Origin of the sequence: Dactylosporangium roseum, from assembly GCF_025264685.1 — a bacterium.
GTDB lineage: Bacteria > Actinomycetota > Actinomycetes > Mycobacteriales > Micromonosporaceae > Dactylosporangium > Dactylosporangium roseum.
Genome location: NZ_CP073721.1, coordinates 2,965,303 through 3,426,675 on the forward strand (window position 1 = coordinate 2,965,303; position 461,373 = coordinate 3,426,675).

The following is a 461,373-nucleotide window of genomic DNA, read 5'->3' on the forward strand; positions in this document are numbered from 1 at the left end:
CGGGTGATGGGGTTGTTTGGTGGGGCGTTTGGTCCGGTGGTGGTGGCGGATGCGCGGTCGGTGGTTGTGGTGCCGGAGGGTTGGGGTTTTCGGGAGGCTGCGGGTGTTGTGGTGGCGTTTTTGACGGCGTGGTATGGGTTGGTGGAGTTGGCGGGTGTGCGGGCGGGGGAGTCGGTGTTGGTGCATGCGGCGACGGGTGGTGTGGGTCGGGCGGCGGTGCAGGTGGCGCGGTTGTTGGGGGCGACGGTGTTTGCTACGGCGAGTCCTGGTAAGCAGGGGTTGTTGGTGGAGATGGGGTTTGATGAGGCGCATCGTGCGTCGTCGCGGGATGTGGGGTTTGCGGCGAAGTTCGGTTCGGTGGATGTGGTGTTGAATTGTTTGGCGGGGGAGTTGACGGATGCGTCGTTGGGGTTGTTGGGGGATGGTGGGCGGTTTGTGGAGTTGGGGAAGACGGATATTCGTGTTGATCCGGGGGTGTGGTATCGGGCGTTTGATTTGATGGGTGATGTGGCGCCGGAGCGGGTTGCGTCGATGTTGGGGTTGTTGCGGGAGTTGTTTGTTGCTGGGCGGTTGCGGGCGTTGCCTGTGCAGGCGTGGCCGTTGGGGCGGGTGCGTGAGGTGTTGCGGTTGATGAGTCAGGCTCGGCATGTGGGGAAGGTGGTGTTGGATGTTCCGGCGGTGTTTGATCCTGAGGGTACGGTGTTGATTACGGGTGGTACTGGTGTGTTGGGTGGGTTGGTGGCTGGGCATGTGGTTGAGGTGTGGGGGGCGCGGCATGTGGTGTTGGTGAGTCGTCGTGGTTTGGGGGCGCCGGGTGCTGTGGAGTTGGTGGGTCGGTTGGGGGGTCGGGTGCGGGTGGTGGCGGCGGATGTGGGTGATGTGGGTGCGGTGCGTGCTGTGGTGGCGGGGGTTGATCCGGGGCATCCGTTGACGGGTGTGGTTCATGCGGCTGGTGTTGTTGATGATGGTTTGGTTGCGGGGTTGACGGCGGAGCGGTTGGCTGCGGTGTGGCGGCCGAAGGTGGATGGTGTGGTGGCGTTGCATGCGGCGACGGTGGGACAGCGGTTGAGCTTCTTCACGGTGTTCTCCTCCGCGGCCGCCACCTCGGGCAGCCCCGGGCAGGCCAACTACGCCGCCGCCAACGCCTACTGCGACGCCCTGATGGTCCGGCGCCGCGCGGCCGGTTTGCCGGGTCAGTCCATCGGGTGGGGGTTGTGGCAGTCGGTCAGCGGCATCACCGGCGGGCTGAGTGACACCGACCGCCACCGGATGCGCACGAGCGGGATGACCCCGCTGAGCGACGAGCAGGGGTTGGCCCTGTTCGACGCCGCAATCAGCCACGGCGCGGCGCACCTGGTCGCGGCCGATCTGAACGTCGCCGGCCGGGCCGCCGACACCCTGCCGCCCCTGCTGCGCGCCCTCGGCTCGGCCGGCGGCGCCGCCGGCCGAGCCGAGGGCGCGCAGCAGGGGCGCGTCGACTGGGCCGGGCAGTTGGCCGGGCTGTCCCCCGATGACCAGCGCTCGCTGCTGCTCGGCCTCGTCCGGACAAACGCGGCAGCCGTGCTCGGGCACGCCGATCCGGACACGCTACGGGCCGACACCCAGCTCAAGGACCTGGGGTTCGACTCGCTGACCGCCGTCGAACTGCGCAACCGCCTGTCGGCGGCCACCGCGCTGCGCCTGCCCACCGCCCTCGTGTTCACCTACCCGTCGCCGGCGGCCATCGCCGAGCACCTGCGCGAGCTGCTGGTACCGGCCGAGGCGGACCCGTCGGCTCCCGTCTTCGGCGAGGTGGACAAGCTGGAGGCGGTGATCGAGAAGTTCGCGCCGGAGGGCGACACCCGCGTCCGGCTGGCGAAGCGCATCGAGACCCTGCTGTGGCGGCTCAGCGAATCCGGTGACGCCGTCACCACGGCCGACGGCGGCGGCCTGGAGTCGGCGTCCGACGACGAAATGTTCGCGTTCATAGACCGGGAACTCGGCACTCCCGACGGCGATGGGTCGTGATGTCCACAGAAGACAAGCTCCGCGAATACCTCCGGCGCGTCACCACGGACCTCGGCCGGACGCGCCAGCGGCTGCATGAGGTAGAGGAGCGGTCGCGCGAGCCGCTGGCGGTGGTGGGCATGGCCTGCCGCCTCCCGGGCGGGGTCAGCTCTCCGGAAGGCTTGTGGGAGCTGGTGTCCGCGGGGCGGGACGCGATCAGCCCGTTCCCGACCGACCGCGGCTGGGACCTGGACCGGCTGTTCCACGCGGACTCCGCCCATTCCGGGACCAGCTACGTGCGGCACGGCGGGTTCCTCGACGACGCCGCCGGGTTCGACGCCGGGTTCTTCGGGATCAGCCCCCGCGAGGCCCTGGCCATGGAGCCGCAGCAGCGCGTGCTGCTGGAAACCGCGTGGGACCTGCTCGAAGCGGCCAGGATCGACCCCACCTCCCTGCGCGGCACGGCGACGGGGGTCTTTGCCGGCATCTCGAGCCAGGACTACCACGCGGGCGCCGGCACCTCCGACGAGGTGGAGGGCTACGTCGCCACGGGCAGCCTGGCCAGCGTCATCTCCGGCCGGGTCGCCTACACCCTCGGCCTGCAGGGCCCGGCGGTGACCGTGGACACGGCGTGCTCCTCGTCGCTGGTTGCCATCCACCTGGCCCGCAGCGCCCTGCTACGCAACGAATGCGAGCTGGCGCTGGCCGGCGGCGTCACCGTGCTGGCGACCCCGGGCGCGTTCGTGGAGTTCTCGCGGCAGCGCGGGCTGGCGCCGGACGGCCGCTGCAAGGCGTTCGCGGCCGCGGCCGACGGTACGGGCTTCTCCGAAGGCGTCGGCCTCGTGCTGTTGGAGCGGCTGTCGGACGCGCGGCGCAACGGTCACCGGGTGCTGGCGCTGATCAGGGGCAGCGCGGTCAACCAGGACGGCGCGAGCAACGGGCTGACCGCTCCCAGCGACACGGCGCAGCGGCGGGTGATCCACCAGGCCCTCGAGGACGCCCGCGTCAGGGCCTCGGAGGTGGATGTGGTGGAGGCGCACGGCACGGGGACGACGCTGGGTGACCCGATCGAGGCGCAGGCGCTGCTGAGTACCTACGGCAAGGACCGTCCGCCCGAGCGTCCACTGTGGATCGGCTCGGTGAAGTCGAACATCGGGCATACGCAGGCGGCCGCGGGCGTCGCCGGGGTGATCAAGATGGTGATGGCGATGCGGCACGGTGTGGTGCCGGTCTCGCTGCACATCGACGAGCCGTCACCGCATGTGGATTGGGCCTCGGGGCAGGTACGGCCGCTGGTGCGGTCCGTTCCGTGGCCCGCGACGGATCGGCCGCGCCGAGCCGGGGTGTCGTCGTTCGGTATTTCCGGTACGAACGTGCACCTGATCGTGGAGGAGGCCCCCAAGCCGGAGCCCGCACCGGCGGTCGAGGCGGGGCCGGTGCCTTGGGTGGTGTCGGCGCGCAGCGAAGCAGCGTTGCGGGCGCGGGTACGGCAGCTCGCCGAGCACGTGGCGGCACACCCCGAGTCGACGGCGGCCGAGGTGGGCTGGTCGCTCATCACCACCCGCCCGATGTTCGAGCACCGGGCGGTGGTCGTGGGTGACGCGGCCCTGTCGGCGCTGGCCCGGGGTGAAGCACACCCGGACGTGGTGACGGGACAGGCGAACCTCGGCGGTCCCGGCCCCGTCCTGGTGTTTCCCGGCCAGGGGTCGCAATGGCCCGGGATGGGCGCCCGGCTCCTGACCGACTCCCCGGTCTTCGCCGCCCGCGTCGCCGAATGCGAACAAGCCCTTGCCCCGTATGTGGATTGGTCCCTCACCGGCGTCCTGCGCGGCGACGGCGCCGAGCTGAGCCGGGTCGACGTGGTGCAGCCGGCGCTGTGGGCGGTGATGGTCTCCCTGGCCGCCGTCTGGGAGCACCACGGGGTCCGGCCCGCCGCGGTGATCGGGCACTCCCAGGGTGAGATCGCCGCCGCGTGCGTGGCGGGTGCGCTGTCCCTTCAGGACGCCGCGAAGGTCGTGGCGCTGCGCAGCCGGGCGCTGCGGGCCCTGTCCGGCCACGGCGCCATGGCCTCCGTGCTGTCGGACGAGGGGCAGGCCGCCCGATTGCTGGCCGGCACCGAGGGCGTGACCATCGCGGCGGTCAACAGCCCGTCGGCGGTGGTCGTCTCGGGTCCGCCTGCCGAGGTCTCCGCGTTCGCGGCCGCCGCCGAGCGGCAAGGACTGCGGGCCCGCGTGATCGACGTGGACTACGCCTCCCACGGCCCCCAGATCGACCGGCTCACCGGCGAGATCACCGACGCCCTGGCCGGGATCACACCTCGGGCGGCGCGACCGGTGTTCTACTCCACCGTCACCGCCGCGCCGCAGGACACCACCACCCTCGACGCCGGTTACTGGGTGCGCAACCTGCGCCAGCCGGTCCGCTTCGCCGACACGGTCAGCGCCCTGCTCGCCGCCGGTCACCGCACGTTCATCGAGGTCGGCCCCCATCCCGTGCTCACCCCGGCCGTCGAGGAGTGCGCCGATCACGCCGGCACCGCAGCCGCCGTCATTCCCACCCTGCGCCGCGACCACGACGACTGGGCCCAGCTCACCGGCGCCCTCGCCCGGGCCTACACCGCCGGGGTCCGCGTCAACTGGATCCCCTGCTTCCCGGACGATCCCCCGCCCCGCACCGTCGACCTGCCCACCTACCCGTTCGAGCACCAGCGGTACTGGTTGGCGGACGTCTCGAAGGCGCCCGTGGCGGCCGGATCGCCGGACGAGACGGAAGCGCACTTCTGGGCGGCCGTCGAGCACGGGGATGTGGACGAGGTCGCCGGGACGCTCGGCATCACCGAAGCCGGCGACGACAAGGCTTCGCTCGACGCGCTCGTCCCCGTTCTGTCCCGGTGGCGGCGCGAGCGCCGGCAACGATCCACGATCGACTCCTTCCGCTACCGCATCGAGTGGCAGCCGATCGCGGCCGGGTCCCCGTCCGGCACCGGCACGCCCGACGGATCCTGGCTCGTCGTCCGCCCGCGTGGCGTCGCCGAAGACTGGGCGCAGGCGTGCGCGGCCGCGCTGGAGGCGAACGGCTCCCGGGTACACCACCTCGACATGGACCCGCTCACCGAGCGGGCCGACCTCACCGTGGCCCTGCGGGACTGGGCCGCCACGGCCGGCCCGCCGGCGGCGCGGGTGCTCTCGCTGCTCGCCCTCGACGAAGGCGAACCGGGTAGCGGTGACTATCCCGGGCTCGCGGGCAGCCTGACGCTCCTGCAGGCCGTGGCCGACGCCGGGACCGGGACGCCGCTGTGGGTGCTGACCCGCGGCGCGGTCTCGGCGGGCGGCGACGACGGCCCCGAGCGTCCCGCCCAGGCACAGGTGTGGGGGCTCGGCCGGGCGGCGACCTTCGAGCATCCCGCGCTCTGGGGCGGCCTGGTGGACCTGCCGGCCACGCCGCAGGACCTCGACCCGGTGCGGCTGCGCGACGCGCTCGACCGCGAGGACGGCGAGGACGAGCTGGCGTTGCGCCCGGCCGGTGTCTTCGGGCGCCGGCTGGTCCCAGACCTGCTCGGTGCCGACCAGCCGCGCCGCGACTGGCGCCCGCGCGGTTCCGTGCTCGTCACCGGCGGATCGGGCGGCCCGGTCCGGTGGGTCGCCCAATGGCTGGCGGAGCAGGGCGCGGAGCGCGTACTGGTCCTCGCCTCCGCCGGAGTGCCCGCGGCCGAGCTTCCGCCGGGCGTCACTGTCGTTGAGTCGGTCGACCCCGACGAACGCATCGGGACACTCGTGTACGCCGGACCGTCCGCCGGCTTGGCGCCGCTCGCCGAGTCGACCCCGGCGACGCTGGCCGAGACGATTCGTGCGAGCCTCGACGGCGTCCGCGATCTGGAACCCGGCGGTACCGTCGTCTATTTGACGTCGGTCGCCGGCGTCTGGGGCGGCCGGGATCACGGTGCGTTCGCGGCCGCGAGCGCCTATCTCGACGCGCTGGCCGAGCGGCAGCGGGCCGCCGGCGTGCACGCCGTCTCGGTGGCCATGAGCCTGTGGGACGTGCCGGACGACCGGGCCCGTCCGGACCTCGAGAACGGACGGCGGCAGGGGCTGGTACCTCTCGAACCCGGGCTGGCGTTCGCCGCGCTGCACCAGGTGCTGCAACGGGACGACCCGTCCGTCGTCATCGCCGACGTCGATTGGCAGCGGTTCGTGCCGCTGGTCACCCTGGCCCGGCGGACCCGGCTGTTCGACCGGATACCCGCGGCCGCGGCGACGACGCAAACCGAGTCGGCGGGCGACGACGCCGCCACCACGACCGAGGCGCTACGGCGGGAGCTCGCGGCACGACCTCCGGCCGAGCGCTACGACGTACTGCTGACGCTCGTGCGCTCGCACGTGGCAACCGTGCTGCGGTACGCGGGCGCGGACGAGGTGGACCCTCGGCGCCCGTTCACGGACCTGGGCTTCGACTCGCTGACCGCCGTCGAGCTGCGCAACCGCCTGCGCGCCGCGACCGGGCTGCCGCTGCCGTCGACGCTGGTGTTCGACCGTCCCCGGCCGGAGGCCCTGGCCGCGTGGCTGCTCGACGAGGTGCTGCCGGCGGACGCCGGGGCGGCCGCACCGGCCCTGGGCCGCCTGGACGAGCTCGAGGCGGCGCTGGCTTTCCTGCCGCCGGAGGAGGCACGACGCTGCGGTCTGGTCGACCGGCTGCAAACGCTGCTGTGGAAATACGCGGACGCCTCCGCCGGCCCCGACCAGGCTGAGGACGGGACGGACCTGGCGGGGGCGACCGCTGACGAGATGTTCACGCTGCTCGACCGCGAACTGGGCGCCTGATCACACGGCGACGGCCCGCATTGGCCCGGCCGGCGACTCGCCCACGGTCAGATCGGTCATTCCCCAGAACGCCCGGACGTGGAAGCCCAGGCCCTCCTCGTTGAACTCCACGACGCCGATGATGTGCAGCTTCATCACCGTCGGGCTGCGCAGGACCACCTTGCTGGACGTGACGACGAACCGGTCACACATGGACGTGACCGACACCTGCGGGGTCTCGTGGACCTGGTGCTCGACGGACATGACCAGGTGCCTGCGAAGCGCCTCCTTGCCGATGGTCGGTGTACCTCCGACCGGATCCTCGAAGACCACGTCGTCGGTGAACAGGGCGAGGACGCCTTCCACGTCCCCTTCGTTCAACCGCTGGGCATACTGCACGGATGTCGCCTTGCGAAAGGCCTCGTCGAGCATGAGCACCTCCGGAACGAAACGTCAGCCGGTCACGTCGATGTCGGACCTTCCCCAGAACGTCTGCGCCTCACGGATGAGACCGGCCCCGTCCACCCGCAGCAGCCGCATGTAGGTGAGCCGGAGCCCCTTGCCCGCGGGGTCGGCCGGCGGCACCAGCCAGCCCCGTCCGGCGAAGACCGGGCCGAGGGGGAAGTAGTCCATGACTGCGCTGATCGGAATGAGGGTGTGCGCGCCGTCCTGCCCGGCGACCGGCTCGCCGGGAATCTCCCGCAGGTTCCCGGCGACGGATCGCTCGAAGTGGGCGCGCAGGGCCTCCCGGCCGGTCTGCGGTTCCCAGCCGACCGGATCGGCGAAGGCGACGTCGTCGCCGTACAACTCGAGGATCGCGGCCACGTCCCCGGCGTTCACGCGACGGCAGTGCTCCAGCGCCAGCCGTTTGCGGTCGCGCTCACTGGTCAGTCTTCGGTACGGCAAATCTCTCCTCCGTTCGTGCTCCGTCCGAGGTCACGGTCGATGAACTCGAAGATCTCATCGGCGCTGGCCGTCGCCAGACGGTCGGCCGAGACCGCCTCCGCCACCGCGACGTTCCCGTGCGCCTCCAGCCGCAGCAACGTGTCCCGCAGCCGCTTGGTCAGCGTCTGCTGGGCCGTGCCGTTCCCGGCGGCGACGGCCAGCAGCGAGCGTTCCAGCCGGTCGACTTCGCCCAGCACGGGAGCGAGCGGGTCGGGCTGGGTCAACTTGAGCTCGCCGAGCAGGTGGCGCGCGAGGTACACCGGGTCACGATGGTCGAAGACGAGCGTTGCCGGCAGCCGCAGCCCGGTGGCGGCCTGCAGGCGGTTGCGCAGCTCGATGGCGGTCAGCGAGTCGAAGCCCAGGTCCTGGAACCGCTGCTCGGCGGTGAACGTGTCGGCGCGGTCGTGGCCGAGGACCACGGCCGCCTGGCCGCGGACCAGGTCCAGCAGGGTCTGTTCGCGGTCGGCCTCGGACATGACGGTCAGCCGGCCGATCAGGTCGGCTGGGGTCGGGCCCCCCGACCGCAGGGCCACATCGCGGATGAGGTGGCGCAGGACGGCCGGCACCTCATGGGTCTCCGCGTTGCGGCGAATCTGGGCCAGGTCCAGGCGAACCGGCGCGAGGAGCGGGCGGCCGCCGGCCATGGCGGTGTCGAACAGGGACAGGCCCTGCTCGATGCTCATCCCCACGAGGCCGTCGCGGGCGTGGCGGGCGCGGTTCGACTCGCCGACCCGTCCCCACATGCCCGCGCTCTGCTGCCACATTCCCCAGGCGAGGGACGTGGCGGGCCGGCCCAGGGCGTGCCGGTGCTGGGCGAAGGCGTCCAGGAAGGCGTTGGCCGCGGCATAACAGCCCTGACCGCCGCCGCCGATCAGGCCCACCACCGAGGAGAACAGCACGAAGGCCGACAGGTTGCGCTCGCCGATCAGCTCGTGCAGGTGGATCGCCCCGTCCGCCTTGGTCCGCAGCACGGCGTCGAACTGATCCGGCGTCATCGACTGGAGGGTGGCGTCCCGGACGATGCCGGCGGCGTGGATGACGGCGGTCAACGGATGCTCTTCAGGGACGGCCGCCAGCACCTCGGCCAACCTCGCGCGGTCGCCGACGTCACAGGCGGCGACGGTGACGTCGGCGCCGTAGGAGGTCAGCTCGGCGGTCACGTCGGCGGCGCCCGGCGCGTCGAGACCGCGGCGGCTGATCAGCAGCAGCCTGCGGACGCCGTGCCTGGTGATCAGGTGGCGCGCGCAGAGGGTGCCGAGTCCGCCGGTGCCGCCGGTGATCAGGACGGTGCCTCGCGGATCCAGCGGTGCCGGCGGGACAGGCCGCTCGTTCCGGTCGGGGCGGACCAGTCGCGGGACGAACGCGCTGCCGCCGCGCAGCGCAAGCTGCGGCTCGCCCGAGGCCAGGGTCGCGGCCACGGCGAGGTGTGAGGCCTCCTGCCCGTCGAGGTCGAGCAGGACCAGCCGCCGGGGAAACTCGATCTGCGCGCAGCGGACCATTCCCCACAGCGCCGCCGCGGCCAGGTCACCGACGTCGTCGCCGGGGTGGACGGCGACCGCTCCGTGCGTGACGACGACGAGCCGGGTGTCGTCGAACCGGGAGTCGCCCACCCAGTCCTGCAGGAGCGACAGCAACTCGCCGCTGGCGCACCGGAGCCGGTCCGGCAGAGCGTCGCCGTCCGGCGCGGTGTGGGCGAGCGCGACGACCGTGCCGGGCCGGTCGGCACCCGCTGCGACGGCCGCGCGGAGCCCGGCCAGGTCGCGGTAGGCGGACGCGTCGGGCCAGGCTCGGGCCAGCGCGTCGCCGTCGGGGACGAGCAGAGCGTAGCGCTCGCCCGATCCTCTGGCCGGCCCGGTGAAAGGCAGCCAATCGAGCCGGAGGAGCGCGTCGTCGCCGCGGGCCTGGGCGATCTGCTCGGCGGCGACCGGCCGTACGATCAGCGACTCCAGGGTCATCACCGGCGCACCGGCCGGATCGACCGCGGTGAGGGCGAGCCGGTCCGGGGCCTCCCGCGTCATCCGTACCCGCAGTGACGTGGCGGCGGTGGCGTGTAGCCGCAGACCGGTCCACGCGAACGGCAGGAGGATCTCGCTGGTGGTGCCGGCGGCCAGCAGCACCGCGTGCAGGGTGGCGTCGACGAGAACTGGGTGGAGGCCGTAGCCGGCCCGCTTCCGCTCGCTCTCCGGCAACGTCACCTCGGCGTAGATGTCGTCGCCGGCCCGCCACGCGGCGACGAGCGCCCGCGACGCCGGGCCATATTCGTGGCCCTGCGCGGCGAGCTCCTCGTACGGGTCCCCGGCGGTGATGGGTTCGGCCCCTTGCGGTGGCCACGCGCCGTCGAATCCGGCGGCCGGCTCGGCGGGCGCCTCGGGCGCGAGCGAACCGGTCGCGTGCCGCGTCCAGGCGGGCTTGTCGTCGTACCGGGCGGAGGGCCGGGAGTGGATGCCGACCGGCCGCTGCCCGGTCTCGTCCGGCGGCCCGACGCTGACTTGCAGGTCGACGGCGGCGTCGGAGGGCAGGGCCAGCGGGCTCTCCAGCGTGAGCTCGGCGACGTGGTCGCAGCCCGCCCGCCTCGCGGCATACAGGGCCAGCTCGGCGAAGACGGAACCGGGCAGCAGGACGCTGCCCAGCACGCGGTGCTCGGCCAGCCAGGCGGGCGATTGCTGGGAGACCCGGCCGGTGAGCAGCAGGGTCTGCTCGCCCGCGGGCTCCACTGTCGCGCCCAGCAAGGGGTGCCCGCCGGTGGTGAGGCCGAGGCCGGCCGGGTCGCTCCTGAGCACGATCGGCGCGTCGAGCCAGAAGCGCCGCCGCTGGAAGGCGTAGCCGGGCAGGTCGACGATGCGGGGCGGCGGGTCGGCGGGGAACTGGTTGGTCCAGTCGACGCCGCTTCCCGCGGCGAATGCCTGCGCGAGGGCGCGGATGAGCTGCTGGGACTCGTCGTGCTCGCGGCGCAGCGTGCCGATGGTGGTTGCGGTGGCGCCGGCGTGGTCGGCGCATTCCTCGACGGCGGGTGTGAGGACGGGATGCGGGCTGACCTCGATGAAGGTGTGGTGGCCGTCGTTGAGCAGCGCGGTGACGGTCTCGGCGAAGCGAACCGGCTGGCGCAGGTTGCGTATCCAGTAGTCGGGGCCGAGGTCCGCGCCGTCGGTGGGTTCGGTGGTGACGGTGGAGTAGAAGGCGATGTCGGTGGGGCTCGCGGTGATACCGGCGAGGGCGTCGGCGATCTCGTCGGTGAGCCGGTCGATCTGGGGGCCGTGGGAGGCGTAGTCGACGTCGATGGCGCGGGCGCGGAGGCCTTCGTTGTGTGCGGTGGTGACGGCCGTGGCGATGTGCTCCGGGGGCCCCGAGATGACGGTCGTGGTCGGGCTGTTGGTGGCCGCGATACCGATGCCCTCGATGTCGGCCAACAACGCGGTGGTCTGCTCGGCGGTGGTCGCTATGGAGGCCATGGCACCCTGTCCGGACAGCCGGCGCAGGGCCTTGCTGCGCAGGGCTACGACTTTGGCGGCGTCGTCGAGGGTGAGGGCGCCGGCGACGCAGGCGGCGGCGATCTCGCCTTGGGAGTGGCCGATGACGGCGGCGGGGGTGACGCCGTGATGCCGCCAGACGGCGGCCAAGGAGACCATGATGGCCCAGAGGACCGGTTGCACCACGTCGACGCGCCTGAGTTCGGTACCGTCGCCGCGGAGGATCTCGGTCAGCGACCAGTCCACGTGCGGGGCGAGGGCGAGCTCGCATTCGGTGATGCGGGTGGCGAAGACGGGGGAGTCTGTCAGCAGTTGAGCGCCCATGCCGACCCACTGCGATCCCTGGCCGGGGAAGACGAGCACGGCTCCTGACCCGCTGGTGTCGGCCACGCCCGTCACCACGCCGGCGTCCGGCTCGCCCTCGGCGAGCGCCCGCAGCGAGCCGAGCAGCTTCTCCTGGCTGGTACCGGTCACCACCGCGCGGTGGCCCAGGGGTGAGCGGGTGTTGATCAGGGACCAGCCGATGTCGGTGGCGGACAGGTCGGGGTGGGCGGTGACGTGCTCGGCGAGCTGACGGGCCTGGGCGTGCAGGGCTTCCTCGTTGTGGCCGCAGATGACCCAGGGCACGGGACGGTCCGTGGTGGGCGACGGCGGTTGTTCGGGTTCCTCCGGGGCCTGTTCGACGATGAGGTGGGCGTTGGTGCCGGAGATGCCGAAGGCCGAGACGCCCGCGCGGCGCGGGTGATCGGTGTCGGGCCAGTCGCGTGCCTCGGCGAGCAGGTTGACGGCGCCGGTGTTCCAGTTGACGCGGGTGCTGGGGCGGTCGATGTGCAGGGAGGCGGGCAGCAGGCCGTTGCGGATGGCCATGACCATCTTGATGACGCCGGCGGCGCCGGCGGCGGCCTGGGTGTGACCGATGTTGGACTTGACGGAGCCGAGCCACAACGGCGCGTCGTCGGGACGGTCCTGCCCGTAGGTGGCCAGCAGAGCCTGGGCCTCGATGGGGTCGCCCAGGGGGGTGCCGGTGCCGTGTGCTTCCACGGCGTCCACGTCGGCGGCGGACAGGCGCGCGTTGGCCAGCGCCTGGCGGATGACGCGTTCCTGCGAGGGCCCGTTGGGGGCGGTCAGCCCGTTGCTGGTGCCGTCCTGGTTGACGGCGCTGCCGCGGATGACGGCCAGGACGTTGTGGCCGTTGCGGCGGGCGTCCGACAGCCGTTCCAGCATGATCAGGGCGGCGCCCTCGGCCCAGCTAGTGCCGTCGGCCGCGTCGGCGAACGGCTTGCACCGGGCGTCCGGGGCGATACCGCGCTGCCGCGAGAACTCCACGAACGAGGCCGGCGTGGCCATCACCGTCGCGCCTCCGGCCAGCGCGAGCGTGCATTCCCCCTGCCGTAGCGCCTGGCTCGCGAGGTGCATCGCCACCAGCGACGACGAGCACCCCGTGTCCACGGTCACGGCCGGGCCTTGCAGGCCGAGGATGTAGGAGATGCGGCCGGAGGCCACGCAACCCAGATTTCCGGTGCCGATGTACCCCTCGACCTCGTCGGTCCGCATGCCGATGAGGGTCAGGTAGTCGAAGATGGTCAGGCCGGCGAACACGCCGGTTTCGCTTCCCTTGAGCGCGTCGCGGTTGATGCCGGCGTCTTCGATGGTGGCCCACGCGGTCTCGAGCAGCAGCCGCTGCTGCGGGTCCATGGCGATGGCCTCGCGCGGGCTGATGCCGAAGAAGGCGGCGTCGAAGTCGGCGGCGTCGTAGACGAACCCGCCTTCGCGGACATAGCTCTTCCCCGTTTTGTCGGGGTCGGGATCGAACAGGGAGTCCAGGTCCCAGCCGCGGTCGGTGGGGAATCCGCCGATCGCGTCCCGGCCCTCGACGACCAGCTTCCACAGGTCGTCCGCGGATCGCACGCCACCCGGGTAGCGGCAGGCCATGCCGACGATCGCGATGGGCTCGTCGTCGGCCCGGCCCGGCCCGGCGGGGTGCACGACGGCGGCTCGCGTCGCCGCCGGCCGCTCGCCGAGCAGCTCACCCTCGATGTAGCGGGCCAGCGCCTGCGGCGTTGGCTGGTCGAAGATGATCGTGGCCGGCAGCTCGAGCCCGGTCGCCCGGTTGAGCTGGTTGCGTAGCTGGACCGCGGTGAGCGAGTCGAAGCCGAGCTCGCGCAGGGGCTTGTTCGCCGGGATCGCGTCCGCCCCCGAGTGCCCGAGGGTCGCGGCCGCCTCCGTGCGCACGTGGTTGAGCAGGATCTGGTAGCGCCGGGACGGCGTCGCGCGCCGGAGCTCCTGCCCGAGCGGCGTCGTGGCGGTGGCGCCCGGCTTGGCGCCGTCGGCGGCGGGCCGGCTGTTCTCCGGGAGGTCGGCCAGCAGGGGCGCGGGTCGTCCGGCGGTGAAGGCCGGGGTGAACTGCGCCCAGTCGATGTCCGCGATGGTGAGCGTCGGGGTGCCGGCGGTGACGGCCTGGCGCAGGGCCTTGGTGGCCAGGTCGGGGTTCATGGCGTGCAGCCCGAAGCGGGAGAAGTAGGCGACGGTGCTCTGGGCCGCCGCTATGCCCGCCTCGCCCCACAGCCCCCAGGCGAGGGAGGTGGCGGGTTGGTGATCGTGGTGGCGGTGGTGGGCGAGGGCGTCGAGGTAGTGGTTGGCCGCGGCGTAGGCGCTTTGCTGGCCGCTGCCCCAGGTGGCGGCGCCGGAGGAGAACAGCAGGAAGGTGGTGACCGGGTGATCCTTGGTGAGGTCGTGCAGGTGCGCGGCCGCCTGGGTCTTGGGGCGCAGCACATTGTCGAGCTCGGTGGTGGTGAGGTTGGTGACGGGGATGTAGTTGGGAACCCCGGCGGCGTGGATGACGGTGGTGAGGGGCTGGTCGGCGGGGATGCGGCTGAGGGCCTGTTCGAGTTGGCCTCGGTCGGCCGCGTCGCAGGCGGTGATGGTGACGTCGGTACCGAGGTGTTCGAGCTCTTGGGTGAGGGCGTCGGCGCCGGGGGCGGCTGGTCCGCGGCGGCTGAGCAGCAGCAGGTGGGGTGCGCCGTTGCTGGCCAGCCAGCGGGCGAGGTGTGCGCCGATGCCGCCGGTGCCGCCGGTGATGAGGGTGGTGCCCGTCGGTTGCCACGTGGCTGGGACGGTGGGTGCCGGCGGTGCGTGGCGCATGCGGCGGGCGAACGTGCCGGTGGGGCGGATGGCGGTCTGGTCTTCGGGCTGCCCCGGCGCGAGCAGGGCGGCGATGCGGGGCGCGGTGTGCTGGTCGATGTGGAGGGGTAGGTCGATGAGTCCGCCCCAGAGTTTGGGGTGTTCGAGGGCGGCGACGCGGCCGAGGCCCCAGATCTGGGCCTGGGTGGGGTGGGGTAGGGGTTCGGCGTTGGTGGTGGCGACGGCGCCCTGGGTGAGGCACCACAGGGGTGTGGTGGTGTTGGTGTCGGTCATGGCCTGGACGAGGGCCAAGGTGGCGGACAGCCCGGCGGGTACGGCCGGGAACTCCGGGTGGGGCGTTTCGTCGAGGCCGAGCAGGCTGAGCACTCCCACCGGTTCGGTCCCGGCCAGGAGAGCGGTGAGGGTTTCCCGAGTGGCCCGGGGCGCGTCCACGACCGCACGGACCACCGTGGCGCCGTGCGCCTCGAGTGCCCGCAGTGCCACGCGCACGGCCGGGTGGTCCGCCTGTGCGGCCGCGACGAGCAGCAGCCACGTTCCGGTGAGCCCCGGGTCGGCCACGTCGGAGACCGGCTTCCAACCGACCTCGTAGCGCCAGGAGTCGATCGTCCGCCGCTCGCGGTGCTCCCGCCGCCACTGCGCCAGCGCGGGCAGCGCCGGACGGAGCGCCGCGGTGTCCTCGTCGTCCAGGCGCATCGTGCCGGTCAACGCGTCGATGTCGTTGTCCTCGATCGCCTGCCACAGCTTCGCCTCGACCGGGTCGTCCCCGCCGCCGGTGGTGGGCGGCCCGGCCGCGGGCAGCTCCAGCCAGAAGCGCTCGCGCTGGAAGGGGTAGGTGGGCAGGCCGACGGTGCGGGGCGGCGGATCGGCGGGGAACCAGCGGGCCCAGTCGACGGCAACTCCTGCGGTGAACGCCTGCGCGAGCGCCCGCGTGAGCTGCGCCTGGTCGTCGCTGTCGCGGTGCAGGGTGGCGATGGTGGTGACGGTGGCGCCGGCGTGGTCGGCGCATTCCTGGATGGCTGGGGTGAGGACGGGGTGGGGGCTGACCTCGATGAAGGTGTGGTGGCCGTGGTTGAGCAGGATGGTGATGGTGTCGGCGAAGCGGACGGGTTGGCGCAGGTTGCGTGTCCAGTAGGTGGTGTGCAGGTGGGTGCCGTCGGTGGGTTGGGCGGTGACGGTGGAGTAGAAGGTGGTGTCGGTGGGGTGGGCGGTGATGCCGGCGAGGGCGTCGGTGATCTCGTCGGTGATGTGGTCGATCTGGGGGCCGTGGGAGGCGTAGTCGACGTCGATGGTGCGGGCGCGGAGGCCTTCGTTGTGTGCGGTGGTGACGGCGGTGGCGATCTGCTCGGTGGGCCCGGAGATGACGGTGGTCGTCGGGCTGTTCGTGGCGGCGATGCTCACGCCGTCGATGCCGGCCAGTAGCGTGGTGGTGGGTTCCGCGCCGGCGGCGATCGAGGCCATGGCGCCGTGTCCGGCCAGTTGTCGTAGGGCTTTGCTGCGCAGGGCTACGACTTTGGCGGCGTCGTCGAGGGTGAGGGCGCCGGCGACGCAGGCGGCGGCGATTTCGCCTTGGGAGTGGCCGATGACGGCGGCGGGGGTGACGCCGTGGTGCTGCCAGACGGCGGCGAGGGAGACCATGATGGCCCAGAGGACCGGTTGCACGACGTCGACCCGGGTCAGTTCGGTGCCGTCGCCGCGCAGCATGTCGGTCAGCGACCAGTCGACGTAGGGGCTCAGGGCTTGTTCGCAGTCGTTGATCCGGGCCGCGAAGACGGGGGAGTCCTCCAGCAGTCGGGCGCCCATGCCGGCCCACTGTGATCCTTGGCCGGGGAACACCAGGACGGGGCCGGGGCCGGCCGGCGGTGCCTGGCCGGTCACCACGTCCGGGTGTGCCTCACCCCGGGCCAGCGCCGAGAGCGCCGCCCGCGGGTCCCGGCCGAGGATGGCCGCCCGGTGTTCGAGGGGCGTGCGGGTGGTGATCATGGACCACGTGAGGTCGGTGGCCGTGTGCTCGGGATGCGCGGTGATGTGCTCGGCCAGCCGGCGGGCTTGCGCCTGCAGGGCGTGGAGACTGTGGCCGCTGACGATCCAGGGCACGGGCCGGTCGGTGGCGGGCGCCGCGGGTTGTTCGGGTTGTTCGGGGACCTGTTCGACGATGATGTGGGCGTTGGTGCCCGAGATGCCGAACGAGGACACGCCGGCCCGTCGCGGGTGATCGGTGGACGGCCACGGCTTCGCCTCGGTCAGCAGCTTCACCGCGCCGGCGGACCAGTCGACGTGCTCGCTGGGGCGGTCGATGTGCAGGGAGGCGGGCAGCAGGCCGTTGCGGATGGCCATCACCATCTTGATGACACCGGCGATGCCCGAGGCGGCTTGGGCGTGGCCCAGGTTGGACTTGACGGAGCCGAGCCACAGGGGCGCGTCGGCGGGGCGGTCCTGCCCGTAGGTGGCCAGCAGAGCCTGGGCCTCGATCGGGTCGCCCAGCGTCGTCCCCGTCCCGTGTGCTTCCACGGCGTCCACCTCGGCGGCGGACAGGCGCGCGTTGGCCAGCGCCTGGCGGATCACCCGCTCCTGCGAGGGGCCGTTCGGCGCGGTCAGCCCGTTGCTGGCGCCGTCCTGGTTGACGGCGCTGCCGCGGATGACGGCCAGGACGTTGTGGCCGTTGCGGCGGGCGTCCGACAGCCGTTCCAGCATGATCAGGGCGGCGCCCTCGGCCCAGCTAGTGCCGTCGGCCGCGTTGGCGAACGGCTTGCACCGGCCGTCGGGGGCGACCCCGCGCTGCCGCGAGAACTCGGTGAACGCTCCGGGTGTGGCCATCACGGTCGCGCCTCCGGCCAGCGCGAGCGAGCATTCCCCCTGCCGCAGCGACTGGCTCGCCAGGTCGATCGCCACCAGCGACGACGAGCAGGCGGTGTCCACGGTCAGGGCGGGGCCTTCCAGGCCCAGGATGTAGGAGATGCGGCCGGAAGCCACGCTGCCGAGGTTTCCCGTGCCGATGTACCCCTCGACCTTGCTGGAGGTTTGGGGGACGAGCATCAGGTAGTCGTGCGCGCTGATGCCGGTGAACACCCCGGTGTCGCTGCCCGCCAGGGCCTCGCGGGTGAGCCCCGCCTGCTCCGCTGCCTCCCACGCGGTCTCGAGCAGCAGCCGCTGCTGCGGGTCCATGGCGACGGCCTCGCGGGGGCTGATGCCGAAGAAGGCGGCGTCGAAGTCGGCCGCGTCGTAGACGAACCCCCCGTCGCGCACATAGCTGGTGGCGGGGTTCTCCGGGTCGGGATCGAACAGGGTGTCCAGGTCCCAGCCGCGGTCGGTGGGGAATCCGCCGATCGCGTCCCGGCCCTCGACGACCAGCTTCCACAGATCGTCCGCGGATCGCACCCCACCCGGATAGCGGCACGCCATGCCGATGATGGCGATCGGCTCGGGCGCGGCCGACTCCAGCTCGTACAGACGCTCGCGCGCAGTGCGCAGCTCCGCGGTGACCCACTTGAGGTTGTCGAGAAGCTTTTCCTCGGTCGACATGCGGCCGGGCTCCCTCCAGGTGCGCGCGGTCAGGACTTACCGAACTCTTCGGATATGAGGGCGAACATGTCGTCCGCCGTGGCGGTCTCCAGGTCGCGGCCGTTCGCGGCCGGGCCGTCGCTCCAACTGGTCGCCAGGGACCGCATCCGCACGGCGATCCGCCGGCGCGCGGCGGCATCCACCTGACCCGAGGCGCTCGCCGCCGCCCACTTGGCGAGCTCGGCGAGGATGGTGCCTTCGGTTGGCGTGCCGTGGCCCTCGAGCCGGGTGTGCAGGTAGTCGGCGAGTTCCTGGGGGGTCGGCCGATCGAAGACGACGGTGGTCGGCAGGTGGAGTCCCGTGCTGGCGTTGAGCTGGTTGCGCAGTTGGACGGCGGTGAGGGAGTCGAAGCCCAACTCCTGGAACGGCTTGTGCGCGGGAACCGTGGCGGGAGACGGCAGGCCGAGGGTGGCGGCCGCCTGGGTCTGCACGTGCCGCAGAAGGATCTGGTTGCGCTGGGCGGCCGTGGCTCCGGCGAGCTCCGCGACGAGGGGGGCGACCGCGGCCTTGTCGGCGGCGGCGGACCGGCTGTTCTCCGGGAGGTCGGCGAGCAGGGGGGAGGTTCGAGCGGCGGTGAACGTGGGGATGAACCGCGCCCAGTCGATGCTGGCGATGGTGAGCGCGGTGGTGCCGGCGGCGATCGCCTGATGCAGCCCCCTGATGGCCAGGTCGGGCTGGATCGGATGGACGCCGAAACGGGCGAGGAACGCCGTGGCGGCCTCGTCCGCGACCATGCCTGCATCGCCCCAGAGTCCCCAGGCGAGGGAGGTGGCGGGTTGGTGGTCGTGGTGGCGGTGGTGGGCGAGGGCGTCGAGGTAGTGGTTGGCCGCGGCGTAGGCGCTTTGCTGGCCGCTGCCCCAGGTGGCGGCGCCGGAGGAGAACAGCAGGAAGGTCGTCACCGGGTGGTGCCGGGCCAGCTCGTGCAGGTGGGCGGCGGCGTGCGACTTGGGGCGCAGGACGTTGTCGAGTTCGGCGGAGGTGAGCTTGGTGATGGGGAGGTAGTTCAGCACGCCGGCCGCGTGGAAGATCGTGGACAGCGGTTTGTCCGCGGGGATCTGGCCGAGGGCTTGTTCGAGCCGGGGGCGGTCGGCGACGTCGCAGGCGATGACGGTGACCTGGGAGCCGAGGGCCTTGAGCTCCTGCGTCAGCTTGTCCACGCCGGGAGCTTCGGGCCCGCGGCGGCTGAGCAGCAGCAGGTGGGGTGCGCCGTTGCTGGCCAGCCAGCGGGCGAGGCGTGCGCCGATGCCGCCGGTACCGCCGGTGATGAGGGTGGTCCCGGTGGGGTGCCATTCGCCGGTGGTGGCCGGTGGCGCGTGGCGCATGCGGCGGGCGAAGACACCGGTGGAACGAACGGCGGTCTGGTCCTCCGCCAGGCCGGGGCTGAGGACGGCGGCGACGCGGGCGGCCGTCTGGTGGTCGATGTGGAGGGGTAGGTCGATGAGTCCGCCCCAGAGTTTGGGGTGTTCGAGGGCGGCGACGCGGCCGAGGCCCCAGATCTGGGCCTGGGTGGGGTGGGGTAGGGGTTCGGCGTTGGTGGTGGCGACGGCGCCCTGGGTGAGGCACCACAGGGGTGTGGTGGTGTTGGTGTCGGTCATGGCCTGGACGAGGGCCAAGGTGGCGGACAGCCCGGCGGGTACGGCCGGGAACTCCGGGTGGGGCGTTTCGTCGAGGCCGAGCAGGCTGAGCACTCCCACCGGTTCGGTCCCGGCCAGGAGAGCGGTGAGGGTTTCCCGAGTGGCCCGGGGCGCGTCCACGACCGCACGGACCACCGTGGCTCCGTGCGCCGCAAGCGCGTCGACGGCCGCGTCGACCGTCGGACCGTCGCAGAGCGCCTGCGGCATCAGCAGCAGCCACGGGCCGGAGGGCACCGCGGGTGCGGGGACCTGGACGCTCTTCCAGGCGACCTCGTACCGGTAGGAGGCAAGCGCCGACTGCTCGCGGTGGTTGTGCCGCCACGCCGACAGCGCCGGCAGCGCCGGGCCGACCGCCGCCACGGCGTCCTGGCCGTCGAGGCCGAGCAGGTCGGTCAGCGTGCCGATGTCGCCGTCCTCGATCGCCCGCCACAGCCGCGCCTCGGCCTCGTCAGGTGCCCGGCCCGCGCCGGCGGCGGGGGTCGCCCGATCCACCCAGTAGCGCTGACGCTGGAAGGGGTACGTGGGCAGGTCGACGGTGCGGGGCGGCGGGTCGGCGGGGAACCAGCGGGTCCAGTCAATGTGGAGGCCGGTGCCGTAGGCGTGCGCGAGCGCCCGCGTGAGCTGGGCCTGGTCGTCGTGGTCGCGGCGCAGGGTGCCGATCGTGGTGGCCGCGGCGCCGGTGCGCTCGGCGCACTCCGCGACGGCGGGGGTGAGCACGGGGTGCGGGCTGACCTCGATGAAGACCTGGTGGCCGGCGTTGAGCAGGGCGTCGACGGTGTCGGCGAAGCGGACCGGCTGGCGCAGGTTGCGGATCCAATAGGCGGTGTCGAGGGTGGTGGTGTCGGTCCGCCCGCCCGTCACGGTGGAGTAGAACGGCACCGTCGCGGCCGTGGGGACGATGCCCGCCAGTACCGTCGTGAGTTCCGCGGTGATCTGGTCGATCTGGGGGCCGTGGGAGGCGTAGTCCACGTCGATGAGTCGGGCCCGGACCCCCTTGTCCTGTGCGGCGGCCACGACGGCGGCCACCTGCTCGGGTGGTCCGCAGATCACCGTCGCGGCCGGGCTGTTGACCGCGCCGACCGCCACGTCGCCGGCCGGCCGGGTGAGCTGGCGCGCCTCCGCCTCGCCGACCAGGAGCGACGCCATGGCGCCGTGTCCGGCCAGTTGCCGTAGGGCTTTGCTGCGCAGGGCTACGACTTTGGCGGCGTCGTCGAGGGTGAGGGCGCCGGCGACGCAGGCGGCGGCGATTTCGCCTTGGGAGTGGCCGATGACGGCGGCGGGGGTGACGCCGTGGTGCTGCCAGACGGCGGCGAGGGAGACCATGATGGCCCAGAGGGCGGGTTGTACGACGTCGACCCGGGTCAGTTCGGTGCCGTCGCCGCGCAGCATGTCGGTCAGTGACCAGTCGACGTAGGGGCTCAGGGCTTGTTCGCAGTCGTTGATCCGGGCCGCGAAGACGGGGGAGTCCTCCAGCAGTCGGGCGCCCATCCCGGCCCATTGCGATCCCTGGCCGGGGAACACCAGGACGGGGCCGGGACCGGCCGGGTGCGCCTGCCCCGTCACCACGTCCGGATGTGCCTCACCCCGGGCCAGCGCTGGCAGAGCCGCGTAGGGGTCCTGACCTAGGATCACCGCCCGGTGTTCGAACGCCGGGCGGGTGGTGATCAGCGACCAGCCCACCTCCGCCGCGGACGGTCCGCGGTCCGCCAGCTCCCGTAGCCTGCCGGCCTGGGCCCGCAACGCTGCGGCGCTGCGCGCCGACAGCACCCACGGCACCGGGCCGGCCTGACCCGCCGGCGCGGGCGCGGGTTCGGCCGCGGGGGCCTCCTCCACGATCAGGTGCGCGTTCGTACCGGAGAAGCCGAACGACGACACGCCCGCCCGGCGTGGCCGGTCACCGCGCGGCCACGCCCGTGCCTGGGCCAGCAGCGACACCGCACCGGCGGACCAGTCCACGTGCGTGCTGGGTTCGTCGAGGTGCAGCGAGGCCGGCAGGGTCTCGTGCCGCAACGCCAGCACCATCTTGATCACCCCGGCGACGCCGGCGGTCATCTGGGTGTGGCCGATGTTGGACTTGACCGAGCCCAGCCACAGCGGCGCGTCGCCGGGGCGGTCCTGCCCGTAGGTGGCCAGCAGGGCCTGGGCCTCGATCGGGTCGCCCAGCGTGGTGCCGGTGCCGTGTGCCTCCACGGCGTCCACATCGGACGCCGACAGGCGCGCGTTGGCCAGCGCCTGCCGGATCACCCGCTGCTGCGCGGGACCGCTGGGTGCGGTGAGCCCGTTGCTGGCGCCGTCCTGGTTGACCGCGGAGCCGCGGATCACCGCCAGCACCCGACGGCCGTGGCGCCGGGCGTCGGACAGGCGCTCAAGCAGCAGTATCCCCGCACCTTCCGCCAGCGTCATGCCATCGGCCTTCGCCGAGAACGCTTTTGAGCGGCCGTCGGGCGCCAGCGCCCGCATCTCGCTGAAGCCGATGAGGGCGGCCGGCGACGACATGACGTGCACGGCACCGGCGAGCGCCAGCGTCGACTCGCCCCGCCGCAGCGACTCGCAGGCGGCGTGGATGGCGACCAAGGAGGACGAGCATGCGGTGGCGATCGTGAGCGCGGGGCCCTCCAGGCCGAGCGTGTAGGAGACGCGGCCGGAGGTGACGCTGGCGGCGTTGCCGATGGTGAAGTAGCCCGCCGTGCCCTCGGGGACCTCCGCGTCGCTCAGGCAGTAGTCGAAGCCGTCGCAGCCGAGGAACACGCCGACCGGGGCGGATCGCAGGGATTGGGGATCGATGCCCGCGCGCTCGATGGCCTCCCAGGAGGTCTCCAAGGCGAGCCGCTGCTGCGGGGCCATGCCGAGGGCTTCGGCCGGACCGATGCCGAAGAAGGCGGCGTCGAACTCCCCGGCGTCCTGGACGAAGCCGCCCGCGCGGACGTACGCGGTGCCCGGATGCTCCGGGTCCGGATGGTAGATCGCGTCCAGGTCCCAGCCGCGGTCCTCGGGCAGCGCGGTGATCGCGTCCCGGCCCTGCGCCACCAGATCCCACAGGTCCTCGGGGGAGTTCACGCCGCCGGGCAGGCGGCAGGCCATGCCGACGATCGCGATCGGCTCCCGCGCGGTCGACTCGGCGTCTCTGACGCGGCGCTGGGCCCGGCGCAAGTCGGCGGTGACACGCTTCAGGTAATCGAGGAGTTTCGCTTCGTTGTCGGCCATCTGCGAGGCAGTCGCTCCTCTCCGTGTCCTGTCCGAGGCATCCGAGGCGCTGGCCCCGGGTCGGCTCGGCCGCCGGGGCGAGCGCCTGGTGGAAGCCTCACCAGGGCCGCTAAAGCACCCCTAACCCAAATGCGGCCGGCGGGGAAAGCGCGGTTTTAGCGCCCGGAAAGCGGGCGGCCCGACCATAGCGACATGGACGCCCCGATCGCGTTTCCCCGCCAGGCCCGTCCCGGGCCGTTTGATCCGCCGGAGGTGCTCGGTGCTCTGCGGGAGCAGTCTCCGCTGATCCCGATGCGGTTCGCCGACGGTCACGTGGGCTGGTTCGTGACGAGTTACTCGGCCGTCCGATCCATCCTGAGCGACCCCCGGTTCAGCGCCCGGCCCGAGCGCCACCATCTTGTGGTGGAGCTCCCCATGGCCAAGGCCTTCGCCGGCCGGCTGAGCATGAGCGTGTCGGGCATGTTCCACCTGCAGGACCCTCCCGAGCACACGCGGTACCGGCGGGCCCTGGCCGCGGAGTTCACGGGTCAGCGGATGAAGCTGCTCGAGCCGAGGATCGTCGAGATCACGCGGACGTGTCTGGACGCGATGGAAGCGGCGGGGTCGCCGGCCGACCTGGTCGAGCAGTTCGCGTTTCCCGTTCCCTCGCTCGTGATCTGCGAGCTGCTGGGCATCGCGCACGACGACCGGGAGAGCTTCCGCTGGGCGGTGGCCACGATGTCCCACTGGGGTAGCAGCGTCGAGGAGACGCGGCGTGCCCTGGACACCGTGCTCGGGTTCTTCCCGCCGCTGATCCGGCGCAGGCGTCGGAACCCCGGCGACGACCTGCTCAGCCGGCTGATCCGAAACAGCACCCTGACCGACGAGGAACTGGCCACCATCGGCTACATCCTCTTCGCGGGCGGGTTCGAGACCACGGCGAACATGCTGGCGCTCGGCACGTTCGCGCTCCTGGAACACCCCGCACAGAAGCGGATGTTGTGCGGTGATCCCTCGCTGGTCGGCAACGCGGTCGAGGAGTTGCTGCGCTACCTGACGATCGGCCACATCGGTCCGCAGCGCGCCGCGACCGAAGACGTGGCGATCGAGGGCGTGCTGATCAGGAAGGGTCAGGCCGTCATGATGTCGCTCCCCGCCGCCAACCGCGATCCCGCGCACTTCGAAGACCCGGAAACGCTCGACATCACCAAGCCGGCCGGTGGCCATGTCGCGTTCGGCCACGGCGTGCACGGATGCCTCGGCCAGCAGCTCGCGCGGGTGGAGATGCGCGTCGCGTACCCAGCGCTGTTCGAGCGCTTCCCGCGGCTGCGCTTGGCCGTGCCGGCCGAAGAGGTACCGACCAAACAGGACACCATGGCGTACGGCGTTCAGCGCCTTCCGGTCGCCTGGTGATCCCATGACCACCCCGACGGAATGAGCGCGAAGGAGTCAACGGTGCAGAACCATGCGCGCGCGGCGACGGAGACGCCGATCACGTTTCCTCGGCAGGCCCGTCCCGGGCCGTTTGACCCGCCGGAGGTGCTCGGTGCTCTGCGGGAGCAGTCTCCGCTGATCCCGATGCGGTTCGCCGACGGTCACGTGGGCTGGTTCGTGACCGGCTACTCGGCTGTGCGGTCGATCCTGAGCGACCCCCGGTTCAGTGTCCGCCCGGAGCGCCAGCATCCGGCGGTGGACCTGCCGATGACCAGGGCTCTCATCGGCAAGATGAACGGGTCCGGGATGTTCCTGATCATGGACCCTCCCGAGCACACGCGTTACCGGCGGGCCCTGGCCGCGGAGTTCACGGGTCAGCGGATGAAGCTGTTCGAGCCGAAGATCGTCGAGATCACGCGGACGTGTCTGGACGCGATGGAAGCGGCGGGGTCGCCGGCCGACCTGGTCGAGCGGTTCGCGTTTCCCGTTCCCTCACTCGTGATCTGCGAGCTGCTGGGCATTCCGCCCGCTGATCGCGTCGAGTTCCAGCACGCCTCCGCCACGCTGTTCGACCGGGGCAGCGGCATCGAGGAGACGCGGCGCGCCTTCGACACCGTGCTGGGGTTCTTCCCGCCGCTGATCCGGCAGAAGCGTCAGGACCCCGGCGACGATCTGCTCAGCCGGCTGATCCAGCACAGCGCCCTGACCGACGACGAGCTGGCCACCATCGGCTACATGCTGTTCGCGGGCGGGTTCGAGACTACGGCGAGCATGCTGGCGCTCGGCACGTTCGCGCTGCTCGAGCACCCCGAGCAGAAGGAGCTGTTGCGCGGCGATCCCTCCTTGGCCGGCAACGCGGTCGAGGAATTGCTGCGCTATCTGACGATCGGCCACATCGGTCCGCAGCGGGCCGCGACCGCGGACGTGGAGATCGAGGGCGTGCTGATCAGGAAGGGCCAGTCCGTCATGATGTCGCTGTCCGCGGCCAATCGGGATCCCGCGCATTTCACGGACCCGGAAACGCTCGATATCACCAAGCCTGCCGGGGGTCACGTTGCCTTCGGCCACGGCGTGCACGGGTGTCTGGGCGGCCAGCTCGCGCGGGTGGAGATGCGCGTCGCCTATCCGGCGCTGTTCGAGCGCTTTCCCGGCCTGCGCCTGGCGGTGCCGCCCGACGAGGTGTCCATCAAGTTGGACGCGTTCGTCTACGGCGTCCACAGTCTGCCGGTCGCGTGGTGACAACGCGCCCCGTTCCCAGAGAGGCGAACGATGGTCACTGAGCTGCCCTCCTCGCTGGAAAGCAGGATCGCCGACTATTACACCGGGTTTCGCGGCGTCGGTCCGACGCGCCGGACGAGATACCTGAACTTCGGATACTGGGCGCCGGGCTGCGACGACCTCGACGACGCCTGCGAGAAGCTCACCGACATGCTCGCCGACGCGGCGGGGATGCGGGAAGGCGATCGGGTGGTCGACGCCGGGTTCGGTTATGCCGATCAGGACCTGCACTGGCTCGAGACGAGAAGGCCGGAGCTGATCGTCGGGCTGAACATCACGCCGTCGCAGGTCGAGATCGCCCGCGAGCGGGTCCGGGAACGGAACCTGGCGGACCGCCTCGATCTGCGGGTCGGCTCGGCGACCGACATGCCGTTGGCGGCGGGCACGTTCGACCGGGTCGTCGCGCTCGAGTCGGCTTTCCACTTCGACACCCGTCAGGACTTCTTCCGGGAAGCGTTCCGCGTGCTGCGTCCGGGCGGCGGGCTGGCCGTCGCCGACGTCATCCCGCTCGGCGGCCGGCGCGAGGAACGGATCCGCGATCTGAACGCCGTATGGGGCGGTTTCGTGCCGCCCGACAACCTGTACGACCGCGACACGTATGCCGAACGGCTACGGGAGGTGGGCTTCGCCGACATCTCCGTCCAGGACATCTCCGGGAACGTCTACCGGCCCCTGCTCGACCACCTGCGGCGGCATCTGGGGGAGCGGGGCGACCTGCAGATGTCCGAGGACGTTCTCGCCTGGGGCATGGCGCAGTACATGACGCACACCGAATACGCGATCGCTTCCGCCCGGAAGCCGGTTGGTCCGGAGTGACTGAGATGGTCGAACTATGCGCCGAGATGGGGCGCCGAGTGGGAGGAACACAGCGATGAGCGAGCGCCAGGCGTCCCCGGTGGAGGACCGGGTCCGCACGTACTACAACACCCCGGTCCCGTCGTCCCATCCGACCGTACGCACCAGATACATCAACTACGGGTACTGGGCCGACGGATGCGACAACCTCGACGACGCCTGCGACGCGATGGCGGACCAGCTCGCCGGCGCGGTAGAGATGGGTGAAGGCGATCGTGTGGTCGACGCCGGGTTCGGTTATGCCGATCAGGACCTGCACTGGCTCGAGACGAGGCAGCCGGCGCTGATCGCCGGTCTCAACATCACGCCGTCGCAGGTCGAGATCGCCTACGAGCGGGCCCGGGAACGAGGCATGGCAGACCGCCTCGACCTGCGCGTCGCCTCGGCGACCGACATGCCGTTCGAGTCGGGGACCTTCGATCGGGTCGTGTCGCTGGAGGCGGCGTTCCTGTTCGACACCAGGGAGGACTTCTTCCGCGAGGCGTTCCGCGTGCTGCGGCCGGGCGGCATGATCGCCACCGCCGACGTCATCCTGCGTGAAGGCCGCCGCGAGGAGCGGATCCGCGACCTGACCCCTTGGAACATGTACATCCCGGTCGCGAACTGGTACGACCGGGAGGGCTACGCCGAGCGGCTGCGCAAGGCGGGATTCGTCGACGTCGAGATCCGCGACATCACCGACCGCGTGTACGAGCCGCTGCACGAGTTTCACCGGAAACGTCGGCGGGAGTCGGGCGATCCGTCCTCGTCGGAGGCGTCGCTCGCCGAGGGCACCAAATACACCGCGCACCAGGTGTACGTGATCGTCTGCGCCAGGAAACCGGTCGACCCGAAGGCCGAGGAGGTGTTGCGGGACCCGTTCACCGTGTACTCCAGAATCCGCGAGCGGGACCCCGTCATCCGCGCCGCCATGCCGGGCGTGGAACCGTTCTGGATGGTCACTCGCTACGCCGACGTGAAAATGCTGCTGGCCGATTCTCGGTTCGTCCTCCACGGGGCCAACGTGCCGGGGATGGCGGACACCGCGAACCGGATAGACCAGGTGCAGTTGGCCGTCGGGATCTCTCCGGAATACGTGGAGTATTCGCAGGCCAGCATGCTCAGCCTGGACGGCGCGGACCACCGCCGGCTGCGTTCGCTCGTGTCCCAGGCGTTCACCCCGGCCCGCGTCGCCAAACTGCGGCCCCGGGTCGAGGAGATCACCGCGCGGCTGCTGGACCGCCTGCCCGGGTTGGCCAGGGACGGTGTCGTCGATCTGAGCCGCCACCTCGCCACCCCGGTCCCGATCGCGGTGATCGCCGAGCTGGTCGGCGTTCCGGAGCAGGAGCGCGACCGCTTCCGGGTCGCCGCGTGGGAGTGGCTGGCCGGCGCCGCACCGAGTGGCGGGACACGCCAACCGGGACGCCGGGAGACGGCGTTCGACTACATCCGTGACCTGATCGAGCGGCGCCGCGCCCAACCCGAGGACGATCTGGCCTCCGCGCTCATCCGGGTCCACGACGAGGACGGCGACCGGCTCAACGACACCGAGCTGGTCTGGACGATTCTCACGCTGGTCGTCGCGGGCTACGAGACGACCGTGCACCTCATCGCGAACGGGATCGTCGCCCTGCTCACCCACCGCGACCAGCTCGACCTGCTCCGGGCGGACTACGCCTTGATGCCCGGTGCGGTCGAGGAGGTGATGCGCTGGTGCGGCCCCGTGCTGTGCACGCACTTCCGCTACGCGACCGAGGACCTCGAAATCGCCGGCCAGCTCGTCCGCAAGGGTGAGGCGGTGATGCCCGTCGCGGCCGGGGCGAACTTCGACCCGCGTGTGTTCGACGATCCGGAGCGGCTCGACGTCACCCGCGAGGTCCCACACAACAACGGCCAGGTCGGATTCGGCTACGGACTGCACTTCTGCCTGGGGGCGCACCTCGCGCGTCTGGAGGCCGCCGTGGTCTTCGAGGCACTCCTGCGCCGGTACCCCGATCTCGCCCTCGCCGTCGAACCGCGGAAGCTCCAGCACGGGCTCGACCACATGTGGAAGTACCTCGCGGTTCCGGTACGCCTGGGCAGCGCGGCGTCATAGGCCGGCACGGGGCCGGCGCCGCGCGTCGGCCCGTGGGCTAGGTTGCTCTGCGCGCCAGGTCGAGCAGGTCCCGGGCGAGCCGCTCGGGCTGCTCGTGCTGCACGTCGTGGTCCGCGTCCAGGTACCACCTGACGGTCGCGTCGGACAGCGCCGCCGCGGCACCGTCCACCCATCCCCGCCACCGCCGCTCGCCCACGGGGGAGTAGCGGTGGGCGACCGGCAGCAGCATGACCGGGACGGTGACCGCGGGGAACCACCGATGCGGCTGCTCATCCCACATGCTGGTGACGATCGAGGCGAACTGGGGTCCGGTCAGGCGGGGAACCAGCGCGCCGTCCGCGTCGACGCGCAGATTGGCCAGGTGCGCCTCGATGGCGTACCCGGACCACTTCGGATGAGCGCCACGCAGCCGGGCCCGCAGCTCGGCCGGCGCCATGCTCTCGCGCTTGACGAAGCGCAGGGCCAGCGCGTCCAGCCAGCGGCGCAGGCGCTCATCCCGGCCCTCCTCGCCGGTCCAGCCGGCGGCCTGTGTCGCGTCGGCCCAGCCGCCGTCGATCAGCGCGAGAGCGGCGGCCACCGTCGGGTGCTCGGCCGCGATCCGCAGCGAGATGCTCGCACCCCAGGAGTGGCCCGCCACCACGGCATCGGTGAGGCCGAAGGCGGCGGCGACCGCCGCGACGTCGCGGACCGCGGTGGCGGTGTCGTAGGTGTCGAAGCCGTCGGACTCGCCGTGGCCGCGCAGGTCGACGGCGTAGGTGGGATGGTTCTCCGCGTTCAGCCGGCCGGCGATCTCGTCCCACACCCGGGCGTTCGAGGCCACGCCGTGCACGAGCAGGAAAGCCGGACGCCCCGTGGCCGGTCCGTGCCGGACGTGCAGTCGCGCGCCGTCGGCCGTCGACACGCCGAGGGCCCGAAATTCGGGGGCCGCGAATCCGGCTTCATTCATCGGCATCCATCAGAGCCGCTGCGCGGTGATCAGGACGTAGCCGAGCTCCGGCATGCGGGCGATCTTCTCCTGGTTGCCGATGAGCAGCTCGTAGCCCTCGGTGCCGAGGATCTCGATGAACTGCTCGGCGCGGGACCGCAGACCCGCGGCGAAGGCCTCGTTCGTGGGAAACGTCTCCTTGGTGACGTCCCTGATGTTCAGGCAGACCAGGCCGGCCCGCTCGATCACGCCTTCGTACTCCTCCAGCGGGGTCAGCGACGCGTAGATGGTGCTGAACCGGGAGCTCACGTCCACGGTGCGGTCCTCGGGCGTCTTGTACACCATGTCGGCGATAATCATGTGGCCGCCGGGCTTGACCACGCGGGCCACCTCCGACAGCACCTGGACCTTGTCGGGCATGTGGAGCATGGACTCCAACGCCCACGCGCCGTCGAACGATGCCGCCGGGTACGGCAGGTTCATGGCGTCGATCTGCTCGAACGAGAGGCGATCGGCGAGGCCCGCGGCGCGGGCGCGCTCGTTGGCGCGGGCGACCTGACGCTCGCTGACCGAGATGCCCACGACCTCCACCGGGCACGCGCGGGCGAGCTGCTGCGCGGGTGCCCCGTTTCCGCAGCCCACGTCGAGGATGCGGGCGCCGGGCGCCGGGGCCAGCCGCCGGATCATCTCGTTGGTCATCTCTTCGGCGGCCTCGGCGAAACTGCTCGTGTCGTTTTCGTCGCGCCACAGGCCGTAATGGAGGTTTCCGTTCCAGAGTTCCGTCATCACATCGAAGATGCCGTGATCGTAATACTGCCCGATCGCCCGTGTGTCGACCGGTCGCTTATTTTCCGCGATTACGACGGAACGTATTTTTCCATCGGCATCCCTCGTCATGGTTGCACCCTCTCCTGGCCCCTGCCGCGGGCGCCACCGCCAACGACCCCTATCCGACCTCTATCGCACCCCTACCGACATCTTGCCGCTCTTTACGATCAAGAATTAGGCGGACTTTAGTGGTGCTGGTGACATTGTCCGCAAAGGATTCCGGCAATGTGGGAGGACGGGCATGCCGCAGAAAGAACCATGGGCATGAGCCAATTCGCACACGTGGTCGTCATGGGCGGTGGACTGGCGGGAATGCTGGCGGCCGAGGTGCTGTCCCGGCACGTCGGCCGGGTCACCGTGGTCGAGCGCGACGTCCTTCCCGACGGCCCCGGGCACCGCCGGGGCGTCCCGCAGGCGCACCACGCCCACCTGCTGTGGTCGAACGGGGCCGGCCTCATCGACGAGCTGCTGCCCGGCACGACCGGCCGGCTGATCGGCGCGGGCGCCCGCCGGATCGGCTTCCAGGGCGACCAGGTGACGCTGACAGTGCGGGGATGGCAGCACCGGTTCCCGCCGACCCAGTTCGCGATCCTGTGTACCCGCCCGCTGCTCGACTGGATCGTCCGCGACCAGGTCCTGTCGTCCGGCCGCGTCGACGTGCGGCAGGGTGCCGAAGTGGCCGGCCTGTGCGGCGACCGCCGCCGCGTCACCGGCGTATCGGTGCGTGGCACCGACCGGCAGACCACCGCGATCGACGCGGATCTGGTGGTGGACGCCACCGGGCGGGCCTCCGGCCTGCGGCACTGGCTGACCGGGCTGGACGTGGCGCCGCCGGACAAAGACGTCGTCGACGCGGGCATCGGGTATGCCACCAGGCTGTACGCGGCGCCGCCGGGCGCCGCCGCCACGTTCCCCGCCGTCAACGTCTGCACCAAGCACACCGCCAGCGAACCGGCCCAGTTCGGCGTGGTCTATCCGGTCGAGGACGGTCGTTGGATCGTGACGCTGTCGTGCACCAGGGGCGGAGCGCTACCGGACCACGAGGACGACTTCGAGTCGTTCGCCAGGAGCCGGCTGCGCCACCCGCTCGTCGCCGACCTCATCGGCGCGGGGGAGCCGCTGACCCCCATGTTCCAATCCCGCTCCGGGGCCAACCGGCGCCTCTACCCGGAACGCCACGACGGCTGGCCCGAGGGCCTGGTCATCGTCGGCGACTCGCTCACCGCGTTCAACCCGGTCTACGGCCACGGGATGAGTGCGGCGGCCCGGTGCGCGACCGCGCTGGACGGGGCGCTGGCATCCGGCGGCACCACCCGCCAGGTGCAGGCGGCGATCGGTGCGGCGGTGGACGACCCGTGGATCCTCGCCGCCTCGAAGGACGCCGGCTACCCGAACTGCCGTGTCGACGCCACCGATCCGCGCCTGGTGGGCGAGCAGACGGAGCAGCAGATGCGCTTCGCCGACACCATCATCGAGCGGTCGCTCGTCGCCCCGGGCGTCTGCGCGGTGGTCACCGACGTGATCAGCCTGTCGGCCGCCCAGGCCGAGCTGGGTTCCAGCCGCTTCCTCGCCCTGATGAGCAGGGACACACCCCGTCCGCACCTTCCCGGGCCGCCGCTGCGGCCCGAGGAGCTCGAGATAGCGGGACTGCCCCGCTACGAGCGCGTCCCGACCGCCTAGCCGGAGAGAGCCAGCATGGCGACCGACGAACGGCTCATGGAGTACCTGAAGTGGACCACCGCCGAGCTGCAAAAGGCCCGGCGGCGCCTGAGCGAGTACGAGTCGAAGGAGCGCGAGCCCATCGCGATCGTGGCGATGGCCTGCCGGTTCCCGGGGGGCGCACGGTCACCGGAGGATCTGTGGCGGCTCGTCGCCGAGGGCCGGGAAGCGGTCGGCGGCTTTCCCACCGACCGGGGCTGGGACGTCGACGCGCTCCGTCCGCCGGGGTCCGCCGGCCACGACCGGTCCGGCGCGTTCCTGCACGACGCGCTCGACTTCGACGCGTCGTTCTTCGATGTGGGCCGCGACGAGGCGCTGGCGACCGAGCCGCAGCAGCGGATCCTCCTCGAGCTCGCCTGGGAGACGGTCGAGAGCGCCGGCATCGACCCGTACGCGCTGCGCGGCAGCCGCACCGGCGTCTACGTCGGGATCACCAGCCACGACTACCTCACGTGGCTGCCGGATCCGGACCGGATGCCCGCCGGCGTCCTCGGGCATCTGGCCGCCGGCATCTCCGGCAGCCAAGCCTCCGGCCGCGTGTCGCGCCTGCTCGGGCTCGAGGGCCCGGCCGTGACCGTGGACACCGCCTGCTCGTCGTCGCTACTGGCCCTGCACCTGGCCGCCCAGGCGCTGCGCCGCAACGAGTGCACCCTGGCGCTGGCCGGCGGCGCCACCGTGCTGGCCACCCCCGGCCTGTTCCTGGAGTATGCGGCGCAGCCCGGCATGCTCGACGCCGACGGCCGATGCGCACCCTTCGCGGCCGCGGCCGGCGGCATGGTCTACGGCGAGGGCGGCGGGCTGATCCTGCTCGAGCGGTTGTCGGACGCGCGCGCGAACGGCCACCCAGTGCTGGCGGTGATCCGTGGCTCGGCGGTCAACCAGGACGGCGGCAGCGGCGGTTTCACCGCACCACACGGCCCGACACAGCAGCGGCTGATCCGCGACGCCCTGGACGACGCCCGGCTGTCACCGGCCGACGTGGACGTGGTCGAGGGGCACGGCACCGGGACCACCGTGGGGGACCTGATCGAGACGCAGGCGCTGCTCGCCACGTACGGGCGGGACCGGGAACCGGACCGGCCGCTGCTGCTCGGCTCGATCAAGTCCAACATCGGGCACACGCAGGCCGCGGCCGGGATCGCCGCCGTGCTCAAAATGGTGCTCGCGATGCGGCACGGGACGCTGCCGGCCACGCTGAACGTCGACCGGCCCAACCCGTATGTGGACTGGTCGGCGGGTGCGGTCAGGCTGCTCACCGAGCCGGTGGAGTGGCCGGAGGGCGAGCGCCCGCGCCGGGCCGGGGTGTCGTCGTTCGGCGTCTCCGGCACCAACGCCCACCTGATCCTCGAAGCCGTTCCCGCGTCCCCGCCGCCCGAACGGGGCGGCGGGGCCGCCCGCGTCGTGCCGTGGCCGATCTCGGCCAGGAGCGAGCAGGGGCTGCGGGCGCAGGCGGCGGCGCTGGCGGCGCACGTGGAGGAGCGTCCGGGGCTGCCTCCGGCCGATGTGGCCTGGTCGTTGGCGACCACGCGGCCCGTGTTCGAGCACCGGGCGGTCGTCGTCGGTGCGGACCGCGAGGAGCTGGCGGCGGGGCTGCGCGCGGTCGCCGCCGGTGGGGCCGCCCCGGCCGGACGCGGCAAGACGGCCTGGGCGTTCGGCGGTGAGAGCCCCGGACCGGGTGCCGGCATCGAGCTCTACGAGCGGTTCCCGGCGTTCGCCGGCGCGGTGGACGAGGTGGGCAAGCTGGTGGAGCGCCCGCCGCGGGAGATACTCGGCGACGGCCCGGTGGGGCTGTTCGCGGCGCAGGTCGGGCTCGTGCGGTTGTTGGAGCTGGCCGGGCTGCGCCCCGGCACGGTGATCGGGCACGCGGCCGGCGGGATCGCCGCCGCCTACGCGGCCGGCGTGTTCGACCTGGCCGACGCCTGCCGGCTGATCTCCGGACCGGCCGAGGGTGAACCGAGCCGCGCGGACCCCCGCGTTCCGCTGATCGACGATGGCCAGCCCGTTTCCGGCGGTGCGGACATCCTGCTGGAGCTCGGTGCCTGCCCGGTGCTCCCGGCGGACGAACGCCCCGCAGTGGTGCTGTCCGTGCTCGGCGGCGAAGGGTCCGAGAGCCGGGCACTGTTCACGGCCTTGGCCCGACTGCATGGCGCGGGCGAGAACGTCCGCTGGGCCGGGCTCCTCGATGACGAGCCGCCCCCTCACACGGTTGCGCTGCCGACGTACGCGTTCCAACGCGAACGGTACTGGCCGTACGACGCCGTGCCGGCGGCCGCGGACGGGAAGGAGGGAGGAGGGCGGGAAGGACAGGCGGCACCTCAGTAATGGCCCAGAAGACGGTTGTCGAAACAGGGAAGCAGCGGTGATGTTGACGTGAACGATGGAGAACTCCGGAGCGCGCTCGCGGCCGGCGACCTGGCGGAGCGCAAGCGGCTGCTCCGGGAAGCGACGCAGACCTACGCGGCGACGCTGCTGTCGCTGGACTCGATCGATGGCGACACCAACATGCTCGAGCGCGGGCTGAACTCGCTGTCCGCGATCGAACTGACCAAGTACCTGATGCTCATCACCGACATGGAGATCCCGCTGGTGACCATCGTCGATCAGCCGACGCCGGTCCTGCTCGGGGATCACCTCGCCGAGGAGTACACCCGCGTGCGAGAGCGCGTCCCGCAGTAGTCCTCGGACAGGGGCTGGCGCCATCGGCGCCGGCCCCTTCGTGAGGTCGGTGTCCCGCTCAGCCGCCGGCGGCCGCGAGGACCGCCCGCCGATCGGTCTTTCCGTTGGGTGTGCGCGGAAGCTCGTCCACCAGCGTCAGCCGGTCGATGCTCATGTAGGTGGGGAGGTGCTCGGCGCAATGCCGCTTCATCGCCAGGAAGGTCGGCGGCTCACCGGGGCCCGGCACCACGAACGCGTGCAGCCGGGCGGTGAGCCCGGAGCCCGCCACGACCACCACCGCGTCAGCGACCCCGGGATGGGTCAGCAGCACCGCCTCGACCTCACCCGGCTCGATGCGGTGCCCGCGTAGCTTGACCATGGTGTCGCAGCGGCCGTGGTACTCGAGGTGGCCGAGGTCGTCGTAACGCCCCAGGTCTCCCGTGCGGTAGGGACCGCGGTGCCGCGGTCGCCCCCAGTAGCCGAGCATCACGGTGGGCCCGTCGACGAGGATCTCACCCGTCTCGTCGAGCAGGATCGTGTCACCGGAGCACGCGGTGCCGATCGGCAACGGTCGGGTCCGGTCCAGGTCGGCCTCGGTCACCTCGTAGGAGGTGCAGACGTTGGTCTCCGTCGGGCCGTACCAGTTGAACATGCGCACCAGGGGCCACGAGCGACGAAGCCGGAGGACCTCCCCGAGCGGGAACGACTCCCCGGCGAAGACACAGAGCCGCAGCCGGGGCGGGGGCGGACCGTCGAGCAGGCCGCCCTGACGCGTCATAAGCTGCAGCGCCGAGGGCACGGAGTACCAGCAGGTGATGCCCCGGTCGCGCAGGAACTCGACCAGGCCCTCCGGCGAGTAGGACAGGTCCGAGGGCACAAGGTCGACCGACGCCCCCACCGCGAAGGCGCCGTAGAGGTCGAACACCGAAAGGTCGAAGTTCAAGGGCGCGTGGTTGGACAGGCGGTCGTCCGATCGGAGTCCGGTCGCGGCCACGGCCCACGCCACGAAGGCGAGCGCGTTGCGATGGCTGACGCACACTCCCTTCGGTTCGCCGGACGTGCCCGAGGTGTACAGGACGTAGGCGGGGTCGTCCGGGTCGCTCTCCCACGCCGGTGCCTCCCGTGGGGCAAGCGCCAGCAGTTCGTCCAGCGTGACTCCCGGCGCCCGGCCGGAGCTGCCGCGGACGATCAGCCGTGGGCGGCAGCTATCCGCGATCCGGGCGACGCGTTGCGCCGGGTTCGCCGGCGAAACGGGCACATAGATCGCGCCTATGCGCAGCGCCGCCTGCATCAGCCCGATCAGGTGGGCGCTTTTCTCGTCCCAGAGCAGCACCCGGTCGCCGGGGCCGACACCGGCCGCGGCGAGCGCGGCCGCGTAGCGGCGAGCCAGCTCGTCGAGCGTGCCGTAGTCCATGGCGCTTTCGCCGTGATGCACGGCGATCGCGTGCGGAGCCCGGGCCGCCTGCGCTCGTACCAGGTCATGCAGGAGGGGCATGGTCACCGGGCATCACACGCGGTCTCGGAGAGCTGCTTGATCATTTCGTCCGGCACCGTGACGTCGTCGAACCACCGGCCGCCGAAGGGCCGTTCGACCGGCATGATCTGGTCGCTGGAGTACGCGAGGATCCGGCGGTTGTAGGCGCGGATCTCGTCGCGCAGGTCGGCCGGGAACCGGCCATCGAGGGTCATGGCGTGTTCCATCTCGGCGAGCAGCCGGCGCGTTTCGGCGATGGTGGTGAGGACGGCTTCGCAGAACTGCGGCGGCAGCACCCCGTACTCGCCCTTGATGGTCACCAGCCTGGCGATGGCATCGTATGAGACGTCCTGGAGCTGTCTCCTGCTCAGCCAGCGCGTCTCATAGTTGAGCCGGCGGTACCACAACGGCTCCACCATCGCCTGCCGGTGTTCCTCAAGGGTCCTGTGGAAGATGCGGTAGCCGTGCTCCTGAGGGTGCTCGAAGAATCGCGATCCCGGATCGAGGAAGGGAACCATGGGGCAGATCAGGGGCAGCGCCGCCCAGCCCTTGAACTTGCGGATCAGGTGTTCGCAGTAGTCGATGGTGTCCCGCACGGACCGCTGGTCCTGGTACGGCATTCCGATGAAGAACCAGACCATGATCCCCGAGATGCCGGCATCGAGCGCGCGGGCGATCCACTCCTCCATCTCGGCCATGGTGTAGGTGCCCCGGCCGGCGGCCTTGCTGATCCGCATGTCGTGGGACTCCGGGGACAGCATGATGTACGAACGGGTGGACCTACCCATCTTCTCCAGCGTGTCCGCGGGTGTGAGGTTGAACTGCTCGAAGAACACGCTGTTGTAGCCGAGATCCTTCACGGCGTCGAGGTACTCGTGCATGCGCTTCTTGCCCTCGGAGTAGCACTGGAGGGCATAGATCGAGGTGTGCCTGGCCGCCTCGCCCATGCTGCGCAGCTCGTCGATGATGCGGCCGTGGCTCTTCTGCACGAGAGTCTTCTTGACGCCCATCGTGGTCTGGTAGGCATATCGCGAGCCGCCGCACCAGCCGCAGTCGTGCGCGCAGCCCGTGTTCGGCAGCGTCATGATGAGCTTGGAGACCGATGGGTCGGACGGCCGCGTCTGCCGGTAGTAGGACCAGTCGTTGGTGGCGTCGTTGTAGTCCTGTGACGGCTTGTGGCTGAACCCGGTCCGGAGGACCTCGCCGGCGTGCTTGTAGAGGAGGTTCGGAATGGCCCCGAAATCCCGTGAGCCGCCCTTGGCCTGCCGGACGAGCTCCGTGATCGGCTCCAGGGTGTCGTATCCCTGCACGACGACGTCCACGGAGGCGTACCGGATCAGTTCCTCGGCGAAGTAGGTGGCCGAGATTCCCCCGAAGACGGTGATGACCTCGGGGTTGAGGCGCTTCATCGCCGCCGCGAGCTCGACCGCGCCGTGGCACTGCGTCATCCAGTGCAGGTCGAACCCGACGACGGGCGCGTCCAGGCGCGCGAGCAGGCCTTCCACGTCCAGCCGCGGGTGCATCAGCATCAGCGACGCGACATTGACGATCTTCACTTCCATGCCGTGCTCGGCCAGCCGCTGTTTGATGGAGAACCAGCCGATGGGGTACATCTCGTAGATCGACGTGACGTTCACGCTGTCGCTGTCGCTCAAGTAGGCGAACAGCATGTCGTCGCGTTCGCGGAAGTCATAGACGCTCGGCGAGTGGACGAGGAAGAGATCAGCTTCGAGGGTCGCCGGATTCGGGGCACCCACCATGCTCACCGTCCTCAGAACAGGGCCGCGGCGGACCGGGCCTTGAGGTTTCCGAGGTGGCCGTGCCACAGGTGGGTGGGGTCCGCCTCGACCGCGGCGACGTACTCCTTCATCGCCTTGAGCGCGCCCGGCTCCTCGGCGTCATAGACGTCTCCCTGGAGCATGCGAATGACGTCGATACGGTAGGCGGGGTCGTGGATGAACGCGGTGAAGAGCACGTTCAGCCGGTAGTACATGGAGATGAAGTCGTACCAGATCCGGGTGCCCCGGCGAAGGGTGTTGGCATAGTTCTCGAAACGCTCCTTCCGGAAGTCGCCGTCCGCATGCGCGGCGATGATGTCCTGAGCCGCCAGCCGCGCACTGTTCATGGCGACGCTGACACCGCTGGAGAAGATGGGATCGACGAACCGCGCCGCGTCGCCGATCAGCACCGTGCCGTCCCCGGTGATCTGGCGCATGGCATAGCTGTAGTCGCCTTCGGCCTTGAGCGGCCGTAGCTGCTCCGCGTCCCGCAGCGCCTTCGCGAGCTCCGGCCGGCTCGCCACGGAGTCCCAGAAGAACCTGCCCAGGTCGTCCTTCGCGGCCCTGATGCGCTGCTTCTGCGACACCACGCCGATCGAGGTGATGGTTTCGGTGATGGGAATCTGCCACACCCAGGTGTCATCGAGCGGGAGATAGTGCACGAAGATGAAGTCGGCGTCGTGCGGATTGGTCGCGAGCGCCTTGCGGTCCAGCCCGTCGAACCACGTGTGCACGGCGTACTGGTTGAACACGGGGTCGGGGACCTTGACCTTGAGCTGGTTGCCCAGCATGGTCTGCCGGCCGCTGGCGTCGGCGACCATGCGGACCCGGACCGTGTCGCGCCGGTCGCCCGCCTTCGTCCGCAGCACGGGGCGCGCCGGGTCAGTGAAGTCGACCCTGTTCACCCGGGTCGCCGTGAAGACCTCGGCACCGAGCTCACGGGCGTGATCCAGCAGGATCTGGTCGAAGCGACCGCGGTCGACGTGCCACGCATAGACCCTGTCGACCCCCGGCTGCGCACGCTCCTCGTACGTGATCTCCGCGTGCCCGAGCGTATGGGAGTCGGCATTGAAGTCGATGTTGGCCATCGGTCGCTTGTCGGCGGACGTCCACCCCGCCCCGTACTTGCGCGGGAAGCCCGCGTGCTCGATCTTGTCGATGACCCCGATGTCGCGCATGACGGGAATGACCGCGGGCACCAATGACTCGCCCACGTGCTCGCGCGGGAAGTTCTCGCTCTCGAAAAGTGCCGTCGAGACTCCGGCCTTGGCGAGGTAGGCCGCCAGTGTGGAGCCCGCGGGGCCGCCGCCGATGATGCCGACGTCGTAGTCGAAGTCGGCGCTCATGTCTCGCCCCGGGCCGGCTCGGTCCGCGCCCCGGCCTCGCTCAGCGCAACCACCAGGTCGGCGATGCACTCGATGTTCTTGAAGTGCTTCTCCACGATGTGTCCGGGCGGTACGCGCACGCCGAACCGCTCGCGGATGAAACCGACCAGCCGCGCCGTATCGATGGAGTTGAGGATGCCCCACCCCAGCAGCGGTGTCCCGGTGGTCAGCCCGGCCGATCGGTCGCCATTGAGCAACTCGTCCTGGATGTACCGCGTGACTTCCTTCACCACGGTGTCACGGCTCTCAACAGGCATTACTCTCCCTTCTTGACGAGTCAAAGCCCCGCCTCTCTCGCGAGGATCTCTAGCTGGATCTCGGTGGTACCGGAGAAGATGGTGGCCGGAACGCAGTCGCGTAGCTGCTGTTCGATTCCCGGACCGACCAGGTATCCCGACGCGCCGAAGAGCTGCACGGCGTCGAGGCTGTTGGCCAGCGCAGCCTCGGACACGGCGGTCTTCGCCATGGCGATCGCGCCGGCGTCGTCGCGGTCGGCATCCAGCAGCCAGCAGGCGCGGTACAGCAACAGGCGCGCGCTCTCCAGCCGCTGGCGCATGCGGGCGATGCGATGCGACACCGCCTGGAACCCGGCGAGCTTGCGGCCGAACTGTCGCCTGGCGGTCGCGTGCTCGACGCACGCCTGCAACTGCCGCTCCGCCAGGCCGAGGTAGATGGCGAACAGGCAACTGCGCTCCCAGGCCATCGAGCGCTGGAAGACCATCCCGCCACTGCCCTCGGCGCCGAGCCGGAAGCGTTCGGGCACCACACAGTCGTCGAACCGCACCCGGGCCGCGAGGCAGCCGTGCAGCCCCATCTTGGAAAGCGGCGGACCGACGACGATGCCGCCGGTGTCGCGGGGCACGGCGAAGGCCGAAACGCCGAGGAACCCGGCGTCCGGGTCGGTGATCGCATAGGTCACGTACACGTCCGCGATGGGAGCGTTGCTGACGAAGGACTTCTCTCCCCGCAGGACGTAGTCCCCGCCCGATCGCACGGCGGTGGTCCGGATCTGGCCGATGTCGGAGCCCGCCTCGTCCTCGGTCATGGCGTTGCCGGCGATCAGGCCGCCTTTCGCCATGCCGGCGAGCAACTCGCCCGCGGTCCCGCTCGCGCCGAACTCCGCGACGGGTACGCCGCACGAGAGCAGGTGCGCCGCGATCCCGAAGGCGAGCCCGGTATCGGGGCAGGCCCGGCCGAACGCCTCGAGGCTCAGCGCCGTATCCAGCGCCCCGAGTCCCGCGCCGCCGTGCTCGACGGGCAGGCACAGGCCGGTCAGGCCGATGCTCGCGGCCGCCTGCCAGGCCAGGCGCACCAGGTCGGGGTCGGTGGTCACCGCGCGCGTGGCGAGGTGCTCGGCCACGGCCGTCCGCACCCGGTCACAGCGGTCGCGTTGAGCTGACGACAGGTCAAAGTCCATAAGTCAATGTCCCAACCCGGGTTCCGGCGCTCCTGGCCATCATCGGAAGGGCGGCTAAAGCGACGCTCTACCCGTGGGTGGCCGCCGGCCAGTCGGGGATGTCCACGATCTCGACCACGGCACAGGAGACGATGACGCCCGGCCCGACGCCGAGCATCAGCACATGGTCACCGGGGCGGAGCCGCCCGGTGGCGACCAGGTGGTCCAGGGCGGCGATCTGGTCGCTGGCGCCCAGGTGCCCGACGGTGCGTCCCCAGTCGAAGGTGGAGTCGGCCAGGGTCCGCCCGAGCGACGCCATCAGGTGATCGGTCACCGGCCGGGCACAGTTCATCGAGGCGATCCTGCTGATGTCGCCGATGGTCAGGCCGCACTCGGCCAGCGTCCGGTGGCTCAGATCGAGCAGCTCGCCGCCGATTCTGGCCAGCGTCGCGAGATCACCGCTCTCGGTTAGCTGCTTTTGGAAGACCTCACCGCGGGCGACGAAGTCGACGGTACGGCCCACGGTCGCACCGGGCGGGAAGAGCGCCTCTCCGGCTCGCTGCAGCTCCTCCGCGTCGGAGATGGTGACCGTGTTGACCGCGTGCAGCCGGGCGAAACCGGGCGTGGTGGTGAGCACCACCGCGCTCCCAGCGTCGCCCACGACATAGCTGGCCCCGCCGCCCTGCCACCGGTTGAACAGGGGCGTGCCGAAGTTGTCGGCGGCGACGAGCAGGGCCGCGTGGCGGTCGGGCTGGGCCGCGAGGTAGCTGGCGGCGAGCTCGAACCCGATGAAGATGCCGTTGCAGCCGTGCAGGTCAAGGGAGAGGGGGCCGTCGCCGGTGAGGTGGTGCTGCAGGTAGTACTGCGGGAGCCAGCCGTCCGGGCCCTGATGCCAGGAGCTGGCATAGATGAGCAGGTCGAGTTCGGTGGGGGGATGCGCGGCGCGGGCCAGCGCCAGGGTGGCGGCCCGCAGGGCCATCTCGGGCGCGGGCGTGTCGCCGGCCACGGCCGCGCCGGCCAGGCCGTGCAGTTGGACCAGCCCGGCCGGGTAGCGGCCCTCGGCAACGGCTTGTTCGATGCTGACGGTGTCGGGCAGATAGACACCGACTCCGCTGAGGAACGTCTCCGGCGTGCGCACCACCACTCCTTCCGCTCATCCGCTCCACGGTCTTCCGCGGGGCTTAAGCGGGGTTAAGGCCGGGTGGCGCGACGTCAGCTCACGTGCGACCGGATCCAGGCGAGCATGACGGCGTCGGCCACCGATGCCGTGGTGGACAGGGCGACGTTGTGGCCGGTGTGCGGGATCATGTGCACCTCGAGGTGGGCCTGGGGCAGGTAGAACTGGGACTCATATGCCAGGACACTGGCCTGGTCGGTGCAGTCGTACTCCGTGGCCGCCGGGCACTGGGCGCGATCCGTCGCCCCGTCGACCAGCAGGACCGGCACCGTGATGTCGTATGGTGTCGCCGGGGCGGCACTGGGCGCGACCGCGACTACGTCCTTGTTGGCCTCGTCGACGGTGAGCACGGCCGGAGCCGTCGTGGCCGGGTCGTAGAAGTAGCCGCGTTGGCCCGGCTGCGTCGTGATGTAGCCGGCGTCGAGTCCCGAGCCGGCGAACTTCGGGTCCGACGTGGCCGGATAGAAGATGGCGATGCCCTCGGGGTTGGGCGTCCCGTGCAGGGCGCTGGTCAGGATCGCGGCGTCCACGTCGTGGTAGCGCGGGATCTCGTACCAGGCGAGGGCCGCCCCCATGGAGTGCCCGACCCAGACGACGCCGGAGAAGGCGTGGCCGTCCAGGCTGCCCGAGCGCAGCGCGGTGACGGCGTCGTGCATCGCGACGGCGTACGCCTGCATGGTGAGGCGGTCGCTCGACGGATGGGAGCTGTTGCCGGCGCCGATGCGGTCGACGTTGAAGGTGGCGTACCCCGCGGCGGTCGCGGCGTTCACGTAGGAGTAGTAGCCGTTCCCGGCCGGGAAGTCCCAGTAGAGATGGTTGTACGTGGCCCCGTGCACCAGTAGCTGCACGATCCGGGGCCGGACGGTGCCCGGGTAGCACAACTGCCCCCACAGGGTCTGGTCGGCCGGCCCCGGATCGGCGATGCGAACGGGGAGCGAATAGCTCGAGCAGGTCCGTGTGGCTCTGGCGTTCGCCGGCTGCGCCATGCCGAACAGCAGCGTTACGCAGGTGAGCGCGATCGTGAGAGCGGCACGACCGGTACGGAGTATGGCTGTCATGAGGCATTGTGAATGGTGGCCGCCCGCCGGCGATACCCCTATCCGCAATCCGCCACCCCGGCCGCGGTGACCGGGGTGGCGATGACGAGCGGCTTGTCGAGGGTCAGTGCGCCGTCGCCTTCTGGTAGAGGGCGAGGGAGATCGCGAAGAAGACCGCCGTGATCCCGACGGACCAGCCCAGCGACGGCCAGACGTAGTTGGCCGCGTCGTGGCCCTCGAAGAGCGCCCGGACGGCCGAGGTGGTCACGCCCAGCGGCTGGTTCCTGGCGAACCCCTGGAGCCAGCCGGGCAACGTCTCGGCGGGCACGATGGCGTTGCTCGCGAACAGCAGGAGGAAGACCGGACCGGTGGCCGCGTTCTGCGCGCTCTCCGGGTCTTTGGACGAGAGCCCGATCGCCGCCATCACCCAACTGAAGGCATACCCGAACGCGAGGACCAGCAGCAAGCCGAGCAGCACCGGACCGACGCCGGCGTGGAAGCGGAACCCGACGGCGACGCCGAGACCCACCAGGACCGCCAGGGTGATGATGCTCTTGATGAGGTCGGTGAGCGACCGGCCCGCGAGGAAGGCCGAGCGGGACATGGGCATGCTGCGGAAACGGTCGATCATTCCGCTCTTGAGGTCGTCGGCGATCCCGATGGCCGAGGTCATGGCGCCGATGAGGCCGGCGAGCAGGAAGATCGCGGGCACTACGAAGTTGACGTAGGTGGTGCCCGAGACCTTGATCGCACCGCCGAACATGTATCGGAACAGGATGAGCATCATGACCGGCTGTACCAGATAGAGGATCATCTGTGGCGTGCGCACGGACCGCAACAGGTTGCGCTTGGCGACGCCGTTGAAGTCCCGCAGAGCGAGCAGGGGCGTCACTCTTGGCGCCACCATTCGCGGCTGGGGGATGCGGAGATCGGTCATCGAGTGCCCTCCGGCTCCGATGCGGCGTGGCTCAGTGGTCCCGGGTCGCCCGGGGAGCCTGGGTCGTCTGGTGAGTCAGGGTGGTTCGGTGTCTCGCCGCCGGTGAGGGCGAGGAAGACCTCGTCGAGCGTCGGCCGGCGGGTGCCGAGGTCGTCGACGGCGATCCTGGCCTCCTTCAGGCGGCGCCCGGTTTCGAGCAGCAGGTCGACACCCCTCGCGGCGGGGATGCTGACCAGCCCCTGCTCCGGGTCGGTGCGCGGTGCTGCCACGCCGGCCTCGGCGAGCAGGGCCGCGGCGCGTCCGACGTCGCGCCGGTCGGCCACGCGGATCTCGAGCGTGGAGCCGCCCGTCTGCCTCTTCAACTGGTCGGCTGTTCCGTCGGCGATCAGCTTTCCCTTGTTGATGACGACGATCCGGTTGGCGAGGTGCTCCGCCTCCTCCATGTACTGCGTGGTGAGCAGGACCGTCGTGCCGGCCTCCACCCGCTCCCGGATGAACTGCCAGAGCTCGTTGCGGCTGCGCGGGTCGAGACCGGTGGTCGGCTCGTCGAGGAACATGATGGGCGGGTCCGCGATCAGGCTGGCTCCGACGTCGAGACGCCGGCGCATGCCGCCCGAGTAGGTCTTGACCTGGCGGTCGGCCGCGTCGGTGAGCGAGAGCCGCTCCAGCATCTCCTGTGCGCGAAGCCGGTACTCCTTCTTCGGCAGGTGGTACCAGAGCCCGAACAGCTCCAGGTTCTCCCGGCCGGTGAGGACCTCGTCCACCGCCGCATACTGACCCGCCAGGCCGATGAGCGAACGGACCCGCTGACTTTCGGTGGCCACGTCGAACCCTCCGACGCTTGCGTGGCCGCTGTCGGGCTTGATCAGTGTGGTGAGTACCCGGATCGCCGTGGTCTTGCCGGCGCCGTTGGGTCCGAGCAGGCCGAGGACCGTTCCCTTCTCGACGTTGAGCGAGACGCCGTCGAGTGCCGTGTTCTTGCCGAATCGTTTGACGAGATCACGCGCCGTGATGATGGGATCCGTCATTCCGCCGTGCTCCCTTCGGTCGGAGGAGTGGCTATCCACGCGGATAGTATCCTAGTACTTAGCGACAGCTTCTTGCGGCACGATAGCAGTATAACGAAAGTGGTAAATGCGATGAGGATCACCAACTCCCGTGGCGTGGCCAACGAGGATCTGACCGCTCGGGCTCGGATCAGGGACGCGGCGCTGCGGTACTTCACGGAGTACGGGTTCGCCCGAGCCACGATCCGGGAGATCGCCCTCGCCGCCGGCGTGTCGCAGGGGCTGGTGCGCCACCACTTCGGTTCCAAGGAGGAGTTGGGCCGGGCGTGTGACGCCTACGTGCTGCAGGCGATGCGCGAATACCTAGAGCTGGCGATGACCGAGGAGGGGCTGAGCGACCCCCGGACCCTCAAGGAGGCCCGGACCCCACTGCTTCCCTTCGGGCGCTACCTCGCCCGCGCGTTGATCGACGACTTCGACGGCGCCGGGGAGATCTTCGACCAGATGGTGGCGATGACCGAGCAGGTGCTGGGCGAGGCCGACAAGCGGCGCCCCAGCCCGCCGACCGCCGACCTGAGGACCCGCGCGGCGCTCATGGTCGCGATGGAGTTGGGCATCCCCGCGTTCCAGGCCCACATCTCGCGGAGCATCGGCGCCGACATCTTCTCGCCCGAGGGTGACCGGCGCGTCGTGCTGGCCATGCTCGACATCACGACGCATCCGGTCATCAGCGCGGATGGAGCCGGCGCGCTGCGACGCGGAATGGAGGAGCCGGACGCCTGACCAAGGGGCCATCCGGGGGTTGGCGCGCCTTTAGCGCGGGAATCGACGCTTGCGGCTACCGAAGCGAAGGCGAATTCCACGCAGGAGTGCCGGATGGCTACCCAGGATCATCCGCTGCTCAGCCGTCGACGTCGTGCGGCGGCTGGGGCGGCAACGCGGGACGCGTCGGTGGCCGCCACACCGGTCGCGGTCATCGGCCTTGCCTGCCGGCTGCCGCAGGCCCCTGACCCGGCCGCCTTCTGGCGGTTGCTGCGTGGCGGTGCGAGCGCGATCGCGACGATACCCGCCGACCGGCAGGCGTCGCGGCCCTGGCCCGGCGGGTTCCTCGACGACGTGGCGTCGTTCGACGCGGAGTTTTTCGGTATCTCACCGCGCGAGGCGGTGGCCATGGATCCGCAGCAGCGGCTGATGCTGGAGCTGACCTGGGAGGCACTCGAGGACGCGGGAATCCGGCCGCCGTCGGTCGCGGGCAGCCCCACCGGGGTCTTCGTGGGTGCCATTTGGGACGACTACGCCGCCGTGCTGCGCCGGTCCGGTGTGACCGCGAGCAACCGCCACGTCATGACCGGTGTGCATCGCGGCATCATCGCCAACCGTGTGTCTTACAGCTACGACCTGAACGGGCCGAGCCTGAGCATCGACACCGGCCAGTCATCCTCGCTGGTCGCGGTGCACGCCGCCTGCGAAAGCCTGCGCCGCGGCGAATGCTCGCTCGCGCTGGCCGCGGGAGTCAACCTCATCCTCGCCGAGGACAGCATGGAGCTGACCGCCCAGCTCGGCGCACTGTCGCCCGACGGCCGGTGCTACACCTTCGACGCCCGGGCCAACGGCTTCGTGCGTGGCGAGGGCGGGGGAGCGGTCCTGCTCAAGCCGCTGACCGCGGCGCTGCGCGACGGCGACCCCGTCCATTGCGTGATCCTCGGCAGCGCCGTGAACAACGACGGAAGCACGGACGGGCTCACCGCGCCCAGCGCCGCGGGGCAGGAGAACGTGCTGCGCCAGGCGTATCGGGCCGCCGGTGTGGCGCCGGCGGACGTCCAGTACGTGGAGCTGCACGGCACCGGCACGCCGGTGGGCGATCCGGTGGAAGCGGCCGCGCTCGGCGCGGTCACCGGGACGGGCCGCGCCGGTGGCCGGCCGCTCCCGGTGGGCTCGGTCAAGACGAACATCGGGCACCTCGAAGCGGCCGGCGGCATCGCCGGGCTGATCAAGACCGTGCTGAGCATGAGGCACGGCGAACTGCCGCCGAGCCTGAACTTCAGCGAACCGAATCCGCGCATCCCGCTGCAAAGCCTCGGGCTCAGGGTCCACGACCGGCTAGCCCCGTGGCCCCGGCCGGACCGGCCGCTGCTCGCGGGCGTCAGCTCGTTCGGCATGGGCGGAACCAACTGCCACGTCGTGCTCGGTCAGGCGCCCGCGCCGCCGCCCGGCGACCGACCGGACGGCGTCGGTACCGCGCGACAGTCCACCGCCGACATCCCCTGGCCCCTCTCCGGGCCGAGCCCCGAGGCGCTGGCCGCGCAGGCCGGACGGCTGCGCCGCCACCTCGGGGCACATCCGGACGCCGACCACGCCGACATCGGGTACTCGCTCGGCGTCACGCGCTGCGCGTTCGCCCACCGGGCCGTGGTCTTCGGCCGGAACACCGAGGAGCGCCTCGCCCGGCTGGCAGCCCTGGAGCGCGGCGCCGACGTGGCCGGGTCGGTCGGTGGCCGGGTGGCTGAAGGCGGCCTGGCCTTGCTGTTCGGCGGCCACGCAGCGCAGCGCGAGACCACTGGCCGCGGCCTGTACGCGGCCCACCCGCGGTTCGCCGGAGCGTTCGACGAGGTCTGGTCGCTGCTCGGCCCGGCGCCGTTTGCCCAGGCAGCGGCCTTCGCCATCGACGTGGCGCTGTACCGGCTCGCCGAGTCCTGGGGAGTCGCCGCGGACTTCGTGCTCGGCCACGCGACCGGCGAGGTGGCTGCCCTCCATGCCGCCCGGGTCCTGTCGCTTCCGGACGCGTGCGCGCTCGTCCTGGCGCGGAGCCGCCTGATCGCGGCGCCGCGGGCCGATGCGGCGATCGAGGAGCTTCGCGCCGTCGTGTCCCGGCTGTCGTTCGCGGAGCCGGCCATCCCGGTGGTCTCCGGCCTGACCGGCCGGCTTGCCGCCGCCGAGCAGTTCGTCGACCCGGCTTACTGGATCGAGCAGGGCCGCCGGCCCGGGCGGCTCCAGTCCGGACTGCGCCTGCTGTGCGACTGCGACGTCGCCACGTTTCTGGAGCTCGGTCCGGACGCGCGGCTCACCACCCTGGCGAACGAGTGGCTGGCCGGGCGTGAGGCGCCCGGTCGTCCCGACCCGGTCGCACTGGCGGCGTTGCCCGACGGCCGGTCCGAGACGGCCGCGTTCGCCGAGGCCATGGCCCGGGTCTACGCGCACGGTACCGAGCTGGACTGGGAACAGGTGTTCGCGGGACGCGGTGCTCGGCGGGTCGGCCTGCCGACCTACGCCTTCCAGCGCCGCCGGCATTGGCCCGATACCGCGCCCAGCCCGGCGCCGGCGCTCGTGGAGTCGTCGTTCGTGGAGTCGTCGTTCGTGGAGTCGTCGTTCGTCCAGCGCCTGGCCGGACTGGGCGCGGCCGACCGGGACCAGGCGTTGACGGAGACGGTGCGCGCGCAGGCCGCCCTGGTCCTCGGGCACGCCGACCCCGCCGCCATCGACCCCGGCCTGACCTTCAAGCAGCTCGGCTTCGACTCCGTCGGCGGCACCGAGCTGTCGCAGCGGCTCGGCCGGGCGACCGGGCTGCCGCTGCGTAGCTCGCTCGTCTTCGACTACCCCACGCCGAACGACGTCGTCGCGCATCTGCGCGAGCTGATGCTCGGTCGGCGAACGGCCGCGCCTGACCGGCGGATCGCCGGTGGCGACGAGCCGGTGGCGATCGTGGGGATGGCGTGCCGGTACCCGGGCGGGGTTGACTCGCCGGAGGGCCTGTGGGACCTGGTGGCCGGTGGCGTCGACGCGGTGGGGGAGTTCCCGAGCAACCGCGGCCGGGAATGGGATGAGTGCGGTCATGTGCGTGCGGGCGGGTTTCTGCACGACGCGGATCAGTTCGACGCCGGGTTCTTCGGTGTCAGCCCGCGTGAGGCGTTGGCGATGGACCCGCAGCAGCGGTTGCTGTTGGAGACGGCGTGGCAGGCGTTGGAGCGGTCGGGTATCGCCCCGGCGACGCTGCGCGGCACCCCGACCGCTGTCTACGTCGGAGCGACCGCGCAGGACTACGGCCCGCGCATGCACGAGGCAGCGGATGATCTCGACGGCCACCGGCTGACCGGCACGACTCCCAGCGTGATGGCGGGCCGGCTGGCATACACGTTCGGCTTCGAGGGTCCGGCGTTGACGGTGGACACGGCGTGCTCGTCGTCGCTGGTGGCGATGCATCTGGCGGGTCAGGCGCTGCGGCAGGGGGAGTGCACGCTCGCGCTGGCCGGCGGGGTGACCGTGATGGCCACACCGGGGATGTTCGTGGAGTTCTCGCGGCAGCGGGGGTTGGCCGGTGACGGGCGGTGCAAGGCGTTCGCGGCGTCGGCCGATGGTACGGGCTGGGCCGAGGGGGTCGGTGTGGTGGTGTTGGAGCGGTTGTCCGATGCGCGGCGTCTTGGTCATCGGGTTCTGGCGGTGGTGCGTGGGTCGGCGGTCAACCAGGACGGGGCCAGCAATGGCTTGACCGCTCCGAACGGTCCTGCCCAGGAACGTGTCATCCGTCAGGCGTTGGCGAATGCGCGGTTGTCGCCGGCGGAGGTTGATGTGGTCGAGGCGCATGGGACCGGTACGACGTTGGGTGATCCGATCGAGGCGAACGCTCTGCTGAGTACGTATGGGCAGGACCGGTCGGGTGGCGCGCCGTTGTGGCTTGGTTCGATCAAGTCGAATATCGGGCATACGCAGGCTGCGGCCGGTGTCGCTGGGGTGATCAAGATGGTGATGGCGATGCGGTGGGGGAGGTTGCCGGCCACGCTGCATGTGGATGCGCCGAGTCCGCATGTGGACTGGTCCGCGGGTGCGGTGCGGTTGCTGACCGAGGCGCGGCGGTGGCCGCGGGTGGATCGCCCGCGGCGGGCCGGGATCTCCTCGTTCGGCATCTCCGGCACCAACGCCCACCTCATCCTCGAACAGGCACCGGAGCACAGCGGCGTGGCGTCGTCGGCCGGCGTGTGGGTACTGTCGGCGAAGTCACCGGAGGCGCTGCGCGCGCAGGCTCGCGTGCTCGCCGAGCACCTGGCGGCCAACCCGGAGCTGACGCCGGCGGCGGTCGAGTCGTCGCTGATCAGGACCCGATCGGTGCTCGAGCACCGCGCCGCCGTGGTCGGGCGTGACCGGGACCGCCTGCTCGACGGCGTGACGGCGCTGGCGGACGGCGTGCCCGACCCCGACGTGCTGATCGGCGCGGCGGCCAACCCCACGGCACCGGTGCTGGTGTTTCCCGGCCAGGGGTCGCAGTGGGCCGGGATGGGGGCGCGGCTGCTGCGGTCCTCATCCCCGTTCGCGGCCCGGATCGCCGAGTGCGAGCAGGCCCTGACCCCATACGTGGACTGGTCGTTGACCGAGGTGCTGCGCGGGGACGGGGCCCGGTTGTCCCGGGTCGACGTGGTGCAACCGGCCCTATGGGCGGTGATGGTCGCGCTGGCCGCCGAGTGGATCGGTCACGGCGTGGTGCCCGCGGCGGTGGTCGGGCACTCCCAGGGCGAGATCGCCGCCGCCTGCGTCGCCGGCGCCCTCACCCTCGACGACGCGGCCAAGGTGGTGGCGTTGCGCAGCAAGGCATTGCGCCGGCTGTCGGGGCACGGTGCCATGGCATCGCTGCTGGTCGGCGAGGCGGCGGCGGTGCGGCTCACCGGGCAGGCCCCCGACGTGGCGATCGCGGCGGTCAACAGCCCCGCCGCAACCGTCATCTCCGGACCGCCCGAGCAGGTCGCCGCCGTCGTGAACGCCGCCCAGGACAACGGCATCCGAGCCCGGCTCATCGACGTCGACTACGCCTCCCACGGCCCCCAGGTCGACCAGGTCACCGCGGAGCTGACCGCGGCGCTGGCGGGCATCGCGCCCACGGCCGCGACGGTGCCGTTCTACTCCAGCGTGACCGGACGGAGGATCGACACCACCGGGCTCGACACCGGCTACTGGGTGACCAACCTGCGCCGGCCCGTGCGCTTCGCGGGCGCCGTCACCGCCCTGCTGTCCGACGGACACCGGGCGTTCGTCGAGTCCAGCCCCAACCCCGTGCTGCTCGCCGCGATCGAAGAGTGTGCCGAAGAGGCCGGTGTTCCGGCCGCCGCCCTGCCGACCCTCCGCCGCGACGAAGGCGGCCCGGAAGAGCTGACCAGGGCGCTGGCCCGGGCGTTCACCGCCGGCATCGACGTCGACTGGACCGGCCTTCCGCCGGCCGGGCCGCCACCGCAGGTCATCGGCCTTCCCGCCGCGACATTCCAGCGCCGGCGCTACTGGCTGACCGGCCGGCCCGAGGCCGCCGACCCGGCCGCCCTGGGCCTGCGCTCGACCGGACACCCCGTGCTGGGGGCCGGCATCGAGCCGGCCGAGGGCGACGGCATCACGCTCACCGGCCGGGTGACGCCGCGGCGGCCGCCGTGGCTCACCGATCACCTGATCGCGGGGACCCTGCTGGTCCCGGGCGCGGCGCAGCTCGAGTGGGCCCTCCGGGCCGCCGACGAGGTCGGCTGCGGCGCCGTCGAGGAGCTGATCCTGCACACGCCCTTGGTGGTGCCCGAGCCGGGCGGCGTGCGGATTCAGGTCGTGGTGGGCGCGGCCGCGGACGACGACCGGCGCCCGGTCGGCGTGTACTCCCGAGCCGGGGCCGGGTGGTCTCGCCACGCCACCGGGATGCTCGGACCGTCCTCGGAGCCGGACCGGCCGCCGCCGGATACCTGGCCGCCCACCGGTGCGGAGCCGGTCGACCTGTCCGGCTTCTATGCCGACGCGGTGGCCGCGGGGTATGGCTACGGACCCGCCTTCCAGGGCCTACGGACGATGTGGCGGATGGGCTCGGACATCTTCGCCGAGATCGAGCTGCCCGAGAGCGCCGGCGACCACGACCGGTACGGGGTACACCCCGCGCTGCTCGACGCCGCGCTCCACCCCCTGCTGGCCGGCCGGTTCACCGACGCGGCGGTCTGGCTACCATTCGCCTGGAACAACGTGGCGCTGCGGGCCACGGGCGCGACCTCGGTCCGGGTCCGCCTGTTGGCGACCGGCCCCGAAATCGACCGGCCGGTGCGGCTGACCGTCACCGACCCGGCCGGCGGTCCGGTCGTGGACGCGGAGGTCACCCTGCGCCGGGCGGACAAGCAGCGACTGCGGTCCGCGACCGGTCAGGCCGGTGACACGACTGCCGTCGCCCTCCCGCGTCGGCCCGCCGCGTCGGCCGGCCGGGAACAGCACGAGGACTGGGCCCACCGGCTCGCGGGTGAGACCGCCGGCGAACGGCAGCGCATCGTGCTCGACCTGGTGCGGGGCCACTCCGCCGCCGTGCTCGGCCACGTCGGTGCCGCGCAGGTGCCACCCGACTCCACGTACACCGACCTTGGCCTCGGCTCGGTCATGGCCGTCGACCTGCGCGACCGGCTCGTCTCGGCCACCGGACTGCCCCTTCCCGTCGCGCTGATCTTCGGGCACCCCACCCCGCGGGGTGTGGCGGACGAACTGCTGAGGCGCCTCGGTGCCGACGGCGCGGATCGCGCGCCGCGTGGTGAGCCGGACGGCGGGGCGGAAGTCGAGGTGCTGGACCGGCTGCGGTCCGCCTCCGCCGAACAGGTCCTGGACTTCATCGACAACGAACTCGGAGCGCTCTGATGGTGAACCGCCATGGCGGATGAGGAACGGCTCGTCGACTACCTCAAGCGGGTCGCGACCGATCTCCACCACACCAGGCAGCGGCTGCGTGACGTGGAGGAGCGCGCCGCAGAGCCGATCGCCATCGTGGGCATGGCCTGCCGGTTGCCCGGCGGCGTCGACTCTCCCGAGGCGCTGTGGCGGCTGCTGGCCGAGGGCGGCGAGGCGCTGTCGGCGTTCCCGGCCGACCGCGGCTGGGACCTGGACGCGCTGTTCGACGCCGATCCCGACCACCACGGGACGAGCTACCAGCGGCGCGGCGGCTTCATCCGGGACGCCGACCGGTTCGACGCCGCGTTCTTCGGGATCAGCCCGCGTGAGGCGCTGGTGATGGATCCGCAGCAGCGCGTGATGCTGGAGACGTCGTGGGAGCTGCTGGAGCGATCGCGGATCGACCCGTTCTCCTTGCGCGGGACCCGTACGGGCGTGTATGTGGGCATGTCGGGCGAGGACTACCTGTCGGGACTGCCCGGCATCCCCGAGGGGTTCGAGGGCCATGCCACGACGGGCCGCAGCACCAGCGTCATCTCCGGCCGCGTGGCCTACACGTTCGGGTTCGAGGGCCCGGCGCTGACCGTCGACACCGCGTGCTCGGCCTCCCTGGTCGCCACCCATCTCGCGTGCCAGGCCCTGCGGCAGGACGACTGCACGCTGGCGATCGCGGGCGGCGTGCTCGTCATGTCCACCCCGGCCCTGTTCACCGAGTTCTCCCGGCAGCGCGGCCTGGCGCCCGACGGCCGGTGCAAGCCGTTCGCCGCGGCGGCCGACGGGACGGTGTTCGCCGAGGGCGCCGGCCTGCTGCTGCTCGAACGCCTGTCCACGGCACGTCGCAACGGACGGCGGGTGCTCGCGGTCATCCGCGGCTCGGCGATCAACCAGGACGGCGCGAGCAACGGGCTGACCGCACCGAACGAACTCGCCCAGGAAGCGGTGATCCGTCAGGCCCTGGCCAATGCGGGCCTGACGGCCGCCGACGTGGACGCCGTGGAGGCGCACGGCACCGGCACCCGGCTGGGCGACCCGATCGAAGCCCAGGCACTGCTGGCCACCTATGGACGGGACCGGCCGCCGGACCGTCCGCTCTGGCTGCGATCCAGCAAGGCCAACGTCGGCCACACCGTCGCCGCGGCGGGTTCGGCGGCCATGATCGGCCTGGTCATGGCGATGCGGGCCGAGACGCTGGCGCCCGCCACGAACGTCGACGAGCCGACGCCGTACGTCGACTGGGACTCGGGCGCCGTGCGCCTGCTCACCGAGGCCATGCCCTGGCCACGCGGCGACCGTCCGCGCCGGGCCGCGGTCTCGTCATTCGCCATCTCCGGTACGAACGCGCACCTGATCCTGGAGGAGGCCCCGGGCGAGCCCGAGCCCGCGCACCCGTTTCCCGAGCTGCCGGTCGTGCCGTGGGTGGTGTCGGCTCGTGGCCCGGCGGCGCTGTGCGCGCGGGCGCAGCGGCTGGCGGAGCTCCTGGCGGCTGGACCGGACCTGACGGCCACCGAGGTGGGCTGGTCGCTGGCGACCAGCCGGTCGGCCTTCGAGCACCGTGCCGTGATCGTCGATGCCGACCGGGGGGCCGGGCTGGCGGCGCTCGCGGCGGGCGAGGCGCATCCCGCGGTCGTATCGGGCCGCGTCGTGGGGTCCGACGCGGTGCTGGTGTTCCCGGGTCAGGGACCGCAATGGGCCGGCATGGGCGCGGAGCTGCTGCGGGCCTCGCCGGTCTTCGCCGCCCGCGTCGCCGAGTGTGACGAGGCCCTGGCCCAGCACGTGGACTGGTCGCTGACCGAGCTGCTTTCCCCCGGCGCGAAGGACTTCGACCGCGTCGACGTGGTGCAGCCGGCGCTGTGGGCGATCATGGTGGGCCTGGCCGCCGTCTGGGCGCACTACGGCGTCAAACCCGCCGCGGTGATCGGGCACAGCCAAGGTGAGATCGCCGCCGCGTGCGTCGCCGGGGCCCTTTCGCTCGCCGACGGCGCGACGATCGTGACGGCCCGGAGCCGGGCGCTGCTGCGGCTGTCCGGAACCGGGGCGATGGCATCCGTCGGCGTGGGCGCCGATGACGTGGAGCGCTTGCTGCCGGACACCGGCGACGTGACGATCGCCGCGGTCAACGGACCGCGCTCCACCGTGGTCTCCGGCCCACCGGGACCGGTGGCCGCCGTCGTCGCCTCGGCGGAACGCCAGGGGCTGCGGGCGCGGCTGATCGACGTGGACTACGCCTCGCACGGCCCGCACGTCGACCTGATCGCCGACCGCCTGGCCGAGAAGCTGTCGGGCATCACGCCGGCGAGGTCCGACGTCGCGTTCTACTCGACCCTCACCGGCGACCGAATCGACACCCGCACGCTCGACGCCGCCTATTGGATCGCCAACCTGCGTCGGCCGGTCCGCTTCGCCGACACCGTCAGGTCGCTGCTGGACGGCGGATACCGGCTGTTCATCGAGGCCAGTTCCCATCCGGTGCTCACCGTGGGCATGGCGGAGACGTTCGAGGCGGCCGGTGTCACCGCCGTCGCTGTGCCGACGCTGCGCCGGGGTCAGGGCGACCTCACCCGGGTGGCGCTCTCCCTCGGCGAGGCATACGCCGCCGGGGCTGGCGTGGACTGGGCCGCCTGGTTCCCCCGCGATCCGGCCCCTCGGCTCGCCGACCTGCCGACGTACCCCTTCCAGCGCGAGCGGTACTGGCTGCCGGACCAGGCCGGCGGCCGGTCGGTCAACCCGTCGGCGCCGGGGTCGACGGCCCTGGCCGACGGCGGGCGAATGGTGTCCATCAAGGTTTCCGCCGCCCGCGACGGCTGGGCGTCCCAGCACGTGATCGCGGGCGCCGCGATCCTGCCGGGCGCGGCGCTGGCGGAGTGGCTGCTGCGGGCGGCCGGCGAGGTCGGCTGCGCGACGCTCGACGAGCTGACCCTGCTCCAGCCCGTACTCCTGCCCGGTTCCCGCACGCTCGGCGTCCAGCTTCTGGTCGATGCTCCCGGCCCCGACGGCCGCCGCGCGGCGCGGGCCTACTCGGGCTCCGGCGCCTCCGAGTGGGTGCTGCACGCCACGGCGGTCCTCGCCCCCGAGCGGTCGGGGTATGCGGGCGAAGCGGGACCCTGGCCGCCCGCCGGCGCCGAACCGCTGCCTGTCGCGGACTTCTACGAGAGGGCGGCTGCGGCGGGCTACGGCTACGGCCCGATGTTCCGCGGCCTCCGGGCGGTGTGGCGGCAGGGTCGTGACCTGCTGGCCGAGGTGCGGCTGCCGGAGGCGGCGGGCGACCCCGGCGGGTACGGCGTCCATCCCGCCCTGCTCGACGCCGCCCTTCAGCCGATCCTGTTGCTGGAGCCGCTCGAGGACGGGCGGCTCCGGCTGCCGTTTAGCTGGTCCGGTGTCGCTCTGCACGCGTCCGGCGCGGCGGCGGTACGCGTCCGCGTCTCGCCCCGCGGCGAGCGGTCCGCGGACGGCGTGCGCGTCGTCGTCACCGACCCGGCGGGGGCCCCGGTGCTGACCGCCGAGTCGATCACGCTGCGCCCGGCGAGCGTCGACCGGCTGCGGCACGTCCCCGACGGGCTGTTCACGGTCGAGTGGACACCGCAGGCGCCGGCCGCGGGCGTGGCCGGCCAGGTGGATCGGGAAGAGGCCGGCTGGAAGCGGATCGAGGCGGTGGACGCCGACGGACCGGTGCCGCCCGTCGCCGTGGCACACCTGGACACCCGCGGCGGACCCGCCGCCGTGCAGCGCGCGCTCGATCTGCTCCAGGACTGGCTGGCCGAGCCCCGCTGGAGGAAAAGCCGGCTGATGCTGGTGACCCGGGGCGCGGTCGCCACGGACGACCCAGACCTCGGCGGCGGCGCGGTGTGGGGGCTGACGCGCAGCGCCCAGTCGGAGCATCCAGGCCGGTTCATCCTGGCCGACATCGAGCACGAGGACGACGTCACCGTGGCGGTCCGGTACGCCCTCGCCGCCGACGAGCCGCAAGTCGCGGTCCGCGACGGCCGGGTCCTGGTACCACGCTTGACCCCCGTCCGCGAACCGGCGAGGCTGACCGGGCCGGTCGGCGAACGGGCCTGGCGGCTGGCCGCGGGTGCGGACGCTACCCTCGACGACGTGACCGCGGTGGCCTGCCGCGAGGTGCTCGAGCCCTTGAAACCCGGCCAGGTCCGCATCGCGGTGCATGCCGCCGGCCTGAACTTCCGCGACGTGCTGATCGGCTTGGGCATGTATCCGGACGCCGAGGCCCAGCCGGGAAGCGAAGGCGCCGGGGTGGTGCTCGACGTCGGGCCCGGCGTGACCGGGCTCGGTCGCGGCGAGCGGGTGATGGGACTGTTCGGCGGCGCGTTCGGACCGATCGCCGTGGCCGACGCCCGGACCGTGGCGCCGATACCGGACGGGTGGGATTTCCGGCGGGCGGCGGCGACCCCGGTCGCCTTCCTCACCGCCTGGTACGCGCTCGTCGACCTGGCCGGGCTGCGCGCGGGGGAACGCGTCCTGGTGCACGCGGCCACCGGGGGCGTCGGGATGGCGGCCGTGCAGATCGCGCGCCACCTCGGCGCGGAAGTCTACGCGACCGCGAGTCCCGGCAAGCACGCCGTGCTGGACGGCATGGGGATCGACGCGGCGCACCGGGCGTCGTCACGCGACGCGGGCTTCGCGGAGACCTTCGGCGCGGCCACCGCCGGTCACGGCGTCGACGTGGTGCTCAACAGCCTGACCGGCGACCTCACCGACGCGTCGCTGCGCCTGCTCGGGCCCGGCGGACGGTTCATCGACGTGGGAAAGACCGACATCCGCGACCCGGCAGCCTGTCCCGGGATCTCCTACGTCGCCTTCGACCTGCTCGCCCACGCCGGGCCGGATCGCGTCTGTGCGATGCTCGCCACGCTCGCCGGCCTGTTCGCCGACGGCCGGCTGGAGCCGCTGCCGATCCGCGCCTGGCCGCTGGGCCGGATCCGGGAGGCGCTGCGGTTCATGAGCCAGGCCCGCCACACGGGCAAGCTGGTCCTCGACGTGCCCGCCGGCGTGGACCCGGACGGCACCGTGCTCATCACCGGCGGCACCGGCACGATCGGATCGGCGGTGGCCGGACACCTGGCCCGGACCCGGCAGGCCGGACGGCTGCTGCTGGTCAGCCGGCGCGGCCCGGACGCGCCCGGTGCGGCGGAGCTGGTGCGCCGGCTGGCCGAGCTGGGCGTCGAAGCCCGCGTGGTCGCGGCCGACATCACCGACCCCGCCGCCGTGCGCCGGCTCGTCGCCTCCGACCCGGACCATCCGCTGACCGGCGTCGTCCACGCCGCCGGGGCGCTCGACGACGCGATGCTCCGGTCGCTGACGCCCGGCCACCTCGCCAGGGTGTGGGCCGCCAAGGCCGAGGCGGCGCACCGCCTGCACGAGGCCACGGCCGGGCTGCGGCTGGGCATGTTCGTCGTGTTCTCCTCGTTCGCCGCCACGCTGGGCACGCCCGCGCAGGCCAATTACGCCGCGGCCAACGCCTACCTCGACGCGCTGGCCGCGCACCGGCAGGCCGGCGGGCAACCGGGCCTGTCGATCGCCTGGGGGCTGTGGGCGGAGATCAGCGGGCTGACCGGGAAGCTGACCGAGGCCGATCTGGCGCGGTTCGGTCGGATGGGCGTCAAGGCCCTGCCGACCGACGAGGCCCTCGCCCTCTTCGAGGCCGCACGGCGCGACGGGCGCCCCTCGGTCGTCGCCCTCGGCTTCGACGCGAGTGCGCTGGCGGGTCGCCCGGGTGAGCTGCCCGCTCCGCTGCGTTCCTTCGCCGCCACCCCCGCGAAGCCGCGGCAACGTCAGGGCGACTGGTCGGCGCGGCTGCGGGACATGGCCGCGCCCGAGCGGAGGAAGGCGCTGCTCTCGCTCGTCCGCAGCAACGCGGCGACGGTACTGGGCCACGCCGGCACCGGCGCCGTGGCCGCCGAAGCGTCGTTCAAGTCCCTCGGATTCGATTCCCTCACGGCGGTCGAACTGCGCAACCGGCTCGCCGCCGCGACCGGGTTGCGCCTGCACACCGCGCTCGTCTTCGACTATCCGGAGGTTGCCGTGCTTGTCGACCACCTGCTCGAGCGGCTCGCCCCGGCCACCGTGGCCGCTCCCGACGAGCCGCCCGACGAGCTCGCGCACCTGGAGGACGCCCTGACCGCGGCGCATGAGCGTGACGCCGGGGCGGTCACCGCGCGGCTGGAGGCGTTGCTCGCCCGGTGGAAGAAGGAGCGGCCGACCGACGACGACGCGGCCGACCGGCTGCGTGACGCCGACGCCGGCGAACTGCTCGAGTTCATCGACAACGAACTGGGCTTGTGATCTCACGATGGTCAGTCAGCAGAAGCTCGTGGACTACCTGCGACGCGTCACCACCGAGCTGCACGACGCGTTGCGGCGGCTGGACGCCGCGGAGCAGCGGGACGCCGAACCGATAGCGGTGGTCGCGATGGCCTGCCGGTTCCCCGGCCAGGTGCGGTCGCCGGAAGACCTGTGGGATCTGGTCGGCTCCGGCGGCGACGCCATCGGAGCGTTCCCCGCCGATCGCGGCTGGGACACGGACCGGCTGTTCCATCCGGACCCCGGCCACCCCGGCACGAGCGTCGCGACCGAAGGCGGCTTCCTCGACGACGCCACCCTGTTCGACCCCGAGTTCTTCGGCCTGAGCCCACGCGAGGCGGTGACGCTCGACCCCCAGCAGCGTCAGCTCCTTGAGGTGTCGTGGGAGCTGCTGGAACGGGCCGGCATCGTACCGGCCGCGCTCAAGGGCAGCCGGACCGGTGTCTACGTCGGAACGGCGCTGCCCGGCTTCGGCGCACCGCACGTCGACCACGCCGCCGAGGGCCACCTGATCACCGGCAACGCGCCGAGCGTGCTATCGGGTCGCGTGGCCTACACACTCGGCCTCGAGGGCCCCGCGCTGACGATAGACACTGCCTGCTCCTCGTCGCTGGTGGCGGTCCACCTCGCCTGCACCGCCCTGCGACGCGGCGAGTGCACCATGGCGCTGGCGGGCGGGGTCACCGTCATGGCCCTGCCGTCCGTGTTCACCGAGTTCTCCCGGCAGCGCGGGCTGGCGCCCGACGGCCGGTGCAAGCCGTTCGCGGCCGCCGCGGACGGCACCGGCTTCTCCGAGGGTGTCGGGCTCGTGCTGCTGGAACGCCTTTCGCAGGCGCGGCGGGCCGGTCACGACGTGCTCGCGCTGATCCGCGGTTCGGCGGTCAACTCCGACGGGGCGAGCAACGGCCTGACCGCACCGAACGGCCCGGCCCAGCAGCGGGTGATCCGGCAGGCGCTCGAGTCCGCGCGGTTGTCCGCCACGGACGTGGACGCCGTGGAGGCGCACGGGACCGGTACCCGGCTGGGCGACCCGATCGAGGCACGCGCCCTGCTGGCCGAGTACGGCCGGGGGCGCGGGGACGACCAGCCGCTACGGCTGGGGGCTGTCAAGTCCAACCTCGGCCACACGCAGGGCGCGGCGGGCATCGCCGGCTTGATCAAGATGGTGCTGGCGCTGCGCAACGAGCACCTTCCCGCCACGCTCCACGTCGACCGGCCCACACCGGACGTGGACTGGGACAGCGGCGCGGTCCGGCTGCTCACCGAACCCGTCCCGTGGCCGCGCGGGGCACGCCCCCGCCGGGCTGCGGTCTCGTCGTTCGGTATCTCGGGCACCAACGCGCACCTGATCATCGAGGAGCCGCCGGACCCGGAGCCCGCGCCACCGCCCTCGGCCCCCGCACTGGTGGCCTGGCCGCTGTCGGGACGTACGCCGCAGGCGCTGACGGCACAGGCGGAGGCCCTCGTCCGCCACCTGGCGGCGCATCCGGAGGCGGACCCCGCCGCCGTGAGTTTCGCGCTGTCGCGGACCCGCACACCGTTCGAACACCGGGCGGTGCTCCTCGGCGACAGGCGCGACGAACTGCACGCCGGACTGGCCGCCCTGGCCGGCGAGGGTCGTCACCGCGGCCTGACCCGATCGGGCCGTGCCGTGCGCGACGGCGACACCGCGGTCCTGTTCACCGGGCAGGGCAGCCAGCGGCCGGGCATGGGCCAGGAGCTGTGGCGCGCGTACCCGCCGTTCGCCGACGCGTTCGACGCCGCCTGCGCGCATCTCGACCCGCTGCTCGGCCGCTCCGTCCGCGACCTGGTGTGCGCGCCGGACGAAGGCGAGCTGGACCGGACGAGGTTCGCCCAGGCCGCGTTGTTCGCGCTGGAAGTGGCGCTGTTCCGGCTGGCCGAGTCGGCCGGGATCACCCCCGGATACCTCAGCGGGCACTCGGTCGGGGAACTCGTGGCGGCGCACGTGGCGGGCGTGCTGTCGCTGGAAGACGCCTGCACGCTGGTCGCGGCGCGCGGGAGCCTGATGCAGTCCCTGCCCGCCGGCGGCGCGATGGCAGCCGTCCAGGCGACCGAGTCGGAGGTGCGGCCGCTGCTGGCCGAGCGGGAGGATCGCGTCTCGCTGGCCGCCGTCAACGGCCCGGCGTCCGTGGTGGTGTCGGGCGCGCAACGCGACGTCGAGGAGATCGCGGCCCGGTTGCGGGGCATGGGACGCAAGACCAGGCGGCTGCGGGTCAGCCACGCGTTCCACTCCCCACTGCTCGATCCCATGCTCGACGAGTTCCGGGAGGTCGCGCGCGCGCTCTCCTACGCACCGCCGCGTATCCCGGTGGTCAGCAACCTCACGGGCGAGCTGGCCGAGTTCGAGCAGCTCGGCGACCCCGAATACTGGGTGCGGCACGTCCGGCAGCCGGTCAGGTTCGGCGACGGCGTGCGAACGCTCAACGCCGAGGGGGTGACCCGCTACCTCGAACTGGGTCCGGCTCCCGTGCTCACCGTCATGGCCCAGGAGTGCCTCTCGGCCGAGCAGCCCGCACCGGCTACCTTCGTCGCCGCGCTTCGCGAGGGACACCCGGAGTGCCGTACCTTCCTCACCGCTCTGGCCGGCCTGCACGTCGATGGGGCCACGGCCGACTTCGCCGCGCTGCTTCCTTCTGGCGCACGCGCGGTGGCGCTGCCCACGTACCGGTTCCAGCGGCGGCATTTCCGGCGGCCGAACCCGGACGGGGCCGCGCCGACCGCCGCCGGCGTGCACGCGGCCGACCACCCGCTGCTGGCCACCGCGGTCGAGTCGGCCACCGGAGACCTGCTGCTCACCGGCCACCTGTCTGTGCGCGTCCACGCCTGGCTGGCCGATCACGACATCGCCGGCGCCGTGCCGCTGCCCGCGACCGCCTTCCTCGAGCTGGCCCTCGCCGCGGCGGCCAAGGCCCGCTGCGACCGGATCGAGGACCTGGCTCTGCGGACCCCGCTCCTGCTCCCCGCGGCCGGAGGCGTCGACGTCCAGGTCGCCGTCGGCGTCCCCGAGGAGGACGGCGGACGCGCGATGGTGATCTACTCGCGCCTTGAAGACGAGGACGCATGGGTACGGCACGCCACCGGGACGCTCGCCCGCGCAGCGGATGCCCCACCCGCTGACACCGTCACGCCCTGGCCGCCGAACGACGCCGGCGAGATCGACGTCCCGCTGCTCTACTCCCGCCTGGCCGAGCAGGGCTACAGCTACGGCCCGGCCTTCCGCGGTGTCCACGCCGCGTGGCGTCGCGGCGACGAGCTCTTCGCCGACGTGCGTCTGGACTCCGCGCAGCACGGCGACACCCGTTCCTACGTCGCTCACCCGGCGCTGCTCGATGCCGCCCTCCACACGATCGACGAGCTCTACCTCGCGGACGGCCCGGCGGTACGACTGCCCTTCTCCTTCGGCGACGTGCGCGTGCACGCCACCCGCGGCCCCTCCCGGCTGCGCGTCCAGATCACCCAAACCGGCCCGGACGAGTTCACCCTGCGGCTGACCGACTACGGCGGCGCACCGGTGCTCACCATCGGCCGTCTGCGCATGCGGGCCATGCCGATCGGCCAGTGGGCGGGCCTTCGCCGCCCCGCGCCCACCAACCTCTACAGCCTCGCCTGGCGGCCGATGCGGGCGATGCCTGAGGTCGCCTCCCCGGCGGGGGACTGGGCGGTCATCGGGCACCACGACCTAGGTCTCGCGGACGTGCCGACGCACCCCGGCCTGGCGGCGTTGCGGGCGTCGATCGCGGCCGGGCACCCGGCGCCGAGCGTGGTCATCGTGGACTGCCCGGCCGCAGCCGCCGGCGACGACGTGCCCGCGCAGGTCCGCTCCGTCACCGCCCACGTGCTCACCGTGCTCCAGGAATGGCTGGCGGACGAGCGGCTCGGGACGGCCCGCCTGGTGATAGCGACCAGGGGAGCGGCCGCCGAGCCTCCGGACCCGGTGACCGCACCCGTCTGGGGCCTCGTCCGCGCGGCACAGGCCGAACACCCCGACCGGATAGCCCTGCTCGACCTGGACGAGCGGGCCGCTCCCGGCGTCCTGCGGGCCGCCGTCGCGGCGGGAGAGCCGCAGGCCGCGGTCCAGGCCGGCACCATCGTCGTGCCCCGCCTGGTCGAGACGCGCATCGACTCCGGCGTCGCGCCGCCTCCGCTCGACCCGGACGGCACCGTCCTGGTCACCGGCGGCACCGGAGCGCTCGGCCGCGCGGTGGCCCGGCACCTCGTGACCGCGCACGGCGTGCGCCACCTGCTGCTCGCCAGCCGCCGCGGCGGCTCCGTGGCGGTGGAGGAGGAACTGGGCGGGCTGGACGCGGACATCCGCACCGCCGCGTGCGACGTCACCGACGAAGCGGCGCTGTCCGCCTTGCTCGACTCGATACCCGCGGAGCACCCGCTGACCGCCGTCATCCACGCCGCCGGGGTCGTCGACGACGGTGTGCTCACGTCGCTGACTCCGGCGCGCCTCGACACCGTCTTCGCCCCCAAGGTCGATGGGGCCTGGCATCTGCACCGCCTCACCCGGCGGCACGACCTCACCGCATTCGTGCTGTTCTCCTCGGCGGCCGGCGTCATCGGCAGCGCCGGCCAGGGCAACTACGCCGCCGCCAACACGTTCCTCGACGCGCTGGCCGCGCACCGTCGGGCCGAAGGGCGGCCGGCGACGTCGCTCGCCTGGGGACGCTGGGCGGCCGACGGCGGCATGGCGGACGACATTGCCGCAACCGACTCGGCCCGCATCGCCCGCTCGGGGATCGCCACCATGACCCTCGAGCAGGGACTCGCTTTGCTTGACGCGGCGCTGGGCACCGACGAGCCGGCCCTGCTGACGGCCCGGCTCGATCAGGTCGCACTGCGGGCCGAGGACGCCGCCGAGTCGCTGTCGCCTGTCCTGCGCGACCTGGCGCACCCGTCGGCACCGGTCCGGGCGCGGCCCGCGGTCACCTCGTGGTCCGACCGTCTCGCGGCGCTGCCGGAGGCCGAACGGGACCCCGCCATCCGCGACATCGTCCGGGAGCAGCTCGCGACGGTCCTGGCCCACTCGAGCCCGGAGAGCATCGACCTGGCCCGGGCGTTCCAAGACCTCGGCTTCGACTCCCTGACCGGGCTGGAGTTCCGCAACGGGCTCGCCGCGGCGGTGGGCATCCCCCTGCCCGCCACCGCGATCTTCGACCATCCCACGCCCGCGGCGCTGGTCCGCTACCTGCGTGCCCGCCTGCCCGGCGCGGCCACCGCAAGATCCGTCCCCGCGCCCGCGCCGATCCCACCCGACGAGCCGGTGGCGATCGTGGGGATGGCGTGCCGGTACCCGGGCGGGGTTGACTCGCCGGAGGGCCTGTGGGACCTGGTGGCCGGTGGCGTCGACGCGGTGGGGGAGTTCCCGAGCAACCGCGGCTGGGAGCTGGGGGAGCTGTTCGATCCGGACCCGGATCGTGCGGGTTGCAGCTATGTGCGTGCGGGCGGGTTTCTGCACGACGCGGATCAGTTCGACGCCGGGTTCTTCGGTGTCAGCCCGCGTGAGGCGTTGGCGATGGACCCGCAGCAGCGGTTGCTGTTGGAGACGGCGTGGCAGGCGTTGGAGCGGTCGGGTATCGCCCCGGCGACGCTGCGCGGCACCCCGACCGGCGTCTACGTCGGTGTCATGTACGACGACTACGGCAGCCGCTTCCTGGGCCGGATACCGGCCGAGGTCGAGGGCCGCCTGATGCCCGGCAGCCTGCCGAGCGTCGTGTCCGGTCGCCTGGCATACACGTTCGGCTTCGAGGGTCCGGCGTTGACGGTGGACACGGCGTGCTCGTCGTCGCTGGTGGCGATGCATCTGGCGGGTCAGGCGCTGCGGCAGGGGGAGTGCACGCTCGCGCTGGCCGGCGGGGTGACCGTGATGGCCACACCGAACACCTTCGTGGAGTTCTCGCGGCAGCGGGGGTTGGCCGGTGACGGGCGGTGCAAGGCGTTCGCGGCGTCGGCCGATGGTACGGGCTGGGCCGAGGGGGTCGGTGTGGTGGTGTTGGAGCGGTTGTCCGATGCGCGGCGTCTTGGTCATCGGGTTCTGGCGGTGGTGCGTGGGTCGGCGGTCAACCAGGACGGGGCCAGCAATGGCTTGACCGCTCCGAACGGTCCTGCCCAGGAACGTGTCATCCGTCAGGCGTTGGCGAATGCGCGGTTGTCGCCGGCGGAGGTTGATGTGGTCGAGGCGCATGGGACCGGTACGACGTTGGGTGATCCGATCGAGGCGAACGCTCTGCTGAGTACGTATGGGCAGGACCGGTCGGGTGGCGCGCCGTTGTGGCTTGGTTCGATCAAGTCGAATATCGGGCATACGCAGGCTGCGGCCGGTGTCGCTGGGGTGATCAAGATGGTGATGGCGATGCGGTGGGGGAGGTTGCCGGCCACGCTGCATGTGGATGCGCCGAGTCCGCATGTGGACTGGTCCGCGGGTGCGGTGCGGTTGCTGACCGAGGCGCGGCGGTGGCCGCGGGTGGATCGCCCGCGGCGGGCCGGGATCTCCTCGTTCGGCATCTCCGGCACCAACGCCCACCTCATCCTCGAACAGGGTCCCGAGCAACCCGAGCGGTCACCGTCACCGGCCACCGACCCACCGTTGCCCTGGACCATCAGCGGCCGCGACCAGCAAGCCCTGCGAGCACAGGCCCACCAGCTCGCCGGACACCTCACCACCCACGCCGAGCAGAGCGCCAGCGACATCGCCTGGTCGCTGATCACCACCCGCGCGGTGTTCGAGCACCGGGCAGCCATCCTGAGCCGGGACCCGCGGGCGGCGCTCTCGGCGCTGGCCCGGGGTGAGGCACATCCGGACGTGGTGACCGGCCAGGCACCGCCGGCCGGCCCCGGCCCCGTCCTGGTGTTCCCCGGCCAAGGATCACAGTGGGCCGGCATGGGCGCCCGACTGCTGGAGGACTCCCCCGTCTTCGCGGCCCGGATCAACGACTGCGAACAAGCCCTGAGCCCCTACGTCGACTGGTCGCTGACCGACATGCTGCGCGGCGACGGCACCGAACTGACCCGGGTCGACGTCGTGCAACCGGTCCTCTGGGCCATCATGGTCTCCCTCGCCGCCGTCTGGCAGCACCACGGCGTCACCCCCGCCGCCGTCATCGGCCACTCCCAAGGCGAAATCGCCGCCGCCTGCGTCGCCGGCGCCCTCACCCTCGACGACGCCGCCAAAGTCGTAGCCCTGCGCAGCAAAGCCCTACGACAACTGGCCGGACACGGCGCCATGGCCTCGATCGCCGCCGGCGCGGAACCCACCACCACGCTACTGGCCGGCATCGACGGCGTGAGCATCGCCGCCACGAACAGCCCGACGACCACCGTCATCTCCGGGCCCACCGAGCAGATCGCCACCGCCGTCACCACCGCACACAACGAAGGCCTCCGCGCCCGCACCATCGACGTCGACTACGCCTCCCACGGCCCCCAGATCGACCACATCACCGACGAGATCACCGACGCCCTCGCCGGCATCACCGCCCACCCCACCGACACCACCTTCTACTCCACCGTCACCGCCACACCCCAGGACACCACCACCCTCGACACCGCCTATTGGATCCGCAACCTGCGCCAACCCGTCCGCTTCGCCGACACCATCACCATCCTGCTCAACCACGGCCACCACACCTTCATCGAGGTCAGCCCCCACCCCGTCCTCACCCCAGCCATCCAGGAATGCGCCGACCACGCCGGCGCCACCGTCACCACCATCGCCACCCTGCACCGCGACCACGGCGACCACACCCAGCTCACCCGGGCCCTCGCCCTCGCCCACTGCGGCGGCATCCCCATCGACTGGACCCCCTGGTACCCCACCGCCCTGCCATCGCGCACCATCGACCTCCCCACCTACCCCTTCCAACGCGAGCGGTACTGGCTGTCGGCGGAGAAGACCCCCATGCGGGTCACGGACCTCGGGCTGGGCGCAACCGGTCATCCGGTGCTGGAAGCCGCCGTGGAGCCGGCGGACGGCACCGGCTGCGTGCTGACCGGCCGCGTGTCGCGGCACCGGCTGCCCTGGCTGGCCGATCACATGATCGCGGACACGATGCTGGTCCCGGGGGCGGCCCAGCTCGAATGGGTGCTGCGGGCGGCGGACGCGGTCGGCTGCGGCGGCGTGGCGGAGCTCGTCATCCACGCACCGCTGACGGTACCGGCATCGGCCGCCGTGGATGTCCAGGTCATCGTCGGCGCCGCGGGTGGCGACGGCCGCCGGGAGGTGGGTGTGCACTCCCGCGTGGACCACGACGCCGCCTGGGTCCGCCACGCCACCGGCGCGCTCGTGCCGAAGCCGACCGCAGTCTCTGGCCCTGCCTCCGGCCCCTGGCCGCCGTCCGGGGCGGAGCCGGTGGACACGGCCGGCTTCTACGACGCCACCGCCGACGTCGGCTACGGTTACGGACCCGCCTTCCACGGCGTCCGTGCGGTGTGGCGGCTGGGGACGGATGTGCTCGCCGAGCTCGAGCTGCCCGACGCGGTCGCGGACCGGGACGGGTTCGGCATCCATCCCGCCCTGCTGGACGCCGCGCTGCATCCGCTGCTCCTGATGGGCCGCTTCAGTGACGGGACGGTCTGGCTGCCGTTCTCCTGGAGCGGCGTCACGCTGCACGCCGACGGCGCCACGTCGGCTCGCGTTCGCCTGTCGCCACTGGGCGACGGTCTCGGCGACGGCGTCCGGCTCAGCGTCACCGATCCGACCGGCGTCCCGGTGCTCGACGTGGCCTCGGTCGTGCTGCGCGAGGCGGACCGGCGACAGCTCGCGGCTACCCGCGCGCGCGGCGCCGGCGACGTGTTCGCCGTGGAGTGGGTGCCGGTTGCCGATCCGGTTGCCGTTGCCGTCGACGAGGCCGTGGTGGCCGAGGTGGCGACGGCGGAGGAGGCGCGGGTGCGGGTGCGGGACTGGTTGGCGGGACCGGATGGTGACGCTCGGCCGCTCGTGGTGGTGACCCGCGGCGCGGTGGGCGATGACCCGGATCCCGATGCGGCGGCGGTCTGGGGTCTGGTGCGTTGTGCGCAGGCGGAGCATCCCGGCCGGTTCGTGTTGGTCGATCGTGATGATGCCGGGGATGCCGGGGATGCCGGTCTCGGTCCGGCGTTGGGATCCGGTGCGTCCCAGGTGGTGGTGCGCGAGCGGCGGGTCCTGGTGCCACGGTTGACGCGCTCGGGTGCGTCGAGGCTGTTGGTGCCCAGGGTCGGTGAGCGTGCCTGGCGGCTTGGTATGTCCGGTGTGTCGGCCCTGGACAGTGTCGCGGTGGTTGGGTGTCCGGAGGTACTGGCGCCCTTGGCCCCGGGGACGGTGCGGGTTGCGGTTCATGCGGCGGGGCTGAACTTCCGGGATGTCCTGATTGCCTTGGGGATGTACCCGGAGGCCGACGGAGTGTTCGGCGGCACCGAAGGTGCGGGTGTGGTGACGGAGGTGGGGCCCGGGGTCACCGGTGTCCAGGTCGACGACCGGGTGATGGGGATCTTCCCGGGCGCCTTCGGCCCGGTGGCGGTCGCGGACGCACGGATGGTGGTGCCGGTTCCGGATGGATGGGACTTCGTTCGGGCGGCCGGGGTGCCGGTGGCGTTCTTGACGGCCTGGTACGGCCTGGTGGAGCTGGCGGGGCTGCGGGCCGGAGAGTCGGTGTTGGTTCACGCGGCGACCGGTGGGGTCGGGATGGCGGCGGTGCAGATCGCGCGTCACGTGGGGGCGCGGGTGTTCGCCACGGCGAGTCCGGGCAAGCAGGCGCTGCTCGCGGAGATGGGGATCGACGAGGCGCATCGTGGCTCCACCCGCGATCTGGAGTTCGAGGAGCGTTTCCGTGGCGCCACCGGCGGCCGCGGAGTGGATGTGGTGCTCAACGCCCTGGCGGGGGAGTTCACGGATGCGTCGTTGCGGTTGCTGGCGTCCGGCGGCCGGTTCGTGGAGATGGGCAAGACCGACATCCGTGTGGATCCCGGAGTTTGGTACCGGGCCTTCGATCTGGTGGCTGGGGCCGGCTCCGAGTCGATCGCGGTGATGTTGGGCCGGTTGCGGGACCTGCTGGCGCAGGGAGTCCTGGCGCCGTTGCCGGTGCGGTCCTGGCCGTTGGCGCGGGCCCGTGATGCGTTGCGGATGATGAGTCAGGCGCGTCATACCGGCAAGGTCGTGTTGGAGGTACCGGCCGCGTTCGATCCGGACGGCACGGTGCTGATCACCGGAGGCACCGGGGTTCTGGGTCGGCTGGTCGCCGCTCATCTCGTCGAGCGGTGGGGCGTCCGGCACCTGGTGTTGCTCAGCCGCCGGGGGATGGACGCGGCTTCGGTCGCCGACCTGACTGCCCGGTTGGGCATCGACGTCGCGGTTGTGGCCGCTGATGTGGCTGATCCGGTGGCGGTCGCCGAGGCGGTGGCGGGGATCGACCCGGCGCATCCGCTGACCGGTGTGATCCACGCGGCCGGCGTCGTCGACGACGGGTTGGTCACCGGGCTCACCGCGGAACGCCTGGCCGCGGTGTGGCGGCCGAAGGCGGACGGAGTTGCGGCGTTGCATGCCGCAACGGTGGGGCAGCGGCTGAGTTTCTTCGTGGTGTTCTCGTCGGTGGCGGGCACGGTAGGCAGTGCGGGGCAGGCGGGTTATGCCGCTGCCAACGCATATTGTGATGCGTTCATCGCTCGCCGTCGGGCGGCGGGGCTTGCCGGTCAGTCGATTGCCTGGGGTTTGTGGTCTCGGGCCAGCGCCATGACGGGCCACCTCACCGACACCGACCACGCCCGCCTACAGCGGGGCGGGTTCGTCCCGTTGCGCGACGAGCAGGGCACCGCGCTCCTCGACATGGCCCACGAGGACGGCGGCGCCCACCTCGTAGCGGTGAACCTCGACCGGTGGGCACTGGCCGGGCTGCGGCCGGAGGAGGTCCCCCCGATGCTGCGCGCGTTGGTCGGCCCGGCCGCGGGAGGTAAGCGGCCACTCGCCCGATCCGGTGAGACGTCCGCCGACCTGACGAGGCGGCTGGCCGGGATGCCCGGCGCCGAGCGGCACCGGGTGCTGCTGAACCTCGTGCGCTCGAACGCCGCCGCGGTGCTCGGCCATCGCCATCCGGACGAGGTTCGCGCGGACGTGCCGTTCAAGGAGCTGGGTTTCGACTCGCTCACCGCGGTCGAACTGCGCAACCGGCTCTCGGCGGCCACCGGCCTGCGCCTACCCCCGGCACTGGTGTTCGACTACCCACAACCGGCCATACTCGCCGGCCAGTTGCTCACCCGGCTGCAGCTCGACGGCGCGGCCGACGGACCGGCCGACACGGTCGAATCTATCCTCTCCGACCTCGGCCGAGTCGAAAGTGCCCTCGGCGCACTGACCTTGGACCAAGGCGGCCGCGAGCAGGTCGGCCGCCGGCTGCGCGGACTCCTCGCCCGCTTCGACGTCGACCGGGCCGCGCCGACGGCAGTCGACGTCGAGACCGCCTCGGACGAAGAGATGTTCGAGCTCATCGACAAGCAACTTCGATCGTCCTGATGGGGGAACGGGGACCGATGTCGAGCACCGAAGACAGACTGCGCCAGTACCTGAAGCGGGTGACGATCGACCTCGGGGAGGCCCAGGAGCGCCTGCGCATGATGGAAAGCCGGCAGGCCGAACCGGTGGCCGTGATCGGTATGGCGTGCCGGTTCCCCGGGGCGGTGGCGTCGCCGGAAGACCTGTGGGATGTCGTGGCCTCCGGGCGCGACGTCATCGGGGAGTTCCCGGCGGACCGGGGCTGGGACCTGGAAGCGCTGTACCATCCCGATCCCGAGCACCCGGGAACGTGTTACACCCGTGCGGGCGGTTTCCTCGACGGCGCCGACGAGTTCGACGCGGCGTTCTTCGGCATCAGCCCGCGCGAGGCGGCGGCGATGGAGCCGCAGCAGCGTCACCTGCTGGAGACTGCGTGGGAGGCATTGGAGCGCGCGGGCATCGACCCGTCGTCGCTGAACGGCACGCCGACCGGGGTCTTCGTCGGTGCGGGCCTGCCCGGCTTCGGCACCCCCCACACCGACGAGGAGGCCGAGGGCTACCTGCTCACCGGCAACGCTCTCAGCGTCCTGTCCGGCCGGATCGCCTACGCCCTCGGCCTCGAGGGCGCGGCGGTGACGGTGGACACGGCGTGCTCGTCCTCCCTGGTGGCGATCCACCTGGCGAGCCAGTCGCTGCGGCAGGGGGAGTCCTCCCTCGCGCTCGCGGGCGGCGTCACCGTGATGGCCACCCCGGGTGGCTTCACCGAGTTCTCGCGGCAGCGCGGGCTGGCGCCGGACGGCCGGTGCAAGTCCTTCGCGGCCGCCGCGGACGGTACGGCGTTCTCCGAGGGCGCGGGCCTGCTGGTGCTCGAACGGCTGTCGGACGCCCGGCGCAACGGGCACCAGGTATGGGCCGTGGTCCGCGGTTCGGCCGTCAACCAGGACGGGGCGAGCAACGGACTCACCGCCCCCAACGGCCCGTCCCAGCAGCGGGTGATCCGCGCGGCGCTGGCCGGCGCCGGCTTGTCGGCGTCCGAGGTGGACGCGGTCGAGGCGCACGGGACCGGCACGACGCTGGGCGACCCGATCGAGGCGGACGTGCTGCTGGCCACCTACGGACAGGGACGCCCCGAGGACCGGCCGCTGTGGCTCGGTTCGGTCAAGTCCAACATCGGGCATACCCAAGGCGCGGCGGGTGTCGCGGGTGTGATCAAGATGGTGATGGCGCTGCGGAACGGGCTGCTGCCCGCCACGCTGCACGTCGATGCGCCGAGCCCCCACGTGGACTGGTCCGCGGGCGACGTGCGGCTGCTGACCGAGCCGAGGAACTGGCCGGAGACGGGCCGTCCGCGCCGTGCCGGGGTCTCGGCGTTCGGCATGTCCGGCACGAACGCCCACCTGATCCTCGAGCAGGCGCCGGCGCCTGCGCCGGGCCCCGCGCCCGTGGCGATGCCGGTGGTTTCATGGACCTTGTCGGCCAGGTCGCCGGCGGCGTTGCGGGCGCAGGCGCGGCGGCTGGCCGACCGGGTTGCCGTCCAGCCCGGTCCGAATCCGGCGGACACGGGTTGGTCACTGCTCAAGACCCGGGCGGTCCTCGACCACCGCGCGGTCGCCGTCGGCGAGGACCTCCAGCCGATGGTCGAGGCCCTGCGGGCGCTCGCCGACGGCCAGCCGCACCCTGGCCTGGTCGCCCCCGGTGTCTCCGCGATCACCGGGCATCCCGGTCCGGTGCTCATCTTCCCCGGGCAGGGGGCGCAATGGATCGGGATGGGGGCGGAGCTGCTCGGCGCCTCCCCGGTGTTCGCCGCGCGAGCGGCCGAATGCGAGCGGGCGCTGGCGCCCTATGTGGACTGGTCGCTGACCGAGGTGCTGCGGGGCGGCGGGGACGCGCTGGCACGGGTGGATGTCGTACAGCCGGTGCTGTGGGCGGTGATGGTGTCGCTCGCCGCAGTGTGGGCCGAGTACGGTGTGCGGCCCGCCGCGGTGGTCGGGCACTCGCAGGGGGAGATCGCTGCCGCCTGCGTGGCGGGGGCCCTGACCCTCGACGACGCCGCCAAGACTGTGGCACTGCGCAGCCGGGCCCTGCGCCGGTTGTCGGGGCACGGCGCGATGGCGTCCATCGGCGCGGACGAGCACCGCACCGCGCAGCTCGTCGGCGAGTCGTCCGACGTGGCCGTCGCGGCGCTCAACGGCCCTTCGGCGACGGTGGTCACCGGTCTGCCCGGCCCGGTGGCGGCAACGGTGGCGGCCGCCCAGGAGCAGGGGTTGCGGGCCAGGATGATCGAGGTGGACTACGCCTCGCACGGCCCCCAGGTCGACCAGATCAGCGACGAGGTGGCCCAGGCGCTGGCCGGCATCGCCGCGGTCGGCGCCGAGGTGGTGTTCTACTCCGCGGTTACCGGCCGGCGGGAGGACGGCGCCGGGCTGGACGCCGGCTACTGGATGGCCAATCTGCGCCAACCGGTCCGCTTCTCCGCCGCCGTGCACGCCCTGCTCGCGGACGGATACCGGGTCTTCATCGAGGCCAGCCCCCACCCCATGCTGATCCAGGGGGTGGAGGAGTGCGCGGACCAGGCGGGCGTGCGGGTTGCCGCGCTGCCCACCCTGCGCCGCGATCACGGCGACCTCGCCCAGGTCGCCCGCGCCGTCGCTCAGGCGTTCACGGCTGGCGTGGACGTCGACTGGAGCCGTTGGTATCCCCTCGAGCCGGGGCCCCGGGTTGTCGACCTGCCGACCTACGCTTTTCAGCGGCAACGGTTCCCGCTGTCGGGCGGGCGCCGCGCCGCGGACCCGGTGGCCCTCGGTCTCACCGCTTCCGACCACCCGGTGCTCGTGGCCGCCGTCCAACCGGCCGGGACCGACCGCCGGCTGCTCACCGGGCGGATCTCGCGGCAGGTCTTCCCGTGGCTCGCGGACCACGAGGTCGCGGGGCACCCGCTGGTCCCAGGGGCGGCGCTGGTGGAGTGGGCGCTCCGCGCCGCCGACGAATCCGGCTGCGCGGCCGTCGAGGAGCTCGTCCTGCACGCCCCCACGATGCTGCCCCTGTCGGGTGGCCTCAGCGTCCAGGTGACGGTCGGCGAGCCCGACGACGACGGGCGGCGGGACGTCGACGTGTACTGCCGCGACGGCGACGGCGATTGGCTGCGCCAGGCGAGCGGGACCCTGGGCCAGGCCGTCGTCGGCCAGGCCGAGGTGGAGCCGGAGTCGCAGTGGCCGCCGCCGGGCGCGGAGCCGATCAGCCGCGAAGCGCTCTATGAGCGGGCCGCCGAGGCGGGATACCGATACGGGCCGGCGTTCCAGGGCGTCCACGCGCTCTGGCGCCGCGGCCACGACCTGTTCGCCGAGGTGCGGTTGCCGGAGGCCGCGGGCAGGACCCGCGGGTTCGGCGTGCACCCCGCCCTGCTCGACGCCGCGCTGCACCCCCTCTTGTTGCTGGCTGGGCCCGCCGACCGCGGACCCGCGCTGCCGTTCAGTTGGAACGACGTGTCGCTGCGGGCGGGCGCGGCGACCTCCGTCCGCGTGACGCTGTCCTCGCTCAAGAACAACCGGGCGTTCCGGCTGTCGGGAACCGACCCGGCCGGCGCCCCGGTCTTCGACGTGGGCCGGGTGACGGTGCGCCCGGCCGACACGCGGGACATGGCGGCCGTCAGCGGCTCCGCGCGCGGGCTGTTCGCCCTGGAATGGACGGCTGGCCAACCGGCGCGGCCGGGGCCGGGCCGCGACTGGCTGGACCTGGATGCCGCGACCGCCTCGCTCAATGCCGGCACGGCCGCCCCCTCGATCGTCGTCGCCCGGGTCGCCACGGCCGGTACCGGACGCGTCGACCCCGCTCGCGGACTCGAGGCGGCGGGGCAGGCCCTCGCCCTGCTACAGCGGTGGCTGGCCGACGACCGGCTCGCGGACGCCCGGCTGGTGGTCCTCACCGAAGGGGCAGTGGCGGTCGCCGACCCGGATCCGGCCGGCGCGGCGGTGTGGGGCCTGGTGCGCAGCGCGCAGGTCGAGCACCCTGGTCGTTTCCTGCTGATCGACAGCGAACCAGGCACCAGTGTCGAGGCGGCCGTCGGGCTGTGCGATCCCGCCGAGCCGCAGTTGGCGATCCGGCAAGGCGCGCCGCTGGTGCCCCGGCTCAGGCGGATCAAGCCGACCGCGGAGACCGGCTCATCCGTGGACCTCGACCCGGCGGGCACCGTTCTGATCGTGGGGGGAACTGGCGTCCTCGGCGGCGCCGTCGCCGAGCACCTCGTGCGCTCCCGCCGGGCCGGCCGTCTGCTGCTGGCGAGCCGGCAGGGCACCGACGCGCCCGCCGCGGCCGAGCTGGTGCCGCGGCTGACCGCCCTGGGCGCCGACGTCGAGGTCGCGGCGCTCGACGTCACCGACCCGGCCGCGGTCAGTGACCTGATCGGCGGCATCAGCCCCGCCCACCCGCTTACCGCGGTCATCCACGCCGCCGGCCAGCTCGATGACGGCGTGATCACGTCCTTGACACCGGCGAAGCTGGCCCGGACCTGGGCGGCGAAAGCGGCCGGGGCGGCCAACCTGCACGCGGCGACGGCGCACCTGCCGGTGCGCATGTTCGTGGTGTTCTCCTCCGCGGCCGCCCTGCTCGGCAGCCCCGGCCAGTCCGGCTACGCGGCGGCGAACGCCTTCTGCGACGCCTTGGCGGCCTGCCGCCGCGCCGCCGGCCCGCCCGCCTTGTCGCTGGCCTGGGGTCTCTGGGCCGACTCGAGCGGCATGACAGCGGCGCTCGACGGAACTGACCTGTCCCGCATGCGCCGCGGCGGTATCACCCCATTGAGCAGGGATCGGGCGCTCACCCTCTTCGAGGCCGCCGTCCGGTCGGACCGACCCTATGCGCTGGCGGCTGCCCTCGACCCCCGCCCCATCTCCGGCGACGTACCGGCGGTCCTGCGGGGTCTGGCCGGGCCGGGGCGGCCGGTGGCGGCGGCCGACGCGGCACCGGCCGACCATCTCGTGCGGCTGGCCCCGGATCGGCGTCGCGACGTGCTGACCGAGCTGGTCCGGACCAGGGTGGCAGCGGTACTCGGGCACGCCTCGCCGGACGGGATCGGCGCGGAGGCGACCTTCAAGGAGCTCGGCCTGGACTCGCTCACGGCGGTGGAACTGCGCAACCACCTGGCCGGCGCGACCGGCCTGCGCCTGCCCGCGACACTGGTCTTCGACCACCCGACGCCGCAGGCCCTCGGCGCGCACCTGGCCTCCCGGTTCGAGCGGCGCGGTGGGGCGGCGACCCCGGCGCGGACGACCGCCCGACCGGACGAGCCGGTGGCGATCATCTCCATGGCGTGCCGCTATCCCGGCGGCGTAGCGTCGCCGGAGGACCTGTGGCGGCTCGTCTCGGCGGCCGAAGACGCGATCGGAGCGTTCCCCGCCGACCGCGGCTGGGATCTCGGCGGCCTCTATCACCCCGACCCCGACCACCCGCGCACCACCTATGTCCGTCATGGCGGGTTCCTCGAGGAGCCCATGGACTTCGACGCCGGGTTCTTCGGCGTCAGCCCACGGGAAGCGCTGGCCACCGATCCACAGCAGCGGCTGCTGCTCGAGGTCGCCTGGGAGTTGTTGGAGCGGGCACGCATCGTCCCGGCCACGCTCAAGGGCACGCCGACGGGCGTGTACACGGGCGTGATGTATCACGACTACGGCGGCGGCGCGGCCAACCGCGATGCCCGCCTGGAAGGTTACGGGTGGTTGGCCGGCTCGGGAAGCATGCTCTCCGGCCGCACCGCGTTCACCTTCGGCTTCGAGGGTCCGGCGGTGACGGTGGACACCGCGTGCTCGTCCTCGCTGGTGGCGATCCACCTGGCGGGCCAGGCCCTCCGGCAGGGCGAGTGTGACCTCGCACTGGCGGGTGGCGTGACGGTGATGGCGACGCCCGACGCGTTCGTCGACTTCGCCCGGCAGCGCGGCCTGGCCGGCGACGGGCGGTGCAAGGCGTTCGCGGCGACCGCCGACGGCACCAGCCTGTCCGAGGGAGCCGGCCTGGTGCTCCTGGAACGGCTGTCCGACGCGCGGCGCCACGGCCACGAGGTGCTGGCGGTGATCCGGGGGTCGGCGGTCAACCAGGACGGCGCGAGCAACGGGCTGACCGCGCCCAACGGCGTGGCCCAGGAGCGCGTGATCCGGGCCGCGCTGGCGACGGCTGGGATACGCGCCGCCGACGTGGACGTCGTCGAGGCGCACGGCACCGGGACCACCCTCGGTGATCCCATCGAGGCGGGGGCACTGCTGGCGGCGTACGGCGAAGACCGGCCCACCGACCGCCCGCTGTGGCTGGGATCGATCAAGTCCAACCTCGGCCACACGCAAGCGGCCGCCGGCGTCGCCGGAGTGATCAAGATGGTGACGGCCATGCGGAACGGGATCCTCCCGCCCACGCTGCACGCGGACGAACCGTCACCACACGTCGACTGGTCGTCCGGAGCACTGCGCCTGCTGACCCGACCGGAGCCGTGGACCGGCGCGGGTCGTCCTCGGCGCGCCGGCATCTCCTCCTTCGGTGCGTCCGGGACGAACGCGCACCTCATCGTGGAAGCGGCTGCGGCGGAACCGATCGTGCCGGTCGGCGAGCCGGTCGGTGAGCCCGTCGGCGCGGTCCCGTGGGTGGTGTCGGCGCGGACCGAACCCGCGCTGCGCGCACAGCTACGGCGGCTGCGCGAGTTCGCCGCCGCCGATGCCACGCTTTCGCCCCTCGACGTGGGCTGGTCGCTGTGCACGACGCGGCAGTCGTTCGAACGTCGCGTCGCGGTCATGGGCCGGTCACGGGAGGAACTGCTGACCGAGCTGGAAGCTGCTGTACCGGCGGCGCCGGTCGCGGACGGACAGGTGTGGCTGTTCAGCGGTCAGGGCAGCCAGCGCATGGGGATGGGCACGGGGCTCTACGAGCGGTTCCCCGTGTTCGCCGCGGCGTTCGACGAGGTGTGCGGCCTGCTCGACCCGTACCTGGAACAGGGTCTGGCCGCTGTCGTCCGCGCCGGGCCCATCGACCACACCACCTTTGCGCAGAGCGGGCTTTTCGCGTTCCAGGTCGCACTGGCACGGCTGCTCGCCGCCATGGGCCTGGCCCCGCGCGCGGTCGTCGGCCACTCCGTCGGCGAGATCGCGGCCGCGCACGTCGCCGGTGTGCTCGACCTCCCCGATGCCTGCCGGCTGGTGGCCGCTCGCGCCACCTTGATGGGAAGGCTGCCGGCGGGCGGTGCGATGGTCGCGATCCAGGCGGACCCGGCCGAACTGGCCGACACCCTGCCGGAGACGGTGAGCATCGCGGCGCTCAACACCCCCGGTAGCACGGTCGTATCGGGCCCCGAGGACTTGGTGGCCCGGGTAGCGGAGCACTGGGCAGCCCATGGACGCAAGACGAGGCGGCTGGTGGTCAGCCACGCCTTCCACTCGGTGCTGATGGAGCCGATGCTGGCTGATTTCGCCGCCGCCATCGACGGCCTCACCTTCCGTGCGCCCGCCATACCGTTCGTCAGCACGCTGACCGGACAGACGGCTGACGCGCTGATCACGACGCCCGGCTACTGGGTGCGGCAGGTTCGCGAGCCCGTCCGCTTCCACGCCGCCGTCAGACACGCCGCGGCCGGCCGCACCTCCGGCCGGGCCGATGTCTTCCTCGAGATCGGTCCCGCTCCCATGCTGGCAACCGCCGCGCGGCACATCCTCGACGATGTGCCGACCGTGGCCGCGCTCGACCCCGGCCAGCCGGACGACCTCGCGTTCGGCAAGGCCCTCGCACTGCTGCACGGTGCCGGCATCTCCGTCGACTGGACCGCGTGGTTCCCGGCCGATCCCGCGCCCCGCTCCGTCGACCTGCCCACCTATGCCTTCCAGCACCGACGGTTCTGGCTGGACGGCAACGCCTCGCACGGCGTGGACACCGTGGTGGAACGGGCGGACGGCGGCCATCTCCTCAGCGGCGCGATCACCGCGGCGAGCGGCGGCTGGCCGGCCGAGCATGTCATCGGTGGCGTGACCCTGCTGCCGGGCACGGCGCTGCTCGGGTGGGCGCTGCGCGCGGCGGACGAGACTGGCAGCACCCGGGTGGAAGAGCTGAACCTGGAGGCGCCCCTGCTCCTTCCGCCGTCGGGTGCGCTGCCGGTGCAAGTGGTGGTCTCGCCGCCGGATGACGCCCTCCGACGGGAACTGCACATCTATTCGCGGCAGGACGACGAGTGGCTGCGCCACGCTTCCGGCACGCTGACCGCCGAGCCGGTTCCCAGCAGTGCGCCCGCCGGTGGCCAGTGGCCGCCGGCCGACGCGGTACCGCTGGACGTGTCCGGCCTGTACGCGGATGCCGCCGCGGCCGGATACGCGTACGGGCCGTCGTTTCAGGGGCTTCGCGCCGCCTGGAGGCACGGCGATGACCTGCTGGCCGAGGTGGTGCTGCCCGAGACCGCGGGCGAAGCGCCCGGCCACCAGTTGCACCCGGCGTTGCTGGACGCGGCGCTGCACCCGCTGCTCGTCGACCAACGGCAAAGCGGCGAGCTGTGGCTGCCGTTCTCGTGGAACGGCGTGACGCTGCACGCGGTCGACGCGACCGCGGTCCGCGTCCGGCTGTCGGGCAACGGCGCGCGGGTGCGGCTCACGATCGCTGACACCGGCGGCGCGCCGGTACTGACGGCCGACTCGGTTCACCTGCGCCGGGCCGACCCCGAACGCTTCCGGGGTGCCGTGCCCGGCCTGTTCGTCGTGGAGTGGGTGCCGGTTTCGGATCCGGTTGGGGTTGGTGTTGATGATGTGGTGGTGGTTGAGGTGGGGGTGGTGGGTGAGGCGTTGGGGGTGGTGCGGGGTTGGTTGGGGGGTTCGGATGGTCGGGGGTTGGTGTTGGTGACTCGTGGGGCGGTGGGTGGGGTTCCGGATCCGGATGGGGCGGCGGTGTGGGGTTTGGTGCGGTGTGCGCAGTTGGAGCATCCGGGTCGGTTTTGGTTGGTGGATTTGGAGGTGGGGGTTGATGTTGGTGTGGTGGCGGGGTGTGTGGTGGAGCCGCAGGTGGTGGTGCGTGGTGGTCGGGTGTTGGTGCCGCGTCTGGTGCGTGGTGGTGGGTGTGGGGAGTTGGTGGGTGGGGTGGGGGAGCGGGCGTGGCGGTTGGGGGTGGGGGGTGGTGGGTCGTTGGAGGATGTGTTGGTGGTGGGTTGTCCGGAGGTGTTGGGGCCGTTGGGGAGTGGGGAGGTGCGGATTGATGTGCGGGCGGCTGGTGTGAATTTTCGGGATGTGTTGGTTGGTTTGGGTGTGGTGTCGGGGGTTGGTGGGATTGGTGGTGAGGGTGCTGGGGTGGTGGTTGAGGTTGGGTCGGGGGTTTCGGGGTTGGTGGTTGGTGATCGGGTGATGGGGTTGTTTGGTGGGGCGTTTGGTCCGGTGGTGGTGGCGGATGCGCGGTCGGTGGTTGTGGTGCCGGAGGGTTGGGGTTTTCGGGAGGCTGCGGGTGTTGTGGTGGCGTTTTTGACGGCGTGGTATGGGTTGGTGGAGTTGGCGGGTGTGCGGGCGGGGGAGTCGGTGTTGGTGCATGCGGCGACGGGTGGTGTGGGTCGGGCGGCGGTGCAGGTGGCGCGGTTGTTGGGGGCGACGGTGTTTGCTACGGCGAGTCCTGGTAAGCAGGGGTTGTTGGTGGAGATGGGGTTTGATGAGGCGCATCGTGCGTCGTCGCGGGATGTGGGGTTTGCGGCGAAGTTCGGTTCGGTGGATGTGGTGTTGAATTGTTTGGCGGGGGAGTTGACGGATGCGTCGTTGGGGTTGTTGGGGGATGGTGGGCGGTTTGTGGAGTTGGGGAAGACGGATATTCGTGTTGATCCGGGGGTGTGGTATCGGGCGTTTGATTTGATGGGTGATGTGGCGCCGGAGCGGGTTGCGTCGATGTTGGGGTTGTTGCGGGAGTTGTTTGTTGCTGGGCGGTTGCGGGCGTTGCCTGTGCAGGCGTGGCCGTTGGGGCGGGTGCGTGAGGTGTTGCGGTTGATGAGTCAGGCTCGGCATGTGGGGAAGGTGGTGTTGGATGTTCCGGCGGTGTTTGATCCTGAGGGTACGGTGTTGATTACGGGTGGTACTGGTGTGTTGGGTGGGTTGGTGGCTGGGCATGTGGTTGAGGTGTGGGGGGCGCGGCATGTGGTGTTGGTGAGTCGTCGTGGTTTGGGGGCGCCGGGTGCTGTGGAGTTGGTGGGTCGGTTGGGGGGTCGGGTGCGGGTGGTGGCGGCGGATGTGGGTGATGTGGGTGCGGTGCGTGCTGTGGTGGCGGGGGTTGATCCGGGGCATCCGTTGACGGGTGTGGTTCATGCGGCTGGTGTTGTTGATGATGGTTTGGTTGCGGGGTTGACGGCGGAGCGGTTGGCTGCGGTGTGGCGGCCGAAGGTGGATGGTGTGGTGGCGTTGCATGCGGCGACGGTGGGACAGCGGTTGAGCTTCTTCACGGTGTTCTCCTCCGCGGCCGCCACCTCGGGCAGCCCCGGGCAGGCCAACTACGCCGCCGCCAACGCCTACTGCGACGCCCTGATGGTCCGGCGCCGCGCGGCCGGTTTGCCGGGTCAGTCCATCGGGTGGGGGTTGTGGCAGTCGGTCAGCGGCATCACCGGCGGGCTGAGTGACACCGACCGCCACCGGATGCGCACGAGCGGGATGACCCCGCTGAGCGACGAGCAGGGGTTGGCCCTGTTCGACGCCGCAATCAGCCACGGCGCGGCGCACCTGGTCGCGGCCGACCTCGACCTGGCCGCGTTGGCGGTCACGCCCGCCGAGGCCGTGCCCGAGTTGCTGCGGGAGCTCGCTACCGGCAATGTCCGCCGACCGGCCACCGCAACCGCGCAAACGCGGCCGGGAGACCTTGCGGCGCAACTCGCCGGCATGGACGCGGCGGAGCGGCAGAGCGCCCTGCTCGACGTCGTCCGCACCCAGGCCGCCACCGTCTTGGGGCACGCCGACCTCGACGCGGTACGCCCCGAGACCAACTTCAAGGACATGGGTTTCGACTCGCTCACCGCGGTCGAGCTCCGCAACCGGCTCTCGGCGGTAACCGGCCTGCGCCTTCCCGCGGCCATGGTGTTCGACTACCCGGACCCCGTGGCCCTGGCCGGTCACCTCGACAGCCGGCTGTCCCCTGAGATCCCGGCGACGCCGGCGGCCGTCGCCTTCGACTCGGTCCTCGAGGAACTGGCCAAACTCGAAGGCATGTTGACCGCGCTCCCCGGTCATGGCCTGGACCCGAGAGCGGTCGAAGCCCGGCTCGAGGCTCTGCTGGGAAGCTGGAAGGCGGCCCACCGTCACCAGGACGGTGGCAACGTCGCCGAGCGGCTGGAAACGGCAAACGCCGATCAGGTGCTCGAGTTCATCGACAGCGAACTGGGGGTCGCAAGGCCGGAGTGACCTCGGCCCCGCGCCCTACTCCAGGTTGGCGATCGCCAGCTCATCCGGGCGCAACGGAGCCTGGAGGAGCTCCGGCAGCTCCTTGGCCTGCTGCATCAGCAGCAGGAAGCGGCTCGCACCGAGTTCGACCTGGGAGACGCTCATGCTGGCCACATCCGTCGCCACATCGGACACCGCCTGTGAACGTATCGACTTGCGGGCGATGAGCTCCGCGAACTGGTGTGTGTAGGACACTTCCTGGTTGAGCCTCGGGTCGGTGGATTCGTTGCGGCAGCCGACGTACTCCAGGTCCTTGGAGGTCGCCATGATCCAGGGGTCGTCGACGACCGCACTGATGGCCTGCTGCGTCCGGTGCGCCGCGCCGGGACCGAGATCGCCCTCGGTGAGCCACTTGTCCAACACCACCGCGCCACGGGCGGCGGCGCTCATCCCGTGCCCGTGGATCGGGTTGAATGCCGCAAGCGAGTCGCCGACGATGATCAGGCCGTCGGGCCACCGGTTGAGCCGCTCGGGATACAGCCGCCGGTTGGCCCCGATGTGTGAGACGAAAACGTCGGTCAGGGGTTCGACCGAGCCGATGAGCCGGGCGAGGAGCGGATCGGGGAGCGACTGCGCACAGGGCAGGAAGCTTTCGCTGCGGGTCGGCAGTTTCCCGCCGCGGGTGCACGAGAGGGTCGCCATCCAGCGGCCGCCTTCCTGCGGGAAGAGCACGCCGAAGCGGCCTGGCTGGCCCGTCCGGTGATCGGCGGCGACGTTGACCGCGGGAAACCCGCCGGTCGCGCCGGGGGGCGCCACGAACTCCCTTGTGGAGTAGGCGATCCCCGCGTCGACGATGTCCACCTCGACGGGCGGCAGGCCGAGCGCCGACAACCATCGTCGCAGGCCCGATCGCCGCCCGGTGGCGTCGACCACCAGGTCCGCCTCGAGGGTCTCCCGCGTGCCGTTCTCGAGGCTGTACACCTCGACGCCGGAAACCCTGACGCTGTCGCCGACCAGAGCGACGGCCTCCGTCCGCTGCCGCAGCCGGATCCGATCGCTGGTCAGGACCCGGTCGCGGACCACCCGGTCGAGCAGCGGGCGGCCGCACATGATGGCGAACTGCCGTGCCGGAAAGCGGTGTTGCCACCCATGAGCGGTCAGCGTCACCACGTCTTTCTGGAAGCCGACCCGGCGTCCGCCCGCGCCCAGTACCCGGTCGATCACGCCCGGCAGCAGACCTTCGACAAGGCGGGCGCCGCCCGACCAGAGCACATGGACGTGGCGCCCCTGCGGCAGACCCTTGCGATGCGCGGGATGGTCGGGCAGCGTGTCGCGCTCCACCACCGTGACGGAGTCGAGATGACGGGCGAGTACGTGCGCAACTAGCATGCCGGTCCAGCTCGCGCCGAGCACAATGCCGTGTCGGGGTGCTCCGGTCACGTTTGGCGTCCCTCCGCGTCGTGCAGTGACAGGTCCTTGGCAATGAGGTGGACGACTTCGTGGCCGCGGTCGATCAGGTAGAAATGACCGCCCGGGAGCACCCGCAGGTCGAAGGACGCGGTGCTGTGCCGGTGCCAGGCCTTTGCCTCGTCAACGGTCACCCTGGAGTCCTCCCCGCCGATGACGGCGGTGATCGGGGCCCGCAGCGGCCGCGTGTCACTGGGCCGATAGGTTTCGATCGCCCGATAGTCGTTCTTGATCGCGGGCAAGATCATCTCCAGCGCTTCGGGATCCGCGAGCAGACCCGAGTTCGTCCCGCTGAGCTGCCTCAGCTCTGCGATCAGGGCCTGATCGGTCTGCTGGTGCAGCGTTTCCTCCCGGTGGCACGACGGCGCCCGCCGACCCGAGACGTACAGCCGGGCCAGCGGGGCGGCGCCGGCGTCTTCCAGGCGCACCGCCACCTCATAGGCGAGTATCGCTCCCATGCTGTGCCCGAAGAAGGCCAGCGACCGGTCGGCCAGTGGGCGTACCACATGGAAAATGGCGTCCGCCAGCTCCTGAATGCTGGCGGCGCCGGGCTCGGTACGGCGATCCTGGCGTCCCGGATATTGGATGGCCGCGACGTTGATGGCCGGCGTCAATGCCGCCGACACCGGGAAGTAAAAGCTGGCGGAGCCGCCGGCGTGCGGAAAGCAGATGAGCTGCATCCTGCTTCCCGGTGCCGGATGGTAACGGCGGATCCACAGGTCCGGGTCCGAGGCCATACGGATATTGATGCGACCGTACGGTAAGGCGAGGCTAAAGTGGCAGCTCAGGCCGTGCGTATCGCCCGGCTGCGGCAGCCGGTTGATGATCGTTTGGATTTGTGTGGATCAAACGACCGGTGGCCGGGCCACCGCGGGCCGCACGCTGCGGTGCAACGCCGAAACCAATTCAATAAGTTTGGGAAGTTCTCCAGGATGCTGAACACGGTGTCGTCCCGGCGTCAAGATTCTTATAGACGCTGATTGATCCTGTGGAATGCACGACGTAGGCTGCCTGTACTGAAGTCCTCTCCAAGTGACTACACACGACAGTTGCGACTTGGTTCGTCATTGATCGATCATCTCGGGACACGGCAGATAAGGGCCGCTTCGCGGCTGTACTGGGGGCGAGACTGCCATGGTTTTGGTCGAACGTGATCAAGAACACGCCCGCCTTCTGCGGATGTTCGCCGACTGCCAGCAGGGCCGGCCCGGCATCGTCTGGCTGGAGGGACCGGTCGGCACCGGCCGGTCGGCACTGCTCGCGTCCTTCCTCGACTGTGCCGTGGAGGCTGGCGCCGCCGTGCTTCGCGGCGACGGGATGCCGCCAGAGCAACAGACTCCGCTGGGCGTGCTGCGTCAACTGTTTCGCGACGCCCCGCTGCCGCCGGAAACCGCCTCCATGGTCGCGTGCACGCTCGAGGATGCGGCGCTCGCGGCCTACGTGTCCGGCATCGAGTCCGACTCCGGGCGCTTGATAAGCCGGCGGGTGCTACAGCGCCTCGACGACGTCATCCTCGGCCTGGCCACGCAGCTACCGGTGGTCGTCTGTGTCGACGACGTGCAGGACGCCGACGCCGCGTCCCTGCGGTTCCTGCTGCACCTGGCCCGCCGGGCCAGGGCCGCACGGCTGCTCGTGATCGTCGCCGAGCGGCAGGGGCCGCAGCCGGCCCACATGGCGTTCCGGGTCGAGCTACAGCGGGAGCCGTACTGTCGCCGCCTGCGCGCCGCCGCACTGAGCCGCGCCGGCGTCGAGCAGGTGCTGCGCGATCGCCTGCCCGAGGCGGCCCACGACCTCGACGCTTGCGTCGAAGCCACGGGCGGCAACCCGCTGTTGCTGCACGGCTGGATGGAGGACAGGCGCCACGCCGACGGTCCCGGGGAGCACTACGGCTCGGCGATGCTGAGCTGCCTCTACCGCTCCCAGTTCATCGTCCAGCAGGTGCTGCGGGTCATGGCGATACTCGGAGAGTTCGGCGAGGCCGGCGTGGTTGCCCGGTTTCTGGAGGCCGAGCCCGACTACGTGGCGCGGATCATCCGTGGGCTCGAGGCCGCCGGCCTGCTCGACGGCGGGAGGTTCCGCCATCCCGCCGCGGAGGCGGCCGTCTACCGGGCCATCTCCCGGGAAAGCCTGCTCGACCTGCACACCCGCGCCGCCCAACTGTTGTACGAAGACGGCGCCGACGCGGTCATCGTGGCCGATCACCTCTACGCCTCCGGCATTCGCGTGGACGCCCCATGGGTGGTCGCCGTGCTTCGGCAGGCGGCCGAGGTGGCCTCGCACGACGGCGAGGTGCAACGCGCCGTCGAATACCTCAAGCTGGCCTACCGGACAACCGACGACGAGACCGAACGGATGACGATCCGGGCCACCATCGCCTACGTGGGATGGCGGGTCAATCCGTCCATCGCCGCACGCCACCTCCCCGAGCTGGTGGCCGCGGTCCGCCACGGCACGCTCCGCGGCCCGGCCGTGTTCGTTCCGATCTGGTGTTCGATGTGGTTCGGCCGCGGCGACGACGCCACCAGCCTGCTCGTGAAGCTGATCGCCGAGGGCCCGGTCGAGCCGGAGACCGACGCCGAGATCTGGCGGGCCAGTCGCTGGCTGGCCACCTGGTATCCGGCCATGGCGCGCCGGCTGCCTCCGGCACCGTCCGCCGTTCCCGCCAAGGTCGCCGCGCCGATGGTGACCCACCACCCGGCCGAGGCGATGCTGGTGCTGGACAACGTGACCGAACGGCAGAAGGACGACCTGATCAACGCCGCGGTCCGCGTGCTGCGCACGCCGGGCGTCGACGATCGTACGGTCAGCTCGCTCGTGTCGTCGTTGACCGCCCTGCTCAGCACCGGTCGCCTGGAACTGGCCGCCGCGGGCTGCGACGACCTGTTCGGCCGGCTCGCCGGCTGCAATGCGCCGACCTGGCAGGCCGTGCTGACGGCGATCCGGGCCGAAATCTCCTACCGGACGGGCGACCTGAGCGCCGCCGCGCGACACGCGGCGATGGCGCTGCGCATCATGCCACCCGAGAGTTGGGGCATCGTGGTCGGCGCGCCCCGCGCCGCCGCAATCAACGTGGCCGTGGCGATCGGCGACTACGAGGTCGCGGCCGACCAGCTCAACCAGCCGGTGCCGCCCGCCATGTTCCACACCCCCTACGGCGTCAACTACCTGATCGCCCGCGGTCGCTACCGGGTGGCCACTGGCGCCTGCCGGGCCGCCATCGAGGACTTCAGCATCTGCGGCGACATGCTGGACTCCTGGGGCCTCGACGTGGCCGCCGTCGCGCAATGGCGCACCGATGCCGGCTGGGCCCACCTGCGGCTCGGTGAGGTGCAGCGGGCCCGGAAGCTCGCCTCCGAGCAACTGGCCCGAGCGAGCGATCACCCGTACGTGCGCGGTTATGCCTTGCGCCTGCTGGCCGCGACGAGCGAGCTCGCGCGGCGTCCGCCGCTGCTGTACGAGGCCATCGAGCAGTTGCAGGACGCCGGCGACCGGCTCGGCCTCGCGCACGCCATCTCGGAGCTCAGCCGCGCCCAGCAGGATCTCGGCCGGTCGAGCCAGGCCCGGGTGCTGCTCCGCCGGGCCTCGACGGTGGCCCGGGAGTGCAACGCCGAGCAGTTATACCGCAGCCTTCACCCCGGCGCCGACGAACTGGAACCGCCCGGGCCGCAGGCCGACAACCAGCGCCTGGCCGCGCTCAGCGGCGCGGAACGCAAGGTGGCGGCGCTGGCGGCGCGTGGGCACACCAACCGGCAGATCGCGCGCAAGCTCTGCATCACCCTCAGCACGGTCGAGCAGCACTTGACGCGCATCTACCGCAAGGTCGAGGTTTCCCGCCGGTCCGACCTTATACCGCTGCTGCAACAGGAGATTTTGCGATCGGCCTGATCGAGGGTGCTGGCCCGACCGTGTCGAGCGCGGGGAACTCAGATCAGATCTTCGTGTTCGCGGTTATCCGGTCCAAGACCAGGCGGCCCATGCGGTGCATGACCGGATTCGAGTCGACGTAATACCAGATCGCGCCGAGGCATTGTTCGAAGGACCACGCCTTGCTGCGTTCCCATTCCAGGTCGTCGCAGTTCAGCTCCTCACGGAAAACCGCCCGGGAATCGTCGTCCAGCAGATACCAGCCGGCCATGGCGTCCAGCGCGGGATCGGCCGGCGCGAAACTGCCGGTGTCCAGCACGCCCGTCAACCGGCCGTCGGCGACGAGAACGTTGAGCGGCTGCAGGTCGCCGTGCGACATGACGTCCACTGACGTGCGGGGCAGGTCGCGGAAGTGATCCCACAGGCGGCGCAGGTACGGGACGTCGAGCAGATCCACACTCTTCTCGAAGCATTCCTCGACCCACTCGTCGTGATCGCGGATATCGCCACCGCGGTTGTCGCCCTGGAAGATCCGGCCCTGGGTGTCGGTGGCCCGCAGCGCGCTGATCAGCCCGGCGAGGTCGTGGGCGAAGGCCGCGGACCCCTCGAACTCGATCGGGGCGATCGTCCCCGGCAGCCAGGTCTGCACCGCCCACGGCAGCGGATATCCCTCCCCGGGCTCGCCGATCGCGATCGGCCTGGGCGCCGGAACCGGGCTGTGCTCGGCGAATCGCCGGGAGGCATCGGCCTCGCGCTCCAGGACCGTGCGGGCCGCGTCGACCGTCCGCCCCCGCAGCAGGAACCGGGCCGCCGCCTCGTCCCCGATCCGGAAGATCGCGTTCACGGTCCCGTCCGACGCGATCCGCCGGACCGGCGCGCCCGCCCAGTCGGGGAACTGGTCGGCGATCAACGCCCGGACGACATCCTCGCGAACGTCGATCTCATCATCGTGCATGGCCATGGGTGGTGAATTCCGATCGTGGTAGCCCTGACGGCACTGGTCGGTTGGTTCCATGAGGAACGCGCGTCAGTCAATCACACCGTCCGCCCCCCGCGCGGACGGTGCCGCGACGATGAATTCCCGCTGCATCGCCCCGGGGAAGCGCAGCATCGGACCCATGTGCTGCACTTCGCCCATGGCCCCGACCAGACTGAGCTGGGAGGAATAGCTGAAGATGGCTTGCCGCTTGCGCTGCCACGTCCGGTCGTCGATCCGCCGTCCGGGCCGGGGCTCGACGCCGAGTCGCGAGCGTAGCTCCCGGTACGCATGATCGTTCCGGTCGAGCGCCACGCTCAGCTCCTCCTCCGTCGCGTCGCGCCAGTCCGGAACGAGCGCCGCGGCGTACGGCAGGTCGGCGTAGAACCAGGGCGGACGCCGGTCCAGCCGGTCCAGCGCGTCGAGCGCCGCGTCACGAACGGCGGCGTGGTCCGGTTGGTTGACGCCGATCGGCAGGAGCACCCGGGTGTTCGGATCAAGCCCGGCGAAAAGTTCGTCCAGCCCGGCGAGGGGTCCGTCCGGTCGGTACGGGTTGTCGGGATTCGGCAGCAGCACCTGATCGGCACCGAGCAGTTCGCAGGCGCGGCGGTCCTCCTCGCGCCGGGTGGCGAATGCCTCGGCCGCGGTGGTGAAGCCGCACTCGGCGTCCCACTCCGACACCTTGTCGCCGGGAGCGGGGGCTTGGCCGTGCACCGTAGCGATCGCCTTGGGGGCGCCGACGCCGAGCAGGAAACCGCCGAGGGAGAGCACGACATCATCGAAATGCGTCGATACAGCGACGACACTCCACAATGGGTAGTGCGGCGGCGTCCCGGCACCGGTCATCTGTGGCGGCTCCCCTTGTGCCAGGACCATACGCTGGTGCCAAGACCTTATCCGGGCGATCGCATCCAGTAAAGTCTATCGTTACGATAGCCGGGTGATCGCGTCCGCGGGCTGGGCAAGGTCGCGGCCGACATCACCGGAAGGCCAGGTGGAGATGAAGCTCGCAGTGGTCGGCGGGGGATCGACGTATACGCCGGAGCTGATCGACGGCATCGACGAGCTCGACGTCACCGAGGTGACGCTGATCGACCCCGATCCGGACCGCCGGCGTATCGTCGGCGGTTTCGCGCAGCGCCTGACCACCGCGCACGTCGTCACCACCGACGATCTCGCCGCGGGTGTGGAAGACGCGGACATGGTGGTCGTCCAGCTACGGGTGGGCGGCTGGCGTGCGCGCCATGACGACGAGACGTTCCCCTTGGAGTGCGGCTGCGTCGGACAGGAGACGACCGGGGCCGGCGGCCTGGCCAAGGCACTGCGCACCGTGCCGGTCGTTCTGAACATCGCCCGGGTCGTCCGGGAACGTGCGCCGCGCGCCTGGATCGTCAACTTCACCAACCCGGTCGGCATCGTCACCCGGGCGTTGCTCGACGAGGGGCATCGGGCCGTCGGACTCTGCAACGTCGCCATCTCGAAGATCCGATGGTTCGCCGAGGAACTGGACGTGGACCCCGACCGGCTGCGGCTCGACTACGTCGGGCTCAACCATCTCTCCTGGGTGCGGCAGGTGTTCCTGGACGGCGAGGACGTCCTGCCCGATGTGCTCGCGCGGCATTCCCGCACGCTCGCCGACGACATGGGCATCCCGGAGTGGGTGCTGCGCGACCTCGGCAGTGTTCCCTCGTCGTACCTGAAATACTTCTACAGCCACGACGCCGAGGTCGCCGCGCAGCGCGGCGACACCGAGACGCGGGCCCAGATCGTCGCCCGCACCGAGGCGAAATTGCTGGACCTCTACGCGGACCCGGCGCTCACCAGCAAGCCCGCGTTGCTCAGCGAGCGCGGAGGTGCCTACTACTCGCACGCCGCCGTCGACGTGATGGCGGGCCTGCTGGGCCGCTCGACGAAGGAACAGGTCGTCGACGTCCGCAACGACGGCCTCTTCCCGTTCCTCCCACCCGAGTCGATCATCGAGGTGCCGGTGACCGTCAGCCCCGACGGAGCCGTGGCCTGCCCTCTCCCGCGGCCGGTCGAGCCGGTGTACGCCGGTCTCATCGCGCACATGGCGGCGTACGAGGAACTGGCCGTGCGGGCCGCGATGCTGGGCGGCGTCGAACGGGTGCGTACGGCGATGCTGGCGCACCCGACGATCGGCCAGGCGGAGGCGGCCCACCGGCTGGCCGACCTGCTGGTGTCAAGAAACCGTGACCGCCTCGACTGGCTCTGAGCGGCAACGCTCAGGACAGCAGCCGGCACAGCTCGGAATGCAGGTGTGGTCCCCCTGCCAGCACTCCTCGGCCGTAGTCGGTGACGCGGCCGCCGGCCTCCTCGACGATGAGCCGCCCGGCCGCCCAATCCCAGCGCGACAGCTCGTCCTCGAAACACGCGTCCAGGCGGCCGGCCGCCGTCCAGCACAGGTCGATGACGGTGCTGCCGGTGGACCGGATGTCCGCGACCAGGGGTGCTACACGGGCCACAGTGGCCGCTTGCCTCCGCCGATCCGAGGCCGCATATCCGAATCCCGTTCCTACCAGCGCCTCTGCGGCGTGGACCGGATTCGTGACGGCGATCGGTATGTCGTCGAGACGGCTGCCCATGCCACGGCCGGCGCTGTACCGCTCCTCGCGGGTCACGTCGTGGACGACGCCGGCCACCGCCTGCCAGCGGCCCTCGACATGTGTCTCACACGCGACGCTGACGGCGAAGTTCGGTAGTCCGTGCCGGAAGTTCACCGTGCCGTCCAACGGGTCGACCACCCAGCGCACCCCGTTACGTGCCTCGATCCCGTCGCCGTCCTCGCTCACCAGGCCGTCGAGCGGCCGTCGCCGAGTCAGCCGGCGCCGGATGGCGTCGTCGCTCGCCACGTCGGCCGCGGTCACGTAGTCGGTCGGCGAGGACTTGACCCGGAGGCTCCGCCGGTTCCGTATCGCGCATATCGCCTCGCACGCTCCGGCCGCCAACTCGATGCCGAACGCGACCAGTGTCTCGACGTCGCTTCGCTGCATCCGCGGCTCACTCATGCGCCGACCTCACGCACCGACCTCGACGACCGACGGGGCCAGGCGGCGGGCGGTCGCCATCACCTTCTCCCGGTACCGGCCGGACAGGTCCCGGACCGTGGGCAGGACCCGGCACTCCGTGACCGACGCGTCGTCGAACGGTACGGCCATACCGACCAAAGGCAGAACCTCGACGTCGGTGGCCGACACGGCGGCTCGCCGCACGTCGGGGTCGACGATGCGATGAGCGCTGTCGAGCGGCACGCCCAGGAAGGCCACGGCGGCGCCCTCGACGGTGACCCGGACCGTTCCCAGCAGGTCGGCGCCGCCCGGCAACGCTGATCGCAACTCGGCGAGGAAATCGAGGTACAGGTCGTTGGCCTCGAAATCGCTGAAGGCCGCCGCCAACTCGACGTCCGGGCCCGGCCACTTCCGCAGGAACTGCCGGTAGGACGCGGCCTCGGTGACGAAGTTGGCCGCGGTGTCCCGGACATGCGGAAGGTGGAGGGCGTAGACGTCCTTGCGGAGGACGATCGGCGCACGGGTGGCGGCGATCCGGTAGCCCCACTCGATGTCGTCGACCCCCCATCCCACGAACGACTCGTCGAAGTACAGGTCGTGTTCGCGTACCAGAACTGTGGGCAGCGCGATGAGGCCGGTCCAGGCGAAGCTCCACGGAATGACGTGGTCGGTCGTGAACCTCGGGTCGAGAGGCTGGTCCGTGGTGGACCGCATCTCCTCAAGCCGCTTCTGCCAGATCTCGAACGGCTCGGATTCGACGTGCCGGACGTCGCCGTCGTAGTTGTTGCCGTATCCCAGCACCTGGCCGACGATGCAGGCGTTCTGCCCGAAGGCGAAGTGCCGTTCGTACAGGCGCTCCAAAGCGTCCGGCGGCAGCAGCGTGTCGGCGTCCATGTTGACGGTCACGGCACCGCTCGCCTGGCGCATGGCCATGTTGCGGGCGCGCGGGATTTCGAACCGCTCGTGCGTCATGACGGTCACGAGATTGAGATGGCGAGCCGCTTTGTCGCAGGCCACGACGAAATCCTCGTCGTACTTCGTGGTGCCGATGACGACCTCGAACTCCGCCGGGTCCATGGTCTGGTTGAGCAGACCTTGCAGGGCGAGTTTCAGATTGTCCAGACGTCGCTCGTACGGGATGATCAGGCTGAGCTTGGGTTTCCGCATCCGGGTCTCCTCCGAACCGCTGTCATCGGGCCTGGCGAAGTGTCCTGCGTAGCCAGGACGCGCGGGCACTCTCGGCGGCCTGCGACACGGCCGCGCCGGGTACCCATTGGTCGAAGCTGTGGAACGCTCCGGCCCATACGTGCAGTTCGGTGGGCACCCCGGCCCGGGACAGCTCCATCGCATAGATCATGGCCTCGTCCCGCAGCGACTCCACCCCGCCGACGTCGATGAACGCGGGCGGCAGCCCGGCCAGGTCGGTGGCCCGTGCGGGGGCCGTGTAGCCGGACACCTCGGCACCACCTCGGCGATCACCCAGGAGCGCAGTCCACCCGGTCCGGTTGGAGGCGGTGTTCCAGAGCCCGACGTTCTCCATCTGCGTGGCCGACACGGTGTCACACCGGTCGTCGAGCATCGGGCACTGCAGCATCTGACCGATGAGCCGGACCCGCCCGCGGTCGCGGGCGAGCAGCGCGATCCCGGCGGCCAGGCCACCGCCGGCGCTGTTGCCGCTGACCACGATCCGCCCGGAGTCCAGGCCGAGCGTGTCGCCGTGCTCGGCGATGTACTCCAGGGCGGCATAGCAGTCCTCGAGCGGGATCGGATCGGGGTGCTCCGGCGCCAGCCGATACTCGACGGCGACCACAGCCATCCCCAGCTCCTGTGCCCGGCGCAGTTCGCCGTCGAGATCGGCGCACCGGGCATCGCCGGCCACCATGCCGCCGCCGTGGATGTTGTAGATCACCGGCGATGGGCCCGGAGCTGCGGCCGGACGGCAGATCAGGAGCCGCACCTCGGGGCTCCCGCCGAAGCCGGCGACGGTGCGCCATTCGACGGTGAACGCTCCGCCGCGTCTGATGTCGTCGTCCGACAACCCGCTTCGCTCGGTGCCGGCCCGCCGGTCGGCGATCGTCTCGAAGCTCAGCGGCGGCAGCTCGGCGAGGATGTCGCGGAGCGGCCCGTCAAGTTCCGGATCGAACGGCGGCGGACTTCCCAGGATCATGCCGGCCCGGACTTCGACGACGGATGGCGCAGGTGCAGGCTCCGGAACATGGAGCGGCGCTGGTCCGGACCGTCCCGGTAGGCGTCGCGTGCGTGGGAGATCCGGGTGTTGTCCATGACGATGGCTTCCCCCGGCGCGAGGTCGAACCGCCGGATGTACGGGCTGCCCTCCTGGCGGGCCTTGTCGAGAAAGTCGAGCCCGCGCCCGATGGGTTCCGGGTCGCTGCCGTCCGGCACGGCCCAGCTATCCGTCGCGTCCACGCAGTACCGGCACACCAGACGTCCGTCGAGCACGGTGAAGACAGGACTCTCGTTGATCTCGGTCGAGCCGTTGAACGTCGCCCGGCGTACCAGTACGCCGCGCCGGGTCAGGGCCAGGGCGGCCTCCGGGTCGGCCGCCAGCAACTCGGCGAACGCGGCGTACGAGTTGAAGACGGTGCTGGTCCCGCCGTCCACGCCGTGCGACTGGCAGAGCAGGATCGCCGACTTCACCACACCGATGTCCTGGAGGGTTCCGTCGCAGTGCAAGTCCTGCCCGACCGTCGTCTGGAAGTGCGGATGGCTGGGCTCGGACGTGTCCGTGCGGGCCGGGGCGCTGATGTGCGACACCGCCGGTGAGGTGTATCCGCCCCGCTTGTACAGCGGCGGGATGAAGGGCTCACCGAGGTCCAGTGCCGAGGCGAGGCTTTCGACCGCCTGTTCGGTCCATGGCCCGTCGACGAAACGCAGGCGGGCAAACCCGTTGCTCCGGTAGCGGGCGACGAGGTCCGCGACCGCGGCGTCCGGGATGTGACCGGCGTCAGGGATCGCCACCGGGTCGGGCGGGATCGAGTCGAAGGAGACGGCGTCCGCGTCCACGGCGTGCCGGAGATCGTCGGGTGCGGGCATCGCGGCCATGCGGCAGTCCTCTCCGGTCAGAAGATCTCGTGGACGGCCGGCGGTACGTCCGGCGTCTCGTCCCCGATGACGAATGCTTTGTGTACCAGCGACCGGGCGCCTTCGATGTCACCGGCGTTGTAGTGCAGCTCGGCCAGCACGTCGCCGGTGCTGACCCGGTCGCCGACGCGCCGGTGCAGCAGGACGCCGGAGCCGTAGTCGAGCGGCGCGTCGTGGGTCAGTCGCCCGACGCCCATGAGCAGGGTGGCGCTGCCCACGGCCCGCGGATCGATCTGGGTGACCAGGCCCGACTCGTCGGCGGTGACGAGGAGCCGGCCGGTAGCCGAGGGGAGCCGGTCGGGGCGCTCCAGGACGGTGACGTCCGCGCCCTGGGCGGCCGCCCAGCGCAGGAACATCTCGTATGCGGAGCCGTCGTCGAGAGCCTTGTTGATCTTGAGTTCTGCTTCCTCGTCGGACAGTCCCGGATCGGCGCTCTGCAGCATCAGGCGGCAGATGGTCGCGCACAGATCCCACAGGCCGGGGCTGCGCTCGCCCCGCAGCACCGCGAGCGCCTGTTTGATCTCCACTGCGTTGCCGACGGCCGGTCCCAGCGGCTGACTCATGTCGCTGAGTACCGCCCGGGTGCTGAGGCCGAACGACCGCGCGAGATCAAGCATGGTCCGAGTGAGCTCGACGGCCCTGTCCCGGTCGGGGATCAGGGCGCCCGCCCCGGTCTTGATGTCCAGTACCAGGCCGTCCGCGTGCACGGCGACCTTCTTGCTGACGATGCTGGCCGCGATCAGCGGAATGCTCTCGACCGTCCCGGTCACGTCCCGGAGCGCGTAGGTCGCACCGTCGCCCGGCGTCAGATCACCGCTCTGGCCGGTGATGACCATTCCGACCGACCGGATCATCGGTACCACCTCGTCGGCCGGCAGGTGCACCCGCAGGCCGGAGATGGACTCGAGCTTGTCGAGTGTTCCACCGGCGAAACCCAGGGCCCGGCCCGTCATCTTCGCCACCGGGACGCCACAGGCCGCCACCACGGGCACGACGATAAGCGTCGTGGTGTCCCCGACGCCGCCGGTGCTGTGTTTGTCGACGACCGGGCCGTCGACGCCGCTGAAGTCCAGGCGTCCGCCATCGCGGGTGTAGGAACGGGTGAGAGCGGTCAGCTCCGGGGTGGAGAGGCCGCGGCAGGCGACCGTCGCCAGCCAGGCCGACATCTGGTAGTCCGGGATCCGCCCGGCCACGAAATCCGCGACGATGGCTTCGATCTCGTCGTCGGGCAATGTGCCGTTCGCGCGCTTCCGGTTGACCGAATCCAGGATCCGGGCCGAGGCGGCGATGGCCGCGCTGCTACGGGTGGACCCGGGTGTGGTCATGCGGCAACCTCCCGAACAGCCGAGCGGATCCGCTCGACGAGCAGATCGAGCGTCGTCTCGTCGATCGTCAGTGGCGGCACGGCCATGACCACGGCACCCTGCCGCCGCAGCAGCAGACCCCGCTGCTGTGCGGCCGTGACCACGGCGACCGCGGTGGTCTCGTCCTCGAACTCCAACGACACGAACAGACCCATGCCCCGGACATCGGCGACACCTCGTGTTCCGGCCAGCTCCCGCAGTGCGTCCATCAGCACCTCGCCGAGGCGCTGGGCGCGGCCGGCGAGGTCGTCCCGGACGAGAAGGTCGAGCGTGGCCAGGGCGGCGGCGCAGGCGATGCCGTGCCCCGACGTCGTCTGCCCGAACCGGAGACCGCCCACGAACGGATCCCGGCCGAAGGCGGTGTAGATCGACTCGCGGACGCTGACGGCGCTGATGGGCGCATAGCCGCCGGCGAGCCCCTTGCTGGTGACCACGATGTCGGCGACGACGCCCTCGTGCTCGAAGGCGAACATCCGCCCGGTACGCCCGTAGCCCGTCGACACCTCGTCGAGGATGAGCAGTGCGCCGTACTCGTCGCAGAGCCGGCGCAATCCGCTGAGGAACCCGGGCGGCAGCACGACACCGCCGCCCACGTTGATCAGCGGCTCGACGACGACCGCCAGCGGCGGCTCCTGCCCGTCACCTGCCAGCGCCGCCCGGAACGCGGCGAGAAGCATGTCCAGCGCCTCCGGCGACCGCATCTCGCGGGCCGGCGACGGGAGAGTGACCCGGGTGACCGGCATCGGCTGGTGGAACGGGTGGTCGAGGTGCGCCAGCCCGGACAGGCTCCGGGCCAGCACGGTCGAGCCGTGATAGCCGGTCGCGAAGGTGACGACCCGAGTGCGGGGATCACCACGCAGCCCAGCGTACATTCCCGCGATGAGCAGCGCGGCCTCCACGGCCTCCGTCCCGCTGTTGGTCAGCAGCGTCCGGGAGAGGTCGGCCGGCATCAGTCCGGCCACGCGTTCGGCCAGGGCGCCGGCCGTGTCGTGGCTCGCCACCGACAGGTCGTAACCGTGCATCCGGGACGCTTGCTCACCCACCGCATGTGCCACCTCCGGTACGGCGTAGCCGCACGTGAGGTTCGGGGAGGAAGCGTCCAGGTACTCCCGGCCGTGCTGGTCGGTCACGTAGCAGCCGGTGCCCTTGACCAGCATCAGGCCTGCCATATCGGCCTTCAGTGGAGACCAGATGTGCCACAGGTGGTCCCTGTCGCGGATTTGCTCCTGTGTTACGTGCATGTGCTCCGGCCCCCGTGAGGTCATGGAGTACGCGAGTTGGAGTCGCCGAAGGTCATGGCCGTCGCCAACACGTCGTACGGCGGGTTGTTCGTCAGGTAGAAATGGTCCCCGCGTGCCGTCAGCCGTGCGACGGTACCGGTAGTCAGCGTGCCCCACGGCCGGGTGTCCGCGTCGGTGTCCCGATCACCGGTCAGCACCGTCACCGGGCATCGAAGGACCGGCTCCGGAGCCATCCGATAGGCGTGAAACATCCGGCTGTCCGCGGTGACGTACGGCAGGATCAGCTCCCGGAAGACGGGATCGTCCAACATTTCCCGGCTGGTTCCGCCCATGCGCGCCAACTGCTGGATCGCTTCTTCGTCGGTGTCCGTCCGGCCGTCGTCCGCGACGGGCTCCGGCAGCGGTGCGTCGCGCGATCCGGAGGCGAACAGATGGGCCACCGGAACGCCGCCGGACTCCAGTGCCCGAGCGGTTTCGAGAGCCACCGCCGCGCCCATGCTGTGTCCGAAGAGCAGAAGCGGTCGGCCGCCGGCATGCGTACACAGGTCGGCCGCGACGTCGTACGCCATCCGGCGGAGATCCGTCTCCGGCTCCTCGTCGATCCGTTGTGCCCGGCCCGGATAGCAGACCGCGAGCACCTCCGCGGCCGGTAGACGCGGTGCCCAGCCGCGGTAGAACGACGCTGAGCCACCCGCGTGCGGGAAGCAGACCAGCGTATGGGTGGCCCGGGCCGGCGCCCCCCACCGTTGGAGCCAGACACCCGACCCGGTCATCGCGCACCATCGCCAGGCACGGCCCGGTCCCCGGCGCCGGGGGTCGTCAGGCTTCGCCCCCCGCGGGTACGTCGTGTTCGCGCGGCTCGGGTCCGCGCCTGCGACGGCTCGGCCGGTCCCGACCCCTGCGACTCGAGGTAGGAGACCTGCTCCGCGACGGTGGTGTGGCGGAACAGGGCCAGGACGGGCGGGCGCGAGCCGGTGAACTCCTCCAAGGCATCCTGAAGTCGGAACATGGCAAGCGAATGTCCACCCATGTCGAAGAAGTTCACATCGACGGGAACCTCCTCGATGTTCAGCACCCGGGCCCACGCGGCCCGCACCTGCGCCAGCTTCGACGTGTGCGGTGACGGGCGCTCGGCAGTGCTCACCACGGCGGCCCGCGCGGCCTCGGCCCGGACCTGCTCGGCCAGACGAGCGCGGTCCACCTTGCCGTTGGGGGTGAGTGGGAACTCCGGCACCACGTGCACGGCCGGCACCATGACCGCGGGAAGGTGGGCGCGTAGCTGGTCGCGTACCGCGGCCTCCGAAATCTCGCCCGAGGCGGTGACGAAGGCGATCAGTTGTTCCCCGGTCGCATCCGGAAGCGCCACCGCGTCCTTGACGTTGGCGGTCAGGCGAAGCTGCTCTTCGACGGCACCGAGTTCGACCCGGTGGCCTCGAATTTTCACCTGGTGGTCGCGCCGCCCGAGGAACTCCAGCTCACCGTCGGGCGCCCACCGGGCGACGTCGCCGGTACGGAACATCCGGGCGGCGGGGTCGGGGTCGAACGGGTCCGCGACGAAGGCGCGTGCCGTGGCGTCGGGCTTGCCGAGATATCCGCGGGCGACACCCGCACCGCCGATGTACAGCTCGCCCTCGACGCCCGGTGCGACGGGCCGCCTGCTCTCGTCGAGAATGTACAGCCGGGCGCCGGGAATCGGGCGGCCGATGGTGACCGGCCCGGGCGCGGAGAACCATCGATAGCTCGCGAAGACGGTCGCCTCGGTCGGGCCGTACTCGTTGACCAGCGCCACGTCGTCGCCGTGGACGGCGAAGTGCCGGCGCAGCAGGGACTCCGGCAGCGTCTCGCCGGCGACGATCACGACGTCGAGCGAGGCGAGCGGAACCGTCCCGTCCCGTTCGGCCGCGTCCAGCACGCGTCCGTACAGCGACGGGATGCAGAGCATCCGCGTGACCCGGTGCTGAGCGATCAAGGACACCAGCCGGTCGGCGTCCCGAACCTGATCCGCTGAGGCGATCACGAGATGGCCACCGGAGGTCAGCGTGCCCCAGATTCCCGCGGCCGAGGAGTCGAACGCGAGTGGTGACACGAGCAGGAACGTGGCGGCGCCGGGATAGATCGACAATCGGGCCCGGGTCGAGGCCGTGAGCTGCTCGTGCTCGACGACGACGCCTTTGGCCTCACCGGTGGTCCCGGAGGTGTAGATGACGTACGCGGCGGGTCCGGCCGGCGTCCGGCCCGTGGCGTTGACCTGGAACACGGTCAGAGCCTCGCCGGGAGACGCCAAGGCGCGGCCGGGGGAACCGTCGAGAGCGCCGGTCACCACCGGCACTCCTGGGGTGTCGGCGACCACGGCCGACACATCGGCGTCGGCCAGCACCGCCCGGACCCTGGCCGGCGGAAGGGTGATGTCGATCGGCACGTACGCCGCACCGGAGGCCAGAACACCGAGCACCGCCACAGTCATGTCCGCCGACGGCTCGCAGACCACCCCCACCCGGGCGCCCGGGCCGCAGCCGGCGTCGCACAGTCGCGCGCTGAGCCGCTCCGCATGTTGCCGCAGCTCACCGTAGGTGAGAGCCGAGCCGGGGCCGGAGACCGCGACCTGTGCCGGCGAATGTCGCGCGACGGCGAAGACCTGCTCGTGGACGGGAGCGCGGGACCCCTCAGGCAATGGATCTCCCACGCCCCGCTCTGCCGATCCCAACATCGGCATGTCAGGCCACACCGTCCTGCCCGTCGGCCGTGTCGTTCACGGTGAGTGCGCCGGTGTGCGAGGGCGCCAGATACGCCGCGATGCGGTCCGTCACCTTGCGCACGGCATCGAGGTACCGGTCGTCCTCGTCCTCGAATCCCCGTGGCCCGCACGGGACTGGGATCTTGAACGTACGCGCGGCCAAGCGCTCGGCGACCGGGTAGTCCGACCGAACGCACGCACGGTCGTAGGTGGTCACCGGCGACATCGGATGCTGAAACAGGTGCAGGGTGTGCAGCGGCGAGGTGGCTTTGGGTACGTCGACGTCGGTCAGGCCTTCGGCGTTGCAGGCCGCGACCAGCCAGTCCCGGCCTCCGGGAACTTGGCCCGGATCGACCTCGAACAGGAGCGCGTAGTGCGCCGAGATCCGTTCCGGTGTGGACATCGTCAACGCGGTGACACCGTCGATGCGGGTGAAGTACTCCGCGATGTCCGCCGCGTACCGCTGCTTGCCGCCGATCCAATCGTCCAGTTCCGCGACCTGGCCCACGGCGAAGGCGATACCCAGCGGGTGGGCTCGATACTTGAGGCCCAGCCCGGTGACCGAGTAGGCGTACAGCGGGCCGTCCGGATCCATCTCGTTCATGGCGCGTTTGTTGAAGTGACCGAGCAACTGAGCCCTGTCGTAGACGTCGAGCCGGTCGGTGGCCAGCACACCGCCCTCGCCGGCCGCGATGATCTTCTGCGTCTGCAGGCTCCACGCCCCCGCGGCGCCGAAGGCGCCGACCCGGCGGCCCCGGAAGGTCGCGCCGTGCGCGTGCGAGCAGTCCTCGACGAGATCGAGGCCGTGCTGCTCGGCGAATGCCGTGACGGCGGCCATGTCGCAGGGCAGGCCCCACATGTGGGTGATGACGACGGCCTTGGTCCGGTCGGTGACGAGCCGGGCGGCCGCCTCGGGGTCGAACGAGCCGTCCGGGAGGCAGTCGACGAGGACCGGCAGCGCGCCGAGCTGGAACAGGGACGCAGAGGTGGCGAAGAAGGTGTACGTGGGGCAGAGGACCTCGTCGCCCGGGCCGATTCCGATGCCGTAGAACGCGGAGTGCAGCGCGGCGGTGCCGGAGTTCATCACCAGCCCGTATCGCACGTCATGCTGTTTGGACCAGGCGTCCTCGAAGTCCGCCACCACGCCGGACTTGTCGTAGATCGACAGTTTCCCACTGCTGAGCTGCCGATTGACGAGATCACGCCATTCTGGTCGCTGCTTCGGCCAGCAATACTCTGTACTGCTGGTCAGCACGGGAGTCGCGCCGTCGATGGCTAGGGTCGTAACAGGCACTGCACGTCTCCCGGTCCGTCGGTTTCACTGGGGCCTGCTGGACGATCGAGCGATAGAGCGCGTCGATGGCCGAGATGATGTCCAATCCGTCCGCCACCTCCTGCGCGACGACGTCCCGGTCGGAAAGCTTGGCGAGGGTGTCCAGCACAACTTCGGCCGGTGTGGCCCAGTCGCCGTCACCGTCGACTTCTTCCGTCAAGTTGTTCGACCGGTCGTAACGCCGGAGATATTGCCGGGTCAGCTCGATGTGCCCTTCGGCACCATAGATTCTGATCTTTTCTTCCTTGGTTGCCTCACACAGCGAGAGGCGAAGGGTGCCGGTGGTTCCGTTGCGGTAGGTGAGATTGGCGAGAACGGTCTCTTCGACGTCGTAGGAAGCCGATGGAATCAACTTCGGCGCGGTCGTCGCGTACGCCAGCGACGGAGGCCCGAAGAACCACTGGAGAACATCGATCATGTGATATCCCATGTCGATGATCGCGCCGCCGCCGGACGTATTCGGATGGGCGCGCCAACCGTCCCGGTAACCGTCGGCGTTCAACTGGTAGATGGCTTCGAAATGACGCACATCACCGATTTGTGCCAGCGCTGATTTTGCGTACGCGTAAAGTGGATGATACCGCCGCTGGACGCACAGGCGCATGAAGGAGTCTTCCTGACGGAGCAGGTGGGCCAGCTCATGAGCCTGCGGAAGAGAGATGGCGAAGGGCTTTTCCTTGAGAAAGGGAATCCCTCGAAGAATGAGGTCCCGCGCGACGTCCAGATGAGTGTGGTGCGGGGTGGCGACAATGGCGAAATTCGGACTGGTCTCGTCCATGGCGGCCGCTCGGTCGGTGAAAAATCGTGGAGCGACAATTTGCTGTACCGTCGAAAGTTTCTCGTTGAGACGCTCTTCGGCTGAGCGGTCCACATCACATGCGGCCACGAACTCTACCCGGGGAGCCAGCTCTGCTAATGCCGGCACGTAGTCGTCCAGTGCTCGGCGTCCGACTCCGATCAATAAGCAACGTAGTTCGGGCACGCCGCCCACAGGTCCTCCCCCTCGACCGCCATTTTCTCGCGAAGTTCGTCGCATTCCCTGCGCAACAGGGACAGGTACCTCCTCTCGACCGTACACTTCTGTCCAACTTAGCGGCAACCATCCGCCATCGACAATACCTTGTGAACGGTCCCGCCGTGGGGCACTGCGCACATCGGACGATCTTGGATCATCCTCGGGTCCGCTTGGCGATTCGCCAGAGCTCCCGGCGCTCGTGCGGGGCCAGGGCCGCGGGGTCCGCGGCATGCTCGTCGATGTAGTCGAGGCGGCTGGTGAAGCGGCGCACCGCGCCCAGCAGTGCGTGGTCGGGATCCACCCCAAGCTGCCGTGCCACCTGCACGGCGGCGAAGAGCACGTCACCGACCTCGGCGGCCGAGGGGTCGGCGCGGGCCTCCGCCAGCTCGTCCTCCACGTCGGCGAAGGCCGCTGCCAGGTCGGGCAGGCCGAACCCCCGCTGTGCCCCGCGGGTCTGGGCCGCGAGCGCCGACCCGAGCGGGCTGGCCGGAACCGGCGGAGCGGCGGATTCCAGGAACAAGGTGGTCCAGCCGTCTATTTCGTCGCTGGTCAGCTCAGCCCAGCGCCGGCGCCGCAACAACTCGCCGGTCAGGCCGAGGCGGCGGGCGACGACGACAGGGGATTCCGGGTCCACATAGCCTCGCTCGGTCGCCTCACGGAGCCACTGCGGAGTGACGCCGGCCAATACGAGATTTCCGCTACGCAGTGTGGCAGGAGTCACATCTTCCGGGGCGGCGAGCAACGTCCCGCCGAACGGCTGGATACCCAGGCGGTCCCAGAGCAGATCGAGGAAGGAGACGTTCGGTACGACGCGGACCGCGGCGCCGTGCTCCCTGCGCAGGCGCGTCACCAGCGGTTCGAGAACGTACGGTGAGCCGGACACGGCCACGACCACGGGTGTGTCCTCGCGGCAGGCCGCCAGTGCGACCTCGGCACCGAGGGCACCGTGGTCCAGGCGGACGGCGTGGCCCGCCTGCGACATTGCCGGGTGTTCGGCCGCCGTGGTAAGCAGGAGAGCCGGGGAACCCAGCGCCTCCCGGACCGCGGGTGACACCAGGTCCAGTGGCCCCGGGCCGAGTCCGACCACCGTGATCCGCCCTTGCTCGCCCAATGTCTTCCCCCGCGTCAGGTGTCTGGCCGGTGTGCAAAAAATCTGCGTGTATCTATCTCACGGGCCTCCGTCCACCAGGGGCGCGGGATAGACTTCCGTCCATGAAGATCGGCTACGACCGGGCGTCCGCCAGTGGCCACAGCCGCAGTGACGCAGTCGACCAGCAGACCAGGCCATCGACGAACATCCACGCCTATCCGGTCCAGTTCGAAGCCGTGGAGCCCCGGGCCTTCTTCGCGGACCCGCCAGGGGCACTGTACGCGCACGTGCCCTTCTGTACGAAGAAGTGCCACTTCTGCAATTTCGCGATCACCACGGTGCACGATGGCGATCTCCGTAGCAGTTACGTGCGCGCGATGGTCTCGGAGATCCGGCGATCCCCGGAGGCTCTTCCGGTCCCACGCTCGACCTTCGGCGCGCTCAACATCGGGGGCGGAACGCCGGCCCTGCTCGAAGGCGAGCAGCTAGCCGAGATCGTCGAGGCGATGCGGTCCACCCTGCCGGTGGCCCCGGATGCGGAGGTCGGCGTCGAGTTCGACCCCGCCACGGTCACCCCAGGCAAGACCCGTCAGTTGCTCGACGCCGGTTTCACCCGCTTCAGCGTCGGCGTGCAGAGCTTCGAGGACCAGGTCCTCGCCTCCGCCAACCGGGACCACGACGCCGCTCAGGCGCAGGCGGCGCTCGACATACTCGTCGGTGAGACGCGCGGGCGCCGGGTGTTCGTCAACGTCGACCTGATCTACCCGCTTCCCGGCCTGACCGGCGAGCAGTGGCTGGCCGGTGTACAGCGGGCCTGTGACATGGGGATCGACGGCATCACGCTGTACGGCCTCGAGATCTGGCCGAAAACGGTCTTTCACCGGTGGAGTTCGCGGAGCGAGCTGGATCTGCCGGACCGTCGGGACGAATTGAAGTTCCACCTCGAAGCACTTCAGATCCTCTGGTCGGCCGGTTACCGGCCGGGCGCGGCCAGCGCCTGGATCGCCCCGTCGGCCGACCGCTACTGCTCCTACCTCGACGTCGTGTGGTCGGGCGATCCCGTCCTGGGATTCGGCGTCAGCTCCCGGTCCACCGTCGACCGGCGGTCGTGGAACAACATGCGGTCGATTCCCAAGTACGTCGAGGCGATCGACGCCGGTCTGTCGCCGATCGAGACCGGTTGCGTCCGCAACGCCGCCCAGTCGATGCGTCAGCACATCATCCGCGGATTCAAGCGCGGGTACGTCGACCCCGCGGCGTTCGCGCGCGATTTCGGCGTCACCGTGACCGAGGCCTTCCCGCAACAGTTGGCGAGGATTCTGGACGCCGGTCTCGTGGTCGAGGAGGGCGGGCGGCTCGAACTCACCGACCTGGGACGTGTCATGGTGGCGAACATCGTCCATGTTTTCGTGGAGGCCGATGACCACGACGCGCGCGGGCGTCATCAGATCGGTGTCTCGTTCGAACCGTACCCGGCCGCCGGACGCATCTTCGAGGAGGAAGCTTGATGAACTGGTCCCACGGGCCCTTGATGGCGGAGATCTACCAGGCCAGGACGCCCGTCGGGCACAGCTACGGCGATGTCGAGTACTACACCCGTCATCTCGCCGGCATCAAGGGCAAGATCCTCGAGATGGGCTCGGGCACGGGCCGGATCCTGGTTCGCCTGCTGGAGGCGGATTTCGATGTGGAGGGTCTGGAGCACTCGCCGGATATGATCGCGATCTGCCGCGCCAACTGCGAGAGCCGCGGCTTTGCGCCGGCACTGCACGAGGGCAACATGACGTCCTTCGTGAATCCGGAAGCCTACGAGGCCGTCATCATCCCGGCCGGCACGATTACCAACCTGGACGGACGCGAGCTCACCCGGGCCGCGCTGGAGTGCTGCTGGCAATCGCTGGTGCCCGGCGGCCGATTCATTCTCGACCTCGAGATCCCGGGCCTGCTCACCGGACCGCAGCAGCCGCTGAAGCTGTGGCGGTCCGGGGAGGACCTGTGGACCATCGAGATCGTTCATTCCACCTTCAACCCCGCCAAGAATCAGATGGTGGAGTACGTCCGCTACGAGAAGTGGACGAGCGGTCGGCTGATGGGAACGGAGCTCCACATGTTCCGTACTCAGCATTGGGTCCCCGAGGAGTTCGCCGCGCTGCTGCGTGAGGTCGGGTTCGTCGATGTCAGGATCACCGCCAACTATGACGACGACGCGCGACCGGGCCCGCGGGACAACGACTGGAGCTTTCACGCGACAAAGCCGGAAGCCACTACCGACTGATCGGTGCCGGATCGGAGCGGCCGGGCGGCGGTGTCCGATCCGGGACGGGTTTGCGGCTGCTGAAGGGGGAGCGACATGACAGCGATCAGAACGGGCAGTGCCGGCCTCAACGTTACGGACCTCGAACGATCGGTGGAATTCTATCGGAGGGCCCTGGGATTCGAGGTGATCCGGCAGTCGGACGGCGCGTCCCGGCGCTACGCACTGCTGGGCATCGACGATGCCGTCCTGCTCACCTTGTGGGAGCAGTCCGCCGCCCGGTTCGCGGCCGACCGGGCCGGTCTGCACCACCTCTCCTTCGAGGCGTCCACGCTGGACGATCTTCGAGCGGCGGAGGCGCGGCTGCGGGCCGCCGACGTGGCCATCCGGGACGACCCGGAGGGCGGTGACGCCGCGTCGGCGGGACAGCTATTCTTCACCGACCCGGACGGTATCCGACTGGAGATCTACACGGACGACCCGCAAGTCCCTCCGGTCTCCGAACCCGGTCCGCCCCGGTGCGGCTTCTTCGGCGTGTGACCGGTCCGATGCCGAAGAATCCATGGTTTCCGTACCCCGTGCGCGCCGGCGGGGTGTATCTCGGCTGCCTTCCGCACGTGGGCGCTCGCGGCATGACGGGGCGCCTGGCGGCCCGCCGTCCCATCCGGCCGGGGTTGGAGCGCGCGTCGTGATCAGATCGCAGATAGGCGCGAAGATGTGCTCGATGTCCGGCCTGCGGGTCATCATGGACGACATCGCCGCGCTGTCCGGCCGACCGGGCGACGGATGGCTGAACCTCGGTATCGGCAACCCCGCGCTCATCCCGGCGGCGTCCGCCTTCTGGCGGCGGCGGGTTCAGCAGGCCACCGACGCCGACTTCGAAGGTCTGAGCTGCAGCTACGGTCCGTCGCGAGGCCTGCCGGCGCTGCTGGACGCGGTTGTCCAGTATTTCGGACAACGCCTCGGCTGGCCCATCGACACCGCGAACGTCATGATCGGCCCCGGTAGTCAGATGTTGTGCTTCATCGCCGGAGCGCTCTACGCGGGCCCGTCATCCGACCGCCGGCGGGCTCTCGTCCTGCCCGCCCTGCCGGACTACACAGGTTACGAGGCGTCGACGATGCACCCGCATGTCGTGGGTGTGCCGAGCAACATCGTCGCCACCGGCGACCATCGGTTCCGCTACGAGCTGGACACCGCGGCGGTGGGCGGGACGCGGGACGCGGGCGTATTCCTGGTGTCCAACCCGAGCAACCCGACGGGACGCTCGCTGAGCGAGCCGGACCTCGCCGCGATCGTCAAAGCGGCCGCCGCCCAGGACGCCCTGACAGTCGTCGACAATGCCTACGGTCAGCCATTCCCCGGCATCGCCGTCACGGAGACGCCACCGGTGTGGGGCGACGGCGTGCTGAACTGCTTCAGTCTCTCGAAGGCGGGACTGCCCGGCGAACGGATCGGCATCGCCATCGGGCCCGCGGAAGTCATCAAGGACATGGTCGCCTTCCTGGGCAACACCGTGCTGCACGCTCCGCGGCTCGCACAGCACGCCGCCGCGGCGGCCCTGCGCAGTGGCGACGAACTGGACGCTCTGGTCACCGAGACGATCCAGCCCTTCTACGCGGCGCGCTGGAACCTGGCCGCCGAACTGCTCGCCGAGTGCCTTCCGGACGACCTGAGCTGGTACACGCACGACGGCGTACGCGGCATGTTCGCCTGGCTGTACATCGACGAGCCCTGGATCGACGACCTACGTCTCTACGGCCTGATGAAACAACGCCGCGTCTTCGTCGTGCCGGGCTCATACTTCTTTGCGGGGTCCACGTCGCCGACGACGATCCAACACGGCCGCCGATGCGTGCGGATCAGCCTCAGCGCGCCGGAGCCTGTGCTGCGGCAGGGCATCGCCCGGCTCGGCGACGCCCTGCGGTTCATGGCTTCGTGAGGCGGACGCCCGGCCGGGACCGGAGCCCGTCGGGCGACACCGTCGTATCGGCGATCACCGCCGATACGACGGCGGCCCACTGCGCCAGCATCCCGTGCGCCTCCTCCGGTGTGAAGCAGCTAGTCGCGTAGTCGGCGCGAACCAGGTACTCGTCGCCCGAAGCCACCACGTATTGACACCAGTCGAACTTCGGGGCGGCCGCGCCGACGTACACCCGCCGGCACCGCAAGCCTGGCATCCGCAACTCGCCAGGGTCCTCGTCGATGACCAGGACCACCCGGGCAAGGTTGTCGCCGGACAGAATCGCGCGGGCGGAGATCGCGGCGGAGCTGATCGCCGCGTACGGCGTGTACCGGTGCCGCAGCATGGCGAGGACGCCGGCTTTCGTCGCCCCACACACTTCCACGAACGACGTCGTGGCAGGTACCCGGAGGCGAAGCGGCAGCAGGTCGCTGAGGCAGCCGAAGAGCTGGTCGGTGTCCGGGCCGCGGCGGCGCGAGGTGGGGATGCCCAGAATGACGTCCTCCACCGCCACGGTTGCCGAAAACGTCATGGCGAGGGCCGTGGTGAGGACGACATGGGTGGTGGTGCGCTGCGCGCGTGCCAGGCGCCGGATCGCCCGGCCGGTCTCCGCGGGCAGGACCATGCTCACCATGTCACAGCCGGTTCCCCGTTGTGCGGGAAGCGGCCGCTGGTACGGCGGCAGGTTCGGAAGCGGCGCCACGTCCTTCAGGTACGCCGTCCAGTAGTCCAGCGCCTGCGGATCGACGCCGGCCGACCGCTGGGCCAGCGCGTACCGGCCTGGGTCCATCGTGGGAGCGGGGAGGTCGGCGGCGTCACCGGTGATCGCCGCGCGGTAGAGGGCGCCCAACTCCTCGGTGAGAACGGCCAGCGCGACGTCGTCGACGACGACATGGTGGAGCTGGATGAGGAGCACGTGGTCCAGCGGGGAGAGTTCGTACAGCGTGATGCGGAAAGGAGCGCGGGTGAGGGGGAGCGAACGGGACGCGGCCTTGCGCAGCGTCGCCTCGATGTCGCCGCCTGGCCACGGCAGCACCTCCATCTCCACCACCGCGTCCGGGTCGATCCGCTGCACGCTGCCGCTGTCCTCGAGAAGGAACCGCGTACGCAGCGCCGCGTGCCGGGCCACGAAGTCCGTCAGAGCCCGGCGCAGTGCCGACCGGTCCAGGGGACCCTCGATCCGCTGCGCCCACGCCTCCAGGAACGGCGACGGCCGGCGGGCAAACTGCTCCGCGATCCAGAGCGACTCCTGTTCGAAGGACAGGGGGTAGGACGGGCTGGTCATCGGCGGCCGCGTTCGCTCAGGGCCCGCAGATCGACCTTGCCGTTGGCGGTGATCGGGAGGGTTACGACGCGCTCGATCGCCGTGGGCACGGCGTACGCGGGCAGGAAGTCACCCAGCCGCCGGCGAACGTCACGTGGGGCCGGACCGTCCTCGCCGGTGGTGTAATACAGCGCGATGTGGTCGACCTGCCCCTCACCACCGGTGACGGCGACCGCCGCGCACATCCGGATAGCGCCGATCCGCCGGGCGGCGCTCTCGATGTCGCCCAGCTCGATGCGATTCCCGTGGAGCTTGATCTGCCTGTCGATGCGGTCGAGATAGTGCAGCACGCCGTCCTCGTCGAATTTGCCCAGGTCGCCGGTGCGATAGGCGTGTTCCGGCCGTCCGTCGACCTCGATCTGGACGAATTTCTCCCGGGTCAACCGGTCGTCGTTCACGTAGCCGGTGGCCAGTCCGGTGCCGGTCACCAGGATCTCGCCCGTCTCGCCGGGCGCGGCGGGGCTGCCGTCGTCGCGGATGACCACGACCGTCGTACCGGGAACCGCGGACCCGAGAGGAATGCCACCCGGCCGCTCCGTGTCGGCGAGAGTCATCCGGTGCAGGGTGCTGAGCATGCAGTTCTCGGCCGGCCCGTACCCGTTCCACACCGGGATGCCGGGGAAACGCCGGAGAAACGCCGCGACGTGCGACGGCGACTGTTTCTCCCCGCCGACGTAGATACGCCGCAGACCCGCGAAGCTGTCGATGTCCTCGTCGACGAACAGGTTGAACAGCGAGGTCGTCAGCCACAGGGTGTCGACCGCGGCGTCGGTGATGAGCGTACGCAGCCGCCGGGGCATCAGATGATCCTCGGCGACCAGCACGCACGTGCCACCCACCGTCAGTTGTCCCCAGAGCTCGAACGCGTACATGTCCCACGGCAGGGGTGCCGCCTGCGGCGTCACATGGCCGCGACCGAATCCGGCCAGGCCGCCGTGGCCGAACATCCGGGTCACGGCGCGATGGGTGGTGACAACTCCCTTGGAGACGCCGGTGGTCCCCGACGTGAAGAAGACCGTCGCCGGGTCGTCGAGCGCGACGCCGGGCGAGCGGAAGGGGACCGCGTCCGCAGCAACTGCGGCGAGCGGCCGCGGGACGACACCGTGAACCGGTCGGCCCGCGACTGAATCCGTCGTATCGCCGACCACGACCGGTACATCGAGCTGACCGAGGATCGACTCGATACGCGCGGCCGGCCAGCGTGGGTCGATCCCGGTGTACGCCGCCCCGCACTTGAGGACCCCGAGCTGTACGGCCACCAACTGCGCCGAGCGGGGGAGCAGCAGGGCGACGATGCCGCCCGGGCGTACGCCCCAGGACGTGAGCAGGTGTGCGTAGGCGTCACCGGCGGCGGCAAGCGTACGGTAGCTCGTGCGCTCGGTGCCGTGAATCAGGCCGATGTCGTCGGGCGAGGCGGCGGCGAGCCGGTCCACCGCCACGTGGATGGGGTGCCTCGTCGGCATCGCGTCAGCTCTCGGCAGAAGCGCCGGCGGTGCGGAGTTGGGCGACGAAATCCGCCAGCCGATCGTGTTCGAGCAGCAAGAGGGGCTCGACCGGCAGCCCCGTCTCCTGCTCGACACGCGCGCAGATCCGGATCGCCTGCATGGAGTTGCCGCCGAGGTCGTAGAAGCTGTCCTCCCGCCCCACCTTGTCGACGTGGAGCACGGCCGCGGTGATCGTCGCCACCTGCTCCTCCAGCGAATCCTCCGGCGGTACGTAGGCGGTATCGATCAGTTCATCACGAAGCTCGGACACTGAGGTCTCCCATTCTCGTCATGCCACCACCACGGTACTGCCGCAACGGCTCGGCGCTTCTTATGCCAGGCCTGCCCTGGGCCGGGCCGTCGCTCCGTCGTCCGCAGGGGCGAATCCGAATGTCTCACCGAGGAAGGCGAGTGATAGTTCGAGGCAGCGGACCAGGGTGTCGGCGCGGCGGAAGCCATGACCCTCCCCGGCGAACGCGACGTACTGGTGGGGCACCTGGTGTCGCTCCAGCCCCTCTCGGAACGCCTCCGCGAGCGGCGGCGGCACGATCGGGTCGTCGAGACCCTGGAGCAGCAGGACCGGCGCACGCATGCCCTTGATGTTGGTCAGCGGCGACCGCTCCTCGTAAAGCTGATCGGCCTCGGGCAGCGGGCCGACGAGCCCGTCCAGGTAGCGCGACTCGAAGTCGTGCGTGTGCTCGACCATGAGACGGGCGTCGGTCACCCCGCATTGCGAGATTCCCGCCGCGAACACGTCCGTGGTCGCGAGCGCGGCGAGTACGGTCCAGCCGCCAGCGCTGTGCCCCTGAATCGCGAGGCGCCGGGGATCGGCCTCGTCGCGGGCGACCAGGCAGGCCGCGGCCGCAGCCGCGTCGGCCACGTCGACCACTCCCCACATTCCGCGCAGCCGCTCACGGTACTCACGCCCGTATCCGGTCGAGCCACCGTAGTTGACGTCGAGGACACCGATGCCGCGGCTGGTCCAGAACGCGATGCTCGCCGAGACCTGAACGGTGGACCGTGCCGTCGGGCCGCCGTGGACCCAGACGAGATAGGGCGGCCGCTGCCCGGCCGGACCGCGGACCGCGGGATGATGCGGGGGATAGTCGACGGCATGGACCTCGTGCCCTTCGGGATTGACAAAGGTGCGCGCCCGGGCGGGTGAGAAGAACTCCGCGGGCGGCAGTCCCGAAGAAAGGACCCGGATCGCGGTGACCGCGCCGGTGGCCAGGTCGACCTGCCGCAGGCCGCGCGGCTGGCGAGCACCGCCGCAGAGGACCAGCGCATGTTCGCCCGTGACGTCGACATCGGTCAGGCTGATCGTCTCGAAACCCGGCAGATCGATGTCACGCACGGCCCCCGACGCCATGTCGATCAGGCACAGCCGATCGTCGCCACGGGTCCGGACGGCGAGGAGGCGGTTACCAGTCAGGACGCTGTACCAGCGGGGCCGCAACTTCCAGAGCGGACCACCGATCTCGTGTTCGCCGGGAAGGACCGCCTCCACGGAGTCCGGGCCGAGCGCGACCCGATAGGGGTTCCACCATCCGGAACGGTCACTGAGCACGGCGAGAGCCCGGTCGCCCAGCCACTCCGGCTGCAACACCGATTCGGTCGCTCCGCCCAGCACGGTACGGGGCTCGCCGTAACCGTCCACGCCGTCGCGTTCGGCGACGCGCAGTTCGGTACCGTCCCAGGGCATCCGCGGGTGGTCCCACGAGATCCACGCCAGCCGGGAACCGTCCGGAGACTGACGCGGAAAGGCCACGAACCGGGAGCCACCCGCCAGGTGCCGGATCGGTTCGCCGCCGGTAGGGACGGCGACGACGTCCCTGACGACGTCCTTGCCCGTGCCTGCCTCGCGAACGGCCAGCAGGTCGCGACCGTCGTGGCCGGGGGACAGGTCGCCGAAGCGTACGGACAGAAGCGGATCGGCGATCGGCGTGACGGGGCGGGGTTGCCCGCCTGGGAATACCCGATAGATCCGCTGATCGTCGTGCTGGACGAAGAAGAGTTCAGCACCGATGACGGTCCAGGCTCCGCCGCCGTACTCGTGGACCCGTGACCGTGCGTCCCACGGCGGACCCAGCAGATCCTCCGGCCGGCCGTCGGAACCGACGCGGCAGATGGTCACCCGTCCGCCCTCGCCGGGACGGCTCTCCGCCCACCACGGCCGGCCCTGGACATAGATGGCCCCGTCGCCGAGCGATACCGAGGTGCCCGCTACGGACTGTGGGTCGACCGGTGATGGCCAGGAGCCGAACGGTAGCTCGACGCCGATCTCCATGGTCCCCTCCCCCGAAGTCACCCTATCGACAGTATCTGATGGGTGCGGTCGCCGTCACAAGCTTGACTTCGTGCCCTGCGGGGAGCGAGTCCGTCCGTTGTGAACATCGACTGTGCACGATAGTGTCGCGTCAACGACGCGGGGAGGACAAGGCCCTGCCGTCGCTGATCGTGGCCATCATGGCCGCAGCCGGTGCGCTGCCCGACGCGGCGCAGCTCTGCGATTCACCGTGGGGCACGCCGGGCGTGACGAGGTCACTTGACGAGGTCACCGGGCACATGCTGCCTCCGGACGGATCAGTTGCTGCCGCGGCTGCGGCAGCCGGCCAAGACGACAGGAAGTGAGTGCGATGACCGACGCCGCGAAGACCGGAAACCGTCCCGTCCTGAAGGGGCGATGGGAGATGACGGAGGGCTCGGGCAGACAGGTGGCGGACTCCTCCGGGAACGGGCACACGCTATCGGCCGTGCGCGAGCCGCGCTGGACCGATGGGCCGGCCGGAACGGCCGGTGCCGTCGCCTTCAGCGACTCGCTGAGCCTGGCGAGCGAGAGCGGCGCCGTGGTGACCGACCAGAGCTTCAGCGTGGCCGCCTGGCTGCGCCTGGACAGCGCCGTCGCCGGTGCCGACCTGCGGTTCGCCCCGGACTGGTACGCCTGGACGGCGGTCGCCCAGAGCGGCTCCTACCACAGCCCGTTCTACCTCGGCGTACGCTTCATCGAGTACGGCGGCGAGGGCACCGGCGACTTCCACATGCACTGGACCTTCGCCGTGGCGCCGATCGACGGTTCCGACGACAGCACCGTCGAGTGGGTGGACGCCTACTCGACCACGGAGATCGCGCCGGAGGAAGCGGACCGCTGGGTGTTCGTCGCCGGCGTCTACGACCTGGAGGCTGGCGTCGCGCGAATCTATGTGCCGACGCACGGCGAACGTGGCGAGGCGAAGCTGCCGGTGGACTGGCCCAAGTGGAACGGTGACCTGAGCATTCAGCTCGGCCACGCGTGGTTCCGCGACGAGTACGTCGACCAGTGGCCCGGTTCCATCGGACCGGTGTGGGCTTATTCCGGCGTGCTGACGGAGGCCGACGCGGTGAGCCTGTCCGAGCGCGGCCGGCTCGCCGACGAGTAACGGTCTCTCATCGTGGTGACCAAGCCTGGCGGCACCCCCGGGCGTCCAGGTGGGGCAGTGGCATCGGCGACCGAGGGACCGCTCTCCTGGCAGCAGGAGGGCCGCCTACTGCGGCAGGCCCGGCGTGGTGAGCGGTCGCGCAACGTGGCCACCGTCATTCCGCTGAACCGTGACCGGACCGACGACGAGGTCCGTGAGCGGCTGCGCCGCGTCACGGCGCGGCAGGACTCGCTGCGCATCGTCGACCTCTCGCTGGCGGACGGGCGGCTTCGCTATGCGGACGCCGTCGACCTGCCGCTACACCGGCAGCGTCTCGGTTCGCGGGATGAGTTGGAGGCGTTCGTCGAGCGAGCGGAGAACACCTACTTCGAGCACTCCGGCGGCCTCCTGTGGGACGCGACCCTGATCGAGTGCGACACCGACCATGCCGGGCCGGGCCGCTATCTGGTCAGTAGGATGGACCATTTGATCACCGACGGGATGAGCCAGCAGGCCTTCGTCGACTTCATGACCGCGCCCGGGGCGGCGCCGGACGTGATCGCCGGCTCCCATCGGGAGTGGGTGCGATGGCAGCGGGCGACGTTTCCGCGTCCCGGCTACGGGACCGCTCCGTCCCACTCCTTCTGGGCCGGCATGCTGGGCGGCACCCCACCGGATCGCGCGCTCCGGGTGCCCTTCTGCATTGCCCCGGACGGTGAGCTCAGCGGCCGGGTGCACAGTCTGCGCCGCGCGGCTCCGGTGCCGGCCTCCCGGCTCCGGCGGGCGGCATCGCGGGTGCGCACGACGCCGTTCGTCCTGTTTCTGGGCGCGGTGGCGCACACCGCGGTGGGCATGGGCGCCGAGCGGGACATCACCCTGCGAATCAATGTCAACGGGCGGCCGCCGGCTTACCTCGACACCCTGGGCTGTTTCGCCGACGATCTGCCGGTGCGGTTGAGCGGGGGAGACCTCACTGACCCGCGAGCCGCGGTGGATCACGCGCGTGCCGTGTGGATGCGCATGATGCCGCATCAGCTCACCCCGTGGGACTACCTGCTGACCGCGTTCGGCGGCCCGGGCGACACGATCACGCGGCGGCCGGCGCAGTGGCTGGTGAACTTCATGCCGTGGGAACAACCGGCCCACGGCCTGCCGCCGGAGGAGTCGGCCACGGAGTACGCCTCGTCCATGGGCACCTTCCAGGTCGTCGCCATGATGTACGACGACGACACCTGTCGGCTCGAGTGCGAGTTCGATCCCTCACGATTCGCCGTCGCCGGGGGCGAGGAGTTCATGGCCCGGCTGTGCGCGACGCTCGTCGACATCACCGTCGCACTCACGACGTAGGAACCCGTGGCCGGAGCACAACGCGCTCCGGCCACGGGGTCGCTGGTCACCGTGGCATGGACCGGAACCACAGCGCCCGATCGCGAGGGTCCACCCCGGCCCGGGGACGGACCGGGAAGTCCTCACCGTGCAGCGGTGCGTAGTGATCCGGCCGGCTGGTCAGGACGCCCTCGCCGCCGGTGACGTTGGGTAGAGCGGAGGCAAGTTCCGCGATCCGCGCCGTCGGGATGAATCCGGTGAGGCGGGTGTAGCCGGAGGACCCGGTGATGAATTCCGTGATCGCGCCGAGCCGCCCCAGCGTGGACATCAGCGGCTGGATCGTCGGGTCGGGGCTGTCGAGCTCGAATCGCTCGATCGGCTGGCACACCTCGGTTCCGGCTTTCTCCAGGCAGGCCATGACGACAACCGGTGCCAGGTTGCGGAAGTCAGCGCCGACCGTGGACATCGCCTTGTTGAAGCTCTGATGGGCGTGACTCTGCCGGGGACAGTAGGCGGACGCCGTCATGGTCACCCGGCAGTCGGTGACGGCCCAGCCGTGCAGCCCCTGCTCCAGCGCCGCCCGCACACCCTCCTCGCAGGCGGTGATGAACGACGCCGGCAGGTTGCCCCGTTCGATGCCCGGATGGAATGCGACTGCGCTGCCGGGTTCGCCCGGCTCCAGACTGAGGCCAATGGTCGCGAGGTACGGATTGCCGTCCCGGTCCATCTCCTCGATCGCGGTCGCCGAGCCCGTCACGCGCTCGATGCAGATCACCGAGGTGTCGTGGAAGAACGTACGTACGCCGAAGCGCTCCTCCAGTACGGCGACAACGACCTCTTTCTGGACTTCGCCGTGAATGCGGATCTCGGCGGTGCCGTCGATCTCGTTGAGCCTCGGCTCGATGAGGGGATCTTCGTCGCCCATCACCGTGAGGGCGGCGAACAGGGCCCCACGCTGCGCCGGGTCGACCGGCTCCAGGGCCGCCACCATCGTCGCCGGCGGGAACCTCGGGAGACGGCGCGGCGGCGGAGTGCCGATGACCTGGCCGGCGCGCGCCGACGACAGACCTCGTGCCGCGACGATGTCGCCGCTCCTCGCCCGCCGGGCCACCGCGAGCCCGTCCGGCCTGGACACCCGTAGCTCGGTGACCCGGTCGGCCTTGCTGCTGGCGAGGCGGAGCATGTCGCGGACGGCGAGCTCGCCGTCCCACAGGCGCAGCCACACCCGCCGCCCCCGGTCGTCGTGGTCGACGGCGAAGACCGTGGCCGAGGTCGCACCGCTGCGCTGGCCGGCGGCCGGCAGCAAGGTGGTGATCGCCTCCTGCAGGTGGGTGACGCCGGCGCCGGTGACGGCCGAGCCGAACAGCACCGGGAAGATGTCGCCCTGCCGCACCCCACGCTTGAGAGCTGCCTCGACGCGTTCCGGATCGACCTCGCTGTCGTCGATCCACGCCTGCATCACGACCTCATCGGCCTCGGCGATCGACTCAGTCACCGACGGGTGATCCAGTGGCAGGGCCTCGACCTCGGCCTCCGGCCGGCCCTGATCCACGACGCGGCTCAGGACCACCGCGGCCGCGGAGAGGCGGCGGTGGATCTGTCCGACAACCCGGTCAGCGTCCGCGCCGCCCCGGTCGACCTTGTTGATGAACAACAGCGTCGGTACGTTGATCCGGCGCAGCGCACGCCAGAGGATCACGGTCTGCGGCTGTACCCCCTCGACCGAGGACAACACCAGCACGGCGGCGTCCAAGACGTGCAGCGAGCGCTCGACCTCGGCGATGAAGTCGGGGTGGCCGGGCGTGTCCAGGATGTTCACCGCGGTATCGCCGATCTGCAGCGACGTCACCGCGGCCCGGATGGTGATGCCCCGGCGGCGTTCCAGGTCCATCGAGTCCGTGCGAGTTGTGCCGTCGTCCACGCTACCGATCTGGTCGACCACCCCTGCCTCGTACAGCAGACGCTCGGTGAGGCTTGTCTTCCCGGCGTCGACGTGGGCAAGGATCCCGAGGTTGATCGGCATGGAACTCCAACGAGTCGTCACGCGCTGTGGTTCGTCACGTGCTGTGGCTTGTCCTGAAGGCGGGTCTCGCCTCCGGCGAATTTTACATGCGGGAGTCCGGCTGGTGCCCTGGTGTCCGAACCCGGCGGGCGCCGCCGGTCGCACCGGAGATCGACACGCTTCTCTAGCGTGGCACAATGCCAAGTCTATATGAACCCACTGCCGAGGACGGTTTCGTGCCCGATTCGCTGACGAGCCCCGCCGGAACCGCAAAGGTGATTGCCGTCGACGCCGGCAGCACGAAGACCGATGTCGCCCTGGTTGACAGCCGGGGTGGCGTGCTCGCGACGGCCCGTGGTGCCGGAATGCTGGCCGCCGAACCGATGCCGTTATGGGTGGCCCGGATTGAGCAGTTGATCGCCGGGATGCTGGGCGAGGCCGAGCGCGTCGTCCTCAGCGCCTGCATGGCCCATCTGGATCTGCCGGAAGAGGAAGAGGAGTTCGCGTCCCTGCTGCGGTCCCGGCCGTGGGTCGGTGAGGCGATGGTACGTAACGACACCTTGGCGGTGCTGCGCGCCGGGGGCCCGGGGACGGGCGTGGCGGTGGTCTGCGGCACCGGCATCAACTGTGTCGGCGTCGGTCCGGACGGACGGCAGGCGCGGTTCCTCGCCTTCGGCGACACGTCCGGTGACTGGGGCGGGGGCAACGACCTCGGGATGGCGGCGCTGTGGCACGCGATCCGGGCCGAGGACGGCAGGGGCGAGCCGACGGCACTCGTGGCGGCTCTGCTCGATCATCTCGGGCTGAATTCGATGCGCGAGGTCGCGCTGCGTCTGCGCGGCGAACGACTGACCAGCATGGATGTACGGCACTGCACCCCGGTGCTGCTCGCCGTGGCGGCGCAGGGCGATCCCGTCGCCACGGCCCTGGTCCGTCGGCAGGCCGCGGAGATCTGTGCCATGGTTCGGGTGGCGATGGACCGCATCGGCGTCGCCGATCACGGCACGGTGGTGGTGCTCGGCGGCAGCGTGCTCGCCGCGCGTCATCCCCTGCTGCTGTCCGCCGTCCGCGACGGCATCGCCACGTTCTCGCCCGCGTCCTCGGTCGTTGTGACCGATGTCCCGCCGCTGGCCGGTGCGGCCCTGCTCGGCCTCGACCACATGGGCGCGGGTGCCGAGGCGGAGCGGGCACTGCGCGCCGCCTTGGCCGGGCGGATCCACACCGGGGCCGGGTGATCGGACCGTCAGGTGAGTGGGGAGGACAGGGCGAATCCCTTGCGACCGTCGAGACCGACCGGGGGACAGCCCTCCACCGTGACCCGGATGCCGCGCCGATGTTGGGTGCCGTAATCGAGGATCGCGTAGTGCATCGTCGCCTGGTTGTCCCACATGACCACGTCGCCGGCCCGCCATTTCCAGCGCACGGTGTACTCGGGCTGGGTCGCGTAGTCCTCCAGGACCCGGATGAGGTCACGGCCCGCGCGCGGCCGATGACCGACCACCGACCGTGCGAACCCGCCGAGCAGCAGACTCGGCTCGCCGGTCTCCGCGTGCACGCGTACGGCGGGGTGTTCGGCCTCGATGGTGCGCTGGATGTATTCGGCGCGGGCCCGTGGTGAATGCACGTACGTTGCGTCGGTGTAGTCCGAGTTGTTGGAATGCACTACTCGCATTCCGTTCGCCAGCGCCTTGAGCTCCGGAGGCATCGCAGCGTAGGCGGCCGCGGTGTTGGCCCAGAGGGTGTCGCCCCCGACCGGTGGGCAGACGACGTTGTGCAGGACGGCGAAGGCGGGTGGCGCCTCCACGAACGTGAGGTCGGTGTGCCAATAGTTCGCGCGGGTTCCGTCGCCGCGTGAATCCATTTCCCGTACGTGCGGCTGGTCCTTCGGCGCTTGGTAGATCGGATGTCCGGGGGTCAGCCCGCCGAACTGACCGGCGAAGGCGGTAAGGTGGTCGTAGTCCAGCCGCTGACCACGAACGAAGATTACCTTGTGGGTCAGCAACGCCGACCGCAGCGCGGACACGGCGTCGGCCGCGAGCGGTGCAGCGGTGTCGACATCCTCGATCTCGGCGCCGATGTTACCCGCCAGGCGCCGGACCAGGAGCGGCCCGGAACGGTACTCGGCCTCGGTGGATTCCGTGTCGATGGCAGACATGGTTCTGTCTCCGTTCGGTGGCGGATGAGGTCAGAGGACCGGCGAGCCCGAGGGTGAACCCTGGCCGACTCGCAGCAGCACGGGAAATGCCTTGGCGATGGTCGTCACCGTGACGTCCGGAACCGGACCTCCGTCCGGAAGGTCGCGACCACCGGAGATCCAGAGGGTGTTCATGCCGACGGCGGCCCCTCCGGCGATGTCGGCCTCCAGTGAGTCGCCGACCATCCAGGCGCCTTCGAGATCCGTCCCGGCGCGGGCGGCGACGAGGCGGAAGACGACGGGGTCAGGCTTGCGCACGCCTTCGGCATTGGTGAAGCAGTACGCGTCGAAGAGGCCGTCCCATCCGGCGCCGAGTTTCGCGCGCTGGTCGAGTTCATCGCCGTTGGTCAGCAGCGCGGTGCGCCACCCGGCCGCGCGGAGCGTGCGCAGGCCGTCGATCGCGCCGGCATGCGGGCGGCAGAGAGCCGGTAGCCGCCGGGCGAAGGCCAGGGTGAGTTCCGCGGACGACTCGGGGAATCCGAACCGCTCGGCGATCGCCTGCCACGACTCCTCGGGCGGACCGGGGCGTTCCTGCTCGGCGCGGAGAAAGGCGAGCCCTTCCTGACCGATGCCGCGTTCGTCGGCGAGCGCGACGAAGGCGGCATCGATGGCGCCGCCATAGTCGACCAGGGTGTCGTCGAGGTCGAATACGGCGAATGGGGTCATCGCGACCTGTCCTCTCTCACGCCGCCCGGACCGGCTCGGCGGTGATAATCTCTCCGCTGCGGTCCGAGCGGACGCCGCGGACCGTGGGCTCGAAGATGGTCAGCGCGCACGGCAGGGCCAGCAGCAGCGCGCAGCCCACCAGCAATGTCGAAACACCCAGGGCGTCCGACAGCGGCCCGGCCAGGGCGTAGCCGAGCGGGAGGGTGGCGAACGAGATGAGCCAGTCGTACGAGGCGAGCCGGGACAAGATCTTTTCGGGAATGAGCTGCTGCACGGTGGAGTACCAGGCGCCGTTGAGAATCGAGATGGCGAAGGCGGCGAGCCCGGCGCCGGCCATGATCGCCCACACCGGTGCGGGGCGGATGAGCAGCAGCAGCGCGGGGGCGTAGAGGACCACGGATAGGTTGCCGACCAGAACGGGGCGACGCAGCCACAACCGCATGACCGCCACACCGCCGAGCAGGCTGCCGATCGCGCCCGCGGTGCTGACCAGGCCCCACCCCGTCGCGCCGCCGTGTTTCGCGACGATTACCGGCCCCATCACGGAGAAGACGCCGATGGAGAAGTTGCACCCCGAGTGGGCCAGCAGGGAGACCCAGTACCACCGCCGCCGCGCCATCTCCTGCCAGCCGTCGATGAGGTCGCGGACGAAGTGCATCGTCTCCGCGCTGCGCTCGGTGTGGACCCGCAGGCCGAGCAGCAGCAACGCGGAGAGGAAGAAGGTCGCCGCGTCGACTCCGAGCGCGATGCCGGGACTGCCCACCGCCACCAGAATGCCGGCGATCGCCGGTCCGGAGATCTGCGCTGTGGACTGGGCGACCGACAGGAGCCCGTTGGCGGCCTGGATGTCAGCCCGGTCGATCACCTGCGGCAGGATCCCGGTGAACGAGGGCAGGTTGAGGGCCATGCCGGCGCCGAAGAGGATTTGCAGCGCGACCAGGAGCCACAGGGAGTAATGACCGGTCATCAGGACGGCGCACATCGCCGTCATGACCAGACCCTGGCTCACGTCACTCGTGATCAGCAGTAGCCGCCGCGGCAGGCGGTCGGCGATGACGCCGGCGCTCAGCAGCAGGATGAGGTTCGTGGCGGTGCCGGCGCCGAGGACGATGCCGACGTCGGCCGCGCTGCCGCCGCCGGCGAGCACGGCGAAGGGGATGGCGATGGGAGCGAGCGAGTCGCCGAAGAAGGAGATGCTCCGAGCGAGCAGCAGGGTTCGGAACTGGGGATGGCGGACCAGGGCCCTTCGTCGAGCTCCGGGCGCCTGCTCACGCCCACTGTCGGCATCCATGCGAGCCATTCAATCATGAATCTGATTGTTTGTGGGGTATCGCTCCACTCATCGGTTTCGTGGGAATTCGTCAGTCTATGAGACGCTTCGAGTAGTGAGAGCGGCCTGGACTACCTCGACGTGTCCACCCAGCGTCCTGGCCCGCAGAAGTGCCCGGACCGGTATGCCGACGCCGAGGGACTGGTTCAGCGCGCGGACGAGACGGGTGATCAGCAGCGAGTCGCCCCCGGCCTCGAAGAAGTCCGCCGCCTCGGTCACGTGCTCGTGCCCCAGGAGATCGCCCCACATCCGCCGGACGAGCTCGGTGACGTCCCCGGTGGCCGGCTCGGAGCGTTCCGGGACGCCCGGCTCCGCCGGATCGGTGACGACCCGGATGGGCGGCGGCCTCAGGTCGGCGGCGACGGCGTCCTCCGGGGAGTGCCGTGGACCGGCGAACGGGTAGACCGGCAGGCGGACCGTACGGGCCGGAGGCGTGAGCCTGTCCAGCGTGAGCGGGTGTCCCGCGGCCCACAACTGGGCCAGTCCGGCCAGCATGTTCCGGTCGGCCGCGTCCGTCTTCGACGACCCCAGGGCAACCGTCCTCGCCCCGGCGGCCTCGAGGAGCGGAGCCAGTGGACGCCCGGGTCCGATGTCGAGCGTGATCGCGCCCGGCATCCGGGCCGTGACCGCGGCCAGGGCGTCGCCGAAGCGGACCGTGGACCGCGCCGCGTGAACCCAGACGCCTGGATCGGGTACATCGCCGACCTCGAACACCCCCGGGCGACCCGCGTCGGCCAGCAGGCACGTGGCCGGCGAGGTCTTGAGACCCGCGGCGGCCGAGCGCAGCGCGGGCAGGGCGGCATCGATGAGCCCGGAGTGGAAGGCCGTGGTCGTACGCAGGACGCGGGGGGACACCTCCGCGCCCAGCCGGTCGGCGAGGCGCTGGACGTCCTCCTCGGTCCCGGCGACGACGCAGGCGTCCGGCCCGTTCACCGCCGCGATCTCCAGGCCGGTGCCCGGCAACAACGAGCGGACCTGGCTCTCGGAGCAGGCGAGCGCCAGCATCCGGCCCGGGGGACACGCCTGCATGACCCGGCCGCGGTCGACCGCGAACCGGACGGCCGCGTCCGGTGGGAGCACACCGGCGGCCACTGCCGCGGCCAGCTCTCCCAGGCTGTGCCCGACGACCGCCGACGGCCGCGCGCCCCATTTGGTCAGCGCCGTCGCGGCGGCGATCTGCAGGCAGACGATGGCGGGCTGGGCTAGCTCCGTCCGGTCCAGCTCGTCCGCCGGGAAGCCGGTGTCGCCGAGCGCGTCGGCCAGCCGTCCGCGCAAGGCGGCGGGCACCGCGTCCAGGCACGCCTCCAGCTCGGCGGTGAAGCCCGGCAGGATCCGGTGGTACGTCCTTGCCATGCCGGCGGCCTGGGTGCCCTGGCCGGGGAAGGAGAAGATCAGTGGCGGCGGTCCGGCTGTCGGCGCAGCGGGTGCGGCGGCGTGGGCGGGACGGCGGAGGAGGGCGGCCGCCTCCCCGGCTGAGGACGCCACGACGGCCCGTCGGTGCGTCAGCTCGGCGCGAGCGCGCACCAGCGTGTGCGCCGCGTCGGCGAGCGCCGGGCGTTCCGCGTCCAGCCACGCCGCGACAGCGTCGGCGGAGCGGGTCAACGCGTCGTCGTCCGACGCGGACAGCAGCAGGACGTGGGGAAGCGCGTCGCCGGGTGACGATTTCGGCGCCGGGGCCGCGGCCTCCACGATGACATGGGCGTTGGTGCCGCCGATACCGAACGCGCTGATGCCGGCCCGGCGAGGTTCCGCACCGGGCCAGGTGATCGCCTTCTCCGGGACGAACAGGGGGGTACGCGTCCCGGCGATGAGCGGATTCAGTTCGCGGAACCCGGCGACGGGCGGCACCGTGCCGGTCTTGAGCACCATCAGGGTCTTCACGAGCGAGGCCAGGCCGGCGCACGCGTCCAGGTGCCCGATGTTCGCCTTTACCGCACCCACCGCGATCTGGCCTGGGACGGCGCCCTCCGCCAGGAGTGCCGAGCTGGCCGCGCTCCACTCCAGGGGGTCGCCGACCGCGGTCCCGGTGCCGTGCGTCTCCAGGTAACCGATGCTCGCGGCGTCGACGTCCGCCGTCCGCAGCGCCTCGCGGATCGCGCGTTCCTGCCCCTCGGCCGAGGGCGCGTAGTAGCCGGCCTTCCCGGACCCGTCGTTGTTGGTCGCGCTTCCCAGGATCACGCCGTGCGGGACCACGCCGTCCGGCTCGACCTCGCTCAGGAGACGAAGCACGACGCCGACCGCGCCGGAGCCCCCGACCACGCCGTCCGCGGCGCTGTCGAAGGGCAGGCACCGGCCGGTACGCGACTGGACCCCGCCCGGCAGGTGGACGTAGCCCGATTGCGGATAGGTCGCGCCGGTCGCCACCACGAGGGCCTGTTCGCAGTCGCCGTTCATCAGCGCCTGGACCGCGAGGTGGAGGGCGACCAGGGACGACGAGCACGCCGTCTGGACCGCTAGGGCCGGCCCGGTCAGGCCGAGCTTGTACGAGATCCGGCTGGCGAGGAAGTCCGGCTCGGTGCCGTGGACGAGGTCGTCCAGGACGCCGGCGTCGGGCAGCCCCCGGGCCAGAATCCAGCGCAGGTAGCTGCTGCCGGTGGACGAGGCGAACACCCCGGTGCGGTGGGTAGTGCCGTTCGGTCGGATGCCGGCGTCCTCCAGCGCCTGCCATGCGATCTCGAGCGCGAGCCGATGCTGCGGATCCATCCGGCTCGCCTCGCGGGGGCTGATCCGGAAGAAGGCGTTGTCGAAGTTGTCCAACCTGGACAACTCGCCGTGGACGGGTACATAGTCCGGGTCCGCCACGAGGCTCGCCGGAACGCCGCGCCGGATCAGCTCGTCGGGACCGGTCGAGGTGAGGTAGGTCCGCCCGGCGACGACGCCGTCCCACCAGTGAGCCAAGTTGTCCGGTCCGGGCAGAAACGCTGCCATACCTAGTACGGCAACGTCATAAGATTGATCGCGGCCCATGGCTGCCATACTATCGGAGCTGGTGGCTCTTACGGGTTCGGTTCGAGGCCGAGTCTGTCCGAAGAGGTTGGTGGCATCCCCAGCGGAGGGAACCGTGTCAGTGGTACCGGACGCCGTGACCCGCGAGGGGACCGCAGGAGCCGCATCGGATAGGTACCAGGGGCTGCACGAGAGAGTGGCACAAGTGGCGGCCCTGTCGCCGCGGAGCGTTGCTCTGCGCAGCGGCGGCCGGGAAGTCACATACGCCGACCTGGACGCGATGTCCACCCGATGGGCCGCGCGGTTGTCCCGGCGCGGCGTGGGCCGCGGCACGCTGGTCCCGGTCCTCCTGCCGCGCAGCGTGGACCTCGTGATCGCCCTGCTCGCGGTACTCAAGACCGGTGCCGCCTTCGCGCTGCTCGACCGGCAGTGGCCAGGACCGCACCTGCGGGCGGTCGTTGACGACCTGCGGGCGGTCGTGGTGATCGACGGCGACGCCCCGATCGACGTGGGCGTACCCGTCTGGACGCCCCCCGCGGAACCGGCGCGGGACAGCCACGACCTCCCCGGCGGCGCGGGTGTGCCGGACTTCCGCCCGGCCGAGGTGAGCGCGGACGAGGCTTGCTGCGTCTTCTTCACCTCCGGGACGACCGGACGGCCCAAAGGCGTCGTGGTGCCGCATCGGGCGATCTCCCGGTTGTTCGTCGACGACACGTTCGCGCGGTTCGACCAGCGGACGGTGATCACGCTGGCCGCGGCGACACCGTGGGACGCCTTCGCCCTGGAACTGTGGGGCGGCCTGCTTCGTGGCGGCACCAGCGTGGTAGTCGAGGAGCCGTTCCTCACGCCGGACCTGCTCCGCCAGGTGATCACCACGGACGGGGTGAACACGGTCTGGCTGACCAGCAGCGTCTTCAACATGATCGTCGACGAGGACCTCCAGGCGTTCGCCGGGCTGGAACAGGTCATGGTGGGCGGTGAACGGCTCTCGGTCTGCCACGTACGGCGGTTCCTGGAAACGCATCCCACCGTCGAACTCACCAACGGGTACGGACCCGTGGAGAGCACGGTCTTCGCGAGCACCCACCGCGTCACCCCCATGGACCATCTGCGGCCGGGTGGAATCCCGCTGGGTGTGTGCGTGCCCGCGACGCGTATCTGCGTGCTGAACGGCGATCGGGAGTGCGGCGACGACGAAGAGGGCGAGATCTGCATCAGCGGCGACGGGCTGGCCATCGGCTATCTCGGCGACCCGGAACTCACCGCCGAGCGTTTCGGCACATACATCCTCGACGGCCGCCCCACCCGGGTCTACCGCACCGGCGATCTCGGGATGTGGCGCTCACCCGACGGACTGCTCGAGTTTCGCGGCCGCGCCGACCGGCAGATCAAAGTACGCGGAAACCGGGTCGAGCCGGCGGACATCGAGCAGGCGATCCTCAACCTCTCGCCGCTCGTCGCGGGCTGTCACATCGTCGCCCGCCGTACGGTGGTCGGGGACACCTACGAATTAGTGGCCTTCTGCGTGCCTCGCGAGAAGGGCGACCCGCTGTCCGGTCTGCTCGGTCTGATCGGCAGCCATCTGCCCGCGTATCAGTGCCCCGCCCGCGTCGTCGTGGTCGACGACTTCCCGCTCAACGATCGCGGAAAGATCAGCGAGGCACGCCTGCTCGAGCGACTACCGGCCCGCACGCCTGTGCTGTGGCCGTCCGCGGAGAGCGCGGACCGACCGCCGGTCGGAGACCTCGCGGAAATGGTCGCCGGCGGCTTCGCGGAGGTTCTGGGCCGCACCGCGGTGCCACGTGACGTGTCGTTCTTCGCCCAAGGCGGTTCGTCACTGGACGCCGCCCGGCTGTGCGCGCGAATCGGTCAGGCGGCGGGTACGGTGGTCCCGCTCTCGCAGTTCTACCGCAACTCCGACGTCGACCGGCTCGCCGCATGGCTACGAGGTGTGATCGACGAGAAGGCACCCGAACCCGAGGCGGAAGGCGAATGCGACCTCAGCCCGGTGCAGACCACGTTCCTCCTGCGTGACGTGGTGCAGCCGGACGGACTCACGAATCATTGCCTGCTCGCCTGGACGCTGACCGGTCAGGCCGACCTGGAGGCGCTGGATCGGGCCGTGGTGGCCGTCCACGAGCGACACGAGGCTCTTCGCGCCGCGTACAAGCTGGAGCCCCGGCCGCACTCGGTGACCACCGACATCGACGCACCGGCGCTCCACGTCCTGCGGCCCACCTGTTCCGTGGAATCCGCGCTGAACGCCCTCAAGGCCGAACTGACCCTGCCGTTCGCCCCCGAGGAGGGCTTCGTATGGCGGGCGGCCGTGGCACCGGTGACGCCGGGTGAAGTGAGCATATTCGGCTGCAGCGTTCACCACGTCGCGTTCGATGGCTGGTCCGAGGCCGTCCTCGCGGACGATCTCAGCCGGGCCTACAACGGCGAGGTCGAGGCCCCGGCGCCTCCGAGTCTCGCCCAGCTCGGCCGTCAGCGGCGCCGGCAACTGGACCGCGGCGACGTCGAGGGACAACTGAGCGCGCTGGCCGAGATGCTGCGTGACGTTCCCACGACCGTCTGGCCGCGGACCGGCCGGCCGATGGCGGCGGCGGGTGTCGGCGTGATCGGCGAACGCCTGTCGCCCTCGGATTACGCGGCCGTGGCCCGGCTCGCGCGTGCCCGCGCCACAACGGCGTTCACCGTGCTGCTGACCGCCTGGGGCGCCGCCGTTGCCGAGGTGCTGGGAACCACCGACACGGTCGTCGGAGTTCCGGTGGCCAACCGGGGACTGGCCGGGGACGAGTTGGCACTGGGGTGCCACCTGGCCGTAGTGCCCATCCGATTGCGCGGCCCGTCGGTGTACCCCGGCCCCGCAGTCACCTTCGCGGACGCGGTGGACGGTGCGAGCCGGCGGGTCGAGGAGGCATTGGCCTGCCAGGACGTGCCCGTCGCCCGGCTCGTCGAGGTGCTGGGACCGGCGCCGCGCGGTCGCCCGCCGATCTTCCAGATGATGTTCGCCCTGCAGGACAACCGGACGGCGAACCTGAGGCTGAACGGCCTCAGCGTGTCGCGGCTGCGGCTTCCGTATCCGGACGTGCCGATGGAGTTGCACTGCGAACTCTGGCCGGCCGAGGACGCGAGCCTGCTCGCCGAGGTGAGCTACCAGGCCGGGGTGGTGCCGGTCGATGTCGCTCAAGCCCTGCTGAGCGTCTTCGCCCACCGCATCCGGACCATCGAGAGCTGACCGGCCGTGGAAAAGCTTTCGCCCAGGTCCGTCGATGCGCTGCTCGATCCCCGGGCGCACGCGGACAGCACCACGGACGAGATCTGGCGCGAGATGCGGGCGGTCCAGCCGGTCGCCTACCACCCGCCGGGCGGCTATCCGGCCTTCTGGTCGGTGACCCGGATGGAGGACGTCCGTACCGTCTACGCCGACCCCGAGCGGTTCAGCTCGACCGGGGGTGTGCTGCTTCGACCGTTGGAGCGCGGTGAAGATCCGGGCACTGGATTGACCCTCGCGCTAACCGATCCGCCACGCCACCGCGGGCTACGGGCCATCCTCGCACCTCACTTCGGCGAGCGCAGCGCGCGCGAACTGGCCGCCCAGATCCGTGCGGATGTGCGAGCCGTCCTGATCCAGGCGGCGGATGAGAACGAGATCGACTTCGCGCACGACGTGGCGGGACGGCTCTCCAGCCTGCTGATCAGCCGGCTGCTCGGCGTACCGGAAGCCGACCTGGAAAACGTCGTGGAGTGGATCGAGGAGGCGTTCGCGGCGGCCCGGCCGATGACGAGCCACGGCCGTCTGACCCGCTATGTCATCGACCTCATGGAACAGCGCGACCGGGAGCCGGCCGCCGACGCCGTGAGCCTGCTGCTCGACGGCGAGGTCGACGCCGAACTGCTCACCGAGACGGAGGTGCTTCTCAACTGCGAGAACCTGCTGGGCGCCTCGGAGAACGCCGGTTTGTCGATGGCGGCCGGAATGGCTGCCCTACTGGCTCATCCCGAGCAGTGGCAGAACCTGCGCGACCATCCGGAGTCCGTCGCGAGCGCGGTGGAGGAGATTCTGCGCTGGGGCAGCAGCGCAACCCACAGCATGCGCACCGCCACAAGGGAGACGGAACTGAGCGGCCATACGATCGGAGTCGGCGACCGCGTCGTGCTCTGGGTACGGTCAGCCAACCGCGACGAGCGCGAGTTCGACCGCCCCGAGACATTCGACATCCACCGCAAGCCGAATCGGCACGTAGCGCTGGGCTTCGGCGAGCACGTCTGCATCGGGCAGGTGATGGCACGTCATCAGACCCGCATCCTGCTGGAGGAACTGCTGACAACGGCACATTCCGTGGAACAGACCGGCCCGATCGTGCCGCTGTCCTCGATCGCCGTCAACGGCCCCGCCCGCCTACCCGTACGGTTGCGGCTCCGGTGACGCATCGAGCTGGCCACCCGCCAGGTCCATGTTGCCGGGATCACCCCGCACCCGACCCGCGCCTGGGTCACTCAGCCCAATCGCCCGAGCGGCTTGCCGAGGCGCTCATGCGTCTCAGCCGCGCAATGTGAGACTCAGGCCGGGAAATTCACGCCGCGGCCGGCCAGTCGCACCCGATCCACCTTTCCCGCAACGGTACGGGGGAGCGCCGCCTCGATGGATATGCGGGTCGGACGCATGCTTGCGGGTAGCAGGTCCGCCAACGACCGTCGGACATCGCGAGTGACGATTCCTGGCTCTGCGACAACGAACGCCGCCAGGTGTACCCGGTCGGGGTCGTCGGCGTCCCGCAGGACGACGGCGGCCTCGGACACGCCGGGGCACCGTTCCAGCGCGGCCTCGACCTCACCGAGCTCGACGCGATGGCCGTGCAACTTGATCTGGCTGTCGGTGCGACCGAGAAACTCCAGGCTGCCGTCCGGGCGGTACCGGGCGCGGTCTCCGGTGTAGTAGCACAGCCGCGGCCCGTCCGGCGTCTCGGCTTCACGAAACCGGTCTCGAGTGATCTCGTCGCGATCGAGGTACCCGAGTGCCAGGCCGGTGCCGTAGAGCAGAATCTCGCCCTCCGACGCCATGCCGGCCAGGCACAGACCGGTGCCAGCCAATGGCTTCCCCAGCGAGATGTTCTCCGGGGAGAGAACGCGCTCGGCAGTCGCCCAGATCGTCGCCTCCGTGGGACCGTAGAGATTCCACACCTCCTTGCCCGCCGAGAGCAGGTTCCGTGCGAGGCTGGAGGTCAGCGACTCTCCTCCGCACCAGAGCCGGCTCACCGGCGAACCAGACCAGTCCAGCGCGAGCACCAAACGCCAGAAACTGGGAGTCGCCTGGATGACGTCGGGCCGGTACTCGTCGACGAGGCGGCCAAACGAGCCGGGATTCAATCGGGTCCGTGCCGGCGCCGCGATGAGGCGTCCACCGACGGTCAACGGCAGGAGCAGCTCGGCCATCGAGATGTCGAAGGACAGCGCTGTCATCGCCATGATCGATTCACCGGCACGCAGCCCGGGAACACCCGCAAGCCCGGCCAGCCGGTCGAGGAGCGCCACATGTGGCACGAGAACGCCCTTGGGTCGCCCGGTCGATCCGGACGTGTACATCACGTAGGCCACGTCGCGCAGGTCGCGCGCCACCCGGTGACCGGTCGGCCGGACCGAGAACTCCCCGTCCGGGGACTCCCGCACGTCCACGGCAGGACGGGCATCCTGCACAATCGACTCGCGATACGCGGGTGGGCTATCGGTGCTCAACGGAAGGATCGCGCATCCGCTCTTCCCGCATGCGAGTGTCGCTATGGCACCCGCTACGGGGCCGTCGGCGGACAATGCCACGATAGCGCCCGGATCGGTGACCTTTCCGATCTGGGCCGCCAGCCGGTCGGCGCGCTCCACCACCTCCTGATAGCGGAGATCCCGTACGCCGCGGATCGCGACCTCGGCCGGTGCCTGTTCGGCCTTGGACAGCACCGCCTGCCATACCGTCGTCATCGTCGCCTCCTGCGCTGATGCCCCGGACCGGTTCAGAAGTAGCCTCCGCACGGGGGCTGCGCGCGTCCGGGTGGACCGCGCTGAGCGCGGCCTCGCCGGCGGCGAGGTGATCCGGATGCGAGGCGCCGATGGGGAAAGTCAACGAACGCAGCGGCCGGTGCGCGAGCGCTAACTCCGGTCGATAGCGGCGGATCTGCCTGGCCGGCGTCTCACGGAGGGACGGATCGGCGGTCAAACAGCCGTCGTGGAATCCGAGAAACTCGACGTTGGCGACGCCCGGACGCGCCGCAGCGGGGCGCAGCTCCGCGTAGCGGGTGGCGATCAACGATGCGGCCGGCTCGTCCGGATCCGCACCACCCTGCGAGCCGTTCGTGTAGATGACGTAAACCACGTGGGTTCCCTCGGATGCCAACCGGCCTGCGGTAGCGCCGAAGCTATATTCGGCGTCGTCGGGATCCGCCGCGATTACCATGGCGCACGAAAACGATCGAGGCGGTGGGCGGGGAAGTCCTCCACCCCCGTGGGAGGGATCTTCGGGCACGGGGCAATGATACCAATGATGTCAAGACCATGCTAAAGATGGTCAATGTGTTCCGCCGATATTTGATGCACCTCGTGGTCGAGGATCAAGGGCTACTACTGTGGATTTCTGGCGTGCCACCGACTTTCTCCATCGTCCAAAATGGATCGTGCGATATCTCCGATCTTCATTCAGCGTGGACGGTGCAGGGTGAAAAATGGCGCGACGTCGTGCCGCGCGTCGACGAACTCCACGCGACGCTACCGGCGCGGGGTCGCCGGCCTGAGGTGTCTCCGGCGGAGGACTTGATTCTTCTCGAGTCCGACGGCCCGATCCTCGACAGATTGATCAACCAAGGCCGCGAAGTTCAGCCCAACGGCCTCTTGTCAACCCGGACCAGGCTGACAATTCGGGCGCTGCCCTCGGAGGCGTCGCCGCCGAGGGCGCCGACCGGCACGCGCTCCGGCGCAATCCCGCCGCCAGGCCGGGCGACTCCAGATCATGGGAAAGATCTGGCTATCGGGGCAGCCACATCTGTCCCATGATCATGGAGTCGCCCGGCACGGAACGCGCCGCCCGGGTCCAGCAGCGATCATGAGCGACAGACGCCAGCCGCACGACTGTGCGGCACCATCCAGTAGCGCAATACCGGGGTGGACAGACGACCGAACGGCTGAACTTCGCGGCCTTGATTGATCAACCAAGACCGGGAAGTTAAGCCGCTGGGGCTGTTGTCAATGGGCTGGTTGATGTGCCGATAGCGATGGCGATGTCGGTGATCCGGTGGATGATCTTCGGGGTTTTCAGGTTCTTGTAGGCGTAACGGGAGATCGGCCGTTTCACCACACGTGGGCTGATCCGGGCGCGTCGGGCCGGTAGCAGGTCAGCCAGCACAGCACGACCGATCGCACCGACCAGGTCGACCGCGATAGTGATCACCCCGACAGCGCGGATGGTCAGATCGCGGGCGGTCTGCACGGCGATGGTGAAGCTGGCCCGGTCCGGGTCGGCCCCGGTGGTGTCCGTGGCCCAGGTCATCGTCTGCCGCAGCGCCTGATAGACGGTCAGCAGTGCGTAGAGTTCCTGATCGACGCCGTCCGGAGTGGTCGAACGCAGCACCCGCCCAGCCAGCAGGGTGTGCTTGATCGCCAGGAAGGTCGACTCGACCTCCCACCGCTCGTGGTAGAGCTCGATCAGCGCCCCGGCCGGATAGCGGCGCTCGTCGGTGAGGGTAGTGACCAGCCGCCAGACACCGGTACGGGTCGAACCATCCGCACAGGACAGCGTGACGACCGCCTCGACCACCCGAACCCGCACCCCAGCCACCACACTGGCGTAGGAACCGTCACCAAGACGGTCCAGCACCGGCAGCTTGCGACTGGACTTGACCCGCAGCAACAACCCCGCCCCAGCGGCGGTGACCTTCGTCATGAACATGTTGGTGTCATAGCCACGGTCGGCCAGCAGCAGCATTCCCGGCCGCAGCAGACCCAGCAACCCCACGGCATAACTGGTCTCACCACTCTCACCACCCACGCCGGTACCGAACACCGCACCGAACACCGCCCGAGTCCCGGTCTCCACCAACGCCACCACCCGCACCAGCGGATACCCCGGCTCACCGGCACGGGCCATCCGCTTGCCGTACACCGCCCGATTCGCCGGCGAATCCGGCACATTCACCGTGGACCCGTCGATCGCCACCGTACGCAGCCCCCGCCACCACGCCCCGACCGTGTCGCGACCCGCCACCGGCCCGGCCAGAGTCTGGAACAACCGCCGCAGCGGCGGCACCCCCACCCGCCGCCGCGCCTGCGCCAACCCCGACGACGACGGACACACCCCCAACCCGGCCACCACACCCAACCCACCGACCAACGCTCCCCACACCCGCCGATACGACAACGAGCCGAACAACCCCAACCCCAACAGCCAATACACCACCACCCGCGACGGCAACCGCCGCACCCGCCGCTGCACCCGCCCCGTCTCGGCCAACACCGCATCCACCAACTCCACCGGCACAGCCCGGGTCAACTCACCCAGATGCCCCGCCGCGAACACCCCCACCGGCACCGACCCGACCCCGGCAATGACAGACTCCTCCGACAACGGGACTCCCCCCACAGGCTGATCTTGATCGACTGCCTGTTCTACCGGAGTCCCGTTGCCTTATCACCCCACCACACCGCAACCACACACCCTTGACAGCAACCCTCACGACTTAACTTCCCGGTCTTGATTGATCAACGAATACTCGCAGGCAGGGTGACCGAACCCTCGTTATGGTTGCCCACGCGTTCCTCACGGTCACCGCCACGAACGCGGAAAAGGGAGCACCGCACCCGACCAAGAGGACTCATCCCTCTCCCTCGGCGAGGCCCGACGTCTCCTGGCACACCTGATCACCACCATCCGACCAGGCGAGCACATCGATCGATGGTCACAATGGCGCCGACGCCATCGGTTCAGGGCCAGAACCAGCCACTACCAGCGAAGAACGAAACAACCGCGGGGCCGTGCGCCATTGCTCGCGCGACTACTTGTGCAACAGCACACTGATGCCCAAAGTGGCGGGCATTGCCGCGGCAGCGAGTAGGACGATGGCCTCAGAGCCGCTAGACCGGCTGGCGAACCAGATGAGTAACACGGATGCGGCAAAAGGTGCAATGGCTGAAAGCCAGCCTTTGCCAGGCGATGAAGTCAAGCGTCGGCCCCCGTATCCGATTCCGGTGATGTTGGCCACGCTCGACTTGCGGCGAAGCCGCCAAGGTCGAAGTCGGCGCGGGAGCGACCAGCAGGTTGGGGCCGTCATGCTGGCACATGCAACGGATGGCGCCGCGCGGACTTGGCCGAGTGGCCACCTCGGCCGCGTTGCCAGGGTGAGCTGGGCCGCGTCCAGCACTGCGGGCCCACGAACGTGCGGCTCGGCTCAACGTCGCCCCAGTTGCGCGGGGCGAGCCCGGTTGAGGCAACATTGCAGACCTCCTCCTCGCTGCAGGAGCGTCGATGGGGAAAGTAATCACATTCAGCGGCGGACGTCAATTGTCACCCATACTCGAAATGGCTCCAAGTTCAATGGGCCTGGTCCGACGGCCGGCGGCTGGCACCACCCTTACCTGATTGATCAATGCATCCTTCGCGGCTGAGTAGACTACCGACTGTGGTTGATTGACAACCGTCAACGCTTGTCGGAGAGTATCACCGGCCACCGGACTGGGGAGGTACGGCCGTGCGACTGCCACATCGTGGTGAGTTGATTGGTCTGGGACAGTTTTTCACGGTGCGGGGCAGTCTTTTCACCGTACTGGTAGCGAAATCGTCGATGCCAAGCACGCGTGGCCGGCGATGAGCGTGAGGCTCTGGGCGCAGCGCAGCAGCCGGAGCAGGGTGCTGCGGGCACGTGCATGGCCAGCTTTGCCGCCGGCCGGGCTCCGGCTCGGCCAGCGAGGGCCGCACCGATGCCGTGCGGCAGATCCTGGAACGGCTGGCTGCGCCGGCGTCGTCTGTCGGTCACGCCGGGTATCTGCTCAACGAACGTGCGCGTCGCGTAATCGGTCACCCGGCAGTTGAACCGCCGAACTCGCAGGATCAGCCAGATCGGCCGCCCGCCGATCGGTACTGGCGGACGACACCCGCCTCAGCCGCCCGGGCAGCCGCGCAGAGGCCAAAGCGCTTCGGCGGACGGGCGCGGTCTTGGCCGTCGACGCAGTACCGGCGGCCCCAGTGCTCGCGTTGGTACGGAGCATCCTCCTGTCCGAGCGCATCCTTTAGCCTGTCGTGGTGCAGAACACGCGATCCCGCCGTCCGCTGCGGGGGTACCTCGGCGCCGTCATCGTCGTTGCGGCCGCCGCCTTCGCCGCTTACCGGATCGGCCCGTGGTCGGTGGCCGCCACCCCTGAGGTCGGCACGCCTCGGCCGCTTGGCACGCCGGTCTCCGTCGGCGGCCGGTCGGTGTCGATAATCGGGGCCGGCGACATCCTGCTGCATCCGGACCTGTGGAACCAGGCGCGCCACGACGGCGGCGGCACGATGGACTTCACCCCGATGCTTGCCGGAGTCCGCGACGCCGTCGGTTCGAGTGACCTGGCACTGTGTCACCTGGAGACGCCGCTGGCCCCGCCGGGCGGCCCGTACACCGGATTCCCTCGGTTCAGCGTGCCGCAGGAAGTGGTGAAGGCGATCAAGTCGACCGGCTACGACGGCTGCTCGACCGACTCGAACCACAGCATCGACCAGGGGTACGACGGCATCAAGCGCACGCTGGACACCTTCGACCAGGCACAGCTAGGCCACAGCGGCACCTATCGCAGCGCGGACGAGGCGAAAAGGCCGAGAATCTATGAGGTCAAGGGCGTCCGGGTGGCGCACCTGAGCTATTCGAAGGACTTCAACGGGCTGCAGCGGCCGGCCGGGCAGGAGTGGGTCGCGAACCTCATCGACCCGAAGAAGATCGAGGCGGACGCCGCGGTGGCCCGGTCTGCCGGTGCCGAGATCGTCGTGGTCAGCCTGCACTGGGGCACCGAGTACGTCCACGAGCCCGACGTCGACCAGCAGACGTGGGCCCGTGCGGTTGCCGGGCTGCGCAACGTCGACTTTGTGTTCGGCCACCACGCCCACGTCGTGCAGCCGGTGGAGGTCATCTCCGGTAAATGGATCGTCTACGGGATGAGTAACCAAATCGCCCGGCATGAGCAGCCGATCAACGAGAACCGGGAGGGCGTGATGGTCCGGGTCACATTTACGCCCGCGGCCGAGGCGAAGCGGTGGAGGATCGCGGCAGTCGAGGCCATTCCGACGTTCGTCGATCTCAATCCGGACATTCGGGTGGTGGACCTTGAACGGGCGTTGGCCGATTCGGCACTTCCGCCTGCTCGGCGGCGCATCTACGAGGCTGCGGTGGACCGGATTGAGGGCTACCTGCTGACCCGCGGCGCCGACCAGGCCGGTTTGATCGTACGCGGCGTAGCGGCGGGCGCACCGACCGCTAGCGCAGTGCCGAACGTTCATCGAAGGTGATCACCTTTGCCTGCCGGATGCGTGTTGTTATAGTCACCGGCGGTCTGGAGGGGCGGAAGACCACGGCGTCGGGGAAGGAGGCGTGGCACCAGTGTCACAGACGCGGTTCACGGCTTCCGGCGACGCGTCGCCGGAAGCTGACGCGCCGCCGGGCCAACTGATCGCCTGGCGCCTGCGGGCCCTGGAGCAGCAGATGCCCGCGGCGGCATTCCCCGCCGGCTCCGCCGCGCCATCGCTGGTGTACCTGTTGGTGACGATGGTCGTCGCCGCCGCTGCGGTGCTCGGTTTCGCCGTCTACGACCAGCGCGGCGTTCCCAGCGCCGTGCGCGACTCGCAACGCGAACTGGTGTCCAACGTCGCCCGCAACGTGAGCCTCGCCTACACCCGGGCCGCTGCCGACCTCGACCGGCATATCGCCGAACTGCGCAAGCCGCCGGTGCCCGCGGATGCCGAGGTGCTGTCGCGGGTCGTCGGCGAGGGGAAGGCCTGGATCGGGGCCGCCGTGGTTCAGACCGCCTCCCGGCAGGCGCTGGTGGCCTCCGGGGTGGCGGTGCCGATCGACCAGTTGCCGACGCCGCTGCCCGCCGACGACACCGTCCCGGTCTCCACCAGTGACGGACCGGCCCTCGTCCGGATTGCGGCGCTCGACGGTCAGCGCACGCTGATGGCGCTCGAACCGCTGCTGATGCGCAACCTGCGGCTCAACCCCGCGGCTCGGCACGGTATCTTCGTAATCGCCCCGGACGGCCATCCGACGCTGATCCAGGGCGTGAACGCCGTCGATGCGGCGTACCTGCCGAAGGTCTTCGACGGGCTGACCCGGTCGCAGCGCGGCCAGAGCCGGGCGGTTGCCGTCAAGGAGTGGCGGGACCGGCAGATGGTGGTCTCGTCGGCGCCGATCGGCGACACCGGCTTCGTCGTGGCGTCCGTCATCATCGCGTCGGTCAGCGACGGCACCTCGCTCGAAGAGGGCCTGCTGCTCGGCTCGTCCCTGCTCGTCGTCGCGTTCCTCGCATTCCTGCTGATGCGGGCGTTCCTGGTCGCGCCGATCCAGACGCTGCTGCGGCAGGCCAAGAACGACGCTTGCGGGGCCGTGACGCTCAATCGCCAGTCGCTGCGCACCAGGGAGGCGTTCCGGATCGCCCAGGCACTGGCAGTCGTGTCCGGAGCCGGGCTGCGCGGCAAGCGGTGGCGGCCGACCACGATGCAGGGCCTCACCGCCGCCGCCCTGGTGGCGCTCGCCTGGCCCGCGGTCGCCGTCGCCACGACGCTGCACGAGCCGCGGCCGTCGCTGCCCGAGCAGCTCTTCTACGACGAGGAGAGCCGGGTCGAGGTGGTGAACAGCGTGCTCGGCAACGCGCTGGACAGCGGCCTGCAGACCGTCTCCCGCATTAGCCTGGCCAACACCAAGACCGGCCCCGCCAAGTTCGAGCCGGTCCTCAAACAGGGCATGGCCAACGAGCACCGCTTCCGGGGTATGTACCTGGTGGACCCCAAGGGCGCTGTGGTCAAGTCGGCCGGCCGTGCGTCGCTGCGCACCGCGGAGCCGCTGCCGGGCGAGGCCGGGATTCGTATCGACAGCTCGATCGATCGACTGCCGGTCATCTACGCGTTCCGCATCGCCGAGGACAACGGCTACGCGGTCGTCGGGGAGTTCGACATCGACTATCTGCTCGGCGTGATGCGCCGGGTCGACGGGCGGGCGCGGGTCGTCGACTCGGATCTGCGCACCGTGCTCGACTCGTCCGGCTACCGGGCGATGCAGCCGCTCGCCGGCGAGGCGGCTCGCAAGGCCGCCATCGCGGCCATAGCCGGCGGCACCGTCAGAGATCAGCGGACCGGTGGCCCGCCGGCCCTGATGGCCGCTACCGCCCTGACCAACCCGCCATCCGTGGCGCACCTGGAATGGGTCGTCGTGGTCGAGCGCAATCCGGCTTCGCTGCAGATGCCGCAGGTAATCATGAATCGCTGGACGCTGCTGATGGCCGGTACCGTGGCCGGCGTCGTCGCACTCACCTTCGTCTGGCAGTTCTTCATCTTCGTTTGGCCGCTGCAACGCCTCGCCGCATCCGCGAACCGCATGCGCGCGGGGTCCTTCGACGAGCCGGTCCCCCCGCAACGCCACGACGACGTCGGAGCGATCGCGATGTGTCTGGAGATCTGCCGCCAGGTCCGCCACACCGGATCCGCCCGGTTCGGTGGCGCCATCCGGCTGCGGGGCTCCGAGGAGGACTTCACCGCAGTACATCCGCGCATTCCCGGCCAGCGCGGCGCCAACCGCGCCGCGAAGGTGTGACCGTGCTCTACCTCTACACAGTCTTCAGCCTGTGCTGCCTGGTGCTCCTCCTGGCCGGCATGATCGAGCAGCGCAACCATGAGCGCAATCTCCGCAGGATCCCGAACCGGGTGCTGGTCAACGGCATCCGGGGCAAGAGCTCCATCACCCGGTTGTGTGCCGGCGCCCTACGCGGCGGCGGGCTGCTCGTCGTGGGCAAGACCACCGGGACGGCCGCCCGGTTCATCTTCCCCGACGCCAGCGAGGAACCGGTGCACCGTAAGTTCGGCATCGCCAACGTGGTGGAGCAGATCGGCATCGTGCGGCGGGCCGCGACGTACCATCCCGACGCGCTCGTCATCGAGTGCATGGCGGTGATGCCCGCCCTCCAGGAGATCAACCAGACGAAGCTCATCCGCTCGACCATCGGTGTGCTGTGCAACGTGCGCGAGGACCACCTCGCCGAGATGGGCCCGACCCTCGACGACGTCGCCCGGTCCCTCAGCATGTCGATGCCTGCCGGCGGCGTGTGCGTCACCGCCGAACGCGACCGGCTGGCGATCCTGCAGCAAGAGGCGGACAAGCGCAACTGCCGCCTCGTCGCGGTCGACCCCGAGTCTGTGACCGACGAGGAGATGGCGGGCTTCGGCTGGATCACGTTCAAGGAGAACGTCGCCATCGCCGTCGCCGTCGCCGGCCTGCTGGGCGTAGACCGGCGCAGCGCCCTCGCCGGCATGTGGGACGCGCCGCCGGACCCGGGCGTGCTGTCGGTGGTCCGGGTGACCGCCGGCGACAAGCGGATCCGATTCGCCAACGTGTTCGCCGCCAACGACCCCGAGTCGACGCTGATGAACATCCAGCAGTTGGAGCGGCAGCACCTCATCGCCCGGCCGCTCACCATGGTGATCAACTGTCGGCCCGACCGGGTCGAGCGTAACGGGCAGATGGGCACCTTGTGCGGCGAGGTGCGGCCGGACCGGATCGTGCTGATCGGTGAACCGACCCGCAGCGCCCGGGCAAACATCCCGTCCGAACTGCAGGACCGCGTCGTGGACCTCGGCGGGAAACTCGAGCCGGAACGTCTGCTCGACGGCGTCATGGCGGCCACCGCGCACGACTCGTCGATCGTTGCGGTGGGTAACATCCACGGCCAAGGGGAGGTACTGATCCACGAACTAGCCGCGCTGCCTAGCTGGGCACCCGACGAGCGCCAGCGGCAGATGCCACCGATGCCGCGCACCCCCAACACCGGTGGTCAGCGGATCATGACCCGCATCCCGACGCAGAGAGGGATTCATCGATGATCTTCGGAGGGGAGCTCAGCGCTCAGCTCGCCACCGCGACCCTGGGTATCGGGCTGGTGTTCGCGCTGCTGTGCTACCTCACCACCAACCTCTCGCCCGGCGGCATGATCACGCCCGGCTGGATAGCGCTGGCCCTCATCGAAGATCCGCTGCAGGCCGCCATCGTCGTCGTGATGACCGTGGTCACGTACTTCCTCACCAGGCTCCTGCAGCGCCTCGTCATCCTGTACGGCAAGCGCCTCTTCGCCGCGATCGTCCTGCTCAGCGTCTTGCTGCAGATGACCGTCTTCGTCATCGTCCAGCGAGACCTGCCGCTGCTGTTCGCCCACCAGACGCTGGGTTTCGTCGCCCCGGGGCTCATCACCTACCAGCTTGTCCGCCAGCCACCACCGGCGACCATCATGGCCACGACGATCGTCACCGGCATGACGTTCGGGGTGGCGTTCAGCGGCATCGTCGCCGGGCTCGTCCCGGTTACCTGAGCTGCCATGAACTACTACCCGTACACCCGCCGAGGCGCGATGACGTTCGTCAGCGCCGCCTTCGTGTTCATCGTCGGTGTCACCGCCGTCATCTACAGCGCGGTCCGGCTCACGCAGCCCGTACCGGTCGAGATCAGCCTGGGCATCGCGGACACCGGCACCGTCTCCTCGTCCGGCTACACGTTCCGCCGACTGTCCGACCCACCCCGCACGGAGGTTCTCGGACCCGACGGCGCCCGCGTCGCGGTTATGACCGACGGTACCCGGACCGTGCATCTGACCGGCCCGACGAGGACGTTCACCGAGCCGCACTTCACCGCCGCGAAGATAGTGAACAACGTCTATGTCCGCCTGGCCCCTCAGGTCTGGCAGGCCGGGGCCGAACAACAGCCGTGGTTCGCCGGGTGGTTCGCCTCCGCGCTTGCCGACCCGAAGCCCGACGTACTGGCCGTCGCGATGGAGTACACCTACGGCGCGCCGCCGAAGAAGGCCGACAACGGCCTGCAGTACGCCGGCGATGCCGAGTTCGGGCCGCTGTCCAGTTCCGACCGCGACGGCCGGGCGGAAAACTCCGACTTCTACGACTACCTCGGCGTGCCGTGGACCTTCCCCGACGGCAGCAAAGTGAAGCCGGCGCCGGATCACCTGCACAGCCTGGACTGTTCCGGCTTCATCCGCATGGTCTACGGCTACCGGATGGGCTATCCGCTCCGCGGCACCAACACGCCGGGTCCGGGGCTACCGAGGCGCGCCTACGCCATCGCCGAGTTCGGACCGGGGGTGGCCGTGATTCCCAACACCGGCAAGCGACCCGAGCATCTGGACCGCCTGCAGCCCGGCGATCTCGTCTTCTTCTATGGCTCACCCGAGATCGACGCGGACGGTGCCGACCGCCCCACCCACATCGAGCACTCCGGCATCTACCTCGGCATCGACGACCGCGGCCACTACCGCTTCATCTCCAGCCGGGTCGGCGCCAACGGACCGACCATGGGCGACTCCGGCAGCGAGGCCACCCTCGACGGCACCGGCCACTTCGCGGCGAGCCTACGCACGGCACGGCGCATCTGAGGCCGGCCCGCGGCGTAGGCCGGCCGGCGGTCACCGCCGCTACCCGTTTACAGGCAACCAGCAATCGCGTGGACCACGACGTCGCGGCGCTGCGGGTCGCCGCGGACGGCCCAGCCCATCTCCAGGTGCACGAACTGCGCACCGATCTCGTCGGCGGCCTTGCCCTGCACATTGGTCGTGCCTTCCAGCCGGCCGCACTTGGCCGCCCAGGCCCGGCAGACGACCAGACCGGCGCCCTGCAGCCCGTTCGCCAGGTCGCGGGCGAGCGGAATGGCCCGACCGGCCCCGGTCGACACGACGACCTGCGCGTCGGGCAGGTTGTTGTCGGCGAAGCCATGTAGCTGGATCTGCTTCAGACCGCCCTTGGCGAACTCCGTCGCCAGCACGTTGAACATCGACTTGTCGTTGTGCGCGACGTCCGCAGCGCCGTCCGCGGCGGCCCGGTGCGCGCCCGCCACCAGCAGGACGCTGCCGGGCACGAGGTGGTACAGCGCCACGCCGATCTTGTCGGTGTTCGTGTCGAAGCCCGGATGCGGTACCTCGAGCACGAACCGCAGCGGCGCCGACCGGTCGATGAGCACGACGCCCCACGCCGGTTCGGCCGTCGGGCTCGTGCTGTACATGCTGTACCGCCGCCCGGTGGCCGAGTCGACGCCGTGCGCCGCGGTGTATCCGAGCCGGCCGAACGCCGCATCGAGGTCGGTCACGTTGTCCGGCTGGGCGAGCAGCAACTGCGCGGCGTCTCGCCCGCGCGACCGCTCGACCTGGTCGGGGTCCCGGTACGGCCCGTCGCGGGCCAGCAGCGCCGTCCGGCCCTCGATCAGCGCGCCCGGATCGTCGGACGGCCCCGTCGCCGGGGCGGGCCGTGCCGTCGCCGTACACCCCGCCAGCACCGCAATCAAAACGATCACGAGCATGATCATCAGCCTGGGCTTGTCACCTGGATAGCGGGCTGCGGTGAAGAACACTGCCCGAGGTTAACCAACGCCGTCCCGGCAGGACGCTCCGACCCACGGCTTACGGCTACGGTGTCGAGCCCGACCGCGCGGTATGGACCAGGGCGGCCTCCGAACCATCATCAGCCGGCTACCGACCAAACTCGACGCGACAACCGACAACCCGGCCGAGAGCCACGACTCCCGCCAGGAAGGTTTCATCCCGCATCCGCGGAGCCGCGGGATCGTGGTGCGTCGCCGTGGACCGTGAGACGCGCTGATCCGCTGCATCCCGCGTCCGGGTGTCCGCGCGCCAGGTCGAGAAACAGGGCCGCGGACCAGCCGAAGCCGGAGGTCGCACGGCCGGCGCGCTGACCGGTGAGCGGATTCCAGTACTCGTAGATACCGCCGCCGTCACGCACCATGGCCAGCGTTCGCTGCCGCAGCTCGTCGGCCTCGGCGGCAAAGCCGGAACGGCGCAGCCCGTCGATCAACAGGTAGTTGATGTTGAGCCAGACCGGGCCGCGCCACATGCGTTCCGGGTCGAACGCGGCGTCGTCGAAGGCGACGGTCGGCACGGGCCGGTCGCCCCAGAAGCTGGCCGAGAGGAGGTCGTCGACCAGTGCGCGGGCGATGTCGGCAGGTAGTCGCCCGGTGAACAGCGGCATGAGCCGCAGCGGGGTCTTCACCGGTACCTCGGAACCGCCGGCGAGCGTGACGAAGCGGTTGCCGTTCCAGCGCCGGGCGATCATGAGCGCGGTGAGGCGCTCGGCGGCCTCCCGATGCTCGTGACCGTCCAGGCCGAGCGCGTCCGCGATGTCGGCGAGCACGTCGAACTGATGCACAAGGTAGGAGTTGAGGTCCGGCGGCTCGGCGCGCGGACCGTAGTCCCAGATCGGGCTGTCGTCGAGCCCCGACGAATAGGGGTGCAGGTACTCGGCCAACCCATCGCCGTCCGGATCACTCGCGGCAAACCACCAGTGCTGTGCCGCGACAAGCTTCGGGTAGACCTCGCGGAGGAACTCGAGGTCGGGCGCTACCGTATGAATCTTCCAGACGGCCCACGCGGTCAGCGGGGGCTTCGTCACCGGAACAGCGACATGCTCCGGCCGTGCGCCGTTGGCCGTGCCGACGTGCTGCGCGAGCCTGGCATGGTCGCTCTGGGGCAGATCGGTGGTCTCGTACAGTGCGCCATGGTCGTGCACGACGTCCGGGATCATCCCGTCCGGCCGTTGACTGTCGAGCAGGATGCGGATCTGCTCGCGGGCCAAGGCGGGGTCCACGTGCCGCAGCGCGATGGCGTGGAAGTAGGAGTCCCAGTTCCACAGGGCGACATAGCCGTACTTGGACGGTACTACGCCCACCCGGTTCTGAATGGTGAGCTGGTTGATGCCGAGCGTCCACCAGGCCATCGCGGCCCGTTCGCGCAGATCCGCGCGCGTCGGCGGGAGCAGATCGAACCACTTCTGCCAATCGCCGCCCAGCACGTCACCGTCGTTGAGATGCCCTGTCAGGACGAAATGCCCGTCGATCGCCGCGCCACCGCCGTCCCACACCGCCCGGGCGTCCTGCCCCGCCAGCACCAGCGTGTCCGGGTTGGCGAAGGCGAGGCGCACGCCGCCGTCGAACTCGATACCGCCGGGCCGCGCGCGGCGAATCGGAAGTTCCTCGCCGCCGCGATAGACCCGCAGCCCTGTGAACAGCGTGGTCTGGGAGAGCGGCGTCTCGTACTCGGCGCGTGCGATCCACAGTGAGCCGTTCTCGGCCCGCATCACCAGCAACCGTGACAGCCGGTCGGTGAAGGGGCGCTCACGCAGGTCGAGCTCGAACATCGGCTATCGCTCCTGTCGTTCAGCGACCGCCCAGACCGGACGCCGCCAAGCTGTTGATGATGCGGCGCTGGCCGATCAGGAAGGCGATCAACATTGGCACCACGGTGACCACGTTCGCGGCCATGACCAGGCCGTATGACGTCATGTCGTGCTCGCCGACGAACTGCGCGACCAGCATCGGCACGGTGAACAGCTCCCTGGTGTTGAGGAAGATCAACGGGAAGAAGAAGCTGTTCCAGCTTCCGAGGAACACGATGATCCCGAGCGCGCTCAGTCCGGGCCGGATGTTCGGTAGCACGATCCGCCAGAAGATGCGCCAATGGTCTGCGCCGTCGATGCGGGCCGCGTCTTCCAGCTCGGCGGGGACGGCGAGGATGAACTGCCGGAGCAGGAAGACCGCGAACGGGTTCACGATAGCGGGAACGATCAGCGCCAGATGGGTGTCGACCCAGCCGAGCCTGGTCATCATCAGGTAGAGCGGCACGATGGTCACCTGGACCGGCACCATCTGGGTGGCCAGGAACAGGCCGAACAGCAGGCCGGACCCCCGAAACGTGATGCGGGCGAAGGCGTACGCGGCCATGGCCGAGGTGACCAGCGTGCCGGCCACGGTGAGCACGGCGATGTAGAAGCTGTTCCAGAACGCCGCCGCGAACGGGCCGGTCGACAGTGCGTCACTGTAGTTCTCGGCCCGCCATGGGCGCGGTATCACGTCGAGTGGTTGTTGAGCATCTGCTGATCGCTCTTGAAGGAGGTCAGGAGCATCCAGACGAACGGGAAGAGCATCGTCAGGCCGCCCAGGACGAGCGCACCGTGCAGGAGCACCCGGCCGGGCCGGATCCTGCGGAGGGGCCGCGCTAAGGCCGGTGTGGTCATGGCTAATCCTCGTAGTGGACGAAGCGCTTCTGTGCGCCGAACTGGATGAGGGTGACCGCGACGGTCAGCACCAGCAAGATCAGGGCGGCGGCACTCGACAGGCCGAATTGGAACTGCTGGAACCCCAGGTCGTACACCTGGTACACGATGGTTCGCGCCCCGTCGTTGTGGGCCGGATTGGCCAGGACGTAGACCGATTCGAACGCTTGGAAGGAACTGATCACAGAGACGACCGTGATGAAGAACAGGGTCGGGGAGATCAACGGCACGATGATCGAGCGGAACAGCCGTACCGGACCGGCGCCATCCATCCTCGCCGCCTCGATGAGCTGCGGCGGGATCGTCTGGAGCCCGGCGAGGAAGATCACCACGTTGAGCCCCATCGAGGACCAGACCGTGACGATGGCGACGGATACGATGACCCACCGCTCGCTGTTGAGCCAGTCGGGCAGGGCGATCCCGAACCAGTCCCGCACGGTGCTGTTCAGGATGCCGTAGTCGCCGGTGGCGAGGATCGACTTCCACATCACCGCGACGGCGACCGAACTGGTCACGACCGGCAGGAAGTAGATCACCCGGTAGACCGTCTTGCCGCGTACGCTGTTCAGCGCGACTGCGACCAGCAGCGCCGAGCCAACTCCCAGCGGGACCGTGAGCATGCCGAGTTTGACCGTGTTCCAGACCGCCCGGCCGAACTCCGGGTCGGAGACCTCGGCCCGGAAGTTGTCGAATCCGACCCACGACGATTCGGTGAGACCGTCCCACTGTAGGAAGGCGAGCACGACGGCGAAGCCGAGTGGGAACAGCAGGAATGCCAGCAGCCCGGCGAACTGTGGTGCGAGGAAGAGCGCGGCCCACCACTTGTCGCGTCTGCGCCAATTGGCGGGCCGCCGCCCGACGAGCATGGTCATCCGAGTCTTCCGCTGACGAGGGTCTGCAACTGGGTCATGCCCTCGTCGAAGCCGACCTTGCCGGTCCACACCTTCATGAGCAGGTCGTTGATGTCGGCCGTCAGCTTCGGCACCGCGACCTCCTCGGGGTAGTTCGCGAAGCCCGTGTCGCGGACGTCGAGGAAGGTCTTGGCATGCGGCGGGTAGTTCGCCGAGGTCACGATGCTCTCCGCGCCCTTGATCGACGGAACGGCGCCACCGGACTTGAGGCGGATCGCCTGGCCTTGCGCGCTGACGAACTCCGACAGGAAGAGGAACGCCTCGTTCGGATGCGCGGAGTTCTTGTTGAGCGAGAGGTAGGACGCCGCGACGGCGCCGCGGATCGGCGCACCGGTCTGCGACGGGAACGGCACGATGTCGTAGTTCGCCAGGTTGTCGTTGCCGCCCTTTTGCAGACTGTCGACGACCCAGCGCCCGCCGGCGTAGAAGCCGGCCTTGTGCTTGACGAACTGCGTTGACGCGCCCTGGCCGTCGGGCAGGTTGTCGGCGACGAGGAATGTGCCGTTCTGGTAGCCGTTGGCCAGCGTCCGCAGCGCTTCCCGCGACTTGGGATCGGTGGTGGCCACGAACTTGCCGCCGTCGTAGACCTTGCCGCCGAAGCCTCCGATCATGCTGTACGTCGAGCCGTACCAGTTCCAGAAGATCGAGCCGGCCTTGCCCGCGGTCTTGAGCTTGGCGTTCATGTCGAGGTATTTGGCCATCGTCCACTGACCGGCCTCGTTGAGCTTGGCCGGGTCTTCGGTGATGCCCGCCTCGGCGAGGGCCTTCTTGTCGAACCACAGCACCTCGGGGTTGCAGTCGTTCGGGACGCCGTAGATCGCGCCGTCCTTCTTCGCGCCCCCGTAGAGGCCCTCGAAGAAGTCCTCCGGCTTGCTCTTGCTGCTGTCACTCTTGAGCCGGTCGTCGAGCGGGGCGAGCACGCCGGCCGCGACGAACCGGCCGACGTTGTCGTCGCCGACGTAGAACACGTCGGGCGCGGTCTTGGACGTGAGCTGGGTCAGCAGCTTGGGGTGGTAGTTCTCGTACTCCGGCACGGCCTCCAGCTTCAGCGTGATGTTGGGGTGGCGCGTCATGAAGTCCTTGCTGAACTAATCCATGAGGCTCAGGTCTTCGGGCGTGCCCCAGGTCGCCCACCGGATGGTGACCTTTCCCCCGGAACTGCCGGAGTCGCCCTTGCTACCTGTGCACGCGGCGGTCGCAACCATGACTAAGGCCAGGATCGCGATGAGCTTCTTGTTCATCGTCGAACTGCTCCTCAACGGGATTGTGGAATAGGGCGCTTATGCGAGGCCGCCGCCATCGACGACCAGGGCAGAGCCGGTGACATAGCTGGACGCGTCGCTGGCGAGGAACAGCACCGCCGACGCGATCTCCTCAGGCCGCCCCGCACGGCCCATCGGACGGTCCGCCGCCTCCGCGGCGAACGACGCCCATTCCGCCGACAACTGGCGTGCTTCGTCGCGCAGCATCGGCGTGTCGGTGTCGCCCGGGTTCACGGAGTTCACCCGGATACCCGCTGCGGCGTGGTCGATGGCCAAGGCTCGCGTCATGTTGACGACCGCCGCCTTGGAAGCGCAGTACGACAGGGCGTTGCCGCCGCCCTTGAGACCCCAACCGGAGCCGGTGTTGACGATCGATCCCCCGCTGGTCATGGCTGGGATGGCATGGCGGCACATGAGGTACACGGACTTGACGTTCACGGCCATCACCCGGTCCCACTCATCCGGTTCGATGTCCAGTGCCGTTGTCCGGCGGATGATGCCCGCGTTGTTGAACAGCACGTGCAAGCCGCCGAACCGCTCGACGGCGGTGGCGACGACACGGGCGCAGTCGGCTTCGTCGGAGACATCCGCGCGTACGGCGACGGCCCGGCCGCCGGTAGCTACGATCCGCGCGGCGAGCTCCGAGGCGTCCGCCAGATCGGCGATGACGACTGCGGCGGCCTCCGCCGCGAACAGCTCGGCCGTCGCCCGGCCGATGCCCGATGCGCCTCCGGTGACGATGGCGACTTTACCCTGCAACGCGTTCATATACCCTCGCTGGCTGAACTCAGGCGATAGATCGTGGTCTGTCGAAAATCGGTGATCACTGTCACGTAACCGGCGAGCGCCGCGTCCATCCGCGGATCGCCGGTGTCGGCCAGTAGCGGCCGTCCGCCGAGTGCGGCGAGTTTCTGCTGCGTGCCGAGCACCGTGATGGCCTCCAGCTCGCCCAACACCCGAAGACTGAGCTGCTGGTTTCCCCGGCCCAGCACGAACCCCTGGCCGCCGATGATCGACAGCAGGGCCTGCGCGGGACCGTCTCGGACCAGGGCATACAACTCGGCTTCCGTTACATCGGTGCCGACCAGCCGGCCGTCGAGCACGACGTCGACCCCGAGCAGGCTGGTCCGCAGGCCCAGTTCCCGGCCCACAGCCCTGGTGGTCGTGCCGGGACCTAGGACGTACCGAACGCCCTTGGCCATGCGGGCTACGCATTCGCGAGCGATCCCCTCGGTGGTACCGGGCGGTGTGCTCGCCTTGCGCCCGGACAACCGCGCGGGCTGGTACGGCACGGGCAGCGTCCCGTAGAGACGCTGCCCCACGGTGCCGTCGCCGGCACGATAGGCGTCCTCGTCGAGGTCGACGACCTCGGCGTCCCGCACGAGACCGGGGTCGTCCAGGTAGGAGGCCGCGATCAGTCCCGCCGCCGCCGGGCTGATCGCAAAGCAGCCGGAGTAGACCTTCACCCCGGCGGGGATGCCGAGCACCGGGCTGTCCGGCTCCGCGTCCAGCACGTCGCGGGCCGTACCGTCACCGCCCGCGAACATCAGCAGATCCACCCCGCGCAGCGCCGCCACGGCCGCGCGGGTGTGCGCCGCCGTCGTCGGCTCACCCGCCGCGGCGGCGCCGGGAAACTCCACGACGCGGGCGCCGGGGGCGCAGTCCGCGCCCATCGCACCGGGCACGGTCATGATTGCCACGCCCGGCCGGTGCTTGCGCAGTGCCCGCACAGCGGTCGCCGACCGTTGACCGGCGCGCGGCACGGCGCCGCGTTCCCACGCGCGCCGCTGCACGTGCGGACCATCGCTGCCCTTCAACGCGGCAGGCCCGCCGATGCCGGCGACGGGATTCACGACTAAGCCCACGATCACGACGACACATGCTTTCGCAGATAGGCGCGCCAGGTCGGCGACCACTGCCGCGGATCGTCCAGCGACGTGCCATCGATCTTGTGTATCGTCTGGTTGTAGGGCGCGCCCTTGACATACGCGGGATCCCGGCGCGCCTCGTCGGCCACGTGGGCGAGGATCGCGGCGTACTCGTCGAGGTCTTCCTTGCTGTAGGACTCGGTGGGCTCGAGCGTGAACGGCTCGGGCACCACGTAGGGATGGTGGCTGGTCCAGTAGTGCACCCCGAAGTCGGCGGCCCGGATGCCGATCTCCTCGGAGTGCACGCCGGTCTCCTCCCAGAGCTGCTGCCAGGAGTAGCGCACCTGTTCGACGCGCGGCTGGTCGGCCCAGGGCATTGAGGCGCCCGGGATGCGCAGCACCTTGTGCATGAGGTAGTTGTTGTTGAGTACCGCCGTCTCGGCGACCGCGCGCAATCCTTCACTGCCCATCGCCATCACCCAGGCGTACGCCCGCACGACGTTCGGCGTGACGCCGAGGAACGGACGAATCTTGCCGATACTGCGTTCCGGTGTGACGAGGGTGAACCCATCCTCGGTCCGGTCGACGGTCGGTCCGGGCAGAAACGGGACCAACCGCTGCGACACGCCGCAGGCGCCCGCCGCCGGGCCGCCGCAGGCATGCGGCGTCGAGAACGTCTTGTGCAGGTTGAAGTGACACAGGTCGAACCCGGCATCGCTGGCCCGGGTGATGCCCAGGATGCCGTTGGCGTTGGCCTGGTCGTAGCAGGCCAGGGCGCCGACACCGTGCACCAGGTCCACGAACTCCTTGATCCGCGGGTTGTAGATCCCGGTGTCCTCGGGGTTCGTGATCATGAGCGCCGCGGTTCGCGGCCCGATCGCGGCCTTGAGCGCCTCGATGTCCGGATAGCCGTCAGCGTCCGGCAGCAAGGTGATGACCTCGTATCCGGCGACCTTCGCGCAGGCGGCGTTCGACGGGTGCGAGAAGATCGTGGTGATGACCTGGTCGCGGTGGCTGTCGCCGTTCGCGGCGTGGAAGGCACGGATCATGGCGATGTTGGCGTAGATGGCTGCGCTGCCGGCGCCCGGTTGCAGGCTCACCCGAGCCATGCCGGAGATCGACCTGAGCATCTGCTCCAGCCGCCAGTAGATCTCCAGCACACCCTGCACGGTCTGCTCGGGCTGGGCCGGGTGCAGCTCGGCGATCTTCGGGTCGCGGACGAAGCCGTCGTTGACCTTGGGGCTGTACTTCATCGTGCACGTTCCCTGACCCACGTCGACGTTCAGGTCAACGCCGAGGGTCTGCTGCGAAAGGCGCAGGTAGTGGCGCAGTACGTGGAGCTGCGCCAGCTCCGGCAGTTTCGGCGGGGTCTGACGGCGGACGTCGTCGGGAAGGTGCACGGCAGGCAGATCGGCGCGGGGTACGCCGAGGCCGCGCCGTCCCGGCACCGAGAGCTCGAAAATGATCGGTTCGTCCCAGCGTGCCTGGTGGAAGCGCCGCAGGGCCGGCTTGGCCGCGATGGGCAGCTCGGCGAAGGATTCGGCGTGCGCGCTCATGCGCGGGCTCCCTTCAGCACTGCCCCGACCGCGGTCGCGAGCGTGTCGATGTCATCGCGGCTGTGCCGCTCGGTAACGCAGACGAGCACCTCACTGGCGCTGATCCGAACACCGCCGAAGATGCCCCGCTGGGCCAGGTCCGCCAGGAACGCGTCCGCGTCCGGGACACTGACGGCGAACTCACGAAAGTGGATCTCGTCGTGGCGCTCGACCGTCGCGCCCGCCTGCGCCAGCGCGGTCATCGCGTACCGGGTGTTGGCCAGGATGGTCTCGCCGACCTCGCGCATGCCCTCGGGACCCATCAGCGCGAGGTAGACCCCGGCGGTGATCCCCCAGAGCGCGGCGGCGGTGCCCACCCACTCCTTGCCCGCTTCGCGCACGGCGAAGGAAGTACGGTCGTAGAACACGTCACCGAAACCGTACTCACCGGGCACCGCCGTCGGTGCGATGCCGAACAGCCGGCTCGGGAATTCGGCCACGAGACGCTCCTCGTCGCGTGTGGCGATGAAGCCGGCCTGGCCGCCACCGAAGCTCTGGTGCATGCCGAGCGACTGGATGTCGCCGCACACGATGTCGGCCCCGTAGGTGGCCGGCGCCGCGAGGACGCCCAGCGTGATCGGATCGGTGCCCACGACGAACAACGCACCGCAGGCGTGCGCGGCCTCGGCCCGCTCGCCGGGATTGCGCGCGACAACGCCGTACATGTCCGGTGTTTCGAGGTACACGGCGCCGACGGTCTCGTCGAGCGTGTCGGTCAGCTCGATGTCCGGCGTCAGGTAGTCGCGGAGCTTGCTGAGCTTGTCCGGCAGGATCTCGCCGCTGAGCAACACCTTGGTGCGGCCGGTGTAGCGGCAGGCCATGCGCAGGGCGGTACCGGTGGCCTGGTAGCCGTCGTAGACGGGGACATTGACGACGTCCATCTCCAGCAGTTCGGCCATCATGCTGACGTACTCGAACAGTGCCTGGAACCGGCCGTGGTCCTCGTAGGGCTCACCGGCGTAGGCGGTCAGGAACTCGCTGCGGCCGTTGATCTCGTCGCAGACGGCGGGCACGTGGTGCGGATAGCAGCCGGCCCCGAGAAAGCTGAGCGCTTCGGTCGTGTCCGTGTTGCGGTTGAGCAGGCCCCGCATGTGGCGAATGAGACCGTGCTCGTCGCGGATCGGTGCGGGAAGATCCAGGAGGCGGTTGAGACGCAGGTCGGCCGGAATGCCCGCGTAGAAGTCCTCCACGCTGGCAGCGCCGATCTCCTCGAGCATCGCGGCACGGGTGACCGGCTCCGTATTCGGGATGTAGGGGTGAGTCACTGATGTCCTTCGGTGATGACAACGGCGTCGTACGCCGCTATTTCGGCGACGGAATGTCCGGTACGCAGGTCGATTCCCGTGATCGGGGCGGGCTGTGGCGTACCTGTGTGATTGAGCAGGAAGGTGTAGGGTCCGCGCCGGCACACCTCGACGTTCAGCGGCGCTTCGGCGATGCCCGCCTCCGCGAGGACGCCGGTGACGTCGTCGAGCAGGCAGCTAACGTAGATCGCGTTGCCCTTGCGGGTGATCGCCGGGCGGCCGTCGTCGTAGTGCGCCAAGACACTGGCCCCGGCAAGCCGGATCGTCTCGGTCCACGTGTGCGCGGCGGCGCCGATGCTGATGGGCTGGGTCCGGCCGTCGGGCAGCGGCACGAACTCCTCGACGGCGATTCCGAGCAGGTCTGCGAGGGGGCCTGGAGCGCCGCCGTCGTGGACCTGCTCGTTCTCGTCGACGACACCGCTGAACGGACCGACGATCATGGTACCGGTGAAGTCGCGCAGCACCTTGGCCTGCTCGACGGTGCACATGTAGAGGTTGGGCGCGATGACGACCCGGTATCCGCCGAGGTCGCGGCCGGGCGGAGCCAGGTCGACCGCGATGCCCCGCTCGAACAGCGGCTCGTACCAGGTGTAGAGCATGTCCTTGAGCTTGAGTCGGTTGCTGGGCATGGACTCGACCGCTTCCAGTGCCCACCAGCTCGACCAGTCGAAGAGCATCGCAACATCGGCGCGGGTGGTGTGACCCTTGACCTCGGCAAGTGCGCGCAGTTCCCGCCCGAGCTCGACCGTTTCGCGCCACTGGCGGGTGTCGGTGCCGGCGTGCGGAAGCATCGCGGAGTGGAACTTCTCCGGACCGTATTTGGCCTGCCGCCACTGGAAGAACATGACGCCGTCGGAGCCGTGCGCTACCGCCTGCAAGCTGTCGAGGCGCATTCTGCCCGGCTGCTTGGGCAGGTTGACCTCGCGCCAACTGACCGCGCTCGGCGCGGACTCAAGTAGCAGCCAAGGCTGCTGCTTGAGTGAGCGCATGAGGTCGTAGCTGAGCGCCACCTTGACATGTGAGACCGGATCGGCCGGGTCCGGGTAGGCGTCGTTGGAGACCAGGTCCTCCGCGGCGGCCCACTTCCAGTAGTCGAGCTCAGGCATGAGGCCCATGAAGTTGGTCGTGACCGGGACGTTCGGCGTGACTTCCCGCAGGATCGCCGCCTCCGTCTCGAAGCACGCGAGCAAAGCGTCGCTGGAGAACCGTTTCCAGTCGAGCAACTGGGCCGGGTTGCCCGGACCGGGTGCCTTCCGAGGTGGGTTTACCTGGCCGAACCTGGTGTAGTGCTGACCCCAGCAGGAGGTGCCCCAGGCTCGGTTGAGCCCGTCGATGTCCCGGTAGCGGGCTCGCAGCCAGCGGCGGAAGTGTTCTGCGGACTCGTCGCACCAGCAGCTAACGACATGATCGCCGTACTCGTTGCTGACGTGCCACAGCCGCACCGCCGGATGGTTCTTGTACCGCTCGGCGATCGAGCGCACCAGACGCTGCACCGCCGTCCGGAAGATCGGTGAGCTCGGGCAGTAGCTCTGCCGCGAACCGAACTCGAGTCGGGTCCCGTTCGCGTCCACGGGCAGCACCGACGGATGTTCCCGCACCAGCCACGGCGGCGGCGTCGCGCTCGCCGTGGCCAGATCGACCCCGATGCCGTTGGCGTGCAGCAGATCGAGCACCCGATCCAGCCAGCCGAAGTCGAACCTTCCCGGCTGGGGCTCCAGGCGCGACCAGGCGAACACCCCGACCGTGACCATGGTGATCCCGGCTTCGCCCATCAGCCGCATGTCGTCGTGCCATGTGTGTTCGGGCCACTGCTCAGGGTTGTAGTCACCGCCAAAGATCAAGGCCACTGGGCCCCCTCGTCACGGTCGGCGTATTTAATATGCAGAATACATAGCCCGTATTTCGTATACAGTCAAGAGGTAGTCTTGTGGCCGTCCGGGTTTGTGGTGGAGGAGATCCGATGGTGATCGAGCGGCGTCCGTTGCGCGACCAGATCAGGGAGGAAGTGCTGAAACGCCTGGCTCGTGGTGACTTCGCCGCTGGCGAGGAGATCAACCTGTCGGCGCTCGCCGACGAGCTGGGGGTCAGCCGGACTCCCCTGCGGGAAGCGCTGATCGCCATGGCGGGTGAGCGAATCCTGGAGAACGATCAGGGGCGTGGCTTCCGCTTCGCCCCGGTCAGTCGTCGGGAGTACCGCGAGCTCTGCGTGATATTGGCCGCCCTGGAGTCGCTGGCCCTGGAGTTGTCCGACCCAGCCCATCTCAGGCGTATAGCACCCGAGTTGCTCCGGCTGGCGCAGGAGTTCCCTGACACGGTCGCTGAGCAAGGCGTTGTCGATTCCCACGACGACGTATGGCACGACCTGCTGCTGAGCGGCTGCACCAACGATCGGCTCCTCGACCTCATCACCGGGGTCAAGGCCGGTATGCGCCGCTATGCTCACCTGGCCGTAGCCGACGAGGCACCGCTGCGGCGCGACGCCTCGGAGCACGCCACCATCGCCCGCCACCTGCTCGACGCCGACCTGCAAGGCGCCGTTGTCGTGCTCCGGGCCAACTGGGCCAACGGCATGGAGCGAATGCTCGAACTCATCCCTGAGTCGTGACGTCGTCGCCGACGTGCCGGCACCCGACGGCCTCACGGGGATCAGGGCTGTCGCCGGCATGCAATGCCTGACACGCGGAGGCCGGTGGGTCCTTCGCTGTGTGTGTCCGGCCGTGCATCGCCTCGGTCACGCCGACCGGCGGTCGGCGTGACCGAGGCGCTCGTTGCTCGGTTGGGCCGTGTTGGCCATGGTGTTCGTTCCGTTCAGCAGCCGGATTCATGATCCGCTGCTGGCGTGCCTACCCGGCGAGCAGGTTCACGCCCCAACGGCTCAGCGCACGGGTGATCGGTTCGTGGATCATCCCGCAGCCGCTGTTCGGGCCGCCGCTGAGGATGCCGTAGGCGGTAGATCCGTAGTAGACGCCGCTGCCGCTGTCGCCGGCCGCGACGCAGGTGGTGCTCCAGGTCATGCCGGTCAGGGTTCGATCCGGGTACGACACCGTGGCGTTGGTGGAGGTGACTTGCCCGCAGGTGTAGCCGGTGGTGGAGCCCTGCTTGCAGACGTACTGCCCGACGTAGTCGCGGCTGTAGGAGCGGATCGAGGTCTGCGGATACACCCAGCCGCGGGGCTGCCACCACGACGAGTCCTCGACGCGCACCAGCGCCGAGTCGCCGTAGTAGCCGAAGTCGTAGTCAACGGCGTAGCCCACGTACTGATAACCGTAGCTGTACGTGGGCACGTCGAAGTACGAGCCCATTTCCGCGCAGTGTCCCGCGGTGAGCATGTAGTACGACGAACCGGAGTAGGTCATGAACGCGCTGGTGCACCGTCCGCCGCCCATGTAGATGGCGAGACCGGACCGCAGGGGCGGATCACACGAGTACTGACCGCCGCAGTACCGCGGCACGGAGGGGCTGTCGTAGGTACCGTGACTGATCGCGCCACCGAACTGCCGCTCGGCCCACGCGACGGCCTGCCGCTGCGCTTCGGTGAGCGCGACACCCTTGGGGGCGTCCAACCGCACGGTGTTGCCGCGCACGTCGATGACGGCCTGCAGGCCGCTGGTGGCGCCGCGGTTCGCCTCGGCCAATCGCTTGCCGAGTGACTCGGAGATCCGGTCCAGGTCGTCGGCGCTGCGCTGTACCGTCACGGTGGTGGTGTCGGTCAGCCGCTGCGCGGCAGCCTGGCTGCCGACCTCCGGGGCGGATCGGGCGCCGACGACGGCGACCGTGAGCCGGCCCGCGTGGTCATGGTCGATCCATGCGCCACCGAAACGGGAGCCCAGCGTCGTCCGTAGCCGATCCGCGAGGGCGGCCTGCGTGTCCTGCCGGGCGATGCGGCGGCGGGCCTCCGCCGCCGTGATCCGCGCGTCGTTCGCGAGCTGTGACGCGGCAGCGTCCGCCGCTTCGCCGAGCGGGGCGGGTGGGGTCGCGGACGCTGGCTGGACGGTTACCAGCGTGAGTCCCAGTGCGATGACGAGGGAGTTGATGAGTTGTCGTCGCTTCACGGAACCTCCCTTGAGTTGGGTGGAGCCCGGCGCCGATGCCTGGGGGTGACCCGTCCCGTCGACGGGTCGGAACTCGTCGTGCCGGGGCGGGGCGGGGCGGGGCCGGGGGTCGGGTGCGGCCGTCGATCGAGACGGCGTTGTACGCCGCGGTCAAGCTGCCGTTGTATCGGGCTCTATCGATGCGGCTGCCTGTAGAATGTCACATGTCACATCGTTGTGCAACGATGTGTGGACCGGCCACCGCCACGGCACTGGCGGGTGCGTCCGCTCCTCGCTCGTGGAGCACCGGACCAGCGTCGGACACTGCCGGGCGGCGGATACGGCGGGCTCGCGCTCCGCGAGGCGTCGCGGCCACCGTCCGCGACGGTGACCCGCGGCTCAGCTCGTCCGGGCCATCAGCAGGACGGTGATCTGTGGTGCCAGTTGTGGCCGGCCCAGGTGGAAGCCTTGTCCCGTGTCGCAGCCGAGTTCCAGGAGCCGCTGAGCCTGGGCCGCGGTTTCGATGCCCTCAGCGTCGCCGTGCGGCCGAGCGGCTCCGGTGTGGCGATACCCGCACTACTAGGTCCGCGCCGATGCGATGGCCCGGTGCGGTGACGAACGGTTCCGCGCACAGCGCGTCCGCTGCCCGGACTGACCGCTGCCCGGAACCGGCGCACGATCCCCGCCGGATCATCGGCGTCCGGCACGAGAGCACGATCTCGTCCGGACGGCGTACATCGCCCAGCATGGCGTCGGCGTGCGGGTTGCCCGCCAGGATCGCACGGCTGTGCGCCACCGCGACCGGACCGATGTCGACATACATGACCCGGGCATCCGGGTTCGTTTGCTGCGCCACCTCGTGCACGTTGGCGAGGTCGGAACCCCACCAGCTCCGCGGGCGCCGGCCCGGATGACCGTCCCCACCGGACAGACGCGGGCACGAGACGTCCCTCAGGACGGCGTACTACGCGGGCGAGGGTGGGGCGTCGAGTTCTTCCCCGAGCGTGGCGGCCTCGGCATCCGCCGCGGTCGCCTTGTCGGTCTGATCGAGCTGCCCCAGACAGGCGGCCAGGGCGAGCAGGGCACGACGCAGGTCTCGTTCGGCTCGACGGACCCTTTCCTGCGCCGCCTCCACTTCCTGGCGGTGCCGCTTCCACAGATAGGCGGAGTCATAGCGAGGGTCGTCGTCCCAGTCGTCTTCGGCCTCCACGGCCCGGTGCCGCTCTCGTGCGATGTGCACGCGTGCGCGGTGTCGTTTCACCGCTTGGTTGCTGGCGGCGAGGGCCTTCTTCGGATGGCCCGACGTCAACAGGCGGACGCCGAAGTTGTGCCAGATATCAGCCAGCCCACCGTAACCGTCGTCGCGCCGCAGCCGTGACCATGCATCGGCGATGACCGCACATGCCTCCTCGGCCCGTCCGCTGCGGGCCAGCCGGTCGCTGAGCTCGTCCACCGTTTGGGCGAACTGGTACCGCGAGTCGTTGCGTCCACGCCAATACGCGAGAACCTCGACCGTCACGTCGGCCGCCTCGGTGACCCGGCCGACCCGGTCGAGCTGCTCCGCATAGGTGGTCAACGCGTGGCAGAGCTCGAGGTCGACAGCATCGCCGCCGGCACGCTCCAGCCGGCCACGGATCTCCGCGACCGCCGCCGCCGACGATGCCACCGCCTCCTCGCGGCGGCCGAGCCGGGACAAGAGCAGGGTTCGCCACTCCCTTGCCTCCCTGGACGCCACCTGCTCGGATCGATGCCGGTCGGTGACAAGCTGCTCGTTGACGACGGCCAGCGCCTCCTCGTAGCGCCCGTCGTCGACGAGGTTGCCGCGGAGCGCGGCCATCGTCTCGGTCATCGTGTCGGTGAACGCGCCCGGCCGCAGCGCGTCCAACTCCCGGTACGCCACAAGTTCTTCCCGGCGTGTGAGCGCGGCGAGGTCGTCCCAGCCCAACTCCGTCAGCAGTTCGGCGAGCCGGCGCAACGACTCCGGCAACGCGGCCGTGGACCGCTCATCGGCCTCGCGTGTCCGCTCGATCTGCGCCAACTTCTCGAGCGCCCACCTCAGCGTCTTGTCCGGCCGGACCAGACCGCGGTATCGCCTCTCGTCCACCGGGCGCTTGAGCATCTCCCGACCGACCACCTCGAAAACTTGCTCGGGCATCACAGTTGGATAGCACATCCCCGTACTCGGACGCACGCCAATAGTGACGTGACCGGGTGGCCTTCACGATGAGCGGTCCACCATGGCCGGCCGGTGCGGCGCAGCTTCCACAGCACGTGTGACCCGCCGCCCGCGCGGGTAGCGGGGCGCTCGATGCGCGGGCGCGCGGGTACCGCCCCACTGGGGGTTCGCGCTGCTGCTGCTCGCCCTGTCCAGGGCCGCGCTGCCCGTTCTGGGCCTGCTGGTGCTGCGGGTGTTCGACGCCGCGGGCCTGCCGCCGGCGCGACGGAGGCAGCGCTCCTGCTCGTCGCCTTCCCGCTCGCCGCGCTGCTGGCCTGCGCGCAGGTGGTGCTGTTCGTGCTCTGGCTCGCCTACTGGACGTACACCATCGTCTGAGGCCCGGTTCACCCGGGCCGGGACGGGTGGCGAGCCGTGGGTAGTTCGCCGTGCGTCCACGCGGCCCGGGGCCTCGATGACCGTATAGGAACGACGCCCGGCACCGGTGCGCGGCCGATACATGTGCCGTCACCGCATGAATACCGCCGGCCGGGTGTCCCGGACCGCGAGGGCGACGAGGTACGCATCGCCGGCGCCCATCGGCCGGCGGCGATGCGGGAGCCTGCTTCCGAGAACCAGACGCCACGAATTGCATGTCCACGCAGATCGTCGGCGTCTATGTCACCCCCGGTTTCGGGGATGATGTAGTAACCGCCGCGATCCGGTGGGCACGGCAGGAGGAAGAACTGGAGTACCGAGGCGTCGGTTGACCCATCCGCTCATGCCGGGCACAAGGCCCGTCCCGCCTCAGACTAAGCGGTGCGCTGGCCTGCGACAGGTGTACCCCATGCTCACCGACGGGCGGTGCCCAAGCTGGCGAACATCGAGACCGGTGAGATCTCGATCGCGCCGAAACTCAGCGACGTCTAGGGGCCGTCCTGCCGACTATGAAGTAGTTCGCTCCGCCTGTTTACTTGGCATCGATGTACTACAATGGCAGCATCATGTGGGCACGGCTGGTGGAGTCCGAGGAGTACACGTACGGTACTTGGAGCTATCGGGGCTACCGCACGATCCCGCTGAGCGACCCGGTGCCCCTGGCGCCACACCCTGTCGACGCGTTCCAGGGCACCGCGACGTGCAACCGCTGCGGCACCGCGATACTGATCCGCGTCCCCCGTCCGATCGGCCTCGGCTCCCGCCTGGCCCGGTACCCGCTCCAGGTCACGATACTGTCGGCATTCGTTGCCCTGGTCGCCACCTGCGCCGTCCTGCTCTTCACAGTGGAGGACCCGGACACCACCGTCCTGCTGTGGATGCTCATCGTGTTCTTCGGCTTGCTCGTGCCTACCCTCGGAGCGGGCAACGTCCCATCTGGCTCGCCCAGCCCGGGCCGCGCACCGACCCGGCCCGCACCGCGTCGCAGTCTGGTGGTGGCCCTCGCCGTGGCCTTGTCGAAGGCTGGTGGGCGCCCGCCGTGGCTGCCCTTGGCGGCGCGGCGGGCGACCTGGTCCGACCGCTCCGGGATGGTGCGGCGGATCCGCCGCTGCCGTAGCGCGTGGCGGGTCGAGTCGTGCGCATAGCCGCCGCCCGCTCAAGACCGACCGATACGACAGCGCGCCGCACACATGCTTCTGCCGGGCGTGCCGCGTAGAGCGTCGACGGAAGCTACGCCACACGCTCCGAAGGGTCAGTTCGTGGCCGAACGCGGGTGAAGACGGTGGTGCCCTGCGCCGATCTGGAGGTCCGGCCGGTTTGCGAGGCGTTCTCGGGGAACCGGCTGTCTGCCGGAGTCGCCAGGTCCGGATCGAGATCCGGATCTGGATCCGATCCGGATTCAGGTCCGGATCTCACCACGATTTCACCGATTTCCAAGGAGTAGGCGACATGGCGACTGTCCGAGAGAAGGTCATTCAGTATCTGCAAGACGCGCGCGCGGCGGAGTACGCCTTGACCACCCTGCTCGCCGTCAACATCGCCGTCACTCCAGAGGGGGAGGATCGGCGGAGGCTGGAGTCGCAGCGGCGACGGTCCCGCGAGCGGGTATCCCGGGTGTCGGACCGGCTGAGTGAGCTCGGAGCTCGCCGCAGCATCCGGCACCTGGGCATGGACGTCGTCCGGGTAACCGGCGGGCAGGCCGTGGCGTTGGCGACGATACCGGTGCAACTGTTGCGTGGCCCCGGCGGTGAGGAGCGGGTGTTGAAGAACGCCCGGGACCTGTGTGCGGCCACGGCGGTGGTGGACGCCAACTATCGGGCGTTGGCTCAGATCACACGCACCTGTCGAGACAAGATCACCGAGAAGCTCGCTGTCGACCTACAGGCGGAGAGTGAGGAGATGCTGTCGGAGTGCTACGCGTCCCTGGACCGGCTCGCGGAGGCGGTGATCTCCGAGGAGGTCGACGGTGAGCCGGTCTACCAGATCGGACGTATCGGCGCGGTGCAGATGCTGAGGCTGCCGCAGTTGGGGGAGAGCCTGCACCGGCTACGAGACGAGGCCGTTGACGTGCTGCGGTTCGCCCGGCGCGGGGCCGTGCGGCAGGAGGCACAGTCCATCATCCCGGACTACGACAACCTGTCGGTGGAGCAGATCCGTGACCGGCTGGCGCGGCTGTCCCAGTCGGAGCTGTCCACCGTCGAGGCCTACGAGGCGGCGACGCTCGACCGGGTGCCGATCCTGGAGGCCATCGGGCAACTGCACGGCGCGGAGCCGTGGCCGGGGTACGACCGGATGAATGTCAGTGAGATCCGTGCCCGGCTGCGGGAGGTTGACGAGGGCCAGATCCGCGCGGTGCTGGACTACGAGCGCGGCCACAAGGACAGGGCATCGATCCCCAACGCCCCTGAAGTCCAGGTCGCCGTTGCCGCCTGACACACGCCGAGCCCGCGAAGGGCCCGCCGCTGCCGGTCCTTCCGCGGGTCGGCGGCGGTGACAACTGGCGCAGGACCGCGTTCAGGTCAGTCGAGTGATGTGGTGATACCGCGCTCCCCTCCCATAGGCCGTCGTGGGAGGCAGGGCTCACCACCCCGTCGTGATCGGCGACTCGGTGCTGGTCGGTCCGCACACCCATCTCAACGGCACCCACGTCGACGACGAGGTCTTCATCGGGACGGGCGTGTCGATGTTTCCCGGCTCACGCGCCGGTACGGGTTGCGAACTGCGCATCAACAGCGTTTACATGTGAACTTCCGCCTGCGGCCGGGATCCGTGGTACCGATCGGTTGGATCGCGGCCGGCGACCCGGCCGAGCTGTTCTCGCCAGACCGGCACTACGATCTCTGGGCGGTCCAAGAACGTCTCGACTTCCCAGGCACGGTCTACGGCGTCGACCGCGGCACATCGATGCGTGAGATCATGCAACGCCAATCGCGTCGGTACGGACCGGATCACGGATAGCCGCCAATCCCTTCACCACGCAGACGCGGGCGAACGCCTCCCGGTGGCCGTCGGCGACCGCCGCGAGGAGCCGGGAATCTCCCGCGGATCCGGCGGCCGCGTCACCTACCACGACCCGCGTGTACAGCGGCTGGCCCGTGGGGAAGGGCGAGTTGGCCGATGCCCGCCGCTGGCGCTCATGGCCGTGCGGCGGTGGTCAGGGTGTGCCATACAGAGGGTCATGGGCATTGTGTGAAGGTCGCGTGACAATTCGGCGAACGGCCCGTCCGCCGGTGCCGGCCCGTCTACGAACCGGGCCGTCGTGGCCTACGCCGGCTCGGTGAGGTGCCGGCTTTCCATGACCTCACCTCGCCGGTCGAAAATTCGCTATCCGCGCGGCCGGAACAGCGCCAGGTGCGCACCGCCGGGGTCGGCGATCGTCACCGACGTGCCGGCCGGGCCTTCAGCGGCCGCCGCGACGACGGTGCCGCCGAGTTCGACCGCGCGACGGGTGGCATTGTCCAGGTCGTCCACCACGACGAACGGCAGCCACCGCCCGGGCGCGTCGCCGGCGGCGATCCCGGCCCACGGGCCGTCGCCGCTGGTGAACCAGGTCGTGTACGGGTCCGCGCCGTCGGCGGCGTCCCAGCCGAACAGGCCGGTGTAGAACGCACGAGCGGCCGCGGGGTCCGTGGTGAGCAGATCGAACCAGATGAACGGTGCCATGACTACGGTCTCCTTCCGAAGCGGGCCCCGTGGCCCGTCACACCGTGATTGATCCCGTGTGGGTGAGCGGCTCATCGGTTCTAAATGTCGTACCCGGCGGCTACGGTGGTTGCCGTGGAGTCCGAGGAACTGCTGGCGGCCGCCCGCGACGGGGACGGTGACGCGTTCGCCATGCTGGTGGCGCCGCACCGGCAGGCGCTGCACGTGCACTGCTACCGGATGCTCGGCTCACTCGACGACGCCGACGACGCCCTGCAGGAAGCGCTGGTGCGGGCGTGGCGCAGTCTCGGCACGTTCGAGGGGCGCGCGCCGCTGCGGCATTGGCTGTACCGCATTACGACCACGACGTGCCTGAAGGCGATCGGGGCCCGCGGCCGGACCCCGCAGCCGGCCGGTGAGCCGGCCTGGCTGCAGCCCTACCCGGACCGGCACCTCGACCGGCTCGACCCCGCCGCCGGCGACCCGGCCCTGCTGGCCGAGCAGCGCGACAGCGTCACCCTCGCGTTCGTCGTCGCCCTGCAGCGCTTGCCAGCCAGCCAGCGCGCCGTGCTGCTGCTGCGCGAGGTGCTGTCGTTCACCGCGGCCGAGACCGGAGCCCTGCTGGACCTGACCGTTCCCGCGGTCAACAGCGCGCTGCAGCGGGCCCGCGTCACGCTCGGCACCGTCCCCACCGCGGCCGTGCCGTTCGGCCCGGCGGAGAAGCAGGCCGCCGAGCGGTTCGTCGACGCGTGGCAGCGCCGCGACATCGCCGCGCTCGCCGCGTTGCTGCGCGCCGACGTGATCCTGTCGATGCCGCCGGAGCTGCTGACGTTCACCGGCGGGGACGCCTTAACCGAGTTCTTCGCCACCGTGCCCGCCGAAGGCCGGCTGGAACTGATCGACCTCGTCACCGTCCGGGCGAACGGCCAGCCCGCGCTGGCCGCGTACCTGCCCGACAGCACCGGCACCTGCTGCGGCTACGGCATCATGGTCCTCACCGTCGATCCCGGCGGCGCCATCGCCCAGATCACCGCGTTTCCGCTGCCGGGCGTGTTCGCCGCGTTCGGCCTGCCGGCTCACCGGTAGCCACCGCCGCGGCAAGCCAGCGCAGCAGCAGACCGAACGGCATCAGCGCATCGGCGCACCAGCCCACGAACGCCGGCGTCGTCACCGCCTCCGGCAACGGCTGTCCGCGGGTCACGTACAGCCCGTCACGCAAGGCGTACCGGGCCGCGGGCCCGCTCGGATCGATCCCCACCGGCATCCGCACCCGGGCCGGCTCACTCAGCTCGGCGCCCGCTGCCAGCAACGGATCGACGGCCGCGTCCAGCGCCGCCACCTGGTTCGCGTCGCGGAGGCAGTCGCGGTAGCGCTGCAGCCGCTCGCCGGACAACGCCGGCACACCGGCGCCGAGCAGCACCTCGGTCGCGGTCAACCGCACCACGAGCGCGGGATCCGTCCGGGGGTCGGCGTCACCGAGCCAGAAGACCAGATCCAGATGCGTCTTGTACGGCGGACGGCCCGGCTGGAACCGCAGATCGTTCGCGAGCCGGAACAGGCTCCCACCGACCCGCGGCTCCGCCCGCAGGCCAGGCGCGACCCGCTCGGCCAGCCGCGCGCCGAGCGCCACCACGAACGACTTCGACGGTTCCGCCAGGGCCTCGCGGTACACCACGCGATGCGCTTCGGCGAACGCCTTGCTGTTGTCGCGCTCCAGCCCGGCCAGGAACGCGAACCCGTCCGCGCCGAACCCCGTGAACCCGTCGGCCTCGATCTCATCTGTCCCGCCGGCGAACGCCAGCGCCTCCGCCAGCAGTGCCCGCCATCCAGCCGGGTCGGGGGCCGGCACGGCCAGCCATTCCCGGAACGTCCGTCCGGCCGGCGCGAACGGCGCGCCCGTCCCGTCCTCGATCAGCTCCACCACCCGCGGCCTGGCCAGCTTGACCAGCAACGCTTGACTTCGGCGATCGAACGAGGCGAAGAACCGGCCGTCGTACCGCAGACACGGCAGACCCATCATTGTCGACCGGCTCACCCCGGGCTCCGCCGACAACGGCTCGGCCAGCTCCCAGAACAACGACTCACCATCCATCGGCACTCCCCAGCACCCGTACTCGACCACGACACCACGTTTGATCCGGTCATGACCGCGAACTCATCGGGCCCGTACGCCACCACGAACGGCAGCGCGGCCAGGACGTGATCGGCGAGGAGATGGGCCGGCGGCACAATCCGCACGGAGCAGTGGCAGCATCCGGAGTTCGGTGTCCGGACGACAATCGCTGCGGGAGGCGTCAGCGACGATGCGGTGTCGACCCGAAACCCGGGACGACGTCATGAGGATCGGCCGGCACTGAGTAGTGGTCGGTGCATCCGACGTAGAAGGTGTGGCCGGTCGCGACGGGCGCGGTCGTGGCCGCAGCGACCTCAGCGGCGAACTCCTCGACGGTCGGGATGGTGCCGGCCTGCGCCCGCCGGGCCTCGATCAGCCCGGGCCGCATCCGGTCGAGCAGGGTCACCGTGATCGTGCCGTCGATCATGTCGCCGGAGATCACGACGAGGCTGATGCCGCGCTCGGCCAACCATGGCATGCGCGCCCGCAACGCGTCCTCCCCGGCCCGCTTGCTGCGCGCGACCGACTCGTACGCGGCCAGGCCCGGCCTGGATCCGTGGAAGTGTGCAAGATGACTGGTCACGAACACGACCCGAGAGCCGTGCGGCATCAAGGCAGCGGCACGGTCCAGCACCGCCAGTTGCGCGTCTCGGTTGAGACGGAGGGCGTATCCCGGATCCGCACCACGTTCCATTCCGCCGGACGCGTTCAGCACGAGCGCGTCGATGCGGCCATGGACGGCGCGTACCCGGTCGAACATCGCGTCGAGTTGCACGACGTCCGTCAGGTCTGCCTGCACCGCCGCCGCCGCACCGTCGGCGGCGACAATGTCGGCAACCACCTGTTCGGCCCGCTTGGTCTTGGCCCGGTAGTTGACCACGACCCGAGTTCCAGCCCGGGCAAGTATGCGAGCCGTCTCGGCACCGATCCCGCGCGACGCGCCGGTCACCAACGCCACCCGACGCGACATGCGGTCCTGCCCTTCTCCGACTGCGGTTGGAGGTGAGGCTAGGTCGACCAAGTCGAGAAACGCTCGACCCGGCGGGCCGCACCGGTCGGGCGGCCTGCCGGGACAGGAACTGCGCCGTCGTTCAGCGATTGAGTGAGATCAATCTATTTATCCTGCCGATGGCCGGTTCGTGCCCCGGCCAAAGATGTCGTACCTATGTCTTGCGAGTCGTTGAACGAGTGCACACCGCTATTACCATGCGCGCGGCATCTGCGCGAGTCGAGCACGTGTGGGTGATATCACTGCAACCGTTTGGCGTCGGTGCTGCCGGCTTGACATATGTCCCACCCGGGATGGCTTCCGAGGCGGACGGGGCTGGAACCCGGGACGGGCGCATCGTTGCAGTTCAGCGGGCACTTCCGCGTTCTCGGCCCTCCGCCGCAGGCATTCCTGTGGCCGGACCAGCGCTGCTGATCGCTAATGGTCTATGCCATGATCCAAGATGCTTCCTGGGAAATGTGTTCTTCACATGAAAGTTGCATCGGAACTCGCGTATGCCTCGTGCAAGACTCGGCATATTGGGAACCGATTGCGACGGAGGCGCTCGAATGGACGGCGGCGACCTGCAGATGGATCTTGCAGTATTGGGCCCGCTGAAGATCTCCTTGAACGGAACGTCAATCGTACCGGCGGCCGGTAAGCTCCGACAACTTCTGGCACTGCTCGGTCTGCGGGCCGGGCAGGTCGTACCGGTGTCGACGCTCATGGAGGAGGTGTGGGGCGCCCGCATTCCCAGGAGTGCCCACACCACACTGCAGACCTACATCTTGCAGCTCCGCCGGCGCATCGCTGCGGCGTTGCCGCCACAATCGCCGTTGGCCGCCAAGCGGATCCTCCTCACCGAGTACGGCAGCTACACGCTTGCCGGCCCGATGGTGAACTCGGATCTGACCACCTTCCGGCGTCTCGCCGTGGAGGGGGGCAGGGCGCTGGACGCCGGTGAGAACGCCAGGGCGGCCGAGGTTCTGGCCCGGGCGCTCGACCTCTGGCGCGGCCCGGCGCTGGCCGACGTGCCGACGGGAAGCGTCCTGGAGACCGAGGCGCTGGGCATCGACGAGATCCGCATCCACGTGTTGGAACAGCGCATCGAGGCCGATCTGCGGCTCGGCCGGCACACCGCCATTCTGGGGGAACTGCAGATGCTGGTCGCCCAGTATCCCTTCCACGAGACCTTTTCCGGCCAGCTCATGCGGGCGCTCACCAGCGCCGGCCACACCTGGCGCGCATTGGAAGTGTACCGGCGGTTCCGCGACACGCTCGTGGCCGAATTGGGCGTGGATCCCTCTGCCCGGCTGCAGCACCTGCACCAAGTGATCCTCGGCGGGAGCCCGGACGGTCCGGCCAGAACGGTGATCTCGGGGCAGGCCCCCGCAGTGCGTTCAAGCGAAATTTGAGGTCGTTTAGGCAGATTCCTCCACGGGGCGGAGTGGTTCTGGCCCAAGCTGGTCTACAGCATCGAGGAGCGTCTATGACATTCACAACCGGCAAACCTATCCTGCGAGCGATTTTCAGCGCGACCGTGCTGATTGTCACGGTCACGGCCGGCGGCGGCGGCGTGGCGAGTGCCCACGGTGGCAGGACCACCCAGGTGCTGTTCCACGACGACTTCAGTGCCGGCTTCGACGACGTGACCGCCTGGCATGTCATTTCCACCGGCACGGCGACCGGCGCCGCGCTGCCGAAGGGCGACGGCATCATCACCTCGTCGGCTCGCGGCATCACCGTGGTGCCGACCGGAACCAACCCGCGCACCGGCCAGCCCGCGTTCGTCTCGACCGCCGCCCCGGACTCGGGCGGCTTCGGCGGCGGCACCAGCGATCATCTGAAGTGGGCGGCGCAGCCCCGGCAGTCCGCGGCCAACGGGGTGGAGGTGCCGGCGACCGGGGCGCTGGTCTGCACGACCAAGATGGCTGCCCAGGCGCTCGGTATCGTGCCGAACCCGTTCGGCGCGGCGGTGAGTGACCCGCAATCCGATCCCCGTCTGGCCAGCGCCACCATGATTACGGTCGACCACGAGAAGCACGCCGTGGCCAACTTCACACTCACCAACACGGAGATCTACGCCGTCTACGAGCGGCTTCCGGTGGACGGCAGCACGTACGCCGCCTACCACTTCTCGATTCCGGTCGCGCACCGCACCCCGGCGGACCTCAACACGCTGCAGGTCAAGTTCGACCGGGGCGGCGAGCGGATAACGTGGCTGGTCGACGGCCGTCGAGTGCTCTCGACCGACCGGATCGGCACGCTCGCCTTCCCCCGCAAGTACCTGCGCTACGACCACGGTGGCACCCCGGAGCGCGTGGCGGAGCACCACGTCCAGTGCGCCATCGGCACCGGCAACCTTCTCGACGGGGCGGGCGGCGTGGAGGATCGCGACAAGCGGGCGTTGGTCCGTCTCTCCAACGCGCCGAACTTCTACTACTCGGCCAAGCTCGGCCCGCCGCACCCGCAGGCGTTCGTCGACGACGCGAGCTTGCTGTCCAACCGCCTGTGGGGGGAGGGCGTCCGGCTGCGGGTCGGTCTGTTCGACATGAGCTACACCAGCTAGTCGGCTCGAACCGTCCAGTGTGGCCAGTGCTGGCCGTTCCCGTCGGGGCCGGCCGGCACGCTGCTGCGTGCGTCCCGCGCGGTTCACGACTCCGGTCGGTTCGAGGCTCGATATATATTTGTCTATGTTAAAAACACGCATCACGTGACTGACGCAAGGTGAAGCGACTACCATGAAACCGGCATCGCGGGGGTGTCCCTATGGGGTTTGTCAAGCCGCGAGGCGGGGTTCGTCCGCTGGTTTCGGCTGGTAGGGGGTTTTGGTGCGGAGCATGGCGTGTAGGACGTCGACGCGGCGTCGGGCAAGGCAGATGAGGGCGGCCTTGTGTTTCTTGCCCTCGGCGCGTTTGCGGTCGTCGTAGGCCCGGGACGGTGGATGAGCCAGCGAGGCGAACGCGGCCAGGAAGAACGCCCGTTGGAGCTGCTTGTTACCGCCTTTGGGGGGTGTTCACCGCGGTCGGCCGGCCTGGGCGGGACCGTTTCGGCGGCGGCGCCAGGGACGACAACGCTCTGCTCGTCCAGCGCGGCGAAGAGCTGCTCAACGAGGCGGCCACCCATGCGAGGTGCGCGGGCTATGGTGATCTCGGCGAGTTTGGCGCGGCCGGCTGTGTGCAGCCCGGCCGGGCCGCGGCAGCGGGACAGCGGTGCCGGGGTGCAGGTCGGCGATGCGGCGCATGGCCTCGGTGTCGGGCAGGGCGGCGTCGTGCGGCCGCTTTGCGGTCCGGGGCCAGACCGACCGCGTGATGGCCTTCTTTACCGACGTCCAGGCCCAGGACCCGCCGTACCCGCCGTGCACGCCGTAACCTCCTCACCGCTGCCACCGTCTCGTCTCGGTCGCCGGTGCGGCGTCGGACTGCCGGCAGCCACGTTACGAGGAGGCCTGCCCCGCGGCGGTCGGCCGGGTCCCTATCAGCGGTCCGCCGACGCCACTCGGCCCGGCGACAACACCCCCCGGATCATGCAAACGACAGGGGCATTAAGTCATACCAGGCCGGGCGACCGAGGAGTCCCCGGCCGGGGACGATCAAAAAGGTAACGGGGAGAGGGGTGCTGGTTGCGCACCGTCGACTGCACACTCTTGTGGCCACGGCGGCCGGCAGGTCGCGTCCGGCACCGCCGGTGCCCGGGAATGGGTATCGTCCCCGTCTATCGTCGGAATGTGTCGGGCGGGCACACGAAACGCAGCCGAGTCTCATGATTCGGGTGATGGTCGCGCACCACGCCAATTTGGTACGAGGCGCAATAGTGGCACTGCTTGAGCAGGGGCGAGACATCTCCGTTGTGGCCGAGGTCGAAAATGCCCACGACATCCTCGTGGCAGCGCGGAAATGGTGCCCGGACGTCGTCATCATCGCCGATATCGACCTGGCCGGGGAAAGCAGCCTGCCGGCGGTCGCCGAAGTCCGCTCAGACCTGCCCGAGTGTCGCATCCTGATCCTCGCCGGCCGCTGCCACCCAACCGTGCTGCGTGCCGCGCTCTCCACCACGGTGCACGGCCTGCTGTTCAAGGATGCGCACCCCAGCAAGCTCGCGGAGGCGGTGCGGAAGGTTGCCGCCGGGCATCAGGTGCTCGACCCGGACCTCGTGCTCACGGCGGCCACCGCCAGCAGCGGAATGCTCACCGCGCGCGAGGTCGACGTGCTGCGGCTGGCCGCCGGGGGTGACGACGTCTCGCGGATTGCGGAGCGGCTCAACCTGTCCATCGGCACGGTGCGCAACTATCTTGCCTCCACCGTCACCAAACTCGGTGCCCGAAATCGGATCGACGCGATCCGCATCGCGCGCGACAGCGGCATTATCTGAGCCTGCCGTCGCTGCGGATCGAGCCCCGTTCCGGCGTGGGCCCGCTCAGCCGATCGTCTGGTCCGGGGTCACCTTGCGGGTCCGGGTCCGCAGCCGGCCGTCCTCCCGGACGAGAACGTCGTCGACCGTGCAGCTCGGCGCGATGACCGGCACCGCAAGCCCTTTCCGGGTCACCACGATCAATGCGTAGTAGTGGGTGCGCAGGGTGCCGTCCGGGTGTTCGAACACCGTCATCATGTTGAACCAGTGGCGACGCTGCACCCGCTCGCCGTCGAGCTGGCGCTGATGGAACGCGGCCACCTCGCGGGCGATCGCCGCTCGGCCGTGGATCGGCGGCGCGGTCGGCGAATGGTCGAAGACGGCGTCCTCGGTGAACGTAGCTGCGAAGGGCTCGGCCTGTACCGTATCGAGCAGATGCACCTGCCCGGCGTAGAACTGCTGGACCTCAACATAGGTTTCGGTGGATGCGAGGACGGGTGCCGGAGTGGTCGCGCTCATCACTCTCCTTAGCGGCTGCAAACGTCTCGGACGGTCTGCGGCACCGCCCGTTCTCCGGAAGAGCACAGCGAGCACCGCTGGAGTTTCGCTCCAGCAGCGGTCGTGTCGGGCGCGATCCGCTGGTAGGAGACGAACGTGGCGCGCCGGTACGCACGCCGCGCGCATTTCAAGCGCCGATCGAGCGGCGGTCCAGCGGCGGTCCAGCGGCGCTGACCACGCTTGGCAACACCAGGGCGAGGTGCCCGCTTCGCGGAGGGAAGTGCCGAGATGGCCGAGGTGATCGAGCAGTCCCGTACACCGGCGACCTCGCTGGATGTCAAGGCGCTGGGCGAGCTCGCGGCGGCGCGGGCCCACCAGGCCGACCGCGATCGGAGACTCTCCGACGAGGTCTTCGACGGCATTCGTGCGGCCGGATTTCCCCGGCATTTCGTGGCTGCCCGCTGGGGTGGGCGGGAGGGCGGGTTCGCGGAGTGCCTGGAGGCCGTCGAGGCGCTCTCCCGACGCGATGCATCGACCGGCTGGTGCGCGGCGCTCTCGGCGACACTCGGCCGGATGGCGGCGTACCTGCCCGAACCGGGACAACGGCAGGTCTGGGCCGAGGGGCCGGACACCTTCGTCGTCGGGGCGCTGGTGCCGTCGGGGCAGGCCGTGCCGGACGGCGAGGGTTGGCTGCTGAGCGGCCGGTGGCCGTACGTCAGCGGGGTGCACGCGGCCGATTGCGCGCTGCTGTCCTGCATCGTGCCGTTGGCGGACGGGCGACGGGAGCCGCGGTTCCTGCTCGTCCCGCGGGCGGCGTACCGGGTCGAGCAGACCTGGGACACCGTCGGCATGCGGGGTACCGGCAGCGAGACGGTGGTGCTCGACCCGACGTTCGTACCGACGGAGCATTCCTTCCCGCACGCGGACCTGGTCGCCGGCAGACGCTCGCCCGGCGTATCGGCCTGCCTCAACGTGCCGCTGCGCAGCGTCAGCGGACTGACCTTCGCCGCCCCGATCCTGGGCGCCGTGCGCGGTGCCCTGGACGAGTGGTCGGCCGCCGTGCTGCGCAAGCGAGCGGACCCGGATGCGACAACGGCCCTGGTGCTGGCTCGCAGCGCTGGTGAGGCGGACGCGGCCGAGCTGCTGCTCACCCGTGTCGCCCGGGACGCGGACTTGGGTCTGGTACACGACGAGTGGGCCGTTGCACGCGCCCAACGCGACCAGGTGCTCGCGGTGGAACTGCTGCTGGACGCGGTCAACCGATTGCAACGCACCGCTGGTACCGGCGGGCAGAGCCTCACGGGCCAGCTTCAGCGCTTCTGGCGGGACGCGAACACGGCGGCCGGGCACGCGGTCCTGCAGTGGGAGCCGGCGGCCCGCCGATTCGCCGAGGCCGAGTTCGGCCGGTTGGCCGAGACACCGTAGCCGAGTCAGACGACCTCCAAGGCGTGCGCAGGCGCCGCAGCGTCTACATCGGACCATCTTGGATCGGATCGGCCGGTGCGCCGGCCGGGAGGAGGCGACATGGTGCAGCCCCGGAGCGTACTGCTGTTGCCCGGCCAGGGCGCGCAGCGCGAACGGATGGCGGCCGGTCTCTACCACGTCGACCCGGTCTTCTCCGCCGAGGTGGAGCGCTTGCTCGCCGCGCTCGGCCCGGCCGGTCGGCGGCTGCGCGAGCAGTGGCTGCGTCCGGCCCCCCACCCCGGGCTGGACGACAGCGAGACGGCGCAGCCGCTGCTCCTCATCGTCGGGTACGCGTTGGGTCGTGCGCTCGCGGCCGCCAGCCGGATGCCGAACATCCTGCTCGGACACAGCATGGGCGAGCTCGCCGCGGCCTGCCTGGCCGGCGTCTACCCGCCCACGGCCGTGACCCGGCTTGTACACGGCCGCACCCGCGGGCTGTCGCACGTGGGGCGCGGTGGGATGCTCGCGGTGGCCGCCAGGCCCGAACAGCTTGACGGCATGCTGATCGACGGAGTGGTGGTGGCGGCGGTCAACGGGCCCCGGCAGACCGTCCTGGCCGGGTCACGGGGCGCGCTGGTCGCGACGGCCGGGCGGCTCTCCGCCGCCGGGTTCAGCACGCTGCCGCTGCGGTCCTGGCACGCGTTCCACAGCCCTGCGATGGCGCCGGTCGCCGCACGGTTCCGCGGCGGTCTCAGCCGCCTGCCCGCGGCCGTGCCCGAGGTCCGGATCTACTCCAGCCGCACCGCTGCGGAGGTACGGCGCGATGAAGCCGTCGATCCCGGGTTCTGGGCGGACCAGATGATGCTGCCGGTCCAGTACTGGACGGCACTGCGAGCGCTGCTGGACACCGAAGGGACCACGACCGGGCTGCTGCTGGTGGACGCGAGCGTGGACCGCAGCCTCAGCGCGCCGGCCCGGCACCACCCGGCCGTACGCGCCGGTACCAGCCGGATCGTGCCGTTGCTCGGAACTGCGCGGGAGACGGGCGGCCCGGCGGACGTACGGGAGTTCGCGGCGGCGGCCGCGGCGCTGCGCGGGTCAGCCTGAGCCGATCGAGCTCAGGCCGACCGTTCGGCCGTGCCCGGACGACGGCCTTCGACGTAGCCGCGGGCCCGTTCCAGGGTGCGCATGCTGTTTGCGCCCAGCCGCTGCCGCGCCGTCCGGCGGGCCTGCGCGAGGCCGCTGTCCGGGTCCGCGAACGCGGACCCCGCCGCGGGATCGAGCGCGACGTGGTGCACGGCGATGACCAGGCAGCCAACGTCGGTCGGGGTGATCAGCCATTCGCCGGTGTGGCCGAGCAGGCCGGGCGGCGGGGCGGTCTGCTTGTAGACGATGTGCGTGTGCGGGAAGCACAGCCGCACCGAGCTGCTGTGGTGCGTGACGCCGTCGGCTCCGACCGTGTCCATCTCCATCCGCTGCACCTCGGCGCCCGCGAGCGCCTGCGGCTCCGTGCGCAGCTCCAGCCGCGCCACGTGATCCAGGCGTTCCGGCCACCGGTCGGCCTGGTACAGGAAGGCGTACACGTCGTGCGGCTCGCCCTCGATCAGGATCTGGTCGGAGAAGGAGAAGATGAGCTCCTCCGGAGGTTCGGCGCGTTCGGTCCAGACCCGGATCGCGTCAACCTCGGCGCGGCTGTTGCGGTCCAGCAGGGCTGCGATGTGTTCGTCCACCTGGGGTGGGCCGGCCACCGTCGACTCGTGCTCCAGCACCAGCCGGCTGCGCAGCGGTTCCCGCGGTACCGCGGTGAACGACCAGCGGCCGCTCATGCTGGTCACCGGTGGGCTCGTCACGTCCTGCCGAAACGCCACCCGCAACCGTTCCGGGTCCAGTTCCCGCACCGAAGTCCAGGTGCGCACCTCGTCGTTGGCCAGTGCCCACAGCCGTACCCGCTCGGCACCGGGTGTCCGCTCCAGCACCTGTACCGCAAGGCAGGGCGGGAAGATCAACGGCCACTGCGTCACGTCGGCAACCAGCCTGTATCCGCGCAGGGGCGGCGCCGCCAGCTCCGCCCCGTGCACCGCCTTCCGTTCCTGTGCTGTCGTCATCGACTGCCACCCTCCCAGCTCAGTAGTTGCCCAGACCGCCGCAGACGTTGAGCGCCTGCGCGGTGATCGAGTCGGCCAGGTGCGAGCTGAGGTACCCCACCAGCCCAGCCACCTCGTCCGGCTCGGTGTACCGGCCGAGCGGGATCTTCGCCTCGAACCGTGCGAGCACCTCGCTCTCCTCGATGCCCCATAGGTCGGCGTAGCCGCGCCGGACATGCTGAGCCATCGGCGTTTCGACATAGCCCGGGCAGACCGCGTTGACGGTGATTCCGGTTTTGGCCAGCTCGATGCCGAGCGCCTTGGTGAAGCCGACCACACCGTGCTTCGACGCCGAGTACGGCGCGGCGAGGGCGACGCCCTGCTTCCCGCCGGTGGATGCGATGTTGATGATCCGGCCCCGCCCGCGCTCCGGCATCCGCCCGGCGGTCAGCACCTCCCTGGTGACCCGGAAGACGCTGGTGAGATTGGCGGCGATGACCGCGTCCCACAGTTCGTCGGTCAGCCGTGCGGTGACGCCGCCGCCGCTGCGGCCGGCGTTGTTCACCAGCACCTCGACCGGACCGTAGGCCGCGGTGGCTGAGGCGACCCACCGCCGTACCGCCGTGCTCGAGGTGACGTCGCACGCGACCCCGTCAGCCTCCCAGCCGCGTTCGCGGAGTTCCTTGACGGTGGCGGTGACCGCGGAGTCGTCCCGGGCGCAGATGAAGACCGGGTGACCCAGCTCGGCGAGCTTGACGGCGCAGGCTCGTCCGATGCCCCGAGTGGCACCGCTGATCAGCGCCGGACCCGGCTCGGTCCCGGTCACGCCGTCGTCTCCTTGGCCGGCGCGGCAACGGGCACCGCCGGTGCGCCGTTGACGGTGGCGAGGAAGTCGCCCGGGGTGCGGATGGCCTGAACGACGTCGTCGGTCAGCGCCACGCCGTAGCGGCGACCGGCCATGGCGGCCGCTTCCAGCACGGCGAGCGAGTCGTAGCCGAGGTCGGCGAACGGAGTGTCGATCGCCTCGACGCCCAGGTCCGCCTGCTCGTCCTGCCCGGCGCACTCGATGAGGATCAGCTTCAGGTCCTCGAAGGTGATGTGGCTCATCTGGCTCCTTAGTGTCCGGCCTGTCGTCTTGTCCCGGCTATGCGTTCGGGTTGCGGATGAGGACCATGGCGGTCTGGAAGCCGCCGAAGCCGCTGCCGACGGTCAGCACCGTCTCCAGCCGGCGGGCACGCGCCTCGTTCGGCACGTAGTCGAGGTCGCAATCGGGATCCGGCTCGTACAGATTGGCGGTGGGCGGAACGACGCTGTACTGCATCGCGAGCGCGCAGGCGGCGATCTCGATCGATCCGATCGCGCCGAGCGAGTGGCCCACCATCGACTTGATCGAGCTGACCGGCGTCTGATAGGCGTGTGCGCCCAGCGCCCGCTTGAAAGCGGCGGTTTCGTGCCGGTCGTTCTGCAGGGTTCCGGAGCCGTGGGCGTTGACGTAGTCGACCGACTCGGGCGCGTGCCGTGCCTGATCCAGTGCGGCGCGGATCGCGTCCGCCATCTCCCTGCCGTCGGGCTTCAGCCCGGTCATGTGGTATCCGTTGCACCGGTTGGCGTAGCCCGCGACGACCGCATACACGTGCGCGCCGCGTGCGCGCGCGTGCCCCAGTTCCTCCAGCACGAACATGGCCGCGCCTTCGGCGATGACGAATCCTTCCCGGTTCCGGTCGAACGGCCGGCAGGCGTGCGCCGGGTCGTCGTTGCGCGGTGAGGTCGCCTTGATGGCGTCGAAGCAGGCGACGGCCATAGGTGAGATGGGCGTGTCGGTGGCACCGGCGAGCATCACGTCCGCGGTGCCTTCCGCGATGAGATCCCGCGCGTACCCCACCGCGTCCAGCCCGGAGGTGCAGCCGGTCGAGACGACCGCCGCGGGTCCCTCGGCACCGGCGGTCCAGGCGACCTCAGTCGCGAGCGAGCTGGGCACGAACGCGTCATACATGTGGGGCGAGAGATAGCGCGGATCGACCGTCCACTCACGACCCTTGTTGCTGAGCACCAGATACTCCTGCTCCAGGGTGGTGGTGCCGCCGACAGCGGTGCCCACGCTGACGCCGATCCGGCCCGGGTCCAGCCGGTCCAGCTCCAGTCCGCTGTCCGCAAGGCTCTCGCGGGCGGAGACCACGGCGAACTGGGCCGCCCGGTCCATCCGCCGGATCTCCCGCGGGGTCAGACCGTGCTGCTCCGGGTCGAAGTCCACCTCGGCGGCCATCCGGGAGCGGAAGGGCGAGGGGTCGAAGAAGGTGATGGTACGGGTGGCGGTCTGACCGGAGGCCATCAATCCCCAGAATGCCTTCCGACCGGTACCGCCCGGCGCCACGACCCCGATCCCCGTGATCGCGACCTGCCGGGAGCTGCTGAGCGGGTAACCGGCCACAAGCGTTCCTTCCGTGGGGTGCGTGCGAACAGGCACACCGTCGGCCACGGGCCTTGAGCGGTGGTTGAATGTCGCTCGACCTGCGGATGGCCGGGTGCGGCTCAAACCCAGTTCGAGCGGTATTCAAGGTGCGGGCCCGAGGCTGTAGCCGTGGACCAGCAGATCAGCCTGACGCCGCACATGAGGCAGTACGAGGACTTCGCGACCGGCGCGATCCGCTGGCTGCCCTACCTGATGTTCTTCAACCGGCCGGACTACCGGTCGGCGGTGGTCAACACGGACTCGGGCGGCTTCCGCATCTCGCACGGGCCGGCCGGGGCCGTCTCCCTGTACGGCAGCATGCCGGATGGCGAGGTCAGCCTCGTCCTCGGCGCATCGCCCGCGTTCGGCTTCGGCGCCAGCAGCGATGAGCGGACCCTCTGCTCACAGCTTTCCCAGAAGCCTTCGTCGGTGCCCTGGCTGAACCTGGCCGCGCCCGGGTTCAACTCGACGCAGGAGATGGTGCTGTTCATGCTGCACCGCCACCAGCTTCCCAGGGTGCGTGACGTCGTGGTGCTCTCCGGGTTGAACAACCTCGTCGTGGCCGGACTGCCGGCGGCGGGCTCGGACTACGGACAGTTCTTCTTCTCCGGCGAGTTCTTCCGCCAGCTCGGCGTGCCGGGGATGGGGCAGCGGTACGAGCAGCCGCGCTGGGCGTTGGGACGTATCGCGCAGGCGGTACGTCGCATCGGTTCCCCGGACGAGCCGGATGGCGCGGCGCCGCCCGATCCCGCGCAACGGATCGAGATCGCTGTGCGCAACACCGTCCGCGACCTGGACCGGTGCCGGGAGGTCGCCGCGCACGCGGGCGCCCGCCTGCACTTCGTGCTGCAGCCCACGGCGGCCTGGACCGGCAAGACCTACACGCGCGAGGAGCGCCTGCTCATCGAGGAGAACACCGCGGAGCGGCCCGGGATGTGGGACCTGTTCAACCCGGTGCTGACCCGGCCGGTGCATCGGGAGTACGCGGGGCGGCTCGCCGCGGCCTGCGCCGAGCGTTCGCTGCCCTTCCTCGACCTGAACGCCGCGCTGGGTAGCGCCGACGTGGCCGACGAGTGGCTGTTCGTGGACCAGGCCCACCTCAACGACGAAGGCAACGCGGCGGCGGCCCGCATCATCGCCACCGAACTCGGGCTCACCGGATAACGACGGGGGCACTGATGAAGAAGAGATCGTCGATGTTCCAGCGATTCCTGGCCTTCTTCCGGCGGCGTCGCCGGAAGGCCCGCACGGACAACTCCATCTACCCGATGTTCTGATGGGGGCGGCTGACGTGACGCGAGCCGCCGAGGCTGCATTCCGTACCGTCTTTCTGCTCGCGCTGGACCCGGAAGGCCCGCTGCCGGTGGACGGACGGCTCGCCGGCCTGAGCCCCGCGATGTTCGACGTCGGTGCTGCGCCGGAGGACGAGCCGGTGCCGGAGCCGGCACAGGCGGTGGCCCGGGTCCGGGACTGGACCACCGCCGAGGCGGCCCGCTTCGCCGGCGAGCTGGGTACCCCGGCCGGACCGACGCTGCGCTGCCTGCTGCTCAACTGCGCACCGCTGGCACTGTGCACGGGCGCCTGGCTGCAATGGGTGTCCAGTGCGGCAAACGCGGAGTCGCCGTTGGCACTGCACGTCCTCGCGCTGTACGCCTCCGACATCGGGGTCGGGTATCCGCTGGCCGACCGGGGCAGCGACTTGCGGGCGGTGCTGCGCCGGTTCCGGCTCGGCGAGCAGGCACCCGGGGTGCGGCTGGCCGCGAGCGAAGAGGTGGAGAACGCCAGCTTCCGGCTGCCCGCGCTGCTCTTGGCGATGAGCCGCCGGCCGGAGGAGTTCCTGCCCGAGTTGCTCGGCGCTGATCTGAGTCTGCGCGCGGCAGGACTACCGCCGCCGCTCGCGCCGCTGGCCGCCGCCGGGCCGGACGGGGCGCCCGGGCTGGACCCGGCGGAGCGGCGGCGACTGGATCCGGGCGCTGCCCGGGACGGCGAATCCACGCCGGCGCTGGCGCGGTCCCTCGCGGTGACCCGACAGCTCCTCGCCGATGCCCCGCCGGTGGCGCGCCGGTGGTGGCGCGGGTTCCGGTGGGCGGAGCGGGAACTGCGGGACTGGTGCGGCCGGATCTACACCGAGGCACTGCTGACCCGCCACCCGGACTACGCGATCTGGCGGCTGATCTGTACCCGGGCCCGGCAGGCAGCCGTCTACCACACGGGGTACCAGCTCGCCGGCCGGCCGCTCGCGGAGTGGTTCGCCGGCATCGACGACGGCCCGGGCCCGTTCCTCAGCGCGTTGGCGCGCAGCCGGCTGGTGCGTCCCGGTCAGCCGGACCGCAGCCGGCTGCTGGGCGCGCTCATCGGCGAGAAGGGGCGGATGTTCCGCATCTTCACCGACGCGGAGGTCGCGGTCCTGCGGGACTGGATCGACCGGCTGCCCGAACCCGGCTCGGTGCTGCACCGGTCGGAGGCGGCCGGCGCGGCCGGGAACACGGCACTCGCCGATGCGCAGCGGGCCTGGTACCGGCACACCGACCAGCGGGCGCCGGCCGCCGCGCCGGTCCGCGCGGACGTCTCGCGGCCGTCGCTGCGGCACGCCCGGACGCAGTACCGGCAACTGCTGAACCGGGTCGACACGCCACGGCTACGCCGGTTCGCGTACGACTACACCACCCGGTGGCTGGCCCGCTCGCGGTACCGGCCGGGGCGGGCCGACGGGCTGCCGCCGACCTGGGACCGGGAGAACGGCCTGCGCGGCTGGCTCGACGCGGCGCACGACCGGCACGCGCGGGCCTTCGGCGCCCGGACCGCACCGCTGCCCAGCCGGGCGGAGCTGATCGACTCGACGCTGCAGCTCGCCCCGCTCATCTTCCTGGACGGCGGCTGGCTGCTCGGCTTCACCGACTACCAGCTCGCCTCGTCGCCGGTGGGGCACTTCTTGTTCCGTACGTTCTGGGACGAGCTGGGCAACGGCGAGTACGAGCTGAACCATCCGAAGATCTACCGCGACCTGCTGCGGCAGATGGGGGTGGACCTTCCGCCGATCGCTTCGCCGGAGTTCACGAACTGGCCCGCGCTACGTGACGCCGCGTTCTCCCGGCCCGTCTATTGGCTGTCCATCTCGCGGTTCCCGCGCACGTTCATGCCCGAGATCCTGGGCCTGAACCTCGCCATGGAACTCTCCGGCGTCGGCGTCGGGTATCAGGAGGCGCGCGTGGCGCTGCGCCACCACGGATACAGCACCCAGTTCGTGGACCTGCACAACACCATCGACAACATCGCCACCGGGCACTCCGCCTGGGCCGTGGACGCCATCGACAGCTACCTGGCCGAGCTGCCGGCCTTCCTCGGACCGGGACAGGACGCGGCCGCCTGGGCGCGGATCCGCAACGGGTACCGGTCGCTCAACCCGCCCGACGGCCTCGCGCCCGGACTCTACGCGGCGCTTCGCGCCGGCTACCCGCGACGACCCGAGGAGCTGATTCGATGACCGGCGCAGTGCTCGGCATCTCGGCGTTCTACCACGACAGCGCCGCCGCCGTGGTGTCGGAGGACGGCATCCTCGCCGCGGCCCAGGAGGAGCGGTTCAGCCGGCGCCGCCACGACTCCGGTTTTCCCGCTGAGGCAGTGCGGTACTGCCTCGGCGAGGGCGGCCTGAAGCTGGGTGACCTGGACAGCGTCGCCTACTACGAACAGCCGGCCCGCAAGTTCCGCCGGGTGCTGTGGACCTACGCGGCGACCGCGCCGCGCGGCTGGAGCTCGTACCAGCAGGTGCTGCCGCAATGGCTGGGCTGGAAGGCGCGGACGGTGGCCACCGTCCGGCACCGGCTGAGCGCGCTGGATCTCGGCCCGGTACCGGGGATCCGGTGCTTCCAGCACCACGAGTCGCACGCCGGCTCGGCCTTCCTGCCCAGCCCGTACGAGTCCGCGGCGGTGCTGTGCGTGGACGGGGTGGGGGAGTGGGCCACCACGACGATCTGGCGGGGCGCCGGCGCCCGCGTGGAGCCGCTCGCCGAGCTGCGCTTCCCGCACTCGCTCGGGCTGCTCTACTCCGCCTTCACCTACTTCTGCGGGTTCAAGGTCGACTCCGGCGAGTACAAGGTGATGGGCCTCGCCCCGTACGGCCGGCCGGTTTACGCGCCGATGATCCGTGAACGGCTCGTCGACATCCGCCCAGACGGCTCGTTCCGCCTCGACCTGCGCTACTTCGAATTCCTGTACGGGCAGGTGATGACCGGCCGGCGTTTCGAGGAGCTCTTCGGCGGCCCGCGGCGGATGCCCGAGGCGGAGCTGACCGAGCGGGAGTTCGACCTGGCGGCCTCCGTCCAGCAGGTCACCGAGGAGATCATGCTGAACTTGGCGCGTGCCGCGCGTGCGCGCACCGGCGAGGCCCGGCTGTGTCTGGCCGGTGGTGTGGCGCTCAACTGTGTGGCGAATGGCCGGATCGTGGAGGAGGGACTGTTCGACGAGGTGTGGGTGCAGCCCGCCGCGGGCGACGCGGGCGGCGCCCTCGGCGCGGCGATGCTCGCGGTGCCCGGCGGCGGCCGCGCGCACCTGGGCGAGCGGCCGCACCGCGGTCGGCGCCGGGACGGCATGCGTGGCGCGCGCCTGGGCCCGAGCGTCGACAACGACCGCGTTCAGGCGTACCTCGACGCGCACGCCCTGCCGTACACGCGGTTGGAGCCGGCGCAACTGTCCCGCCGGGTCGCCCGGGATCTGGCCGACGGCAAGGTGGTCGGCTGGTTCCAGGGCCGGATGGAGTTCGGGCCGCGGGCGCTGGGCGCCCGGTCGATCCTGGGCGATGCCCGCGATCCCGGGATGCAGTCGACGATGAACCTCAAGATCAAGTTCCGCGAGTCTTTTCGTCCCTTCGCTCCCGTGGTGCTGGCCGAGGACGCCGCCGAGTACTTCCAGCTACGCCAGCCTAGCCCGTACATGCTGATCGTCGCGCCGGTGGCCGGGCGGCAGCGGCTGGCCGACCGGGCGGCCGAGGACGCGCGCGGGATCGCCCTGTTGCGGGTGCACCGCAGCAGCATTCCGGCGGTGACGCACGTCGACTTCTCCGCGCGGGTGCAGACCGTCGACTCGGACGCCGATCCGTCGCTGTACCGCTTGCTGCGCGACTTCAAGGACCACACCGGCTGCCCGGTGCTGGTGAACACCTCGTTCAACGTGCGTGGCGAGCCGATCGTGGCCACGCCCGCCGACGCGTACCGGTGCTTCATGCGCACCGGCATCGACGAACTGGTGATGAACGACTTCCTGCTGGAGAAGGACACCCAGCCCGAGTTCACCGAACAGGGCGACTGGCGCGACGAGATCCCGCTGGACTGAGCGCCCGGACAAGAAGGAGAGCCGCGCCTATGCAAGCCACCCGCCGCGCCGCGGTGTACCTGCTGCTGGCCGTCGCCTATGCCGTCGTCGTGCTGCCGGTCGGGCTGGTGGCCCGGCTGATCCGTGATCCGCTACGCCGCCGGCCCGACGCATCCGCCGGCAGCTACTGGAGCGCACCACCGCGGACCGGCGCCGCCGAGGGCCGGTATGCCGCGCCACGGTGACCTGCGGTCCGTGCTGGTGATCGGATCGGGACCGATCGTCATCGGGCAGGCCGCGGAGTTCGACTACTCGGGCACCCAGGCATGCCGCGTGCTGCGCGCCGAGGGGCTGCGGGTCATTCTGATCAACTCCAACCCGGCCAGCATCATGACCGACCCGGAACTCGCCGACGCGACCTACCTCGAGCCGCTCACGTTCGAGTTCATCGAACGGGTGATCGCCGTGCAGCGGCCGGACGCGCTACTGGCGACGATGGGCGGCCAGACGGCGCTGAACCTGGCCGTCGCGCTGCACGATGCCGGCGTGCTCGCCGCGTACGGCGTACGGCTGATCGGGGCCGGCGTCGAGGCGATTCGCAAGGGAGAGGACCGGCGCGCCTTCAAGGAGGTGGTCGCGGCGGTGCGGGGGCGCACCGGCCACGGCGAGACCGCCCGCTCGGTGCTCTGCCACCGGCTGGAAGAGGCGCTGGCCGCGGTAGACCGGCTCGGCGGGTACCCACTGGTGGTGCGGCCGTCGTTCACCCTCGGCGGGGCCGGCTCCGGGATGGCGCGCGACGAGACCGAACTGCGCCGCATCGCGGGCCAGGGATTTCAGCTCTCGCCGACCTCCGAGGTGCTGCTGGAGGAGTCGGTGCTGGGCTGGAAGGAGTACGAACTCGAGTTGATGCGCGACCGGGCCGACAACGTCGTGGTGGTCTGCTCCATCGAGAACGTGGATCCGATGGGCGTACACACCGGCGACTCGGTCACCGTCGCGCCCGCGATGACGCTGACCGACCGGGAGTACCAGGTCCTGCGCGACATAGGCATCGCGATCATCCGGGAGGTCGGCGTGGACAGCGGTGGATGCAACATCCAGTTCGCGGTCAACCCGGCCGACGGGCGCGTGATCGTGGTGGAGATGAACCCCCGGGTGTCGAGATCCTCGGCGCTGGCCTCGAAGGCGACCGGCTATCCGATCGCGAAGATCGCCACCCGGTTGGCGTTGGGGTACACCCTCGACGAGTTGCGCAACGAGATCACCGGCAGTACCACGGCGTGCTTCGAGCCGGCGCTGGACTACGTCGCGGTCAAGGTGCCCCGGTTCGCCTTCGAGAAGTTCGCGGCCGCGGACCCCGTGCTGACCACGACGATGAAGTCGGTCGGCGAGGCGATGGCGTTGGGGCGCAACTTCACCGAGGCGCTGAACAAGGCGCTGCGGTCGGTGGAGCAGCCCGGCTGCCGCCTCGACTTCGCCGCTGCGCCGGGCGACCGGGCCGAGTGCCTCGCCGCGGCCCGCGCTCCCGGTGAGGACCGCCTCAACCGGGCGCTCCGGGCCCTCCTGGCCGGCGCGTCCGCTGACGAGGTCCACACCGCGACGGGCATCGACCCGTGGTTCGTCGATCAGCTTGTCCTGCTCACCGAGGTTGTCGACGCGCTGGCCCGCGCCGACCGGCTGGACGCGGGACTGCTGGCCGCCGTCAAGCGGCACGGCCTGTCGGACGCGCAGATCGCCGCCGTCCGCGGCGTTAGCGAGGAGGAGGTGCGCGGGCTGCGGCACGCGCTCGGTGTCAGACCTGTGTACAAGACCGTGGACAGCTCCGCCGGTGAGTTCCCCGCCCGGACACCCTACTTCTACTCCACCTACGAGGAGGAGACCGAGGTTGCTCCGCGGTACCGGCCGGCGGTCATCATCCTCGGGTCGGGCCCCAACCGGATCGGGCAGGGCATCGAGTTCGACTATTCCTGTGTGCACGCCTGTTACGCGCTAGGCGCCGCCGGCTACGAGACCGTGATGGTCAACTGCAACCCGGAGACCGTCTCCACCGACTACGACACGTCCGACCGGCTCTACCTCGAGCCGTTGACCGTCGAGGACGTCCTGGAGGTGGTGCACGCGGAGACCCTGGCCGGACCCATTGCGGGGGTGGTGGTGCAGCTCGGTGGGCAGACGCCGCTGATGATGGCGCAGACGCTGAAGGACAACGGCGTGCTCGTGGCGGGCACCCAGCCCGAGGCGATCCACCTGGTCGAGGAGCGCGGCCGGTTCGGCGCCCTGCTCGCCGACGCGGGACTGCTCGCGCCGGCGTACGGCACCGCGTCCTCGGTCGCCGAGGCGGGCCGGGTGGCGGCCGGGCTCGGGTATCCGGTGATGGTGCGGCCCAGCTATGTGTTGGGCGGCCGCGGCATGCGGGTGATCCACGACGAGGCCGCGCTCGGGCACTACCTGCGGGGCCACACCGGCCTGCCGGGGGAGCACCCGGTGTTCATCGACCAGTTCCTCGACGGCGCCGTGGAGATCGACGTGGAGGCCCTGTACGACGGGCGGGAGCTGTACCTGGGCGCGGTGATGGAGCACATCGAGGAGGCGGGCGTGCACTCGGGCGACTCCGCCTGCGTCATCCCGCCGTTGAGCCTCGGGGCCCGGGAGGTGGCTCGGCTGCGCGCGGCGGCCGAGGCGATCGCCGCGCGGGTGGGCGTCCTGGGACTGCTGAACATCCAGTTCGCGTTGCTCGGCGACACGCTCTACGTGCTGGAGGCGAACGCCCGCGCGTCGCGTACTGTGCCGTTCGCGGCCAAGGCCACGGGCGTGCCGCTGGCCCGGGCGGCGGCCCGGGTCTGTCTCGGCGCGAGCATCGCCGAGCTTCGCGGTGAGGGGCTGCTGCCGGCGCGGGGCGAGGCAGGCGGCGCCGATACCGGCGCCGTCTCGGTGAAGGAGGCCGTGCTGCCCTGGACCCGGTTCCGGGACGACCGGGGCCGGATGGTGCAGACGCTGCTGGGCCCGGAGATGCGTGCCACCGGCGAGGTGATCGGCCTGGACGAGACGTTCGGCCTGGCATACGCGAAGGCCCAGATCGCCGCCGGCGCTGCCCTGCCCCGGAAGGGCCGCGCCTTCATCTGCGTCGCCGACCGGGACAGGCGCGCCGCGATACTACCGGCGCGGGTGCTGGCGCAGTACGGATTCGAGCTGCTCGCCACCCCGAGCACCGCGGAGATGCTGCGGCGCAGCGGTATCGCTGCGGCGCCGATGCCGCTGCACGACGACGGCGGGGCGCCGACCGCGGTGCCGTCGATCCACGGCGGACAGATCGATCTGGTGGTCAGCACGGCCCAGGGTGACGGCGACCATGCGTTGCGGGCCGCGGCCATCACCCGTGCGGTGCCCTGCCTCACCACCCTACCGGCCTTCGTGGCGGCGGTTCAGGCGATCGGCGAGTTGCGGGCCGCCTCGGTGGTCGGCGTGACGTCACTGCAGGAACTGTTCCGAGGCGGCCGATCGCGCGTTGACTTGACCGAGGACGGGCACCTAGACTAACTTTGCTTGCAAAGCAAAATTATCTGTTAGAAGGCTCGAGAGCCGGACTGCGCCGGGAGGGCGTCATGGGTTGGAACGAGCGCATCATCGAGGAGTTCCGGGCCAATAACGGAAAGGTCGGCGGCGTTTTCGAGGGCGCGCCGCTGGTCGTCATCACCACGCAGGGCCGGCGGACGAACAAGCCGCACACCAATCCGGTCATCTACCTCAAGGACGGCGACCGCTACCTCGTCTTCGCCTCCAACCGGGGCAGCGCGCAGCACCCCGACTGGTTCCACAACCTGGCGAAGTACCCGGCGGTCACCATGGAGATCGGCACGGACGAGGGCTACGTCAAGTCGTTCGCCACCCGAGCCGTCGTGATCGAGGGCGAGGAGCGCGACCGGCTGTACGAACGCGAGTGCGCGATCGACCCGACCTTCGTCACCTATCAGGAGCAGGCCCCCCGCGTCATTCCCGTCGTCGCCCTCTACCCGTTGGTCCTCGCGGACGACGGCGAGCGCAACCGCATGATCGGCGAGCAGCTAATCGCGGCCCATACCGAGCTGCGGGCCACGCTGCAGCAGGTGCGGGTGCAGATCGACGACGCGATCGCCGGTGCGCCGGCCGCCGGCGTGGTCGCCCCACCCGATCTGGCGGAGCAGTTGCGCCGCAACTGCCTGACCTACTGCTGGGGCCTGCAATTGCATCACATCCGGGAGGACGGATCGTTCTCGGCGCTCGAGCAGCGGTTCCCCGAGCTCGTTCCGGCCATCAACCGGCTGCGTGAGGAGCATCACGTGGTGAGCGAGGCGCTGCAGAGGTTCGAGTCCCTGCTGAACGAGGACGTCTCCGGCGACCCGGAGGCGCTGAAGCGTCTGCGGGGTGAGCTGGACGAGTTGGTGTCCGGTCTCGAGGAGCACTTCGCGTACGAGGAGGAGCACCTGCTGCCTTCGTTGAACGTCACCCGCCGCTCCGTGCCGTAGGCGAGATGACGCCGATGTCCGCTCCGGCCGGCTGGAGCGGACATCGGCGCTTCGGGTACCCCACCCGATGACGACGTGCTGCCGGGTGAGTCAGTCGCCGACCGGATCGTTGCCCGGAGCGCTCGCGCCCGTGGTGACGGCGGACTCCTTCCCGTCCGCGGCGGAGCGCTGCGCGGCTCCTCCCCACGCGAAGGTCAGCCGGCCACCGGGCAGGATCATCGCCGTCGGGGACGCCAGCAGGAACAGGCCGATAACGACGAGCAGCCCGTACGTGGTCGCGGTGACCGGCTCGCGACCGGCGTCGAGCAGGCCGAAGTAGGTGGTGCCGACGATGGCGACGCCGATCGCCACCCCGAGCTGGATGGCGGTGTTGGCCAGTCCGGCCGCAGCGCCGGCGTGCCAGGGCGCGGTCTTGGCGATGACCGTGGCGATCAGCACGCCCGACGTCATGGAGACGCCGATGCCGCAGATCAGCAGCCCGGGGATCAGGTCCGGAGCGTGCAGGTCGGTGCCGTACCGGCGCACGGCAACGAGCACCAGCACCATGCCCACGACCGCGATGAGCGGACCGATGACCGCCAGTGGACGGCCCAACACCCGCAGCCGGGTGGCGAACGGCGAGAAGATGCCCACCCCGACGGCGAAGGGGATCATCGTCACGGCGGTGCGCAGCGGCGAGTAGCCCAGCGCGGTCTGCAGGTGCACCGTCAGGACCAGGGGATATGCCGCGCCGGCGAAGAAGATCGTCGCCACCGTGAGGCCGCCGACCGGTGCGCGCTCGCGCAGCAACTGCGGATCGATCAGTGGACTGCGGTTCCGGCGTACGACGATGCGTTCGTAGCGCAGGAAGCCCCATAGCAGCGCCAGGCCGAACGCCATCAGGAGGAAGCACCACACTGGCCAGTCGAGCAGGCGTCCCTCGATCAACGGGTACAGCACGCTCACCATGGCGACCGTGACGAGGATCAGGCCGCCCATGTCGGTGCCCGTGGTCCGTTCGGCGCGCGACTCCCGGGCGAACACGGCGGTGCCGATCAGCGCCGCGATGCCGAACGGGATGTTGACCAGGAAGATCGGCCGCCAGGCCCATCCGAACAGGTCCGCGCCGAGGATCAGGCCGCCCAGCACCGGTGCACAGACCCCACCCACCGAGAACACGAGGCCGTAGATCGTGGCGGCACGGGACTGCTCCTCCGGTGGGAACTCGGCCCGGAGCATGGCCAGCACCTGCGGCACCATCAGCGAAGCGGACAGACCCTGCGCGACGCGGGCCGCCACCAGCATCTCGGGGTTGACCGCGAGCGCCGTCCACAGCGACGACACCGTGAAGGCCGCGAGTCCGAGCTGGAACACCCGCCGCCGGCCGAACCGGTCACCCAACCGGGCCGAGGTGATCATGCCGGAGGCGAAGAAGAGCGTGTACCCGATGATCGACCATTCGAGTTGAGTGCTGGAGGCGTGCAGCTCGCGCTGGATCGACGGCAGCGCGACGTTGAGGACCGCTGCGTCGATCAGATCCATTGAGGTGGCCGCGAGCGTCACCACCAGTGCGGCCCACCGTCTGGGGTTGAAATCGGCCGGTGTTGCCGGCGGGAAAGACATCGCCGCCCCTTCCGGGCATGTCAGAGCCGGGCCATCTCCGATGGCTCGGCCGAAGAAGATACTTTGCTTTCAATGCAAAGGTAATTGCGTCGGTGTGCCGTGTCAACCGAACCGCGCGGCGCGGCGCGGCGCGTCGCGCTCGACCGCGACGCGATCCTCGGTCAAGCCGGAGCTCGGAGATTGAACGTACGACGGTCGAGCACCCCCACGACCCGTGGGTCCGCTCCGGCCGTGACTGTCTCAGTTGGAGGTTTGGCATGCCGGGAACGTCGGTGGCGTATAGGGTGCATGCCGACCGGGCATCGGCGCGCCGGATTGCGTTCCGTTATCAGGACGGGGTGATGCTGGCCGCCACCGTCCGGGCTTTCGACGCGCTCGGCCTCCTCGACCCCGGCGGCGGGCGTGGACTACCGGACACCGGCTACCAGCGGGCCGGCTGGCGGTGTCTGGCGAGCGCGGGATGGCTCGACAGCGCCGAACCGCCGGTGGACGGCAAGGATCCACAGTGGACGGATGCGGGTACGGCCGCGATGCGTCATCGTGACCGGTACGTCGCCGGCGGCCGGTTCCTGGCCCGGTTCGGCGGCAACGACCCGGTCTTCTGGACCACCCCGTGGGACGCGGGCACCGAGTCCGCCTTTGCCGACATGCTCGACGAGCACGAGCGCTGGAGGGTCGGAGCCGACCCGATGCACGAGGTCACGATGCACCTGGACGCCACGCTCGCGGTGCCGGCGCTGCTGGCGCTGCGCGGTTCCGGGAACCTGGGCCGCCCCGGCGGCCCGGCCGCCCGGCTCTTGACCCTGCTCGGCTGGCTCGACGGTGACGGCAACTGGACCGCGGCCGGTCGCGCCAGACTGTCCTATGTAGACCACTTCGGGCTGGTCGGCTCGTACCTGCCGATGCTGGCCCGGTTGGAGGAGCTCTACCGCGGGGAGGTGATGGTCGAACCCGGCGAGGGTGAGTGGCACTGTCACCGTCAGCTCAACGTGGCGGCCAGCGCCGCCGCGCACCGGGGCTACTTCGCCGACGCCGACCCGATCTTCCGCGAGATGTTCGAGCGCGGGCCGCGGCCGGCCTTCATCGCAGACATGGGCTGCGGTGACGGCAGTTGGCTCGTTCACCTGCACGGCATCTTCGGCGACACGGTCCGCTACGTCGGCATCGACGCCAGCCCGGTCGCCTTGGACTACGCCCGCGACGTGCTGCGCGCCTCCGGAGTGACGGACCCGCTGTTGCTGCTCGGCGACGTCACCAACCCGGAGCGGTTGCAGCACCGGCTGGCCGAGCACGGCCTGGCGATCGAGGACGGGCTGCACATCCGGTCGTTCCTGGACCACGACCGCACCTACCGCGGCGCACCGCACCACGAAGGCGTGCCGGGCTGGTCCACCGGCGCCTACGTGGCGCCGGACGGTCGCCCGCTGGACGCCGCCCAGGTCGAGTCGGATCTCGTCGCTCACCTGCGGCGGTGGACCCCGCACGTGCGTAAGCACGGCATGGTGGTGCTGGAGGCGCACTGCGTGGCGCCGCAGGTGGCCCGGCGACACCTCGGCGAGTTGCACTCGGTCGCATTCGACGCCTACCACGCGCTGTCGCACCAATACCCGATCGAGCACTCCGCGTTCGTCCGGTGCTGCCACCTCGCGGGGCTGCAGTCCGCCGGCTACGTGGAGCGCCGCTACCCGGCCACCCGCCCGTTCGTCGCGGTGTCGCTGAACCGGCTGATGCCGTTGCAGCCGGCCCTGCCCCAGGATGTGGGGACCCGTCACGACACCTGGCAGCCGGAGTCGGAGACCGACCTTGCCGACGGCCGAGCGCTGCACCGGCTGCTGTTCGTCGACGGTGACCTTGCCCACCCGCGGAGCTGGTGCGCCGGTGCCACCGGGGTGGTCGTCGGTGACCTGCTCGACACTATCGAGGCGCGGATCGAGCAGGCCGGACGCGGCGACGCCGTCCGGATTCTCGACTACGGCGCCGGCACCGGTCTCGCCTCGATCGAGCTGAGCAAGGCATGTCTCACCCGCCGGGTCGAGCAGCGGCTGGCCGACCGCGGCGCGACGTTCGAGTTGCACCTGGTGGACATCCCCGGCGGTTGGTTCGCCCAGGGCTACGAATTGCTCCGGAAGGTGCCGTGGACCCGGTTCCACGCGTTGCGCGCCGCCGACGGCCGATTCCGGCCGCTGCTGGAGGTCACGAGCGGCGAACGGGTCGACGGGGTGGCCGCCAACATGGTGTTCCACCTGCTCACCGACGGCGCGATGCGGCGGTCGGCGGAGTCCATCGCCGCCGTCCTGCGGCCCGGTGGCCGGCTCGCCTTCAGCTCTCCGGACCTGGGGCCGACCACGCCCTACTCGCTGCTGTTTCATGACCCCAACCGGCTGCTGCGGCAGCGCTGGCTGGACGCGCTGGACGACCACACGCCCGAGCACCTGCCGACGGTGCTCCGGCGGGCGGTGGCCGCGGCGCGGCCGGGCGACCGCACCTCCGCTCAGCGGCGGGCCGACCGACGGATCCTGCCGACCGCGCGGACCGCGGATGCCGTCGCCGGGGCGCTGGCGCCCTACTTCCACGGCACGATCGATCGGCGCGGCTACGAGCTGCTGGCGGAGGAGAGCCTGATGACCGCGCTGGTGCCGGCCAACCAGACGGAGTACCTCGCTGAGATTACCGACCCGGTGCTGCGCGAGGAGGTGATCCGGTACCTGATGTGTGAGGAGGTGCTGCCCGCGCTGATGAAGGAGCGGGCCGGCACCGCGCTCGGCTTGAACATCCAGTGGACGCTCGGCCGGTACACCCGCTCCGCGCAGGAGTGACCAGCACGGGCAGGCGTACAGGCGCGTCTCGCGCGTACGCCTGCCCGGCTCGTGCTCGGGCGAGCGCGCTCACGCGGTCCCAGGATTCCGGGCCCGGATACCGGCGACGGCCCGGTTGAGGCTTCGGCCCCGCATGGTGAGCGTCACGTCGTCGAACCCGCCCGCCACCGTATCCGCACGAAGCTCCTCGGGGCTGGTGTTCATGATGTGCCGGTGCGCGACGATGATCAGCTCGCCACCCGGTCGCAGCACCCGGCGCAGCTCACGGAAGCTCGCCGGACGATCCCACATCGTGATGTTGTTGACCGAGATGGCCTTGTCCATCGACGCGTCGGCGCAGCCGGTGCGCTCCGACGTGCCATCACGGATCTCGACCAGACCGCTCCGGACACCGGCCGAGCATCGGGCGGCCGCCATCTTGCGCATGGCCCGCGACGGATCCACGCCGAGGACGAAGCCGCCGGCGCCGGTGACGGCATCGGCGGTCAGCGCGAGCCCGACTCCCGGGCCGTGCCCGAGGACCAGCACCCGGTCTCCCGGACGCGGGTCGGCCAGCTCGACCGCCCACTGTTCCTGGGGAGCGTTGCCGCGCACCATCACCGCGCCACCGATGCGGCCCATGATCCCGCGCGGATGGCCGAATGTGGAGTCCAACGCCTTGATCAGTACCGGATGCATGTCGTCAGTTCCCTCCGCCGGCGGACATCGTGTCGATGCGTTCACTCACGAGCATGGGTCAGACAGTCGGCGACGCAGTTGGGGCGTCACTGGAGCATCGCCGGAAATGACGCTTTGCATCGAAAGCAAAGTATACCTGTGACCTCGCCCCGATCGTCCATATCGGAGCGCGGTCGGGCCGAACCGGCTTGTCCAAGCCAGAATCGACCACCACTCCAGGGCGCTCGCCGAGGGTAACGGCATCGACCCGCACCCAGCTTCCAGAGCGCGACGCCGCGCACCCCTGAGCCGACCGGCAGGAGATACCGTGAATGCCCGTACCCCGGCAGCCGCCGTGATCACCGGCATCGGCGTCATCGCGCCGAACGGCCTCGGCACGCCGGCATGGTGGGACGCGACGTTGCGGGTGGAGAACGGCATTCGGCCGATCCGCCACTTCGACACCACCCGCTACGCGTCCCGGCTGGCCGGCCTGATTCCCGACTTCGTCGCCAAGGAACACGTGCCCGGCCGGCTGCTGCCGCAGACCGACCGGATGACCCGGCTGGCCATCGCCGCGTCGGACTGGGCCGTCGCCGACGCCCGCGTACAGCCGGCGACGTTGCCCGAGTACGCCACCAGCGTCGTGCACTCCAACAGCACGGGCGGCTTCGAGTTCACCCATCGCGAGGTGCGCAAGCTGTGGACCGAGGGCCCGGCCAGGGTGAGCGTCTACGAGTCCTTCGCCTGGTTCTACGCCGCCAACGCCGGCCAGATCTCGATCCGCAACAAGATCCGCGGCCCGTCCAGCGTCGTCATCGCAGATCAGGCCGGCGGGCTCGACGCGATCGGCCAGGCTCGGCGCATCCTGCGCAACGGCGGCCAGTTGGTGGTCGCCGGTGGGGTCGAGTCCGCCTTCGACCCTTGGGGAATGCTGTCGCACACCGCCACCGGCCGGGTGTCGCGGGCAGCCGATCCGGCCGAGGCGTACCTGCCGTTCGACGCCCGGGCCGCGGGCTACGTGCCCGGCGAGGGCGGCGCGATCCTCATCATCGAGTCGGCCGACGTCGCGGCCCGCCGCAACGCCCGGGTCTACGGGGAGATCGCCGGGTACGCGGCGACCTTCGACCCGCCGCCCGGCTCCGGGCGGCCGCGCGGCCTGGAGAGGGCGGCCCGGCTCGCGCTGGACGACGCCGGGCTCGCGCCGGAGGACATCGACGTCGTCTTCGCCGACGCCGCGGCGGTGCCGGCGGACGACGACGCGGAAGCGGCGGCGATCGGCGGCATCTTCGGCCCGTACGGCGTACCGGTCACCGTGCCCAAGGCGCTGACCGGCCGCCTGATGGGTGGGGGCCCGCCGCTGGACGTGGCGGCGGCCCTGCTGTCCATTCGCGACGGCGTGGTGCCGGCGACCGCCCACGTCGACCGGCCCGTCCCGGGACACCGCCTGGATCTGGTCCGGGGCACGCCGCGTGCGCAACCGGTGCGGGCCGCGCTGGTACTGGCGCGGGGCCACGGCGGGTTCAACGCCGCTGTGGTGGTACGCGGCCCGGCCGGTTCCCTCGCCACCGATCGGCGGGCCGACGACCGGTCTACGACCGGGTCGATGGCTGAGCAGCCGCGACCGGATCGCGACACCGTGAGAGGAGACTCGAGATGAGTCGGTCAGGCGTGGCGGCACCGGCCGCCGGCAGTACCACGATGCAGGAGATCGACGACGGTGTCTTCGCCTGGGTGCAGGCCGCCGGCGGATGGTGCGTCAGCAACTCCGGCGTGCTCCTGCAGCCGGACCGGGTGACGCTCGTCGACACGGTCGCGACGGTGCGCCGGGCCCAGCGGCTGCGCGAGACGCTGGCCCGGCTGACCACCGCACAGCCTCGCCTGGTGGTCAACACGCACTTCCACGGCGACCACACGTTCGGCAACTCGGTGCTGGCCGGCCCGGACGCGGTCGTCGTCACGCACGAACTGGCCCGGTCGGACATCATCCACGCCGGTCTCGGCCTGACCGGGATGTGGCCGGACGTGGAGTGGGGCGACATCACGCTGCGGCCGCCGGACCTCACCTACCGGGACACGCTCACCCTCCACCTGGGCGACCGGCGGGTGGATCTGATCCACGTCGGCCCCGCGCACACCACCGGCGACACGGTGGTGTGGCTTCCGCGCGAGCGGGTGCTGTTCGCGGGTGACGTGCTGACCTCCGGCTGCACCCCGTTCGTCCTGATGGGTTCGGTGAGCGGCACTCTGCGTGCGATCGACCGGTTGCGCGCGCTGCGACCACGCGTCGTGGTCGGTGGCCATGGACCGGTGTGCGGTCCGGAGGTCCTCGACGAGACGGCCGGCTACCTGCACTGGCTCACCGGAATCGCACGGGACGGCATCGCCGCCGGCCTGGACCCGCTGGCCGTCGCGCGAGAGATCGGACCTGGCCCGTACGGCGAGTGGCTGGATACGGAGCGCGTCGTCGGCAACCTGCATCGTGCGTACTCGGAGCTGCGCGGCGAGCCCGAAGGTGCGCCGCTGAGCGTGCTCGCCGCCTTCGGGGAGATCGTCGACTACCTCGGCGGCCGGCTGCCGTCCTGCGCCGCCTGAGCGGGCGTGCGGAGGGCTGGTGGAGCAACGACGACGGGCATGGAGGCGTTCGTGACACACGACATCGGCGGGCGGACGGCCGACCAGGCGGCGTACGGCGCGGAGCGCCAGCTCTTCTACGACGACTTCCGATCCGGGTTCGGCGCCGGTGCGAAGTGGCTGGTCCCGCCCCGCGGTCACCTGGCGGCCGGCGACGGCGTCATCACCTGCTCCGCCTCCGGCGTGACCGTGGTGTCGACCGGCGTCGACGCCAGCACCGGCCGGCCCGCGTTCGCGGTCAGTTATGGGCCGGACGCACCCGAAGGCGGCGGCAGCGACCACATCAAGTGGGCGGCGCTCGCCCGCTCTCCTTCCGGCGCCGGCGGATTCGCGGTGCCGTCCACCGGCACGTTGCGCTGCGCCGCCACCGTCTCCGCGCGGAGCGTCGGCGCCGAACGCCATCCGTTCGGTTCGGCCGTGGCCGATCCGGACACCGACCCGCGCCTGGCCACCGCGGGTCTGCTGACCACGGACCCGGACAGCCACCTGGTCTTCGACATCCTCGCCACGAACCGCGTCGTCTACGCCCTGTACGAACGGATCCGGGTTCCCGGCACGCGATACGCCGCGTTCTCCTACGCGGTGCCGGTCGCGGCCCGTACCCCGGACCAGTGGCACACCTTCGAGATCCGGGTGGACCGCGGCGGCAGCCGGGTCACCTGGCAGGTCGACGGCCGGCCGGTGCTCAGCGTCGACCGCCTCGGCCGTCGCGCCTGCGCCCGCAAGCACCTGCTGCTCGACCACGGCGGCCGTGAGGAGCCGGCGCGCGTGGGCCGGCTCACCTGCGGGGTCGGCATGTTCACGATGCTGGACGGGGCCGGGCCGGACGGCCGCGGGCTGGTACGGCTGGACCACAGCCACGACCACTACTTCGACGTCGCGCGGGGCCGACCGGAGCCGCAACGGTTCGTGGACGACCGCAGCGCGCCGGGCAGCCGGATCTGGGGGATGGGAGAGATCCTACGGCTGCGCGAGTTCGGCCTGAGCGTCCACGACCAGGAGCCATCTCCATGAACAACGCTGGGAAAGGGTGCGGCGCATGCGGTACACGCTGCTCGGCAAGACCGGAGTCCGCATCTCGGAGCTGGCTCTGGGCACGATGACCTTCGGCTCCGACTGGGGGTTGCCGGACGGCGAACCCGCCCGGATCCTGGATGCCTACGCCGAGTCGGGCGGCAACGTCATCGACACCGCGAACGAGTACGGCAGCGGGACGGCCGAGACGACACTCGGCAAGCTGCTGTCCGGCCGGCGCGACGAGTTCGTCCTGACGACGAAGTACACGATGCAGACCCGGGCCGGCGACGTGAACTCGGCGGGCAACCATCGGAAGAACCTGGTGCGGTCGCTGGAAGACAGCCTGCGCCGGCTCCGCACCGACTACCTGGACATGTTGTGGGTCCACGCCCGGGACACGCTGACCCCGGTGCCCGAGGTGATGCGTGCGCTGGACGATCAGGTACGCGCCGGCAAGCTGCTCTACACCGGGGTCTCCGACTGGCCGGCCTGGGAGGTGGCGCAGGCCAACACGCTCGCGGAGGACCGCGGCTGGTCGCCGTTCGCCGGGCTCCAGATCCACTACAACCTGCTGGATCGCGTCGCCGAGGGGGAGTTGCTACCCATGGCGTACGCCTTCGACCTGCCTGTCTTCGTCTGGGGGCCGCTGTCCGACGGCCGGCTCACCGGCAAGTACCTGCGTGGCCAGGGCGGACGGCTGGACAAGGTGGCCTGGGGACGGGCGCGCGGTGAAGGCGACGACGTCGTCCAGGCCGTGGCCGACATCGCCGAATCCATCGGCCGTACCCCCGCTCAGGTGGCGCTGGCCTGGCTGCGGTCGCGGCCGGGCGTGATCGTCCCCCTGCTCGGGGCCACCTCGCGGGAACAACTGCGGGAGAACATGGGCAGCACACAGTTCGAGCTCGACGCGACCCAGCTATCCATCTTGGACAAGGCCAGTGCCAGGCCGATCGGCTTCCCGCACGTCTTCCTGCGGTTTCCCGCGGTGACCCGCCTCGTCTACGGGGACCGCTGGCAGAGCGTGGACGACCGTCGCACCACGGTGCGGCGCGCCGTCAACGACGACCTCTTCTCCACCGGCGGCTGACCGGGGCCGGGTTCGACCGGCGTTCGAGCCGCGACCGACACGCTGGGACGGCCCACACGTGTTGTCCCAGAGGGTAAAGGAGGCATACATGGATGCGTTGCTCAACCTCTCCGAGGAGGTCCGGTCGGCGCTCGCGGACGGCCGCCCCGTGGTCGCTCTGGAATCCTCGCTCATCACCGTGAGCCCATCGGTCGAACCGATTCTCGACATCGAGAAGGCGGTCCGGGACGCCGGCGCGGTCCCCGCGACCATCGGCATCGACGGCGGCCGGTTCCTGGTCGGCATGGAGCCGGAACAGATCGAGCAGATCCGGACCACGCCGCGGGTACCCAAGGTCAGCGCCCGGGACCTCGGCGCGGTACTGGCCGGCGGCGGCCCGGGCGCCACCACCGTGGCCGCCACCGTGGTGATCGCGGAGCGTGCCGGCATCGAGGTCTTCTCCACCGCGGGCGTCGGTGGCGTGCATCGGCGCGCACAGCAGACCTTCGACGTCTCGCCGGACCTGCTCCAGTTCACCCGCACCCGGATCGCGGTCGTGTGCGGCGGGGCCAAGAGCATCCTGGACCACACGCTGACCGCGGAGTATCTGGAGACGGCAGGCGTGCCGGTCCTGGGATACCAGACCGACCGGCTGCCGGCGTTCTACGTCCGCAAGACCGACATCCCGGTATCGCCGGTGTACGACCTCCAGCTCGCGGCGCGGGCGATGCGGGCGCACTGGGAGGTCAACGGCGGCGGTACCGTGCTGCTGGTCGCCCCCGTGGCCGAAGACGACGCGCTCGACGGCGCGTTCGTCGAGGAGGCGATCGGCCGTGCCCTGGAGGAGGCCGACCGGGCCGGGGTGACCGGCAACGCGGTGAGCCCGTTCCTGATGCGGACGGTATCGAAGTCGACCGGTGGGCGTACCGGAGCGGCCGGCCGGTCGCTGCTGCTGAGCACCGCCAGGCTCGCCGGTGAGCTCGCGACGAGTCTGGCCGCCTCCCGCGCGCACGGCGCCGAGGCCACCAGGTGACCGGCGCACCCGCCATGCCCGTCAAAGGCGTCATCTTCGACCTGGACGGCACGCTGGCGAACACCCCGGACGCGATCACGGCGATACTGCAGCGGATCCTGATCGACCGCGAGGTCCACGTGTCCGCGGCAACCGTGCGGAGTCTCGTCGGCCGGCCGCTGGAGCAGAGCATCGCGCACCTGCTGGGTCTGTCGCCCGGCGATCCGGAGGTCGGGTCCGCCGCTCGCGACTACCACAAACTGTTCCGGGAGTTCGTGGAGGGCAACGTGGACACGTTGGCCTATCCCGAGGTCGGCCCCGGCCTCGCCCGCCTGCGGGACGGCGGGCTGCGGCTCGCGGTCGCCACCTCCAAGCCGCGCCGTGCCGCCGAGCGGATTCTGCGGCTAATGGGCCTGGCCGCGGAGTTCGGGGCGGTCGCCGGCGACGACACGGTGCCGGAAGGCAAGCCCCACCCCGGCATGGCGCTGTACGTCGCGGGCCGGCTCGGACTGGGGCCGGCGGAGTGTGTCGTGGTGGGCGACGGCGTGGCCGACATCGCCATGGGCGTGGCCGCCGGGATGCAGACGATCGGCGTCTCGTACGGGGTTGCCACCGCCGCGGAGTTGATCGACGCGGGCGCGGACCGGATCGCCGACACGTTCGGCGAGCTGGTCGCGCTGATCGGAGCCGAAACGGAGAGGACACCATGACCGACACGGACGCCAAGATCCTCTGGGAGAGCGACTTCCGCACCGGATTCACCGCCGGGGCGCCGGACGCGCACTGGCGGTTCGTCCAACCGACCGCCGACATCGTCGCCAACGACGCGGTGATCGGCCTCGGCCGGGACGGACTGCGGCTCGTGGCGTCCGGACTTCATCCGGTCACCGGCGAGCCGGCCTTCACCAAGACGGTGGCCAGCGAGGTCGACACCGGCGGGATACCCGGCTTCGTGGACCACGCCAAGTGGATCGCGTACGTCAATCGGCAGGCGTCCTCCGGCATCCAGGGCTTCGATGCGGTGCCGGGACGGGTGCTGAGCTGCGACGCGACGATCTCCGGCCGGACGTACGGGACCGGCGGCCACCCGTTCGGCAACGCGGTGCACGACCCCGATGACGACCTGCGGCTGGCCGGATCGATGCTCAACAGCATCGACCCGGAGACGTCGGTGGCCTTCGACTTCATCCTCACCAACAAGCGCGTCTACGCCTTCTACGGCCGGACGAACTTCGCCCGGCGGCACCTGGGCCGCTACGCGTCCTTCGCCCACAGCGTCCCGCTCGCGGACCGGTCACCGCAGGACAGCCATCGCGTCCGGATCGCCTACGACCGCGGCGCCGGAGTGGTGCGGTGGCTGCTCGAGGGCGAGGAGGTGCTGCGGGTCGACCGGATCGGGCACCAACTCGGCCGGGACACCCTGACCCTCGACGAGGGCGGCGAGCCGTCGACCGTGGAGCCGCGTCAGCTATCGTTCGGCATGGGCATGCTGACGCTGCTGGACGGTTCCTGGCCGACGGGCCGAGGCCTGGTCCGGCTGTCGAGGGCGACGACGTACTACCGTCCGGACACCGGCGAGCCGGTCGAACAATCCTTCGTGGACGAGCAGAGCCTGGCGTCCAGCCGGCTGTTCGGCCAGGGGGCGGAGCTGACCATCGGCGGATTCACGGTGAGCAGTTCCGCCGCTGCGTGACGGGGGTAGCCTGTACCGGTCGAGCCGCCTCGGCCGGTCGAGCGCTGGTGGATCGCCGTTGCGAGGCGGTAGCGTGGATTGAAACCGCGACATTCGGTCCGGTAGCGAGGCGTGGCACGAGGAGCGGCTAGCATGGCATCGAAACGGGAGCCACAGGCCGGATTGCACACCGACGAGGCGACCCGGGCGATGCTCCTGCTGATGCCGCGCGTGATCGGCCGCCTCAAACGGACCCCGTTGCCGGAGCAGCTACAGTCGATGAATCTGGCGCCGCGGCATCTCTCGCTGCTGGCCTACCTGCTGTTCGACGGCCCGATGCTGGTCAACCAGCTCGCCGCCCGGCTGGAGGTGACACCGAGCACGGTGAGCCTCATGGTCAGCGACCTGAGCCGACAGGGTGTGGTGGAGCGGCAGGCCGACCCCGACGACGGCCGGCGTACCATCGTCGCCATCACCCAGGAGCCGTCGACCCGGACGGCCATCGAGCGGTGGCTGGCGAACGGGGCGAACTCGTGGCGCAAGGTGTTCGAGCCGCTAACGCCGGAGCAGCGGGCCATGTTCGTGGAGACGATCGAGGCGTACGAGCAGGAGGCGTCCAAGGCGTCCCCGGCGGAGACCGCCGATTGACCCGGTGCCCGGTCGCGGGACGAAACGGCAGCTCGGGGCGCTAGCATTCCGCCATTTCGGCCGCCTTCGCGGCCTGCCGGAGGATCTCCAGCCGCCCCGCCAGGTCGGTGTGGTTGGCCGACACCATGATGCTCAGGACCGTCACCCCGGCCTCGGCGTACTCCCGCATCCGGTCGGCGATCCGCTCCACCGGCCCGATCAGGGCGGTGCGATCGATGAATCCCGCCGGTACCGCCGCGGCGCTGCCCCGCAGGTCACCGGCCAGCAAATGGTTCCGGAACTCCAGGATGTCCTTCTCGTAGCCCATCTCCGTGGCCAGTCGACAGTAGAAGTTGTCCTTCGGGCCGCCGATGCCCAGCAGGCGCGCGTAGTGCGCGCGGAGGCTGTCGGCCGCCGCCCCCGCGTTGTCGCCCACTGCCATCGCCGCGAACAAGACCACCTCGAAGCCGGTCAGGTCCTTCCCCCGGCGGCGCCGTCCGGTCAGCAGCTCCGCGCGGGACCGGGTCAACGCCGCCGGTGTGGTGAACCCGCACAGCCATCCATCCGCGATCTCGCCGGTGAGCTGGATGCTCCGTGGCCCGACGGCGCCGAGATAGATCGGCAGCTCACGATCGACCGGGTGGGTGAGCAGCCGCAGCGGCGCGTTCTCGTGACCCCAGGCGGGCAGGGCGAAGTGCTTGCCGGCGTAGCGGACCGGGTTGCCGGAGAGTGCCCGGCGGACCACCTCCACGTACTCGCGGGTGCGCTCCAGCGGATGGTCGAACCGGACGCCGTACCATCCGTCGGACACGTGCGGGTTGGACACCCCGAGCCCGAGCCGGAACCGGCCGCCGCTCAGCGCGTCGAGGGTGGCGGCGGTGAGCGCCGCAGCACCCGGCTGCCGGGCTGGGATCTGCATCACACCCGAGGCCAGACCGATCCGGCTGGTCTGTCCGGCGACGAGACCGAGGACACTGGGGGCGTCCGACTGGTACCCCTCGGCCGCCAGCGCGAGCTCGAAACCCAGTCGCTCCGCCTCCTGGGCGAGCTCGCCGGCTCCCTCGTGGACAAGGTTGACTCCGAGACGCATACGGCTTCCTTTCCTCCGTCGACGACGATCTGGACGAGCGCGGTCCGCTCAGCGCAGGTGTGCTCCGCCGTCGACGAGCAGCACCTGGCCGGTGGTGTAGGCGGCGCCGGACAGTGCGCTCACCGCCGCGGCCACGTCCTCCGGTTGTCCGACCCGACGTAGCGGCGCTAGCTGGGCGACCTGCTCGGCGATAGGGGCGAAGAAGTCCGTTCCCTGGGTCCGCGGAGTCTCCACCAACCCGGGCGCCACCGCGTTCACCCGTACCTCAGGACCCACGGTGGCGGCCAGCAGCCGGGTCAGGTGCTCGATGGCTGCCTTGCTCACGGCGTACGGGATGGAACTACCGGCCGGTCGGCTGCCGGCGATGGACGAGACGTTGACGATCGAACCGCCCCCACCGGACCGCAGCGCCGGCATCGCCGCCACCGTGAGCTGCCAGGTACCGAAGACGTTGACCTCGAAGATCTCCCGCCAGACCGCACCGGTCGCCGCCGCCAACTCGGCGTGGGGGATCGCCCGAGTGACGCCGGCGTTGTTGACCAGGACGTCGAGCCGGCCGAAGTGCGCCACGGCGGTGTCGACAAGGCGTCGGCAGTCCTCCTCGCGGGCGATGTCGGCCTGCACGTACAGCGCGTCCGGGAGGGACGCCGCCACCTTCATCCCGGCCTCGACGGAGCGCGCCGAATTGACCACTATCGAAAAGCCGTCCACCGCCAGGCGTCGCGCGATCGCCTCACCGATCCCCGACGACGACCCGGTCACGAGCGCGACCCGACTGGTGCTCATGAGGTCCTCCACGTGTAGCGTCCATGGCCGGCCTGAACCCACCGACTGCGGGGGCGCGACCACCGTGCGTATACACTGCGCAGCCCGGCTTGACCGCGGATCGCGCCACGGTCGAGCGGATCGCATCACGGCAGCGCTACGACCTGCGCGCCGTACACCAAGCCGGAACCGAACCCCATGAGGAGCGCGAGGTCGCCGCTCTTGGCCTGACCGGAGTCGATCATGCGGTCCATGGCCAGCGGGATCGACGCTGAGGACGTGTTGCCGGCCTCCGCCACGTCCCAGGCGACGGCGACGTTATCGGGCAGTTCCAGGCGCTTGGCGAGCGCCTCCGTGATCCGGCCGTTGGCCTGGTGCGGGACGAACGCACCGAGATCGCCGGCGGTCACCCCGGCCTTCTTCATCGCCTCCTCGGCGAGGCCGACCATGTTCTTGATGGCCCAGCGGAACAGTTCCTGCCCCGCCATACGCAACGCCGGCCACGGCCCGTCGTAGCGCTCGGCGGCCAGCGCGGACCAGTACGGCCGCTGGCCGACCACGTCGCTGCGCCGCCCGTCGCTGCCCCAGACGGCCGGGCCGATGCCCGCCGCTCCTTCGCCCACCACCACGGCACCGGCACCGTCGGCGAAGAGGAAGGCCGTAGACCGGTCGTGCAGGTCGCTGATGTCGGTGAGCCGTTCGCTCGCCACGACCAGCACAGGCCCCGCCGCCGCCCCCGAGCGGATCATCGAGTCGGCGAGGCCGACGCAGTAGCAGAAGCCGGCGCACGCGGCCGAGACGTCGAAAGCGGGCACGCCGACGATGCCGAGTTCCGCGGCGATCAGCGGGGCCGCACCCGGCGTCTGGCACAGGTGGGTCACCGTGGACACGATCACCGCGGCCACCTCGTGCGGCTCGACTGCGGCCCGTTCGAGCGCCACCCGACCCGCCTCGGTGCCCATGAAGGTGACCGTTTCCTCCTCGTCCGCCCAGCGGCGTTGCCGGATGCCGGTTCGCGCCCGGATCCACTCGTCGCTCGAGTCGATGTAGGTGCAGATCTCGTCGTTGTCGACTACCCGCCGTGGCCGGTAGCCCGCCACGGACAGCAGCCGCGTCCCGGGCCCGCGAAGGAATTCGGTTGCCATGTCGCGCTCGCTCCTCGCGTCGAGTACCCCGACTCGGGCCTTCGTCCTGCCGCCCAGGCTGCCGGCCGGCACTCAAGTGGCGGTGGAGCAAGACATGACCGCCGGTTCCGCTGCGGTGGCGTTCCAGTCACCGCCCACGGCCCTCCCCGTTGTCCTACGACAGTAGGGCTATAGGCCAGCCATCGCGGATCACGCCACGGTGCACCGCGGCACCAGTGGGTCAGCCCATGGATCGGGCCGGGTTCACGGCGCCGCCGCGAACCAGCACTCCGGCATCACGGGCGAAGGATGGACGTCCAGCATGACGTCCGCCCGTGCCACGAATCCCCATCCGTCCCACTCGTCGGCGCCCGGCTCGGACCGGTCGCCGCGGGTGTAGTACCAGACCAACGGCGCGCCGCCCAATTTCGGCACGGCCGACGTCCAGCAGACGAACCAGCTACGGGTCGTATCCATCACGGCGACCTTCTGGTCGCTGTCCGGCTCGGCGTACAGCGCAGCCTCCTGCCGGTTGGGGCACAGGTAGTCCGACCGCCAGACGTGCCCGGCCCGGCGCGCGTCGACGTGCCGCACACCGGCGCGTGCCACACAGGCGCCGGACAGCGCGGCCGGGGCACCCGAGGTGCCCGGCGAGTCGATGAGCGGCCGTTCGGCGGTGCTGCTGGTCACGGCGGTCGCCGCGACCAGCAGCACCGCCGGCACCAGCCACAGCACCGCCCTCGACCGCACCCTGCGGACCGCCGGTGGGGCCGTCCCGGCCGCGGACCGCTCGTCCACCGGCGCGTCCGGCTCGATCACGGTGACGGCCTGCCCCGGGTCGAACGCCGCGTCCGGTCCCGCATCGTTGTGGACGGGCCGCCGGTCGGCGCTGATCTGCCACAGCCGCCGCAGCTCCGCGATTTCCTGGTCGGTGGCGTCGCATTCACGGGCCCACAGCTCGATGATGCTGAATTGCGCGGGAACCGCGTCGCCGGCGGTATACCGGTGCAGCGCCGACTTGCTGACTCCCAACCGCCTCGCCAGGGCTTCGAAACTGCGACCTTTGCGGTCCTTCAGCACTCTCAGGCTGGTCGCCAATGTGTTTGCGGTAGCAGGATGCACCATCGTTCCCCCAGGTCGACGTTAGGGGACAGGCTAGAGCAAGACCATCTTCTATCCCACCCCCCTCAGGGAAATGCCTGGTCAATGGGCATCCCATCCCGTCCCGTCCCGGGATCTCTTCCGCCTGGCGGCGCCGCTGGACACGATGAGCCGGCCGACGGACGGGTTACCCGGATCCGAACACCACAGAAACAGCACCCGCGACCGCACCTGCCTCCACGAGCGCAGCGATTGTCGCGGTGGCCGGATCCGGATCCATTCGCCGGTGCCATTGACCCCCCATTGTCCATCCCTCACGGCATCACCATCCCGAAAGGCTCCGCACCATGTCAGCGTCCAGATTCTTCCGCCGATTGACGGTCGCCTGTGTGGCCGTCAGTTCCGGACTGTTCACCGCCGCGGTCGTCGCCGGCCCGGCCGCCGCGGCCCCCTCGGCCCCACCACCGGCAGGGGTTGACACCCACGCCGGGGCAGCCCCCAAGGCCGCCGAGATGGTGGCCGCGGCGGTCGGCCCCCGACCGCTGTTCCAGCTACCGTTCGCCTGCGGCGCCAGAATCCAGCTTGGCACGTACAACGGCCACGGCGACTACGAGATCGACATGAGCGCCTCGACGGGCACCCACCTGCTGGCCTCCGCCGGCGGGATCGCCTACCAGGGGCACAGCACCACCGGCGGCAACCAGGTCAGCATCATGCACGACAACGGCTGGCGCACCCTGTACCTGCACCTGCAGGACAACTCGTACCAGTTCACCGACGGTCAGCGCGTCGAACAGGGCCAGTACCTCGCCCGCACCGGCAACACCGGCACCGCGACCAGCGGCCCGCACCTGCACTACGAGCAGCAGAACCTGATCAACGGCAGTTGGCGCGCAGTGCACGCCTGGATCAACGGGGTCCCGACCGACATCACCGACGACGCCCGCGCGAACTCGTACATGGAGACGAGCCGGAACTGCCCGGGCCAGGTCGGCCCGGACGCGGCGGGCCCGTCGACGCTGGTGGACGGCAGCGGCTCGGTGCACACGTTCGCCCGCGGCATCGACGGCTCGCTCAAGCACTGGTACTGGAACAACGGCTGGCAGTACGACGTTCCGGGTACCGGCATCGCCAGCTCTCCGGCCACCATCATGGACGGCAGTGGCTCGGTCCACGCTTTCGCCGCCGGCACTGACGGCTCGCTCAAGCACTGGTACTGGGCCAACGGCTGGCAGTACGACGTTCCGGGCACCGGCGTTACCGGCACGCCCGGCGTGACCATGGACCGCTCCGGCGCCCTGCAGATCTTCGCCGCCGGTAGCGACGGCTCGCTGAAGCACTGGTACTGGGCCAACGGTTGGCAGTACGACGTTCCGGGCACGGGCATCGCCGGTTCCCCGGCCACCGTCGTGGACGGCAGTGGCTCGGTTCAGGTCTTCGCCGCCGGTAGCGACGGCTCGCTCAAGCACTGGTACTGGAGCAACGGCTGGCAGTACGACGTTCCGGGCACCGGCGTCACCGGCACGCCCGGCGTCACCATGGACCGCTCCGGCGCCCTGCAGATCTTCGCCGCCGGTAGCGACGGCTCGCTGAAGCACTGGTACTGGGCCAACGGTTGGCAGTACGACGTTCCGGGCACGGGCATCGCCGGTTCCCCGGCCACCGTCGTGGACGGCAGTGGCTCGGTTCAGGTCTTCGCCGCCGGCACCGACGCCTCGCTCAAGCACTGGTACTGGAACAACGGCTGGCAGTACGACGTTCCGGGCACCGGCGTAACCGGCACCCCCGGCGTCACCATAGACCGCTCCGGCGCCCTGCAGATCTTCGCCCGCGGTACCGACGCCTCGCTCAAGCACTGGTACTGGGCCAGCGGCTGGCAGTACGACGTCCCCGGCACCGGCATCGGCTAGCACGTCACCGGCCCGAGGTGTTTCTCGGCAGCTCGGGCCGGTCCCTCCCCAGCCACTCCCTCACCGAAGGACCTTCCATGACCCTCGTCAGACGCACGGTGCACGCGATCGTGACGGCGACGGTGCTCACCGGCTCCCTCATCACCGGTGCCGCCACCGCGCATGCCGCTCCCGCACCGTCGGGCGCGGTGCCGGGCCCGGCGGGCGCCCCCGTGTCCGCGCAGGCCGCCGTGGCCATCGCGTACAACAACTGCACCCCCGAAGGAACGACCGCCGCCGACACGAGTCTCGCCCAGCAACTCAAACCCCAGATGAACGGCGCCCGCCTCGGGACGGCGGTCAACGGGTACAACATCTCGTGCGCCCGGGCCATCGTCAATGTCGTCCGGGGCCGCGGCCTGCCGTCACGCGCGGCCGTCATCGCCGTCACCACCGCCATCACCGAGACGACCCTGCACAACTACACCCAGGCGGTCGACCATGACAGCCTCGGGCTGTTCCAGCAACGCCCGTCGCAGGGCTGGGGCACCCCCGCGCAGCTCATCGACCCCGTGTACGCCACGAACGCCTTCCTCAACGCGATGCTGCGGATCTACCCGAACAACGGCTGGATGACCGGCGACATCGGCGACATCTGCCAGGGCGTCCAGCGGTCGGCCTTCCCCACGGCGTACCGCGCCGAGGTCCACGACGCGTCGCTGATGGTCGCGGCGCTGTACGGGGCGTCCGACGCGGCGGGCCCGTCGACGCTGGTGGACGGCAGCGGCTCGGTGCACACGTTCGCCCGCGGCATCGACGGCTCGCTCAAGCACTGGTACTGGAACAACGGCTGGCAGTACGACGTTCCGGGTACCGGCATCGCCAGCTCTCCGGCCACCATCATGGACGGCAGTGGCTCGGTCCACGCTTTCGCCGCCGGCACTGACGGCTCGCTCAAGCACTGGTACTGGGCCAACGGCTGGCAGTACGACGTTCCGGGCACCGGCGTTACCGGCACGCCCGGCGTGACCATGGACCGCTCCGGCGCCCTGCAGATCTTCGCCGCCGGTAGCGACGGCTCGCTGAAGCACTGGTACTGGGCCAACGGTTGGCAGTACGACGTTCCGGGCACGGGCATCGCCGGTTCCCCGGCCACCGTCGTGGACGGCAGTGGCTCGGTTCAGGTCTTCGCCGCCGGTAGCGACGGCTCGCTCAAGCACTGGTACTGGAGCAACGGCTGGCAGTACGACGTTCCGGGCACCGGCGTCACCGGCACGCCCGGCGTCACCATGGACCGCTCCGGCGCCCTGCAGATCTTCGCCGCCGGTAGCGACGGCTCGCTGAAGCACTGGTACTGGGCCAACGGTTGGCAGTACGACGTTCCGGGCACGGGCATCGCCGGTTCCCCGGCCACCGTCGTGGACGGCAGTGGCTCGGTTCAGGTCTTCGCCGCCGGCACCGACGCCTCGCTCAAGCACTGGTACTGGAACAACGGCTGGCAGTACGACGTCCCGGGCACCGGCGTAACCGGCACCCCCGGCGTCACCATAGACCGCTCCGGCGCCCTGCAGATCTTCGCCCGCGGTACCGACGCCTCGCTCAAGCACTGGTACTGGGCCAGCGGCTGGCAGTACGACGTCCCCGGCACCGGCATCGGCTGAGACCGCCCGGTCCGAGGTGCCCCCAAGCGCCTCGGACCGGGCCCCTGTCTCACTCGGTGCGGACGAACTTCGCGTCGGCCCGGACGGCGGCCACCCGGACCGGTCCGGTCCGCCACGACCAGGTCGACAGGCACCCCGGCCTCGGCGTGTGGACGCCGAGGCCGCGTTCGTAGGCGACACCGGCCAGGACGATCGGCGCGGCCCTCGACTGAGCGCCTGGTAGATACCGTTCGAGGGGCCTCATTCATTTCGCGGTGTCGGATGCCTCCGGGTCGGCGGCCGGTGCCAGTTGCCGGTTGAGGTGGGCGGTCAACGCGCCGAGGGAGTTGTCCCAGTCGCGGGCCAGCGCGGCCAGGAACCGCTGGGCCTGCTGCATCGGCGCGGACTGGAGCCGGTAGCGCACCCGCCGACGCTCTCCCGGTTCGGCGGTGACCAGGCCGGCGTCGGCCAGGAGGGTGAGGTGTTTGGCGATCGCCTGCCGGGTGATCGGTAGATGGGCGGCCAGGTCCGTGGCGGTGGCCGGTCCTGCTGAGGCGAGCGCGGCCAGGATATTGCGCCGGGTCGGGTCGGCTAGGGCGACGAAGACCTGTTCGGCGATCGCTTCGTTGTCAGGCGGCATCGAGGCGCTCGACGAGTTCCCCGAGTTCGCTGGCCCAGCCCTGGGTGTGGGCGTCGTACGCCTTGCGATAGGCATCCGGCGGCAGTTGGGCGAAGCCGGTCTCGACCACCCGCAGCCGCGTGCCCGAGCCGACCGGTTCGAGGGTGAACTCCACATAGGTTCGGCGGGCGTCGTCTTCGGGCAGCCCGTCTATCTGCCAGGTGAACCCGAATACGGTCGGCTCCTCGACGCGTTCCACCCGCATGTCCTTGGTGGACCCGTCGGACCAGGTCATCCGGGCCGTCCCACCGGGACGCAGGTCGATGGTCGCCTCTTGGCCGAACCAGGCGGCCAGCCCTTCGGCCGTGGTGAGCGCCGACCACACTGTGGCCGGTGGGTGAGCGAGTTGGACGGTCCGCTCGATGCGATCAGGAAAGCCCACAGAGCCTCCAACCGTTAGCAACCGATAAGTTGCCCGCGCTGCTGGCCGCCGTCTCCGAGCACCGCCCGGAACTCGTGATCACCGACGTCCGGACCAACTCGGACTTGACGCCCCACGTTTACCGAACTCGCCCGCACCATCTGAAGGCCCAGAGCGCGCTCATGGCTTCACCGCGCCTTGCGATCAAACAACGCAACGGCGCCCGCCCGCACGACGGCATCGTCGGGGCCGTCCGGGTCGTCCGGGCCACCACACTGCCCGGACAGGTACATCTCCTTGATGACCGCCTCGATCCCGGCGTTCTTCATCTCGATGTCCTGAACGGGAAGGGTGGCCAGCATTTCGCTCACCTGAGCCGGCAGGTCGTCGCTCATCACTCGAACAGTGCAGCTACCACCCGAGTTCTCCAGCACGGACCACCGGGACAGTTCGTGGTCCTCGACGACCCGGGTGAACCTCAGCTCCACCGTCTTGTCGCTGGACCGGCCGGCGCGCAACCGGGCCAGCATGTCGTCGAACAGGACCGTCCCGCGGTTGATGAGCGTGGCGCGCAGGCAGAGGTTTTCCACGTCGTCCAGGTCGTGGGTGGTCAACATGAAGGTGACCCCTCGTTCCGTGTTGACTTTCCGGACCATGCCGCGGAGCGCGTCCTTGGCCAGGATGTCGAGCCCGATCGTGGGCTCGTCGAGGAAAACCAACGTGGGGTCGTGCAGCAGCGCGGCGGTCACCTCGCACTTCATCCGCTCGCCGAGTGACAGGCTGCGTACGGGCGTGCCGAGGATCGTGGCCAGCTCGAACGTCTCGACGAAGTAGTCGACGTTCTCCCGGAATCGACGCTCGGGGATCCGGTAGATGCGCCGGTTGAGGGCGAAGGTGTCGACCGGCGGCAGGTCCCACAACAATTGGCTCTTCTGGCCGAAGATGGCACCGATGTGCCGGACGTACTTCACCCGGTCCCGCCACGGCGTGATACCCAGACAGGTAACCTCGCCGGAGGTCGGGTGGAGGATGCCGGAGAGTATCTTCATGACCGTCGACTTGCCGGCCCCGTTCGGTCCGATCAACGCGCGGATCTCACCGGCGGTGACGCTGAAGCTGACCCCGTCGACCGCGACCACCTCGGCCCGCTCCCGCCGGATCAGGCTCTTGATGGCCGGCCACAACCCCGAGTCCTCCCGTTGGTCGACCCTGAAGAGCTTGTGGAGGTTCCGCACCGTGATCAGGGAATCCATGTCAGCCTCCGGCGCTCGAATACTGGTTGAGTTGCCTGTTCCATAGGCGCACCGCGCCGATCAGCAGCAGCACGGTGCACGCGAGGGAGATCCAGGCGACGACCGTCAGCCGTCCGAGCAGTGCCTGCGCGGGCCAGTAGGTCGCGACCGCCAACGGCAGGACGGTGCTGAGCGCGGCCCTCACCACGGGCGGGTAGACCTCCATCGGCGGATCGCCGAATCGGATGATCTTCTGAAGGGTTTCGCGTAGGCGCAGCGGATAGGTCCAACGCACGGTGAGCGCGCAGAACAGGACGCTTTCGGTCAGGTACAGGGTCAGGCCGGCGAGGAGGAACACCACAAAGGACATCACGGGCATCGGGCCGACGGGTGCCCCGGAACGACCATAGGCCCACACGACCGCGCCGGATCCGACGACGACGGTGACCACCGAGAACGGCGAGAAGCTGCTGGTGAGGACGAAGAGCAGCGGGGGAAAGGGCTTGAGGAGCACCTGATCCAGTTCGCCTTTGGCCATGAGGTTCTGGATGTGCTTGGAAACGTCGCCGAAGAAGATGTCCCGCAGGCCACCGACCAGCAGCAGGATGGCTTGCAACAGAAGTATCTGGCTCCACGTCCAGCCGGGATAGCCGTTGCTGCGGGTGTAGAGCAGATACTGCAGGAGCGGGCTGAGCAGGGTGAAGAAGAAGGTGATCGCGACCCCGACGGCGAAGTCCGTGCGGTACTGCAGCAATCGCTGGGTGTTGGCGCGGCTGTTCAGCAGGAACAGGTCGATGGACGTCTTGAGCCAGGTCATGTCAAACCCCCGCATCGGTGTATCGGCGGATGGCTCGACGCCACATCCACGCGGTCAGCGCCAACAGGATGACTGCCCAGGCCGCCGCCTTCGACTCCTGCCTCAGGAACAGCCCCCAGTCGGCCGCCCCCGGGCGGCCCAGCAGGAACTGGATGGGCCAGTAGAACAGGTACGGCAGCGGCGACCAGTTCAGAAACTGCTGGACCGGTCCCGGAAGGAACTCCAGCGGCACGAAGGCGCCGGCCCCCACGCTGAGCACCACGAACCTGATCGCAAGGACGACGTACGGACCCTGGAGATAGAGGGTGGTCATGCCGACGATGAAGTTCACGGCGAAGTACAGGACGAAGGCGATCGTGGCGGCGGCCAGGAACCGGGCCACGGCGGCCGGCCTCAGGAACGCGGGGAAATCGATGAGGCTGTAGATCAGCACGCTCGGCAGGAATTCGAGCACGATTCCGGTGAGGCGCGCGGCCACCGCCGCCGCCAGTTCCCAGGTGATGACCGAGAGCGGCCGGACCAGATCCTGGGCGAGCTCACCCCGCATGATCCGGTCCGACACCCGCCAGTCCGTGTCGTTGGACACGAGGTACCTGGTGATCGTCGCGGCGACGAAGTACCAGATCATCGTGTGCAGGCTGTAGCCGACGATGTCCGCCCCTCCGTTGTTGCGGTAGAGGGCGTGGATCATGAAGACCATGGCGAGGACGACGAAGGGATCGACCAGCAGCGAGAACAACGGGCCGGACGGATAGCGGAATATTCGTTTGATCTCCAGGCCGACCAGCGTCGTGAAGACCTGGAGATGATGTCCTGCCTCCTCGGCGGGCCGGGGCGCGCCGACCTCCGTGACGGTCCCGGTGGTCATGTCCGGGTACCTGCCGACACCGTCGGATCCCGCTCGACGGCCGGCCTCGGCGAATCCGGATGGCGGAAGAAGTTGGGCATGCGAACCTCCTCCGGGTACTCCCGCGTGAAGGTGGGCGTGGTGGAGGCGGCGGTCGGTGCGACCAGTGAGCGCCACCGCGCCGGTACGGTGCGTCCTGCCTTCGCTTCCCTGTGCTCGTGCCGGACGAACGCCTCGGCGGCGAAGTGATGGTCCACCATGGTGACGCCGTGCTGGTCATAGGAGTGCAGGACGGCACGCAGCAGTTCCGTCAGTGCACGGTCCTGCCACAGCGACCGGGGCGAGCGCTGATCGAGGCCCATCCGGCCGGCAATGGACGGAAGCGCGTTGTACCGGTGTTGATCCGAGAGGTTTCTCGCGGCGACCTCGGTGCACGTGTACCAGCCGGAGAAGGGGGCGGCCGGGTACTCGACGCCGCCGATGCGCAGTATGTGGTTGCTGATGGCCGGATGCGCGTACCACTTGAGCTCCAACTCCTCGAACCAGGAGTATTCGGGATGGCTCAGGGGCACCTGGAGCACCGCGTCCTCGGGCAGTGGATACCACTGCGGCGGCCCGTCCGGAGGTTGGATGATCAGTGGCAGGACATCGAAGGGCGTGCCAGCACCGCCCGGCCATCCGAGCTCCAATGCGAACTGCGTGAGGTCGGCCGTATCCGGATCGCCCATCACGGCGCCGCCGGACGTCCGGTAACCCGCGTAGCGGACCAGGTGTGAGTTCCAGATCCGCCAGCCGGTGGTGCCGGGTGCGCGTTGTGGAAAGGCGGTCAGGACCAGCCGGATCTTTCCGCCGTTCGTGGCGAACCGGAGATGCTCGACGCAGGCGTCGTAGCACTCGTCGGGGGTGCGGACGTCGCGGGCGTCGCGAACGTGGAGCATGTTCCAGTGGGGGCGCCCCAGGCAGTCCAGCGCGTTCCGCCAGGCCAGCCGGGCGCCGTGGACGAGTTCGGAGTATGTCTGCGGGTAGGTTCCTTCCGCCAGGATGCCGGCGCTCGCCTCGGCGAGCCGGCGACCGGAGACGGCGGCTCTGGTGCCGCTCTGCCCGCACTCGCGCAGGAAGTCCATCGCTTCGGACAACACGTCGTCCGACTGGACCGGATCGTCTGAGGACGATGCGTGCATCACCATGGCGGCTGTCCTCTCGATTGCGTGAGCGGTCCGCGGGCCAGCGACAACCGCTGGCCGACGACCGGTGCGACGACGGTCCACAGCGCGGTCGGATCGTAGAACGTCTGAGGGATGACGGTTTCCTCCGGGAACTCGAACCCGTAGGCGTCCTCGATCTCGACGATGAGGCCGACCACGGCCAGCGAGTCCAGTCCGTAGTCCGCCAACGGCGTGTCGGGAAGCAGCGGCGTGGTCGGCGGAAGGGCCGGCAGGAACGCCCGGACGATGGTTTCGAAGGACGGCGGCCAGGGTGTCCCGGCTTCGCCCCCTCCGCTGGCGGCCCGCTGAACGGCGGAACTCATCTCACCCCTTCCAGTCTCAGGCTGTGGTGTCCGTGTCGTACCGGCGGCGTTCGAAATCGCCGCATGAGCCGCTCCGCTTCCCAGGGCGAGCGCGGACACGGGAGTCGGGCGACCCCGGTGGCGGGCCTCAGGGTCCGGGCACCGGCCTGGTGATCAGCGTGACCGCCACCTCCTCGTCCTCCCTGTTTTCTCCGTGCGTGACCAGCGGCCGGTCGCTGTCGCCGAGGCGGTGCAGTATCCGGCCGGGGGATCGATACGGTGTCCAGTCCGCCTCGCTCAGCGCCCGCCATCGGAGCATGGCGCTGAGCAGCAACGGGTCGACCGGGACCCAGTCATCACCGACGAGCACGTCGGCCCAGTAGTGGCGCATTGCGAACGGCGCGGTGACGACCAGCCCGAAGGACGGGCGGATGCGCAGGCCCTCCCGCTCGCCCGTGGCGACGAGCATCCTAGCCGCCTCGCCGCAGTCAAGCAGGCCGGTCCGCGCCACGAACTCCATGGAGTGCCGGATCGCTTCGGGGAGCCACATCAGGTGGTTCTGCGTCATGTCCCGCAGCGCGGCCGGATAAGGCCGGGGTATCTCGGGCCATTCGTTACGCAGTGACACCGGCACCCGGTGCCGGACCACCGACTCTCGCGTCTCGATCGTCTCGACGCCGCCGCCGGCCACCAGGACGTGGAACCGGCACGGTGCCGCATGGCCCGGGCGGGGGCAGAGCATCCGGTACTCCACCTCGAAACGCGCGAACGGTGCGTCGGTCCGGGCGTTGAGCCGGCGCGGCCAGAACCGCCTGGGACCGGCCGCCGACGGGCCGACGTTGCCGTGCACGGTCAGGCTCATCACGTCGTCGCTGTCGTAGTAACGCACGCCGTCCCGCTGCTGACTGCGCAGACCCAGCGCTCTCAACTCCGCGAGGACGAGCGCCGATAGGCCGCGAACGACCACCTCCTCCTCGGGCACGGTATACCGCCGGGCCTGCTCCGGCACCTGTCGGAGCGCCTCCAGCGCCATCATGAGGTGGTGGCGGTCGATGCGATCCGCTTCCGGTCGCGGGTGCGCACCAGGCGGTGGAGGGCGTCGTGGCCGATGTCCCGTGGAGTGCCAGGAGTCGGGCATCGACGTGGTCATCCCGGCCTCCTGGACGCCTGTGCGCTTGACGTGTCCCGGCGGCGGGCCCGGCAGTTCCGGGGCCGTGCCTCGCCTGTCCGGCGCATGGGGAGTGCCGGCCGGACCGGGCCTGGCCGTAGGTGAGTGTAGGTGGCCGCAGCTACCGGATCAACGACCACAGTGAGGGTCCTCCATGTTCGGTACCCCGCCGCACGACACGGCGTCCTTCGATGCCCATGAAGCTATTGCCATCACGGGAGGAAGGCCGACGGCAAGTCCCATAAAGAAGGTAATACGACGTCGGACCCGTCGTCTGGAATGGTCGCGTGGAGACCACAACGGTGGCCGCGCGTCCCGCTGAACCGTTCAGCCGCACGGGAACGAGGGCTGATGACGCGTCGCGCCGCTGGAACTCACCACGCCCCGCCAGGGCGTGCCCCCGCAAGCGGTGCCAGTTGAGTCGAACACGGAGAGAGGACCATGTTCGCGTCCGATCAGGAGGACCAGGCCACGTACACCGTGGTCGTCAACCACGAGGAGCAGTATTCCATCTGGCTCGACGGCCGGGAGGTCCCCGCAGGCTGGTCCGAGGTCGGCGTGGTGGGAAGCAAGTCCGAATGTCTCGACCACATCGAACGGGTATGGACGGACATGCGACCACTGTCGCTGCGCAGGCGACTCGCCCAGCGGGACGGCGACTGAGATGCCCACCGCCGGGAGCATGCTTTCAGCAGCCGCCGGTGACTACTCCCTTGCTCCGTTCCAGGCGTGGCTCGCCCACCTGGACGGTCAGAACGACTTCGGCCACACCGAAGGCGTCATCCGCTGCTGGGGCGTGAACGGGGACGTCCTGCGCCGGACGGTGGAGGAACTGCTTCCGTCGGTGGAGTTCGCCCACGTCGGACTCGACGTGGCGCATGTGCTACCGGTGCTCACGCTGCATCCGTCACCGCTGTGCACCGTCGAGACGTCCGACGGGCACGTGACAGGCACCGCCGGGGACGCAGGGTCGGGCGACCCGGCGCTGCGGGTGGCGGCGCGGCGGACGGGCGACGCATGGGAGGTCCGGCTCCGCGGCACGCCCCTGCTGTTCGACGCGCTGACCATGCGGCTGCTGCAGGAGGCTTTCGCGGCCCGGCTGACCGGCCGGAACGCCGCTGGACTGCCGATCGCGGCCGCCCTGAGGTACGCCCGCTGGCAGAACCTCATGGTGGCGAAGGTTTCCGCGCCACCCGGTCACGACGGCGGCAACGCGGGCGATGGTGGCCTGCTGCCGGCGCAGTCGTCGCCGGACGGCACCCCTAGGTGGCGGATCGTGGCGCGTGCGATACCCGACAACCTCGTCGATTCCGCCTGCACGCGGCTGGGCGTGACGCCCACGGCCGCGCTCCTGGGTAGCTGGCAGGTCGTGTTGTCCAGGCTCCTGCGACAGCAGGCATGCGCGATCGACGTCGCGCTGGACGACCGGCGCCGTGGAGTGCCGCCCGAGGCTCCCGGCCAGCTCACCCCGCTGGTCCGCTGGGCACCGGCGGCCGGGCCGGACGCACCGGCCGGCGATCGCCTCCGGCTGGCTGAGCGGTGGCTCGCCAGTACACTCGGGCGACCGCTGTTGTGGCAACCGACGGTCGCGGGCCCGGCGCCGTACTCCTTCCACAGCGTGGCCGATGGTTTCCGCTGGAGCCATGCGGCGGGTCGCGTCGAGGCCGACCCGGTCCGGCCTGCCTCAGTCGCCGGCCAGGTGTCCCTGCTCGTCTCGCCCGGCCAGCCCGGCACGCGCCTGGCGCGGCTGTCCTTCGACGAGTCCCGGCTGGCCGCGGCCGATGCGGACGCGCTGCTGGGCGCGATCGAGGACGTGGTGGCGACCGTGGCCGAGGACGCCGATGCCGTGTGGCGGGGCCGGCGCCGCGGGGCGCCCACCGTGGTTACGCCGCCGTCCGACGTGCCGGTCCCGCTGTGGACGCGGATCGCGCGCCGGGCCGCGGAGCGCCCCGACGCGGTGGCGCTGGAGGGCGCCGGTGGTCCGGTGACCTTCGGCAGCCTCGCCGGCCACGTGAACGACCTCGCCGCGCGGCTTCAGAACCACGGCGTCGGCGAGGACGCCAGGGTGGCGTTGGTCTCGACCGAGTCGCCCGGCATGGTGGCGGCGATGCTCGGTGTGCTGGCGGCCGGTGCCGCGTACGTACCCGTCAGCCCCGGCACTCCGGCCGACCGGGTGCGGGACATGCTCACGGCGGCGGAGTGCACCTCGGCGGTGGTGGCGCCCGGACTGCAGGACCTGGTTCCCGCCGGTGTCCGGACGATCCCCCTCCCGGACACGCGGGATACCGTCGAGCCGGCCCGCCGGCCGGTCGAGATCGAGACGAGCCTGGATGCGTTGGCCTACATGCTCTTCACGTCCGGGACCACCGGCAGACCGAAGGGCGTGATGGTCACGCGCCGCGGCCTGGACCGGTACGTCGACTGGGCGATCGGCGCCTACCACATGGCGACGATCGACGTCGCCGTGTCGCATTCACCGGCGGCGTTCGACCTGACCGTGACGTCCATGCTGGCCCCGCTCGCCGCGGGCCGGACGGTGCGCGTCCTCGCCTCGGGCGAGCGGCTCGACGCGCTCCCGGCGGCACTGTCCGATGCCCGTGGTGCGCTGCTCAAGCTGACGCCCGCACACCTGTGGCTGCTGTCGCAGTGGGACGCGGACCCGAACTCATCCGTGGAAACCGTCGTCGTCGGGGGTGAGAACCTCGGCTCCCCGGTGGTTTCCCGATGGCTGGAGCGGCACCCCTCGTGCCGCGTCTTCAACGAGTACGGACCCACCGAGACCGTCGTCGGCTGCACGGTACACGAGGTGCGGGGCGCTCCTCCGGGGCTGGCGCACGTCCCGATCGGCCGACCGATCACGGGTGCCCGGGTCGCCGTCTGCGACGAGCAGGGCTATCCGCTCGTCCCGGGCGTCGCCGGCGAACTGATGATCGGCGGCGACGGGGTGGCCCGGGGATACGCCGGCGACCCTCGCCAGACCGCGGCCAGGTTCCTGCCGGACCCCTGGGGACCACCGGGTTCCCGGATGTTCGCCACCCGCGACCGGGTGGTCGAGACCAGCGCGTGGGGTCTGCGCTTCCTGGAGCGCATGGACAGGCAGCTCAAATGGCTCGGCCACCGGGTCGAGCCGGCGGAGATCGAGCTCGCCCTGAGCCGCTGCGATGGCGTCGGCGACAGCGTGGTCCGGCTGGTTCCCCGCCCCGGCGGGGACGTGCTCCTCGTGGCGTACGTCGTGGGCCGCGACGGGCATCTCCCCGACAGCGAGGCGGTGCGCCGCGAACTCGCCGGCGTGCTTCCGGCGTACCTGCTGCCGACCGCCATCGTCCCGATGGCCTCGATGCCGGTCAACCGGAACGGGAAGCTGGACGAGGCGGCGCTCCCCGACCCCGTCCGGTTCCGCTCGGAGGAACCGAGCGAGACACCGATGCAGGAGGCCGTCCGGCAGGCGTGGAGCGAGGTGCTCGGCACTGGGCCGATCCCGCTCGATGTCGGCTTCTTCGACCTGGGCGCCACGTCCTTCAGTGTCGTCCAGGCAACCGCGAAGCTGCGGGCCAGTGTGGGGTACGACCTGACGGTCGCCACGGTCTTCGAGCACCGCACCGTCCGGGCCCTGGCCGCCCACCTCGAGGATCTGCTGGCCGGGCGCACCGGCAGCCCCGCGACGGGGTCCCGTGCCGTGGCGCGTGAACAGGCGGTCGCCCGTCTGCGGGCCCGCCGGGAGGGCGGCGCATGACGGCCGCGGACCAGCACCTCGCGATCGTGGGGTTCGCCGTGCGATGCCCGGGAGCCCGCAACGAACAGGAGTTCTGGCGCAATCTGATGGCGGGCGTCGAATCGATCGAGCATTTCGACTCGGTCGAGCGGGCCGAGGCGCTGGGCGACCTCGCCGCCGGCGCGCAGTTCGTCCCCGCCGGCGGTGTGCTCGCCGACGCGGAGCGCTTCGACGCCGACTTCTTCGGTGTGGCACCCCGGCAGGCCGAGGTCACCGACCCGCAGCAGCGCCAGCTTCTGGAAGTGGTGTGGGAGGCGTTCGAGAACGCCGCCATCGTGCCGGGCCCCGACCTGACGACCGCCGTCTTCGCCGGCACGGGATTCCCCACCTACCTGCTGTTCAACCTGCTGGGCGGAGGGGCCGCCAACGTCGGCCAGTACGCCGTGGTGATCGGCAACGACAAGGACCACGCCGCCACCAGGGTGGCCCATGCGCTCGACCTGCGCGGGCCCGCCCTGACGGTGCAGACGGCCTGCTCCACGTCGCTGGTGTGCCTGCACACGGCCTGCCAGAGCCTGTTGTCCGCGGAGGCGGACGTCGCGGTCGCCGCCGCCTGCTCCATCGGCTTCCCGCAACGGCGCGGCTACTACTCGGTCGAGGGCGGCATCCTGTCCCCGGACGGGCGCTGCCGGCCCTACGACGCGGATGCCAACGGCGCGGTACCGGGCAGCGGGTGCGCCGCGGTGGTGGTACGCCGGCTGGCCGACGCGCTGCGGGACGGCAACCCGGTCAGGGCCGTCATCCGGGCGACCGCGGTCGTCAACGACGGCGCGGACAAGGCCGGCTACTCGGCTCCGTCCATCTCCGGGCAGGTCCGGGCGATCACCGAGGCGCTCACCCTGTCCGGCCTGGTGCCCGACGACATCTCGTACGTCGAGGGGCACGGCACGGCGACCGCGCTGGGGGACGCGATCGAGGTACGAGCCCTGGACCGCGCCATGCCCAGAGCATCCGCCGCGCCGGGATCGTGCCGCCTCGGCTCGGTCAAAGGCAACGTCGGCCACCTCGACGTCGCGGCCGGCCTGACCGGGCTGATTAAGACCGTCCTCTCGCTGGAGTACGGCGCCCTGCCGCCGACGCTGCACCATGCGCGGCCGCATGCGGAACTGGGCCTGGAGGCGACCCGGTTCCGCGTACCGAACACGCCGGAGCCTTGGCCGCGCGGACCGGTGCCGCGCCGGGCCGGTGTGAGCTCCTTCGGCCTCGGCGGCACGAACGCCCACGTCATCCTGGAAGAGGCGGCACCGGCGGCTCCAGCGCCGGACGGTGATCTTCCGGTGCCGCTCCTGCTGGCCGCGGGTACACCTTCGGCACTGCAACAACTCGGTACCCGGCTCCGTGCCCGGCTGGCCGAGCTGGCACCCGCGGCCCTGCCCCAGGTCGCCGCGACCTTGGCGTTCGGGCGCCGGCACCGTGCCCATCGGCGGGTCGTGGTGGCCGGTTCCGTGCAGGAGGCCATCCGCCTGCTCGAGCGGCCGGAGGACATCCCGTCCGCGGGCACCGGCGCGGGGCGACCTCCGCGGATCGCGTTCCTCTTCCCCGGCGCTGGCCGGCCGGCCGGCAGAGCCGAACGGCGGCTGTGGTCCCACCCGGTCTTCCGGGAATGCTGGCAGGACCTGGCGACCCACTTCGGGCGCCTCGGCCACCGGCTGCCGACGGCCCCGGAGGCAGAGGCCGTCCCGGCGGCCGAGGCCGTCCGCCCGACCGTGTCGTTGCCCATCCTGTTCGCCACCGAGCTCTCCCTGGCCGGCCTCTGGAAGTCCTGGGGGGTCGAGCCCGCCGCCGTGCTCGGCCACAGCGCGGGGGAGTACGCGGCCGCCGTGCTGGCCGGTGCCCTCGACGTGCCGGACGCCGTGGCGCTGGTGCTCGAACGCGCGCGCCTGCTGGAGGACGCCCCCCCGGGGGGCATGGTGGCCGTCCATGCCGGGCAGGCGCGGGCGGAAGAGCTGGCGCGGGACTGGGGCCTCTCGGTCGCCGTGGTCAACAGCCCGTCGTCGTCGGTGCTCTCCGGCGCCGTGGAGCGCATCGAGGCGTTCCTGGCCTCGACCGCGGCCGCCGATGCCGACGTCAAGCCGGTCGCGGTGGCCACCGCGGCCCACTCGCCGCTGCTCGATCCGGGCGCCGCGGTGTTGACCCGCTTCGCTGAAGGACTGCGGCTGGGCGCTCCACGGGTGGCGTACTGGTCCTCCACCACTGGCTCACGGGTTGAGGAAGAGCTCACCCGGGCGCGGTACTGGGGGGAGCACCTGCGACAGCCCGTACAGTTCCAGCGGGCGGTGACCTCGCTGGCCGACGAGGTCGACATGCTGCTGGAGGTCGGGTCGGCCGCCACGGTGGCGCACTTCGCGCGTGACTGCCTGCCCGGTCGGGCGGCGGACATCATCGACTCCCTGCCGCACCCGGATTCGGGCGTCGAGCTGAGGGAGGCGGTGCTGCGGGCGCGTGGACGATTGTGGGCGCGTGGAGTGGCGACGACCTGGGGCGACGCCATCCCCGCGGACCTGCCGAGGGTGGCCCTGCCCGCGACCCCGTTCGACGGCCCGTTGTTCACCCGCACCGCGGGCGTCTCCCCGCCGGCGGACCCGCGTCCGTGGCCCGACGGTGCGGGGCACCTCGCGCGGCAGGTCTGGACCCGGCGGCCGGCGGACGCGTCTACCAGCGTGACACCGCCGCAGGGGGAGCGCTGGCTGATCCTGGACGACGGCTCCCGCCTCGCGTCCGGTGTCGCGCACCGGCTGCGTGCGGCGGCCGCCGAGGTCGACGTGGTCGGGCCGGGGCGGCTGCCCGGACCGGCCGATGCCGGCCCGCCCCTGGATCCCTTGACGCTGGCCAGGTGGGTCGACGACCTCGTGCTCGGCCGTGAGACAGCCGGTGTTGTGTACTTCTGGGCCGGTGGGCTGCCGGACGGCACGGTCTCCCTCGCTGCGCAGGACGCCGCCTTCACGCTGCCGTTCCTGCTGGCCAGGAGCCTCGGCACGGCGGGGCGACCGGCAACCCTGACCGCGGTGACGCGGGGCGTCCTCCCGGTGCGGGGCGACGAGTGCGCGGAGCCGACCGCCGCGCTCGCCACGGGTCCGGTGGTCGTCGCCTCTCGCGAGTTCCCGGGCCTGCGGTCCCGGCTGATCGACGTGGACTCCCCGGCGGGCACGTCATCGCCGGGCCGGCCGGACGAGGTGGCGAACGCGGACGTCGACCGGCTGGCGGACACCGTCGTCGATGCCGTGCTGTCGGCGGAGCCCGACGAGGTGGTCGCCGTCCGCGCCGGGCAGGTGTGGACCCGTTCCTGGGCCCCGGTCACCGGGCTCCCGGAGAGTGAAGCGGACGTGGGGCCGGTCCTCGTCACCGGTGGCCTGGGCGGCATCGGATTGGCCGTGGCCCGCGAGCTGGCGCGGACCGGGACGAAGGCGATCGCCCTGCTCGGCCGGCGCGGTCTGCCGGGCTCCCCGGCCGACGACTCCGCCGAGACGGCGGCGGCCCGGCGGGCGGTTCAGGAGATCGAGGCGGCGGGCGCGTCGGTCGTGGTGCTGGCGGCCGACGTGGCGGACCGGCCGGCGGTCGAGCGTTCGGTTGCCGCGGTCCGGGCGCGTTTCGGCGCGGTGAACCTGCTGATCCACGCCGCGGCTGTGCCCGCCGGCGGCCTGCTGAACCTGCGGACGCTGGACGAGTGCCGCCAGGTCCTGCGTCCGAAGACCGACGGTACGAGAGTCCTCGCCGACGTCTTCGCCGACCAGCCGCCGCGGCGGGTGGTGCTGTACTCCGCGCTCGACGCCGTGCTCGGCACCCTCGGCCAGGTCGACCATGCGGCGGCCAACGCCTTCCTGGATGCCGTGGCCGGCGCCGGATGGTTCGCCGGCAGTCACGTCACGGCGGTCAACTGGGGAGCGTGGCGGGAGGTTGGCCAGGCCGCCCGGACCGACGGTCTCGGCGGCCTGACGGCCTGGCGTAGCGGCATGCTGGAGCAGGCCCTGTCCACCCGGGCGGGCACGCGGCTCGCGCGGCTGGCGCTGTCGACCCGGGAGCGCAACGTGGTGGCCTCCGCCGTCGACGTGCACCGGCTGCTCGACGCGGTCCGCACCAGCGACGTGGTGAGCCTGGTCGAGCAGCCCATGGCGGACACCGCTGACGCGACCCGGCCCAGGCCGCTGCCGGAGGAGAGCTTCGTCGCGCCGGAGGGCGACGCCGAGCAACTGGTCTCGACGCTGTGGGAAAAGATGGTCGGCGTCAGCCCGGTCGGCGCGCTGGACAACTTCTTCGCCCTCGGCGGCAATTCGCTGATCGCCATGCAGTTGGTGGCCCGTCTGCGCCAGCATTTTCCGTTCCGGGTGCCGTTGGCGACGGTCCTGCGGCATGCGACCGTCCGGGATCAGGCCGCCTGGCTCGAAGCGGAGCTGGAGCGGTTCCTCGCCGGCCTGTCCGACGAGGAGGTGCGCGGACAGCTCGCCGCGTTCGCCGGCCGGGCTGCTGTGGACGGCGCGTCCGGGGCTCTACCGGGAGGTCGGGATGAGTTCGCAGATCACTGACGGGGACCGGCGAGCGTTGCGCGAGGCCCTGCTCGCGGCCCCGCTGCGTGCGGGCGCGGCAGACGGCCCACCCGGCGGGCCGGCCCAGGCCGCCGCCCCGGCGGCCGGGTACGAACCGTTCCCGCTGCTGGACCTCCAACAGGCGTACTGGATGGGCCGGGACGCCGAGCTCGGCCTGGGCGGCACGGCCTGCCACGGCTATCTCGAACTGGAGCTGCCGGGGCTGGACCTGGACCGCCTGGAACGGGCCGCCAACGCGCTGATCATCCGGCACCCGATGCTGCGCGCCGTGCTCCGCCCGGACGGGACGCAGCAGGTCCTGGCCGATGTGCCGCACTTCGCCATTCCGGTGCTGGACGCCTCGGACGGCACGGTGGCCCTCGCCGCGCAGTCCGTGCGCGAGGAGATGTCGCACCAGGTCCTCGACGTGCACGCCTGGCCGCTGTTCGACATCCGGGTCAGCCGGTCGCAGCGCGAGCCGGCCGCACGCCTGCACATCAGCTTCGACATCCTCATCGCCGACGCGCTGAGCTTCAAGATCCTTTCAGCCGAGCTGCTCGCCCTCTACCATGCGCCCGACCGGCAGCTACCGCCGATCGGGCTGACGTTCCGCGACTACGTGACCCTGGTCGAGCGGCAGTCGCACTCGTCCGGCCGGTCAGAGGCGCGGAAGTACTGGTCGGACCGGCTCGACGCGCTGCCGGACGGCCCCGCGCTGCCGTTCGTCCGCCCGCTGGACGAGATCCGAAGCCCCCGGTTCACTCACCGCGAGGCCGTCGTGGAGGCCGACCGGTGGCGAGCCGTGGGGCAGGTCGCGGCGTCGCTCGGCGTCAGCCCGGCGGCACTGACCCTGACCGTCTTCGCCGACGTGCTGAGCCTGTGGGCCGCCTCCCCCCGGTTCAGCCTCAACCTCACCGTGTTCGACCGGGAACCGGTGCACGAGGACGTCCAGCGGGTGGTGGGTCCCTTCACGACCTCCGTCGTGCTGCCCGTCGACACCGCCACGTCGAACGTCGCGAAGCTGGCCCGCGCCCTGCAGCACTCCCTGTGGGAGGCCCTCGACAACCGCCGGGCCTCCGGGGTCTGGGTCCTGCGGGAGCTGTCACGGCGGCGCGGTGAACCCGTCCGGATGCCGGTCGTCTTCACGTACGTGCAGGCGGGCAGCTCCGGGGGCGACTTCCGCGACGACTTCCAGCACCTGGGCGAGGTTACCTTCGCGCTTTCCCAGACACCGCAGGTGGTGCTCGACTGCCAGGTGTCGGAGACCGGCGACCAATGCCACCTGTGGTGGGACTGCGTGGACGAGGCGTTCCCGCCGGGCGTGCTCGACGACATGTTCGACGCCTTCGTACGCGCCATCGCCAGGCTGGCCGGGGAGGACGGCGCCGTGTCGAGGAGTTCCCTCGTCACCGGCCTGCCGGGCACCGAGGAGCTCCGCCGTGGCACCGAGCGGACCGTCGAGCGGGAGCGGTACAACCTCGGCGACATCGTCCTGGCCGGAGCCGCCGGACGTGGTGACCTCCCCGCCGTGGTGTCCGGCGCGGACCGGATCGACTACGCGACGCTGCTGTCCTCGGCCGCCCTGGTCGCGAGCCGGCTGGCCGAGGTGGGCGTCGGTGAGCGGGACCTCGTCGCCGTGGCGGTCCCCCGGGGCTGGCACCAGGTGGCCGGTGTGCTCGGCGTGGTGCTGGCGGGCGGCGCCTACCTGCCCGTCGACACCACGCTGCCCGACGCCCGGGCGGCGCAGATGGCCGAGCTCGGCCGGGTGCGCGCCGTGGTGGCCGGCGACCGTCAGCCGCCGTGGAACCGGGGGCTGCCGGTGGTACCCGTCGTCGAGGACCGCGGTGGAGACCGTCCCGCGTCGCCCGCGGACCCGGAGGCGCTGGCCTACGTCATCTACACGTCCGGATCGACGGGCGCGCCCAAGGGCGTCGCCGTGACGCACGCGGCGGCGGTCAACACGATCCTGGACATCAACGAGCGGTACGGCATCGGCTGCTCGGACCGCGTGCTCGCCGTGTCGTCGATCGGCTTCGACCTGTCCGTGTGGGATGTTTTCGGAACCCTCGCCGCCGGAGCGACCCTGGTCTGCCCGCCACCCGGTGACCTGGCCCGGGACCCGGCGGTCTGGCTGGACCTGTTGACGACCGAACGGGTGACCGTCTGGAACTCGGCGCCGGCGCTGATGCAGATCATGGTGGAGCTCGCCGAGCTGCGCGCGGCGGGCCTGCCCGACCTGCGCCTGGTCCTGCTCAGCGGAGACTGGGTCCCGGTCGGCCTGCCCGACCGGATCCGCGCCCTGGCCCCGGCCGCGCGGGTGGTCAGCCTCGGCGGGGCGACGGAGGCGGCGATCTGGTCCCTTGCCTACGACGTCGACACCGTCGACCCGGCGTGGACCAGCGTTCCGTACGGCTTTCCGCTGTCCAACCAACGGCTGCTGGTCCTCGACGCGCGGAACCGGGAACGGCCGGTGCACGTACCCGGCGAGCTGAACATCGCCGGCGACGGGGTGGCACAGGGGTACTGGCAGGAACCGGAGTCGACCGCCGAGAAGTTTCCCGACCTGCCCGGTCACGGGCGGGTCTACCGTACCGGCGACCTCGTGCTCCGCCGTCCGGACGGCTGCCTGGTCATTCTCGGGCGCATCGACCGGCAGGTGAAGGTCAACGGGCATCGGATCGAGCCCGGTGAGGTCGACGCCGTGCTGCGCTCCCTCGACGCGGTCCGCAACTGCGCCACGGGGACGGTCACCGTCGACGGTGCCCGAAAGCTGGTTTCCTACCTGGTCGTGCAGCCGGCGGCGGACGGCGGCGATCCGGTTCCCGCGGTGCGGGAGGAACTCGCGCGCCGACTGCCCGCGTACCTGGTGCCGCACCTGGTACCCGTCGACGCGGTCCCGGTGACCGCCAACGGCAAGGTCGACTGGTCCGCGGTCGACCCCTGGCGGCTGGGCGCACCGGGGCCACCGGAGCCCGCGGCGGCACCGGTTCCCGGCCCCGTGGCCGGCCGCATCCAGGACCTCCTCGCCGAGCAACTGGACGGCCGCCGGCCGGGCCTCGAGGACGATCTGCTGCTCTGCGGCCTGGACTCGATCGGCATCGTGCGCGTCGCGAGCGCACTGGAGCGGGCTTTCGGGGTACGGCCGGGGCTGGACCTCGTGCTGCGCGATCCCACGGTGCGCACACTGGACGCCTTCATCCAGCAGCACCTCATGGACCGGGCCGGCGCTGCTGCGGGCGACCGGCCGCACGGGCGGGGACCGGCAACGATCGTCGACCCCGAGCAGCGCCGGCGCTACCGTGCGGAGCTGCCGCAACGACGGCGCGTCGACGGCACGCGGCGCCAGGCCATCGCCGCGGCGCACGAGCCGGCCACGGCTCGGCCGCCGCACCGGGGGACGTTCACCGGCGGCGGTGTGAGCGGCTCGGCGGTGCAGGCGGTCCTGGCCGAACTGGTACACCGGGGGCAGGACACGGGCCCGCGCTACCTCACCCCGGGCGAGATCCGCGGCGTACGCCCGCTGCTGGTCGTCCGTCCCGGCCGGGTCGACGGCCTGGCGGCCGGCGCGTATACGGTCGACCTGGTCAGCTCGGAGCTGGTGCACACGGACGACCGGGCGGACCTGGTGGGGGCGGCGTACGACCCGTTCGTGTACCGCCCGGCGGCCGAGACCGCGGCGTGTGCGATCCACCTGGTCGCGGACCTGGAGCCCTACCTTCGGCTCTACGGCGGGCTCGGGGAGACCTTCGCGGCGGTCGAGGCCGCGGCCATGGTCCAGGCGCTGGTCGTCGCGGCCGGTCGGGTACCGGACCTGGCTCTGCGGCCCATCCCCGTGGTCGACGGCGACGCGCTGGCGCTCGGGCCGGCCCTGGACGCGGGGGCGACGGTCCTGCACTCGGTTCTGGTCGGCGTCGCGGCGCCGGAGGCGGCCGGGCAGGACCCGGACCGGACCGCCGACCCGGCATGGGGAGCGCTCTCCGGAGCGCCCGGGAACGGGCATGTCGAGGGCGTGTTGTGAGCCTCGCCGAGCTGCTGTCCACCCTGAGCGAGCGGGACGTCCGGCTGGACGCGCTGCCCGGCGGCGGCCTGCGATTCCGGGCGCCGGCCGGTGCGATGACCGAGGCGCTGGCCGACGACATCCGCAGGCACCGGGCCGAGATCCGCGCGATGCTCGCCGACGGCGAGTGGTTCTGCCCACTCTCCGTCGACCAGCTACGCCTGTGGATGTTGGACCGGCTGCACGGGACGTCGCCGGGCCTGTGCATCGGTGGCGGCTTCCGCCTCGCCACCGCGATCGACGAGCAGCGGCTGCGCGACGCGGTGCGGGCGGTCGCCCTGCGCCAGCCGGCGCTGCGCGCCCGCGTCGTGTCGCAGCACGGGTCGCCGGTGCTGGCCGTCGGTCCGCGTGCGGCCGTGCGGCCCGAGACGCTACCCGTGCGGACGGTACCGGTGGATCCCCGCCTGCCGCCCGACGCCCTGAGCGACCTGATCGCGGCGCAGGTGAGCCGCCCCTTCGATCTCGCCACCGGCCCGCTCTACCGGGTGTGCCGGTTGGTGCTGGGCGAGGCGGACCACGTTCTGGTGCTGGCCGTGCATCACGTGGTCGCCGACAACCACTCGATCAGCGTGCTGGCCGAGGCGCTCGCCGCGGCCTACGCGCGCGGAGCCGGCCGGGTACCGGCGACCGGTCAGCAGTCCGTCGACCAGAACGACCAGAACGACCAGGAGTCGCACCTCGCCGCCTGGGCCGCGCGTGCCCGGCGCGCGGCCGAGGGCCGGCGGCAGCCCGACTCACGGCGCCGGCTGGCGCTGCTCGACGTGGCGCCGCGTCTGCCGGCGCCGGCGGCCACCACGCAGGCGCCGCCGCCGTGGCAGGCCGGCTCCCGGGAGATCGTACTGTCCGGCGAGCGGCACGCCGCCTGGTACGCGGCCCGCCAGCTCTGCGCCGCCACGACGCTGACCTACTGCCTGGCCCTCACCGCGTTGGCCGTGGCGGTCGCCGGTGGCCCCTCGGACCTGCTGATCGGTACCCCCGACGTGGGCCGGGAGTCCGACCGCGAGTGGGGCACGATCGGGTGCTTCAACACGACGATGCTGCTCCGCGTGCGGACCGACACCTCGGCGTCCGTCCAGAAGCTGATCCGCGGCGTCGCCCAGGAGCTCGGCGAGGCGCAGCGGGTCAGGTACGTCCCCTACGAGGCGCTCGTGGGGCAGCGGGCGAGCTCCGCGTCGGGCGGCTTCGTGCTGTGGGTCGCGACCTACGACGAGCCCGATGCGCCGGTCGCTTCAGGGCTCGGCGTCCAACCGGTCGACGTCGCCGCTGCGTCCACCCGGCACGACCTGCGCGTCGCGGTGTTCAGGGGGTCGAGGTCGACCAGCGTCACGGTGACCTACCGACTCGCCACCGTCGCCGCCCCGTTCGCCGATTCGGTCGCCCGCGCGCTGGAGCAACTCTTCGCCCGGCCGCCGCGGCCCACGGATCCGGTCGCGGCGGTGCTCACCAGTATCCGATCCCTGGTCGCCGACCGTCAGAGCGGGGAAACCATGAGCATGAGGCAGGACGAGGAGCTGCTGGCCGCGATCCGTGCGCGCCGTCGCGCCGGCGACCGACCGGGGGCCCTGGCCGTGGAGGTGCGCAGACCGGCCCCGGCCGGCTGGGCCCCGGCGGTGGTCGAGGCGAAACTGTCCGGAGTGGACCTGGACCGCTGGGTGGAGGATCAGCTCGACAGCGTCCGTGGCCTGCTGACCGACCACCACGCCGTACTGCTGCGCGGCTTCGCCGGCGACGCCGCCGCCCTGGGCCGGGTCGTGGCCCGCGTCGGCGGCGACGAACTGGTCGACTACGTCAACCGCTCCACACCGCGCAGCCGGGTGGAGGGCAGGATCTTCACCTCCACCGAGTACCCCAGCGACCAGCACATCCGGTTGCACAGCGAACAGTCCTACGCCACCACCTGGCCGCTCGTGCTGGGCTTCCGGTGCGAGACGCCCGCCCGGGAGGGCGGGCAGACGCCGCTGGCCCGCACCGCCGACGTGGCGCGTTCGCTGCCGCCGGACCTCGTCGAGCGGTTCGACGCCGGGGGTCTGGTGTACGAGCGGTGGTTCCAGCCGCACCTCGACCTGCCCTGGCAGGAGGTCTTCCAGACGGACAGCCGGGAGGAGGTGGCCCGTTACTGCGCAGGCGAGGGGATCGCCGCGCGATGGCACGACGGGGACATCCTGCAGACCGTACAGACCGCGCAGGCGACCCTCCGCGACCCGCGGACCGCAGCGGCGCGGTGGTTCAACCAGGTTCACCTGTTCCACCCCAGCGCCCTGCCCGAGGCCGTCCGGGCGGCCGTCGACAGATCCGGACGGTACGCGCGCAACGTGACGCTGGGCGACGGCACGCCGATCCCGGACGTGGACGTCGAGGCCATCCGGCAGGCGTACGAGCGGAACGCGACGCAGTTCGACTGGGTCGCCGGTGACGTCCTCATCGTGGACAACCTCGCCGTGGCGCACGGGCGCCGCCCGTTCACCGGGCCGCGGAAGGTCCTCGTGGCGATGGCCGGGACGGGGACCGTACCAGAGGCCGGCCGGCCATGAACGAGATCATGCCGCTGCTGTTCACCCAGTGGCCGTTCGTGGCCGCGTACGGGGACGCGATCATGACCCGCAGCACCGATGTCCGCCTGCCGCGGGCCGGCAGCCTGGCAACGGACGGCTCCGGCTGGGACCTGACCGCGCTGCTGCGCCGGGACCTGTTGAGCGTGTCGGTGGTGCGCCCGCCGTCGCTGCGGCTGCCGGTGCAGAGCCTGCGGGACGACGGCCCCGACGACGGCCGGATCCGCGAGGTGGACGCGCCCGACGGTCCGCACCTGACGCTGCGGCTGCCCTCCGTACTCATCGACACCACATCCGTCGAGATCGCCGCCGCCGACCTGCTGCGGCCTACGCGCGGGCCGGCCGACGAGCCCGGGTACCTGGACGCGTGCGAGTGGTGGACCGCCCGGATCGAACGGGACCACCCCGGCCGGTTGGACGCGGCGCTGCGCGAACTCGCGGGCACCCCGGGGGGCCGGTCCGACTGCGCGTACGAGGAGGTGCCCGCGGAGGCGTCGCTGACGGCGGACTGCCTGGCGCTGTGCCGGGCCCTCGGCCGTTCTCCGGAGGAGATCCTCCTGGCGGCCGCCCTGCTGGTCACCAACAGGAGGTGGGACGGCACGCCCGTGCTGCGCCGCTGTACCGCGCGCCCGCTGCCGGCGCTCCGGACGGTCATGGGCCGGCTGGAGATGCTGCTGCCGGTCACCGTGACGAGCTGCGGGCCCGACCTGGGCACGCTGCTCGACCGCCTCGACAGCGCCAGCGAACAGACCACTCACCTGCTCACGGCGGACACCCTCGCGGCGGTGCGGCCCGCCGTGGACCTGGTGTCGCGCCGGCGTCCGGGCGCCCCGCTCGTCGGTGTGGTGCCACAGGCGCGGTGTGCGAGCGGGGAGGCGGGCGGAGTCCGGATCCACGGCGACGACCCGGGCCCGTGCGACGTGCTGCTGCGCCCCTGGGCGGACGGATCCGTGACCGTCAGGTACGACCGGGCCGCCGACCCTGACCGTGTGCGCTGGTTCACGCAACGGCTGACGCGGGCCCTGCGGGCGCTCGCCGAGCACCCTGGACGTCCCCTGCCGGAGCTGGAACTGATCGGCGATGACGAACGTGCCCGGCTCACCGGGTACGGCGACCGGCGCGGCGAGCCGGCCGGCACGCCGCCGGGCCTGCTCCGGGCGGTCGCGTCCCACCGGCTGCGCCGGGACGGGGGCGTGGCGGTACACGGCGCCGACGGCCCGGTCGGCTACGACGCGCTGCTGGAGCGGGCCGGGGAGCTGGCGCTGCGGCTGCGGCCGTTGCTGGCCGGGCCGGAGCCGGTCGTCGCCCTGGTCAGTGCCGGCCTCACCGGCTTCTGTGTCGGGGCGCTGGCCATCATGGACAGCGGGGCGGCGTACCTTCCGATCGACCCGGCGTGGCCGGCCGCGCGCACCACCGAGGTCCTCCGCGCGGCCGGCGTCCGCGTCCTGGTACGTGACCCGGCGGCGCCCGACCCCGAAGTCCCGGACGGTGTGACGGTCGTCCCGTCGGCCCCGGCCGCCGGCGACGGAGCGGTCACCCCGGACCGGCACCGGCCGGTGGCGGACGCGGATCCAGCCTCGCTCGCCTACGTGATGGCGACGTCCGGTTCGACAGGCCGGCCCAGGCTGGTCGCCGTCGAACACGCCCAGCTCGCGGCCTACTGCCGGGCCGTCACGTCGGAGCTCGGCCTCGATGGGCGTTCCGTGCTGGCCAGCCCGGCCAGCGTCGCCGCCGATCTGGGGTACACGGCGGTGCTGGCCGGGCTCTGGGCGGGCGGGACCGTCGTCGAGGTACCCACCGCGGCCCGGCTGGACGGCAAGGCGTTCGCCCGGGTCGTCGCCGGGCACGGCGTCAGCATGCTGAAGATCACTCCTTCCCACCTGCGCGCCCTGCTGACGACGCCGCACGGCCGGGACTGCCTGCCCTCCCGGCTGCTCGTCCTCGGCGGCGAGGCGCTGCCGCCCGACCTGGTCTCCCAGGTCCGGCAACTCGCCCCCGGGCTGACGATCGTCAACCACTACGGGCCGACGGAGACTACCGTCGGCGTGGTCGCCGGTCGGGTTGTCGAGACGACGCCGGACGACGTCGCCCTGGGCCGCCCGCTGCCCGGCGTGGCCGTTGAGGTCCGCGACCCGCTGGGTCTGCTGTGTTCTGTCGGCCAGCCGGGAGAGCTGTTCGTGACCGGGAGCACCGTGAGCCGGGGCTACCACCGTGCGCCGGCCGAGACGGCGGACCGGTTCCGGCCGTCGACGAGCGGGCCACCCGGACGCCGGGTGTACGCGACCGGGGACCGGTGTGCCTGGGACGACCAAGGGCGGCTGCACTTCCTGGGACGCACCGACGACCAGGTGAAGGTGCGCGGATACCGCGTGGAACCGGCGGAGACCGAGCGGGTGCTGACCGGCCATCCAGGGGTACACGCGGCGGCGGCGGTCGCGCTCACCGGGTCGGGCGGGCCGGTCCTCGGCGCCTGCGTGGTGACCGGGCGGCCGCGCCCGACCGAGCACGAGCTGCTGGTCCACCTGCGCGACCGCTTACCGGAGGCCGCGGTCCCGGCCCGCATCCTCGACGTCGCGGCGCTGCCGCTGCTGGGCAACGGGAAGGTGGACCGCGCGCGGATACGGCGACTGTTCGACGAGACGCCTGCCCAGGACCGTCCGGCCGCCGACGACCTCGAGTACGTGCTGGCCTGGATGTGGGCCGGGCTGCTGGGTGTGCCGGCCGTGCCGATCGAGGCCGACCTGTTCAACGCGGGCGCGCACTCGCTCACCGTCACTTCGGCGATGTCGCGGCTATCCGAACTGCTCGACGTGGAGGTCCCGCTGCCGTCGATGTTCGAGCACCGCACGGTGGCCTCGTTCGCCGCCTACCTCGGACATCGGGAGGACGCCGAGCGGATACGGGAGCGGGCGGCCGTCGCCCGGACCGTGCTGTCCATGAGCGACACCGAGGTAGCCGAGCTCACCGCCGGAGGGATGACGTCGTGAACCCCATTTCGACGATCCGGGATCTGGTGTCCTGTGTGGACCGGCAGGCGGCCGAACGCCCCGACCAGATCGCCGTCACCCATGCCGGAGCGTCCTCGACGTACGCACAACTGGTCGCGGACAGCTACGGGGTGGCCCGCCGGCTGGCCGGCCTCGGCCCCGGCGCGGTCGTCGGCGTCGCCGCGCACCGCGGCATCGCGTCGATCGTCGCCGAGCTGGCCGCGCTGCGGGCCGGCGCCACCTACGTGGTCCTCGACCCGGCACATCCGGTGCGGGCCGGGCTGGTCGCCGCCGACGCCGGCTGTGTCGCGGTGCTGAGCGAGCCGGGCCTGCCGCCGCTACCGGGCCTGGACGGCGTGCCGACGATCGACATCGGGCACCTACCAGGCGCGCCCTGGGCACCCGCGGTCCATCCTGACCTGCCGGCGTACATCTGCTACACCTCAGGAACGACCGGACGGCCCAAGGGTGTCCTGGTGCCGCGGCGCGCCATCACGTCGTTCATCGACCAGGTGAGCCGGTTGTGGTGGCCGAAGCCGGGCGAAGCGATGGCGGGCGTGTGCGACGCCACCTGGGACCCGTGGATGTTCGATGTCTGGGTGCCGCTGGTGCACGGGTGCCACCTGCACCTGATACCGGACGACGAGCGCCGCAATCCCGCCGCCATCGCACGGTACCTGGCCAGCCACGACATCGCCGCCCTGTTCATGCCCACCGCGATCGGTGAACTCGTCCTGGACTCCCCGCTGCTGCGGACGGCGCGGAGCCTGCGCAACGTCGTGCTCGGCGGGGACCGGTTGACCCGACGCCCGCAGCCGGGGGAGTCGTTCGCGCTGTGGAATCTCTACGGCCCCACGGAAGCGGCCGTCGGTGTGATCGTCGGGCTCGTCGAGGCCGAGGGCGAGGGTTTTCCGTCGCTCGGGCCGGCGCTGCCGGGCGTAGGGCTCACGGTGGTGGACGACGGGTTGCGGCCGGTGCCCGACGGTCAGGAGGGCGAACTCCTGATCGATGGAGCGCAGCTCTCTTACGGCTACCTTGGGCGTCCGCGGGAGACGGCCCTGGCGTTCGTACCGGCGGACGGCGGCGGGCGCCGGTACCGCACCGGCGACTTCGTACGTCGCCGTCCAGACGGCCGGTTCGCGTTCGTGGGGCGCCGGGACCGTCAGGTGAGCATCCACGGTGCGCGCATCGAGCTGGAGGGCGTCGAGGCGCTGGTGCGGCGGTTGCCGGGCACCCTCGACGTGGCCGCCACGGCGCACCGGCCGGCGAACGGCGACCTACGACTCACGGTGCTGGTCGTCCCCGACGGCGCGGGCACCGGCGTCGGCACCGTCCGGGCCGCGCTGCGTGAGCACCTCCCCGGGGCCGGTGGCTCGCTGGACGTGCGGGTGGTGCCACGGCTGCCCAGGCGAGCGGACGGCTCGCTCGACACCGAAACGCTGCGGGCCGCCCTCGACACCGCGCCCATCCGCGCCGTGGACGGGGCGGTCCGCTCCCGCGGCGGCCCGGCACCGGACCGCGCCGACGAGGACCCGGACACCGCGCCGCCCTCCGAGATCGAGGAGATCGTTCTGACCGCGTGGCGGAGCGCCCTCGGCCTCGCCGAGGCCGCACCGGACGACGACTTCTTCGCCTGTGGCGGCACGTCGCTGTCCGCGATGCGGATGCTCAACCAGGTACAGGCCGCGTTCGACGTGGAGGTGTCGATCGGCGCGTTCCTGGACGACCCCACCGCCCGTCACCTCGGCGCCCTGATCACGGCCGCGGTCGAGGAGCGTCTCGACGAACTGACGGCCGACGACTTCGGGTCGCTCCGCGAAGGCTCGTGATGACGGCCGAGACGACCGATCCGCGCCACCCCGACGCGGCGCGCCAGGCGCGGATCGCGGCCGTGGCGGCCCGCGCCCGGGCACGCCTGCGCGTGCCCGCCCAGCCGGAGCCGGCCCACGACGCCGCCGCCGCGCCGAGCAGACCCTTGCGGGGCAGGCTGACCGTGGACGGGCTGGACGGACCCGTGGAGATCGTCACCGACGGTGCCGGCGTGCCGCGGGTGTTCGCGGGATCGCGCGCGGACGCCTACCGGGCACAGGGGTTCCTGCACTACTCCGAGCGCTGCTGGCAGATGGAAGCCCTGGCCCGGACCTGCACCGGGCGGCTGGCGGAGATCGTCGGACCGGCGGGCGTGCCCAGCGACATCCTCGTCCACCGGCTGGGTTTCCCGCGGGCCGTCGAGGAGTGCGCGGCGAAGGCCGACCGGGACGCCATGGAGATCTTCCGGCACTATGCCGACGGGCTGCGGGCGGCCGCCACGCTGACCACGCCGACCACCCACGAACACACCGCGTTGGGTGTACGGCCGGACGTGCCGGACGCGACGGCCGCACTGCGCACCGCCGTAGCCATCATGCTGCTGAACGGATTCGCGCTGCAGAACGACTGGCTGCTCGGGCTGCTGCGACGGGCGGTGACCGACCGCGACTGCGGCGCGCCGGACGAGCCGACCTCCGCCGACGTCCTGTCAGCCATGACCACCGTGTTCGGCCGTGGCCGACCGGCGCAGCACGGCGGCGGATCCAACGCCTGGGCGGTCGTCGACCGGGAAGCCGGGACGGTCGTCCTGGCCGGCGACCCCCACCTGGCGGCGACGGCGCCACCGGCCTGGATGGCGATGAGCCTGGCGTGGCCGGGCGGGGAGATCACCGGCGCCACCATACCCGGCGTGCCCGACGTGGTCCTGGGCACCAACCGCCGGATCGCCTGGGCGACCACCTTCGCGCCGGTAACGACCACGGTCCTGACCGTGGAGCGGCTCCTCGACGACGGCCGCCGGGTGTCCCGGCCCGGCGGTGCGCGGGCCGAGGTGGTACGGGAGGCCCGGACCGTGCAGGTCCGCGGGGGCACCCGGGTCCACTTCGAGGTCGCCCGGACCGACCGGGGCCACCTGCTGGGTACCGGTTCGGCCGGTGGAACCGGCGGTTGGGACGTCGCGTGGCACACGATCCTCACGGCCGAGCCTTACCACGCGGGTGCGCTCGCCGGGCTGGCCACCGCAGGAACGGTGGGCGACGCGGCCGAGGCGCTCGCCAGGCACCGGGGCGTGCCGCAGACCGTCGTGGTCGCGGACGTCTCCGGCAGCCTGACCCGGGTGGACGTGGGACGGCAACTGGACGGCGTGCACGCCGGTGACCTGCACTACGGATGGCGCGACCGGTCCCGCCACGCCCCGGTCGTGGACCGGCACGCGGCATGCCCCGCCGGCGGACTCGTGGTGTCGGCGAACGACCGGTCCGCGACCGGGTCGGACCCCGCGGCGCACTGGGACATGCCGTGGCGGGCCGAGCGGATCGAGGAACTCCTCCGGGTGCCCGGCGACCCGCGGGCGGCCAGCGTGCGCGCACAGCTCGACACCCGGTCGGCGTTGGCCGTCACCCTGCTGCCCGTGCTCCTGGGCGCGGTGACCGACGACGTGCGGCCGACCCTCGACCCCGCGGCCCGTCGCCTGCTGGGGGCGCTGGAGGCCTGGGACGGCCACGCCTACCGGGACGATCCCGCGCCGCTCGTCCTCGCCGCCTGGCTGAGGCAGTTGACCGGCGCGGCGGTCGGGTCTGCCGGGCCGGCCGTCGCGCCGGTGTTCTTCGATGCCAAGGCGTGGGTGACGCGGTGGGGCTTCGCGCTGGTTCAGCAGTGGGTGTGGAAGCAGAGCCGGACGGAGACCGGGCGGCGCGTCCTGGTGGACACCTTCACCCGGGCTGTCGCGGAGCTGACGGAGTCGATGAGCGGCGCGTGGCACGAATGGACCTGGGGCGACCGGCATGGCGTCGCCGTGGACGGTGCGCTGCCGGTCGGCCTGCTGCCGGCCGGTGCGCAGTGGTTTCCGCGCCGGATGCGGCTGCCCGGACTGGACGACACCGTCTGCCGGGGCGACACCGGCTCGCCGGCCCGAGGCGGACCGAGCTTCCGGCTGGTGGTCGACCTGACGCGCCCGGAGCGGTCGGTGTGGGCCTTTCCGATCGGCAACTCAGGGGTCCCGTCGTCGCCGCACGCCACCGACCAGGTCGATAGCTGGCAGGCAGGTCGATACCACAACATGATCGCCGACCGTTCGGCGTTACAGCGCGCCGACGCGCAGGTGCTCGTCCTCGCCCCGGCGGGAACCGATGCGTGACCCCACCGGCGGGCCCGAAAGCCGGCCGCGACGCCAGCCGCCCCGACGTCCCGGGGCCCAGCACGGAAGGAGGGCGAGTCGTGCTCCCGAGCCTTATCAACCTCAACTACTACTGTGACGTCCGACTGCTCGACCCGGTTACCGGGCAGCCCATCGAGCAGGCCAGGCTGGCCCAGGTGCTCACCGAACCACTGGCGGAACTGGAACTGTCCAGGCAGCGTACGGTCGCACTGCCCGCCGCCCTCGAGGACATGCTGTCCTACCGCCCGACCCCGCTGTTCGAGGCGCGTACCTTCGCCGAGGCGCTGGGCGGTCGGACCCGGATATTCGTCAAGGACGAGGGCGCGACCCCGTCGAGCAACCACAAGATGAACAGCGCCCTGTGGGTCGCCTACCACTGCTCCCGGGCCGGCCTGAAGGTGATGACCACCGAAACCACGGGAAACTGGGGGATCGCTCTGGCCCTGGCCGGCACGCTGTTCGGGATCCGGGTGATCTGCTTCATCGACGCCACCAGCGTGCGTCAGCGTCCCGACCGGGTACGGGCCATGACCGAGGCGGGAGCCGAGGTGATCGTCGCGGAAGACGAGGGCGGCAACGCCGACCCCCTGACGTTGTCGGCCAGCGCCGCGGTCCGGTATACGCTGCGAATCCCCGAGGCACGCTACATCTTCGGCAGCGTGTACAACTACTTCGTCCTGCCGCAGACCATGGTGGGACTGGAGGCCGCCCAGCAGTTGCCGGTGCGCCCGGACCTCGTCGTGGGAAGCTGCGGCGGCGGGGCCAACCTGCTCGGGATCGCGGCCGCCTTCCTGGTGGACAGGTTGGAGACCGGCTCCGGGCCGGACTTGCTGTGCGCCGAGGCCGAGGAGTGCCCCGTGGTCAGCAAGGGCCGGTGGGGCGACCACTCGATCGAAGACTCCCGGCACTACCCCCTGATGCGCACGTACGGCCTCGAACGGTTGCTGGGCGACACCTACATCGGGGGCCTGGGCTCCACGATCGTGGCCGGAGCCGTCGCGGACCTGCATTCACGACGGCTCCTCGCGACCGCGACGTTCCCGATGGGCGAGGCGCGCCAGGCCGCCGAACTGTTCGAGCGGACCGAAGGCCGGCGTGTCGCGCTGGAGACCGGCTACCAGTTGGCGGCGGTGGCCCGCGAGGTGCGCCGCGGCGCCTACCGGAACGTACTGGTGAACATCAGTACCGTCGGCAACCGGTCCTACGCGTGAGTCGACGCACGATCCTTCGGCACCATCCCCGCCGGCCGGCCCGCGCCGCGGTGACGAAAGACGAGGTGGCAGATGGACAGTGACATCCAGCGCCTGCACGCGGTAGCGGCGGTACTCCGGTCGAGCGGCCTGAACAGCCGGCAGCCCATCCCGGTGCGCCCCGACGACGGCTCCGACGCGCCGTTGTCGTTCGCGCAGGAGCGGTTGTGGGTGATGGATCGGTTGTCGCCGGGGTCGGTGGCGTACAACATTCCGCATGCGTTGCGGGTGCGGGGTGTGTTTGATGTGGTGGCTTGGCGGGGTGCGGTGGCTGGGTTGGTGGGGCGGCATGAGGTGTTGCGGACGTCGTATCCGGTGGTGGGTGGGCGTGTGGTGCAGCGGGTGGGTTCGGGTGCGGATGTGGTGGTGGGGTTGGTGGATGTGTCGGGGGAGTCCGATGTGGAGGGTGCGGTGGGGCGGGTGGTTTCGGGGGAGGCGGGGGGTGTGTTTGATTTGGCGGTGGGGCCGGTGGTGCGTGGGTGTGTGGTGCGGTTGTCGGAGTTGGAGCATGTTGTGGTGTTGACGGTGCATCATATTGCGTCTGATGGTTGGTCGAGTGGGGTGTTGGCGGCTGAGTTGGTGGAGTTGTATGAGGCTGGGGTGGAGGGGCGGGTGGCGGTGTTGCCGGTGTTGCCGGTGCAGTATGCGGATTTTGCGGTGTGGCAGCGGGGGTGGTTGGGCGGGTCGGTGTTGGCGGATCAGTTGCGGTATTGGTGTGGTCGGTTGGCGGGTGTGGTGCCGGTGGAGTTGCCGGGTGATCGGGTGCGTCCGGAGGTGTTGTCGGGTGCGGGGTTGACGGAGCGGTTTGTGGTTTCGGCGGAGTTGACGGGGCGGTTGTATGCGTTGGCGCGTGGTCAGGGTGCGACGTTGTTCATGGTGTTGGTGGCGGCGTTCAAGGCTGCGTTGTATCGGTTGACGGGTCAGACCGACATCACCATCGGCACCCAGGTCGCGGGGCGTGGGCGGGCGGAGCTGGAGCCGCTGGTGGGGTTCTTCGTCAATACGTTGGTGTTGCGTACGGATCTGGGTGGTGATCCGACCTGTCAGGATCTGATCGCGCGGGTCCGTGACACCACTGTCGGCGCCTACGCCCACCAGGACCTGCCCTTCGAGCGCCTCGTCCAGGAACTGCGACCGGGTCGGGATCTGGGGCACGGCGTCCCGCTGTTCAACGTCGACTGCATGCTGCAGAACGCGCCGTTCGACCACGCCCGGATGGGCGAACTCGACGTGACGGTGGTCGACACGCACACTGCCACCGCGAAGTCGGACCTGGGACTCATCTTCTGGGAGGTGCCCACGCCCGGCGGGTCGCACCTGATCGGCTGGTACGAGTACAGCAGCGAACTGTTCGACCCGGGCACCGTGGCCGGCTACATCGACGCGCTGCTCCAGGTGCTCGCCGGTATGCCGGAGGATCCGGGGCGGCGGCTGTCGGAGCTGCCCGCGCTCCCCGAGCGGGCGGTGGCCGAGCAACTGCTCGTCTGGAACCGGCCACCCGCGGAGGACACCGCCGCGGCCGTCGACGTCCCGATCACGTACTTCCGCGAGTCCGTCGAACGTTTCCCGCACCGGATGGCCCTGGTCGACGGGGACAGCCGGCTGAGCTACGCGGAGCTCGACCGCCGCGCCGACCGCGTCGCCCACTGGCTGGCCGGTCTGGGCGTAGGCCCGGAGGGCACCGTGGCGGTGGAGGCGGTGCGGTGTGTCGACACGCTTGTCGGCGTGGTGGCGGTCATGAAGGCCGGCGCCGCCTTCCTCATGGTCGACCGCGATGCGCCGGCCGAGCGGCTGGCGCGGATCCTCGACGCCGCTGGGGTCGGTGTGGTGTTCCGGCCGGACCGCGCCCGGCGGCCGGACCATTCCGGCCGCCGCCTGGTCACGGTCCCGGCCGAGGGCGCGGTCCCGGCCGGGAACGACGGCCACCTACCGCCTGCCGCACCGGACAATCTCGGGTACGTGATGAGCACCTCCGGCTCCACCGGGACACCGAAGGCGGTCATGATCAGCAACGGCTCCTTCGCCAACCTCTGCCGCTGGCTCCGCGACACCGTCTACCGCCCGCCCGGATCCGAAGCCCGCCACGGCGTGTTCAACGCAGACCTCACCTCGGACGCCTTCATCGAGGACCTCTGCCTGCTGCTCACCGGCGAGACGATGCACCTGCCGGAGGCCGCCGTCCGCCGCGACCCCGGCCACTTCTCGGCATTCCTGCGCGATCACGGCATTCAACTGCTGCAGTGTTCGCCCACCCAGGCCACCCAGTTGCTGGACGCCGGACTGTTCGGGGCGGGTCACCGGATCGAGACGCTGATCGTTGCCGGCGAGTTCCTGCCGCCTGCGCTGTGGAACGCGCTCGCCGCGCTGGACGGGGTACGGGCATGGAACGTCTACGGCCCCACGGAGTGCGCCGTGGACGCGACCTGGGCGCCCGTCACGAACCACGAGGAAACCTCCATCGGGCGTCCGGTGCACAACGCCGTGGTGCGTATCCTGGACCGGGACGGAAACCTGCTGCCCCGGGGCGCCCGGGGGGAGATCTGCATCGGCGGCGTCCCGGTCGGCAGGGGTTACGCCGGCCGCCCGGGGACGACCGCGCTCGCCTACGTTCCCGACCCCTACGCGGACCGACCCGGTCAACGGCTGTATCGGACCGGCGACGTCGGGTCGTACACGGCCGACGGGCGCATCCTGTTCCACGGTCGCCGGGACAGCCAGGTGAAGGTCCGCGGGTTCCGGGTCGAGCTCGGTGAGATCGAACACGTGCTGAAGGGCCACCCGGCGGTGCGCGACGCGAGGGTGCTGCTGCGTTCCCACCGGCCCGGCGACGAGCGGCTCATCGCCTATGTCGTACCCGACGCCGCGGCGCTGCGGCTGGCCGCTCCCGAGGAGCTGGTGGACCAGTGGCGCGCGGTGTTCGACGCCCAGCAGGCCGGCACGACGGCGAGCGATCCGCGGTTCAACACCGCCGGGTGGGAGGACACCTCCTCGCTCGTCCCTATTCCCCACGACGAGATGCGGGACGCGGTGGCACGCACCGTCCGGCGGGTGGCGACCCTGGGCGGCACGCGGTGTCTGGAGGTCGGGTGCGGCACCGGGCTGCTGCTGTTCCAGCTCCTGGCCAAGCTGAACCGGTACGTCGGCACGGACATCTCCGCGGCGACGCTGGAGGAGCTGCGGACCGTTCTGGCGGACGATCCGAACCGGGACCGGGTCCGCCTGGTCGAGGCGCCCGCCGCGGACCTGCGGGTGCTGGGTGACGAACGCTTCGACGTGGCCGTGCTCAACTCCGTCGTGCAGTACCTGCCCGGCACCGGGTACCTGTCCGCCGCCCTGTCCGAGGCGGTGCACCACCTGTCGAATACCGGCAGCATCTTCCTGGGCGACCTGAGGTCGCCGGGACAGGCGCTGCTCACCCACGTCTGGATCGAGGCCGCCCGAGCCCGGCCCGAGACCACCGCCGGCGAGATCATGTCCCGCGCCCGGGCGGCCCTCCGGCGGGAACGGGAATTGATGGTCGACGTCGCCACGATCGAGGATCTGCTGGGCGGCGTCGCGCCAGGCGCGTGGGTGGAGGCCAACCTGCGGGAGGGCAGGGGCCGCAACGAGCTGGTCCGGTTCCGGTACGACGCGGTGGTGCGCCTCGCGGCGCCGGACGTCGAGGTGCGCCCGGACTGGCGGGCATGGCACCCGGAAATGACCCTGGAGCTACTGGAGGCCGAGTTGCGCCGGGACCAGGAGACCGTACGGGCCTGGTCCGCGGTCGCGAACCGCCGGCTGCGCGAGGAGGTGCGGTTGCGGCGGGCCGGTCCCGGGTCGCCGTGCGGGGAGGTCTCCCGCCGTGACGCGGTCGATCTGGACCCGCAGGACCTGTTCGATCTCGCCGAGCGGCTGGGGCGGCCGTGCCGGATCGGGTGGACCGCGGGCCGCGACGACGGCGCCTTCGACGTCGTGGTGCTGCCGAGGTCGCTGGCGGGACTGGCGGTCCGGATAGCACCCGCCGGGACCGCCGGCCCGGCGCAGGCCCATCCCGGGCCGTTGCGGGCGCTCGCGGAGGAGCGGCTGCGGCGGGAACTGCGCGACCTGGCCGGCGCGCGGCTGCCCGAGCACATGGCGCCGGACACGGTGGTGCTGTTGGAGGAGCTGCCCATCAACGCGGCGGGGAAGCTCGACGAACGGGCGCTGCCGGCATCGCAGACCGCGCCGGCGCCCACGGCGATGGTCGACGAACCGCCCAGCGGAGCGGTGGAGTCGGCGGTCGCCGGTTTCTGGGAGCGTGCGATCGGGGTGCGCCGGCTCGGCCGCAACGACAACTTCTTCCTGCTCGGCGGTCACTCCCTGCTCGCCGCGATGGTGGTCAACCGGGTCAACCAGGCACTGGGTACCCAGGTCGGCGTCCGGGACCTGTTCGACGCACCCACACTGGCGCAGTTCGCCGCCAGGCTGGAGCGCGACCTGCGCCGCACCGACGCCCTCGCGCCGCCCCTGCTGCCGGTGCTGCGGGACCGCTCGATGCCGTTGTCGTTCGCGCAGGAGCGGTTGTGGGTGATGGATCGGTTGTCGCCGGGGTCGGTGGCGTACAACATTCCGCATGCGTTGCGGGTGCGGGGTGTGTTTGATGTGGTGGCTTGGCGGGGTGCGGTGGCTGGGTTGGTGGGGCGGCATGAGGTGTTGCGGACGTCGTATCCGGTGGTGGGTGGGCGTGTGGTGCAGCGGGTGGGTTCGGGTGCGGATGTGGTGGTGGGGTTGGTGGATGTGTCGGGGGAGTCCGATGTGGAGGGTGCGGTGGGGCGGGTGGTTTCGGGGGAGGCGCGGGGTGTGTTTGATTTGGCGGTGGGGCCGGTGGTGCGTGGGTGTGTGGTGCGGTTGTCGGAGTTGGAGCATGTTGTGGTGTTGACGGTGCATCATATTGCGTCTGATGGTTGGTCGAGTGGGGTGTTGACGGCTGAGTTGGTGGAGTTGTATGAGGCTGGGGTGGAGGGGCGGGTGGCGGTGTTGCCGGTGTTGCCGGTGCAGTATGCGGATTTTGCGGTGTGGCAGCGGGGGTGGTTGGGCGGGTCGGTGTTGGCGGATCAGTTGCGGTATTGGTGTGGTCGGTTGGCGGGTGTGGTGCCGGTGGAGTTGCCGGGTGATCGGGTGCGTCCGGAGGTGTTGTCGGGTGCGGGGTTGACGGAGCGGTTTGTGGTTTCGGCGGAGTTGACGGGGCGGTTGTATGCGTTGGCGCGTGGTCAGGGTGCGACGTTGTTCATGGTGTTGGTGGCGGCGTTCAAGGCTGCGTTGTATCGGTTGACGGGTCAGACCGACATCACCGTCGGCACGGTTGTGGCGGGGCGTGGGCGGGCGGAGGTGGAGTCGTTGGTGGGGTTCTTTGCCAATACGTTGGTGTTGCGTACGGATCTGGGTGGTGATCCGACCTGTCAGGATCTGATCGCGCGGGTCCGGGATACCACTGTGGGCGCCTACGCCCACCAGGACCTGCCCTTCGACCAGTTGTCCGGACAGTTGCCGCCGGGGCGCCGGGGCCAGTTGCTCGACGTGGTCGTCCAACTGGACAACACCGCGCCGGAACTGTCCCGCCTGGGCCCGGCCACGGTCACGCCGGTCGCCGCGGACAAGCCCTACCCGAAGTTTCCGTTGACGGTCACGTTCCGCCCGGAGGGCGACGCGCTGGTCGCCGCCCTGGAGTTCGTCCCGGACTACCTCGCACCGAAGGTGGTGGCCCACCTCATGGAGCAGTTCCGCCTCACCGCGGAGACGATGGCCCGCGTGCCGCTGACCAGGCTCTCGTCCTGGGCGGCGTCCAGTGCCGGCGCAGCGGTCGGTGCGCTGTGACACCGCGTCCTGGCGCCACGCCCCCGGTCACGCTGGCCGACGTCCTGCTGCGACGCGCGGGCGACACCGCGACGGCTTTCCGGATCACGGGATCGCAGGGGGAGGTGCTCGACGACGTCAGCGGTGCCGACCTGGTGCTGGCGGCCACGGCGCGCGCCGCCGTCCTGCGGGATCGCGGACTGCGGGGGGAACGGATCCTGCTGCTCGCCCCGTCGGGCCGCGAATACGTGGAGTGGCTGGCGGCGTGCCTGCTCGGCGGGGCGATCGCCGTGCCGTCCGTGCCGGCGACCGCCAGGCACCACCACCGGCGAGTGCTCGGCATCGCCCAGGACTGCGACGCGGCGGCCGTCATCGCCCCGCGCGGCCACTGGGACCGGCTGCCGCAGCGGTTGCGGGACCGGCTGATCGACGTCGACGAGCTGGCCACGGATCCGGGAGATCCGGCACCACAGCCGGCCACCGCACACGACATCGCCTTCCTGCAGTACACGTCCGGCTCGACCGGGGACCCGCGAGGGGTCGTCCTGACGCACGGCTGCGTGCTGGAGAACACCCGGCGTATCGCGCAGACTTTCCGGCTCGGTCCGGACGCACGGGCGTCGGTCTGGCTGCCGCTGTACCACGACATGGGGCTGATCGGCGGTCTGCTGACGCCGCTCATGGTGGGGTTCGGCGTCGATCTGATGTCCCCTCAGCAGTTCGCGCGCCGGCCGATGAGCTGGCTGGAGACCATCTCCCGGGCGAGGGCGACCGTGAGTGGGGGGCCGACGTCCGCCTACGACGTCTGCGCCCGGGCACTGGAGGAGCTCGACCCCGACCGCGACCGGATCGACCTGAGCTCCTGGGAGGTCGCCTTCGTCGGCGCGGAGCCGGTTCGGCCATCCACCATGGACAGGTTCGCCCGGGCCGCCGCCCGCTTCGGGTTCCGCGCCGAATCCCTGCGCCCCTGCTACGGGCTTGCCGAGTCGACCCTGATGGTGTCCTGCGCGGACCGGCTGCGAACGGTCACGCCCTCTCGCAACGGCGAGGGTGCGCCGGCCCGGCAACTGGTAAGCTGCGGTCCACCCGTCGCGGGACTCGAGGTCGCGATCGCCGATCCGGCGACCGGCGCGGTGGCTCCCCGCGGCACGATCGGGGAGATCCTGGTGCGGGGCGACAGTGTCGCGGCCGGTTATTGGGGCCGGCCGGACGACCCGGTGTTCAACGCCAGGATCGCTGGTGACGAACGTACCTACCTGCGTACCGGCGATCTGGGCTACCTCGACGACGACGGAGCGGTGGTGCCGACCGGTCGGACGAAGGACATGCTCGTCGTCCACGGCAGGAACATCTACCCGCAGGATCTCGAGGAGATCGCGGCGCGTGGCTGCGCACCGCACGGGTGCGCCCTGGCTGGGGCGTTCGCCGACGCGGACGGCAGCGGCGTGGTGCTGCTGGTCGAGACGGACGCACCCGACCTCGAACTTCCCGAGGTGCTGCGCACGTGCCGCCGGCTCGTCCGCACCGAGCTGGAGATCGACCCCACCACCATCGCGGTCGTGCGCTCCGGCACCCTCCCTCGGACCCCGAGCGGAAAGATCCGTCGTGGGCCGGCCCGGGAAACGTGGTCGGCCGGGCGGATCAGCACCCGCCGGCGCAGCGAGCGGGCCGTGGACACCCGCCTGTGGCGGCGGCGTGCCGTCGAAACGCGTCAACGCCTCGAGCGGGCCTCCGAGCCCGAACGCCACGGGATCGTGCGGGACTTCCTCGCCGAACGGCTCACCGCGCTGGCGGGGCGGGACGATGACGCGCCGCGGTCGATCTCCTCGCTGGGCATCGACTCGCTGTCGTTGTTCACCCTCGCGGAGGACCTGGACGTGATCGCGGGCACCCGGCTGCCGCGGCCGGAGCTGTTCGCCGCGGACACGCTCGAAAGCCTGGCCGTCCTGCTGAGCGACCGGTGGCGGCCGAGCCGTGAGACGCCGGACGGTGGGGTGTCGGATCCGGGCCGGTCGTTGCCGCGCCCGCCGGACGCGTGGCGGGACGCGTCCGCGCGGGCCACGGCGCTGTGGCTGCTGGAGGCGCGTTACCCGGGCGCCAGCAACGAGTGGGTGGCCTTCGAGGTGCGCGGGAGGTGGCCGCTCGACGACGTCGAGGAGGCGGTCGCGGCGGTGGTTGACGGGCACGACGCCCTGCGCTGCGCGTACCGGCTGGGTCCGTCCGGGGTCCAGTTGCGGGTGGTGCCCCGCGACCGGTCGACACCGGTCGTGTCCACGGTCGACGCTCGGTCGTGGTCCGAGGACGTGCTGCGCGCACGGCTGGCGGAGGAGGCCGGCCGGCCGGTCGACCTGACGACCGGCCGGCCGTTCCGGGTTTCCCGCTTCGTCCGCTCCGCGGACGAACAGGTCCTGCTCCTGCTGGCGCCGCACATGGCGATCGACTTCACATCGATGGACATCATCGCTGATGAGATTGTGCGGGGTGACCCCCCGGTTCCCGCCGGCAGCTACCTCGACTACGCGGACACGGTGGACTCCTATTTGGCCTCCTCCGACGCCCGCGGGGCCGAGGAGTTCTTCCGCCGGATGTCACACGGCGTGCCGCGGACGCTTCCGCTGCGAGACACCCGGGGGCCGGTGACGCCGTCGGCCCGCGCCGCCGAACTCACCATCGAACTGGGCGGCAAGCTGACCGGCGCGCTCAGGTCACTGGCCCGGCAGGAGCGCGCCACGGTGTTCCAGGTACTCCTGGCGCTGCTGCATGCCACGCTGCACGCGGAGACGGGACAGCGGTCGCAACTGGTCGGGGTCGCCATGTCCACCCGGACGCCACCGTTCGCGGCGACCGTCGGATTGCTCATGAACGTCGTCCCGCTCGCGTGCGTCGTGGAACCGGGCATGTCCTTCCGCGCCCTGCTGCGCTCGACGCGGGAGAGACTCCTGGCCGCCGGCGCTCACCGGCACCACCCCGATCCCATGGTGGCGTGCGCCGACGGTGCGGCGCTGCCGGACGTCCTGCTGTCGTTCCAGCGACACACCGGGGACGAACCGTCCTCGACGCCGTCCCCGGCCGGCCCGGCCGACGGGCTGGAGGCGCGGGAAGGGCAGTTGCGCTGGCGGCCGGTCCACGTGCCGCGCCGGCTGGATACGCTCCCGTTGACGATGGTCGTGGCGGATCGACCGGGGGGTTTCACCGTCACCGTCCGCCACCTCACGGACGTGGTGCCGCACGAGATGGCCGCGCGCCTTGCCGCGTCCTACCGGTCCCTGGCTGAGCGGGTCGCAGGCGACGGTGATCCGGTCGTCGATCGCACGGCGCTCCGGCCGGTGACGCGCTCGCCCGGCAGTCCGGTCGAGGCGGTTGCCATGGCGGACCGGCCGGCGGCGCAGCCGCGCAACACGGCCTCGGGGGCCACCGTGCCGGCGGCCCTCCGTGCGGTGGCCGGCCGTTTCGGTGACCGCATCGCACTGGACGACGAGCACCGCAGCCATACGTACCGGGAGCTGCTGGCACAGGTGGAGTCGGCCGCATCCGGCCTGGTGCGGGCCGGCGTCCGCCCCGGCGACGCGGTCTGCCTGCTGCACGAACGTGACGCGACGGCGGTGGTCGTGACCCTCGCGGCGCTGTTCGCCGGGGCCACCTATGTCCACCTGGACCCGGGGTCGCCACCGGGGCGGCTGGCCGCGGTGGTGCGCCAGACGGCCGCACGACTCGTGATCGCCAGTGGGTCACTGGCACCGGTCGCACGCGGGCTGGGCGTGCCGGTCGTGCTGTCGTCCGAGTTGAGCGACGGGAGCACCGGTGACACGACAATGCCGGCCGTCCACGGCGGGGACGCGGCCTACATCAGCTTCACCTCCGGATCGGCCGGCATGCCGCGTGGAGTCGTCGTCGAACACGCGATGGTCGTGGCGGCCGCCCTCGCCTTCGCCGGGAAGGTGGGGCTGGCCCCGCACGACGTGGTCGCCTGCGTCTCACCACTCGGCTGGGACATCGTCGTCGGAGACCTCCACGGAACCCTGCTCAGCGGCGGACGCCTCACGATGGTGCCGGAACGCTACGACGTCGACGGCCCCGGGCTGCGGCGGCTGCTGGACGGCCGTCAGGTCACCACCCTGGTCACGACGCCGCAGCGGTGGCGCCTGATCGTCGACGCGGGCTGGCGCGGCGGGCCGGGCTTCAAGGTCGTGTCCGGGGGCGACGTCCTGCTCCCCGCGGACGTGGAGCGGCTCAGGGCCGGTGGACGGCGGCTGTGGAACTTCTACGGTCCGACGGAAACCGTGCTGTGGGCCACCAGTGCGGATCTGACCTCCTGCCCGGTCGGTACGGCCGTCCCGATCGGCACGGCGCTGCCCGGCTACCAGGTTCACCTGGTCGGTCCGGACCTGCGCCAGGTCGAGCCCGGCGAGCCCGGCGAGATCGTTATCTGCGGGCCGACCGTCGCCCGGGGCTACCTCACGGACCCGCGCCGCACGGCCGAGAAGTTCGTACCCGATCCCTTCGCCCGGACTCCGGGTGCCCGCCTCTACCGCAGCGGGGACCTGGGCCGGCTCGCCGAGGGTGCGGGCGTCGTCTACGCCGGCCGGATCGACGACCAGGTGAAGATCCGCGGTCGTCGCGTGGAGCTCACCGAGATCGAGGCGGCGGTGAGCGGACATCCGGATGTGGCGACCGCGGCGGCGCTGGTCCTGCCGGGCACCGACGAGGTGGCCACCTACGTGGTGCCGGCCGACGGCCGGGTCCCCTCGCTCACGGTGCTGCGGGAGTACCTCGCCGAGTTCCTGCCGGCCTTCATGCTGCCCACCCGGTTCGCCGTGGTACCGCGGCTGCCGCTGAACACGAACGGAAAGGTCGACCGGGGGGCGCTGTGCCGGCTGCCCGCGCAACGCGTCGCACACACCGGGACCCGACCGGTGCGCACGCCCCACGAGCAGGCGGTACGCGCGGCGTTCACGGCGGTCCTGGGGGTGGGCGACATCGCGGCCGACGACGACTTCTTCGCCCTCGGCGGTCACTCGCTGGGTGCCGTCAACGTCGCCGCCCACCTCTCCGAGCGGCTCGGCGCGCCCGTACCGGTGCAACTGATCTTCGAGCGGCCCGTCCTGGCGGACCTCGCGGCGGCGCTGGGGGATGGCCGTCCGGACCCCGGGCCGGCGCCCCCTGTACCACCGGAGCCGGAGCCGGCCGGGGACGGCGTCCCCGTACTCAGCGGTCAGCGGCGCCTGTGGTTGCAGCAGCAGCGGTTCGGCCATGATGCCGGGCTCACCATCCCCTGCCTCGTGGAGTTCAGTGGACGTGTCGAGCCCGAGCACATGGTGCGGGCGTTCGACGCGGTCGTGGAGCGGCACGTCAGCCTGCGTACGCTGATCCGCCTGGTCGACGGTGAGCCGCGGCAGTTCGCCGGTGGGCGGCCGCAGTTGTCCGTCGTCCGCGGTGGTGATGACGACGCGGGCCGGGACGCCGAGCGTCGGGCCCGCCGGCGGCTGGACGAGATGGCCGGGCTGGACTGGGACCTGGAGAACGGCCCGCTGGTGCGCGCCGAGCTGCACCTGGAGCCCGCCAGCCGGGCCGTCCTCGCCATCGCCCTCCACCACGCGATCTCTGACGGGTGGTCGGCGGGCGTGCTGCTGCGTGACTTCATGGCCTGCTACTGCGGCTACCTGCACGCCACCGCGCCGGACCTGGCGCCGCTGCCGCTGGACGAGCACCAGGCGGCGCTGGCCCGGCACCGTACGCCCGCCGGCACCGACGGGGCGCTTCGGGAGCTGGTACGGCTGCTGATCGACGCGCCGCCGTCCAACCTGCCGGTGACCGGAGGAGGGGCCGCGGTCACCGGGGCCGGCCGGTGCGTCCGTGACCTGGGTGACCTGCCCGGCCGGCTGGCCAGGGCCCGCGCCAGCACGGTGTTCGCGCTGGTCGTCACGGCGTTTCTGGCCAGTCTGCGGGTCCGGACGGGAAGCGCGGACCAGGTGTTCGGCCTGGACCTGGCCGGCCGTGACGACCCCCGGCTGCAACCGCTCGTCGGCTACTTCGGCAATCAGGGCATCGCACGGGTGAGCCTCGCCGGTTCCGCCTCGTTCGAGGACCTCCTGCGGCGGGTCTCCCGCGCGCTCCTCGACGCCCAGCGGACCGGGCTCGTGCCGTACCAGGACGTCGTCGCGGAGCTGCGCCGGCACGGCCGCCGGGTCGATGCCGGCCGGCTCTTCGACGTCAAGATGGTCCACCAGCTTCTACCGGGTCTCGGCGCCGGCGCCGGCGAGGTCGGGGTGCGGCTGCTGGACACCGGGACGGCCTCCGGGACCGACCCGCTGGCATTGTGGCTGTGGCAGAGCGCGGACTCCACGCGGGTCGAACTGCACCACCAACTGTCGGCCTGTTCGCCGGCGTGGGTGAGCGAACTGCTGGACGAGACGGTTGCCGTCATGACCGCGCTGGAAGAGCGTTGGAGGGGCACTGTGCGCAAGGAACGCGGGTCGCCCTGGACGGATGCGGACGCGTTTCCGTCCTTCGACGAGGTACTCCTGCCTGAGCCGCCGCCGGCGAGCGGCACCGCCGCGGGGGTGAGCCGGTCACCGTCAGGGACCGTCCAGGTGGGTGGTACCGCAGCGACCCACGTGCCCGAGCTCGCCGCCGACGTGGCCGCCGCCGAACTGGGACCGTGGATGGCGGAGCACCGGGCAGGCTGGGAGGCGGCCCTGGGCAGTCACGGCGCCGTGCTGCTGCGCGGAGTCCGCGAGCTTGACGCGGACGGGGTCTGCACAGCGTCCGACACCGTGTTCACCGCCGACTACATCAGTCACGAACATCCTCGACAGGTCGTGGCCGACCGGGTCGTCAGCCCGGTCGCCTACCCACCCGACCAGGAACTGCTCTGGCACAACGAGGACTCCTTCAACCTCCGGTGGCCGGGACGGATGATCTTTGCCTGCCGCACGCCGGCCGGCTCCGGCGGTGAGACCACCCTGGTCGACGGAACCGGCACGTGGCAGCGGATGAGTCCGGAACTGCGACGGGCGTTCGCCGAGCGGGGCGTGCGCTACACGCGCCGGTTCGTCCGGGGCTTCGGGTTGGACTGGGAGACCGTCTACGGCACCACGGACCCGGACGAGGTGACCCGGCGTTGCCGTGCGGAGGGTGTCACGCCGCAGTGGCAGGGTGACATGTTGGTGACGCACACGGTGCGTCCGGCGGTCCTGACCCGTGCCGGCGGCGAGACGGCGTGGTTCGCCCAGATCCTGCACTGGCACCGCGCGGCCCTGCCGGCGACCGTCCGCGCGGACCTGGAAGGGCTGCTGGACGGTGTGCTGCCGAGGGACTGCTCCTTCGGGGACGGGACACCGATCCCAGACGCGTTCGTCGATTTCCTGATCACCGACTCCCGGCGGCACGAGTATGTGACCCGGTGGCAGTCGGGCGACCTGCTCATCGTCGACAACACGCGGCACGCGCATGGCAGGCGGGCGTTCCGCGGGCCACGGGACGTCATGGTCGCCCTCGGCGACCCGGCGAGCTTCGACGACGTGCTACCGGACTGAAGCACGCCCCGGCGGAGGCGTCCGCACCCGCCGGGGCAAGCCGGTCACGCGTCCAACGCCGCACGAAGCGCGGTCAGAAAGCGGGAAGCGTCCCGTCCGTTGACGACCCGGTGGTCGAACGACATCCCGACGTGGAAGTAGTCATGGGAAACGACGGTACCGTCCTCGGCGAGGGCAAGTTCGCTCTGCGGTGCGGTGAGCGAGAGGGTGCAGACCTGTCCGGGGAAGACAACGGGTTTCGCCATGACGATCCCCTGGTCGACGTGGAGGGCGACGGTCAGGTGGGAACCCGCCAGATCGGCTTCGGTGATCCTTCCGCGTAGGGCCCGTACCCGCAACCGCAAGAGCCTCTCGGCGATCTGCGGTACCTCCAGACCGGCCACGTCGCGCAGCACGGGAACGAAGAGTCCGGTGCCGACGTCGACGGTCACGCCGATGTCGGCGCGCGGCGCGGGGCTGAGGGACAGGTCCTCGTTGACGGTGCAGTAGAACCGCGGGAACGTCGCATGCAGTTGGCCGACCGCCTTGATCACCTGCTCCGGGAGGCCGACGAAGGCGCGGTGACTGCCGGCGATCTCGGCCTGTCGTCGCAGCAGCCGCCCGGCTGGCACCTTCACCACCACGAACGCGTCCGGAATCGTGGCGTGCGACAGCGCGACCGTACGAGCGACGGCCTGCTGGTGCGGGCCGAGCCTCTCCCGGTCACCGTCCCCACCACCGGCCACCAGCCCCTCCACATCGGTGCGTTTGACGACCGGTTTACCCAGGCCCGCCACGGCTTCGATCGCGATGCCGTGCCGTTCCATCAGCTCCCGGGCGGGTCGGGTGACGACCGGTACGGCCGTGGAGGTGCCGGGTGGCTGGGCCCGGACCGCGGGGGCGGTCCCGGCGGCGACGGCCTCCGGCCGGGAGGCCCACACCCGCCCCACCACGTCCCCCGGTCCGCATTCCGTGCGCTCGGCCACGCAGTGGCTCAGATAGCCGTCCTCGTCGACTGTCAACTCGTTGACGGCCTTGGAGGTCTCGACGGTGGCGACGACGTCCCCGGCCGCGACGCGCCCCGCCGCCGGCGTCAACCATTCGATCAACGTGTAGCTGTCGTCGTTGTTGTTGAGCGTCGGAACGACTACGTCACCCACGCGTGTGCTCCCGTCAACCGCGAGAAGATCGTCGACTCCTGGACCAGAAGGTGGCGCTCGTGTTCGACGGCGGCCGGGATGACCTCGCAAGAAGGCTGTACGACCTCGATCGGCCGGCGCAGCTTCGTCCACAACCGCTCGTAGAGGAGCCGGGCGAGTTCCGCGCTCCAACCGCCGCCGGCGACGCCGTCCTCGACGATCACCACCCCGTCGGCACTCGCCACCAGCGGCAGCACCGCGGTCAGGTCGATCGGGAAGAGCCTGGACGGGACGATCAGGCGGGATGTCAGTTCGTGCTCCACCAGGGCCGCCCGCATGGCGGGCACGACGCGTGGCACCAGCCCGCCGGGCGCGATGACGACGCGGTCCGGCCGGGTGTCATCCGCCTTGATCTCGACCCACGTGTCGTCGAGCGGACCGAACCGGAACGGTTCGCCGACGACGCCGTCTTGCCAGGCGGGGGTGGTGTAGAGCACCTTGTCCTCGAAATAGACCGCCGGATTCCCGGAACCGAGCATGAGATCGAACTGGCGCCGGACGTCGTGCACCGGCGACAGCTCGTACAGGTCCAGGTTCGGCACACCCAGCAGGTGCTTCTGCAGGCTCTGGCTGTGGGTCGGTCCGTAGCCCCGGTTACCGCCCACAGGACACCGCACGACCACCGGCATGTCGAGGTGCCGGCCGTACATCGAAACGGACTTGCTGATGAAGTTCACGATCGGGTCGAAGCACAGGGTGATGAAGTCGCCGAACATCACCTCGACGATGACCGGGTCGCCGCACAGGGCCATCCCGCCCGCCATGCCCACGATCGCGCCCTCGCTGATCGGCATGTCGAGGACCCGGTCCGGGTACCGGCTGGAGAGACCGCGGGTCGCGCCGAAGGCGCCACCGTACGGATCGCCGACGTCCTCGCCCAGCAGGAACAGGCGATCGTCGTCGCGGAACAGCCCGTGCAGCGCCGAGTTCAGCGCGCTCACCATCCGGCTCATCGCTCACCATCCACGCGCGGGCGCTGGAGAACCGCCTCGGCCAGTTCGTCCACGCGCCGACGTTGCGTGTCGTCCACCCGGTCGAACTGCTCCGGATGGCTGGCGCGGTACGCGAGCGTCCAGTCGTGGCGCTGCACCCGCGCCACCTCTGCCGGCGGCCGAGTGTCGTCGCCCTTGCTGTGCGGCCCCAGGCGCCAGGTCCGGAACTCGACTACCAACGGGCCGTCCCCGGCACGCGTCCGCTCGACCGGCTCGCGCAGCTCCCGCCGGATCGTGGCTATGCAGGCGTGGTCCACGCGATGGAAGCGGACCCCGAACGCGGCGGCGCGGGCGGCGATCGTGCCGGACATCGCCCGCCCGGTCGGGGTCGACTGGGCGATGCCGTTGTTCTCGACGACCACCACGAGCGGGGCCCGGAGGAGCTGTGCGATGTTCAGTGCCTCGTAGACCACACCCTGGCCCCAGGTGCCGTCGCCGGTGTACACCACCGCGACCCGGCCGTCGCGTCGGCGCTGGGAGTGCACCGCGGCACCGAGGGCGACCGGCACGTTCTCGCCCTGCACACCGGTCGAGCAGAAGCCGGGCCGGTAGATGTGCTGGCTGCCGCCCCGGCCGCCGCACACCGCGCCGTCCCTGCCGGTGATCTCGGCCAACAGGCCCTCTCCGTCGCCGAACTGGGCGAGGTAGTGGCCGTGACCACGGTGGTTGCTGAACACGAAGGCCGGTGCGATGAGCGGAGCCAGCGCGACCGGGATGTACTCCTGGCCCAGGCAGGTGTGCGTGGTACCGCGGACGTGCCCTTCCGCCACCAGGCGCAGCAACGTGCGTTCGAAGTGCCGGATGAAGAGCGCCAGACCCAGATCCTCGTCGGACACCCACTCCGTCGTGGTACCGCGACCGGATGTCACCACGCCCGCTCCGCGGCCGGTCGGGTCTCGGCCAGATGCGCCGCGATGGTGGCGATGACGCCGTCGCGCCGGTCGTGAAGGAACAGGTGGCCACCGGTGAAGCTCCGCACGCGCCACCGCCGGCTGGTGTGTAGGTCCCAGGCGGTGATCTCGTCCATCCTGACCTCGCAGTCGTCGATGGCGCCGAAGCAGGTCAACGGCGTGTCGAGGGGCGTCTCGGGCCGGTATCGGTAGGTCTCGCACGCCTCGAGGTCCGCGCGCAGCATCGGCGCGAGGACGGTCAGCAGCTCCGGGTCATTGACCACCGACTGCGACGGCCCCGCCATCTCGGCGAGCCGGTCCAGCAGGCGCGGCATGGGCAATGTGCTGGCCGCGGGGCGCCACGGCGGCAGGTCCGGCGCGCGGTGGCCCGACACGAACAGGTGCGCCGGCTGCGGCGCGCCGGCCCGACGCAGCGCCCGGGCGATTTCGAACGCCAGCAACGCGCCGTAGCTGTGACCGAACACCGCGAGCGGCACGTCGAGCAGCGGCAGCACCTCGACGCAGAGCCGTTCGACCACGTCGCCGACCCGCCGCAGCGCCGGCTCCCGCCACCGCCCCTCCCGGCCCGGCAGTTGGGCGGCCCACACCTCGGCGCACAGATCGGGCGGCAGCCGCCAGTCCCGGAAGCACGAGGCTCCGGCGCCCGCGTAAGCCAGGCAGAGAAGCCGCCACCGGGGCGTGGTACTTCCGCCGCACCGGAGCAGCCACCGACTGACCTGAGGCTCAACCGGCACGGCCGGTGCCTTCGGCGTACACCGGGGCGCCCACACCCGAGCGGAGGCGGTAGTGGTCCGGAGCGCGTACGGCCATCCGTGCCACCAGGCGCGCCAGGACATCCTCGTGCAGCGCGTCCACGGTGATCCCGGTACCCGGCACGACGACGTCGGCCACGAGTCGCTCCCGCCCGTCGACGGTCACCTCGGCGCCGACCACGTCGGGCAGCGTCACCAGGAGGTCGCGGATCGCGTCCGGGTCGATCCAGCTCCGGTCGACCATCACCATCGTCGGCTCCCGCGCCGGGGCCGGGAATCCGGTGAGCTCCAACACCTTGTCCAGTGGGAAATCCTCGTGCACCGCGCGTACCAGCAAGTCATCCACCGCCCGCAATAGCTGTTCGGCCTCCGCCCGGGACATGACGGCGGGGTCGACGCCCAGGCAGAGTTCGGTACCGCCGGACGCGGTGCGTATCTCCAGGTTGAACCGCCGCCGGCGCGGCCAGACCGCGCCTCGCCGCACGGTCGTGCGGGTCAGCGCGGCGGCCAGCGACTCCCGCGTGGCGGCGGGCTCGGCGACCTCGCCCGGGTCGCCGGTGTCCATGAGGTTGTCGAAGAAGCTGCCCAGATCCAGCGCCATCCCGCGCTCGCGGCTGACGTCGGCGACGACCTGGCGCAGCGCCGGCACCGGGTACTGCGCGTACCGGTACGCCTGGACCATCGCGGCCCAGGCGAGGTCCACGAACGCGCCGAAAGGGCAGTTGTCCAGCGTGGCGACGAACAGTGCGGTCTGGGTGCACGTCCCGACCATGTCGCGGAGCTGGTGGGCGAAGCGGTTCCCGGTGATCATCCGCAGGCATACCGCCGGGGTGCCGGCGCGCATGCCGACGAGCGCGGCGGTGGCGGCGAGCACGACGCCGCCGGGCGTCGAGCGGTGCCGGTCGGCGAGGATCCGGCTGGCCGTGGCGAGCGCGGCGGACCGCATCTCGACCCAGGGCCACAGCCGGCCGCTGGGCGCGGCGGTGACCGGGAACATCGTCTGCGGCACCGTCGAGAGCTGGCCGCGCCAGTACGCGAGCGAGCGCTGCGCGCGTCGCCGTCCCTGCGGTGCCGCCTCGGCGGCGGCCTGGTCGAACGGCTGCCAGCCAGGGGGGTCGGGCGGGTCAAATCCGGCCAGCAGCCGCCCGAACACCTCGGCCACCAGCCCCATGCCGTGCCAGTCCAGGGCGACGTGGGAGGCGACGAGCGCGACCGCCGCCGGCCGCCCGGCGCACGTGACGAGCCCGAACAGCACCGGCCATTCGGACTCGTCGAAGGCGTGTCCCAGCAGGTCGGTCCACATCTCGTCGGCGACCTGGCCGAGGTGTGCGGCGTCGGTGTCGACGACGTCCATCCGGTACACGCCATGGCCGTGCAGATGCTGGAGTACTCCGCCGTCGGGTCCGCGGCCCACAGTGGTGCGCAACGCCTCGTACGTCTCGACCAGAAGACGCACGGCGTCCCGGACGTCGTCGACGGTCCGGCCCGCGGGCACCCGGAACCGGTGTCCGGTGTTGTAGTACGAGTGCCTCGGCCGCGACTGCTCGATCATCTCCCAGATCTCGCCCTGGGCCCAGGTGAGGGCGGCGCGGCCGCCGCGTTGCCCGGTGAACTCCACGGTGAGCCGCCGCGCCGGGCCGCCGCGCTGTCCGGGCATCGTCTGACTCCTTCGTCTCGTGCGGTCAGGCCGTTGCCGGAACGGCCGCAGACCGCAGCACGTCGGCGATTCGCGACTCCAGGCCGGCCAGCGAGGCGACGCCTGCGGAGGTTCGGGGTGAGGCGGTCACCGCGCGGAGCCCGGTGTCATGCAGCACGACCCAGAGTCCGTAACCCATCCGGTACGACGGTGCCAGGTCGAGCTGCTCCCACCGGCCGGACCCCCCTGCCGACGGCGGCGTGCGGGCGTCCGTCAAGGAGATGAAACACGTCGGGAACCGGACCCCGGCGCCGTTGTCGTTCGTGTCGGCCAGGTCGTCCGCGACGCGTGACAGCGGGAGTTCGGCGAACACCAGCAGCCGCATCAGCCGGTCCCGGACCGCCCGTACGCCGTCGTCGAAGCGGTCGACCGGGAACGTGGGGAAGTACAGCGCGAGCATGTTGGCGTACCAGCCGACGCTGTCGGCGGTGTGCCGCTCGTCGCGGTTGTGCATGGCGACCAGCACGCCGACCTCGGCGCGGCCGGCGATCTCGCGCGCCGCCACGCCGAACGCGGCCAGCACCGCCATGTAGGGCGTCGCCCGGCGGGAACGGCAGTAGTCCAGCAGCCGGCCGGCCGCCGCCGCGTCGAGCAGGTCGAACTCGGTGTAGCGCCCGTGCTCGGCGTCCCACGGGGCGGCGGGCAGCGGGAACGCCGGCTCCACCGCCCGCCCGGCCAGCATCGCGCGTACGCCGTCGACGGCGCGCTCCACCGCGGGTCCGCTGGTGTACCGCCGCCGCTGCGCCGCGCTGTACCGCAGGTAGTCACCCGGCGGCCGCAGTTCGACGGTCCTTCCGCGGAGCAGGCCGGTGTACGCCGCTTCGATGTCGCGCATCGCGACCGTCATCGACCAGCCGTCGCAGACGGTGTGGTCGGCGCAGAGATAGAACAGGGGACGGTCGTCCTGAATCACGCCGGCCCGTAGCAGCGGCCAGCCGAGCAGGTCGAACGGTGCGTCCACCTGGGCACGCAGGAACGCGCGAACAGCCCCGTCAGCGGTGCCGAGCGCGGACCGGTCCACCACGGCACACTCGACGTCCGCGACGCCGGCACCCGCCCAGCGCAGCGAGACGCGGCCGTCGCGGTGCAGGAAGCGGTACTGCAGGACGGGATGCCGCTCGACCAGGGCACGCACCGCTGCGGACAGCGCGACGACGTCCACGCGCTCGGGCAGCCGGCACAGCAACGGCACGTTCTTCGCCCGGAGAGCGGGATGGGGGGCGCCGTGCCCGGGATGCGGCGCGCCGGCGACCACGCGCACCCGCCGCTCCTGGGCGAACGATGCCACACCGGTGTTGATCATGCCGCTCCCTCGGGCGGGCCGGGACGTCCATCCGTCACGGCCTCGAACGTGCTGGCGGTGGAGGCCTCGCGGGTGGCGTGGCCTTCCGGTTGGCGGTTCGGTCGGCAACGGATCGGCCTGCGGCGGATGGGTGCGCCGGCCGAGCGCCGAGACGAATATTGGCCGCGCCATCGCGCTGTTGACAGTCGCCGTAACTGGGGACTGCCGCCGACCCGCCCACGGTGTCCACGATGGACGGCATGACAGGCGCCGACTGGTTCGTGCCGTTGTCGGAACCGGCCGACGCGCCGGCGGCGCCCGTGCGCGTGCACGCGATCCCGCACGCGGGCGGTGGCTGCGCCGCGTTCACCCCGATCGCCGACCGGCTCGCGCCGGGCATCGTGGTCCGGGCCGCGAACCTGCCCGCGCGCCAGGCGCGCTTCCTCGAGCCGCCGTGCACCGACCTCGACGCGCTGCTCGACGCGCTCGCCGACGCGTACGAGCCCGGCCCCGGGGTCGTGCTGGGGTACTGCTCGGGCGCCCTGATCGCGTTCCTGCTCGTGCGGCGGCTGCGCCGGCGCGGCCTGCCACCGCCCGGCGCGCTGGTCGTGGCGTCCTATCCGGCCCCGGACGCTGCCCGCCCGGCCCGGACGCTGCACACCCTGCCCTCGGCCCGGTTCTGGGCGGAGATCCTCTCCTACGGCGGCGTGCCGTCCCAGGTGGCCGCGCGGCCGGACTTCCGGGAGATCTTCGAGGTCGGCCTGCGCGCGGACTATGAGCTGCTGTCCGGCTACGAGTACGCCGAGGAGCCCGCGCTGGACGTCCCCATCGTCGCGGTGCGCGGCGCCGCCGACCCTCTCCTTGGCGCCGACGGCCTCGCCGGCTGGGCCCGCCACACGACGGCCTCCTGCACGGTGGTGGACGCGCCCGGTGACCATTGGCTCATCGACACCGCGCCGGACGCCCTCGCCGAGCTGCTGCGCGAGGCGGTGCCGGCGTGACTCCCGGCCCCGAGCAGATCCACGCCGTGTTCGACCGGCGCCGCCGGCTCGGCCAGGACACGAACTTCTTCGAGGCCGGCTTCACCTCGGCGCTGCTGGCCGAGACCCTGGAGGATCTGAACGCCCTGGGCCTGCCGGTGCGCCTCGTCGACCTGTACCACCACCCGTCCGTCCGGGCACTTGCCCAGGCGTTCGCGCCCCCGGAGCCCCCGGCTCCGCACGTCCCGCCGTGGCGGCGCTGAGCTCTGTTCAGGCGCCCGCGTTCGGCGGCACGTTGAGGCTGAAGCCGCCGTCCACGACGAGATTCTGGCCGGTGATCCACGATCCGGCGGGGGAGCACAGGAACACGGCCGCGGCGGAGATGTCCTCGGGCGTGCCGAGGCGGCGGGCCGGGATCCGCGTGGCGGCGCCGGCGAATGCCCGCGCCGGGTCGTGCTCGCCGAGCATGTTCGCGGCGACGCCCTCGGTCGGGACCGGGCCGGGCGCGATGCCGTTGACCCGTACGCCGCGGCCGCCCCACTCGTAGGCCCAGCTCGACGTCAGTGAGACGATCGCCGCCTTGGCCGCGCCGCAGTGGGAGAAGCCGGGGAAGCCGCGGTCGGGCTCGGCGAGGGTGATGTTCAGGACGAGCCCGCGGCCGGCCTCCAGCATCGCGGGCACGAGGCCGCGGGTGACGTTGAACGTGCCGGCCAGGTCGGTGGAAAGCACCGCGTCGAACGCGCGGCGGGTCATCCGCTCGGCGGGCATGAAGAAGTTGGCGGCGGCATTGTTCACGACCGTCGTCGCCGGGCCGTACCGGGCGGTGACGAACTCCCGCAGCCGGTCCACGTCCGCCTCCTGCCGCACGTCGCACGGCAGGCTGGCGCACGTGCGGCCGGTCCGCGCCGCGATGCGGCCCTCGGCGTCGGCCAGCCGCTCGGCCGACCGGGACGCGATGACCACGTCCGCGCCGAGCGCGACGAAGTCCCGGGCGATGGCGAAGCCGATTCCGGAGCCGCCGCCGGTGACGACGGCGACCTCCCCGGCGAGCAGGTCCGGCGCGAAGTACCGGTGGCCGTCCACTAGGCCGCGCCCCCGCCCAGCAGCCGGGTGATCTCCTTGCTCAGCGCGTTGAGCGAGGAGTGGTCGAACAGCGAGCCGGCGCCGAGGTCGATGCCGAAGTGGGCGTTGATCCGGCTGATGAGCTGCACCGCGGCGAGGCTGTTGCCGCCGAGCTCGAAGAAGTCCCCGGCCGGATCGATGTCGGTGACGCCGAGCGCCGCCGACCACAGCGCGAGCAGTTCCACCGCCACGTCGCGACCCGCCGCCGGTGCCGGTGCGGCCGGTGCGGACAGGGCCGGGTGTGTGACGGTCGCCGGCCGCGCGGGCTCGGGCGCGGGTTCGGCATCGGGCCGGTCGATCCAGGCGATGCCGAGCGGGTCGGAACCGAGGTCGACGAGGACGACCGGGGCCGCGGCGGTGCGCAGCAGCTCCAGGAACACCTCGGCGCCCTCGTCGGGCGACAGCAGCGCACCGTGCTCGGGCTGAGCGGCCGGCGCGGTGGATGCGGGCGACGCGGTTCGGGCGCCGAAGGCGGGGCGCTCGACGGGGCGCATCACGTAGCCCTCGGCCCGTAGCACCAGGCACCCGGACCCGCTGTCGTAGAGGTCGAAGTCGACGGCCGCGCGGCCGGCGCGCTGCTGAGCGGCGAAGCGGGCGTGGACGTGGACGTCGGCGGGGAGCGGGGCCGCGAGCAGGACCCGGCGGTACAGGAACGGGGCGTGCGCGCCGTGCTCCTGCGGGCCGTGCAGGACCCCGCCGGCCACGTCCAGGAGCGCGGGGTGCACCGGGTGCGCCGGTAGGTCGGTGGCGAAGGAGTCGGGCAGAACGAGACGGGCCAGGCGTTCGCTCGCGTCGCCCCAGGACCCGGTCAGTACCCGCCAGCGCGGGCCGAAGTCGATCCAACCGGCCTTCTCCCCGTCCAGTTCCTGGGGCAGCCGGGCGGTCAGTGCGTCCAGGTCGGCGATGACGTCGGGCGCCTCGGCCGGGAACCGTGTCGCCGTGGCGATCTCGGTCCATGGGCCTTCGCCGCGGGCCGGGCGGGACTGCAGGATGATGCGCTCGCCGGTGCCGACCGTCCGGACCCGTACCCGGATCCGCTGGGGGCCCTCGCCGACCAGCGGCGCGAGGAACACCACGTCGCGCAGGTCGAGCGGCCAGTCCGCGCCGCCGGCCAGGGCGCCGCGCACCATGAGCTGCAGCAGGCTCGTGCCGGGCAGGACCGGTACGCCCTCGAAGACGTGCTCGTCGAACTGCCAGTCGCGGCCGGGCTCGAGCACAGCCTCCAGCGTCACATCCGGATCGGCCGACGTGTCCGCGGAAGGGGCGGACGCGGAGGGGCCCGCGGCCAGGATCGCCTGGGCGACCGGGGAGCGGGCCAGCATGCCGACGCCGGACCAGCCGGGCCACTGCACCGACAGGGTGCGCCGCCGCGCCGTGGAGCGGGTCAGGCTGTACGCGTCGAGGAAAGCGTTCGCGGCGGCGTAGTCGGCGCTGCCGTACATCCCGGTCAGCCCGGCCACGCTGGAGCACAGCAGCAGGAAGTCCAGCGGCGCCCGGCGCGCGAAGACCTCGTCCAGCGCGAGTGCGCCGCCGGCCTTGGGGCGCAGCACCGCGCGCACGTCGTCGCGGCCGCGGCGTTCGAGGAGCCCGCCGCCGGCGATTCCGGCGGCGTGCACGACGCCGCTGATCGGGCCGAAGCGGGCCTCGACGGCGTCGGCGACGGCGGCGAGCCGCCCGGCGTCGGCGACGTCGCCGGTGAAGACGGCGATCTCGGCGCCCGCGTCCGCGATCGCCGCGAGCCCGACCTCCACGTCCGCGCGGTCCGGGCGCTCCTGCGGCGCGGTGCGGCCCAGCAGCGCGATGCGGGGCCGCAGGCCGGTGTCGGCCAGCGCCCGGGCGAGGACCAGCCCCACGCCGCCGAGCCCGCCGGTGATGAGGTACGTGCCGCCCTCGCGCAGCGCGGGCCCGGCCTCGAGGCGGGTCGCCGGCGCGAGGCGGGGCAGCCAGCGGGCGGCGCCGCGGACCGCTACCAGCGGCCCGTCCTCGCGGGCGATCGCGTCGGCGACGGCCGGCTCCGCGGCCCGCGCACCGACGTCGACGAGCTTGCAGCCAACCGCCGGGTGCTCGCGGGCGGCGCTCGCGAGCAGGCCGTGCAGCGCGGCGGTGGCCGGGTTGACGGGTTCGCCGCCGGTGACGTCGACGGTGTGGCGGCCGAGCACGACCACCCGCACCGGGCGGCGGAGGCGGCGCTGCAGGCCGGCGGCCGCGGCCAGCGCGCCGTGCAGGGCGTCGAGTCCCCGGGCGAGTTGCTCCTCGAGCGTCGCCGCCGTCACCCCGTCCGGCGCGTCGAGCGTGGTGGCGTGCGCGAGCAGCACGGTGCCGCTGCCGCGGGAAGCCACCGCGTCCAGCTCGGCTCGCCAGTCGTCCGGGTCGGTGGGGTCGATGGCGGTGGTCGTCGCGGTGCCGCGGCGGCGGTCGACGACCAGGCGGGTGCGGTAACCGGCGCGCTGCAGGGCGGCCTGGGCGGAGCGGGCGTCCGGGGTATCGGCGGCGGCGAGCAGCAGAGCGTCGCCGTGCGGGGTGGCGGGCCGGCTCGCGGCGGTGGCCGCGCGCACCCAGCGCAGCTCGGCGGTGCGCCGGCGAGTCCCGGCGGGTTCGGCCGGAGCAGCCGGGGCAGCCGGGGCAGCGGCCTCCGCCGGCTGAGGCCGGGCCGGCAGCAGCTCGGGCGCGACCTCGATCCAGTAGCGGCGGCGCTGGTACGGATACCCGGGCACGGCCACGCGGCGGTATCCGCGCTCGTCGGACCAGGCGCGCACCGGCAGCCCGTCGACCCACAACCTGGCGAGCGTGTCCGGCAGCGCCGCCGGGTCGTCGTCCGGCCCGTTCGTGGTCAGGCACCGGCTCCGGCTGGCGCGGGCGTCGGACCGGCCGCGCAGCAGCGCCGTGAGGGTGCTCCCGGGCCCGCTCTCCACGACGTTGCCCGGCCCGCGGGCGAAGAGCTTGCCGGCCGCGGTGTCGAAGTCCACCGGCTGGACGAGCTGGCGGGCCCAGAAAGCGGGCGAGGTCGCCTCGTCCGGGCCGACCGCGGCGCCGGTCGCGGCCGACAGCATCGGCACTTCCGGTGCGTGCAACGTCAGCGCCGTGAGCTCCGCCTCGAACCGCTCGGCGGCCCGCGCCATCGACGGCGAGTGGAAGGCGTGCGAGGTGGCCAGCACCCGGTGCCGCACCCGGCGCCGGCCGAGTTCGGCGGCGACGGCATCGATGGCCTCCGTGGGGCCGCTGAGCACCACCTGCCGGGGCCCGTTCACCGCGGCCAGGCACACGTCGCCGGCCAGCAACTCCTCGACGTCGGGCGGGTCGGCGGTGACGGCGAGCATCCGCCCGCGCGGCATGTCCTGCATCGACCGGGCCCGCCAGGCGACCGCGCGCAGGCCGTCCTCGAAGCCGAACACCCCGGCTACCGCGCCGGCGACGAGCTCGCCGAGGCTGTGGCCGAGCACGACGTCGGGCAGCACGCCCCAGTGCATGAGGCAGTGGGCCAGGGTGTACTCCACGACGTACAGCAGCGGCTGGGCGACCCCGGTCTCCTCCAGCGCCGCGGCGCCGGCCTCGTCGAGCCAGGCGCCCCGCAGGTCGTGGCCCAGCAGCGGCCGGAGCACCTCGAAGCCGGCCTCGCAGCCGTCGCGGAACAGCGGCTCGTCGTCGTAGAGGCGGCGGTACATGCCGGGGTACTGGCTGCCCTGCCCCGGAAACGCGAACGCCGTCTCGCGCACGACCCCGTCGCCGCGGCGCACCCGGTCGCCGTCGCGCAGCGCCCGAGCGGCGTCGGCCCCGTCGCGGGCGACGAGCGCCGCGCGCACGGGCCGGACCTTGCGCCCGGCGCGCAGCGTGTAGGCGGCGTGCGGCAGCTCGTCGCCGGCCGGCCCGGCGAAGTGGCCGGCCAGCCGGGCGCGGAGCTGCTCCTCGGCCTCGGCGTTCATCGCCGACCAGGTCAGCACCTCCACCGGCCGCCGCGGCGGCTCGGTGGTGGGCGCCGCGGGCGCCTCCTGCAGGACGATGTGCGCGTTGGTCCCGCCGATGCCGAACGAGCTGACCCCCGCCCGGCGGGGGCGGCCCGGCTCGGCCGGCCAGTCTCGCAGCTCGGTGCTGAGGAAGAACGGCGAGCCGGCCCAGCCGATCTCCGGGCTCGGCTCGGCGGCGTTGACGCTCGGCGGCAACTGCTCGTGGCACAGCGCCAGGACGGTCTTGATCACCCCGGCGACGCCGGCGGCCTGCCCGAGGTGCCCGACGTTGGACTTCACCGAGCCTACCGCGCAGTACTGCGCGGCGAGCGGCCCGGTAGCCGACGCGCGGAACGCGTCGATGAGGCCCGCGAGCTCGATCGGGTCGCCGACGCGGGTCGCGGTGCCGTGCGCCTCGACGTAGGAGATGTCGGCCGGCCCGACCCCGGCGGCCCGCAGCGCCCGGCGCACGCAGTCGCTCTGCCCGCTCACGCTGGGCGCGGAGTAGCCGACCTTGCGCGAGCCGTCGTTGTTGACCGCGGAGCCGAGCACCACGGCGTAGACGGTGTCGCCATCGCGCCGCGCGGCCTCGAGGGGCTTGAGCAGGACCGCGCCGACGCCGTCGCCGAAATTGGTGCCGGAGGCGTCGGCGGCGAACGATCGCACGGTACCGTCCGTCGCGCGCAGCCCGCCGTGCAGCGGCACGTAGCCGCGGTGGTACGGGAACTCGACGTCGACGCCGCCGGCGATCGCCATGTCGCAGTCGCCGGCCCGGATCGCCGTGCACGCCAGGTGGATCGCGACCAGCGAGCTGGAGCAGGCGGTGAGCACGGTCGCGCTGACACCCCGCAGGTCCAGCTTGTACGACACGAAGGTGCTCATGTAGTCGGCGTTGTTGGCGATGTCGACCGCGCTGTACCCGACGATGTCGATGAGCTCGGGGTTCTGTTCGACGTAGTCGTAGCGGTACCGGTTGACGTTCGTGGCCGCGAACAGCCCGATGTCGCCGGGGTAGCGGCCAGGGTCGTACCCGGCGTGCTCGAGCGTGCTGTGGACGACCTCCAGCATCAGGCGGTACTGCGGGTCGCGCAGCTCGGCCTCGCGCGGCGTCATGCCGAACAGCTCGGCGTCGAACGCGTCGGAGCCGGCGAGCACGGGGCGGCGGCGCACGTACTCCGGGTGCGCGATCCGCTCCGGCCGCTCGTGATAGCGCAGCAGCTCCTCGTCGTCAAGGTCGGTGAGACAGTCGCGCCCGCCGGCCAGGTTCGCCCAGAACTGCTCGAGATCGTCGGAGCCGGGGAAACGACCCGCCATCCCGACGATGGCGATCGGTTCCACCGCCATGCGCCACCTCCTGCTGTCGCTTCGTGCCGGCCCGCGGCGGCGCGCCGCCTTCGTCGGTGACGGCCTTGCCGGATTCTCGATCAGGGCGCAGCACACCATCACGTCCCGCAAAGACGTGACCGGCCCCGGCCGCGCTGCGCACACGATGCGGGGGACCCGCATGGCACATGTTTGCGGGACTTCGCCGCACCGGCCGCGGCTGGCACGCTGGGCGGGTGCCGCTGATGACGCGTCGCCGACCGGGCACGTGTCCCGCCTACCAGCAGCCACCGGGACCGGCCGACACCAGGGCCGAGATGAGCTGGAGGACGGATGAGCGACGACGACCTCGACGTGGTGACCGAGCGGATCGTCGCAGTCTGGCGCGACATCTTCGGCCTGCCGGACCTTGACGCCGACAGCCACCTGCTGGACCTGGGCGCCAACTCGCTCACCGCCGTGAAGATCCGCTCGCGGATCCGGGCCGAGTTCGGCCGCGAGGTCGAGCTCATCGAGTTCCTGGACCACCCCACGCCGCGGGAGCTGGCGCCGGTGGTCGCCGCCGCCCCCGAGTGGGACGACGCCCAGGGGTGGGGCGACCTGGACTGGTCCGCCGAGCCCGCGCCCGCCGAAGACGCGCGGTGACCCCACCGCCGGCCGCGCGGGTCGCCGTGGTGACCGGCGGCAACCGGGGGTTGGGCCTGCAGATCGTGCGACGGCTGGCCGGCGCCGGCCTGCGGGTGGTGCTGGGCAGCCGCTCGGCCGAGGCGGGGGAGAGGGCCGCGGAAACGCTCGGGCCGCTGCGCGGGCGCGTCGACGTGCGCCCGCTGGACATCGCCGACCGGGGCAGCGTCGTGGGGCTCGTCCGCTGGCTGCACCGCACCCACGGCCGCTGCGACGTGCTCGTCAACAACGCCGCGGTCGCCCTCGACGGCACCCAGGACGCCCTCGGCGCGGACCTCGGCATCGTCCGGCGGAGCATGGAGGTGAACCTGCTCGGCGCCTGGCGGCTCACGCAGGCGCTGGTGCCGGCCATGCGGGCGCGCCGCTACGGGCGGATCGTGAACCTCTCCAGCGGGGTGGCCCAGTTCGAGCAGCTATCGACCGGCATCCCGGCGTACCGGATCTCCAAGGCCGCGCTGAACGCCCTCACGGTCATCCTCGCCGACGAGTTGCGCCACGACGGCATCCTCGTCAACGCCTGCTGTCCCGGCTTCGTGCGCACCGAGATGGGCGGCGCCGGCGGGGCCGACCCGGCCGGCGCCGCCGACACGCCGGCTTGGCTGGCCACGCTCGGCGATGACGGCCCCACCGGCGGCTTCTGGCGCCACCGGGAGCGGATTAGCTGGTGAGCGCGGCCAGCCGCCGCAGGGTTTCCGTCACGTGCTGCGGCGCCAGCCCGTAGTCGACCAGGCAGGCCACCTCGTCCACGCCGATGCCCGCCAGATCCTCCAGCCGCGCCGCCGCCTGCTCCGGCCCGCCGATCAGGCCCCGCTCCACGGCGTACTTGTGCGCCGAGTAGCGGGACAGCTCGCGCTTCTCGGCCGCGGTCAGCGGCTCGCCGGGCCCGCCGGCGCGGTCGTTGAGGTCCAGGAACTGCTCCTGGTAGGCGATCAGCGACGGCTCGGCGGCCGCCACCGCCAGCGCCGTGGTCTCGGCCACGCACGCGTGCAGCATCAGGGTGACGTGCGGCGCCCGGTCCGGTGCGTGCGCGGCCAGGGCGGTGCGGTAGGTGCGGATGTTGCGTTCCAGCGTTACCCGGTCCAACTGCAGGAACGCGGTGAGCACCCGGCAGCCGCGCCGGCCGGCCTCGGTGAACGTGTCCGGCGCCGAGGTCGCGGTGAGCCACAGCGGCAGCTCCGCGCGCACCGGCGCCGGGAACGTGCGCACGGCCTGGCCGCCGCTGACCTGCACCGTTTCGCCGCGCCACAGGGTGCGCAGGGTGTCCACGGCGGCGAAGGTGTACTCCCGGCGCTGCTCGAACGCGCACCGGGCGAGCGCGAAGTCGCCGCGGTTCCAGCCGGCGGCCAGCGACACACCGGCCCGCCCGCCGGAGAGCGCGTCGACCAGCGCCCACCGCTCGGCGATGCCGACCGGGTCGTGCAGCGGCACCACGACGCTGCCGGCCCGGATGCCGATCCGCTCGGTGCGGGCCGCGAGCGCCGCGCCGAGCACCGCCGGGTCGGGGAAGAGCCCGCCGAACGGGTGGTAGTGCCGCTCCGGCAGCCATACCGCCTCCAGGCCGAGTTCCTCGGCGAGCCCGGTGACGCGCAGGATCTCGGCGTAGCGGTCCGGGCCGCGACCTCGGTCGGCCCCGGAGAAAAACATGACGCTGATCGTGGGCCGCCCGGCACCCATGGCGGTCACGCGTCGGCGGGGCGGGCGAGCACGGCGTCGATCTCGGCGAGCGCGCGGCCCAGCACCCGCTCGGCCCGTCCCCAGCCGTAGGCGTGCGCCGTGTCGAACAGGTTGACGCCGACCTCGCGGGCGTGCCGGACGGCGGCTACCGCCTCGTCCTCGTCGTAGCCGCCCCAGTGCCCGCCGAGCTGCCAGGTGCCGAGGGCGATCCGGGAGACCGCCGGGCCGTTGCGGCCGAGTGTGTCGCTCACGATGGCGTCCTTTCGGTCAGGGTGTGTCCGGCATGGGCCTGCCCGGCATGCCGCAGCGCCTCGGCGGCGTGGTGGAGGTCGTCCTCCCGCAGCGGCGTGCTGAGGATCAGCGTGGTGGCTCCCATCCGCAGGTAATGCGCGAGCACCTCGCCGACCTGGGCGTAGCTGCCGACCAGGAACGGGCAGAATTCCTTGGCGACCCGGAACGGGTGCAGCCAGTACACCTCGCCGGGCAGGTCTGGCTGCTCCCGGCGCCCGCGGTGCCAGTCGGCGTCGAAGCTCGGCGCGGTGAAGGCGTGGTAGCGCGCGTTGAGCGGATCGGCCGGGTACCGCTGTCGCGCCACCCGCCACGCCTCGGCCGCGTCCGCGCGGGCGATGATGCCCAGCCGGATGCCGGTGCCGCGCAGGTCCGTGTCGGCGGCGTCGTACTCGGCCGGCGCCTTGGGGTAGGTGAGCCGGACCGCGCCCAGCGCCGCGGCGGCGTCGGCCGCCTTCGGCGAGGAGCCCGCGACGAAGACCTTCGGCTCCAGCCCGGGCGGCAGCGGCGGGTGCAGCGTCGCCTGCACGATGCGGTAGTCGCCGCTGTGGCGCGAGACCGGCCGGTCGCCGCGCAGCAGGGCCGCCATGATCTCGCCGTAGGCGACGAGCCGGTCGTAGCGCTCGTCGTGCTCGTGGGTGTCGCCCAAGGCCCGCAGGTGCGGCCGGAAGCTGCCGGCGACGAGGTTCAGGTCGACGCGCCGGCCGTACAGGCAGGCGATGGTGCTGACCATGCGCGCCGCTGTGTAGGGGTGCATGTACAGCGGCTGCACGGCGACCAGCGGGATCAGCCGCTCGGTGCGGAGGACGATGAGCTGCGCCGCCGCCCACGGGTCGATGGACTGGTTGTCGGTGAAGACCAGCAGCCCGCGCAGGCCCGCCGCCTCGGCCCACTCGGCCACCGCGTCGATGTCGCCGCCGTAGCCGGGCCGCGCCAGGCTGAGCCCGGCCGGCGGGCAGGTCGAGTACACCTCGAGGAATCCGCTCACTCTGGACTCAACTCCATCACCGGTCGTTGCGGGCGGCGCACGGGGGGTTTTCAGGGCCCAAACTGTCGGCTCACGAGCACGGCAAAGTCGGCGCGATCGGCTGCGGCGGGTGATGGAGGCGGCTCGGCCGGACCATCGTCGAGGGTGTGGAATCGCACGCTCCGGCGGCCGTCGGCAGCCAGTAAAGCACGGCCCGCACCCGGCAGCAACGCCCCAACGCGGCCGTGTCGGCGACGAAACCGCAGGTCGGGGACGGTGTCGGCGGGCCCGTCACGCAAACTTGGGACATGTAAGCCGGGCTCGGTTCGAGGTGGCCCGCCGGCCCGAGGCCGCTGACCCCGTTTGCGTCGGTGTGTTAGAAGGCGAAGGGTGAGTCCACGCTCAATAGGCAATCGCGATGCACGCTCGACGCCACTCGGCGATCTTGTCCAGCGGCGCCGCCGCGCGGTGGGCTTGACGCAGCAAGAGGTCGCCGACCGGGCTGAGCTGAGTCTCGGCGCGCTGCGAGACGTGGAGCAGGGCAGGGTGACGCGTCCCCGGGCGCAGACCCTCCGCCGGCTCGCCGAGGTCCTGAAGCTGCCGGCCGCCGACCTGACCGACCTGGCCGGATCGGACCGCAACAGCGCGTCGGGCCTGCGGCTGCTGGTGCTGGGCCAGCTCAGCGTGCTCGTCGACGATGTTCCGGTGGAGCCGGGCTCACCGCGGCAGCGCACGCTGCTGGGCCGGCTCGCGTTGTCGGCCAATGCGCTGGTCGAGGCCGACGAGCTCATCGAGACGGTCTGGGGAATGCGGCCGCCGCCGGCCTCCCGCGACCTGCTCCAGAACCGGATCTCCCGGTTGCGGCAACGGCTCGGGCTGGGCCGATCGGCAGCCGCGGCGCCGGCGTTGATCGCCAGAGGCGGGGGATACGAGCTGGCGGTGACCGAGGACGAACTCGACCTGCTGCTGTTCCGGCGGCTGGCGCGCCAGGCCAGGCAGCTTCGGGACAGCAGCGGGGGCGCCGCCGCGTACCCACCCTTCCGCCGGGCTGTGGACCTCTGGCGGGGCTCGCCGCTGGCGGAGCTGGACGCGTTGCGTTCGTGTGCGCACGTCGCAGCCCTGGAACTGGAGTGGCGGGCGGTGGTGGTGGAGTGCGCGGTCGCGGCGGAAGTCGTCGGCCTGGACGACGAGGTGGTTCCGGTGCTCAGGCAGGCGACCGAGGCGGATCCCCTGTACGAACCCGCACAGGCTCGGTTGATGGTGGCCTTGGCGCGCACGGGTCAGCCCGCCGCGGCGCTGGCCGTCTTCGACGGCCTCCGCCAGCGGCTGGCCGACGAACTCGGCATCGATCCGTCCACCGAGCTTCAGCAGCTCCACCGGGACATCGTGCGCGGTGAGCTGCACGGCGCGGGCGGATCTCTTGCGGTGGGGATCGGCCGCCCAGTCCCTGATGTGCCGGCGCAGTTGCCGCCGGCGGTCAACGGATTCGTCGGTCGCGCCGCCGAGCTGATGCTGCTGGACGACGTGCTGGCCGGCGGGCCCGGCCCGGCCGTTCCGATAGCCGTGCTCTCGGGTACGGCGGGGGTCGGCAAGACGGCGCTCGCGGTCCACTGGGCGCACCGCGTCCGGCGCTCCTTCCCCGACGGGCAGCTCTTCGCGGACCTCCGCGGGTTCGACTGGGCCGAACCGGCAACCGGTGCGGACGAGGTGCTCCGCGCGTTTCTGGACGCGCTCGGGGTGCCGCCGGACCGGATGCCGGCCGGTCGCGAGGCGTCCGTTGCCCTCTACCGCAGCCTGGTCGCCGACCGGCGTCTCTTGATCGTGCTGGACAACGCCCGTGACGCCGATCAGCTTCAGGCGCTGCTGCCGGGCTCCGCCGGTTGCCGGGTGCTGGTGACCAGCCGGAACCAGCTCACCGGGCTGGTCGCCACGACCGGAGCGTGCCCGGTGGTGCTGGATCTGCTGCCGGCGGACGACAGCCGCCGGCTTCTGGCCAACCGGCTCGGCGACCGCCGAGTCGCACACGAGCCGGCGGCCGTGGACGAGATCGTGGCGGCGTGCGCCCGGCTGCCGTTGGCTCTGGCGGTGGTCGCCGCCCGGGCCGCAGTGCAACCGCAGCTTCCGCTGTCGGTGCTGGCCGACCAGCTACGCGGGTCGCCGGGCAGCCTTGACCCGTTCGACGGAGGGGACCCCGTCAGCGACGTCCGGGGCGTGTTCTCCTGGTCGTACCGGACCCTGAGCTCGCCGGCCGCTCGGCTCTTCCGGTTCCTGGGTCTGTACGTCGGCCCCGACATCACGGTTTCGGCCGCGGCCAGTCTGGCCGGGGTGCGCGTGGACCGGGTTCGTGTGCTGATCGCCGAGCTGGTCCGGGTGCACCTTGTTCAGGAGCATGTTCCGGGACGGTACGCGATGCACGACCTGCTGCGCGCGTACGCGGGGGAGTTGGTGCACACCGTCGACGGCGAAGGCGTGTGGAAGGTCGCGGTGCGTCGGCTGCTCGACTACTACCTGCACGGGGCGGACCACGCCGACCGGGTCGCGTATCCCAACCGGGACCGCATCGCGCTGCCGGAGCCTGAGCCGGGTGTCACAGCCGAGGTGTTCGCCAGCGCCGAGTCGGCGCTGAGTTGGCTGGTGGCCGAGCGACCGGCGCTGGTTGCCGCCATCTCATCCGCGGCCGCGGCGGGATACGACCGGCATGCCTGGCAACTTGCCTGGGCTCTCATGATGCTCTTCGACCGGCGGGCCTACTGGAACGACTGGGCCAGCACCCATACCGTTGCCCTCGAATCGGCGCGGCGGTTGGGTGACCCGGGGGCACAAGCGCACATCCACCGGGGCCTCGGCCGGGCACTGTCCTGGCTGCACCGGGAGGCGGAGGCGCAGTCGCATCTGGAACGCGCGCTGGACCTCTTCGGCCAGGTCGCCGACCGGAACGGTCAAGGGCGGGTGCTGCTCGCGCTCGGACTGACCGTGAGCCGCCGCGGGCAGCACCCGGAGGCCGTCGAGCATTTCCGTCGGGCACTGGAGCTGTACCGCGCCATGGGGCATCGGGAGGGGCAGGCCAGCGCACTCAACATTCTGGGGTGGCTGCTCACCACCCGGCTCGGCGACCACGCGCAGGCACTCATCCATTGCCGGCAGGCACTGCAGCTACAACGCGACCTGGGTGACCGGCGCGGCGAGGCGCACACGCTGGACAGCCTCGGGCAGGTGTACGGCCATCTCGGACGCCACGCCGAGGCCATCGTGTGTTACCGGCACGTGCTGGACTACCATGCGGCGCACGGCGAGCGCTTCTTCGAGGCGGACACGCTGGACCGGCTCGGCGACGAGTACCTGGCCACCGGCGACCGTGCCGCCGCGGGGGCCGCCTGGCGGCAAGCGGTCGAGGTCCTCGGCGAGCTGGGGCGCGCCGAGGCGGAGCAGGTGAAGGCTAAGTTGTCGGGTCTGGCCTGATCGTCGTGCCGGGCGCCGGCGGCGCCGCTGTTCCCCGAACCCGTACCGCACCAGTAGTGGCGTTCGCCACGGTACATCGACGTGGTGAAATCCCACTCGCGCGAGGGGTGGCGGCGTGACCGGATGCTGAGAGTCGACTCCTGCATTGTTGGTGTACGGGCCGAGCCGTTCCAGGCCGTTCGAGGCCGTTCCAGCCGAACGACACCGGAGCCCCTCGCCCCAGCTACCGACCGTCGTGCGGGGAGCCTCGATGAGCGAACATCCCGGACAGCCAGATCACCCGGGGCGCGTGGTGAAGGCCAGGTTCACCGGCCTCGCACCGATCATGACGTACGGACTGACCGGCCTGCTCGGCTCGGATCCGCGATTCCAGGTGCTGGGTGAGGCGGGCCCGTCCGCCGCCGCCGACGTCCTCCTGCGCGGATGTCTCGATGCGTGCGCGGATGGCGGGATCACCACCGAACCATGCAGGTCGATACCGACACTCGTCGTCGGGAACTCCAGCGACCGTACCGTCGTGGACGCGTGGGTCGGTGCCGGTGCGCTCGGATATGTCGGCGTGGGTGTCGAGCTGCCGACAATCGTCGACGCGGCACTGAGCGTCGCGGCCGGATGCCGGTTCATCGCCGTCGGGTCACCCGGCGGGGGGCCGAGCCTGGAGATGGGCGCCGATGCGCTCTCGCCCCGCGAACGGCAGGTGCTGACCTGCATCGCGCTGGGCCGCACGCACTCGCAGGTGGCCCGCATCCTGGGCATCAGCGCGCACACCGTGGACACCTACGTCAAGCGGGCGCGCGGCAAGCTCGGCCTGGGCAACAAGGCCGATCTGACCAGAGCGGTGCTGACCGGGCCGTCGACGACGGGGCCGGCCCTTCGGGGGTGAGGCCGCGGTACGTTCCGGCCGCCCGGCGTCACGGCCCGCCCGTGCCGGCATCGCGGACACGGGCCCGGGCCCGGCGCATCGCGGAGGCCATCTCGCCGAGCGCGGCCGACGTTCCGGCCCGCCGGTCCGGGACCGGACCGACCCGGCCGGTGTCCGCCGCCGGTTGCTCGTCGCCCGCGAGGTAGCGGCTCAGCGCCCGCAGTGTGACGTGTGTGAACAGCACCGTCACCGGCAGTTCCAGCCGCAGTTCGCGGACGAGGCCGGCGTGGAAGCGGACCAGGGTCATCGACGTCATACCCGCGTCGAAGAAATTCTCGTCCGGGTCGATCGGGTGGCCCAGCAACGACCGGACGAGTGCCGAAAGCCGCTGGGCGAGGGCGGTGCCGGGCGCGGCCGCCCCGACCGCGTCCCGGACGGGTGCGGGGTCCGGGTTCGGCGCCGGGTCGAGCTTGTGGTTCACGTTCAGCCTCACCTGGTCGACGACCGTGATGATGGACGGAATGGCCTGCCGGGGCAGCGTGCCGCGCAGACGACGGCGCAGCCCGTCCGCTGTCGGCGCGCACCCGGGCGCGGGCACCACGTGCAGGACCAACCGGTCGCCGTCTGCGCCGGCGCGCACGCTGGCCACCGCCGTGCCGATGCCCGGATAGGACAGGGCGACGTGTTCGAGTTCCTCGAGCTCGATGCGGACGCCGTCGATCGACACCTGGCGGTCGGCTCGGCCGGTGACCACGAGCCGCCCGGCCAGGTCGACGTATCCCAGGTCACCGGTGCGGTAGCAGCGGACGCCCGGCACCCCGGCCGGGTCCGGGAGGAACCGCTGGGCCGCCCCGGTCGGGCCCAGATATCCGGTGGCGAGGTAGCGGCCGCGAACCGTGACCTCACCGCGGTGGCCGGGCGGGGCCTGCATCCCCTGGGCGGTCATCACCAGCACCTGGTGGTCGGCGACGCCGTGACCGACCGGCAGCACGGCCGAGTCGGCCAGGTACTCGTCCGGCGGTGCACCGGCGGGCGCCACGATCTCGCAGGCAGCGATCTGCGGTGTCTCGGTCGTCCCGTACGCGTTGACCAGGACCGCGTCGGTAAGCTGCCGGACCCGGCGGGCGAGCCCGGCGTGCAGCGGCGCGCCGCCGCAGACCACGAGCCGGAGCGCGGTCAGTCGCCGCGCTCGGTCGTGGTGCGCGGCGAGCAGGAGTTCGAGCAGTGCCGGCGTGGCGTGGACGACCGTGACCCGGCAACGGGCCAGCCAGTCGAACAGCGCCACCGGATTTGTCAGCGCGGTGGGTGGAGGAACATGTAGCTGTGCGCCCACGTACAGCGGAGCGAGGATGTCACGCAACACCGGATCGTGCCCGACGCCGGCGATCAGGCCGAACCGGTCGTGGGGCCCCAGCCCGAACGTCGCCGTGTACCACCCCATGAAGCGCTGCAGGGGTCCGTGGGGCACGCGGACGCCGAGCGGCAGGCCGGTGCTTCCCGAGGTGAACAGCACGTGGCTCGGCCGCGTCCCGTCGTCGTCCGGTGGCGCCGCCGGCAGGTCAGGCACCGTCAGGCAGGGCTCTGCCGACCAGGCCGGTGCAGGGGCGAGCCGGGGTGCCGCGCCGATCGCTGACCGCGCCGCGGCGATGCGGGCCTCGGGAACCGCGACATCCACCAGCGCGGGACAGGCACCGTGCAGCCAGGTGCCGAGCAGCGCCACCGGAAGGTCCGCACAGCGGCGGGCCGCCACCTCCACGGTCGCGCGGTGCGGTACCCCGGCTTCGTCCAATGCGCGGGCGGTCCGCCGAACCGCTTCGGACAGTTCGCGGTACGTCACGGTGACCTCGGGCGAGACGATCGCGGCGCGGGAGGGGAACCTCGCGGCGGTGGCGAGGACCGCGGACGCCGGGTCCTCCCCGTCCGGTGGAGCGTCCGGCACGGACCTGGGATCGGGCAGCGTCCGTTTGGCGCGCGTACCGACCAGATCTATCGCACCGATGGACCGCTCCGGGTGGTCGATGGCGCTCTCCGCCAGCCGCACGACCTGGTTCAGCAACTCTGCCGCGACGGCGGCGGTGTACAGCTCGACGTCACGCACCAACTGGAGGCGGTAACCGACTTCGTGGCGGGAAAGGTACCAGCCGAGGTCGAACAGGGCGGAGGTCATCGGCGGCGGCTGGTCCGTGGTCCGCAGCCCGGAGAAGCGTGGCGGGGGCGCCACATCGGTCAGGTCGTTGACCCAGATCTGGAACACGGGGTTGCGTCCCGAAGCCGACGGGATGCCGAGCGCGTCGATGATCGCGTCGAAGGTCGGCGCGGCGTGCTCCACCGCCTCCACGTAGCCGCGCATCACCTGTGCCGCGAGGGCCGGCACGCTGCTGCCGGGATCGACGGTGATCCGCAGCGGCAGCGTGCTGAGCAGCAAACCGGCCAGACGGTTCTCCTCCGGCGACCGGCGCCTGGAGAACGGCACACCGAGTACCACATCGTGCTGTCCCGACCAGGCCGAGGCGACCGCGGCGACGCAGGCCAGGACGAACGACATCGGTGTCATCGCGTGTTCGCGCAGGCGCGCGTCGAGCCTGGTACCGACGGCGGCGTCGAAGACGTGGGTGACGGCCTCGCCCTGGAACGACGGCACGGCCGGGCGGCGCCGCCGCATCGGCATCGGCATCTCGACCGGGAGGTCGGCGAGCCGCTGCCGCCAGTAGCCGAGGTCCTCGGCGTGCCGAGGCCCCCGCCGCTCGGCGTCGGCGTGGTGAGCGTAGCGGGCGAAGGAGGGCGCCGCGTCGGGAGTGCGGACGGTGCCCTCGCGCGCGGCCGAGTACCGGTCGGCCAGTTCCGACAGGAGCAGGTCGACGGTGGTCTGGTCGGCGATGATGTGGTTCAGCGTCAGCACCAGGCACGCGTTCGTGTGATCCGGCGACAGCAGCAGGGACGCGCGGGCCAGCGGGGCTTCCGACATGGGGATCACCGCGGCGGCGGCCCGGCCCACGAACTCGGCGGTGGCCGTGTCGGTGAGGTCCGCGGGCGCCACATGTACCTCGAGCGGCAGACGGCCGTCCCGGGCGTACTGCCACGCGGGGTCGCCGTCCGGCCCGGCGACGAGCCGGGCGCGCAGCACGTCGTGCCGTTCGGCGAGCTGCCGCAGGCCGTCCCGCAACGGTGGCAGCAGGAGCCGTCCCGCCAGGCGCAGGGCACCGACCACGTTGTACGCGGCGGTGTGCGGGTGCAGTTGGGCGTGCGCCCACAGCCGGTGCTGCTCGGCGGCCAACGGAGACGAGTGTGCGGTGGTGCCGACCGGATCGCCGGCGCGGTCCGGGCGGTGCGGCGCCGCGCGCACGAACCGACGCAGCCGCGCCATCGAGATGTTTTCCCGTAGCAGCAATCCGACCGGTACGTCCACGCCACAGCGTTGTCCCAGCAGCGCCGTCAGCCGGGCCGCGCGCAGCGAGTTGCCGCCCGCGGACACGAAGCCGACGTCCTCCGCTTCGTCGTACCGCCCGTCAAGGACCTCGTTCCAGCATTCGGCGACGACGTCCCTCGGCGTGGCACTCGAGCCGCCGGGACGGTCGTGTCCGCCCGGTCGGTCCGGCCGCCGAATCGTGGACAAGGGGTACCTCCGCGCCAGAGCTGTCGCCAACCACCTTATGGCCGGCCGATCTCGGCCCTCCTGTCCCTTGATCCGGCGACGGTCGCAACCGGCGACCGCGCGCACTGGACCGTCACAACTTCATGGGACGTGTCCGGATGTCGATGGTGACCGAGCATCGCACAGAGCGGCTGCACGGCACCGGACCGGTTGTACCGACAGGAGACGATGCGATGGATGGCGACGCCACAGCGGGTCTGGTGTCCGTCCGGCCGCTCAATGCACAGGAAGAGGCGCTCTGGATGCTCCAGGCCCTGGTGCCGGATCGCGGTGTGTCCAACGTCGGTGTCGCGGTCTGCATACCGAAGCGGCTGGAACCGCGGCCGCTGGAGGCCGCGCTGGCCTGGCTCGTGGCGCGCCACGAGGCGTTGCGCGGCGGCTTCGGCGTGCGGGCCGGCCGGCCACACCGCGTCGTCCGGCCGGCGGCGGACGTGGCGGTCACCGTGGAGCTGTTCGCCACGACGACGGACGAACTCGCCGGTGACATGCGCCGGTACGCCGGGGTGCCGTTCGACCTGGCCGGCGGTGCGCCGGTGCGGCTGGGCCTGTACGACGTGGCCGACGGTTCGTCCGTGATCTGCCTGGTCGCGCACCACATCGTGGTGGACCACACCGGCCTGCAGTTGCTGCTGCGAGAGTTGACCAGCGCGTACAAGGCGTTCGCGTCCGGCACCGCGCCGGCCGCGCTACCGGTAGGGCACGCCGCCATCGTCCCGCCGCCCGAAGCGTCGCTGCGCTACTGGCGGCAGCAGGTCCACGATGTCGACCCGCGCATGATGCTGCTGCACGGCAGCCGAACGTCCGGGCCGGAGCCGGCCTTCTCCGGCGGCTACCTCTGGCGGCGGGTGCCGGCGGCCACCGCGGCGGCCGTGGCGCAGCTTCGCCGGCGCCTGCGAGTGACCCCGAACATCATCTATCTGAGCGCGTACTACCTGCTGCTGTTGCGGCACGGCTCGGCGACCGACCTGGTCGCCGGGGTGATGCTCGACGCGCGCCGGACCGCCGGCCCGGCAGACCCCTCGGCGTCAGGTCTCGGATACCGGGTCGACACGGTGCCGTTGCGGGTCCGCGTCGACCCGGCAGCCGGCTTCGCCCAGTTGACCCATGCGGTGCGCGACCGGCTCATCGACGCGCTGGCCCACCCGGGCGTGTCGTACGAGATGCTCGCCGACGGCTGGAGCCAGGCCGCCACGGAGGCGGACTGGTGGCGTTCCCGCCTCTTCCGTCACGTGTTCAACTTCCGCGGCCGGGCGCTGGCCTTCTCCGGCGAGCGGCTGGCCGAGGAGCCGATGCGGGCACTGCACGTGGACACCGGGCTGGCGCGCTTCGACCTGGAGCTGACCGTCGAGGCGGATCCGGTGGGACCACTGTGCCATCTCGTGTACAGCACCGAGGTTCACGACCACCGACAGGCCGAGGACCTCCTGGAGCGGTACCTGACGCTGCTGCGTGCGGTGGCCGCCGAACCCGATGTGCCAGTGTCGCACGTGGACATCAGGTCCGACGCCGACCGGGCGGTGGTGGCGGCTGCGAACCGCACCGAACGGGCCTGGCCCGCAGCGGCCGGCGTATCCGCCGGCGTATTCGAGCGGCTACGAGGACAGATCGCTCGGACGCCCGCCGCCGTCGCCGTCACCGCCGCCGCCGGCGCCGTCAGCTACGCCGAGCTGGGCAGCGCGGCGGCTGCCGTCCGGGACCTTCTCGTCGATGCTGGCGTCGGGCCGGGCGACATCGTCGCGGTGGCCGGACCGCGCGGTGCGCGCACGGCGGCGGCGCTGCTGGGCGTGTGGGCGGCCGGCGCCGCGTACCTGCCGCTGGACCCGTCCCAGCCGGCAGCCCGGCTCGTGGCCGAACTCGACGACAGCCGGTGCCGCGTGATACTCGACGGCCAGGAGCTCCCCCTGCCGTGCCGCGCCGGTCGCACGCTACTGGCGTCGGTGGATCCGGCGGTCGTCCCGGCGAATCCCGAGGCGCTCGCCGACACGGCCGCACCGGGGGCGGACACGGTGGCGTATCTCATCTACACCTCGGGTTCGACCGGCCGGCCGAAGGGTGTCCGCCTCACCCACGCGAACCTGGACAACGTCGTGCGGCACTTCGCGGACCTGCTACCGGTCGGCGCGGAGGATGCCATGGTGTGGCTGACCACCATGGCTTTCGACATCTCGGCGCTCGAGCTGTGGCTGCCGTTGACATGCGGCTCGCGGGTGGTGGTCGTGCCGGATCAGGCGCGGGTCCTGCCGGAGTCGCTGTTCGAGGCGATCGACCGGGAGCGGGTCACCATCGTGCAGGCGACGCCGACCACGTGGCGGCTGGTGGCACCGCTCGCCGGTTCGCGGCTGGCGGGCCTGCGGGTGCTGTGCGGCGGTGAGCCCCTGCCGCCGTCGCTCGCGCGCCAACTCATCGCATCCGGCTGCCGGCTGTTCAACGTGTACGGACCGACGGAGACCACCATCTGGTCGACGGTCGCGGAAATCATGCCGGGACAGTCGGAGCTGACGATCGGTCGGCCGATCGCCAACACCCGGGTGCACGTTCTCGACCGGCACGACCGCGAACTGCCCGTCGGCGTGCCCGGCGAGCTCGCCATCGCCGGCGCCGGTGTGGCGGTCGGCTACCTCAACCTTCCGGAGCAGACCGCAGCGTCGTTCCCTGAGCTCGACGGTCTCGGCCGCGTCTACCGGACCGGCGATGTGGCCCGGTGGCGCCATGACGGTCAGCTAGAACTGCTCGGTCGTGCCGACCGCCAGGTGAAGCTGAACGGCCACCGGGTCGAGTTGACCGAGATCGAAGCGGTGCTGCAGGAGCATTCCGGCGTACGCATCGGGGCCGCCGTCCTCTGCCGGCCGGGCGAGGGCGACGCCGTTCTCGCCGGCTACCTGGTACCGACCGGCGATGCCGGAGACCCGGAGGGGCTGCGGGAGCGGGTGTGGCGGCACTGTGCCGTGCGGTTGCCCCGCCATGCGGTGCCGACCCTGCTGGAGGTGGTCGAGGCGCTTCCCCTCACCATCAGCGGCAAGGTCGACTATCGGCGGCTCACCGCGCGGGCGATCGCGGCGCCGCGGACGGCGGTGGACCACGGAAGCGTCGAGGACACCGCGCGGGACCAACTCGTCGCACGGTTCCTCAACCTGTGGCGGGAGGCGCTGGGCCTCGTGGAGTTGAACCCGGATGCCCACTTCTTCCTCATCGGCGGGCATTCCCTATTGGCGATCAGTCTGCTGGAACGGGCCAGCGAGGTGTGCGGTTTCGAGATCCCGCTGTCGGCGATCTTCCGCGCCCCCACGCCGGCCGCGCTGGCCCGACTTGTGCGATCTGAGTACGCGCTGGAGAGTGAGACGGCCGAATGAGCGAACTGTTCGAACCGATTGCCGTGATCGGCATGGCCGGAAAGTTTCCGGGTGCCCGAGACATTCAGGAGTATTGGCACAACCTCAGCCATGGCGTCGAGTCGGTCACGTTCCCCTCGGACGAGCAGTTGCTGGCTCGTGGTGTCACGCCGGAGGAGCTCGCCGACCCCGCGTATGTCAAGGCGGTGGCCCTGCCGCCCGATGTGGACATGTTCGACGCGGAGTTCTTCGGGCTGACGCCGCGCGATGCGGAGATCTGCGACCCGCAGCTACGCGTGTTCCTCGAGGTTGTCCACGCCACCATCGAAGACGCCGGATATGACACGTCGCGTGTCGGTGACGGGATCGGTGTGTTCGGCGCGACGGGTCCGAGCCGGTACGGCGACCTGTACGTGATGAACAGCGACCGGTACCCGAAAGAACCGTTGAACCTGTGGACCCTCAACAACGTCGACTACCTGTCGACCCTCGCCTCGTACAAGCTGAACCTCCGTGGCCCCAGTTTCACCATGGCTACCGCGTGCTCCAGTTCGCTCGTCGCGCTGCACCTCGCCTGCCAGTCGCTGCGGGTGGGTGAGTGCGACGCGGCGATCACGGGCGGGTCGGCGGTGAACCTGCCGTACGGTCACGGGCATCACTGGGCTCCGGGTGGTGTGCGATCACCCGATGGGCACTGCCGCCCCTTCGACGTCAGCGGAGGGGGCACGATATTCGGCAACGGAGCCGCGGCGGTCATGCTCAAGCGGTTGTCGGACGCGGTGGCCGATGGGGACCACGTCCGGGCCGTCATCCGTGGTACCGCGATCAACAACGACGGGGCGGACAAGGTCAGTTTCAGCGCGCCGAGCGTGACCGGCCAGGCGGCGGCCATCATGGAGGCGATGGTCGTCGCGGGCGTCAGCCCCCTGGACATCTCCTATGTGGAGGCCCACGCCACGGGCACCGCGCTCGGAGACCCGGTCGAGGTGGCGGCGCTGACCACGGCCTACCGCAACATCGGCCCTGAGCTACCCCCGCCCGGCAGCATCGGGCTGGGGTCGGTCAAGTCGAACATCGGCCACCTCGTGTGGGCGGCGGGTGTGGCGAGTCTCATCAAGGTCGTGCTGTCGCTGGAGAACGAGCAGCTTCCCGCCAGCCTCCACTTCTCCGCGCCCAACCCGAAGCTCGGTCTCGAACAGACGCCGTTCTACGTCAACCATTCGCGCAGCCCTTGGCCTCGTCGGGCGGACCGGCCGAGGCTGGCCGGGATCAGCTCGCTGGGCATCGGTGGTACGAACGCTCACGTCGTCGTGGCCGAGGCGCCCCAGCGCGCGGCCGGCGCCCCGAGCGGCCGCCCACGGATCGTCGTCTGGTCGGGGCGGGATGCCGCGGCGACCGCGGCCAACCGTGGCAAGCTGGCGGAGTACTTCGCCGGCCCGGGCGAGGAGACGTTCGGCGACGCGGTGGCCACGCTCCAGCAGGGCCGCCGGGGCCACCGGGTCCGCGAGGCCGCCGTCTGCGCGACCGCGGCCGAAGCGGCCGACGCCCTGCGCCGGAAGGCGCTGATCACGGCGTCCGGCGGCCCGGCGGACCAGCCGAGGGGGCTGGTATTCCAGTTCCCCGGCCAGGGCGCGCAGCATCGCCGCATGGCGGCCGGTCTGTACGGCGCCGTGCCGGTGTTCACCGAGACCGTGGACCTGTGCCTGGAGCTGTTCGAGCGGCAGGGCATCCAGCTCTACGACCGGTGGCTTGCCGAGGACGGCGACGAGATCCTGAGGCAGACACGGTACGCCCAGCCGTTGCTGTTCCTGGTCGAGTACGCGTTGGCCGAGACCTGGTCGTCATGGGGCGTACGGCCGGACGCTGTACTCGGCCACAGCATCGGTGAACTCGTCGCGGCGACCGTCGCGGGCGTGTTCGACATCGCGGACGCGGCCCGCCTGGTCGCGGTGCGCGCTGAGTCGATGCAGGCCATGCCCGCGGGTGGAATGCTGGCCGTGGCCATGACCGAGGAGGACGTCCGTGCGCTGCTGCCGGCGTCGCTCGCGGTGTCCGCGGTCAACCCCGGAGGGCAGACCGTGATCGGCGGCCCGCTCCGGGAGCTGTCCGCGCTTGCCGACCGGCTTCGCTCGACGAAGGTCAGCACGCGGATGCTGCGCACCTCCCACGCCTTCCACACGGGCTCGATGCGGGAGGCGGTCGACCGCTTCGCCGAAGCGTTTGCCGGCGTCCGGCCGCGACCGTCGCGGTTGCCGCTGTACTCGGCGGCGACCGGGGCACGGCTGACCGACGCCGAAGCGGTCGACCCGGCGTTCTGGGCCGGACAGCTCGTGAAGCCCGTCCGGTATGCGGCCGCTGTCGACGCGGCCGTCGCGGACATCGGCGGTGTTCTGCTGGAGGTCGGGCCCGGCCGTGGCCTCACCAGGCTTGTCGGCCGGCACGCCGGGGTCCGTGCGCGGTTGGTCCCGGTCGCCAGCCTCGGCCCGCCGGACCAAGGTCCGGCGGCGCCCCGCGACGACGAACGGGACCTCCTCACGGCGGTGGCCCGCCTCTGGGTGGAAGGCGTACCGGTCGACTGGGTGCAGCTCAACCGCGGTGAGCCGGTGCAGCGCGTCCCCGTTCCCGGCTACCAATTCCAGCGCAAGCGCTACTGGGTGGAGCCGGTTCGGGGCCAGGCCGCGCCGCGTAGTGCCCAGCAAGCTGCACAACCCGACCGCGTCCCGGGCCACCCGCCGGTCTCCACCTCGCCCGGTCCCGATGGCATGGAGGCTTCCGCCTCCAGCGGCCCGTCGTACACCACGACCACGTGGGTGGAACAGCCGCGCGCGCGGCTGACCGAGCCGCAGAGCCACGGCCGGTGTGCCCTGGCCCTCGTACCCGCCCGGCACGACGACGCCGGTCCGCCGGTGGTCGCCGCCCTGCAGCAGGCCGGGTACGAGGTGATCCGAGTGCGGCCGGGCAGCTCGTTCATGTTCGCCGGCGACGAGTGCGTTGTCCGTCCGGCCGCGGAAGCGGACCACGGGCTGCTCGTCGACGCGTTGGCCGGGCAGGGCCGGCGGCCCGACCTGGTGGTCCACGCCTGGTCGATCCCGGCGTGGGTGCCGGCGACCGCCCAGTCCGCCGACGCGCAGCTCGATCTGGCCTTCTTCAGCCTCCTCGCGCTCGTCCAGCGGCTCGGGCGCAAGCCCGGCGCCCAACCCCGAGTCATGGTGCTGACCACCCGTTCGCTGGACATCTCCGGGAACGAGGCGACCGATCCGGTCAAGGCTGCTCTCCACGGCGTCGTACGCACCCTCGCCCTCGAAGCCCCGGCGATGACGCCCCGGGTCGTGGACGTCGGTCCCCGGGTCGGTGAGGACGAGCTGATCGAGGAACTGCTGATGCCGGACGGCCCGCCGGTCGTGGCGCTGCGCGGAACCCGCCGCTGGGTTCCCGTCGAGCGACCCTGTGCCGTGGACGGCGCCGGCACCACGCTGCGGCGGGAGGGCGTGTACCTCATCACCGGTGGGCTCGGCGGCCTCGGCCTTGCTGTCGCCAAGGGTCTGGCCGCCACCGGCAAGCGTCCCCGGCTCGCACTGCTGGGCCGGAACGGGCCGACCCCAGCCGCTGCGGAGGCGATCAGCGAGCTGGAGGAGCTTGGCGCGCAGGTGCGGGTGGTCACCGCGGACGTGACCGACGCGCGGGCCGTGCGCCGGGCGCTGGACATCGTTCAGGCCCACTTCGGGCCGGTCGACGGAGTCCTCCACCTCGCCGGCGTCCCGGGCGACGGGATGCTGCACCTGCGGCGCCCGGCCGACGCGTCCAACGTCCTGCGACCGAAGGTACACGGCACGCTCGTCCTGGCCGAGTCGCTTCGGTGTGCCCGGCCCCTGGACTTCTTCGTCTCGTTCTCCAGCCTCGCGGCACTTCACGGGCTGGTCGGCAGCGCGGACTACGCGGCCGGCAACGCCTTCCTCGACGCGTGGGCGGCGTGCGGCGACGAGGTCGCCAGTCGCCACCTGAGCATCAACTGGCCGGCCTGGACCGAGGTCGGCATGGCGGCCGGAAACACCGTGCCCACCCCCGCCGCACGCCGGCCGGCGACCGGACCGGCTGCCGACCCGCCGCCCGACGAGCGGGTGGACGAGCGGATCCTGAGCGCCGACGGGTGCTGGGCCCTCGACGAGCACCGCTTCGGCGGCCAGGCGGTCCTGCCTGGTACCGGCCACCTCGACCTCGTCGTCGGTGTCTTCCGCCAGTTCGAGCCTGACGCCGCGGGCAAGGCGATCGTGCTGGAAGAGGCGGTGTTCGAGAAACCGCTGACCGGCGACGTGGCTCGCGAGGTGCGGATCGGCTTCACCACCGACGGCGAGCGCCAACGCTTCCAGGTCACCTCCCGTCCGCACGGGTCGGGTGAGCCTTGGCAGCGGCACGTCAGCGGCTACATCGGGATCGCGGAGCGGGAGCAGCGCAAGTTGCCGGTCGACGAGTACCGCCGGCGCCTCCCTCCGCAGCCGACCCCGTCGTTCGTACCCACGCCCTCCACCTTCCTGGCGCTCGGGCCGCGCTGGCAGGGCACCAGCGGAATGTGGGCGGAGAACGGCACCAAGCTGCTGCACATCCGGCTCCCCGAGCCGTTCGCCGGCGACCTTCCCGACCACCCGCTGCACCCGGCGATCATGGATTTGGCCACTGCCCTGATCCGGGACCGCGACCGGGACGCGCCGCACCTGCCATTCCTGTACCGGCGGCTCGTGCTGCACAACGATCTGCCCGCGGAGGTGCTGAGCTACATCCGCCGGCGTCCGGACACGGAAGGCGTGATCGTGGGTGACATCGACGTGCTCGCGCCCGACGGGACGGTCCTGGTCGAGATCGAGGGCTTCACCATGCGGGTGCTGCGCGACCTGTCGGTGGTGGCCGGGGAGGCCGCGGCCGGCTTCGCCGACCTGGTACCGCCGGCGGAAGCGCGCCCGGTCGCGTCCGACGGGGCCACCGGGAACGCCGATGACCTGGATCCCCGGGCCGGGGTGCGGGCGTTCATGGCGCTGCTCGCCGGGCGGACGCCGGAGCAGGTGGCGGTGCGGCGGTCGCCGGGGCCGGTTCCCGCCGTCGCGCCCGCCGTCCCGCCGGAGCACAACCGCGAACCGTCGAGGCCGCCGGCGGCGCCGGCCGCCGAACGGCCACCGGCCGGTGCGGCCGCGCCGGTCAGTTCCGTCGAGGACCGGCTGCGGGCGATCTGGCGGGAGGCCATCGGCATCGACGACATCGGCCGATCCGCCGACTTCTTCGACATCGGTGGAGACTCCCTCACCGCCGTACAGCTCATGGGCCGGGTACGGGAACAGTTCGGCGTCGAACTCAGCATCGGCATCCTGTTCGACCACCCGACCCTGGGCGGCTTGACCGACGTCATCACCGAGCAGTTGGTCCGCTGAGGTGACGGCCATCGTCGATGGGCCGGCCGGTGTGCCGCTGACCGGCCCGGCCCATCTGCTGGTCCTGGCGGACGGCTGGTCGGTGTGGCGCACGGCCGCGGTGCGCGGCGCCGGCCTGCCCTTCGACCTGGTGGACACGCTGGCGCTGCGACACCTGGGGGGCGGACCGGCGGGCACCGCGCAGGACCGCGCGGTCCGTGACGCCTCGATCGCGGCAGTCGACGACGCGCTGCGCAGGGACGACTTCCTGACCGCACTCACCTGGCAGAACCCGCAGCTCGTCCAGAACTGGGTGGCCCCCTACCGGCGGGAGCTGGACGCCGGACGGCGACCCGCGCTGCGCCGCCGGCACCGCCGGGACGTGCTCATCGCCCGGTACCTGCAGCGGTACTGCGCGAAGAACGAGACTGTGGGCTTCTTCGGCGGTGTCGGGTGGGCCGCGCTCACCGACCGGTCCAGCGCCCGGTGGTGGCGCGGCACCGGGACGATCCGGCGCAGCAGCGTGCATTTCGAGGTCTGGGCGATCGACGCGGTGGCCGAGGCGTGGCGGCAGGACCCCCTCCTCCTGCCGCACCTGCCCGTGCGGCTGGACCCGGCGAGCAGTCTGGACGGCGGTGTCCTGCGCCGCCCGCGTCGCCGGCCGTGGCGGCTGGACGAAACCACCGCCGCGATCCTCGCCGCCGTCGACGGGCACCGGCGCGTCGGCGAGATCGCGGCCGTCCTCGACCGGCACGGCGCCCCGGAAACCGTCGTCGCGACGCTCGTCGAACTCCATGACCGGGCAGTGGTCCGGATCGGGTTCCCGGTACCCTGCGACGAACGCCCGGAAGCCGGGCTGTGCCGTCGGATCGAAGCGCTGCCGCCGGCTGCGCCATCGGCTCGGCCGCGGGCCGACTTGGGCGCGCTGGGCCTGGCCAGGGACGAGGCGCGCGCGGCGGCGACGCCGACCGAGCTGCTTTTCGCTCTCGACCGGGTCGCGAACGTGCTGGCGCGGGTGACCGGCGGGCGCGCCACCGCGCCGGTGGCCGCCGCCGGAGGGCTGCCGACCGGCCGTACCCCGCTGTATCTGGACTGCCGGCGCGACCTGGACGTGGAACTCGGCCCGGACAAGCTGGACCGGCTGCGGCTGCCGTTCGCCCTCCTCCTGCGTTCGGCCCGCTGGCTGGTCGCCGAGGTTGCCGACCAGGTCGAACAGCGGCTACGTGCCTGCCACGCCCAGCTACGGACCGGCCGCGACGACGTACGCCTCAGCGATCTGCAGTTCCTCGCCGCCGACGTGCTGACCGGTAGCACCGGTCGGCTCGACGACGTCCAGGCCGACTTCCAGGCGCGTTGGGCGGCTGCCTTACCACCCGACGCCGCCGGTCCCGTGTGCTTGAGCGCCGGGCGGCTCGAACCGGTGTTACGGGCCTTGTTCCCAGCTCGTCCGCTGCGCTGGGCGGCCGCTCGGCACCACACCGCCGACCTGCTGCTGGCGCGTACCCGGGACGGTGCTGCGCAATGGGTGCTGGGCGAACTGCACCTGGCGCTCAATACGCTGGAGAGCCGCGTGTTCCTGACCCAGGCCGACGACCCGGACGCGCTGCGCCGGGCCACCGCGTCCGACATGCGCCGCGGCCGCGTGGTGCCGGTCTATCCCAACGACGCACGCGAGGTCAGCCCGCGGACGTACCCGCCCCTCGCGCTGGATCCACCTGGCCTGTACCGGTACTGGTCATACGGCGCGGACGCCGGGCACGCCAGCGGAGCACACAGCACGCCGGCGACCGCCGTGCGGGTCGTCGAGCGCGGCGGCGAACTCGTCGGTACCGCCCCTGCGGGCTGGGAGGCGCCGGTGCTGGAGTTCTTCGGTGAGTTTCTCAGCGCGCTGGCGGTGAACCTGTTCCGGCTGCGTGGACCGCGGCCGCACGCTCCTCGGGTCGCGATCGACGATCTGGTCGTGTGCCGAGAAACGTGGCGGTTCGACACTCGCGAACTCCCGGCGCCGGTCCCCGGCCGTCCGGGGCACAGCGCCGCGTGGCGCGCGATGCGCGGCTGGGCCGAGCGCTGCGGGCTGCCCCGCCGGGTGTTTGTGCGGACCGCCGGCGAGCCGAAGCCGTTCTACGTCGACTTCGACGCCCCGCTGCTCGTGGACAATCTGGCGCGGGCCGTGCGGCGCGGCAGCGGCGGGCCCGCCGACGTCGAGGTGACCGAGATGCTGCCGGCGCCGGAAGACTTCTGGCTGGTGGATCCGGCAGGCCAGCGGTACTCCACCGAACTGCGGGTCGTTGCCGTCGACGCCCAGGAGGTTCCTGTGGTGGTCCGGCCGGCGCGCCCACACGAACTCCCGGAGGACGATCGATGACAACGGAGCAGGTGTCGATGACTGGTCTGCCGCCAGCCGCCCGGCCGGTGCGACCGCTGACACCGGTACAGCACGGCTTCTGGGTGCTCGACCAGCTCTCCCCGCACAGCGGAGTGTCCAACCTCGACCTCACGTTCCGGACCGTCCGGCCGGTTCGGTGGTGGCCGCTGCACGTCGCGGCCAATCAGTTGCTCCGGCGGCATCCGGCGCTGCGGCTGCGTTTCCCGTCGGTGGAGGGTGCGCCGGTGTGTCACCTGACGTCGGCGGAGAACGCCTCGATAGCCGTCGACATGTTCTCCCCGCCGCCGCGAACGCTCATCGGCGAGGTCCAGGCGTACGCCCGCAAGCCGTTCGACCTGGCCTGGGACCTGCCTGTGCGGGTGGGCTGCTTCGCATCCGGCACGGGTTCGGTGGTGTGTGTGGTCGTGCACCACATCTGCAGCGACGTCATCTCTCAGCGGACCCTGCTGGAGGAGCTGTGCCAGGCCTACGACCGGGTGGCCGAACGCAACGAGCTGCCACCGGAGCTGCTGGCCGAGACGCCGATGCTCGCGGACCGGGACCCAGCACCCGAGGCCGTGCGGTACTGGCTGGACCATCTCGACGGCGTGCGACCGGATGCGATGGTCATCGCGGGCGCTCGCCGGCCGCCGCCCGCTCCGACATTCGCCGGGCGCACCTACCGGCACTGGCTGTCCCCGGCGGCACGGGGCGCGCTACGACGGCTGCGTGGTGAGCTGCGGGTCACCGAGAACATCGTCATGCTGGCCGCGTTCTACCTGACGCTGCTGCGTCACGGCGCCGGGCCGGATCTCGTCGTCGGCGTGCCGGTCCGCCGCCGGGCTCCGGCGACCGATGCCGGGGTCGGGCTGGCGATCAGCACCATGGCGCTGAGGGTGCGGGCGGACCCCCGCGCCGGCTTCCGGGCCCTGGCCCGAGCCACTCGCGATGCTTTCCTGGCCGGGGTCGAGCACGCGGATGCGTCCGTCGAGTCGGTGGTGACCCGACTGGAGCGCCGGCCCGGCGATTGGCGGGCACCGATCTTCCGGCACCTGTACAACTACCGTGCCTGGGACGTCCGGCACGTGACCGTGGGCGGCGAACCGGTGGAGTTCGTCCTGCTCGATGACCGGAGCCGTCTCGACATCGACTTCGTCGTGGTACCCGGGCCCGACGGCGTGCTGCTGCGGCTGACCTACGCGACCGAGGTCCACGACGAGCCGGCCGTCGCCGCCTTCGCCGAACGCCTGGACGTGCTGCTGCGACGGGCCGCCGAAGAGCCCGACCGGGCCGTGTGCGAGCTGGACCCGCATACGGAGGCCGACCGGCGGACCCTCGTGGCGCTCAACGCGACGGACCGGACCTGGACCGGCCGCACCAGCGTGCCGGCGATGATCGCGGCCCGGGCGGCCGCCGCACCGGACGCCGAGGCGGTGATCGACGGCGCGCGCACCATCACGTGGGCGGGCCTGTGCTCATGGAGCGCGGCGATCCGCGACCGGCTGGCCGAGCACGGAGCCGGCCCCGGTGACGTGGTGGCGCTGGCGCTCAACCGCAGCGCGGAGCTGGCGGCCGCGATGCTCGGCGTCTGGGCGGCCGGCGCCGCGTTTCTTCCACTCGACGCCCGTAATCCCGGTGAGCGCCTCGCGTTCCAACTCGACGACGCGGGCGCCGCGCTGGTGCTGACGCCGATCGACGCTGACCCACCACTCTGGACGGCCGGGCACCGGGTGGCGCCGGTGCCGCCCGCGCCGCCGGCCGCGGAGGCCAGTGCCGGAATGGTGCCCGTCGAACCGGACGACCGCGCGTATCTCTGCTACACGTCGGGCACCACCGGCCGGCCGAAGGCGGTGCAGGTCTCGCACCGCAGCCTGGCCAATCTGATCGCGTACTTCGCCGACCTGCTCGCCGGTCGCGAGCCGCCGGTGGTGCTGTGGAACACCACGCCCGCGTTCGACATCTCGATGCTCGAAGTGTTTCTGCCGCTGTGCGCCGGCGGAAGGGTGGTCGTCGCGGATGACGAGACCCAGCTCGATCCGCGGCGGCTGCTCGACGTCGTGCTGGCCAACGATGTGTCCGTCATCCAGGCCACACCCACGGCGTGGCGGCTGATCGCCTCGCACGCCGGCAAGGATCTCGCCGCGCGGACCGCGTTGTGCGGGGGCGAGCCGCTGTCCGCGGTGATGGCACGGCGGCTGCTCGACCTCGGCTGCCAGGTGTTCAACGTGTACGGGCCAACCGAGACCACGATCTGGTCTGCGGCGGAGCGGTTGCACGCGCCCGTTGCCGACCCGGTACCGGTGGGCCGGCCGATCGCCAACACCTCGGTGTTCATCATCGACCGCTACGGCTCGGAGGCTCCGCCGGGCATCGCCGGAGAGCTGTGTATCGCGGGCACCGGCGTGAGCCTCGGCTACCTCGGCCGTGACGAGCTGACCGCCGAGCGGTTCGGTGTGCACCCGCTTCGGGGACGCTATTACCGCACCGGAGACATGGCCCGTGTCCGGGCCGACGGCCGGCTCGAGATCCTTGGCCGGACCGACCGCCAGGTCAAACTGCACGGGCACCGCATCGAGCTGGCCGAGGTCGAGGCGGTGTTGTGCGAGCACGAGGAGGTCGGCGCGGCGGCGGTGATGCTGCACGGCGACCCTCAGGGCGAGGACGGCCGGCTCCTGGCATTCGTCCAGCCCGCCCGCGAACCTGCCCCACGGCTGGACGCTCGGGTCGTCGCGTACGCGCTGCGGCGGCTGCCTTCCTCCGCCGTGCCCGCACAGGTCGTGGTGGTCGACCGCCTTCCCACCACGGCAAACGGGAAGGTGGACCACGCGGCCCTGGCGTCGCGGGGTACGGGGTCTCCAGCGGGTGCGCCGATCGACCGGTCGCCCGACGTCGAGCCCGGTGACCCTGAGCTGACGGCGGCGCTGGTCACACTGTGGCGGGAGACGCTCAACCGGCCCGGCCTTCGCGCGGGGGACAGTCTGTTCCTCAACGGCGGGCACTCGGTGCTCGCGGTCCAGCTCGCGCCCAGGATCGGCGCACTGGTCGGGCGCCCGGTGCCGGTGCGGGCCGTCTTCGACCATGCAAGTCCCCGGGACATGGCGGCGTACCTGGCCGCGGTGGAGCGGGACGGTACCGGATGAGTCCGCGGTGGTTCGTTCCGCTGGCAGCGCGACCGGCCGCCGTCACGCGGCTGTTCATGTTTCCCGCCGCGGGTGGCGGCCCGGGGTCGTTCGCCGATCTGGCCGCGCGCCTTCCGGCCGAAATCGAGCCGTGGTCGGTCAACCTCCCCGGGCGGCAGGCGCGGCTGCACGAGCCGCCCTGGACCGATCTCACGGCGGTGGTGGACACGCTGGCCGACAGGCTCGCCCCGCTGTCGCGGGACCCGTTCGCCCTGTTCGGCTACTGCGGTGGGGCGCTGATGGCCTACCTGGTGGCCCGGCGGCTGCACGTCGCCGGCCGCCGGCCGGTGCGGTTGCTGGTCGGCTCCGCGGCGGCACCGGATCTGGCCATGGTGCCCCGGCGACTGCACCTGCTGGCCTCCGACCGGTTCTGGGCGCAGATTCTGGACCAGGGCGGCGTCCACCCGGAGTTGGCCGGTCAACCGGAGCTCCGGCCGGTGTTCGAGCCCGCGCTGCGGGCCGACTTCGCGCTGCTTGCCGGCTACCGGCACGCCCGGTGCGGTCCCCTGCCGTTCGGCATTTCCGTCCTGTACGGCAGCTCCGACCGGTCCCTGCATCGCGGCGCGCTGCTGGGGTGGCGCCGGCAGACCGACCGTCCGCTCGCGCTGGAGGGCGTAACCGCGACACACTGGCTGGTCGAGGACGCGGCCGACAGGTTGAGCCGCGTCATCGGTGCGCACCTGACATCCAACCCGCGGGCGGTGAGCGCGCCGTGACGCCGGATCCCGCGTCCCATCTGATCCGCCTGGCGCCCGTGGTGGCGTGGCGGCGCGGCACCGTGCCGTTCGCCGCGCTCCACGCGTTGACACCGAACCGCACGTGGGCGCTGCTGACGGAGGTTTACGAGCTGCGGCAGCAGCGGGCCGCGGTTCGCGATCGGCTGCTGGCCGTGCTACGCCGGACGGTACCGGCGGTCCCGCGAGCGCCCCGCCGCCAGCTTCTGCGGCTGGGACGGGACCTGTTCAACGACCGGGTGCCGGCCCCGGAATCGATCATGGTGGCACAGGCGCTGCTGGCCCGCCCGCACCTCGCCGAGTTGCGAAGCTGGCTGCGGGACCGAACCAGGCAGGACGAGCTGCTGGCGATGGCCCGATCGGTTGTCGGTGACGAGAGCAGGGCGGGACGGCGGGCGCTGGCCACCGTCGCCGGCATGGAGGACTTCCAGTGCGCCGCGCAACTCACCGACCGGGTAATGGGCCGGAAAGCGGCGGCGTTCGCAATCTCGGCCGGACAGTCCGGACAGACCCCGCGCGAGCTGCGCAAGGTGGAGAACACCCTGGTGAACCTGGCGTATCGCGCCGCGTTGAAGCCTTCGCCGTTCGCCGGGTTCACGACCGTCGGGCTGTGGCGCCGCGGCACCGACCAGACCGGTACCGGGCCACCGCGAAGCGCGCGGCTGACCCGCGTCAACCGGCTCCTGCTCGACTGGATCGCCGACGTGCTCGCCGAACACGGCGACATCGACGACCTGCTCGACATCCGGCTCAACAACACGGCGGTCCGCGCCGGTGGTCACCTGGAGTTCCTGACCTGCCCGCAGTACCCGCCGGACCCCCGGTCACCCGGTGACCGGTTCGCTTCGGTGTTGCTGCACGGTCCCGCCGCACGCGTCGTGGAGTTGTTGGTGGACGGGCCGCTGGCGCAGCACGACCTGCTCGGCCTCATGATCGCGGAAGGGCTCGACTCGACGGCCGCGCGGGCGGTCATCGAGCACCTGGTCGCCTGCGGCGCGTGCGAACGTAGCGTCGGCGTTCCCGACCAGGAACCCGACTACGCCGCGACGGTGGCGGAAAGGCTGGCGACCGACCCGCACGGCGCCAGCGTGCTGAGCGTGCTGGTCGAGACCGAGCGTTCGTTCCCCGCCGCCACACCGGTACAGCGGGTCGAGCTCCTCGACGCCTTCGCGGTGGCCGTGGACCGGTTGCAGCACCGGTACGGCCTGGCCGAACCGCACCGGGACGCGATGCGGACCCCCGTGTTCGAGGATGTGGGCCAACACAGCCCACCCACCAACTGGTCGGAACTCCACGTGTACGACAACGCCGGGGACTTCGCGTGGCTGCACCGGTTCCTTCCGTTGTTCGACGACGCGCTGCTCGCCTGGCTGGGGCTGTACCGGGCGTTCGTGAACCTGTTCGGCGAGGCCACCGAGTGCGCCGATCTGCTCGAGTTCTACCGGGCGTACCTGTCGCTGTCACCGGTCGAGGCCAGGCAGTTGCACTCGGGTTGGGGTGATCCGTGCGTCACCGCCGTGCACAAGCTGCGCAACCAGGTGACCCGCTGGCTGCGCCAGGAGTCGAGCAGGGAGTCGGTCACGCTCGACCCGGCCTGGCTCGACGAGATTTGCGCGACGTACCCGGCGTTCGTGCCGCCCTGGGAGTCGGCGACGCACAAGGTGCAGGTGCTCAGCCACCCCGGCGGTAGGACCGGGCTGGTGCTGAACGAGATCCGCAGCGGCTGGGGAAGCTTCTACGCTCGGGGGTGCGAACTGGCGGAGCGCGCGGGAGGTATCACGCCACCGCACCGCGAGACGCTGCGCAGACACATCGCCGAGCGGGCGCCGCGACAAGCCGACCTGGTCGCCGTCCTCGGCCAGAACTCCAATGTGCATCCCCGGGTGACACCCTTCGTCCTGGAGTATCCGGGTGCGCGTTGCCATGCGGACGACAACGCGCTGCGACTGCGGGACCTCGCCGTCCGCGCCGACCCGGTGCGTCGCCGGCTCGTGCTGATCAACCGTATCGACGGCGAGCCCATTACCCTCATGCCGCTGAACCACCTGCATCCGGCGGCGGCGCCGGACCTGTACCGCTTCCTGTACACGTTCGCGCCGACCGCCCGGTACAAGGGAGACCTCTGGGTTCCGCTCGTCGACCGGGCCGCCGGCGAGGACGGCCGGTCCCTCCGGTTGCCCAGGGTGGAGGTGGCGGACATCGTTGTGCAGCGGCGAACCTGGCTGTTGCCGATCGAGCCCGTTCGCGCGGCGCTCGCCGGTCCGCGCGACGACGTCGCCCTCCTGCTCGCCGGCCTAGAGTGGCAACGGGCGCACGCGATACCTGAACGTAGCTTCGTCCGGCTGGCCGGTCCGCCGTCCGGCGACCGGCCGGACAAGCCGCACTACGTCGACATCCGCAATCCCTTTCTCCTGCGGGCCTTGCGGAACCGGGTTCGTGCCGCCGGCCGGGCCACCCATCTGGTGCTTCAAGAGTGCCTGCCCGATGTGGACAGCTACGGACCGGGCGCGGTGACGCGCAGCGCGGAGGAGGTCGCGTTCGAGATCAACCTGTCCGTCGAGTAGCTGGACGTGGAGGCGAGCAACGGTGACGAGCTGGTATGCCATTCATGTATATGACTATGCATCGCGGGACGAGCTGGTTCTGCATGTCGTCGTACCGGTGGCCGAGCTGTTGCGACAGCGGGACGCGCGATGCTTCATCGTCCGGTACTGGAGTGGTGGGCCCCATGTGCGGCTGCGGGTGGACCTCCAGGACGACGCGGCGTTCGCGGAGGTGTTCGAGGTGGTACGCCGCCATGCGGCGGCCTACTTCGACTGGCAGCGCAAGCCGCGCGGGTTCGACGACAAGGCGTATCTCGCGGCGCAGGCCGTGTACGCGGGCCGGGAGGGTGGCGCTCCGCCGGATCTCCGGCTCGTTCCGCACGCGACGGTGTGTCCCGCGGCCTACCATCCCGAGTACGGCAAGTACGGCGGACCGGTCGGCGTCAGTGTCGCCGAAACGCTGTTCTGCCGAAGTACCGCCGTCGTGCTGGACCTCCTGCCGGCGGTCGTGCGGGATCCGGTCGGGCGGCGCGCCGCCGCCCTGGCCATGATGCTCAGGGCGCTCCGCTCGGCCGGGCTGAGCCTGGCCGACGCGCGGCGCTTCCTCGATCAGCACCACCGGTACTGGTCCGGCTACGTCCCGCCCGAGCGGCGGAAGTTCTGGCACGACTCCGTCCGGGACGATCGGTTCGGCATCGGCGCGGCGGCGCGGCGCCTGCTGGACCCGGAGAACACCGAGACGCACGTCTCCGTCTGGGAGGACGCGGTCCGCGCGGCAACGGCGGTGCGGCAAGCGGGGCCTGCGCCGGTCGACGTGTTGCATCACTTCCTGCACACGCACAACAACCGGCTGGGCATCGAACCGGTCGACGAGGCGCACCTGGCCGACCTCGGCCGCGCCGTGCTCGATCGAGTCGATGAACGGCTGTGGTACGCCGATTTCGAGGAGCTGAGGTGAACGACGCGGTCACCGGTCCGTCGCCGGCCCCTTCGGTGGGGCTGCCCGAGCACCTGGTCCCGTTCGGCTCCACGGGCTGGAGCGTGTGGCGGTCCTTCTGCGCGCGCCGGGCCGGCATGCCCTACGCATGGCTGAGCACCGACGCCGGGGCCGGATTCGCCGCCGCACATGCCGCGGCGCTGAGCTCGCTGCGGCGCGCCTGCGGGCGCGAAGCGTTCCTGGAGGCGCTCGCCTGGCAGAATCCGCCGGTGGCGGCCGCGGCGCGCGCGGGTGTCCTGACGCGAGGCAAGCGCCAGCGGTACGCCTCCCGTACGCTCGCGGCCTACCTGGCCCGGTACGCCGCGAAGAACGACACCGTCGGCTTCTACGGCCCGTGCGGCTGGGGGGCGTGGAACGCTGCGGGCACCGAGGTGGGCTTCGTCACCGCACCGGACCCGGGGGCGAGCGCGTTTCTCGAGCTGTGGGCGGTACGCGCGGTGGCGGAGATGTTGATCCAGCGGCACCGGTTGTGGCCATGGGTGCCGCCGCGGGTCGCACCGTCCGCGGCGCTGGACGACGGCGGCGCGTACGTGTTCGACGGTTCGCGGATCCGGCTGGACGCCTTGCCCGCAGCGGTGCTGGCTGCCTGCGACGGCGTCCGCGACGTGGACGGCGTCGCCGCGCGGTGCACCGAGCACGCGCCCGCGGCCGTGCGCCGCGAGATCCGGCGGATGCAGGCGCTCGGCCTGCTCACCCGCGGATTCCGGCTCAGCCAGACCCGGCACCCGGAACGCCAGCTCCGCGGGCAGTTGGAGAGGATCGCCGATCCGCCGGCCCGGGCGGCGGCGCTTGCCGACCTCGACCGGCTCATCGCCGCCGTCCAGGGCGTGTCCGCCGCGTGCGGCAACGCCGGCCTCGTCCTGGAGTCCCTCGACCGGCTGGACGCGGTGTTCCAGGAACTGACCGGCGCACCAGCGCAACGAGCCGCCGGCAGCTACTATGCCGGCCGCCGGGTCGCCTACCAGGACTGCGTGGACCCGCACCGCCTCCGCCTGAGCGACACCCTGCTCGACCGCGTCGCGCCCGCTCTGGAGTTGCTGTTGACCAGTGCCCGGTGGTTTTCGGTGAGGGTGGCCGCGCGGTACCTCGACCATGCCCGCGAGGTCATGTCGGCCGACGGTCCGGACCGCGCTGGAGGCTACCCGCTCGCGCGCCTGCTCGACCGCATGGCAGACAGCTTCTGGGGCGGACAACCGAGCCTCTGGGGCGGCCACGCCCGTCCCGTGGACTCGGCCGTGGCGGAGCTGCGGAGCCGGTGGACGGCCATCCTTCGGCCCGCGCCGGGCGCCAACCGACTGGAGGTGACCGCCGGCGAGATCCGGTCGCGCGTCCTGCGCGAGTTCGCCGCCGCCGCCCCGGGATGGCCGAGCGCGCGCTGGCACAGTCCCGACCTGATGATCGCGGCCAGCAGCGCCCGGGACCTATCGGCCGGGCGGTTCCTCGCGATCTTCGGCGAACTCCATCCCACCACCAACTCCACGGACCAGTTGTTGTTCGCCGCGGCGCACGAACGGCCGGCCGATCTTCGGGCGGGTATCGACGCGGACGTGCCGGATCGCGTGGTACCGCTGTACCCGTTCGCCAGCGGTCGCGTGAACTCGCGGACGGCCCCGCCGCCGGCCTATCGTTCGCCGCGGCACACCTACCTGGGGATCGGCGCGGAACCGCCGTACAGCCCGAGTCAGGCCCGGGTCGTGCCGATCGGCGCGCTGCGGGTCCACTGCGCCTCCGGTCAGTTGACGGTCAGGTCACTTGTCGACGACTTCGAAGCCGACCTCGTCGAGGTACTGGACGACTACTTGTCGACCGCGGCGTGCGGGCGCTTCGAGTTGCTCGAACCGGCCCCGCACCAGCCGCGGGTGGTCATCGACGGCGTGGTGGTGAACCGGGAGAGCTGGCGCGTACCCTCCGGTGAGATACGTCCCGCAGGAGACCGTCTGGTGCAGGTGTACGACGCCGTCCAGGCACTGCGGGAGCGGCATGAGCTGCCCCGGCTGACCTACTGCCGGATACCGGGTGAGGTGAAGCCGCTCCACGTCGACCTCGACAACCCGATCCTGGTCGACGTGCTGTGGGCAAAGCTGCGGCGCGGTCGCGCACGCGTGTCCGACGGCGAGTTGGTCTTCACCGAGATGCTGCCCGGACCGGACCAGTTGTGGCTGCGCGACGGCCAGTCCCGCGGATACACCAGCGAGGTCCGGTTGGTTTGCGTCGACGGCCAGCGGTACCGCTCATCCCGGCGATCACCCGTCACCGGCGACCGCTGAGCCCGGCCGATCGTCGCGCACGGAGTGTCCGGCGAGCGGGCCGGACCCGATGGCGTGGCGTGGTGCTACGCCGCGGCCGGCTGACCGGCGAGGAGGGTGCTGATCCGGCGCCGCCACCACGTACCAGTGGCTGTGCGCGGCGAACGGGGTGAGCTGCGCGGTGTACACGCTGATCATCGCCGTCCGCGTGCCGCTGCCGCGAGCCGAAGGTGACTCGGCGCAGCACCGGGCGCGGCTCGTCCGGTTCCGGCCGGGGCTCAACTACGCGCTGGGTGGAGCGGGGTGCACAGGACGCGGGCCCTGATCACCATGCGGACGACGTCCTGCACGACGCGGGCTTCACCGAGGCCGGCACGCTCTGGCGCGGCGGGCCGGACGCGGCGGCCGTCGCGGTCAGGTAGGCGCCGCGCCGCGCGTTCTCAATCCGCGGGTGCCGGCTCGGTGGGCCGCGGCGTGAAGAAGCGGATGATGTCGTCGGCTGCGGTGGGGGACAGCATCATCGCCTGGACCCGTGCGGACATTTCGGCGATCGGCTGGGTTCTGGCGAACATCGCCTCTTCGTACGTCCGGATCGCCGAGTCCGGGTCGGCGGGGTTGGCGGCGAGTTCGCCGGCGAGTTCGGCGGCGTCGAGCATGGCCTGATTGGCACCCTCGCCGACCGGCGGCATGAGGTGCGCGGCGTCACCGATGAGGGTGATTCCCGGCTGGTTGGCCCAGCGCGTACCGATGGGCATCGCTTCGATCCGGCGAGGCGCCGGCGCGCTGTCGCCGGCTTCGATGAGTGCGGTGAGGCTTGAGTCCCAGCCTTCGAACATGTCCAGCAGAGCACGCTTACTGCGATATGTGTCGATGTCGCGATCTTCTTCGCGCAATGAGATCCCGACTCGTATGCTGCCATCGCCGAGGCGTTGCGCTGCAAGGATCTGGTTCACGCCGACGCACCACAGGTTCCCGGGGCCGACCAGCTCGGCGAGATCCGGGTGGCGCCGGTCGGCGTCGCTGATGTTCAGCTCTACCAAGGTGGCCACGTAGGACAGGCTCGCGTCGGTCAGCAGCGACCGGACGACCGAGCGCGCGCCGTCCGCGCCGATGAGGACGTCGCAGTCGGTTTTGTGGCCGCCATCGAACGTCAGCCCGAAGCCCCCGCCGGGGCTGGGCGTCGCCGCGACGAGCCGGTGCTGCCAGGCCACCGCGTCGCCGGGGAGCGCATCGAGCAGAAGACCACGCAGTACGCTCCGGTCGATCTCGGGACGCCCGGAGAATGAGCCGGGTTGCGGCTTGTGGTGCAAGAGGGTGCGTCCGGCCGGGTCGAGGATGCGATGCTCTTCGCCCTCGGGCCGCGCCGCGGACCGGAACCGGTCGGTGAGACCCGCCTCGGCCAGGGCCTGTTGCCCGGATTCGGGGTGCAGGTCGAGCATTCCGCCCTGCGATCGCGCGGATCGGCTTGCCTCGCGTTCGTACACCACAGCGTCGATGCCGTGCCGGTGCAGGACTCGGGCCAGCGTCAGGCCGCCAAGGCCGCCACCGGCGATCGCGATTCGCATCTCATCCCCGTTACCGTACGCTGTATTACATGGATACATCGTACGGTAGCAGTGCCTTGCCCGTTTGGGAACGGCCCGAGCCTCAGCCACGGGCGGCGCCGGTGCCGCTGAGCCGCGCGAAGATCGCCGCTACGGCGATCCGCCTCGCCGACGAGCACGGCCTCGACGGACTGTCGGTGCGCAAGATCGCCAAAGAGCTCGGCGTCGGTCCGATGCGGCTCTACGACTACGTGATCAACAGGTCCGAACTGCTCGATCTGATGGTCGACGCCGTCTATGCCCAGATCGCCGAGGCCGGCCAGCACTCCGAGTGGCGCGCCACGGTACTGGCCCTCGTTCACCGGACCCGTGACGCCGCCCTTGCGCATGAGTGGTTCTCCGACCTGCTCGGCGGAAGGCCACATTTGGGACCTCACGCGCTCGCCGTGGGCGAATCCACCGCGGCGGCGCTCAGCCAGGCCCCTGGCGTACGCAACCTCGACGACCTCCAGCGGGCCTTGGGCGCCCTCAACGCCTTCATCGTCGGAGCGCTCCGCAGGGAGGTCACCGAGCGACGCACCGCCCGTTCCACCGGCACCGACGTGACCGCCTGGCAGGCCAGCCTCGGACCCTACCTGACACGCATGCTCAAAACGGGCCGCTATCCCACCGTCGCCCGGCTCGTCCTCGACGGCGTCCACCTCAACGCCGAGGAAACCTTCAACGACAACCTGACCACCATCTTGGACGGCATCACCGGCCATCCCCACACGTGACCTATGCTCGCAGGCCGGTGGCCGACCGAACACCGCCGGCTCCGCGACGTCGTCAATGGCGAGCCACGGCGCTACGGCCACGGCTGTGGGCGTAAGCCCGGAGCAAGATGCGCCGACGAGTGCTCCCAGCCCACGGCCTGCGACCTGGCAGAACCAACCCGGGTGACCCGGGTGGGCTTCGCGCTCGGCATGAATGACGACGACACCGGGTCCCAGGGGGACTGCTTCCGCGTCGTCGTGTTGCGATCCCCGCTGGGGGCGATGACGACCCGTCGCACGCGATCGCCCGGTACGTCACGCCGCCGGTGAAGTTGCGATCCCCGCGGGGGCGATGACGACTCGTCGTCGCAGCATCCAAACGCGCATGGGTCTCGTCATGTTGCGATCCCCGCAGGGAGGGGATGACGACACCACCCGGGCGAGCTCGTGGCGGATGCTCGGCAAGTTGCGATCCCCGCTGGGGGCGATGACGACAAGGCGTCGTGCAGGGCTTTGGCGGGGGTGCCGTCCTGTTGCGATCCCCGCTGGGGGCGATGACGACGGTGATCGTCTGCTCGTCGAGCTGCGGGCTGACCAGGTTGCGATCCCCGCTGGGGGCGATGACGACCCCTCACCCGCGGCACCCTCGACGCCGTCGTCGCCGGGTTGCGATCCCCGCTGGGGGCGATGACGACGCGGACGCCGTACGTGCGTTCGGGTGTGGTGAGCAGGTGTTGCGATCCCCGCTGGGGGCGATGACGACTCAGATCGCCGGGTGGCGTCATATTCATCGCTACCAAGTTGCGATCCCCGCTGGGGGCGATGACGACGATGACGACACGCCGCGCAGGAGCGCGTCTATACGGCCTGGTACGACGTTGCGATCCCCGCTGGGGGCGATGACGACCCGGGCGTCTAGGTGCGCCGCCGGCCAGGGCCGAGTTGCGATCCCCGCTGGGGGCGATGACGACTCGACGCGTCGCGATTGGGCGCACCGTTGGACATGTTGCGATCCCCGCTGGGGGCGATGACGACGTCTGGCAGGAGTGGTTCACGTGACCGACGTGCGGATGTTGCGATCCCCGCTGGGGGCGATGACGACGGGCGTCCAACCCGGCAGCACGCGCTCACCGTCACGTTGCGATCCCCGCTGGGGGCGATGACGACACGACCGATCGACCCATCCCTGTCCGCCACTGGGTTGTGCGGTTGCGATCCCCGCTGGGGGCGATGACGACCCGATCACTGTTGAGGCTGCCCTCGGCGCGAACCGTTGCGATCCCCGCTGGGGGCGATGACGACCCGGATCAGGGTGGCGGCGGCGTCCGTCTCGGCCGGTTGCGATCCCCGCTGGGGGCGATGACGACTTGGCCGCATCGTTGGCCTGCTGCTTCCATCCGTGTTGCGATCCCCGCTGGGGGCGATGACGACTCACGATACGCGCCTATCTCGATACCTGGGGTTCATGTTGCGATCCCCGCTGGGGGCGATGACGACATGACGACCTGGTGGCGACGGTGCTGCTGTGGTGGGCCGACGGTTGCGATCCCCGCTGGGGGCGATGACGACCGGTAGCGGCCCGCTGCGGCCACAAGGCGACGCTGCGGGTGTTGCGATCCCCGCTGGGGGCGATGACGACTCGAACGGGCGGGTGGTGATGGACCCGAACGACCCGAGTTGCGATCCCCGCTGGGGGCGATGACGACGCCGACCAACACCGTGGCGGGCAGCAAATTCACGTTGCGATCCCCGCTGGGGGCGATGACGACGCGAGGTCCACGATCTCGGCGAGTTCCTTGGCGATCTGGTGTTGCGATCCCCGCTGGGGGCGATGACGACCGCGGCGTCTGATTTTGCCGGCGAGGTTATCTGGCGGTTGCGATCCCCGCTGGGGGCGATGACGACCTGTTCGAGCACCACGGCGACGATGGCGCCGGCGAGAAGTTGCGATCCCCGCTGGGGGCGATGACGACAGGCCGTGTTCAAGGGTGCGAAGGGCCGCATCGCCCTGTTGCGATCCCCGCTGGGGGCGATGACGACTGGGCGGAAATCCTGACCCACTGGACGCTCATGTTGCGATCCCCGCTGGGGGCGATGACGACCTGATGCCGATCTCGGCGGCGATGTCGGCGACGGGCCAGCGTTGCGATCCCCGCTGGGGGCGATGACGACCTCGGCGCCCACACCAGCACGGCGTTCAAACTGCGTTGCGATCCCCGCTGGGGGCGATGACGACCTCGGGGGCGCACTCGCTACGTCCATCCTGTGGCAGGGTTGCGATCCCCGCTGGGGGCGATGACGACCACCGTGACGGTCCCGCCGGCCCGGTTCACAGGGTTTATGTTGCGATCCCCGCTGGGGGCGATGACGACTCGGGGCAGGCGTGGAGCAACCCGGATCCGGTGTTCAGTGGTTGCGATCCCCGCTGGGGGCGATGACGACCGGTCCCGTCCAGCGACTCCGGGTACTCCGCCAGGTCAGGTTGCGATCCCCGCTGGGGGCGATGACGACGGCTCGTGCGCCGCCCGACGCGGGACCAGCCCTACGCGTTGCGATCCCCGCTGGGGGCGATGACGACCCGTCCGGTCTGCCGTGGGATGACGGTCCTCCGGTAGTTGCGATCCCCGCTGGGGGCGATGACGACCTGATCGGTGGTGAGCCGCCTCGAGTGCTGCGCGGTTGCGATCCCCGCTGGGGGCGATGACGACTTGCGCAGATCGGGCCGTAATCGACGGGGTCTGCGAGTTGCGATCCCCGCTGGGGGCGATGACGACTGCGGTCGATCCGCCCGCACCTCGACGCGATCTACGCGTTGCGATCCCCGCTGGGGGCGATGACGACCAGAGATCATGACAACAGCAACGCACGTCAAGCCCGAGTTGCGATCCCCGCTGGGGGCGATGACGACTGGAACGGGCCCGACGCGTGGGACGAGGACACCATGTTGCGATCCCCGCTGGGGGCGATGACGACTCTTCGTGCCCGGCTTCGGGCCAGGCTTCCGGCGCACGTTGCGATCCCCGCTGGGGGCGATGACGACTGGCGCCCTTGAGCAGGCCGCGCCCGGAACTAGAGTTGCGATCCCCGCTGGGGGCGATGACGACCTCGCCAGGCTGAGCCGGGCGGCGTCGCTGTACAGGTTGCGATCCCCGCTGGGGGCGATGACGACGTGGTGTGGGCGTTCGAGATCGCGGGCCTACAGATGTTGCGATCCCCGCTGGTGGCGATGACGACCCGACCAGTGGCGTGACGCCGTGGTCGAGGCCGTCGAGTTGCGATCCCCGCTGGGGGCGATGACGACCGGCGGCGCGCGCCTGGTTTGTTGAGATCGAGCCGATGTTGCGATCCCCGCTGGGGGCGATGACGACCGGTCGCCCTCGCCAAGCGGTACGCCCGGCTGATGTTGCGATCCCCGCTGGGGGCGATGACGACCTGCACACCCTTACGCTCGCCATCCGCGGCGAGCTGTTGCGATCCCCGCTGGGGGCGATGACGACTTCCCGGTCGACACGTACCGCACCGTCGGCGGGGTTGCGATCCCCGCTGGGGGCGATGACGACCCCAGCCTTAAGTTGCTGGTCAGGGTCTGTGCGTGTGGCTGTCGCGGCCTTCGTTTTGCAGTGAACCGCCGGTTGTGTTGCTCGACGGCGCGGTTCGCTGAAATCTGATCGCTTGATCTTGGTGTTGGGTCGGTGGGCTACAGGATGGTGTCGGGTGCGTTCTGGGGAACGCCCCAGTCCTGCCGGACCGCGGTTGTGCCGGGCGGGAAGGTGTACACCAGCACGCTGTCGTAGCTGCGGTCGATGCCGGCTTCGACCGCTGCCCGGAACCGTTTGAGCTGGGCCGGGCTGAGCTCGCCTTCGAAGACGCTGCGCTGCACATGATGTAGGTATTGTCGGCAGGTCCGCAGGATGGCGGGGTTGCGTTCGGCGGCGGTGTCGTAGACGACGATGGTGTACAACGGTGTCTACCACCAGATCCGGAACGGTTTGTAGCTGGAGTTTTCAAGGCACCGGCGCACTAGGCGCAAAGCTTCCAGATAGAGCAGTTCATCGTAGCTGACCGCCCGACCTAAGCTGCGGTGCTGCACTGTGGTTGCAAGCTCGTCGCGGACAGTCTGGACAACGATCTTCCGGCCGGCCTCGGACAGCATGGCCTGATTGGTGTCGGTGTCGAAGTGGTGGGGTTTGAGCTGGTCACGTCCGGCGAGCCGGAGCAGGAGCCGCTCGGCGAACAGCGGTTTGAAGACCTCGGCCAGGTCGAGCACGAGGGAATGCCGCTGCCGTTCCATGGTGGAGTGCAGGAATGCGATGCCGGTGTGGAGCGGGGTGAGCCGTAGGGCGGTCAGCACACGGGCGTAGGTGATGCCGTTGGTATAGCTGATGAATGCGTTCCCGGCGTTTCTCGGCGGTCGGCGGCTGCGGCCGCCGAGCTGGAGCCATTCGGGCAGGCGGGTGTCTATCACGGCCCAGGCGGCTCGGCGAAATGTTCCCTCGGCGCCCATCAGCGCTTCGGTACCGGCTGCTGCGGCGACCTGTCTGCGGAGGCTGTCATAGGGGTAGGTGAGCAGGGTGCGGTCAATGACGCGACGGACGTTGAACGCGGTGGCCAGGACCAGGTCGGTAGCGATCTGGTGGCTGGCGTCCGGGTCGTTGGCGAGCTGGGCTTGGGCGAGTACGGTCTGTCCGGAGGTGCTGGTGCCGCTGGTCAGCAGGGAGCCGGCGTAGTCGCCGTAGTGGCTGAGCAGATGGACGTCAATGCGGTGGCTGTTGAGCAGTGAGACGACAGCGGTGTTGATGTCGACGGCGGCACAGGCGACGATGTCGCGGACGTCGGTGACTGGGATGTGGACTCGGTCGCCGGATTCTCGTTCGATGAGCAGGGTCTGGTCCTTGCGGCGGATCCGGCAGGGTGTGGTCAGCCAGTAGGTGCGGGAGGCTGCGGGCATCAGTCGCTCCAGCAGTAGTCGAGGAAGCTGCAGCCGCGGCAGGCGGTGCGGGTGAGCCGGGGTGGGGAGTCTGGTGCGGCGACGACGGCGAGGGTGGCGCCGATGTCGGCTACTGCCTGGGTTGCGGCCTGCTCGTCGTACCGGATCCTGGTGGTACGCCGGGTCTTGGGGTAGTGCAGGATTCCGCCTTCGGCGGGGATGCCGATGTCGTGTAGCCGGTAGCAGTAGTGGATGACCTGGGCGCGGTCGGCGTCGGAGGTTCTGGTGGAGGATTTGACCTCGTGTACCCAGTGTCGGCCGTCGATGTGGTCGAGGCGGGCGGCGCCAAGGTCGACCGGGCTGGTCCTGGTGTACGAGGTGTCGTGGACGGCCTCGCCGAGTTGGACGGCGGCGTTGAGGTGTTCGGGCCGGATGCCGCGGGCGTAGAGCCAGAGCTGTCGATGGCAGTGGTACAGGTATTTAATGTGGACTCCGCCGACGTCCTCGGCTTGGATCACAGCACCTCCCCGGGTGTGTACACGGCGGTGCCGGCGACGGGCCGGACGGCGAGTAGCCCGCGTTCGTCGTCGTAGTCGCCGTCGATGACGCGCACCCGCAGGTGCTTGTCGTAGGTGGCGATGCCGTTGGCCCAGTCCGGCAGGGGGATCAGGTACTGCTCGCCGAGCAGTCGCCCGGCGCGGTCGGGGTGTTCGGTGAGCAGGTCGGCGTAGCTGTCGCGGTGACGGGCGAGGATGGCGTCGGTCCCGTTGAACAGCGCGTCGAACCGGTCTTCGAGGTGTTCACGGCCGGCGAAGGGCATGTCGAAGGTCAGGAAGTCTGTGGTGAATCTGTGCCTGGCGCGCTCCACCTCGGTGTGCCAGGTACGGCCCCAGCCGGAGGTGTAGATCTCGTCGAGCCAGCCGGTCGCGGCGGTCTCGTCAACCGGCTGTCCGTCGTGGCGGGTGAGGATCTGCCAGCCCAGCCGGACCGGTTCGGCCTCGTACACGCCGTCGGCGTACTCGCGTCCGGACCGGTCGCCGCGTCGTGACCCGTACCCGGGCGGGCAGATGACCACGTCGGCCGGCGGCCGTTTGCCGCGGCGGTTGACCCGGCCGAAGCGTTGCAGCAGCGCCTCCAGTGGTGCAGCGGCGGTGTAGAGGGCGTCCAGGTCGATGTCGAGGCTGACCTCGACGACCTGGGTCGCCACGACGAGCCCGGGTGGACGCGGCAGTCGAGTGGCGCGGTACCGGTCGGTCAGAGCCTGTTCGATGCGGTTGCGGTCGCCTCGGGTGAACCGTGAGTGCAACAGGACTGCGGCCGGCTCGCCGTGTCGGGCCCGCACCGGCGGGGCGAGGACGTCGTACAGGGCCTGGGCGTGTGCGACGTTGTTGGCCACGACCAGGACGGACTCGTCGGCGGCGAGCCGGGCACCGATTTCGGCGACGGTGACCGGGTGGGTCAGCGGGTGCTCGTGCAGCCGGATGCGGTGCCGGGGCGGGCCGGCCGGGCCGATGACGGCGGTGACGGGCGTGTGCAGGGTGGCGCCGACCAGGTCGGCGAGGGCGGTGGGTAGGGTTGCCGAGAGGACTGCGATACGGCAGCCGAGCCGATCCCAAAGGGCGGCGCTGGCCAGGATGTACCCCAGGCGGGTGGTGTCGTAGGCGTGCAGTTCATCGAGGATGATGACCGAGTTCGTCAGGTCGAGGAGTGTGCCTGCGTGCGCGGGACCGGCGAGCGCGGCCCGCAGTAGCTGGTACGGGGTGGCCACGCGCACGGTTTCGCGGAACAGGCTGGTGGCCGCGGCCCGGGACACGGCTTTGCGGGCGGCCGCGTGGGATGCCGGCCCGTCATCGGTGTCGGAGGCAACGGCCAGGTGGTAGGACGCGGCCCGGGAATGCGCCACGCCGATCAATTCCGGGTCGCCGACCAGCTCGCCGAGCCTGGTGGCCATGGCGTTGATCGAGGCCAGGTATGGCAGGGTGAACACGACGCGGGGGACAGCGCCGGTGCCCTCGGCCAGGGCGTGGACCTGCCGGACGGCCCAGAGCAGGCCCGCCTCGGTCTTGCCGGAGCCGGTGGGAGAGCGCAGCAGCAGGTGCCCGTCGACCTCGCCGCAGTCTCGCTGGTGGGGGCGGAGCCAGTCCGTGGTCCCGAAGTGCCGGGTGAGCCGGTCGGTCAGGCCGGTGCCGATGGGTTGGTGCTGGTGCAGGGCGGCGTGGGCCGAGGACAGGTGGTCGGCCAGTGTCAGCGCACCCTGGAGCAGGACCGCGGCCAGGCCGGTGCCGGGATCGACCGGGTGCCGCCACTGCTGGCGGAGCCGGCTCAGCTCGGCGTGGGCCGCCGCGACCAGAGCAGCAGCGGACGGGGCCGGTGTCCCGCCGATGCCGGATGGGGTGGCGAGCATCCCGGACAGCCAGGCGTGCATCGCGCCGACCGCGGCGTCGTCGATGTCCCCGAGATCCTCGCGCAGGTCGTCCACGGTCATGCCGGTGTACATGGCGGTGATCGACGAGCCGGGTCCGGACAGGGCTGGCTCGGTCAGCGACCGGTGGTGGGTAATCACTGCGGAGGCGACCCACAGCCGCTGATCGGCATTGGACAGTAGCTCGGGCAGGAACCCCAAAGACAGCAGTTCGTGGCGGTGCCCCCAGGAACGGGTCCGGCCGGTCAGCATGTCCTGAAACCCGCGGGCGACCTTACCCAGGTCGTGCGCCAGCGCGGCGATCTCGGCGACCGGCCACAACCCGGTCGGTACTACGGCTGCGGCGGCCACGGCGCCCGTCCTTCGGCGGAGCTCCCGGACCGCGTCCCGGGTGGCCAGCAGATGGTCGGTCAGCAGTTCGGGCGCCCGCCCGTGCTGGGCGCTCTTGGCGAACACCGCCGGGGCGGTCCCACGCATCACGGCTCGGCCCGGCTCGGGTGGACCGGCGGCAGCAGGACCACCGCCCGCCCTTGCGGGTCACACCAGCCTTCGCCGACGCTGTCGGCGGCGCGGGCGAGCGGATCGAACCGGTAGTCGTCCCAGCGGGTACGGGCCCGGTCGGTCGACACCGCGGTCGGCAGCCGCAGCCGCACACCTTGGCCACCGGCGGTGGCCGGCAGGATCGCGGCACCCTGCCGGCCGGGCCCCCCGACCAGATCCACTGCGCGGATACTGATCCCGACCAGGTCCTGGCTCCGGCCGAGCCGTAGCGGCCATACCGGCCGGCGCAGCCGCGCCGCCCAGCCGTCGACGCCGTCCAGGAGCCAGATCGTCAACGTCACATCGGCGAGGAACGCCCGGTCACGCGGGGTTGGGTCGGTGCGTTTGCCGCTGGCCTCCAGCGGGTGGTACGTCTCCAGGTCCGTTCCCTGGCCGCGAGCGTGGAAAGCCATCGCGAACCGCAGCCCGGGATCCACCTGCGCCCAGCCACCCGCAGCCGCTGCCAGCATCCCTCCGACGGTGGCCGGTGGCGGGCACGGCAGGCAGACCTGCACGCTGGCGTACAGCGGGTTACGGAACGACACCACCGGCGCGGTCACGGTCACCTCCAGCGCCATCCGCCCGTCGGCTGTGCCGGCACCGTGCGTGGCCGATGGGTGCACCGTGGTCAACCCTGCCCCTGGTCGGCGAACCAGGCGTCGTGCTCACCCGCGGCGACCCGCTCGGCCAGGTTGCGAAGCAGCGTCCGGGGGTGCTCCAACAGCACTGTCCCGCCCTTGATCAGGTCGGCCAGGTCGTCACGGGCACGCTCACGCTGCTCGCCCAGAAACCCAGGCGCCCACCCGAGCAGCATCGGCCCGTCGAGCTCGTCCGACCAGGCCCGCAATTCCTCCCGCAGTACCTCCGTGCGGAACACGGTGTGCGCGTCACGTACCCCCAGCACCCGAGTGAATGGGTTGACGCCGCCGCGCATCGGAGCGAGCACGAGCAGCGCCGGAGACCGGTCGCCGTAGTGCAGTGACTGCTTGGCGCCGCCACGAACCTCGGCCAGCGTCCGCAGGATCACCGCGGCCCGGCGGCGCCGCTCCGCCAGCGGCAACGCCACCGCCGCGTTACCACGCAACGTGGTGTCACTGGCCCCACCTGTCCGAGCCTGCTGCGCCGCCGCGGCGGTCAGCGCCACCTTCAGCCCGGACCCCGCCGTCTCAAACACCCCGATCCGAGGCAGGTCCAGCAGTACATCGCCGGCCAACTCCGCGGAGTAGAACTCGTGCTCGTGGATGACCGGGTTCTCGCCGACCCCGAATCCTCGGCTCATCGTGCCGAAGTCCTGGGTGGGACGGCGCGGCGCCACCGCCACGAACGTGCCGGTGGCCAGTACCGTGTCTCGCTGGCAAGTCCCTGACGGCTGGTCCTTCTCCTTCTTGACTGCCACCATGTACCCGAACACATCGTCATCGATGAACTTGTCCGGACGGCCCGCCGTGTACGCCTGCTGCTTGGCCCCGGAGCCCGAACGCGTCACCTCCGAACGGGGCTCGTCGGCCGGCATCGAGTCCCGAAGCCATCGCCGGAACGCCTGTGCCGATACGTACGGGTAGGTATCCCGCCCGACGCGCATCTGCTTGGCCCGCGCAACATTGTCCTCACCCAGGCCGTTGTTCGGCGCCCCGGCCACCACACCCAGGACCAGCTTGCCCACCAGATACGTCACCGTTCATCCCTCCCGGCGTCACCGACGAATTCGTTGTCCTGCACATCCAGCTCCGGCAGTTCCTCGGTGCCGTCGTCGGAGCCTGCCTCGGGCCGCCAGCCCTGACGGAACAACTCCTCGGTGACCGCGACCAGCAGCATCTGCCGATGGAACCACGCCGGGTTGTCGAAGTCCGGATCGAACAACAACGCGAAGCCCCGCGTACTCACCAGCGGTCCGTCCTGACCGTCGCGAGGCCTGCCCAGCCACTCCACGGCGCTGCGCTGCAGCCACGACCGCAGCCGGCCCGAATCCTTGAACCTGGCATAGAACTCCCGCAACCTGCCCGAACTCGTCTCCCCTCGCAGGAGCGTCGCGATCCGTCGTCCAGTCGCTCGGATCTCGTCGAGGTCATCCTTGTCCATCAGCATCACCTTGTCCGCGTAGTCGAAACATAGTCCAGCCAGGGCGACGGCCTCATCCCCACGCTCCGCACAACCCGAACGGAGGACTGCGGTAGCCAGCCACGCCGCGCATGCCCCGGGAATGCGCTGCGGGGAACGAAACGCATTGCGCGCCAGCCCGACGTATCCCGGCTCCCTGGCCGTGCGGTGGGCGCGCAGCAACGCCCTGAACCCACGCCGCAGCCCGCTGCGCTGCGACGTGCGCCGAAGCCACTCCGCCAACGCATGGTCCAGCCCGTACACCTCCAGGACCGGTCCCCGGTTGTTGTTGCCGTACACGAGCAACTCGACCCCAGCGGTTAACTCGTGCTGATGCCCGCGCAACGCCCGCAGCGCCAACACCTCCCGCGCTTGCAACGCACGCGCCGCAGCCGAACCGATCTCAACCACCTGCCGGGTCAGCCGTACCTGTGCTGCCACCGTCGAGGCCAGGAAATCCTCGTCCCAGCTATGCACCGCAATGCTCGGTCCGCCGGTCAACCACGAACCGTACGGCAACGCATAGAAACAACACAGGCACGCCCAGCACAACGCCATCCCCTCGTGTCCCCGCGGCGTGGTGTTGCGGTACAGATCGCTTTCCGCGAGCGGCACGTCGGCCTTGCCGAAGAATCCCGCCGCCGGCTGGGAACAGAGCACACATCCGACAACGCCCGAACCGCTCTGCATCGGCGGTCGTGGCTTCCGCCAGGCTCGGACCCGCTCGGCGATCTCATCATCGCTACGTTTGGCGTTGCTGTGATGGTTCATCTTCGAGTTCGGAAAGAACGACAAGGAGCACTTGAGGAAGAAGCCCACAGCGGTCTTGGTGTCCCGGACCAGCGCCGCCCGCACCGCGTCCTCGGTCATCGCCGCCACCGCCGCCTCGAACCCGGCGACATCCAATCCATGCGGGTCAGGTAGCCCGGCGGCACCATCCGGTCGCTCGATTCCGGCAAGGCACGCCAGCGCGTATGCCCCGATCCGCTGCAGCGGATGCGCCGTCAGGATCACCGGAACGTGCCTATCCATCCGAACCCCGCCGAGTTCGCCTGGCCGAGGCCCCACGACCAGAGCGCGCGCAGCGTCTCGGGAGCGCCGGACAGCACGACCTCAACCGCAGCGCCCGGTTTGGCCCCGCGACCGACCGCGAATGACCGCTTCGGCCCGACCCACATGATCTCGTCCAGCTCGATGTCCGGGTGAAGACCGAGCGTCTGCGCCTTGCGGATCAGGTTGTTGTTGAACATTTCCGGGAACTGCGGCTCGGCCGGCAGGAGCCACGTCTGGCCCGGCAACTGGCTTGACGGTGGGACCTTCAACACCACTGGCGTCTCCGTGCGCATCCGGGCCCGCCCAGAGTCGAATTCGGGAGGCTCCATCATCGACAGGCCGGTTACGTGCAGCGCGACTCCGCCCCAGTCGATGACGTCCCGGTGCTGCAGCGCCGCTATCCATGCGTGGATCACTGACGGCAGTGGGCTACCCAATTCGACAAAACCGGTACCCCCGACCGCATACGTTCCCGATCGGCGGCGCGCGCGGGGAAACGTAGGCGGGCAATACCCGAATGGGACCATCCCGAACGGGCCCCACCCCGCCGAATGTAGCTGTTGTGCCAGTTCGTCGGCGGTCGCCGCGAGCAGGTTGTAAGCCAGGCCCCGCCCCGGCGCCAGCACCCGCGGCCAGGGCAGCTCGGATGCTGTCGTCATGACCTCGATACGAAGGCGCACCGCTTTCCTTTCTTGAGCGTTCAGTGGTTGAACGGGTGTGTTGATCACTCTGACTGCCGTGGGCTTTGGCGGGGACGCCGATCGGAGCGCCCGGCTGCTCACCGACGATGCCGACGAGGGTCACCCCTTCGGCCAGCGCCGCCGGCCGGTGGACGGCCGCCAGGTCTCGGCTCGCGACCGGTTAGGGGTTGGTCTGGCAGGTAGGGCCGGCGCTACCCGGCTCGGCGTCGGCGTGCCATACGTGGGTGAGGAACCCGCGGAACAGGTCACCGACGCCGTTGCCGTCGGCGTGTACCACCGCGATCCGGCCGCTGTGCACGAGTTCGTCGAGGTGGGCCGACACGACTAGGTCCTCCCCGAGCTGCGCGGTCAGCCGGCGGCGGGCCCGGCTGGGACGCGCCGACCGCGTGCCGCAGCCGACTGCTGCCGAAGATGTACCGCTGCTTCCCTCCGGTCCCGATCAGCACCCAGTGCCGGTCACTCATCGCTGTCCTCTCGCTGAGCCGCCGCGTCCTCGGGAGAGTTCGCAGGCCGGGTCCGTGATCACCGGGTCGGTGACCCGCTCGCGCTGGCGTGCCGGCGTCACGCCGTACCCCGTGTCGGGGGCGACCAGGTCGCTGCGCCAGCCACACAGCGCCACCATCGCCGGGTCGCCGTCGCGCGCCGCGAGCACCGCGTCGATCAACGCCAGCGCCTCGGCCAGTTCGTCCGCGTCCAGCGCAACGCCGTGTGCTACCGCTACGCTCAGTGCCCGGGCGACGGCCGTCGCGGCCCGCGCCGCCGCTGGCTGTGACCCAGCCTGCAGCAACAACCCGCGCATGCTCGGATCGGCCAGCACTGCCCGCGCGTACCGTGCGGCGGTGTGCACGGCGTGCAGCCGCACGGTACGCTGCCGGGCGGACGTGGCCAGCGCAAGGTCGGTGGCGATCTCAGCGGCCAGTTCGTGCCCGGCCCGCGCCGCCGCGGACTTCGCGGCGAACCCGGCTGGCTCCCCACGGGCCACCGCGGCCCGCACCTGCGCGACCCGTTCCTGCACCATCAGCGCCCGCTGCAGGTCGGCGCACCGCCGCCCGGTGGCCAACCAGGCCGCGTAGTGGTGCAAGTGAAACGCCTGGGCGTCACTGACCGTCTCGATCGACGCGAGCTGCTGGCCGAGGCCACGAGCCTGCAGGATCACCGGCCACCACCGCCCGATCGACGCCCACGCCGACACTGCACCGTCGTCGCCGTGCCGGGCCGCATCATCCAACGCGACCACGCCGAGTTCGAGGAGATATGTAGCCGCCCCGGGATCCAGCCGTCCAGCTCGCCACGCGCCGGCCACCTGCTGTTGCGAGGCGACCAGCGCCGCCACCGCCGACAGCCCAGCAGCGTCGCTAGCGTGCTGACCCGGTGAGGTGCGGGGCCCGTCCCACACGCGCAGATATGCCGCATAGGCTGTCAACTGGACAGGCACAGGATCGTCGGCGTCCAGGACGTTGGCGCACCGCCCGACCGCGTCAGCGACTAGCTGAGCGGTCCGCGCCCGCAACTGTGGCCAGGCCAGCAGCCACTCATCCCGGTAGCGCACATAGGAGGCGGCCACATGCGCCGCCAGCAGATGCGCCCGCTGGTGCAGCCGCGGTATCGCAGCCAGCACTGCCGGCTCGGGCAGCACCGGCAGCGGCGGGGGCCCGGCCCGGTCGGCGGCCACGGTGCCGCCAAGCGTGGCCGCCACGAACGGCGCGACCACCGCACCTACCCGGACCATCGCCTGCACGCGCCGGGCCCCGCCCGGTTCCTCGATCAGCCACAGCACGCCACGCCCCGGCCGGCCGATCCCCAGTAAGCGGTGACACCAGGCCGACGCCATGTCGTCGACCGCGTCGGACGTCACCAGACCCGGCCCGATTGGACTGTCGTCGGCCAGCCGAAGCGCCGGCAGTGTCGCATCGACGAGGTCGAAGTCCGTCGGTCGCCACCGCGCTGCCGTCTCGTCCTGGTCTCCGCGACCGGACGGCGGGCCGATCTCGCACGGCGCGCCAGCCGCGGTAACGCCGGCCGGGTCCACCTGACCCCCCCACCGCGCCGACAGCGACCGCTGTACCTGCCGGGCCTGGACCGCCGCGACGACCAGCGCCGGCTGGGCTCGATACACCTCCAGCACGAGCCCGGCCCACACCGCGAGACGCACCTCAGCATCACACCCGGTCTCCGCCAGCCAGCGCGCGGCCGCGGCAACCGCGGCGCTTGGTCCGCGTAACAGCCGGTTCGCCGCCGACAGCACCACCGCTGCCTTGGTGTCCGGCCCGTACCGGTTCAGCGTCGCGTTGCTCAACGCCCCCGGCAGGGTGCCTGCCCCCGACCACACCGCCCGACCCGACCAAGCCCATCCAGCGCCACCGTCGGCCGGTGTGGCGCCGGGCGGTGGCTCGGCGTCCCACCGCGCACGCGTGGCCCGGTCCGGGAACGGTGCACCCCGACCGATCTCGGCCAACGACAGTTGCGTGTAGTCGCATACCCACGTCCGGCGGAAAGGCTCCAGGTCGGCGCCCAGCCCGAACAGCGGCGCCACCTTCCGCGCCACCCGGACCTCGACCACGTCGACGCGGGGGGCCTCCGCGGACGGGATCGCGGCCGGAAAGACATGCATCGCTGCAGTATAGATATGTATGGAAGTCGTTCAACTACAAAAGTTGCGGAACGAATCGATCGATCATCCCGTCCTCACAGACGATCAACCACCAGCGAACAGCCGAACAGACGACCCGCGCCAGCACCCGCCGGTTAGCCGGCATCCGGACGCATCGGTCGGGCCAGCGAACGGCACCCCACCACCATCCCGGCGGCGTTGCGCACCATGTCATGCGGATACAGCAGATCGTCCCGATCTGGCAGCGCCTCCGCCACCACACGTGCCACGATCAACCACGCCCCCGGCCGCCGCGGTGGCACTCCCACCACCTGCGACGACGCCGCAGTCCGCTTCAACGGCACCACCAACGGACCGACGCGCAAAACCCCGTCATCCCGATCCGGCTCCAGCATCAGCCGCGCCGCCGGCCCCGCTGGACGCAGCTCCACCGTCGCTCCCGTGCCCACCAGCCGCACTACATGCTGCGTCAGATTGAGCACCGTAGATCCGTCCCAATCCGCACCCGAAGCCACTGCAGCAGCGTATGCCTCACCACAACAACCGAAGTGACGTAACCCCGCGCAAACCCTCGCTCGTGCCCTCAACCGCACCGGCACACCCGCCCGTACCATCACCGCGCTGGCCATCCCCGGGCTCACCGAAACCCCGATCGCCGACACGCTCGCCGACTACCTGGCCCACGCACCGCGCTACGAGCAGGCCTACGCCACCTGGGGTACCGGCGCCGCCGCCGTCACCATGAGCACCCTGACCGCGCTGTCCCACGCCGGTATCCCCTGGCAGCTCATGCTGACCAGTGCCCGGGCGACTACCGGACCGTCGACCCCCTGCAGAACCTCGGCGCCGACCCCGTCGCCGCCGTGCTCGTCCGCTGGCGGCTGTTCGCCGCCCTCGACGTACTCGCCAAGGGCGACCAGGCCACCATCAACCTCACCCCGGCCCAGCACGCCCTCGTTCACGCTGCCGCCGACCGCCACCGCGCCGGGCTCCAGGCCCGCGACTGCTCCTCCCTACGCGCCCTCCTGGCCGACGCTGTCGTCCGCCGCGACGGCACCGCCAGCCTCACGGTCCGTCGCTACATCACCAGCCGCTACGAAGAACTCCTCACCGCCGACCAACGCACCCACCCGGACGCCCACGACCTGCTCCGCAGGGTCGCCAACCCCAACGGCGGCGGCCCGTCATTGGGCGTACTGCTCGGCCGCATCGAAAAAGGCCGCAGCACAGACTTCTTTATCCGCGCCGCCGTCGGCCTGCCCTCATACAAATGGCTGTTCGGCGACGTCGCTACTGCATTGCGGAACATCGGCAACGGCAGCCACAACCTTCGCCCACCCAGCCAAGACGACGCCGCCGTGGTCGGCGCCTACCTTGACCGCTTCCACACCGACGGCACCGGCCGGCGCGACGCTGGACTCCCCGAACCACCCACCACGCCAGCCCACACCGTCGTCACCGTCTGGTTCGCCGGCAACCGCACCGACCAGCACGCCACGACCATCGGCCAACGCCTGCTGCGAGACGGACTCCCCACCGCCATCCTCGAGCACATCGACACCGACCAACCCGCCATGCGAGCCGTCATCTTCGGTACGCCCGGTCACCACGGTAGCCTCGGCCGCGCTGACGACGACGCGGACCGCCTCACCAGCGGTGGACATCACGCCACCGCTTACGCCGTCGACGCCTCGGCCCCTGCCGACATGGACGCCGTCGAGCACGCGATCACCGAACACCTCACCCCCGACACGGCTGCGCTCCTGCTTATCCCCACCGGACCGAAACCCGTCCTGCTCGCCCTGCTCGGCGTCCTGCGCCGTATCGGCGCACAACACGGCATTCCCCTCTTCGTCCGCCAAAACGCCGAACCGTCAGCCACCACCGCCCACACCGACGTCTACCTCTGGCCCGCCCTCACGGACGGCGACCTCGCCCTACTCGTTGCCGCCCGCGAAGCCCTCAACAACCTCGAACTCGACGTCGCTTGGCGCCTACTAGCCGCATCCGCCATCGACCCCGCCATCACCGACAACGCCCACCGACTCGCCGCCGCCTTCGCCAGCCGCAACCCCAACCCCAACCGCCACGACCGATGGCCCTCCCCGGACCCGGCGCCCACGTCGGACCGGACCGGTCGTACCCGACGCATGGCCGTGCAACGACTGGAACTGGTCAACGCCACACTTGCCCAGACCACCAACCCGGCCGACCGCATCCGCCTGCTCGTCCTGGCCGCCGACACCCTCGAAGCCTCCATCGCCGCCGCGCCGCCCACGACCCGACCCCCCGCCAACGGCACGGCCCCCCGCCAACGGCCCGGCGCCACATATCGCAAGTTCCGCAAAGACCTCGGCGATGTCGCCAAGCTGCGTACCCGCGAGGCACACGCCGCTCGCATTCTGCTCATCCTCAACAAAGCCCGCGACCACGCCCCGATCACGCACGGCGCCCACCCGGACCCGGACACCGTCGTCGCCGATGCCACCGACGCCCTCACCCGAGCATGGCACCTCACTCCCGCCGAACACGCAGCCCTCCCGCGCGACGTCAGCACCCTCCTCCACCACGCCGTCGCCGCCGCAACCGCCTGCAAGCTCGGACGCCCGGATCAACCAGGCAATCTGCTCACTCTGCATCGGCACATCGACCAACAGATCGCCACTAGCATTGCCCATCGACAGCAATCACACCCCACGATCCGATCAGATACCCAGGTACCGCCACTCCGACCGACGGCGCTGTAGGGAAGTGTTCAGTGCGGTTCGGGACAGCGTGTTGCCCGACATTCAAAATGACGACGTCGATATGTGGAACGGCTACGTCCCGCCGCGCATGTTGCGATCCCCGCTGGGGGCGATGACGACGGGCAGCCACCGCGGCCCCGTCGCCTACTTCGGCACGTTGCGATCCCCGCTGGGGCGATGACGACCGGGGTGGCGGGGACGCCCGCGGCGCCTCGGCGATGTTGCGATCCCCGCTGGGGGCGATGACGACCCCGGCTTTCACGGTCTGGACCGCGGCGCCGGTCTTCTGTTGCGATCCCCGCTGGGGTCGATGACGACCCAGTGTCACCAGCCCGCGGATCCGGGCGTGCCTGGTGTTGCGATCCCCGCTGGGGGCGATGACGACAAGCGGTGGACGCCGGCGAGCCGGCCTCCGCGTGTTGCGATCCCCGCTGGGGGCGATGACGACAAGCGGTGGACGCCGGCGAGCCGGCCTCCGCGTGTTGCGATCCCCGCTGGGGGCGATGACGACCCTCGCGGTTGGTCGACCGGCGCCGACGTGCTGAGTTGCGATCCCCGCTGGGGGCGATGACGACCTCTCGCGACCGCCGGCGTCGCGCTCGTCCAGGCGTTGCGATCCCCGCTGGGGGCGATGACGACGCCGGACAGGTTCAACGGCCCGGACGCGTTCGACGTGTTGCGATCCCCGCTGGGGGCGATGACGACGGCGGGCTTCGGCTGCTCGGCCCCGGTGAATAGCGCCTGTTGCGATCCCCGCTGGGGGCGATGACGACGGGTTTGACCGGCTGTTCAACGAGGCAATGAACCTGTTGCGATCCCCGCTGGGGGCGATGACGACACGGCCCTCAGCCAATCGGCCATGGCCGAGTTCCAGCGTTGCGATCCCCGCTGGGGGCGATGACGACCAGGTATGCGTCCCCGGCCCAGCCGCCGTGATCCCGTTGCGATCCCCGCTGGGGGCGATGACGACCCCAGACCTGCCGCCGGCCTGCTACCGCATCCGACGCATGTTGCGATCCCCGCTGGGGGCGATGACGACGCGTGTGCATCGGCTGCGGGCAGGCCCGCCCGCTCGCGTTGCGATCCCCGCTGGGGGCGATGACGACGGCAGGGGATGCCGAGGCTGGAAACGGGGCGACGAAGTTGCGATCCCCGCTGGGGGCGATGACGACGGCTTCAGCAGGACTCGACGCATGACAGAGAGCACGTTGCGATCCCCGCTGGGGGCGATGACGACCGGCGACCTGCGACGGCTCGCAGACGGGCTGAAGGCGCTGTTGCGATCCCCGCTGGGGGCGATGACGACGGGCCGCGGTCCAGCATCGTGGGATGCCGTCCTCGTGTTGCGATCCCCGCTGGGGGCGATGACGACTCGCGGTCACCGGGGCCGACCAGCGGCCATGCGTCGCGTTGCGATCCCCGCTGGGGGCGATGACGACTCGCGGTCACCGGGGCCGACCAGCGGCCATGCGTCGCGTTGCGATCCCCGCTGGGGGCGATGACGACCGGGCGTCGTCGCCGTGGGTGCGCGACCAGCGGGTGAGGTTGCGATCCCCGCTGGGGGCGATGACGACCGGCCGCCGGCAAGTGGGCCCTCTACATGATCGGGTTGCGGTTGCGATCCCCGCTGGGGGCGATGACGACTCCGCGCAGCGATGGGCAGCGCCGAGTTCGCCACGTTGCGATCCCCGCTGGGGGCGATGACGACCTGCCGGGCGAGGCCACCGCGGGCCATGTGTTCCTGTTGCGATCCCCGCTGGGGGCGATGACGACTCGTTCACCCGGACGGTTGTCGACGGCTGGGGGCCTGCGTTGCGATCCCCGCTGGGGGCGATGACGACCCGCCCGCCGTCCCAGCCCACCCGCGCCCGCCATCGTTGCGATCCCCGCTGGGGGCGATGACGACTGATGCCCGGCACCGTCGCCGTCCCGAACGTCCTCACGTTGCGATCCCCGCTGGGGGCGATGACGACCGGGCGCGCTTTTTCATCGCCTGGTCCCGCTCGACCTCGTTGCGATCCCCGCTGGGGGCGATGACGACTATCGGTCGGGTCGGCATCCTCCGGTGACGACCATTGTTGCGATCCCCGCTGGGGGCGATGACGACCGCCGCACATGCCACTCGCCCGGCCCCAGACGTGGTTGCGATCCCCGCTGGGGGCGATGACGACATCAAATCGACCGGGACGTGCCGAACATTGTGACGCGTTGCGATCCCCGCTGGGGGCGATGACGACGCGTGTGCGCACTCTGGATCGGGTCCTTGCCGCGACGTTGCGATCCCCGCTGGGGGCGATGACGACGACAACACGCCGTTCATTTTCCCCATCTTCTCTTCGGGTTGCGATCCCCGCTGGGGGCGATGACGACCCGGATGATGTCGGCGGCCGACGTCCGTACACCCTGTTGCGATCCCCGCTGGGGGCGATGACGACGCCTCTTGTCGAGGACGATCGGGTCGACGACCGGCGGTTGCGATCCCCGCTGGGGGCGATGACGACCGCCGCCCCAGGCTGCGGGTCGCCAGCGTTCCGCTGTTGCGATCCCCGCTGGGGGCGATGACGACCAGGCATCCCGTTTGCCACCCGAGCCCACAGCAAACGTTGCGATCCCCGCTGGGGGCGATGACGACTTCGGACCTGTGGCAGGTGGCGGGGCTTCCGAAGCAGATGTTGCGATCCCCGCTGGGGGCGATGACGACCTGACGCAGATCCACAACCTGCCGCAGCACGCCTTGTTGCGATCCCCGCTGGGGGCGATGACGACTCGCGCTCCTGGAGCGTGTGGCATGACGGCCATCGGGTTGCGATCCCCGCTGGGGGCGATGACGACTTGGGGCACAAATCGCTGACCTCAACACAGGTCTACACGTTGCGATCCCCGCTGGGGGCGATGACGACCGCACGGGGGACGCCATGAGCGACAGCACCGGATTGTTGCGATCCCCGCTGGGGGCGATGACGACGTCGCACTTCGCCCGTTCAAGGTGGGCGCGCAGAGCGTGTTGCGATCCCCGCTGGGGGCGATGACGACCTCCAGGACCGGATGACGGCCGACGTGATCGTGCTGTTGCGATCCCCGCTGGGGGCGATGACGACCTGCCACCCGAGGACCAGCCTGGCCACGTCATGTTGCGATCCCCGCTGGGGGCGATGACGACATCGAACGGCAGCAGAACATCATGCAGAACACCCGCACGTTGCGATCCCCGCTGGGGGCGATGACGACTCGACGAGGTCCTCGACCCGCTCGCGTGGGCCGTGTTGCGATCCCCGCTGGGGGCGATGACGACCCCAGTCTTAAGTTGCTGGTCAGGGTCTGTGCACGTGGCTGTCACGGCCTTGGTTTTGCAGTGAACCGCCGGTTGTGTCGCTCGACGGCGTGGTTTGCTGAAATCTGATCGCTTGATCTTGGTGTTGGTCGGTGGGCTACAGGATGGTGTCGGGTGGGTTCTGGGGGCACCACAGTCCTGACACTCGGCGGTTGGCTGGGCGCGAAGGTGTATACGATGGTGTACGCCGATGTCGCACTACCAGATCCGGAGCGGTTTGTAGCTGGAGTTTTCAAGACACCGGCGCACTAGACGGAGGGCTTCCAGATAGAGCAGTTCATCGTAGCTGACCGTCCGGCCCGGGACTGCGGTGCTGCACTGTGGTCGCAAGTTCGTCGCGGACAGTCTGGACAACGAGCTTCCGGCCGGCCTACGCGCCCCGGCGACCCGTCGCCGGGCCATTCCCCGGGCCTGCAGCTTCATCACCGTCGCCGACCGCACCCGCGCTGGATCGCCGATCTGCTGTCGCTGCTTCCCCAACGCCACAGTCAGGCCGGTCCTGCACCATCGCGCCCACGGCCTCCACGCATACGCCTCATCTGGGTTCGCCGCCGCCGTGCTGGTCGTCGTCAGCCGCGGCGAGGTCCAAACCACGACGATCGGTCGCGCCCACCGCGTTGACGGCGCTGCCGACTGCACGATCTGCAGACCATCGACGACCCTGCAACCCTCGACTACGTCTACGGTAGGGGTCACCGAGCACCTGGGCTGCCGGAGTGGGGACGAGGAGGGCACCGTCATGGCCCTGGCCCCGCTCGGTGAACCGGCCCGGTTCCGGGGACCTGATCGCTCATGCGGTGCCGTCACCGACACCGGCTTCTACCTGGACCCCATGCTGATTCCGCTGTGGGTGCTTTCCCGGCGCTATCCCCGGCTCAGCCCGCTCTGCATCGCCGCGACGTGCCCGCCACGAACGCCGGACCTGCTGTGCCTGGCCGGCGGCGTGGCCGCCAACTGCATTGCGGTGAGCCGCATCGCCGAGGCCGGCTGGTTCGACGAAGTCCACGTACCGTCGGCGCCCGGCGACGCCGGCACCCTCGATCGGCGGGGCCATCGCCCGCCATGCCGACACCACCGGCCGCATGCCGCAGGACGTCTCAGGCATCTGCTATCTCGGGCCAGCCTTCCCCGGACTCGAATGGGCACCGTCGCCCGCCGCGGTCTGACCGCGACGCGCCCGGAGAATCCGGCCCGCTACCTCGCGCAGCGCCTGGCCGCAGGCGAGATCGTCGGCGTGTTCCAGGGGCGGCTGGAAGCCGGCCCGCGCGCCTCGGGCAACCGGTCGATGCTGGCCTCACCACTTCGTGCAGGTGCCACCACCGCCGATCGACCGGCCATCGCCGCCCTGGTCGAGCAGATGGCCCGAGACGATCCCGGCTGGGGCTACCAACGCATCCACGGCGAACTGCTCGGCCTCGGCCGCCGCTCGGCGCCTCCTCGATCGTTGCCCGAAACCCGAAATGTTATGGTCGTCGGACCGGCTGTCTCCTCGTCCTCATGGCGTACCTCTCTCCTCGATCAGGTATGACGCTCAGAGGAAGCCAAAGGTGACCGATGAATGACCATCTTCAGCTCGCCGATCAGTTCCATCGGCTCCGTGGCCACCTGCGCGGTGTAGCGTCGCGCATACTGGGCTCGTCGGATGAGGCGGACGATGCGATCCAGGAGGCGTGGCTGCGCGCGAGCCGCAGCGATGTCAGTGTTGTCGCGAATGTGCCGGGGTGGCTGACCACGATCGTCGGCCGGGTGTGTCTCGACATGATCCGTGCTCGCCGACGCCGGCCCGAGGTCCCCGTTGACGTCGGCGGTCCCGGCTCGCCTGCCGGTGACACTGCGAAGAGTGATCCGGCCGAGGCGGCCGAACTGGCCGACTCGATCGGGCTGGCCCTACTGGTGGTTCTGAATCGGTTGACACCTGCCGAACGTGTCGCGTTCGTGCTTCATGACCTGTTCGCCGTGCCCTTCGACGAGATCGCAGAGGTGGTGGAACGGTCACCGGATGCCACGAAGAAGTTGGCCAGCCGTGCCCGTCAACGCGTGCGCGGCGCGCCGAGGCTGCCGGCCTCCGAGGTCGAGCGGCACCGGAGGGTCGTCGAAGCGTTTCTCGCCGCGACGCGTGCTGGTGACCTGTACGGCCTCATCGCGGTGCTGTCACCCGGCGTCGAACGGCGGGCGGATCGGGTCGCACTGGGGCGGCGTGCCCGTGCGGAGGTTCGCGGCGCTGGCGAGGTCGCGGGGGAGACGCTGACGAACGGCGGGCGGGCCCGCTTCGCTGAGCCCGCGCTCATTGAGGGCGAAGTGGGCGCGGTCGTGGCGCCACGGGGGCGGCTGCGGTTCGTCTTGCAGTTCGTGATCCACGACGATCGGATCGCCGCGATAGAGGTGCTCGGTGACCCGCTCCGGCTCCAGCAACTGGACATCGCACTGTGCGGGCCGGTCACCTCTGCCTGACCGCTGACGTCAGATGGGTGGCACGTTCACAGCACAGGAGGTTGCACATGAGCACCAGGATCGTCATCGTCTACCACAGCGAATACGGCCACACTCAGCGGCAGGCCGAGGCGGTCATGACGGGGGTCAAGCTGGTATCGGACGTCGAGGCGCTCATGCTGACCGTTGAGGAGGCCAAGGACCAGTGGGCCGAACTGTCGTCCGCCGACGCGATCATCTTCGGTGCGCCGACGTACGTCGGCGGTCCATCGGCCGCTTTCAAGGAGTTCCAAGAGGCCAGTTCCGCCGCGGTGATGCGCAACGGCTACCTGTGGCGCGACAAGATCGCGGCAGGTTTCACCAACTCTGGCACGCGGGCGGGCGACAAGCTGGCGACGTTGATCCAGATGGTGCTCTTCGCCGCCCAGCACGGCATGCACTGGGTGTCGCTCGATCTGCCGCCGGCGAACTGCTCGGCGACCGGCTCCGAGCACGATCTGAACCGGCTCGGGTTCTGGCTGGGTGCCGCCGCGCAGTCGGACGTCGATGCCGGACCTGAGCAGGCGCCCCCGAAAGCTGACCTGCTCACCGCTGAGCACCTCGGTCGACGCGTTGCCGAGACCACGCTGCGGTTCGCACAGGGGCACCCTCGACGGTGAGCGGGTATTGAGGGGCCCGCCCGTTCTGCTTGCCGAAAATGACATCCGTGCAGGTCGCGGGCCCTGTACCGGGCCAAAACTGTGCTCACACTTGTGAGCTGGGGATTTGCGAGTGGATCAAGCTGCTCGGCGGTGTTCGTTGATCGTGCCGCCGAGAACCCGTCGCCCGGTGGATCGGCTTGTCGATCGCGATGACCACGCCGGGGTCGTAGTCGGGTGGATGCTGATCCAGGCTCTGGTGGCGGCCGGTGCCGGTCGAAGTGGTCCTCATCGTCGTGTAGCACGGTGCGGGTGTGCTGTTCGTTGTAGCAGCAACGGCGAGCCTAGGTTGAGGGGGCATAGCCCGGCCTCCCGGATCGAACCTTGAGGCCCAGGCGCGCGGCGCTGCGTCCCATGACGAGGTCGCTTCCCGACGGTTTCATCCATCCCGACACGCCAGTCGCGACCCGGCCGCGCCTTACCATCGTTCGGCGGACGGGGACCGACGAGAAATCCAACCTCAGTGGCCAGTGCGTTGACACTCCAGTACTTGGCCGTACTACCGGGATCCCGCATCAGCGGAGTGTCAGGACGGTCTTCCCTCGAGCACGACGGGTCCGGACCTTGGCCAATGCTTCTAGCCCGTCCTCGAAGGGATAGACCTTTTCGATCGTGAGGCGCATCTGCCCGGACGCGATCCGCTCCATGAGGGCCACCAACTCATCCCGGACGTTGATGCTGTGGGAAGGCATCGCTACTGTCACACCGGGCGTGGGGGCGACCTGGTCACCGGAAATCGTGATCACCGTGCCACCGTCCTTGACCACGCGGAGGCTGTCGGCGGTGGTGTTGGGCTGGATGGCCAGCGCCGCATCCGTGCCACCCGGTCTCCACCGGCGGATCTCGTCGGGCCAGCTACGGTCGTGGTAGTCGACGATCTTGGTTGCCCCCAGGGAGGCCAGGTACTCATGGTTGTGTTGCGAGGCGGAGGCTGCGACCTGCCAGCCCTTGGCTCGCGCAAGTTGTACGGCGAAGGTGCCGATCGCCCCCGAGGCTCCGGCCACGAAGATCGATCCCCCGGCCTGGATCGGCGGCAATGTGCGAAAGGCTCGCAAGGTGGTGTTGCCGGCCACCGGCACGGCAGCGGCTTGCTCGAAGTCGAGGCCCGCCGGGATCGGCACGATCAGCGAGTCGGCTCGGACCGCTGCGTACTCCGCCCAGGTCCCGCCTCTGACCTGCATCGAGCTGACGAATGCGATCCGGTCGCCGGGTTGGTGCCCCGCCACGGCGCTGCCGACCTCCTCGACGACGCCGGCTGCCTCGATCCCAATCGGGAAGGGGTAGGAGATGCCGGGCGGCAGGAAGTAGGAGTCGTGGATGCCCACCCCGACCGCCTTGATCCGCACGAGCAGCTCTTCACGTCCGATACGCGGTACGGGAACCCGCGCCAACTCTACGGAGCTGCACTGCGGTGACGGAATGACGAAGGCCCGCATCGCCCGACCCTCGGTCTCATAACCGGACACATGGTCTCCTCGAACTGTTTAGAATCAGAGTCTAATGGCAGCGATCACCCTAGCCCAATCGGGGACGTCGAAGGGCGTGCACTCACACGCGGTGTACGGCGCTTCGGCCACCTGGGCGTCGGAGATCAGCCCACCGGTGTCAGGCTCGGTGACCGCGCCGGGGTAGCGCACCGACGTGTACTGCTCGTCGTTGATGGCGGTGATGGCGGCGTCGACGGCGGGGTTGCGGGTGATCCTGCGCCCTTGCCGGAGCCGGCACGTCCGGCCCGCAGCCGGACCCCGGCCAGCACCGGCGCTGCTTGCGGGGTGCTGATGGTGACTGCGGGCGGGGACAGGCCCGCCGCAGCACGGTCTCGCCCGCGATAAGTGGCAGCGCAACTACAGTAAGGTGGTAGCTGGTCTGCTGAGCCTGGACGGCCGTAGCTGCACCACTGCCAGGGGTGGGGATAGCGACCCGATGGGTTTCGCACTCGACGCGAACGTCGCCAAGCAGCGCGTCCAGGCCAGTTCCTCGACGAGATCCTGACGTTTCTTCACCCCCCGGGTCCTCGTCGAACACCGCACTGCGGGGCTGGTGGTCTACCTCATCAACGCGATCTTCTTCTAGGCCGGGTCAGCCCCCGGCTGCTGCCACCGGCGCCGGGATGTCGTCGGTTAGCTTTGTAGGTATCGCAGCACGGCCATGACCCGCCGGTGGTCGACGTCTGAGGGCAGTAAGTCGAACTTTGTGAAGATGTTGGTGATGTGTTTCTCCACGGCTCGTTCGGTCACCCGCAGCCCAGCGGCGATGGCCGTGTTGCTGCGTCCTTGGGCCATGAGCTGCAGGACTGACCGTTCCCGCGCGGTGAGGGCTGCGAGTTGGTCGCGGTGCCGGCTCCTGCCGAAAAGCTGTGTGACGACTTCCGGGTCGAGCGCGGTGCCGCCGCCGGCGATGCGATGCAGCGCGTCGAGGAAGTCATCGAGTCGGACGACTCGTTCCTTGAGCAGGTATCCGACTCCGTCGGAGCCGCCCGCGAGCAGTTCGGCGACGAAGGCCGTCTCGACGTATTGGGAGAAGAGGAGTACACCGACGCCGGGGACGTCACGGCGTAGCTGGATGGCGGCTCGGAGCCCTTCGTCGGTGTGGTTCGGCGGGAGCCGGATATCGATGATCGCAACGTCGGGGCGATGGCTCGTTACGGCTTCGAGCAGCGCCGAGGCGTCGACGACGGCGGCCTGCACGTCGTGGCCACGCACGGCGAGGAGGTGTGCGAGCCCTTCGCGCAGGATCGCGGAGTCCTCAGCAATGACGACGCGCATCTTGAAGCGGCCTCTCAGTCCGTACCCGTACCCGGGCAGGGGATCTCGACGGTGACCACAGTCGGACCGGCCGGCGGACTCGAGATCACCATTCGGCCGTCGACGACCCGGATCCGCTCGGCAAGTCCGGCCAGACCGCCGCCGGCTCGTGGGAAGGCACCGCCACGGCCGTCATCGCTCGTACGAATGCGCAGAACGCCGTCGCGGAGGGCTATCCGGAGCGTGGCGGTGCGCGCCGCACTGTGCTTGCCGACGTTGGTGAGTAGCTCGCATGCGCAGAAATACGCGATGCTCTCGACGGCTGGCGGTGGTCGCCGTGGCAGATCAACGCTGACTGTCACCGATACCGGACTACCGGCCGCCACGGTCGTCAACGCGGCGTGCAATCCCCGGTCGAGCACCGGCGGATGAATACCGCGGATCAGGTCGCGTAGCTGCGTGACCGTGGCGGTCAGGGCGTCCTGAGCGGTGTCGACGGCAGCTCGGAGATGCTCCGGCGGGGCGTCGGCGGCCACCAGTTCCCGGATCATCGTCAGGTGCATGCCGACTCCGATCAGTTGGGCCTGGGCGCCGTCGTGCAGATCCCGTTCGATGCGGCGCAGCGTCGCATGTGCGTCGCTCACCGCTTGGTCGCGGGTCTCGCGGAGGTCGGCCAACCGCTGCGCCGCCTGGCTCGGGCCGAGCAGCCCCCGAATCAGCATCCGCTCCACGGCGAGGACGGATCGCAGCATCCATGGGGCGACAAGGAGCAACACCAGGCCGGCGAGCGAGCTGCCGACAATCGCCCACGGTTCGGGTGGATGCTCCTGCAGCGGGACGTATGTCAGCATCGTCAGCCCGTATCCATAACATCCGCCGCCGATGAGCAGTGACGGTATCGCCACCGGGAGCTTGGCCAGCGTGTAGGCCAGAGCCCGCCAGCCGGCAGGGTCGGTGAGCATCGCCCGTCGCCAGCCGAAGACCCCGCCCCGGACCGTCGGCCGGGGCGGCGCTGGCACGCGCTCGTCGCGCAAACGGTGCGCCAGGGCCAGGCGCAGCCTGCCGAGGCCGGCCGCCGTGCGCAGTATCAGCGCCAGCAGCCACGTGCCCAGCGGTGTGATCAACAGTATCGTACTGAGCACGCCGCCGGCGAGCAGCAAGATCCCCGATACGAGGTCCAGCGGCACGGTCAACAGCAGGTACGCCAGGCCCTTCAAGGATTGCCGGGCGACCACCGCCCGACCGGCGACGATCAACACCTGGGCAGCCGGGCGGAGGTTGCCCACCCGTGACGGCTGGTCGATCACCCTGGCTACCTCGATCTCGATCCGATAGTGACGAACGTGACCATCCGACGTTCCTGTCCGACGCAGACAGACACGATCGTGGCAGCACACCGTTGACGGTGCGGGTAGCCGCACCGCGCCGTGCCCGGCTCCCCGTAGCGATCTTCGTGAGCCTGCCCGCCTGCGCCCGCGCCTCGCCCCGACGATGCTCGACGGCATGCGGAAGATGGTTGCGCCAGGGCAGGTCCGCCCGCGGCACTCCCCAACGGCTGCGGTGGTGACGGGGAGCGTCGCCAGGATAGCGCTCAGATTCGTGGTCGCGGCTGTTTTCGCCGTGGGGCTAAGTGTAACGGCCAACCTCGTCGGCCCGACGCGGCCGACCCCTGCGGTCGCCGAAGCGACGGTAGACACGTGGCTCGCCGACCCGCTGACGCCTCCCGATCCACGCACCGCAACACCCGCGCGTGTCGCCGCGTTCTTCGCCCGCCTGCCCCCCGCCGACACCACGGCGCTGGCTGGCCGCTACCCGCGGATCGTCGGCAACCTCGATGGCGCACCGGCGGCCCTGCGGTACGCAGCCAACCGCGTGCGGTACCCGCAGGCGTCGCGCCGGCAGATCCTCGCCTTCGACGACCGCGGGGACGGCCGGATCGTCGAAGTCCTGGGCGATCTGGACACCGCCACCCGAGTGGTGATCATTGTGCCTGGCGTGGATGACAAGCTGACCAACTTCGACACCGGCCATGGTGGAGTCCAGCGCCGCGCACCCGCCTGGCAGTTGCGGCGGCTGTATGACCAGATCCAGGGCCTTGACCCGGCCGCCCCGATCGCCGCGGTGGCCTGGCTAGGCTACGACCCTCCCGAGGGCGTGCGCCGCGACGCACTGCGCGAGGACCGCGCGGCCGCCGGAGCCATCGCGCTCAACCGCTTCATCGACGGTCTGCTGCTCGGACATCCGGGCTTGACGATCACGGTGATCGGGCACAGCTACGGGTCCGTCGTCGCAGCGCTCGCCGCACCCCACATGGCCCATCAGGTCACTGACATCGTGTCGATCGGCAGCCCCGGGATGGCAGCGGCCAACCGATCAGCGTTGCGCACCACCGCGCGGGTGTGGGCCGGCAGCGCACCGAACGACTGGACCCGCCGGATCCCGGGCGTACGAGTACTCGGCGTCGGTCACGGCCGACTGCCCACCGACCCCGGGTTCGGCGCGCGGCCCCTACCGTGCGCCGACGTCGACGGACACGATGGCTACTTCACGCCCGGTACCACCGCGCTCCGCGGGATGGCCCGAATCGCGCTCGGCGTCGGCGACGCCCGATGACCCCGGTGCTCACACAGCGCACACCGATGCCTACACATAACCTGCCGACGCACCGCAATCGGGTGGTCGACGGGCTGCGCGCGCTGGCGATGATCGGTGTGGTATCCGGTCACTGGCTGGTGACAGGCCTGGCCACAGATGCGGATGGTGCACTGCACCAACAGAGCCCGTTGCGCCAGTTGCCGATGCTCGTGCCGCTCACCTGGATCCTGCAGACGCTGGGTCTGTTCTTCTTCGTGTCCGGCTACACCGCCGTTACCGGCTCGATCCGTGCGCCAACGCGGAACAGGGCCCAGGCGCGATGGCTGGCGACCCGGGCTCGACGGCTCCTGCCACCGATCACAGTCTTCGCCGTGCTCTGGTTGCTCACCTGCGCCGCGTTGCACGCCACGCACGTGGCAGCGCCAACACAACACGTGGTCAGCCGCCTCATGATCAGCCCGCTGTGGTTCGTGCTGGTGGTGCTGCTGCTGAGCGCGATGACACCTTCCCTCTCCGCCGCTGAGCGCCGACTCGGCCCGGGACTGGCGCTTGCGCCCCTCGCCGCCGTGGCGGTGGTGGACCTTGCCCGGTTCGCCGTGTGGCCGGCTATGCCGCAGTGGCTGACCTACCTCAACGGCGTCACCGGCTGGCTGGTGCCCTACGTGCTGGGCGTGTCCATGGCACGGGGACACCTTCACGGCCGCAGGGTAGGCACCGCACTGGTGCTCGCCGGTATCGTCGCCGGGGCCTTGTTGATCGTCGTGGCCGGCTATCCGGCCAGTGCGGTCGGTGTCCCCGGCGAAGGTCGCTCCAACCTCGCCCCACCCTCTCTGCTGACGGTTGCGCTCTCGCTGGTGCAGATCGGCCTCGCGCTCATGGCCTGGAAGCGACTGGAACGTCTGCTCGAACGGTCCGCCTGGTGGGCAACCGTGACGGCGCTGAGCCTGTCGGCGATGACGGTGTTTCTCTGGCACCAGACCGCCCTCCTCATCGTCGCCGGAACCGGCCACGCGTTCCTACGCGACCCGGCCGGTCTCATCGGAGCACCCGATGAGACCTCCTGGTTGGTGCACCGCCTGGCGTGGCTACCAGTCTTCGCCGGTGTTCTGGCGCTGCTGCGGCTGCTGTTCCGAAGCGCTGAGCGCTTCTCGTACTCGACCCGCACGGCAAATTCGGAAAGGAAAACACCTTGATCGCCAGCCGTCCCGGTTCATCAGCGCCGCGCGACTACCGCAACGCCAGGCGGCAAACCATCGACCTGGCCACCGTCCTGCGCCTGTACCGAACGCACGCGGAAGCGCTCGGCGCGGCCCGCGACGCGCAGCGCGGCATGTTGTGCGTCAGCCGTGGGATGCGCCCGAAACTCGATGACATCGAAGCCGAGCTCACCTACCTGCTGGTACGGGACGCCAAGCCCGCCAGGGTCGTCGAAATCGGGACGTTCCATGGTTGGTCGACGTCCTGGCTGTTGCGGGCCGTCGCCGACAACGCGACGGGGCATCTGGATTCATACGACATCGTCGACCATGTGCTCCGCACCATCCCCGGTGACCTGTCCGGCGACCGATGGACCTTCCACCGCGGCGACGTACGGGCCCGAGCCGATCTGCAACCGTCCACCATCAACTACCTCTTCATCGACGCCGCGCACACGGCACGGTTCGCTCGCTGGTACACGCACAACCTTCTGGACAATGTGCGAGCGGGAACCCCGGTCACAGTTCACGACGTCTTCCATCGCGCTCGAACCCGGCGCTTCAGCGAAGGCCGCGTGGTGCTCGATTGGCTCGCCCAGCGCAACATCAGCTACTTCACCGCGTCGGCCAAGGCGGCACCGCACGTGTATGAGGAGATTTTGGCCGTCAGACGTTCGCTCGGACTCAGCGAGGCCGTACACAAGCTGTCCCCGAATCCGATGATCTACTTCACGACGCGCTGAGGGCCGCCGGCGGTGACGAGGTGAGCTTCGAGCGACACCTCGGCGTGGGTCAGGGCGGCGCTGGACAGCCAGGCAGCGACCGCGCTGACGCTCCAGGCGGCGTGGCACCCGTTGAGCACCGGCGGCCCGGCCCAGCGCTCGACGGCGACGGCGCTGGTGTTCATCGCCGCACCGATGAGGTTTTCGCGCCGCGCCCGTCTGTATGTGGAAGATCGACTCACGAGAGGCTGGCATGATGCGGAAACTGACCTTTGGCATGAATGTGACCCTGGACGGCTACATCGCCGCGCCCGGCGACGACCTCGGTTGGGGTGGGGGTGAGGGGCCGGACTCGTCGTCGAGCGACGAGCTGTTCCAGTGGTGGTCCGACCGGGTGGGGGCGACGGGCCTGGCGCTCTATGGGCGCAAGCTGTGGGAGGTGATGAGTTCCCACTGGCCGACCGCCGACCAGCAGCCCGGCGTCACACCGGCGGAGGCCGAGTTCGCCCGCCGCTGGCGGGACATGCCGAAGGTGGTGTTCTCCTCGACGACCGGCACGGTCGACTGGAACACCCGCCTGGTCACCGGCGACGCGGTCACCGAGATCACCCGGCTCAAGACAGAGGACGCCGGCCCGATGGACATCGGCGGCGCGACGCTCGCCGGGGCGGCCATGCGGGCCGGACTGATCGACGAGTACGTGCTGGTCACCGTGCCGGTCCTGGTGGGCGGCGGCACGCCGTTCTTCACCGCGCTGGACAACTGGGTGAACCTGAGCCTCGTGGAGACGCGGGCATTTCCCGGCGGCGTCCTGCTGACCCGATACGAGACGAGGCAATGAGCACGGGCCAGATGCTCGGCTCGTGAGGCCGGGTTCGTCGGGCATCGAGATGCCCCGCCGGCGTTGCCGGCGGGGCGGTGATGTTCGCGTCGGTGTTCAGGACGATGGGGACTTGCCTGATCACAGTGTCGGGGGCAGGTCCAGCCATGGTTTGTCGGTGGCGTCGAATCCGGTGAGCTCGGCGATCTTCCCGTCGACGATGTGCAGGACCGCGATGGCGAACAGCCGGTACTCCGGGTCGTCGGGGGTGCGGAGGTACAGCACGGCGGCGGGCATGCGGTTGACCGTCGTGGTGACACAGCGCCAGTCGTCGTGGCCGGGCTGGAAGAGCCCACCGGAGACCCAGCCGTCCACCGCGTCCTTGGCCGTGACGACCGAGGTGCCCGCCTCGGGCAGCATCACGAAGCGCAGGTCGTCGCGCAGCAGGGAGATCAGCCCGTCGAGGTCGTTGCGCTCATGGGCGTCGATATACAACTTCACCACGGTGCGCTCGTCACTCGACAGCTCGTTGGTGGCGGGTCTCCGCCAGTCGAGGCGGCGGCCGGGCAGTTGCTCGCGCATCGTCACGCGGGCCCGCTGCAGTGCGCTGGTCACCGATGCGACGGTCAGCTCGAGAGCGTCGGCGGTCGTCGCCGCCGGCCAGCCGAGGACGTCGCGCAGGATGAACACCGCCCGCTGCCGCGGCGGCAGGTGCTGGATGGCGACGATGAACGCCAGCTCGATCGTTTCCCGCGCCACCACCGACTCCTGCGGGTCCTCGGGGAGCATCCGGTCGGGGTACGGCTGCAGGTACAGCACCTCGGAGCCGACGTCCGCCAGCTCGGACGGTACGGGTGTGCGGTCGTTGCGCTTCTCCAGGAAGTCGAGGCAGGCGTTCGTCGCGATCCGGTGCAGCCAGGTCCGCAGCGCAGCGTGGCCCTTGAACGACTCCCGCTTGTGCCACGCTCGCAGGAACGTCTCCTGCGTCATGTCCTGGGCGTCCTCGTAGTTCGCGAGCATCCGGTAGCAGTGCACCTGCAGCTCACGCCGGTGGCGCTCGGTGATGAGCGCGAACCGCGCCGTATCGCCTGAGCGAGCCACCGCGATGAACGTGGCCTCGTCAGCGCCCAGCGGTCTAGCGTCGGTCATGGTCATGAATCCTTCCACCGTGCGTGCGAGGGGACTACCAGAACCGACGACATGGCGGAAGAATTCTGGTCGGTGAAGCCGCTGACACCGGGCCGTACGTCTGGGCGGAAAGGTCGGGTCGCTGGTCGGGCCGGCCGGGCGGCGACTGGACTGGATCGCAGCGTGACGATCTTTGAGCCAGCCACCGCGTAAGCTTCCGGCTCCGCCTCACCGGCGCCGGCGGACCACCGGCAACTGCTGGCTGCCCGATCAACGGCCCGCGGACAGCGACCTCTTCGCCGAACCGTTACACCGTTAAGGCGATAGTCCCGAGGCCCAATGGCGGGCTCTCGAAGTGGTCGAGAACCGCGCTGGTCGCGTCGACGCCGTCGGCGCTACGTCGTGGCCGCTCGACGGGCGGGTTGGCCGGGTGAGCGGTGGAGTTTGGCCCGGAGCTGGTCGGTGTCAGGATGGTTGAGGTCGTCGAGGATGGCGAGGGCCTCCCGCCACGCGGCCTCGGCGGCGGCGAGGTCGCCGGTGGCGTCGCCGATGTTGCCGAGCTGGTGGAGGATGTCCGCCTCGTCATAGCGTGCGCCGAGTTCGCGGCTCAGGACGAGGGCGCGCCGGTAGCACTCGATGGCCTGGGTGTGGTTGCCGAGCTGATGGTGGGCGAAGCCGATGCTGTCCCAGGTGGCGGCTTCTCCGGCGCGGTCCCCGAGTTGCTGGAGCAGGTCGAGGGCCTGCTCGCAGTGCAGCAGCGCCTGCCTGTGATCGCCGAGCTGGGCATGGCACCAGCCGACCGCGTTGAGGGCGTCCGCGTGCCCCCTGCGATGGCCGACGGCCCGGTAGAGGTCAAGGGACTGCTGGGCGTGGTCGACGGCCTTCCGGTAGTCGCCCTGCCGGTCCCACAGCGAACCGAGGTTCTGGTGGATCTGCGCCTGGCCGTACCGGTCGCCGACCTGCCGGTACAGCTCGAGGGCGTGCTGCAGGTGTGTGTGCCCGTCGGCGTGGCGGCCGAGCCGGCTCAGGCCGCCGGCGAGGAAGCGGTGGGTGAAGGCCTGCGCCGAGGGGTCTCGAAGCCGCCGAGCGGCGTGCAGGGCGGCCTGCCAGACGGCGGTGAGATCGGACCAGTGCCCCTGGCGGTCGAGGAAGGTGTCGAGGGCCCAGGCGAGCTGGCAGGTGCTGGCGTCGAGTCCGGCGTCGGCGGCGTGTCGCAGGACGGCGAGCAGGACGGGACGCTCCACGCTGAACCAGGCCATCGCCTGCTGATGGTCGGCGAACTGTTGCGGATACGTGCCGGACGAAGGCGGGGTCAGCGGGATGCTGCCCGAGTCACGGTGTGGACGTAGCAGCCGGTCCGCGTTGTGGGCGGTGTGCGTGTAGTGGTCGAGGACCCTCGTGAGGGCGGCTCGACGCTCGGGGTCGGAGTCGTGGACCTGCGCGAGGTCGGTGGCATAGGCGCGCAGCAGGTCGTGGAAGGCGTATCGGCCGGGCCGGTGCTCAGCGATGAGATGGGCGTGGGTGAGCTCGGCCAGCAGCGGCCGCAGTCGGGATGGGGGGAGACCGGTGAGGCTGGCCGCCGCGGTGGCTGGGATGTCGGGGCCGGGATGCAGGCCGAGGAGCCGGAACAGCCGCGCGGCGGGTGGGGTGAGGGTGACGTACGACCAGGAGAACACCGCCCGTACGTCGGTGGTCGGGTCGGTGTCGGCGAGCGCGTCGAGGCGGGTACGGGCGTCGTGTAGCTCGGCGGCCAGTGCGGCCAGCGAGAAGTGTGGATGGGTGGCGGCGCGGGCCGCGACGATCGCCAGGGCCAGGGGCAGCCGCGCGCATCCGGTGACCAGTGCATCGACCGCGTCGGACTCGGTGGCGACCCGGCGCGCGCCCAGGCGGCGCGTGAGGAGCTCGCGGGCCTCCTGCGGGGTGAGGAGGTCGAGGGGGAGTGGGTGGGCGCCGGTGGCGGTGACGAGGCTGGTGAGCGGGTTGCGGCTGGTGATCAGGACCAGGCAGCCGGGTGCGCCGGGCAGCAGCGGGCGGACCTGCTCGCTGTCGCGGGCGTTGTCGAGCACGACGAGCATCCGCTTGTCGGCCAGCACGGTGCGGTAGAGGGCGGTCTGGGCGCTGCGCTCGGTCGGAATGCGCTCGGGCGGCATCGCAACGGCGTCGAGGAACCCGCGCACCGCGTCGGTGGGATCCACCGCCGCCCCGCCCGGATCGAAGCCGCGCAGGTCGACATACAGTTGCCCGTCGGGGAATCGTTTGGCGTTGCGGTGTGCCCAGTGCACGGCGAGGGCGGTCTTGCCCGCGCCGGCGGTGCCGGCGATCGCGGAGATGACCACCGCGGTGGCCCCTCCGCCGACGGTGGCAGCGAGGGCGTCGAGCTGGGCGAGCTGGTCGGTGCGGCCGGCGAAGCCGCGCACATCCGGAGGTAGCTGCGCCGGTACCGCGACCCCGGCGGGCGCTGTCCCCAGAGGCGGGGGCACATCTGCGTCGCGACGCAGGATCGCCTGGTACACCGCTGTCAGCTCGGCCCCCGGCTCCTCGGCGAGCTCGTCGTCGAGGCGCCGCTGGGCGGCCGTGTAGCAGTCCAGGGCGTCGGTGCGGCGGCCGACTGCGTACAGCGCCCGCATCAACATCGCAGGTAACGTCTCGACCAGCGGGTACTGGTCGATCAGGTCGGCCAGGGGGCTGATCACGACGGTGGGGTTGCCGGCCTCGATCTCGGCGTAGGCCCAGCCCAGCACCGCGTCGCGGTGCTCGGCGTGCCAAGCGTCGCGGGTCCGTGCGGCCCAGTCCCCGGCAAGCGCGGCGAGAGGCGCGCCGCGCCACAGGCCGACGGCCTCGCGCCACAACGCCAGCCGTTCGACCGTCGCCACGTCGGCGTTGGCGGCCTGTGCGGCCAGGCGGCGGAACCGATGGACATCAACCAGGTCGGGATCGATGTCGAGGACATAGCCCCCGCGGCGGCGCACCAGCGCGGGCGGCGTGTGCCCCGTCGCACCCGCCTTCCGGAGCAGGCCCCGGATGTTGGCGATGTGGGTCTGAACGGTCCGGCGCGCGCCCTGCGGCGGGGGTTGCCGCCACACGCGGTCGATGAGCGTCTCCTGCAGCACCAGCCGGCCGGCGTCGGTGACCAGCGCCGCGAAGACCAGGCACCGCTGGGGCGGGCCCACGTCCAGGACCTTGTCACCCACGGAGAACTGCACCGGCCCGAGGACCCGAAACTGCATTGGCGATCCCCAATCATCAGGAGATTCCTACTCCCTCCCGCCGGGCATTGGCAATCCGTTGACAAATTGACCTACACCTCTCGCCGAAGCTCGGTTAGCGGCGTCGGACGTCGATCATTTCGACAGAGTGGAGGATTCGTGTCCAAGCTCCGAATACCGTTGTTGCGGGTCGCGGCACTCGCGGCCGTCGTGGTGACAGGGTCGGCGATGCTCGCCGCGCCGGCCGCGGCGGGCAGCGCGCCGACATTGCTGGCAGGCGGCCAGTTGAGCAGCCAGTCGGCCAGCGGGTACACCCTCTCCGTGGTCGACCCGACGACCGGCCAGGAGGTGATCCGGGAGGTCGGGAGTTTCGAGTTCGAGTACGAGGCCGGAGCCGTCGTGCGGGCAGGGGTCAATACGCCGAACTGCAACAAGGCCATTCCGGACTTGCAGGTCGCGTCGAAACTCCCCGACGCCCAGACCAACGTGTGTGGCGACCCGCCGCGACGGCCGCCGCAACCGCCGCCGGGGACTCCGCCGGGGTCCCCGCAGCCACCGCCCGCCGGCCGCATGTACTGCCAGACCATCTGGACCGCGTACAAGATCTACATCGTGTACGGGCCGACGCTGCTCACCTGGAAGTTCAGCTTCCGGCGCTGCTGGGACGGCACCAACGTCCGGACGCCGAGCAGCACCGACAGCCTGCTCGTCTCCAGTCCGGCGATGCGGGTCAGCGGCACGAAGAACCAGTACATCGGACCCGCACCGGCCTCGGTGGTCACGATGCGGTACGAGGGGCACGAATTCGTCTATTGCCCGTTGGTCGTGGGGGGCGTGCAGTGCATCGCCGCATTCCACCCGCGAATCGAGTTCACCTTCCTGGGCAACGGTGGCTGGCTGAACCAGAGCTACCTGGGCTGACCAGGGCCCGGCATCACCAGCGCGAGCACGACTTCTGTCGATCTTCAGGCCGCCACGCCAGAGGGTCGTACTTCAGGAGTCGTGCTCGTGTCGGTATGGCCTCACTCCGCCGCCGGCGCGAGGCCTTAGCCGTCGTAGACGGCGACGGCGCGTACGGGGAACGACTTCATTCCCCGTATCGGCGGAGGGAGGGCGGTCAGTGTATGCATGCTAGATCAGCGCCCAAACTCACGCGTCTGCACGCCCGGAGTGTGCCACGGCCCGTCGGGCCGGACTACGCGGTGTCATCGCACGATCCGCAGTGAAATCCGGTGGCGTAGGGCACCGCTGGAACGGGCGCGGATGGCGCCATCGTCCAGGCGCTGACCGCTCTGCGCGTCGAGCCGGCAATGACCCTGGCCTCGCTCGCTACGCACCGCTCCGGGCTGCCGCGCCTGCCCAGGTCAGCCGGGCTCGTGCGGCGCAGTGTGGGATTGTGGCGTCACGGCAGCAATCCGTACGGCGACAGCCTCGACCAGCTCATCGCCCAGACACGGTCGGTAACGGTGGGCAACTCCCGGCCACGTTACTCCAATCTGGGGTTCGAACTGCTCGGCCACGCGACTGCGACCGCCGCCGGAATGAGCTATCGCGAACTCGTACGCACCCGCATCGCCGACCCGCTCGACCTCGGTGTCTTCTACGCTCCGGCGACGCCAGCGGAATTGCGAGCCGGCGCACTGACTGGCACGAGCCGGTTCGGACGCGGGCGGCAGCCGTGGACCGGCGAGGCCATAGGTCCCGGGGGGGCGGCATCCGGGCCACGATCGAGGCGATGGGCCGCCTGACCGCCGCATTGCTGAACGGTTCGGCTCCCGGCGTCAGCGCTCTGGATCCGATCACGCAATTCGCCGGAATCGCCGGACGCGCCGTACATATCGGAGCCGGATGGATCACACTCGAGCACGCCGGTTCGTCACGACAGGCCATCATCCAATGGCACTGGCCGGCTACGCGAGAAACGCATCCGAACGGGTGGTGATCCTCGAAGTCCGCGATCGGCCCTGACCGGCTTGGATGACATTCTCGGCAGGCACAAGGTTGTACCGCAGACATCAGCGCACCGCGACGACGATGACCTCCGCCGGAAACCGGAACCCGGCGAACGCGGACTTCGCAGGCTGCCGCAGATCAGGCCTGATCGATGACTCCACCGCTCAAGTCTGTCTCGATCTTGCCGACGCTCAATGCAACGGCGCCTCTGTGAGAGCCGGAGGGTGAGACTCCCTCCGGCCACCCGACAGGGCATTTCTCATACCCTCTCGTCTCCCGACGTCACGGTTGGTCGGTGGATCGAGGCTTAGTCCGGGGCGGTTGGTGTCGTCCTTGGTAGCTCAATGCTGTCGTGTATGACATTGTGATACGGTTGGGTGGTGGTGGAGCGGGAGTACCTATGGACCGATGAGGGCCTTGCTGTCGCCCGTCGTCGCAAGGTTGCCCTCGATGAGGTCGATCAGGCCCTGCACGCTCCGCCGGGGCTGCGGTTTGAGCGGCGTATCGGTGATCTGCTGCTCGTCGTGATGGGGATGGCCGGCAGTGGCCGGGTCGTCGCGGTCATGTGCGAGCAGATGTGTCGCACCACGTCGTATCGGATTTTGAGCGTGAAGGCGTTGGCCGGTGCGGAGTTGGATGAGTGGAGGAGGCGAGTCCTGTGAGCGGTCCTGACTTCGAGCGGATGTCGAGGGACGAGGTGGTCGCGTGGTTCGACACCTCAGAGGATGTGTCACCGCTGCTGTCCGCGGTGGAGCCGGTCGCTGATGGGGTTGTCTCCCCGGCGACGGACGGGCCGATGGCGATGATCAGCATCCGGCTGCCGGTCGCGATGGTCGAGGAGCTTGACGGTCTCGCGGACGCGCAGCAGGCGCGGCGCTCCGACGTCATCCGGGAGGCACTTGCGTCCTACATCAGGGAGCGGACTGCGCCGGTGGGTCCTGACGACGCGCAGCAGGCGCTCGAGGTACTGCGGAAGGTCGTTGCCGGCCGTTTCGACAACCAGGCCGAAGCCGCGTAGCCGCAGGGCTCGCTGGCACGCACCCCTTTACTCAGCCGGTTTATGCTTGGGATGGCTGACGGACTGATTGTTACGCGGCCGGCGCCAGCTCACGCCGGCCGCGTGCCGCCCGGACGAGCGGCCCGCCGAAGCTTGCCGCGCTTCGAGGCGAGATCCAGCTTGTAGGGCTCGTAAATCGGGTTTGGCTACGCGGCCTGCGTGTATTCGTTGATCAGCCCTGTATGTGCCGAGAATGCCATCCGGGCAGCTCAGGCGGCGTGCTCGTATTCGTGAAGGACACCACCGAGGCGGTCACGCCGGTGGATTCTCAGCCGGGCGGGTCGGTCCGGGTCGGTGATCGGTTCGGGCAGCGGCTTCAGCGGCCGGACATTCGCGATTTCCTGATGCGGTCGGTGCAGGTTGTAGAACCGCTCGTACTCCCGCAGCAGATGCCGCTGGTTCCAGATCAATGTCCGGTCCAGCAACTCGCGGCGGCAGGTCCGCACCCAGCGCTCCATGATCGCGTTCATGCGGGGTACCTGGATACCACTGAGCACGACCTTGATGCCGGCGTCGGCCAGGATCGCGTCGAACATGGCTGGATACTTGCCGTCCCGGTCCCGGATCAGATACTTGACGTTGCAGCCGGCGTCTTCGAGATCCATCACCAGATTGCGTGCCGCCTGGCCGACTTAGGCAGCGGTCGGGTGCGCCGTGACGCCCACGACACGGATGCGGCGGCTGGCGTGTTCGATCACCGTCAGGATGTACATCCGAGATCCGGTCAGCGTCACGGTCTCGATGAAGTCGGCGGCCAGCAGCGCTTCGGCTTGGGAGCGCAGGAAGTCCGTCCAGGTGGTGGCGGCCCGATCGGGTTGTACCTGCCGACAAATGCGTCCGTGCTGGTCAGCGGGCATTCCGCCAGACGAATGCGATCTTGGTTGTCGGGTCCCCGTGGCCTGCTTTGCTCTCGCCGTTGGTGACTGCGCCAGCCTGTACAGCGTGCGGCTGTTGGTGCGGCCCGACACGATTCCGTGCTGGCATCGTGACCTGCATGCTCGCCGCCACGCGGCGGCGTCGCGTCCCCGCCGACGAGGACGGCCGCGCACCATCGGCTCGGTGCGCGCTGGTGCTGCGCCTGGTCCGGGAGAAGCTCAACGTCATCAGCGCACTGACGACCCAGCACATCCGCCATGTCAACGGCCAGACCCCGCTTGCCCTCGGCAGCCGGCCCGTCGTCCTACCCGCCCCTCTGTACCGCCTCGTCAACGAACTCGCGGACGCCACGGGTCACACGCCGGCACGCGGCCTGATCAACGCACCGTCCAGATGGCTGTTCCCCGGACGATTGTCGGGCGTCTCTGAAGATATTTTTCGAGTCAGCCGGGCGGTGCGACCGGTTGATCCGCCTCACCGATGGTCGTCTCGTTGAGGATATCGACCTCTCGGACGGGTTGGACGTCGCCGCCAGCCGCGGCCGAGCCGACCGTCTGAAGTAGGGCAGGAGAGGGCACTGCGGCGCCGTTGCGTTGTGGGATCGTTGGACGCGTTACACCCATTGGTAGATGGTGACGTGATCGACCTCGACGCCACGCTCGACCAGTAGTTCCTCAACGTCGCGGTAGGACAGGTTGAACCGCAGATACCTGCGCGCCGCGACGACGATCGCCTCGGCCGGGAACCGACAGCCCGGGTTCCGCAGTGTGCGCCCAGAGAGCGACCCGGTGCGCGGCGCGTCCAGGGGCCGGTTGCCCCATGCGGTCGGCACCGTGAGCCGGTCAAACGCGGCCAGGTTCCACGCGCAGGCGGTACACCACGGTATAGCTGAGCAAGGTGCCCGCCGCGGTTCCGGGCGTCGATGCCGCGTAGACCCCCTTCGGAGGCGCCACCCGTTCAGCCCTACCGGTCCAGCAGGCTGCCGAGGCCGTCGATGCCGCCGTCGGGGTACTGGCCGGACACCTCCGGGGTGGCCTGGAACGGCAGGATCCGGTCGACGTCGCCGGGCCGGGCGACGCGAACCTCGGACAGATCCTCCGGCAGCACCCAGACCTGTACTGTCGTGCCCGGCGTGAGCGACGCGGCGTCGTCGGAGCGCAGACGGTACCCCGAGGAACTCCAGCACGTGCTCCTCAATGCCCTCGAAGCGCAGCCGCAGCCGCACGTTGCGCAGCCGCGAGGCGTACGGGCGGTCGAGTGGGGCGATCTCGACCGCGACGATTTCGGCGCTCAGCCGCGCGCCGCGCCGCAGGATGCGCCGATTTTGCCGGTACGCCCCGAGGCCCACGGCCATGCCGGCGCCCACGGCCACGACCGCGCCCACCAGCCCCCACCCGAGGGCCGCCCGCACCCCCGATCGTTGAGGACTGGCTGACGTTGGTCAGCGGCCAGTAATGGACATCCTCATCGCAAGGTCCGCATCGACAAGATCGAGCCCGCCTGACAACTCTGCCCGGCGGGTGTCAGGTGCCACCCGCACGGTCGATCTCGGCGAGCGCGGCGAGCGCGGCGAGGACGACCTGATCCTCGGGGCCGAGGTGCGCCTCCACCGCTGGATCGCGTCGACCTCAGGCTCGCCGGGGGCGCCACGCCCGACCGTACGGCTGCCGTGTGTTGGACGAGTCATATGAGTTTGCGGCGCTCACCCAGGTGACCGCGGCGAAATAGCGCTCCCGGGCACGCGCGGGCATGCGGACCGCACGGACCCGCACGCGGGCACCCGCTGATGGTGGGGCGTACACAGCGCCGCGGTCGCCGAGCTGCCAATGCGGCCGCTGCGCGATCGCGGCGACCAGCTCAGCATCATCGGTCCCGGTCTCGACCGTACGTTGACCTGGATGTGGGTCCGGTGCAGTTGGGCCCGGGTAGTTGGTCGGACGCGGCTCAGTCACTGAAGTCGGGTACCTCGTCGGACACCAAGTCTTCGGCATGGCCCTCGAGCATCTTCGCGAAGTCGGCAGAGCGCGGAAGCATTGTCTTTTCGTAGGCGTGTACGGCCTCATCGACGGTCGAGGAGCCAGCGAGCGCAAGGGCGAGCTCGCTGGCGTCGAGCATGGCGAGGTTGACGCCGACGCCGAGCGGCGGCATGAGGTGCGCGGCGTCGCCGAGCAGGGTCACGGACGGATGGTGGTTCCAGACGTGCGGTACCGGCAGGGCGTAGAGCGGCCGGTCGACGTAGGGGTCGTCGTTGTCGCTGACAAGCCGGCGCATCCGGGGCGACCAGGCGGCGAACTCGTCGAGCAGGTGGGCGCGAAGACCGGCGGTGTCCCCGACCGTCAACCCCGCGGCGGTGATCCAGCCGGGCGCCACCTTCTGGATGATGTACACCCGGATGTGCCCGCCGCTGTTGCGTTGCGCGAAGAGACCACGCTGGCCGTCGCCGGCGTGGGCGCTGCCTGCGCCGACCAGTTCCGACAGGTCCGGGTGCCGGTTCTCCACGTCGTGGAACCAGGCCTCGAGGAAGCTCACGCCGATGGGTTGCGGGACGGCGGGCGAGACGGCCGGCCGGACCTGCGAGAACGCTCCGTCCGCGCCGATGACCAGGTCGGTTTCGACGGTTGCGCCGTCGGTGAAGCGCAGCACCCGACCGTCGGTCGATTCCAGGGCGCGACCCCACCGTACGGTTCCCGGCTCCAGCGAGTCGAGCAGCAGGTCCCGCAACTGGCCGCGGTCGATCTCGGGCTTGAACAGGTCGTCCGCGTCCGGTACCGAGTGCGCCCTGATCGTGCCGGTCATGTCCATCTCTCGCATCTCCTGCCCTTCCGGGCGGGCGAGCGCGAGGAACTCGTCGAGCAGGCCAGCTTCGCGCAGGGCGAGCTGACCGTCGTCGGCGTGCAGGTCGAGGGTGCCGCCCTGGTCGCGTGCGTCGCGGCTGGGATCGCGGTCGTAGACGGTGACCGCGATGCCGTGCCGCTGCAGGATCCGGGCGCAGGTGAGGCCGCCGGGGCCGGCGCCGATGATGCTGATGCCGGCTTCGCTGGGTGCTGGTGAGTTCATCTGGCGCTCCTGCGGATCATGTCATCTGTCCGCTCCAGAAAAGCAGATCGAGTTCAAAAGTGCAATGAGTACACTTTAGCAACCATGCCATTCTCGGTTACAGTGAACCTATGACTGCGGTACCTGCCGGTCGGCGTGAACGCAAGAAGACGGCCACTCGTCAAGCGATCGCTGACGCGGCGCTGCGGCTGTTCCTGCAACGCGGGTACGACGCGGTCAGCATCCGGGAGATCGCCGACGCCGCTGATGTGTCGACCACCACGCTGTTCAAGCACTTCACCGGTAAGGAAGCGCTGGTCTTCGACGACGACCAGGGCCGGGAGTCGGCGCTGGTCGCCGCCGTGCGGGACCGGCCCGCCGGCCAGAGCATCCTCGACGGCCTCCGGCTGCACATCCTCGACACCTGGTTGCCGATCGCGGCGCATCCGCAGCGGCGCCAGTTCACCGAGTTGGTCGACTCAACCCCAGCGCTGCGTGCGTACGCCGAACGGATGTGGACTCGGCACACCGACAGTCTGGCCGCCGCCATCGCCGACGAATCGGGCGTTGCGCATGACGACCTCGCATGCGTCGCCCTCGCCCGGTTCGTACTCGAGATCCCGTCCCTCACTGGCGCCCGGGGGGATCGCCGGGCCGCCGTCGAAGCCATCTTCGGCATCCTTGCCCGGGGCTGGCAACCGCCGAAAGCCGGCAAGGCGGCAGGGAATCCGCCGCCTTCAACGGCTTCCTAGGTTGCAGGGGCACGGGCTGGAGGGCTGTGCCCTCGCCGCTTGTAGTCGACGCCGGTGTCCAGGACCGCGACGGCGGCGCCGTCGCCTTGGAAGCCCTCCGCGGCCGCTTTGGGTTGGTGTACCAGGGGCAGGCTTTGGGCCAGGTTGGTGTCGCTGGCCACGTTCTCGTGCACGGACTCGACGGCCGGGTCGGCCAGCAGCGCCTCCATCGCGGCAGCGCCAGGCACGTGCAGGTACTGCACCGGAAGGACCGCGTAGTCCTGCAGTACGGTGACGCCGTGCCGAACCCGGGTGGCCGAGTCGTGCTTGAGCCGGCCGTAGGCGCCGGCGGCGAGCGTGCCGTATGCCTTACGGCCCGAGGAGCTGTGCAGGCCGCCGTGCTTGCGCTGCACCTCGCTGATTACCTGCTGCCGCACCGGCGCTGCCCGGTAGGTGACCAGCACGTCGACCTGACCGTTCGCCTGCAGCGCTGTGGCCGACGCGGCGTCGATGCGGGCGCGGTGGGGAGGCTTGGGGGTGTCGGCGGCGGTCGCCGCGGCGGTCCGGGGTGCGGCCCCGACCAGGCCGGCGGCCGCAGCGAGCGTCAGGACCGCGGCCGCCATTGTCCATGGTCGACGGCGGCCGGACAGAGACTGGTGACGATGCTGCATGACGTCCTCCTGGGTGAGCGCTGGACGTTGTCGAGCGCTCACGGTAGTGACGCCGGATGCGGATCGGTTTCCGCGAACGGGATGTGGTGACGCGCCGACGCGCCGGACCGGCCCGACGAACCGAATGATGGTCCGGCTGAACAGCGACCGGTCGCCGGACGATCGTCGGGCGGCCGAGGCACGAGGCGCCGACCCTGGTCAGGTGACCGTGGTGACGTGCACGCCGTAGCCGTGCGGCAATGACACCAGCGTGCTGGCAAGCGGATCGTCTGCCCGGCTGCCCCGCGTCGCCCTTCGTCCAGTGCGGACCGCCGGCCGGCCCCGGCATTCCGGCGCCGCTGCGCCCGGCAACAGCCACGGCCGGCTCACGATCGGACAGATCACCTCGATCCGTTTTGGCGACCCGGCAGAGCCGGCTCAGCCGGGCAGGGAGTTGACGACCAGAGCCAGGATTGCGGTGTTGAACGCGAACGTAAACAGTTTGTGCGGCAGCATCATGCGGCGGAAGCTGGGTCCGGCTTCGACGTCGGTGGTGCCGAAGGTCATGCCGATGGAGTAGGCGAAGTCGCGGTAGTCGGGGGTGTCGGTGCCGGGGAAGCGAAGGCCGCCGCCGTCGCGGTAGTACTTCGCGGCGTAGAGCTCGGCGTAGACGGCGTGCAGGACCAGCCAGGACATGAAGATGTTGGCGGCGACGAGGATGCGGGCCAGTCCGGCCGCGTCTGGAGCGTCGGTCTGGATGTGGGGCAGGGTCACGACGGCGTCGTACACCTCGCCGAAGACCAGGGCGATGGCGAGCAGCATCCAGGCGGCGGCGCGGACGGGGCCGCGCCGCATCCCGGCCTGCGCCTGGAGCTGCTGCGTCGGTGCGAACCGGAAGAGTGCCCACGTCAGGCTGAGATAGACGGCGAAGGCGATGCTTTCCGCGAGGGTGCCGGCGACGGTGTCGACCGACTGCTGCCCGACGTGCCCGAAGCCGTGCAGGCCGGCGGCGAGTACCACCAGCACGATGAACGCGGCGACCGCGAAGCTGAGCCGGGCGGCCCGGCCGAGCAGCCGCCACCGGTGCTGCCGGCCCGCGGGCGGCCCGTCCATCCGGGCGCCTACTGCGACGTCGGCCATGCCGGTCTCCCTTCCCGAACGGTGACAGTGGCCATGGTGGCGCCTTCCTGGTGAGGGCGCCGGACCGGCCGTACGTCTCGACGGAGCGGCCTGGGCCGCCGGTGATACACCGCCCCTCAGCCGAGCCGGAGGCGTTCATACGGACGGCCGTGTCGCACCACGGTTCGCACGGCGCGCAGCGCGGTGATGTCGGCGCTCGGGTCGGTCGCCGTCGACGAGGGGCAGGTCGACGGCGAGCCCGCCGTGCGGCTTGACCGGATGAATGCCCGAGTCGACGCCGCTGATGAGGTCGACGCCGGCCTCGTGCAGCGCCCGGACCTGCGCCTGCCGCTCGGCCCGGTGGAGGCCGACCTGCTCGCGGACCGGCGCGTGCTCGGGCCCGCCGAACGCGCTCAGGTCGAAGCCCAGGGTTGGACACACCGCGATGCCGGCGGCCGCGATCCCGGCGGCCAGGTCCGGGGTGGTGGAGCTGCAGTGCTCGATGCCGTCGACGCCCGCCTCGAAACACTGCCGTACGGCGCCGAGGGCTTGGGCGTGGGCAGTGACGGGAAGTCCGTGCCGGTGGGCCTCGTCCACGACGGCCCGGACCTCGGCGAGGGTGAACTGACAGGCGTTGACGTCGCTGCCCGGGGTGCCGACGCCGCCGGAGGCCATCAGCTTCACGAGGTCGGCGCCGCGCTCGGCCCGCTCGGCGACCGCCCGGCGCAGCTCCGTCTCGGCGCGGGCGGCCCCGCCCATGCTCGCGCAGTGGCCGCCGATGCTGGTGACCGGCGGGCCGGCGGCGAGCACGCGGGGCCGGTCCGGGCGCTCGTGGCGGTGCCGGTCGACCACCGCCCACGCGTGGTCGCCGAGGTCGCGGACGGTGGTCACGCCGCGGGCGAGATGGGCGGCGAGAGCCGTGCCGATCGTGGCGTCGAGCTCGGCGGGGCTCAGGCCCTGCAGTCGGTCCAGCGCGGCCGCGGAGCCGTCGCCGCACAGGTGGGTGTGCGTGTCGATCAGGCCGGGCAGCAGCGTCGTGCCCGGCCGGTAGGTCACGGGACAGCCGTCCGGCGCGGCGGCCGTAGCCGGCTCCACGCCGACGATCACGCCGTACTACTACTGTAGTTCCAACAGCATCACTTGTAGTTGTTTCAACTACTGACGTAGTATCGGTGTATGGCCGACCGCCGTCTGCAAGTGCTCGATGCCGCAATCACCGTGCTCGGACGTTCCGGGATGCGCGGGCTCACCCACCGGGCGGTGGACGCCGCCGCCGGGCTGTCGGCCGGGTCGGCGTCCAACCTGTTCCGCAGCCGGGACGCGCTGCTGGAGGGCGTAGCCGACCGGATCGTCGAACGGGAGCGGTCCAACTGGGAGGAGTTGCTCGCCGGTACCGTGCCCACCACCCCAGCCATGCTCGCCGAGGCCCTCACCGGGGCGGCCCGCGACGTGGCCGGACGGCACCGGGACCTGACCCTGGCGCGGTACTCGATCCTGCTCGAGGCGGCGAACCACCCGCCCCTGCGGCGCACGCTGACCGAGGGCGGCGCCCGCGTGCGGGCCTGGTTCCTCAACTGGATGCGCCTCTCCGGGTCCACCGACCCGGAGCGCGAAGCGCCACTCATCATGAACCACTTCACCGGCCTGGTGCTGCACCAGCTCGCCAACCCGGACCCCGGGTTCGGGCCGACGGCGGAGATCACCGAGCTCGTCCCCCGCGTCATCCGACCGCGCAGCCTCGAGGAGCCGTCATGACCCCGCCGTCCGCCCTCGCCACCGACCGGCTCTGGTCCGTCGTCACCGCCCACCGCATCGCCGTCGCCGACCTGCTCGACGGGCTCTCCGCCGAGCAGTGGGAGCAGCCGTCGCTGTGCACCGGCTGGACCGTCCGGGACGTCGCCGCACACCTCACCCTGCAGCAGCTCGGCCTGCGCGACGCGCTCGGCACGATGCGGCACTGGCGCGGCACGATGGACCGCACCATCGCGCACGCCGCCCGCAGCCGCGCCGCCGCCTGGAGCACCGGGCAGATCGCCGGGAACATCCGGGCCACCGCCGACGTCCACAAGCCCACCCTCGGCGTCACCGCCCTGGAGACGCTCACCGACATCCTTGTGCACAGCCAGGACATCGCCCTGCCCCTCGGCCTGCGCCTCGACCTGCCAACCGACGCCGCGGCCGCCTCGGCGACGCGGACCCTCACCATGCGCTGGCCGGTCCCGCCGGCGTCGGTCCGTATCGTGCGCCGCTTCGGGCTGACCGCCACCGACGTGGACTGGTCGGCCGGGATCGGCCCGCAGGTCAGCGGGCCGATGAGCGCCCTGCTGCTGATCCTCTGCGGCCGGACCGTCGTGCTGCCCCAGTTGTCCGGCGACGGCGTCGCGGACCTCGCGACCGCACTGGCCTGAGCGCAGGCCGGCGGTCGAATGCCGCGTTCGCGCGGCGAAGCGCACGCTGCCAGCGGCAGGTCCCGCGAACGGGACGGCGGCTGCGGGTTGAGCACGTCGACGCGGGCGCCGGTGCTGGTCCATTCGACGTGCAGGCGGCTCCCGCCACCGGCCATCGCCATGATCTCGACGCGTCCGTCACCGCCGCCGCGGTAGCTGCCGTCCTGGACGGTCCAGCGGATGACCGCAGGGTCGGACCAGTAGTAGCGGGCGACCACCCAGAACGGCGAGCCGGGCGAGCTCTCCCGCGCGACGGCCCAGGTGTCGCAGTCCTGGCGCAGCTCGTACGTCTTCGGGTTTGCTGCTGTCGGCGACGGTGACGAGTTCGACCCAGCCGTCTCGGCAGACGTTGAAGTAGTCGAACGTGTGGTCGTCGGCGCTGACGTGGACGGCCAGGCCGCCGCAGCCGCCGCGGTTCGAGGCCGCGCAGCATCCGACACGATCGGGGACGCGCTCGGCGCCGCGGTGGCCGGCGCACACCCACCGCTGGAGCCGCTGCGGCCGGCGGGCGAGGGTAGTAGTAGGCGTAGACCGACCAGCCGAGCGCCACAACGGCGATGATCGTGCCCAGCAGTGTCGCGCGGTCAGACCGCGGCCGCCGGCTCGGGGCCGGATCGTTGCCGGTCCGCTCGCTGCAACTACGTACACGCCGCCCCATCGTCATTCGCGGCCATCATTGTATGCGGGGTCGCCAAACCCGGCCTGGCGCATCCACGCGGAGCGCGACACCCGGGCACCGGTGGGCAGGGCGGCGGCGGATGCCCTCCACCCTGTGCGGCCGGCCCAGCACCTCCGACGTGCTACGCGTAGGGGTCGGTGACCGCGCGCAGCCGGGTCAGCGTGTCGCGAAGCTGCGTTATCCGCCGCGTGCCGAGGTGAGCGGTCCATTCGGCCTCGACCTCGGCCACGACCCTCGCCGCGATGGCGCCGGCCTCGTGGCCCCGGTCGGCGATGTGGACCAGGCGGGCGCGGGCGTCGGTCCGGTCCGGCCGCCGCTGCACGTAGCCTGCGCGCTCGAGTTGATCGACGAGGAACCCGGCGGTCTGCTTCGTCACCTGGGCCTGCTCGGCCAGGTCAACCAAGCGGGTGCCGTCGGGGCCGATCCGCTGGAAGATCCGCGCCTGCGCCAGGGTGACCTCAAAACCGGCCGCGACGAGCGCGTCCAGGACCCGCCGCTCCATCGCCCGGTAGGCGACGAACAGCAGCACCCCGACGTTCACCTCCTCGGGCATCCGTACCTCCTTGACAGATCGTCAGATTCTCTGACTACAGTAGTCAGAGAATCGTACCAAGACGGAGGTGGTGGAGATGGACCGGGAGGCGAGCTGGCAGGCGATCGCCCGGCAGCGGCGGGACCTCGCGGACCTGCTCGACGGGTTGTCGGCTGCGGAGTGGGAGCAGCCGTCGCTGTGTGCGGGCTGGCGGGTCCGGGATGTCGCGGCGCACGTCGCCCTCGCTCCGCAGCCGCCGAGTGTCTGGGCGATGGCCGTCGACGCGGCGCGGGCCGGGGGCCGGTTTCACAAGCTCAACCACGACGTGTCGGTCCGGCACGCGCAGCGCCCGGTCGCCGACCTCGTCGGCGAGTTGCGCCGGTTCGCGGACTCGCGGCGGCTGCCGGCCGTCACCAGCTACCGCAACATCCTCTTCGACGTCCTCGTCCACGCGCAGGACATCGCGGTACCACTCGGCCGGCCCCTGCCGATGCAGCCCGACGCGGCGGTCGTGGCGGCGACGCGGGTGTGGGGGATGGGCTGGCCGTTCTGGGCCCGGCGGCGGCTGCGCGGCGTCCGGCTCGTCGCCACCGACGTCGCATGGGCTGCCGGTGACGGCCTTGAGGTGACCGGGCCCATCGACGCGCTGCTGCTCATGACCGGACGCCGGGAGGCTGCGTCGGCTCGGCTGTCCGGCGCCGGCGTCGCGCGCGTCGCCTGACGCGAGGCGGGAACCGAGCCGGTTCGCTGGTCGCCTGTCCCGGTCGGGTGCACGGTCAGCGGCCGGCGCGCAGGTAGGCGAGGACAGCTTTGACCCGGCGGTGCTCGTCGTCGGCGGGGTGCAGGCCGAGTTTGAGGAAGACCCGGTTGACGTGGGTTTCACGGTGCGCAGGCCGAGGTAGAGCCGGTCGCCGACGGCGGTGTTGGACAGCCCCTCCGCCATGAGCGACAGCACCTGCAGCTCCCGCTCGGTCAGCGTGGATGGAGGGACGGTCGGATCGCGGAGGCTGCAACTGCAGCGCCCTATGTGGACGGTGGCCGTTGTAGTGGCGGGCGTGTTCGCCGAGTGTTCGGCGTAGATGTCGTTGAGCGAAGATGAGCATGCGGTCGGTGACCTCGGTGCGGGTGGTGCGGACGAACCGCTCCGTGTAAGCGTTGGCTTGTGGGCTGCGCGGTGGGATCTTGCAGACGGTCATTCCGGCGTCGGCCAGCACGGTGTCGATGGTGGCGGTGAGCTGTCCGGCCCGGTCCCGGACGAGGACGGTGAACTGGTCGGCCCGTCCGCCCAGATCCATGAGCAGATTTCTGGCTTGCTGGGCAGTCCATGGCCCGTCCGGGTTGGCGGTGACGCCGAGGATGTGCACGGAGCGGCTGCCGACTTCCATGACGAGGAAAACATACGGACGCTGGAGGGTGAGCGCGATGACGGAGTTTGGAACCCCACAGGGTGCTGTACCGGCGGGGCTTTTGCAACGACGACCTGACCACCGGGGTTTTGGGCTACTGTAACAAGGAGTTCTATGAAAACAGCACCTACCCTCATGTGCTTGGGGCAGTGCAGCGGCATTCGGATGTACTCGTGAGATATCATTGTCGGCTGATGGGGCTACACGAGGATCGTCAACAACTGTTAGTGCAGATGTTGCGATCTTGATCCCCGGGGTTGAGGAATATCGGTACAGAAAATCTCTGGCGTTGACCATTATAAATATGGGACGGCCGGGGGTGCGGGCGGGGTGAACCCGACCGGAGTTGTGCGCTCCGGTGATGGACGACATGTGGGATCGCGCGCTCCGGGCTGGACGCCACGATGAGCGGATGGCGCCAGCCCATCTCGCGAGCAGCGGCGTTGGCCGTCATCTCACTGTGGGTGACGCGGTCGGCGAGGTCGGTGTTATCGCGCTTGAGGCGAGACAAAAGGCGCGGTGTGGTTTTCGGAGTAGAGGTGGTGCCACCGCCGCTACTCCGAACATTACCGGACGGGTCCACCATTCGGGTGCGGCCAGGGTTCGCCAGTGAGCGCGGGTAGTTGATCGACGAACTGGTATGCGCCGCCACGGTGATCCACAATGCCGAGGTCTCGGCTGTTCCTGGCCTGTCCCGGACCCGCGAGTACCGGGCCTTGTATCGACTGTTGCCCGTTTTGTCGTTATGTACTTCGGAGGGCTGACTGCTCTCCCAATTATATACAATATGACCGATACCGGTGGCTGAGGGTTTGGGGGAACCCATGGCATTCCGACGTGACGTCGCGTTCATGCATGACGTAGAGCCCGGATTGATGCGGCTCAACGGCGAGGAGTTCGGCCGAGTCGTGCGGCTCATCGAGTCCGCGTTGCCAACGTTGACCGAGGCGCGGAGCGCAGTCCAGTGGCAGGCGGACGCGGCCGACCTCTACCGGGCGCGGATGGGCGAGGCTGAGAGCCTCGCCCACGAGTTGCGGGAGGGGTTCCTCCGGGCGTCAAACGCTGTGCTGCAGTACGCCGAGGCGCTGGCGGAGGCGAAGACCGAGATGGAGATCGGGGACGCAGCCAACGACGGTCTGCGTGAACTCATCAAGGAGGTCGCCAACACGCAGAGTAAGAGAGTCCGTGATTCCGAGCCACTGTCGCAGTGGGAAGACCTGCGGAAGATCACCAGCTTGTTCGACCGGCAGGTTGAGGAGGACTACCAGGACAAGATCAACAAGATGCGGGTGCAGGCCGATTCGCTGTACTACGAGGCCGCCGGCGCCTACAGCCGGGTCCGCGACATCGAGCAGAATGCCCGGCAAATCTTCGTCGCCGAGATGCACTCCGCGTTCAAGCGGCTGCCGGACTTCAAGGCCGACAGCAATGCCGCCAAGAACATCATCAAGCGTGCGCCGGGCGTGCTCGCCGAGATGAACGATGCGGGGCTGCAGAACCCCGAATCGCGCCTGCCCGGCCAGGGCTTCGTCCCGCGGTTCGGCGTCGACGCCCCCGGCGACATGACCGACTTCCATCAGGACATCCGCGACGCCTCCGGGTCGTTCGTCGTCAACGAACCGGCGGAGTGGGGCGTGGCCGACGCTGTTCACGGCAAGTACATCGACCCGGCACACGAGCAGAAGTACAAGCTGGCCTGGATCCGCGCCAACCAGGAGCTCATCCAGGGCGTCGCCTACCAGTACGGCATCCCCGCCGAACTGTTGGCAGGCATCATCTACCAGGAGGCCGGCGGCAAGCCGCCAGTCCTCGACCACACCGCGGACTGGGTTCGCCGGAACACCCCGCTCGGCGGCAAGGACGCCGACGACACCTCGTTCGGCCTGATGGGCATCCAGGTCGACACCGCAGCGGTGGCGCTGGGGTACGATCCGGCCCACCTTACCGACTCGCAGCGGGCAGAGATCATCAAGTCCCTGGACGAGCCGAAGGAGAGCATCGTCATCGCCGCGAAGGTACTGGCCGACGCCAAGGACACGACTGACTGCGCGAACACGGACCCGAAGCAGATGACCTTCGACCAGCAGCGGGAGCTGGCCGCGCGGTACAACGGCGGCCCGGACTGGAACAAGGAGATCGCCCAGAGCTATGCCGACGACTTCGCCAACAGCCGGACGGACGTCAACCTCGTGCTGTACGCGCCGGACTGACAAAGGAGCGCCGTCCCTCATGACACCACCGTCCAGGCTGCAGGCGAGCCTGCCCTCCATCAACGGCAACGCCAACGTCCTCGTCGAACTCGCGGGGGCGCTGGGCGCCGGCCGACCCGACTTCGACCTGTCCCGCAAGGGGTGCATGGAGGCGCTGTCCGAGGAGGTCACCCGGGCGATCCGGTCGTTCGCCGACTTCTCCGCCGACCAGTACCAGGACATCGTCGCGCTCCTGGCCGCGCTGTCCACGAAGCTGCGCAACGCCGGCGAGAGCTATGCGCAGGCCGACCAGGCCGGTGCTGGGGAGATCGCCCGCTACCTGCTCGGCTCAACGTACGTCGCCCCGGAGCAGCGATGAACGCCGAGGCGCGGGCGTCCGACCCGGTCCGGTCGCGGATGTGGGGGCGTCGCATCGGCCGGGCCGCGGCGTACCTCATCGCCGGAGCGCTGAACACGTTCGCGCTGCTGTGCGTACTGCTGCTCTGGGCGTCGTGGCTGTCCGGCGCATACCACTCCGACCGCGACCTCCAGGAGAACGGCGGGATCTTCCTCTTGGTGATCGCGGTGTTCGGCGGTCTGAGCGCCGGCCTCGCACTGCTCGTCTCCGTGGTTGCCGCGGGGCTGCGCTGGATGCCACGCTGGGCGATTGCCATGCCGGGTATCCTGCTGGCGTTCACAGTCCTCGCCACCTGCGGCATGGCGGAGATCTTCATGTAATGTCGGCTGAAGGTCTTGCCGATACGGCCTCGACGTCGTCGACTTCACCCTCGCGAAGCCGCCGCTGCGAATCGTCGACCCGGGCGACGGCTGTGAGTAGCGATTGCACCGCGCGGATGTCGGCCTGGCCTGGCGCGTCCAGCTCGGGGTTTCTGGTGACCGCGGACGCGGCCCCGATGGCGGTCCGCGCGATCGATCTTGACACCGCAGCGCATCCGCCACTGCGGCGCGGCGAGGTGCCCGCGGGGCATGGGATGGACGGCCGCTGCGAGATCCGGCGAGGACGGCGATCGAGGCGGTCGCGGCCGGAGCGGGTGCCGGTCTCCGGGCGCCGCACCCAACCCCGGAGTGCTGCCGTCCAGTGAGCGGCGCTCCGCCCGCGCGGAACCCTGCCGCACGGACTCCTGCGGAGGTGCGGTGCCAGGCGTCGCTGTGGCATGATGCCTCGGTCGGCGTCCAATGGGGCGTTCGGTCCCGCTCCTGAAGGAGCACCTTCCCCACGTATGTGAGGTTGTCACCAGCTAGGCCACGTGCTGCTGGTGCATGCCCACATACGACGGATAGGAAACTCATGTCTGATCCAGCCGCACCGGCCGTGCGTATCGATGCCGAGCCGGCGGTGTCGGGGCTTACCTGGCTGGCCACCGACAACCACAACATCGGCCAGCTCGCCATCAGCGCCAACACCCTGACAGTCACCCGCCGCAAGACCGACCCCTTCGGGAGCCCTCGCGGCGTCGACCCCACCTGGCCGAACACGCGCGGCTTCGTGAACGGCATTCGCGACAATACCGGCCTGACCCACCTTGGTGCTCGTGAATATGAGCCAACAAGCGGCAGATTCATTTCGGATGACTCCGTGACGGACTTTTCCAGCCCGCAGCAGATGAACGGCTACGCCTACGCCGACAACAACCCGGTGACCATGAGCGACCCCAGCGGGCGGCTTCGTGGCCCGTCGCCCGGCGACGCGGTCGCCTCGATTGCCGCCGACAAGAAGAAGCCATCGCTGCAGGCATCGACCCGAGGCTGCTGCTCGGCACGCTGATTCTGGAGAGCGGCGACTGTCACTGCGGCTTCTGGAAAGGTGACTGGCGGCCCGGCTCGAGCAAAGGCATCGGCAACATGAAGGAGGGCGCCTTCAAGGAGGCGATGGAGACCGCCGGGAAGAACGGCAGCAGCTTCTGGACGCCGAAGATGGCCGGCAAGGTGCTGCAGGGGTGGGAGACCGCCATCGCCGACGCCAAGGTCGCGACCTACGCGGCGGCGTGGTATCTGCGCTCGCTACAGGACAGGTTGCCAGACACCTTCAACCCGTACTACAGCCAGGAGGAACTGGTCCGTGTCGGCTACCAGACGAGCGCGAAGAACATGCTCTGTATGGCCGGGCAGAACCGCCCCATGGAGCATGTCTCGGGCGGCTCCGCGGACATGGTCCAGGCCCTCGACGGGGCGTGGGGCGAGGCCAACCGCCTCATCTGCACCGGTTACTTCGACTGCTGAGATGGCGGATTGGCCCCATGACTATCATGGCCGGATGCTTCTGCGTCCCGCCGCAGTGGTCGTCGTCCTGGCTGGGGTGTTGTCCGTCGGATGGCATCTCGGCTGGCAGGTCCTCGGGCTGTGTGTCGCAGCCGTCGCGATGCCGCACATCTTGTGGGCGACGTGCAGCCCGACCCGGCGGGTGCTGCTGCTCGGGTCGGCTGGGTACCTGCTCGCGGCCCTCGGGCTGTGGACGGTGCTGCCCGGTGGTCCCGGGGACCGGACGCCGGCGATAGCGCTGCCGCTGCTGATGCCGTTCGCGCTGGCCGGGTTCGCGGCGGTGGCGGTGCTCGTCGTCCGGCGGGGCGGGAGCGCGGCCCGGGCCGGGTTGGTCGGGGCTGGGCTGGTTGTGCTGGCGGTCGCCGGTGGGGCGGTGCTGTCGGTGGTGGGTGGCAGCGTCCCGGCGCCAGCCGCCGCGGAATTGCTGCCGCTGCCTGCGCCGTTGACGCTGGTGTATGACAGCGGGGAGGATTGCGGGGCGACCGGCGCCGTCTGCTCGCGGGAGTTCGTGGTCGGCGGACCGGCCGGCGTGGGCGCGGCGGAAGTGGCCAGGCTTGTGCGGGTGCACCTCGAGGCGCACCGGGGCTGGCACCTCGACGGCGCTGGCGACGAGCACTGCACCGCCATCCATTGGGTAAACCTGACCAGTCGGGCCGACGCGTGTGTGGCACTGTCCGACGGCGACGGAGCGGCACGCGTCCTGTTGAACTTCGTCGCCCGGGACCGCGCATAGGTGGCTGGTGTTGAACGATGGCTGCCCCCGGTGTGGCGGCCATCGTTTCATAATAATTTACGATACTAAGCCATTTTCATCGTGACGGCGCTGGTCAGCGATGGTGTGGCGAGCAGGGATCGACGTGAGGCGAGGCTCCCGGGAAGACAGATGTCGACCAAGACTCGATGCCCCAACCAGGAGCCTCGTTGCTGTCCTACCCTGCCACGATCACGCTGTCCACCCGCACCCTTAACCAGCTCGCTGGCCTGATCCGCCGGGAACGCGGCGAGCGTCGCAGCCGATGGCGGCGCCTGGAACCCGGCGACCAAGCGCTGCTGGTCCTGGCCCACCTGCGCAACGGCGACACCTACGCCCGACTGGCCGCCGGCATCGGCACCAGCACCGCCTGGCGCTACGTCCGAAAAGGCATCAACCTGCTCACCGCCCAGGCCGACGACGTCGCCGCAGCCGCACGCCGCGCCGCCCGGCTGGCCTACACCATCCTCGACGGCACCCTCATCCCGATCGACCGCGTGGCCAACCAGCGCCCGTACTACTCCGGCAAGCACAAGCGCCACGGTGTGCATGTGCAACTGCTCGCCGACCCCGCCGGACGGCTCGTCTGGGCCTCACCGGCACTGCCCGGCGCGGTCCACGACCTGACCGCCGCCCGCGTCCACGGCCTGCTCGACGCGCTCACCGCCCACAGCGTCATGGTGTTGGCCGACAAGGGCTACCAGGGCGCCGGCGGCACGATCCGCACACCGTTCAAACGCCACCGACACCGGCCCCGGCTCTCCCGCCGGCAACGCGCCGTCAACCGCACCCACGCCCGTGTCCGCGGCATCGGCGAACGCGCTGTGGCCACCCTCGAAAGCTGGAAGATCCTAACCAAGCTGCGCTGCTGCCCACGCCGCGCCACCGCGATCGTGCAGGCCATCACCGTCCTGCACCACATCGAGACCGACCGCTACCCAGGATGAAAATGGCTCACTATTTCGGGTTATCTCCACCTATGACCGATGGGCTGGCCACCACCGGCCGCTGATCGTCTACAGCGTTGACGAGCGGGCGAAACGACCCGCCACGCTCCGCCCGGATGTTAGTTAGGTAACCAACTTTTTACTGGAGCCGGGAGTGGGTGGCGGCTATGCTCCGAGAAGTAAGTTGGGTAACTAACTAAGAGGTGCGCATGCTCTCTCCCGCATCACGGCCGGTCGCGCTGATCACCGGGGGCACCTCCGGCATCGGCCTGGCCACCGCTCGTCTGCTAGCCAAGGAACACACGGTAGTCGTCACGGGACGGAATCCGGACACGCTCGCCAACGCCCGCCGGGAACTGCCCGGTGACGCCCTGGTGCTGGCCGCCGACGCCCGGTCGCTCGCCGACGCCGACCAGGTCGTGGCCGAGGTGACTGAGCGGTTCGCGCGCGTGGGCGTGCTGTTCCTCAACGCCGGCGTCGGCGCGATGCTGCCGGTGGCGGCGGTCGACGAGGCCGTCTACGACGAGCACTTCGACGTCAACGTGAAGGGCCAGGTCTTCCTGCTACAGAAGGTTCTGCCGCTGCTGGCCGAGGGCAGTTCGGTGGTGTTCAACGCCGCCCTCGGTGTGCACCGCGCGCTGCCCGACTGGTCGGTTTACGCCGCCGCCAAGGGAGCGGTGCTGTCGTTCATGCAAGCCGCGGCCGTCGAGTTGGCCCCGCGCGGGATCCGGGTCAACGCGGTCTCGCCGGGGCCGATCGAGACCCCGGCGCTCGGCAAACTCGGCCTCGGCGGCGATGCGCTGGCCGAGTGGCGCGCGGCAGTGAGCGCCCGCGTCCCTCTCGGCCGGGTCGGGTCGGGCGCCGATGTGGCCCAGGTGGTCACGTTCCTCGCCTCGCCGGCCGCGGCCTTCGTCACCGGCGCCGACATCGCCGTCGACGGCGGCATGCGGATCGCCTGAAACGCCCTCGAGAAAGGACATCAACAGTCATGACACGCACAGCCCTGATAACCGGTGGCACGTCGGGCATCGGCCTGGCCACCGCCCAGACCCTCGCCGCCCGGGGATACGCGGTCGTCGTCACCGGGCGCAACCCGCGGACCCTCGCCGACGCCGAGCGCGCCCTGCCCGCCGGCGTCCGGGTTGAGCGCGCCGACGCGGGCTCGGTCGCGGACGCCGACCGGCTCGCCACCGACCTCGGGAACCGGTTCGGCGCGCTGGACGTGGTACTGCTCAACGCGGCCGTCGAACATCCCGCCCCGCTCGACGGCATCGACGAGGCCGGGTTCGACGAGCAGTTCGCGGTCAACGTCAAGGGCCAGTATTTCCTGTTGCAGAAGCTGCTGCCGCTACTCGGCCCGGGCAGCAGCGTGATCTTCATGAGCTCGACCGGCGCCCAGCACGGGCTGCCCGGCCTGGCCGTCTACTGCGCGACCAAAGGCGCTCAGGTCGCGCTCGCCCGGTCCCTCGCCGTGGAGCTCGCGCCGCGCGGCATCCGGGTCAACGCGATCACGCTGGGGCCCGTCGACACGCCCGCGCTGACCAAGCTCGGCATGCCCGCGGACGAACTCGACGCGTTCAAGAAGACCATCACGGCGCGCGTGCCGCTCGGCCGGTTCGGCACCGCGCAGGAGATCGCCGACGCCGTGGCGTTCCTCGCGTCCCCTGAGGCGACCTACGTCACGGGCGCCACGATGATGGTCAGCGGCGGATTCGGGGTGGCCGCATGAGTACCGGCGGCGACCGCGGCCGGATCCTGTTGGTCGGTGGCACCGGGCAGGTGGGTTCCCTGGTCGCCGGCAAACTGCGAAACCACGACGCCCCCGTACGCGTCATGGCCCGTGACGTGGAGACCGCGGTCGAGCGCCTCGGCTCGCACGTGGAGATCGTCCGCGGCGATCTGCTGGAGCCGCCGACGCTCGCCGCCGCGCTGCACGGCGTGGACATCGCCTTCCTGACCACATCACCCCAACCGAGCCTCGCCGAGCAGGAGGCCAACTTCATCGACGCCGCCGAAGGGGCCGGGCTGCCGCGCCTGGTCAAGCTGTCCGCCGCCGGGTGCCGGCAGTCGCCGCACCCGCCGTTCGGCTGGCACCAGGCCAGCGAGGACCGGATCGAGAAGGCCGGCATTCCGGTCACCCTGGTGCGGCCCACCCCGTTCGCCTCGATCCTGCTGTGGGAGGCCGCGGCCATCCGGGCCGGGCGGCTGAACACCATGATGGGCGACGCCCGGTTCAGCTTCATCGACCCCGAGGACGTCGCCGACCTGGTGGTCGCGGCGCTGACCGACCCCGCACACACCCACCGGGCCTGGGAGGTCGGCGGCCCCGAAGCGCTCACCTACGACGAGGTGGCCACCGCCCTCACCGGCGTGCTCGGCTGGCCGGTCGAGCACGGCCGCGTCGACGAGACCACGTTCCGGGCCGGCCTGCTCGACGCCGGCATGCCCGACTGGCTCGGCGACGTGTTCGCCGGGACCCGCCGGCTCGCCGCCCGGAACGTGTTCACGGTCGGCGACGCCGTCGTCCGCGAGGTGCTCGGTCGCCCGGCCCGCACCCTGACCTCTTGGATCGAACGCCACCGCGACGCGTTCGGAACGACCGGCTTGAGCGAGGGGGAACGATGATCGTGGAACCGCTTCAGCTAGTTGTGGCTGCGGCTTTCGGCGGCCCGCAGCCTGGGATGTTCGGACACCCCGGCATTCGGCCAGACATCACCGCGGTCGAACTTGCCGCCGCCGAGTCTCGCCTTGCGGCAGTCGTCCCCGAACCGTTGAAGGACTACTACACTATCGCCGGCAAGCACGACGGCATGATGGCCGCGCACTTCCGATTTCTGCCGCCGGGGGAGTTGCGGATCGTGGATGCGCACCTCGTATTCTGCCACGAAAACCAGCACGTCATGGAGTGGGGGATTCGGCTCGACGAACTCGCCCTGCCCGACCCGCCGGTGTACGTCCGGCTGACCGACGGTCCCGACGCCGGCGCGTGGACCGTCGAATCCGCAATACTCTCCGCGTTCCTGCTCGGCGCCGGTAGCTGGCAGGCCGTACTCTCCATGGACGATTCGGCCGAGTGCAAGCTGCCGCCGAACAAGGTGCCAAGTCTGTTGCGATGGTTCACCCCTGTCGGCGACCCCGAGCTTCGACGCGACGCAACGTTGGTCGGATTCGTCGATCGGAAACGCTGGACCGTGGCGGCGTTCGACAGCAAGCATTCCATGCTGTACGTGGGCACGTCAGCCGAGGACGGGCTGGACGAGTTCGAGGAGCGTTCCGGTCTGGACCTGAACCGGTATTGAGCCGATCGGCCGCAGCAGTTGGGGGAGGAGTTGCGCGGCGTCGCGGGTCGGTTCCGGCAAGGGTCTTTCCGTCGGCCGTGGGAATGCCGACGTCGGTCGTGGTGAGGTCGGCCACGCACGCGGAGGACGGCGGGGTGGCGGGCCTGCGGCAAGGACAGGAACTGATGTCCGAGCGTGTGGATCTCCTCGTCGCTGATGCGCCCGCTGCGCACTGGGCGGTACTCGCGAACACGGCTGAACGATGCGGAGGAGTTGTATTTGCGCGAAGCCGTTTCTGTACATCCTGGGGCCACCAATGGAGTAATTCGCCCACGTTACCGGCGTCGCCTGGCCGGCAGCGAGCAGGTGCGCTGTGCCAGCAACAGCCTCGCGACGCTGCGCATCGCTGGCCACCGCGCGCTTGTACTGGTCAGGCATCCGAATCTTCGACCGCTCCAGGCCAAGATGTTCCCTTCCTAACCGCGGCAAACGTGCGGAATGGCACATGAGCACTCAGCCGCTGGGAGACGTAACGGACAGTGCGATATCGGCCGCGGTATCGCTGGCCGTTTCCTACACACCGACGACGAACACCACGAGCTGCTGAAGTCCATTGTGGACCCCGCCTACCGGCCCTGGTGGGATCGTCATGAGCCTACTTGGTGGAGTATCGAGGTGGAGTTTCGCATCCTAGGCCCGGTGGAGGCGACGCACGCAGGTTCCCCGCTTGTTCTGGGTGGGCCACCCTCCGGGCCGTGGTGGACTGGAGCTATCGCCTGCTCAACGCTGAACAACGGCGGATCAGCACGACGCCGCGGCCGGGGGCCGTGGCCGCGGTTGCGTAGAGGCTCGGGCCGACCATCGCGGTCCTAGTGCCAGAGCTGATCTATTCCAGTCCCGCCAGGTCTTTGATCCAGCGTTGCAGCCGCCGGGTTTGCCCGACTAGAACGGCCGGGTCGCGGAATGTATTCGCCAGCAGGGCCGCGCCTTGGATCTGGGCTACCAACGTGTACGCGAGATCGTCGGCGTCGGTGCGGCCCATGGCCTGAAACTGCGCGCGCGCCCAGTCGAGGCGGATGCCCATGAGCACCGAGGCGGCGCCGGTGAGGTCGTCGTCGCGGCGGCCCAGCTCGGAGCAGAGGGTGCCGTGCGGGCAGCCGTAGCGGGCCGTGTCGGGGCCGGTCTTGACCACCTCGCGGACGAACGCGGTGAGCCTGGCCGCGGGGCTGCGGTGCCGGTCGAGCGACTTCAGGCCGGCCCGGAGATGGTCGGCGTGCGAGTCGATGACGGCGCGGATGATGTCGTCCTTGGTCTTGAAGTAGTAGTAGACGTTTCCGATCTGCACGTCGGCGGTCTTGGCGATGTCGGCGAGGCTGGTATGTCCTACACCACGCTGGTGGAACAGTGAGCAGGCGGCCCGCACGAGGCGGTCGCGCTTGCTGCTCGACCTCGCCTGGATCAAGTCGGTCATCACATCAACTTTACCGGTACGCCCTGGCCGGCCGGGGACACCGGCCGGCCAGGCTGAGGTTCGGATCAAAATGTGTGGCCGGACCATGACGGCGTTCGCGGCGCCACGGCGGTATGCCTGTTCCTGCCGTAGCGTCCGTGTGCGATCGGCACGGTCCTTCATGAACACCTCCGAAGCATGCCCCGTCGCGTTGTAGGCGACGGCCCGCAACAGCCAGGAGGTCGACCAGCCATGGAACGTCCCGATTTCGACGACCCTGGCGGGCTTGGCGTCCCGTACCAGCAGGTAGGTGAGCTCGGCTTCGATGTCGTCGAGTTTCGGGCGCATCCCACGGCTGACGCACAACATGCCGCGCTGCGCGTCGCGGGCCGCGCCGAGCGCTTCCGCGTGCGTTCGGTACAGGCGCAGGACGGTGGCCAGGTCGATGGTTTGCCGCCTGGCGTTGCGGTGGTCGCGCGGCGCTGATGAACCGGGACGGCTGGCGATCAAGGTGTTTTCCTTTCCGAGTTTGCCGTGCGGATCTAGGGGTGCGGCGGGTGCTGCGACGACGGATCCGTAGCTGTGCCCGATCACCGTGATCGTCAAGCCCGGATGTCCGAGCAGCAAACCGTCGATGAAGCGGTTGAGCGCGATGGCTCCGGCGGCCGCGCGGTCCTCGCGCAGTGCGTCGCGGCGTACGCCCTCGGGAGGGTTGTACCCTAGCCAGGCCACCGCGGCGATCGGGGCGATTCCGGAAGTCGGGCTCGAGCAGATACTGCGCCCAGGTCACCGGGTCCGATACGCGACCTCAACTCCATCCGAGACCAGGGCGGAACCTTTAGGCAAGACCCGCAGCAGCGATGACGACATGCGCCATTCTTGATCATCGACGTCGCCATGCCCCGGGTGACTCGCCAACTACATCCGAAGTTCGCCAGATGTTTTGTGCAGTGCGTCAGAGCCGGTCGTCGTCGGCAACGTGAATTTCGAGGTGCTGTTGGAAAGCGTGGTGGCCGGCGGTGGTGAGCTTCACGGCGCGGCTGGTGCCAACCCGTGTGATCCATCCGACGGTGAAGGCGTGTCGGCACAAGGCTGCGCCGACCATTCCCGCCAGATGGGGGCGCCGTTCAGTCCAATCCAGGCAAGCTCGCAGGACCGGTCTGCGCTGGCCGCCAACCGTGGGCACGGTGATGCCGAGTTCGGTCAGCCAGCTCACGCCGTGCGTGGTGAGTGCCAGACCATAATCCCAGGAGATCAATTCTTTGGCGGTCATCGCGTCGGCCACGGCCACCGCCACGGTGCCGGCGAGGTGGTCATAACATGTGCGTGCGTATGCCAAAGCACGACGCCGGTGAGCGCCCGACAGTGACCGCACCGGCGGTGCTGGCATTCCTGCGGCGGACGTCATTGCTTCGATGAGCGCCGCGATGTTCGGGTCGGTGAGTTGCAAATACCGGTGTCGACCTTGGCGGTGCTGCACAAGCAGCCCGCCGGCGACCAGGCGGTCGGCGTGTTCGCTGGCCGTCGAGACCGTCACTCGGGCGTGCCGCGCGAGTTCTCCCACGGTCCAGGCACGCCCGTCCAGCAACGCCAGGCAGAACGCCGCCCGGCTCCGGTCAGCCAGCAGGGCGGCCCACGACGCCAGCGCGGTACTTCCCTGCTCCGGCTCCATCAGCCGATCATGACGCATGGTTGGTTCGGTCACCGCCGAACTACAACGACCATACCGTCATGACCATGACGACCAGTCAGCCGCTCGGCCCTATCAAGCATCTGACGATCACCCCGAAGATCCTGTACTTCGGTACCCCCGTAGTGCTGTTGAGCACCGAGAACGAGGACGGCAGCGCGAACCTCGCCCCGATGTCCTCCGCGTGGGCGCTTGATCACGTCGTCGTGCTCGGTCTTGGCCGTGCCGGTCAGAGCGGGCACAACCTCACCCACCGCCCTGACATGGTGATCAACCTTCCTGCGGCCCATCAATGGCAGGCCGTCGAACGTCTGGCACCGTTGACCGGCCGACACCCGGTACCGGTCGACAAACATGACCGATTCCGTCACGAGCCAGCCAAATTCACCGCCGCTCGCCTGACAACTCAGGCCTCCTTGCGTGTGCGACCACCACGGGTTGCCGAATGCCCGCTGCAACTGGAAGCCCGCGCGGCGGACGTCCGGCCTGACTCCAGTGGTGAGTTCCTGCTCGTCGAGGCCCACGTCCTCGCGGTACACGCCGACTCCCGGATCGTCGTACCCGACACCGACCACATCGACCCGGCGGCCTGGAACCCGCTGATTTACAACTTCCGCCACTACTTCGGCCTCGGCGAGCAACGCGGTCGCAGCTTCCGCTCCGAGACATCCCTCACCACCGGACACCATGAGCCCCGCCGCGGTACGATCCCCTGAAATCTGCCAGCAGTAAGACCCCACCGGACGCGTCCGCCGTGAGCAGATACGCCACCAGGCGGCGGCGATGTTCGCCGAGGGAACGCCCGCTCCGGAGGTGGCCGTGGCGTTGGAGGTATCCACCAAGTGCACGCCGACCCGATACTGGTGCGGCAACTGCTCGACAACCTCATCGGCAACGCTGTCAGACACCGCCCCGCACATCACCCTTTCATGGCCGATGAGCTGATCATCGTTCCGTTCGAACACGCGGCTGGCGACCGGATACGCACGCTACGGCTCGTGGCTGGCGCATATTTCGAAAGGGCCTGACGATCTTTGGTCGCCGTGGGCTTCATGATTGAGTCAAGTTTTACGCCGCGCGGGGAAGGCGGGCGTGGTCGGCGTAGTCGTCGACGTGTCGGCTGATGTGGTGAGCGCGGCTCGGAGTTCGGGTGGGGCTTGGGGCAGGGTCATTGAACTGTTCGGCCCGGTCGCCCAGATCCATGAGCAGATTCCTGGCCGCCTGGGTGGTCCACGGCCCGTCCGGGTTGGCGGTGACGCCGAGGACGTGGACGTAGCGGCTGCCGACTTCCATGACGAAGAACACGTGCAAGCACTGGAGGGTGAGCGCGCAATCTGCATGGAAGAAATCGCAGGCCAGCACGGTCGACGCCGGCGTGCGGAGGAACCGCCGCCAGGTGGTGTGGTCACGGCGCACCGGCGCTGGTGGTATCCCGCCGCGTTTGAGGATCCGGCGGATGGTCGAGGCACCGATCCGGTGGCCGAGAGCGCGTAGTTCTCCTTGGATTCGTTGGTAGCCCAGCCGGGGTTGTCTCGGGCCATCCGCTCGACCAGGGCGACGACGGCCGGGTCGATCGGCGGGCGACCGGGCTGGCTGGGATATGTCCAATGGCGGGCGACCAGCCGCCGATGCCAACGCAGGACCGTAGCCGGAGGGACCAGTCGGTAGGTCTTCAACGCCCGGGGCAGGAGTCTGATCAATACGGCGAGCACCGCCCGGTCGGGCCAGTCCAGACGCGGCGTCAGGGAGCGACCCGCGCTTCGGCCGGCACGCCCAGCCTGCGTCCGAAGCTGGGTGGGATGACGAGGTCGTCCGGGCTCAGGTCGTGGATCGAGGAGTGGCCCAAGCCGAGCAGGGCGGAGTCGATTCCGTTCCGGAGGATGTCCAGTACGTTCTCGACGCCGGCTTGACCGTTGGCGGCGAGGCCCCACAGGTACGCCCGGCCGATCATCACCGCCCTGGCGCCCAGGGCAACCGCCTTGACGACGTCGCTGCCGCGGCGGATTCCACCATCGAGCAGTACCTCGATCTGCCCGCCCACGGCACCGGCGATTGCCGGCAGCGCGCGGATCGTCGCGGGTGTGCCGTCCAGGTTGTTGCCCCCGTGATTGGATACGGAGATGGCGGTGACCCCGCAGTCGACGGCCCGTTTGGCGTCGTCGACTCGGATGATGCCCTTGAGCAAGAACGGCCCGTCCCACTGCTCGCGCAGCCAGCGGACATCGTCCCAGTTGGGCGGCGGCGTCTGCATCCATTGGCCGTACGCCTCGAAGAAGGTCGGAGTCGTGCCGCCCCCGGCCAGGTTGGGTACGGTCAGGTCAGGGACGCGCCCGGCCTTGGCATAGTTCAGCAGCCACCGTGGCCGGCTCAGGGCCTGTGGGGCGTAGCACAGCATTGTCCTGACGTTCACGCGCTCGGGAATGGAGGGACTTCCCCAGTCCCGGCCGTTGGAGAACGACCAGTCCAGCGTGGCGATGATTCCCCGGGCGCCGACCGCCTTGACATGTTCGAGGCGCCTGACCATCTCTTCTCGGGAACCCATCCAGTAGGTCTGGAAGAACGTCTGAGGGTTGGCGGTGACGACCTCTTCCAGCGGCTTGCTGGCGAACGAGCTCAGCGACATGACGGTACCGCGGGCGGCCGCGGCGCGGGCGACCGCTTCCTCGCCGTCGGGGTGGACGGCCTGCACGCCGGTGGGTGAGATGATCACCGGCAGGGAGATGGGTTCGCCCATGACCGTGGTCGCCATGTCTCGCTGGGCGGACAGGCCGGCCACGTGGGGGGCGAAGCCGAGTTCGCCGAACGCCCGGAGGTTGTCGTCGAGTGTCAGGCCCTTCTCCGAACCGGCGATGAGTGCGCCGTACACCGACTTGGGCAGACGCTTCTTGGCGCGCCGTTGCGCCTCAGCCACGGTCTCGAACCAGCCGTTGCTCATGCGGAACGCCCAGTGGTGAAGCCGGCGAGGGGGTCCTCGTCGCAGGTCCGGTCCGGGCGGCGTCCGATGGTCACCGGAACCGGGGTGCCGCGGGTGGCCCGCTGTGTGCGGTGGGAGTGGTCGGGGAACGGGCGCGGCCGGGAGTCATGCTCGACGTCGGCAAGGGCTGCCTCTCCGAAGCCCTGAACGCATTCCGGGTCCGGACCGTCCAGGGGCAGGCCGGTGAAGAACTTCGCGGCCATGCAGCCACCGCGACAGGCGTCGAAGTGGGCGCAGGTCGAGCAGGCGCCGCCGGACTGGGGACGGCGCAGGTCGGTGAACAGGTCGGACTCGCGCCAGACATGGGTGAAGCCGCCCTCGTCGCGGATGTTGCCGGCCAGGAAGGACTCGTGGATGGCGAACGGGCAGGCGTAGACGTCGCCGACGGGGTCGATCAGGCACACCACCCGGCCGGCGCCGCAGAGGTTCAGTCCGGGCAGCGCCTGCCCGTAGGCCGAGAGGTGGAAGAACGAGTCACCGGTCAGCACGTCCTTACCATGTGTGACGAGCCAGTCGTAAAGCTGCCGCTGCTGCGCGCCGGTCGGGTGCAGTTCGTGCCACACGTCCGCGCCCGTCCGGCGGGCCGCAGCCGAGTGAGGCGCAACTGGGCGCCGTAGGCGTCGGCGATGGCTTTGAACTCGTCGAGCTGGCCAACGTTGTGGCGGGTGACCACTACGGAGATCTTGAAGCCGCGGAAGCCGGCGTCGCGAAGGTTGCTCATCGCGCGCATGGCGGTCGCCCAGGAGCCGGCGCCACGTACCGCGTCGTTGACCTCGGCCGTCGCACCGTCCAGCGAGATCTGTACGTCGACATAGTCGCTGACCGCGAGGCGGTGGGCGACCTCAGTGCTGATCTTCACCCCGTTCGTCGAGAACTTTACGCCGACGTGATGGGCCGTCGCGTAGTCGACGATGTCCCAGAAGTCCGGACGGACCGTCGGCTCGCCGCCACCGATGTTGACATAGAACACCTGCATGCGTTCGAGCTCGTCGATGACGGCCTTGGCCTCGGCCGTCGTCAGTTCGCGCGGGTCTCGCCGGCCGCTGCTGGACAGGCAGTGCACGCACGACAGGTTGCAGGCGTAGGTCAGTTCCCAGGTCAGGCAGATCGGTGCGTCCAGACCGAGCTGGAAATGGTCGACCAGGCTGCGGGCGACCGGTGCTTCCGGTGCGACGGTCATGGGGTGTCCTCCTGGGATGCTGGATGGGGACGGGCCGGCACGAGCATGTCGCGGGCGGCGAGGGTTGCCAGGGCGCGCTCGTATCGAGGCAGCTCGGCCGTGCCGAGCCCCGCCGCACAACACGCTTCCCGTGCTGAGGCGGCATCGGGGAGGGCGCGCACGACGTCGAACAGCACGCGGTCCTTGAGGAAGGACAGCCGGCGCGTACCGAAGTGGTACAGCAGGGCCCCGAACGGCTCAGGCCGCACGGAGACCTGGGGGTGCAGGGTCCACGGTTGCGTGGCGTCGAAGCGTTGCACGGGTGTCCCTCCCGGCGGGCTGCGGGAAGCGGGTCCTAGTAGTGCTTTGTTAGGTTCGGCGTGTCGGGGGTCGCTTGGGCTGAACAGGTAGTTTCATGTCTCGGTGACCCCTTACGAGCTTTCGGTTGTGCGGCAACGCTTGGAGGCGTTCGCGGCGGAGGTGTTCGCGCCGCTGGCCCGGTCGGATCAGCGGGCGAAAGGCGTGACGTATCTGCGTGGGCTGCTGCTGGACGGGCGGCGCAAGTCGATGCAGCCGATGGCAGAACGCCTTGGGGTCGATCATCAGGGATTGCAGCAGTTCGTGACGACCTCGACGTGGGACACCGCTGCGGTGCGGGCACGGCTGGCCGCCCGGGCGGTCGAGTTGATCGAGCCGGTCGCGTGGGCGATCGACGACACCGGGTTCCCGAAGGACGGCACCGGCTCGCCGGGCGTGGCCCGGCAGTACTCGGGCACCCTCGGGAAGGTCGCGAACTGTCAGATCGGGGTCAGTGTCCACGCGGTCACCGATACCGCGTCGTGTCCGCTTGATTGGCGGTTGTTCCTGCCGGAGTCGTGGGACGTGACCAAAGCCGGACCGGCGGCGGTGAAGGCGGCCAAGGTCAAGCAGCGCAAGACGTTGACGAACGCCCCGCGGGCCGCGGCGCCGGCCGCGCCTATCGCTGTCGAGGTCGATGTCGAGGCGGTGACCGAGGCGGCGCGGCAACGACGCAGCAAGTCCGCGGTTCCGGAGGGCGAAGGCCACCGCCCGAAGTGGATGCTGGCGATCGAGATGCTCGACGGGCTCGCCGAGCACGGGCTGCGGCCACCGCTGGTGGCCGCGGATTCCGGATACGGCGACAGCGGCCCGTTCCGGGCCGCCCTCGACGAACGTGACATCGCCTACAGCGTCCAGGTCAAAGGCGAAACCCTCGCCCACGCCGCCGACGCAACGCCCGTGGCACGCACCTGGTCCGGGCGCGGCCGCCCACCGGCCCACGCCCGGCCCGACTACCCGGACGATGCGATCAGCGTTGCCCAGCACGTCCAGGACGCCGGCCGCGCCGCGGCGATCACCGTTTCCTGGCGTGAGGGCAGCAAAGGCACCCTCAGCTCACAATTCGTGTTCCTGCGGGTCCGCCCAGCCGGGCACCGCATCACCCGCGCCCCCGACGGCAGCCTGCCCGAACGTTGGCTGATCGCCCAATGGCCCGAGGACCAGCCCGAACCCGTCACCTACTGGCTGTCCAGCCAACCCGCCGACACCCCCGCGGCCGACCTGGTCCGCACCGCGAAAATCCGCTGGCGGATCGAGCACGACTACCGCGAACTCAAGACCGGGCTCGGCCTCGACCACTTCGAAGGCCGCTCCTGGCTGGGCTGGCACCGCCACGTCACCCTCGTCACCGCCGCGCACCTGTTCATCAGCATGCTGCGACTCGACCCAAAAGCGGCTGCGCCGGCCTGACCCTCTACAAGGTCATCCACGAGCTGCAACTCATGCTCGCGACCTGGACCGGCGCATGCCCAACCTGCCACCAAACCGTGAAACCGTTACACCGCAACAGACATCGACAGACCTAACAAAGCACTACTAGGCCGTGTTTCATAGGCGGGATCCGAGCCACTCGTTGATGGCAGCGATGCGGACTGTGGCCTGGTAGCGCACGGCGAGCTTGTCGTATCGAGTCGCGATGGCGCGGTGGCGTTTCAGTCGGTTGATACCGCACTCCACCGCGTGGCGCTGCCGGTACAGGTCTGGGTCGAAGGCCGGCGGTCGGCCGCCCTTCGACCCCAGCTTGCGACGGTTGGCGTCCTGATCGGCCTTGGATGGGATGGTCGCCTTGATCCCGCGCCGACGCAGATACCGGCGGTTCGCCTTGGACGTGTACGCCTTGTCGGCCAGGACCCGGTCCGGGCGGGTCCGGGGCCGGCCACCGTCCAGCCGCGGCACCCGGATCCCGTCCAGCACGACCGTGAACTGCGGGCTGTCCCCGCGCTGCCCGGCGGTCAACACCAGCGACAACGGCTTCTGACCCTGCTCACACCCCAGGTGAATCTTCGTGGTCAGCCCGCCACGGGAACGACCGAGAGCATGATCGGTCGGCTCTTGCTCAACCCCGCCCGGCGGCTCCACCTGCCCGGCGGGCTCCCGGCGGGCGCCGGCGGCGTGCTGATGCGCCCGGGCGACCGTGGAGTCCACGCTGACATCCCAGGTAATCAGCCCAGCCGCGTCGGCGCGGGCCTGCAACCCGGTCACGATCTGCTGCCACACCCGGACGGCGTTCGGGCCGTGAGCGGAAACGGCGTGCTCCGGGACCCTGCCGGTGCGTCGGCCGAGCAGGGTGCCGAGCTGTTCAGGTATCTCGTCGAGCGGGCCGACGCGGCCCTGACCGGCCTGCTGACCACGGTCGGGAAAGGGCTCGACGGAGTAGGCTGCCATCTTATATCGCAAGATGTCGTTCCGCATTCTTGACATGCCCTTGCGCCCTGGATAGCGTCCCATGGACGGCATTGCCGCACCGGTTCGGCCGCTGAAGCCGGCGGCCCGGCGGCAGGAGATGTTCTCAAACCCTTTGGGTTAGCGGCCGACAGCTACCCTCCCGCGAATCGCGTGCCGGTCCGGCCCGCGATTCGATGATCTTCGGCCATCACGAGGCGAGGACTGGAAGACATATGCAGGTAGACAAGCTGGTAGCGGGCGGGCGGATCGTCAGCCCGAGCGGCATCGTCGACGCCGCGATCGCCATCGCGGATGGTCGCGTCGTGGCCATCGGTGACGAGCGGGCGCTCCCCGAGGCCGCCGAACGGATCGACTGCGGTGGCAAGTACGTGCTGCCCGGGCTGGTCGACCCCCACGTCCACCTCGGCGGCGGCCGGCCGCTCGCCGAGATCTTCGCTTCGGAGACGGCCAGTGCGGCACGCGGCGGCGTGACCACCGTGCTGCAGTATCGCCGCTCCGGCACGTCCTTCCTCGACACGTTCCCGCCCGAGTTGGAACTGGCCCGGACCAGGATGCTCGTCGACACGCAGTTCCACTTCATCATCTCGACGATGGAGCAGGTGTACGAGATCCCGCGGTACGCCGAGGAGTTCGGCGTGACGAGCTTCAAATTCTACATGGGCGGCTACGAGCCGGGAAACCCGATCGGACTGGTCTCGGTCAACGACGCGGTGCTCTACGCGGCGATGGAGCGCATCCGCGAGCTCGGTCCGCACGCCTGGTGCATGGTCCACTGCGAGGACGACTCGCTGGTGTGCCACCTCACCGCCCAGGTGAAGGCCCGCGGCGGTAACGACCTGGCCGCCTACACCGAGTCGCGCCCCGACTTCGTCGAGGAGCAGGACCTGCTGCGGGCGATCTGGCTGGCCGACCTCCAGGAGTGCCCGCTCTACGTGCCCCACACCACCGTGGGCATGGCCGTGGACGCGGCGGCCGAGTCACGGCGCAAGGGACGCACCGTCGTCCTCGAGACCTGCCCGCACTACCTCGCGCTCACCGCTGACGACCCCCGGCTCACCGCCCACGGCTCCGGCGTCGGCAAGGTGGCCCCGGCCCTGCGCAACGCGGAGCACCAGGCCGAGCTCTGGCGGGGCCTGCGCGAGGGCTGGATCGCCACCATCGGATCCGACCACGTGCCGATCGCCAAGTCCGGCAAGGGCTTCTGGGAGGAGGCCCCGGGTTTCGCGGGCCTGGCGACGATGCTGCCGGTCGTGCTGACCGAGGGCGTCCTCAAGGGCCGCATCAGCCTGGAGAAGGTCGCCGAGACCATGGCGTACAACCCGGCTCGGTTGTTCGGCCTCTACCCGCGTAAGGGCACGCTCCAGGTCGGCTCGGACGCCGACCTCGTCGTGGTCGACATGGACCACGAGGCCACGGTCGGCCCCGAGGTCACGCAGAGCGAGTTCCCCAGCGCGTTCGAGGGCGTGCCGTTGCGCGGCTGGCCGACGTTGACGATGCGCCGTGGCGAAGTCGTCTTCCGCGACGGCAAGGTCCTGGCCGAACCCGGTAGCGGCCAGGTCATCACCAAACCCGAGCCGGACCTGACAAAGAATAGGAACTGGCATGCCGCTTAGTGCCAAGCTCGATCCGCGGGACGTAGGGCTGCTGGTCGTCGACATGCAGAACGGCTTCTGCCACCCCGAGGGTTCGCGGGGGAAGGCGTTCGGCGCGGACGCGGTCCGCCGGCCGCGGGAGATCATCCCCAACGTGATCTCCACGATCGACCTGGCGCACCGCCTCGACATCCCGGTGTGGTTCACCCAGCAGGTGCACTACGGCAACGACGTCACTCGCGCGCGCCGGCGGATCCCGTCGCACCTGGAACGGCGTGGCGTCAAGCTGGAACTGTGCCGGCGCGGCACCTGGGACGCCGAGCTCCTGGACGAGATGAAGGCGGTCAGGGAGGATCGCGACGAGGTCGTCGTGAAGCACCGTTCGAGCGCGTTCTTCCAGACCACGCTCGAGTGCGAGCTGCGCATGCGTGCCGTTCAGGTGCTCGTTGTGACCGGGACGACCACGAGCTTCTGTGTCGACTCGACGATCCGCGACGCGTACGCGCGGGACTTCGACGTCGTCGTTCCCGCCGAGTGTGTAGCCGACTCTGATGACGCGGCGCATGCCGCGACCCTGGCGAGCATCGAACGTTTCCACGGCGTCGTCACCGACTTGGCCGGGTTGACGGAAGCACTGGACAGTTGAGATGGCAACTCCCAGCGACTCGGGAGGATCAGCGGGCGCGCCGGTACGGACGATCAGGGTCGACGGCGCGCGGCTGACGATCACGGGGCCGCCGCACGCGACCCTGCTGGACGAGCTGCGGGCCGCCGGCTACACGGCTCCGAAAGCGTCCTGCCGGCGGGGCGAGTGTGGCGCCTGCACCGTTCTTGTCGACGGACGGGCGATCATGGCCTGCACGACATTGGCCGTGCTCGTGTCCGCGGATGTCACCACCGCGGCCGGGCTGGGAGCGGCGTGCGACGATCTGCGCGCCGCGTTTGCCGATCACGCCGCGTTCCAGTGCGGGTTCTGCACGCCGGGGCAAGTCGTGCGGGCCGAAGCCGTGCTCCGCGAGGACCTGCACCGAAGCCGGGACGAGATCACTCGCGCCATGGCGGGGAACGTCTGCCGGTGCACCGGGTACCGCCAGATCGTGGACGCCGTCTGCGCGGTGGCGCAGTCGCGCGGGCGGGCCGTGGAGGCCGGCTCATGACGGTGGTCGGTCGTTCCGTGCGTCCGATCGACTGGGACGAGAAGACGTCAGGCACGGCCCGGTACGCCGCGGACGCGCCGCCCGCCGGAACGCTGGTGGCTCGGGTGCTGCGCGCGCCGGTCCCGCATGCGCGGATTCGAAAGCTCGACGTCAGCGCCGCGCTGCGCGTGCCCGGAGTCCGTGCGATCGTCACCGCTGCCGACTTCGCGCCCGGGATCGTGTACGAGCACAGCGGCGAGCCGTACTCCGACCGCTCGCCGCTGGCCGTCGACCGTGTGCTCTACGTCGGGCACGAGGTCGCCGCGGTGGCCGCCGACACCGCGGAGGCCGCCGAGGAGGCAGTGCGACGGATCGTGGTCCGGTACCGTCGGCTTCCGGCCGTGCTGTCGGTGCCGGCCGCGCTCGATCGGCGGGCACCGCGCCTGCACGAGCGCCCGAGCGGCACGAACGTGGCCGTGGCCACGGCGGATCACTGGGGCGATCTGGAACTGGCCACCCGCAACGCCGTCACCTCGGTCGAGGGCACCTACCGGTATCCCCGGGTGAACCATGCCTGCATGGAGCCGAACACCACGATCGCCTGGTGGCACGACGAGCGGCTCGAACTGTGGACCTCCTCCCAGGCGCCGCATTTCGTGGTACACGAGCTGGCGCGGGTGCTCGGGCTACGGCTGGATCAGGTCGTCTGCCGCGACGTGTCGGTCGGCGGTGGCTTCGGGTCGAAGTCGAAGGTGTCCGAGCACGAAGCGCTGGCCGCCGCGCTGTCGATGAAGTGCGGGCAGCCGGTACTGCTGGAGCTGTCACGCGCCGAGGAGTTCGCGTTCACGAAGCCGCGGCACGCGTTCACCACGACGCTTTCCGCGCACATCGACGCGGAGGACCGGATCTGCTTTCTGGACGCCACGGTCGACGTCGACAACGGGGCGTACAACCACTACGGGCCCTCGGTGATGCGTGCCGGCATCAAGCAGTTCGGGTCGATGTACCGACCGGATGCGGTGCGGTGGGACGCCCGACTGGTCGACACGAACCTCGTGCCCGGTGGGCAGTTTCGCGGGTACGGGCAACCCCAGACGGCGATCGCGCTTGAGTGTGCGGTCGACGAGCTCGCCGAGCGATGCGGCCGCGATCCGCTGGAGTTCCGCATCCACAATGCCAGCTACCCCGACACCCGGGCCCTCGCCGGGGCGTTGATCGGCTCGAATCGGCTCGTCGAGTGCCTGCAGAGCGTGCGCGAGCGGATCGGCTGGGACGAGAAGCGGAGCGCGACGCGGCCCTGGCGCGGCGTTGGTGTCGCGGCCGGGATGCACGCGAGCGGCTCATACGCCTACCCGGGCGGGAACGTCAGCGCGGCCGGCGTCGAGGTGACCAGTACCGGCGACGTTGTGGTGCGTTTCGGCGGGGCGGACGCCGGTACGGGACAGCGCACGATTCTGGGGCAGATCGCCGCCGAGGTGCTCGGCGTTCCCTTCGATCGGGTGCGGGTCATCATGGCCGACTGGGACGAGACCCCGCCGGAGATGGGAGCCTGGTCGTCACGCGGTACCCACATGGGCGGGCATGCGGCCCGGCAGACCGCCCAGGCACTCGCCGACCGCCTGCTGGAACTTGGCGCGGCCAAGCTGGGGACCGCGGACGTGCGGCTGCGCGCGGGCCGGGTCGAGTCGGCCGATGCCGCCGTCGAGATCGGCGATCTGGTCTGTCTGGCGCCGGAATCGGCAAACGGCAGCCTGCGCATCGACCTCGAGTACGTCGAGGAACGGATGCAGCCCTACTGGACCGGCATCGACCGCCCGAACATCTCGGCGAGCTACTCGTTCGCCGCGCACGCGGTCGAGGTTGAGGTCGACCCGGACACCGGGGTGATCAAGATCCTCGACTACACCGCGGCCCACGACATCGGCCGCGCGATCAACCCGGCCCTGGTTACCGGTCAGATCATCGGCGGTGTCGTCCAGGGACTCGGCGCGGCGCTGGGCGAGCGGCTGATCTACGAGGACGGCCGCGTGGTCAACCCGTCGTACCTGCACTACTCGTTGCCGCGGGCGACGGCGGTGCCGTCGATCGACGTGGAGCTGATCGAGGGACCGGAGCCGGCTGGGCCGTTCGACGCGAAGAGCGTCGGCGAGATCGCGATCATCCCGCCCGCGCCCGCGCTGCTCAACGCCGTGTACGCGGCGACCGGCATCCGGTTCCGGGAACTCCCGCTCACGCCGGATGTGGTGCTGACCGCGCTGCGGGAGCGCGCCGGCACGCCGCCGCGCCCCCACCACCTGGCGCGCCGCCCGTCGCGCTGGCAGATCGAGCTGTTCCGCAGGCTGTACCCGTTCGGCCTGCACTACCTGCTCGACCGGGTCGGCACGCGGTGGGCGCGCCGCCCCGAGCCGCGGCCGGTCGAGGCGATCGACCTGCCGGCCACCGTGGCCGACGCCGTCGCGGCCCTGGCCGCCCCCGATGCGGTGGTCGTCGGGGGCGCCAGCGACCTCATCGTCCAGCGCGACCAGGCCCTGACGTACCCGCGGGTGCTCGTGGGGACGTCAGGGATCAGTGCGATGCGCACCATCGACGAACTGGCCGACGGTGGACTACGCATCGGTGCGGCGGTGACCCTGACCGAACTCGGCCGGTGGGCGGACGGACGGATGCCGTTGCTCGCCGAGGCCGTCGACACGATCGCCTCTGCACAGATCCGTGAGGTGGCAACAGTCGGCGGCAACCTTGGGCAGGCGAAGCGCTGCTGGTTCTTCCGCAATGGCTTCGACTGCTACAAGCGCGGCGGCGTGACGTGCCCCTGTTACGCCGTCTCCGGTGATCACCGGCTGCACCACGCGGCGATCGGTGCCCATCGCTGCCAGGCCGTGACACCATCGGACCTCGCCACGGTGTTCGCCGCGCTGGATGTACAGGTGCGGATCGCGGGGCCTTCGGGCGCCCGGGTCACCTCCATCGCCGGGCTTTTCAAGGGTCCGGGGGAGCTGAGCCTGCGGCCGGCCGAGTTGATCGAGTCGCTTTCGATCGCCGCCGATGCTCGCGGCCGCTCCGGCGCATTCGCCAAGCTACAGCAGTGGGACGGCGACTTCGCCCTGGTGTCGCTTGCCGCCTCGGTCTCGATCGCACCCGACGGCCGTTGGGAGTCACCACGTTTCGCGTTCGGCGGACTGGCGGCGACGCCGTGGAGCCCGCGCCGACTCCGCACCGAACTGTCGGGCACCCGCCCGACCCGGCAGACGGTGACCTCACTTCTCAGCAAGGAGTTCGAGTGGCAGGCACATCCCTTACCGGGCACGCGGTGGAAGCTCGATGCCGCAGTCGGATTGGCGGGCCAGGTCACCGACCGGCTGCTCGGCGGAGGCGGCCATGAGTGAGGCAGGGCCGAACGGGGCCGTCCGTGCGCGGCGGATTGTCGAGCGGCTGCGCGCCGGAGGCGTGGAACTCGCCGCCTCCCTGCCGGACAGTTGGCTGAGCCCGCTCATCGACCGGGTCGCCGCGGACGAGCAGATCAGGCACGTGCGGGTCAGCCGCGAGGACGACGCCATGGCAATCGCCGGTGGTGCGGCGCTGATGGGCAAGCGGTCGGTCGTGCTGTGCCAGAACGCCGGTGTGCTCCTGGCGACGAACGTGCTCGCCGCATTCTCCCACCACCACCAGCTACCGCTGCTCATCGTCGCCGCGGCGCGGGGCGGCGCAGAGGACGGTTTCTACTACCAGATGTACAAGGGCCAAGTGAGTGTCGGCGTGGCCACTGCCGCCGGGTTGAGCGTCCATCAGGTGACCGGACCCCAGGACGACTGGCTGTTCGAGCGCGCCAGTGAGCAGGCATGGCTACAGCGTCGTCCGGTCGTGCTGATGTGCACCCGCGATGCGCTGTTGGGTGCTGCGGCATGAAGCGCGCCGAACTGGCGGCGGCGATCGCCGCCGCCGCGCCGAACCACGTGATCATCACGAGCCTGGGTAGCGCCGGGCGCGCCTGGCGTGACCACGGCGGGCCGAACCCCACGTTCTTCGGATCCGACCCGATGGGCGCCGCGCCGGGCCTGGCGCTGGGTGCGGCGCTGGCCCGACCGGACCTGCAGTTCCTGCTGCTCGAAGGCGACGGCGACCTCGTGATGAACCTCGGTGTGCTGCTCGCGATCGCCGACGCCGAGCCTGGGAACCTGCGCGTGATTGTTTTCCACAACGGCCGGTACGAGACGGGTGGCGGGCAGCCGCTGGCCGCGGCCGGGCGGGCCGACCTCGGCGCCGTCGCGCTCGGAACGGGATGGCCATGGGTGCGCACGATTGAGCGCGCCTCATCGGGGGCCACGCTGCGGGCCGCAGTCGAGGCTCTGCTCGCGGCTCCGGTGGCGCCGGCACTGCTGGTCGCCGAGGTCGATGCGGAGGATTCGCCGTATGGCGGCCCGGGCGAGCTGTCCGGGGTGGAGGCGCGCGTGCGCTTCCAGGAGCAACTCCGCAACTGGGAATCGCGAAGGGAACACGCGGGATGACGGCGCTGATTCTGCGCAACGGCAGGCTTCTGGATCTGCAGCACGGTGGTGAGACGGGTGACGTCGTCATCGTCGACGGCGTGATCACCGACCTCGGGACGGGCGCCGCGGAACGACATGCCTCGGCCGCCACCGAGTCGGCCGAGGTCGTGGACCTCGCCGGGGACATCGTCATCCCAGGGCTGATCAACGCGCACACGCACTCCAACCAGACCATCGAGAAGGGGCTGTGCGACGCGCTACCGCTCGATGCCTGGATGGTGCTGGCCAGCTACGGGGGCGCCGGCGCCCGCCTCTCGCCGCGTGACCTCTACGTCTCGGCGCTGGTTGGGGGCCTGGAGATGCTGCGCAGCGGTACCACCGCCGTGCTGGACTGTGCGCGCTCGGACATCGAATGGGTCGACGAGGGCATGGACGCCATCATGCAGGCGTACGTGGATCTCGGCATGCGCGCGAACGTGGCGATCCAGTACTCGGACCTGGACTTCTTCTCGTCCATCCCCATCGACCTGGTCCCCGGTGGCGCCGCCCTGCGCAAGCCACCGATCGCGCAGCCCGATCAGGTGCTCGCGGCGGCCGGGCGCTTCATCGACCGCTGGTCCGGCCGCTCCGCCCGGGTTCAGCCGATCCTCGGCCCGTCCTCCCTGCCGCGCTGCTCGACCCCCCTGTTCGAGGCGAGCGTCGACCTCGCCCGAGGCCGCGGGGTCAGGCTGCAGACCCACCTCCTGTCCGCGGCGTCCCAGGTGACGGTGGCGAAGGAGCGCTACGGCGTCAGCACCGTCGAGTTTCTCGCCGCGATGGGCGCGCTGGAGCCCTGGGCGTCGTTCGCACACGCGATTTGGCTCGACAGCCGCGAGATACAGATGTTCGCGCAGACGCCGGCGGTCGCCGTGCACAACCCGGCGAGCAACCTCAAGCTCGGCGCCGGAGTCGCGCCCGTCCCCGCGCTGCTGCGCGCCGGAGCCAGGGTGGCGATCGGGTCCGACGGGGCGAGCAGCAACGACACGCAGAACATGTTCGAGACGCTCAAGCTCTCGACGATCCTGCACCGCGTCCAGGGTCCGCAGCACACCTGGCCCACCGCCACGGATGGCCTGACGATGTGCTGGACCAACGGCGCCGCGGCGATGGGCGCCGACATCGGCCGGCTGTCCCTCGGCGCGCGGGCGGACCTGACCGTGCTGGACATCGACTACGTGTGGCCCGCCCCGGCGGCCCAGCTCCGGCAGCAGCTAGCCTACGGCGAGCTGGGCAGCGCGGTACGCAGCGTCTATGTCGACGGGCGGGCGCTGCTGGCCGACCGGCGGGTCACGACCGTGGACGAGTCGGCGATCCGGGCCGAGGCGCGTGAGATCGCAGCCAGGATCTGGAGCACGCTCCCGGAGCGGCTGGCACGGTTCGAGGAGTTCCGGCCGGTGCTCGAGCAGATCGAGGCAGCGGTCGGCGGCGGCGTTGGCGATCGCTGCCACTGATGTAGGGGCGGCAGCCATATCGGCGGACCGCCCGGAATGAGTGAGGCTTGCCGGCCGGCACTCGTTCCGGGCGGTCCGACCCGTTCGCGCGTCGTCGGTGCCCGCAGCGGCAAGCCGCTACCAGACGATGATGTTGCGGCCGAGCGCTTCCCGGTTGCGGATCCGGGCGAAGCCCGCGGTCGCTTCCCGCAGCGGGTACCGCTGATCGATCTGCGCTGTGAGGGCGCCCTGTTCCGCGAGCCGGACGGCGGTGTGCAGGTCGGCGAGCGAGCCGGCGAGCGAGCCGATGAGCCGGGTCTGCTTGAGCAGCATCGCGCGCGGGTCGATCCGCGCCAGATCTCCCGTCGAGCTCAGGACGATCGCGGTGCCGTACCGGGCCAACGCGTCGATCCCGGCGTCCAGGCTCTCTCGCGTGCCGACGAGGTCGAAGTAGTGGTCGGCACCGCGGCCTCCGGTCAGCTCGCCGAGCTCGGCGACGACCGCCGCGCTCCCGCCCCGGCCCAGCACGACGACATCCGATGCTCCCGCCTGCCGGGCAGGTGCGCATTTCTCGGCCGCGTCGGCCACGGCGAGCACTGTCGCTCCGCAGGCGGCCGCGACTTGGATGAGCATGAGACCGACGCCGCCCACACCGTTGACGACCGCGACGTCACCGGCGCCAAGACCGGCGAGCCGGACGGCGTGGACAGCGGTGAGGCCGGCGCAGCCAAGGAGCGCGCCGAGTTCGAACGAGACCGAGTCCGGCAGCACGACGAGGTTGTTCGCCGGTGCCGACCACTCGTCGGCGAACGTGCCGTCGAGACTGAACCCGAGCTGACCGCGCGGATCGGCGCAGACCTCCTCGCGGCCGCGCGCGCACTCGCGGCAGCGACCGCACACCAGGGGGCTGTAGAGCACGACGCGGTCGCCGGGCCGCAGGCCGGTGACTCCAGGGGGTACCGAGGCGACGACACCGGCACCCTCGTGTCCCAGGACGAACGGGTGGTCCGGCCGCGGCAGGAAGCCGTCGAGGAGGTGTACGTCCGTCGCGCAGATCCCCGCGACGGCGCTCCGCACGACGACCCGGCCGTCGTGCTCGGGGGACGGCTGCTCCCGCAGGGCGAGGCTCCCGACGGCGTCGGTGCTCAGCGCCTTCACCGGCGTGCCCGCCACGTCGACACCGCGGCTGCGTCTCGGATCGTTCCCATCTTGACCTCGGCCTCCTCGTCCGCTCGGGACATCGCCTCGGCCGCTGCGGGACATCACCCTGCAGCGGCCGAGACTTCTGAGGGGGATCTGAGGGGACCTGGGGGGTGCGTCGCGCGGCCGGTCAGTCCTGGCCGCGGAGCAGCTTGACCGCGACGGCCTTCTCCCGGGTGAATTCGTACAGGGCCAGGCGTTCCTGGTTCTCGAAGATGAGTTGTGCCCAGCGGGACAACAGCGCGCCGCGCTCGGAGGGGGAGGTCCTTGACCAGCCGCGCGAAGCGGCGCGTGCGGTCGCGACCGCTCGGTCGACGTCGCTGGTCGCGCTCGTGTGGATCCGCCCGTGCTCCTCGCCGGTCGCCGGATCGATCGTGGGCAGAACCTGGTCGCCGCCCGTCCAGACGCCATCGATGAGCGCGCCTGGCTGATCGATCACTGTGTCAATCGTGGTCACCTAGGGATCATCGACGAGTGCATTCCACCAGTCAATATGCTCTCTCGTATTGTGTAATCGCATCGGCGCGTGGCGCGGGTTCGTGCCGCGCCGCCCGTCGGCGGGGTCGGACGTGGCCGGCCGGGATCGCCAGGCGCCAAAAATCCTAGTAAACCGGGCGTAGCGGCGCGCACAAGTCAAGCCGCTGCCCTGATCGGCCTTCCAGATATCTCGTATTGCAACGAACCGTATTGCATGACGGGATGGCCGGTGTTACGTTTCGCCAGCCCGAGACTCCAGTCGCCGGCGCTCGGACAGGACCGCATGTGACCTGGGTGCCAGCGTCGTCGAACTGGCCGCGATACGTGACTGGCACCTGGCGTACGGCGACTCTGGTGGAGACCGTTCCGTGGCGAGGCGGCGTATCGGCGTGAGCCTGCAACTGCCCGCGGCGGCCCCGGGGCCGCCACACTCATTGAGGAGGAAGCCTGATGTCGCCACGCAATCCCGCCCTGTTCGGCAAGGTGATCAACTGGGCCGACATACCGCAGCGGGAGATCCGGCCCGGCGTCCGGCGGCGCATCTTCGCCACCGACGAGGTCCTGATCGCGCACCACGAGCTGGAGGTTGGCATGGAGGTCAACCCCCACTCGCACGACGACTTCGACCAGCTCGTCTACATCGAGTCCGGGCGGTGCGACTACTACGTCGACGGCGCGGCGAACGACATGCGGGCCGGTTCGTTCCTGCTCGTACCGCGGGGCGCTGAGCATTACGTGGAGCCCACCGAGGGGCCCTGCGTGAACATCGACTTCTTCGTTCCGCCGCGTGCGGATCTCCTTGCGAAGCTGGAGCTGGACGCGGTCCTGCGCGACCGCGACTGACCCGATCCGCGGCCCGGCCGCGATCCGTGCATACCACCCTCGACCGCTGCCGCCCGGCTGAACCTCCGGACGGCAGCCGTCGAGGTTTTGTGGCACCGCTCAGCCGACGGTCCAGGTGTCGTTGCCGAGCAGCAGCCGCTGCAACGCGTTGTCGTCGCCGGGTGCCTTCGTCGCCGCGGCCTCTAGCTGGGCGGCCATGGCCTCGTCGTAGGTGGGGCGCTCGACGGAGCGGAACACGCCCATCGGGGTGTAGCGGGAGTCGAGCGACAGCCGGGACAGGGCGAAGGCGAACGACGGGTTGTCCGCGTGGGCGTCGTGCACGACGACTCGCGGGTCGTCGGCGGCGAAGCCGTGCTCGATCGCGAGCGCGCCGTGCTCGCCCCAGACCACGGCCTTCTCGCCGTCCTTGCCGAAGCGCAGCGGTCGGCCGTGCTCCAGGTGGATGGTCCAGTCGTCGCGGGTCTCGGCGTCCTTGAGCAGGTCGAACGCGCCGTCGTTGAAGATGTTGCAGTTCTGGTAGATCTCGACCAGCGCCGTGCCGGAGTGCTCGGCGGCGGCGCGCAACACCGACTGCAGGTGCTTGCGGTCGCTGTCGAGGGTGCGGGCGACGAACGTGGCCTCCGCGCCGAGAGCGACCGAGACGGGATTGAACGGGTTGTCCAGCGACCCCATCGGCGTCGACTTGGTGATCTTGCCGATCTCGCTGGTGGGGGAGTACTGGCCCTTGGTCAGCCCGTAGATCCGGTTGTTGAACAACAGGATCTTGAGGTTGACGTTGCGGCGCAGTGCGTGGATCAGGTGGTTGCCGCCGATCGACAGCGCGTCGCCGTCACCGGTGACGACCCACACCGACAGGTCGGTACGGGACGTGGACAGGCCGGTGGCGATCGCCGGCGCGCGCCCGTGGATGGAGTGCATGCCATAGGTGTTCATGTAGTACGGGAACCGGCTGGAGCAGCCGATGCCGGACACGAACACGATGTTCTCGCGCGGGATGCCGAGCTCGGGCATGAAGCCCTGCACGGCCGCGAGGATCGCGTAGTCACCGCAGCCGGGGCACCAGCGGACCTCCTGGTCGGTCTTGAAGTCCTTCGGCTTCAGACCGAGCGAAGGGCCGCTCGGGCCCGAGCCGTGGGCTGTGTCAGCCATTCGAGATCACTTCCTGGAGCATGTCGGTGAGTTCGTCGGCCTTGAACGGCAGGCCACGGATCTGAGTGACGCTGATCGCGTCGACGAGGTAGCGCGCGCGGATGAGGGTCGCGAGCTGGCCCAGGTTCATCTCGGGGATCACGACCTTGTCGTAGCGGGCCAGGATCGCCCCGAGGTCGGCCGGGAACGGGTTGAGGTGCCGCAGGTGGACCTGTGCGACCGGCAGGCCGCTCGCGCGGACCTGCCGGCAGGCCGCGCCGATCGGGCCGTAGGTGGAGCCCCACCCGAGCACCAGCACCCGGGCGTCGCCGGCGGGGTCGTCAACGACCAGCGGCGGCAGGGAGGCCGCGACCGCGTCGACCTTCGCCTGGCGGGTCCGGACCATGAAGTCGTGGTTGTCCGGGTCGTAGCTGATATTGCCGGTCTTGTCCGCCTTCTCGATGCCGCCGACCCTGTGCTCCAGCCCCGGGGTGCCGGGCACCGCCCACGGCCGGGCCAGCGTCTGCGGGTCGCGCAGGTACGGCAGGAACGTGCCGTCCGGACCGTTCGGCTCGGTGGCGAAGTCGACGGTCAGGTCCGGCAGCTCCGCCGGCGTGGGCACCCGCCACGGCTCGGAGCCGTTGGCGAGATAGCCGTCGGTGAGCAGGAACACGGGAGTGCGGTACGTGAGCGCGATCCGCGCCGCCTCGAACGCGGCGTAGAAGCAGTCCCCCGGGGACTGGGCGGCCACGATCGGCACCGGCGCCTCACCGTTGCGGCCGTACATCGCCTGCAGCAGGTCGGACTGCTCGGTCTTGGTCGGCAGGCCGGTGGACGGGCCGCCGCGCTGCACGTCGACGACCACCAGCGGCAGCTCCAGCGACACGGCTAGGCCGACGGTCTCGCCCTTGAGGGCGATGCCCGGCCCGGACGACGTGGTGACCGCCAGCGCCCCGCCGAAGGAGGCGCCGAGCGCCGCGCCGATGCCGGCGATCTCGTCCTCGGCCTGGAACGTGCGGATACCGAACCGCTTGTGCTTGCTCAGCTCGTGCAGGATGTCCGACGCCGGCGTGATCGGGTAGGCGCCCAGGTACATCGGCAGCCCGGACCGCCGGGCCGCGGCGATCAGGCCGTACGACAGTGCCAGGTTGCCGGAGATGTTGCGGTACACCCCGGCCGGCAGCGCCGCGGGCTTGATCTCGTACGCGACGGCGAACGCCTCGGTCGTCTCGCCGTAGTTCCACCCCGCCTTGAACGCGATGATGTTCGCCTCGGCGATCGCCGGCTTGCTCGCGAACTTCTGCCGGATGAAGCTCAGCGTCCCCTCCATGGGGCGGGAGTACATCCACGACAGCAGCCCCAGGGCGAACATGTTCTTCGACCGGCCGGCGTCCTTGCGGGACAGCTCGTTGCCCGCGAGGGCGTCCAGGGTTAGCTGGGTCAGGTCGACCGCGTGCACGGTGTAGCCGGCCAGCGTGCCGTCCTCCAGGGGGTTCGACGCCCATCCGATCCGGGCCAGCGCGCGCTGGCTGAAGTCGTGGGTGTCGATGATCAGCGTGCTGCCCTTCGGCACGTCGGCCAGGTTCGCCTTGAGCGCCGCGGGGTTCATCGCGACGAGGACGTCCGGCCGGTCGCCCGGGGTGAGGATGTCGTGGTCGGCGAAGTGTAGCTGGAACGACGAGACGCCGGCCAGGGTCCCCTGCGGCGCGCGGATCTCCGCCGGGAAGTTCGGTAGCGTCGACAGGTCGTTGCCGAAGATCGCCGTCTCCTGGGTGAAGCGGTCGCCGGTGAGCTGCATCCCGTCGCCGGAGTCGCCGGCGATGCGGATGACCACGCGGTCAAGCTGCTGGGTGGGCTTCAGCGTCGAAGTCATCGGGCACCTCCGAGGACGGGAGTGATGCGTTCGGGGAGGTGTGGGCTGCCCCAGTCGCGGCCCATCGAGAACGACCAGTCCAGCGTGGCGATGAGACCGGCGGCCCCGGCGGTGTAGGGCGCGAAGCCGAGCTCGGCGAAGGCGGCCTGGTTGTCTTCGAGGGTCACGCCGCGTTCGGAGCCGGCGACCAGCGCGCTGTAGACGGACTTGGGTAGGCGTTTCCTGGCGCGGCGTTGGGCCTCGGCAACGGACTCGAACCACGGGTTGACCATCAACCACTCCTGAACCGGCGGGGATAATCGGGCGGACGGTGCGGTGTGCGTGGCAGCCGCGCAGCACACGGGCGCCGTCGCCGGCATCGTTGGTGAAGTAGGCGGCGGCGTGACGGGCAGGGCGAGGACGTGCCGATGTCACCGCTGGACGACCGCGGGACCGGGGAGCACACGTCCCGGCCCCGCACGTCCTCGCTCAACCGCGTGCTCGTCGCACGCCGCCGAGCCCTGGACCAGCATTGGTCCGAGTTTGTCGATTGGTTTGTCGATGAGGCTGGCGAAAGGCTATTCGGGGTTGCCGAGCCGCTGCGACAAGGCGCGGGTCGTCGCAAGCAGCGCCTGCGCCTGCGGGGAGTCGATGTCGGTCGAGATGCTCACGGTCGTGCCCACGATGGCCATCGCGGCGACGATCGACGAACCCTCGAAGATCGGCGCGGCGATCGTCCGGACGCCGTTGATGTCCGGCGAGTTCAGCGACAACCCATGCTTGCGGATTCCCTCGAACTCCTGCTCCAGTTCCGGGGATCGGCGCAGGAGCTTGGTCAGGCTGGGCACCTGATCCCGGGGCAGGAAGGCGCAGAACACCCGACCTTGGGCAGAGTTCGTCAGATCCAGCCGCGCGCCGGCCCGGACACCGATCCGTATGATGTGGTCGGTGTTGTCCGCCGAGCGTACGACCGTCGCGGTTTCTCCGTCCCACACGCTGAGCACGACGGTTTCGTCGACCGTCTTCACCAATTGGTCCATGTACGGCTCGGCCGCGTCGACGATCGGCAGCCCGGCGCGGGCCGCCCCAGCGAGCGTCAATACCTGCGGCCCGAGTGAATACAGCGCGGTGCGCTCGTCGTAACGCAGGAGATTGGCCGCCCGCAGGGCCTTGGTGTAGCGGTGCGCCGTCGCCTTGCTCGCGCCCAACTGGCTGGTGATCTCATTCAGGCTCAGATAGGGCTTGCTGACGGTGAAGGAGCTCAGGACTATGGCCGCACGCTGCACCGTCTGGATCGTCGGTGCCGCGGTGGACTCCGAGGATTCCGACTCTGGTGTCGTTCTCGGGCTCATCGGTCCTCAATTCGGGCGTCAGACACCTGGCGATCGGCGTGCTGGAGTACTATATACAGTTGCGTCATCTGGCGTGGTTCTCGCATATGGTGGTAGTGCTGCGCCACGCGGTCCCGCTCCAAGAGTCGCGTCGGTGGTCTCAATGATGCAGCGCCGGCAGTTGGTCGTCGACAAGCGATGTGACGCGACGGCCCGCGAGCAACCCTACGACTCAGGAGCAGGGGCTCAGCCCCGCGCGGGGCGGGTTTGCGGTCATAGCCTACTAGTCGCACGTCATGTGCCCGCTGGGTGGCGCACCGCGACCGGGCGCTGGTCAGCACGGCATCACAGGTCCGAGGAGTGGCCGGGCGTGGCCGACGAACCCGGCCGGACAACGGTGGTGATGTGGTTGACCGCCAGCGCCGCCTCGCCGAAGCCGATGGAGATCAGCTTGATCTTGCCGTCGTAGTCGGCGACGTCGCCGGCCGCGAACACGCGGGAGAGGTTCGTGCGCATGGTGCGGTCGACGAGGATGTGCCGGCGCCGCAGTTGCAGCCCCCATCCCTCGATCGGCCCGAGGTCGGCGATGAATCCGAGTGCGGCCACGACCGCCTGTGCGGGCAGTTCCTGCCGGTCGCCGGCGCGCGTCGTCACGACGACCCCCTCGACCGCGACCTCGCCGCTGATCTTGTGTACCTCGTACGGCGTGAGCACGCGGACGGACGAGGCGTGCAACTGCTCGACGCTGCGCTCGTGCGCCCGGAACTGCGGCCGGCGGTGCACCAGCGTGACGCTGCGGGCGATCGGCTCCAGGCCGAGCGCCCAGTCCAGTGCCGAGTCCCCGCCGCCGACGACGACGACGTCCAAGCCGGCGAGCTCGTCGAGCCGCGGGACGAAGTAGCGCAGCCCGCGACCGGCGTACTCCGAGCCGGCGGGAAGTTTGCGGGGAGTGAAGTTGCCGATGCCGGCGGTGATCAGCAACGCCTTCGCGTGGACCACATCGCCGGTGTCGGTCGTCACGTCCACACCATCGTCGTGTTCGTGCACCGCGACAGCGCTGCGGCCGAGCAGCAGGAGCGGATCCGCCTGCGCCGCCTGGGCGTACAGCGCGTCCACCAGGTCCTGACCGCGCACGGCCGGGAAGCCGGCCACGTCGTAGATCGCCTTCTCCGGGTACAGCGCCGCGACCTGCCCGCCCACCTCGGGCAGCGAGTCGAGCAGTGCGACCTTCAGCCCGCGAAAGCCCGCGTAGTAGGTGCCGTACAGTCCCGTCGGGCCGGCGCCCACGATGAGCAGGTCAACCTCGTGCTCGCTCGGGCCCTCCGAGCCGCTCATGAGGCCACGTCCGGGTGATCGGCGCCGGTCCGGCCGACCTTGCGCGCCCCGCCCGGCGAGCCGAGCCCGGCGAAGAACTCCGCGTTGATCCGCTCGAACTGCTGGACCGCCTCGGGCAGATCCTCGTGGTGGAAGATCGATACCTCCGGGCAGACCGGCTCGCAGCGGCCGCATTCGACGCACTCGTCCGGTTGGATATACATCATCCGGTCGCCCTCGTAGATGCAGTCGACGGGGCACTCCTCGACGCAGGACTTGTCCATGACGTCGACGCAAGACGAGGTGATGACGTACGGCATGGGCAGAGCCTCCGCTCTCGGATGTCATATGACGAGATGCCGTTTTTCATTGCGAGACGCCATGATGGCAAGCGTGCCTGGTCCCGTCAACACCTCGGCCCAGTTGCGGGCTAGTCTTGACACCCCCCGCCGGCTGGGAGAATCTTAGCGCATTGTGAGATGGCATCTCATGATGCAGGATAATTTGAACGAGCGAAGGAGCGGATCTCCATGCCGCAGGCGGGTCGCGACGGAGCAGGCATGCCGATGATCGTCGAGGATTGGGACCGGCTGACCTTCCGGGTGAACCGAGAGGCATACCGCTCATCGGAGATCTTCGACCGCGAACGGGACAACGTCTGGCTGCAAAGCTGGCTGTACCTCGGGCACGAGACCGAGATCGCCAAGCCGAACGACTTCATCGTACGAACACTCGCCGGGCGGCCGTTGATCTTCTGTCGGGACACGGACGGCGAGGTGCGCGCCTGGCTCAACTCGTGCCCGCACCGGGGCACCGTGCTCTGCCGCGAGACGGCGGGTTCCAGCAAACTGTTCCAGTGCTTCTACCACGCGTGGACGTTCCGTAACAACGGCGACGTCGCCGCGATCCCGGACGACTCCGCGTACGAGGGCAGTGAGGGCCTGCGCGAGAGCATGAAGCTGCGCGCCGTACCGCGCCTGGAGATTCACGAGGGCTACGTCTTCGTGTCCTTCAACCCGGACGTGCCGCCGCTGCTGGAGTACCTCGGCGGCGCGGCCGACTACATGACCATGATCGAGCAACAGCACGTCGGCGGTATGACGACGCTTCCCGGCGTGCAGTTGTACAGCGTGCGGGGCAACTGGAAGCTCGCGGTGGAGAACGCGATGGACGGGTACCACTTCTCGCCCACGCACAACACGTTCGTCGGGTACCTGCGCGAGAACGGCTTCGCGGTCACCGACGACGACCAGTACGCCTACAACCTCGGCAACGGCCACTCGCTGCTCGTGCTGACCGGGCACGGCGGCCGGATCAGCATGATCTGGGAGCCGCGATTCGGTGCGGACGAGCGCGCGCGCACCGAGGCCCACCGCAAGGAGATGGCCGAGCGGCTCGGGGAGAAGCGCGCGCACTATGTGGCCGACGAGAGTCACATCCTGTTCGTCTTCCCCAACCTGCTCCTGTTCGACATCGAGGGTCTCTCGATCCGCCAGCTCGAGCCGGTCAGCGCCGGTCAGACCGACGTGCGCGCCTGGCAGCTCGTGCCCCGCGTCGAGGACCCGGCCTCCCGCGCGCTGCGGATGAAGACGGTCGTCAGCTTCGTCGGCCCCGGTGGCCTGGCGACGCCCGACGACATCGAGGCGTACGAAGCGGTGCAGCGTGGTATCGAGGCGACCGCCAAGGAACGGCGGAGCGAACTGGACTTCAGCGACATGTCCCGCGGCATGATCGACGAGGTGAAGGGCGTGCAGGGTAGATCGATCGACGAAGGCGCGATGCGTGGGTTCTGGCGGCACTGGGTCGGCGCCGTCGGTATCGACAACGGGCTGCGGGTTGTCGGCAAGCGGCCGGCGAGTTTCCTGGAAGGACGGGACGTGCGATGACAGCCGTAGGCGAATACGGCGTGGTGACCGTGGCCGGGCGCGCGCTGAGCCGGGCCCAGGTAGAGGACTTCCTCTACGAGGAGGCCGACATCCTGGACGCCTGGCGCTACGACGACTGGCTGGCGCTGTTCGTGGAGGGCGCTCGCTACGAGATCCCGACCACCGACTACGGCGGCTGGTCGTTGCACGAGTCCGGCTCGTTCGTCGACGACGACTACGATCTGCTGCGGGCCCGGGTCAAGCGGCTCAAGTCCCGCAAGGCGCACGCCGAGAACCCGCACTCGCGCACGCACCGGCTCATCTCGAACGTGCGCGCGTTCGCCCACGAGGACAAGCTCCGGGTGACCGCGTCGTTCGTGGTGCACCGCGCGCGCGACGGGCAGTTCGACACCTACGTCGGGCGCTACGAGCACCTCCTGCTGCCCGCGGACGACGGACTGCGCTTCTGGCTGCGCCGGTCCATCCTCACGCATGAGGCGCTGCCGCCCGGTGCGCGCCTGAGCTTCATTCTTTAGGGACACCATGATCAGGCATACGCTTTCCTTCCGGTTCAAGGACGAGGTCCCCGCCGCGGTTCGTGCGTCGGTGCTCGCGACGCTCGCGACGTTCCCGGACCGCTACCCGGCGATGCGGAACTGGTCGATGGGCCAGAACATCAGCACCCGGGACACGACCTTCACACACACCATGTCCGTCGAGTTCGCCACCAACGACGACCTGCTCGGCTACCTGCAAAGCGACTCGCACGAGAGCTTCGTGCGCGTGACGTGGCGACCGGTGATCGCTCAGCAGGCGATCACGGCCTACGAGTACACCGAGCGGCCGGCGGCCGCCGACAGAGGGGCGCAGCACATGACGAAGAGCGAGCGGCCGCGCGGGCCGTACGGTATGGAGTACGCCCGCATCGAGGTGCCCGACATGCAGGCGACCATCGACTTCCTCGAGTACCACGTCGGGCTGCAGCTCGAACAGCGCACCGACGAGTACGCGTACCTGCGCGCCGACATCGAGCACCACTCGATTGAGCTGATCAACGCGCCGGAGCGGGAGAACGGCTGGACCGTGGCCGTGGGCTACAGCGTCGAGAACGAAGAGGTGCTCGAGCAGCTACACAAGCGGGTGCTCGACGCCGGCCACCAGGTGCTGCCGCTGCAGGAGCGCCAGCGGGCCTTGTGCGACAACGGCTTCGCCGTCAAGGACCCGGACGGTCTGATCATCGAGCTGTTCACGGAGTTCCAGGAGTACGCCGAGCCGCCGCACCTCGAGATCCGCCCGGTCGACCTCGTGCACCCGTTCATCGCGACATCGCGATACGAGGAGAGCCTCGAGTTCTACACGAAGGTCCTAACTTCCTGCCCTCCGACCAGATCGTCGGGTCCACCACGTTCCTGCGCTGCGAGGACCGCTACCACCACAGCCTCGCCCTGCAGAACAACAGCGAGCACTACGTGGCGCACCTGTGCTTCGCCATGAAGAGCCTCGATCACGTCATGCGGATGCGGGCGCGGGCGCTGTACAAGGGCGCGCCGATCGCCTCCGACATCGTCAACCACTCCGCGTCGACGTCGATCGCGTTCTACATGCACGATCTCAGGTTCGGTCCACGCTTCGAGCTCTGCGACAGGCACCGGGTCTTCACCCCCGAGGAGCACGAGACCCACCGGGCCCGCAAGATGCCGGCCGACCCGCGCAACATCGACGTGTGGCGCCCGGCGTCGGACGACTGGGGTCGTTTCTGAGCGCCGAGATCCTCGACGTCCTGCGCGTGCTGGACGCGACGCCGGCTCCGCGCGGACACGAACTCGCGGCCGCCACGGCGCTGCGGGACTGGTGTGCCGCGCGGTGGCCGGACATCGCCTGGACGGTGCGGCGGTACTCGCCCGAAGGGGCGAACCTGGTGGCGGCCTGCGGGACGGGCCCGCTGCTGTACTCGCACCTGGACACATCGCTGAACGGGGCGGAGTCCGATGCCGCGATCACCGGCCGGGCGGACGGCGCCGGTCCGCTGCATGTGCGGGACGGCCGGGTCGAGGGGTTCGGGCTGGGCGTGGCGCGGGCGCCGGCGGCGGCCGCACTGGTCGGCTTCGTGGCCGCCCGGCGTGGCAGCCTTCTGCTCGCCGGCTCCGGGACGCACCGTCGCGGCGGTGGGTCCGCGGGCGTACTGGCCTACCTGGCGGACCATCCGCGCCCGCCGGCCGCGATCGTGGCCAAATGCGGCCCGGGAACGGTGCTGTGGGAGGAGCCCGGCGCGCTCTACCTACGGGTCCAGGTCACCGGCGGCTACGGCGCGGCGCTGGCTCCGGATTCGGCGGTTCCGTCCGGGGGCATCGCGGCGCAGGCGGGCCAGATCCTCGCCGCTGTCGGCGCGTGGCGCGAGCGCTACCTGGCCACTCGCCGCCCGGTGGGGCAGATCGGTCCCCAGGCGGGGGTGGGCGCGATCCGCTCCGGATCGGCCGCCAAGCCGGATCTCCTGCCCGCGGACGTACAGCTCGACCTCTACGTGGTCACCATGCCGGGGGAGGATCCGGTCGGGCTGGCCGAGGAGGTCGAGGCCCACCTGCGGGTCGCGCTGGCCGGCACCGCGCTCGGGGACTGCGTCGTCGGCGTCACGGCCGAGCCGTTACACCCCGCGGCCGGTACGCCGCGAGACGCTCCGATCGTGACCGCCGCCCGGCGGTTGTGGGAGGCCGAGTTCGGCGGTGCGCCGCCCCCGATCGCCGGATGGACCGGATCGACCGACGGTGTCGTGCTGCGCGCACACGGCATCGACACGGTGCGCCTCGGTCCGCAGAGCGGCCGCTCGCCCGCTGATTCCCGCCGAGAGACACTCGCGGTCGATCAGCTAGTCGCCTTCAGTCGCATCTACGCGGCTCTGCTGTCCGAGCGATCACCAACACTCTAGGCGGTCCAGCGTGTTCTTGGGGGAGCGAGCAACCGAACGCTCTCCCAGGAACAACCGCGGGACCGCGAACCGCATCGAGGAGACAGGCCGACAGATGAACTCGCCGGATGTAGCTGCCCGTCGCCCTCTGGGTGTCGGGCTGGTGGGTGCCGGACTGGCTACCCAGTCGATTCACTTGCCGACACTCGCGGGCCTCGCCGACGAACTGCGCGTCGTGCACGTCATGGACGTGCTCGACGACCAGGCCGTCGCGGTCGCCGCGCGAGTCGGGGCGCGTGCTGGTACATCGATCGAGGAGCTGCTCGACGATCCGGCGGTCGACATCGTGGGTGTCTGCAGCCCGCACCAGTTCCATGCCGAGCACGTGATCGGCGCCTGCGCGGCCGGGAAGCGCGCCGTCTTCTGCGAGAAGCCGCTGACGCTCACCCGCAACGAGGCCGCCGAGATTCAACTGGCGTCCGAACGCTTCGGAGTGCCGGTCTTCGTCGGCACGATGAACCTCTGGGATCCTGCGGCTTCGGCCGCGCTCGCCGCCTGCGGTGCGCTGCGTACGGAGGCATCGATGATCAGATCCACGATCCTCATCCCACCGAACGAGTCGCTCATCGATCTGGCGACCGACCGTATCGACCGTCCGATGTGGCTTCCGCCGGCTCCGGCCGACATGTCGCCGGTCCAGGCGGCGCAGTACCAGCTCGGTCGCACGATCCTCGGCCTGGCAGTGCACGGACTGGCACTGGTACGCCGCTTCATGCCTGTCGTGCACGAGGTGACGTTCGCTCGTACGATCGAGCCGTGGGGGTACGTGCTGTCGCTGACCGACGGGAGCCGTGTCGCCCGGCTGATGGGGATGCTCGGCGGTAGCTGGGATCCGGAATGGACGTTCACGGCGATCGGCCCGCGAAGCGAACTGCGCATCGACTTCCCTCCGTCGTACGTGCTCGCCGGATCGGCGACCGCCACGGTGCGTCACGGAGCCGAGCAGCGGACCTGGAGGTTCGGGCATGGCGGTTTTCACGCCCAATGGCGCCATCTCGCCGACGTTGCGCGGGGTCACGTCGCACCGCGTGTCTCGGTGGCTGAGGCCGTGCAGGACGTGGTGTATGCGCTGGACGTCGTTACCGCGGCACAAGCGCGGCTGGTTGACGAGGTGAGCTCCGAGTGCTGATCAGCACAGCAGGCCGGGCGTTGCCGTTCGGTGTGGCGAGCATCGGTGCGGACGCCGAGACCGCACGCCATGATGTCGTGCTCGCAAGCGTTCCAGCGCATTTCCGTCGAGTGGATCGCGCGGATGCCCCGGTGGTCCTTGTCTCGGCCGCGGCCGACGACTGGCTCGAACAGTGCCGGGTCGCGATCTGCGCGCCGACTACGGCCGCGGTCGTGCTCAGCCGGGCGGGGCTCGCCGAGCCTGCCCAGGTGCGCGCGTTGCACGTATATGCCCGCAAGCACAGCGTCGCGGTCGTGGTCAGCTCGCCGTTCGCGACGCGGGCGCTGGCGCGGGCTGCCGATGACATTCGTCGCGACGGGTCCGCCGCCGCGGCGGTCGACATGCTGCTCACGAGCGATGACGACCCCGGCGGGCGCAGCGCCGATCGGCTTCGCGTCGCGCTGCTGCACGAACTGGCCGTCACCCGATCCCTGGCCGGACGGCCGAGCGGCGCCACGGTCTGTCACCGGTCGGCGGGCAGCTACCTCGTGTCCGGGAGCGTCGGACGCACGCCGGTGCTGCTCTCCGGCGTGCTGACCGACACGGCGGGGCTGCGGCTCGAGATCGACGTGGTGGGTTCCCGCCGGCGTTGGAAGGTCTGCCGTGACAGCGCCGCGCCAGCCGATCCGACCACGATCACGATGCTGGATGACGCTGGAAGGCATGTGACGCCTGGCCACTACGAGGGCGGTGAGCGAGCCGGTTGGCTGCGGGTGCACGACATGTTGACCAGCGGCCGGCATGATGCACAGGACCTCGTCGCTCTGGCCGGCGACCTTGAGATCGTCGCCGACACACTCGGCTTGGCCGACGAGCATCCCGCGCCAGAAGCTCCGCTGTCGGGTCCTTCATGATCGACGGACGGGTCGGGTCGTCATGGCGGCCCGATCCGTCCGTCGATCACCGCGTCCGGGATTCACCCCGAGTGCTGCCGGGTCGCTGCTCCGGCGCCGTCCTTCAGCATCTTCACCAGCATGCGGTGGAAGTTGTAGATCCGGAGCTCTCGATAGTGGCGGGGACCGGGCCTGCGGTACAGCGGTGACCGCATCCCCTGCCAGGTTCGCCGGACGACCTCGAAGTCCTCGGCCAGTACCCGGCGCTGACGTGCCGGCTCAGCCGCGGCCTCCTCGTCCGTGGCGTGCCCGAAGCTCCAGGCCCGCAGGCGGGTGCGCTCGACCGACGTCGGCGTCCAGGCCAGCACGGTGAGGCGCCCGCTGGGCAACGCGCCGAGGAAGACGTTCGGGAACAGGGAGATGTTGAGTGAGCCTGTCGCGGCTCGTCCGGTCAGCCCGGCGTATCCCGCGGTGCCGTCCTCGTAGCCCTTCCAGGGGATGTACGAGCAGCCGGCGAATTCGGCGAGTTCGACGGTCAGCCCGGTGCGGCTCTGGGCGGCGTAGAGCGTCTGAGGGTGCACCATCGCGAAGTGATAGGCGCAGAACGCATTGTCGACGTGGACCTTCCAGTTGCCCTCGAGCTCCTCGTCGATGACGTTGAGCGCCCGCATCCCCTCGATGTTGTGGCTGCTCAGCTCGGCGGCAAACTCGCCCAGGTAGTCGGCCAACGGGGGCGCCGAGCCGGAGAGGTCAACGAACGCGAACCGTTCCCATACCGCCATCCGAAGCTCGATCAATCCGAGCCCCGCGACGTCCAGGTCGAACTCGAACTCTCCTCGGAAGGGCACCCCGACCAGGTCACCGTTGAGGCTGTACGACCACTGATGGTAGGGGCAGACCAGACCGCGTCCGGCGTTGCCGCGACCCTCGAGCAGGGTGCAGCCGCGATGCCGGCACACATTCGCGAAGCAGCGCAGCCGTAACTGCTTGTCCCGGACGATGATGATTGGCTGCGTGCCGATCGTGTCGGCCAGGTAGTCGCCGGGTGCGGTGAGTTGGCCGACGTCTGCGACCAACTGCCAGCTCTTGGCGAACACGTGTCGTTGTTCAGCGTCGTAGACCCACGCGTCGACGTACATGTGCGGTGGCAGGAACGTGGTGGGTGAAGCGTCCGGAAAGTCCTCCGGTCGCACATCAAATTCCTTGAATGGATACGGGGGGTTGGCTGCGGAACCGGACACCGCGTGCCCTTTCGACGAAGCGGACGGCGCAGCCGGCGCGACCGTTGAATGACGGGCCCCGTCGCGACCGGTTCGATTCCGGCAACCGTGCTCGATCGCTACTAGCGCCTGTGCTCAAACCAGCATCTTGTGATGCGAGACAGTGGACTGTCAAGCGAGACTGTGTGGGATCGACGATGTCGGTTCGCCCGCGGCGGAGTCGGTGGGCGCTCGTTGCGCCCGGCGGGTTGGGTCGTTCCTTCGGCTCGTTATGTATTGTAATGCGAGACGATATCCCGCCCATTGACGTGCGCTTGGGGCTGGCGTAGTGTTCCTCGACACACCCGCCATGATCTGTAACCAGTGCCCCGGTGCTGGTGAATTCGTGTGGTGGCGCAGTCCTCGCTCGGCCTCCTCGGGCCGTGGAACGACCGTCGGACTTGACTCGCCACGGAGGAAGGCTTATGGAAAGGGAACGGCAGGAGGGCAAGCGTTCATCCGTGGCGTTCTCAGCGCTCGGGCTTGCCAGCCTCGTCCTGGTCTGGCAACTGCTCGGGACGCTTCGCATCGTCTCCGCGGCATCGCTGCCGAGCCCGTGGTCGGTGGCCCGGGCGCTCCCGACGGTTCTCGGGGACCACGAGTTCCTCGACGCGGCAGTCGACACGGCGACGAGCTGGGGTGTCTCCGTGCTCATCGGCTCCGCCGTCGCGATCTTCATCGGGCTGGTGGCGAGCAGCATCACGTTTCTGCAGCGGCCGACCGAGGTCGTCGTCAACACGTTCCGCTCCGTGCCGGCGACGGCCCTGATTCCGATCGGCATCCTGATGTTCGGGTTGGGCATGCAGATGAAGGTGTCGATCGCGCTGTACGCGATCTTCTGGCCGATTCTGATCAACACTGTCTACGGCGTCGCCACGACCGAACCCATGCGGCTCGACGCGGCGCGGTCCATGCGTTGGCCGTGGTGGCGGCGCCAGGTCTTCGTCACGCTGCCGAGCGCGGTCCCGTCGATCCTGACCGGCGTCCGGATCGCCGTGGGAATCTCGCTGATCGTGATCATCAGCACCGAGCTTCTGGGCGCCCGCTATGGCGTGGGAACCGTACTCGTCCAGTACACCCAGGCGTTGCGACCGGATGTCGTGTACGCCGGGGTCCTGCTACTTGGTGTGATCGGAGCGCTTGTGTTCTCCTTGTTGGTCAAGCTGGAGCGCCGTTTCGTGCGGTGGGTGCCCGTTGCCTAGCCAGACCGGGCCGGAATCGCATCCGGAAACGATGCCCTCGCGCCGGTCAGCCGGTGCGGCGACGGTGGTCGAGCCGGCGGCGAGCGCGGCGGCCGAACAGCCGGTGACAAGCGGACGTACCGTGGATCGCTCCGCTCACCTCGGGGCCGGGTTGCGCCGCCTCGCGAAGTCGGTCGGCGCCATGTGGCTGCTGGTCGTGGTGCTGGTCGGGTGGGAGATCTACGGCCGGCTCAACGATTCGGTGTTCTTCCCGCCGTTGAGCAAGGTGCTCCAGCACTTCGGCACCATGTGGCTCTCGTCGGACGCGTCCGGCCTTTACCTGTCCGAACTGTTCTGGGACCAGGTGACCATGAGCCTGTCCCGGTTCGCGCGCGGCTGGTGTCTCGCCGTCGTGGTCGGCATCGGGGTGGGCGTGCTCCTGGGGCGCAGCCGGGTGGCCGCCCGGATGTACAACCCGGTCGTACGGTTTTTCACCTCGATCCCGAACACCGTGCTCCTGCCGATCGCCGTCCAGATCTTCGGTATCACGGACGGCATGAACATCTTCCTGATCTTCCTCGGCAGCGTCTGGGTCATTGTGATCAACACGGCTGACGGCGTGGCCGGTGTCGACCCCATGTGGTTGCGCAGCGCGCGCAGCCTTCGGCTTGCCAAAGGGACGTTGTACCGACGGGTCATAGTCCCTGCGGCCATGCCTCAGGTCATGGCCGGGCTGCGGGTCAGTCTCGGTATCGGCCTGATCCTGATGGTGATTTCCGAGCTCTATGCGACGACGGCCGGCGTCGGCTATCAGATTGTCGTCGCCCAGTCCAGTTTCCAATATCTCAGTATGTGGTCGGCATTCGTGCTCATTGGCCTGATCGGCATCATCCTCAACGCGGTCTTCAGCGTGGTGGAGCGGCGCGTGCTGCGCTGGCAGCGGCGCGCCGGCCTGGCTGGCCTGTGACCATGACAGTCCCATGGAGTGGCGCAATGGACCTTCACGTAGAGGGCGTTCGGAAGACGTACGGCCGCGGCAGTGCCGCGCGCGAAGTCCTGACCGAAACCTCGGTCACGGTGCGCTCGCAGCAGTTCGTGTCCATCGTCGGTCCGTCTGGATGTGGCAAGTCCACGTTGCTGATGATGATGGCTGGGCTGCTGCGCCCGAGCGGTGGCCAGGTACGTCTCGGCGATCGAGTTGTGGACGGGCCGCCGATCGGCCTGTCGGTGGTGTTCCAGGACTACAGCCGTTCGCTCTTCCCATGGATGACGGTGCGGCGCAATCTGGCGATGGCCGCAGCCGCGTACAAACTGCCCAAGGCCGAACTGCGCCACCGCGTGGAGCATGCGCTGGAGTCGGTCGGCTTGCCGGGCAGTGCCGACATGTATCCCTGGCAGATGTCCGGAGGCATGCAGCAGCGGGTTGCGATTGCCCGCGCGCTGGTCGTGGAGCCGACGGTCATGCTCATGGACGAGCCGTTCGCCGCGGTCGACGCGCAGACCCGCGCGGACCTCGAGGATCTCGTTCTGCGGGTTCGCCATGAGTACAAGGTCACCGTCGCGTTCGTCACCCACGACATCGACGAGGCCGTGTACATGGGCGATCGAATCATCGTGATGGCGGCGGGTCCCGGACGCGTGCTCGCTGAATTGGACGTCGACCTCCCCAGGCCACGCGACCAGGTCGAGACGAAGCGGGACCCGCAGTTCGCTGAATTGCGCAGTGAGGTCTTCCGGTTGGTCATGCGACCAGGCGGAGTGAAAACCGCTGTCGGGTGAGCTGGGGTATTGCCCGGGCCGCCCGAATCATTGACGACATCAGCAATCCAAAACGGGGATCGCTACACCATGCGTAAATGACGTCCTGGAAAGGATCACCATGAATGCTCGTCCGAGGAGCTCGCGAGCGGGGCGACGGTTGACTGTCGGCGTTGCGTGCGGAGTCGCCGCGTTGCTGGCTGCCGGTTGTAGTTCGGCCAGCGACAGCAAGGACAGTGGGACCGGCAGTGGCACCAATACCGTCAAGATCACCACGTTAGGGCTTTGCAACGAGATTTCGGTCTACTGGGCGCAGGAAAAGGGAATCTTCACCAAGAACAACGTCAAGGTCGAGCTCGTGAAGTCGACCGGCGGGGCCGCTGCCCTCACGGCGCTGCAGAGCGGTGACATCGACCTCGCGTTCACCAACCCGTTCTCGACCATGATCGCGATCTCGCAGGGCATCGACCTCAAGTGGGTCGCCACTGCCTACGAGACCGCGATCATTGAGGACCAGGGCACCAACGCCGTCGCGATCGCGAAGGACTCGGGCATCACGGACGCCAAGGGCTTGAACGGCAAGACCATCGGCGTGAACGAGATCGGCGGCATCAACCAGATCATCACCACGCAATGGATGACGCTGAAAGGTGGCGACCCGTCGACCGTCAAGTTCGTCGCGCTCCCGTTCAACGAGCTGGCCTCCGCCGTCGCCAGCGGCAAGGTGGCCGCGGCGCAGGTCCCCGCGCAGAACGTCGACCCGAGCCTCGGCTTGCGCAGCCTCGGCGACCCGTACGTGGCGGTGGGCAATGGCAAGCCCTTGACGTTCGCCGGCTACGTTGCGGTGTCCAAGAAGGCAACGAGCCACGAGAATGAGTTCAAGGCGTTTCAGCAGTCGCTGATCGAAGCGAACGCGCAGATCAACCTGCCAGAGAACAGCGACGCGAAGTTCGAGATGGAATCCAAGAACTGCAAGCAGAACGTCGACGTCTTGAAGAAGCTCCACGAGAACGTCTACGAGGCGAAGGTCGACACGGCGTCGTTGCAGCGTATGGGCGACATTCTCAAGGAACAGTCGCGGGTCAAGGCTCCGGCGAAGCCGGCAGACTTCGTCCCGTCCTACGTCGTCACCAAGTAACGGCTCTGCTGAGCTCCATCGCCGACCGGCCAGGGTTGGGTTCCTCGGGACCGGTGTCATGACGGCGAATGGTGCCGGCGCCTCTTCGGCGACGCCTCGGCCGACTGGCCGGGGCGTCTGCCGAGCGCGCCGTGGCGCAGGCCGGCGATACCGGCGACGGTCACGGTGTCGGCCCGTTCGTGGGAGGTGAGACCCACCGGCGGCCACGACGCACTGGCGACGGCTTCGGTGGCACGGCCGTTCCTGTCGCCCTCGGCGCCGGGCCGCAGCTCAGGCGCGGCCTGTCCACGCCTGGCGCTTGTCCCGGCGTGTGTTCAGTTGCGCTCGCTGGCTTCGCTCGGCGTCATCGCGGGCTGGGAGCCTTCAGGCGAAGCCTGTCGACCGACCACAGTGGTCAACCCCATAGCCCGATCGATGGTCGTGGCTCACAGGTTGCCGGACCCGACCATGATCGCGCGCGTTCGGCCGTCCTCGGGGCGGCCGTTCGCCGTGCGCGGACACCTGGGCGGGGAAGCAGGCATCTGCCCGCGAATGACCCCGGACGAAGTGTGCTGCTCACACGCCGGTTCCGTGACGGCGAGCGGCCGTCGGCCGCGGAACCTGGGCGCTGGGGCTGGCTCGTTTCGCGCGTGCTCCTTCGCGTCGTGCGTATCGCTTGACACGATGCCATCTCGCATTGAAAGATGACGTCCGTGCAGGTGGTGTCTACTGTGTTCGGCGTCGGGTGTGTCGAGAACGACGACATTGCCGTCCTCGACACACCGTTTCCCCATGTGGGTGCGGTCATCGAAGCAACGGGATCGTTGGATGTGCTGACCCGAAGCCCCGTGCGTGAGCGTGTGCCGCTACAAGGCGCGGCGCTGCTCGCTCCCCTGGGTACGCCCCGGTCGGTCTGGGGTGTGGGGCTCAACTACCGGTCAAAGGCCGCGCATACCGGCCGAGGCCTGCCAAGTGAGCCGATCCTGTATCTCGGCGCTTCGTCGGCCGTGCTGGCGCCGGACGCCGAAGTGTCCATCCCGACCGGGCAGACGGTCGAGATGGACTACGAGGGCGAGATAGCGATCGTCGTCGGTCGGCGCCTTTACCGCGCCGCTCCCGAAGAGGTGTGGCCGAGCGTCGCCGGCATCACCGCCGCGAACGACATGACGGCTCGCGACGTCATGCGCACCACGGCCGCACCCACGCTGGCCAAGAGCTTTCCGGGCTTCAACCCGATCGGTGCGTCGGTGTGCACAGTGGACGAATTTGCCGACCTTGACCGCATCCCGGTCCGCACCTGGCTCAACGACGAGCTGCGCCAGGAGGACACCAGCGACGGCATGATCTTCAGCGTGCCCGACCTGCTGTCGCGCATCTCCTGGTTTGCCGCGCTCGAGCCGGGGGATGTCGTCCTGACGGGTACGCCCGCCGGTACCGGTCAGGATCGCGGCAGCTACCTCAGGCCCGGCGACCGGATCCGGATCGAGGTCGGCCCCGTCCTGCCGCTCGTCACCACCGTTGAGGCGTCGTCGCGCGATCACCCGAGCACGCGCTCCTCGCCAAGCGACATGCATTGATCCATTACCTGTCCGGCACGGCACGTGCGAACTCTGTGAGGCCCTAGTGTCAGATCCGAGTGAATCTATGTTCGATCTCGTCCTTACCGGTGGCACCGTTGTAGATCCCGCTTCCGGTACCAACACGCGCTGCGACGTCGCGATCAGCGGCACCCAGATCAGCGCGATCGGCCCGGACCTGGCGATGCGAGGCGTACAGATTCTGGACTGCACCGGTTCCACCGTGGTTCCCGGCCTGGTCGAGGGTCACAGCCACATCTTCCAACACGTGTCGAAGGTTGGCGCGCCGGCCGATGAAGCCCACCTGCGTCGCGGTGTCGTCGCGGTGGCCGACGCCGGTACCGCGGGCGCGTCAACGTTCTCCGCGTTCCGTAAGCTGGTCGTCGAGCGCAACGACCTACGCATCGTCAACTTCCTCAATGTGTCGGTGCTCGGGCTGATCGACTTCCGCTTCGGCGAGTTGATGAACCCGGACACGCTCGTGGTCGAGGATGCCCTGGCGACCGCGGCGGAGAACCCGGATGTGGTGCGCGGCTTCAAGATTCGCCTCTCCGAGGATGTCGTCGGGCCCAATTGGGAGGCGTTACTCAAGAAGTCGATCGTACTGGCTGAGCAGGCACGGCTGCCGCTCATGGTGCACATCGGTGAAACCGAGGCGCCGCTGCCCGTGGTCCTGGACTATCTGCGCGCCGGCGACATCGTCGCGCACTGCTACACCGGCAAGCCGCATGGCATCCTCGACGGCGACAGGGTGCTGCCCGAGGTGATCGCGGCACGCGAGCGGGGCGTGCTGTTCGACTCGGCACACGGCAAGAGCAACCTCAGCTTCGAGGTGGCCCGGCGCGCGATCAGCGCCGGCTTCCTGCCCGACATCCTCAGCTCGGACACCAGCGCCCGAAACTGGCGCGGCCCGGTCTTCGACCTGCTCACCAGCATCTCGAAGCTGGTCGCGCTCGGCGCGCCGTTGGAGGAGTGCATCCGTCGCGCGACGACCGCACCCGCGGCCCTGCTCGGCCTGGACACTGAGGGTTACGGCCGGCTCGAAGTCGGTGGTCGGGCGGACGTCACGGTGCTGACCGAGACGAGTGAGGTCGAGCTGCCCGATGCTGCCGGCAACTCCATCGTCGCGCCGCGCCTGGAGCCGACCATCGTCATCCACAACGGTGCCAGGGTACAGACCGTCCCGTGGCGAGGCGGCGCTTCGACGTGAGTTCGGTCCACGAGCGCCGACGCGCCCTGAGGTCCGAACTGACGGCTGGCCGCCGCCTGGTCGGCACCTTCGTGAAGCTGGCCAACGCTGATATCGTCGAAATGGCGGCGGCCGCGGGCTTCCAGTTCGTCGTCGTCGACCTCGAACACTCGACGCTCACCGAGGTGGACGCGCTGGGACTGGTCAGGCACGCGGACGCAGGTGGCGTGCCGGCGCTGGTCCGGGTCCCGGCCGTCGATCCGCCGCTGATCGCGCGGCTCCTGGAGAACGGGGCGGTTGGCATCCAGCTATCGATGCTGCGTACCGCCGAGCAGGCACGTCGTCTGATGGCCGCGACACACTTCGCCCCGTCCGGTGAACGATCGGTCAGCCTCGCCAATCGGGTGGCCGGCTTCGGCGCTACTTCACTGCGGGATTTCCTGCAGTTGGAGGCCGAGGCTCCGCCGTTGCTGGTCGGGCAGATCGAAACCGGGATTGCCGAGCCGTGGCCGGACGTGCTCCACGGTCTGGACGTGGCGTTCGTCGGCACCACCGACCTGTCGGTGAACCTGGGGCTGCCGTCCATTGGCGAGCTGTCAGCGGCGGTGGAGCGGGTGAGGTTGGCCGCGGAGGCGGCGGGTGTGGCGTTCGGCGGCTGGTCCGCGAGCTTGAGCGCCGCCCCGGCGCAGGGACTGGCGGAGGCCGGGTACTTGGTCGTCGGGTCGGACCTGCAGATCCTCGCGGCGGGCCTGCGGGCCGCGTTGTCACCGGAGGGCGGCAACTGACGGAGGTCGTCACAGACGCCATAACGATGTCCTCCTTGTCGGAGTTACACCGTTTTCACGACACTCCCGCGTGGACTGTCAACTTGACAGTCCCCGCTCGCGGGCTGGGTTCGTTATTCCCAGGGACCAAGGGCACGGCGGAGTACATCTTGCGACGTCAGTGCGACCCGCATGCGGGTATGGGTTCGGAGGGTATCCAGGTACAGGTCGACCGTCTCTGTCGTTACCGCTCCTCGGGCGAGAAGCTCACTGAGGACACCGACTGTCGAAGACGCCCGGACCCCGTGCCGGTTGCGGGCGACTGCGCGGGCGCCGTGGTCGTCGCTGATCAGGCGGCCGGTACCGCTGGCAGCCAACAAGTGGATACTGGATGCCTCACCCAGGTGGTCGAGGTTGTCGTCTTCACTGCCGAGCGCGACTTCTGTCTGGATATCGGCAATCGCGATCTGATCATCGACATCGAGGATGTCAATGGGTGCGGGGAGCCAACTCCTCGCCCAGTTGTTGGCACGACCAGCCTGCGGGTGAGGTGGCTTCTTCGACCGCTGCCGAGTCAGTTCCGCCTGCACGGCGCGGGTCCAACCGATGCGACCGGCGAAGCGGGTCTTGAACAACGTAGCGACGGGTGAGCAGTACGACAGGTTGATGATGGAACAGGTGTCGAGGAGTAGCGGTGGCGGCGTCGGGGTCACAGGTCGCCCATGTCGTCCTGCACGACGGGGGGCGTGATCCCCTCGGCGGCCAAGCGCTCGTATAGCAGGTCCGCGTCCTCGTCGAGCAGCGAGGCGAGGACACCGAGGCCGACCTTGCCGCTGCGGTAGCCATGCTGCGCTGCCGAGAGCAGCCGTGGCGGAACGCGGCGAGTCTCGTCTGGCTGGGTGAGCTCCGCGGGGGAGGGATCACCAGCAGTGCGCAGCACGCTGGTCGGAGTGCGCTGCAGCGCTGCGCCGCGCTGCGCCGTGCTGATGAGCTTGACGGCAGGATCGGTAAGGCGATGAAGCAACGCGGTGTAACTCACACCGAACTCGCGCATCAGTTCGGCGATGACGATGTCATCAATGGCGCGACCGTTGACGACGTCACGCAGCCCGTCGGCTGGCATGAGCAAACCAGCGGCGAACGAGTTGGCACGCCGCTCTGATGGAGTACTGGCTGCGAAGACGTCGCTTTCGATGATGACCTCGCGGGGATCCGCCAGCAGGTGATGAGCGAGCTCGTGAGCAGCCGTGAATCGCTGATGTCCTACCGGGAAGGAGGAACTTATCAGCATCATTGCGGTGTCCGTGCCATGCGCGCACAACCCGCTGACGACCTTGCCGACAGGCCATGTGACGGCACTCATTCCGAAGTGCCGCTCGACAAGAGCGGCCAGATCGCCGATCGGGGCTCGACCCAGCCCCAGACGTTCTCTGACGATGCCTGCCAGTCGAGTCCCGCAGCCCACCGTGGCGACCTTTGCGAGCCCTTCAGCCTGGACCTGTTCCACAACTGCGGTCCCTGCCGCCGAACGGCCAACCGCCGGCAGGCCAACAGCATCTCCCAGCGCTGCTTCGACTTCGAGTACCTGCCGCACACGCCGCCGAGCCGGAGCGGTCTCGTCTTGCCCCGGCGACGTCGTCATCACGCGGGCGGCGAGCGCAAGACTGCCCCTTCGCTCCACCCCGAGAACCTCCGCCAACGTGACGCCGAGCGCGTCCGCGACCAGTGCGATCTCGCTGACGTCAAGCTTCCGGACACCGCTTTCGATCTTCGATACTTGTGACTTGGTCAGGCCGAGTGCATGGCCGAGCTGCTCCCCGGTAAGTCCCTTGACGCTCCGGAGGGCCGCGATCCGCCCACCGACAGAGTTGGTGCCCATGCAACCAATTGTGTCAGGTGGTTTCGATTATGGCAACCGACCGTCGGTCTGAGTTGCAGTCCGCGTCCGCCCAGGATGGGAACGTAGCCCTGGAAGGGCAACCAGTCTGGAAGATCGCTCGCTATCTCTGTAAACACCGGCTCGTGGTGATGTGCAGTGAGGCTGCCTGCATGATCCAGGCGGAATTTCCAGACTCGTCGGTAGGTTCGGTGTTTACGAGATCCTGTTGCCTCTCGGTCGCCTACGAGCCGTCGCTGAGCCGGGCGGCATCGGATCCGCTACCCTCCAAGTCGCGGGCAGCGCACTGCTGGCTTGATCTTCGGTGGCACCTGCTCACACATTTCGTCTGGTTCTCCGAGCTGCTTCCAATAGCTGTCGGCGCCCCAAATCCAGTTGTCCTTCGCGTATCGGAGGATGACGTAACTTTCTCGGCTGACACCGGTGTCGTACCGGATCGTTGTCCACCCAGCGGCCCATCCGCCTTGACATGTGACGTCGACAGCTTTGACGGTGACGGCGGAACCTTCGAACACCGCGGTTCCGAGCCGGCTGGCGGTGGCGTCGAATTCGGCTTTGGAAAGGCACGGTTCCGTACGTTTCGCTATCGAGCTGCCAGTCGGTGATGCTGACGCGTCGGCGGGCAGGGGTGGCATCACGATGGACGCCACGCTCGTGGCGATCTGCGTCCGTTTGTCAGCCATCTCGGTGAATAACGTGCCGCCGGCGGTCACGATTGCCTTGGTGGAGCGGCTGAGCTGCCGTATGGCGAGCAGCGGCCCCGCGTCGACGCTGACCCAGCGCTCCTTGTCGAGCCGCCACAGGCTCTTGGCAAAGATTGTCTGCATGTCCTGCGCCCAGGGCAGGAAGCTCGCCGACTCGATGGTGGCGTAGAGGTTGCCGTCGCGGCCCCACCAGAGGTCGGACACCGTGATTGCCTCTCCGGCGGGCCCGTAGCCGGCGTGGAAGATCCCGGACTCGAGCTGTTGTGAGTCGACGAGCGCGGTGCGTGTGCCGGTCATTGGATCGACGATTGCGACGTCGATGTTTGCGGATGCGGCCTCGTGCTGATATCCGCGCACGTACGCCAGCCGCTTGCCGTCCGGGGCGACGGCGGTGGCTCCGATGGTCCCTTCGTCGTCTAGTGCCTTCGCGGAGCCGTCCGCGGTGACCAGGAAAATCTCGGTGGTGTCCCCAGCATCTTCGTATTGCCGGCTGACCAGGAAGCGGTCACCCGTGCCGGCGTGGACGCGCAACGTCGAGTCGCTGATTCCCTGCTCGTGGTGTGCCGTGTATTCGGCGGTCTCCGGCAGCCGGATGACAACCGGCGCCGCGCCCGACGTCGTGCCGCCGGCCACGGTAACAAGCTTGCCCGTGCGCTCGACCCAGGCGAAGCCGTCCGGTCCGGCGGGCACCGCGTCGTCGCATCCGCCGCACGGCAGGTCGAATCGGCTGCCGTCGCCGGTGTCTACGACGACGACTCGGGCGGTGGGCTGGCCGGATCGTTCGACAGCTATCAGGCGGCGGCCATCGGTGGTGAGGCGCGGATCCGTGAAGGTTCCGGCCACGCGATGCGTCACCTGATCGCCAACCACGATGCCGAGTTCGCCGGTAGCCCGGTACGCGTACAGGGCCGGTGGTTCGGGTCGCGCATTCTCCCCAGCGGGCCAATACCACCAAAGTGCGCCAGCCGCTGCGATCGCGACAACGGCGGTGATAGTCATTGAACGACCACGATGCGGCATGCGACTCCTCGCGCTGGCTGTGGCCCAGACGGTAGTGCCGCGCCCAGGGCGCAGCTTCAGCCGTTCGGGCACTGCGTATTGCTCGTCAGACCGCGGATCCTGACGATGGCCCCGCTCGATGTCGGCATCATCGCGCCGAAACGGCAATCGACCTTGGTGACTCGGACGATAGCGCTTCCGCCGTGCCGTTAGGGCGGGTATGAGTGACCACTGGCCGATCAACCGATGCAGTCTGTTGAAGCGATCCATACGATCAGTCACCAAATTGCTGGATCTCGGCTGGAAGTTGGCCATGCCTCTTGTGTATGTGCACGGCGTCGGCAACCGCTGGGACGACGGCTATCAGCGGCGAAGTGAGCAACGGGACGGGCTGTTTCGGCAGTTCGTGTTTCCGGTCATCGGTGCGGACCCGGCGGAGGCGATCCGCAGCCCGTTCTGGGGCGACCTTGGGGGCCACCTGCGGTGGTCGGGCTCGAGTTTCCCCACGAGCGGGAGCGAGGCCTTCGGCGATGGCGAAGCAGACCTGATCGACGAGATCGCCGCAACCGAGCTGGCGATGGACTCGGACCGGTTCCTCGTCACCGTTGCACACCGGGATCTCGCTGACGCCGTCGACCTCCTGTTCAGCGTGTGCCCGATGCCGGTCAGCAGCGATGACATCGGGGCGGCCGCGGTGCAGTTGGTCGCCTATTGCACGTCCCGGGCACGCGCCGTCCCCGACGGCGATAGCCTTTCCCGCCATCCGTGGCTGGCCGAGGTGGAGGACGACGAAGACCTCATCGAACAACTGCTGCAGCACTCGACCGGGTGGAGCCTTGACCAGCACGGCGATCCGCGGCACACCGCGGCGCGCCGGCCCGCCGAGTCACTCAGTGCGGGCGGGGGCGCCTGGCTCAACGGCGGGCTCCGGTTGGTCCGGCGCGCGGCTATCGGCGCGCCGATGTCCACGGCGCTGCACGTGGCTCGCGCCATGGTTGGCGAGCGTGCGACAACGGTGGCCGCCGACGCGCTGGTCTACCTGAGCAGTCGCGGCGACGCCAATGCGCCCGGTGGCATCGTCCAGCGGGTGGCAGACGCCGTCGAAGAGGCGGCGCGAAAGCGTACCGATGATCGGCCGCTCGTCGTCGTCGCGCACAGCCTGGGCGGGCTTATCACCTATGATGTGCTCTCCCATTACAGACCGGACCTGACGGTCGATGTGCTGGTAACCGTCGGCAGCCAGGTTGGTCTGTTCGCGGAACTCGGCCTGCTGCGCTCCAGCGATCCGAGCCTGCCGACTGTCGAGCAGCCGCGCATCGACGTCCCACCGAACATCCGCAGGTGGTTGAACGTGGTCGACCGGGCCGATGTACTTGCGTTCAGGGCGGAGCCGGTGTTCCGGGCCGTACGGGACTTCGTGTACCCGTCCGCAGCCGTGTGGGCCCATGGCGCATACTTCCGCCAGCCGCACTTCCACGCGCGCCTCGCCCAGAGAATCCTTCGAGGCCCGCGATGACCACCGTCTTCGAGCACACCCGCGACCGCGGACAGATTCATGTGTTCGTGATCGGAGTCGACCTGTACCCGTACTGCGGCCGGTCCACGGTGCAGCAGGACGAGTGGCGGACATTGGCGCGGAGCGTGAAACAGTTGTCGTCACCGTCGTTGTCGGCACTGACCATCACCGACTGGGCTATCGCCAACCAGCACGACGACACGCCGTACCAGCACCCAGTCGGCAGCCTCGAGCTCGTCGTGTCGGCACTGGAACCGGTACGGGTCGATGCTGGACGAGATGCGGTGACTGTCGAACCAGCCACAACCGCCAACGTGCAGGCCGCGTTCGATCGCTGGTACGACCGCTGCGACCGACGCGTCGACAACATCGCCCTGTTCTATTTCTGCGGGCACGGTCTGCGGGTAGGCAGCGACGACATCCTCCTGCTGCAGGACTTCGCCGAGTCCAGGCATCGCATCTTCGACAACGCGGTCGACTTTCGCGAGACCTATCGGGCGATGGCGCAGTGCTCGGCACACATCCAGTGCTACTTCGTCGACGCGTGCCGGGATCTTCCGGATCGCCTGCTCGGCAAGGACGCTGCCCGAGCCCGGCCGCTCAAGCACGCGCTGCCGGGATCGCGGCGCCGCGACGGCCCGATCGTTTACTCGACCGTGCCCGGGCATCAGGCATGGGGAGAGCCGGACAGTCCGACCGTATTCGCCACCTCCGTTCGCCAGGCACTCGACGGGCTCGCGGCCGAGACGATCGAACGGGACTGGGAGGTGCGCACCTCAAACCTCGGCAAGACCGTTTCCCGCCTCATGCTGTGGAACGACCCGACAAACCGCGGAACACAGGTGGTGGACAGCGCCGGAATGGTGCTCGACGGTGTGGTGCGCAGGCTCACGGCGGCGCCAGTCGTGCCGTTCCGGGTGGGCTGCACGCCGCGAGCCGCACTGGAGGAGGCCCACCTGCGGCTCGCCGGCAACACGCATGCAGCCGAGCGGCCGCCCTCGGCGCAGGTGTGGCACGACAGTGCACCGGCCGGCGCCTACAAGCTAAGCGCCGACTTTTCGCACAAGCGGTACGTGGCGGTCCCTGAGCTCCTTCACATCATGCCGCCGTACCGCGCGTACGACCTGCCGGTGCAGGCGACATGACCGGAGTCCGCGTGGCGTTGCGGTGGTCACCGGCGTGCGAATCGGTGCTGCCGGGCTCTGTCACTGCAGTGGAGATCTTCGACGTCGATCTGCAGTTGTGTGCGCACGTGGGCGTGCCGGCAAGCGCCCCCGTTCTGGTGACCCTTCCTGAGGGCGGTCCGTTCCTGGCGCGTGGCTGGCTACAGACCGGCTGCCCGGTCGAGTCTGTCTTCACCACCGGCGGACCTGAAACCTCCGAGCCGCTGACGGTCGAACTGCACACCGCACCGGGGTTTGCGTGGCCGGCGCCTTTGGCGCCGGGTCCGGACACAGACGCTACCCCCGGCACCTGGGTAATCCCCTGGCGATGGAATTCCCGCCGTTGGGTCCCGTCCTCCGCACCGACCGACCTGGCCGTTGGTACCGGGCGTCTTGTGGTTCACGAGGGACGGCCCGCCGCACCAGCGGCGATGCAGATCGGCGTCGAGGACGGCCCGGTCCTGACGATGATGATGCTGTCCGGCGCCGAGGCGACGTACGGGTTCGCCGCGGGCCGGCCCCTGCTGGCCGACACCCGGGGTGTCGCGGTGAGTGTTCTGGACTACCTGCGCGACGGTGACGCACGTTCGGCGACCGTGATCGCCGCGCCGACCGTGGCAGCCGGGCCGGGCTCCGAGCCATTACTCGACCTGGCGGTCGGGTATCTGCTGCTGCGCACCGGCGACGAGCGTTTCGCACGGTGGTCGAGGAGACTTGCCGACGTGCTGCCCGCTTCACCGGACGCAGCGGTGCTGTCGGCGTGGCGGTGGCTGCACGGCTCGCCGCACAATCTGCGTGCGTCGCGGCGCGAGCTGCTGCGCTCAATGCGCCTCGGGCTGCCGGTCGTCTCCGACGGCCTCAGGCTGCTCGTGGAGGGGTTGGCGGCTGTTGCGCATGGCAGGGCAGGCACAGCGGCGCTCAGAGCGTTGAAGGCCGTCCGGCCGTATCAGTACGCACTCGTGCCAGGCGTCATCACGGCCTTCACGGGTCTGACGCCCAACATTCCGCTGCCGAGCACACCACGCCAGCAGGCACTCCTCGAGGCTGGGCAGCCACGAGGCGCGATCGCGGCCGCGCCGGTCGCGGTACGCGCGGCCGACCGGATTCGTGACGCGCTGCCGTCGATGTTTCCGGTGCGCAACGTCCCCCTGGCCCAACGGGCGATCCTGTTCGAAGGCACGGCACACACTGCCCTGCTCCAGGCCGGCGCCGCGGATCCTATGACCGGTGAACGCCTCCGGCGCGGATTCATGGGCGTCGTCGACGCCGTCGACCTGCCGGCGGCCCGGCGCGCCGCAGATCGGCTGCTAACTGGACGCGGTGACGTTCGTGCAGTACCGCCCGGCTACCGGCCGGTCCCACGGTTGATGCTGATCGGCCCGCGCGCCGCTGGCGGCACGCGACGACCGGCATCGACATGGAACGACGCGAGCACCGGGTTACGCGTCAAGCAGCGCCAGACCGCACCCGACACAGTGAGCATCAGCGTCTTTCTCGACGCCGAGACAGGAGGGCGGCTGACCGTGGTGCGTCTGCACGTCGCAAGCGACACTGGATCCGACTCGTATCTCGTCATCGCAACCGGTGCGGTGGATGGCGACGACCGGAAGACCCGCAGCGGTACGTTGCGCATTTACGGAGTCGGGCACTGGCTGGACGTGGCGGTGGGCGAGATCCGTTCAACGGAGCAGCTCGGCCCAGACGACGTCGACGACATTAGGAGATCCGTATCGCTGGCGGACCGGCCCGGGCGCGATGCGTGGCGTGCGGTCCTGCTGCAACGACGGGCGTTCGATCCGGTCGTCGTCGCCATCACCGAGGGTCTGTCATGACCACCGATGAGCGCAGCGTCAGTCCCGTAGTGACCGAGCACAGCGACCTCACCGGCGCGGCGCAGGGGTGGCTGCGGCTGTGCGGCGAGACCCTGCGCGAGCGCCCTGACGAACTGGCCGGATTGCTCGACGATGCGCAGCCCTACGCCGCCGCGTTCCGCGATGGGCCCAGCAGGTGGTCCGATCGTCCGGCACTGGCCGATGAAGCCGCCGACGTGCCGGACGTTAGTTGTGCGGAAGCGGTCTTGGCGATCGCGCTGGCGCTCGCCGAACCGGCACGGACCACGGAGGTGCTCGGCCGCGCGCTGGCGCACTGGCAGCGGGCGAACGTCCTGGTCGACACAGGCGAGGCGGTCGTCGTGCCAGAGACGACCGTCAGGACGGCCCCGGAGAAGCTGCGGTCCGTCCTGCAACGCATCAACGACGAGCAGGGCGGCGCCTCGTCCGGCTGCGCGTCGCTGGTCGCCTTGCAGCTTGCTGACAGGCTGCCCCGCGCCAAGCGCCGGGTTCAGATGCCGGTCCTCTTCGACCGCAACGTGGTGGGCGGCAGCGCGGTGCTGACGCTGGAGGTGCTGCCGGGTGGGCCGACTGGCCTGTACCCGCACCCGGCACACATGCTGTTCCTGGTCTCCGACCCGGGATTCGCTGATGCGCTGGGCACCGCGTGGAAGCGCAGCGGGCTGCGGACCGGTGGCCACTGCGTCGTGTGGTCGGTGCAGGAGCAGGACGAGCCGTGCAACGACGTCGTGCACGATTCGCTGGGTGCGGCGTTCGGCGCGGCGCTCGACGAGCTGCGTCGTCGGCTTCCGTGGTGGTCGTGGGTACGGCTCCGACGGCTGCACCCGCGTCGAGCCATCACTGGTGGTGTCGCCGACGACGGCACCCTGACTCCCGTCCGCGGGTACGACGGCAAGCTCAAGGCGGCCGCAGCTCGCCGACTGCGGGTCATCGTCCCAGCAGGTCAGCGAGACGACGTCGAGCCGCTGGCCGAGCGGCACGAGGTGGGCGTCGACTACGCCGACGACCTCGACGCCGCGTTGCGCCACGCGCGTTGGCTGTCGCCCCGTCAGTTGCTCACCGTCGCCGCCGCCACCGCCATCCTGATCGTCGGTGGGGCCGCCGGGGCCCTGGTAATCAGGCGATTGAATGACGACCAGCGGCATCGCAGCGAGATCGCGGCCAAGGCGTCGGACTTGACCGCGCAGGCGACGCTGAAGCGACAGACCGATCCGCGGTTGGCCGCACTGCTCGCCCTGGCCAGCTACCGGTTGAATCCGACCGGTGCCGGCACGACCGACGCGATGCGCGACATCCTGGCCAGCAATCAGAACGTGCTGCGTAGCTGGGTTGCCAGCCCGACGCAGGTCGATGCGCTGGCCGTCGACGTGACACGCTCGAAGGTCTACACGGCTGGCGACGACGACGCGATCAAAGCCTGGCATCTCGACACGGGCGAGCCCGCAGGTCACGTCGCCGGACGCACAGGGACGCTGGTCCTCAACGACCGCGCGCCGATTCTCGCCGCGAACGACGGTGACGGGGTCCGGCTCATCGACGTCGGCGCGGCGGAACCCAAATTGATCGGCAAACTGCCCGATGCCAAATGCGCTGCGCAGTTCCAGACAATCGTCGCCGTGCATTTCGTCGACGCCGGCGCAACCCTGTTGGCGACCTGGACCGACGGCTCGGTGTCGACCTGGGACGTCGTGACGCGGACCAACCGGGAATGCTGGAAGGTGCGGGCCGTCGCCAGCGCGGCCGAACTCGGGACGCCGAGCAGCGGACGGCTGGTCATCGGCTCGGCGATGACCGCAACCAACGCGTCGACGTCCGAGGTCGAGGACGACCTGCTGGTGCTGATGAACCACAACCGCGTGCTGTCCATCAAGCTACGGTCCAAGAAGGTGACCGTCGAACTGGCCGGGGACGAGGTGCCGGCAGCGTCTCGCCAGATCGAGGCCTCCGCGGAGAAACTCGCCGTCGGAACCGAGTCCGGGGTCCTGGTCTGGGACAGGGCCAAGCACCGGGCCGTGGCCTTCCCAGCCGGCGGGCTGGGTGCCACGGTTAAGGCCATCGATCTACGCGACAACAAGCTGGTGGTTGCCAGCGCCGAGGGCACCGCCGTCATCCCGGGATTCGCTGACGAGTCGGGCACGACCCGGATCCCGGCCAAGCCGCACGGTGGCGCCGCGGACGTAGCGGAACTGGGCAGGGACAACACCATCGTCGCCGGCGGCCCCGGAGGACGGATTTCCGTGCTGCGAGAAACGGCCGGGAGCCTCACGCTACCGCCGGCCGTGCCGGCGACGGCGATCGCCTACACCGACGACGGCTCGCTCCTGCTCAGCGACTGGGCCAATGGACAATCGCAGGGCCTCTTCACGGTGCGCACCTCAGACCCTCCGACCTACCTGTCGCCGGCCGGCTCCGTGTACCCACATCTCGAGGATTATCGGTTCGGCAAGTCGTTGTATATCAACGACGCGGCCGCCTCCGCGACACACGTCGCAGCGGCGGGGCAGGTGCGGCAGCAGGCAGCCGTCGTGGTGTGGCCGGTCGGCGGCGGGGACAACCCAATCGAGTTGTCGATGAGCAAACCGGACGATCCGTCACTCGAACTTGAGCAGCGCATCGCGACGAGCGTCGCCTTCGTCAAGGGAACCCCCCTGATGCTTGCCCGCAACGTTGCCGGCCGCGTCATGTTCTGGAACACGGGCACGTACGAGCAGGTCGACACGCTGCAGTTCAAACCCGGCACCACCGCGATGGCGGTCTCCGGCACCGACGGGATCTTCGCCGAGGGCGAGGAGGGCGCCGGTGAGCTCGTACAGGTCGACCTGCTCACCCGAAAGGAGCTGCGACGTGTGGCTGCGCCGCAGGCGTACCGCGTCACATGGTCGGAGAATGGATCACGTATCGCCGCGTTGCAATGGGGCAATCGCCTGCAGGTCTACAACGACCGGCTCGAGCCGGTCGGCGACGCCTGGAAGCTGCCGGAGGGCGCCATTGCCGAGGACATTGACATCTCGCCGGACGGCAGTCAGCTAGCCGTCGCCCAGGGCAACCGGGTGCTCATGTACGACACAACCACCCACACCGAAACCATGCCGCCGCTGCCGGACAACGCCGGCAACGCAGTCGTGCATCTGTTGTGGTCTCCGGACAGCGGTCTCTTGGTAGGACTGTCGAAGCCGGCGACTCGGCAACGAGTAGCGCCCGGCCCGGTGAACCTCTGGTTCGTGAAGGACGCGGACTGGACGACGCAGATTTGCCGCTGGACCGGCGGCGGGCTATCCAGGAAGGACTGGGCCAACTATGTCGGTGACGTGGCGCCGTTCATTGAGCTGTGCACCACCTGACCCGCCGCAGGACCGGATGCCGTTCGCGGGACTGCTCACCGTGGCGTGCCTGCTGCTCACGACCGGCTGCACCGGTGACGACCTGCCGAAGAAGGCCGAAAGTGCGGCGGCCGCGGCGCCGACGGCCCCCGTCTTGGCCTACGTCGAAAGCAACGTGCTCATGGTGGCCGACCGGTCCGGGCAGACCCGGCGGCTCACCACCATGCAGGACGTCCCCGTACAGCTACTGTGGTCCCCTGACGGCTCACGGATCGTCTGGCTTAACGAGGGCAAGGACAGCAACAGCAGGAGCGACCGGTTGTCGCTGGTCGACGTCGCTTCGGGCGCCACAACTGTGCAGCCGTGCCCGTGCAGCGGCCTGGGTTTCCTCGGCAACGACGTCGCCACGCTGAGCGCAGACGGTGCCGCAATGCTGCTGTTCCCGTCGACTGGCGACCCGGTGCGTGTACCGCTGCAACCGTCTTCGACAACGGGCGCGTGGTTGGCCGCCGGCGGGCGGGACCACGTCATGATCGCACAGCCGCTGGACGAGGGTGTCGCGGAGGTCCGTGCAACCTCGGCATGGCTCACGGCCGATCGATCAGGGAAAGTTGCGACCATAGCGGGTCCGAAGGACAGGATCTCAGCGCACGAGGCTCTCGCATCACCTGCCGGCGACCGGATCGCGTGGCTCGATCTCCCGAGCAGCGGAGCCTGCTGGCATTCCCAGCGCATAGTCGACATCGGTTACGACGGTGGGCGGCCCGTCGACCCGAAGGAGCCCGACGACCCGCCGATGCGTGCTGCGCATCTTCCGTACCAGCGAACCGTCCTGTCGTACTCATGGGCCGGTCGGGGGGTGGTGCAAACCTTTGCCCCGGTCGCCGGATGCCAGCCGTTCTATCCCACCCGGCTGGTCTCGTACTACCGGGAAGGGGACCGATGGACGTTTCTCGGCACCGGACTTCTGGCGATCGCGTTCGGTGGTGAGGGCCGGAGGGTCAGACTCGTTCCGACTGACAATCTGAAGGCGGTGCAGGAGGACGGCCGCTCCGGCGTCAGCGGCAGACTGGTGTTCCGGTCCAGCAACGGCACGGAGCTTACCTTGACCGAGTCGGCGCGGTACGCGATGTTCGCCCCGGCCGAGGCCGCAATGGCTACCGTCGGTGTGCACCCCGCCACGACGTCCTCATCGGCAGCGCCCGGGGCGTCCACGACCGACATGCGCGGCCGGCCGCTCAACAGTATGTTGTCCGCGCTCGTGAGCAAGGTGTGGCAGGCGGCGGCCGCGAATGACACCGAGGCGTTGACGAGTCTGTGCCGCAAATGCGACGTAGGGACACTGGCATGGTTGCGCGAGCAGGAGACGCCAGCCCAGATTTTGCTGCTTCTGCGCACACATCCCGAAGCGAGCGAATGGTCCTTGGTTTACCCGAGCCTGGCAGCCCGCCGGTGTGTGGACTCCCCGGACCACGATTACACCTGTACCGCAGAGCAGATCGCCGACATCGCGCTGCTGAACCTCAAAGAGGACGTGAACCTCGACGATCCAGGCAATGTGTACAAGGTACCCGCCCATTCTGCGTTGCTGTTCCAGCTCGACACCAACGGCGCGCCGGTCTGGGCCGGCCGCTACAGCGCCGAATCCGGCAAGTAGCGAAGCCGTGCGCAGTGCGCGGTTGCACCGGCAACACTGGCAGTGTGGCGGCCGGAACGCCGAGCACGAAGTGGCTCGATGGACCTGGCGTCGTACGACCGGCTGTTTCCGAACCAGGACGTGCTGCCGGACGGCGGATTCGGAAACCTGATCGCGGCACCGCTGCACGGTGTCCTCCGCCGCGACGGCCTCACGGCGTTTCTTGATGACCGGCGGGTACGGTCAGGTGCGAAAATGCCGCAGATTCCCATAGTCGACGGTGACTCGCCGCGGCGCGGGGAGATCCAGTTTTCGAGTACGTATCCGCTGGTTCGAGGTCCTGGCGGCCCTGCGGGTGCCGAAACCTCATCCGGCTGCTCAGGCGGCGTGTTGGTATTCGTGGGCGGTGGCGTCGGGGATGTGCACTCGTCGGGTGGCGTGTTCGATGACGGCCGGGACATACAGTGGTGTTCCGGTCAAGGTGACGGCCTCGGAGAAGTCCGCTGTGATGGTGGCCTCGGCTTGTGATCGCGGGAATGTTGACCGGCTGTCTGGTGTCCGCTGCGGGGCAGGGTCGGTCCCGGCTTCGTTGAGCGTCTCCCGCATTGTTGACGGGGCGGCTTTTACGCCCAGGACGGATTGGCGGGACCGTCGGTGGCCGTCCGGGACGCTTCGGGTGCGAGGTGTGGGCGTGCCGTCGGGTGATGAGATCGCGGTGTCAGCGCGGCACGGTGTCGGGGCGTGCCAGCAGCCGGACTCGGCGGAGCACGTCGCGGGGGGCCGGTGCAGCAGTGCGGCGAGGAGCGTCCGGTCGGCTGGGGTGAGCCGGACCTTCTCGCCGTGCAACTGCCGTTGGAGGACCGCGACCGGCTGGGGGTGTCTCGCCCGCGCGGCTTCGATGCGCAACGGGTATGTGGCTCGTTGCGGTCTCCAGGTCGTGGTTCAGCCGGGGCCGGTGAAGGCTGTGAGGTCGTATACGGGGGAGCCGTAGTCGTCGGTGTCATCGACGAGCGGCTGGAACTGCAACTGTCGTTCCCGGATGAGGGGTGCCAGCTCCTGGGGCAGGCTGCCGTATCCACTGCGTCGCGGGACCTGGACCCCGTAGGTGATCGCGTCGCGTTCGTCACGCAGGTACACCCGGGTCTGGTGTTCCGATACCCGCATGAAGCCGGCGAAGGTGTAGATGTCCGTGTACCAGGGGATGCCGCCGGCGCCGAAGAAGGTGGAGAACAAGCCGTACAGTGCCTGATCGTGCAGTTCGGCAGGGCGGTCGCCAGCGGTCGCCGCGTCGATGATGACGTTGTGGTGGCTGTCGCGTGTGTCAGAGGCCCATTCCTCGGCCGCGAGAGCCCGTAGTCGGCCGAGTGCTGCCCACATGTCGGCACCCGGATCGTCGCCGGTCAGCAGGCTGATCTCGAACGCCACCCCCCGGGTCATGGCCGCATCGTCGGTGAACACGACCCGGGCCTGATCCTGGTCGACGCGGACCACACCGCGGAGCCGCCGGGTTCGTGGCGATGCGTCCACCGGCGCCAGGACGAACGGGATCGCGCCGCGGAGCAGGATCTCGTAGGCGTGGTCCTGGGGACGCATCGCACAGCCTCCCGAGCGAGGTGATGGTCCTAGATCGTGTTGACCCAGGAAGGGCAGACGTTGACCCCCTTCACAGTAGGCGGTGATGACGCCGATGTTCCGGCCGTCGGAAACCTGGTACCTGCCGTCGTCGGTCCGGCTGGCGGCCTGCACGATGACGCGGACGACCATGCGGACGCTGCCGTTGGACGGGTTGACCGCCAGCGAGATGGACTCCAGGCGGGCGCCGAGGGCGTTGTCCGGGTTGTGCAGGGCCGCTATGACCTGTGCTGCCCACCCGACAGCGCCGTCGCCGTCGCCAGCCGGTGGACCGAGGCCGACCTGCGGATGGTGCCGGCCGCCGGCCGCTTCTCACTCGACCCCGGGCCTCACCGACCAGCTCATCCAGGCCACCGACCGGTTCGCGACCTCATGGGCCCGCCTTCGTCGTCCCCAGCGGAAGAACTCCACAAAGGACGACCAGGAGTGCGAGGGTAGCCACGGCGGCGATCACGATGATCGTGATGGTTCGTTTGGTCATTGGCGTGTCCTTTCACGCGTCGCGGGTGATGAACAGGGCGGCCCCCAACAGCAGGGCGGCGCCGGTGTAGGCGGCCAGTACGCCAAGGCCGGTCCACGGTCCGACGGGGAGGTCGCCGAGGTTGGTGGTCGCCTGCACGGCGAGCCCGGCGGACATCGGGGCATATCGTTCGATCCGCGCGTGCCAGCGTTCGTCGCTGATGAGTTGGCCGAACAGTGGGAACAGGTAGAGCAGGCCGAGGACCGTGGTGAGGGCCGGCGCGGTGTGCCGGAGCACGGTGGCGATGCCGAGGCTGAGCAGGGCGATGAGGCCGAGGTAAAGCACCGTCCCGGCGGCGGCGCGCAGGGTGGGTCCGGCGGTCGCGGTGAATCCCTCGTCCCGCAACAGGACCCGGGCGGCGACCAGCGATCCGGCCACGCCGAACAGGCCGGCGCCGGCCGCGGTCGCGGTGACCGTCACGGCCTTCGCGATGAGCACCCTGGTGCGGCGCGGTGCGCAGGCGAGGGTGGTGCAGACGAGGCCGCTGGCGTATTCGTTCGTCATGGCCAGGACGGCCAGCACGACGACGACAGCCTGTCCGCAGTAGACGCCGGAGAGGCTGGCCTTCGCCAGATCGCCGCCGGTGGTCAGGGCGGACGCGGCGGCACCCAGTCCCGCCGTCGTCGTGACGGTGGCAAGGGCAAGCCAGGCGGTACTGCGTACCGTGTGCAGCTTGGTCCATTCGGCGCGCAGGATCATGCGTCGCGCCTGCGCAGGAGCCAGTACCCGACACCGAGGGCGGCCGCGGCGTAGCCGGCGAGCACGGCCACGCCGCTCCATGGGTACCCGATCGACATGCCGGCGATCGGTGTGACGCTCAGCAGTCGGGAGCCGGCGGTCGGTGGCAGGAAGGGCGCGACGATCTGCGGGACGAACACCAGGGCGAAGACGCTGGTGATGACGCCGGCGGTACGCCGCAGGATCACGCCGACGCCGAGGCTGAACAGCGCGATGAGGGCGAGGAATGCGGCGCTGCCGACGACGGCGCGCACGACCGTCGCGGTCGACAGGTCCGGGAAGTCCGGCGGGCGGTAGCCGTGGTCGCGCAGGATCGGCTGGGAGAGCCAGAACGCGGCCCCGGCGGCGACCATGCCTGCCGAGAACGTGACGCCGCCGAGGATGAGCGCCTTGGCCGCGAGGACCCGGCCCCGCCGTGGGGTCGCGGCGAAGGTGGTCCAGGTCAGGTTCCGCCGATACTCAGCCGTCACGAACAGCGTGCCCGCCGTCACGAAGAGGATCACACCCAGGATGACCGCGCCGAGGACGGCATCGACGCGGGTGGAGTCGTTAGCTGGCTCGGGTCGGCCGAGCTCGCCGGAGCCGGTCACGGTGAACACGTCGCCGGCTCGGACCATGCTGCCGGCCGGTGGCTCGGGTGCCCGCTTTCGTCCGGGCACGGGCGGCTCGGCCGGTGGGGCCACCTCCTGGCTGCTCCACTCGGCGGCCGGTTTCGGGGTGGTGGTCACCGCGTCGAACGTGGCCCGTCCGACGGTGTGGATCGCCTGCTGCCGCTTGACGGTGGGGGTGCCCGTGACCCGCTGCTCGTCGGGCGAGGTGACGAACAGCCCGACCTCGGCCGCCGGCCGGAGGCCGTCGAGCGTAACGGCACCGACCGTCCGCCAGGAGGCGCCGTCGGCCGACTCGTACCCGGTGATGGTGTTGCCGGCGCGGGCGAGTTTGAGCCAGCGCGGCGCCGGTGTGCGGGTGCCGGCGAGGTCCGTCGTGGTGCCGGTGCGCATCCGCACGCCGTGGCCGGGGGTGACCATGACCGCCGCGTACGCCGTACCTTGCTTGATGATGACGCCGGCCTTGGCCCACGGGTGGCTCGCGTCCTGGGCGCGTACGTGGGCGACGATCGTGACGTCGCCGGCGGCCGGCTGATGCACGAACTGGAACCGGTCGGCCGGCTCGGCGTCGTTCCGCGGCGGGGCGGTGCTTCCCGACGACTGCAACACCGCGAGTACCACGATCATGCCCACCGCGGCGAGCAGGCACCACACGGTGGAGCGCACGGTGCGGAACTTCGTCCACTCGGACCGCAGGACGGCTGTCATGCGACCCTCGCGGCGGTGTACTCGGCCCCGTCGCGGGTGAGCTCCAGATATGCCTGTTCGAGCGATACGCGGTACGCGGTCAGCTCGGAAAAGGGCAGGCCGGCGAGCAGGGCGGTGATCCGCTCACCGGTGAGGCCGGTGACGGTGAGCGTCTCGGGACCGGCCAGCGCGGCCGTAGCGCCGCCGGCGGTGAGGGCGGCCATCGCTTCGGCCGTCCGCGCGGTGCGCAACACGACCCGGTCGCCGGAGGCGCGGGCGAGCAGATCGGCGACGCTGATGTCGGCGACGAGCCGGCCCCGGGCCACGACGATGAGGTGGTCGGCGGTGTCCTCCAGCTCGCTCATCAGGTGGCTGGAGACGAACACCGCCCGCCCCTGTCCGGCGAGCCCGCGCAGCAGCCCGCGAATCCAGTGGATGCCCTCGGGATCGAGACCGTTGACCGGCTCGTCGAATAGCAGCACCGGCGCGTCACCGAGCAGTGCCGCCGCGATGCCCAGCCGCTGCTTCATACCGAGGGAGAAGCTCCCGGCGCGGCGGCGGGCGACCGACGCCAACCCGACGGCCTCGAGCACATCGTCCACCCGCTTGGGCGGCAGCCCGTTCGACTGTGCCATCCACAGCAGATGGTCGCAGGCCCGGCGCCCGGGGTGGATGGCACCAGCGTCCAGCAGCGCGCCGACCCGGCGCAACGGGGCGCGCAGGCTGCGGTACGGCTGGCCGCAGACCAGGGCGGTCCCGGCGTCCGGCGCGTCCAACCCGAGAATCATGCGCATCGTCGTGGACTTGCCCGCCCCGTTGGGTCCGACGAACCCGGTCACCCGGCCCGGCTCCACGGTGAATGAAAGCCCGTCGACGGCGACCGTGCGTCCGTAGCGTCTGCGCAGTCCTTGGCACTCGATGGAAGTTGTCGTCACGGGCTCCATACAAGCCGTCGGGCCGGGTGGGCACAGGAGCGCGCACCCCCATCTCGGGGGGAGGGCCAGCACCCATGCCCGGACCCACCAGTACCGTCTACGGTGGTGGTCATGGCGGACACGGCCTGGGAGGCGTTGCGGGGCAAGCCGCTGCGCTTCTTCGCCTCGCTGTGGCCGCTGCGGACCCTCACCTACGTGCTCTCCGGCGCCGTGATTGGCGCCCTGTGTCTGGTTTGGATTCCGGTGGCGCTCGTGCTCGGCGCCGTCGTCGCGGCACCGGCGCTGACGCGTCCCCTCGCGGCGCTGGAACGGCGGCGGGTGGCGCTGCTCGGCGGCCCACCGTTGCCCGACCCGCACCGCCGTCCGGACCGGCCCGGGCTGATCGCATGGCTGCGTTTCCGGTACAGGGAGGCGGTGACCTGGCGGGAACTGGCCTATCTGGGGCTGCACGCCACGGTGCTGCTCGCACTCGACGTGGCGGCGGTCGTCATCCTGGCCGCCCCGATCCTGGCGCTCGGGTCGGTCAACCTGACCGCGAGCCGCACCGCGACCGATCCGGCCGCCGGTGTCTCCTCCGACGGGCTCGATGTCGTCGTTGGCGTGCTTGTCGCCGTGCTCGCCGGCCTCGCCCTGCTGGTCGTCGGGTTTCTTGCCATCTACGCCGTGCCGCTCGCCGCGATCGCCCACGCCAAGGTGGCCCGCCTGCTGCTGGCACCCGGACCCGGCGAGACGGTCCGCATGCTCACCCGGTCACGCGCCCGCCTGGTCGACGCGTTCGAGGTCGAGCGCCGCCGCATCGAACGCGACCTGCACGACGGCGCCCAACAACGCCTGCTCTCGCTGGGCATGATGCTGGTCGGCGCCCAACTGGAGTTCGACGACCGGCCCGAAGCCGCCCGAGCGCTCATCAACCAGGCGGCGGAGGAGGCGAAGACCGCCCTGGCCGAGCTGCGCGAGCTGATCCGCGGCATCCACCCGCACGTCCTCACCGACCTGGGCCTGCCCGCCGCGGTCGCCGAACTCGCCGACCGCGCGTCCGTGCCGGTGACCGTCGCGCTCGACCTGCCCCGCCGCCTACCGTCCACGGTGGAGTCGACAGCGTACTTTGTCGTCGCCGAGGCGCTGTCGAACGCCGCCAAACACGCCACCGCGACCCAGATCTCCGTCACCGGCGGGCTCACCAGCGCGCACCTCGGCATCGAGGTGCGCGACGACGGGGTCGGCGGGGCGGATCCGGGCGGTGGCACCGGCCTGGCGGGTCTCGCCGACCGGGTCGACGCGCACGGCGGCACGCTGACCCTGTCCAGCCCGCCCGGCGGACCGACCGTCCTGCGACTCGAACTGCCATGCGCATAATCCTCGCCGACGACGCGGTCCTGCTGCGCGAGGGCCTCGTCGCGCTCCTCACCCGGTTCCACCACGACGTGGTCGCCGTCGGTGACGCCGCCGCACTCGCTGACGCCGTCGACGCCGAGCGCCCCGACGTGGTCGTCACCGATGTCCGCATGCCACCCTCGTACACCGACGAAGGACTACACGCCGCCGTCGCCCTGCGCGTGCGACACCCGGGCCTACCGGTGCTCGTCCTCAGCCAGTACGTCGCCACCGCCTACGCCGCCAAACTCCTCGAATCCACCCACCCCGGCGGGGTCGGCTATCTACTCAAGGACCGCATCCTCGATGTGGCCGATTTCGTCGACGGCGTCGAGCGGGTCGCCGCCGGCGGCTGCGTCGTCGACCCCGAAGTGGTCCGGCAACTGCTCACCCGCCGCCACGACCCGCTCCGCCGGCTCACCCCACGCGAACGCGAAGTCCTTGCCCTGATGGCCGAAGGCCGCTCCAACGCCGCCATCACCACGGCGCTGACCATCAGCGAGAAGGTCGTCGGCAAACATATCAACGCCATCTTCACCAAGCTCGACCTGCCCGCCGACTGCACCGACGACCACCGCCGAGTCCGCGCCGTCCTGACCTATCTCCAGCGGAAGGAACCATGAACCTCCGCGTGCACGGTGCCAGCGGCTTCGTTGCGGCGCTGGTCGCCGAGCAAATGGCGGCGCGCGTGGTCCGGCCGGGCCCCGGCCAGGAACGTCTCGGTGACTATCGCCTTAACGGTGTAACGGTTCTCCGGTAGCCCGAAGTTTCTGCGGTCGAGCGTGAACTCGATCGGCGCGGGCGGGCGATACACGGTAGGCGCGAGGCTCTATGACGGATTGGATGCGGGTGAGCAGATCGTTGGGTGATGCGGTGCTACCGGTGAGTCTGGGCGATGCCGAGATCATCGGCCGTTCCCGCACGCACCCCGACCTGTTCGGGGCGTTGTTCGAGCGTCACTCCGGGACGTTGTTCCGTTACGCCTGTCGCAGGGTGGGTGCGGAGGTTGCCGAGGATGTCGTGGCCGAGACGTTCCTCGCAGCGTTTCGGCAGCGAGCCCGATATGACCTGAATCGCAGTGACGCCCGACCGTGGCTATTCGGGATCCTGGTCAAGGAGGTATCGCGGCACCGCCGGAAGGAGACCTCCCGGCTGATGGCACTGGCTCGCGCCGTTGAACCCGACCAGGTTGACGGGCTGGCCGACCGGATCGCTGAGGATCTGACGGCGCGAAGTGCACGCGCGCGCCTGGCAGCCGCGCTGGCCGGGCTGAACCTGCGGGATCGGGATGTGTTGACGCTGATCGCGTGGCAGGAGATGTCGTACGAAGAGGTCGGTCGGGTGCTCGGGATCCCCGTGGGAACGGTGCGATCACGGTTGAACAGGGCCCGGCGCCAGATGCAGCAGATGTTGGGAACGCGTGAACTGGCTGGCGTCTTTGAGGAGTGGGCATGAAGACAGGAACGGTTATGCAGCAATTGGGTGAGGCGCTCGATCCGCCCGCTGGCCTCGAGCCGTTTCGGGCGCGACACCGCGTGTTCAGCGGGTTGAGCACCGCGCCGCCGCGGTGGCGCGGACGCTTGCTGCTCGCCGGTGCCGCCGCGGCGGTGGCAGTTCTCCTGGCCGGCGGCATCGCCGTTGTCGCGGTCAGAACTGTTCCCGGTACACCCGCCCAGAACCCTGAGGCACTTGCACTGTTGACCCGCGCCGCTGCGTTCGTCCGGCTGGAATCGCCTCTGTCGCCGAAGGTCGACCAGTTCGTGTTCGTTGAGATCAAGGCTTGGAGTCCGGGACGAGGTCCGGATGCCGAGCGGGTGGCATTGATCAGGTCGTGGCGTTCGGTCAACGGCGACGTCGACGGGCTTGTGCAGCGCGACGCGCCCGACGAGGGCGGTCATCTCGAGTTTCCGATTCCAGGCTGTCGCAACGGCCGGGCGTCCGAGTGGACCGACGACGGCCGTCTCGACGCCACCCGTACCCGGCCGTGCGAGTCGGAACCCGGCTATCGAGCCAACCTGCCAACCGGCCCGGACGGCATGCTGACCTTCCTGCGGCACCTCCCAGCCGTTGCGGCAGGCAGCCAGAGCGCGTTCGCGGCCGCGGCGGACCTGCTGCAGCAGACCTACATCCAGCCGCAGGCACGTGCCGCGCTGTTTCTCGCAGTGGCCAAGCTGCCGGGGATCACGGTTCGCTCTGACGTCACCGACGCGGCCGGCCGGGCAGGCGTCGCAGTCGGACAGGGCAACAACACCGTCCGACAGGAATTGATCTTCGAATCGGAAACCGGTCAGTTCCTCGGGACACAGATGAACATCCTGGGCGGCGAGTCGACCGCGCTTCGTCCCACCGCCCTACTGCGAAACACGATCGTGAATCGCATCGGTGAATTGCCGGTGTAAGGAGATACACCCCGACATGCCGGCCCGGGACGCTGGAGAGAGCCGAGAAGCCCTCTCCAGCGTCCCATCGAGAGGACCGTAGGCCCTACGGGTAGTAGTACGTTGGGCTCTGCGCGACGAACTGAAGGTGTCCCGGGCACAAGCAGTCCTGGTAAACGTCGACCTGTGTCCGTGCGGCACCGCTGCCGGGGATGACCCATTCCTGGACCGGGTATTGGCCAAGGGGCGGGCCCGGGAGGACACCGGGACACGTCTACAAGTCCTGCGTGGCCAGCTCTCATCCCCGCACCGGCTCTTCGGAGAAGTCACTTCCGGACCCGCCGGCACCAAGCCTACACCTCGGCCCTGGGCCACGTCTTGACACAGAGGGGAGCCATGACAGTGCACGTGATCAAGCTTGGATCCGACTGCCAGCGCCGAGCCCTGCCAGCATGGAATTCGCCGTCGGCCTACCCGGTCGCTGGCTTGTCACCTTACGGTCCGGCGCAATCATGGAGTTGACCGCCGGCGGCTACCGTGACGTCTCGGCCGCTGAAGACGATGACGTCGCGGTCGCCGAGCCGGCCCACCGCCACCGCATTCACCGGTCCGCGGTGGCCGCAGCGTCGAGGGTAGCCACGCGACTCTCCTCACGTCGTACCCGCAGATTCTTGGTGTTCCCGCAGTAGGTCTGTTCAGCCGGCCGGGGCGGTACTGCCGGTGGCGGCCACCAGGACCGGTTCGGGCGGCTTGTTCAGCGGCCGGCAGATCTGGTCTACGAGCAGCCGGGCAGCCCGCTCGCCGGACCGGATGGCGCCTTCCATGTAGCCGAAATGGTCCATCTGGGTGTGCTCACCGGCGAAGAACAGCCGGCCCTGAAACGGCTCGTTCAGTTTTTTGCCGACCCTGAAGACCTCACCGACTTGAGGTGAGGAATAGCCGGTCCGGATGAACGGCTGTCTTGACCAGTCGACGAGCATCGTCTTTCGCAGGTTGCGGAGATAGCCTGAGTCCCTGTTGCGGGGATCGGCAGGGTAGAGGCGGCCCAGCCCCTTCTTGTAGTCGTCGACGCTCGGCGTACGCGCCCCGGTGAACACGCTCAACACGATGTCCTGGCCTTTAACGCGCGTCTGGTTGTCCGTACCTTCCCAGACCTGCCCAATCTCCAGCGAACCGCCCAGCGGCGCAAAACCGTCCTTTACCCAGAACCGCTCCTTGACATTGCTGAAGAACTTCACCGCCGCGCCCGAACCCATAAGCCCGATGACGTCCTTCGGATGGATCGGCGTGATCTCGAGATCGCCCCAGACGGACGGCGGTACGGCGAAGACCACGCAGTCGTAGCGGCGGGTGTCCATCAGCGGGTTGGCCGGGATCTTCTCGCGCAGCCACTCGTCGAACCGGGTGTTCTTCGTACTCCGCGCTGTCACCAGCACACCACCGCCCTGGGGACGCAGGTCGATCCGGCGAACACCCATGTTGCGGATGACGCGGCAGCCCTTACTGGCGTGCACGTCGCCGGCGATCGCCTGGGCCAGACGCTGGCAGCCGTCACCGCATCGGTAGATCTCCAGCTCGTCCCAGTAGCCCATCAGCGGGTCCGGCGCGATGGTCACCGGTTTGCCCGCTCTCTGCCCCGTCTGACCGCCCCGGATCAGGCAGAGCAGGGCGAGGAAGCTCATGTGCTCAAGCCGAGATACGTTGTTGTTGACGAGCAAATGCTCCATCGCCAGCCACAGCCGCTCGCTCGTGCTGACGCCGAACCGATTCTTCAGCGCATCCGCCACGGATGTACGGTCGTATGTGTCCAAGCCGGGCTGGTTCCAGGGCTCGCTCTCCTTGCCGGATTGGATGCTCGTGCGGGCGAACTCGGCCATCGGCCGCAGCACCCGGTTGATCTTCTTCTCCTCGATGTCTGCGATCTCCTCGCTCGTGAGCAGCCGGTCGAGGATTATCCGCTCCTGCATCTGTTGGCCGCGGTACAGTTCGGCGTCCATGCGGCTGATCAGCGAGATGCCGTACTCCTTGGCCAGCGCGCACCACCGCGTGTGGATCGAGCCGATCAGCTCGGCCCCGGCCTCGGTGATCCTGCCGTTCGCGAACGTCGAGTCGCTCAGCACCCGCCCGCCGACCTGCGCCCGCGCCTCGTACACCGTCACCTTGACGCCCCACCGGGCCAGCGTGCGTGCCGCCATGAGTCCGCCGAGCCCACCGCCCACAACGGCCACCTTCAGGCTGGCTGCCCGTGTGAGGCACTCCTTAGACGGTGTGTCCGGTTTTGTATCTTCAGTGTCCCGGTAGCTGTCCATCACCGGCTCCCGCTGGTCTCGAGGGTCACTTCGTCGTCGCTGACGCGGTCGCCGAAGTCCTCGATGTCGTCGAAATCCTCGCTGTACTCCGAGCCCGCACCTTCCAGCCCGAGGGTCGCGCTGAGGTCCGGGTCGAGCGCGGCTTCAGCATCCGCTGTGTCGAAGGTGTCCAGGTCTTCGACGTCGGTCAAGCCGCCGACAGCCGTGAGCCCGGCGTCGAACGGTTCCAGATCAGCGTCGTGCGTTGCCTCGTGGGATTCCTCTTCGCCGGGCCCGGTCGCGGCCGCCGGCCTCGACATCAGCTCGGTCAGGCGCGTGGCAGGCACGGCGCAGTGGACCTCCTTGACCTTGGTCACGAACAGCCGGTCGCTGCGCTGGGCGTAAAACCGGTCCCCGATCGTGCCGGTCTTGCTGCCGGGCCTGTAGTAGAGGTATAGCTGCAATGACGGATTCAGCCTGAGCCAGTCGGTCCACGCCGCGACGTCCCCGGCGTACGTTGTGTCGAACGCCCACACCTGGCTCAGCCGGGCCAGCGCTCCCTGCCCCATCGCCGTGTCGGTGCGGCTCGCGGCGAGCGGTTCCAGCACGTCGTAAGCACGGGAGTGTCCGGCGACGGCGAGCTCCCGCAGCGACGGGGCGGCCACGCCCTGGACGGCGCCGACCTGGGTTAGGACCTCGTTGACGACGGCGTTGAGCACGGCCGGTTTGCCGAGGGGATGCCAGTGTGTGTGGCCCCGGCCGAAGACGACCTCGCCGCACGGGTTGCCCCAGTCCAGCAGCGGTACGACGAGGACGACCGGCTGGCCCGACGCGTCGACGATCCGGCCGAGCTCGAACGGTGCGTCGGTCACGAACCCGGCCGGAACCCGCTTGGGCCGGGTACAACCACGCAGCAGGCCGTGGGCGAAGATCAGTAGGTCCACGTCTCGCCGGCCGAGCGCCGCCTTCGGGCAGAACACCGCGACCGGCTGCGGAAGTGTCCGCGAGGCGAACGTCCACAGCTTCCCGCCCCGGTGGTCGGTCAGGTCCGCCGTGGCCTTGATGCCTGGGCGGTACTCCCAGTGCCACTCCTCGGTGGCGATCGGCTGGAACCCGTACGCCGCCGCGTGCGTGCGTAGCCAGCCGTGGAACCAGCTCTGCCGCCACCGGCACCTGGACGGGTCGTCGGAGTCGTTGAAGATCTCGTTGCCCTTGATCCGGTCCTGCCAGAGGTCGATCGCGATACCGCCCTGGTGATTACTGAAACCGGGTGCGGCGATGCGGCCGCCGATGCCGTAGCCACCGTCGCCCTTGGGCCGCAGCATGTAGTCGACGGCCGCGTCGGAGTGCGGTCCGTCCGCGATCTTCGCCCGAGCCGCACGAGTCCGGTCGTAGTACTTGGTGGCGAAGTAGCCCAGCCAAAGCCCCTTCTGGTGGTCACTGCCGCGGTAGCCACTGGCTGCCGTCACCTTGACGGTCCGCAGTGCGTCGGCATCGCCCGCCTTCCTTGCCGCCGCGAGGTCGGAGTTCGCCGCCTCGAGTAGGCGACGGGCCGCCTCTGCCGTCGCTGTCGCGGTCCGGACACACGTGGTCTTGCCACCCTTGGTACGGCAGGTACCCGGGACGTCGCTGAGCTCGTCCTCGCGCAAGTCCCGCTGCGGAGCGCCCTTGACCATACGGCTCCGGGCGATATGCGCGGCCAGCACACGCGAGCGAAAGTCCTCCTGCTCCGCCGTTCCCTTCCACGGTCCCGGATCCGAGGGACCGGCATCCTCACCGAACGAGTCACGGAGCGAGTCGGTCGAGCCGCAGCCGCAGCCGCGCTCCTCGAACGTCTGATCCGGCGGGTCCGGCTCCCGGTCCAGTCCGAGCGGCCGGGTCCGGTCCTCGGCGTCCGTTGCGTAGGCGGCTCCGGCGTCCAGACCAGGCAGCGGTCGCAGGATGAGCTGCCCCTGCGACAACCATCGCAGCGTGCCCACCAGGTCAAGTGCCTCGCTGTCAAGCACCGTGCACCGGCCCGGCTCATTCCAGCCCAGCGCCACCTCGATGAGCACGTCACCCGGGCGGGGAGCGCGGTCCGGGCACCGGCCCGGCCGGCACACGACAGCGTAGCGTTCCTCGATCCAATGCGCGACCGAGCCGAAGGGCCGGTAGATGTACTCCCGGTAGGCGATGGCGGGGGCCACCGGAAGCGCTGGCTGGGTGGGCACGAAATCCATGGTCGACTCCTCGATGCCGGGCGCGACTGCCTTGGCCGCCAAGGCCCGTCGTACCGTCAAAATCACCTTTGGGACGTTGAGGTAGCCGCAGCCGAGGCGGCGATCGGGGTCGGGCGAGCGGGGCGGGTCGCAGCTCGCGAGGACGGCCGAGCGGATCTCCCTGGCGGTGAGTTGATGGCCGGCTAGCGAAAAGCTCAATGCCAGCGCTCCGGTCACATGGGGTGCTGCCATGCTGGTTCCAGACTTGCGGACGAGCAGACCGGCGTTGCGGCTGGTGCCGGCGGCCGCAGACCGGCCCGCGAGGACTTCGCTGCCGGGCGCGCCGACATCCGGCTTGCAGCGCCCGTCGCGGGTCGGGCCAGCACTGGAGAAGGGGGCCACCGGCCGGGCCGGGTCGTGGCCGTTGTAGGCGCCGACCACCAGCGGGAGGCGGCTGTTAGCGATGGTGCCGGTAGTGCAGGTGGGGCTGCTGTGCCGCCGGGTGAACCGCGCCTGGCAGGGGCGGCACACGTCGTCGCGCTCCAGCCAGGCGTCGAACCGGCCGTCGACCACGCGGCGGGCCTCGAGCGTCACGGTCCACGTTCCGGCGAGACCGACCGGGTACAGGAACGCATCGACGTGGTTCAATCCGTTGTTGGGGTCCCGGTCCCGGTGGTAGATCCGGCCGATGACCCGCCCACCCGCGCGGACGTCCGCCCGTTCACCGAGCCGGACCGGGCGACCACCGGTGTAGCCGGGCGGATCGATCCGCACCACGAACTCGTCGTCACCGCCGTACCAGATTTCCAGCTCGTTCAGGGTCGCGTCGCCCGGTTCGGTGACGAAGCTGAACGACCGGGTCTCGCCCGGCCGGAGGGTGCCCGAGGCATGCGTGCGGGCCTGGTAGTAGTTCCCGGCGCTCTGCACAATGAACCGGCCGGGCGCCTCGGCAAGCAAGGCATCGAACGCCAACTCGACGAGAGTCGCACCGTCGTGCGGCCCACCGTGCCGACCGACGCTCACGTTGACCACCCAGGGCCTGGCGCCGGCGGTACGAGCAACGAAGTCGACCGCTTCGAGCAGCCGGACCGAGTCGCCGAGGTTGGCCAGCCCGCCCGTGTCACGGTCCGCCAGATGCACGAAGACGAGATCAGCCTCGGGCGCGATGCCGACCGGCCCACCCCCGCGACCGTTGCCGGCCGCGATGTCGAGGACGTGCATGCCGTGCGTACCGGTACCGCGGTCGGCGATCGCGGGGTGGTAGCCCAGCCGCTCGTACGGCCGCGGATCCCGCAGCGCCGCGTCGATCGCCGCCCGGTCGTGGACAGTCCCGTACCCGTACGGCTGCAGCCCGTCCGCGTCCCCGCGGTCACGCTGGTCCCACAGCGCCAGGAAACGAGTACCGCCCACGTCGTCCGCGTCTGGTTCGGGCGGGAGGCGCAACGCCGCGGCATCGACGTCGACGCCCCAGTCCACCGCGGCCACGACGACACCCCTGCCGGTCACCGCGAGTTGGGGATCGCGGCGGACGTCGGTGGCCCGGGCCGGTCCGGCGGCGGCCGGCGCCTCGGCCGTGGGCGCAATGCCCGGGCTCAGCGACCGGGCCGCCTTCAGGCTGATGACATTGGGGTGGGCGCGCACCGCCAAGACCTCACTCGCGGGGACGCGGCAGGTCGCGATCGCACCGAACCGAGACACCATCCGGACGTCCGGGACCTCCACGTCCGGCCGGGCGAGGCGAATGATCGCCTCGATCACCCGATCACGATCGGTATCCGTCTCGGCGAGATCTTCCCAGAGAGCTGGATCCATCGACAACTGCGTACGTTCGCTCACCGCCGCCCGTCTCCTAGCTGCGACCGGCGGAAGGATTCCCAATCCCATCGTCACGCGGGACTGTGACGAAGATACTTTCCCGGCGGCCGTCGGCTTCTGCGGTCACCAAAACAGTCTGCTCGTCCGACAGCTTCGGCACCTCGAAGCTCCCGTCGTCCTGCACCTCCAAGAATTGGGGGGTGCTGGACCTCCAGCGGATCGTCGCGGCGACCTCACGGCCCTTCCCGTCGAACGCGAGTCCGAGGAACTTGCCGCGCTGGCCGCCGGCCAGCTTCGGCTGGTTTATCTTAATGTGGTCGACAGCCGTGCCTCGCTTGCGGAACGCGCCCACGGCCGCGATGCCGGCGACTGCCGCGCCGCCGAGCACCCGGGGGTCCAGCAGGTAGCCCTCCAGCCCGGGGCGCGTGCGCTGCGGAGACAGCAGGAGCAGGGGCGCGAACCGCAGTGCGGCGCGCAGGATGTCGTGGCTCTCGAGATCGGCCCTGAACGTGTCCAGGGCCTGGTCGACCGCGACGCTGCCGACCGCCACGTACGTGGCGCGACTCGCCCGGCGATTTGCCTGGTCGAGGGCTCGGCGCAGGGAATCCTCACCGACCTTGGTTTCAAGGTCCAGGTTACGGATCGCTGCCACCGTCTCGCGCGGCGTGGGTGGCCGACCCGCCGCGGTCGGCGTCAACGGGCGCGGCCGGCCCTGCGCCATGCGGCGGCGGGCAGCGGCGATCTGGCGGGCGCGCCGACGTCGTTCCGCCTCCGTTCGCGTTTCATCGCTGTCGAAGTCCTCGGCTTCCTGGTCGAAGTCTTCGGACTCGTAGCCGTTCAGTGTGCCAATGCTCATCTACTTTCCCCCCGGCTCGTGCCAACTCGGCTGTCGTCGTCCGTGGTCGCGGCCTGGTCGTCGTCGATGCCGGTCACCGATAGCTTCTCCACCGCCGGGCCGACGAATTTCTGGAACAGCGCCACGTCCGGCGCGATCCAGCCGGGCGAGCCCTCGCCGTGGCAGGCCGGGCAGCCGACCCGCGATCCCCAGCAGTCGCAAGCGCCGAGCGCCGCCGCGAGCAGAACATTGGTGTCGCTGTTGTGCGTTGGTTCGTACCCTGCAGCCCCTGCCGCGTCGAAGACCCGGCTCGCGTCGAGACCGCTGCCACCCGCGCCGCCCCCTTGGGCGAACCGCGTCACCGCCTGCTCGGCCAGCCGTTCCGCGAAGACGGCCGGGTCGGCGAGCACCTGCGCCAGCAGGGCCATCACGTCATCCAGCTCAGCCATGATTCGTCAGTGCACTCCGTCAGAGTCGAGCGCCTCGGCGAGCTCGAGATGGTCGGCGTCGATCAGGCTCGTGTACAGCACCTGGTGAGCGGCGGGCGTGCCGTAGGCCAGGCTCTCGCCGTCGTCGCCGCCGCGTTCGAGGTACCGTAGCTGGTCGGCGTCGGCGGCCGCCTGGCCAACGATCTGGCTGAACATGCCCAGCAGTTGGGCGACCGGAATGCCGCCGACCACCTGCCGGCCGCGCTGGCCGAACGCGGTCGACAGCAGGCCCTGCAGGAGTTCCCGCTGGTTCGCCATGAAGAACGCCCTGGCGGCGGCGGCCGATCCGCCGGCGACCGGCGACGCCACGGTCGGCATCGCGGGTACTCCCGGAGCCACCGCGGGAACCGCCGGGGCCGGGGCTGGTTGCGCCGCCTGCCGGGTCGGCATCGCGTTGGCTGCGACCGTCCCGAGCCGACTGCCCAGGGCGGTACCCGCCGGACCGCCGATCACGGTGCCGAGCGCGCCTCCAGCGACCGGCGCGACGCTGCGCACGATGGACGCCACCGCCGGATCCGCCAGTAGCTGGCCCGCACTTTTGCCGATCTGGCTGACGCCTTTGGCGAAGTTGAACGCCTCCGCCGGGTTCATCGCGTTGACGACCTCGGCCAGGGCACGGTCGAGCTCCTCGTCGCTGGCGCCCGCGTACTCCTCGCGCAGCGTCTGTCGCAGGACGTCGGTCACGCGAACGGCCCCCGGATCGGCCCACTGCTGGTCGTCCGTAACCAGCGCATCGTCCAGCGCATCGTCGTACGAATCGAGAAGACTCATGTGACCCCACCCCCTCTGCGCAGAGTAGAGGCGTTCTGTCACTGGTCCGTCACCCCACGGATGTGGGGTGACCCGCAGCAGCGGGCTCGCCCTGGCTCGTCGCCGCGCCGCAGATCGCCGGTACCGGTCGAACTCGACCTTCATGCCTGCCCGCGCCTGCCTCCAGTGGTTGAGGTGGCCGCCTACCACGTCGCCTCCGAAGCACTGACCAACGCGGCCAGACACGCCCACGCCACGGTGGTGCACGTGCATGCGGCAGCCCGGGACGCCGCCCTGCACCTGTCGATTCGTGACGACGGTGTCGGCGGCGCCGACCCGAACCGCGGGACCGGCCTCACCGGCCTCCAGGACCGCGTCGAGGCACTCGGCGGACACCTCACCATCACCAGCCCCACCGGCGGCGGCACCGAGCTGCTGGCCATCATCCCGACCACATTCATCCCCTGCGGTCTTGGGTGAGCGGACCAACGACCACCGGACGGCCTGACCCCGCGCGAGCTGGACATCCTGCGCCTCGTCGCGACCGGCTCGACGAACCGCGAGATCGCCCGCCGCATCCACGTCAGCGAGGGCACCGTGAAGAACCACGTCTCGCGCATCCTGACCCGCCTCGGCCTGCGCGACCGCACCCAGGCCGCCGTCTACGCCCGCGACCGCGGCCTGCTGTAGCCCCGCCGTACGAAACCGCTGCCTAACGGCGGGCGTGGCGGGCGGACGTCACCGTGAACGCCGCCGTCACGAGGGCCAGCGCCAGCCCCCCGACCAGGACCGGGCTCGGGCCCACGGGACGGCCGGCGGCGCGGAGCGCGCCCATGAAGTCCAGCGCCGGGACGTTGTTGATCAGGAGGTACCACACAATCCGCCGAAGAGCATGCCGAGGCCCGCGTTCACTGCGGTCGAATGCGGTCAATATCTGTCGGTGCGGCTGCCGCCGTGTTCCCGCCCTTCCTGGTCCGCTGCGGTGCCCCGCAGGGGGCCGGCCGTTTCTTCTGTGCCTCTTGCGCGAGTTCTCTGCTGCCTGACCGCCCAGGTGTCCAGGGCCTCGCGAATTTTTCGCTGGAGACCCCTCCTTACCCGCCGTGCTGGGCGTGTCTGATGGTATGGAGGTGGCGGTGGATGCCGAGGACACGTTCGCGAGCTATGTGCGGGACCGGACTGCGGCCTTGTCGCGGATCGCATATCTGCTGACCGGCGACGCGCACCTGGCCGAGGACTTGGTGCAGGAGACGTTGCTGGGCGTGGCCGGCCGGTGGCGGCGGATCGCGGCCGGCGGCGACCCGGACGCGTACGTGCGCCGCGCCCTCTACCACCAGCACATCTCGCGCTGGCGGCGCGGCCGGCGCCGGCCGGAACTCGTCCACGAACCGGCAGACCGGCCGCTCTCGGACCCGACCGCGACGATCGCCGACGGCCTGACACTACGCCGGGCGCTGGCCCGGCTGGCACCGGGCCAGCGCGCGGTTCTGGTGCTGCGCTTCTACGAGGACCGCACCGAGAGCGAGATCGCCGAACTGCTCGGCTGCCGCGTCGGGACGGTGAAGAGCCAAACCCGGGACGCGCTGGCCCGGTTGCGCCGGTACGCACCGGAACTGGTCGAGCTCGATTTCTCGCAGGCGGAGGTAGGACGTTGAGACGGACCGGGCCGGAACAGTCCAAACTGCCGCTGATGTTGGCGGCCGAGGCCGACCGGATGGCGCCGGCGCGCGTGCCGGAGGACCTCTGGCGCCGCGGACGACGCCGGTACCAGCGCCGGCTCGCTGGCGCCGTCGTGGCGGTGCTGACTGTGCTGGCGGTGGCGCTGACACTCCCGGGCATGCTGGAGCTGGCCGCCGAGCCGCCGTCAACGGTCGCCGCGCCCGCCGGTGGGGCCGTGCCTGGACGGGTGTTCGACCCGCGGGTGTGGCAGGCGCCGGTGACGCAGTCCCCGGGGGGTTCCGCGGCGGTACTGCTCAGCGGTTCCGGCAAGGGGCTCGGCGGGGGAGACCTGCCCGGGATGTACGGGTCCAAGATCGCTTCGGTGGGCCGGGACGGGTCGTACCGGATGCTCCGGTACGCGGACACCTACCTGCAGGTCGGCCAACAGGTGCAGCTCTCGCCCGACGGCCGGTTCGCGGTCGGGCCGGACGCCGTCGAGGACCTGATCGGGTCTAGCCAGACCCAGGGACGGTTGAGCGTCGTCAACCTGGCCACCGGGCATACGCGTCACTTCAAGGGGCTACCCGCCGCCGTGCCGGTGGCCTGGCAGCCCGACAGCGCGGCACTGCTGCTGTGGCATAAGCCGGGATCACCTCCGATCAAGTACGGGGAAACACCCCCGTTCGACGGCAACGAGACGAAGTACGGCTACGTCGGCGGCTCGCTGTGGCTGCTCGACGTGGCCACCGGGGGCAGCCGGAAGGTCCTCGACATCGGCACGGCGGCGTTCGACCCGATCAACTCGGCCGCCTTCGCTCCGGACGGCCGCCACCTCGCCGTCCAACTCGACCGGACGCTGGCCCTGGTGAACACCGCCGACGGCAGCTCGCTCACGCTGGCCACCCTCAGCGCGGGACAGCGTCTGGCCGGCACCGGCGCGTTCACCGCCGACGGTACGAGACTCGCCCTGTTCGACCGTGACGGCTGCGCCGTGGCCTGCACCCACGCCGCACGGAACCAGCGACAATGGCGGCTGGTGACCCTGGACGCCGCCACCGGCCAACCCGGGCCCGACGGCGGGTTCGACCGGGTGCCCGGCGCGGTGGTACGGCTGGCCGGCTGGCAGCGCAACGGCACCGCGGTAGTTGTCACCTACCAAAACCAGCAGGGCCCCGACTACGACCGGGAGCCGTCGCTGGAGTTGCCGACGGCGTACCGGACCGTCTCCGCGGCCAACCTGCTCGCGGTACGACCCGGCGGCGGCACGACCCAGCTTATCCACCCGGAGGGTGTGCAGATCTGGGACATCGACGTCGCGCACGACTTGGTGCTCGACGGCCGCTTCGGCGGCCCCTCCCCCAAACCGGCCGTGTTCCCGGCCGCGGGGTGGCTCTACTGGCTGGTGCTCACCCCGACCGCCGGACTGCTCCTGATCGTCGTGCTCATCGTGAGATGGCGGCGGCGCGCACGCCGCTGGCGCCCGGCTCGCGATAGCGGGGCCGGGACATGATCAGACCATCTCGTTGCCAGAGACCTCGTCGGCCTGCTGTAGCGACTGACGAGAACGCACTGCCCAACGTCACTCGCCGCTACCCGAAAGGCCCAGTGTCAGAGATGCGAACCAGTTGAGGAGGAGTTCGCTAGTGAAAACGAAACTGAGCGCATCGGCCGCCGCGGTCGCGCTGGTCATTGCCACGGCCGGGCCGGCGTACGGGGGTGACGAGCCCGCGCCTGGTGAGGCCCAGTTGCACCAGTTCGCCAAGCTGCCGGCACAGACGTTCGTCCCCGGTAGCGAACCATCCGGCTCCCGGCTCGGCACCGCGCCGATCAACGGCATCACGCCACCATTCGCCAACCAGCCCGTCCAGGGCTTCAGTGGTGTCCTCCGCAACGCCGACGGCTCGTTCGAGATGCTGTCCGACAACGGCTACGGCAACAAGGCCAACAGCGCCGACTTCATTCTGCGCATCCAGCGCGTCAAGCCGAACTTCCACACCGGCGCGGTCGACGTGGTCGGCGGGATCAACCTCACCGACCCGAACAACCACGTGCCGTTCCCGCTGACCCGGCCGGATCGGGTGCTCAGCGGCTTCGACTTCGACCCCGAGTCGATCGTCCGGCTGCCCGATGGGACCTATTGGATCGGTGACGAGTTCGGCCCGTTCCTGCTGCACTTCGACTGCGCCGGCCGGTTGCTGTCGCCGCCGGTGTCATTGCCCGGCGTGTTCTCGCCGGAGAACCCGTTCCGCGGCACCACCCCGGCCAACCTCGGCGGCAGTAAGGGCTTCGAGTCGATCGCTATCTCGCCGGACAGGCGCACCCTGTATCCGCTGCTGGAGGGCGTCGTCGCCGGCGACCCCGCCGGCAGCCTGCGGCTCAACGAGTTCAGCGTGCAGTCGGGCGCGTACACCGGCCGCACCTGGCGCTACCAGTTGGAGAACCCCGCGTATGCGGTCGCCGACGCGGTGATGGTCAACCAGCGCCAGATTCTGGTCATCGAGCGAGACAACAATCAGGGCGACGCCGCCCTGTTCAAAAAGATCTATCTGGCCGACCTGCGCGACCGCGACGGCAACGGTGCGATGGACAAGACCGAGGTGGCCGACCTGCTGAACCTTGCCAACCCGCGCGGGGTCGGTGGCTTCGGTGACCCGTTCCGGTTCCCGTTCTTCACAATCGAGAGCCTGCTGATCCTCGACAACCGCACCCTGCTCATCGCGAACGACAACAACTTCCCGCTGTCGGCTGGCCGCACGCCTGGCAAGCCCGACGACAACGAGATGATCGCCGTTCGCCTCGGTACCACGCTCGACGTCGACCACCGGGTCCTCCACTAGCTTGTAGATCTTGGACTCCTGTACCTGTCATGACAGGTACAGGAGTCCAAGATCGTGGCGCGTCAGCCGGCGACGTCAGGCGCGGTTCGTCGGTCAGCAGCGTGCTTGTCCGTAGCCCTGCGGGGGATGACGAACGCGACCGACTCGACCAATGCGCCGAGCAACAGCAGGCCAACGCCTATGGGCTTCTGCTTGTCGCCGCTGACGAGATTGACACCGAATCCGACAAGCACCGTTGAGGTCGTTACCGACGCCGCCGCAGTGTACCCAGGTGTGCTCGACGACCTGATACCGCAGGCGTGGCACCACGTCAAGCTGGCGCCAGATCGGTGAATCGACCAGCACACCAGTCTCGTTGAAGCGGATCGCGGCACCCCCAAGCAGCCGCTGAACAGCACCCTCAACATGGGGCGACGGTACCCGACGTCCTTGACGATAGGGTCGCTCGGTGGACCTTGACGATGTGGCGGCGCTGCACGTCTTCGACATGGATGGCACCTTGCTGGTCGGCACCACCGCGAGCCGGCAAATCGCGTCGATACACGGTAGCGAGACGCAACTGCTGGCCCTGGAGCGCAGATTCGCAGCCGAGGAGATCGATACTCGGACGTTCGCGGTCGCCATCCACCAGCTATGGCAGGACCTTCGTCCAGAGATGGTCGCCGCGGCGTTCGCGGCGAGCCCGTGGATGACCGGCGTCGCGGAGGTCTGCGCGGACATCCGCGCCCGCGGCGAGGCCTCCGTCGTGATCACGATGTCGCCGGACTTCTTCGCCGGGCACCTGACCGCATGGGGTTTCGACACCGTGATGGCATCGGTGTTTCCGGCGCTGCCCTTCGTCGACGTGATCGATCCCGCACGGATTCTCACTCCCGAGCACAAAGTCCTCGTCGTTGACGACCTGCTCCAGCGGCACGCACTGCCACGTTCGCGTTGCGTCGCGTACGGAGACTCGATGTCCGACGCGCCGCTGTTCCGGTCCCTGGAGGCGACCGTCGCGGTGAACGCCGATCGGCATCTGGCCGGTCTGGCCGCCAGCGAGTATCGGGGCGATGATCTCCTCGAGGCATACCGGCTCGGGCGCAGCCACCTGGACCGGGCGTAGTAACCGACGACCCGGCCTGGATGCAGCGGATAAACATGCGCGTAGCCCGCCTCCCAGCTCGGGATGAACCAGGTCGTGGGCGCCTGCCGGTTCCTCGCCGGCCTCGCCGATTCCGTATAGTTCGTCCGGTGGCAGACGGCAGTGACAGCCCCAAGGAAGCCTGCGGCGTCTTCGGCGTACGCGACCCACGTCAACCCGTAGCTCACCTCACCTACCTCGGCCTGTTCGCCCTGCAGCACCGCGGCCAGGAGTCCGCCGGCATCGCGGTCAGCGACGGCGCGAAGATCCTGGTCGACAAGGACATGGGCCTGGTCTCCGCGATCTTCGACGAGCACCGGCTGCGGGCGCTGCCTGGCATCATGGCGATCGGCCACACCCGCTACGCCACCACCGGCGCCAGTGCCTGGCACAACGCCCAGCCGGTCGCCCGCCAGGCCGGCGACGTGTTCTTCGCCCTCGGCCACAACGGCAACCTGGTCAACACCGCCGAACTCGCCGCCGGCCCCGCCGACGTCAGCGACAGCGACGTCGTCGCCGCGCTGCTCGCCGGCGCCCTCACCGCAGACGGCGGCGGAGACCTGATCGCCGCGCTGTCCGCCGTCCTGCCCCGGCTCGAGAGCGCCTACTCGTTCGTCATGATGGACGAGACCCGGCTCATCGGCGCACGCGACCCGCACGGCTTCCGGCCGCTGTTCCTCGGCCGGCTCGACACCGGCGGCTGGGTTCTCGCCTCTGAAACGCCCGGTCTCGACGTCGTCGGCGCCCGTGTCATCCGCGAGATTGACCTTGGCGAGGCCGTTGTCATCGACGACGACGGTGTGCACAGCGTCCAGTTCGCCGCGTCGCGGCGTCGCGCGCTGTGCTCGTTCGAGTTCGTCTACATCGCCCGTCCCGACGGCCGGCTCGCCGGTGTCGGCGTCCACGCGGCCCGCCGCCGGATGGGTCAGGCTCTCGCCCGACAGGCGCCCGTCGACGCCGACATGGTCATGCCGATTCCCGACTCGTCGGTCCCCGGCGCTCAGGGCTACGCCGCCGAGTCCGGTATCGAGTATGGCGACGGCCTGATCAAGAATCGCTACATCGGCCGCACGTTCATTGCACCGACCCAGACACTGCGGGACAACGCCGTACGGATCAAGTTCAACGCGATCGAAGACAACGTAGCCGGCAAACGGTTGGTCGTCGTCGAGGACTCGATCGTGCGGGCCACCACGCTGCGCGCCACCATGCGGCTGCTGCGCGACGCCGGCGCGGCCGAGATCCACCTGCGCGTGCTCTCCGCCCCCTACCGGTGGTCCTGCTTTTACGGCCTGGACACCGCCGACCGCAGCAGACTGGTCGCCGCCACCATGACCGTCGACCAGATCCGCGACCACCTCGGCGCAGACTCCTTGGCATACCTGGAACTCGACAGCATGCTCACGGCGATCTCTCCCGAGCCCAACGGATTCTGCACCGCCTGCATGACCGGCGACTACCCCACACCGATACCCGGCATGCTCGCCAAGTAGATCCCGATAGCTCGTGGACCCACGCCGCTGCTGTAGCCCACGGCGCCAGACCTCAAGCCCGTCATAGCCCAAACAACAATCGCAGAGAAGGCAGTATGAAGCGCCCGTCGGAATTCGGGGCGCCCAGGCGGCAAACGGGGGGTAGGGCGGGCGGGAGCGACTGGGCAGCTCCAATCCGACCTCCGACAACAGATGGGATCGCGCGACGGTCGGCTGACGCGGGCACGACGGCGCCGTTGCGTTGTGGGATCGGCGGACACGTTGAACCTGTGTCGGGTCCGCGGTCAGATCGTCCGGGCGAGTTCGGTGAACGCCGCGGCGACCGAGTCGAGATGAGTACGTCGACGTCCGTGTTGGTCGATGGCGCGATAGACGTACCGCCACACGCCGTTGACCTTGATGTACGTCTCGTCGACATACCACCTCTCAGCAGGGGCGTGACGCGTGAACCGGGCGGCGTCGGTCAGCAACGGCGTGAAGTGCTGCACCTATGGGAAGAGCGAGGATGTGACGCCTGGTTGGTGGCGGTGTTCATGTTGTCGCGGTCGGTGATGTAGTCCAGCAGCAGGGAAGCGGCCGGCTCGGGGACCGGTGAGGCCGGTTCCCCGAGGCGGAGAAGTACTGCTTCTCCGTCGTGCATGACGTCGTCGACGGTGAGCTGGACGATCCGAGTGAGGGCTGGGCGTAGAGAAGCACGATAACGCCGGCGACGCGGAGGTTCTTCGGCGTGTCCGAAGCCGCCCGCCGCCGCGCCCACCGTCACGCCCCGCGCACGTACACGGTGGTCCGCGGCGACACCCTGAGCAAGATCGCCCGCACCTTCTGCGGGAACGCGACCCGCTGGCCGGACATCCAGCACGCGAACGGCATCGCCGACCCGAGCCGCATCCCCCGGCCAGGTCCTGACCATCCCGATGCCCTGACCCGCTCGTTATCGTGCGGCCCGCTCAATGCCGTCGAGGAGCAGGTCGAGGGTGAACTCGAACTCGGTCTGGCTGTTGCACCAGCCGAGGGTCGGGTCGGTCGCGGCGTGGACCTCGGCCATCACCATCGCGGTCAGGTTCGGCAGGGCCCCGGCCATCGCGGACTTGGGCCGTCCGGCGGCGGGAACGCGCGGTCCAGGTCGGCGAAGTCCTCGGCGGTGAGTCGCACGTCCAGCGCGGCACGGTTCTCCGCGGTGTGCTCCGGGTGGGCGGCCTTCGGGATCGTGGTGATCCCGTCCTGGCGGATCACCCAGGCCAGCGCTACCTGCGCCGAGGTGACATCATGCCGCTCGGCGACGGCGATGACCGCCGGGTGGCGCAGGACGGTTCCCCGGTGGTCGAACGGCGCGTAGGCCATGATGGTCAGCCCGGACCGCTGGCACGCCGGCAGCAGATCCCACTCGATGCCGCGGCGGGCCAGGTTGTACAACACCTGGTCCGTCTGCACGGAGTGGCCGTTGGGCACCGCGGTGGCCGCTCGCAGGTCGACGGTGTCGAAATTGCTGACCCCCCAGAACCGGATCTTGCCCTGCTGCTGCAGCAGCGTGAACGCCTCGACGGTCTCGTCGACGGGCACCGGGCCGGGCCAATGCAGCAGGTACAGGTCGATGTGACCGGTCCGCAGCCGGTGCAGGCTGCGGTCGCAGGCCTCGATCGCGCCCGCCCGGTCGGCGTGCTCCGGCAGGACCTTCGTCACCAGGAACACCTCGTCGCGGCGGCCGACGACCGCGTCACCAACGAGCCGTTCGGCGGCGCCGTCGCCGTACATCTCAGCGGTGTCGATGAGAGTCATCTCCAGGTCGAGGCCCAGCCGCAGCGCGGTGAGCTCCTCGTCGCGGCGCATCGGGTCCTCACCGAGGCCCCACGTTCCCTGTCCCAGCACGGGAATCTGTTCACCGGCCGGCAGTCCCACCATCCGCATGCTCAACGTCTTCATCGCAGCGCATTACCTCGGCCCCGGGTGGGCAAACCCCGGTTGGTTCAGGCGATGCTCGCGGGGTAGCAGTCGGGGTCCCCCATTCGTTGCGCGAGGGAGTAACCCATGTCCACGTCCTCCGCCGTCCGGCACAGCCCGATCGCCACCGTCAACCCCTACAACAACCAGCTCGTCCGTGAGTTCCCGCCGATGAGCCCGGAGGCCGTCGACAACGCGGCGCAGAACGCGCAGCATGCATTCCAGTCCTGGCGCCGGGTCGGCGTCGACGAACGGGCCACGCTGGTCGGCCGGGCCGCGCGGCTGCTGCGCGAGCGCGGCGAGGAACTGGCCGAGCTGGTGACGCTGGAGATGGGCAAGCTCATCGGGCACAGCCGCGCCGAGATGGACCTGTCCGCGAGGATCCTGCAGTACTGCGCCGATGAGGGGCCCGGGTTGCTCGCCGACGAGCCGTTGGAGCTCGACGGCGGGTCGGCCGCTATCGTCAACGATCCCCTGGGCGTGATCGTGGGCGCCCAGCCGTGGAACTTCCCGGTGTACCAGGTGGTGCGGTTTGCCGGACCGAATCTGGTGCTGGGCAACACGATCCTGCTCAAGCACGCGAGCAACACCCCGCAGTCGGCGCTCGCCATGGAACGGCTGTTCACCGACGCGGGGATACCACAGGGGGTGTACACCAACCTGCTGATCACCGGCTCCGAGTTCGATCGCGTCGTGGCACTCGACGTCGTGCGCGGCGCGTCGCTGACCGGCAGCGAGCGCGGCGGCGCCAGCGTCGGGGCCGCGGCCGGGCGCAGCATGAGGAAGAGCGTCCTGGAACTGGGCGGCAGCGATCCGTTCATCGTTCTCGACGGCGACAACTTCGACCACACCGTCGATGCGGCCATGGCGGGGCGCATGCACAACATGGGGCAGAGCTGCGTGAGTGCGAAGCGGATGATCGTGATGTCCGGCGCGTTCGACCGGTTCGTGACCGCGCTTGCCCAGCGTATGCGCGCGCTGCAGCCCGGTGATCCTGCCGACGAGGCCACCACGCTGGCGCCCCTGTCCTCGGAGCGGGCCGCCGAGAAGCTGTTGGACCAGGTCCGTGATGCCCTCGACAAGGGGGCGATCGCGGTCGTCGGCGGCGGGCGGGTCGATCGCCCCGGCGCATTCGTGCAACCCACGGTCCTCGTCGGCGTGACCCCGAAAATGCGCGCCTTCCACGAGGAGTTGTTCGGTCCGGTCGCCGTCGTGTATCGGGCGGGCAGCGACGACGAGGCGGTCGCGCTCGCCAACGACTCGCCCTACGGCCTCGGCGGTGCCGTGTTCGGCAGCGATCCGGCGCGGGCCCGGTCGGTCGCACGCCGGGTCGAGAGCGGGATGGTGTGGATCAACCACCCGACGTCGTCCGAGCCGAACCTTCCCTTCGGCGGCATCAAGCAGTCCGGGTACGGGCGTGAGCTGTCCTCGATCGGCTTCAAGGAGTTCGCCAACCGGAAGCTGGTCGTGACCATGCCCGCGGACACGCCCATCACCGACGCTCTCGGCTAACCGGAGCCGCCCGGAGCTGTAGATCAACCTCACGTCAACCGACATGAGTGATCTCGCCGTAGCACGTTTCCATGATCCATGACTCGTTCGAACCGCGAGGGGCATCATGACCTATGCGCTGGTGCGGCCACGGTACCTGTCGCTGGACGCGTTCGCTGCCGCCGCCAGACTGCACCCGGAGTTGGTCGCCCGGCTCGCCGCCCTGGGACTGTTGGAGCCGTCCGTGGACGCCCGCGGCATCCGCTGGTTCCGGGCGGTGGACTTGGCCGTCGCGGCGCGGATCCACCGGCTGTACACCGGTCTGCCGCTCAACTACGCCGCCATCGGTGTCCTGCTCGACCTGCTCGACCGCATCGACGAACTGGAAGCAACGCTCAGGAGGCGGTCATGGACCTCAACCGACTGACCGAACGATCTCAGCAAGCCCTCCACGACGCCCAGCCAAGGCCGTGCGCTTCGGCCATTCCGAGGTCGACGGGGCCGCGCCGTCCTAGCCGCGAGCCAGACCGCTCGCTCGCCCCGACCTTGATGGGTCCGGGGCGAGCGGCCTTCTCTGGTGCTGAGCGACGCGTATCAATGGGCGACGACGATGCGGTTCTCCACGGTGGTGATCCGCCCGCGCAGGTCTTCCGGCGACGGCTGCACCCGCGGACGCACCGAATGCGGATTGGGCTATCGGAGGGTAGCTGCGGCGTGGTCGGCGACGCGGCCGGTGCTCTGGAGGTACTTCCATACCAGCCGCACTGCCGTGGCGCCTTCGCCCACGGCCGAGGTGACCCGCTTGATCGACCCCCGGCGCACGTCACCGGCGGCGAACACGCCGGGCAGGCTGGTCTGCAGCAGAGGCCGTTGCTGCGGGCCTGACTCGTCGGTGTCCGGGCCGGTGAGGATGAAGCCGTCCTCGTCGGTGGTGACCTGACCGGTCAGCCAATCGGTGCACGGCCGCGCGCCGATGAAGACGAACAGCGCACGGGCGGGAATCTCGTGGCGCTGCCCGGTGCGCTGGTCCTCGACCACGAGCCGTTCGAGGGTGTCGCCGCCCACCAGCTCACGCACCTCGGTGCGGAGGTGGATCTGCACGCCCGGTGTCGTCTCGACCCGGTCGACCAGGTAGCGTGACATGGTCTCGCGGAGGTTGCCGCAGCGGGCCAGTAGGTGCACGACGCGCGTGTATTTCGACAGGAACAGCGCTGCCTGGCCCGCCGAGTTGCCGCCGCCCACGACCGCAACCGGGTCGTCGCGGCAGAACAGTGCCTCCGAGAGGGTCGCCGCATAGTACACGCTGGTCGCTTCCAACGCTTCGAATCGCGGAGCGTCGAGCTTGCGGTACTGGACGCCCGTCGCGATCAGGACGGTCCGTGCTGTGACCTCACCGCCGTCGTCGAGCTCGATGACATAGTTGCCTTCTCGTTCCTCCAGCCCGCGCGCCCGAGCCGGCACGCTGAAGCTGGCTCCGAACTTCTCCGCCTGGACGACCGCCCGCTCGGCCAGTTCCCCGCCGGAGATCCCGGCAGGAAAACCGGGGTAGTTCTCGATCTGTGACGATCGGCCGGCCTGACCGCCGGTGGCGAACTCGTCGAGGGCGACCGTCGCCAGCCCCTCCGAGGCGCCATAGACGGCGGCGGCGAGGCCTGCCGGGCCGGCCCCGACAATGGCGAGGTCCCACACCGTGGCGCCGGGTCGAGGTGCGGGCAGGCCCACCGCCTGTGCTAGCTCCGCGTTGCTCGGGTTACGCAACACCTGCCCGGCCGGGCAGATCACCACCGGAGTCTCCTCCGGTCGCACGTGCAGTTCGCGCAGCAGTGTCTCGGCGTCCTGATCCTTCTCCAGGTCGACCCACTGGTAGGGGATGCGGTTACGGGCCGCGAACTCGCGCAGCCGCCGGTTGTCGGGCGAGAAGCAGGATCCGATGATCCGAAGCCCGGCGCCGCGGCCAATGAGCAGGGAGCGGCGGATCAGGTACGCCTTCAGGACCAGGTCACCCAGCGTGGAATCCCGCGCGATAACGGCCTTGAGACGGTCGACCGGAACCCTGAGGACCTCGCCCGGCTCGCGCACCTGCGATGTGAAAAAGGCGGCCTGGCCGGTGACAAGGCTCAGCTCTCCCAGAAACCGCTTGGGGCCGTGCACGCTGATGACACGTTCCTCGCCGCCGAACCCCTCGACATCGGCTACCTTGCCGGCGAGCACCACGAAGAAGTCGTAGTTCTCCTCACCCTCCCGGATGAATACCTCGCCCGTCTCTGCGCGGTGGCGCTGCCCCCCGGCGGCGAGGGCCTGAATCTGGGCGTCATCCAAGCGTGGGTAGGCCCCGTAGCGGTCCGGCGTCTCGACCAGCATGTTCACATCCACCCCCTCGCCACGAACGCGATCTACCCGAAGCGTCGCCGGCTAACCCCCGTTCCCCGCTGTGTCGGGCTCACAAAGCTCCGAGCATCCAGCGGCCTGAGCGTTCGTATTGACCGCCGTCGCCCGAGAATCGCTTCGAGGCTTCACACCGGACCGGGCGCGAATCCTCCGCGTCAGAGGTCCGGGTGCATGATCACCTTGGTCCAGCCGCGCTCACGCTTGTCGAAGTGCTCATAGCCCTCCGGGGCTCGGTTCAACGGCAGCTCGTGTGACACGACGTACGACGGCCGCGCCTTGTCCTCCACGATAAGGTTGAGCAGCGCCCGGTTGTAATCCTTGACGTTGCATTGCCCGGTGGCCATCGTCTGGCCCTTGGTCCAGAATCCGCCGTGGTCGAAGGCGACCTTCCCCTCCTTGTACAGCCGATCCGGGCTGCCCGGGTCCTTGGGTACGAAGACGCCGACGACGCCGATCGTGCCGGCGAACTTGACGGTCTGCACGAGTGAGTTCACCGTCATCTCCGGGTGCTCCTGCCCGGACGCGTCGTGGGCCTGGTAGCCGACGCACTCGCAGCCCCGGTCCGCGCCGACGCCGTTCGTCTCCTCCATCACTCGGTCCGCCACGGACTCCTTGGAGGCGTCGATCGGAATCGCACCGATCTTCGCGGCCAGTTCCAGGCGGTCCTGGTGGTAGTCGACCACCATGATCTTCGAGGCATTCTTGATCGTCGCCGAGAGTGCGGCCATCTGACCCACCGGCCCGGCGCCGTAGATCACCACCGAGTCGCCGGGCTGCACGCAGGCGAGCTGCGTCGCGTGCCAGCCGGTCGGGAAGATGTCGGCAAGCATCACGTAGTCGCGCTGCCGATCCCGATCGCGAGCGTTCTCCGGCAGCACGAGGCAGTTGAAGTCACCGAAGGGCACCCGCAGCATCTCGGCCTGGCCTCCCTCGTACGGGCCCATGCCGGCGAAGCCGTACGCGGCGCCGACCATGTTCGGGTCCGGATTCGTCCGCAGGCAGAAGGCGGTGAGGCCGTGCTCGCAGTTCGCGCAATACCCGCAGGAGATGTTGAACGGCAGGCATACCATGTCGCCGGCGCGGACCTTGTCGACGCCCTTGCCTGCCTCGACCACCTCGCCGAGGTTCTCGTGGCCGAGGATCCGGCCGGTCTCCATGTCTGTGCGGCCGTCGTACATGTGCAAGTCCGAGCCGCAGATGTTGGTGGTGGTGATCCGGACCAAGACGTCTTGCGGGTGCTCGATGCGGGGGTCCGGCACGTCCTTGACCGCGACGGTACGCGGTCCCTCGTACACGACAGCCTTCATGACCGCGCAGTACCCGGCCAGTGGGCGTTGAACTGGCCGGCCGGGCGAACCGGGGGAGGGCTCACGTAGCGGCGGGCGGCGTCTCTGTCCGACAGCATCCTTGACCCGGTCCTCGCGCGCGGCCCGATCTACCGGCCCGCACCAGACGCCCAGCCCAAGGCCTGCTAGTAGGGCAGCCGCACTGAGCGCGTTTTGGCTGGTAACCGGGTTGTTCTGGGGCTGGGTGATCATGGAGGCAGCCGCCTCGCGGTGCCGAGGCGTGCTTGCCCGCGACGAGTTTGATCGCTCGTGCGGTCCATGGGGTGTCGACAGCCGTCGGCGGGTCGCGGGACCGGGCGCCCGGTCGCGGCACCGCCACGCGGTCAGTGCTGTCGGTGTTGTCCGTTGCGGCAGAGTGCTTCTTCGAGCTGGTCTTCGAGAATGATGATGCGGCAGGCGGCGTCCAGCGCGGTGCCCTGGTCGCAGAGTTCCCGGGCGCGTGCGGCGAGGCGTAGCTGGTAGCGGGAGTAGCGGCGGTGGCCGCCGAATGTCGCGGCCCAGACAATCGGTACACCCGTTGGCCGCCGCAGCCCGGTGTCCGCCGGGGTGAGCACCGGCTCACCGGGCAGCCGGCAGCCGAGGCACCCGGCCCCGGCGCAGCCGACGTCGGCGGAGGCACGCCGCACCGTCGGGTGTGGCAGCACCGTCTCCGGCTCCGCTCTCAGGCGACTACGGCCCCCAGATGAGCCTCGCCGAACTCCCAGTCCGCCAGCAGCTCGCGTCGGCTGTCGAGGGCCGAGGTGCCGGTCGGCCACTCGTCCGCAGCTCGCCGGTCTCCAGCCGGCATACGTCGCTCTGCGCCAGATGGCGGGTGAACGCGGCCCATTCCACCTTGTCGACCGCGTCGAGCGCATACGCACCGGCCAAGGCGTGGATGTCGGTCATCGGGCCGCCTGTCCACCGAGGCAGTCCGCAACCGGATCAGCCCGTCGCGCATCCTCGTCTTCACCGCCGGCAACCGGACGTTCAGCAGCTCAGCGACCTCCCGGTAGGAGCGGCCGTCGTAGTAGGTGAGGGTGATCGCCTGCCGCTGCCCAGCGGTCAGCCCGTCCAGGCAGCGCCGTTCCTGCCGGTGCTCCAGCCGCGTGACGACTTCCTCGGCGACGTGGCGGCCCTCGCCGCGTGGCGGTCGGCCAGCCCGAACGAACGGTTCACGTGGGTCGATCAATGGAGTGCACGCACAGCGCCCGGCGACTGTACCCGCCTGCTGGTCATTGGGCTTGCGGCCGGCATGTCCCGGTTCGACCGGCGCTCCGGCGAAGCCGACTCGCCGGTTGATCCATACCGACGGGCAGGTCCGGCCAGCGTGCAGCCCGAGACACGGCGCCCCCTATGCTATGGGTAGGCGTCGAGGGTGAGGGGTGGTCGGCAACGATGGCGGAGGCGGTCACGGTCGAGCAGCTCGAGGCGGGCACACATGCCTGCCTCACCTTCACCGATCCGGACGAGCGCATAGACCTGATCGCCGCATTCGTCGGCGAGGGCCTGGAGCAGGGCGACCGGGTGGTGTGCTTCACCGACACCATCGCCCCCCAAACCCTCGGTGAGGAACTGCTCCAGCGATCCGTCGCCTATGACGAGGTGATCGCCACCGGCCAGCTGCGTGTCGCCGACTACACCACGGCCTGGCTCCACAACGGCGCGCCCAGCGCCCGGCGCATGCTGGACATCCTGACCGAGGAACTCTCCGCTGCCGCAGCAGCCGGGTTCACCGCGCTGCGGGTCACCGCGGACATGGGCTGGGCCACCCGTCCCCACGCCGCCGCCCAGGAACTGCTGCACTTCGAACGGCAGCTCGGCGACCTCGCTCCGGCAGGGACACTGACCACCATCTGCCAGTACGACCGCGACGTGTTCGACGCCGTCACCCTCGCCTTCGCCGCCGAGGTCCACCAAAAGACGGTCGCCGCGCAGGTGTACCACGAAGATCCGCTGCTGCGGGTGTGCCGGCAGTACCGGCCGCCGGGCGTCCGCATCGCCGGCGAACTGGACTACCGCCACCTCACTGTGCTGCAACAGGCCCTCGCCGAGTCGATCCGCCTCGACCAGCACATCCACCTCGACCTGCGGCGGCTGCACTACCTCGACGGTGCCTGCGCCGCAGAGATCATCCGCGCAGCGACTGAGCTGCCGCCCGACCGTCACATGCTCGTGCGGTGCGGCCCGCTCGTCGACAAGCTCCTGCAATTGTGCGGCGCGATTGACGTACGGCAACTGCGGGTATCCAACGCGCCATGAACGGGCCCGAGCAGGAGGCGGCCGGCGTCAAGCCAGCACCTCGCACCGACCCGGCACACGCCCTCGATCTTGAGCAGCCGTTCACCGAAGGCGACCTGTACACCCTGCGCGCGGCCGTCACCGCACACGCCCACGCCGGCAACATCCCGGCGCGCACTATCGACAGCCTCCTCCTTATCGTCGGTGAACTGGCCAGCAACGTGGTGCAGCACGGCGGTGGCACCGGTCACCTCCGGCTGCGGCGAACCGACAACAACCTGATCTGCCAGGTCAGCGACCACGGCCCCGGAATCGCCGACCCCGAACTCATCGGACTCGTCCCGGTCCCGCCGACCGCACCAGGCGGCCGCGGCCTGTGGATCGTGCGGCAACTCAGCACCGACGTCAGCATCCGCTGCGACAGCACCGGCACCACCGTCACGGTCACGATGCCCGTCCATCTCATCCCAGGACCTCACTGACCCTGCACGCGGTTCGTCATGCCGACCAGTCGGACGTGGTGTCGCCGCACGCGAGCTACCTGCCGTCCGCGAGCCTCAAGGTTCATGCCCCACCTGGATTGCACTGATCATTTCGATTCACTGTCGCCAGACTGCGGAAGGTTGCGTGTGGGTGCACTGGCCGCGCGGCACGGCCGATGAGCGTGTACCGGCAGCGGCTTCGAGTTTGCGGCTGATCAGCGAGAACGGCGAAGACGGACCTGGCAGTGTACCGATGCCATCGAACGCCACGTTCTGCCGCCTCGCGACGAGGCTTGTCCGCCGACCGCCACACCTTCGGCGCGGCCACCACCAGACGCACCCTGCCAACCGGCCCGCTCGACCGTTAACTCGGGCCCGCAGCCACGCGTTCCGACGCCGCTGGAGCGCACACAACGTCTGCGCGCACGGCGCCGGCAGGAAACACATTCACCACCGCGACGTCGACGACCTGGAACTCGCCTACGAGAGCATGGACTGGCCTCGGAGCCCAGGGCTCTCCTCACCCTCTACGCCGCCGAACCCGCCGCACCGACCACCCACGCCGTCGAAATCTGGTTCGCCGGTGGTGTCACGTACTGCTGTGCTGGCTGGCGCTGCTGCTCATCCGCGTCGCGGAGAACACCTCCGGGCAGACCTGGCAACGCATCCGCACCGAGGCCGACCGGCTGCACGCCGTCACCTTCACCGGCCCGGCCGGCATCTTCCGCCAGACCACCGAGCTCACCAAGGCCCAGCGCGACCTGTTCACCGCGCTCGCGATCGACCCGCCCAAGCGCGTCCAGGCCGCCATCCCAACCACCTGACCACTGAACCCCCAGGTCAAGCCATCGCCGCGGCCTCCGACCGCCTAGATACACGCCCCGTCACCAGCCAAGAGCGCATTTCCGCACGTCACCTACCGGATCCGCGGTCTATTCAACGCCCTTATCTGCGGAACTCGGGTTGCTGTCCGGTGAAAGGCTCGTTTGCCGGTGAGTCTCTACCGGCATGCTGCTTCAGGGCGGACGGCTCGCTCTGAGATGATTCCGCAGTGACGGTTCGCCTGCTGGCTCGGGGCCGTGCGCGACGTTGGCTCGCAGCGGCATTAGCTGGGTTAAGTGCTGTTCTGCTGGCCATGCTTGCGGTGACGACAAACCTAGCGACGAACGTGGTCCCGTCATCCTGGCAGCGGTGGACCGCGAACTCCTTGCTGATGTGGTGCGCGGTCGCAGTCCTGGCAGTCGTCGTTGCGGTCTTTGCCATCCTTCTGCAGCATTTGTCCGCAGCACCCGATGCTCCCGCTCCCACCCAGGAGGCTTCTGACAAAGCCGTGGCCGAATTGGCCACGAGGCTCGAAAAAAAGTGGGCCATTGAGGCGGTTCGGCTTCAGGTCATCAAGCCCGTTCCGCTCTCGGTTCGGTGGTCCTCGACCGATCGCCCGGCTGCCAACCGGTCTGTCGTGTTCGACGAAATCGGCGCGGATTGGCAGGATCTGCCGATGAAGGGCAAGGTCGACCCACTCAACCGAGAGATTGTGGATGCATTTCTGGATCTCCCCCACCGGCAGTTGGTCGTGATCGGGGAGCCAGGAGCTGGCAAGAGCATATTTGCGATCTTGTTGACGCTTGGGCTCATTCGCAGCGCGGCGACTGATGTAGGGCTGCCGGTAATCTTCGCGATCAACGAATGGAATCCAGCGACAGAAGGAGTGGAGGCCTTCCTCGCTCGACGAATGGCCGAGGAATATACGGACGTTCTGGACGGTCCGGGCGGACCCGCCGCCATGGCCCGGCGCTTGATCGAACATCGGCGTGTGCTGCCGATCCTTGACGGTCTCGACGAGCTGCCGACTAACCTGCATGCGACGGCTTTGATCGCGCTTGATGACTTCGCGGCGATCGGCCGATCGCTGGTCGTCACGTGTCGGACTATCGAATACGAGCAGGCTGTTCGTCGTAGTCAGGTGATGTCACGGGCTGCTGTGATTGAGTTGGAGCCCGTTGATACGGAAGCAGCGATCACGTTCCTCTCCCAACCCGTCGATGAGTCGCGCTGGGCATCGGTATTCGGGGCCGTCCGCCAAGACCCGACCGGCCCACTCGCCTCGGCCTTCTCCACTCCGCTGATGGTCGGTCTCGCTCGTATCGCGTATCGTGAACGATCTTCCACCCCCAGCGACCTGCTCACGTTGCCCACGCGCCATGACATCGCCGGTCGACTCATGGATGCGTTCGTCACGGCCGCATACAGGGACTCACCGAACTCCACCGCATATGACCGTCGCCGGCGAGGCCGCTACTCCGTCGATCACGCGAGACGAGCGCTGGGCGGCCTCGCGTACCACCTGTACCAGGCGGGAACCCGTGATCTGCACCGTCAGGATCTCCCGCCCGATCTGCTAGCCGTCCACTCGGGTCGAACGAAGGTCCTCATCGTCTCGGCACTGGCGCTGCCGGTGGTGGCGGTTGCGATCCTGTGCGGCCACGCGATCGGGGGCGCCTCGATGGCCGCCCGTCTGGCTGCCGCTGTCGCCGCCGAGGTGGCTGCGGTCGCGACGCTCCGGCCAAGGCTTCTTTGCTGGCTGATTGATGACCACTCCCCGATCTCACTGAACTACCGAACTCTGAGTGAGCGCCGTACTGTACGTCGGAGATCCGCCTTCGAGTTCGGGTTGGGGGGCGGCCTATTGATCGGACTGATTGACGCCAGTTGGACGGCAGCACTGCTCGGCGGGCTGTTCGTTGCCTTGCTAGGACTGGCAGTTGACTCGATGAGCATGACTCGACTTACTCGGACAACCCTCGGTCACAGCATCCGCCTCAACGGCTGGCCTGCGGTAATTCTGGCTCTGTACAGCCTGATTGCAGGTGCGGTATTCGGGGCTATCACTAGCTTCCTCGACGCGAGCGCTCGTGCATGGATCGCCGGGGGTGCCGCCGTTGCGATATTCGGCAGCGCATCGGTGTTGATCGGCATCTGGCCTTGGGCATGTGGTTGGGCCGCCAGAGCCCGGCTCGCGGTAAACGGCTGGATGCCGTGGCGACTTCAACGGTTCCTGAAGGATGCACATGAGCGTGGGGTCCTTCGACAAGCCGGAAGTGCCTACCAGTTCCGGCACGTGCTACTTCAGGACCACCTCGCGCGTACCGTCCAACGCAAGCACCTGCGAGCCCAAGCCGATGCCGGCAGTAAGGATGCGGCCAAACGATTGGTCGAGCTTCTAGCCAAACAGGGACGCCTTGATGACCTTAAGAGCTGGGCCGATGCCGGTAGCCCGGCAGCAGCCTTACAGGCAGCCCATATGATGGCACGACGCGGCGAAGCGGACGAGGCAATCGACTTGCTCCGCCCTCACGCTGACGGCAAGGATGTCGGTTGGTATTTCGCGGGCTTACTCCGGGAACATGGCCGCATCGACGAATTGAGGTCACGGGCCGATGCCGGTGACGAACCTTCGGCTCGGGAGTTGGCCAAGCTGCTGGGCAAATCAGATGACATCGAGGAGCTGAGGACTCGAGCCGAACTTGGCGACCGAAACGCTGCCTGGGAAGCCTCCCTCTTGTTAAGACGGCAAGAGAGGATCGACGATGCCATCAGCGTGCTTGCACCGTACGCAAGCGATCCCAACTTAGGCGCCATGCTGGCGCGCCTGCTTGATCAGCAAGACCGGGTTGCTGAGGCGATCGATGTGCTCCGCCGCCACGTCGACGCGCACGTGCCCAAGGCCGTGCGGAGGCTCGCCGACCTGCTGGCGGAGCATGGCCGTACGGATGAGGCAGTCGAGGTCCTCCAGGCGCACGGCAGTGCCGCCTTCGTCGCCGATCTTCTCCGAGCTCACGGCAACATCGACCAGTTGCAGGCCCTTGCGGCGGCCGGCGACGAACGGGCCGCGATCGAACTAGCGGAGCTGCACATCGAGCGCAATCTACTCGAAGAGGCGGCAGCCGTGCTGCGTACCAGCGCCGAGTCAGGTAGCCGCAGCGCCGCACGAAAGCTCGCCGATCTACTGTCCAAGCGAGGTCAGAGCGAGGAGTTGCGCGCCAGATCGGAGGCCGGCGACAAGTTTGCCGAATCGGCCCTGAACAAACTCCTAGCTGACCGGGCTGACCTCGTCGGACTGCGGAGCCGGGCGGACGCTGGCGACTCTGAGGCTGCGAGGAGCCTGGCACGTCTTCTCGCCCAACGGGGAAGCATCGACGAGGCCATCGACGCCCTCCGGAGTCACACCAGCCACGCCGAGGCGGCGAGAGACCTTGTTAATCTGCTTCGACAGCGCAGTCGAATCGATGAACTCCGTCATCGTGCCGACGCCGGTGACCACAACGCGAGTGGGGCGCTTGCTTCACTACTCGAGCAGCGCGGTGAGCTCGAAGAGTTGCGGAGGCGAGCCCACGCCGGTGACGGCGCCGCCGCGGCCGGCTTGGCTCACTTGCTCCGCGAACGTGGTGACATCGAGGAGCTACAGACGCGGACCAGGGCTGGCGACACCTTCGCGGCCAACTCTCTAGTCCGCGCCCTCGAAGCCCACGGTCGGGTCGACGAGGCGGTCGAGGTCCTAAGGAAGGGCGCTCTCGCCGGCGACAAGGACTCCGTCAAACTCCTGATCGACCTGCTCGTCCGGAATGATCGCCGGAACGAGGCGGCTGCCTTCTTGCGACCACGCGCCGATGCCGGCGACCGAGACGCAGCCCGGCGGCTATCCGACTTGACCAACCCCGACGACGGCTGGGGCTAATCACGTCGGCGTCCTATTCGTTCGTCGCCGATCGCATGCGATCGGTCGATGTGCACTCTCATCGACATCGGCGGATGGCTCGCCTTCGTGCGTTGCAGTTGGATCGGGAACTGTGCGGTGGGCTTGGTGGCCTGTCGCGGATGCGACCTGCAGCTCCACCGCCGCCCGTGCCTAGAACTGCCGCTCAACTGTGGAACGTGGGCAAGGGTGGCAACTTCGTCGCGTAGTGCGGCGGCGGCGGTGGGCAGCATCATGCCGTCAGGCAGTATGGCTGCCATGTTGAGGTCGCGGATGGCGTCGCGAATCTCGTCCGAGGCGTTCTGGTGGCGGGTGCGGCGGTGATCCTGGTGTGCTGGTTGCATTGTTGGATGCGGTCTGGTTCGGGCTGCTGTGTCATTGGGCATCAGGGAAGTTAGGGCGCGGGCGCGGGCTCGGGGATACCGTCGTCGATCCGCATCATCAGCAGTGACGAGCTATGGCGCAGCACACGGGTCTTCCTGATGGTTCGGAGTGGCGTCGCGCTACGCGCGCGCTGCGGTCCCACTACTGACCGTGAGTCAGGCAGCCGTGCCGCCGTCCCCTCTCTGTCCGATGCATGTCGGCCTTCATCGTGGGCCTGCGGCCTGTGGCCTGTGCGGCCGCAGCCGGCGTCGAACCCGCTTCAAAACTGGAGGCATTGACACCTACCCAGGTATTGAAGCCGCCTGGTTCGGGCGGCTGCGGATCCGATGTCTGGGCGCGGCTCCTCGACCCGCCGCAGCGATCCAGGTGCCACTACGCTGCTCCTGTACGTCGGCACACGCGGCAGCGGCAGTCGCATCATTGGGGGACTGCTGTGTTGGGCCAGAGCCTGACCAGGTATTTTTCAATGCCGTCAAGATCTCGCCACCCCGCTATCGCGGTGTCGACGTCAGCGTGCTGTGTCTGCTGTGAAACGCGGAGTGCTCCAGCGAGCATGTCGGTGCGGCCGGTGTGGCCGAACGTGATGCCGTAGGCGCCGGGTCCGCTGCCCGCGTCGATGTCGAGCAGGTCCTCCGGCAGGATGTTGTCGCCTGAGTCGACCCTGATCCGGCCGGTGGGCAGTTGAAGGCTGCTGCGGACCTCCCAGTGCCACGGCGCCTCGCCGGGTCCTGGTTCGGTATCGAGCAGCTCCAGTCGCAGCAATGGCATGCTGCGCTGATGAGCGCAGTGCACGAGCAGCACTGCGCCGGCGGCGCCGTACAACCGTCCTCCGCGGTGGCCCGGAATTCGGCTGGCCCTCCACGCCGGCAATTGTGCGGACGTGTCGGCGCTGATGTCGCGGATCATGAAGATCCCTTCACTGGTCGGGATCACGAACTCGAGCGACACGGTCACTGCGGGAACCTCCTCGGCTGACCAGGGCGCGGGCCGGTCCCGTGCCGGAACCGGCCCGCGTCCGTCAACGGCTGATGGCGACGAAGAACGCGTCGTCGTCGAGCATCCGGTTTGCTTGGTAGAACTGCGCGTTGATGTACCTGGTCCCCGCAGTTCCGTTGTCCTCTGCGCCGATCAGGCGGGAGGAGCCGTTCCAAGTTCGCCAGCCGTTGCTGTCGCCTCCCGCGGCGGTACTGCCGAGGTAGGCGCCCTCCTTGGTCGACGCGAACGGGTACTCATCGCATTCCAGATTGGGTGTTGCTCCGCCCGGATCCCAGACATCTACACATACCTTGCCGGCGTACTCGCGGTTCCTAGCTTGGTCGACGGGGTTGATAAGCCTGTGTAATGAGCTGATCTCAACGACTTTGCGGTAGGTATTTGTATTCGAAATGGGTCAGGTGCAGCGCGGCGGCGACGATGTCGCCGATCCGGCGCGGGCTCACGGTGGTGTGTCGTAGCGTCTTCCAGCGTCCGATCAGGGTGGCGAAGCCGCGTTCGCCCTGCCAGCGCAGGCCGCGTAGCAGCCGGTTGTATGCGCGGTTGTCCGGCGCGAGCCGACTGCCGTCGGCGGGTTGCTTGACGGGTGTTTTGATGCCGTGACCGGTGTTGTCGTAGCCGGCGTCAGCCAGTGCGGGCAGGTCAAGGTGGGCGGCCGCCCAGTTCAGCGCTGCGGTCACCCCGAGCGCGCGGGCGCAGCTGGTGTCGTGCAGGTGCCCGGGCAGCGCGTCGGAGGTCCAGATCGGCAGCCCGTCGGGTCGCATGACGGCTTGCACGTTCGCGCCGAAGTCGCGGTGCTTGCCGGAGTACCACGCATCGATCGTGTCGCCCTTGACGCTCAGCGTGGTCTCGGTGAGCCGGTCGCAGTCGAACAGCTTCCCGTCGAGGATCACGTGCGACCAGCCGTCGGCGGCGACCCGGCGCAGCGCCGTGTGCAGGTCCTGGGCCTGGGCAGCCAGCACGGCGACGCCCTCGTCGCGGTAGCGGTACGCGGTGGCCCGGGAGATACCGAAACCGGCGTCCAGCAGTGTCAGGTTCTCGGCCTTGCGGAACCAGACCAGCACCATGAGTGCCTGGTAGAAGCAGGTCAACGCTCGCGTGCCGGTCCGGGTGCCGCGGTCGCGGCGCTCGGCGGCGAGCAGCCGGCCGAGGTACTGCACGAGTTCCCTGGGCACGTCGAGCATGGCAGGATAGGCGATCACGCGGAGCCCTCTCGAAGACGTGGATCTGTCGCAAGACCTGTCTATCGATGGCTCCGCGCCTGTTTCCGGCGTCGTCCGGCGTGAACCGATATGCCCGTGTCGAGCGCACTCGACAGGAAGCGGTATACGGCTAGGACGCCAGGTCGCGCTGATACCAGGTGCCTGGCTTACCCCCGAGATGGGCCGGGTCAGCCGGGCCGACAGGGACGAACCCGGCCTTGGTTAGCACCTTCCGTGACGCAACGTTCCGATCGGCGGTAGCGGCGCGCAGCGTGCGCAGGCTGTGCTCGGCCACCGCTAAATGGCACAGTTCCCGGACAGTCGCGGTCGCCACGCCACGGCCAGCAACATGCTGCGCGACCCGGTAGCCGAGTTCCGCGCTGTGATCGTCAATGTTGTACAGGTTGAACCTGCCCAGCACGACGCCGTCCTCAGCGACGAGCACGTAGAAGGCGCACACGCCGGCCTCCTGCTCAACCAGCAACGCGTCGTGCCGCTCGGTGAACTGGCCGAAGAAGTCGTCGCCGCGGTCGGAAACCGAGGCAGCGAAGTAGGCGCGGTTCGCCAACTCGAAGGCCAGGACCGCCGGGGCATGACCGGCACGCAGCCGCCCACGCAGCACGCCTGGGTCACACCGCGTTTCCGCAGCCGCAGAGGGGGCTGGTTCCGGGCCTGCTCATCGAGGTCGTGCAGCCAGTCGCTGATCGCGGCGAACGACGACGCGCCGGCGAGGACGGCGCAGACCGCGACGGTGAGCAGGCCGGCGAGGGGATAGCGGATCCCGCGCGGGTCACGTGGATCCGGGACTGCGGCCAGGGCGTGCAGTAGCCCGCCGTGCTCACCATCGGTGACCGCTACGGGCGGGACTCTACGCCGGGTCGGTGACGGTCAGTGCGGGGATGAGGGATGATGCCATCTGCGGGTGAGGTCCTTGCGGTGGTCACGGGGCGTCGAGAACTCCATGATCACCGATACGGCCTCACCCGCTTCTTCGGCCTCCGCAGGGCTCTCCCACCGTACGAACCCCCTGCTCAACACCTCGTCGATCGACTACGCAATCGCCCTGACCCTGGACCTGACCCGCATCGACCGCTCTTGCCTGCGTGAACACACATAACCATGCCAACAGCATGGGCCAGCGGCATCGTGAAGGTGATGCCGGCAGCATCACCGAGCTGTGCGGACCGTCCGACCAAAACAACGGTAAGCAGTTGATCTCGGCCGGTCGCTGGTAGGGCTCTCGGGCGAGGAACTGGCGGGTCGGCTGCACCTTCCCTTATCGCCCTCGATAGCCGAAATTCGGTCTGAATAGCCGAGGCTGGCGCAACGACGACATCACAAATACGAACATAGGTTGACGTAAGCGAATCAGATGCCCCCTCCACTGGACGTTTGATTCTGGTTGGGACGGATAACGTCCGGTCCGCCCATCGACAGTCACTGCCCACGTGTGCCTGAAGTTGCCAAGAACATCATCATTTCAGCCGATTCGAGTCGGCCGCATACGAGACGTTTCAGCAGCGGATCGTGTCTGATTCACTTTCGTCACGGAAACAACGGACCCGCTGTCCGTCACACCGGCCCACCGCCACCGTACGCACACCGGCATGACTGAACGCAGCGCGTACCCCTCCGACCTGTCCGACGCCCGCTGGGCCCTCATCGCCCCCCGACTCACCACGTGGCGCCAGACCCGCACCGACGCCAGCGTCGGCGGCCGCACACCGACGCACGACCTACGCGAAATCTTCAACGCGATCCTGTACATCAACCGCACCGGCACCCCCTGGCGCTACCTGCCCCACGACTTCCCGCCCTACCGCACCGTCTACGGCTACTTCGCCGCCTGGACCAACGAAGGCATCTTCGCCGAACTGAACTACGACCTCACCGGCCTGGTCCGTGACCACACCGGCAAACCGGCCACCCCCACCGCGTCCATCATGGACACCCAGAGCGTGAAACCTCCACCAACGTTCCACTGTCCACACAGGGCACCGACGCGGGCAAGAAAGTGGTGGGACGCAAGCGGGGCATCATCACCGACACCCTGGGCCTACTCCTGGCCGTCATCGTCACCGCCGCCAGCGTCAGCGACAACGCCATCGGCGTCGACCTGCTCAACGAGGCCACCACCCGCCATCCCACGCTCGCCAAAACATGGGTCGACGCCGGATTCAAGAACACCGTCGTCGAACACGGTGCCAGACTTGGCATCGACGTCGAGGTCGTCACCAAAAACCCTGCCATCAAAGGATTCTCAGTCGTCAAACGCCGCTGGGTCGTGGAACGAACGCTGGGCTGGCTCATGCACCACCGCCGGCTCGTGCGTGACTACGAAACCCGACCCGACAACTCCGCCAGCATGATCACCATCGCGATGATCGACAACCTCGCCAAACGCCTCACCGACGAAACCACCCCAACCTGGCGAGACACCTGAACGTACACAACTCACAAACTTCGTGAATCAGACGTCCTCTCCAGGGCATACGGCCGGCGCATGCCACCTCTATCGGCGAACCGACGACAAGTCTGCTGGCCGGCCCTGCTACAGGCCGGATGCGAGGCGCTCGACGGAGGACAGCGGGACGGCGGTGAAGCCTGTCGTCGAGGCGCGGGCGAAGGTTTCGCTTCCTGGGATCTCGGTCAGTCGGCCGTGGAAGGCCGTACCGGACAGGCCGCTCGTGCTCCAGCAGCCGCCCGACCTGCCGAAGATGACCTTGCCGTCGACGATCGGCGCCTGCTCGACTGTCACGCCGAGGGCGGATCCGGTGAGCTGTTGCGGCAGGACCAGGGCGAACACCATCTCGCCCGGACCCCAGAGCGGGCCGGGGTTGCCCCGGGCGACCGGATCGGGCAGCGGCGGCAGCTCGGGCGTCTCGACCCACACCCTGGCACCGTCATGCACGGCCGGGCCGCCCAGCGTGCGCACGATGTCCAGCGTCATCTCGTGATGCCGGACCCCGTCGCTCGCGGTCCGTCCCGTCAGATGCGCCCGCGCGACGATGACCGAGGCGCCCGTGCCGCGCAGGTCGCGGAGCCGGTCGGCGAGCGGGACCGCCACGCATCCTTCCGCAACGGCCGGGGCGGAAGGACCACCGGAGGCGATGGACGCTGTTGCTGGGGCGGCGCTGGGTGGCTGCGCATCGTCCTGGGCCCGGGCGAAGAACAGGCCCCCAGCGGCCAGGACCACCACCGTGCCCGCCGCGGCGAAACCCTGCCTGCGATGGTGCCGGGCCCGTCGCTTCGCGGACAGGCGGGCGAGCACCGCGCCGGGGTCGGCATCGTCCAGGACCAGGGCCTCGCGCAGTTCGTCGACCTCCATCATGATCCCCTCCGATCTACGGCGGCGGTCAGCCGCAGCGCCGAGCGCGCGTGCGACAGGTGTGAGCGGACGGTGGCGGGCGAACAGCTCAGGACGTCCGCCACCTCGTCGTCCGTCTGGTCGAACAGGTATCGGAGCACAACGGCGGCGCGCTGCTGCGGCGCCAGGGTCGCCAGCAGCCGCCGCACCTCGTCTCGGCGGTCCACCGCCTCGTAAGCGTCGGCGTCCGCTCGCTCCAGCAACGCCGGGTCGGAGGTGGCCTCGGTGCGGCGGCGACCGGCCTTGCGGGTCTCGGACAGGAACGTGGAGAGCACTATCCGGCGCACGTACGCCAAGGGATGCTCCATCCGGGAGATCCGGCTCCAGCGGGTGGACGCGACGAGCAGAGCGTCGACCAGCACGTCCTCGGCGAGGTGCTGATTTCCGCAGAGCGCACCGGAGAACCGCGTCAGACCGGTCATCTCAGCGCCGAGGAACTCCTCGAACGTCATTGAGGTTCCTCCCGCTGCCGACGTGCCGCCCGTACCGTCACCAAGGTAACGCTACGGGCGGCCGCAAATGTGGAGCCCGACTACGAACTATTTCCGGCGGTCAAGGTCATCCGGTGCGGAGCGAGGCGCCGAGTGAATTGTTGATCGTTCGCATGGACGAGAACAACATCCAGTCACTGCAGATGTTTCCGCCGCCGTCGTGCACGCCGGCGCAGTTCGTCCAGCCGCCCTGAACCGCTTGGATCATGCCGGTGGCCCGAACCTGGTTGGTGCCGCCGAGAGTGAAGACCGGCCCGCCGCTGTCCCCCTGAATTGCGGCAATGCCGTTCGACTGCTGGTGCCCCTGAATGGTGCAGATATTGCCGAATCCCATACCGTCGTTGAACAGCACGCACATCGTCCGCACTTCGATGGCGCAGCGCACGCCGGAGTTGCCTCCGCTGGCGCAGACCAGGTCCCCGGTGCTGACGTCGCTGTAGCCGATGACCGTCTTCTTATATCCGGCCGAATTGTTCCAGGCGCCGTCGAACATCCAGTAGAAACCGCCGGTGGTCATGACACGGGCCGCACCGTCACCAGAATTCACCAGGCCGTCCCCGTAGCTCGCGGAGCCGTCCCGGGCCCGGTAGTCATGCCGCCAGCAGTGGCGTGCCGTGGTGGTACGAGACACGCCGTTGAGCCAGATGCCGAAGCCGGTCGTACACACCGTCCCGCTGCTCGGCGAGCGCATGTAGCCGCCAGCGTTGAACGGCGCGGTGTCGTTCGACCGGGTGGCCACCGCTGGCGTGATCCGCCCGGCCGACGGCGCGACGGAGACGTCGACACCGATCTGCGCGGACGCCCCCTTCGCCAGCGTCGCATCGCGTGCGGCGCGGGTCTTGGACGAGGCGCCGAGGTAGTTGCCGCGAACGATGACGCCGTCGAAATCGGGATCCAGGGTGGCAACGGACGTCACGTCGAAGCCCGTCAGCGCGCCCTTTCCGGCGCTCCGAGCCGCCGACTGCGCCGCGGTCAGCAGCTGCGTCCGGCTGAACTTGCGCTGCTTGATGGTCAGCGCGATGCCACGGCTCCTCGCCTGCGCGACGATGGCCTGCTGGAACGGGGTCGCCGCTCCGTGCCACAGGACCGTCGTGGCCAGGTTGGCGACGTCGTTGACCGACTCGACGTAGCCGCTGTCCTCCACACCGGGCTGGGTGATGATCCAGGACTTCAGCGCCATGAGGCGTTCCTGGCGAGCGATTTGATCGGCCGAGACGAGCTTGTCGCTCGCGTCGGCTGATGTCGACGTGGTCGGCGGCGCGTCGTCGGCCCAGGCAGGCGGCGCCGAGGAGAGAAGCAATGCGGTTGTGGAAGCATCGCATGAATGCTTCTTCGCCGCCTTCGAGGACCTGAAGGATGTGGGTACGAATAGTCAGATCGTCGATGGAACCGTGGCTGGTGACGACCATGCCGGCGGTCGGCAGAGAGGTCGCGCTCGAACTCGGCCAACACCTCCGGATCGACCGCTGACCGTCGTGGGCTTCGACGACGCCATCGCAGAGCTCTACGAATGGCTCGCCGTCCAGTTCCCACCGCGAGCTGAGCGGGCGGACAGGGAGGCGCACTTCGTTTCACGGCGGGAACAGCTCGGCTTCTGGAGAGACGAGCTGCTCCACGCTCTGGTGCAACGCGGCACCGAGAGCAGACATGGACCCCGCCGGCTCTCGACCACCTGCACCAACTACTGCAGGACCGACGGCGACGCCTGATCACCGACGCAGCCGACCTCCAGGCGGCCGTCCTGGAGGCTTTGGACACGATCAACAAGTGGCTTACCGGTGGAAACTCCGCAGGCGTCGGCCAGCGGCACGACATCCGTGTGGACGCGACCGATAGCGCTGGCGACACGATCTGCGTCGTCATCGAGGTCAAGGGCTGCTGGAACGACTCCACCACGACCGCGTTGACCAAGCAGCTCTTCGGGCAGTACCTCGAGCCGGCCGGGCATACCCACGGCGTGTACCTCGTCGCCTGCTTCCAGCCCGAGCAGGTAGCCGGTGACAAGCGCTCGAAAGTTGCGCGGCACACCACTACGGGACTGCTCGAAGACCTCGCAGCTCAAGCGCAGCAGCTTCCGTCGCCGTTCAACGTTGCGGTCGTGGTGCACGACATCGCGCTACCCAGGTAGAACTCACCAGTGCGCTGCGACAGCGTGACGGAGCCGGCTCGCCGTGCGAACTGATCTCCTGGCGCGAGCCGCCGAGGCGTTGAATGCGAGACCATCAGCGGCAGCGGCGACGATCCCGGGCAGCGGGCGTTCATCTTCGTCCAGCAGGTGTACGACACCGACAAGTTCTTCTACGAGCAGCCGGGCACGTTCTCCGGCGGGCGCTGGTTCTCCAGCGGGCCGGTGCGCATCGGCGACCCGGCCAACGTGGACACCGAGTACTACCTGCACGTCGTCGTGGTGGACCAGACCACCGCGGAGAAGCTCGACCAGGTGCGCGGTATGTACAAGGAGGCGAAGCTACCCGGGACCAAGCTCGGCACCAAGAACGTCAAGCGCAACCAGATCATCAACTGCTGACGGCCGCCGGGCGGAGCTGGCTGGTGTCGGCCATGCCCTCGACGATCGCGCGGGCGACCGGGGACGGGTCGGAGCCGTCGAGGCGGAAGCCGTCCGCGACGTGCACGGCCGGCTGGGCCATGAACCGCGGAGCGGTGCCGCGGTGCGGCCACGTCGCGGTGTGGACGATGAACGGGTGGCACAGGTAGACGTCGCCGGCGGCACCGGTGGCCTCGGCGGTCAGGCGGCAGAATGTCGACGGGCGCAGCAGGTCGGGCACGGCGCCGCCGGGCATGCCCGGCGGCGC

General features: G+C 70.3%; 323 protein-coding genes, 16 pseudogenes, 2 CRISPR repeat arrays and 1 riboswitch (1 of these 342 only partly in view). Of the genes and pseudogenes, 168 read left to right on the forward strand and 171 right to left on the reverse strand.

Annotation, left to right across the window (positions count from 1 at the left end; all coding sequences use genetic code 11):
- Together Drose_RS39335 and Drose_RS14280 are read left to right on the forward strand one after the other, a co-directional pair.
- Positions 1-2,007: the end of a type I polyketide synthase gene (locus Drose_RS39335; RefSeq protein ID WP_260728672.1), read on the forward strand. Its footprint begins 9,357 nt before the window's first position; 2,007 of the gene's 11,364 nt are visible here — the last part of the coding sequence; its start codon lies off the left edge, out of view; the stop codon is at positions 2,005-2,007.
- Positions 2,004-6,803: a type I polyketide synthase gene (locus Drose_RS14280; protein WP_390891387.1), complete on the forward strand. Its 4,800-nt coding sequence runs from the start codon at positions 2,004-2,006 to the stop codon at positions 6,801-6,803. The genes Drose_RS39335 and Drose_RS14280 overlap by 4 nt, the downstream gene beginning before the upstream one ends.
- Here Drose_RS14280 and Drose_RS14285 read toward each other — a convergent pair whose 3' ends face one another.
- The 4 genes and pseudogenes from Drose_RS14285 to Drose_RS14300 form a co-directional block, all read right to left on the reverse strand.
- Positions 6,804-7,214 (reverse strand): nuclear transport factor 2 family protein, encoded by a 411-nt coding sequence (locus Drose_RS14285; protein WP_260728674.1) that lies wholly within the window; start codon positions 7,212-7,214, stop codon positions 6,804-6,806.
- A gap of 21 nt (positions 7,215-7,235) precedes the next feature.
- Positions 7,236-7,688, reverse strand: a complete 453-nt coding sequence (locus Drose_RS14290; protein WP_260728675.1) for a nuclear transport factor 2 family protein — start codon at positions 7,686-7,688, stop codon at positions 7,236-7,238.
- Positions 7,670-17,818, reverse strand: a pseudogene (locus Drose_RS14295) (type I polyketide synthase); the annotation flags it as partial. The gene Drose_RS14290 and the pseudogene Drose_RS14295, both read right to left, overlap by 19 nt.
- A 65-nt stretch (positions 17,819-17,883) precedes the next feature.
- Positions 17,884-22,731, reverse strand: a complete 4,848-nt coding sequence (locus tag Drose_RS14300; protein ID WP_260728677.1) for a type I polyketide synthase — start codon at positions 22,729-22,731, stop codon at positions 17,884-17,886.
- A 192-nt stretch (positions 22,732-22,923) separates the two neighbouring features.
- Between Drose_RS14300 and Drose_RS14305 the strand changes: the two genes are divergently transcribed.
- The 4 genes from Drose_RS14305 to Drose_RS14320 are packed head-to-tail and all read left to right on the forward strand — an operon-like array spanning position 22,924 to position 28,351.
- The gene (locus tag Drose_RS14305; protein ID WP_260728678.1) at positions 22,924-24,123 is read left to right on the forward strand and encodes a cytochrome P450; all 1,200 of its coding nucleotides are present in this window, start codon (positions 22,924-22,926) and stop codon (positions 24,121-24,123) included.
- 42 nt (positions 24,124-24,165) lie between these two features.
- Positions 24,166-25,383, forward strand: a complete 1,218-nt coding sequence (locus Drose_RS14310) for a cytochrome P450 (protein ID WP_260728679.1) — start codon at positions 24,166-24,168, stop codon at positions 25,381-25,383.
- Between the two features lie 30 nt (positions 25,384-25,413).
- Positions 25,414-26,238, forward strand: a complete 825-nt coding sequence (locus tag Drose_RS14315; RefSeq protein WP_260728680.1) for an SAM-dependent methyltransferase — start codon at positions 25,414-25,416, stop codon at positions 26,236-26,238.
- Between the two features lie 55 nt (positions 26,239-26,293).
- Positions 26,294-28,351: a cytochrome P450 gene (locus tag Drose_RS14320; protein WP_260728681.1), complete on the forward strand. Its 2,058-nt coding sequence runs from the start codon at positions 26,294-26,296 to the stop codon at positions 28,349-28,351.
- Positions 28,352-28,388: 37 nt separating this feature from the next.
- Here the strand turns inward: Drose_RS14320 and Drose_RS14325 are convergent, their stop codons facing one another.
- Positions 28,389-29,297, reverse strand: coding sequence for an alpha/beta fold hydrolase (locus tag Drose_RS14325; RefSeq protein ID WP_260728682.1), 909 nt, complete (start codon positions 29,295-29,297; stop codon positions 28,389-28,391).
- Between the two features lie 9 nt (positions 29,298-29,306).
- On the reverse strand, positions 29,307-30,062 hold the full coding sequence (locus tag Drose_RS14330; protein ID WP_260728683.1) for a class I SAM-dependent methyltransferase: 756 nt from the start codon (positions 30,060-30,062) through the stop codon (positions 29,307-29,309).
- A 306-nt stretch (positions 30,063-30,368) separates the two neighbouring features.
- On the opposite strand from Drose_RS14330, the gene Drose_RS14335 reads away from it, so the two are divergent.
- Genes Drose_RS14335 through Drose_RS14345 form a run of 3 tightly spaced genes read left to right on the forward strand, consistent with a single transcriptional unit; the run spans position 30,369 to position 34,499 of the window.
- A complete protein-coding gene (locus Drose_RS14335) occupies positions 30,369-31,784 on the forward strand; it encodes an NAD(P)/FAD-dependent oxidoreductase (RefSeq protein ID WP_260728684.1) in 1,416 nt (471 codons plus the stop codon).
- Between the two features lie 15 nt (positions 31,785-31,799).
- The gene (locus Drose_RS14340) at positions 31,800-34,145 is read left to right on the forward strand and encodes a type I polyketide synthase (RefSeq protein ID WP_260728685.1); all 2,346 of its coding nucleotides are present in this window, start codon (positions 31,800-31,802) and stop codon (positions 34,143-34,145) included.
- 48 nt (positions 34,146-34,193) lie between these two features.
- Positions 34,194-34,499, forward strand: a complete 306-nt coding sequence (locus tag Drose_RS14345; RefSeq protein ID WP_260728686.1) for an acyl carrier protein — start codon at positions 34,194-34,196, stop codon at positions 34,497-34,499.
- A gap of 58 nt (positions 34,500-34,557) precedes the next feature.
- On the opposite strand, the gene Drose_RS14350 is transcribed toward Drose_RS14345, so the two are convergent.
- The 9 genes from Drose_RS14350 to Drose_RS14390 all read right to left on the reverse strand — a co-directional run bounded on the left by Drose_RS14350 (position 34,558) and on the right by Drose_RS14390 (position 44,690).
- On the reverse strand, positions 34,558-35,973 hold the full coding sequence (locus tag Drose_RS14350) for an AMP-binding protein (RefSeq protein ID WP_260729719.1): 1,416 nt from the start codon (positions 35,971-35,973) through the stop codon (positions 34,558-34,560).
- Positions 35,974-35,975: 2 nt separating this feature from the next.
- Positions 35,976-37,712, reverse strand: coding sequence for a B12-binding domain-containing radical SAM protein (locus Drose_RS14355; RefSeq protein ID WP_260728687.1), 1,737 nt, complete (start codon positions 37,710-37,712; stop codon positions 35,976-35,978).
- Between the two features lie 11 nt (positions 37,713-37,723).
- On the reverse strand, positions 37,724-39,076 hold the full coding sequence (locus Drose_RS14360) for an NAD(P)/FAD-dependent oxidoreductase (RefSeq protein WP_260728688.1): 1,353 nt from the start codon (positions 39,074-39,076) through the stop codon (positions 37,724-37,726).
- A complete protein-coding gene (locus Drose_RS14365) occupies positions 39,073-39,372 on the reverse strand; it encodes an acyl carrier protein (RefSeq protein WP_260728689.1) in 300 nt (99 codons plus the stop codon). Before Drose_RS14365 ends, Drose_RS14360 begins: the two co-directional genes overlap by 4 nt.
- A 20-nt stretch (positions 39,373-39,392) precedes the next feature.
- Positions 39,393-40,532 carry an acyl-CoA dehydrogenase family protein gene (locus Drose_RS14370; protein ID WP_260728690.1) on the reverse strand — a complete coding sequence of 380 codons (1,140 nt, stop codon included), beginning with the start codon at positions 40,530-40,532 and terminating at the stop codon, positions 39,393-39,395.
- Positions 40,533-40,599: 67 nt separating this feature from the next.
- Positions 40,600-41,649 (reverse strand): ketoacyl-ACP synthase III family protein, encoded by a 1,050-nt coding sequence (locus Drose_RS14375; RefSeq protein ID WP_260728691.1) that lies wholly within the window; start codon positions 41,647-41,649, stop codon positions 40,600-40,602.
- Positions 41,650-41,723: 74 nt separating this feature from the next.
- Positions 41,724-42,746, reverse strand: coding sequence for an alpha/beta hydrolase (locus tag Drose_RS14380; RefSeq protein WP_260728692.1), 1,023 nt, complete (start codon positions 42,744-42,746; stop codon positions 41,724-41,726).
- 103 nt (positions 42,747-42,849) lie between these two features.
- A complete protein-coding gene (locus Drose_RS14385) occupies positions 42,850-43,617 on the reverse strand; it encodes an ABC transporter permease (RefSeq protein ID WP_260728693.1) in 768 nt (255 codons plus the stop codon).
- A gap of 41 nt (positions 43,618-43,658) precedes the next feature.
- Positions 43,659-44,690 carry an ATP-binding cassette domain-containing protein gene (locus Drose_RS14390; protein WP_260728694.1) on the reverse strand — a complete coding sequence of 344 codons (1,032 nt, stop codon included), beginning with the start codon at positions 44,688-44,690 and terminating at the stop codon, positions 43,659-43,661.
- 111 nt (positions 44,691-44,801) lie between these two features.
- Here Drose_RS14390 and Drose_RS14395 point away from each other — a divergent pair, with 111 nt between their 5' ends.
- From Drose_RS14395 to Drose_RS14415, 5 genes and pseudogenes are all read left to right on the forward strand, one after another.
- Positions 44,802-45,452 carry a TetR/AcrR family transcriptional regulator gene (locus Drose_RS14395; protein WP_260728695.1) on the forward strand — a complete coding sequence of 217 codons (651 nt, stop codon included), beginning with the start codon at positions 44,802-44,804 and terminating at the stop codon, positions 45,450-45,452.
- A 93-nt stretch (positions 45,453-45,545) separates the two neighbouring features.
- Positions 45,546-52,082: pseudogene (locus Drose_RS14400) on the forward strand (type I polyketide synthase); the annotation flags it as partial.
- Positions 52,083-52,304: 222 nt separating this feature from the next.
- Positions 52,305-58,619 (forward strand): type I polyketide synthase, encoded by a 6,315-nt coding sequence (locus tag Drose_RS14405; protein WP_260728697.1) that lies wholly within the window; start codon positions 52,305-52,307, stop codon positions 58,617-58,619.
- A 7-nt stretch (positions 58,620-58,626) separates the two neighbouring features.
- Complete coding sequence (locus tag Drose_RS14410; RefSeq protein ID WP_260728698.1) at positions 58,627-70,143, forward strand: type I polyketide synthase; 11,517 nt, start codon at positions 58,627-58,629, stop codon at positions 70,141-70,143.
- A gap of 17 nt (positions 70,144-70,160) precedes the next feature.
- Positions 70,161-81,146, forward strand: a pseudogene (locus Drose_RS14415) (SDR family NAD(P)-dependent oxidoreductase); the annotation flags it as partial.
- A 357-nt stretch (positions 81,147-81,503) separates the two neighbouring features.
- On the opposite strand, the gene Drose_RS14420 reads toward Drose_RS14415, so the two are convergent.
- Together Drose_RS14420 and Drose_RS14425 are read right to left on the reverse strand one after the other, a co-directional pair.
- The gene (locus Drose_RS14420) at positions 81,504-82,856 is read right to left on the reverse strand and encodes an NAD(P)/FAD-dependent oxidoreductase (protein WP_260728700.1); all 1,353 of its coding nucleotides are present in this window, start codon (positions 82,854-82,856) and stop codon (positions 81,504-81,506) included.
- Positions 82,857-82,903: 47 nt separating this feature from the next.
- Complete coding sequence (locus Drose_RS14425; RefSeq protein ID WP_260728701.1) at positions 82,904-83,671, reverse strand: thioesterase II family protein; 768 nt, start codon at positions 83,669-83,671, stop codon at positions 82,904-82,906.
- Between the two features lie 397 nt (positions 83,672-84,068).
- Here Drose_RS14425 and Drose_RS14430 point away from each other — a divergent pair, with 397 nt between their 5' ends.
- Complete coding sequence (locus tag Drose_RS14430; RefSeq protein ID WP_260728702.1) at positions 84,069-86,819, forward strand: helix-turn-helix transcriptional regulator; 2,751 nt, start codon at positions 84,069-84,071, stop codon at positions 86,817-86,819.
- Between the two features lie 43 nt (positions 86,820-86,862).
- Here Drose_RS14430 and Drose_RS14435 read toward each other — a convergent pair whose 3' ends face one another.
- Together Drose_RS14435 and Drose_RS14440 are read right to left on the reverse strand one after the other, a co-directional pair.
- Positions 86,863-87,753, reverse strand: coding sequence for an aminoglycoside phosphotransferase family protein (locus tag Drose_RS14435; RefSeq protein ID WP_260728703.1), 891 nt, complete (start codon positions 87,751-87,753; stop codon positions 86,863-86,865).
- A gap of 72 nt (positions 87,754-87,825) precedes the next feature.
- Entirely contained in the window at positions 87,826-88,620 is a 795-nt protein-coding gene (locus Drose_RS14440) for a PIG-L family deacetylase (RefSeq protein WP_260728704.1), read from the reverse strand.
- Between the two features lie 154 nt (positions 88,621-88,774).
- Here Drose_RS14440 and Drose_RS14445 point away from each other — a divergent pair, with 154 nt between their 5' ends.
- Positions 88,775-90,007, forward strand: coding sequence for a family 4 glycosyl hydrolase (locus Drose_RS14445; protein ID WP_260728705.1), 1,233 nt, complete (start codon positions 88,775-88,777; stop codon positions 90,005-90,007).
- A 10-nt stretch (positions 90,008-90,017) separates the two neighbouring features.
- On the opposite strand, the gene Drose_RS14450 is transcribed toward Drose_RS14445, so the two are convergent.
- The 11 genes from Drose_RS14450 to Drose_RS14500 all read right to left on the reverse strand — a co-directional run bounded on the left by Drose_RS14450 (position 90,018) and on the right by Drose_RS14500 (position 102,676).
- Positions 90,018-90,800: an inositol monophosphatase family protein gene (locus Drose_RS14450; protein ID WP_260728706.1), complete on the reverse strand. Its 783-nt coding sequence runs from the start codon at positions 90,798-90,800 to the stop codon at positions 90,018-90,020.
- A gap of 9 nt (positions 90,801-90,809) precedes the next feature.
- The gene (locus tag Drose_RS14455; RefSeq protein WP_260728707.1) at positions 90,810-91,967 is read right to left on the reverse strand and encodes a glycosyltransferase; all 1,158 of its coding nucleotides are present in this window, start codon (positions 91,965-91,967) and stop codon (positions 90,810-90,812) included.
- Positions 91,968-91,989: 22 nt separating this feature from the next.
- Positions 91,990-92,967 (reverse strand): alpha/beta hydrolase, encoded by a 978-nt coding sequence (locus tag Drose_RS14460; protein ID WP_260728708.1) that lies wholly within the window; start codon positions 92,965-92,967, stop codon positions 91,990-91,992.
- On the reverse strand, positions 92,964-93,863 hold the full coding sequence (locus Drose_RS14465; RefSeq protein WP_260728709.1) for a TauD/TfdA family dioxygenase: 900 nt from the start codon (positions 93,861-93,863) through the stop codon (positions 92,964-92,966). Before Drose_RS14465 ends, Drose_RS14460 begins: the two co-directional genes overlap by 4 nt.
- 17 nt (positions 93,864-93,880) lie before the next feature.
- Positions 93,881-95,227 carry a thymidine phosphorylase gene (locus Drose_RS14470; RefSeq protein ID WP_260728710.1) on the reverse strand — a complete coding sequence of 449 codons (1,347 nt, stop codon included), beginning with the start codon at positions 95,225-95,227 and terminating at the stop codon, positions 93,881-93,883.
- Positions 95,224-96,423, reverse strand: coding sequence for an aminotransferase family protein (locus tag Drose_RS14475; RefSeq protein ID WP_260728711.1), 1,200 nt, complete (start codon positions 96,421-96,423; stop codon positions 95,224-95,226). Before Drose_RS14475 ends, Drose_RS14470 begins: the two co-directional genes overlap by 4 nt.
- 104 nt (positions 96,424-96,527) lie before the next feature.
- Positions 96,528-97,280: a thioesterase II family protein gene (locus Drose_RS14480; protein ID WP_260728712.1), complete on the reverse strand. Its 753-nt coding sequence runs from the start codon at positions 97,278-97,280 to the stop codon at positions 96,528-96,530.
- A complete protein-coding gene (locus Drose_RS14485) occupies positions 97,277-99,178 on the reverse strand; it encodes a non-ribosomal peptide synthetase (protein WP_260728713.1) in 1,902 nt (633 codons plus the stop codon). Before Drose_RS14485 ends, Drose_RS14480 begins: the two co-directional genes overlap by 4 nt.
- Before the next feature lie 43 nt (positions 99,179-99,221).
- Positions 99,222-100,496 carry a DegT/DnrJ/EryC1/StrS family aminotransferase gene (locus Drose_RS14490; RefSeq protein ID WP_260728714.1) on the reverse strand — a complete coding sequence of 425 codons (1,275 nt, stop codon included), beginning with the start codon at positions 100,494-100,496 and terminating at the stop codon, positions 99,222-99,224.
- Positions 100,441-101,565: a Gfo/Idh/MocA family protein gene (locus Drose_RS14495; protein WP_260728715.1), complete on the reverse strand. Its 1,125-nt coding sequence runs from the start codon at positions 101,563-101,565 to the stop codon at positions 100,441-100,443. The genes Drose_RS14490 and Drose_RS14495 overlap by 56 nt, the downstream gene beginning before the upstream one ends.
- 178 nt (positions 101,566-101,743) lie before the next feature.
- Complete coding sequence (locus Drose_RS14500; protein WP_260728716.1) at positions 101,744-102,676, reverse strand: SAM-dependent methyltransferase; 933 nt, start codon at positions 102,674-102,676, stop codon at positions 101,744-101,746.
- A 125-nt stretch (positions 102,677-102,801) separates the two neighbouring features.
- Between Drose_RS14500 and Drose_RS14505 the strand changes: the two genes are divergently transcribed.
- The 4 genes from Drose_RS14505 to Drose_RS14520 all read left to right on the forward strand — a co-directional run bounded on the left by Drose_RS14505 (position 102,802) and on the right by Drose_RS14520 (position 106,875).
- Complete coding sequence (locus tag Drose_RS14505; RefSeq protein ID WP_260728717.1) at positions 102,802-104,187, forward strand: coproporphyrinogen-III oxidase family protein; 1,386 nt, start codon at positions 102,802-102,804, stop codon at positions 104,185-104,187.
- Positions 104,188-104,210: 23 nt separating this feature from the next.
- Positions 104,211-104,954: a methyltransferase domain-containing protein gene (locus tag Drose_RS14510; RefSeq protein WP_260728718.1), complete on the forward strand. Its 744-nt coding sequence runs from the start codon at positions 104,211-104,213 to the stop codon at positions 104,952-104,954.
- Positions 104,955-105,029: 75 nt separating this feature from the next.
- Positions 105,030-105,473 carry a VOC family protein gene (locus tag Drose_RS14515; protein ID WP_260728719.1) on the forward strand — a complete coding sequence of 148 codons (444 nt, stop codon included), beginning with the start codon at positions 105,030-105,032 and terminating at the stop codon, positions 105,471-105,473.
- A 148-nt stretch (positions 105,474-105,621) separates the two neighbouring features.
- A complete protein-coding gene (locus Drose_RS14520) occupies positions 105,622-106,875 on the forward strand; it encodes an aminotransferase class I/II-fold pyridoxal phosphate-dependent enzyme (RefSeq protein ID WP_260728720.1) in 1,254 nt (417 codons plus the stop codon).
- On the opposite strand, the gene Drose_RS14525 is transcribed toward Drose_RS14520, so the two are convergent.
- From Drose_RS14525 to Drose_RS14540, 4 genes are read right to left on the reverse strand one after another with little or no spacing between them, the layout of a single operon-like run.
- Entirely contained in the window at positions 106,862-108,181 is a 1,320-nt protein-coding gene (locus Drose_RS14525; RefSeq protein ID WP_260728721.1) for a condensation domain-containing protein, read from the reverse strand. The two genes, Drose_RS14520 and Drose_RS14525, sit on opposite strands and share 14 nt — an antisense overlap.
- Positions 108,178-109,683 carry an amino acid adenylation domain-containing protein gene (locus tag Drose_RS14530; RefSeq protein WP_260728722.1) on the reverse strand — a complete coding sequence of 502 codons (1,506 nt, stop codon included), beginning with the start codon at positions 109,681-109,683 and terminating at the stop codon, positions 108,178-108,180. The genes Drose_RS14525 and Drose_RS14530 overlap by 4 nt, the downstream gene beginning before the upstream one ends.
- A 4-nt stretch (positions 109,684-109,687) precedes the next feature.
- Positions 109,688-109,975, reverse strand: a complete 288-nt coding sequence (locus tag Drose_RS14535; RefSeq protein ID WP_260728723.1) for a phosphopantetheine-binding protein — start codon at positions 109,973-109,975, stop codon at positions 109,688-109,690.
- Between the two features lie 60 nt (positions 109,976-110,035).
- A complete protein-coding gene (locus tag Drose_RS14540) occupies positions 110,036-112,012 on the reverse strand; it encodes a S9 family peptidase (RefSeq protein ID WP_260728724.1) in 1,977 nt (658 codons plus the stop codon).
- A gap of 445 nt (positions 112,013-112,457) precedes the next feature.
- On the opposite strand from Drose_RS14540, the gene Drose_RS14545 reads away from it, so the two are divergent.
- Both Drose_RS14545 and Drose_RS14550 read left to right on the forward strand, forming a co-directional pair.
- Complete coding sequence (locus Drose_RS14545; RefSeq protein WP_260728725.1) at positions 112,458-113,120, forward strand: LamG domain-containing protein; 663 nt, start codon at positions 112,458-112,460, stop codon at positions 113,118-113,120.
- Between the two features lie 57 nt (positions 113,121-113,177).
- On the forward strand, positions 113,178-114,446 hold the full coding sequence (locus tag Drose_RS14550) for a condensation domain-containing protein (RefSeq protein WP_260728726.1): 1,269 nt from the start codon (positions 113,178-113,180) through the stop codon (positions 114,444-114,446).
- A gap of 46 nt (positions 114,447-114,492) precedes the next feature.
- On the opposite strand, the gene Drose_RS14555 is transcribed toward Drose_RS14550, so the two are convergent.
- Positions 114,493-116,631 carry an elongation factor G gene (locus tag Drose_RS14555; RefSeq protein ID WP_260728727.1) on the reverse strand — a complete coding sequence of 713 codons (2,139 nt, stop codon included), beginning with the start codon at positions 116,629-116,631 and terminating at the stop codon, positions 114,493-114,495.
- 32 nt (positions 116,632-116,663) lie between these two features.
- Between Drose_RS14555 and Drose_RS14560 the strand changes: the two genes are divergently transcribed.
- Positions 116,664-117,662: an N-acetylglucosamine kinase gene (locus Drose_RS14560; RefSeq protein WP_260728728.1), complete on the forward strand. Its 999-nt coding sequence runs from the start codon at positions 116,664-116,666 to the stop codon at positions 117,660-117,662.
- Between the two features lie 8 nt (positions 117,663-117,670).
- Here the strand turns inward: Drose_RS14560 and Drose_RS14565 are convergent, their stop codons facing one another.
- The 4 genes from Drose_RS14565 to Drose_RS14580 form a co-directional block, all read right to left on the reverse strand.
- Entirely contained in the window at positions 117,671-118,582 is a 912-nt protein-coding gene (locus Drose_RS14565; RefSeq protein ID WP_260728729.1) for a TauD/TfdA dioxygenase family protein, read from the reverse strand.
- A 30-nt stretch (positions 118,583-118,612) separates the two neighbouring features.
- Positions 118,613-119,287 (reverse strand): HAD family hydrolase, encoded by a 675-nt coding sequence (locus tag Drose_RS14570; protein WP_260728730.1) that lies wholly within the window; start codon positions 119,285-119,287, stop codon positions 118,613-118,615.
- A gap of 16 nt (positions 119,288-119,303) precedes the next feature.
- Positions 119,304-120,578: an MFS transporter gene (locus Drose_RS14575; RefSeq protein ID WP_260728731.1), complete on the reverse strand. Its 1,275-nt coding sequence runs from the start codon at positions 120,576-120,578 to the stop codon at positions 119,304-119,306.
- 75 nt (positions 120,579-120,653) lie between these two features.
- Complete coding sequence (locus Drose_RS14580) at positions 120,654-123,545, reverse strand: type I polyketide synthase (protein WP_260728732.1); 2,892 nt, start codon at positions 123,543-123,545, stop codon at positions 120,654-120,656.
- Positions 123,546-123,768: 223 nt separating this feature from the next.
- Between Drose_RS14580 and Drose_RS14585 the strand changes: the two genes are divergently transcribed.
- Both Drose_RS14585 and Drose_RS14590 read left to right on the forward strand, forming a co-directional pair.
- Positions 123,769-126,804 (forward strand): AMP-binding protein, encoded by a 3,036-nt coding sequence (locus Drose_RS14585; RefSeq protein WP_260728733.1) that lies wholly within the window; start codon positions 123,769-123,771, stop codon positions 126,802-126,804.
- 234 nt (positions 126,805-127,038) lie between these two features.
- Complete coding sequence (locus Drose_RS14590) at positions 127,039-127,995, forward strand: cytochrome P450 (RefSeq protein ID WP_260728734.1); 957 nt, start codon at positions 127,039-127,041, stop codon at positions 127,993-127,995.
- A 134-nt stretch (positions 127,996-128,129) separates the two neighbouring features.
- Here Drose_RS14590 and Drose_RS14595 read toward each other — a convergent pair whose 3' ends face one another.
- Positions 128,130-129,518, reverse strand: a complete 1,389-nt coding sequence (locus Drose_RS14595) for an amino acid adenylation domain-containing protein (protein WP_260728735.1) — start codon at positions 129,516-129,518, stop codon at positions 128,130-128,132.
- A 157-nt stretch (positions 129,519-129,675) separates the two neighbouring features.
- Positions 129,676-130,011: pseudogene (locus tag Drose_RS39055) on the reverse strand (PIG-L deacetylase family protein); the annotation flags it as partial.
- Positions 130,012-130,118: 107 nt separating this feature from the next.
- Between Drose_RS39055 and Drose_RS14600 the strand changes: the two are divergent.
- Positions 130,119-130,604 carry a hypothetical protein gene (locus tag Drose_RS14600; protein WP_260728736.1) on the forward strand — a complete coding sequence of 162 codons (486 nt, stop codon included), beginning with the start codon at positions 130,119-130,121 and terminating at the stop codon, positions 130,602-130,604.
- Positions 130,605-130,773: 169 nt separating this feature from the next.
- On the opposite strand, the gene Drose_RS14605 is transcribed toward Drose_RS14600, so the two are convergent.
- Positions 130,774-132,171: an IS4 family transposase gene (locus Drose_RS14605; protein WP_260722692.1), complete on the reverse strand. Its 1,398-nt coding sequence runs from the start codon at positions 132,169-132,171 to the stop codon at positions 130,774-130,776.
- A gap of 1,842 nt (positions 132,172-134,013) precedes the next feature.
- Here Drose_RS14605 and Drose_RS14610 point away from each other — a divergent pair.
- The 5 genes from Drose_RS14610 (at position 134,014) to Drose_RS14630 (ending at position 140,210) form a co-directional block, all read left to right on the forward strand.
- The gene (locus tag Drose_RS14610) at positions 134,014-135,078 is read left to right on the forward strand and encodes a CapA family protein (protein ID WP_260729720.1); all 1,065 of its coding nucleotides are present in this window, start codon (positions 134,014-134,016) and stop codon (positions 135,076-135,078) included.
- A gap of 91 nt (positions 135,079-135,169) precedes the next feature.
- A complete protein-coding gene (locus Drose_RS14615; RefSeq protein WP_260728737.1) occupies positions 135,170-137,374 on the forward strand; it encodes a HAMP domain-containing protein in 2,205 nt (734 codons plus the stop codon).
- Between the two features lie 2 nt (positions 137,375-137,376).
- Positions 137,377-138,657, forward strand: a complete 1,281-nt coding sequence (gene pgsB, locus Drose_RS14620; RefSeq protein WP_260728738.1) for a poly-gamma-glutamate synthase PgsB — start codon at positions 137,377-137,379, stop codon at positions 138,655-138,657.
- Complete coding sequence (locus Drose_RS14625; RefSeq protein ID WP_260728739.1) at positions 138,654-139,139, forward strand: poly-gamma-glutamate biosynthesis protein PgsC/CapC; 486 nt, start codon at positions 138,654-138,656, stop codon at positions 139,137-139,139. The genes pgsB and Drose_RS14625 overlap by 4 nt, the downstream gene beginning before the upstream one ends.
- Positions 139,140-139,145: 6 nt before the next feature.
- Positions 139,146-140,210: a C40 family peptidase gene (locus Drose_RS14630; protein WP_260728740.1), complete on the forward strand. Its 1,065-nt coding sequence runs from the start codon at positions 139,146-139,148 to the stop codon at positions 140,208-140,210.
- Between the two features lie 47 nt (positions 140,211-140,257).
- Here Drose_RS14630 and Drose_RS14635 read toward each other — a convergent pair whose 3' ends face one another.
- The 12 genes from Drose_RS14635 to Drose_RS14690 all read right to left on the reverse strand — a co-directional run bounded on the left by Drose_RS14635 (position 140,258) and on the right by Drose_RS14690 (position 152,679).
- On the reverse strand, positions 140,258-141,127 hold the full coding sequence (locus tag Drose_RS14635) for a hypothetical protein (protein ID WP_260728741.1): 870 nt from the start codon (positions 141,125-141,127) through the stop codon (positions 140,258-140,260).
- A 236-nt stretch (positions 141,128-141,363) separates the two neighbouring features.
- On the reverse strand, positions 141,364-142,977 hold the full coding sequence (locus Drose_RS14640; protein WP_260728742.1) for an amylo-alpha-1,6-glucosidase: 1,614 nt from the start codon (positions 142,975-142,977) through the stop codon (positions 141,364-141,366).
- A gap of 19 nt (positions 142,978-142,996) precedes the next feature.
- Entirely contained in the window at positions 142,997-143,689 is a 693-nt protein-coding gene (locus tag Drose_RS14645; protein ID WP_260728743.1) for a carbohydrate ABC transporter permease, read from the reverse strand.
- Positions 143,686-143,853 carry a hypothetical protein gene (locus Drose_RS14650; protein ID WP_260728744.1) on the reverse strand — a complete coding sequence of 56 codons (168 nt, stop codon included), beginning with the start codon at positions 143,851-143,853 and terminating at the stop codon, positions 143,686-143,688. Before Drose_RS14650 ends, Drose_RS14645 begins: the two co-directional genes overlap by 4 nt.
- Positions 143,854-143,855: 2 nt before the next feature.
- Entirely contained in the window at positions 143,856-144,764 is a 909-nt protein-coding gene (locus Drose_RS14655; RefSeq protein ID WP_260728745.1) for a carbohydrate ABC transporter permease, read from the reverse strand.
- A complete protein-coding gene (locus Drose_RS14660) occupies positions 144,761-145,876 on the reverse strand; it encodes an ABC transporter substrate-binding protein (protein ID WP_260728746.1) in 1,116 nt (371 codons plus the stop codon). Before Drose_RS14660 ends, Drose_RS14655 begins: the two co-directional genes overlap by 4 nt.
- 15 nt (positions 145,877-145,891) lie before the next feature.
- Positions 145,892-146,044, reverse strand: coding sequence for a hypothetical protein (locus Drose_RS14665; RefSeq protein ID WP_260728747.1), 153 nt, complete (start codon positions 146,042-146,044; stop codon positions 145,892-145,894).
- 39 nt (positions 146,045-146,083) lie between these two features.
- The gene (locus Drose_RS14670; RefSeq protein ID WP_260728748.1) at positions 146,084-146,833 is read right to left on the reverse strand and encodes an SDR family NAD(P)-dependent oxidoreductase; all 750 of its coding nucleotides are present in this window, start codon (positions 146,831-146,833) and stop codon (positions 146,084-146,086) included.
- Entirely contained in the window at positions 146,830-147,936 is a 1,107-nt protein-coding gene (locus tag Drose_RS14675; protein WP_260728749.1) for an ATP-NAD kinase family protein, read from the reverse strand. The genes Drose_RS14670 and Drose_RS14675 overlap by 4 nt, the downstream gene beginning before the upstream one ends.
- Positions 147,933-149,489: an aminomethyl-transferring glycine dehydrogenase subunit GcvPB gene (gene gcvPB, locus Drose_RS14680; RefSeq protein ID WP_260728750.1), complete on the reverse strand. Its 1,557-nt coding sequence runs from the start codon at positions 149,487-149,489 to the stop codon at positions 147,933-147,935. Before gcvPB ends, Drose_RS14675 begins: the two co-directional genes overlap by 4 nt.
- Positions 149,486-150,793 (reverse strand): aminomethyl-transferring glycine dehydrogenase subunit GcvPA, encoded by a 1,308-nt coding sequence (gene gcvPA / locus Drose_RS14685; protein ID WP_260728751.1) that lies wholly within the window; start codon positions 150,791-150,793, stop codon positions 149,486-149,488. The genes gcvPB and gcvPA overlap by 4 nt, the downstream gene beginning before the upstream one ends.
- Positions 150,790-152,679 carry a beta-galactosidase gene (locus Drose_RS14690; RefSeq protein WP_260728752.1) on the reverse strand — a complete coding sequence of 630 codons (1,890 nt, stop codon included), beginning with the start codon at positions 152,677-152,679 and terminating at the stop codon, positions 150,790-150,792. Before Drose_RS14690 ends, gcvPA begins: the two co-directional genes overlap by 4 nt.
- Positions 152,680-152,792: 113 nt before the next feature.
- On the opposite strand from Drose_RS14690, the gene Drose_RS14695 reads away from it, so the two are divergent.
- The gene (locus Drose_RS14695) at positions 152,793-153,437 is read left to right on the forward strand and encodes a GntR family transcriptional regulator (RefSeq protein WP_260728753.1); all 645 of its coding nucleotides are present in this window, start codon (positions 152,793-152,795) and stop codon (positions 153,435-153,437) included.
- A 238-nt stretch (positions 153,438-153,675) separates the two neighbouring features.
- On the opposite strand, the gene Drose_RS14700 is transcribed toward Drose_RS14695, so the two are convergent.
- The 4 genes and pseudogenes from Drose_RS14700 to Drose_RS14715 form a co-directional block, all read right to left on the reverse strand.
- Complete coding sequence (locus Drose_RS14700; protein WP_260728754.1) at positions 153,676-154,884, reverse strand: S1 family peptidase; 1,209 nt, start codon at positions 154,882-154,884, stop codon at positions 153,676-153,678.
- Positions 154,885-155,392: 508 nt separating this feature from the next.
- A complete protein-coding gene (locus tag Drose_RS14705; RefSeq protein ID WP_260728755.1) occupies positions 155,393-155,728 on the reverse strand; it encodes an SAM-dependent methyltransferase in 336 nt (111 codons plus the stop codon).
- 99 nt (positions 155,729-155,827) lie between these two features.
- Positions 155,828-157,018, reverse strand: a complete 1,191-nt coding sequence (locus Drose_RS14710; protein WP_260728756.1) for a hypothetical protein — start codon at positions 157,016-157,018, stop codon at positions 155,828-155,830.
- A gap of 1,399 nt (positions 157,019-158,417) precedes the next feature.
- Positions 158,418-158,609 (reverse strand): annotated as a pseudogene (locus tag Drose_RS14715) (IS5/IS1182 family transposase); the annotation flags it as partial.
- 293 nt (positions 158,610-158,902) lie between these two features.
- Between Drose_RS14715 and Drose_RS14720 the strand changes: the two are divergent.
- Together Drose_RS14720 and Drose_RS14725 are read left to right on the forward strand one after the other, a co-directional pair.
- Positions 158,903-159,886: a hypothetical protein gene (locus Drose_RS14720; RefSeq protein ID WP_260728757.1), complete on the forward strand. Its 984-nt coding sequence runs from the start codon at positions 158,903-158,905 to the stop codon at positions 159,884-159,886.
- Between the two features lie 160 nt (positions 159,887-160,046).
- On the forward strand, positions 160,047-160,199 hold the full coding sequence (locus tag Drose_RS14725; RefSeq protein WP_260728758.1) for a hypothetical protein: 153 nt from the start codon (positions 160,047-160,049) through the stop codon (positions 160,197-160,199).
- A gap of 578 nt (positions 160,200-160,777) precedes the next feature.
- On the opposite strand, the gene Drose_RS14730 is transcribed toward Drose_RS14725, so the two are convergent.
- A complete protein-coding gene (locus Drose_RS14730; protein WP_260728759.1) occupies positions 160,778-161,116 on the reverse strand; it encodes a VOC family protein in 339 nt (112 codons plus the stop codon).
- A gap of 114 nt (positions 161,117-161,230) precedes the next feature.
- Here Drose_RS14730 and Drose_RS14735 point away from each other — a divergent pair, with 114 nt between their 5' ends.
- On the forward strand, positions 161,231-162,181 hold the full coding sequence (locus Drose_RS14735; RefSeq protein ID WP_260728760.1) for an RNA polymerase subunit sigma-70: 951 nt from the start codon (positions 161,231-161,233) through the stop codon (positions 162,179-162,181).
- Here Drose_RS14735 and Drose_RS14740 read toward each other — a convergent pair.
- Both Drose_RS14740 and Drose_RS14745 read right to left on the reverse strand, forming a co-directional pair.
- Positions 162,123-163,187, reverse strand: coding sequence for a DUF2461 domain-containing protein (locus Drose_RS14740; RefSeq protein ID WP_260728761.1), 1,065 nt, complete (start codon positions 163,185-163,187; stop codon positions 162,123-162,125). The two genes, Drose_RS14735 and Drose_RS14740, sit on opposite strands and share 59 nt — an antisense overlap.
- A 202-nt stretch (positions 163,188-163,389) precedes the next feature.
- Positions 163,390-164,178 carry an SDR family oxidoreductase gene (locus Drose_RS14745; protein WP_260728762.1) on the reverse strand — a complete coding sequence of 263 codons (789 nt, stop codon included), beginning with the start codon at positions 164,176-164,178 and terminating at the stop codon, positions 163,390-163,392.
- Positions 164,179-164,765: 587 nt separating this feature from the next.
- Between Drose_RS14745 and Drose_RS14750 the strand changes: the two genes are divergently transcribed.
- Together Drose_RS14750 and Drose_RS14755 are read left to right on the forward strand one after the other, a co-directional pair.
- Entirely contained in the window at positions 164,766-165,611 is an 846-nt protein-coding gene (locus Drose_RS14750) for an AfsR/SARP family transcriptional regulator (RefSeq protein WP_260728763.1), read from the forward strand.
- 74 nt (positions 165,612-165,685) lie between these two features.
- On the forward strand, positions 165,686-166,765 hold the full coding sequence (locus tag Drose_RS14755) for a DUF6081 family protein (protein WP_260728764.1): 1,080 nt from the start codon (positions 165,686-165,688) through the stop codon (positions 166,763-166,765).
- Between the two features lie 210 nt (positions 166,766-166,975).
- Here Drose_RS14755 and Drose_RS14760 read toward each other — a convergent pair.
- Positions 166,976-167,406 (reverse strand): annotated as a pseudogene (locus Drose_RS14760) (IS110 family transposase); the annotation flags it as partial.
- A 603-nt stretch (positions 167,407-168,009) separates the two neighbouring features.
- On the opposite strand from Drose_RS14760, the gene Drose_RS14765 reads away from it, so the two are divergent.
- On the forward strand, positions 168,010-168,567 hold the full coding sequence (locus tag Drose_RS14765) for a LuxR C-terminal-related transcriptional regulator (RefSeq protein WP_260728765.1): 558 nt from the start codon (positions 168,010-168,012) through the stop codon (positions 168,565-168,567).
- 45 nt (positions 168,568-168,612) lie between these two features.
- Here Drose_RS14765 and Drose_RS14770 read toward each other — a convergent pair whose 3' ends face one another.
- The gene (locus tag Drose_RS14770) at positions 168,613-169,065 is read right to left on the reverse strand and encodes a nuclear transport factor 2 family protein (RefSeq protein WP_260728766.1); all 453 of its coding nucleotides are present in this window, start codon (positions 169,063-169,065) and stop codon (positions 168,613-168,615) included.
- 267 nt (positions 169,066-169,332) lie between these two features.
- On the opposite strand from Drose_RS14770, the gene Drose_RS14775 reads away from it, so the two are divergent.
- Positions 169,333-170,469: an acyl-CoA dehydrogenase family protein gene (locus tag Drose_RS14775; protein WP_260728767.1), complete on the forward strand. Its 1,137-nt coding sequence runs from the start codon at positions 169,333-169,335 to the stop codon at positions 170,467-170,469.
- Positions 170,470-170,568: 99 nt separating this feature from the next.
- Positions 170,569-171,555: an acyltransferase domain-containing protein gene (locus Drose_RS14780; RefSeq protein ID WP_260728768.1), complete on the forward strand. Its 987-nt coding sequence runs from the start codon at positions 170,569-170,571 to the stop codon at positions 171,553-171,555.
- Positions 171,556-171,566: 11 nt separating this feature from the next.
- On the opposite strand, the gene Drose_RS14785 is transcribed toward Drose_RS14780, so the two are convergent.
- From Drose_RS14785 to Drose_RS14800, 4 genes are read right to left on the reverse strand one after another with little or no spacing between them, the layout of a single operon-like run.
- Positions 171,567-172,553: an aromatase/cyclase gene (locus tag Drose_RS14785; RefSeq protein ID WP_260728769.1), complete on the reverse strand. Its 987-nt coding sequence runs from the start codon at positions 172,551-172,553 to the stop codon at positions 171,567-171,569.
- 19 nt (positions 172,554-172,572) lie between these two features.
- Positions 172,573-173,358, reverse strand: coding sequence for an SDR family NAD(P)-dependent oxidoreductase (locus Drose_RS14790; RefSeq protein ID WP_260728770.1), 786 nt, complete (start codon positions 173,356-173,358; stop codon positions 172,573-172,575).
- Positions 173,355-173,639, reverse strand: a complete 285-nt coding sequence (locus tag Drose_RS14795; RefSeq protein WP_260728771.1) for an acyl carrier protein — start codon at positions 173,637-173,639, stop codon at positions 173,355-173,357. The genes Drose_RS14790 and Drose_RS14795 overlap by 4 nt, the downstream gene beginning before the upstream one ends.
- A 37-nt stretch (positions 173,640-173,676) precedes the next feature.
- Entirely contained in the window at positions 173,677-174,960 is a 1,284-nt protein-coding gene (locus tag Drose_RS14800) for a beta-ketoacyl-[acyl-carrier-protein] synthase family protein (RefSeq protein WP_260728772.1), read from the reverse strand.
- Positions 174,961-175,110: 150 nt separating this feature from the next.
- Between Drose_RS14800 and Drose_RS14805 the strand changes: the two genes are divergently transcribed.
- From Drose_RS14805 to Drose_RS14830, 6 genes are all read left to right on the forward strand, one after another.
- A complete protein-coding gene (locus Drose_RS14805) occupies positions 175,111-176,145 on the forward strand; it encodes an SGNH/GDSL hydrolase family protein (RefSeq protein WP_260728773.1) in 1,035 nt (344 codons plus the stop codon).
- A 112-nt stretch (positions 176,146-176,257) separates the two neighbouring features.
- Positions 176,258-178,465 carry an iron-containing redox enzyme family protein gene (locus Drose_RS14810; RefSeq protein ID WP_260728774.1) on the forward strand — a complete coding sequence of 736 codons (2,208 nt, stop codon included), beginning with the start codon at positions 176,258-176,260 and terminating at the stop codon, positions 178,463-178,465.
- Complete coding sequence (locus Drose_RS14815) at positions 178,462-180,309, forward strand: carbamoyltransferase family protein (RefSeq protein WP_260728775.1); 1,848 nt, start codon at positions 178,462-178,464, stop codon at positions 180,307-180,309. Before Drose_RS14810 ends, Drose_RS14815 begins: the two co-directional genes overlap by 4 nt.
- 29 nt (positions 180,310-180,338) lie before the next feature.
- Positions 180,339-180,533: a hypothetical protein gene (locus tag Drose_RS14820; protein ID WP_260728776.1), complete on the forward strand. Its 195-nt coding sequence runs from the start codon at positions 180,339-180,341 to the stop codon at positions 180,531-180,533.
- Complete coding sequence (gene carB / locus Drose_RS14825) at positions 180,517-183,825, forward strand: carbamoyl-phosphate synthase large subunit (RefSeq protein WP_260728777.1); 3,309 nt, start codon at positions 180,517-180,519, stop codon at positions 183,823-183,825. The genes Drose_RS14820 and carB overlap by 17 nt, the downstream gene beginning before the upstream one ends.
- A 65-nt stretch (positions 183,826-183,890) precedes the next feature.
- A complete protein-coding gene (locus tag Drose_RS14830) occupies positions 183,891-184,790 on the forward strand; it encodes a nitroreductase/quinone reductase family protein (protein WP_260728778.1) in 900 nt (299 codons plus the stop codon).
- Between the two features lie 90 nt (positions 184,791-184,880).
- Here Drose_RS14830 and Drose_RS14835 read toward each other — a convergent pair whose 3' ends face one another.
- Entirely contained in the window at positions 184,881-186,311 is a 1,431-nt protein-coding gene (locus tag Drose_RS14835) for an MFS transporter (protein WP_260728779.1), read from the reverse strand.
- A gap of 422 nt (positions 186,312-186,733) precedes the next feature.
- Between Drose_RS14835 and Drose_RS14840 the strand changes: the two genes are divergently transcribed.
- The gene (locus tag Drose_RS14840; protein ID WP_260728780.1) at positions 186,734-189,208 is read left to right on the forward strand and encodes a class I SAM-dependent methyltransferase; all 2,475 of its coding nucleotides are present in this window, start codon (positions 186,734-186,736) and stop codon (positions 189,206-189,208) included.
- 69 nt (positions 189,209-189,277) lie between these two features.
- On the opposite strand, the gene Drose_RS14845 is transcribed toward Drose_RS14840, so the two are convergent.
- Entirely contained in the window at positions 189,278-189,886 is a 609-nt protein-coding gene (locus Drose_RS14845; protein ID WP_260728781.1) for a class I SAM-dependent methyltransferase, read from the reverse strand.
- Between the two features lie 307 nt (positions 189,887-190,193).
- On the opposite strand from Drose_RS14845, the gene Drose_RS14850 reads away from it, so the two are divergent.
- The 8 genes from Drose_RS14850 (at position 190,194) to Drose_RS14885 (ending at position 197,914) form a co-directional block, all read left to right on the forward strand.
- Complete coding sequence (locus Drose_RS14850) at positions 190,194-191,525, forward strand: ketosynthase chain-length factor (RefSeq protein WP_260728782.1); 1,332 nt, start codon at positions 190,194-190,196, stop codon at positions 191,523-191,525.
- Entirely contained in the window at positions 191,522-192,460 is a 939-nt protein-coding gene (locus tag Drose_RS14855; RefSeq protein WP_260728783.1) for an MBL fold metallo-hydrolase, read from the forward strand. The genes Drose_RS14850 and Drose_RS14855 overlap by 4 nt, the downstream gene beginning before the upstream one ends.
- 51 nt (positions 192,461-192,511) lie before the next feature.
- A complete protein-coding gene (locus Drose_RS14860; protein WP_260728784.1) occupies positions 192,512-193,513 on the forward strand; it encodes a DUF6081 family protein in 1,002 nt (333 codons plus the stop codon).
- A 25-nt stretch (positions 193,514-193,538) separates the two neighbouring features.
- Positions 193,539-194,603 (forward strand): aldo/keto reductase, encoded by a 1,065-nt coding sequence (locus tag Drose_RS14865; protein WP_260728785.1) that lies wholly within the window; start codon positions 193,539-193,541, stop codon positions 194,601-194,603.
- 88 nt (positions 194,604-194,691) lie between these two features.
- Entirely contained in the window at positions 194,692-195,615 is a 924-nt protein-coding gene (locus tag Drose_RS14870; protein ID WP_260728786.1) for a pseudouridine-5'-phosphate glycosidase, read from the forward strand.
- Complete coding sequence (locus Drose_RS14875; RefSeq protein WP_260728787.1) at positions 195,612-196,304, forward strand: HAD family hydrolase; 693 nt, start codon at positions 195,612-195,614, stop codon at positions 196,302-196,304. Before Drose_RS14870 ends, Drose_RS14875 begins: the two co-directional genes overlap by 4 nt.
- A complete protein-coding gene (locus Drose_RS14880) occupies positions 196,301-197,287 on the forward strand; it encodes a DUF6081 family protein (protein WP_260728788.1) in 987 nt (328 codons plus the stop codon). Before Drose_RS14875 ends, Drose_RS14880 begins: the two co-directional genes overlap by 4 nt.
- A gap of 132 nt (positions 197,288-197,419) precedes the next feature.
- Complete coding sequence (locus tag Drose_RS14885; RefSeq protein ID WP_260728789.1) at positions 197,420-197,914, forward strand: MarR family winged helix-turn-helix transcriptional regulator; 495 nt, start codon at positions 197,420-197,422, stop codon at positions 197,912-197,914.
- A 40-nt stretch (positions 197,915-197,954) separates the two neighbouring features.
- Here the strand turns inward: Drose_RS14885 and Drose_RS14890 are convergent, their stop codons facing one another.
- From Drose_RS14890 to Drose_RS14905, 4 genes are all read right to left on the reverse strand, one after another.
- A complete protein-coding gene (locus Drose_RS14890; protein ID WP_260728790.1) occupies positions 197,955-198,983 on the reverse strand; it encodes an LLM class flavin-dependent oxidoreductase in 1,029 nt (342 codons plus the stop codon).
- Between the two features lie 48 nt (positions 198,984-199,031).
- On the reverse strand, positions 199,032-199,769 hold the full coding sequence (locus Drose_RS14895; RefSeq protein ID WP_260728791.1) for an SDR family NAD(P)-dependent oxidoreductase: 738 nt from the start codon (positions 199,767-199,769) through the stop codon (positions 199,032-199,034).
- A gap of 125 nt (positions 199,770-199,894) precedes the next feature.
- Entirely contained in the window at positions 199,895-200,893 is a 999-nt protein-coding gene (locus Drose_RS14900) for a beta-ketoacyl-ACP synthase III (RefSeq protein WP_260728792.1), read from the reverse strand.
- Between the two features lie 243 nt (positions 200,894-201,136).
- Positions 201,137-201,997 (reverse strand): helix-turn-helix domain-containing protein, encoded by an 861-nt coding sequence (locus tag Drose_RS14905; RefSeq protein ID WP_260728793.1) that lies wholly within the window; start codon positions 201,995-201,997, stop codon positions 201,137-201,139.
- A gap of 323 nt (positions 201,998-202,320) precedes the next feature.
- Between Drose_RS14905 and Drose_RS14910 the strand changes: the two genes are divergently transcribed.
- Positions 202,321-203,883, forward strand: coding sequence for a M23 family metallopeptidase (locus Drose_RS14910; RefSeq protein WP_260728794.1), 1,563 nt, complete (start codon positions 202,321-202,323; stop codon positions 203,881-203,883).
- 77 nt (positions 203,884-203,960) lie between these two features.
- Positions 203,961-205,523, forward strand: a complete 1,563-nt coding sequence (locus Drose_RS14915; protein ID WP_260728795.1) for a hypothetical protein — start codon at positions 203,961-203,963, stop codon at positions 205,521-205,523.
- A 49-nt stretch (positions 205,524-205,572) separates the two neighbouring features.
- Here the strand turns inward: Drose_RS14915 and Drose_RS14920 are convergent, their stop codons facing one another.
- The 9 genes from Drose_RS14920 to Drose_RS14960 form a co-directional block, all read right to left on the reverse strand.
- Positions 205,573-205,767 carry a hypothetical protein gene (locus Drose_RS14920; protein WP_260728796.1) on the reverse strand — a complete coding sequence of 65 codons (195 nt, stop codon included), beginning with the start codon at positions 205,765-205,767 and terminating at the stop codon, positions 205,573-205,575.
- Positions 205,768-206,142 (reverse strand): ArsR/SmtB family transcription factor, encoded by a 375-nt coding sequence (locus tag Drose_RS14925; protein WP_260728797.1) that lies wholly within the window; start codon positions 206,140-206,142, stop codon positions 205,768-205,770.
- Positions 206,132-206,563 carry an SRPBCC domain-containing protein gene (locus tag Drose_RS14930; RefSeq protein WP_260728798.1) on the reverse strand — a complete coding sequence of 144 codons (432 nt, stop codon included), beginning with the start codon at positions 206,561-206,563 and terminating at the stop codon, positions 206,132-206,134. The genes Drose_RS14925 and Drose_RS14930 overlap by 11 nt, the downstream gene beginning before the upstream one ends.
- 167 nt (positions 206,564-206,730) lie before the next feature.
- Positions 206,731-207,795, reverse strand: a complete 1,065-nt coding sequence (locus Drose_RS14935; protein ID WP_260728799.1) for an ABC transporter ATP-binding protein — start codon at positions 207,793-207,795, stop codon at positions 206,731-206,733.
- A gap of 1 nt (position 207,796) precedes the next feature.
- Positions 207,797-208,591: an ABC-2 family transporter protein gene (locus Drose_RS14940; RefSeq protein WP_260728800.1), complete on the reverse strand. Its 795-nt coding sequence runs from the start codon at positions 208,589-208,591 to the stop codon at positions 207,797-207,799.
- A gap of 1 nt (position 208,592) precedes the next feature.
- A complete protein-coding gene (locus Drose_RS14945; protein WP_260728801.1) occupies positions 208,593-209,459 on the reverse strand; it encodes an ABC transporter permease in 867 nt (288 codons plus the stop codon).
- Positions 209,456-210,625: a nitric oxide synthase oxygenase gene (locus Drose_RS14950; RefSeq protein WP_260728802.1), complete on the reverse strand. Its 1,170-nt coding sequence runs from the start codon at positions 210,623-210,625 to the stop codon at positions 209,456-209,458. The genes Drose_RS14945 and Drose_RS14950 overlap by 4 nt, the downstream gene beginning before the upstream one ends.
- The gene (locus tag Drose_RS14955) at positions 210,619-210,966 is read right to left on the reverse strand and encodes an acyl carrier protein (RefSeq protein ID WP_260728803.1); all 348 of its coding nucleotides are present in this window, start codon (positions 210,964-210,966) and stop codon (positions 210,619-210,621) included. The genes Drose_RS14950 and Drose_RS14955 overlap by 7 nt, the downstream gene beginning before the upstream one ends.
- A gap of 127 nt (positions 210,967-211,093) precedes the next feature.
- Positions 211,094-212,095, reverse strand: coding sequence for a hypothetical protein (locus Drose_RS14960; RefSeq protein WP_260728804.1), 1,002 nt, complete (start codon positions 212,093-212,095; stop codon positions 211,094-211,096).
- Positions 212,096-212,554: 459 nt separating this feature from the next.
- On the opposite strand from Drose_RS14960, the gene Drose_RS14965 reads away from it, so the two are divergent.
- The 11 genes from Drose_RS14965 (at position 212,555) to Drose_RS15015 (ending at position 248,780) form a co-directional block, all read left to right on the forward strand.
- Positions 212,555-212,776, forward strand: a complete 222-nt coding sequence (locus Drose_RS14965) for an MbtH family protein (protein WP_260728805.1) — start codon at positions 212,555-212,557, stop codon at positions 212,774-212,776.
- 19 nt (positions 212,777-212,795) lie between these two features.
- Positions 212,796-215,846, forward strand: coding sequence for an amino acid adenylation domain-containing protein (locus Drose_RS14970; RefSeq protein ID WP_260728806.1), 3,051 nt, complete (start codon positions 212,796-212,798; stop codon positions 215,844-215,846).
- Positions 215,843-220,405 carry a type I polyketide synthase gene (locus Drose_RS14975; protein ID WP_260728807.1) on the forward strand — a complete coding sequence of 1,521 codons (4,563 nt, stop codon included), beginning with the start codon at positions 215,843-215,845 and terminating at the stop codon, positions 220,403-220,405. Before Drose_RS14970 ends, Drose_RS14975 begins: the two co-directional genes overlap by 4 nt.
- Positions 220,386-224,423 carry a non-ribosomal peptide synthetase gene (locus Drose_RS14980; RefSeq protein WP_260728808.1) on the forward strand — a complete coding sequence of 1,346 codons (4,038 nt, stop codon included), beginning with the start codon at positions 220,386-220,388 and terminating at the stop codon, positions 224,421-224,423. The genes Drose_RS14975 and Drose_RS14980 overlap by 20 nt, the downstream gene beginning before the upstream one ends.
- Positions 224,420-226,993: a TauD/TfdA family dioxygenase gene (locus Drose_RS14985; RefSeq protein ID WP_260728809.1), complete on the forward strand. Its 2,574-nt coding sequence runs from the start codon at positions 224,420-224,422 to the stop codon at positions 226,991-226,993. Before Drose_RS14980 ends, Drose_RS14985 begins: the two co-directional genes overlap by 4 nt.
- Positions 226,990-229,998, forward strand: a complete 3,009-nt coding sequence (locus Drose_RS14990; protein ID WP_260728810.1) for a non-ribosomal peptide synthetase — start codon at positions 226,990-226,992, stop codon at positions 229,996-229,998. The genes Drose_RS14985 and Drose_RS14990 overlap by 4 nt, the downstream gene beginning before the upstream one ends.
- Positions 229,995-231,827 (forward strand): non-ribosomal peptide synthetase, encoded by a 1,833-nt coding sequence (locus Drose_RS14995; protein WP_260728811.1) that lies wholly within the window; start codon positions 229,995-229,997, stop codon positions 231,825-231,827. The genes Drose_RS14990 and Drose_RS14995 overlap by 4 nt, the downstream gene beginning before the upstream one ends.
- Positions 231,827-234,163: a penicillin acylase family protein gene (locus Drose_RS15000; RefSeq protein ID WP_260728812.1), complete on the forward strand. Its 2,337-nt coding sequence runs from the start codon at positions 231,827-231,829 to the stop codon at positions 234,161-234,163. Before Drose_RS14995 ends, Drose_RS15000 begins: the two co-directional genes overlap by 1 nt.
- A gap of 80 nt (positions 234,164-234,243) precedes the next feature.
- The gene (locus tag Drose_RS15005; protein ID WP_260728813.1) at positions 234,244-235,395 is read left to right on the forward strand and encodes a pyridoxal-phosphate dependent enzyme; all 1,152 of its coding nucleotides are present in this window, start codon (positions 234,244-234,246) and stop codon (positions 235,393-235,395) included.
- A 213-nt stretch (positions 235,396-235,608) separates the two neighbouring features.
- A complete protein-coding gene (locus Drose_RS15010) occupies positions 235,609-241,266 on the forward strand; it encodes a non-ribosomal peptide synthetase (RefSeq protein WP_260729721.1) in 5,658 nt (1,885 codons plus the stop codon).
- Positions 241,263-248,780, forward strand: a complete 7,518-nt coding sequence (locus tag Drose_RS15015) for a non-ribosomal peptide synthetase (protein WP_260728814.1) — start codon at positions 241,263-241,265, stop codon at positions 248,778-248,780. The genes Drose_RS15010 and Drose_RS15015 overlap by 4 nt, the downstream gene beginning before the upstream one ends.
- Before the next feature lie 44 nt (positions 248,781-248,824).
- Here the strand turns inward: Drose_RS15015 and Drose_RS15020 are convergent, their stop codons facing one another.
- Genes Drose_RS15020 through Drose_RS15045 form a run of 6 tightly spaced genes read right to left on the reverse strand, consistent with a single transcriptional unit; the run spans position 248,825 to position 255,612 of the window.
- Positions 248,825-249,919 carry a 2-oxo acid dehydrogenase subunit E2 gene (locus Drose_RS15020; protein ID WP_260728815.1) on the reverse strand — a complete coding sequence of 365 codons (1,095 nt, stop codon included), beginning with the start codon at positions 249,917-249,919 and terminating at the stop codon, positions 248,825-248,827.
- Positions 249,907-250,911, reverse strand: a complete 1,005-nt coding sequence (locus tag Drose_RS15025; protein ID WP_260728816.1) for an alpha-ketoacid dehydrogenase subunit beta — start codon at positions 250,909-250,911, stop codon at positions 249,907-249,909. The genes Drose_RS15020 and Drose_RS15025 overlap by 13 nt, the downstream gene beginning before the upstream one ends.
- Positions 250,908-251,822, reverse strand: a complete 915-nt coding sequence (locus Drose_RS15030) for a thiamine pyrophosphate-dependent dehydrogenase E1 component subunit alpha (RefSeq protein WP_260728817.1) — start codon at positions 251,820-251,822, stop codon at positions 250,908-250,910. Before Drose_RS15030 ends, Drose_RS15025 begins: the two co-directional genes overlap by 4 nt.
- Complete coding sequence (locus Drose_RS15035) at positions 251,816-252,595, reverse strand: thioesterase II family protein (RefSeq protein ID WP_260728818.1); 780 nt, start codon at positions 252,593-252,595, stop codon at positions 251,816-251,818. Before Drose_RS15035 ends, Drose_RS15030 begins: the two co-directional genes overlap by 7 nt.
- Positions 252,585-254,270 carry a condensation domain-containing protein gene (locus Drose_RS15040; protein WP_260728819.1) on the reverse strand — a complete coding sequence of 562 codons (1,686 nt, stop codon included), beginning with the start codon at positions 254,268-254,270 and terminating at the stop codon, positions 252,585-252,587. Before Drose_RS15040 ends, Drose_RS15035 begins: the two co-directional genes overlap by 11 nt.
- Positions 254,271-254,295: 25 nt before the next feature.
- Entirely contained in the window at positions 254,296-255,612 is a 1,317-nt protein-coding gene (locus Drose_RS15045) for a condensation domain-containing protein (RefSeq protein ID WP_260728820.1), read from the reverse strand.
- Between the two features lie 230 nt (positions 255,613-255,842).
- On the opposite strand from Drose_RS15045, the gene Drose_RS15050 reads away from it, so the two are divergent.
- Positions 255,843-256,592 (forward strand): thioesterase II family protein, encoded by a 750-nt coding sequence (locus Drose_RS15050; RefSeq protein ID WP_260728821.1) that lies wholly within the window; start codon positions 255,843-255,845, stop codon positions 256,590-256,592.
- A complete protein-coding gene (locus Drose_RS15055) occupies positions 256,589-256,834 on the forward strand; it encodes an acyl carrier protein (RefSeq protein ID WP_260728822.1) in 246 nt (81 codons plus the stop codon). The genes Drose_RS15050 and Drose_RS15055 overlap by 4 nt, the downstream gene beginning before the upstream one ends.
- Positions 256,835-256,841: 7 nt before the next feature.
- Here Drose_RS15055 and Drose_RS15060 read toward each other — a convergent pair whose 3' ends face one another.
- Both Drose_RS15060 and Drose_RS15065 read right to left on the reverse strand, forming a co-directional pair.
- Entirely contained in the window at positions 256,842-257,654 is an 813-nt protein-coding gene (locus Drose_RS15060; protein ID WP_260728823.1) for an SDR family oxidoreductase, read from the reverse strand.
- The gene (locus Drose_RS15065; protein WP_260728824.1) at positions 257,654-262,978 is read right to left on the reverse strand and encodes a type I polyketide synthase; all 5,325 of its coding nucleotides are present in this window, start codon (positions 262,976-262,978) and stop codon (positions 257,654-257,656) included. The genes Drose_RS15060 and Drose_RS15065 overlap by 1 nt, the downstream gene beginning before the upstream one ends.
- Positions 262,979-263,290: 312 nt before the next feature.
- Here Drose_RS15065 and Drose_RS15070 point away from each other — a divergent pair, with 312 nt between their 5' ends.
- Together Drose_RS15070 and Drose_RS15075 are read left to right on the forward strand one after the other, a co-directional pair.
- Positions 263,291-263,602 carry an acyl carrier protein gene (locus Drose_RS15070; protein WP_260728825.1) on the forward strand — a complete coding sequence of 104 codons (312 nt, stop codon included), beginning with the start codon at positions 263,291-263,293 and terminating at the stop codon, positions 263,600-263,602.
- On the forward strand, positions 263,599-264,309 hold the full coding sequence (locus Drose_RS15075) for an SDR family NAD(P)-dependent oxidoreductase (RefSeq protein ID WP_260728826.1): 711 nt from the start codon (positions 263,599-263,601) through the stop codon (positions 264,307-264,309). Before Drose_RS15070 ends, Drose_RS15075 begins: the two co-directional genes overlap by 4 nt.
- Here Drose_RS15075 and Drose_RS15080 read toward each other — a convergent pair.
- From Drose_RS15080 to Drose_RS15090, 3 genes are read right to left on the reverse strand one after another with little or no spacing between them, the layout of a single operon-like run.
- Positions 264,299-265,285 carry a MupA/Atu3671 family FMN-dependent luciferase-like monooxygenase gene (locus tag Drose_RS15080; protein ID WP_260728827.1) on the reverse strand — a complete coding sequence of 329 codons (987 nt, stop codon included), beginning with the start codon at positions 265,283-265,285 and terminating at the stop codon, positions 264,299-264,301. The two genes, Drose_RS15075 and Drose_RS15080, sit on opposite strands and share 11 nt — an antisense overlap.
- A 35-nt stretch (positions 265,286-265,320) precedes the next feature.
- Complete coding sequence (locus tag Drose_RS15085) at positions 265,321-265,566, reverse strand: aldo/keto reductase (protein ID WP_260728828.1); 246 nt, start codon at positions 265,564-265,566, stop codon at positions 265,321-265,323.
- Positions 265,563-266,591, reverse strand: coding sequence for an LLM class flavin-dependent oxidoreductase (locus tag Drose_RS15090; RefSeq protein ID WP_260728829.1), 1,029 nt, complete (start codon positions 266,589-266,591; stop codon positions 265,563-265,565). The genes Drose_RS15085 and Drose_RS15090 overlap by 4 nt, the downstream gene beginning before the upstream one ends.
- A gap of 453 nt (positions 266,592-267,044) precedes the next feature.
- Between Drose_RS15090 and Drose_RS15095 the strand changes: the two genes are divergently transcribed.
- Entirely contained in the window at positions 267,045-270,029 is a 2,985-nt protein-coding gene (locus Drose_RS15095; RefSeq protein ID WP_260728830.1) for a BTAD domain-containing putative transcriptional regulator, read from the forward strand.
- A 250-nt stretch (positions 270,030-270,279) separates the two neighbouring features.
- Positions 270,280-270,912, forward strand: coding sequence for a helix-turn-helix transcriptional regulator (locus tag Drose_RS15100; RefSeq protein ID WP_260728831.1), 633 nt, complete (start codon positions 270,280-270,282; stop codon positions 270,910-270,912).
- A 28-nt stretch (positions 270,913-270,940) separates the two neighbouring features.
- Here the strand turns inward: Drose_RS15100 and Drose_RS15105 are convergent, their stop codons facing one another.
- Positions 270,941-274,504 carry a condensation domain-containing protein gene (locus Drose_RS15105; RefSeq protein WP_260728832.1) on the reverse strand — a complete coding sequence of 1,188 codons (3,564 nt, stop codon included), beginning with the start codon at positions 274,502-274,504 and terminating at the stop codon, positions 270,941-270,943.
- 212 nt (positions 274,505-274,716) lie between these two features.
- Between Drose_RS15105 and Drose_RS15110 the strand changes: the two genes are divergently transcribed.
- From Drose_RS15110 to Drose_RS15150, 9 genes are all read left to right on the forward strand, one after another.
- Complete coding sequence (locus Drose_RS15110; RefSeq protein WP_260728833.1) at positions 274,717-277,893, forward strand: non-ribosomal peptide synthetase; 3,177 nt, start codon at positions 274,717-274,719, stop codon at positions 277,891-277,893.
- Entirely contained in the window at positions 277,890-283,289 is a 5,400-nt protein-coding gene (locus tag Drose_RS15115) for a type I polyketide synthase (RefSeq protein WP_260728834.1), read from the forward strand. The genes Drose_RS15110 and Drose_RS15115 overlap by 4 nt, the downstream gene beginning before the upstream one ends.
- A 1-nt stretch (position 283,290) precedes the next feature.
- Entirely contained in the window at positions 283,291-285,633 is a 2,343-nt protein-coding gene (locus Drose_RS15120) for a lantibiotic dehydratase family protein (protein ID WP_260728835.1), read from the forward strand.
- A complete protein-coding gene (locus Drose_RS15125; RefSeq protein ID WP_260728836.1) occupies positions 285,630-288,773 on the forward strand; it encodes a non-ribosomal peptide synthetase in 3,144 nt (1,047 codons plus the stop codon). Before Drose_RS15120 ends, Drose_RS15125 begins: the two co-directional genes overlap by 4 nt.
- Positions 288,770-289,528 (forward strand): thioesterase II family protein, encoded by a 759-nt coding sequence (locus Drose_RS15130; protein WP_260728837.1) that lies wholly within the window; start codon positions 288,770-288,772, stop codon positions 289,526-289,528. The genes Drose_RS15125 and Drose_RS15130 overlap by 4 nt, the downstream gene beginning before the upstream one ends.
- Positions 289,525-292,110 carry a lantibiotic dehydratase family protein gene (locus Drose_RS15135; protein ID WP_260728838.1) on the forward strand — a complete coding sequence of 862 codons (2,586 nt, stop codon included), beginning with the start codon at positions 289,525-289,527 and terminating at the stop codon, positions 292,108-292,110. Before Drose_RS15130 ends, Drose_RS15135 begins: the two co-directional genes overlap by 4 nt.
- Before the next feature lie 22 nt (positions 292,111-292,132).
- Positions 292,133-293,047, forward strand: a complete 915-nt coding sequence (locus tag Drose_RS15140) for a thiopeptide-type bacteriocin biosynthesis protein (RefSeq protein ID WP_260728839.1) — start codon at positions 292,133-292,135, stop codon at positions 293,045-293,047.
- Positions 293,044-295,353 carry a lantibiotic dehydratase family protein gene (locus Drose_RS15145; RefSeq protein ID WP_260728840.1) on the forward strand — a complete coding sequence of 770 codons (2,310 nt, stop codon included), beginning with the start codon at positions 293,044-293,046 and terminating at the stop codon, positions 295,351-295,353. The genes Drose_RS15140 and Drose_RS15145 overlap by 4 nt, the downstream gene beginning before the upstream one ends.
- Positions 295,354-295,625: 272 nt before the next feature.
- On the forward strand, positions 295,626-295,754 hold the full coding sequence (locus tag Drose_RS15150; protein WP_260728841.1) for a hypothetical protein: 129 nt from the start codon (positions 295,626-295,628) through the stop codon (positions 295,752-295,754).
- A gap of 18 nt (positions 295,755-295,772) precedes the next feature.
- Here the strand turns inward: Drose_RS15150 and Drose_RS15155 are convergent, their stop codons facing one another.
- On the reverse strand, positions 295,773-296,897 hold the full coding sequence (locus Drose_RS15155) for an FAD-dependent oxidoreductase (protein WP_260728842.1): 1,125 nt from the start codon (positions 296,895-296,897) through the stop codon (positions 295,773-295,775).
- A 176-nt stretch (positions 296,898-297,073) separates the two neighbouring features.
- Here Drose_RS15155 and Drose_RS15160 point away from each other — a divergent pair, with 176 nt between their 5' ends.
- Positions 297,074-297,652 carry a TetR/AcrR family transcriptional regulator C-terminal domain-containing protein gene (locus Drose_RS15160; protein WP_260728843.1) on the forward strand — a complete coding sequence of 193 codons (579 nt, stop codon included), beginning with the start codon at positions 297,074-297,076 and terminating at the stop codon, positions 297,650-297,652.
- Between the two features lie 444 nt (positions 297,653-298,096).
- Positions 298,097-301,191: a CRISPR direct-repeat array (repeat unit 30 nt; unit sequence GTTGCGATCCCCGCTGGGGGCGATGACGAC).
- 137 nt (positions 301,192-301,328) lie between these two features.
- Here Drose_RS15160 and cas2 read toward each other — a convergent pair.
- The 11 genes from cas2 to Drose_RS15215 all read right to left on the reverse strand — a co-directional run bounded on the left by cas2 (position 301,329) and on the right by Drose_RS15215 (position 312,464).
- On the reverse strand, positions 301,329-301,592 hold the full coding sequence (cas2, locus tag Drose_RS15165) for a CRISPR-associated endonuclease Cas2 (RefSeq protein WP_260728844.1): 264 nt from the start codon (positions 301,590-301,592) through the stop codon (positions 301,329-301,331).
- A 6-nt stretch (positions 301,593-301,598) separates the two neighbouring features.
- On the reverse strand, positions 301,599-302,579 hold the full coding sequence (cas1, locus tag Drose_RS15170) for a CRISPR-associated endonuclease Cas1 (RefSeq protein ID WP_260728845.1): 981 nt from the start codon (positions 302,577-302,579) through the stop codon (positions 301,599-301,601).
- Entirely contained in the window at positions 302,579-303,076 is a 498-nt protein-coding gene (locus Drose_RS15175; protein WP_260728846.1) for a CRISPR-associated protein Cas4, read from the reverse strand. Before Drose_RS15175 ends, cas1 begins: the two co-directional genes overlap by 1 nt.
- The gene (cas3, locus tag Drose_RS15180; RefSeq protein ID WP_260728847.1) at positions 303,073-305,457 is read right to left on the reverse strand and encodes a CRISPR-associated helicase Cas3'; all 2,385 of its coding nucleotides are present in this window, start codon (positions 305,455-305,457) and stop codon (positions 303,073-303,075) included. The genes Drose_RS15175 and cas3 overlap by 4 nt, the downstream gene beginning before the upstream one ends.
- Positions 305,457-306,143 (reverse strand): CRISPR-associated protein Cas5, encoded by a 687-nt coding sequence (gene cas5, locus Drose_RS15185; RefSeq protein WP_260728848.1) that lies wholly within the window; start codon positions 306,141-306,143, stop codon positions 305,457-305,459. Before cas5 ends, cas3 begins: the two co-directional genes overlap by 1 nt.
- A 5-nt stretch (positions 306,144-306,148) precedes the next feature.
- On the reverse strand, positions 306,149-307,195 hold the full coding sequence (cas7i, locus tag Drose_RS15190; RefSeq protein WP_260728849.1) for a type I-B CRISPR-associated protein Cas7/Cst2/DevR: 1,047 nt from the start codon (positions 307,193-307,195) through the stop codon (positions 306,149-306,151).
- Positions 307,192-308,631: a hypothetical protein gene (locus tag Drose_RS15195; RefSeq protein WP_260728850.1), complete on the reverse strand. Its 1,440-nt coding sequence runs from the start codon at positions 308,629-308,631 to the stop codon at positions 307,192-307,194. Before Drose_RS15195 ends, cas7i begins: the two co-directional genes overlap by 4 nt.
- Positions 308,628-309,398, reverse strand: coding sequence for a CRISPR-associated endoribonuclease Cas6 (locus tag Drose_RS15200; protein ID WP_260728851.1), 771 nt, complete (start codon positions 309,396-309,398; stop codon positions 308,628-308,630). Before Drose_RS15200 ends, Drose_RS15195 begins: the two co-directional genes overlap by 4 nt.
- A 133-nt stretch (positions 309,399-309,531) precedes the next feature.
- A complete protein-coding gene (locus tag Drose_RS15205; protein WP_260728852.1) occupies positions 309,532-309,693 on the reverse strand; it encodes a hypothetical protein in 162 nt (53 codons plus the stop codon).
- A gap of 138 nt (positions 309,694-309,831) precedes the next feature.
- The gene (locus Drose_RS15210; RefSeq protein WP_260728853.1) at positions 309,832-311,982 is read right to left on the reverse strand and encodes a hypothetical protein; all 2,151 of its coding nucleotides are present in this window, start codon (positions 311,980-311,982) and stop codon (positions 309,832-309,834) included.
- Between the two features lie 134 nt (positions 311,983-312,116).
- Positions 312,117-312,464, reverse strand: a complete 348-nt coding sequence (locus tag Drose_RS15215) for a hypothetical protein (protein ID WP_260728854.1) — start codon at positions 312,462-312,464, stop codon at positions 312,117-312,119.
- 381 nt (positions 312,465-312,845) lie between these two features.
- Between Drose_RS15215 and Drose_RS15220 the strand changes: the two genes are divergently transcribed.
- The 4 genes from Drose_RS15220 to Drose_RS15235 all read left to right on the forward strand — a co-directional run bounded on the left by Drose_RS15220 (position 312,846) and on the right by Drose_RS15235 (position 321,149).
- On the forward strand, positions 312,846-314,729 hold the full coding sequence (locus Drose_RS15220; protein WP_260728855.1) for a hypothetical protein: 1,884 nt from the start codon (positions 312,846-312,848) through the stop codon (positions 314,727-314,729).
- Between the two features lie 220 nt (positions 314,730-314,949).
- Positions 314,950-318,021: direct repeats of the CRISPR family, unit length 30 nt; unit sequence GTTGCGATCCCCGCTGGGGGCGATGACGAC.
- Between the two features lie 595 nt (positions 318,022-318,616).
- Positions 318,617-319,588 (forward strand): carbamoyltransferase N-terminal domain-containing protein, encoded by a 972-nt coding sequence (locus tag Drose_RS15225; RefSeq protein ID WP_260728856.1) that lies wholly within the window; start codon positions 318,617-318,619, stop codon positions 319,586-319,588.
- 26 nt (positions 319,589-319,614) lie between these two features.
- On the forward strand, positions 319,615-320,511 hold the full coding sequence (locus Drose_RS15230) for a sigma-70 family RNA polymerase sigma factor (protein ID WP_260728857.1): 897 nt from the start codon (positions 319,615-319,617) through the stop codon (positions 320,509-320,511).
- A 47-nt stretch (positions 320,512-320,558) separates the two neighbouring features.
- Positions 320,559-321,149: a flavodoxin family protein gene (locus Drose_RS15235; protein ID WP_260728858.1), complete on the forward strand. Its 591-nt coding sequence runs from the start codon at positions 320,559-320,561 to the stop codon at positions 321,147-321,149.
- Positions 321,150-321,510: 361 nt separating this feature from the next.
- Positions 321,511-321,602: riboswitch (ZMP/ZTP riboswitch) on the reverse strand.
- Positions 321,603-321,703: 101 nt separating this feature from the next.
- Here the strand turns inward: Drose_RS15235 and Drose_RS15240 are convergent.
- The 3 genes from Drose_RS15240 to Drose_RS15255 all read right to left on the reverse strand — a co-directional run bounded on the left by Drose_RS15240 (position 321,704) and on the right by Drose_RS15255 (position 325,239).
- Positions 321,704-322,624: an NADP-dependent oxidoreductase gene (locus Drose_RS15240; protein WP_260728859.1), complete on the reverse strand. Its 921-nt coding sequence runs from the start codon at positions 322,622-322,624 to the stop codon at positions 321,704-321,706.
- A 684-nt stretch (positions 322,625-323,308) separates the two neighbouring features.
- Entirely contained in the window at positions 323,309-323,953 is a 645-nt protein-coding gene (locus tag Drose_RS15250; protein ID WP_260728860.1) for a response regulator transcription factor, read from the reverse strand.
- 14 nt (positions 323,954-323,967) lie between these two features.
- The gene (locus tag Drose_RS15255; RefSeq protein WP_260728861.1) at positions 323,968-325,239 is read right to left on the reverse strand and encodes a sensor histidine kinase; all 1,272 of its coding nucleotides are present in this window, start codon (positions 325,237-325,239) and stop codon (positions 323,968-323,970) included.
- 313 nt (positions 325,240-325,552) lie between these two features.
- Between Drose_RS15255 and Drose_RS15260 the strand changes: the two genes are divergently transcribed.
- From Drose_RS15260 to Drose_RS15270, 3 genes are read left to right on the forward strand one after another with little or no spacing between them, the layout of a single operon-like run.
- On the forward strand, positions 325,553-326,545 hold the full coding sequence (locus Drose_RS15260) for an alpha/beta hydrolase family protein (protein ID WP_260728862.1): 993 nt from the start codon (positions 325,553-325,555) through the stop codon (positions 326,543-326,545).
- Positions 326,542-327,720 (forward strand): acyltransferase family protein, encoded by a 1,179-nt coding sequence (locus tag Drose_RS15265; protein ID WP_260728863.1) that lies wholly within the window; start codon positions 326,542-326,544, stop codon positions 327,718-327,720. The genes Drose_RS15260 and Drose_RS15265 overlap by 4 nt, the downstream gene beginning before the upstream one ends.
- Complete coding sequence (locus Drose_RS15270; RefSeq protein ID WP_260728864.1) at positions 327,717-328,466, forward strand: class I SAM-dependent methyltransferase; 750 nt, start codon at positions 327,717-327,719, stop codon at positions 328,464-328,466. Before Drose_RS15265 ends, Drose_RS15270 begins: the two co-directional genes overlap by 4 nt.
- Here the strand turns inward: Drose_RS15270 and Drose_RS15275 are convergent.
- Positions 328,448-328,630, reverse strand: a complete 183-nt coding sequence (locus tag Drose_RS15275) for a hypothetical protein (protein ID WP_260728865.1) — start codon at positions 328,628-328,630, stop codon at positions 328,448-328,450. The two genes, Drose_RS15270 and Drose_RS15275, sit on opposite strands and share 19 nt — an antisense overlap.
- Before the next feature lie 92 nt (positions 328,631-328,722).
- Between Drose_RS15275 and Drose_RS15280 the strand changes: the two genes are divergently transcribed.
- Positions 328,723-329,286, forward strand: a complete 564-nt coding sequence (locus Drose_RS15280) for a dihydrofolate reductase family protein (RefSeq protein ID WP_260728866.1) — start codon at positions 328,723-328,725, stop codon at positions 329,284-329,286.
- A gap of 120 nt (positions 329,287-329,406) precedes the next feature.
- On the opposite strand, the gene Drose_RS15285 is transcribed toward Drose_RS15280, so the two are convergent.
- Both Drose_RS15285 and Drose_RS15290 read right to left on the reverse strand, forming a co-directional pair.
- Positions 329,407-330,414 (reverse strand): RNA polymerase subunit sigma-70, encoded by a 1,008-nt coding sequence (locus Drose_RS15285; RefSeq protein ID WP_260728867.1) that lies wholly within the window; start codon positions 330,412-330,414, stop codon positions 329,407-329,409.
- Positions 330,415-330,788: 374 nt separating this feature from the next.
- Positions 330,789-333,620 (reverse strand): AfsR/SARP family transcriptional regulator, encoded by a 2,832-nt coding sequence (locus Drose_RS15290; RefSeq protein WP_260728868.1) that lies wholly within the window; start codon positions 333,618-333,620, stop codon positions 330,789-330,791.
- 138 nt (positions 333,621-333,758) lie between these two features.
- Between Drose_RS15290 and Drose_RS15295 the strand changes: the two genes are divergently transcribed.
- The 5 genes from Drose_RS15295 (at position 333,759) to Drose_RS15310 (ending at position 336,570) form a co-directional block, all read left to right on the forward strand.
- The gene (locus Drose_RS15295; protein ID WP_260728869.1) at positions 333,759-334,520 is read left to right on the forward strand and encodes a hypothetical protein; all 762 of its coding nucleotides are present in this window, start codon (positions 333,759-333,761) and stop codon (positions 334,518-334,520) included.
- Positions 334,521-334,909: 389 nt separating this feature from the next.
- A complete protein-coding gene (locus tag Drose_RS39060) occupies positions 334,910-335,347 on the forward strand; it encodes a serine hydrolase (RefSeq protein WP_390891394.1) in 438 nt (145 codons plus the stop codon).
- Positions 335,335-335,541 (forward strand): hypothetical protein, encoded by a 207-nt coding sequence (locus Drose_RS15300; RefSeq protein WP_260728870.1) that lies wholly within the window; start codon positions 335,335-335,337, stop codon positions 335,539-335,541. The genes Drose_RS39060 and Drose_RS15300 overlap by 13 nt, the downstream gene beginning before the upstream one ends.
- Before the next feature lie 391 nt (positions 335,542-335,932).
- Positions 335,933-336,214, forward strand: coding sequence for a hypothetical protein (locus Drose_RS15305; RefSeq protein ID WP_260728871.1), 282 nt, complete (start codon positions 335,933-335,935; stop codon positions 336,212-336,214).
- Positions 336,211-336,570, forward strand: a complete 360-nt coding sequence (locus Drose_RS15310) for a ribbon-helix-helix domain-containing protein (protein ID WP_260728872.1) — start codon at positions 336,211-336,213, stop codon at positions 336,568-336,570. The genes Drose_RS15305 and Drose_RS15310 overlap by 4 nt, the downstream gene beginning before the upstream one ends.
- A 248-nt stretch (positions 336,571-336,818) precedes the next feature.
- On the opposite strand, the gene Drose_RS15315 is transcribed toward Drose_RS15310, so the two are convergent.
- The gene (locus tag Drose_RS15315; protein ID WP_260728873.1) at positions 336,819-337,214 is read right to left on the reverse strand and encodes a transposase; all 396 of its coding nucleotides are present in this window, start codon (positions 337,212-337,214) and stop codon (positions 336,819-336,821) included.
- Between the two features lie 27 nt (positions 337,215-337,241).
- The gene (locus tag Drose_RS15320; protein ID WP_260728874.1) at positions 337,242-337,466 is read right to left on the reverse strand and encodes a hypothetical protein; all 225 of its coding nucleotides are present in this window, start codon (positions 337,464-337,466) and stop codon (positions 337,242-337,244) included.
- A 137-nt stretch (positions 337,467-337,603) separates the two neighbouring features.
- Between Drose_RS15320 and Drose_RS15325 the strand changes: the two genes are divergently transcribed.
- A complete protein-coding gene (locus Drose_RS15325; protein WP_260728875.1) occupies positions 337,604-337,981 on the forward strand; it encodes a hypothetical protein in 378 nt (125 codons plus the stop codon).
- Positions 337,982-338,101: 120 nt separating this feature from the next.
- Here the strand turns inward: Drose_RS15325 and Drose_RS15330 are convergent.
- Positions 338,102-338,251 (reverse strand): annotated as a pseudogene (locus Drose_RS15330) (IS6 family transposase); the annotation flags it as partial.
- 197 nt (positions 338,252-338,448) lie between these two features.
- On the reverse strand, positions 338,449-338,592 hold the full coding sequence (locus tag Drose_RS15335) for a hypothetical protein (protein WP_260728876.1): 144 nt from the start codon (positions 338,590-338,592) through the stop codon (positions 338,449-338,451).
- Between the two features lie 25 nt (positions 338,593-338,617).
- On the opposite strand from Drose_RS15335, the gene Drose_RS15340 reads away from it, so the two are divergent.
- A complete protein-coding gene (locus Drose_RS15340) occupies positions 338,618-338,920 on the forward strand; it encodes a hypothetical protein (protein WP_260728877.1) in 303 nt (100 codons plus the stop codon).
- Positions 338,921-339,429: 509 nt separating this feature from the next.
- On the opposite strand, the gene Drose_RS15345 is transcribed toward Drose_RS15340, so the two are convergent.
- Positions 339,430-340,542 (reverse strand): FAD-dependent oxidoreductase, encoded by a 1,113-nt coding sequence (locus Drose_RS15345; RefSeq protein WP_260728878.1) that lies wholly within the window; start codon positions 340,540-340,542, stop codon positions 339,430-339,432.
- A 110-nt stretch (positions 340,543-340,652) separates the two neighbouring features.
- On the opposite strand from Drose_RS15345, the gene Drose_RS15350 reads away from it, so the two are divergent.
- Entirely contained in the window at positions 340,653-341,273 is a 621-nt protein-coding gene (locus Drose_RS15350) for a TetR/AcrR family transcriptional regulator (protein ID WP_260728879.1), read from the forward strand.
- Here the strand turns inward: Drose_RS15350 and Drose_RS15355 are convergent.
- The 3 genes from Drose_RS15355 to Drose_RS15365 form a co-directional block, all read right to left on the reverse strand.
- Positions 341,270-341,875 (reverse strand): hypothetical protein, encoded by a 606-nt coding sequence (locus tag Drose_RS15355; protein ID WP_260728880.1) that lies wholly within the window; start codon positions 341,873-341,875, stop codon positions 341,270-341,272. The two genes, Drose_RS15350 and Drose_RS15355, sit on opposite strands and share 4 nt — an antisense overlap.
- A 465-nt stretch (positions 341,876-342,340) precedes the next feature.
- Positions 342,341-343,042 carry a DUF1345 domain-containing protein gene (locus Drose_RS15360; RefSeq protein WP_260728881.1) on the reverse strand — a complete coding sequence of 234 codons (702 nt, stop codon included), beginning with the start codon at positions 343,040-343,042 and terminating at the stop codon, positions 342,341-342,343.
- A gap of 135 nt (positions 343,043-343,177) precedes the next feature.
- Positions 343,178-344,128 carry an amidohydrolase family protein gene (locus Drose_RS15365; RefSeq protein ID WP_260728882.1) on the reverse strand — a complete coding sequence of 317 codons (951 nt, stop codon included), beginning with the start codon at positions 344,126-344,128 and terminating at the stop codon, positions 343,178-343,180.
- 69 nt (positions 344,129-344,197) lie between these two features.
- On the opposite strand from Drose_RS15365, the gene Drose_RS15370 reads away from it, so the two are divergent.
- Together Drose_RS15370 and Drose_RS15375 are read left to right on the forward strand one after the other, a co-directional pair.
- Entirely contained in the window at positions 344,198-344,776 is a 579-nt protein-coding gene (locus Drose_RS15370; RefSeq protein WP_260728883.1) for a TetR/AcrR family transcriptional regulator, read from the forward strand.
- Positions 344,773-345,429, forward strand: a complete 657-nt coding sequence (locus Drose_RS15375; RefSeq protein ID WP_260728884.1) for a maleylpyruvate isomerase family mycothiol-dependent enzyme — start codon at positions 344,773-344,775, stop codon at positions 345,427-345,429. The genes Drose_RS15370 and Drose_RS15375 overlap by 4 nt, the downstream gene beginning before the upstream one ends.
- A 177-nt stretch (positions 345,430-345,606) precedes the next feature.
- Here the strand turns inward: Drose_RS15375 and Drose_RS15380 are convergent, their stop codons facing one another.
- Positions 345,607-346,020: a hypothetical protein gene (locus Drose_RS15380; protein ID WP_260728885.1), complete on the reverse strand. Its 414-nt coding sequence runs from the start codon at positions 346,018-346,020 to the stop codon at positions 345,607-345,609.
- A 248-nt stretch (positions 346,021-346,268) separates the two neighbouring features.
- Complete coding sequence (locus Drose_RS15385; RefSeq protein ID WP_260728886.1) at positions 346,269-346,700, reverse strand: MarR family winged helix-turn-helix transcriptional regulator; 432 nt, start codon at positions 346,698-346,700, stop codon at positions 346,269-346,271.
- A gap of 76 nt (positions 346,701-346,776) precedes the next feature.
- On the opposite strand from Drose_RS15385, the gene Drose_RS15390 reads away from it, so the two are divergent.
- The gene (locus tag Drose_RS15390; protein ID WP_260729722.1) at positions 346,777-347,400 is read left to right on the forward strand and encodes a maleylpyruvate isomerase family mycothiol-dependent enzyme; all 624 of its coding nucleotides are present in this window, start codon (positions 346,777-346,779) and stop codon (positions 347,398-347,400) included.
- A gap of 340 nt (positions 347,401-347,740) precedes the next feature.
- Here Drose_RS15390 and Drose_RS38765 read toward each other — a convergent pair.
- Positions 347,741-348,457, reverse strand: a pseudogene (locus Drose_RS38765) (hypothetical protein); the annotation flags it as partial.
- 479 nt (positions 348,458-348,936) lie between these two features.
- Here Drose_RS38765 and Drose_RS15400 point away from each other — a divergent pair.
- From Drose_RS15400 to Drose_RS15450, 11 genes are all read left to right on the forward strand, one after another.
- Positions 348,937-350,295: a transglycosylase SLT domain-containing protein gene (locus tag Drose_RS15400; RefSeq protein ID WP_260728887.1), complete on the forward strand. Its 1,359-nt coding sequence runs from the start codon at positions 348,937-348,939 to the stop codon at positions 350,293-350,295.
- Positions 350,296-350,314: 19 nt separating this feature from the next.
- Positions 350,315-350,653 carry a hypothetical protein gene (locus tag Drose_RS15405; RefSeq protein ID WP_260728888.1) on the forward strand — a complete coding sequence of 113 codons (339 nt, stop codon included), beginning with the start codon at positions 350,315-350,317 and terminating at the stop codon, positions 350,651-350,653.
- Positions 350,650-351,012, forward strand: coding sequence for a hypothetical protein (locus tag Drose_RS15410; RefSeq protein ID WP_260728889.1), 363 nt, complete (start codon positions 350,650-350,652; stop codon positions 351,010-351,012). Before Drose_RS15405 ends, Drose_RS15410 begins: the two co-directional genes overlap by 4 nt.
- 571 nt (positions 351,013-351,583) lie before the next feature.
- Positions 351,584-352,060: an RHS repeat-associated core domain-containing protein gene (locus Drose_RS15415; protein WP_260728890.1), complete on the forward strand. Its 477-nt coding sequence runs from the start codon at positions 351,584-351,586 to the stop codon at positions 352,058-352,060.
- Between the two features lie 77 nt (positions 352,061-352,137).
- Positions 352,138-352,515: a hypothetical protein gene (locus Drose_RS15420; RefSeq protein ID WP_260728891.1), complete on the forward strand. Its 378-nt coding sequence runs from the start codon at positions 352,138-352,140 to the stop codon at positions 352,513-352,515.
- A 34-nt stretch (positions 352,516-352,549) separates the two neighbouring features.
- A complete protein-coding gene (locus Drose_RS15425; protein ID WP_260728892.1) occupies positions 352,550-353,287 on the forward strand; it encodes a hypothetical protein in 738 nt (245 codons plus the stop codon).
- Between the two features lie 188 nt (positions 353,288-353,475).
- Complete coding sequence (locus tag Drose_RS15430) at positions 353,476-354,252, forward strand: transposase family protein (RefSeq protein WP_260728893.1); 777 nt, start codon at positions 353,476-353,478, stop codon at positions 354,250-354,252.
- A 209-nt stretch (positions 354,253-354,461) separates the two neighbouring features.
- Positions 354,462-355,211 (forward strand): SDR family oxidoreductase, encoded by a 750-nt coding sequence (locus Drose_RS15435; protein ID WP_260724024.1) that lies wholly within the window; start codon positions 354,462-354,464, stop codon positions 355,209-355,211.
- 29 nt (positions 355,212-355,240) lie between these two features.
- Positions 355,241-355,981, forward strand: coding sequence for an SDR family oxidoreductase (locus tag Drose_RS15440; RefSeq protein WP_260724023.1), 741 nt, complete (start codon positions 355,241-355,243; stop codon positions 355,979-355,981).
- Positions 355,978-356,877: an NAD(P)H-binding protein gene (locus Drose_RS15445; RefSeq protein WP_260728894.1), complete on the forward strand. Its 900-nt coding sequence runs from the start codon at positions 355,978-355,980 to the stop codon at positions 356,875-356,877. The genes Drose_RS15440 and Drose_RS15445 overlap by 4 nt, the downstream gene beginning before the upstream one ends.
- On the forward strand, positions 356,874-357,551 hold the full coding sequence (locus Drose_RS15450; protein WP_260728895.1) for a hypothetical protein: 678 nt from the start codon (positions 356,874-356,876) through the stop codon (positions 357,549-357,551). Before Drose_RS15445 ends, Drose_RS15450 begins: the two co-directional genes overlap by 4 nt.
- Before the next feature lie 865 nt (positions 357,552-358,416).
- On the opposite strand, the gene Drose_RS15455 is transcribed toward Drose_RS15450, so the two are convergent.
- Entirely contained in the window at positions 358,417-359,001 is a 585-nt protein-coding gene (locus Drose_RS15455) for a TetR/AcrR family transcriptional regulator (protein ID WP_260729723.1), read from the reverse strand.
- 231 nt (positions 359,002-359,232) lie between these two features.
- On the opposite strand from Drose_RS15455, the gene Drose_RS15460 reads away from it, so the two are divergent.
- The gene (locus Drose_RS15460; protein ID WP_260729990.1) at positions 359,233-359,466 is read left to right on the forward strand and encodes a hypothetical protein; all 234 of its coding nucleotides are present in this window, start codon (positions 359,233-359,235) and stop codon (positions 359,464-359,466) included.
- 120 nt (positions 359,467-359,586) lie between these two features.
- Here the strand turns inward: Drose_RS15460 and Drose_RS15465 are convergent.
- Positions 359,587-359,712 (reverse strand): annotated as a pseudogene (locus Drose_RS15465) (alpha/beta hydrolase); the annotation flags it as partial.
- 223 nt (positions 359,713-359,935) lie between these two features.
- Positions 359,936-360,652 carry an ArsR/SmtB family transcription factor gene (locus Drose_RS15470; RefSeq protein WP_260729724.1) on the reverse strand — a complete coding sequence of 239 codons (717 nt, stop codon included), beginning with the start codon at positions 360,650-360,652 and terminating at the stop codon, positions 359,936-359,938.
- Between the two features lie 65 nt (positions 360,653-360,717).
- On the opposite strand from Drose_RS15470, the gene Drose_RS15475 reads away from it, so the two are divergent.
- Together Drose_RS15475 and Drose_RS15480 are read left to right on the forward strand one after the other, a co-directional pair.
- The gene (locus Drose_RS15475; protein ID WP_260729725.1) at positions 360,718-361,386 is read left to right on the forward strand and encodes a flavin reductase family protein; all 669 of its coding nucleotides are present in this window, start codon (positions 360,718-360,720) and stop codon (positions 361,384-361,386) included.
- Between the two features lie 126 nt (positions 361,387-361,512).
- The gene (locus Drose_RS15480; RefSeq protein ID WP_260728896.1) at positions 361,513-361,698 is read left to right on the forward strand and encodes an ATP-binding protein; all 186 of its coding nucleotides are present in this window, start codon (positions 361,513-361,515) and stop codon (positions 361,696-361,698) included.
- A gap of 40 nt (positions 361,699-361,738) precedes the next feature.
- On the opposite strand, the gene Drose_RS15485 is transcribed toward Drose_RS15480, so the two are convergent.
- The 4 genes and pseudogenes from Drose_RS15485 to mftB form a co-directional block, all read right to left on the reverse strand.
- Positions 361,739-362,086 carry a hypothetical protein gene (locus Drose_RS15485; protein ID WP_260728897.1) on the reverse strand — a complete coding sequence of 116 codons (348 nt, stop codon included), beginning with the start codon at positions 362,084-362,086 and terminating at the stop codon, positions 361,739-361,741.
- A 325-nt stretch (positions 362,087-362,411) separates the two neighbouring features.
- The gene (mftD, locus tag Drose_RS15490) at positions 362,412-363,605 is read right to left on the reverse strand and encodes a pre-mycofactocin synthase MftD (RefSeq protein ID WP_260728898.1); all 1,194 of its coding nucleotides are present in this window, start codon (positions 363,603-363,605) and stop codon (positions 362,412-362,414) included.
- A pseudogene (mftC, locus tag Drose_RS39065) lies at positions 363,602-364,824 on the reverse strand (mycofactocin radical SAM maturase). Before mftC ends, mftD begins: the two are co-directional and overlap by 4 nt.
- Positions 364,821-365,123 (reverse strand): mycofactocin biosynthesis chaperone MftB, encoded by a 303-nt coding sequence (gene mftB, locus Drose_RS15505; protein WP_260728901.1) that lies wholly within the window; start codon positions 365,121-365,123, stop codon positions 364,821-364,823. The pseudogene mftC and the gene mftB overlap by 4 nt, the downstream one beginning before the upstream one ends.
- 103 nt (positions 365,124-365,226) lie before the next feature.
- Here mftB and Drose_RS15510 point away from each other — a divergent pair, with 103 nt between their 5' ends.
- Positions 365,227-366,570 carry an IS701 family transposase gene (locus Drose_RS15510; protein WP_260728902.1) on the forward strand — a complete coding sequence of 448 codons (1,344 nt, stop codon included), beginning with the start codon at positions 365,227-365,229 and terminating at the stop codon, positions 366,568-366,570.
- A gap of 138 nt (positions 366,571-366,708) precedes the next feature.
- Here the strand turns inward: Drose_RS15510 and Drose_RS15515 are convergent, their stop codons facing one another.
- Entirely contained in the window at positions 366,709-367,545 is an 837-nt protein-coding gene (locus tag Drose_RS15515; RefSeq protein WP_390891395.1) for an IS5 family transposase, read from the reverse strand.
- A gap of 233 nt (positions 367,546-367,778) precedes the next feature.
- Here Drose_RS15515 and Drose_RS15520 point away from each other — a divergent pair, with 233 nt between their 5' ends.
- The 7 genes from Drose_RS15520 to Drose_RS15550 are packed head-to-tail and all read left to right on the forward strand — an operon-like array spanning position 367,779 to position 376,271.
- On the forward strand, positions 367,779-369,179 hold the full coding sequence (locus Drose_RS15520) for a dihydroorotase (protein ID WP_313900022.1): 1,401 nt from the start codon (positions 367,779-367,781) through the stop codon (positions 369,177-369,179).
- Positions 369,169-369,804: a cysteine hydrolase family protein gene (locus Drose_RS15525; protein WP_260728903.1), complete on the forward strand. Its 636-nt coding sequence runs from the start codon at positions 369,169-369,171 to the stop codon at positions 369,802-369,804. Before Drose_RS15520 ends, Drose_RS15525 begins: the two co-directional genes overlap by 11 nt.
- Before the next feature lies 1 nt (position 369,805).
- Positions 369,806-370,315 (forward strand): (2Fe-2S)-binding protein, encoded by a 510-nt coding sequence (locus Drose_RS15530; protein WP_260728904.1) that lies wholly within the window; start codon positions 369,806-369,808, stop codon positions 370,313-370,315.
- Positions 370,312-373,680, forward strand: coding sequence for a molybdopterin cofactor-binding domain-containing protein (locus Drose_RS15535; RefSeq protein ID WP_260728905.1), 3,369 nt, complete (start codon positions 370,312-370,314; stop codon positions 373,678-373,680). Before Drose_RS15530 ends, Drose_RS15535 begins: the two co-directional genes overlap by 4 nt.
- Positions 373,673-374,200, forward strand: a complete 528-nt coding sequence (locus tag Drose_RS15540; protein ID WP_260728906.1) for a thiamine pyrophosphate-binding protein — start codon at positions 373,673-373,675, stop codon at positions 374,198-374,200. The genes Drose_RS15535 and Drose_RS15540 overlap by 8 nt, the downstream gene beginning before the upstream one ends.
- Positions 374,197-374,799, forward strand: a complete 603-nt coding sequence (locus Drose_RS15545) for a thiamine pyrophosphate-dependent enzyme (RefSeq protein WP_260728907.1) — start codon at positions 374,197-374,199, stop codon at positions 374,797-374,799. The genes Drose_RS15540 and Drose_RS15545 overlap by 4 nt, the downstream gene beginning before the upstream one ends.
- Positions 374,796-376,271, forward strand: a complete 1,476-nt coding sequence (locus Drose_RS15550) for an amidohydrolase family protein (protein WP_260728908.1) — start codon at positions 374,796-374,798, stop codon at positions 376,269-376,271. Before Drose_RS15545 ends, Drose_RS15550 begins: the two co-directional genes overlap by 4 nt.
- Before the next feature lie 117 nt (positions 376,272-376,388).
- On the opposite strand, the gene Drose_RS15555 is transcribed toward Drose_RS15550, so the two are convergent.
- Both Drose_RS15555 and Drose_RS15560 read right to left on the reverse strand, forming a co-directional pair.
- Positions 376,389-377,423: an alcohol dehydrogenase catalytic domain-containing protein gene (locus Drose_RS15555; RefSeq protein ID WP_260728909.1), complete on the reverse strand. Its 1,035-nt coding sequence runs from the start codon at positions 377,421-377,423 to the stop codon at positions 376,389-376,391.
- Between the two features lie 157 nt (positions 377,424-377,580).
- The gene (locus Drose_RS15560) at positions 377,581-377,907 is read right to left on the reverse strand and encodes an aldehyde dehydrogenase family protein (RefSeq protein WP_260728910.1); all 327 of its coding nucleotides are present in this window, start codon (positions 377,905-377,907) and stop codon (positions 377,581-377,583) included.
- 470 nt (positions 377,908-378,377) lie between these two features.
- Here Drose_RS15560 and Drose_RS15565 point away from each other — a divergent pair, with 470 nt between their 5' ends.
- On the forward strand, positions 378,378-378,770 hold the full coding sequence (locus Drose_RS15565; RefSeq protein ID WP_260728911.1) for a cupin domain-containing protein: 393 nt from the start codon (positions 378,378-378,380) through the stop codon (positions 378,768-378,770).
- Positions 378,771-378,869: 99 nt separating this feature from the next.
- Here the strand turns inward: Drose_RS15565 and Drose_RS15570 are convergent, their stop codons facing one another.
- The 6 genes from Drose_RS15570 to fdxA all read right to left on the reverse strand — a co-directional run bounded on the left by Drose_RS15570 (position 378,870) and on the right by fdxA (position 384,715).
- Positions 378,870-379,919: a 2-oxoacid:ferredoxin oxidoreductase subunit beta gene (locus Drose_RS15570; protein WP_260728912.1), complete on the reverse strand. Its 1,050-nt coding sequence runs from the start codon at positions 379,917-379,919 to the stop codon at positions 378,870-378,872.
- Positions 379,912-381,771 carry a 2-oxoacid:acceptor oxidoreductase subunit alpha gene (locus Drose_RS15575; RefSeq protein ID WP_260728913.1) on the reverse strand — a complete coding sequence of 620 codons (1,860 nt, stop codon included), beginning with the start codon at positions 381,769-381,771 and terminating at the stop codon, positions 379,912-379,914. Before Drose_RS15575 ends, Drose_RS15570 begins: the two co-directional genes overlap by 8 nt.
- Entirely contained in the window at positions 381,768-382,043 is a 276-nt protein-coding gene (locus Drose_RS15580; RefSeq protein ID WP_260728914.1) for a beta/alpha barrel domain-containing protein, read from the reverse strand. Before Drose_RS15580 ends, Drose_RS15575 begins: the two co-directional genes overlap by 4 nt.
- 285 nt (positions 382,044-382,328) lie before the next feature.
- Entirely contained in the window at positions 382,329-383,036 is a 708-nt protein-coding gene (locus Drose_RS15585) for an IclR family transcriptional regulator (protein WP_260728915.1), read from the reverse strand.
- A gap of 390 nt (positions 383,037-383,426) precedes the next feature.
- Positions 383,427-384,416, reverse strand: coding sequence for an NAD(P)/FAD-dependent oxidoreductase (locus tag Drose_RS15590; RefSeq protein WP_260728916.1), 990 nt, complete (start codon positions 384,414-384,416; stop codon positions 383,427-383,429).
- Positions 384,413-384,715 carry a ferredoxin gene (fdxA, locus tag Drose_RS15595; protein WP_260728917.1) on the reverse strand — a complete coding sequence of 101 codons (303 nt, stop codon included), beginning with the start codon at positions 384,713-384,715 and terminating at the stop codon, positions 384,413-384,415. The genes Drose_RS15590 and fdxA overlap by 4 nt, the downstream gene beginning before the upstream one ends.
- Positions 384,716-384,955: 240 nt before the next feature.
- On the opposite strand from fdxA, the gene Drose_RS15600 reads away from it, so the two are divergent.
- From Drose_RS15600 to Drose_RS15630, 7 genes are all read left to right on the forward strand, one after another.
- Positions 384,956-386,281 carry an aromatic ring-hydroxylating oxygenase subunit alpha gene (locus Drose_RS15600; RefSeq protein WP_260728918.1) on the forward strand — a complete coding sequence of 442 codons (1,326 nt, stop codon included), beginning with the start codon at positions 384,956-384,958 and terminating at the stop codon, positions 386,279-386,281.
- Entirely contained in the window at positions 386,278-386,796 is a 519-nt protein-coding gene (locus Drose_RS15605) for an aromatic-ring-hydroxylating dioxygenase subunit beta (protein ID WP_260728919.1), read from the forward strand. Before Drose_RS15600 ends, Drose_RS15605 begins: the two co-directional genes overlap by 4 nt.
- Positions 386,797-386,803: 7 nt before the next feature.
- Positions 386,804-387,754 carry a Dabb family protein gene (locus tag Drose_RS15610; protein ID WP_260728920.1) on the forward strand — a complete coding sequence of 317 codons (951 nt, stop codon included), beginning with the start codon at positions 386,804-386,806 and terminating at the stop codon, positions 387,752-387,754.
- The gene (locus Drose_RS15615) at positions 387,751-388,020 is read left to right on the forward strand and encodes a holo-ACP synthase (protein ID WP_260728921.1); all 270 of its coding nucleotides are present in this window, start codon (positions 387,751-387,753) and stop codon (positions 388,018-388,020) included. Before Drose_RS15610 ends, Drose_RS15615 begins: the two co-directional genes overlap by 4 nt.
- On the forward strand, positions 387,984-389,183 hold the full coding sequence (locus tag Drose_RS15620) for a zinc-binding metallopeptidase family protein (protein ID WP_260728922.1): 1,200 nt from the start codon (positions 387,984-387,986) through the stop codon (positions 389,181-389,183). Before Drose_RS15615 ends, Drose_RS15620 begins: the two co-directional genes overlap by 37 nt.
- Positions 389,184-389,358: 175 nt before the next feature.
- Entirely contained in the window at positions 389,359-390,351 is a 993-nt protein-coding gene (locus Drose_RS15625) for a Gfo/Idh/MocA family protein (protein ID WP_260728923.1), read from the forward strand.
- A gap of 131 nt (positions 390,352-390,482) precedes the next feature.
- A complete protein-coding gene (locus tag Drose_RS15630) occupies positions 390,483-391,244 on the forward strand; it encodes a hypothetical protein (protein ID WP_260728924.1) in 762 nt (253 codons plus the stop codon).
- Between the two features lie 62 nt (positions 391,245-391,306).
- Here Drose_RS15630 and Drose_RS15635 read toward each other — a convergent pair whose 3' ends face one another.
- Entirely contained in the window at positions 391,307-392,416 is a 1,110-nt protein-coding gene (locus tag Drose_RS15635) for an aromatic ring-hydroxylating oxygenase subunit alpha (RefSeq protein ID WP_260728925.1), read from the reverse strand.
- A gap of 527 nt (positions 392,417-392,943) precedes the next feature.
- Here Drose_RS15635 and Drose_RS15640 point away from each other — a divergent pair.
- The 7 genes from Drose_RS15640 to Drose_RS15670 all read left to right on the forward strand — a co-directional run bounded on the left by Drose_RS15640 (position 392,944) and on the right by Drose_RS15670 (position 400,089).
- A complete protein-coding gene (locus tag Drose_RS15640) occupies positions 392,944-393,684 on the forward strand; it encodes an ABC transporter permease (protein ID WP_260728926.1) in 741 nt (246 codons plus the stop codon).
- Entirely contained in the window at positions 393,677-394,630 is a 954-nt protein-coding gene (locus tag Drose_RS15645) for an ABC transporter permease (RefSeq protein ID WP_260728927.1), read from the forward strand. The genes Drose_RS15640 and Drose_RS15645 overlap by 8 nt, the downstream gene beginning before the upstream one ends.
- Before the next feature lie 26 nt (positions 394,631-394,656).
- On the forward strand, positions 394,657-395,442 hold the full coding sequence (locus Drose_RS15650) for an ABC transporter ATP-binding protein (protein WP_260728928.1): 786 nt from the start codon (positions 394,657-394,659) through the stop codon (positions 395,440-395,442).
- A gap of 139 nt (positions 395,443-395,581) precedes the next feature.
- Positions 395,582-396,559, forward strand: a complete 978-nt coding sequence (locus Drose_RS15655) for an ABC transporter substrate-binding protein (protein ID WP_260728929.1) — start codon at positions 395,582-395,584, stop codon at positions 396,557-396,559.
- A 683-nt stretch (positions 396,560-397,242) separates the two neighbouring features.
- Positions 397,243-398,115, forward strand: coding sequence for a fumarylacetoacetate hydrolase family protein (locus Drose_RS15660; RefSeq protein ID WP_260728930.1), 873 nt, complete (start codon positions 397,243-397,245; stop codon positions 398,113-398,115).
- Positions 398,057-399,325 carry an amidohydrolase/deacetylase family metallohydrolase gene (locus Drose_RS15665; RefSeq protein ID WP_260728931.1) on the forward strand — a complete coding sequence of 423 codons (1,269 nt, stop codon included), beginning with the start codon at positions 398,057-398,059 and terminating at the stop codon, positions 399,323-399,325. The genes Drose_RS15660 and Drose_RS15665 overlap by 59 nt, the downstream gene beginning before the upstream one ends.
- Complete coding sequence (locus tag Drose_RS15670) at positions 399,301-400,089, forward strand: HpcH/HpaI aldolase family protein (RefSeq protein WP_260728932.1); 789 nt, start codon at positions 399,301-399,303, stop codon at positions 400,087-400,089. The genes Drose_RS15665 and Drose_RS15670 overlap by 25 nt, the downstream gene beginning before the upstream one ends.
- A 113-nt stretch (positions 400,090-400,202) precedes the next feature.
- Here Drose_RS15670 and Drose_RS15675 read toward each other — a convergent pair whose 3' ends face one another.
- The 3 genes from Drose_RS15675 to Drose_RS15685 all read right to left on the reverse strand — a co-directional run bounded on the left by Drose_RS15675 (position 400,203) and on the right by Drose_RS15685 (position 403,668).
- On the reverse strand, positions 400,203-400,781 hold the full coding sequence (locus tag Drose_RS15675; protein ID WP_260728933.1) for a hypothetical protein: 579 nt from the start codon (positions 400,779-400,781) through the stop codon (positions 400,203-400,205).
- Positions 400,778-401,947, reverse strand: coding sequence for an ImmA/IrrE family metallo-endopeptidase (locus tag Drose_RS15680; RefSeq protein WP_260728934.1), 1,170 nt, complete (start codon positions 401,945-401,947; stop codon positions 400,778-400,780). The genes Drose_RS15675 and Drose_RS15680 overlap by 4 nt, the downstream gene beginning before the upstream one ends.
- A gap of 278 nt (positions 401,948-402,225) precedes the next feature.
- On the reverse strand, positions 402,226-403,668 hold the full coding sequence (locus tag Drose_RS15685; RefSeq protein ID WP_260728935.1) for a TolB-like translocation protein: 1,443 nt from the start codon (positions 403,666-403,668) through the stop codon (positions 402,226-402,228).
- A 220-nt stretch (positions 403,669-403,888) separates the two neighbouring features.
- Here Drose_RS15685 and Drose_RS15690 point away from each other — a divergent pair, with 220 nt between their 5' ends.
- From Drose_RS15690 to Drose_RS15715, 6 genes are all read left to right on the forward strand, one after another.
- Positions 403,889-405,184, forward strand: a complete 1,296-nt coding sequence (locus Drose_RS15690; RefSeq protein ID WP_260728936.1) for an esterase/lipase family protein — start codon at positions 403,889-403,891, stop codon at positions 405,182-405,184.
- An 89-nt stretch (positions 405,185-405,273) separates the two neighbouring features.
- Positions 405,274-406,329 (forward strand): caspase family protein, encoded by a 1,056-nt coding sequence (locus tag Drose_RS15695; protein ID WP_260728937.1) that lies wholly within the window; start codon positions 405,274-405,276, stop codon positions 406,327-406,329.
- Positions 406,330-406,397: 68 nt separating this feature from the next.
- Complete coding sequence (locus tag Drose_RS15700; RefSeq protein ID WP_260728938.1) at positions 406,398-408,179, forward strand: hypothetical protein; 1,782 nt, start codon at positions 406,398-406,400, stop codon at positions 408,177-408,179.
- On the forward strand, positions 408,176-411,538 hold the full coding sequence (locus Drose_RS15705) for a WD40 repeat domain-containing protein (RefSeq protein ID WP_260728939.1): 3,363 nt from the start codon (positions 408,176-408,178) through the stop codon (positions 411,536-411,538). Before Drose_RS15700 ends, Drose_RS15705 begins: the two co-directional genes overlap by 4 nt.
- A complete protein-coding gene (locus Drose_RS15710; RefSeq protein WP_260728940.1) occupies positions 411,495-413,174 on the forward strand; it encodes a hypothetical protein in 1,680 nt (559 codons plus the stop codon). The genes Drose_RS15705 and Drose_RS15710 overlap by 44 nt, the downstream gene beginning before the upstream one ends.
- A 78-nt stretch (positions 413,175-413,252) precedes the next feature.
- Positions 413,253-413,681 carry a TOTE conflict system archaeo-eukaryotic primase domain-containing protein gene (locus tag Drose_RS15715; protein WP_260728941.1) on the forward strand — a complete coding sequence of 143 codons (429 nt, stop codon included), beginning with the start codon at positions 413,253-413,255 and terminating at the stop codon, positions 413,679-413,681.
- Positions 413,682-414,095: 414 nt separating this feature from the next.
- Here the strand turns inward: Drose_RS15715 and Drose_RS15720 are convergent, their stop codons facing one another.
- The 4 genes from Drose_RS15720 to Drose_RS15735 form a co-directional block, all read right to left on the reverse strand.
- Positions 414,096-414,746, reverse strand: a complete 651-nt coding sequence (locus Drose_RS15720) for a hypothetical protein (RefSeq protein ID WP_260728942.1) — start codon at positions 414,744-414,746, stop codon at positions 414,096-414,098.
- A gap of 532 nt (positions 414,747-415,278) precedes the next feature.
- On the reverse strand, positions 415,279-416,004 hold the full coding sequence (locus Drose_RS15725; protein ID WP_260728943.1) for an ABC transporter permease: 726 nt from the start codon (positions 416,002-416,004) through the stop codon (positions 415,279-415,281).
- Positions 416,001-417,359, reverse strand: coding sequence for a DUF1349 domain-containing protein (locus tag Drose_RS15730; protein ID WP_260728944.1), 1,359 nt, complete (start codon positions 417,357-417,359; stop codon positions 416,001-416,003). Before Drose_RS15730 ends, Drose_RS15725 begins: the two co-directional genes overlap by 4 nt.
- Complete coding sequence (locus tag Drose_RS15735; protein WP_260728945.1) at positions 417,356-418,282, reverse strand: ABC transporter ATP-binding protein; 927 nt, start codon at positions 418,280-418,282, stop codon at positions 417,356-417,358. The genes Drose_RS15730 and Drose_RS15735 overlap by 4 nt, the downstream gene beginning before the upstream one ends.
- A gap of 102 nt (positions 418,283-418,384) precedes the next feature.
- On the opposite strand from Drose_RS15735, the gene Drose_RS15740 reads away from it, so the two are divergent.
- The 4 genes from Drose_RS15740 (at position 418,385) to Drose_RS15755 (ending at position 422,046) form a co-directional block, all read left to right on the forward strand.
- Entirely contained in the window at positions 418,385-419,629 is a 1,245-nt protein-coding gene (locus Drose_RS15740) for a sensor histidine kinase (RefSeq protein WP_260728946.1), read from the forward strand.
- Positions 419,620-420,270, forward strand: a complete 651-nt coding sequence (locus Drose_RS15745) for a response regulator transcription factor (RefSeq protein WP_260728947.1) — start codon at positions 419,620-419,622, stop codon at positions 420,268-420,270. Before Drose_RS15740 ends, Drose_RS15745 begins: the two co-directional genes overlap by 10 nt.
- A gap of 259 nt (positions 420,271-420,529) precedes the next feature.
- Positions 420,530-421,102, forward strand: a complete 573-nt coding sequence (locus Drose_RS15750) for an RNA polymerase sigma factor (protein WP_260728948.1) — start codon at positions 420,530-420,532, stop codon at positions 421,100-421,102.
- A complete protein-coding gene (locus tag Drose_RS15755; protein ID WP_260728949.1) occupies positions 421,099-422,046 on the forward strand; it encodes a CU044_5270 family protein in 948 nt (315 codons plus the stop codon). The genes Drose_RS15750 and Drose_RS15755 overlap by 4 nt, the downstream gene beginning before the upstream one ends.
- Positions 422,047-422,720: 674 nt before the next feature.
- On the opposite strand, the gene Drose_RS15760 is transcribed toward Drose_RS15755, so the two are convergent.
- The 5 genes from Drose_RS15760 to Drose_RS15780 are packed head-to-tail and all read right to left on the reverse strand — an operon-like array spanning position 422,721 to position 430,420.
- The gene (locus Drose_RS15760; RefSeq protein WP_260728950.1) at positions 422,721-424,334 is read right to left on the reverse strand and encodes a flavin monoamine oxidase family protein; all 1,614 of its coding nucleotides are present in this window, start codon (positions 424,332-424,334) and stop codon (positions 422,721-422,723) included.
- Positions 424,334-428,347 (reverse strand): S8 family serine peptidase, encoded by a 4,014-nt coding sequence (locus Drose_RS15765; RefSeq protein ID WP_260728951.1) that lies wholly within the window; start codon positions 428,345-428,347, stop codon positions 424,334-424,336. Before Drose_RS15765 ends, Drose_RS15760 begins: the two co-directional genes overlap by 1 nt.
- A gap of 13 nt (positions 428,348-428,360) precedes the next feature.
- On the reverse strand, positions 428,361-429,182 hold the full coding sequence (locus Drose_RS15770) for a hypothetical protein (protein WP_260728952.1): 822 nt from the start codon (positions 429,180-429,182) through the stop codon (positions 428,361-428,363).
- Positions 429,179-429,610 (reverse strand): hypothetical protein, encoded by a 432-nt coding sequence (locus tag Drose_RS15775; protein ID WP_260728953.1) that lies wholly within the window; start codon positions 429,608-429,610, stop codon positions 429,179-429,181. The genes Drose_RS15770 and Drose_RS15775 overlap by 4 nt, the downstream gene beginning before the upstream one ends.
- Before the next feature lie 6 nt (positions 429,611-429,616).
- Entirely contained in the window at positions 429,617-430,420 is an 804-nt protein-coding gene (locus Drose_RS15780) for a hypothetical protein (RefSeq protein ID WP_260728954.1), read from the reverse strand.
- 174 nt (positions 430,421-430,594) lie between these two features.
- Here Drose_RS15780 and Drose_RS15785 point away from each other — a divergent pair, with 174 nt between their 5' ends.
- Both Drose_RS15785 and Drose_RS15790 read left to right on the forward strand, forming a co-directional pair.
- On the forward strand, positions 430,595-430,879 hold the full coding sequence (locus Drose_RS15785; RefSeq protein ID WP_260728955.1) for a sensor histidine kinase: 285 nt from the start codon (positions 430,595-430,597) through the stop codon (positions 430,877-430,879).
- Between the two features lie 48 nt (positions 430,880-430,927).
- Positions 430,928-431,089 (forward strand): response regulator transcription factor, encoded by a 162-nt coding sequence (locus Drose_RS15790; RefSeq protein ID WP_313900047.1) that lies wholly within the window; start codon positions 430,928-430,930, stop codon positions 431,087-431,089.
- Positions 431,090-431,111: 22 nt separating this feature from the next.
- Here the strand turns inward: Drose_RS15790 and Drose_RS15795 are convergent, their stop codons facing one another.
- Positions 431,112-431,276 carry a PIN domain-containing protein gene (locus Drose_RS15795; RefSeq protein ID WP_260728956.1) on the reverse strand — a complete coding sequence of 55 codons (165 nt, stop codon included), beginning with the start codon at positions 431,274-431,276 and terminating at the stop codon, positions 431,112-431,114.
- A 256-nt stretch (positions 431,277-431,532) separates the two neighbouring features.
- Here Drose_RS15795 and Drose_RS15800 point away from each other — a divergent pair, with 256 nt between their 5' ends.
- The 3 genes from Drose_RS15800 (at position 431,533) to Drose_RS15810 (ending at position 434,892) form a co-directional block, all read left to right on the forward strand.
- On the forward strand, positions 431,533-432,051 hold the full coding sequence (locus Drose_RS15800; RefSeq protein ID WP_260728957.1) for a SigE family RNA polymerase sigma factor: 519 nt from the start codon (positions 431,533-431,535) through the stop codon (positions 432,049-432,051).
- 35 nt (positions 432,052-432,086) lie between these two features.
- Complete coding sequence (locus Drose_RS15805) at positions 432,087-433,565, forward strand: WD40 repeat domain-containing protein (protein WP_260728958.1); 1,479 nt, start codon at positions 432,087-432,089, stop codon at positions 433,563-433,565.
- Positions 433,566-433,698: 133 nt separating this feature from the next.
- Positions 433,699-434,892, forward strand: coding sequence for an esterase-like activity of phytase family protein (locus Drose_RS15810; RefSeq protein WP_260728959.1), 1,194 nt, complete (start codon positions 433,699-433,701; stop codon positions 434,890-434,892).
- 62 nt (positions 434,893-434,954) lie between these two features.
- Here Drose_RS15810 and Drose_RS15815 read toward each other — a convergent pair whose 3' ends face one another.
- Positions 434,955-435,125 (reverse strand): hypothetical protein, encoded by a 171-nt coding sequence (locus Drose_RS15815; RefSeq protein ID WP_260728960.1) that lies wholly within the window; start codon positions 435,123-435,125, stop codon positions 434,955-434,957.
- Between the two features lie 215 nt (positions 435,126-435,340).
- Between Drose_RS15815 and Drose_RS15820 the strand changes: the two genes are divergently transcribed.
- Positions 435,341-435,997, forward strand: coding sequence for an HAD family hydrolase (locus Drose_RS15820; RefSeq protein ID WP_260728961.1), 657 nt, complete (start codon positions 435,341-435,343; stop codon positions 435,995-435,997).
- Between the two features lie 128 nt (positions 435,998-436,125).
- Positions 436,126-437,508: an amidophosphoribosyltransferase gene (gene purF, locus Drose_RS15825; RefSeq protein WP_260728962.1), complete on the forward strand. Its 1,383-nt coding sequence runs from the start codon at positions 436,126-436,128 to the stop codon at positions 437,506-437,508.
- A 344-nt stretch (positions 437,509-437,852) separates the two neighbouring features.
- On the opposite strand, the pseudogene Drose_RS15830 reads toward purF, so the two are convergent.
- The 3 genes and pseudogenes from Drose_RS15830 to Drose_RS15840 all read right to left on the reverse strand — a co-directional run.
- Positions 437,853-437,996, reverse strand: a pseudogene (locus Drose_RS15830) (DDE-type integrase/transposase/recombinase); the annotation flags it as partial.
- A gap of 271 nt (positions 437,997-438,267) precedes the next feature.
- On the reverse strand, positions 438,268-438,396 hold the full coding sequence (locus Drose_RS39340; protein WP_260728964.1) for a hypothetical protein: 129 nt from the start codon (positions 438,394-438,396) through the stop codon (positions 438,268-438,270).
- Between the two features lie 168 nt (positions 438,397-438,564).
- The gene (locus Drose_RS15840; protein WP_260728965.1) at positions 438,565-439,428 is read right to left on the reverse strand and encodes an aldo/keto reductase; all 864 of its coding nucleotides are present in this window, start codon (positions 439,426-439,428) and stop codon (positions 438,565-438,567) included.
- Positions 439,429-439,533: 105 nt separating this feature from the next.
- On the opposite strand from Drose_RS15840, the gene Drose_RS15845 reads away from it, so the two are divergent.
- Together Drose_RS15845 and Drose_RS15850 are read left to right on the forward strand one after the other, a co-directional pair.
- Entirely contained in the window at positions 439,534-440,958 is a 1,425-nt protein-coding gene (locus Drose_RS15845) for an NAD-dependent succinate-semialdehyde dehydrogenase (protein WP_260728966.1), read from the forward strand.
- Between the two features lie 106 nt (positions 440,959-441,064).
- A complete protein-coding gene (locus Drose_RS15850) occupies positions 441,065-441,364 on the forward strand; it encodes a chaperone modulator CbpM (protein WP_260728967.1) in 300 nt (99 codons plus the stop codon).
- 266 nt (positions 441,365-441,630) lie between these two features.
- Here the strand turns inward: Drose_RS15850 and Drose_RS15855 are convergent, their stop codons facing one another.
- From Drose_RS15855 to Drose_RS15875, 5 genes and pseudogenes are all read right to left on the reverse strand, one after another.
- Positions 441,631-443,298, reverse strand: coding sequence for an FAD-dependent oxidoreductase (locus Drose_RS15855; RefSeq protein ID WP_260728968.1), 1,668 nt, complete (start codon positions 443,296-443,298; stop codon positions 441,631-441,633).
- A 182-nt stretch (positions 443,299-443,480) separates the two neighbouring features.
- Positions 443,481-444,632 carry a glutathione-independent formaldehyde dehydrogenase gene (locus Drose_RS15860; protein WP_260728969.1) on the reverse strand — a complete coding sequence of 384 codons (1,152 nt, stop codon included), beginning with the start codon at positions 444,630-444,632 and terminating at the stop codon, positions 443,481-443,483.
- Positions 444,633-444,994: 362 nt separating this feature from the next.
- Positions 444,995-445,315, reverse strand: coding sequence for a hypothetical protein (locus tag Drose_RS15865; RefSeq protein WP_260728970.1), 321 nt, complete (start codon positions 445,313-445,315; stop codon positions 444,995-444,997).
- Between the two features lie 25 nt (positions 445,316-445,340).
- Complete coding sequence (locus Drose_RS15870; protein ID WP_260729991.1) at positions 445,341-445,556, reverse strand: RskA family anti-sigma factor; 216 nt, start codon at positions 445,554-445,556, stop codon at positions 445,341-445,343.
- A gap of 85 nt (positions 445,557-445,641) precedes the next feature.
- Positions 445,642-445,839, reverse strand: a pseudogene (locus Drose_RS15875) (sigma factor-like helix-turn-helix DNA-binding protein); the annotation flags it as partial.
- 206 nt (positions 445,840-446,045) lie between these two features.
- Here Drose_RS15875 and Drose_RS15880 point away from each other — a divergent pair.
- From Drose_RS15880 to Drose_RS15895, 5 genes and pseudogenes are all read left to right on the forward strand, one after another.
- Positions 446,046-446,909: an MEDS domain-containing protein gene (locus tag Drose_RS15880; protein ID WP_260728971.1), complete on the forward strand. Its 864-nt coding sequence runs from the start codon at positions 446,046-446,048 to the stop codon at positions 446,907-446,909.
- Entirely contained in the window at positions 446,906-447,370 is a 465-nt protein-coding gene (locus Drose_RS15885) for an ATP-binding protein (RefSeq protein ID WP_260728972.1), read from the forward strand. Before Drose_RS15880 ends, Drose_RS15885 begins: the two co-directional genes overlap by 4 nt.
- Positions 447,371-447,623: 253 nt before the next feature.
- Positions 447,624-447,827 (forward strand): annotated as a pseudogene (locus tag Drose_RS39075) (hypothetical protein); the annotation flags it as partial.
- Between the two features lie 130 nt (positions 447,828-447,957).
- Positions 447,958-448,194 (forward strand): annotated as a pseudogene (locus Drose_RS39345) (IS1634 family transposase); the annotation flags it as partial.
- 227 nt (positions 448,195-448,421) lie between these two features.
- Positions 448,422-452,105 (forward strand): coiled-coil domain-containing protein, encoded by a 3,684-nt coding sequence (locus tag Drose_RS15895; RefSeq protein ID WP_260728974.1) that lies wholly within the window; start codon positions 448,422-448,424, stop codon positions 452,103-452,105.
- Positions 452,106-452,924: 819 nt separating this feature from the next.
- On the opposite strand, the gene Drose_RS15900 is transcribed toward Drose_RS15895, so the two are convergent.
- From Drose_RS15900 to Drose_RS38770, 5 genes and pseudogenes are all read right to left on the reverse strand, one after another.
- Positions 452,925-453,461 carry a hypothetical protein gene (locus Drose_RS15900; protein WP_260728975.1) on the reverse strand — a complete coding sequence of 179 codons (537 nt, stop codon included), beginning with the start codon at positions 453,459-453,461 and terminating at the stop codon, positions 452,925-452,927.
- Positions 453,462-453,525: 64 nt separating this feature from the next.
- On the reverse strand, positions 453,526-453,894 hold the full coding sequence (locus tag Drose_RS39350; RefSeq protein WP_425545088.1) for a NucA/NucB deoxyribonuclease domain-containing protein: 369 nt from the start codon (positions 453,892-453,894) through the stop codon (positions 453,526-453,528).
- Positions 453,860-454,702, reverse strand: coding sequence for a transposase family protein (locus Drose_RS15905; RefSeq protein WP_260728976.1), 843 nt, complete (start codon positions 454,700-454,702; stop codon positions 453,860-453,862). The genes Drose_RS39350 and Drose_RS15905 overlap by 35 nt, the downstream gene beginning before the upstream one ends.
- Before the next feature lie 130 nt (positions 454,703-454,832).
- A complete protein-coding gene (locus Drose_RS15910) occupies positions 454,833-455,324 on the reverse strand; it encodes a GNAT family N-acetyltransferase (RefSeq protein ID WP_260728977.1) in 492 nt (163 codons plus the stop codon).
- 101 nt (positions 455,325-455,425) lie between these two features.
- Positions 455,426-455,527 (reverse strand): annotated as a pseudogene (locus Drose_RS38770) (transposase family protein); the annotation flags it as partial.
- A 782-nt stretch (positions 455,528-456,309) separates the two neighbouring features.
- Between Drose_RS38770 and Drose_RS15920 the strand changes: the two are divergent.
- Positions 456,310-457,145: pseudogene (locus Drose_RS15920) on the forward strand (IS5 family transposase).
- A 108-nt stretch (positions 457,146-457,253) separates the two neighbouring features.
- Here Drose_RS15920 and Drose_RS15925 read toward each other — a convergent pair.
- The 3 genes from Drose_RS15925 to Drose_RS15935 all read right to left on the reverse strand — a co-directional run bounded on the left by Drose_RS15925 (position 457,254) and on the right by Drose_RS15935 (position 459,740).
- The gene (locus Drose_RS15925) at positions 457,254-458,033 is read right to left on the reverse strand and encodes a hypothetical protein (protein ID WP_260728978.1); all 780 of its coding nucleotides are present in this window, start codon (positions 458,031-458,033) and stop codon (positions 457,254-457,256) included.
- Complete coding sequence (locus Drose_RS15930; RefSeq protein ID WP_260728979.1) at positions 458,030-458,521, reverse strand: sigma-70 family RNA polymerase sigma factor; 492 nt, start codon at positions 458,519-458,521, stop codon at positions 458,030-458,032. Before Drose_RS15930 ends, Drose_RS15925 begins: the two co-directional genes overlap by 4 nt.
- A 106-nt stretch (positions 458,522-458,627) precedes the next feature.
- Complete coding sequence (locus tag Drose_RS15935) at positions 458,628-459,740, reverse strand: S1 family peptidase (protein WP_260728980.1); 1,113 nt, start codon at positions 459,738-459,740, stop codon at positions 458,628-458,630.
- 40 nt (positions 459,741-459,780) lie between these two features.
- On the opposite strand from Drose_RS15935, the gene Drose_RS15940 reads away from it, so the two are divergent.
- The 3 genes from Drose_RS15940 (at position 459,781) to Drose_RS15950 (ending at position 461,087) form a co-directional block, all read left to right on the forward strand.
- Positions 459,781-460,269, forward strand: coding sequence for a hypothetical protein (locus Drose_RS15940; protein WP_260728981.1), 489 nt, complete (start codon positions 459,781-459,783; stop codon positions 460,267-460,269).
- A 110-nt stretch (positions 460,270-460,379) separates the two neighbouring features.
- Complete coding sequence (locus tag Drose_RS15945; RefSeq protein WP_260728982.1) at positions 460,380-460,688, forward strand: hypothetical protein; 309 nt, start codon at positions 460,380-460,382, stop codon at positions 460,686-460,688.
- Between the two features lie 147 nt (positions 460,689-460,835).
- A complete protein-coding gene (locus tag Drose_RS15950; protein ID WP_260728983.1) occupies positions 460,836-461,087 on the forward strand; it encodes a hypothetical protein in 252 nt (83 codons plus the stop codon).
- On the opposite strand, the gene Drose_RS15955 is transcribed toward Drose_RS15950, so the two are convergent.
- Positions 461,077-461,361 carry a hypothetical protein gene (locus Drose_RS15955; protein WP_260728984.1) on the reverse strand — a complete coding sequence of 95 codons (285 nt, stop codon included), beginning with the start codon at positions 461,359-461,361 and terminating at the stop codon, positions 461,077-461,079. The genes Drose_RS15950 and Drose_RS15955 overlap by 11 nt on opposite strands.
- Positions 461,362-461,373 lie beyond the last annotated feature (12 nt).

Bases quoted from the DNA above. Each gene is read 5' to 3' on its own strand.
- Drose_RS14465 (WP_260728709.1), bottom strand. From the start codon at position 93,863: ATGGCCGCGATGCCCGCACCCGACGATCTCCGGCACGCCGTGGACGCG.
- Drose_RS14285 (WP_260728674.1), bottom strand. From the start codon at position 7,214: ATGCTCGACGAGGCCTTTCGCAAGGCGACATCCGTGCAGTATGCCCAG.
- Drose_RS14410 (WP_260728698.1), top strand. From the start codon at position 58,627: ATGGTCAGTCAGCAGAAGCTCGTGGACTACCTGCGACGCGTCACCACC.
- Drose_RS14305 (WP_260728678.1), top strand. From the start codon at position 22,924: ATGGACGCCCCGATCGCGTTTCCCCGCCAGGCCCGTCCCGGGCCGTTT.
- Drose_RS14445 (WP_260728705.1), top strand. From the start codon at position 88,775: ATGAAGCTCGCAGTGGTCGGCGGGGGATCGACGTATACGCCGGAGCTG.
- Drose_RS14870 (WP_260728786.1), top strand. From the start codon at position 194,692: ATGGATGCGTTGCTCAACCTCTCCGAGGAGGTCCGGTCGGCGCTCGCG.
- Drose_RS15040 (WP_260728819.1), bottom strand. From the start codon at position 254,270: ATGCCCGGACAGCGCGGCGGCCCGGCGCGGCGGCTCACCGTGGAGTTC.
- Drose_RS14600 (WP_260728736.1), top strand. From the start codon at position 130,119: ATGGTCAATGTGTTCCGCCGATATTTGATGCACCTCGTGGTCGAGGAT.
- Drose_RS15760 (WP_260728950.1), bottom strand. From the start codon at position 424,334: ATGGACAGCTACCGGGACACTGAAGATACAAAACCGGACACACCGTCT.
- Drose_RS14630 (WP_260728740.1), top strand. From the start codon at position 139,146: ATGAACTACTACCCGTACACCCGCCGAGGCGCGATGACGTTCGTCAGC.
- Drose_RS15605 (WP_260728919.1), top strand. From the start codon at position 386,278: ATGACAGCCGTAGGCGAATACGGCGTGGTGACCGTGGCCGGGCGCGCG.
- Drose_RS14880 (WP_260728788.1), top strand. From the start codon at position 196,301: ATGACCGACACGGACGCCAAGATCCTCTGGGAGAGCGACTTCCGCACC.
- Drose_RS14970 (WP_260728806.1), top strand. From the start codon at position 212,796: ATGCTTTCAGCAGCCGCCGGTGACTACTCCCTTGCTCCGTTCCAGGCG.
- fdxA (WP_260728917.1), bottom strand. From the start codon at position 384,715: ATGCCGTACGTCATCACCTCGTCTTGCGTCGACGTCATGGACAAGTCC.
- Drose_RS15580 (WP_260728914.1), bottom strand. From the start codon at position 382,043: ATGGTCAACCCGTGGTTCGAGTCCGTTGCCGAGGCCCAACGCCGCGCC.
- Drose_RS15745 (WP_260728947.1), top strand. From the start codon at position 419,620: ATGCGCATAATCCTCGCCGACGACGCGGTCCTGCTGCGCGAGGGCCTC.
- Drose_RS14655 (WP_260728745.1), bottom strand. From the start codon at position 144,764: ATGACCATGCTCGTCGGGCGGCGGCCCGCCAATTGGCGCAGACGCGAC.
- Drose_RS14320 (WP_260728681.1), top strand. From the start codon at position 26,294: ATGAGCGAGCGCCAGGCGTCCCCGGTGGAGGACCGGGTCCGCACGTAC.
- Drose_RS15455 (WP_260729723.1), bottom strand. From the start codon at position 359,001: ATGACCGACTTGATCCAGGCGAGGTCGAGCAGCAAGCGCGACCGCCTC.
- Drose_RS14820 (WP_260728776.1), top strand. From the start codon at position 180,339: ATGCAAGCCACCCGCCGCGCCGCGGTGTACCTGCTGCTGGCCGTCGCC.
- Drose_RS14300 (WP_260728677.1), bottom strand. From the start codon at position 22,731: ATGGCCGACAACGAAGCGAAACTCCTCGATTACCTGAAGCGTGTCACC.
- Drose_RS15690 (WP_260728936.1), top strand. From the start codon at position 403,889: ATGAGTGACCACTGGCCGATCAACCGATGCAGTCTGTTGAAGCGATCC.
- Drose_RS15130 (WP_260728837.1), top strand. From the start codon at position 288,770: ATGAGTCCGCGGTGGTTCGTTCCGCTGGCAGCGCGACCGGCCGCCGTC.
- Drose_RS14945 (WP_260728801.1), bottom strand. From the start codon at position 209,459: ATGACCACCGGGACCGTCACGGAGGTCGGCGCGCCCCGGCCCGCCGAG.
- Drose_RS15735 (WP_260728945.1), bottom strand. From the start codon at position 418,282: ATGGAGCCCGTGACGACAACTTCCATCGAGTGCCAAGGACTGCGCAGA.
- Drose_RS14625 (WP_260728739.1), top strand. From the start codon at position 138,654: ATGATCTTCGGAGGGGAGCTCAGCGCTCAGCTCGCCACCGCGACCCTG.
- Drose_RS14815 (WP_260728775.1), top strand. From the start codon at position 178,462: ATGACCGGCGCAGTGCTCGGCATCTCGGCGTTCTACCACGACAGCGCC.
- Drose_RS14565 (WP_260728729.1), bottom strand. From the start codon at position 118,582: ATGTCTGCCATCGACACGGAATCCACCGAGGCCGAGTACCGTTCCGGG.
- Drose_RS15450 (WP_260728895.1), top strand. From the start codon at position 356,874: ATGATCGTGGAACCGCTTCAGCTAGTTGTGGCTGCGGCTTTCGGCGGC.
- Drose_RS14980 (WP_260728808.1), top strand. From the start codon at position 220,386: ATGAGTTCGCAGATCACTGACGGGGACCGGCGAGCGTTGCGCGAGGCC.
- Drose_RS14890 (WP_260728790.1), bottom strand. From the start codon at position 198,983: ATGCGTCTCGGAGTCAACCTTGTCCACGAGGGAGCCGGCGAGCTCGCC.
- Drose_RS14435 (WP_260728703.1), bottom strand. From the start codon at position 87,753: ATGCACGATGATGAGATCGACGTTCGCGAGGATGTCGTCCGGGCGTTG.
- Drose_RS14810 (WP_260728774.1), top strand. From the start codon at position 176,258: ATGGGGGCGGCTGACGTGACGCGAGCCGCCGAGGCTGCATTCCGTACC.
- Drose_RS14840 (WP_260728780.1), top strand. From the start codon at position 186,734: ATGCTGGCCGCCACCGTCCGGGCTTTCGACGCGCTCGGCCTCCTCGAC.
- Drose_RS14515 (WP_260728719.1), top strand. From the start codon at position 105,030: ATGACAGCGATCAGAACGGGCAGTGCCGGCCTCAACGTTACGGACCTC.
- Drose_RS14475 (WP_260728711.1), bottom strand. From the start codon at position 96,423: ATGCTGGTCAAGGGCACCGGCTGCTACGTGACCGACCAGCACGGCCGG.
- Drose_RS15870 (WP_260729991.1), bottom strand. From the start codon at position 445,556: ATGACCGACATCCACGCCTTGGCCGGTGCGTATGCGCTCGACGCGGTC.
- Drose_RS14770 (WP_260728766.1), bottom strand. From the start codon at position 169,065: ATGAGCGCGACCACTCCGGCACCCGTCCTCGCATCCACCGAAACCTAT.
- Drose_RS14730 (WP_260728759.1), bottom strand. From the start codon at position 161,116: ATGGCACCGTTCATCTGGTTCGATCTGCTCACCACGGACCCCGCGGCC.
- Drose_RS15540 (WP_260728906.1), top strand. From the start codon at position 373,673: ATGAGTGAGGCAGGGCCGAACGGGGCCGTCCGTGCGCGGCGGATTGTC.
- Drose_RS14365 (WP_260728689.1), bottom strand. From the start codon at position 39,372: ATGCCTGTTGAGAGCCGTGACACCGTGGTGAAGGAAGTCACGCGGTAC.
- Drose_RS15730 (WP_260728944.1), bottom strand. From the start codon at position 417,359: ATGACAGCCGTCCTGCGGTCCGAGTGGACGAAGTTCCGCACCGTGCGC.
- Drose_RS15240 (WP_260728859.1), bottom strand. From the start codon at position 322,624: ATGCGGGCCTTCGTCATTCCGTCACCGCAGTGCAGCTCCGTAGAGTTG.
- Drose_RS15235 (WP_260728858.1), top strand. From the start codon at position 320,559: ATGAGCACCAGGATCGTCATCGTCTACCACAGCGAATACGGCCACACT.
- Drose_RS14900 (WP_260728792.1), bottom strand. From the start codon at position 200,893: ATGGCAACCGAATTCCTTCGCGGGCCCGGGACGCGGCTGCTGTCCGTG.
- Drose_RS15460 (WP_260729990.1), top strand. From the start codon at position 359,233: ATGGAACGTCCCGATTTCGACGACCCTGGCGGGCTTGGCGTCCCGTAC.
- Drose_RS14750 (WP_260728763.1), top strand. From the start codon at position 164,766: ATGGACGGCGGCGACCTGCAGATGGATCTTGCAGTATTGGGCCCGCTG.
- Drose_RS15520 (WP_313900022.1), top strand. From the start codon at position 367,779: ATGCAGGTAGACAAGCTGGTAGCGGGCGGGCGGATCGTCAGCCCGAGC.
- Drose_RS14430 (WP_260728702.1), top strand. From the start codon at position 84,069: ATGGTTTTGGTCGAACGTGATCAAGAACACGCCCGCCTTCTGCGGATG.
- Drose_RS15025 (WP_260728816.1), bottom strand. From the start codon at position 250,911: ATGAGCCGGATGGTGAGCGCGCTGAACTCGGCGCTGCACGGGCTGTTC.
- gcvPB (WP_260728750.1), bottom strand. From the start codon at position 149,489: ATGAGCGCGCACGCCGAATCCTTCGCCGAGCTGCCCATCGCGGCCAAG.
- Drose_RS14740 (WP_260728761.1), bottom strand. From the start codon at position 163,187: ATGGATGGTGAGTCGTTGTTCTGGGAGCTGGCCGAGCCGTTGTCGGCG.
- Drose_RS15400 (WP_260728887.1), top strand. From the start codon at position 348,937: ATGCATGACGTAGAGCCCGGATTGATGCGGCTCAACGGCGAGGAGTTC.
- Drose_RS14845 (WP_260728781.1), bottom strand. From the start codon at position 189,886: ATGCATCCGGTACTGATCAAGGCGTTGGACTCCACATTCGGCCATCCG.
- Drose_RS15855 (WP_260728968.1), bottom strand. From the start codon at position 443,298: ATGCTGGTCGAGACGCCGGACCGCTACGGGGCCTACCCACGCTTGGAT.
- Drose_RS14360 (WP_260728688.1), bottom strand. From the start codon at position 39,076: ATGAGCGCCGACTTCGACTACGACGTCGGCATCATCGGCGGCGGCCCC.
- Drose_RS15710 (WP_260728940.1), top strand. From the start codon at position 411,495: ATGTCGGTGACGTGGCGCCGTTCATTGAGCTGTGCACCACCTGACCCG.
- Drose_RS14785 (WP_260728769.1), bottom strand. From the start codon at position 172,553: ATGACGACAGCACAGGAACGGAAGGCGGTGCACGGGGCGGAGCTGGCG.
- Drose_RS15590 (WP_260728916.1), bottom strand. From the start codon at position 384,416: ATGAGCGGCTCGGAGGGCCCGAGCGAGCACGAGGTTGACCTGCTCATC.
- Drose_RS15290 (WP_260728868.1), bottom strand. From the start codon at position 333,620: ATGCAGTTTCGGGTCCTCGGGCCGGTGCAGTTCTCCGTGGGTGACAAG.
- Drose_RS15600 (WP_260728918.1), top strand. From the start codon at position 384,956: ATGCCGATGATCGTCGAGGATTGGGACCGGCTGACCTTCCGGGTGAAC.
- Drose_RS39060 (WP_390891394.1), top strand. From the start codon at position 334,910: ATGACCCTGGCCTCGCTCGCTACGCACCGCTCCGGGCTGCCGCGCCTG.
- Drose_RS14440 (WP_260728704.1), bottom strand. From the start codon at position 88,620: ATGACCGGTGCCGGGACGCCGCCGCACTACCCATTGTGGAGTGTCGTC.
- Drose_RS14695 (WP_260728753.1), top strand. From the start codon at position 152,793: ATGGTGATCGAGCGGCGTCCGTTGCGCGACCAGATCAGGGAGGAAGTG.
- Drose_RS15475 (WP_260729725.1), top strand. From the start codon at position 360,718: ATGACGACCAGTCAGCCGCTCGGCCCTATCAAGCATCTGACGATCACC.
- Drose_RS14480 (WP_260728712.1), bottom strand. From the start codon at position 97,280: ATGACCGGGTCGGGTGTCTGGCTCCAACGGTGGGGGGCGCCGGCCCGG.
- Drose_RS14910 (WP_260728794.1), top strand. From the start codon at position 202,321: ATGTCAGCGTCCAGATTCTTCCGCCGATTGACGGTCGCCTGTGTGGCC.
- Drose_RS14865 (WP_260728785.1), top strand. From the start codon at position 193,539: ATGCGGTACACGCTGCTCGGCAAGACCGGAGTCCGCATCTCGGAGCTG.
- Drose_RS14650 (WP_260728744.1), bottom strand. From the start codon at position 143,853: ATGACCACACCGGCCTTAGCGCGGCCCCTCCGCAGGATCCGGCCCGGC.
- Drose_RS14665 (WP_260728747.1), bottom strand. From the start codon at position 146,044: ATGAACAAGAAGCTCATCGCGATCCTGGCCTTAGTCATGGTTGCGACC.
- Drose_RS15770 (WP_260728952.1), bottom strand. From the start codon at position 429,182: ATGAGCATTGGCACACTGAACGGCTACGAGTCCGAAGACTTCGACCAG.
- Drose_RS14755 (WP_260728764.1), top strand. From the start codon at position 165,686: ATGACATTCACAACCGGCAAACCTATCCTGCGAGCGATTTTCAGCGCG.
- Drose_RS15410 (WP_260728889.1), top strand. From the start codon at position 350,650: ATGAACGCCGAGGCGCGGGCGTCCGACCCGGTCCGGTCGCGGATGTGG.
- Drose_RS15565 (WP_260728911.1), top strand. From the start codon at position 378,378: ATGTCGCCACGCAATCCCGCCCTGTTCGGCAAGGTGATCAACTGGGCC.
- Drose_RS14425 (WP_260728701.1), bottom strand. From the start codon at position 83,671: ATGGCCTCGGACCCGGACCTGTGGATCCGCCGTTACCATCCGGCACCG.
- Drose_RS15125 (WP_260728836.1), top strand. From the start codon at position 285,630: ATGACAACGGAGCAGGTGTCGATGACTGGTCTGCCGCCAGCCGCCCGG.
- Drose_RS15925 (WP_260728978.1), bottom strand. From the start codon at position 458,033: ATGATGGAGGTCGACGAACTGCGCGAGGCCCTGGTCCTGGACGATGCC.
- Drose_RS14370 (WP_260728690.1), bottom strand. From the start codon at position 40,532: ATGGACTTTGACCTGTCGTCAGCTCAACGCGACCGCTGTGACCGGGTG.
- Drose_RS15610 (WP_260728920.1), top strand. From the start codon at position 386,804: ATGATCAGGCATACGCTTTCCTTCCGGTTCAAGGACGAGGTCCCCGCC.
- Drose_RS14640 (WP_260728742.1), bottom strand. From the start codon at position 142,977: ATGTTCGAGCTCGACCTGCGTGAGCGCCCCTTCACCGACCGGCTGTCA.
- Drose_RS15840 (WP_260728965.1), bottom strand. From the start codon at position 439,428: ATGAAGACGTTGAGCATGCGGATGGTGGGACTGCCGGCCGGTGAACAG.
- Drose_RS15110 (WP_260728833.1), top strand. From the start codon at position 274,717: ATGGATGGCGACGCCACAGCGGGTCTGGTGTCCGTCCGGCCGCTCAAT.
- cas1 (WP_260728845.1), bottom strand. From the start codon at position 302,579: ATGCCCGCAGCCTCCCGCACCTACTGGCTGACCACACCCTGCCGGATC.
- Drose_RS14855 (WP_260728783.1), top strand. From the start codon at position 191,522: ATGAGTCGGTCAGGCGTGGCGGCACCGGCCGCCGGCAGTACCACGATG.
- Drose_RS14575 (WP_260728731.1), bottom strand. From the start codon at position 120,578: ATGGATGCCGACAGTGGGCGTGAGCAGGCGCCCGGAGCTCGACGAAGG.
- Drose_RS14525 (WP_260728721.1), bottom strand. From the start codon at position 108,181: ATGACCAGCCCGTCCTACCCCCTGTCCTTCGAACAGGAGTCGCTCTGG.
- Drose_RS14635 (WP_260728741.1), bottom strand. From the start codon at position 141,127: ATGCTCGTGATCGTTTTGATTGCGGTGCTGGCGGGGTGTACGGCGACG.
- Drose_RS14830 (WP_260728778.1), top strand. From the start codon at position 183,891: ATGGGTTGGAACGAGCGCATCATCGAGGAGTTCCGGGCCAATAACGGA.
- Drose_RS15805 (WP_260728958.1), top strand. From the start codon at position 432,087: ATGTTGGCGGCCGAGGCCGACCGGATGGCGCCGGCGCGCGTGCCGGAG.
- Drose_RS14505 (WP_260728717.1), top strand. From the start codon at position 102,802: ATGAAGATCGGCTACGACCGGGCGTCCGCCAGTGGCCACAGCCGCAGT.
- Drose_RS15845 (WP_260728966.1), top strand. From the start codon at position 439,534: ATGTCCACGTCCTCCGCCGTCCGGCACAGCCCGATCGCCACCGTCAAC.
- Drose_RS15515 (WP_390891395.1), bottom strand. From the start codon at position 367,545: ATGGCAGCCTACTCCGTCGAGCCCTTTCCCGACCGTGGTCAGCAGGCC.
- Drose_RS14955 (WP_260728803.1), bottom strand. From the start codon at position 210,966: ATGAGTTCCGCCGTTCAGCGGGCCGCCAGCGGAGGGGGCGAAGCCGGG.
- Drose_RS15285 (WP_260728867.1), bottom strand. From the start codon at position 330,414: ATGACCGACGCTAGACCGCTGGGCGCTGACGAGGCCACGTTCATCGCG.
- Drose_RS15575 (WP_260728913.1), bottom strand. From the start codon at position 381,771: ATGACTTCGACGCTGAAGCCCACCCAGCAGCTTGACCGCGTGGTCATC.
- Drose_RS15660 (WP_260728930.1), top strand. From the start codon at position 397,243: ATGACGTCCGTGCAGGTGGTGTCTACTGTGTTCGGCGTCGGGTGTGTC.
- Drose_RS15080 (WP_260728827.1), bottom strand. From the start codon at position 265,285: ATGTTTTTCTCCGGGGCCGACCGAGGTCGCGGCCCGGACCGCTACGCC.
- Drose_RS15325 (WP_260728875.1), top strand. From the start codon at position 337,604: ATGCTCGCCGCCACGCGGCGGCGTCGCGTCCCCGCCGACGAGGACGGC.
- Drose_RS15405 (WP_260728888.1), top strand. From the start codon at position 350,315: ATGACACCACCGTCCAGGCTGCAGGCGAGCCTGCCCTCCATCAACGGC.
- Drose_RS14990 (WP_260728810.1), top strand. From the start codon at position 226,990: ATGAACGAGATCATGCCGCTGCTGTTCACCCAGTGGCCGTTCGTGGCC.
- Drose_RS15155 (WP_260728842.1), bottom strand. From the start codon at position 296,897: ATGCGAATCGCGATCGCCGGTGGCGGCCTTGGCGGCCTGACGCTGGCC.
- Drose_RS15390 (WP_260729722.1), top strand. From the start codon at position 346,777: ATGGACCGGGAGGCGAGCTGGCAGGCGATCGCCCGGCAGCGGCGGGAC.
- Drose_RS15885 (WP_260728972.1), top strand. From the start codon at position 446,906: ATGAACGGGCCCGAGCAGGAGGCGGCCGGCGTCAAGCCAGCACCTCGC.
- Drose_RS14580 (WP_260728732.1), bottom strand. From the start codon at position 123,545: ATGGCAGCGTTTCTGCCCGGACCGGACAACTTGGCTCACTGGTGGGAC.
- Drose_RS15010 (WP_260729721.1), top strand. From the start codon at position 235,609: ATGGATCGGTTGTCGCCGGGGTCGGTGGCGTACAACATTCCGCATGCG.
- Drose_RS14965 (WP_260728805.1), top strand. From the start codon at position 212,555: ATGTTCGCGTCCGATCAGGAGGACCAGGCCACGTACACCGTGGTCGTC.
- Drose_RS15470 (WP_260729724.1), bottom strand. From the start codon at position 360,652: ATGGAGCCGGAGCAGGGAAGTACCGCGCTGGCGTCGTGGGCCGCCCTG.
- Drose_RS14780 (WP_260728768.1), top strand. From the start codon at position 170,569: ATGGTGCAGCCCCGGAGCGTACTGCTGTTGCCCGGCCAGGGCGCGCAG.
- Drose_RS15360 (WP_260728881.1), bottom strand. From the start codon at position 343,042: ATGGCCGACGTCGCAGTAGGCGCCCGGATGGACGGGCCGCCCGCGGGC.
- Drose_RS14745 (WP_260728762.1), bottom strand. From the start codon at position 164,178: ATGTCGCGTCGGGTGGCGTTGGTGACCGGCGCGTCGCGCGGGATCGGT.
- Drose_RS14940 (WP_260728800.1), bottom strand. From the start codon at position 208,591: ATGACCTGGCTCAAGACGTCCATCGACCTGTTCCTGCTGAACAGCCGC.
- Drose_RS15880 (WP_260728971.1), top strand. From the start codon at position 446,046: ATGGCGGAGGCGGTCACGGTCGAGCAGCTCGAGGCGGGCACACATGCC.
- Drose_RS15230 (WP_260728857.1), top strand. From the start codon at position 319,615: ATGAATGACCATCTTCAGCTCGCCGATCAGTTCCATCGGCTCCGTGGC.
- Drose_RS14935 (WP_260728799.1), bottom strand. From the start codon at position 207,795: ATGGATTCCCTGATCACGGTGCGGAACCTCCACAAGCTCTTCAGGGTC.
- Drose_RS14885 (WP_260728789.1), top strand. From the start codon at position 197,420: ATGGCATCGAAACGGGAGCCACAGGCCGGATTGCACACCGACGAGGCG.
- Drose_RS15545 (WP_260728907.1), top strand. From the start codon at position 374,197: ATGAAGCGCGCCGAACTGGCGGCGGCGATCGCCGCCGCCGCGCCGAAC.
- Drose_RS15065 (WP_260728824.1), bottom strand. From the start codon at position 262,978: ATGGCGGTGGAACCGATCGCCATCGTCGGGATGGCGGGTCGTTTCCCC.
- Drose_RS15530 (WP_260728904.1), top strand. From the start codon at position 369,806: ATGGCAACTCCCAGCGACTCGGGAGGATCAGCGGGCGCGCCGGTACGG.
- Drose_RS14670 (WP_260728748.1), bottom strand. From the start codon at position 146,833: ATGAACGCGTTGCAGGGTAAAGTCGCCATCGTCACCGGAGGCGCATCG.
- Drose_RS15550 (WP_260728908.1), top strand. From the start codon at position 374,796: ATGACGGCGCTGATTCTGCGCAACGGCAGGCTTCTGGATCTGCAGCAC.
- Drose_RS15355 (WP_260728880.1), bottom strand. From the start codon at position 341,875: ATGGCGGCCGCGGTCCTGACGCTCGCTGCGGCCGCCGGCCTGGTCGGG.
- Drose_RS15350 (WP_260728879.1), top strand. From the start codon at position 340,653: ATGACTGCGGTACCTGCCGGTCGGCGTGAACGCAAGAAGACGGCCACT.
- Drose_RS15935 (WP_260728980.1), bottom strand. From the start codon at position 459,740: ATGGCGCTGAAGTCCTGGATCATCACCCAGCCCGGTGTGGAGGACAGC.
- Drose_RS14350 (WP_260729719.1), bottom strand. From the start codon at position 35,973: ATGCCCCTCCTGCATGACCTGGTACGAGCGCAGGCGGCCCGGGCTCCG.
- Drose_RS15300 (WP_260728870.1), top strand. From the start codon at position 335,335: ATGGGCCGCCTGACCGCCGCATTGCTGAACGGTTCGGCTCCCGGCGTC.
- mftD (WP_260728898.1), bottom strand. From the start codon at position 363,605: ATGAGCAACGGCTGGTTCGAGACCGTGGCTGAGGCGCAACGGCGCGCC.
- Drose_RS15265 (WP_260728863.1), top strand. From the start codon at position 326,542: ATGACCCCGGTGCTCACACAGCGCACACCGATGCCTACACATAACCTG.
- Drose_RS14920 (WP_260728796.1), bottom strand. From the start codon at position 205,767: ATGAGGCCCCTCGAACGGTATCTACCAGGCGCTCAGTCGAGGGCCGCG.
- Drose_RS14510 (WP_260728718.1), top strand. From the start codon at position 104,211: ATGGCGGAGATCTACCAGGCCAGGACGCCCGTCGGGCACAGCTACGGC.
- Drose_RS15680 (WP_260728934.1), bottom strand. From the start codon at position 401,947: ATGGGCACCAACTCTGTCGGTGGGCGGATCGCGGCCCTCCGGAGCGTC.
- Drose_RS14455 (WP_260728707.1), bottom strand. From the start codon at position 91,967: ATGCGGAAACCCAAGCTCAGCCTGATCATCCCGTACGAGCGACGTCTG.
- Drose_RS15050 (WP_260728821.1), top strand. From the start codon at position 255,843: ATGGACGGCATGACAGGCGCCGACTGGTTCGTGCCGTTGTCGGAACCG.
- Drose_RS15275 (WP_260728865.1), bottom strand. From the start codon at position 328,630: ATGAACACCAGCGCCGTCGCCGTCGAGCGCTGGGCCGGGCCGCCGGTG.
- Drose_RS14470 (WP_260728710.1), bottom strand. From the start codon at position 95,227: ATGACCACACCCGGGTCCACCCGTAGCAGCGCGGCCATCGCCGCCTCG.
- Drose_RS15685 (WP_260728935.1), bottom strand. From the start codon at position 403,668: ATGACTATCACCGCCGTTGTCGCGATCGCAGCGGCTGGCGCACTTTGG.
- cas3 (WP_260728847.1), bottom strand. From the start codon at position 305,457: ATGCGTGGGACCGCCCCGGCGGTGTTCGCCAAGAGCGCCCAGCACGGG.
- Drose_RS15045 (WP_260728820.1), bottom strand. From the start codon at position 255,612: ATGATCAACACCGGTGTGGCATCGTTCGCCCAGGAGCGGCGGGTGCGC.
- Drose_RS14960 (WP_260728804.1), bottom strand. From the start codon at position 212,095: ATGACCACGTCGATGCCCGACTCCTGGCACTCCACGGGACATCGGCCA.
- Drose_RS14530 (WP_260728722.1), bottom strand. From the start codon at position 109,683: ATGCCGACGAGGCACCCCATCCACGTGGCGGTGGACCGGCTCGCCGCC.
- Drose_RS14405 (WP_260728697.1), top strand. From the start codon at position 52,305: ATGGCGGATGAGGAACGGCTCGTCGACTACCTCAAGCGGGTCGCGACC.
- Drose_RS14325 (WP_260728682.1), bottom strand. From the start codon at position 29,297: ATGAATGAAGCCGGATTCGCGGCCCCCGAATTTCGGGCCCTCGGCGTG.
- Drose_RS15250 (WP_260728860.1), bottom strand. From the start codon at position 323,953: ATGCGCGTCGTCATTGCTGAGGACTCCGCGATCCTGCGCGAAGGGCTC.
- Drose_RS15425 (WP_260728892.1), top strand. From the start codon at position 352,550: ATGCTTCTGCGTCCCGCCGCAGTGGTCGTCGTCCTGGCTGGGGTGTTG.
- Drose_RS15775 (WP_260728953.1), bottom strand. From the start codon at position 429,610: ATGGCTGAGCTGGATGACGTGATGGCCCTGCTGGCGCAGGTGCTCGCC.
- Drose_RS15615 (WP_260728921.1), top strand. From the start codon at position 387,751: ATGAAGAGCCTCGATCACGTCATGCGGATGCGGGCGCGGGCGCTGTAC.
- Drose_RS14895 (WP_260728791.1), bottom strand. From the start codon at position 199,769: ATGAGCACCAGTCGGGTCGCGCTCGTGACCGGGTCGTCGTCGGGGATC.
- Drose_RS14710 (WP_260728756.1), bottom strand. From the start codon at position 157,018: ATGCCCGAGCAAGTTTTCGAGGTGGTCGGTCGGGAGATGCTCAAGCGC.
- Drose_RS14975 (WP_260728807.1), top strand. From the start codon at position 215,843: ATGACGGCCGCGGACCAGCACCTCGCGATCGTGGGGTTCGCCGTGCGA.
- Drose_RS15720 (WP_260728942.1), bottom strand. From the start codon at position 414,746: ATGCGTCCCCAGGACCACGCCTACGAGATCCTGCTCCGCGGCGCGATC.
- Drose_RS14355 (WP_260728687.1), bottom strand. From the start codon at position 37,712: ATGGTGGGTGCCCCGAATCCGGCGACCCTCGAAGCTGATCTCTTCCTC.
- Drose_RS15525 (WP_260728903.1), top strand. From the start codon at position 369,169: ATGCCGCTTAGTGCCAAGCTCGATCCGCGGGACGTAGGGCTGCTGGTC.
- Drose_RS15385 (WP_260728886.1), bottom strand. From the start codon at position 346,700: ATGCCCGAGGAGGTGAACGTCGGGGTGCTGCTGTTCGTCGCCTACCGG.
- Drose_RS14795 (WP_260728771.1), bottom strand. From the start codon at position 173,639: ATGAGCCACATCACCTTCGAGGACCTGAAGCTGATCCTCATCGAGTGC.
- Drose_RS14570 (WP_260728730.1), bottom strand. From the start codon at position 119,287: ATGACCCCATTCGCCGTATTCGACCTCGACGACACCCTGGTCGACTAT.
- Drose_RS14905 (WP_260728793.1), bottom strand. From the start codon at position 201,997: ATGGTGCATCCTGCTACCGCAAACACATTGGCGACCAGCCTGAGAGTG.
- Drose_RS15115 (WP_260728834.1), top strand. From the start codon at position 277,890: ATGAGCGAACTGTTCGAACCGATTGCCGTGATCGGCATGGCCGGAAAG.
- Drose_RS14335 (WP_260728684.1), top strand. From the start codon at position 30,369: ATGAGCCAATTCGCACACGTGGTCGTCATGGGCGGTGGACTGGCGGGA.
- Drose_RS14950 (WP_260728802.1), bottom strand. From the start codon at position 210,625: ATGGTGATGCACGCATCGTCCTCAGACGATCCGGTCCAGTCGGACGAC.
- Drose_RS15210 (WP_260728853.1), bottom strand. From the start codon at position 311,982: ATGCATGTCTTTCCGGCCGCGATCCCGTCCGCGGAGGCCCCCCGCGTC.
- Drose_RS14395 (WP_260728695.1), top strand. From the start codon at position 44,802: ATGAGGATCACCAACTCCCGTGGCGTGGCCAACGAGGATCTGACCGCT.
- Drose_RS15715 (WP_260728941.1), top strand. From the start codon at position 413,253: ATGGACCTGGCGTCGTACGACCGGCTGTTTCCGAACCAGGACGTGCTG.
- Drose_RS15315 (WP_260728873.1), bottom strand. From the start codon at position 337,214: ATGGATCTCGAAGACGCCGGCTGCAACGTCAAGTATCTGATCCGGGAC.
- Drose_RS15955 (WP_260728984.1), bottom strand. From the start codon at position 461,361: ATGCCCGGCGGCGCCGTGCCCGACCTGCTGCGCCCGTCGACATTCTGC.
- Drose_RS15070 (WP_260728825.1), top strand. From the start codon at position 263,291: ATGAGCGACGACGACCTCGACGTGGTGACCGAGCGGATCGTCGCAGTC.
- Drose_RS15850 (WP_260728967.1), top strand. From the start codon at position 441,065: ATGACCTATGCGCTGGTGCGGCCACGGTACCTGTCGCTGGACGCGTTC.
- Drose_RS15860 (WP_260728969.1), bottom strand. From the start codon at position 444,632: ATGAAGGCTGTCGTGTACGAGGGACCGCGTACCGTCGCGGTCAAGGAC.
- Drose_RS14380 (WP_260728692.1), bottom strand. From the start codon at position 42,746: ATGACAGCCATACTCCGTACCGGTCGTGCCGCTCTCACGATCGCGCTC.
- Drose_RS14835 (WP_260728779.1), bottom strand. From the start codon at position 186,311: ATGGATCTGATCGACGCAGCGGTCCTCAACGTCGCGCTGCCGTCGATC.
- Drose_RS39340 (WP_260728964.1), bottom strand. From the start codon at position 438,396: ATGCGGCTCGGGTCGGCGATGCCGTTCGCGTGCTGGATGTCCGGCCAG.
- Drose_RS15375 (WP_260728884.1), top strand. From the start codon at position 344,773: ATGACCCCGCCGTCCGCCCTCGCCACCGACCGGCTCTGGTCCGTCGTC.
- Drose_RS15650 (WP_260728928.1), top strand. From the start codon at position 394,657: ATGGACCTTCACGTAGAGGGCGTTCGGAAGACGTACGGCCGCGGCAGT.
- Drose_RS14420 (WP_260728700.1), bottom strand. From the start codon at position 82,856: ATGCTAGTTGCGCACGTACTCGCCCGTCATCTCGACTCCGTCACGGTG.
- Drose_RS15440 (WP_260724023.1), top strand. From the start codon at position 355,241: ATGACACGCACAGCCCTGATAACCGGTGGCACGTCGGGCATCGGCCTG.
- Drose_RS14340 (WP_260728685.1), top strand. From the start codon at position 31,800: ATGGCGACCGACGAACGGCTCATGGAGTACCTGAAGTGGACCACCGCC.
- Drose_RS14315 (WP_260728680.1), top strand. From the start codon at position 25,414: ATGGTCACTGAGCTGCCCTCCTCGCTGGAAAGCAGGATCGCCGACTAT.
- Drose_RS15000 (WP_260728812.1), top strand. From the start codon at position 231,827: ATGACGGCCGAGACGACCGATCCGCGCCACCCCGACGCGGCGCGCCAG.
- carB (WP_260728777.1), top strand. From the start codon at position 180,517: ATGCCGCGCCACGGTGACCTGCGGTCCGTGCTGGTGATCGGATCGGGA.
- Drose_RS15930 (WP_260728979.1), bottom strand. From the start codon at position 458,521: ATGACGTTCGAGGAGTTCCTCGGCGCTGAGATGACCGGTCTGACGCGG.
- Drose_RS14720 (WP_260728757.1), top strand. From the start codon at position 158,903: ATGGCGACTGTCCGAGAGAAGGTCATTCAGTATCTGCAAGACGCGCGC.
- Drose_RS14660 (WP_260728746.1), bottom strand. From the start codon at position 145,876: ATGACGCGCCACCCCAACATCACGCTGAAGCTGGAGGCCGTGCCGGAG.
- Drose_RS15725 (WP_260728943.1), bottom strand. From the start codon at position 416,004: ATGATCCTGCGCGCCGAATGGACCAAGCTGCACACGGTACGCAGTACC.
- Drose_RS15570 (WP_260728912.1), bottom strand. From the start codon at position 379,919: ATGGCTGACACAGCCCACGGCTCGGGCCCGAGCGGCCCTTCGCTCGGT.
- Drose_RS15435 (WP_260724024.1), top strand. From the start codon at position 354,462: ATGCTCTCTCCCGCATCACGGCCGGTCGCGCTGATCACCGGGGGCACC.
- Drose_RS15370 (WP_260728883.1), top strand. From the start codon at position 344,198: ATGGCCGACCGCCGTCTGCAAGTGCTCGATGCCGCAATCACCGTGCTC.
- Drose_RS15535 (WP_260728905.1), top strand. From the start codon at position 370,312: ATGACGGTGGTCGGTCGTTCCGTGCGTCCGATCGACTGGGACGAGAAG.
- Drose_RS14450 (WP_260728706.1), bottom strand. From the start codon at position 90,800: ATGAGTGAGCCGCGGATGCAGCGAAGCGACGTCGAGACACTGGTCGCG.
- Drose_RS14925 (WP_260728797.1), bottom strand. From the start codon at position 206,142: ATGCCGCCTGACAACGAAGCGATCGCCGAACAGGTCTTCGTCGCCCTA.
- Drose_RS14775 (WP_260728767.1), top strand. From the start codon at position 169,333: ATGGCCGAGGTGATCGAGCAGTCCCGTACACCGGCGACCTCGCTGGAT.
- Drose_RS14390 (WP_260728694.1), bottom strand. From the start codon at position 44,690: ATGACGGATCCCATCATCACGGCGCGTGATCTCGTCAAACGATTCGGC.
- Drose_RS14915 (WP_260728795.1), top strand. From the start codon at position 203,961: ATGACCCTCGTCAGACGCACGGTGCACGCGATCGTGACGGCGACGGTG.
- Drose_RS15420 (WP_260728891.1), top strand. From the start codon at position 352,138: ATGAAGGAGGGCGCCTTCAAGGAGGCGATGGAGACCGCCGGGAAGAAC.
- Drose_RS15445 (WP_260728894.1), top strand. From the start codon at position 355,978: ATGAGTACCGGCGGCGACCGCGGCCGGATCCTGTTGGTCGGTGGCACC.
- Drose_RS14460 (WP_260728708.1), bottom strand. From the start codon at position 92,967: ATGATCCTGGGAAGTCCGCCGCCGTTCGATCCGGAACTTGACGGGCCG.
- Drose_RS15780 (WP_260728954.1), bottom strand. From the start codon at position 430,420: ATGAGTCTTCTCGATTCGTACGACGATGCGCTGGACGATGCGCTGGTT.
- Drose_RS15280 (WP_260728866.1), top strand. From the start codon at position 328,723: ATGAATGTGACCCTGGACGGCTACATCGCCGCGCCCGGCGACGACCTC.
- Drose_RS15755 (WP_260728949.1), top strand. From the start codon at position 421,099: ATGAAGACAGGAACGGTTATGCAGCAATTGGGTGAGGCGCTCGATCCG.
- Drose_RS15740 (WP_260728946.1), top strand. From the start codon at position 418,385: ATGGCGGACACGGCCTGGGAGGCGTTGCGGGGCAAGCCGCTGCGCTTC.
- Drose_RS15100 (WP_260728831.1), top strand. From the start codon at position 270,280: ATGAGCGAACATCCCGGACAGCCAGATCACCCGGGGCGCGTGGTGAAG.
- Drose_RS15345 (WP_260728878.1), bottom strand. From the start codon at position 340,542: ATGAACTCACCAGCACCCAGCGAAGCCGGCATCAGCATCATCGGCGCC.
- Drose_RS15705 (WP_260728939.1), top strand. From the start codon at position 408,176: ATGACCACCGATGAGCGCAGCGTCAGTCCCGTAGTGACCGAGCACAGC.
- Drose_RS15415 (WP_260728890.1), top strand. From the start codon at position 351,584: ATGTCTGATCCAGCCGCACCGGCCGTGCGTATCGATGCCGAGCCGGCG.
- Drose_RS14330 (WP_260728683.1), bottom strand. From the start codon at position 30,062: ATGACGGAACTCTGGAACGGAAACCTCCATTACGGCCTGTGGCGCGAC.
- Drose_RS15320 (WP_260728874.1), bottom strand. From the start codon at position 337,466: ATGCCCGCTGACCAGCACGGACGCATTTGTCGGCAGGTACAACCCGAT.